Annotated in this window: 302 protein-coding genes, 1 tRNA gene and 5 pseudogenes (1 of these 308 running past the window's edge); 195 read left to right on the top strand and 113 right to left on the bottom strand. The window is 72.3% G+C overall.

Annotation, left to right across the window (positions count from 1 at the left end; all coding sequences use genetic code 11):
* Window positions 1–480 precede the first annotated feature (480 nt).
* Together EIW28_RS04980 and rsrA are read left to right on the top strand one after the other, a co-directional pair.
* Complete coding sequence (locus tag EIW28_RS04980; protein WP_125246565.1) at window positions 481–1,254, top strand: sigma-70 family RNA polymerase sigma factor; 774 nt, start codon at window positions 481–483, stop codon at window positions 1,252–1,254.
* Window positions 1,251–1,547: a mycothiol system anti-sigma-R factor gene (gene rsrA, locus EIW28_RS04975; RefSeq protein ID WP_125246564.1), complete on the top strand. Its 297-nt coding sequence runs from the start codon at window positions 1,251–1,253 to the stop codon at window positions 1,545–1,547. Before EIW28_RS04980 ends, rsrA begins: the two co-directional genes overlap by 4 nt.
* Before the next feature lie 21 nt (window positions 1,548–1,568).
* Here the strand turns inward: rsrA and EIW28_RS25340 are convergent, their stop codons facing one another.
* Together EIW28_RS25340 and EIW28_RS25600 are read right to left on the bottom strand one after the other, a co-directional pair.
* On the bottom strand, window positions 1,569–2,153 hold the full coding sequence (locus EIW28_RS25340) for a TetR/AcrR family transcriptional regulator (RefSeq protein ID WP_158630289.1): 585 nt from the start codon (window positions 2,151–2,153) through the stop codon (window positions 1,569–1,571).
* 79 nt (window positions 2,154–2,232) lie between these two features.
* Entirely contained in the window at window positions 2,233–2,307 is a 75-nt protein-coding gene (locus EIW28_RS25600) for a 50S ribosomal protein bL37 (RefSeq protein WP_374209694.1), read from the bottom strand.
* A gap of 303 nt (window positions 2,308–2,610) precedes the next feature.
* Here EIW28_RS25600 and EIW28_RS04965 point away from each other — a divergent pair, with 303 nt between their 5' ends.
* Complete coding sequence (locus EIW28_RS04965) at window positions 2,611–3,642, top strand: SIS domain-containing protein (protein ID WP_125246743.1); 1,032 nt, start codon at window positions 2,611–2,613, stop codon at window positions 3,640–3,642.
* An 81-nt stretch (window positions 3,643–3,723) separates the two neighbouring features.
* Window positions 3,724–4,953, top strand: a complete 1,230-nt coding sequence (locus EIW28_RS04960) for a hypothetical protein (RefSeq protein WP_125246562.1) — start codon at window positions 3,724–3,726, stop codon at window positions 4,951–4,953.
* Window positions 4,954–5,298: 345 nt separating this feature from the next.
* Here EIW28_RS04960 and dprA read toward each other — a convergent pair whose 3' ends face one another.
* Genes dprA through EIW28_RS04940 form a run of 4 tightly spaced genes read right to left on the bottom strand, consistent with a single transcriptional unit; the run spans window position 5,299 to window position 8,996 of the window.
* Window positions 5,299–6,462 (bottom strand): DNA-processing protein DprA, encoded by a 1,164-nt coding sequence (gene dprA, locus EIW28_RS04955; RefSeq protein ID WP_158630288.1) that lies wholly within the window; start codon window positions 6,460–6,462, stop codon window positions 5,299–5,301.
* 50 nt (window positions 6,463–6,512) lie between these two features.
* Window positions 6,513–8,054, bottom strand: a complete 1,542-nt coding sequence (locus tag EIW28_RS04950) for a YifB family Mg chelatase-like AAA ATPase (protein WP_125246560.1) — start codon at window positions 8,052–8,054, stop codon at window positions 6,513–6,515.
* Window positions 7,954–8,463: a YraN family protein gene (locus EIW28_RS04945; RefSeq protein ID WP_125246559.1), complete on the bottom strand. Its 510-nt coding sequence runs from the start codon at window positions 8,461–8,463 to the stop codon at window positions 7,954–7,956. Before EIW28_RS04945 ends, EIW28_RS04950 begins: the two co-directional genes overlap by 101 nt.
* On the bottom strand, window positions 8,460–8,996 hold the full coding sequence (locus EIW28_RS04940; protein WP_125246558.1) for a M23 family metallopeptidase: 537 nt from the start codon (window positions 8,994–8,996) through the stop codon (window positions 8,460–8,462). The genes EIW28_RS04945 and EIW28_RS04940 overlap by 4 nt, the downstream gene beginning before the upstream one ends.
* Window positions 8,997–9,430: 434 nt before the next feature.
* Between EIW28_RS04940 and rpsB the strand changes: the two genes are divergently transcribed.
* The 7 genes and pseudogenes from rpsB to EIW28_RS25595 form a co-directional block, all read left to right on the top strand.
* Complete coding sequence (rpsB, locus tag EIW28_RS04935; RefSeq protein WP_125246557.1) at window positions 9,431–10,249, top strand: 30S ribosomal protein S2; 819 nt, start codon at window positions 9,431–9,433, stop codon at window positions 10,247–10,249.
* A gap of 32 nt (window positions 10,250–10,281) precedes the next feature.
* Window positions 10,282–11,094, top strand: a complete 813-nt coding sequence (gene tsf, locus EIW28_RS04930) for a translation elongation factor Ts (RefSeq protein WP_125246556.1) — start codon at window positions 10,282–10,284, stop codon at window positions 11,092–11,094.
* 151 nt (window positions 11,095–11,245) lie between these two features.
* Window positions 11,246–11,971, top strand: a complete 726-nt coding sequence (gene pyrH / locus EIW28_RS04925) for a UMP kinase (RefSeq protein ID WP_125246555.1) — start codon at window positions 11,246–11,248, stop codon at window positions 11,969–11,971.
* Between the two features lie 108 nt (window positions 11,972–12,079).
* A complete protein-coding gene (gene frr, locus EIW28_RS04920; RefSeq protein WP_125246554.1) occupies window positions 12,080–12,637 on the top strand; it encodes a ribosome recycling factor in 558 nt (185 codons plus the stop codon).
* A complete protein-coding gene (locus EIW28_RS04915; RefSeq protein ID WP_125246553.1) occupies window positions 12,637–13,566 on the top strand; it encodes a phosphatidate cytidylyltransferase in 930 nt (309 codons plus the stop codon). Before frr ends, EIW28_RS04915 begins: the two co-directional genes overlap by 1 nt.
* 100 nt (window positions 13,567–13,666) lie before the next feature.
* Entirely contained in the window at window positions 13,667–14,815 is a 1,149-nt protein-coding gene (gene rlmN, locus EIW28_RS04910) for a 23S rRNA (adenine(2503)-C(2))-methyltransferase RlmN (RefSeq protein WP_125246552.1), read from the top strand.
* Between the two features lie 20 nt (window positions 14,816–14,835).
* Window positions 14,836–15,114, top strand: a pseudogene (locus tag EIW28_RS25595) (DivIVA domain-containing protein); the annotation flags it as partial.
* 1,783 nt (window positions 15,115–16,897) lie between these two features.
* Here the strand turns inward: EIW28_RS25595 and EIW28_RS04900 are convergent.
* The gene (locus EIW28_RS04900) at window positions 16,898–17,116 is read right to left on the bottom strand and encodes a DUF2631 domain-containing protein (RefSeq protein WP_125246551.1); all 219 of its coding nucleotides are present in this window, start codon (window positions 17,114–17,116) and stop codon (window positions 16,898–16,900) included.
* Between the two features lie 128 nt (window positions 17,117–17,244).
* On the opposite strand from EIW28_RS04900, the gene EIW28_RS04895 reads away from it, so the two are divergent.
* Window positions 17,245–18,807 (top strand): Rieske 2Fe-2S domain-containing protein, encoded by a 1,563-nt coding sequence (locus tag EIW28_RS04895; RefSeq protein WP_125246550.1) that lies wholly within the window; start codon window positions 17,245–17,247, stop codon window positions 18,805–18,807.
* Window positions 18,808–18,854: 47 nt separating this feature from the next.
* Here EIW28_RS04895 and EIW28_RS04890 read toward each other — a convergent pair whose 3' ends face one another.
* Window positions 18,855–19,625, bottom strand: a complete 771-nt coding sequence (locus EIW28_RS04890; RefSeq protein WP_125246549.1) for a TetR/AcrR family transcriptional regulator — start codon at window positions 19,623–19,625, stop codon at window positions 18,855–18,857.
* A 169-nt stretch (window positions 19,626–19,794) separates the two neighbouring features.
* On the opposite strand from EIW28_RS04890, the gene EIW28_RS04885 reads away from it, so the two are divergent.
* From EIW28_RS04885 to map, 10 genes are all read left to right on the top strand, one after another.
* A complete protein-coding gene (locus tag EIW28_RS04885) occupies window positions 19,795–21,975 on the top strand; it encodes an MMPL family transporter (RefSeq protein WP_125246548.1) in 2,181 nt (726 codons plus the stop codon).
* A 218-nt stretch (window positions 21,976–22,193) separates the two neighbouring features.
* Window positions 22,194–23,183 (top strand): carbohydrate ABC transporter permease, encoded by a 990-nt coding sequence (locus EIW28_RS04880; RefSeq protein ID WP_125246547.1) that lies wholly within the window; start codon window positions 22,194–22,196, stop codon window positions 23,181–23,183.
* Window positions 23,176–24,051: a carbohydrate ABC transporter permease gene (locus tag EIW28_RS04875; RefSeq protein WP_197717064.1), complete on the top strand. Its 876-nt coding sequence runs from the start codon at window positions 23,176–23,178 to the stop codon at window positions 24,049–24,051. The genes EIW28_RS04880 and EIW28_RS04875 overlap by 8 nt, the downstream gene beginning before the upstream one ends.
* 44 nt (window positions 24,052–24,095) lie before the next feature.
* Entirely contained in the window at window positions 24,096–25,403 is a 1,308-nt protein-coding gene (locus tag EIW28_RS04870; RefSeq protein WP_125246545.1) for an ABC transporter substrate-binding protein, read from the top strand.
* A 202-nt stretch (window positions 25,404–25,605) separates the two neighbouring features.
* The gene (gene purU / locus EIW28_RS04865) at window positions 25,606–26,451 is read left to right on the top strand and encodes a formyltetrahydrofolate deformylase (protein WP_125246544.1); all 846 of its coding nucleotides are present in this window, start codon (window positions 25,606–25,608) and stop codon (window positions 26,449–26,451) included.
* Window positions 26,452–26,486: 35 nt separating this feature from the next.
* On the top strand, window positions 26,487–27,671 hold the full coding sequence (gene dxr / locus EIW28_RS04860) for a 1-deoxy-D-xylulose-5-phosphate reductoisomerase (RefSeq protein WP_408612186.1): 1,185 nt from the start codon (window positions 26,487–26,489) through the stop codon (window positions 27,669–27,671).
* A gap of 15 nt (window positions 27,672–27,686) precedes the next feature.
* Window positions 27,687–28,955: a M50 family metallopeptidase gene (locus EIW28_RS04855; protein ID WP_125246742.1), complete on the top strand. Its 1,269-nt coding sequence runs from the start codon at window positions 27,687–27,689 to the stop codon at window positions 28,953–28,955.
* Between the two features lie 28 nt (window positions 28,956–28,983).
* The gene (ispG, locus tag EIW28_RS04850; RefSeq protein ID WP_125246542.1) at window positions 28,984–30,165 is read left to right on the top strand and encodes a flavodoxin-dependent (E)-4-hydroxy-3-methylbut-2-enyl-diphosphate synthase; all 1,182 of its coding nucleotides are present in this window, start codon (window positions 28,984–28,986) and stop codon (window positions 30,163–30,165) included.
* Window positions 30,166–30,388: 223 nt separating this feature from the next.
* Window positions 30,389–30,913, top strand: coding sequence for a hypothetical protein (locus EIW28_RS04845; RefSeq protein WP_125246541.1), 525 nt, complete (start codon window positions 30,389–30,391; stop codon window positions 30,911–30,913).
* A 388-nt stretch (window positions 30,914–31,301) separates the two neighbouring features.
* Complete coding sequence (gene map, locus EIW28_RS04840; RefSeq protein ID WP_125246540.1) at window positions 31,302–32,198, top strand: type I methionyl aminopeptidase; 897 nt, start codon at window positions 31,302–31,304, stop codon at window positions 32,196–32,198.
* 122 nt (window positions 32,199–32,320) lie between these two features.
* Here the strand turns inward: map and EIW28_RS04835 are convergent, their stop codons facing one another.
* The 5 genes from EIW28_RS04835 to EIW28_RS24095 all read right to left on the bottom strand — a co-directional run bounded on the left by EIW28_RS04835 (window position 32,321) and on the right by EIW28_RS24095 (window position 37,343).
* Window positions 32,321–35,116, bottom strand: coding sequence for an ABC transporter permease (locus EIW28_RS04835; RefSeq protein WP_125246539.1), 2,796 nt, complete (start codon window positions 35,114–35,116; stop codon window positions 32,321–32,323).
* On the bottom strand, window positions 35,116–35,835 hold the full coding sequence (locus EIW28_RS04830) for an ABC transporter ATP-binding protein (RefSeq protein WP_125246538.1): 720 nt from the start codon (window positions 35,833–35,835) through the stop codon (window positions 35,116–35,118). Before EIW28_RS04830 ends, EIW28_RS04835 begins: the two co-directional genes overlap by 1 nt.
* A gap of 5 nt (window positions 35,836–35,840) precedes the next feature.
* Window positions 35,841–36,422: a PadR family transcriptional regulator gene (locus EIW28_RS04825; RefSeq protein WP_125246537.1), complete on the bottom strand. Its 582-nt coding sequence runs from the start codon at window positions 36,420–36,422 to the stop codon at window positions 35,841–35,843.
* A gap of 118 nt (window positions 36,423–36,540) precedes the next feature.
* Complete coding sequence (locus EIW28_RS24100; RefSeq protein ID WP_158630287.1) at window positions 36,541–36,954, bottom strand: DUF4439 domain-containing protein; 414 nt, start codon at window positions 36,952–36,954, stop codon at window positions 36,541–36,543.
* Window positions 36,951–37,343 carry a hypothetical protein gene (locus EIW28_RS24095; protein WP_158630286.1) on the bottom strand — a complete coding sequence of 131 codons (393 nt, stop codon included), beginning with the start codon at window positions 37,341–37,343 and terminating at the stop codon, window positions 36,951–36,953. Before EIW28_RS24095 ends, EIW28_RS24100 begins: the two co-directional genes overlap by 4 nt.
* Before the next feature lie 82 nt (window positions 37,344–37,425).
* Between EIW28_RS24095 and rimP the strand changes: the two genes are divergently transcribed.
* The 5 genes from rimP (at window position 37,426) to EIW28_RS04795 (ending at window position 43,782) form a co-directional block, all read left to right on the top strand.
* The gene (gene rimP / locus EIW28_RS04815; protein ID WP_125246536.1) at window positions 37,426–37,887 is read left to right on the top strand and encodes a ribosome maturation factor RimP; all 462 of its coding nucleotides are present in this window, start codon (window positions 37,426–37,428) and stop codon (window positions 37,885–37,887) included.
* A gap of 77 nt (window positions 37,888–37,964) precedes the next feature.
* The gene (gene nusA / locus EIW28_RS04810) at window positions 37,965–38,999 is read left to right on the top strand and encodes a transcription termination factor NusA (RefSeq protein ID WP_125246535.1); all 1,035 of its coding nucleotides are present in this window, start codon (window positions 37,965–37,967) and stop codon (window positions 38,997–38,999) included.
* Entirely contained in the window at window positions 38,974–39,348 is a 375-nt protein-coding gene (locus tag EIW28_RS25590) for a YlxR family protein (RefSeq protein ID WP_408612180.1), read from the top strand. Before nusA ends, EIW28_RS25590 begins: the two co-directional genes overlap by 26 nt.
* Before the next feature lie 81 nt (window positions 39,349–39,429).
* Window positions 39,430–42,345, top strand: coding sequence for a translation initiation factor IF-2 (gene infB / locus EIW28_RS25335; RefSeq protein WP_125246534.1), 2,916 nt, complete (start codon window positions 39,430–39,432; stop codon window positions 42,343–42,345).
* Window positions 42,346–43,782: a DUF7782 domain-containing protein gene (locus tag EIW28_RS04795; RefSeq protein ID WP_125246533.1), complete on the top strand. Its 1,437-nt coding sequence runs from the start codon at window positions 42,346–42,348 to the stop codon at window positions 43,780–43,782. It abuts the gene before it with no gap.
* 30 nt (window positions 43,783–43,812) lie between these two features.
* On the opposite strand, the gene EIW28_RS04790 is transcribed toward EIW28_RS04795, so the two are convergent.
* The 3 genes from EIW28_RS04790 to EIW28_RS04780 form a co-directional block, all read right to left on the bottom strand.
* On the bottom strand, window positions 43,813–44,460 hold the full coding sequence (locus EIW28_RS04790) for a response regulator (protein ID WP_125246532.1): 648 nt from the start codon (window positions 44,458–44,460) through the stop codon (window positions 43,813–43,815).
* Window positions 44,451–45,713, bottom strand: coding sequence for a sensor histidine kinase (locus EIW28_RS04785; RefSeq protein WP_125246531.1), 1,263 nt, complete (start codon window positions 45,711–45,713; stop codon window positions 44,451–44,453). The genes EIW28_RS04790 and EIW28_RS04785 overlap by 10 nt, the downstream gene beginning before the upstream one ends.
* 80 nt (window positions 45,714–45,793) lie before the next feature.
* Complete coding sequence (locus tag EIW28_RS04780; RefSeq protein WP_125246530.1) at window positions 45,794–46,321, bottom strand: DUF6069 family protein; 528 nt, start codon at window positions 46,319–46,321, stop codon at window positions 45,794–45,796.
* A 160-nt stretch (window positions 46,322–46,481) separates the two neighbouring features.
* Here EIW28_RS04780 and EIW28_RS04775 point away from each other — a divergent pair, with 160 nt between their 5' ends.
* The 4 genes from EIW28_RS04775 to truB all read left to right on the top strand — a co-directional run bounded on the left by EIW28_RS04775 (window position 46,482) and on the right by truB (window position 49,828).
* On the top strand, window positions 46,482–46,778 hold the full coding sequence (locus tag EIW28_RS04775; protein ID WP_125246529.1) for a DUF503 domain-containing protein: 297 nt from the start codon (window positions 46,482–46,484) through the stop codon (window positions 46,776–46,778).
* Between the two features lie 141 nt (window positions 46,779–46,919).
* A complete protein-coding gene (rbfA, locus tag EIW28_RS04770) occupies window positions 46,920–47,372 on the top strand; it encodes a 30S ribosome-binding factor RbfA (protein ID WP_125246528.1) in 453 nt (150 codons plus the stop codon).
* Window positions 47,369–48,700, top strand: coding sequence for an MATE family efflux transporter (locus EIW28_RS04765; protein ID WP_125246527.1), 1,332 nt, complete (start codon window positions 47,369–47,371; stop codon window positions 48,698–48,700). Before rbfA ends, EIW28_RS04765 begins: the two co-directional genes overlap by 4 nt.
* 216 nt (window positions 48,701–48,916) lie before the next feature.
* Window positions 48,917–49,828, top strand: coding sequence for a tRNA pseudouridine(55) synthase TruB (gene truB / locus EIW28_RS04760; RefSeq protein WP_125246526.1), 912 nt, complete (start codon window positions 48,917–48,919; stop codon window positions 49,826–49,828).
* A 25-nt stretch (window positions 49,829–49,853) separates the two neighbouring features.
* Here truB and EIW28_RS04755 read toward each other — a convergent pair whose 3' ends face one another.
* Complete coding sequence (locus EIW28_RS04755; RefSeq protein WP_197717062.1) at window positions 49,854–50,708, bottom strand: helix-turn-helix domain-containing protein; 855 nt, start codon at window positions 50,706–50,708, stop codon at window positions 49,854–49,856.
* Between the two features lie 138 nt (window positions 50,709–50,846).
* Here EIW28_RS04755 and EIW28_RS04750 point away from each other — a divergent pair, with 138 nt between their 5' ends.
* Window positions 50,847–51,494, top strand: a complete 648-nt coding sequence (locus EIW28_RS04750) for a mycothiol-dependent nitroreductase Rv2466c family protein (protein ID WP_125246524.1) — start codon at window positions 50,847–50,849, stop codon at window positions 51,492–51,494.
* A 68-nt stretch (window positions 51,495–51,562) separates the two neighbouring features.
* On the opposite strand, the gene EIW28_RS04745 is transcribed toward EIW28_RS04750, so the two are convergent.
* Entirely contained in the window at window positions 51,563–52,078 is a 516-nt protein-coding gene (locus EIW28_RS04745) for a DUF3145 family protein (protein ID WP_125246523.1), read from the bottom strand.
* A 392-nt stretch (window positions 52,079–52,470) separates the two neighbouring features.
* Between EIW28_RS04745 and EIW28_RS04740 the strand changes: the two genes are divergently transcribed.
* Entirely contained in the window at window positions 52,471–52,818 is a 348-nt protein-coding gene (locus EIW28_RS04740) for a hypothetical protein (RefSeq protein ID WP_125246522.1), read from the top strand.
* Window positions 52,819–52,986: 168 nt separating this feature from the next.
* On the opposite strand, the gene EIW28_RS04735 is transcribed toward EIW28_RS04740, so the two are convergent.
* The 3 genes from EIW28_RS04735 to EIW28_RS04725 all read right to left on the bottom strand — a co-directional run bounded on the left by EIW28_RS04735 (window position 52,987) and on the right by EIW28_RS04725 (window position 59,048).
* On the bottom strand, window positions 52,987–54,786 hold the full coding sequence (locus tag EIW28_RS04735; protein ID WP_125246521.1) for a protein kinase domain-containing protein: 1,800 nt from the start codon (window positions 54,784–54,786) through the stop codon (window positions 52,987–52,989).
* 61 nt (window positions 54,787–54,847) lie between these two features.
* Window positions 54,848–57,442 carry a trehalose-phosphatase gene (otsB, locus tag EIW28_RS04730; protein WP_125246520.1) on the bottom strand — a complete coding sequence of 865 codons (2,595 nt, stop codon included), beginning with the start codon at window positions 57,440–57,442 and terminating at the stop codon, window positions 54,848–54,850.
* A gap of 67 nt (window positions 57,443–57,509) precedes the next feature.
* Window positions 57,510–59,048, bottom strand: a complete 1,539-nt coding sequence (locus EIW28_RS04725) for an alpha,alpha-trehalose-phosphate synthase (UDP-forming) (protein WP_125246519.1) — start codon at window positions 59,046–59,048, stop codon at window positions 57,510–57,512.
* A 50-nt stretch (window positions 59,049–59,098) separates the two neighbouring features.
* On the opposite strand from EIW28_RS04725, the gene ettA reads away from it, so the two are divergent.
* The 4 genes from ettA (at window position 59,099) to EIW28_RS04705 (ending at window position 62,859) form a co-directional block, all read left to right on the top strand.
* Entirely contained in the window at window positions 59,099–60,778 is a 1,680-nt protein-coding gene (gene ettA / locus EIW28_RS04720) for an energy-dependent translational throttle protein EttA (RefSeq protein WP_125246518.1), read from the top strand.
* Window positions 60,779–60,780: 2 nt separating this feature from the next.
* Window positions 60,781–61,182: an acyl-CoA thioesterase gene (locus EIW28_RS04715; protein WP_232013794.1), complete on the top strand. Its 402-nt coding sequence runs from the start codon at window positions 60,781–60,783 to the stop codon at window positions 61,180–61,182.
* A complete protein-coding gene (locus tag EIW28_RS04710) occupies window positions 61,170–61,727 on the top strand; it encodes a hypothetical protein (RefSeq protein ID WP_125246517.1) in 558 nt (185 codons plus the stop codon). The genes EIW28_RS04715 and EIW28_RS04710 overlap by 13 nt, the downstream gene beginning before the upstream one ends.
* 352 nt (window positions 61,728–62,079) lie before the next feature.
* Window positions 62,080–62,859 carry a type III secretion system chaperone family protein gene (locus tag EIW28_RS04705; RefSeq protein ID WP_125246516.1) on the top strand — a complete coding sequence of 260 codons (780 nt, stop codon included), beginning with the start codon at window positions 62,080–62,082 and terminating at the stop codon, window positions 62,857–62,859.
* Window positions 62,860–63,134: 275 nt separating this feature from the next.
* On the opposite strand, the gene EIW28_RS04700 is transcribed toward EIW28_RS04705, so the two are convergent.
* Window positions 63,135–63,563 carry a globin gene (locus EIW28_RS04700; RefSeq protein WP_125246515.1) on the bottom strand — a complete coding sequence of 143 codons (429 nt, stop codon included), beginning with the start codon at window positions 63,561–63,563 and terminating at the stop codon, window positions 63,135–63,137.
* Between the two features lie 84 nt (window positions 63,564–63,647).
* Window positions 63,648–64,673 (bottom strand): mechanosensitive ion channel family protein, encoded by a 1,026-nt coding sequence (locus tag EIW28_RS04695; protein ID WP_158630285.1) that lies wholly within the window; start codon window positions 64,671–64,673, stop codon window positions 63,648–63,650.
* A 233-nt stretch (window positions 64,674–64,906) separates the two neighbouring features.
* Between EIW28_RS04695 and EIW28_RS04690 the strand changes: the two genes are divergently transcribed.
* The 3 genes from EIW28_RS04690 to EIW28_RS04680 all read left to right on the top strand — a co-directional run bounded on the left by EIW28_RS04690 (window position 64,907) and on the right by EIW28_RS04680 (window position 66,391).
* The gene (locus EIW28_RS04690) at window positions 64,907–65,461 is read left to right on the top strand and encodes an HNH endonuclease (protein WP_232013793.1); all 555 of its coding nucleotides are present in this window, start codon (window positions 64,907–64,909) and stop codon (window positions 65,459–65,461) included.
* 230 nt (window positions 65,462–65,691) lie between these two features.
* Window positions 65,692–65,952 (top strand): hypothetical protein, encoded by a 261-nt coding sequence (locus tag EIW28_RS04685; protein WP_125246512.1) that lies wholly within the window; start codon window positions 65,692–65,694, stop codon window positions 65,950–65,952.
* Window positions 65,939–66,391, top strand: a complete 453-nt coding sequence (locus EIW28_RS04680; RefSeq protein ID WP_125246511.1) for a DUF5130 family protein — start codon at window positions 65,939–65,941, stop codon at window positions 66,389–66,391. The genes EIW28_RS04685 and EIW28_RS04680 overlap by 14 nt, the downstream gene beginning before the upstream one ends.
* Window positions 66,392–66,524: 133 nt before the next feature.
* On the opposite strand, the gene EIW28_RS04675 is transcribed toward EIW28_RS04680, so the two are convergent.
* On the bottom strand, window positions 66,525–67,445 hold the full coding sequence (locus tag EIW28_RS04675; RefSeq protein WP_125246510.1) for a hypothetical protein: 921 nt from the start codon (window positions 67,443–67,445) through the stop codon (window positions 66,525–66,527).
* Window positions 67,446–67,581: 136 nt separating this feature from the next.
* Window positions 67,582–70,122, bottom strand: coding sequence for an aminopeptidase N (gene pepN, locus EIW28_RS04670; RefSeq protein ID WP_125246509.1), 2,541 nt, complete (start codon window positions 70,120–70,122; stop codon window positions 67,582–67,584).
* A gap of 105 nt (window positions 70,123–70,227) precedes the next feature.
* Here pepN and EIW28_RS04665 point away from each other — a divergent pair, with 105 nt between their 5' ends.
* From EIW28_RS04665 to pyrE, 6 genes are all read left to right on the top strand, one after another.
* Window positions 70,228–71,433, top strand: a complete 1,206-nt coding sequence (locus EIW28_RS04665) for a DUF1015 family protein (RefSeq protein WP_125246508.1) — start codon at window positions 70,228–70,230, stop codon at window positions 71,431–71,433.
* Between the two features lie 11 nt (window positions 71,434–71,444).
* A complete protein-coding gene (locus EIW28_RS04660) occupies window positions 71,445–71,912 on the top strand; it encodes a ribose-5-phosphate isomerase (RefSeq protein WP_125246507.1) in 468 nt (155 codons plus the stop codon).
* Between the two features lie 117 nt (window positions 71,913–72,029).
* Window positions 72,030–72,455, top strand: a complete 426-nt coding sequence (locus tag EIW28_RS04655) for a hypothetical protein (RefSeq protein ID WP_125246506.1) — start codon at window positions 72,030–72,032, stop codon at window positions 72,453–72,455.
* A gap of 120 nt (window positions 72,456–72,575) precedes the next feature.
* The gene (locus tag EIW28_RS04650) at window positions 72,576–74,255 is read left to right on the top strand and encodes a serine/threonine protein kinase (protein WP_125246505.1); all 1,680 of its coding nucleotides are present in this window, start codon (window positions 72,576–72,578) and stop codon (window positions 74,253–74,255) included.
* Between the two features lie 223 nt (window positions 74,256–74,478).
* Complete coding sequence (locus EIW28_RS04645) at window positions 74,479–75,357, top strand: phytanoyl-CoA dioxygenase family protein (RefSeq protein ID WP_125246504.1); 879 nt, start codon at window positions 74,479–74,481, stop codon at window positions 75,355–75,357.
* A gap of 26 nt (window positions 75,358–75,383) precedes the next feature.
* A complete protein-coding gene (gene pyrE, locus EIW28_RS04640) occupies window positions 75,384–75,917 on the top strand; it encodes an orotate phosphoribosyltransferase (protein ID WP_125246503.1) in 534 nt (177 codons plus the stop codon).
* Window positions 75,918–75,967: 50 nt separating this feature from the next.
* On the opposite strand, the gene EIW28_RS04635 is transcribed toward pyrE, so the two are convergent.
* Window positions 75,968–77,770, bottom strand: a complete 1,803-nt coding sequence (locus tag EIW28_RS04635) for a Stk1 family PASTA domain-containing Ser/Thr kinase (RefSeq protein WP_125246502.1) — start codon at window positions 77,768–77,770, stop codon at window positions 75,968–75,970.
* A 47-nt stretch (window positions 77,771–77,817) separates the two neighbouring features.
* Window positions 77,818–80,034 carry a HelD family protein gene (locus EIW28_RS04630; RefSeq protein ID WP_232013792.1) on the bottom strand — a complete coding sequence of 739 codons (2,217 nt, stop codon included), beginning with the start codon at window positions 80,032–80,034 and terminating at the stop codon, window positions 77,818–77,820.
* A 262-nt stretch (window positions 80,035–80,296) separates the two neighbouring features.
* On the opposite strand from EIW28_RS04630, the gene EIW28_RS04625 reads away from it, so the two are divergent.
* The 8 genes from EIW28_RS04625 (at window position 80,297) to EIW28_RS04590 (ending at window position 91,647) form a co-directional block, all read left to right on the top strand.
* The gene (locus tag EIW28_RS04625) at window positions 80,297–81,829 is read left to right on the top strand and encodes a sodium-dependent transporter (RefSeq protein WP_125246500.1); all 1,533 of its coding nucleotides are present in this window, start codon (window positions 80,297–80,299) and stop codon (window positions 81,827–81,829) included.
* Complete coding sequence (locus EIW28_RS04620) at window positions 81,826–81,936, top strand: methionine/alanine import family NSS transporter small subunit (protein ID WP_125246499.1); 111 nt, start codon at window positions 81,826–81,828, stop codon at window positions 81,934–81,936. Before EIW28_RS04625 ends, EIW28_RS04620 begins: the two co-directional genes overlap by 4 nt.
* 222 nt (window positions 81,937–82,158) lie before the next feature.
* Window positions 82,159–82,965 carry a lytic polysaccharide monooxygenase auxiliary activity family 9 protein gene (locus tag EIW28_RS04615; protein ID WP_125246498.1) on the top strand — a complete coding sequence of 269 codons (807 nt, stop codon included), beginning with the start codon at window positions 82,159–82,161 and terminating at the stop codon, window positions 82,963–82,965.
* Window positions 82,966–83,246: 281 nt separating this feature from the next.
* Window positions 83,247–84,842, top strand: coding sequence for an ABC-F family ATP-binding cassette domain-containing protein (locus tag EIW28_RS04610; RefSeq protein ID WP_125246497.1), 1,596 nt, complete (start codon window positions 83,247–83,249; stop codon window positions 84,840–84,842).
* A 140-nt stretch (window positions 84,843–84,982) separates the two neighbouring features.
* On the top strand, window positions 84,983–85,498 hold the full coding sequence (locus tag EIW28_RS04605; protein ID WP_125246496.1) for a hypothetical protein: 516 nt from the start codon (window positions 84,983–84,985) through the stop codon (window positions 85,496–85,498).
* Between the two features lie 274 nt (window positions 85,499–85,772).
* Window positions 85,773–89,666, top strand: a complete 3,894-nt coding sequence (gene hrpA / locus EIW28_RS04600; RefSeq protein ID WP_125246495.1) for an ATP-dependent RNA helicase HrpA — start codon at window positions 85,773–85,775, stop codon at window positions 89,664–89,666.
* A gap of 188 nt (window positions 89,667–89,854) precedes the next feature.
* A complete protein-coding gene (locus tag EIW28_RS04595; protein WP_125246494.1) occupies window positions 89,855–90,841 on the top strand; it encodes an ATP-binding cassette domain-containing protein in 987 nt (328 codons plus the stop codon).
* Window positions 90,838–91,647, top strand: coding sequence for an ABC transporter permease (locus tag EIW28_RS04590; protein ID WP_125246493.1), 810 nt, complete (start codon window positions 90,838–90,840; stop codon window positions 91,645–91,647). The genes EIW28_RS04595 and EIW28_RS04590 overlap by 4 nt, the downstream gene beginning before the upstream one ends.
* Before the next feature lie 48 nt (window positions 91,648–91,695).
* On the opposite strand, the gene EIW28_RS04585 is transcribed toward EIW28_RS04590, so the two are convergent.
* A complete protein-coding gene (locus EIW28_RS04585) occupies window positions 91,696–92,604 on the bottom strand; it encodes an EamA family transporter (protein WP_125246492.1) in 909 nt (302 codons plus the stop codon).
* A gap of 132 nt (window positions 92,605–92,736) precedes the next feature.
* Here EIW28_RS04585 and EIW28_RS04580 point away from each other — a divergent pair, with 132 nt between their 5' ends.
* The gene (locus tag EIW28_RS04580) at window positions 92,737–93,249 is read left to right on the top strand and encodes a MarR family winged helix-turn-helix transcriptional regulator (RefSeq protein ID WP_197717060.1); all 513 of its coding nucleotides are present in this window, start codon (window positions 92,737–92,739) and stop codon (window positions 93,247–93,249) included.
* Between the two features lie 8 nt (window positions 93,250–93,257).
* Here the strand turns inward: EIW28_RS04580 and EIW28_RS04575 are convergent, their stop codons facing one another.
* The gene (locus EIW28_RS04575) at window positions 93,258–94,163 is read right to left on the bottom strand and encodes an MBL fold metallo-hydrolase (protein ID WP_125246490.1); all 906 of its coding nucleotides are present in this window, start codon (window positions 94,161–94,163) and stop codon (window positions 93,258–93,260) included.
* 312 nt (window positions 94,164–94,475) lie between these two features.
* Between EIW28_RS04575 and EIW28_RS04570 the strand changes: the two genes are divergently transcribed.
* Together EIW28_RS04570 and EIW28_RS04565 are read left to right on the top strand one after the other, a co-directional pair.
* On the top strand, window positions 94,476–95,579 hold the full coding sequence (locus EIW28_RS04570; RefSeq protein WP_125246489.1) for a substrate-binding domain-containing protein: 1,104 nt from the start codon (window positions 94,476–94,478) through the stop codon (window positions 95,577–95,579).
* Between the two features lie 311 nt (window positions 95,580–95,890).
* Window positions 95,891–96,976 carry an LPXTG cell wall anchor domain-containing protein gene (locus tag EIW28_RS04565; RefSeq protein ID WP_125246488.1) on the top strand — a complete coding sequence of 362 codons (1,086 nt, stop codon included), beginning with the start codon at window positions 95,891–95,893 and terminating at the stop codon, window positions 96,974–96,976.
* Between the two features lie 88 nt (window positions 96,977–97,064).
* Here EIW28_RS04565 and EIW28_RS04560 read toward each other — a convergent pair whose 3' ends face one another.
* The 3 genes from EIW28_RS04560 to glnA all read right to left on the bottom strand — a co-directional run bounded on the left by EIW28_RS04560 (window position 97,065) and on the right by glnA (window position 99,581).
* Complete coding sequence (locus EIW28_RS04560) at window positions 97,065–97,373, bottom strand: AzlD domain-containing protein (protein ID WP_187350577.1); 309 nt, start codon at window positions 97,371–97,373, stop codon at window positions 97,065–97,067.
* Entirely contained in the window at window positions 97,373–98,068 is a 696-nt protein-coding gene (locus EIW28_RS04555) for an AzlC family ABC transporter permease (protein ID WP_125246486.1), read from the bottom strand. Before EIW28_RS04555 ends, EIW28_RS04560 begins: the two co-directional genes overlap by 1 nt.
* A gap of 88 nt (window positions 98,069–98,156) precedes the next feature.
* Entirely contained in the window at window positions 98,157–99,581 is a 1,425-nt protein-coding gene (glnA, locus tag EIW28_RS04550; protein ID WP_125246485.1) for a type I glutamate--ammonia ligase, read from the bottom strand.
* A gap of 276 nt (window positions 99,582–99,857) precedes the next feature.
* Here glnA and EIW28_RS04545 point away from each other — a divergent pair, with 276 nt between their 5' ends.
* Window positions 99,858–100,286 (top strand): RDD family protein, encoded by a 429-nt coding sequence (locus EIW28_RS04545; RefSeq protein WP_125246484.1) that lies wholly within the window; start codon window positions 99,858–99,860, stop codon window positions 100,284–100,286.
* Between the two features lie 2 nt (window positions 100,287–100,288).
* On the opposite strand, the gene EIW28_RS04540 is transcribed toward EIW28_RS04545, so the two are convergent.
* On the bottom strand, window positions 100,289–101,704 hold the full coding sequence (locus EIW28_RS04540) for an NYN domain-containing protein (RefSeq protein WP_125246483.1): 1,416 nt from the start codon (window positions 101,702–101,704) through the stop codon (window positions 100,289–100,291).
* Window positions 101,705–101,833: 129 nt separating this feature from the next.
* Between EIW28_RS04540 and EIW28_RS04535 the strand changes: the two genes are divergently transcribed.
* Window positions 101,834–102,970, top strand: a complete 1,137-nt coding sequence (locus EIW28_RS04535) for a glycosyltransferase family 4 protein (protein ID WP_125246482.1) — start codon at window positions 101,834–101,836, stop codon at window positions 102,968–102,970.
* Here the strand turns inward: EIW28_RS04535 and EIW28_RS04530 are convergent.
* Genes EIW28_RS04530 through EIW28_RS04520 form a run of 3 tightly spaced genes read right to left on the bottom strand, consistent with a single transcriptional unit; the run spans window position 102,967 to window position 107,230 of the window.
* Entirely contained in the window at window positions 102,967–103,638 is a 672-nt protein-coding gene (locus tag EIW28_RS04530; RefSeq protein WP_091043822.1) for a response regulator transcription factor, read from the bottom strand. The two genes, EIW28_RS04535 and EIW28_RS04530, sit on opposite strands and share 4 nt — an antisense overlap.
* Window positions 103,639–103,650: 12 nt before the next feature.
* Window positions 103,651–105,408, bottom strand: a complete 1,758-nt coding sequence (locus EIW28_RS04525; RefSeq protein WP_125246481.1) for a GAF domain-containing sensor histidine kinase — start codon at window positions 105,406–105,408, stop codon at window positions 103,651–103,653.
* A gap of 13 nt (window positions 105,409–105,421) precedes the next feature.
* Entirely contained in the window at window positions 105,422–107,230 is a 1,809-nt protein-coding gene (locus EIW28_RS04520) for an AMP-dependent synthetase/ligase (protein ID WP_125246480.1), read from the bottom strand.
* 284 nt (window positions 107,231–107,514) lie between these two features.
* Here EIW28_RS04520 and EIW28_RS04515 point away from each other — a divergent pair, with 284 nt between their 5' ends.
* Window positions 107,515–108,474, top strand: a complete 960-nt coding sequence (locus EIW28_RS04515) for an ROK family glucokinase (RefSeq protein ID WP_125246479.1) — start codon at window positions 107,515–107,517, stop codon at window positions 108,472–108,474.
* A gap of 99 nt (window positions 108,475–108,573) precedes the next feature.
* Here the strand turns inward: EIW28_RS04515 and EIW28_RS04510 are convergent, their stop codons facing one another.
* From EIW28_RS04510 to EIW28_RS04500, 3 genes are all read right to left on the bottom strand, one after another.
* Window positions 108,574–109,695, bottom strand: a complete 1,122-nt coding sequence (locus tag EIW28_RS04510) for a right-handed parallel beta-helix repeat-containing protein (RefSeq protein ID WP_125246478.1) — start codon at window positions 109,693–109,695, stop codon at window positions 108,574–108,576.
* A 357-nt stretch (window positions 109,696–110,052) separates the two neighbouring features.
* Window positions 110,053–111,297, bottom strand: coding sequence for an ornithine cyclodeaminase, nickel-pincer nucleotide-dependent (locus tag EIW28_RS04505; protein ID WP_197717059.1), 1,245 nt, complete (start codon window positions 111,295–111,297; stop codon window positions 110,053–110,055).
* A gap of 121 nt (window positions 111,298–111,418) precedes the next feature.
* Complete coding sequence (locus tag EIW28_RS04500) at window positions 111,419–112,720, bottom strand: MFS transporter (RefSeq protein WP_125246477.1); 1,302 nt, start codon at window positions 112,718–112,720, stop codon at window positions 111,419–111,421.
* A 396-nt stretch (window positions 112,721–113,116) separates the two neighbouring features.
* Here EIW28_RS04500 and bioA point away from each other — a divergent pair, with 396 nt between their 5' ends.
* From bioA to bioD, 3 genes are all read left to right on the top strand, one after another.
* On the top strand, window positions 113,117–114,439 hold the full coding sequence (gene bioA, locus EIW28_RS04495) for an adenosylmethionine--8-amino-7-oxononanoate transaminase (RefSeq protein WP_125246476.1): 1,323 nt from the start codon (window positions 113,117–113,119) through the stop codon (window positions 114,437–114,439).
* A gap of 248 nt (window positions 114,440–114,687) precedes the next feature.
* Entirely contained in the window at window positions 114,688–115,812 is a 1,125-nt protein-coding gene (locus EIW28_RS04490; RefSeq protein ID WP_232013790.1) for an aminotransferase class I/II-fold pyridoxal phosphate-dependent enzyme, read from the top strand.
* The gene (gene bioD, locus EIW28_RS04485) at window positions 115,809–116,471 is read left to right on the top strand and encodes a dethiobiotin synthase (RefSeq protein ID WP_125246474.1); all 663 of its coding nucleotides are present in this window, start codon (window positions 115,809–115,811) and stop codon (window positions 116,469–116,471) included. The genes EIW28_RS04490 and bioD overlap by 4 nt, the downstream gene beginning before the upstream one ends.
* A gap of 417 nt (window positions 116,472–116,888) precedes the next feature.
* On the opposite strand, the gene EIW28_RS04480 is transcribed toward bioD, so the two are convergent.
* Entirely contained in the window at window positions 116,889–117,407 is a 519-nt protein-coding gene (locus EIW28_RS04480) for an NUDIX domain-containing protein (protein WP_125246473.1), read from the bottom strand.
* 54 nt (window positions 117,408–117,461) lie between these two features.
* Entirely contained in the window at window positions 117,462–118,586 is a 1,125-nt protein-coding gene (locus EIW28_RS04475; protein WP_125246472.1) for a cytochrome P450, read from the bottom strand.
* Between the two features lie 155 nt (window positions 118,587–118,741).
* On the opposite strand from EIW28_RS04475, the gene EIW28_RS04470 reads away from it, so the two are divergent.
* Window positions 118,742–120,094: a flavin-containing monooxygenase gene (locus EIW28_RS04470; protein WP_125246471.1), complete on the top strand. Its 1,353-nt coding sequence runs from the start codon at window positions 118,742–118,744 to the stop codon at window positions 120,092–120,094.
* Window positions 120,091–120,726: a hypothetical protein gene (locus EIW28_RS04465; RefSeq protein WP_125246470.1), complete on the top strand. Its 636-nt coding sequence runs from the start codon at window positions 120,091–120,093 to the stop codon at window positions 120,724–120,726. Before EIW28_RS04470 ends, EIW28_RS04465 begins: the two co-directional genes overlap by 4 nt.
* A 95-nt stretch (window positions 120,727–120,821) precedes the next feature.
* Here EIW28_RS04465 and EIW28_RS04460 read toward each other — a convergent pair whose 3' ends face one another.
* Together EIW28_RS04460 and EIW28_RS04455 are read right to left on the bottom strand one after the other, a co-directional pair.
* The gene (locus EIW28_RS04460) at window positions 120,822–121,322 is read right to left on the bottom strand and encodes a hypothetical protein (protein WP_125246469.1); all 501 of its coding nucleotides are present in this window, start codon (window positions 121,320–121,322) and stop codon (window positions 120,822–120,824) included.
* Window positions 121,315–122,085 (bottom strand): alpha/beta hydrolase, encoded by a 771-nt coding sequence (locus tag EIW28_RS04455; protein WP_197717058.1) that lies wholly within the window; start codon window positions 122,083–122,085, stop codon window positions 121,315–121,317. The genes EIW28_RS04460 and EIW28_RS04455 overlap by 8 nt, the downstream gene beginning before the upstream one ends.
* A 210-nt stretch (window positions 122,086–122,295) precedes the next feature.
* Between EIW28_RS04455 and EIW28_RS04450 the strand changes: the two genes are divergently transcribed.
* A complete protein-coding gene (locus EIW28_RS04450) occupies window positions 122,296–122,973 on the top strand; it encodes a lysophospholipid acyltransferase family protein (protein WP_125246736.1) in 678 nt (225 codons plus the stop codon).
* Between the two features lie 201 nt (window positions 122,974–123,174).
* Here EIW28_RS04450 and EIW28_RS25330 read toward each other — a convergent pair whose 3' ends face one another.
* A complete protein-coding gene (locus EIW28_RS25330) occupies window positions 123,175–123,864 on the bottom strand; it encodes a Crp/Fnr family transcriptional regulator (protein WP_197717057.1) in 690 nt (229 codons plus the stop codon).
* Window positions 123,865–124,193: 329 nt separating this feature from the next.
* On the opposite strand from EIW28_RS25330, the gene EIW28_RS04440 reads away from it, so the two are divergent.
* Together EIW28_RS04440 and EIW28_RS04435 are read left to right on the top strand one after the other, a co-directional pair.
* Window positions 124,194–124,742 (top strand): polyadenylate-specific 3'-exoribonuclease AS, encoded by a 549-nt coding sequence (locus tag EIW28_RS04440; RefSeq protein WP_125246468.1) that lies wholly within the window; start codon window positions 124,194–124,196, stop codon window positions 124,740–124,742.
* A 135-nt stretch (window positions 124,743–124,877) separates the two neighbouring features.
* Window positions 124,878–125,903: a 6-phosphofructokinase gene (locus EIW28_RS04435; RefSeq protein WP_125246467.1), complete on the top strand. Its 1,026-nt coding sequence runs from the start codon at window positions 124,878–124,880 to the stop codon at window positions 125,901–125,903.
* A 694-nt stretch (window positions 125,904–126,597) separates the two neighbouring features.
* Here EIW28_RS04435 and EIW28_RS04430 read toward each other — a convergent pair.
* Window positions 126,598–126,984 carry a hypothetical protein gene (locus EIW28_RS04430; RefSeq protein WP_125246466.1) on the bottom strand — a complete coding sequence of 129 codons (387 nt, stop codon included), beginning with the start codon at window positions 126,982–126,984 and terminating at the stop codon, window positions 126,598–126,600.
* 176 nt (window positions 126,985–127,160) lie between these two features.
* Here EIW28_RS04430 and EIW28_RS04425 point away from each other — a divergent pair, with 176 nt between their 5' ends.
* Window positions 127,161–127,904: a hypothetical protein gene (locus tag EIW28_RS04425; protein WP_125246465.1), complete on the top strand. Its 744-nt coding sequence runs from the start codon at window positions 127,161–127,163 to the stop codon at window positions 127,902–127,904.
* Between the two features lie 759 nt (window positions 127,905–128,663).
* Here the strand turns inward: EIW28_RS04425 and EIW28_RS04420 are convergent.
* Together EIW28_RS04420 and EIW28_RS04415 are read right to left on the bottom strand one after the other, a co-directional pair.
* Window positions 128,664–129,515 carry a bifunctional 5,10-methylenetetrahydrofolate dehydrogenase/5,10-methenyltetrahydrofolate cyclohydrolase gene (locus tag EIW28_RS04420; RefSeq protein ID WP_125246464.1) on the bottom strand — a complete coding sequence of 284 codons (852 nt, stop codon included), beginning with the start codon at window positions 129,513–129,515 and terminating at the stop codon, window positions 128,664–128,666.
* Window positions 129,512–130,135, bottom strand: coding sequence for a cyclodeaminase/cyclohydrolase family protein (locus EIW28_RS04415; RefSeq protein ID WP_125246463.1), 624 nt, complete (start codon window positions 130,133–130,135; stop codon window positions 129,512–129,514). The genes EIW28_RS04420 and EIW28_RS04415 overlap by 4 nt, the downstream gene beginning before the upstream one ends.
* Before the next feature lie 137 nt (window positions 130,136–130,272).
* Here EIW28_RS04415 and EIW28_RS04410 point away from each other — a divergent pair, with 137 nt between their 5' ends.
* On the top strand, window positions 130,273–131,655 hold the full coding sequence (locus EIW28_RS04410; RefSeq protein ID WP_232013789.1) for a class II 3-deoxy-7-phosphoheptulonate synthase: 1,383 nt from the start codon (window positions 130,273–130,275) through the stop codon (window positions 131,653–131,655).
* A gap of 17 nt (window positions 131,656–131,672) precedes the next feature.
* The gene (locus tag EIW28_RS04405) at window positions 131,673–132,695 is read left to right on the top strand and encodes an LLM class flavin-dependent oxidoreductase (RefSeq protein WP_125246461.1); all 1,023 of its coding nucleotides are present in this window, start codon (window positions 131,673–131,675) and stop codon (window positions 132,693–132,695) included.
* On the opposite strand, the gene EIW28_RS04400 is transcribed toward EIW28_RS04405, so the two are convergent.
* From EIW28_RS04400 to EIW28_RS04385, 4 genes are all read right to left on the bottom strand, one after another.
* Entirely contained in the window at window positions 132,652–133,215 is a 564-nt protein-coding gene (locus EIW28_RS04400; protein ID WP_125246460.1) for a hypothetical protein, read from the bottom strand. The two genes, EIW28_RS04405 and EIW28_RS04400, sit on opposite strands and share 44 nt — an antisense overlap.
* 33 nt (window positions 133,216–133,248) lie before the next feature.
* Window positions 133,249–133,695 (bottom strand): hypothetical protein, encoded by a 447-nt coding sequence (locus tag EIW28_RS04395; RefSeq protein ID WP_125246459.1) that lies wholly within the window; start codon window positions 133,693–133,695, stop codon window positions 133,249–133,251.
* 264 nt (window positions 133,696–133,959) lie between these two features.
* Window positions 133,960–134,838: a TIGR01777 family oxidoreductase gene (locus EIW28_RS04390; protein WP_125246458.1), complete on the bottom strand. Its 879-nt coding sequence runs from the start codon at window positions 134,836–134,838 to the stop codon at window positions 133,960–133,962.
* Between the two features lie 9 nt (window positions 134,839–134,847).
* Window positions 134,848–135,336, bottom strand: coding sequence for an RrF2 family transcriptional regulator (locus EIW28_RS04385; RefSeq protein WP_125246457.1), 489 nt, complete (start codon window positions 135,334–135,336; stop codon window positions 134,848–134,850).
* Window positions 135,337–135,469: 133 nt separating this feature from the next.
* Here EIW28_RS04385 and EIW28_RS04380 point away from each other — a divergent pair, with 133 nt between their 5' ends.
* Complete coding sequence (locus EIW28_RS04380) at window positions 135,470–135,955, top strand: cupin domain-containing protein (protein ID WP_125246456.1); 486 nt, start codon at window positions 135,470–135,472, stop codon at window positions 135,953–135,955.
* 47 nt (window positions 135,956–136,002) lie between these two features.
* Here EIW28_RS04380 and EIW28_RS24090 read toward each other — a convergent pair whose 3' ends face one another.
* Window positions 136,003–136,911, bottom strand: coding sequence for an acyltransferase domain-containing protein (locus EIW28_RS24090; RefSeq protein WP_158630284.1), 909 nt, complete (start codon window positions 136,909–136,911; stop codon window positions 136,003–136,005).
* Between the two features lie 65 nt (window positions 136,912–136,976).
* Between EIW28_RS24090 and EIW28_RS04370 the strand changes: the two genes are divergently transcribed.
* Both EIW28_RS04370 and EIW28_RS04365 read left to right on the top strand, forming a co-directional pair.
* Window positions 136,977–137,309 (top strand): hypothetical protein, encoded by a 333-nt coding sequence (locus EIW28_RS04370; RefSeq protein ID WP_125246455.1) that lies wholly within the window; start codon window positions 136,977–136,979, stop codon window positions 137,307–137,309.
* Window positions 137,306–137,650, top strand: a complete 345-nt coding sequence (locus EIW28_RS04365) for a DUF3817 domain-containing protein (RefSeq protein ID WP_125246454.1) — start codon at window positions 137,306–137,308, stop codon at window positions 137,648–137,650. The genes EIW28_RS04370 and EIW28_RS04365 overlap by 4 nt, the downstream gene beginning before the upstream one ends.
* A 50-nt stretch (window positions 137,651–137,700) precedes the next feature.
* Here EIW28_RS04365 and EIW28_RS04360 read toward each other — a convergent pair whose 3' ends face one another.
* Together EIW28_RS04360 and EIW28_RS04355 are read right to left on the bottom strand one after the other, a co-directional pair.
* The gene (locus EIW28_RS04360) at window positions 137,701–138,909 is read right to left on the bottom strand and encodes a L,D-transpeptidase (protein ID WP_125246453.1); all 1,209 of its coding nucleotides are present in this window, start codon (window positions 138,907–138,909) and stop codon (window positions 137,701–137,703) included.
* Window positions 138,910–138,997: 88 nt separating this feature from the next.
* On the bottom strand, window positions 138,998–140,017 hold the full coding sequence (locus EIW28_RS04355) for a coiled-coil domain-containing protein (protein WP_125246452.1): 1,020 nt from the start codon (window positions 140,015–140,017) through the stop codon (window positions 138,998–139,000).
* Window positions 140,018–140,252: 235 nt separating this feature from the next.
* Between EIW28_RS04355 and EIW28_RS04350 the strand changes: the two genes are divergently transcribed.
* The 9 genes from EIW28_RS04350 to EIW28_RS04310 all read left to right on the top strand — a co-directional run bounded on the left by EIW28_RS04350 (window position 140,253) and on the right by EIW28_RS04310 (window position 153,313).
* A complete protein-coding gene (locus EIW28_RS04350) occupies window positions 140,253–140,753 on the top strand; it encodes a MarR family winged helix-turn-helix transcriptional regulator (protein ID WP_125246451.1) in 501 nt (166 codons plus the stop codon).
* 85 nt (window positions 140,754–140,838) lie between these two features.
* Entirely contained in the window at window positions 140,839–142,362 is a 1,524-nt protein-coding gene (locus EIW28_RS04345) for a UDP-N-acetylmuramoyl-L-alanyl-D-glutamate--2,6-diaminopimelate ligase (RefSeq protein ID WP_125246450.1), read from the top strand.
* Between the two features lie 37 nt (window positions 142,363–142,399).
* Entirely contained in the window at window positions 142,400–143,770 is a 1,371-nt protein-coding gene (locus EIW28_RS04340) for a UDP-N-acetylmuramoyl-tripeptide--D-alanyl-D-alanine ligase (RefSeq protein WP_125246449.1), read from the top strand.
* A complete protein-coding gene (gene mraY / locus EIW28_RS04335; protein ID WP_125246448.1) occupies window positions 143,767–144,888 on the top strand; it encodes a phospho-N-acetylmuramoyl-pentapeptide-transferase in 1,122 nt (373 codons plus the stop codon). The genes EIW28_RS04340 and mraY overlap by 4 nt, the downstream gene beginning before the upstream one ends.
* A 4-nt stretch (window positions 144,889–144,892) precedes the next feature.
* Window positions 144,893–146,251, top strand: coding sequence for a UDP-N-acetylmuramoyl-L-alanine--D-glutamate ligase (gene murD / locus EIW28_RS04330; protein WP_187350568.1), 1,359 nt, complete (start codon window positions 144,893–144,895; stop codon window positions 146,249–146,251).
* Window positions 146,248–147,537 (top strand): FtsW/RodA/SpoVE family cell cycle protein, encoded by a 1,290-nt coding sequence (locus EIW28_RS04325; RefSeq protein WP_232013788.1) that lies wholly within the window; start codon window positions 146,248–146,250, stop codon window positions 147,535–147,537. Before murD ends, EIW28_RS04325 begins: the two co-directional genes overlap by 4 nt.
* Window positions 147,538–147,539: 2 nt before the next feature.
* Window positions 147,540–148,652 (top strand): UDP-N-acetylglucosamine--N-acetylmuramyl-(pentapeptide) pyrophosphoryl-undecaprenol N-acetylglucosamine transferase, encoded by a 1,113-nt coding sequence (locus EIW28_RS04320; protein WP_125246447.1) that lies wholly within the window; start codon window positions 147,540–147,542, stop codon window positions 148,650–148,652.
* Entirely contained in the window at window positions 148,649–150,058 is a 1,410-nt protein-coding gene (murC, locus tag EIW28_RS04315) for a UDP-N-acetylmuramate--L-alanine ligase (RefSeq protein WP_125246446.1), read from the top strand. Before EIW28_RS04320 ends, murC begins: the two co-directional genes overlap by 4 nt.
* A 132-nt stretch (window positions 150,059–150,190) precedes the next feature.
* The gene (locus EIW28_RS04310; protein WP_125246445.1) at window positions 150,191–153,313 is read left to right on the top strand and encodes a leucine-rich repeat domain-containing protein; all 3,123 of its coding nucleotides are present in this window, start codon (window positions 150,191–150,193) and stop codon (window positions 153,311–153,313) included.
* A 52-nt stretch (window positions 153,314–153,365) separates the two neighbouring features.
* Here EIW28_RS04310 and EIW28_RS04305 read toward each other — a convergent pair whose 3' ends face one another.
* On the bottom strand, window positions 153,366–154,289 hold the full coding sequence (locus tag EIW28_RS04305) for a siderophore-interacting protein (protein ID WP_125246444.1): 924 nt from the start codon (window positions 154,287–154,289) through the stop codon (window positions 153,366–153,368).
* A 96-nt stretch (window positions 154,290–154,385) separates the two neighbouring features.
* Between EIW28_RS04305 and EIW28_RS04300 the strand changes: the two genes are divergently transcribed.
* From EIW28_RS04300 to EIW28_RS04205, 21 genes and pseudogenes are all read left to right on the top strand, one after another.
* Entirely contained in the window at window positions 154,386–155,120 is a 735-nt protein-coding gene (locus tag EIW28_RS04300; RefSeq protein WP_125246443.1) for a cell division protein FtsQ/DivIB, read from the top strand.
* A gap of 77 nt (window positions 155,121–155,197) precedes the next feature.
* A pseudogene (gene ftsZ / locus EIW28_RS04295) lies at window positions 155,198–156,140 on the top strand (cell division protein FtsZ); the annotation flags it as partial.
* 257 nt (window positions 156,141–156,397) lie between these two features.
* Complete coding sequence (locus EIW28_RS04290; RefSeq protein WP_125246441.1) at window positions 156,398–157,111, top strand: YggS family pyridoxal phosphate-dependent enzyme; 714 nt, start codon at window positions 156,398–156,400, stop codon at window positions 157,109–157,111.
* A gap of 142 nt (window positions 157,112–157,253) precedes the next feature.
* The gene (locus tag EIW28_RS04285) at window positions 157,254–157,823 is read left to right on the top strand and encodes a cell division protein SepF (RefSeq protein WP_125246440.1); all 570 of its coding nucleotides are present in this window, start codon (window positions 157,254–157,256) and stop codon (window positions 157,821–157,823) included.
* Between the two features lie 22 nt (window positions 157,824–157,845).
* Entirely contained in the window at window positions 157,846–158,139 is a 294-nt protein-coding gene (locus EIW28_RS04280) for a YggT family protein (RefSeq protein WP_125246439.1), read from the top strand.
* 82 nt (window positions 158,140–158,221) lie between these two features.
* Window positions 158,222–159,172 (top strand): DivIVA domain-containing protein, encoded by a 951-nt coding sequence (locus EIW28_RS04275; RefSeq protein ID WP_125246438.1) that lies wholly within the window; start codon window positions 158,222–158,224, stop codon window positions 159,170–159,172.
* Between the two features lie 264 nt (window positions 159,173–159,436).
* Complete coding sequence (locus EIW28_RS04270; protein ID WP_125246437.1) at window positions 159,437–160,039, top strand: hypothetical protein; 603 nt, start codon at window positions 159,437–159,439, stop codon at window positions 160,037–160,039.
* Window positions 160,040–160,521: 482 nt separating this feature from the next.
* Window positions 160,522–160,977, top strand: a complete 456-nt coding sequence (locus tag EIW28_RS04265; RefSeq protein WP_197717099.1) for a TraR/DksA family transcriptional regulator — start codon at window positions 160,522–160,524, stop codon at window positions 160,975–160,977.
* Complete coding sequence (gene lspA, locus EIW28_RS04260; protein ID WP_197717054.1) at window positions 160,950–161,582, top strand: signal peptidase II; 633 nt, start codon at window positions 160,950–160,952, stop codon at window positions 161,580–161,582. The genes EIW28_RS04265 and lspA overlap by 28 nt, the downstream gene beginning before the upstream one ends.
* Window positions 161,579–162,529 (top strand): RluA family pseudouridine synthase, encoded by a 951-nt coding sequence (locus EIW28_RS04255; RefSeq protein ID WP_125246435.1) that lies wholly within the window; start codon window positions 161,579–161,581, stop codon window positions 162,527–162,529. Before lspA ends, EIW28_RS04255 begins: the two co-directional genes overlap by 4 nt.
* Before the next feature lie 220 nt (window positions 162,530–162,749).
* On the top strand, window positions 162,750–163,856 hold the full coding sequence (locus tag EIW28_RS04250) for a MinD/ParA family ATP-binding protein (RefSeq protein ID WP_197717053.1): 1,107 nt from the start codon (window positions 162,750–162,752) through the stop codon (window positions 163,854–163,856).
* Window positions 163,857–163,931: 75 nt separating this feature from the next.
* Window positions 163,932–164,591, top strand: coding sequence for a DUF2567 domain-containing protein (locus EIW28_RS04245; protein WP_125246434.1), 660 nt, complete (start codon window positions 163,932–163,934; stop codon window positions 164,589–164,591).
* 45 nt (window positions 164,592–164,636) lie between these two features.
* Window positions 164,637–165,962, top strand: a complete 1,326-nt coding sequence (gene hisD, locus EIW28_RS04240; protein ID WP_232013787.1) for a histidinol dehydrogenase — start codon at window positions 164,637–164,639, stop codon at window positions 165,960–165,962.
* Window positions 165,959–167,017, top strand: a pseudogene (locus EIW28_RS04235) (histidinol-phosphate transaminase); the annotation flags it as partial. The gene hisD and the pseudogene EIW28_RS04235, both read left to right, overlap by 4 nt.
* 79 nt (window positions 167,018–167,096) lie before the next feature.
* Entirely contained in the window at window positions 167,097–167,705 is a 609-nt protein-coding gene (gene hisB / locus EIW28_RS04230; protein ID WP_125246432.1) for an imidazoleglycerol-phosphate dehydratase HisB, read from the top strand.
* A complete protein-coding gene (locus EIW28_RS24085) occupies window positions 167,702–167,860 on the top strand; it encodes a hypothetical protein (protein ID WP_158630283.1) in 159 nt (52 codons plus the stop codon). The genes hisB and EIW28_RS24085 overlap by 4 nt, the downstream gene beginning before the upstream one ends.
* A gap of 10 nt (window positions 167,861–167,870) precedes the next feature.
* Window positions 167,871–168,488 carry an imidazole glycerol phosphate synthase subunit HisH gene (gene hisH / locus EIW28_RS04225; protein ID WP_197717052.1) on the top strand — a complete coding sequence of 206 codons (618 nt, stop codon included), beginning with the start codon at window positions 167,871–167,873 and terminating at the stop codon, window positions 168,486–168,488.
* The gene (gene priA, locus EIW28_RS04220) at window positions 168,485–169,213 is read left to right on the top strand and encodes a bifunctional 1-(5-phosphoribosyl)-5-((5-phosphoribosylamino)methylideneamino)imidazole-4-carboxamide isomerase/phosphoribosylanthranilate isomerase PriA (RefSeq protein ID WP_125246431.1); all 729 of its coding nucleotides are present in this window, start codon (window positions 168,485–168,487) and stop codon (window positions 169,211–169,213) included. The genes hisH and priA overlap by 4 nt, the downstream gene beginning before the upstream one ends.
* A gap of 17 nt (window positions 169,214–169,230) precedes the next feature.
* The gene (locus tag EIW28_RS04215) at window positions 169,231–169,632 is read left to right on the top strand and encodes a Rid family hydrolase (RefSeq protein ID WP_125246430.1); all 402 of its coding nucleotides are present in this window, start codon (window positions 169,231–169,233) and stop codon (window positions 169,630–169,632) included.
* A gap of 183 nt (window positions 169,633–169,815) precedes the next feature.
* Window positions 169,816–171,546, top strand: a complete 1,731-nt coding sequence (locus EIW28_RS04210) for an acyl-CoA mutase large subunit family protein (RefSeq protein ID WP_125246429.1) — start codon at window positions 169,816–169,818, stop codon at window positions 171,544–171,546.
* A 132-nt stretch (window positions 171,547–171,678) separates the two neighbouring features.
* Entirely contained in the window at window positions 171,679–172,470 is a 792-nt protein-coding gene (locus tag EIW28_RS04205) for an RNA polymerase sigma factor SigF (protein WP_125246428.1), read from the top strand.
* 105 nt (window positions 172,471–172,575) lie between these two features.
* Here the strand turns inward: EIW28_RS04205 and EIW28_RS04200 are convergent, their stop codons facing one another.
* From EIW28_RS04200 to EIW28_RS04190, 3 genes are all read right to left on the bottom strand, one after another.
* Window positions 172,576–173,145, bottom strand: coding sequence for a hemerythrin domain-containing protein (locus tag EIW28_RS04200; protein WP_125246427.1), 570 nt, complete (start codon window positions 173,143–173,145; stop codon window positions 172,576–172,578).
* A 94-nt stretch (window positions 173,146–173,239) separates the two neighbouring features.
* Complete coding sequence (locus EIW28_RS04195) at window positions 173,240–173,653, bottom strand: CBS domain-containing protein (protein WP_125246426.1); 414 nt, start codon at window positions 173,651–173,653, stop codon at window positions 173,240–173,242.
* An 88-nt stretch (window positions 173,654–173,741) separates the two neighbouring features.
* Complete coding sequence (locus tag EIW28_RS04190; protein WP_125246425.1) at window positions 173,742–175,583, bottom strand: transketolase; 1,842 nt, start codon at window positions 175,581–175,583, stop codon at window positions 173,742–173,744.
* Window positions 175,584–175,732: 149 nt separating this feature from the next.
* On the opposite strand from EIW28_RS04190, the gene EIW28_RS04185 reads away from it, so the two are divergent.
* The 6 genes from EIW28_RS04185 (at window position 175,733) to araA (ending at window position 181,643) form a co-directional block, all read left to right on the top strand.
* Window positions 175,733–176,065: a plasmid stabilization protein gene (locus EIW28_RS04185; protein WP_125246424.1), complete on the top strand. Its 333-nt coding sequence runs from the start codon at window positions 175,733–175,735 to the stop codon at window positions 176,063–176,065.
* Window positions 176,066–176,088: 23 nt separating this feature from the next.
* Window positions 176,089–176,571, top strand: coding sequence for a phage holin family protein (locus EIW28_RS04180; protein WP_197717051.1), 483 nt, complete (start codon window positions 176,089–176,091; stop codon window positions 176,569–176,571).
* Complete coding sequence (locus EIW28_RS04175) at window positions 176,568–177,188, top strand: hypothetical protein (protein WP_125246423.1); 621 nt, start codon at window positions 176,568–176,570, stop codon at window positions 177,186–177,188. Before EIW28_RS04180 ends, EIW28_RS04175 begins: the two co-directional genes overlap by 4 nt.
* 554 nt (window positions 177,189–177,742) lie before the next feature.
* Entirely contained in the window at window positions 177,743–179,407 is a 1,665-nt protein-coding gene (gene araB / locus EIW28_RS04170; protein ID WP_125246422.1) for a ribulokinase, read from the top strand.
* A 43-nt stretch (window positions 179,408–179,450) separates the two neighbouring features.
* Window positions 179,451–180,140 (top strand): L-ribulose-5-phosphate 4-epimerase, encoded by a 690-nt coding sequence (locus EIW28_RS04165; protein WP_197717050.1) that lies wholly within the window; start codon window positions 179,451–179,453, stop codon window positions 180,138–180,140.
* A gap of 6 nt (window positions 180,141–180,146) precedes the next feature.
* Window positions 180,147–181,643, top strand: coding sequence for an L-arabinose isomerase (araA, locus tag EIW28_RS04160; protein ID WP_125246421.1), 1,497 nt, complete (start codon window positions 180,147–180,149; stop codon window positions 181,641–181,643).
* A 375-nt stretch (window positions 181,644–182,018) separates the two neighbouring features.
* On the opposite strand, the gene EIW28_RS04155 is transcribed toward araA, so the two are convergent.
* Window positions 182,019–183,185 carry an ROK family transcriptional regulator gene (locus EIW28_RS04155; protein ID WP_158630282.1) on the bottom strand — a complete coding sequence of 389 codons (1,167 nt, stop codon included), beginning with the start codon at window positions 183,183–183,185 and terminating at the stop codon, window positions 182,019–182,021.
* A 118-nt stretch (window positions 183,186–183,303) separates the two neighbouring features.
* Between EIW28_RS04155 and EIW28_RS04150 the strand changes: the two genes are divergently transcribed.
* The 7 genes from EIW28_RS04150 (at window position 183,304) to EIW28_RS04120 (ending at window position 189,954) form a co-directional block, all read left to right on the top strand.
* Window positions 183,304–184,524 carry an MFS transporter gene (locus EIW28_RS04150; RefSeq protein ID WP_125246419.1) on the top strand — a complete coding sequence of 407 codons (1,221 nt, stop codon included), beginning with the start codon at window positions 183,304–183,306 and terminating at the stop codon, window positions 184,522–184,524.
* A gap of 210 nt (window positions 184,525–184,734) precedes the next feature.
* The gene (locus EIW28_RS04145; protein ID WP_125246418.1) at window positions 184,735–185,322 is read left to right on the top strand and encodes a TMEM165/GDT1 family protein; all 588 of its coding nucleotides are present in this window, start codon (window positions 184,735–184,737) and stop codon (window positions 185,320–185,322) included.
* Between the two features lie 10 nt (window positions 185,323–185,332).
* Entirely contained in the window at window positions 185,333–185,797 is a 465-nt protein-coding gene (gene rnhA / locus EIW28_RS04140) for a ribonuclease HI (RefSeq protein ID WP_125246417.1), read from the top strand.
* An 85-nt stretch (window positions 185,798–185,882) separates the two neighbouring features.
* Complete coding sequence (locus EIW28_RS04135) at window positions 185,883–186,758, top strand: co-chaperone YbbN (protein WP_125246416.1); 876 nt, start codon at window positions 185,883–185,885, stop codon at window positions 186,756–186,758.
* A 175-nt stretch (window positions 186,759–186,933) separates the two neighbouring features.
* The gene (locus tag EIW28_RS04130) at window positions 186,934–187,824 is read left to right on the top strand and encodes an arginase family protein (RefSeq protein ID WP_197717049.1); all 891 of its coding nucleotides are present in this window, start codon (window positions 186,934–186,936) and stop codon (window positions 187,822–187,824) included.
* Window positions 187,825–188,141: 317 nt separating this feature from the next.
* The gene (locus EIW28_RS04125; protein ID WP_125246414.1) at window positions 188,142–189,101 is read left to right on the top strand and encodes a hypothetical protein; all 960 of its coding nucleotides are present in this window, start codon (window positions 188,142–188,144) and stop codon (window positions 189,099–189,101) included.
* 205 nt (window positions 189,102–189,306) lie between these two features.
* Window positions 189,307–189,954, top strand: coding sequence for a hypothetical protein (locus EIW28_RS04120; protein WP_125246413.1), 648 nt, complete (start codon window positions 189,307–189,309; stop codon window positions 189,952–189,954).
* A gap of 257 nt (window positions 189,955–190,211) precedes the next feature.
* On the opposite strand, the gene EIW28_RS04115 is transcribed toward EIW28_RS04120, so the two are convergent.
* Complete coding sequence (locus EIW28_RS04115; protein WP_158630281.1) at window positions 190,212–190,808, bottom strand: TetR/AcrR family transcriptional regulator; 597 nt, start codon at window positions 190,806–190,808, stop codon at window positions 190,212–190,214.
* A gap of 191 nt (window positions 190,809–190,999) precedes the next feature.
* Between EIW28_RS04115 and EIW28_RS04110 the strand changes: the two genes are divergently transcribed.
* Window positions 191,000–192,544 carry an MDR family MFS transporter gene (locus EIW28_RS04110; protein WP_125246726.1) on the top strand — a complete coding sequence of 515 codons (1,545 nt, stop codon included), beginning with the start codon at window positions 191,000–191,002 and terminating at the stop codon, window positions 192,542–192,544.
* Window positions 192,545–192,598: 54 nt separating this feature from the next.
* Here EIW28_RS04110 and EIW28_RS04105 read toward each other — a convergent pair whose 3' ends face one another.
* Together EIW28_RS04105 and EIW28_RS04100 are read right to left on the bottom strand one after the other, a co-directional pair.
* On the bottom strand, window positions 192,599–193,168 hold the full coding sequence (locus EIW28_RS04105) for a dihydrofolate reductase family protein (RefSeq protein WP_125246411.1): 570 nt from the start codon (window positions 193,166–193,168) through the stop codon (window positions 192,599–192,601).
* 40 nt (window positions 193,169–193,208) lie between these two features.
* On the bottom strand, window positions 193,209–193,652 hold the full coding sequence (locus tag EIW28_RS04100) for a hypothetical protein (protein WP_125246410.1): 444 nt from the start codon (window positions 193,650–193,652) through the stop codon (window positions 193,209–193,211).
* Between the two features lie 114 nt (window positions 193,653–193,766).
* On the opposite strand from EIW28_RS04100, the gene EIW28_RS04095 reads away from it, so the two are divergent.
* Window positions 193,767–195,119 carry a serine/threonine-protein kinase gene (locus EIW28_RS04095; RefSeq protein WP_125246409.1) on the top strand — a complete coding sequence of 451 codons (1,353 nt, stop codon included), beginning with the start codon at window positions 193,767–193,769 and terminating at the stop codon, window positions 195,117–195,119.
* Window positions 195,120–195,128: 9 nt separating this feature from the next.
* Here EIW28_RS04095 and EIW28_RS04090 read toward each other — a convergent pair whose 3' ends face one another.
* The 7 genes from EIW28_RS04090 to EIW28_RS04060 all read right to left on the bottom strand — a co-directional run bounded on the left by EIW28_RS04090 (window position 195,129) and on the right by EIW28_RS04060 (window position 200,205).
* On the bottom strand, window positions 195,129–195,902 hold the full coding sequence (locus EIW28_RS04090; RefSeq protein ID WP_125246408.1) for an RICIN domain-containing protein: 774 nt from the start codon (window positions 195,900–195,902) through the stop codon (window positions 195,129–195,131).
* Window positions 195,903–195,963: 61 nt separating this feature from the next.
* Complete coding sequence (locus tag EIW28_RS04085; RefSeq protein ID WP_125246407.1) at window positions 195,964–196,395, bottom strand: DUF1129 domain-containing protein; 432 nt, start codon at window positions 196,393–196,395, stop codon at window positions 195,964–195,966.
* Window positions 196,396–196,456: 61 nt separating this feature from the next.
* Window positions 196,457–198,034 (bottom strand): polyamine aminopropyltransferase, encoded by a 1,578-nt coding sequence (locus EIW28_RS04080; RefSeq protein WP_125246406.1) that lies wholly within the window; start codon window positions 198,032–198,034, stop codon window positions 196,457–196,459.
* A gap of 10 nt (window positions 198,035–198,044) precedes the next feature.
* Window positions 198,045–198,482 (bottom strand): DUF350 domain-containing protein, encoded by a 438-nt coding sequence (locus tag EIW28_RS04075; protein WP_125246405.1) that lies wholly within the window; start codon window positions 198,480–198,482, stop codon window positions 198,045–198,047.
* A gap of 61 nt (window positions 198,483–198,543) precedes the next feature.
* On the bottom strand, window positions 198,544–199,011 hold the full coding sequence (locus tag EIW28_RS04070) for a DUF4247 domain-containing protein (RefSeq protein ID WP_125246404.1): 468 nt from the start codon (window positions 199,009–199,011) through the stop codon (window positions 198,544–198,546).
* A 32-nt stretch (window positions 199,012–199,043) separates the two neighbouring features.
* Entirely contained in the window at window positions 199,044–199,538 is a 495-nt protein-coding gene (locus EIW28_RS04065; protein WP_158630280.1) for a DUF2617 family protein, read from the bottom strand.
* A 52-nt stretch (window positions 199,539–199,590) separates the two neighbouring features.
* Window positions 199,591–200,205: a DUF4178 domain-containing protein gene (locus tag EIW28_RS04060; protein ID WP_125246402.1), complete on the bottom strand. Its 615-nt coding sequence runs from the start codon at window positions 200,203–200,205 to the stop codon at window positions 199,591–199,593.
* Window positions 200,206–200,417: 212 nt separating this feature from the next.
* Here EIW28_RS04060 and EIW28_RS04055 point away from each other — a divergent pair, with 212 nt between their 5' ends.
* A complete protein-coding gene (locus tag EIW28_RS04055) occupies window positions 200,418–205,283 on the top strand; it encodes an NAD-glutamate dehydrogenase (RefSeq protein WP_125246401.1) in 4,866 nt (1,621 codons plus the stop codon).
* Between the two features lie 70 nt (window positions 205,284–205,353).
* Window positions 205,354–206,523 (top strand): ROK family transcriptional regulator, encoded by a 1,170-nt coding sequence (locus EIW28_RS04050; RefSeq protein ID WP_125246400.1) that lies wholly within the window; start codon window positions 205,354–205,356, stop codon window positions 206,521–206,523.
* An 89-nt stretch (window positions 206,524–206,612) separates the two neighbouring features.
* On the opposite strand, the gene EIW28_RS04045 is transcribed toward EIW28_RS04050, so the two are convergent.
* Together EIW28_RS04045 and EIW28_RS04040 are read right to left on the bottom strand one after the other, a co-directional pair.
* Window positions 206,613–207,629 carry an ABC transporter permease subunit gene (locus EIW28_RS04045; protein WP_125246399.1) on the bottom strand — a complete coding sequence of 339 codons (1,017 nt, stop codon included), beginning with the start codon at window positions 207,627–207,629 and terminating at the stop codon, window positions 206,613–206,615.
* A complete protein-coding gene (locus EIW28_RS04040) occupies window positions 207,626–208,666 on the bottom strand; it encodes an ABC transporter ATP-binding protein (protein WP_125246398.1) in 1,041 nt (346 codons plus the stop codon). The genes EIW28_RS04045 and EIW28_RS04040 overlap by 4 nt, the downstream gene beginning before the upstream one ends.
* A gap of 437 nt (window positions 208,667–209,103) precedes the next feature.
* Here EIW28_RS04040 and EIW28_RS04035 point away from each other — a divergent pair, with 437 nt between their 5' ends.
* Both EIW28_RS04035 and EIW28_RS04030 read left to right on the top strand, forming a co-directional pair.
* Complete coding sequence (locus EIW28_RS04035; RefSeq protein ID WP_125246397.1) at window positions 209,104–209,895, top strand: ABC transporter ATP-binding protein; 792 nt, start codon at window positions 209,104–209,106, stop codon at window positions 209,893–209,895.
* A gap of 49 nt (window positions 209,896–209,944) precedes the next feature.
* Complete coding sequence (locus tag EIW28_RS04030; protein WP_125246396.1) at window positions 209,945–211,327, top strand: alpha/beta hydrolase; 1,383 nt, start codon at window positions 209,945–209,947, stop codon at window positions 211,325–211,327.
* A 57-nt stretch (window positions 211,328–211,384) separates the two neighbouring features.
* Here EIW28_RS04030 and lipB read toward each other — a convergent pair whose 3' ends face one another.
* The gene (lipB, locus tag EIW28_RS04025) at window positions 211,385–212,074 is read right to left on the bottom strand and encodes a lipoyl(octanoyl) transferase LipB (protein ID WP_125246395.1); all 690 of its coding nucleotides are present in this window, start codon (window positions 212,072–212,074) and stop codon (window positions 211,385–211,387) included.
* A gap of 254 nt (window positions 212,075–212,328) precedes the next feature.
* Between lipB and EIW28_RS04020 the strand changes: the two genes are divergently transcribed.
* The 6 genes from EIW28_RS04020 (at window position 212,329) to EIW28_RS03995 (ending at window position 217,343) form a co-directional block, all read left to right on the top strand.
* A complete protein-coding gene (locus tag EIW28_RS04020; RefSeq protein ID WP_125246394.1) occupies window positions 212,329–213,081 on the top strand; it encodes an amino acid ABC transporter ATP-binding protein in 753 nt (250 codons plus the stop codon).
* Between the two features lie 50 nt (window positions 213,082–213,131).
* Entirely contained in the window at window positions 213,132–214,061 is a 930-nt protein-coding gene (locus EIW28_RS04015; RefSeq protein ID WP_125246393.1) for a glutamate ABC transporter substrate-binding protein, read from the top strand.
* A gap of 73 nt (window positions 214,062–214,134) precedes the next feature.
* Window positions 214,135–214,791, top strand: a complete 657-nt coding sequence (locus EIW28_RS04010) for an amino acid ABC transporter permease (RefSeq protein ID WP_125246392.1) — start codon at window positions 214,135–214,137, stop codon at window positions 214,789–214,791.
* A gap of 13 nt (window positions 214,792–214,804) precedes the next feature.
* Window positions 214,805–215,713, top strand: coding sequence for an amino acid ABC transporter permease (locus EIW28_RS04005; RefSeq protein ID WP_125246391.1), 909 nt, complete (start codon window positions 214,805–214,807; stop codon window positions 215,711–215,713).
* Window positions 215,714–215,845: 132 nt separating this feature from the next.
* The gene (locus EIW28_RS04000; protein ID WP_125246390.1) at window positions 215,846–216,814 is read left to right on the top strand and encodes an ATP-binding protein; all 969 of its coding nucleotides are present in this window, start codon (window positions 215,846–215,848) and stop codon (window positions 216,812–216,814) included.
* Between the two features lie 118 nt (window positions 216,815–216,932).
* The gene (locus EIW28_RS03995) at window positions 216,933–217,343 is read left to right on the top strand and encodes an SCO5389 family protein (protein WP_125246389.1); all 411 of its coding nucleotides are present in this window, start codon (window positions 216,933–216,935) and stop codon (window positions 217,341–217,343) included.
* A gap of 70 nt (window positions 217,344–217,413) precedes the next feature.
* Here the strand turns inward: EIW28_RS03995 and EIW28_RS03990 are convergent, their stop codons facing one another.
* Both EIW28_RS03990 and EIW28_RS03985 read right to left on the bottom strand, forming a co-directional pair.
* Complete coding sequence (locus EIW28_RS03990; protein WP_197717047.1) at window positions 217,414–218,151, bottom strand: TetR/AcrR family transcriptional regulator; 738 nt, start codon at window positions 218,149–218,151, stop codon at window positions 217,414–217,416.
* A 10-nt stretch (window positions 218,152–218,161) separates the two neighbouring features.
* Entirely contained in the window at window positions 218,162–218,581 is a 420-nt protein-coding gene (locus tag EIW28_RS03985; protein WP_125246387.1) for a hypothetical protein, read from the bottom strand.
* 145 nt (window positions 218,582–218,726) lie between these two features.
* Here EIW28_RS03985 and hisF point away from each other — a divergent pair, with 145 nt between their 5' ends.
* From hisF to EIW28_RS03970, 3 genes are all read left to right on the top strand, one after another.
* The gene (hisF, locus tag EIW28_RS03980; protein WP_125246386.1) at window positions 218,727–219,488 is read left to right on the top strand and encodes an imidazole glycerol phosphate synthase subunit HisF; all 762 of its coding nucleotides are present in this window, start codon (window positions 218,727–218,729) and stop codon (window positions 219,486–219,488) included.
* 483 nt (window positions 219,489–219,971) lie between these two features.
* Window positions 219,972–221,732 (top strand): ABC transporter ATP-binding protein, encoded by a 1,761-nt coding sequence (locus tag EIW28_RS03975; protein WP_408612185.1) that lies wholly within the window; start codon window positions 219,972–219,974, stop codon window positions 221,730–221,732.
* Entirely contained in the window at window positions 221,729–223,510 is a 1,782-nt protein-coding gene (locus EIW28_RS03970; RefSeq protein ID WP_125246384.1) for an ABC transporter ATP-binding protein, read from the top strand. The genes EIW28_RS03975 and EIW28_RS03970 overlap by 4 nt, the downstream gene beginning before the upstream one ends.
* 51 nt (window positions 223,511–223,561) lie before the next feature.
* Here EIW28_RS03970 and EIW28_RS25585 read toward each other — a convergent pair.
* The 3 genes and pseudogenes from EIW28_RS25585 to EIW28_RS03955 all read right to left on the bottom strand — a co-directional run.
* Window positions 223,562–223,903 (bottom strand): annotated as a pseudogene (locus EIW28_RS25585) (type II toxin-antitoxin system VapC family toxin); the annotation flags it as partial.
* Window positions 223,900–224,157, bottom strand: a complete 258-nt coding sequence (locus EIW28_RS24790; RefSeq protein WP_125246383.1) for a FitA-like ribbon-helix-helix domain-containing protein — start codon at window positions 224,155–224,157, stop codon at window positions 223,900–223,902. The pseudogene EIW28_RS25585 and the gene EIW28_RS24790, both read right to left, overlap by 4 nt.
* A 53-nt stretch (window positions 224,158–224,210) precedes the next feature.
* Window positions 224,211–225,134, bottom strand: coding sequence for an NADP-dependent oxidoreductase (locus tag EIW28_RS03955; RefSeq protein WP_125246725.1), 924 nt, complete (start codon window positions 225,132–225,134; stop codon window positions 224,211–224,213).
* A gap of 110 nt (window positions 225,135–225,244) precedes the next feature.
* Here EIW28_RS03955 and EIW28_RS03950 point away from each other — a divergent pair, with 110 nt between their 5' ends.
* Window positions 225,245–226,222, top strand: coding sequence for a GlxA family transcriptional regulator (locus tag EIW28_RS03950; RefSeq protein ID WP_125246382.1), 978 nt, complete (start codon window positions 225,245–225,247; stop codon window positions 226,220–226,222).
* Here EIW28_RS03950 and EIW28_RS03945 read toward each other — a convergent pair.
* The 3 genes from EIW28_RS03945 to EIW28_RS03935 form a co-directional block, all read right to left on the bottom strand.
* On the bottom strand, window positions 226,212–227,174 hold the full coding sequence (locus tag EIW28_RS03945; protein ID WP_125246381.1) for a quinone oxidoreductase family protein: 963 nt from the start codon (window positions 227,172–227,174) through the stop codon (window positions 226,212–226,214). The two genes, EIW28_RS03950 and EIW28_RS03945, sit on opposite strands and share 11 nt — an antisense overlap.
* Before the next feature lie 50 nt (window positions 227,175–227,224).
* Entirely contained in the window at window positions 227,225–228,997 is a 1,773-nt protein-coding gene (locus EIW28_RS03940; protein ID WP_125246380.1) for a BCCT family transporter, read from the bottom strand.
* A gap of 77 nt (window positions 228,998–229,074) precedes the next feature.
* Entirely contained in the window at window positions 229,075–229,749 is a 675-nt protein-coding gene (locus tag EIW28_RS03935) for a RibD family protein (RefSeq protein WP_125246379.1), read from the bottom strand.
* A gap of 79 nt (window positions 229,750–229,828) precedes the next feature.
* Between EIW28_RS03935 and hisI the strand changes: the two genes are divergently transcribed.
* The 17 genes from hisI to EIW28_RS03850 all read left to right on the top strand — a co-directional run bounded on the left by hisI (window position 229,829) and on the right by EIW28_RS03850 (window position 245,150).
* Window positions 229,829–230,167, top strand: a complete 339-nt coding sequence (hisI, locus tag EIW28_RS03930; RefSeq protein WP_232013786.1) for a phosphoribosyl-AMP cyclohydrolase — start codon at window positions 229,829–229,831, stop codon at window positions 230,165–230,167.
* Window positions 230,164–230,730 (top strand): Trp biosynthesis-associated membrane protein, encoded by a 567-nt coding sequence (locus tag EIW28_RS03925; RefSeq protein ID WP_125246377.1) that lies wholly within the window; start codon window positions 230,164–230,166, stop codon window positions 230,728–230,730. The genes hisI and EIW28_RS03925 overlap by 4 nt, the downstream gene beginning before the upstream one ends.
* Window positions 230,727–231,533 carry an indole-3-glycerol phosphate synthase TrpC gene (gene trpC / locus EIW28_RS03920; protein WP_125246376.1) on the top strand — a complete coding sequence of 269 codons (807 nt, stop codon included), beginning with the start codon at window positions 230,727–230,729 and terminating at the stop codon, window positions 231,531–231,533. The genes EIW28_RS03925 and trpC overlap by 4 nt, the downstream gene beginning before the upstream one ends.
* A gap of 20 nt (window positions 231,534–231,553) precedes the next feature.
* Window positions 231,554–232,759, top strand: a complete 1,206-nt coding sequence (gene trpB, locus EIW28_RS03915; RefSeq protein ID WP_125246375.1) for a tryptophan synthase subunit beta — start codon at window positions 231,554–231,556, stop codon at window positions 232,757–232,759.
* A complete protein-coding gene (trpA, locus tag EIW28_RS03910) occupies window positions 232,756–233,544 on the top strand; it encodes a tryptophan synthase subunit alpha (RefSeq protein WP_125246374.1) in 789 nt (262 codons plus the stop codon). Before trpB ends, trpA begins: the two co-directional genes overlap by 4 nt.
* A gap of 85 nt (window positions 233,545–233,629) precedes the next feature.
* Entirely contained in the window at window positions 233,630–234,709 is a 1,080-nt protein-coding gene (lgt, locus tag EIW28_RS03905) for a prolipoprotein diacylglyceryl transferase (protein ID WP_125246373.1), read from the top strand.
* A gap of 30 nt (window positions 234,710–234,739) precedes the next feature.
* Window positions 234,740–235,894: an FAD-dependent oxidoreductase gene (locus tag EIW28_RS03900; protein WP_125246372.1), complete on the top strand. Its 1,155-nt coding sequence runs from the start codon at window positions 234,740–234,742 to the stop codon at window positions 235,892–235,894.
* 19 nt (window positions 235,895–235,913) lie between these two features.
* On the top strand, window positions 235,914–236,402 hold the full coding sequence (locus EIW28_RS03895) for a GNAT family N-acetyltransferase (protein WP_125246371.1): 489 nt from the start codon (window positions 235,914–235,916) through the stop codon (window positions 236,400–236,402).
* 69 nt (window positions 236,403–236,471) lie between these two features.
* Window positions 236,472–237,401, top strand: coding sequence for a hypothetical protein (locus EIW28_RS03890; protein ID WP_125246370.1), 930 nt, complete (start codon window positions 236,472–236,474; stop codon window positions 237,399–237,401).
* An 87-nt stretch (window positions 237,402–237,488) separates the two neighbouring features.
* Window positions 237,489–238,466: an NAD-dependent epimerase/dehydratase family protein gene (locus EIW28_RS03885; RefSeq protein WP_125246369.1), complete on the top strand. Its 978-nt coding sequence runs from the start codon at window positions 237,489–237,491 to the stop codon at window positions 238,464–238,466.
* A 6-nt stretch (window positions 238,467–238,472) separates the two neighbouring features.
* A complete protein-coding gene (locus tag EIW28_RS03880; protein WP_125246368.1) occupies window positions 238,473–239,237 on the top strand; it encodes a WecB/TagA/CpsF family glycosyltransferase in 765 nt (254 codons plus the stop codon).
* Between the two features lie 75 nt (window positions 239,238–239,312).
* Window positions 239,313–240,074 carry a methyltransferase domain-containing protein gene (locus tag EIW28_RS03875; RefSeq protein ID WP_187350566.1) on the top strand — a complete coding sequence of 254 codons (762 nt, stop codon included), beginning with the start codon at window positions 239,313–239,315 and terminating at the stop codon, window positions 240,072–240,074.
* An 83-nt stretch (window positions 240,075–240,157) separates the two neighbouring features.
* The gene (locus EIW28_RS03870) at window positions 240,158–241,300 is read left to right on the top strand and encodes a sensor histidine kinase (protein WP_125246367.1); all 1,143 of its coding nucleotides are present in this window, start codon (window positions 240,158–240,160) and stop codon (window positions 241,298–241,300) included.
* Window positions 241,297–241,959 carry a response regulator gene (locus EIW28_RS03865; protein WP_125246366.1) on the top strand — a complete coding sequence of 221 codons (663 nt, stop codon included), beginning with the start codon at window positions 241,297–241,299 and terminating at the stop codon, window positions 241,957–241,959. The genes EIW28_RS03870 and EIW28_RS03865 overlap by 4 nt, the downstream gene beginning before the upstream one ends.
* Before the next feature lie 55 nt (window positions 241,960–242,014).
* Complete coding sequence (locus EIW28_RS03860; protein ID WP_125246365.1) at window positions 242,015–243,184, top strand: alkaline phosphatase family protein; 1,170 nt, start codon at window positions 242,015–242,017, stop codon at window positions 243,182–243,184.
* 109 nt (window positions 243,185–243,293) lie between these two features.
* Window positions 243,294–244,580 (top strand): DNA polymerase IV, encoded by a 1,287-nt coding sequence (gene dinB, locus EIW28_RS03855; RefSeq protein ID WP_456298685.1) that lies wholly within the window; start codon window positions 243,294–243,296, stop codon window positions 244,578–244,580.
* Between the two features lie 159 nt (window positions 244,581–244,739).
* Window positions 244,740–245,150, top strand: a complete 411-nt coding sequence (locus tag EIW28_RS03850) for a DUF3040 domain-containing protein (protein ID WP_125246363.1) — start codon at window positions 244,740–244,742, stop codon at window positions 245,148–245,150.
* Between the two features lie 323 nt (window positions 245,151–245,473).
* On the opposite strand, the gene EIW28_RS03845 is transcribed toward EIW28_RS03850, so the two are convergent.
* Both EIW28_RS03845 and lipA read right to left on the bottom strand, forming a co-directional pair.
* Window positions 245,474–246,169, bottom strand: a complete 696-nt coding sequence (locus tag EIW28_RS03845; RefSeq protein ID WP_125246362.1) for a DUF4191 family protein — start codon at window positions 246,167–246,169, stop codon at window positions 245,474–245,476.
* Window positions 246,170–246,190: 21 nt separating this feature from the next.
* Window positions 246,191–247,111, bottom strand: a complete 921-nt coding sequence (lipA, locus tag EIW28_RS03840; protein WP_187350575.1) for a lipoyl synthase — start codon at window positions 247,109–247,111, stop codon at window positions 246,191–246,193.
* A gap of 162 nt (window positions 247,112–247,273) precedes the next feature.
* Between lipA and EIW28_RS03835 the strand changes: the two genes are divergently transcribed.
* Complete coding sequence (locus EIW28_RS03835) at window positions 247,274–248,110, top strand: phosphoribosylaminoimidazolesuccinocarboxamide synthase (protein ID WP_125246360.1); 837 nt, start codon at window positions 247,274–247,276, stop codon at window positions 248,108–248,110.
* Here the strand turns inward: EIW28_RS03835 and EIW28_RS03830 are convergent.
* Together EIW28_RS03830 and EIW28_RS03825 are read right to left on the bottom strand one after the other, a co-directional pair.
* Window positions 248,088–249,242, bottom strand: a complete 1,155-nt coding sequence (locus tag EIW28_RS03830) for a sensor histidine kinase (protein ID WP_125246359.1) — start codon at window positions 249,240–249,242, stop codon at window positions 248,088–248,090. The two genes, EIW28_RS03835 and EIW28_RS03830, sit on opposite strands and share 23 nt — an antisense overlap.
* Window positions 249,243–249,253: 11 nt before the next feature.
* A complete protein-coding gene (locus EIW28_RS03825) occupies window positions 249,254–249,910 on the bottom strand; it encodes a response regulator (protein WP_125246358.1) in 657 nt (218 codons plus the stop codon).
* A gap of 294 nt (window positions 249,911–250,204) precedes the next feature.
* Here EIW28_RS03825 and asnB point away from each other — a divergent pair, with 294 nt between their 5' ends.
* Window positions 250,205–252,202, top strand: coding sequence for an asparagine synthase (glutamine-hydrolyzing) (asnB, locus tag EIW28_RS03820; protein ID WP_125246357.1), 1,998 nt, complete (start codon window positions 250,205–250,207; stop codon window positions 252,200–252,202).
* A 37-nt stretch (window positions 252,203–252,239) separates the two neighbouring features.
* Here the strand turns inward: asnB and EIW28_RS03815 are convergent, their stop codons facing one another.
* The 8 genes and pseudogenes from EIW28_RS03815 to EIW28_RS03780 all read right to left on the bottom strand — a co-directional run bounded on the left by EIW28_RS03815 (window position 252,240) and on the right by EIW28_RS03780 (window position 261,866).
* Window positions 252,240–254,906 carry a Dyp-type peroxidase gene (locus EIW28_RS03815; protein WP_125246356.1) on the bottom strand — a complete coding sequence of 889 codons (2,667 nt, stop codon included), beginning with the start codon at window positions 254,904–254,906 and terminating at the stop codon, window positions 252,240–252,242.
* Window positions 254,907–254,976: 70 nt separating this feature from the next.
* Complete coding sequence (locus EIW28_RS03810; RefSeq protein WP_125246355.1) at window positions 254,977–255,510, bottom strand: hypothetical protein; 534 nt, start codon at window positions 255,508–255,510, stop codon at window positions 254,977–254,979.
* 78 nt (window positions 255,511–255,588) lie between these two features.
* On the bottom strand, window positions 255,589–256,797 hold the full coding sequence (locus tag EIW28_RS03805; RefSeq protein WP_125246354.1) for a DUF418 domain-containing protein: 1,209 nt from the start codon (window positions 256,795–256,797) through the stop codon (window positions 255,589–255,591).
* Between the two features lie 444 nt (window positions 256,798–257,241).
* The gene (gene fabF, locus EIW28_RS03800; protein WP_125246353.1) at window positions 257,242–258,459 is read right to left on the bottom strand and encodes a beta-ketoacyl-ACP synthase II; all 1,218 of its coding nucleotides are present in this window, start codon (window positions 258,457–258,459) and stop codon (window positions 257,242–257,244) included.
* 1 nt (window position 258,460) lies between these two features.
* Window positions 258,461–258,697: an acyl carrier protein gene (locus EIW28_RS03795; protein ID WP_030159099.1), complete on the bottom strand. Its 237-nt coding sequence runs from the start codon at window positions 258,695–258,697 to the stop codon at window positions 258,461–258,463.
* A 26-nt stretch (window positions 258,698–258,723) separates the two neighbouring features.
* The gene (locus EIW28_RS03790) at window positions 258,724–259,677 is read right to left on the bottom strand and encodes a beta-ketoacyl-ACP synthase III (RefSeq protein ID WP_125246352.1); all 954 of its coding nucleotides are present in this window, start codon (window positions 259,675–259,677) and stop codon (window positions 258,724–258,726) included.
* 20 nt (window positions 259,678–259,697) lie between these two features.
* A pseudogene (locus EIW28_RS03785) lies at window positions 259,698–260,603 on the bottom strand (ACP S-malonyltransferase); the annotation flags it as partial.
* A 93-nt stretch (window positions 260,604–260,696) separates the two neighbouring features.
* Window positions 260,697–261,866 carry a PucR family transcriptional regulator gene (locus EIW28_RS03780; RefSeq protein WP_125246350.1) on the bottom strand — a complete coding sequence of 390 codons (1,170 nt, stop codon included), beginning with the start codon at window positions 261,864–261,866 and terminating at the stop codon, window positions 260,697–260,699.
* A gap of 118 nt (window positions 261,867–261,984) precedes the next feature.
* Between EIW28_RS03780 and trxA the strand changes: the two genes are divergently transcribed.
* Window positions 261,985–262,356 (top strand): thioredoxin, encoded by a 372-nt coding sequence (gene trxA / locus EIW28_RS03775; protein WP_125246349.1) that lies wholly within the window; start codon window positions 261,985–261,987, stop codon window positions 262,354–262,356.
* Between the two features lie 98 nt (window positions 262,357–262,454).
* Here trxA and aceE read toward each other — a convergent pair whose 3' ends face one another.
* Window positions 262,455–265,187, bottom strand: a complete 2,733-nt coding sequence (aceE, locus tag EIW28_RS03770) for a pyruvate dehydrogenase (acetyl-transferring), homodimeric type (protein ID WP_125246348.1) — start codon at window positions 265,185–265,187, stop codon at window positions 262,455–262,457.
* A 375-nt stretch (window positions 265,188–265,562) separates the two neighbouring features.
* On the opposite strand from aceE, the gene EIW28_RS03765 reads away from it, so the two are divergent.
* The 3 genes from EIW28_RS03765 (at window position 265,563) to EIW28_RS03755 (ending at window position 267,722) form a co-directional block, all read left to right on the top strand.
* Window positions 265,563–265,979, top strand: a complete 417-nt coding sequence (locus EIW28_RS03765; protein ID WP_125246347.1) for a DUF3052 family protein — start codon at window positions 265,563–265,565, stop codon at window positions 265,977–265,979.
* A gap of 60 nt (window positions 265,980–266,039) precedes the next feature.
* Window positions 266,040–266,504: a peroxiredoxin gene (locus EIW28_RS03760; RefSeq protein WP_125246346.1), complete on the top strand. Its 465-nt coding sequence runs from the start codon at window positions 266,040–266,042 to the stop codon at window positions 266,502–266,504.
* Window positions 266,505–266,591: 87 nt separating this feature from the next.
* Entirely contained in the window at window positions 266,592–267,722 is a 1,131-nt protein-coding gene (locus EIW28_RS03755; RefSeq protein ID WP_125246345.1) for a hypothetical protein, read from the top strand.
* Here the strand turns inward: EIW28_RS03755 and EIW28_RS03750 are convergent.
* Together EIW28_RS03750 and EIW28_RS03745 are read right to left on the bottom strand one after the other, a co-directional pair.
* Window positions 267,709–268,653 (bottom strand): cation diffusion facilitator family transporter, encoded by a 945-nt coding sequence (locus EIW28_RS03750; protein ID WP_125246344.1) that lies wholly within the window; start codon window positions 268,651–268,653, stop codon window positions 267,709–267,711. The genes EIW28_RS03755 and EIW28_RS03750 overlap by 14 nt on opposite strands.
* Before the next feature lie 75 nt (window positions 268,654–268,728).
* A complete protein-coding gene (locus tag EIW28_RS03745; protein WP_125246343.1) occupies window positions 268,729–269,271 on the bottom strand; it encodes a TetR/AcrR family transcriptional regulator in 543 nt (180 codons plus the stop codon).
* 61 nt (window positions 269,272–269,332) lie between these two features.
* Here EIW28_RS03745 and EIW28_RS03740 point away from each other — a divergent pair, with 61 nt between their 5' ends.
* A complete protein-coding gene (locus EIW28_RS03740) occupies window positions 269,333–269,830 on the top strand; it encodes a GNAT family N-acetyltransferase (protein WP_125246342.1) in 498 nt (165 codons plus the stop codon).
* Here EIW28_RS03740 and EIW28_RS03735 read toward each other — a convergent pair.
* On the bottom strand, window positions 269,824–270,411 hold the full coding sequence (locus EIW28_RS03735) for a hypothetical protein (protein ID WP_125246341.1): 588 nt from the start codon (window positions 270,409–270,411) through the stop codon (window positions 269,824–269,826). The two genes, EIW28_RS03740 and EIW28_RS03735, sit on opposite strands and share 7 nt — an antisense overlap.
* 161 nt (window positions 270,412–270,572) lie before the next feature.
* On the opposite strand from EIW28_RS03735, the gene EIW28_RS03730 reads away from it, so the two are divergent.
* Window positions 270,573–271,847: a low temperature requirement protein A gene (locus EIW28_RS03730; protein WP_232013813.1), complete on the top strand. Its 1,275-nt coding sequence runs from the start codon at window positions 270,573–270,575 to the stop codon at window positions 271,845–271,847.
* Window positions 271,844–273,016, top strand: coding sequence for an alpha/beta hydrolase family protein (locus EIW28_RS03725; protein WP_158630279.1), 1,173 nt, complete (start codon window positions 271,844–271,846; stop codon window positions 273,014–273,016). Before EIW28_RS03730 ends, EIW28_RS03725 begins: the two co-directional genes overlap by 4 nt.
* Here EIW28_RS03725 and EIW28_RS03720 read toward each other — a convergent pair.
* From EIW28_RS03720 to EIW28_RS03710, 3 genes are all read right to left on the bottom strand, one after another.
* Window positions 272,998–274,140, bottom strand: a complete 1,143-nt coding sequence (locus EIW28_RS03720; RefSeq protein WP_125246338.1) for a glutathione S-transferase family protein — start codon at window positions 274,138–274,140, stop codon at window positions 272,998–273,000. The genes EIW28_RS03725 and EIW28_RS03720 overlap by 19 nt on opposite strands.
* A gap of 41 nt (window positions 274,141–274,181) precedes the next feature.
* Window positions 274,182–274,547, bottom strand: coding sequence for a hypothetical protein (locus tag EIW28_RS03715; RefSeq protein WP_125246337.1), 366 nt, complete (start codon window positions 274,545–274,547; stop codon window positions 274,182–274,184).
* Between the two features lie 198 nt (window positions 274,548–274,745).
* Window positions 274,746–275,378 (bottom strand): FMN-dependent NADH-azoreductase, encoded by a 633-nt coding sequence (locus EIW28_RS03710; protein ID WP_125246336.1) that lies wholly within the window; start codon window positions 275,376–275,378, stop codon window positions 274,746–274,748.
* 108 nt (window positions 275,379–275,486) lie between these two features.
* Here EIW28_RS03710 and EIW28_RS03705 point away from each other — a divergent pair, with 108 nt between their 5' ends.
* The 3 genes from EIW28_RS03705 (at window position 275,487) to EIW28_RS03695 (ending at window position 277,301) form a co-directional block, all read left to right on the top strand.
* Window positions 275,487–276,110, top strand: a complete 624-nt coding sequence (locus tag EIW28_RS03705; RefSeq protein ID WP_125246335.1) for a TetR/AcrR family transcriptional regulator — start codon at window positions 275,487–275,489, stop codon at window positions 276,108–276,110.
* A 392-nt stretch (window positions 276,111–276,502) separates the two neighbouring features.
* A complete protein-coding gene (locus EIW28_RS03700) occupies window positions 276,503–276,817 on the top strand; it encodes a hypothetical protein (protein ID WP_125246334.1) in 315 nt (104 codons plus the stop codon).
* A gap of 103 nt (window positions 276,818–276,920) precedes the next feature.
* On the top strand, window positions 276,921–277,301 hold the full coding sequence (locus EIW28_RS03695; protein ID WP_125246333.1) for a VOC family protein: 381 nt from the start codon (window positions 276,921–276,923) through the stop codon (window positions 277,299–277,301).
* Here the strand turns inward: EIW28_RS03695 and EIW28_RS03690 are convergent.
* Entirely contained in the window at window positions 277,286–278,137 is an 852-nt protein-coding gene (locus tag EIW28_RS03690) for an aminoglycoside phosphotransferase family protein (protein ID WP_125246332.1), read from the bottom strand. The two genes, EIW28_RS03695 and EIW28_RS03690, sit on opposite strands and share 16 nt — an antisense overlap.
* Before the next feature lie 71 nt (window positions 278,138–278,208).
* The gene (locus EIW28_RS03685; protein ID WP_125246331.1) at window positions 278,209–279,072 is read right to left on the bottom strand and encodes a LysR family transcriptional regulator; all 864 of its coding nucleotides are present in this window, start codon (window positions 279,070–279,072) and stop codon (window positions 278,209–278,211) included.
* A 74-nt stretch (window positions 279,073–279,146) separates the two neighbouring features.
* Between EIW28_RS03685 and EIW28_RS03680 the strand changes: the two genes are divergently transcribed.
* From EIW28_RS03680 to EIW28_RS03655, 6 genes are all read left to right on the top strand, one after another.
* Window positions 279,147–279,674, top strand: coding sequence for a cysteine dioxygenase family protein (locus EIW28_RS03680; protein WP_197717044.1), 528 nt, complete (start codon window positions 279,147–279,149; stop codon window positions 279,672–279,674).
* 7 nt (window positions 279,675–279,681) lie between these two features.
* Window positions 279,682–280,119: a VOC family protein gene (locus EIW28_RS03675; protein ID WP_125246330.1), complete on the top strand. Its 438-nt coding sequence runs from the start codon at window positions 279,682–279,684 to the stop codon at window positions 280,117–280,119.
* A 110-nt stretch (window positions 280,120–280,229) separates the two neighbouring features.
* Entirely contained in the window at window positions 280,230–281,030 is an 801-nt protein-coding gene (locus tag EIW28_RS03670) for a hypothetical protein (RefSeq protein ID WP_125246329.1), read from the top strand.
* A complete protein-coding gene (locus tag EIW28_RS03665; RefSeq protein WP_125246328.1) occupies window positions 280,988–281,827 on the top strand; it encodes a hypothetical protein in 840 nt (279 codons plus the stop codon). Before EIW28_RS03670 ends, EIW28_RS03665 begins: the two co-directional genes overlap by 43 nt.
* A gap of 98 nt (window positions 281,828–281,925) precedes the next feature.
* A complete protein-coding gene (locus tag EIW28_RS03660) occupies window positions 281,926–282,285 on the top strand; it encodes a hypothetical protein (RefSeq protein WP_125246327.1) in 360 nt (119 codons plus the stop codon).
* Window positions 282,286–282,340: 55 nt separating this feature from the next.
* A complete protein-coding gene (locus tag EIW28_RS03655; RefSeq protein WP_125246326.1) occupies window positions 282,341–283,279 on the top strand; it encodes a hypothetical protein in 939 nt (312 codons plus the stop codon).
* 103 nt (window positions 283,280–283,382) lie between these two features.
* Here the strand turns inward: EIW28_RS03655 and EIW28_RS03650 are convergent.
* Window positions 283,383–283,454, bottom strand: a tRNA-Val gene (locus EIW28_RS03650).
* 145 nt (window positions 283,455–283,599) lie between these two features.
* Here EIW28_RS03650 and EIW28_RS03645 point away from each other — a divergent pair.
* The 5 genes from EIW28_RS03645 to EIW28_RS03625 all read left to right on the top strand — a co-directional run bounded on the left by EIW28_RS03645 (window position 283,600) and on the right by EIW28_RS03625 (window position 289,249).
* Window positions 283,600–284,325 (top strand): DsbA family oxidoreductase, encoded by a 726-nt coding sequence (locus tag EIW28_RS03645; protein ID WP_232013782.1) that lies wholly within the window; start codon window positions 283,600–283,602, stop codon window positions 284,323–284,325.
* An 84-nt stretch (window positions 284,326–284,409) separates the two neighbouring features.
* Entirely contained in the window at window positions 284,410–285,576 is a 1,167-nt protein-coding gene (locus tag EIW28_RS03640; RefSeq protein WP_125246325.1) for a VLRF1 family aeRF1-type release factor, read from the top strand.
* 220 nt (window positions 285,577–285,796) lie between these two features.
* The gene (locus EIW28_RS03635) at window positions 285,797–287,206 is read left to right on the top strand and encodes an FAD-dependent monooxygenase (protein WP_125246324.1); all 1,410 of its coding nucleotides are present in this window, start codon (window positions 285,797–285,799) and stop codon (window positions 287,204–287,206) included.
* Window positions 287,207–287,403: 197 nt separating this feature from the next.
* Window positions 287,404–288,327: an endonuclease/exonuclease/phosphatase family protein gene (locus EIW28_RS03630; RefSeq protein WP_125246323.1), complete on the top strand. Its 924-nt coding sequence runs from the start codon at window positions 287,404–287,406 to the stop codon at window positions 288,325–288,327.
* A gap of 55 nt (window positions 288,328–288,382) precedes the next feature.
* Window positions 288,383–289,249: an endonuclease/exonuclease/phosphatase family protein gene (locus EIW28_RS03625; RefSeq protein WP_158630278.1), complete on the top strand. Its 867-nt coding sequence runs from the start codon at window positions 288,383–288,385 to the stop codon at window positions 289,247–289,249.
* Here the strand turns inward: EIW28_RS03625 and EIW28_RS03620 are convergent.
* From EIW28_RS03620 to EIW28_RS03605, 4 genes are all read right to left on the bottom strand, one after another.
* The gene (locus tag EIW28_RS03620; RefSeq protein ID WP_125246321.1) at window positions 289,230–290,321 is read right to left on the bottom strand and encodes an NAD(P)-binding domain-containing protein; all 1,092 of its coding nucleotides are present in this window, start codon (window positions 290,319–290,321) and stop codon (window positions 289,230–289,232) included. The genes EIW28_RS03625 and EIW28_RS03620 overlap by 20 nt on opposite strands.
* A 70-nt stretch (window positions 290,322–290,391) precedes the next feature.
* Window positions 290,392–290,832 carry a DUF3291 domain-containing protein gene (locus EIW28_RS03615; protein WP_125246320.1) on the bottom strand — a complete coding sequence of 147 codons (441 nt, stop codon included), beginning with the start codon at window positions 290,830–290,832 and terminating at the stop codon, window positions 290,392–290,394.
* Between the two features lie 165 nt (window positions 290,833–290,997).
* Window positions 290,998–293,718 (bottom strand): aconitate hydratase AcnA, encoded by a 2,721-nt coding sequence (gene acnA, locus EIW28_RS03610; RefSeq protein WP_125246721.1) that lies wholly within the window; start codon window positions 293,716–293,718, stop codon window positions 290,998–291,000.
* Window positions 293,719–294,086: 368 nt separating this feature from the next.
* Window positions 294,087–295,553 carry an aminopeptidase P family protein gene (locus tag EIW28_RS03605; protein ID WP_125246319.1) on the bottom strand — a complete coding sequence of 489 codons (1,467 nt, stop codon included), beginning with the start codon at window positions 295,551–295,553 and terminating at the stop codon, window positions 294,087–294,089.
* A gap of 176 nt (window positions 295,554–295,729) precedes the next feature.
* Here EIW28_RS03605 and EIW28_RS03600 point away from each other — a divergent pair, with 176 nt between their 5' ends.
* The 12 genes from EIW28_RS03600 (at window position 295,730) to EIW28_RS03545 (ending at window position 306,012) form a co-directional block, all read left to right on the top strand.
* The gene (locus EIW28_RS03600) at window positions 295,730–296,041 is read left to right on the top strand and encodes a hypothetical protein (RefSeq protein WP_125246318.1); all 312 of its coding nucleotides are present in this window, start codon (window positions 295,730–295,732) and stop codon (window positions 296,039–296,041) included.
* Window positions 296,038–296,433, top strand: a complete 396-nt coding sequence (locus tag EIW28_RS03595; RefSeq protein WP_112140276.1) for a hypothetical protein — start codon at window positions 296,038–296,040, stop codon at window positions 296,431–296,433. Before EIW28_RS03600 ends, EIW28_RS03595 begins: the two co-directional genes overlap by 4 nt.
* 31 nt (window positions 296,434–296,464) lie before the next feature.
* On the top strand, window positions 296,465–296,935 hold the full coding sequence (locus EIW28_RS03590) for a PH domain-containing protein (protein WP_125246317.1): 471 nt from the start codon (window positions 296,465–296,467) through the stop codon (window positions 296,933–296,935).
* Window positions 296,936–297,289: 354 nt separating this feature from the next.
* Window positions 297,290–297,916, top strand: a complete 627-nt coding sequence (infC, locus tag EIW28_RS03585; protein ID WP_125246316.1) for a translation initiation factor IF-3 — start codon at window positions 297,290–297,292, stop codon at window positions 297,914–297,916.
* A gap of 70 nt (window positions 297,917–297,986) precedes the next feature.
* A complete protein-coding gene (gene rpmI / locus EIW28_RS03580; RefSeq protein ID WP_125246315.1) occupies window positions 297,987–298,181 on the top strand; it encodes a 50S ribosomal protein L35 in 195 nt (64 codons plus the stop codon).
* A gap of 44 nt (window positions 298,182–298,225) precedes the next feature.
* Window positions 298,226–298,609 (top strand): 50S ribosomal protein L20, encoded by a 384-nt coding sequence (rplT, locus tag EIW28_RS03575; RefSeq protein WP_106362399.1) that lies wholly within the window; start codon window positions 298,226–298,228, stop codon window positions 298,607–298,609.
* 16 nt (window positions 298,610–298,625) lie between these two features.
* On the top strand, window positions 298,626–299,564 hold the full coding sequence (locus tag EIW28_RS03570; protein WP_125246314.1) for a TrmH family RNA methyltransferase: 939 nt from the start codon (window positions 298,626–298,628) through the stop codon (window positions 299,562–299,564).
* Window positions 299,565–299,595: 31 nt separating this feature from the next.
* Complete coding sequence (gene pheS / locus EIW28_RS03565) at window positions 299,596–300,657, top strand: phenylalanine--tRNA ligase subunit alpha (RefSeq protein WP_125246313.1); 1,062 nt, start codon at window positions 299,596–299,598, stop codon at window positions 300,655–300,657.
* Between the two features lie 3 nt (window positions 300,658–300,660).
* Complete coding sequence (gene pheT, locus EIW28_RS03560; protein ID WP_125246312.1) at window positions 300,661–303,126, top strand: phenylalanine--tRNA ligase subunit beta; 2,466 nt, start codon at window positions 300,661–300,663, stop codon at window positions 303,124–303,126.
* Between the two features lie 284 nt (window positions 303,127–303,410).
* Complete coding sequence (locus tag EIW28_RS24080) at window positions 303,411–304,817, top strand: serine hydrolase family protein (RefSeq protein ID WP_158630277.1); 1,407 nt, start codon at window positions 303,411–303,413, stop codon at window positions 304,815–304,817.
* Between the two features lie 19 nt (window positions 304,818–304,836).
* Window positions 304,837–305,538: a phosphatase PAP2 family protein gene (locus tag EIW28_RS03550; RefSeq protein WP_158630276.1), complete on the top strand. Its 702-nt coding sequence runs from the start codon at window positions 304,837–304,839 to the stop codon at window positions 305,536–305,538.
* Window positions 305,539–305,571: 33 nt separating this feature from the next.
* Entirely contained in the window at window positions 305,572–306,012 is a 441-nt protein-coding gene (locus EIW28_RS03545) for a DUF4190 domain-containing protein (RefSeq protein ID WP_125246310.1), read from the top strand.
* Here EIW28_RS03545 and EIW28_RS03540 read toward each other — a convergent pair.
* Window positions 305,990–306,400, bottom strand: a complete 411-nt coding sequence (locus EIW28_RS03540; RefSeq protein WP_197717042.1) for a YrdB family protein — start codon at window positions 306,398–306,400, stop codon at window positions 305,990–305,992. The two genes, EIW28_RS03545 and EIW28_RS03540, sit on opposite strands and share 23 nt — an antisense overlap.
* A gap of 115 nt (window positions 306,401–306,515) precedes the next feature.
* On the opposite strand from EIW28_RS03540, the gene EIW28_RS03535 reads away from it, so the two are divergent.
* The 10 genes from EIW28_RS03535 (at window position 306,516) to argH (ending at window position 316,996) form a co-directional block, all read left to right on the top strand.
* Window positions 306,516–307,706 (top strand): sensor histidine kinase, encoded by a 1,191-nt coding sequence (locus tag EIW28_RS03535; protein WP_125246309.1) that lies wholly within the window; start codon window positions 306,516–306,518, stop codon window positions 307,704–307,706.
* 76 nt (window positions 307,707–307,782) lie between these two features.
* Window positions 307,783–308,424, top strand: coding sequence for a response regulator (locus EIW28_RS03530; RefSeq protein WP_187350564.1), 642 nt, complete (start codon window positions 307,783–307,785; stop codon window positions 308,422–308,424).
* A gap of 159 nt (window positions 308,425–308,583) precedes the next feature.
* Window positions 308,584–309,597 carry an N-acetyl-gamma-glutamyl-phosphate reductase gene (gene argC / locus EIW28_RS03525; RefSeq protein ID WP_125246307.1) on the top strand — a complete coding sequence of 338 codons (1,014 nt, stop codon included), beginning with the start codon at window positions 308,584–308,586 and terminating at the stop codon, window positions 309,595–309,597.
* Window positions 309,594–310,748 carry a bifunctional glutamate N-acetyltransferase/amino-acid acetyltransferase ArgJ gene (argJ, locus tag EIW28_RS03520; RefSeq protein ID WP_125246306.1) on the top strand — a complete coding sequence of 385 codons (1,155 nt, stop codon included), beginning with the start codon at window positions 309,594–309,596 and terminating at the stop codon, window positions 310,746–310,748. The genes argC and argJ overlap by 4 nt, the downstream gene beginning before the upstream one ends.
* Window positions 310,745–311,653 (top strand): acetylglutamate kinase, encoded by a 909-nt coding sequence (argB, locus tag EIW28_RS03515; protein WP_125246305.1) that lies wholly within the window; start codon window positions 310,745–310,747, stop codon window positions 311,651–311,653. Before argJ ends, argB begins: the two co-directional genes overlap by 4 nt.
* Window positions 311,650–312,852 (top strand): acetylornithine transaminase, encoded by a 1,203-nt coding sequence (locus tag EIW28_RS03510; RefSeq protein ID WP_125246304.1) that lies wholly within the window; start codon window positions 311,650–311,652, stop codon window positions 312,850–312,852. The genes argB and EIW28_RS03510 overlap by 4 nt, the downstream gene beginning before the upstream one ends.
* Window positions 312,853–312,854: 2 nt before the next feature.
* The gene (gene argF / locus EIW28_RS03505; RefSeq protein ID WP_125246719.1) at window positions 312,855–313,796 is read left to right on the top strand and encodes an ornithine carbamoyltransferase; all 942 of its coding nucleotides are present in this window, start codon (window positions 312,855–312,857) and stop codon (window positions 313,794–313,796) included.
* A gap of 55 nt (window positions 313,797–313,851) precedes the next feature.
* The gene (locus EIW28_RS03500) at window positions 313,852–314,394 is read left to right on the top strand and encodes an arginine repressor (RefSeq protein ID WP_125246303.1); all 543 of its coding nucleotides are present in this window, start codon (window positions 313,852–313,854) and stop codon (window positions 314,392–314,394) included.
* A complete protein-coding gene (locus EIW28_RS03495; protein ID WP_125246302.1) occupies window positions 314,391–315,602 on the top strand; it encodes an argininosuccinate synthase in 1,212 nt (403 codons plus the stop codon). The genes EIW28_RS03500 and EIW28_RS03495 overlap by 4 nt, the downstream gene beginning before the upstream one ends.
* Entirely contained in the window at window positions 315,602–316,996 is a 1,395-nt protein-coding gene (gene argH, locus EIW28_RS03490; protein WP_125246301.1) for an argininosuccinate lyase, read from the top strand. The genes EIW28_RS03495 and argH overlap by 1 nt, the downstream gene beginning before the upstream one ends.
* Window positions 316,997–317,045: 49 nt before the next feature.
* On the opposite strand, the gene EIW28_RS03485 is transcribed toward argH, so the two are convergent.
* The 6 genes from EIW28_RS03485 to EIW28_RS03460 all read right to left on the bottom strand — a co-directional run.
* A complete protein-coding gene (locus EIW28_RS03485) occupies window positions 317,046–319,037 on the bottom strand; it encodes an acyltransferase family protein (protein ID WP_125246300.1) in 1,992 nt (663 codons plus the stop codon).
* Between the two features lie 86 nt (window positions 319,038–319,123).
* Window positions 319,124–319,666 (bottom strand): HdeD family acid-resistance protein, encoded by a 543-nt coding sequence (locus EIW28_RS03480; RefSeq protein ID WP_125246299.1) that lies wholly within the window; start codon window positions 319,664–319,666, stop codon window positions 319,124–319,126.
* Window positions 319,667–319,791: 125 nt separating this feature from the next.
* A complete protein-coding gene (locus EIW28_RS03475) occupies window positions 319,792–321,903 on the bottom strand; it encodes an MMPL family transporter (RefSeq protein WP_125246298.1) in 2,112 nt (703 codons plus the stop codon).
* 107 nt (window positions 321,904–322,010) lie between these two features.
* Window positions 322,011–322,682, bottom strand: a complete 672-nt coding sequence (locus EIW28_RS03470; protein WP_125246718.1) for a response regulator — start codon at window positions 322,680–322,682, stop codon at window positions 322,011–322,013.
* Window positions 322,679–323,818: a sensor histidine kinase gene (locus EIW28_RS03465; RefSeq protein WP_125246297.1), complete on the bottom strand. Its 1,140-nt coding sequence runs from the start codon at window positions 323,816–323,818 to the stop codon at window positions 322,679–322,681. The genes EIW28_RS03470 and EIW28_RS03465 overlap by 4 nt, the downstream gene beginning before the upstream one ends.
* 121 nt (window positions 323,819–323,939) lie before the next feature.
* A protein-coding gene (locus tag EIW28_RS03460) for a Tex family protein (protein ID WP_125246296.1) crosses the window boundary here: on the bottom strand, window positions 323,940–324,583 show its 3' portion. It continues 1,693 nt past the right edge of the window; the window shows 644 of its 2,337 coding nt (coding positions 1,694–2,337); its start codon lies beyond the right edge, outside the window; the stop codon is at window positions 323,940–323,942.

Below are 324,583 nucleotides of genomic sequence, written 5' to 3'. Positions count from 1 at the left end.
GGGGGCCACCGCGCCCCGCGAGCGCCGCGCCATGATCGAGGTCTGGAAGGACATCAACCCCTTGGCCGTGGGCGCCTAGCGCTCACCGGTTCGGATGGCCGCGACCGCCCCTCGGGGCGACCGTCGCGGCCTTTCGCGTTGCGGGGGAGCAGGGGGCCGGGTCGAGACCTCCCCGGACCGGCGGCGGTGTCATGTCCGCCGGCCCGGGGCAGGTACTGGGAGTTCACGCCCCGGCACGGCCGGCGCGATCAGGACCCTTCCGGGTCCACCGACCATAACGACTCCGCGCACCGAAAGTTACCAATTCCGCCAATACGTAGTGTTTTCGCGTGATTCGAGGGTTTCGCCGGCCTCGTTCGCCCTCCCGCCCCGGCGGTGTGGCGGAGCGGACACGCCGCGGTTCGCCGCGGGCGGAATGAACGCGGGGCGGGCGCTGTTGAGCGGTACGAGTCTCCGACCTGAAAAAGGAGCGCATCGCTTATGACCACCACCGTCCGCGGACGCGAAGACGAACGTCTGGCCGCCTTGTTGAGCGGGCCCGACTGGAGCCCCGCCTACGGCGCCGTCGGCGGGGTCACCGCCGCGGGTATTTCCGCCGTCGCCCTCGAGACCCCTGCCGTAGGCTCGGCTTCTGAGGCCGACGAGAGGGAGACGGTGACCGAGGCAGGAAGCGAGACCGCCCAGGAGCGGCGCGAGCGTTTCGAGCGCGACGCGATGCCCCTGATCGACCAGCTCTACGGCGCCGCCCTGCGCATGACGCGCAACCCGGCCGACGCCGAGGACCTGGTCCAGGAGACGTTCCTGAAGGCGTACTCGAAGTTCCACCAGTTCCGCGAGGGCACCAACCTCAAGGCGTGGCTGTACCGGATCCTCACGAACACGTACATCAACTCCTACCGCAAGAAGAAGCGCCAGCCGCTGACCTCGCCGACCGACGAGATCACGGACTGGCAGCTCGCGGACGCCGAGTCGCACTCGGCCTCGGGGCTGCGCTCGGCCGAGACCGAGGCCCTCGACCACCTGCCCGACTCCGACGTCAAGGACGCCCTCCAGCGCCTCGGCGAGGACTTCCGCCTGACGGTCTACCTCGCCGACGTCGAGGGCTTCTCCTACAAGGAGATCGCCGACATCATGGGCACGCCGATCGGCACCGTCATGTCCCGGCTGCACCGGGGCCGGCGGCAGCTGCGGCAGCTGCTGAGCTCGTACGCCGCCGACCGCGGCCTTTCGCCCGCACAGGAGGGCCAGTCGTGACCAGCGAACCGGACAAGCCCCACCTCGACTGTCGCGAGGTCCTCGAGGAGGTCTACCTCTACCTCGACCAGGAGTGCTCCGAGGTGCGGCGCGACGTCATCAAGGACCACCTCGAGGACTGCTCGCCGTGCCTCTCGGAGTACGGCATCGAGCAGGAGGTGCGCACCATCGTGCACCGCTGTTGCAGCAATGAGAAGGCGCCCGACGACGTCAAGGAGCGCCTGCGCCAGAAGCTCAGCGCGATCGAGCAGGTGAGCGAGTTGTTCAGCGAGGTCGCCGAGCGCGATCGCTGACCGCGCCCGAGCGTCCCCGCGTCACGCGGCGGCGTTCGCCTCGATCATGCCGATCGAGATCTGGAGCGACGCCTCGCGGATCTCGTCCTCGGACTCGTCGACCCGAGGATACGTGATCCAGTTGCTGTAGAGGGTCGTGATCGCGTCCCACGCGCGCATGCGGTGGATCAGGGGCGCGTCCGACTCCACGAGCAGCGCGTGCAGGCGCCGCTGCCGCAGCCGGAAGACCGACATGCGGTCCAGGCGCGTGAGCGCGGCCTGGTTGTTCTGCATGAACCTGAGCACCGGCACGTGCGCGCGGATGACTTCCGCGTAGCGGCGCAGCAGCTCGGTGCGGGTGGCGAGTTCCCTCGGCTGGGTGTCGCCCCAGTCGCAGATGCCGTCGAGGTCGTTGGCGTAGGACTCGAAGAAGCTCGCCGCGATGTCTTCCTTGGTCTTGAAGTGGTAGTACAGCGCGGCCTTGGTGACGCCGAGGTGCTCGGCGATCTCCCTGAGAGAGGTGTGCTCGTAGCCGTGCTCGCTGAAGAGCGCGATCGCGGTCCCCTGGATCCGCTCGCGGGTGCTCGGCTGGTTCTGCTCGCGCGCTTCGCGCGGCGCTTCGGTCATGTGGGCAAGTCTCGTTCTTGTCCTCGGGCCAGTGCCATCGCGGGGCAGTCGCGGCCACGGCCGCCTGCCCCGCCAAGCGCTAGCTGTTCGGCCGCTTCCCGTGGTTCGCGGCCTTCTTCTTACGCGACTTGCGCTTGCGAGCTGCTTTCGCCATGGCATCCTCCTCGGTGGTCGGGAATTCAGTGGGTCAACCTTACCGGTACCTGCGCGACCGTCCGGAGGGCGTTGACGACGGCGTGAAATCGACGCAGGGTTGAGGGGACCGCACGGGGGCGCGGTCCGGCCGGCGGGATGCCCGGGCGGCGGTGGACGGCTCCGGCGCGCGTGCACTAGGCTTCATTTTGAAGGTTTGTTTAATATTTCTTTGCGGTATCCGTCTGACAAGGAGCGTCCCGTGAACCAGCCCCAGGCCGGCGTCCCCGACACCACCGGCGCCGACGAGCGCCCCGGAACCGGCATGGCCGCCGACATCGCCGAGCAGCCCGACGTCTACGCCGACGTGCTCGCCCACGGCGCCCCCGAGATCGCCCGCATCGCCGCCCTCATCGCCGAGCGCCGGCCCCGCTCCATCGTCTTCACCGCCCGCGGCACCTCCGACCACGCCGCCCTCTACGCCGCCTACCTCACCGAGATCCGCCTCGGCCTCCCCGCCAGCCTCGCCAGCCCCTCCGTCGTCACCGTCTACGACGCCCGCCCCGACTGGTCCGACAGCCTCGTCATCGCCGTCTCCCAGTCCGGCGGCTCCCCCGACCTCGCCCAGGTCGTCGCCGCCGCCCGCGCCGGCGGCGCCCTCACCCTCGCCGTCACCAACAACCCCGACTCGCGCCTCGCCGCCGAAGCCGAACTCCACCTCGACGTCCGCGCCGGCCACGAGCGCGCCGTCGCCGCCACCAAGACCTACACCGCCGAACTCCTCACCCTCCTGCTCCTCATCGAAGGCATCCGCACCGGCACCGGCCGCCTCGACGCCGCCGAGACCGCCGTCCTCGACAAGCTCCCCGAACTCGCCCAGAGCGTCCTCGACGACCCCGGCGCCGCCGACCTCGCCGGCCGCTACCGCTTCGCCTCCCGCTTCGTCACCACCGGCCGCGGCTACGCCTACCCCACCGCCCGCGAGACCGCCCTCAAACTCATGGAGACCTCCTACCTCCCCGCCCTCGCCTTCTCCGGCGCCGACCTCCTCCACGGCCCCCTCGCCATGGCCGACCCCGGCGTCCCCGTCCTCGCCGTCGTCGGCTCCGGCCCCGGCGGCCACGCCATGTGGAACGTCCTCACCCGACTCGAGAAGCAGCGCGCCGACGTCGTCATCGTCGGCGCCGCCGACGTCCCCGGCCAGACCGCCCGCCTCGCCACCCCCGCCGTCGACGAGCGATTCGCCGCCCTCCTCGACATCCTTCCGCTGCAACGGGTCGCACTCCATCTCGCCATCGAGCGCGGCGAGAACCCCGACGCCCCAAGAGGTCTCAAAAAGGTCACCGAAACGGTGTGACCCCAGCTCCGCGGCCCCGCGGCGGCTGGTGTTCACCTTCGGTTCACCGATCCGTTCAACCGAATCCGTACACTCAGCGTCATGCAGGCCCCACCTGCCGCGCAGACCGGCATCACCGAGATCGTCTGGCATGACAGGCGGTACCGGGCCCGTGCGGTCGCCGGCGGCGCCGCATTCGAGCTCTATTCGGACACTTCGGAACCCGGCTTCCAGCCGACCGGATCGGCCTACCACCGGTTCATCCACGCCTCCGAAGCCGTCAGCGCCGGCGGCGAGATGCTCCTCGCCGGCGTCGCCCCGCTGTCGATCCCGGTCATGCCCGGGATCACGGCGTCCACAGTGCACCAGTACAGCCAGAACCCGCGCATCGGCCCCGCCGAACGCGCCCTCGTCTCCGCCAGCCGCGCCACGGCGTTCATCACGCCCGGCACCCGCATGGTCAAACCCCTGAGCCGCCACCAGGTCTCGCGCCAACTCACGTCCGCGCCCCTGGTCAGCGGCCTGTGCTTCCGCGAATTCGACGTCGCCCACCTGCGGTTCCCCAACGACCGCGTCGTCCTCTCCGGCGACCCCGACGACGTGCGCGACCTCGCCTTCGCCCTGCGCTGGCGCGCGATCGCGCCCGAGGACTACACCAGCACCGAACTCGTGCACTTCCCCGGCCTCGTCGGCATCCCCGGCCGCGAACGCCGCGGCTCGATGATCCTCGGCACCGGGTTCCTGCCCAGCGGCACGCACCTCATCGCCGAGTTCGCCACCGCGGGCCTCGCCGACCTGCCGCTCACCGCGCGCGCGGAGATCCTCGCGTACACGCCCGACGGCGCCGAGATCGCGCTGTTCCAGTACCAGCCGCAGACCAACGTGTGGAGCCGCGTCGCCGGCGCCCGCCACCGCGACCTCGTCAACCGCATCCCCGGCCTCGAGACCGGCCGCACCCTCTTCCGCGTCAACCCCTCCGTGCACGCCGGGCTCACCGGCGAGCACGAAGGCGAGCGCGTCCCGATCACCGCCGACCCCGGCCACGGCTTCCACGCCTACGCCCGCGGCGCCGCCAGCCGCAGCCCGATCACCGCCCCGCGCCGCTTCCACACCCGCGCGCGCTGGCGCGACACCGAGGTCGTCGCCCTGGGCCGCAACGAGGACTGGGTCCGCCTGCGGCTGAGCAACCCCGACATCGAAGCGATCATGGCCACCGACGCCACCTGCGTCGAGCGCGGCGTCTACGAATGCTGGGCCCCCCTCGCCGAACTCGAGAACCCGAGCACGGTCAACCTCGACTACCCCCTCCCACCCGCCCCGCCGATCCCCTGACGCGACCGGCTTCCTTGGGGGCCCTCCCCCCCCGCTCCCCGCCCCCTCCCGCCCACCCCTCCCGTCGCACGCCCACCCTGAAGCGCCGGCTGGCGTTGCCGCGCCACCGCTTCGGTTTCCCCGGCGCGCCTCGCTGGGGCCCTCCCCCCCCCGCCCCCACCCCTCCCACCCCGGTTCGATTTCGGATGCGGTGCACCGCATTGCTTGCCAATGGCGTCGACGTGCGTGGAGTGCTGGTCGGGTCCGTGCCGGCTCGCCGTTGAGACGCGGTGGACCAGGCCGCCGGTTCGGCGGGGCTCGGATTCGGGTCAGGGTCGGACTCCTTTCGGTCGCAGGTGGTCGGGATCAAGGCCGCGAAGGCCTGGCGAGGCGCCAGCGGTTGTCTATTCGGTCGACCCAGCGCATGCGCTGGAGGCGTTCGAGGGTCTCGGCCGCCGTCTCTGTGGGGAGGCCCGCCGCGGCTGCCAGGCGGGCCGTTTCGACCACGTAGCCGCGCGGGAGGGACTCGACCAGACGCGCCTCGATCTCCGTCAGGCGGTCGAGCGGGCGGCGCTGCGGCGGCGGCGGGGTCGCGAGCGGGCCGCCGATGCCGGTCAGGTCCTCCACGACCTCCTCGGCGTTCGTCACCAGGCGCGCTTCCCAAGGCTCCCTTGCCAGCCGGTGGACCCCCACCGACTGCGAGGACGTCACCGGGCCCGGCGTGAACATCAGCACCCGCCCCAGCTCGGCCGCATACCGCGCCGTGTTCCGGGCCCCCGAGCGGTCGGCCGCCTCCACCACGACCGTTCCCGCCGTCAGCGCCGCGATCACGCGGTTCCGGGTCAGGAAGCGGTGCTTCATCGCCGACGAGCCCGGCGGCCACTCGCTCAGGAGCATCCCCTGCTCGGCGATCAGGTTGAACATCGAGTGGTTCGCCTTCGGATACGGCAGCTCCACCCCGCAGGCCAGCACCGCCACCGTCGCGCCGCCGCGCGCCAGCGAACCCAGATGGGCCGCCCGGTCGATGCCCAGGGCGCCGCCCGAGACGATCGTCCAGCCCGCCGAAGTCAGGTCCGCGGCGAGGTCGTCGGCCAGGTGCTGGCCGTACTCGCTGGCCGCCCGCGAACCGACGATCGCCACCGAGCGGCCGCACAGCTCCGCGAGGTCCCGCCGGCCCCGCACCCACAGGCACCTCGGCGGCCGCACGTGCGGTTCGTCCGCGTCGCAGACCAAGTGGAGGTCGCGCAGCTGCTCGGGCCAGTCGGGGTCCCCGGGCGCCAGCACCCGGGCGCCGCACGCCTCCGTCGCCGCGGCGATCTGCTCGGCGCGGTCGGCCGGGTCGGGCGTGCACGAGACCGAGGCGCTGGTGAGCCGCCGGAGCCGGTCCGGCACGTCGCCCTCCCAGATCTTCTTGACCGCCTCGATCGGGTCGGTGTCCGCGAGCAGGTCGTCGAGCTCGGCGTCGCCGGGCTCCACCAGTTCGGACAGCAGCATGAGCGCCCGGCGGGCGTCGGTGGGCAGGTTGGTCACGGGTCCTCCTCTCCGACCGCCTTGCGGCGGATCGGGTCTGCGGCAGCGGTTCATCGGAGCGGGTAGCCGAGCCGCAGCTCGCTGGCCTCGGCCACGTCGTCGGCGGTCGGTCTCTCGTGCTCGCGGAGGTCCGCGATCGTCCACGCCAGCTTCAGGACCCGGTCGTAGCCGCGGGCCGTGATGCGCTCCTTCAGCAGGAGGTCGTCGACGCGCCTGCGGTCGGACGGCGGCAGCCGCCAGCGGACCGAGCGGAGCACCGGGCCGGGCACCTCGCTGTTCAGGCCCCACGGCTCGCCGGCCTCGGCCCAGCGGGAGGCCGCCGCCTCCCGCGCCCGCAGGACCCGCTTCGCCACCGAACCGGACGGCTCGGCCTCCGTGACGTCGGTGAGGATCGCCGACGGCGGCACCGGCGGCAGGTGCACGCGCAGGTCGATGCGGTCCATGAGCGGCCGCGAGATCCGCGTGAGATAGCCGCGGCGCTTCAGCGGCGGGCAGGTGCAGTCCGCCGGCTTGTTCGGAGCGCACGGGCACGGGTTCGCCGCCAGGACCAGGGTCACCTTGGCGGGGTAGCAGATCGACGTGTTCGCCCGGCGGATGCGGACCTCGCCGCTCTCCAGCGGCTGGCGCAGCGAGTCGAGGACTGCGCGGGGCCACTCGGGGGCCTCGTCGATGAACAGGACCCCGCGGTGGGCGAGCGCGAGCGAGCCCGGACCGACGTTCCCGCTGCCGCCGCCGACCAGCGCCTGCATCGTGATCGAGTGGTGCGGCGCCTCGAACGGCGCGTTGTGCAGGAGCGCGGCCGCGCCGCCGGTGAACCTGCCGCGCAACGAGTGCAGTGAGGTCACCTCGACCGCCTCCGCGTCCGACAGCGGCGGCAGGATCGACGGGAGCCGCTCGGCGAGCATCGTCTTCCCCGCCCCGGGCGGGCCGATCATGAGCATGTGGTGGCCGCCCGCGGCCGCGATCTCCAAGGCCCGCCGGGCGAGCGGCTGGCCGTGGACGTCGGCCAGGTCCGGGAGCCGCGGCGGCGGGGGCGCCGGCGGGCGCGGCACCGGGTCCAGGGGCGTCTGGCCGAAGATCCAGGCGACGACGGTGGCGAGGTCGCGCGGGGCCAGGATCGTCAGGCCCTCGACCATCGCCGCCTCCGCCGCGTTCTCCGGGGCGACGATCGCCGTCCGCAGGCCGGCGCGGCGGGCCTCCATGAGCGCCGGGAGCGTGCCCGGGACCGAGCGCAGGCTGCCGTCGAGGCCGAGCTCCGCGAGCAGGACCGCGTCGGCGAGGCGCTCGACCGGGAGCAGGTCGTCGGCGCACATGATCGTCACCGCGAGCGCGAGGTCCGCGGCCGAGCCGGTGGTCGGGACCGAGGCCGGTGCGAAGTTCACGCTGATCGACTTGTCGGGGAAGCGGAGTGCCGAGTTCGCCATCGCCGAGCGGACCCGCGTCTGGGCCTGGTTGACGACGTTGTCCGGCAGGCCCGACATGCGGACCGTGTCAGCGCCCTTCGACGAGGACTTGTAGACCGAGGCCTCGACGGTGACCGCGACGGCCGCGGCGCCGACCATGCAGACGGTGTTCGTGCGCGCGTAACCCACGGCGGGCCCCCTGGCGGTGCTCGAGCTCCAGCCGCGCGGTGCCGGTGACGGTGAGCGCGAGGCGGTCGAGCCGCCACGGCTGGTCGGGGCGGCAGTGCCCGCGCAGCCACGAGCGGGCGAGGCGTTCGAGGCGGTGGACCTTCTCGCCGTCGACGGCCCCGAGCGGGCCGCCGAAGCGCTCGGAGCGGCGGGTCTTCACCTCGCAGACGACCACGGTGTCGCCGCTGCGGGCCACGAGGTCGAGCTCGCCGCTGCGGTCGCGCCAGTTGCGGGCCAGGATCTGCATGCGGTGCCGCTTGAGGTGGGCCGCGGCGAGGTCCTCGCCGAGGCGGCCGAGCTGGTGCGGGGTGAGGCGGCGCAGGTCGATGCCGTCCGGCCGCGGCGGGGCGGGAGTTCGCGAGACGTTCATGAGCGGGCCTCCGCGCGGCCGGGCCGGGGGAGGAGGCGGACCTCGCCGGCGCCGAACAGGAGCATCGGGTCGAGGTAGAGCGGCCCGCGCTTGAGGCCCAGGTGCAGGCAGACCGCGCCCGGGCAGGAGCCGTGGCCCGCTTGCAGGGCGCCGATCGGCTGGCCCGCGGCCACGGTCTCGCCCGCGGCCACCGACGGCTCGACCGGTTCGTACGTGGTGCGCAGGCCGTTCGCGTGGGCGATGCTCACCACGCCGCGCCCGGCGAGGTCGCCCGCGAACATCACCGTGCCGGCTCCGGCGGCGACCACGGTCTGCGCGTCGGCGGCGGCGAGGTCGACGCCGCGGTGGCCGCTCATCCACGGCAGGGGCGGCGGGTCGAACGGGGTGCGGAGGTCGAGCCCGCCGGTCGGCGGGCGCCAGGGCGAGTGGCCCTGGTCTCCCGCGAGCGCGGGCGCGGGCTGGAGGAGGGCCGTGGCGGTGAGGATCACGGTGGCGATGAGCCCCAGGATCGTCGCGTTCTGTAGTCGTCGCATGACTCAAGGTTCGGCGGGTGCGCCGGAATCGCCCACAAAAATCTTCCGGGCCTGTGGATAACTCCCGTGCCGGGGCCGCTGCCTGCGCGAACGCCTCATCATGCGGCGGGGGCGGCGGGCGGTTCCGGGCCGCGCCGGCGCATTGCCTCAGTCACTGCCGTCCACCGCCTTCGCGGGGGTCCGGCGGCGGCAAGTACACTGATCAAAGCGGTACGGCACCACTGTGCGCCGAACCGACTTCGCGCACTCGTCGCGGCCCGACCTCCATCGCCATCTCGGTACCCGAGCACTGCGGTGGGCAAGGTCCGGCCCTCGCGATCTCCCAGGTCCGGGTCCTTCCCGGTTGCGGATCGCCGGAGGCGGGTGCCAGGCGCGGGACGCCCGGACCTCGGGCGGCACCCGCGAACGAACCAGGGAACGAAAGGAACACAACCGTGTCGGTTGTCACCATGCGCCAGCTCCTCGAGAGCGGCGTGCACTTCGGCCACCAGACCCGTCGCTGGAACCCGAAGATGAAGCGGTTCATCCTCACCGACCGCAACGGCATCTACGTCATCGACCTGCGCCAGACGGTCGACTACGCGGCCAAGGCCCACGACTTCGTCAAGAACGTCGTCGCCGAGGGCGGCGAGGTCCTCTTCGTCGGCACCAAGAAGCAGGCCCAGGAGGCCGTGGCCGAGCAGGCCCAGCGCGTCGGGATGCCCTTCGTGAACCACCGCTGGCTCGGCGGCATGCTCACGAACTTCCAGACCATCCAGAAGCGCCTCATGCGCCTCAAGGAACTCGAGATCATCGAGGCCAACGGTGCGGCCAACCGCACCAAGAAGGAAATGCTCCAGCTCATGCGCGAGAAGGACAAGCTCGAGCGCACGCTCGGCGGCCTCCGCGACATGGAGAAGACCCCGGCCGCGATCTGGATCGTGGACACCAAGAAGGAGCACATCGCCGTCGACGAGGCCCGCAAGCTCGGCATCCCCGTCGTCGCGATCCTCGACACCAACTGCGACCCCGACGAGGTCGACTTCCCGATCCCCGGCAACGACGACGCGATCCGCTCCGTCGCGCTGCTGACCAAGGTCATCGCCGACGGCGCGGCCGAGGGCCTCCTGGCCCGCTCCGGCGGCCAGGGCGAGAAGGCCGAGGGCGAGCCGCTCGCCGAGTGGGAGAAGGAGCTCCTCGTCGAGGACAAGCCCGCCGAGGCCGCCGCTCCGGCCGCCGAGGCCGAGGCGACCGAGCAGACCTCCGCCGAGTAATTCGGCACTCACGAGTAGTAAGAAGGGGAGCAATGGCCAACTTCACGATGGCTGACGTCAAGAAGCTCCGGGAAGCCACCGGCTCCGGGATGATGGACGTCAAGAAGGCCCTCGAAGCGGCTGACGGCGACTACGACACCGCCCTCGAGGCGCTGCGCATCAAGGGCGCCAAGGACGTGGGCAAGCGCGCCGAGCGCACCACCGCCCAGGGCCTGATCGCCCAGTCCGGCAACACCATTCTCGAGCTGCTGTGCGAGACCGACTTCGTGGCCAAGAACGGCGCGTTCATCGAGCTCGCCCAGACCCTGGTGGAGCGCGCCGACGAGGTCCGCCCCGCGGACGGCGCGGCCTTCGAGCAGGCCGAGCTCAACGGCACCACGGTCGCCCAGGTCATCGCCGACGAGTCGGTGAAGCTCGGTGAGAAGATCGCCCTGGGCCGCGTCGGCTCGCTGGAGGGCGACGTCTCGGTGTACATGCACCGCAAGGCCGCCGACCTCCCGCCCGCCGTGGGCATCCTCGTCTCCTACACCGGTGACGCCGAGGCCGCCCGCCAGGCCGGCATGCAGGCCGCCGCGATGCGTCCGAAGTACCTCACCAGCGACGAGGTCCCGGCCGACATCATCGAGACCGAGAAGCGCGTCGCGCTCGAGACCGCCAAGGAAGAGGGCAAGCCCGAGCGCGCCTGGGACAAGATCGTCGAAGGCAAGGTCAACGCCTACTTCCGCGACTTCGTCCTGCTCGACCAGACCTCGGTCCTCGACAACAAGAAGACCGTCCGCCAGGTGCTGGCCGAGGCCGGCACCGAGGTCACCGGCTTCATCCGCTTCGAAGTCGGCCAGGAGTAGCGAGCGGTCCGCGGACGCGGACTACACTGGCTCCAGCCGTAAGCATGGGAAGGGGCGGCGGCGCAGGCCGCCGCCTCGTTCCATGTCTGGAGCACCCGGGCCGCGCCAGCGGCGCGCCGCCCGCCGAAGGAAAGTCAGAGCAGGGAGTGCCATGAGTCAAGCCACGTTCCGCCGGGTCGTCCTGAAACTGTCCGGCGAGTCCTTCGGCGGCGGTTCCGTCGGCGTGGACCCCGACGTCGTCCAGGCGGTCGCCCGCCAGATCGCCGCGGGCGTGGCCGAAGGCGTCCAGGTGGCCGTGGTCGTCGGCGGCGGCAACTTCTTCCGGGGCGCCGAGCTCCAGCGCCGCGGCATGGACCGCGCCCGCGCCGACTACATGGGCATGCTCGGCACCGTCATGAACTGCCTCGCCCTCCAGGACTTCCTGGAGAAGGAGGGCGTCGACACGCGCGTCCAGACCGCGATCGCCATGGCGCAGGTCGCCGAGGCGTACCTGCCGCTGCGCGCCATCCGCCACCTGGAGAAGGGCCGCGTCGTCATCTTCGGCGCCGGCGCCGGGATGCCGTACTTCTCCACCGACACCGTCGCCGCCCAGCGCGCCCTCGAGATCGGCGCGCAGGAGGTCCTCGTCTCCAAGAACGGCGTCGACGCGGTCTACACCGCCGACCCCAAGACCGACCCCGACGCGCAGCGCCTGGACGACATCACCTTCGACGAGGCCCTCAAGCGCGAGCTCATGGTCGTCGACCAGGCCGCCTTCAGCCTCTGCAAGGACAACGCCCTGCCGATGCGCGTCTTCGGCGCCGACGACGACGGGAACCTGCGCCGCGCGCTCGTCGGCGACCAGATCGGGACCCTCATCCACGCCGCCGAGGACTGAACCGGTGCGGCGGACCCCGCCGAAGGGGACGTCCGCGCCACCGAGGACCGACGGCGGGACGGTACGGTCAGAAGTGCTGTCAAGGCCGCGAGAGAATGTGAGAAAGCCGTGATTGACGACACCCTCCTCGAAGCCGAGGAGAAGATGGAGCGCGCCATCGAGCACGCCAAGGAGGAATTCGCCGCGGTCCGCACCGGCCGGGCCTCCTCCGCCATGTTCAACCGGATCACCGTCGACTACTACGGTGCGCCCACCCCCATCCCGCAGGTGGCCTCCATCGCGATCCCCGAGCCCCGCATGGTCATCGTCAAGCCCTTCGACTCCTCCCAGATGAAGGAGATCGAGGACGCGATCCGCAACTCGAACCTCGGCGTGAACCCGTCGAACGAGGGCACCCAGCTGCGGCTCAACCTGCCTCCGATGACCGAGGAGCGCCGCCGCGAGATGATCAAGATCGTCCGCACCAAGGGCGAGGACGCCAAGATCGCGATCCGCAACGTGCGCCGCAAGGCCAAGGACGAGATCGGCAAGTTCGTCAAGGACGGCGAGGTCTCCGAGGACGAGGGCCGCTCCGGCGAGAAGGAGCTCGACGACCTGACCGGCCGCTTCACCGGCCAGGTGGACGAGCTCGTCGCCTCCAAAGAGTCCGAGCTGCTCGAGATCTGATGAGCGCGATTCCCGACGGTGCGCCCGGCCGTCGCCCGCACCCGTCCCCCGACGGGCCCGGGCGCGGGCGCGACACCGCCGAGGCCGGCCCCGACCCCAAGCCCAAGGCCGGCCGCAACCTCCCCGTCGCCATCGGCGCCGGGCTCGGCATGGCCGCGGTCGTCCTCGCCTCCCTCCTGTTCCAGCCGATCGCGTTCCTCGGCCTCGCCGCGATCGCCGTGGCCGTCGCCTGCTGGGAGACCGGCACCGCGATGCGCAAGGGCGGCAAGAACGTCCCCGTGATCCCGCTCGCGGCCGCCGGGGCGCTCATCGTCGTCCTCGCCTGGTTCGGCGGGGCCACCGGCCTCCTCCTCGGCACCGCCGTCAGCGTCGCCGCCCTGTACGTGTGGCGGCTCTCCGAGGGCGCCACCGGCTACCGCACCGACATCTCCGCCGCCGCGCTCGTGCTCGTCCAGGTCCCGTTCCTGGCCGGGTTCGTGGCGCTCCTGGCGACCTCCGACGCCGGCGACGCCCGCCTCATCGACGGCGCCGCCGCGCAGGTCCTCATCTACCTGTTCGCCGTGGTGTGCTCCGACACCGGCGGCTACACCGCCGGGGTCCTGTTCGGCCGCCACCAGATGACGCCCCGCATCAGCCCCAAGAAGTCCTGGGAGGGCCTGGCCGGCTCCGTCGCGGCCGCCGCGATCGGCGGCTCGGTCACCCTCTGGGCGTTCTTCGGCGTGTCCTTCCCCCTGGGCGTGGCGTTCGGCGTGTGCGTCGCCCTGGCCGCTACCTTGGGGGACCTGTCCGTCTCGCTGCTGAAGCGGGACCTCGGCATCAAGGACATGAGCAATCTCATCCCCGGCCACGGCGGGGTCATGGACCGGCTCGACTCGATCCTCATGGTGGCCCCCGTGGCCTATGTGTGGTTCCGTTACCTGCTCGGGTGATGTGTCCTGATTGGTGGATCCGACGAAGGAGGGCCCGGGGTGAATTCGACGATCCGGGGTTGGCGGGCCGCGGGCCTGTCATGCGAGACTAGGTCGTGACATGTCTGTAGCACTCACGTTGACCGAACCGCGCCCCCGCAAGGCCGCGCCCCGGCACCTCGCCGACCTCGACCTGGCCGGGTGCCAGTCCGTCCTCTCCGAGATCGGGCAGCCCGCCTTCCGCGCCAAGCAGCTGCGCCAGCAGTACTTCGGCCGCCACGTCGGCGACGCCTCCCAGATGACCGACCTGCCGGCCGCCGCGCGCGAGGCCATCGGCGAGGCGCTGCTCCCGCGGCTCCTCCACCCGATCCGAGTCGACTCGTGCGACGGCGGCAAGACCGTCAAGGCCGTCTGGCGCCTGTACGACGGCGCGCTGGTCGAGTCCGTGATCATGGCCTACCCCGACCGGGTCACCGCGTGCGTGTCCTCGCAGGCCGGCTGCGGCATGGCCTGCCCGTTCTGCGCCACCGGCCAGGGCGGCCTCGACCGCAACCTGACGACCGCCGAGATCGTCGACCAGGTCGTCAACGCCGCCCGGCTCGCCGAGGAGCGCGGCCTGGGGCGCCTGTCGAACATCGTGTTCATGGGCATGGGCGAGCCGCTCGCGAACTGGGCCCGGCTCAAGTCCGCGCTGCACCTCATCACGAAGCCGGTGCCCGACGGGATCGGCCTGTCGGCCCGGAACGTCACCGTCTCCACGGTCGGCCTGGTGCCCACCATCAAGAAGCTCGCGGAGGAGGGCCTGCCGGTGCGCCTGGCGGTGTCGCTCCACGCGCCCGACGACGAGCTGCGCGACGAGCTCGTCCCCATCAACACCCGCTGGAAGGTCGCCGAGGTCCTCGACGCGGCCTGGGAGTACGCTCGGGTGACGAAACGTCGCGTCTCGATCGAGTACGCGATGATCAGGGACGTGAACGACCAGCCGTGGCGGGCCGACCTGCTCGGAAAGCTCTTGAAGGGCAAGCTGGTCCACGTCAACCTGATTCCCTTGAACCCCACGCCGGGGAGCCGGTGGGACGCGAGTCCCAAACCGGTTGAGGCGGAGTTCGTGCGGCGCCTCCGCGAAGCGGGCGTGTCCACGACGGTGCGCGATACGCGCGGCCAAGAGATCGACGGCGCTTGCGGGCAGCTGGCCGCTTCGGTCCGGGAGGCCGGGACGCCCGGCCGCGCCGGTGCGAAGCCGCTCGGCGCCTCCGGCGCCGCGGAGTAGGCGGAAAGGGTGGCTTGGTAGTGGCGAGTCATGGTGACCGGTTCCGGCGCCGGGCGTTGAGCCGGGGCTACAAGGTCGACGAAGTCGACGCGTTCCTGGACCGCGTTGAGGCGACGCTCGCCGGCGAGCCGGTGGGCAGCCCCGTCTCGGCGGACGAGGTCGACGACGTCGTCTTCAGGGTCCGCTTCGGCGGCTACGACGAGTGGCAGGTGGACGTCTACCTCGACCGGGTCGCGCGCCAGCTCGCCGAGCTGGAGGAGCGCGGCGTCCTCGGCTCCGCCCCCGCTCCCGACTACGGCAAGCCCGAGGCGGCGGCGCTCCCGGGCGGCCGCGGCTTCGACGAGCCCCCGATGCAGCCGGGGCCGGGCGCGCGCCGCGCCCCCGAGACCCAGGCGACCCAGGTCATCCCCGCGCACGAGATGATGGCCGCCCGCGAGATGGCGCCCCCGCCGCCGGCCCCCGAGCCGGTCGGCCGCGGCCGCGGACCCGCGCCGCGGGCCGCCGCCCCCCAGGACAACGAGGGCTTCGGCGACCTCCGCGGCGACGACGACGAGGGCTTCGGGTTCCTCTCCGGCCCGCCCGGGGACGACTACGACGACCCGTTCGCCAAGCGCGGCGGCCAGGACTTCGGCGCGCCCCGCGGCGGTCCCCAGGGCGGCCGCGGCGACTTCGGCGGACCCCGCGACGACTTCGGTCCGCCGCAGGACCAGTTCGGCGGTCCCCAGGACCAGTTCGGTCCTCCCCAGGATCAGTTCGGGCCCCCGCAGGACCAGTTCGGACCTCCCCAAGACCAGTTCGGGCCCGGCGGCCGCGACGAGTTCGCCCCCCAGCGCGGCGCCAACGGCTTCGGCCCGCCGCGCGGCGGCGCCCCCGAACCGGGCGTCTACGGCGGCAGCGAGTACGGCGGCGGCCCGCGCGGCCCCGAGCCGGTGCGCGGCGACTTCGCCCCGCCCGCGCAGGGAGGCCCCCGCGCCGGCGGCCCCGGGCACGACGGCCCCCAGGCCGGCCCCGTGCCGCACGGCGCCACCGAGCAGCTCCCGCTCCAGTCCGACCCGCGGCGCGGCGGTTTCGGCCCCGCCGAGCAGCCCGGCGTCTACGGTCAGGGACCGCGCCGCGGCGCCCCCGAGCCGCCCCCCGGGTTCGGCGCGGCCTACGACGACGAGTTCAGCGACACCGGCAGCCGCCGCGCGGCCCCGCCGCACCAGTCGCCGATCCAGCAGAACCCCATGGGCCCGCCCCACCAGACCGGCGCGATCCCGCGGGCCGACCGCTACGGCCAGCCCGAGCCGGAGCCGCTGCCCCCGGCGGCGCCGACCCAGGCGATCCCGCAGAACCTCGTCCCCGGCATGGGCCCGCAGGGCCCCATGGGCCGCCCCGAGCCGCCGCAGCCCGAGCCCTACGGGGCCCCGCGCGGCCGCGAGTACGGCGGCGCCCAGGGCGGCTTCGGTCCCGGGCCGCAGGAGGACACCTCGTACGGGCGCCGCGCCGGCGTCCCGAGCCCGCCCATGCAGGGCGGCTTCGACCGCGGCCCGCAGCACGAGCCCGCGGGCGGCTTCGGCGCGCCCCCGGTCCCGCCCCCTGGGCAGGACCCCGCCGGCGGCTTCGGCGGCCCGCCCCCCGGGCCCGGCCCGCGCGGCGCGGCCACCCCGCCGGACTTCGGGCGCCGCAACCCCTACGAGGGCCGCGGCTTCGAGGCCCCCAGCCGGCACGGCCGCGACGAGATGACCACGGAGATGCGGGCGTCGGACTCCCCCTTCACGCCCGACGACGTGCAGCGCCTCGAGCAGCTGCGCCGCGCCTTCCAGCCGCGCCGCTTCGGCTCCGGGTACGACCCCGGCCAGGTGGACCAGATGTTCGACGCCGTGTCCTCGGCGATGACCGGCCGCAACCCGGTCCCGCTGTCCGACCGCGAACTCGACACCAGCCAGTTCTCGCTCGTGCAGGGCGGCTACTTCGAGGCCGAAGTGGACTCCGCGCTCCGCGAGGTCCGCGAGATGTTCGCCCGCCGCGGCATGATGCACTAGCGGCGCAAGACGACAGGGGCCGGACCGCGTCGCGGTCCGGCCCCTCTTGGTCTTCGGGCTAGCGCAGGCCGGCCTTGACCAGCCAGGCGTCGGTGACGATGATCGCCAGCAGGACGCCGGCGGTGAGGAGGAGGAACACGTCCTCCACCCAGCCCTGGTGGTTGCCGAACAGGTACGCCAGGTTGATGACGATGCCGACGGTCAGCGCCGAGTAGAGGGCCTTGCGGCTGGTCGGCTTGCGCTGATCGGGCGAGAGAATCTGCTCTTCGGCAGCCATGCGGGTTCCTCCAACCACTCGATTGACCGGAACAGTCTCCCACGCCACAAGCGACGGCGTCCCGGCCCCGCCTGCGCTGTGACTTGTAGGCTGGATCCGTCGTCGTCCCCATGTCCGGAAGGGTAACCGTGCGAATCACCGGTACCGGCCACGCCAGCATGTTCATCGAGACCGCCGCGGGTTCGATCCTGTGCGACCCCTGGGTGAACCCCGCCTACTTCGCGTCGTGGTTCCCCTTCCCCGACAACTCGCGGCTGGACTGGGACGCCCTCGGGCAGGCCGACTACCTGTACGTCTCGCACCTGCACCGCGACCACTTCGACGAGGAGCACCTCACCAAGCACATCAGCAAGGACACGACGGTCCTGCTGCCCGAGTACCCCACCTCCGAGCTCGAGTCCGAGCTGCGCGCCCTGGGCTTCCACAAGTTCATCAAGACCGTCTCCGAGGAGATCGTGGAGCTCCCCGGCGGCGTCAAGGTCATGATCCAGGCGCTCACCAGCCCCACCGACGGCCCCATCGGCGACTCCTCGCTGTGGGTCGAGGACGCCGACGGCACCCGCCTGCTCAACCAGAACGACGCCCGCCCCACCGACATGAGCGTGTTCCTCCAGCACGGGAAGATCCACGCCCACCTGCTCCAGTTCTCCGGCGCGATCTGGTTCCCGATGGTGTACGAGCTGCCCGACAACGCCAAGCGCGCCTTCGGGAAGCAGAAGCGCGAGCGCGGCTTCGACCGCTCGCTGCGCTACATCGACGACGTCCAGGGCGACTGGGTCTTCCCGATCGCCGGCCCGCCCTGCTTCCTCGACGACGCGCTCTACCCGTTCAACGACGTCTTCGGCGACGAGGGGAACATCTTCCCCGACCAGATGGCGTACGTGCAGTGGCTCGAGCAGCAGGGGCACGACAACAACATCATCCTGCTGCCCGGCTCCGTCGCCGAGGTCTTCGCCGACGGCCGCGGCTCGGTCGAGCACCCCGTGGACGACCTCCGCGAGTGGTTCGCCAACAAGAAGCAGCACCTCGACGAGTTCAAGGAGCGCATGCAGCCGCGCATCGCGGCCGAGAAGGCGTCCTGGTCCCACCCCGAGATCGACGTCCTGGAGACCCTGCGCGAGCGCATCGAGCCGCTCATGGCCTCCGCCGAGCACATCGCCACCGGCATCGGCGGGCCCGTCCGCTTCGACCTGACCGCGCCCGACTCCGACGAGGTCGTGGAGTCGATCGTGTTCGACTTCCTCGAACGCAAGATCCACCCCGACGACGGGGGCAAGGTCCGCTACCGGTTCCGCACCGAGCGGCGCCTCATCGAGCACCTGCTCCACATCCGCGAGGTCGACTGGGTCAACTCGCTGTTCCTGTCCTGCCGCTTCACCGCCGCGCGCATCGGCCAGTACAACGAGTACGTGTACGCGTTCTTCAAGTGCCTCTCCGAGGAGCGCCTCCAGTACGCCGAGGGCTGGTACGCCGAGCAGCGCCCCGACGACGAGGACATCGTCATGAACGGCTGGCAGTTCCAGCGCCGCTGCCCGCACCTCAAGGCCGACCTGTCGGTCTTCGGGAAGATCGAGGACGGCGTCCTCACCTGCCAGATGCACGGCTGGAAGTGGAACCTCAAGTCCGGCAAGTGCATGACCTCGGTCGGCCACGACATCCGGAGCTGCCCCGCCGAGGCGGCCGCGAACTGACGCGAACCGACGGGCCCGGACGCTCTCGTCCGGGCCCGTCGCCGTCCCTACTCGCCGATCCCGAACTCGCGCATGACCGAGACGATCTGCGTCTTGTAGAACTCGTCGATGTTCTCCTGCACCGGCAGTGATCCGAACGCCTCCATCACGACCAGGCCGAACACCCGCACCCAGCCGGAGGTGAAGGTGAAGATCCACGACAGCGGCAGCGGCTCGCCCACGATGAACGCGGCGCACTTCTCCATCAGCTCGGCCTGGAGCGCCTCGGAGAGCGGGGGGATCTCGACGGGGTTGGCCGACTCGACCTCGCCGGCCTCGACCCGGCGGTAGAACTTCGCCAGCTCCCGCCCGCACATCTGCGAGTGCTCCAGGGACTTCAGGGTCACCGGGTCGACGTCCTCGACGGCCTCCCCGAGCCGGCGGCCGTCGATCGCCATCGCCGAGCCGCCCTCCGGGTAGGAGAGCATGAGCTCGAACTCGCGCCGGTTGGACACGGCCCAGGACCGGAAGGACCAGATCCAGGACTTCATCCGTTCGAGGTGCGCGTCGGCGGGGTACGCGTCCATGGCGGCCGCGGTGCTGGCGATAAGTTCGTCGTAGAGGTCGCAGCAGATGGCGACGAGCAGGGCGTCGAGGCTGTCGAAGTACCGGTACAGGGCCGCCGGCGTGACTCCCACCTCGCGGGCGATCGCGCGGAGCGAGATCCCGCTCGGGCCGCGCTCCTGGAGCTGCCTCCGGGCGCTCGCCTTGATCTCGGCGATGGTCTCGGCGCGCATTCGCTCGCGACGGGTCGGGCCACCCGCGGTGTTGGAAGTCACTGCTCTCCTCTGCTTACAAGTTAGTTAACGCCGTTGACTCTATGAGGGGCGTTCATTAGAGTAAACAGCGTTAGCTAAATGATCAACGCTTACATCGTACCGCCGTCGGAGTCGTCGGCACCAGCGGTCGCAGTCTTCCTCTCCGCTTGAACACCCATAGGAGAAATCCATGTATTCCCTGATTGGCCGCGCGGTCATCAAAGCGCGCTGGGTGATCCTGGCCGGCGTCGCGGCCGTCTTCGCCGTCGGCGCCACCTGGGGCCTCGGCGTCTTCGACGAGTTCACCGACGGCGGCTACGTCTCCCAGGACGCCCGCTCCGTCCGCGACGCCGAGGCGATCGAGGACGAGTTCGGCTCCATCGGCGCCGAGGTCGTGGTCCTGTTCGCGTCCGACGACCTCACCGTGGACGACGAGGCGTTCGCCTCCGGCGTCACCGGTGCGGTGGAGGACATCCGCGGCATCGACGGCGTCGAGGGCGCCGACTCCTACTACGAGGTCCTCGCCGCCGCCCCCGAGCAGGCCGCCGGCCTCGCCTCCGAGGACGGGCACGCCCTCATCGTGCCGGTCTCGCTCGCCGGCTCCTCCGCGGAGGACCGCGCGAACGAGTTCACCCTGATCGAGGAGGAGCTGCGCGACGCGGCCGAGTCCTCCGGCCTGGAGGTCAGCCTCGGCGGCGGCGCCGCCGTCTTCGCCGACCTGAACGAGCAGGTGCAGCACGACCTCGAGATCGCCGAGATGATTTCGATGCCGATCCTGCTGCTCATCATGATCCTGGTCTTCGGCGCCCTCGTGGCCGCCTCGCTGCCGCTGCTCATCGGCGGCATGTCGATCCTCGGCGGCTTCGCGGTCACCCGCGTCATCACCGAGTTCACCGACGTCTCGGTCTTCGCCGCCAACGTCATCACCATCATCGGCCTCGGCATGTCCATCGACTACTCGCTGTTCGTACTGCGCCGCTTCCGCGAGGAGCTCGCGCAGGGCCGCGACAAGCGCACCGCCACGATGAACACCGTCGCCACCGCCGGGCGCACCGTCATGGTCTCGGGCCTCATCATCGTCCTGTCCATGGGCGGGCTCCTCCTGGTCGACGTGCCGTTCCTGCACGGCATCGCGTACGGCGTCATGTCCGCCGTCGGCGTCGCCATGCTCGCCGCGCTCGTGGCCCTGCCCGCCGTGCTCTACCTCCTCGGCCACCGCGTCGACAAGGGCCGCCTCCCCTGGCGCCGCGACGCGCAGGCCAAGACCGACACCGGCTTCTGGCACTCGCTCGCGGCCGGCGTCATGCGCCGCCCCGTGCTCGTGCTGCTCCCGGTCCTCGCCTTCATGGCCCTGCTCGCCAGCCCCATGCTCGACATGGCCTTCGGCGGCGTCGACGAGCGCGACATGCCCGAGGACGCCGAGTCGCGCGTGGTCACCGAGACGATTGCCGCGGACTTCCCCGGCGGCGACCAGGAGCAGTTCCAGGTCATGGTCGCCGGCGACGAGGCCGCGGCCGCCGCGGCCCAGGCCGAGCTCGAAGCGCTCGACCACGTCGACGCCGTGCGGCCGGCCGCCGCGCCGACCGGCGACGCGGTCCTGTTCGACGTCCACTACGACCTCGACCCCTTCAGCGCCGACGCGCGCGGGCTCATCGAGGACGCGCGCGCCATCGACGTGGACGGCGCCGAGCTGTACATCACCGGCGGCGCCTCCGACCGCGTCGACATGCTCGAGGCGATCGGCGACGGCCTGCCCTACATGCTCGGCTACATCGTCATCGTCACCATGGTCGTGCTGTTCCTCGCCTTCGGCTCGATCCTGCTGCCGATCAAGGCGGTCCTGATGAACGCCGTCTCGCTCGGGGCCGCGCTCGGCGTCGTGGTGTGGATCTTCCAGGAAGGCCACCTCTCCGGCGTCCTCGACTTCACGCCCTCGGGCTATATCGACCCGTCGAACCTGCTGCTCATGATCGCCCTGCTGTTCGCGCTCGCCACCGACTACGAGGTCTTCCTGCTCTCGCGGGTCCGCGAGGAGTGGGACCGCGGGGCCGACAACCGCACCGCCGTCCTGCGCGGCATGCAGTCGACCGGCTCGATCATCACCGCCGCCGCGGCCATCCTCATCGTGGTGGTCGGCGCCTTCGCCTTCAGCGGCATCACGTTCATGAAGATGATCGGCCTCGGCATGGCGATCGCGATCTTCCTCGACGCCACCGTGGTCCGGATGCTCCTCGTCCCCGCCACGATGCGCCTGCTCGGCCGCGCCAACTGGTGGGTCCCCGGCCCGCTCGGGAAGCTCTACGCCAAGTACGGGATCAAGGAGTCCGACGAGGCGCCCGCCGCGCCGGAGCGCACTCCCGTCAACGCCTGACCGCCACAGGAAACCAGGGCCCGCCCGGCGCACCGCCGGGCGGGCCCGTTCCCGTTGCCGGTGGGACGGCGGTGAACGGCGGCCCGGAATGCCCCCGGCCGCAGGCCGCGCCGCGAACAATATCCAAGAATTTAAGTTGAGCCATTGACTTTAGGCAAGCGGTTGCATAGATTGATGTGATCTAGGAGCCAACCCCCTCCGAAAGGTCCCAATACCCTATGACCGACAACGATGTCGCTGTGGTGCGCCCGAAGCAGCGCAGCTCGGGCCCACCGCCCGAGCCCGCGGCCCCCGCGAAGCGCCCGGCCCCGAACCGGGGCCGCGGGACGATCCGCACCCGCGAGCGCTGGGCCGCCCTGAGCTTCATGTCGCCCTGGATCCTCGGCCTGCTCGCCATCACCATCGGGCCCATGGTCGCCTCGTTCTACCTCTCGTTCACCGACTACAGCCTCGGCTACGGCGAATGGGTCGGCGGCGAGAACTACGCCCGGATGCTCGAGGACCCGCGGCTCGCCAACGCCATCAAGGTCACCGCGGTCTACACCTTCGTGTCGGTGCCGCTCCAGCTCGGGGCCGCGCTCCTCCTCGCGATCGTCCTCGACCGCGGCCTGCGCGGCATGTCGTTCTACCGCTCGGTGTTCTACCTGCCCTCGCTGCTCGGCGGCTCGGTGGCCATCGCCATCATGTGGCGCCAGATCTTCGGCACCGAGGGCCTGGTCAACCAGGTGCTCGCGATCTTCGGCATCCAGGGCGAGGGCTGGGTCTCCCACCCCGACTACGCCCTCGGCACCCTCATCGTGCTGCACGTGTGGACGTTCGGCTCGCCGATGATCATCTTCCTCGCCGGCCTGCGCCAGATCCCCGCCATGTACTACGAGGCGGCCAAGGTCGACGGCGCCGGCCCGCTGCGCCGGTTCTGGAGCGTCACCATCCCGCTCCTGACCCCCATCATCTTCTTCAACCTGGTGCTCCAGATCATCAACTCGTTCCAGTCGTTCACCCAGGCGTTCATCATCTCCAGCGGCAAGGGCGGCCCGGCCGACTCCACCATGTTCCTGACGCTGTACCTCTACGACCAGGGCTTCACCCAGTTCGACATGGGCTACGCCTCGGCCATCGCCTGGCTGCTCCTGGCCATCATCGCGATCTTCACCGCGCTCAACTTCCTCATGTCGAAATTCTGGGTGTTCTATGGCGACAATGACTGAGACGACGGCCCCCGCCCCGACCCGCGACCGCCGCGGCCCCGCGACCGGCCTGCGCCGCTTCGTCTTCCACCTGCTCCTGACCGTCGCCGCGATGGTCATGATCTACCCGCTGCTGTGGATGCTCTCGGCCAGCTTCAAGCCGCTCGACGAGATCTTCACCGACCCCGGCCTGTTCCCGAACACCTGGGAGTGGAGCAACTACGCCGAGGGCTGGACCGCCCTGCCGCACCCCTTCGAGACGTACATCTGGAACTCGATGGTCATCGTGGCCGGCTCCATCGTCGGCAACCTGGTGTCCTGCTCGATGGCCGCCTACGCCTTCGCCCGGCTGCGGTTCCCCTTGCGCGGCATGCTCTTCGCGGTCATGCTCGGCACCATCATGCTGCCGATCCACGTCGTGATCATCCCGCAGTACATCCTGTTCAACAACCTCGGCTGGGTCGACACGTTCTGGCCGCTCATCGTCCCCAAACTCCTCGCCACGGACGCGTTCTTCGTGTTCCTCATGGTCCAGTTCATCCGCGGCCTGCCGCGCGAGCTGGACGAGGCCGCCTCGATCGACGGCTGCGGCTACTGGGGCACCTACCTGCGGATCATCATGCCGCTGTGCATGCCCGCGCTCGCGACGACCGCCATCTTCACGTTCATCTGGACGTGGAACGACTTCTACTCCCAGCTGATCTACCTGCGCGACGTGGACCTCCAGACCGTGCCCCTGGCACTGCGCCTGTTCATGGACTCCACCGGCACGACCAACTGGGGGGCGCTCTTCGCGATGTCGATCGTCGCCCTGGGCCCGATCTTCGGGTTCTTCCTCGCCGGCCAGCGGTACCTCGTCCGGGGGATCGCGACCACCGGCATCAAGTAACATCCGGCACAACAACCCTCACAGAGTCCTGAAAGGACGAACGCATGCGCAACTCGAACCCCTCGGGCGTCTCGCGGAGGACGCTCGCCAAAGCCGGCATCCTCGGCGCCGCGGCCGCCCCCCTCCTCGCGGCCTGCGGCAACGACGGCGGCGGCGCCGAAGAGGGCGACGGCGAGCTGGACTTCTGGTGGTGGGGCTCCGACCCCCGCCACGAGTACACCCAGCAGATCATCGACGCCTTCCTCGCCAAGAACGAGGGCGTCACGATCAAGCCCAGCCCCAACGAGTTCGACTCCTACTGGGACGCCCTGAACGTCTCGGTCTCCGGCAACAACGCGCCCGACGTCCTCCAGCAGGACGACCGCTACCTGCGCGACTACGCCGACAAGAACGCGCTCCTCGCCCTCGACGACCTCGGCATCGACCTGTCGAACATCGAGGAGGGCACGCTCCAGACCGGCCGGTTCGACGGCAAGACCTACGGCATCCCCACCGGCGTCAACGCCCTCACCCTCGTGGTGAACCCGGCGCTCGTCGAGGCCGCCGGCGTCGCGATGCCCGACGACAAGACCTGGACCTGGGCCGACTTCATGCAGTTCACCACCGACATCTCGGCCTCGGGCGCGGCGATCGGCAACTCCGCCATCACCTTCAGCAACGAGTCCCTGTTCAACGTGTTCGCGCGCCAGAAGGGCGAGAGCCTCTACACCGACGACGGCAAGCTCGGCTTCACCGAGGGCACCATGAACGCCTGGTGGCAGATGGTCCTCGACATGCAGGCCTCCGGGGCCATCCCCGAGTCCAGCACCATCGTCGAGTCCTTCGCCGCCGGCCAGGACCAGGCTCCGCTCGCCACCGGCACCGGCGCCACGGAGTTCTACTGGACCAACCAGATCGGCGCCCTCCAGTCGGTGCTCGGCTCCGACCTGGTGCTCCTGCGCGTCCCCGGCGAGAGCGAGGGCTCCCAGCCCGGCCTCTACCTGAAGTCGGCCATGTTCTGGTCGATCTCGCGCACCACCTCCGACCAGGCCGCTTCGGCGAAGCTCGTCGACTTCCTGCTCAACAGCGACGAGTCCCTGGACCTCATGCTCGGCGACCGCGGCCTCCCGGCCAACACCGCCCAGCGCGAGCGCATCCTGCCGCAGCTGCCGCCGGACCAGGCGCTGGCCGCGTCCTACATCGCCGACCTCACGCCCGACCTGGGCGAGGGCCCGGTCGTGCCGCCGGTCGGCTCGGGCACCGCCGCCGACATCATGCTCGGCGTGTTCGAGACGTTGATCTTCGGCCAGACCACCGTCGAGGAGAGCACCGCGGCGTTCATGGAGCAGCTGAGCGCCGAGATCGGGGCCTAGTCCGAGATCGTCGCTCGGTGTGACTTGACGCTCACGCTGAGCGAGCTATCATGGAGGGGAAGGGTGAACTCGAAAGAGTCCGCCCTTCCTCGCCGTCCGGGCCCTTCCGGGGCCCTGGTCCCCGCGCCGTCCCTCCGGTGCCGTCCCGTCCGTGACGGACGTCGATTGCCGCCCCCGCCGGACCCTCCGTATCATTGGTGGGATGACCAGCCAGTTCGTGCTCACGCTCTCCTGCCCCGACCGCCTCGGCATCGTGTACGCCGTCTCGGGCTTCCTCACCCGCCGCGACGCGAACATCGAGGACTCCCAGCAGTTCTCCGAGCACGGCTCCGGACGCTTCTTCATGCGCGTCGAGTTCAGGACCGAGCACGCCCGGGACGAACTGGCCGTCGGCTTCGCCGAGATCGCCCGCGAATTCGACATGGACTGGCAGCTCCACGACCGCGCCGTCAAGCCGCGCGTCCTCATCATGGCCTCCAAGCAGGGCCACTGCCTGAACGACCTGCTCTACCGCTTCCGCATCGGCGCCCTCCACGGCGAGGCGGCCGCCGTCGTCTCCAACCACCCCGACTGGGCCGACCTCGCCGCCTCCTCCGGCGTGCCCTTCCACCACCTCCCGGTCGGGCCCGGCGGCAAGGCCGCCCAGGAGCAGCAGATCCTCGACCTCATCGAGTCTGAGCGGATCGACGTCGTCGTGCTCGCCCGCTACATGCAGATCCTCTCGCCCGAGTTCTGCGCCAAGCTGCCCGGCCGCATCCTCAACATCCACCACTCGTTCCTGCCGAGCTTCAAGGGCGCCAAGCCCTACCACCAAGCCCACGCCCGCGGCGTCAAGCTCATCGGCGCGACCTGCCACTACGTCACCTCCGACCTCGACGAGGGCCCCATCATCGACCAGGAGGTCGCCCGCGTCGACCACGCGATGAGCCCCGAGGACTTCGTCTCGGCCGGACGCGACCTCGAGTCCACCTGCCTGGCCCGCGGCCTCGCCGCCCACCTCGATCAGAGGATTCTCCTCAACGGGCACACGACCGTCGTGTTCCGCTAGCGGATAATGGCCGCGTGACCGACCAACGCGAGATCGTGCTGCTGGGGTCCACCGGCTCCATCGGCACCCAGGCCATCGACATCGTCCGCGCCAACCCCGGCAAGTACCGCATCGTCGGGATCGGCGCGGGCGGCGCCAACCCCGCCGCCCTGGCCGAGCAGGCCGTCGACCTCGGCGTCGACGTCGTGGCCGTCGCCGACGCCACCGCCCTCGAAGCCGTCCAGCTGCGCCTGTTCGCCGCCGCCAAGGAGCGCGACTGGGACTCGGGCGGCTTCAAGATGCCGAAGCTCATCGCGGGCCGCTCGGCCATGACCGAGCTCGCCGCCTGGCCCTGCCACACCGTGCTCAACGGCATCACCGGCTCGATCGGCCTCGAACCGACCCTCGCGGCCCTCAAGGCCGGCCACCAGGTCGCCCTCGCCAACAAGGAGTCCCTCATCGCGGGCGCCGCCCTGGTGTGGGACCTGGCCGCGCCGGGCCAGATCGTCCCGGTCGACTCCGAGCACTCCGCGCTCGCCCAGTGCCTGCGCTCGGGCCGGCCCGAGCGGGTGGCGAAGCTCATCCTCACCGCCTCGGGCGGGCCCTTCCGCGGCCGCACCCGCGCCGAGCTCGCCGGCGTCACCGTCCAGGACGCCCTCGCCCACCCCACCTGGGACATGGGCCCGGTCATCACCATCAACTCCGCGACCATGGTGAACAAGGCCCTGGAGGTGATCGAGGCCCACGAGCTGTTCGGGATCGGCTACGACGACATCGAGGTCGTCGTCCACCCCCAGTCGGTGATCCACTCCATGGTCGAGTTCGCCGACGGCTCCACCATCGCCCAGGCCTCCCCGCCCGACATGCGCCTGCCGATCGGCCACGCCCTCGCCTGGCCCGACCGCCTCCCCGGCGCCGCCCGCCCCGTCGACTGGTCCCGGGCCTGCGACTGGCACTTCGAACCGCTCGACGAGACCGCGTTCCCGGCCGTCGCGCTCGCCAAGGACGCCGGCCGCGCCGGGGGCCTGAACCCCGCGGTCTTCAACGCCGCCAACGAGGAGGCGGTGGCCGCGTTCCGCGACGGGCGGCTGCCGTTCCCCGGCATCGTCGACACCATCGAAGCGGTCCTCGCCGCCGCCCCGGACTTCGGGCGACCCTCCAGTGTCGCAGACGTACTCGAGGCGGAGAAGTGGGCGCGGTCGAGCGCCCGACGGCTAGTCTTGGACGCGTCCGAGCGTTAGAAGGAGACAGACTTGCTGGCCTACATCACCGGTATCGCGCTCTTCGCGCTCGCGATCCTCATCTCCGTCAGCCTTCACGAGTTCGGGCACATGCTCACCGCGAAGGGCTTCGGGATGAAGGTGACCCGGTACTTCGTGGGATTCGGCCCGACCCTGTGGTCCTTCCGGAAGGGCGAGACCGAGTACGGCGTCAAGGGCGTGCCGCTCGGCGGCTTCGTCAAGATCGTCGGCATGACCCCACTCGAAGAGGAGGAGGAAGACCTCGACGAGAAGGACCAGAAGCGGGTCTTCTGGCGCAAGCCGCTGTGGCAGCGCACCGTCGTGCTCGCCGCCGGCTCGGTCACCCACTTCGTGCTCGGCTTCATCGTCCTGTGGATCCTCGTCTCCTTCGTCGGCATCGGCCAGAACCCGGCCTGGGCCGAGGCCGCCACCCAGGCGCAGGAGGACGTCGCCGTCGAGGTCGCCCCCTGCGTGGAGACCTCCGACCCCGCCACCGGCACCGCCGGCGACTGCCCCGAGGGCCAGATCGAGGGCCCGGCCGCCGCCGCGGGCATCGCGAACGGCGACGAGATCACCGCCGTCGCGGGCGCGCCGGTCGCCGACTGGGACGGCCTCCTGGCCGCCGTCGGCGAGCTCACCCCCGGCGAGCCGGTCGCCGTCACCGTCGACCGCGACGGCGCCGAGCGGACCGTCGAGGTCACCCCGTACGCCGCCGAGGTCGAGACCGCCGACGGCGGCACCGAGACCGCCGCGCGCCTGGGCGTCTACGTCTACGTCGACCCCTCGATCCCGTACACCGCCGCGGGCGCCGGCCCGATCGCCGGCATCGGCGAGACCTTCTCCTACACCGGGGACATGTTCAAGGAGACGTTCATCGCACTGGGCCAGCTGCCCTCGAAGATCCCGCCGCTGTGGGACTCGATCTGGGGCGCCGAGCGCGCCGACGACACCCCCGTCAGCGTCGTGGGCGCCTCCCGCCTCGGCGGCGAGATGGTCCAGTACGACCAGTGGGCGATGTTCTTCATGCTGCTGGTGGTCCTGAACTACTTCATCGGCGTGTTCAACCTGCTGCCGCTGCTGCCGATGGACGGCGGACACATCGCCATCGCCTGGTACGAGCGGTTCCGGTCTTGGGTCGCCGCCAAGCGCGGCAAGCCCGACCCCGGGCGAGTTGACTACTTGAAGCTGATGCCGCTGACCTACGCTGTGATCGTCCTCCTGGGCGGCTTCATGCTGCTGACCATCACCGCCGACATCGTCAACCCGATCACCATCTTCAACTGACCCGCGAATCTGGGTGGAGACTAGCCACATGACCGCAGTGAACCTCGGGATCCCCACCAAGCGCCACGACCACGAGATCGAGCCCCTGGCGCCCCGGAAGCAGACCCGCCAGCTCAACGTCGGCGGCGTGCTCGTCGGCGGCGGGGCCCCGATCAGCGTCCAGTCGATGACCACCACCCGGACCTCCGACATCGGCGCGACGCTCCAGCAGATCGCCGAGCTCACCGCCACCGGCTGCCAGATCGTGCGCGTCGCCTGCCCGACCCAGGACGACGCGGACGCGCTCAAGGTGATCGCGAAGCAGTCGCAGATCCCGGTCATCGCGGACATCCACTTCCAGCCGAAGTACGTCTTCGCGGCCATCGACGCCGGCTGCGCGGCGGTGCGCGTGAACCCGGGCAACATCAAGCAGTTCGACGACCGCGTCGGCGAGATCGCCCGGGCCGCGAAGGACGCCGGAACCCCGATCCGCATCGGCGTCAACGCCGGCTCGCTCGACAAGCGCCTGCTCCAGAAGTACGGCAAGGCCACGCCCGAGGCGCTGGTCGAGTCGGCGCTGTGGGAGGCGTCCCTGTTCGAGGAGCACGACTTCCGCGACATCAAGATCTCGGTCAAGCACAACGACCCGGTCGTCATGGTCAAGGCCTACCGGCTGCTCTCCGAGCAGTGCGACTACCCGCTGCACCTCGGCGTCACCGAGGCCGGGCCCGCGTTCCAGGGCACCATCAAGTCCGCCGCGGCCTTCGGCGCGCTCCTGTCGGAGGGCATCGGTGACACCATCCGCGTCTCGCTCTCGGCCCCGCCGGTCGAGGAGGTCAAGGTCGGCAACCAGATCCTGGAGTCCCTGGGCCTGCGCGAGCGCGGCCTGGAGATCGTCTCGTGCCCCTCGTGCGGGCGCGCGCAGGTCGACGTCTACACCCTGGCCGAGCAGGTCACGGCCGGGCTCGAGGGCCTGCCGGTCCCGCTGCGCGTGGCTGTCATGGGCTGCGTCGTGAACGGCCCCGGCGAGGCCCGCGAGGCCGACCTGGGCGTCGCGAGCGGCAACGGCAAGGGCCAGATCTTCGTCAAGGGCGAGGTCATCCGGACCGTGCCCGAGTCGCAGATCGTGGAGACGCTCATCGAGGAGGCCGTGCGCCTCGCCGAGGAGATGGGCGCCGAGCTGCCCGAGGAGCTCCGCGGGCTCGCCGGACCGGTCGTCAAGGTCCACTGACTGTCGGATCGCCGACTCCGCGCCGGCGTCCGCTTCCCTACGCTTGGTACAGAGCGGCAGTTCAGGCCAGGTCGAAACCGGACACCGCGCTCATCTTGTGTGAAATTCCACATTGATGACTCGGAGGATTCCGCCTGCGACGTGTCCTGCGCCACGCATAATTACGGCTGCGCCCGCACAGCGCCCGCGACCGGGCCGTCCGACGACATGGGGAGCCACCGACATGGGCAAGATCGAACGCCAGATTTCCGAGGGTGTCACCAAGTACTACTGGTACCCGGGTGAGAAGGTCGACTGGATCCGGGGCGTCCTGACGCTCCTCGGCGGCGGGCTGCTGTTCGCGCTGATCTACGTCGTCACCAAGAACAGCCTCCTGGCGGCGGTCGTCACCGGCACCGCCGTGCAGGCGGTCGTCGGCGCCTACCTGGGCCGCCGCGACGCCGCGGGGCTCTCGGAGTTCCACGACCCGGCGACCGAGCGCCGCGAGGCCGTCGTCGACGGCACCCGCGCCGCCTGGCGCGGCACGCTCCAGGGCCTGCTGTGCGCCGGTTCGGCGATGCTGGTGCTCAACATGCCGCACAGCGGGTTCCTCGCGGACTGGGTGCTGCCGTTCGTGCCCTCGATTATCGGCGCGATCGCCCACTCCGGCGGGATGCTGTGGGAGCGGCTGGCGCAGGAGGTCAGCGCCCCGGAGGCGGCGGCCGCCGCGGCCGCCGAGGAGCCGACCAAGGAGCTCGAAGCCGCCTGACGGCTTCGCAGGAGCGGCCCGCGCCCCTGACGGGGGGACGCGGGCCTGCTCGCGTGCGGGGGAGTGGTGAGCCGACGCAGGGCGACTGCACGCCGCCTGGGTTGGACAGGCGGGGCGCTCGACCGCGGGAGGTGTCGTACGCCGTCTTCCAGGTACGGAACCAGGTTGCCGGCACTGCCGCGGGAGCAGCGCCCCGCGTCGGCTCGGATAGGAGAGGCCTCGCGGGGTCCGGCCTGCTCGGACGCGGGCCGGTGCACTCAGGATGCCGATTCGGGACTCGAAACGCAAGAGGTTTTCTCCTCGCGAACCGCACTTTTCCGCGTCGTCTCGGTAACGGAGTCACAGCCGCCCCGCAGGTCCCGGTGCGCGCGGACGTTAGGCTGGGCGGATGAGTTCCCGTCCCGCGCTGCGCCCCGGAAGGCAGAGTCCCCGCAGGAGCGTCCCCGACGCGATCGAGCGCCCCGAGTACGTCGGCAAGGCCGCGCCGACCCCGTTCACCGGCAGCGAGGTCAAGGACGCCGAGACGATCGAGCGGATGCGCGTCGCCGGCCGCATCGCCGCCGACGCCCTCGTCGAGGCCGGCAAGGCCGTCGCGCCCGGCGTCACCACCGACGAGATCGACGCCGTCGCCCACGAGTACCTGTGCGACCTCGGCGCCTACCCCTCGACGCTCGGCTACCGCGGCTACCCGAAGTCCTGCTGCACCTCGCTCAACGAGGTCATCTGCCACGGCATCCCCGACTCCACCGTCGTCCAGGACGGCGACATCGTCAACATCGACATCACCGCGTTCATCGGCGGCGTCCACGGCGACTGCAACGCCACCTTCCTCGCCGGGGACGTCTCCCAGGAGGCCCGCGACCTCGTCGAGCGCACCTGGAAGGCCACCTGGCGCGGCATCAGGGCCGTCAAGCCCGGCCGCCAGCTCAACGTCGTCGGCAAGGTCATCGAGGCGTACGCCTCCCGCTTCGGCTACGGCGTGGTCCGCCAGTTCACCGGCCACGGCATCGGCACCTCGTTCCACTCCGGGCTCTACGTGCCGCACTACGACAATCCGAAGCTCACCACCGTGATCGAGACCGGCATGACGTTCACGATCGAGCCGATGATCAACCTCGGGACCGCCGACCACGAGATGTGGGACGACGGCTGGACCGCCGTCACCCGCGACCGCAAGTGGACCGCCCAGTTCGAGCACACGCTCCTGGTCACCGACGACGGCTTCGAGATCCTCACCCTGCCCTCCACCGGCGTCCCCGCGGGAACGCCCGCGGGACAGCTGTAGCGGCGCCGCGCCCCTGAGCCGGGCCGCGGCGGCGCCGGCCGGACGGATGCCGCGAGGCCGCCCCGCGAACGCGAAGGCCCGCCTGCGGATCGCAGGCGGGCCTCCTCCGTCCTCCTTGGGCGCTAAGTGATCCGGCGCTCGCTCGGCAGCGTCGCCTTCGTGAACACCAGCGCCCCGGCGGCCGCCACGAGCGGCACCGCCAGCAGCATGATCGCGAAGCTCGCCCACGGCAGCTCCCAGCCGTACAGCGTCTGGAACGGGTACGACCACTGGAACGGCCGGTTCAGGGCCTCCCGGATGAGCGCGTACCCGACGACGCCGGCGAGGGTGCCGAGCCCGGCGCCGAACGCCGCGATCACCACCGTCTGCCACATCGCGAACCGCTTGCGCAGCCCCGGGGCCGCGCCGACCGCGCCGAGCGTGGCCATGTCCCGCCGCTGCTCGGCGATGATGAGCCCGGTCGAGACCGCGGTCGCGCCGAGCGCCACCAGGGCGCACAGGCCCGTCACGGCGATCGTGAAGTAGAACATGAACGGGTCGGTGTAGTCGGTGACGGCGAACGAGGCCCACACGTCGCCGCCGGCGAGCTCCCGGTTGAAGTCCTCGGCGAGCGCCTCGGCCGTCCCCGGCTCCAGCTCCTTCGCCGCCTCCACCAGGTAGGACCGCTGCCACTGCGACTCCTGCATGTCCAGCGCCGCCGCGGCGGCGGGGCTGAGGAGGAGCTCCGAGAAGCCGAGCTGGCCGCGCTCCACGGCCATCGCGGGCAGTTCGACCTCGACGTCGGCGGGCGGGGGCTCGATCGCGTAGCCCTCCTCGTCGAAGATCGTGGTGCTCTTGCGGAGCACGACCGTGTCGTCCTCGGTGAGCGCCCACGGGTCGCTCACCAGCACGCCGCCCGCTTCGAGCACCTCGACCGCGCGGGCGAGCTCCTCGCCTTCGAGCTCGGTGTACTCGGCGACGACCTCGGGATCGGTCGAGCCGGGGACGTCGTACAGCTGGGCGCCCTGCCCGGCGAGGGACTCGTCGCAGCGCGGGTCCTCGCGGGCGGCCTCGACGGCGGCCCGCTCGGCCGCCTCGTCCGGCCGGTCGGCGTCCCAGTACGAGCACTCGTTCGCGTCGGGCCTGAGCACGGTCCAGGCGCAGTCGGCCCACATGAGGTCGTTCTCGAGCTCCCCGGCGCAGTCCTCCCCGGGCGAGTACTTGGTCACCGGGGTCAGGCTGACGTCGCCGAGGTTCGCCTCGAGCGTCGCCTCGGCCTCCGCGAGCGCCGCGTCCCAGGCGGGCATCACGGTGCCGTCGGCGTTGTTGTACAGCGTCAGCGACATCTGGCCCTGCGTCAGGATCTGCTCCTGCTCCTGCTCCTGCCGCACCGTGTCGGCGGTGACGATCATCGAGAACGCCATGCCCCCGGCCACGACGCCGAGGACGGCCGCGATCGCCGGGGCCGCCGAGCCGCGGTTGCGCCCGGCCTCCCGCAGCGCCATGCGCGGCGCCAGCGGCAGCCACCGGCCCAGGCGCGAGGCGAACGACAGCAGCGCCGGCGTGCACACGACCATGCCCAGCTGCGCCAGGACGATCGCCGCCGCCATGAGCGGCAGGCTCCAGATCGCCACGCCGCCGAGGCCCGCCACGACGCCCGCGGCGACCATGGCGATCCCGGCGAACATCCACCGCTTCGAGCCCTTGCGGCGCCCGGCTCGGCCGGTCAGCGCCTCCACCACGTTGATGCGCGAGGCGCTGATCGCGGCGGCGAGCGCCGAGAGCAGACCGGTCGCGAGGGCGACGCCCACGAGGAGGGCCTGGAGCGCCGGCATGACCCGCAGCCCGGCGCTGCGGTGGCCGACGAACTGCTCCAGCCACGGCGTCCCGGCCGCCACGAGGCCGACGCCGAGCACGATCGCCGCCACCGCCGCGAGGAGTCCGAAGAGGACGCCGCCCGCGAGGACGACGGACCGGACCTGCCCCGGCGTCGCGCCGTTCGCGCTCATGAGCGCGAACTCGCGGGTGCGCCGGCGGGCGCTGATCGCGAACGCGGGCCCGGCCAGGAGCACGACCTCCATGACGACCACGACCACGATGAGGCCGTAGATCAGCAGCTCGGCGTCGTCCATCATCGCCGAGGACTCGGAGTACGGGCCGGTGACCGGCTCGTCGAGCAGCGACTGCGCCCAGACGGTCATCCCCAGCTCGTTCAAGGCCAGCGCCTGGTCCTTGGTGACCGGCTCGGGGGTGTCGACCAGCCAGCCGCTCGCCTGGTTCGGGAACGCGTCTCCGATCGCGTAGCGCCCGTTCAGGTCCCACGGCATCTCGACGATGCCGCTGATCTCGTGCTCGCCCGAGCCGGCGCCGCTCTCGACCACGAGGTCGTCGCCGACGCCGAGCTCGAGGTAGTCGGCGGCCGCCGCACTGACGACCACTTCACCGCGCCCGGGCGCCGACCCTTCGAGGTACTCCAGCCCGGCCGCCTCGTAGAGGTCGTCGGCGAGGTCGTACCCGTGGGTGAAGAGCTGTCCGAGCCCGTCGGGGGTCTCGACCTGCACGGTGTCGCCGGACCCGGAGTCGGGGGAGTAGGGGGCGATCCAGGACCCGATCGGCAGCAGGGACAGGATCTCGGTGTCGGTGACCGCCCGGCCCGGGTCCTCGTAGTCCTCCTGGTCGTACAGGATCCAGCGGTCGTGCCAGCTGTGCTGGACGAGCGGGGCGCCGGGGACGCCGAACTCGACGTACGCCTCGTTCTCGCCCAACACCTGCGCGGCGGTCTCCTCCTCGGAGAGCTGCGCGGTGTCGTAGGCGCTCGCCCCGACGGCGACGGCGAGCAGGGGCAGGCCCAGGAGGGTGATCGACAGCGCCGACCGTCCCTTGTAGCGCCACGCTTCGCGGCGCGCGATCCGGTACGCCAGGCGCTGGCCTGCGAACATCACTGCGCCCCTTCGAGGAGGGAGTCCGCGTCGGCGAGCGGCGCGGAGGAGTCGACGACGCGGCCGTCGCGCAGGAACACCACGCGGTCGGCCCACCCGGCGTGCCGGGCGTCGTGGGTGACCAGGAGCCCGGCGGCGCCGGCGTCGACGCGGCGGCGCAGGAGCTTGAGGACCTCCTCGCCGGTGGCCGAGTCGAGGGCGCCGGTGGGCTCGTCGGCGAGGACGAGGCGGCGCTCGCCGATGAGCGCGCGGGCGATGGCGACGCGCTGGGACTGGCCGCCGGAGAGCTCGTCGGGGAACCGGTCGCCCTGGTGCGCGTCGAGGCCGACCTCGGCGAGGGCGTCCACCGCCATGGCGCGCGCCCTGCCTGCAGCGACGCCGTCGAGTTCGAGCGGCAGGGCCGCGTTCTCGGCCGCGGTGAGGCTGGGGATCAGGTTGTAGTCCTGGAAGACGTAGCCGACGCTGCGGCGGCGCAGGCGCGCGAGCTGCTTCTTGTTCAGGGAGGCGAGGACGGTGCCCTCGACGAGGACGTCGCCGGAGGTGGGCGCGTCGAGGCCCCCGGCGAGGTTGAGGAGGGTCGACTTGCCGGAGCCGGACGGGCCCATGATGGCCACGAGCTCTCCGGCGGCGACCTTGAGGTCGGTGTCGACGAGGGCGTTGACGGCGTTGTCGCCGGTGCCGTGGACGCGGTTGACGCCCCTCAGTTCCAGTACGGTCATCGGGGTCACCGGCTCTCTCGGACGGTCTCGGTCTCGGGCTGCTCCGCGTGCGCGGCGAAGGGGCTTGGCGCCGGCGGCCCGGTGCGGGCGACGACGGCCTCGGTGTGGTCGAGCCAGCGCACCTCGGCCTCGGCGCGGAAGATCATGGACTCCAGGACGAGTCGCCAGGCGAGCTCGGCGTCGTCCTCGGCGGCCTTGAGGCGGGTGTACTCCTGGAGGAGTCGGAGGGTGGCCGTGCGCTGGCGCTGGATGACGTCGGCGACGTCGACGCCGGGCGTGGTGACGGCGAGCGCGAGCTTGATCGTGAGCTCGTCGCGGGGGCGGTCGGCGGCCTGCACGGGGGAGGCGAACCAGCCCGCGAGCTGGCGGCGGCCGGCGTCGGTGATCCGGTAGGGGCGCTGGCCGGACTCGTTCTCGGGCAGGGCCTCGACGAGCTGGTCGCGTTCGAGCCGGTTGAGGGTGGTGTAGACCTGGCCGATGTTGAGCGGCCAGGTGTTGCCGGTGGCGCTCTCGAACGCGGCGCGCAGCTGGTAGCCGTAGGCCGGGCCGCGTTCGAGCAGCGCCAGGAGGCTGTGCTTGACACTCATGTGCAACCTCGCATCGCTGGGGACACTCTTCACGTCGAAGAGATACTCAGTAGGGTATAGCGGGTATGCAAATGATGGATACGCGGTATGGCCTATGGCTGTTCCGGCAGTTCAGCCCCTATGCGGGCCGTCCGGGCCACGGGTTGGCGGCGGCCTGCCCGATCGCGCGGCGCCACCGGGCGAGCGCCACCGCCGAGGCGGCGTACATGTCGAGGCACCGCTGCCGCTCCTGCGGGTCGGCCGCGGCCACGCCCGCCCGCCAGGTCGCGGTCACGTCCGTCTCGACCTTCGTGAGCAGTTCCTGCGCGGCGGCCGCGTCGGCGATGGCGCCGACGTCGTAGCCGGCGGCGGGCGCGGGCGCCTCGGCCCCGGCGGCCGCGTAGTGGTCCAGGAGCGCGTCGCGGCGCGAGCGGTGTTCGGCCTCAAGGGCCTCGGCCTGGTCGCGCGGGGCCCCGTCGAGGTGCACGGCGGCCGCGCCGCACGCGAAGATCGCCGCGTACTCGGCCTGGAGGCCGGTGTCGGTGGCGGTCACGCGATCACCGCCGCGTGGGCGGCGCGGCTGGCCGCGATCTCGCCGAAGAGCACGGCGTAGTCGGACTCGGTCGTCATGCACGACGCGGCCGCCTCGGCGCTCCCGGCGGTCTCGGCGGCGGCGAGCGCCTCCGCGTCGGCCGGCGGCTCGGCCTTCTCCTCGGAGATGGAGCTGGGCCGCAGCAGCCGCTCCAGGGTCTCGGCGTGCGTGCGGTGGTCGGCGGCGATCTCGCTGTAGCCCAGGGCTTCGGCGCCCTGCGCGAGGGCGCGCGCCGTGCGCAGCGCGGCGGTGAGGTCGGCGTCCGAGATGGTGATCTGCGCCTGCTCCGTGCAGCCGGCGGCGGCGAGTGCGGCCGCGCCGATCAGGAGTCCGCGTCGGGTCGTGAACACCCCCCCAGTTTCCCAGGCTGCCTTTCCATTCTGACTCCGGGCGGTTAATCTCGGCGAAATAGGCGATGGGAGAGGAGTGCGCATGGGATCCGAGCAGCGCGCCGAAGTGGAGTCGATCCTGGCCCCGGCGGTGTCGGCCGCGGGCTACGACCTCGAGGGGCTCACGGTCACCAAGGCCGGGCGGCGGCTCCTGGTGAGGGTCCTTGTGGACAAGGACGGCGGGATCAGTCTGGACGATGTGGCCGTTGTCTCGAAAGCGTGCTCGAAGGCCCTGGACGAGTCCGACTCCACGGGCGGGCCCTTCGCCGACACCGCATATACCCTGGAAGTGTCGTCGCCGGGCGTCGACCGTCCGCTGACCGAGCCCCGGCACTGGCGGCGTAATATTGGGCGCTTGGTAGCCGTGAACATCGGGGAGGAGCCCGTCACCGGGCGGATCGCGGATGCCAGCGAGCGGGGGATTGAACTAGAGGCCGACGGCGTGCGCCGCTCGGCCACCTATGCCGAGCTGGGGCCCGGCAAGGTGCAGATCGAGCTGCGATGAGCGTCCGAAGGCGACGCCACCGGCTCGCACGCCTTGAACGGCCGCGGTGAGGACAACTCAAGACTTAAGGAGAACGGGTGCATATCGACCTGGCCGCGCTGCGGTCGCTGGAACGCGAGCGCGACATCCCTTTCGAGACAATCCTCGGCGCTATCGAATCGGCGCTGCTGACCGCCTACAAGCACACCCCCGGGGCCGATGAGCGCGCACGAGTCGTGGTCAACCGCGACAGCGGGATCGCCAATGTCTTGGTGCCAGTGTTGAACGAGGACGACGAGATCGTCTCCGAGCGCGACGACACCCCGGAGGGCTTCGGGCGCATCGCCGCCCAGACCGCGAAGCAGGTCATCCTCCAGCGGCTCCGCGAGGCCGCCGACGAGGTCAACTACGGCGAGTACTCCGGCAAGGAGGGCGACATCGTCACCGGCGTCGTCCAGGCCCACGGGGAGCGCAACGAGCGCGGGATCGTCACCGTCGACCTCGGCAAGATCGAGGCCACCCTGCCGCTGAACGAGCAGGTGCCCGGCGAGACCTACGAGCACGGGAAGCGCATCCGCGCCATCGTGATCCAGGTGAACCGCACCGCCCGCGGCCCGCAGATCACCCTCTCGCGCACCCACCCGGCACTGGTCAAGAAGCTGTTCGCGTTCGAGGTGCCCGAGATCGACGAGGGCGCCGTGGAGATCCCGGCGATCGCGCGTGAAGCCGGTCACCGTTCCAAGATCGCGGTGCGCGCCACAACGAAGGACGTCAACGCGAAGGGCGCGTGCATCGGCCCGATGGGCTCGCGCGTGCGCGCCGTCATGAGCGAGCTCGGCGGCGAGAAGATCGACATCGTGGACTGGAGCGCCGACCCGGCGCAGTTCGTGGCGAACGCCCTGTCCCCGGCGAAGACCCTGTCGGTGCGGGTCGTGGACGAGTCCACCCGCTCGACGGAGGTCATCGTCCCGGACTACCAGCTGTCGCTCGCGATCGGCCGCGAAGGCCAGAACGCGCGCCTCGCGGCGCGCCTCACCGGCTGGCGGATCGACATCAAGTCCGACGCGCACGTGTCCGGCGGCACGAAGGAGGAGACCGGCCCGGCCGGTGGCGGCCGCCGCTCCGGGAGGTAGACTTATCAACGGATCGCAACGTGACGCAGCGGTAGTCCGCACCTGTGTGGGATGCCGCAGACGTGCTTCCGCTTCCGAGCTGCTGCGCGTCGTCGTTCGACGCTCTGAGGGTTGCCAGAACCGTTTGGTTCCGGACCCGCAGCGCCGCCTCAGCGGCCGCGGAGCCCATGTGCACCACTCTTCGAACTGCCTTGAACAGGCAGTTCGCAAGCGTGCGTTCGCCCGGGCGCTCAGAATCGAGGGAGCCGTGGACGTCGCCGCGGTGCGAACCCTTGTCGAGTCGGAGTCGGCCGAGAGGCCGACTCCCGCACACGAAGCAGGTAGAGACCGAATGAAGACCACGCGATGAAGTTCTCCCGATGAACTGGTTGTCAGTGGAAGGCTGAGGTCGGCGGGCGCTGCCCGTACGGCCTCGAATGTGAGGAGTGCAGTGGCAGCAAAGCCCCGCGTACATGAACTTGCCAAGGAACTGGGCACGACGAGCAAGGAACTGCTCTCGCGCCTGGGCGACATGGGCGAGTTCGTGAAGTCAGCGTCGAGCACGGTCGAAGCGCCGGTGGCGCGTCGGCTGCGGCAGGAGTACGCCGACGCCCAGGGCGCCCCGGCCGCGTCGGCCGGGAAGACCGAGTCCCCGACGCCCGAGCCCGCGAAGTCGGCGGCGGCGAAGCCGCGCCCGGCCGCGCCGAGCCCGTCCAAGATCATGCAGGCCAAGGTCGACGCGAAGGTCGAGTCCGTGGCCAAGAAGGCCGCGAAGAAGGCCGCCCCGAAGCCGGGCGCGCCCGCCTCCGCGGCGCCGAAGCCGGGCCCGAAGGCCCCGGCCGCTCCGGCCCAGCCCGAGATCAAGCCCGCGTCCGCCCGCGACATCGAGGTGGCCGCGGAGCAGAAGCGCGCCGAGGAGCTGCTCAAGCGGCAGCAGGAGCAGGCCGAGGCGGCGCGCGTCGCCGCGGCGGCCCCGAAGCCCGGCCCCAAGCCCGCGCCGGCCGCCCGCCCGGGCGCGCCCAAGCCGGGCCCCAAGAACCCGTTCGGAGTCGGCGGCGGCACCGGCGCGAAGCCGCGCCCGGCCGCCCCTGAAGGCGGCGGCGACCGCCCCGGCGGTCCCCGTCCCAGCCCGCGCATGATGCCTCCGCGGCCGAACCCGGGCATGATGCCCGGTCGTCCGGCCGGCGGCGGCCGCGACGGCGGCGGTCCCCGCGGGGCCCGCGGCGGCGGTCGCGGCGGACCCGGCGGCGGCGCTGGCCGCCCCGGCGGCGGTGGCGGTCGTCCCGGTGGGGGCGGCGGCAACTACCGCGGCACGTTCGGCGGTTCCGGCGGCGGCGGTGGCGCCGCGGGCGGCACCGGCGGTTCCGGTCCTTCGACCGGCGCGCCGGCTCCCTACCGCGGCGGCGGCGGCCGCGCGGGCGGCGGCGGCAAGGCGCGCGGCGGCGGTGCCGCGGGCGCGTTCGGCCGCGGCGGACCCCGCGGCAAGTCCCGCAAGTCGCGTCGCCAGCGGCGCCAGGAGTTCGACAACCTCGCAGCGCCGAGGATGCAGTCGGGCGCTCCGCGAGGCAACGGCGAGACCATCCGCCTCGCCCGCGGCGCGTCGCTCTCGGACTTCGCCGACAAGATCGGCACCCTGCCGGGCACGCTCGTCCAGGAGCTGTTCTCCCTGGGCGAGATGGTGACCGCCACGCAGTCCGTGTCCGAGGAGACCTTCGAGCTCCTCGGCGAGCACCTCGACTGGGACATCAAGATCGTGTCCCCCGAGGAGGAGGACCGCGAGCTGCTGTCGCAGTTCGGCATCGACCTCGACGCCGAGGACAAGGACGACTTCGTCCCGCGTCCCCCGGTCGTCACGGTCATGGGCCACGTCGACCACGGTAAGACGAAGCTGCTGGACGCCATCCGGTCGTCCAACGTCGTCGCCGGCGAGGCGGGCGGCATCACCCAGCACATCGGCGCGTACCAGGTGCACGTCGAGCACGACGGCGAAGACCGCGCGATCACGTTCATCGACACCCCGGGCCACGAGGCGTTCACCGCCATGCGCGCCCGCGGTGCGAACGTGACCGACATCGTGGTCCTCGTGGTCGCGGCCGACGACGGCGTCATGCCGCAGACGGTCGAGGCCCTGAACCACGCGAGCGCCGCCGGCGCCCCGGTCGTGGTCGCCGTCAACAAGGTCGACCTGCCCGACGCGAACCCGGCCAAGGTCCGCCAGCAGCTGACCGAGTACGGCCTGGTCGCCGAGGAGTACGGCGGGCAGACCATGTTCGTCGACGTCGCCGCCAAGCCGCGCATCGGCATCCAGGACCTGCTCGAAGCGGTGCTCCTGACCGCCGACGCGTCCCTGGAGCTCGAGGCCTCGGAGACGGGCAACGCGCAGGGCATCGCGATCGAGGCGCACCTCGACAAGGGCCGCGGCCCGGTCGCGAGCGTCCTGGTCCAGAAGGGCACGCTGCGGGTCGGCGACTCGATCGTCGCCGGCGGGGCCCACGGCCGCGTCCGCGCGATGCTCGACGCCGACGGCAACAAGGTCACGGAGGCGACCCCGTCGTTCCCGGTCCAGGTGCAGGGCCTCGCGTCCGTGCCGATGGCCGGCGACGTGTTCCTCGCCGCCGACGACGACCGCACGGTCCGCCAGATCGCCGAGCAGCGCCAGGCACGGCGCCGCGCGGCCCAGCAGGCGGCCCGCGTCTCGCGCACCACGCTCGAGAACCTCATGGACAAGATCGCCGAGGGCGAGCGCACCACGCTCTCGCTCATTATCAAGGGCGACGGCGCCGGCTCGGTCGAGGCCCTCGAAGAGGCCCTGGTCGCGTTGGAGATCCCCGAGGAAGTGCAGCTGCGCGTCATCCACCGCGGCGTCGGTCCCGTCACCGAGAACGACGTCAACCTCGCCGCGGCGGGCGACGGCGAGTCGGCGACGATCATCGCCTTCAACGTGCGGGCGGAGGGTCGCGTGCGCGACATGGCCGACCGCGAAGGCGTGGACGTCCGGTACTACACGGTCATCTACCAGGCGATCGAGGAGATCGAGACCGCGCTCAAGGGCATGCTCAAGCCCGAGTTCGAAGAGGTCGCGCTCGGATCGGCCGAGATCCGCGAGGTCTTCCGCTCGTCGAAGCTCGGCAACATCGCCGGTGCGCTCGTCACCAGCGGCTCGATCAAGCGCAACGCGAAGGTCCGCCTCATGCGCGACGGCGCGGTCGTCACCGAGACGACCATCTCGTCGCTGCGCCGGTTCAAGGACGACGCCAACGAGGTCCGCGAGGGCTTCGAGTGCGGTTTCACCTTGAAGAACTACAACAACATCGAAGAGGGCGACATCGTCGAAGCCTTCGAGATGCGCGAGAAGCCGCGCGCGTAAGTGCGGCTCCTCCAGACCGATGCCGCGGCGCGGCTCGGCGAGGCCCTTCGGGGCTTCCGCCGGGCCGCGCTGTCGGCCGTCCACGGCCCGGAGACCCTGGCCGCCGCCGACCGCGGCGACTACCGGGCCCTCCTCGCGCAGTGCGGGGACGACCCCCTCGGGGTCCTGACGCGGCTGTTCGTCGCGGGCGTGCCCGTCCCCGCCGCGGCCGCCGCGAACGCCTTGGCGCCCTTCACCCTCGACGAGGCGCTCGCCTGCGGCCTGCTCACCGGCGGCGGCGAGGTCGCGGCCGGCTGGGGCGCCCAGTTCGAGGGCGACCGGCTCCTGCTCTCCGACCAGCTGCCGAACACCACGGGCGGGCGCACCCGCGAGCACGTCCTCGGCGTCGGCGGCGCCTCCCGCCTCCTGCTCGACGCCACCCTGCGCGACCCGGTCGGCAGCGCGCTCGACCTCGGCACCGGCTGCGGCGTCCAGGCGCTCGCCCTCACCGGCCACGCGGCGGCCGTGACCGCCACCGACCTGAGCGGCCGCGCCCTCGCCTTCGCGGCCCTGAACGCCGCCGTCAACGACGCCGACCTCGAACTCCTGCAAGGCGACCTGCTCGCCCCGGTGGCCGGCCGCGCCTTCGACCTGGTGGTCGCGAACCCGCCGTTCGTGATCGCGACGCCCGGCTCCGGCTGGACGTACCGCGACGGCGGCCGCGAGGCCGACGGCGTCGCCGCCGAGCTCGCCGCCGCGTCCACCGCGCTGCTGCGCCCCGGCGGCACCATGCAGTTCCTCGCGAACTGGCTGCACCGCAAGGGGGAGGACTGGTCCGAGCGCGTCGCCGGCTGGTTCCCCGACGAGGGCGCGCTCGTGTGGGCGGTCGAACGCGAAGCGCTCGACCCGCTCGACTACGTGCGCACCTGGCAGCGCGACTCGGGGGAGTCGCACGACGCCGAGCAGGCCGCCGCCTGGCTCGACTGGTTCGAGTCCGAGGGCGTCGACGCGGTCGGCTTCGGGTTCGTCGCCGTGCGCAGGATCGACGGCCCCAGCCGGATCGTCTGCGAGGAGGTCCGCCACGCCGTCGCGACCCCCTGGCGCGACCGCGTCGCCGACCGGCTCGCGGTGCTCGAGCGCCCGGTCGAGCCGGAGGAGCTGTGGGAGGCGCGCCTGCGCGTCGCCGACGGCGTCGTCCTCCAGCAGACCGCCGCGGTCGGCGCGGAGGGCTGGGACGTCGACCGCCAGTGGCTCCAGCAGGCCGAGGGCATGCGCTACGCCGAGGAGGTCGACCCGCTCCTGGTCGCCTTCATGGGCGCCTGCGACGGCACCGCCGAGGTCCGCCTCCAGGTGCAGCTCCTCGCCGACACGTACGGGGCGGAGCCGGCGCCGCTGTACGCCCAGCTCTACCCCGTGCTGCGCCGCCTCCTCGAACGCGGCTTCCTCGCCCGCGCGTAAGGACGCCGGGCCGGTCGCCGCGCGGGACGGCTAGGACCGCAGGTACGCGAGGACGGCCTTCACCCTGCGGTGGTGGTCGCCGTCCTCGCTGCTGAGCGCCAGCTTCGTGAAGATGTTCCGGATGTGCTTCTCGACCGCGCCGTCGGAGATGAAGAGCTTCTTGCCGATCGCCTTGTTCGAGTGGCCCTCGGCCATGAGGCCCAGGACCTCCTTCTCGCGCGGCGTCAGCGTCGCGACGGGGTCGTTCTTGCGGCGCCTGACCATGAGCTGCGAGACCACCTCCGGGTCGAACACGGTGCCGCCCGCGGCGACCCGCCGCAGCGACTCCATGAAGTCGTCGATGTCGATGACCCGCTCCTTGAGCAGGTACCCGACGGCGCCCCGCGCGTCCGCCAGCAGGTCGTCCGCGTAGGAGACCTCCACGTACTGGCTCAGGATGAGCACGGGCGCGCCCGGGACGAGCTCCCGGGCGCGGGTGGCGGCCCGCAGGCCCTCGTCGGTGAACGAGGGCGGCATGCGCACGTCCACGACGGACACGTCGGGCCGGTGCTCGGCGACGGCCTCCACGAGCGCGTCGCCGTCACCGACCTCGGCCACGACCTCGCATTCGAACTCCTCCAAGAGCTTCACGAGCCCGGAACGGATGAGCACGGCATCGTCTGCGACGACTACACGCACGGAACCTCCACGACGATCACGGTCGGACCGCCGTCGGGGGAGTCGATGGTCCACTGGCCCTCGACGGCCTTGACCCGGTCGGTGAGGCCCGAGAGCCCGTGCCCCTTCGAGACGTGCGCGCCCCCGACGCCGTTGTCGCCGACCGAGAGCACCAGCCTATCGCCCCAGTCCTCGACCGACACGGTCGCTTTGGTCGCACGGGAGTGCTTGGCCACGTTCGTGAGGCACTCGGCGGTCACGAAGTACACGGTGCTCTCCACCGCCGCCTTGTACCGGCCGTTCAGGTCGGTCTCCAGCTCCACCGGCACGAGCGAGCGCGCCGCCAGGGCCGCGAGCGCCGCCTCCAGGCCGCGGTCGGTGAGGATCGGCGGCGCGATGCCCCGCGAGAGCGACCGCAGCTCGTCGATGGTCTCGCGCGTCTGCGCGATCGCCGACTCCAGCGTCTCCTGCGCCGCCTCGGGATTGGTCGCGAGCTGGCGCTTGACGCGGGCGAGCTCCATGCCCAGGCCCACCAGGCGCTGCTGCGGGCCGTCGTGGATGTCGCGCTCGATGCGCCGCAGCGCGTCCGCCTCCGCCGAGGTCGCCGCGGCCCGCGACTCCTCGAGCTCGTCGATGCGCTGGTGCAGGCCCGAGATCGAGGTGAGCATCCCCTTGCCGATGAGCGCCTCCGCCATCGCCATGCCGCGGATGACCGGCACGATCGTCAGGACCATGACCGCGCCGCCGATGAGCGTGAGCGCCGACATCGCCAGGTACGAGTCGCCCCAGCCGAGCCAGGTGGCGGCGATCTCCAGGCCCTGCTCGGACTCGCCGGTCGCGGCGATGACGATCCAGCCCCACAGCGGCCACGTCACGGTCGCGATCGTGGCGGCCCACCACGCGACCGCGATCGCGAACCCGGCGATCGCCACCGGCAGCACCGCGACCGCCCACAGGATGTTCAGCCACGACTGGCCGTCGGTGAGCGCGGTCAGGAACCGCCGCAGCGCCGAGGCGTCCTCGGGCGCCCGCTTGTAGCGCGGGCGCGGCAGCTCGCGGTTCAGGACCGCCGGGAGCATCGAGCGGCCCGCGGCGGCCATGCCGCGCATGGCGAACATCGTGGCCGCGGCGATGGGCACGCCGATCCAGATGACCGCGGTGCCGACGCCGAGGACGGTCCCGACGACGCCGATGATGAAGGAGGGCAGGGCAATGAAGAACATCGACAGCAGGTAGCCGGTGTCGATCCCCAGTTGCCGGAGGCTTCTACGCATGCGTCAACAGTAGAAAAGCGGGACGCCCGGTACGACCCGGCGGTCCCGCTGATTCCCGGTAGGGCAGGCCCTACCCCCGGTCAGAGCATCCCGGTCCCCGCGGCGCTCGGCCGGGTCGCGATCCCCGCGACGGAGTTGAGCAGGCTCACGATGCACAGCCCGATCAGCAGGTTGATCGCCGCGGTCGCGATCTGCGAGGTGGTCTCGGCCGCCACCGTGAACGGGATGAGCACGCCCACCGCGATCACCAGCAGCATGATCCAGTTGAAGAACGCCATCGGGCGCGGCATGAGCATGAGCAGCATGTGCACGGCCCCGGTCGCCAGGATCGCCACCGCGAACGCGCCGAACGCGTACGTCGTGGTCATCGCGTCCCCGTACGCGCCCGCGTCCGAGGGCGACAGGATGTGGATGCCGAGCACCCCGCGCACCAGCAGGATGCCCACGAGGGCCACGAGCGCGGCCACCACGGCCGTCCCGAAGCCGCCCGCCCACAGCTTCCCCGCGTTCACGACCGGGTGGTCGTCCGGCTGCGGCGGTGCGGACGGGTATGCCCGCGTGGGCTGCTCCTGATAGTTCCGGTCCCAGCCGCTCTGCGGTGACGCCATCGCTCCTCCTCGGTCCGTCTCCGGCCTCATGTTGGCAGGTACCCGTGACGGAGGTCGCGAAACCGGCGATTTCCGGCCTTGCTCGGGTTACGGTCGGCAAGCGGGCGCCGCGGCCGTTAAAGATCTTGGGGAAGTCGGGGACGGCGCGTAATCTAGAGCGGTGTTCACCGGATGCGTTGAATTCGACCTCCTCCTGCCCCCGGACTCCCGCTCGCTGAAGGCCAAGCGCTCCTACGTGCGCCCGATCGTCGCCTCGCTGCGGAAGTACGAGGTCGCGGTCGCCGAGGTCGGCGACCAGGACGTCCACGGGCGCACTACGATCGGCGTCGCCGCCGTCGCGGGCGACCACCGGCACGTCAGGGAGATCCTCGACGCCTGCGAGCACCACGTCGCGGGCCGCCCCGAGGTGGAGCTCCTCAGCGCCCGGCGGCGCGTCTTCGGTCCCGAAGATGAATAGCGGGGCCGAATAACGCCGCCGAGGAGCGGGGCCGAATTCGGGCACCGGCGAGCAGTCAGTAACCGCGCCCGCGGACGGGCGCGGTGGACCAAGGCGCATCCGACCAGAGATGCGCGCGAACGCAGAAGGCAGGGGAGAGCGATGGCAGACGCGGCGAAGCGGGCCCAGGTTTCCAAGCGGGTCATGGAGCTGACCGCGCAGGCGGTCCGCAAACTCAAGGACCCCCGGGTCGGCATGGTCACCATCACCGACGCGCGCATCACCTCGGACCTCCGCGAGGCCACGGTCTTCTACACCGTCCTCGGCGACGAGGACCAGGTGAAGGCGTCCGCGGCGGGCCTGGAGCGCGCCACCGGGCACCTGCGCACCACCGTCGGCCGGGCCCTGGGGATGCGGCACACGCCGTCCCTCACGTTCATCGCCGACACCGTCCCGGACCAGGCCAACCGGATCGAGGAGCTCCTCGCGAAGGCCGCCGCGGCCGACGCCGAGGTCCACAAGATCGCCGAGAACGCCACCTACGCCGGCGACGCCAACCCGTACATCGAGAAGGACGACCCCGAGGACGAGGCGTCCGAGACCGCCGAGCGGTGAGCCCGGCCGCCCCCGCCGGGCCGGTCCTGCCGAAGCCGGCCTCCTACCGGAAGATCGCCTCCCTGGCGCTCCCGGCCCTCGTCGTCCTCGCCGCCGAGCCGATCTACCTGCTCATCGACACCGCCGTGGTCGGCCACCTCGGCGCCGTGCCGCTCGCGGGCCTCGCGCTCGGCGGCGTCATCATGGGCCTCGCGCCGCTCGTCGGCGCGGTCCTCGCCTACGGCACCACCGCCCGCGCCTCCCGCCGCTACGGCGCGGGCGACCGGGCCGGCGCCGTCGCCGAAGGCGTCCAGGGCACCTGGATCGCGCTGGCGGCCGGCCTGCTCATGATCGCGGCGATCGAGGTCGCCGCGGGCCCGCTGGCGCGCCTCATGGGCGACGACCCGGCCGTGGAGGCCGCCGCGGCCGAGTGGCTGCGCGTGGCGATCCTCGGCGCGCCGTTCCTCCTGGTCGCCGGGGCCGGCCAGGGCTGGATGCGGGCCGTCCAGGACACGCGGCGGCCGATGTGGTTCGTGTCGGCGTCGTTCCTGCTCTCGGCGGTCCTCGCGCCGGTCCTGGTCTACCCGGCCGGCCTCGGCCTGGTCGGCTCGGCGTGGGCGAACGCCGTCGCGCAGGCCGTCTCCGGCACGCTGTTCCTGCTGGCGCTGCGCCGCGAGCGGGTCGCGCTGCGCGTCGACTGGCCGCTCCTGTCGAAGCAGCTGGTCGCCAACGGCGACTTGATCATCCGCGGCGTCGCGTTTCAGGTGAGCTCCTTCTCGGCCGCGGCGGTGGCCGCCCGGGTCGGCACGGCCGCGCTCGGCGCGCACCAGATCGGCATGCAGCTGTGGTTCTTCGCGGCCCTCGCGCTCGACGCGGTCGCGATCGCCGCCCAGGCCCTCATCGGCGCCGACCTCGGCGCGGGCCGGCCCGAGGCCGCGAGGGCCTCGGCGAAGCGCATCACCGTCGTGGGCGTCGGCTACGGCGTGCTGTTCCTGGTCGCGGTGCTCGCGCTCGTGCCGGTGCTGCCGGGCCTGTTCACCTCCGACGCCGCCGTCCACGACCAGCTCGGGCGCATCTGGCCGTGGCTGGTGCTGCTGCTGCCGGTCGCGGGCGTGGTGTTCGCGCTCGACGGTGTCCTCATCGGCGCCGGCGACCTGCGGTTCATGCGGAACATGACCGTCGTCTCGATCGCGAGCGGGCTGCCGTTCACATGGCTGACGCTCGTCTTCGACTGGGGCCTCACCGGCATCTGGGGCGGGGTCGCGGTCTTCATGCTGGTGCGCCTCGGACTCATCCTGTGGCGCTTGCGGTCCGGTGACTGGGCCGTCACCGGCGCCGAGCGCTCCTGACGACAGCTGTCTCACCATGTGAATTCTCGGCTGTGAAGCGCCTGAACCTCCGTTAAGGTGTCGAGGATGAACACCGATTCATCGCCTCGACGCAAGCGCCGCGCCCGTCCCAACACTTGGGATGAAGAGAAGGCGGAGGCGCTGCGCGCCCTCCAGGAGTCGCTCGACCGCCACCAGTAGCCCGCCTCCGGCGGCGGCGCGTTAGCGTGTACGACCGTGACCGCAGCGCAGAACGGCCCGCAGCCGGGCCTCATCGTCGTCGACAAGCCGCAGGGCATCACCTCGCACGGGGTCGTGTCCCGGATGCGCCGCATCTGCGGCACCCGCAAGGTGGGCCACGGCGGCACGCTGGACCCGATGGCCACCGGCGTCCTCATCGTCGCCGTCGGCAAGGCCACCAAGCTGCTGACGTACGTGTCCGGCCTCGACAAGTCGTACGCCGCGACGATCCGCCTCGGCCAGGCCACCGTGACCGACGACGCCGAGGGCGAGACCACCGCGACCGCCGACGCCTCCGCGGTCGCCGAGGACGCGATCCGGGCCGGCCTCGCGGCCATGACCGGCGAGATCGACCAGGTGCCGAGCGCCGTCAGCGCCGTCAAGGTCGAGGGGCAGCGCGCCTACAAGCGGGTGCGCGAAGGCGAGGCCGTCGAGCTCAAGCCGCGCCGGGTCACCATCGCCGCGATCGAGGTCCTCGCGATCCGCCGCGAAGGGGCCTTCACCGACGTCGACGTCGACGTCTCCTGCTCCTCCGGCACGTACATCCGCGCCATCGCCCGCGACCTCGGCGCCGCCCTCGACGTCGGCGGCCACCTGACCGCCTTGCGCCGCACCAGGATCGGCGGCTTCGGCCTCGACGCGGCCGCCACTCTCGAGGCGCTGGCCGAGCGCGCGGAGGCGGGGGAGCCCCTCGGCGCCCTCACGATGGGCGAGGCCGCGGCGCGGCTCATGCCGACCCGCACCGCCACCGACGCGGAGGCCAAGGCCCTCTCCTACGGCAAGCCCCTCAAAGCCGCCGGCATCGCGGGCCGCTACGCCGTCCTCGACGCGGCCGGCGAACTCCTAGCGGTCCTCACCGAGCAGGGGGACACCGCCAGACCCGAGACGGTCTTCGCCGCGGCCAGCTGACGCCGCCCGGGCCCGATTGTCGGACTTACCGCGGCGCCAGGACCTCGCTTCTGAAGGCGATCGGGGTCCTGCCGGTGCGCTGGGCGAAGAACTTGTTGAAGTTGGTGGCGCTGGAGAAGCCGAGGCGCTCGCCGATGCGGGCGGCCGGGACCGAGGAGCACGCGAGCATCCGCTTCGCCTCCAGCACCACCCGCCGGTCGATGAACTCCTTGGCGGGCATGCCGACCGCCGCAATCGTGGCGCGCGAGAGCGTCCGCGGCGAGCACGCCAGGGCCTCGGCGTAGTCGCTGAGCGTCCGCGTGTTCGCGAAGTCGCGCTCGACCGCGTCGCGGAACGACAGGTACACCTCGCTGTGCTCGGCGCCGGCCGCCGCGCCCGGCAGGCTCGCCACCCGCAGCACCAGGACCGCGAGGAGGTGCCGCAGCACCTGCCGCCGCGTGTCCGGCGCGAGCCGGTCGGCCGAGTGCTCCCACTGGAGCTGCGTGGTCGCCGCCCGCAGGAGCGCGTGGTCCTCGGCCGCCGGCACCCGCAGCACCGGCGCGTGCGGGTCGTCGGCGCACACCCCGATCGCGGTGTCGGGGTCCAGGAACCCGGTCGCGAAGCGGATGACCGTGCCCTCGGCCCGGTCGAGCGCGCCCCACTGCTGCACCTGCCCGGGCCGCGCCCACAGCCACTGGCCCGGCGCGAGCGCGTGCTCGCGGAAGTCCACGGCATGGCGCAGCGACCCCGAGGTCAGCGTGACCAGGCAGTGCCGGTCCGGCCGGAACGGCCGGCCCAGGGCGGCGCCGCTCGCGCGCAGGCGCGAGAGCGTGAGGATCTCGAACGACGGGGCCGGTGCGCCGAACGGCTCGGCGAGGCACTCGGCGGCGCCCGGGAACAAGCGTCCCGATATGTCATCTTGTCGCGTATTCACCAGCATCGAGTGGTACTTTATCCGGTTTTTCGCGACCGCGAGGTGACTCCCGATCATGGGCGGCCGCCCTGGGGACTTGTTCAAATTTGAAGTAGGCTGGTCGGCATGACCGATACCAAGACCGTCGACTTCTGGTTCGATCCCGCCTGCCCGTGGGCGTGGATGACCTCCCGCTGGATCATCGAGGCGGCGAAGCACCGCGACCTCGACGTGCGCTGGAACGTGATGAGCCTCTTCGTCCTCAACGAGCCCAAGCTCGACGAGCTCCCCGAGCAGTACCGCGCGTTCATGCCCGGGACCCTCCCGGCCGTGCGCGTCGCCACCGCCGTCGCCGAGCAGTACGACAACGAGACCCTCGGGCGGCTCTACACCGCCCTCGGCAACCGCATCCACCTCCGCAAGGAGCGCGACTCCGCGGTCTACATCGCCTCGGCGCTGGAGGCCGTCGGCCTTCCGGCCGAGCTCGCCAAGGCCGCCGACACCGACGAGTGGGACGCGGCCCTGCGCGCCTCGCACGAGCGCGGCATCGGCCTGGTCGGCACCGACGTCGGCACCCCGGTCGTCGCGGTCGAGAACGACGAGGGCGTCAAGGTCGGGCTCTTCGGCCCGGTCGTGACCCCCGCCCCGCAGGGCGAGGCCGCCGCGAAGCTGTGGGACGGCGTCTACGCCGTGACCACCACGCCGGGCTTCTACGAGCTCAAGCGCTCGCGCACCGACGGCCCGAACTTCGACAACCTCGTCGACGACCTCTAGCCGCGCGGCTCCGGCCGCACAGCGGAACGCCCGCAACGCGATCGCGTTGCGGGCGTTCCCCTTGCGTGCTAGCTGACCTGGGAGAGCCAGGACTGCTCGGTGCCGCCGGCGGCCTGGCGGTAGGGCGCCAGCTCGCGCTCCCACTCCAGGCCCAGGAGCTGGTCCAGCCCGGAGCGGAGCGCCTCGGCGCTCGTGGTGGTCGCCAGGAGCGCGCGGATGCGGTCCTCGGCGATCATGATGTCGCCGCTGGCGCTCATCGCGGCGCGGTAGACGCCGCGGCCGGGGACGTGCATGATGCGCTCGCCGTCGACGCCCGCGCTCGGGTCCTCGGTGACCTCGAAGCGGAGCATCGGCCACTGCGCGAGGGCCTTCGCGAACTCGGCGCCCATGCCGGCGTAGCCGGTCCAGGGGCGCTCGGCGCGCATGGTGCCCCGCTCGGCGTCCTGCGGGGACCAGCCCAGCTTGACCGTTCCCTGGCGCGAGGCGCCGCCGGAGCTCTCCAGGACACGGCCGATCGCCCACTCGACGTGCGGGCACACGGCCGGCGGGCTGGAGTGGATGTAGATCACGCCGCGTGTCTGCATCGCGCACCTCCTTGGAAATCGGCGAATCTGAGTACCGGCTCACTCCTTGTGGTCATTTGGCTACGACTTGAAGTCGCCCAACGGGTATCGGCCGGGCCGATCAAGGGATGATCTCGGACCCGGCGCGCTATTCCGCTCTGTTACATACTGACAGCTTCGAAAGCATCGCGCTAGGCTTAAACGGCTCCGGGCGCTCACTTTTTCGATCATTCGATGTGTCACACCCGGTGTATGTGCTAGTCGTCCCAGGCGACACCTGAGCTACACTTGCGCATGACCGGCGTACTGTCGGTTTTCTTTTGTGGTCCAACCCAGGTTCAGTGCCAGTCTTCGGGGCTGCTCTTCCTGCGTGAGACCGAGATCCGTCTACACGACATGGTGAGGAGACCGGCGTGGCAGCCAACACTTCCAAGACAGCACGCGCTTCCGTCAAGGCCGGCCAGGGCAAGGGTGCTGCGGGCCTCAGCGTCCTCGGCGAGTTCAAGTACCTGATCCCGCTGAACAACGGCAAGCACGTCTACCTGCGCAACCTGACCGACGGCAAGACGATGCACCTCGCCACCGGCTCCGAGGCGTTCACCGAGGCCGTCAAGGCCCTGGCCGCCGCCGGGCACGGCGAGAAGATCAAGGCCGAGATCGAGGGCCTCGCGGCCAAGCTCCCCGCGGAGCAGGGCTGGGACACCACCCTGAAGAACCTCGAAGAGGCCGGCGCGTTCGCCGCCGAGGCCGTCGCCGCCTAGGTCTTCGCACCCGCGACAGCCGCGCTCCATGCCCCTCCGGGCGTGGGGCGCATTTTTCTTGCCCGCCGGAATTGGTCGATCAAATGTTCGACGGCGCTATTCGCGGCCCATTTTCTGCAACTGCGGAATGCGACTCCAGAGTGGCGCGCACCGCCCGATCGGGCGGCCTCATTCGCCGAGATCGGCCGTGCACACCGGTTCGGACATCGGGACGTGGTTGATGTCCCACATCGCGCTCACCTGGAAGCAGTAGTCGTCGTCGGGCACGAAGCCGGCGACGGTGTACGTCGTCTCGCTCGTCCCGGCCTCGTCGAGGACCTCGGCCTTCTCGTCGCCGACGCGCTGCGCGAACACGAAGTACTTCAGCGACGCCGTCGCGCCCTCGGGCGCGGTCCAGCTCAGCGTCACCTCGCCGTTGTTCCACGACTCGATCACGAGGCCCGTGGGGGCGTTCTGCCCGTCCGTCTCGGCCTGGTCGAGGTCCTCGGCCCCCTTGTTCGGGACCAGCAGCCACAGCCACAGGGTCATGACGAGCCCCAGGACGACCGAGATCGCCAGACCCAGGACCACATACCCCTTGAGGCTCCGCGGGTCCTTCTGCTTCGGCTGGACCTGCTTGGCGGGCTTGTACGCCTTCGTCTTGCGCTGCTTCGCGCCGTCGCGCCCGATGACCGGCGGCGCGAACACCTGCTCCTGCGGCGGGGCCGCGTGCTGCTGCATCGGCGACGCCTGCGGCGTCCACGGCGTCGGCGGCGGCTGCATGCTCACCGGCGCCTGCGGCGGCGCCGAGTACGGGGCGATGTGCGGCGCCGCGGACGCCGGGGCGCCCGAGAACGGCTGCGCGGACATCGGCGCCCCCGAGAACGGCGCGGCCGAGACCGGCGCGCCGCCCAGCTGCTGCGCGTACCGCGGGTCGACCGGGTGCCCCAGCTGCGAGGCGAACCCGTCCGTGCCGCCGCCGGTCATCCCCCCGGCGGTCGAGCCGAGCGTGTTCCCGTACTCCGAGTGCGGCATCGGCGGGACCACGGGCGCGAACGGGTCGAGCGGCACCCGCGTCCCCCGCGAGGCCACCTCGGGCCGGTACACCGTCTCCTCGTTCGAGACGTCCCCGATCACCGACGGCGCGGCGGCCTTGCCGACCCCGCCGCCGTACATCCCCCGCTGGAGCTCCTCGGCGAACGCCTCGCACGACGCCGGACGCCGGGCCGGGTCGCGCGACAGGCTCCGCACCAGCAGGCCCTCGAGCCAGTCCGGGACGTCGTCGCGCGGGAGCTTCGGCGGCGGCACGTCGGAGGTGACGCGCTGGCGGTGCGTGTCCGGGTCGGTGCCGCCCTCGGGATTCGCGAACGGCGCGAACCCGGCCAGCAGGTGCCACATGCTCGACGCGAGGCTGAACAGGTCGCTCGCGGCCGTCTGGGCCTGCCGCAGCAGCGCCTCGGGGGAGGCGTGGAGCGGGGTGAGCTTGTCGATCGCGGCCGTGGCCGCGAGCGCCGCCGGAGTCCGGGCGATCCCGAAGTCGGCCAGCGCCGGGCCGTACTGGCCGCGCAGAATGTTCTGCGGCTTGACGTCCCGGTGCAGGATGTCGGCGTTGTGGGCGGCCTGGAGAGCCTGCCCGATCTTGACGCCGACGTCGATGACGTCGGGGACCGGCAGGGGGCCGTTCGCCTTGAGGATCGCCGAGTAGGAGCCGCCCTCGCAGTACTCCATGACGATGAACGGGTGCCCGGCCTCGGTGTGCCCGGTGTCGATGATCGAGACGATGTGCGGGTGGTTCGAGACCGCCACGGTGGCCTCGAGCTCCTTCTCGACCGAGTCGGCGGTGGTCATGTCGTCGTCGACGAGCAGGACCTTCACGGCCACGGTCCGGTCGAGGCGCTCCTGGACGGCGCGGTAGACGAACGCGGTCGACCCGTGCGCGACCATCTCGAAGTCGCGGAATCCGGGGATGGCCGGAGTGGGGAGGCTCAAGGCGGGGGCTCTCTTCCGGGGACGTTGTCCCGTCCAGATTAGCCCCCGCCCTGAGACTTGTTCAGATGCGCCCGGCGGAGCCGTTCAGCAGGTTCGCGACCCGGATGAGCCCGAGGTGCGAGTACGCCTGCGGGTGGTTGCCCAGGCCCCGCTCGGCGATCGGGTCCCACTGCTCGGGCAGCAGGCCGGTCGGGCCCGCGCACGCGAGGATCTGCTCGAACAGCTCCTCGGCGTCGGTGCGGCGGCCCACCTGGAGGTACGCCTCGGCGAGCCAGGCGGCGCAGATGATGAACCCGCCCTCGGTGCCCGGGAGGCCGTCGTCGCGGTGGTAGCGGTACACGGTCGGGCCCGAGCGCAGGCCGGCCTCGATCTTGAGGACGGTGCGCAGGTAGCGCGGGTCGTCCGGCGGGAGCAGGCCCGAGAGCCCGATCCACAGGGACGCGGCGTCGAGGTCGTCGTGCCCGTACGCGGCCGTGTAGGCGCCGATCTCGTCGTTCCAGCCGAGTTCGAGCACGTTCTTGGCGATCTGGTCGCGCAGCTCGGGCCAGTCCGGCTTGTACTCCATGCCGAACTGCTCGGCGACCTTGAGCGCCCGGTCCACGGTCACCCAGCACATGACCTTGGAGTAGACGTGGTGCCGCGGGGCCTGGCGGGCCTCCCAGATGCCGTGGTCGGGCTCGTGCCAGCGCTTGGCGACGGCCTCGACCATGTTGGCCATGACGCGCTCCTCGAACTCCGAGAGGTGCCCGCGGCGCTGGGCGACGGCCTCGATGAGCATCGCGACCGGGCCGAACACGTCCAGCTGGACCTGGTTCGACGCGGCGTTGTTGATGCGCACCGGCCGCGCCCCGGCGTACCCGGGGAGCGTGTCGATGATGGCCTCGGGGCTGGGCGCCTGGCCTTCGATGTCGTAGAGCGGGGCGAGCCGCTCGGGGTGCCCGGCGGTGCGTTCGAGGATGCCGGCGACCCACGTGAAGTAGGACTCGGCCTCCTGGAGCGAGCCGAGGTCGACGAGCGCGTTCGCGGTCATCGCGGCGTCGCGGATCCAGCAGAACCGGTAGTCCCAGTTGCGGACGCCGCCGAGCTCCTCGGGCAGCGAGGTGGTGCCGGCGGCGAGGATCGCGCCGGTCGGCTGGTAGCACAGGGCCTTGAGCGTCAGGGCCGAGCGCGAGACGGTCTCGGACTCGATGCGCGGGAGCTTGAGCGAGTCGGACCAGTTGCGCCAGCCGGCCTCGGTGGTGCGGCGGCGCACGTGCACCGGCGGGCGCCACTCGGACAGGTCGTCGATGCCGGCGCGCATCTCGAGCACCAGGGACCCGCCGATGCGGGCGAGGTCGACGGTGGCGACGGCCAGCGAGTGCTGCCCGTCGTACTCGATGTGCCATTCGACGCCGGGCGAGCGCAGGCTGATCGGCTCGCGGCCGCCGAGGACCTTGAGGCCGTCGTCGCCGACGGGCTGGAGCTGGACGGGCAGCTGTCCGAACTCCGGCCGCGGCGCGAACGTGATCTTGACCGGGATCTCGCCGGTGACCTCGCGGACGAGGACGGTGGCGTTCAGGTCGCCGCGGCGGCGCGGGGTCGAGTCGAGCCAGTCGGTGACCGACAGGCCCGACCAGCGGGTCTCGACGGTCATCGTGCCGGCGACGTACCGCTGGCCGAGCGGGATGCCGGCGCTGACCGGCTGGACGGTGAAGTGGCCGGCGTGGTCGCCGCCGAGCAGGTCGGCGAAGACCGAGCCGGAGTCGGGCTTGGGGTGGCACATCCAGGTGACGCGGCCCTCGGGCGTGAGCAGCGCGTGGTTGGCGCCGTCGGCGAGCATCGAGTGGCGCTCGATGAGCTGCGCGGACTCGCCCTGGAGCCAGGCGCGCCGGGTGTCGACCAGGCGCGCGAGGAGGACGGCGACCGCCTCGGGGTCGGCGATCCGGTAGGCGGCCCGGGTGGGGCCGGGGCCGATGCGGACGCCGACGTCGGGGCCGTGGAGGTGCGCAAACGCATTCTCGTCGGTGACGTCGTCGCCCAGGAACAGGACCGCGGACGCCCCCAGCTGGTGCCGCAGCTTGTCGAGGGCGTCGCCCTTGTGGGTGGCGACCACCGACAGGTCGATGACCGCCTTGCCCTCGGTGGTCTGCACCCCGTCCCAGGACGAGGGGCCCTCGCGGACGTCCTCGACGGCCCGGGACGCGTCGGCCTCGCTTGCTTCGCGCACGTGCAGCGCGGCGCCGGCGGGCTTGGGCTCCACCCGGGCGCCCTCGTAGCGTTCGGCGATCGCGGACAGCTCGGCCACGAGCTTGTCGCGCAACCGCTGGTCCTCGCTGGAGAGCGCCCGGGTGAAGCCGACGTCGAACTCGGACCCGTGGGATCCGACCAGGTGCACTTCGGAAGGCAGGCGGGACAGGGCCGCCAGGTCGCGCAGGGCGCGACCCGAGATGACCGCGACCTTGGTCTGCGGCAGGTTCGCGAGCGTCCGCAGGGCCGACACCGACTCCGGGATCGGTTTGGCCTGCGAGGGGTCGGTCACAATGGGGGCGAGCGTGCCGTCGTAGTCGCACGCGATCAGCAGCTGCGGAACGCGGGCGAGCAAGGTGAGGGCCGAGCGGAGCTCGTCGGAGGAGGCTGGGCCCTCCGGGGCACGGCCCTCTGGGCTAGGTGCGGTCATCGTGGCGTATCTCTCCAACACCGTCGTTGCGGAACATGAGTGCCTACCGGCCCCTGCCTGCCGTTTTTCAGTCGGCGGAGGGCAGGCTGCCCGGATTGTACGCCGCGCTGCGCTCCGGAACACCCAGCGCCGTGAGGAAGCTGCGGGCCCAACGGGAGACGTCGTGCTTGCGCAGGTACCTCCTCATGGCGCGCATTCGCTTCATCTTATCTTCGGCCGAGGCGTTCGCCGCTGTCACAAATCCGTCTTTCAAATCGGTCAGATCGTGCGGATTCACGAGAAACGCCTGCCGCAGATCGCCTGCGGCACCGGCGAACTCGCTGAGGACGAGCGCGCCGCGGTTGTCGACCTGGCTGGCGACGTACTCCTTCGCGACGAGGTTCATCCCGTCGCGCAGGGGTGTCACGGCCATCACGTCGGCGGCCTGGTACAGGGCCGCCAGCTCGTAGCGGTCGAAGGACTGGTGCAGGTAGTGCACGGCCGGGAGCCCGACCTGGCCGTACTCGCCGTTGATCCGGCCGACCTCGCGCTCGACCCGCTCGCGCAGGGCGATGTACTGGTCGACGCGCTCGCGGCTGGGGGTCGCGACCTGGATCATGACGGCCTTGGGGACCTCCAGCCGGCCGTCCTCGAGCAGTTCGCGGAACGCCTTGAGGCGCCGCTCGATGCCCTTGGTGTAGTCGAGCCGGTCGACGCCGAGGATGATCGTCTCGGGTTCGCCGAGTTCGGCGCGGATCTCCTTGGCGCGCTGGCGGACCCGCTCGGTGCCGGCGACCTCCTCGTTGGCGGCGGTGTCGATCGAGATGGGGAAGGCGTCGGCCCTGACGAGGCGGTCGTCGACGGTGACGTAGTGCCCGCGGGGCCGGTAGCCGAGCAGGTGCCGGGTGAGCGCGAGGAAGTTCTGCGCCGCCAGCGGCCGCTGGAAGCCGACGAGGTCGGCGCCCAGGAGGCCCTTGAGGATCTCCATGCGGTGGGGGAGCTGCATGAACAGCTCGACGGGCGGGAACGGGATGTGCAGGAAGAACCCGATCCGCAGGTCCGGGCGGCGCTCGCGGAGCATGCCGGGGACGAGCTGGAGCTGGTAGTCCTGGACCCACACGGTCGCCCCGGGGGCGGCCTCGCGGGCGCACACCTCGGCGAACCGCTCGTTGACTTCGTAGTAGGACTTCCACCAGGAGCGGCGGAAGACGCGGGGCTCGACCGCGTCGTGGTAGAGCGGCCACAGCGAGGCGTTCGAGAACCCCTCGTAGTACCGCTCGACCTCGTTCGCGCTCAGTTCGACCGGCAGCAGCGTGACGCCGTCCGACTCGAAGGGCTCGGGGGCGGCGCCGGCGATGCCGGCCCAGCCGATCCACGTCCCGCGGTTGGCCTGGAGCACTGGTTCGAGGGCGGTGACGAGGCCGCCAGGGGATCGGCGCCAGGTTTTCTTTCCCTCTTCATCGACGACGGCGTCGACGGGGAGGCGGTTGGCGACGACGATGAACGATGCGTTGCTCAATGTTTTCCTCCTTTCCGCAAGCCTAGCGGGGGAGGCGTTTCCGGGGGTGGTGGTGACGCACACGCTCCCGCGAGGCCCTGGTTGGCGGACGCCCCCGGGGCTTGACATCATTGGTACCGGTCAGTTCCGTACAGCCCGTCGCACAGCGAAGGATCAGCGTGGCGCAGTTCATCTTCTCCCTGGAAAAAGCCCGCAAGGCGCATGGTGACAAGGTCATCCTCGATGACGTCAACCTCTGGTTCAACCCGGGTGCGAAGATCGGCGTCGTCGGCCCCAACGGCGCCGGCAAGTCGAGCCTGCTCAAGATCATGGCCGGCCTCGACCAGGTCTCGAACGGAGAGGCGAAGCTCGCCGCGGGCGCGACCGTGGGCCTGCTCGCGCAGGAGCCGCCGCTGACCGCCGGCAAGACGGTCATGGAGAACGTCCAGGAGGCCGTGGCCCCGATCCAGGCGAAGCTCGACCGGTTCAACGAGGTCGCCATGGAGATGGCCACCGACTACACCGACGAGCTCATGGCCGAGATGGGCCGCCTCCAGGAGGAGCTCGACGCCGCGAACGCCTGGGAGCTCGACTCCCGGCTGGAGCAGGCCATGGACGCGCTGCGCTGCCCGCCCGGCGACGAGTCGGTCGACCACCTCTCCGGCGGTGAGCGCCGCCGCGTCGCGCTGTGCAAGCTCCTGCTCGAGGAGCCGGACCTGCTGCTGCTCGACGAGCCCACCAACCACCTCGACGCCGAGTCCGTGCTGTGGCTGGAGCGCCACCTCGCCTCCTACCCGGGCGCGGTCATCGCCATCACCCACGACCGGTACTTCCTCGACAACGTCGCCGAGTGGATCCTCGAGCTCGACCGCGGCCGCACCTACCCGTACGAGGGCAACTACTCCACCTACCTGGAGAAGAAGGCCGAGCGCATGAAGGTGGAGGGCCGCAAGGACTCCAAGCTCCAGAAGCGCCTGAAGGACGAGCTGGAGTGGGTCCGCTCGAACGCGAAGGCCCGCCAGACCAAGTCCAAGGCCCGCCTCGGCCGGTACGAGGAGATGGCCGCCGAGGCCGACAAGACCCGCAAGCTCGACTTCGAGGAGATCCAGATCCCGCCGGGGCCGCGCCTGGGCTCGTCGGTCATCGAGGTCAAGGACCTCTACAAGGGCTTCGACGGCAACACGCTCATCAACGGCCTGTCGTTCTCGCTGCCGCGCAACGGCATCGTCGGCATCATCGGCCCCAACGGCGTCGGCAAGACGACCCTGTTCAAGACCATCGTCGGCCTCGAGAAGCCCGACTCGGGCGAGGTCAGCATCGGCGGCACCGTCCAGCTCTCCTATGTGGACCAGAACCGGGCGGGCCTCGACGGCGACAAGTCGGTGTGGGAGGTCGTCTCCGACGGCCTCGACTACCTCATGGTCGGCAAGGTCGAGATGCCCTCGCGCGCCTACATCGCCGCGTTCGGCTTCAAGGGCCCGGACCAGCAGAAGCCCGTCAAGGTCCTCTCCGGCGGCGAGCGCAACCGCCTCAACCTGGCGCTCACCCTCAAGGAGGGCGGCAACGTGCTCCTCCTCGACGAGCCCACCAACGACCTCGACGTCGAGACGCTCTCCAGCCTCGAGAACGCCCTCCTGGAGTTCCCCGGCTGCGCCGTCGTGATCTCCCACGACCGGGCCTTCCTCGACAAGGTCGCCACCCACATCCTCGCCTGGGAGGGCGACCCGGCCACCGGCGAGCCGGCCTGGTTCTGGTTCGAGGGCAACTTCGAGTCCTACGAGAAGAACAAGATCGACCGCCTCGGCGCCGAGGCCGCCAAGCCGCACCGCGTCACCCACCGGAAGCTCACCCGGGACTAGCCGTGGCCCGATTCAAGGTCGACGTCGCCCTCCGCTGGTCGGACATGGACGTCTTCGGGCACGTCAACAACAACAAGTTCATGGTGCTGCTCGAAGAGGCGCGGGTGGCGATGATGTTCGACACCGCCGAGGAGGCCGGCCTCACCGGCTTCCGCGAGGGCGTCGTCGTCGCCCGCCACGAGGTGGACTTCCTCCTCCCCGTGGTGGTCCCCGCCGAGACCAGCGTCGAGATCTGGGTCGAGCGGATCGGGAACTCCTCGTTCACGTTCGCCTACGACCTCGTCGCGAACGGCAAGGTCGCGCTCAAGGCCAGGTCCGTCATGGTCCCGTTCAACACCGAGACCCAGCGGCCGCGCCGCGTCACCGAGGCCGAGCGGGCCTTCCTCGAGCGATGGACCGACTGACCGCCGGCGACGGCCTCGCCTTCGCCGCCCGCGTCGCCCGCCTCGACCCGGACGCGCCCGTCCTCGCCCGCGACGGACGCCTGTGGGCGACCCTGCCCATCGGCGTCCTCGCCGTGCGCGACGCCGGCGGCGCCCTCCCCGACGGCGTCTACCGCGCCGCCGACCTCGCCGCCGGGACCCCGGCCGCGCAGCCCGAGGCCGCCTGGCGCGGGCGCCTCCCGCAGCGGCCCTGGACGGCCGTCGAGACCGTCCCCGCCGCCGACGTCGCCGACATCGACCGCAAGGCCGGCGCCGCCCTGCGCGAGCGCCGCGGCCACGGCGTCGGCGACCGCCGCCTGCGCGACGCCATGCTCGACCACGTGGCCCTCACCGTCGAGCGCGACGGCCGCCTCTACCCCGTCCAGGTCCGCCTCGTCGCCGCCCTGTGCCGCATGGGATTCCTCGGCGACGACCCCGTCAAGGTCCTCCGCGCCGGCCGCCGCCTCGGCCTCTCCGGCACCTTCGGCGCCGTGTGGGAACGCGACCGGGGCCTGCCGCTGCTGTGACCCGGACCCCTCCCGGACCGACCCGATCGACGGTCACGCCGTTCAGTGACTGATTTCCGACGTCCGGAGGATGGGACCGCGCTTCCGTCTCTGATACATATGAAACCCGTGACAGTACCCCGTTCGGGCCTGCGAACAAACGCTCGACGGTTCATACTTTCAGTCAGGATTGGCTGACGGTTGTGCCAAGTCGCGCCGAGTCCCTAGTCTGCTCACTGCAATGCGACGTAACTTGGCTGTGCCCCGCGAAGCACAACCAATCACAACCAATGGCACAGTCCAATACGAATGCCAACGAAGTACCCAAGCACTGCCAGTGATTCGCATTTTGGGTGGGAAGGCGGACAACACCATGGCATGGTGGCGCAGCAGAAAACGCGACGCAGAAGACAACCCGGTGACCGAGGCGGTCGCCGAGGCCGACAGCGAGATCGGCGGCTCCGCCGAGCGCGCGCAGGCCCGCGGCAACCAGCCCAGCGCGGTGCCGACCCCCCGCGCCGAGCGCCGGGTCGAGGCCCCCGAGGAGGCGGTCGAGCTCGAACTCGAGCTCGCCTCCCGCGAGCTGCGCCACGAGCTCACCGCCGAGCAGCTCCTCCTCGGCCCCGAAGAGGAGCAGATCTCCGAGGTCGAGCGCTGGCACCTCATCAAGCAGGACCTGGCCGAGATCGACCCCGAGTTCATCGCCGACCTCGAGCAGATCGCGGCCGACGCCCGCGACGAGGCCGCCCCGCTCGACTCCGACCGGATCATCGCGGCCCTGAAGAGCCTCGACATCCGCTACCTCGTCGACGAGAACGGGGGCATCGTCGCCCTCTGGGAGCGGCACATCGTCCAGGTCCGCGCCGAAGGCCCCGACGCCGACATCCTGGTGCTGCGCGCCCGCGCCTACCAGACCGTCCCCCGCGAGTGGGCCGAGCGCGGCTACGCGGCCATGAACGAGTGGAACCGCACCCGCCGCTTCCTCAAGGCGTACCTCGGCGAACCCACCGAGTCCGGCGCGCTCCCCGTGTTCGGCGAGATCCAGGTCCCCGTCCGCCCCGGCATCACCACCGCGCTCCTCGAGGAGCTCATCGACTGCGGCACCGCCATCTCGGGCACGTTCGTGGAATGGCTCGAAGGCGAGCTCCTGTAAGACCTCCCGACCGAAGGGGGCGGACCGCACGGCGGTCCGCCCCCTTCCGCGTTCCCGGTCCGGGACGACGCGGCGACGCCGGAGGGCGGGACGCGATCGCGTCCCGCCCTCCGGCGTCGCAGTCTGCTATTGCGTGGTGTGCTTGCTGAGCCTCGGGTTCATGCGTTGCGCGTGCTGAGCCTCAGCTGCACGGGTTCCGCATGCTGCGCCTCTGGTTCATGCGTTCCGCATGCTGCGCTCTAGCTTCATGCGTTCCGCATGCTGAGCCTCTTGCTTCACGCGTTCCGCATGAAGTCCGCGGCCCGCTCCATGTACTCCCACATGACCCGGTCGTACTCCGGCGGCAGCGCCACCTCGTCCATCGCGGTGCGCATGCACTTGAGCCAGGCGTCGCGCTCGCGCTCGCCGATCACGAAGGGCGCGTGGCGCATTCGCAGGCGCGGGTGGCCCCGCTCCTCCGAGTACGTGTGGGGCCCGCCCCAGTACTGCTCCAGGAACATCTTGAGGCGCCGGGCCGCCGGGCGGAGGTCCTCCTCCGGGTACATCGGCCGCATGACCGGGTCCTCGGCCACCTGGGCGTAGAACGCGTCCACGAGGCGTTCGAAGGTCTCCTCGCCGCCCACCGCCTCGTAGAAGGACTGCGTGGGCGCGGGCTGACCAGTCGGCGTGAGGGGCACAACCGCCCGCGGGCTGTCACTAGGCATCTTTCAATCGTGCCAACCGCGGCCCCGAGTGGAAAGCCGATCCGGTGCGCGTCACACCGAATGGGCTCTATATCACCGATCCGCCTACGCGGTCGTGCCCGCGGCCCCGGCCGCCCCGCCGTTCGCCATCGTGCGCGGCACGTAGATCCGCCCGCTCGACGCCAGGTCGATGATCCCGGCCTCGCGCAGCGCCTCGGTCACACGCCGCCGCAGCTCGCGCCCGGCCGCCCACTGCTGGTCCGAGGTCATCCGCACGCCCAGGCGCACCTTGATCTCGTCGATCGTCATCTCGATCGGGCCCAGGTACTCGGGCGCCTTGAGGACGTGGTCGCTCCACTCCTCGTCGTCCTTGAACTCCTCGGCGACCCGCGTGATGATCTCCCCGGCCCGGTCGATGTCCGCCGTCGGCGGCAGCGGCGTGTCCACCACCACGTACGCCCAGCTCTGGCTCGAGTTGCCCACGCGCAGGATCTGGCCGTTGCGCACGTACCACAGTGTCCCGTCCAGCGACCGCAGCGTGGTCACCCGCAGGCCCATGTCGACCACGGTGCCCGTGGCGTCGCCGACGTCGACGTTGTCGCCGACCCCGTACTGGTCCTCGAGGAGGATGAAGATCCCGGCCAGGTAGTCCTGCACCAGGTTCTGGGCGCCGAAGCCGATCGCGATGCCGGCGATCCCCGCGCTGGCGAGGATCGGCGCCAGGTTCACGTTGAAGGAGCTGAGCACCAGCATGAACGCGACCGTGTAGATCACGATCCCGGCGACGTGCTGGAGCACGCCGGTGAGCGTGTCGGCCCGCGCCTTCGACCGGTCGCCGAGGAGCTCCTCGCGCCGGGAGTTCGAGGAGCCGAGCTTGTCGGCGAGGTCCGCGATCGACTGCGGGCCCTTGATGGTGGTGACCTGCTTGATGATCCGCGCGATGGCCCGGTTCACGACCCACCGCAGCAGGAACGCGACGACGAGGATCAGCAGCACCTGCCCGATCTTGTCGAGCACCGAGCCGGCGTCCACCGCGAACTCCTTGTTGTCGCTGATCCGCCACAGCAGCGAGCAGGCGTTGAACCCCGTCTCGCAGGGGGACGCCGTCTCCGCCTGGGCAAGCACTTCCACGTTCACCATTCTCCGCTTCCGACCCCGGCCGCACGGGCCCCGGCACCGCACCGTCCGAGGCCACCGGGGGTTCGAACAGACGATATTCGTTCGTCATTCAAGATCCCACGGAACCAGGGTGCAATTTTCTGAGATATAGGTCAAACTTGACGGGACCGATGGCTTGGAGGTACGTCACCGTGATAGGTCCTCGACATAGGAGCACGCTCGACAGCGATGACCCTGCCCCAGGGGTGCACGCGAATCTCTTCACGCACGGCGTCGGTCTCGGATCGGCGCTGGTCCTCAACCAGAGTTACGAGCCGCTGTGCGTGATACCAGTGAAGCGGGCGGCGGTGCTGCTGCTCACTCGCAAGGCCGAAACCGTCACTCCTGGTGACGGTTTTCTGCGCTCCGAAACCATGCACATCCCCGTCCCCTCGGTGGTCCGGTTGAACCGCTACGTCGCCATCCCCCGTCAGGTGGGCGCCAGCCCGTCGCGCCGCGGCGTGTTCACCCGCGACGACTGGCGCTGCGTGTACTGCGGCTCCTCGGCCGAGACGATCGACCACGTGGTGCCCCGCTCGCGCGGCGGGACGCACACGTGGGACAACGTCGTGGCGGCGTGCGCCCCCTGCAACCACCGCAAGAGTGACAAGACCCTGGCCGAGCTCGGCTGGCGGCTCCCGCGCGTCCCCAAGCCCCCCTCGGGCTGGCAGCTGCGCGGGTTCCGGGGACAGCGGCGTCCCGACCCGGCCTGGGAGGCGTGGCTGCCCCGCCACGGGAAGGAGCGCGCCCGCCTCTCGTAGTGCTCCCCATCGGACGGGACGGGCCCGCCGGCACGGTCTTCGGACCGCCGGCGGGCCCGTCCCGTTCCCATCGGCCTCCGCCCCTTGGGAACCCGGGTTGCACGCTCCGCGGAGCGGGTACTTCCCACCTGCGGCGATGTGAGGGGCGCAATTGGATTAGGCTGAGAGCGGTCGCGGCGCCCGCTTGCCATTGGCGTTGTCACCATGTCTCTGCAACTAGGGGAGCAACAATGGATTTCCAGGACTGGCTGATTCTGTTCGGCGCCCCGATCCTGGTCGTGGTCACGGTGTTCACCGTGGTCTTCCTGCGGCACCCGCGGCCGCAGTCCCGCTACCGCGCGGGCCGTCCTTACGACTTCAAGCCGGTGTGGTTCGTGGCCCGCAGCGTGGCGGCGCCCGGCGACACCGGTTCGCACGCGGCCGCGCTCGACGCCGCCCACGGCGAGGCGCTCGCCAGTGGACCCAAGGGAGGCTCCCATGGCAAGTGGTAACCAGGTCGCCGTCGCCACCACCGACGGCATCGTCGAGGGCGTCGACCGCAGCCCCGAGCTCATGCGCCAGCCGATGCTGGAGGGCCCCTTCGACGTGAAGGAACTCCTGCACCTGGACGAGGCCCTGTCGGTCGCCGAGCGCGACGGCGGCGGCCTGCACTACAGCGTCTACGTCGGCCCGCTGCACGACCCGGTGCGGGGCGCGGCCGAGGCGCTGCACGACCGGCTCGCCGACCCGGAGCGCTCCGTGCTCATCGCCGTCTCGCCCGAGCAGCGGCAGCTGGAGATCGTCACCGGCCGGCTCGCCCAGGAGAAGATCCCGGACCGCTCCGCGGCCCTCGTGGTCTTCTCGATGGAGGCCGCGTTCGGCGCCGGCCAGCTCGCCGGCGGGATCATCACCGGCCTGCGCATGCTCGCCGAGACCGCACAAGGACGCTAGCCCGCCAGAAGTGCAGCGGCGCCAGCCCGCGAGAAGCGCAGCGGCGCCAGGTCCACTGGAAGACCAGCGGCACCGAGCAGATACGACGAGCGGCGGCCGGGAGGTGCACCTCCCGGCCGCCGCTTCATGCTTGTCAGTCGTCCGCGGGCTGCTGCCGCTTGAGGAGCCCGTCGGCGTCGGTGAGTTCGAGCTTCCCGATGAACTCGACCCACGAGAGGGAGTCGGCGACGGTCTCGCGGATCGACAGGATCGTCGTGCCGGGGATGCGCATCGTGAGCGTCGCGGGCGTCCCGATCTGCTTCTGCGCCAAGACCGCCTCGGTCGGCTGGCCGTTGAGGCCCTTCGCGAGCTCGAAGACCGCGGACTCGTTCTCGCGGGCCTTCGGCACCCAGTCCATGTCCCGCTTGAGCATCAGCGCCGCGCCCACCGGCTTGCCGTCCGCCTCGCCGCTGTACGTCAGCACGATCCGGTCGGCGGTGCCGCGCGCGCTCGACAGGCTCCAGGCCGCGTCGGTCACGTCGACGAGCTGGCCCTGGAAGCGCCGCACCGAGGTCCGCACCTGCTTCGCGGTGCGCCGGTCGGCGAGCGGCTTCGCGATGAGGCGGAAGAACACGACGAGCACCACGAGCACGAGCAGGCCGATGCCGGCCGCGGCGAGCCAGTGCAGGCCCGCCTCGGAACTCCAGATGATCGACATCGGCACGAGGATGCCCGAGGCGAAGCCCAAGAGCGGCTTGAGCCAGAACGGCCCGGACCCGCCGGGCAGGCGCAGCGGCGCCATGAGCCCCACGACGGCGGCCACGACCAGGGCGATGCCCGTCAGCTCCGGCACCGGCACGTCGTAGCGGCGGAGCCATTCGACCGCCCACCACGACAGGAACACCGAGCCGATCGCGACGGTGGGGATGAGGAGCACGACGGCGAAGACCAGCTGCTGCGGCTGCGGCCGGGTCCGCGAGGCGAGGACCGGCCCGAGGAGCAGGAGCGGCAGGACGACGCCGAACAGCGCGACCAGGGTGGCGCTGAGGACGACCACCGGCAAAAGCGCGGACAAGACTGCTCTCTCCATTCATCCCCAGGGCGGGCACGCCGCGGCCGCGCCGCGACACGGCGAGCTTACCAACGGCGTGAGAAGCACTCGGGGCTCCGGGACCGGTCGTGCCGGCCCCGGAGCCCCGGGTCGCGGGCGCTTACGCGCGCGCGTCGAGCTCCTGGCCCCTCAGGGCCCGGGCGGTGTCGGCGCGGCCCTCGGCGACGCCGCGCTTGACCGGCGCGGGCCGGTCCTCGGCCAGCCACGCGTCGAGCACCGCGAGCGACTCCGCGTCGATCAGGTTCGACGGGAACGCGAGCTTGGAGAACTCGACGGCCTGCTGGGCGCCCAGCTTCTCCCACAGCTCCGGCACCGCGTCCAGGTACGGGCGCAGGTACGGGCGCACCAGGTCGGCCTGGTCCAGCGGCGCGAACCCGAGCATCGAGGAGCGGCGCACGTAGTTCTCCGAGGCCGGGTCCACGATCCGCTCCCAGGTGCGCTGCTTGGCCTCCGCGGTCGGGACGACGGCGCGGGCGATGAACGACAGGCGCTTCCCGTCCGCGGTCGAGTCGCGGTTGAGCTCGGCGTCGATCGCCTCCTCGGCGACGGCGCCCGTCGCCACGAGCACGGTCAGCAGTGCCCAGCGCAGGTCCGCGTCCACCGCCAGGCCCTCGGGCACGCCGGCGCCCTCGAGCCACCCGGCGAGGCGGGCCAGGTCGGCCTCCGAACGCGAGGCCGACGCGTACGCCTTCGCCCACGACCGCTGCGGGTCGGAGCCCGGCGCGGCCGCGCCCATGGCCGCCTCCGCGGCCCGGGCCCAGCGCTCGCGCAGCTCGGCGCGGTGCGACGGGTCGGCGTAGGCGAGCGCCCCCGCGACCTGCCGCTGCGCGACCGTCACGATGTTGATGTCGTCCTCGGCCGTCAGGCTCGTGCAGCCCAGCTCCACGAACTGCGACGCCGGCAGCTCGGCGTCGCGCAGCATGTCCCAGGCCGCGGCCCAGATCAGCGCCCGCGCCAGCGAGTCCTCCAGCGCCGAGGTGTGCGCGACCGCCGTCGCCAGGCTCCGCTCGTCCAGGCGCAGCTTCGCGTACGTCAGGTCGTCGTCGTTGAGCAGCAGCAGGTCCGGCTGCCGCACCCCGGCCAGCTCCGGCACCGCCGTCGCCTCGCCGGTCACGTCCACCTCGATCCGGTCGCGGCGCTTGAGCACCCCGTCCTCGAGGTCGTACAGGCCGATCGCGATGCGGTGGGTCCGGTGCGTCGGGTGCTCGGCGGGCACCTCCTGGAGCACCGTCACCGACGTGTAGTTCCCGTCGCCGTCGACCGCGACCTCCGGGCGCAGGGTCGAGACCCCGGCCGTGCGCAGCCACGTGTCCGCGAAGTCCTTGAGCGGCTTGCCCGAGGCGGTCTCCAGCTCCCCGAGCAGGTCCGAGAACACCGCGTTCCCGAACTGGTGCTGCTGGAAGTACGCGCGCAGGCCCGCCAGGAACGGCTCGATGCCGACGTACGCCACCAGCTGCTTGAGGATCGAGGCGCCCTTGGAGTAGGTGATCCCGTCGAAGTTCGCCTGGATCTCCTCGGTGTCGCCCGCGTCGGTGTACACCGGGTGCGTCGTCGGCTGCTGGTCGGCGCCGTAGCCCCAGTTCTTGCGCGCCGACAGGAACGTCGTCCACGCCCCGCTGAAGCGCGTCGCCTCCACGTTCGCCCAGTGGCTGGCCCACTCCGCGAACGACTCGTTCAGCCACAGGTCGTCCCACCAGCGCATGGTGACCAGGTCGCCGAACCACATGTGCGCCATCTCATGCAGGATGACGTTCGCGCGCTGCTCCAGCTCGAAGTCGGTGACCTGCGAGCGGAACAGGAACGAGGCCTCGGCGATCGTGATGCAGCCGAAGTTCTCCATCGCGCCGAAGTTGTACTCCGGGGCGAAGACCTGGTCGTACTTCGGCAGCGGGTAGCGCACCCCGAAGTGCTCGTGGAAGTGGTCGAAGCCCTGCCGCGTCACCTCGAAGACCCCCTCGGGGTCCAGGTAGTCCTTCATGGACTGGCGGCAGTACAGGCCCATGTCGATGCCGTCGTGGACCTCGTGCACCCCGTAGTACGGGCCCGCGCAGATCGCGGTGATGTACGGGCTCATCCGCACCGACGTCTCGAACAGGGTCACCTTCGTCTGGAGCGCCTCCACCACGGTCTCGGAGGCCGCCGGCATGTTCGAGATCACGGTCCAGTGCTCGGGCGTGCGCACCTGGAACGTGAAGCTGGCCTTCAGGTCCGGCTGGTCGAAGCACGCGTACACGCGCTGCGCGTCGGCGACCTCGAACTGCGAGTAGAGGTAGGTCTCCTTGTCGACCGGGTCGACCATGCGGTGCAGGCCCTGCCCGTCGGTCGAGTACGTGCAGACCGCGTTCACGACCAGCTCGTTCCGCGCGGCCAGGTTCGTGATCCGCAGGCCCGCCTTCGGGTCGTACCCGGAGACGTCGACCGGCTCGCCGTTCAGGAACGCGTCCTCGATCCGCTCGGCCGCGATCTCGATGAACGTCTCCGCGCCCGGTTCGGCGCAGTCGAACACGACCGCGGTCCGCGAGCCGAAGGTGTCGCCCCGCTCGTGCCCGGTCAGGTCGAGCTCCACGGTGTAGGAGTCGACGGTGAGCAGCTCGGCGCGCCGCTCGGCCTCGTCTCTGGTGAGAATGTGCGTCGACGGCACGATGCCTCCAGTGGTCAAGAGATCGGATATGAAAGAAGTGTGTCACATTCCCGGAGTCCGGTCGGCGGCCACGGTGACGCTACCGCGACCGATTACGCTCGGGGCGTGACTGCTGCACACCCGATCGATCTGGCCTGGCTCTCCACCGGAGGCACGGGCGCGAAGAACTACGACGAGTTCCCCGACGAAACCGAGATCACGCGGATCATCGAGGCGAACCCGGCGTCCATGCTGGGCGTCGAGATGCCCGCCCACACGCCCGAGGCCGTCGCCGCGGGCCTGAGCTTCGACCAGGCCCTGCCGGCCGCGGCCGAGCGGCTCGGCGCCCTCAAGGACGCCGGCAGGTTCGCCGCGTACGGCGACGTGGCCGTCGCCTACCGGATCTCCGGCGGCGAGGAGCCCACCGCGTACGGCGTGTTCTGCCTCGTCGACACCGCCGAGATCTCCTCCTCCGCCGAGGAGCCCGGCAAGGTCATCCGCAACGAGGACGTCTTCATCGAGAAGGTCAAGCAGCGCAACGAGCTCAACCAGCTCCTGCGCCACCTGCTCAGCCCGGTCCTGCTGCTCCAGTCCTCCAAGGGCGAGGAGCTGCACGCCGCGATCGAGGCCGCCATCGCCGACGCCGGCGAGCCCGTGGCCGCCGACCTCGACGAGTCCGGCCGCGCCCACGAGATCTGGCCCGTCGGGGGCGAGGCCGGCGAGCGGCTGGCCGCGCTGGCCGGGGACGGCGACCTCATCGTCGCCGACGGCAACCACCGCTCGCTCGCGGCGCAGGTCGGCGGGCTCGACCGCTTCCTGGCCGTGATCACCACACCCCGGTCGGTCGCCATCCGCCCCTACCACCGCCTCGTCAAGGGCCTGCCCGGCTCCGCCTCGCAGCTGGTCGAGCAGATCGGCCAGATCGGCGCGACCGTGACCGAGGTCGACGGCCCGCCCGAGACGCCCGCCGCGGGCGGCACCGTCGTCATGTACGGCCAGGGCCGCACCTGGGAGGTCGGCTTCGGCGACGTCGAGGGCAGCGTGGTCGACCGGCTCGACCACACCCGCGTCGAGAACGAGGTCTTCACCGCGCTCCTCGGCTGGGAGGCGGGAGACAAGCGCATCACGTACGTCGGCGGCGACTACCCGGCCGCGTGGCTGGCCGAGCAGGTCGACGCGGGCCGCGCTGACCTGGCGATCCTCATCGCGCCGGTGACCGTGCCCGACTTCATCGACGTGAACCTCCAGCGGCTGAAGATGCCGCGCAAGTCGACCTGGTTCGTGCCCAAGGCCCGCGCCGGTCTCGCCATCGCCGAGCTCCCGAAGGGTTAAGGTCTGTCAACGTGCGCATCTATCTCGGCTCCGACCACGCGGGCCTCGAACTCAAGGACCACCTGGTCAAGCACCTGTCCGGCCGCGGCTTCGAGGTCGTCGACGTCGGCCCGCACTCGTACGACCCGGACGACGACTACCCGCCGTTCTGCCTCCACGCGGCCTCCCGGACCGTCGCGGACCCCGGCAGCCTCGGCATCGTGATCGGCGGCTCAGGCAACGGCGAGCAGATCGCCGCGAACAAGGTCCCCGGCTGCCGCGCGGCCCTGGCCTGGAGCGTCGAGACCGCCAAGCTCGGCCGCCAGCACAACGACGCGAACGTCGTCGCGATCGGCGGGCGCATGCACTCGCTCGAGGAGGCCACCTCGTTCGCGGACGCGTTCGTCGACGAGCCCTTCTCCGGCTCCGAGCGCCACCAGCGGCGCATCGACATGCTCACCGCCTGGGAGTCCACCCACGAGCTCCCCGACCTCCCCTAGGCGGCCACGGCACCGAAGGGCCCGGACCCCGGTCCGGGCCCTTCCGCATCCCCGGAATCAGGAGAATTCGCCGAAACACACCTGGAGTTATTGGACGGGTGTCGGTATCGTCGATCCATGTCAAAGGGTCTTCGCGTCATCCTCCAAGTCCTCCAGGTGATCGGCCTCCTCGGAACCCTCCTGTTCCTCGGCTCCTCCCTCGCCTGGCACCTCGCCGACTTCGACCTCACGGGCGTCGCCGAGAGCGCCCCGATCGAGCAGTGGGCGGTCGGCTTCGGCGTCCTCACCGTCGCACTCGCCCCCGCGCTGTGGTCGCTCAAGCGCGACGGCGCCGCCGTCCTCGCCTCCGGCTCGGGCGGCAGCGTCGACCGGGCCGCGTTCGAGCCCGTCGTCTCCCCGCAGCAGCCCGGCAAGCCCGGCGGCGTGTTCGAGCCCATGAACCCCTCCGCCGCCCCGGCCCCGCCCGCCAGCTCGTACGGCCAGCCCGCGGCCGGCTTCGGCTCCCAGCCCGGCGGCGACAGCCCGTGGGGGTCCGGCCGCTGAGGCCCGGTTGCCTCCGAAGCGATGCTGAGATGATGCGTACAGCGGGCCCTCCGGGGACCGCGAAGGGTGGATTCCGGGCGTTACGCTATGGGCTCAGCCTGAGACCCGAAGGACCACGCAATGTCGAACGCCACCGTTGACCTCGTCTGCGGCCCGGCCGACCCCCTCCCGGGGTCAGAGCAGAGCTACCGGCTCACCGGTCTGCTCGGCTCGGGAGGCCAGGCCGACGTGTACCAGGCCGTGCGCGTGTCGGCGGGCGTCGCCTCCGCGCCCCTCACCGTGAAGGTGTTCCGCCCCAACCCCCAGGACACCCGCGAGCACCAGTTCCGGTCCTGGGACAAGGGCGACGCCGTCCTCATGGACCTCCACTCGCGCAACGTCGGCTCGATCTGCCGGCGCATCGACGCGTTCTACGGGCGCGCCCCGCACCCGGCCGGCCGGCCCCCGCAGGGCGACCCCATGCCGTTCCAGGTCCTCGAGTACCTCCCCGGGCACGACCTGCGCCAGCTGCTGTCGCAGCGCCTCGGCCGCGTCGACGCCGCCCGCACGCTCCGCTCGGTCGCCGACGTCATGCAGGCGATGCACCACCCGCCGGTCGGCGCGCACCCGGTCCTGCACATGGACCTCAAGCCCGCCAACGTGATCATCGGCCCCGACGGGTCCGCGAAGGTCATCGACTTCACCGGCGCCCGCTACTACACGCCCGCGCACCTGACGACGATCGCGTACACGCGCGAGACCGCCGGCCCGGAGGCCCACCAGGGCACCGTCGGCCCCGCCTACGACGTGCACGGCTTCGGCTCGATCGCGTTCTACCTGGTCACGGGCGCGACCGCGCGCACGGACTCGCCCGGGCACGAGCAGAGCGTCCCGTGGGCGCGCCTGCGCCGCCACCCGCTGCTGGAGTCGAACCCGCGCCTGCGCGAACTGCTCACCGCGCCGCTCGACGACAACCCGGACAACCGGCCCCGCACCGAGGAGCTGCCGCGCTGGATCGCCGACCTCGTCGCGGTCGTGTCCCGCTCGAACCTGCCCGACCTCGGCGTCGACTGGGGCCGCGCCCCGGCCGCCGCCGACGCGACGCGGCGCCTCGACGCGCCCGGCGCCGACCGGACCCGCCGCATGGACGTCCCGGCCCCGATGTCCGGCGTCCCGGCCATGCCGGCCTCCCCGGCCACGCAGATCGTCCCGCAGCCGGCCGCGAACAGCACCCGCATCATGGACGCCGGCGCGAACCCGGTGCAGGAGAAGACGATCGCCGGACGCGTCCGCGTCCCCGACCAAGACGAACTCCTGGCCCGCCAGCAGCGCCCAGACGGCTCCTTCTCACCCGGCCGCTCCGCCGGCCCGGTCGAGCGGCGCGGCCCGCTGCCGCGGCTGCGCCTCGCCACCGACCCCGAGGAGCCGAGCGAGCGCGAGCTCGCCAAGCAGGACCGGCCCCCGCTGCTCGGCCCGCCCGGCTCCCTCGCGAAGGGCTTCGAGCTGTCCGTCATCGGCGGCCTGTTCTCGCTCATCATGTGGCTGCTGCGCGTCATCACCAACGGCCTCGACACGCTCCAGACCCAGGTCCTCAGCTACCTGTTCGTCCTCGCGGTCGCCGTGGGCCTGTTCTTCCTGATCCGCGTCGCCGGGGGCATCCTGTGGGGCCGGTGGCTGCACGCCAAGCGCAAGTCCGCGCGGCTGGCCCACCTCGCCACGGGCGTCTTCCTGTTCATGGTCGGCATCGACTACCTCGGCGAGCTCGACTGGGACTGGCTCAGTTTCGACTTCACCTGGTTCTCAGACCTTTTCGGACTGTGATATTCCGTCCGAATTCACGGTGAAAAACGCGGATTCCTCCTTCTTCTCATGCGACTTCGAGACTTTCTCCAGCGGTCCTGAAGCGATGAGTCCTACGATTTCCGGTAACGCGCACCGCCGGGTCCTTGCCTGAGCTTTTCCAGATTCGGCGGTGCAACCGATACGGGAGGACGGCGCGTCTCACTGACGACAGATCCCCCCTGGACACCGGAAAGGCATTGAGATGACCGCAGTGACATCGGTCGGTGCCGCAGCTCTGACTCCGGAGCAGCGCGAAGCCTTCGATCGGGACGGCTACCTCATGATCCGCGGCGCCCTCGACGCCGACGAGATCAAACGGTGCTCGGACGCCCTCGACAGAGTCTACGAGCTCGAGAAGGAGGCCGGCCGGCTCAGCCCCGAGGGCGCCATGCACCGCCTCGACGCCGTCACCTCCTGCCCGGAACTCGCGTTCCTGCTCAACCACCCCCGCACCTTCCACTACGTCTGGTCGATCCTCGGCTGGAACTTCCACGTCTACCACTCCCACGTGGACAAGCACCCGCCGATCGCCGGCAAGCGGCCCTTCCGCTTCGAATGGCACCAGGACGGCGGCCGCCAGAACCGCGAGACCGAGACCGAGCCGCGCCCGCGCCTCTCGGTCAAGCTCGCGTACTTCTTCACCGACCTCTCCGCCGAGGGCCGCGGCAACACCAAGATCGTCCCCGGCTCCCACAAGTGGAACCGCATCGACGGCCCGCCGCGCCGCGACATGGAGTGGCCCGACCCCGAGGGCGCCATCGAGGTCACCGGCAACGCCGGCGACGTCATGTTCTTCGACCGCCGCATCTGGCACGCGCGCAGCGACAACTACTCCGACCTCACCCGCAAGGTCGCGTTCTTCGGGTTCACGCCGCGCTGGATCCGCGCCCGCGACCTCGTCGACGACCTTCCGAACCAGCCGTGGTGGAACGACCTCGACCCGGTCCAGCAGCAGCTCCTCGGCGGGCACATGCCCACCGGCGACCACGGCTGGGGCCACTACCCGAAGGAGACGCCGCTCTACAACTGGCTGGCCGAGCGTGACCTCCTCGACCCGTCCTACCCGCCCCTGCGCCCGTAACGCCCCCGCCATGGCAGTCTGAGCGCATGAGCCACGACGACCTCGCCCGCGACCTCTTCAACCGCTCGCACCTGACCGGCGAGTTCACGCTCCGGTCCGGAGTGGTCGCGCACGAGTACTTCGACAAGTACCTGTTCGAGTCCGACCCGGTCCTGCTGCGGCGCATCGCCGAAGCGCTCGCGCCGCTGGTGCCCGCGCACGGCGTGGACGCGCTCGCGGGCCTGGAGACCGGCGGCATCCCGATCGCGGTGATGCTCTCGCAGGTGACGGGCCTTCCTGCCCTGTTCGTGCGCAAGGAGGCCAAGACCTACGGCACCTGCCGCCTCGCCGAGGGCGGCGAGGTCGACGGCCGGCGGCTGTTCATCGTGGAGGACGTGGTCACCTCCGGCGGCGCCGTCCTCGACGCCGTCGGCGAACTGCGCGAGCGCGGCGCGGTCGTCGAGCAGGGCGTGTGCGTCATCGACCGCGAGTCGGGCGGGCTGAAGAACCTGGCCGACATCGGCATCGAGCTCAAGGCCCTGTTCACCATGACGGAGCTGAAGACCGCCGGCGCGAAGTGAGGCGAACGGAACGGGGCCGGGCGGATCGCCCGGCCCCGTTCCGTGTCCGTCTACCTGGCCCAGAGCCAGATCTCGGCGCCCTTCGGGTGCTCGCTGCCCGCGTCCAGTGACTGGTCGAAGACCGTTCCGGTGAACCAGATCTGCGCGGTCTTCACCGTGAACCCGAGCGACTCGAGCTCCTCGGTGGCCTCCTCGATGTCCATGCCGACGACGTCGGGGACCTCGACCGGCTCGGGGCCGTCGCTGACGACGAGGGCGACCGCGTCGCCCGGCCCGGCGGGCGCGTCGGCCGCCGGGGTCTGCTCGATGACCGACCCGGCCGGGATCGTGTCGCTGTAGCGCCTGGTCACCTCGCCGAGCTCGAGGCCCTCGGCCTCCAGCGCCGCCTGCGCGTCCGCCTCGGCCAGGCCGACCACGTCGGGGACCGTGAGCGGCGGGTACCCGTCGGAGACGTACAGCGTCACCGGCGTCCCGGACTTCACCTCCTCGCCCGCGGGCGGGTCGGTGCGCGTCACCTGCCCCGGCTCGGTGAACTCGGTGCTGTACTCGTGCTCCACGGTGACCTCGGCGTCGAAGGCCGCGAGCGCCTCGCGCGCGTCCGCCTCCGTCTCGCCCGCGAGGTCGGGCACCGGGAACCGCTCGGGCCCGAGCGAGACGACCACGGTGATCACCGCGCCCTCGCGGATGCGGTCGCCGACCTCGGGGTCCTGCGAGACGATCCCGCCGATCGGCACCGACGCGCTGTAGTCCTCCTCGATGCGGATCTCGAAGCCCTGCTCCAGGCCGTAGGCCGCGACGGTGTCGCGGGTCTGGTCGAGCAGCGACGGCGTCGCCGTGTACCGGCCGATGCCGATCCACCAGCCCGCGGCCGCGACCGAGACGAGCACGGCCGCGATGAGCCCCAGCGTGACCAGGGCCTTCCAGTTCCGCTTCGCCTTCGGGTGGTCGACGACCATCGTCGTCTGCACGGCCCGGGTCGGACGCGGCACCTGGCCGGTCGTGCCCGGCACGTGGCCGAGGTCGACGGCCTGGAGCCGCCGCAGGAACGCCCCGGCGTCGACCGGGCGCTGCCCGGGCCGGCGCGCCGCGGCGGCGGTGACGAGCTCGGCCAGGCCCTCCGGCACGTCGGGGGTCGTGAGCCGCGGGGACGGCACGTCCTCCTCGACGTGGCGGCGCGCGACGGCCCCCGAGTCCGGCCCGTCGAACGGGACCTCCCCGGTCAGCAGCTCGTACAGCAGGATCGCGGTCGAGTAGACGTCGCTCGCGGTCGTCGCCGGCCTGCCGCCGACGAGCTCGGGCGCGACGTACGCGGCGGTCGCCACGAGCGGCCCGCCGGTGTCGCGGTCGCCGTGGACGGCCTCGGCCAGGCCGAAGTCCACCACCTTGACGCGGTCGCCGCGGCCGCCGTTCTTGAGCAGGATGTTCTCGGGCTTGATGTCGCGGTGCACGAGCCCGGCGTCGTGGGCGGCCTGGAGCCCGTCGAGGAGCTGCGAGCACACCTCCACGGCCTCCTCGATCCGCAGGCGGCGCCGGCGGTTGAGCAGCTCGCGCAGCGTCGTCCCCGGCACGTACTCCATGACGACGTACGGCAGCCCCTCGTGGACGCCCTGGTCGAAGACGGCCACGATGTTCGGGTGCGAGAGCCGGGCGATGGTGCGGGCCTCGTGCGTGAACGCCGTGAGGTCGAACCCGTCCGCGCGCCCGGCGGTGATCATCTTCACGGCCACGGTGCGGTCGAGCCGCTCGTCCTCGGCCTCGTAGACGTCCGCCATGCCGCCCTGGGCGATCAGCCGCTCGAGCCGGTAGCGCCCGTCGACGAGCGCACCGGTCAGGTCCCCGGTCGTCGTTGTCAACCCGCACCTCCTACACCTGCTGACAGTGTATGAGCTTGCGTCTCTCGCTACAGGACCTCGGCCCCGGGGAACACCGGTTTGTCAGGGGCCACAACGCCGAGCCGCTTCGTCGCCCGCGTCAGCGCCACGTACAGGTTCCGCAGCCCCGTCGCCGCGACCGCGTCCGGGTCCACCACGATCACCGAGTCGAACTCGAGCCCCTTGGCCTGCTTCACCGTCAGCACCGAGGCGTCGGCGATCCCCGCCAGGCCCGCGGCCCGCTCCGCGGTCGTCACGACCGCCACCGAGCCCTCCCCGACGATCCGCTTCTCGGCCGCGACCTGCTCCTCGACCACCCGGTCGAGCTCCTCCCCGGCGACCTCCAGCCACGGCTCGTGCCCGGACTCGCGCACCGACCGCGGCCGGGGCGCGTCGATCCCGATCGCGTCGAGCACCCGCACCGCGACGTTCATGATCTCCTTCGGCGTCCGGTACGACACCGTCAGCTGCTCGGCCCGCCACACCAGGTCGGCGTCGCCGAACACCGCGCCCCAGCTCGCCGGCGCCGCCGGGCCCGCCGCCTGCGCGAGGTCCCCGGCCACCGTGAACGACCGGGTGACGCACCGGCGCAGCAGCGCCCGCCACTCCATCGGCGACAGCTCCTGCGCCTCGTCCACGATCACGTGCCCGAAGATCCAGCGCCGGTCCGCCGCGGCCCGCTCGGCCACCGACACGAACCGCTCGTCCACCTGCCGCTCGCCGAGCCAGAACTCGTCGATGACGTCGGTCGCCTGGAGCAGCTCCGACTCCTCGTCCTCGAAGTCGAACGACGCCGACCCCTGCGCGATGGTGAGCACGTCCTGCGCGTACGCGATCTGCTCGGCGCTCGGCCCGCCCGGGCGCTGCGCCCGCTCGACCTCGCCGAGGTGCTCGGCCGCCTCGTCGAGCAGCGCCACGTCGGCCTCGCTCCACCCGCCCGGCCGCCGGTGCAGCAGCGCGCGCTCCTCCGGCCCCAGCACCGCCGCCGCCGACGCGATCCGCTCGCGCGACGCGAACAGGTCCTCCAGCAGCTCCTCGGGCGTCAGCTCCGGCCACAGCTCCTCGATCTGGCCGCGGATCACCGGGTCGGAGGCGATCTCGACCGCGAACTGCGCCCGGTCCGCCAGGCCCAGCAGGTTCTCCCCGCCGAGCGGGTCCTCCCCGATGATGTCCGCGTACTGCGTCGCCAGGTCGGCGATGACCCGCTTGTGGAACGTCTCCCGGGCCTCGTTGTGCGCCAGGCCCGTCTCGCGCGCCGCGTCCCGCGCCGCCGTGATCTTCTCCGGTCGCAGCCACAGCTCGTGCCCCTCGAAGTCCACCGGCAGCGGCTCGCGCGGCACCACCTGCCGGTCGGCCACCGCGCTGGCGATGACCCCGGCCATGACGGCCCGGCCCTTGACGGCCGCCACCGCCTCGGTCTCGGGCCGGTCGGCCGCGATCCCGGGCACCAGCTGCGCGGGCGTGCGCAGCAGCACGTCGGTCTCGGCCAGGCCCGGCAGCACCTCGGAGATGTAGCGCAGGAACTGCTTCCCGGGCCCGATGATGAGCACGCCCTGGCGCTTGAGTCGGTCGCGGTGCTCGTACAGCAGGTACGCGGCCCGGTGGAGCGCGACGGCGGTCTTGCCGGTGCCCGGCGCGCCGTCGACGATCATGACGCCCTCCAAGGGCGCCCGGATGATCCGGTCCTGCTCGGCCTGGATCGTCGCCACGATGTCCTTCATCGTGCCCGTCCGGGCCGCGTCGAGCGCCGCCATCAGGGCGCCCTCGGACCCGATCGTGGAGCCCGAGTCCGCGGCCGCGTCCAGGTCCAGGACCTCGTCGTTCACCGACCGGATGCGCCGGCCCCGGGTGTGCAGGTGGCGGCGGCGGCGTACGCCGGCCGGGTTCGCGGCGGTCGCCAGGTAGAACCGGCGCCCGGCCTCCGAGCGCCAGTCCACCAGCAGCTGCTCGCCGCCCTCGGCGTGGATGCCGATGCGCCCCAAGTACATCGGGGCCTCATGAGGGTCGATGTAGTCGAGCCGCCCGAAGCACAGGCCCTCCTCGACGGCGTCGAGGAGCGCGATCCGGCGGCGGTACAGCAGCGTCTCGGCGTCCCGCTGCGAGCGCTCCTGGTCGTTCTCCACGTGCCGCCGGCCGGCCTCGCCGAGCCGCTCGGCGGCCTCGTCGCGGAGCCGGTCGACGCGGGCGTACAGGCCGTCCAGGCGGACCTGCTCGGCCCTGGCGGCGGGAGTGATGGCAGCGGACACGGCTCTCCTCTGAGACGGAGCGGATGATGTGGGGGCGCTGACGTCGCGCGCGAGGGCCACCGCCGATGGACGGCCTCGCCTGCGCGCCGTGCCGATCGCGGTGGAACTGATCAACCTTACCGCCGCCGGGGCCGCTCCGTCTCGTTCCGCGGCAAGGCCCCTGATCACCTCACCGACACCGCCCCCGACCCCGGGCCCGCCGTTGGTTACGGTATAGGCCGTTTTGACTGCCCCTCTCGGCGTGACTGGAGATACTGACGAAATGGCAAGAGAGCAATGGGGGAGCCGGGTCGGGTTCATCCTGGCCGCCGTCGGCTCGGCCCTCGGGCTCGGGAACATCTGGCGCTTCCCCGGCGTCGCCTACGAGAACGGCGGCGGCGCCTTCCTCCTCCCCTACCTCGTGGCCCTGTGCACCGCGGGCATCCCCCTCCTCATCCTGGAGTTCACCATCGGCCGCCGCTACCGCGGATCGGCCCCCGTCGCGTTCCGCCGCATCCACCGCAACGCCGAGTTCCTCGGCTGGTGGCAGGTCGCCATCGCGATCGTCATCGGCGTCTACTACGCGGTGATCATCTCGTGGGCCGCCTGGTACGCGTGGTTCTCGGTCGAGAAGCAGTGGGGCGAGGACCCCGCGACGTTCCTCATGGCCGACTTCCTCCAGGCCGGCGACCTGTACGACTTCGGCACCTGGCTGCCCGGCCTCGGGGTCGCGCTGGCGCTGGTGTGGGTCGCGACCCTGGTCGTGATCGGCGCCGGCGTCAAGAAGGGCATCGAGGCGAGCAGCAAGGTGTTCATCCCGCTGCTGATCGTCCTGTTCGGCGCGCTGGTGGTGCAGTCGCTCACCCTCGACGGCGCGGTCGACGGCCTAAACGCGTTCTTCACCCCCGACTGGGAGGCGATCCGCGGCCCGCAGGTGTGGCTCGCGGCCTACAGCCAGATCTTCTTCACGCTGTCGGTCGGCTTCGGCATCATGGTCACCTACGGTTCCTACCTCAAGCGCAGGTCCGACATCACCACCTCGGCGTGGACGGTGGGCATGTCGAACTCGTTCGGCGAGATCCTGGCCGGCATCGCGGTGTTCGCCGTGCTCGGCTTCCTCGCGTTCGAGACCGGCGTGCCGATCGACGAGCAGTCCTACCAGGGCGTGGGCCTGGCGTTCATCGCGTTCCCGGCGATCATCAACACGCTGCCGTACCTGGCCGGCCTGTTCGGGGTGCTGTTCTTCCTCTCGCTGGTCGTGGCCGGCTTCGCCTCGCTCATCAGCGTGGTCGAGGTCCCCGTCGCCGCGGTCGAGGACCGCTTCGGCTGGAGCCGCCGCAAGTCCGTCGGCATCGTCGGCGGCGGCATGGCGATCGTCTCGGTCGCGCTGTTTCCCACGGTCAACGGCCTCATGCTGCTGGACGTGACCGACTACTTCATCAACAACTACGGCATCGCCGTGGCCGCCCCGGCCGCGATCATCGCCGTGGTCTGGGTGCTGTGGAAGTGGAAGGAGCTGCGGGACAACGCGAACGCGACCTCGGTGTTCAAGGTCGGCCCGATCTGGGTCACCTGCCTGGGCGTGGTCACCCCGCTGGCGCTGACCGTGATCCTGTTCCTGAACGTGCGCGACCTCGTGACGGCGGGGCCCGAGGACGTGAACGCGGCCTACCACCAGTACCAGGCATTCGGCTGGGCCGTCGCGGGCGGCTCGCTCGCGTTCGCCTTCGTCATGGCGCTCCTGCTGCGCCGCAAGGAGACCCCGCCGTTCATGACCGAAGAGGAAGTCCACGACGTGGAGGAGGCCGCCCGATGAGCGCCAGTGCGATCACCATGCTGGTCATCTCGATCCTCGTGGTCGGCGGCGGCCTGCTCGCCTCCGTGATCACGCTGATCAACCACCCGGAGTCCGAAGAGGACTGAGGCACCGACCGCCGGCGGCGGCCGCGCACGGATCGTGCGCGGCCGCCGCCGTTCTGTGTGGAAAGGCGCCGCTTCGCCGAAACGCCCGAAAATCCGCCGCCGACCCCCTTGTGTCGTCTCCCACAAACTGTTAGGTTACTTTTTAATTCATGTCGTCGCAGGTAGGAAGTGTTACGACATTGAAGGGAATCGCTGAATCCAACGTTTTGATGGGAGACGACGATGCGCAAGCCGCGCAAGATCATCCTGTCCATCGCCGGCGCCGCGACCCTCGCGGTCTCGGCCTCCATGGCCGCCCTGGCCTGGGGTCACGGCTACACCTCCGACCCGCCCTCCCGCTCGGCGCTGTGCGCCAGCGGGGAGGTCACCGATTGCGGGGCCATCTCCTATGAGCCCCAGAGCGTCGAGGGCCCCAAGGGCTTCCCGGCGGCCGGTCCCGCGGACGGCGAGATCTGCTCCGCCGGCCACGACACCTTCGCCGAGCTCGACGACCCGCGCGGCGGCAACTGGCCCACCACCTCGGTGAGCGCCGGTCCGCGGACCTTCACGTGGACCATGACCGCCCGGCACTCCACCGCCACGTTCGACTACTACATCACCAACGCGAGCTACGACCCGACGCAGCCGCTCACGCGCGCCGACCTCGGGCTCACGCCGATCGCGTCGTTCCGCATGGGCGGCGCCCAACCCGACCACACGATGACCCAGACCGTGACGCTCCCGGCGCGCACCGGCCAGCACCTGGTCCTCGCGGTGTGGAACATCGCCGACACCGCGAACGCCTTCTACTCGTGCATCGACGTCGACTTCGGCGGCGGGTCCGGCGACCCGACCGACCCGCCGACCTCGACCGACCCCGGCACCGGCGAGGGCTGCTCGGCCGCGGCCTGGGCCGCGACCGCGGTCTACACCGGCGGCAGCAAGGTCACGCACGAGGGCGCGGCCTACACCGCCTCCTGGTGGACGCAGGGCGAGGAGCCCGGCACCACCGGCGAATGGGGGGTCTGGAAGCGGACCTCCGACTGCTAGGCGGTCCGCAGGGGCCGCCCGGTTCCCCGACCGGGCGGCCCGCGGCGCGCATCACGCTTGACAGCGCCGCGGGGGCGCGGCTACGGTTGTCCCGTCCTTGTCCCCGACGTTAGGCACTCACTTGATTCTCTAGGTCGCAGACATCGCGTCAGCACGTCTCTGCGCACGTGCACGGTGTGTCTTCGATCGAGAGTGCCCATTCCCGGGGACCGTCTCCTCCGCCGCTGCGGCGCGATGTCTCTCATGTGATCCCGCTTCGACACTCACCTGAGAGAGGTCTCATGACCACCTATATCAACGTCCAGCAGCTGCGCTTCGCCTGGCCGGAGGGCGAGCGCGTCTTCGACGGCGTCGACGTCGTGTTCTCGGACGGCCGCACCGCCCTCGTCGGCGACAACGGCACCGGCAAGTCCACGCTCATGCGCCTGGTCGCCGGGCTCCTCAAGCCCGAGTCCGGGTCGATCACCGCGTCGGGCCTCATCGAGTACCTGCCGCAGGAGCTCCCGCTGCGCCTCGGCGACACCGTCGCCGACCTGCTCGGCATCGCCGGGAAGCGCAAGGCGCTCCTGGCGATCGAGTCCGGCGACGCGGGGGAGGAGCACTTCGCCGCCATCGGCGACGACTGGGACTTCCTCGACCGCTCGCGCGTGGCCCTCGACGAGCTGGGCCTCGACCACGTCGGCTTCGACCGGACCGTCGCGACCCTGTCCGGCGGCGAGTCGATGCTCGTGGGCCTGGCCGGGCGGCTCGTGCGCCGACCCGACGTGCTCCTGCTCGACGAGCCGTCGAACAACCTCGACGCCACCGCGCGCGGCCGCCTCTACCAGGCGATCCGCCGCTTCAACGGCACGCTCGTGGTCGTCAGCCACGACCGGGCGCTCCTGGAGCACGTCGACGCCGTCGCCGAGCTCTACAAGGGGCGCATCCGGGTCTTCGACGGCCCCTTCAGCGCCTACGAGCAGGTCATCGCCGCCGAGCAGGAGGCCGCGGCCCGCGCCGTGCGCGACGCCAAGCAGGACCTGACGCGGCAGCGGAAGGAACTCGTGGCGACCCGCATCCAGAACGACAAGGGCGCGGCCGCGTGGAAGCGCGAGCGCGACCGCGGCGGCACGCCGAAGATCCTCCTCAACGGCAAGAAGAACGCCGGCGAGGTCTCCTCGGCGAAGATCCTCCTGTCCAAGCAGGAGGACGTCGCGGAGGCGCGCGAGCGCCTCGACGCGGCCGAGGAGGCCGTGCGCGACGACGGCGCGATCAACGTGGACCTGCCGGAGACGAGCGTCTCGACGCACCGCGAGATCGCGGTCATCAAGGGCCTCGACGCGGACGGCCTGTACGGCGAGGGCCTGGGGCTGCACCTGCGCGGGCCCGAGCGGGTCGCGATCACCGGCGACAACGGCTCGGGCAAGACCACGCTGCTGCGCGCGATCGCGGCCGCCGCCCGGGTGCCGCACGGGTTCCTCACACAGCGGCTCGAACTGCTCGACGAGGACGCGACGGTGCTCGACAACGTGCGCGCCGCGGCGCCCGAGGCCGACCAGTCGGTCCTGCGGACCCGCCTGGCGCGCTTCGGGATGCGCCGCGACGCGGTGTTCCAGCGGGTCGGCACGCTCTCGGGCGGGCAGCGGCTGCGGGCGGCGCTCGCGACCGTGCTGTCCTCCCAGCCGGCGCCGCAGCTGCTCCTGCTCGACGAGCCGACGAACAACCTCGACATGTCCTCGACCCGGCAGCTCCAGCAGGCGCTCACGGCGTTCCAGGGCGCGCTCGTGGTCGTCAGCCACGACGAGGCGTTCCTTGACGGGCTCGGCCTGACGCGACGGGTCGAGCTGGTGCGCGGCGAGGGGATCGCCGCGGACGTCCCGGTCGCGGCCGGGGTCTGACACCCGCCGCCGCGGCCGGCCGCAGGGCCGGTCGCGGCGGCCACCGTGCACGACCGTGGGCGCCGGACACGGCCGCGCAATCCCGCGACGGCGGCCCGGTCGGCCCGATACTGGTGTGGCCGAACGACGAAGGAGCGCCCATGCAGTCCCGCCGAGCCACCGCGACGACCGCCGCGATCGCGGCCGCCCTCCTCACCGCCGCCGCCGCGGGGTGCGGGAGCGACGCCGAGGACGGCGGGGACCTCGGCGGCTCCTGGACCGCGGCCCTGGCGACGACCGCGGCGTGGTCGGCGGTCGACCCGAACGGCCACGGCACCGCCGACGTCTCCACCGGCGACGGCACCCGCGTCCAGCTCGCCGTCGCCGGCCTAGCCGCCTCGACCGAGTACACCGCGCACGTCCACGACGGCGAGTGCGACGACACCCCGCCCGGCGGCGGCCACTGGCTCGCCGACCCCGACGGCGAGGACGCGGCCGGCAACATCGTGGAGCTCGTCTTCACCACCTCCGAGACCGGCACCGGCGAGGTCACCGAGTCGAGCGGCCTCGTCCTCGACGACCGCGCCGAGTCGATCGTCGTCCACGCCCCCGACGCGATCATGACCGCCGAAGGCCTCACGGACAACCGCGTCCTGTGCGGCGACCTCGAGGACTGACGGCCCGGTGCCGAACGGCTCCGAACGCCGTCGAGACGCAGGCCGAACAGCCCCGAACGCGGCCGAGCCGCAAGCGGGGTACCCGACACGAGCGCGCCCTCGGATGCGAGTCCCCCTCGCCTCGCAGTGATGTCAGACCTGCCGGGCAGCATTGCAATCGGGGGTCCCCCGAAGTCCGATTCGCGGAGACGCTCCCGACTCCCGCCGGGCGGGCCACACCCGGCGATAATGCATGGCGCGCAGCGCCGCCGCCCGCGTATCCTTGCCTATCGTCATGCCCAGCAGCGCCCAAGACTCCCGTCCCAGCCTGCGCGAGCGCGTCTCCGCGCTGCGCACGGCCGATCAGCGCGCCCTGAAGCGGCGCCTGCGGGAGGCCCGCGAGCTCGACGGCCAGGCCCGCGCCGACGCGTACGCGCGCCTCGAAGCCGACGTCGCCGCCAAGGAGGCCGCGCTCGCGGCCCGCGCGGCCGGCGTCCCGACGATCGTCTACCCCGAAGAGCTGCCCGTCTCGCAGCGCAAGGACGACATCCTCGAGGCGATCCGCGACCACCAGGTCGTCATCATCGCGGGCGAGACCGGCTCCGGCAAGACCACGCAGATCCCGAAGATCTGCCTCGAACTCGGCCGCGGCGTGCGCGGCATGATCGGCCACACGCAGCCGCGCCGCATCGCGGCCCGCGCCGTCGCCGAGCGCATCGCCGAGGAGCTGCGCTCCCCGCTCGGCGAGGCCGTCGGCTGGAAGGTCCGCTTCACCGACCAGGTCTCCGACGCGTCCTACGTCAAGCTGATGACCGACGGCATCCTGCTCACCGAGATCCAGCACGACCGGCTCCTGAGCGCCTACGACACGATCATCATCGACGAGGCCCACGAGCGCAGCCTCAACATCGACTTCATCCTCGGCTGCCTCAAGCAGATCCTCCCCAAGCGCCCCGACCTCAAGGTCATCGTCACCTCCGCGACCATCGACCCCGAGCGCTTCGCGAACCACTTCGCCTCCGGCGGCAGGCCCGCCCCGATCCTCGAGGTCTCCGGCCGCACCTACCCCGTCGAGGTCCGCTACCGGCCCCTGCGGGACGAGGAGGGCGACGAGGACCGCGACCAGATCGACGGCATCCTCGACGCCGTCGACGAGCTGTCCCGCGCCGGCGACGGCGACATCCTCGTGTTCCTCTCCGGCGAGCAGGAGATCCGCGACACCGCCGACGCCCTGGAGAAGGCGAAGCTCCGCCACACCGAGATCCTGCCGCTGTACGCGCGCCTGTCCGCGCAGGAGCAGCACCGCGTCTTCTCCTCCCACACCGGCCGCCGGATCATCCTCTCCACCAACGTCGCCGAGACCTCCCTGACCGTCCCCGGCATCCGCTACGTGATCGACGCCGGGTACGCCCGCATCTCCCGCTACTCGGCCCGCACCAAGGTCCAGCGCCTCCCGATCGAGCCGATCAGCCAGGCCAGCGCCAACCAGCGCGCCGGCCGCTGCGGCCGCGTCGCCGAGGGCATCTGCATCCGGCTGTACTCCGAGGAGGACTTCAACGCCCGCCCGGAGTTCACCGACGCCGAGATCCTGCGCACCAACCTCGCCTCCGTCATCCTCCAGATGACCGCCGCGAAGCTCGGCCGCGTCGAGACGTTCCCGTTCGTCGACGCCCCCGACTCGCGGAACATCAAGGACGGCATGGACCTCCTCGTCGAGCTCGGCGCCCTCGAGGACGTGCGGGCGGGGGAGCGGCGCCTCACCCGGACCGGCCGCGACATCGCCCGCCTGCCCATCGACCCGCGCCTGGCCCGCATGATCCTCCAGGCCCGCGAGGAGGGCTGCGTCCACGAGGTCGCCGTCATCACCGCCGCGCTGTCCATCCAGGACCCGAAGGAGCGCCCGGCCGACAAGCGGGCCCAGGCCGACCAGTCGCACGCCCGGTTCAACGACCCGGACTCCGACTTCTCCGCGTACCTGAACCTGTGGCAGTACCTCGAAGGCGAGCGCCGCACCCGCTCCTCCAGCTCGTTCCGCCGCATGTGCAAACAGGAGTACCTGCACTACCTGCGCATCCGCGAGTGGCAGGACCTCGTCCGCCAGATCCAGGGCGTCCTCAAGAGCCTGAAGATCCCGGTCCAGCCGACCGAGCCCGCCCCGGACGCCAAGCGCATCCACACCGCGCTCCTCGCCGGCCTGCTCTCCCACATCGGCGTCAAGGAGGCCGACACCCGCGAGTACCTCGGCGGCCGCAACGCCAAGTTCGCGATCTTCCCCGGCTCCGGCCTCGCCAAGAAGCAGCCGCGCTGGGTCGTCGCCGGCGAACTGGTCGAGACCAGCCGCCTGTGGGGCCGCGTGTGCGCCAAGATCGAGCCCGAATGGGTCGAGCCGCTCGCGCAGCACCTCGTCAAGCGCACCTACTCCGAGCCGCACTGGTCCAAGCGCTCCGGCGCCGTCCTCGCGTTCGAGCGCGTCACCCTCTACGGCGTCCCGATCGTCGCCCGCCGCAAGGTCAACTTCGGACGCATCGACCCGGTGACGAGCCGCGAGCTGTTCCTCCGCCACGCCCTCGTCCAAGGCGAGTGGGAGACCCACCACAAGTTCCTCGCCCGCAACCTCGCCAAGATCGGCGAGGTCGAGGAGCTGGAGAGCCGGGTCCGCCGGCGCGGCCTCCTCGCCGACGAACAGACCCTCTTCGACTTCTACGACGAGCGCGTCCCCGCCGACGTCGTCTCCGGCCGCCACTTCGACGCCTGGTGGAAGCGGGAGCCGGACAAGACCCTCCTCGACTTCGACGAGGCCCTGCTCCTGGGCGACCGCGCCGAGGACGTCGCCGCCGACGCCTACCCCGAGGTCTGGACCTCCGAGGGCGCCGACCTCGACCTCGACTACGAGTTCGAGCCCGGTTCGGCCCGCGACGGCGTCACCGTCGCCGTCCCGCTCCCCGCGCTCCAGCAGCTCGACCAGGACGCGTTCACCTGGCAGGTCCCCGGCCTGCGCGCCGAGTTCGCCGAGGCCCTCATCAAGAGCCTCCCGAAGTCGCTGCGCCGCAGCTTCGTGCCCGCCCCCGACTTCGCCAGGGCCGCCGTTGCCCGCATGGCCCCGGCCCCCGGCCGGCCCATGATGGCCGCGCTCGCCGACACCCTCAAGGCCATGACGAACGTGCACGTGCCCGCCGACGCCTTCGACCTCACCAAGGTCCCCGGGCACCTGCTCATGACGTTCCAGGTCAAGGACGAGGACGGCGCCGTCCTCGCCGAGGGCAAGGAGCTCGGGGCGCTCCAGCGCCAGCTCGCGCCCAAGACCCAGGAGGCCGCGGCCGAGGCCTTCGACCTCGAGCGGACCGGCCTGACCTCCTGGGACTTCGAGGAGCTGCCGAAGCTCCACGAGACCCCGCGCAAGGGCTACACCGCGAAGGCGTACCCCGCGCTCACCGACGAGGGCGCCAGCGTCGGCGTCAAGGCCTTCCCCGACCCGGGCTCGCAGGCCGCGAACATGTGGGCCGGCACCCGCCGCCTGCTCCGCCTGAACTGCCCCGACCCGCACCTGAAGGAAGTCCTCACCCGCAACGAGCAGCTCGCGCTCGCGACCGGGCCGTACGCGAACGTCGACGCGCTCCTGGCCGACTGCGTCCGCACCGTCCTCGACAAGGTCCTCATCGAAGGCGGCGGCCCCGCCTGGGACAAGGCGGGCTTCGAGGCGCTCCTCAAGCGCGCCCGGCCCGAGGTCGCGGGCGAGTCGCCCGCCGTCGCCCGCAAGGCCGCCGCGATCCTCACCGAGACCCGCGAGGCCGTGCGCCTCCTCGAAGGCAAGTTCGACTTCACGATGCTCGCGGCCATGAGCGACATGCGCCGCCAGCTCGACGGGCTCACCGGCGCCGACGGCTTCGTCGGCGCGACCGGCTGGTGGCGCCTGGACGACCTCCTCCGCTACGTCAAGGGCGTCGCCTACCGCGCGAAGCGCGTGGTCGCCGACGTCAACGGCGACAAGGCGAAGATGGACGTCGTCCACGCCCTGGAGGCCGAACGCGACGCGCTCGCCCGCGCCCGCCCGGCCGCCCTGCGCACCGGCGAGGGCCGCGAGGTCCGCTGGATGCTCGAGGAACTGCGCATCAGCTTCTTCGCGCAGCAGCTCGGCACCCGCTACCAGGTCTCCGAGAAGCGCATCAGGAAGCTCCTCCAGTCCCTCTGATCACGGACGCGACACGCGTTCGTGAAAACGGTCCCCGTGTCGGACCCAGGGTGCATGATCGACTTCCGTCTCCACGCTAAATACCGCGCTGGGATGATGCCAACAGGGCGTCAACCTGACATCATGAGAGCTGGCGCACACGCGCCGCGGAAACCAGAACCCTGCACACGCTTCCGAAGGAGGACGACGTGTCCCATCCCGGAACCACCGGCGACTACGCCATCGAGGTCGAAGGGCTCACCAAGCACTTCGGCGACCTCGTGGCCGTCGACCACATCGACCTGAACGCCCGCGCCGGCACCGTGCTCGGCGTCCTCGGCCCCAACGGCGCCGGCAAGACCACCATGGTCCGCATGCTCGCCACCCTCTCCCGGCCCACCGCCGGCACCGGCCGCGTCGGCGGCTACGACATCATCCGCAACGCCCCCGAGGTCCGGTCCCTCATCGGCCTCACCGGCCAGTTCGCCGGCATCGACGAACTCCTCACCGGCGAGGAGAACCTCCGCTTCATCGGCCGCCTCCTCGGCATGCCCACCCGGGACGCCAAGGCCCGCGCCCGCGAACTCCTCGCCCAGTTCAACCTCTCCGACGCCGCCGACAAGGCCGCCAAGGCCTACTCCGGCGGCATGCGCCGCCGCCTCGACCTCGCCGCCAGCCTCGTCGGCCGGCCCCGCATCCTCTTCCTCGACGAGCCCACCACCGGACTCGACCCCAGGGCCCGCGGCGAGCTCTGGGGACTCGTCCGCGGACTCGTCGCCGACGGCACCACCGTCCTGCTCACCACCCAGTACCTCGAAGAGGCCGACCAGCTCGCCCACGAGATCGCCGTCATCGACCACGGCAAGGTCATCGCCACCGGCACGCCCACCCAGCTCAAGGCCAAGATCGGCGGCCAGTCCCTGCGCATCCAGCCCGAGGACCACGCCCGCCTCGACGACCTCCTCGCCCTCGTCGCCGAGCGCTTCCCCGACCTTGAACCGGTCGTCTCCGCCGGCGCCGTCACCATCGGCGTCAACGACGAAGGCGTCATGCCGACCCTCGCCGCCGACCTCCGCGACCGCGGCATCGCCCTCACCGACTTCCACCTCGGCCTCTCCAGCCTGGACGAAGTCTTCCTGACCCTCACCGGCCACCGCACCGAGACCGACGACGAGAACGAGGAGGCCGCCCGATGACCGCCGCCACCATCGAGGCCCCCGCGCCCGCCCTCGGGCGCCCCGGCCTCGGCGCCACCGTCAGCCAGACCCTCTCCATGGCCTGGCGCCAGATGGTCCGCATCAAGCACAACCCGTTCGAACTCGTCGACCTCAGCCTCAGCCCGATCATGTTCCTGCTGCTGTTCGTCTACGTCTTCGGCGGCCAGATGGCCGGCTCCACCTCCGAGTACCTCCAGTACGTCCTCGGCGGCCTCATCGCCCAGAACGCCATCTTCCTCACCATGTACACCGGCACCGGCATCAACGCCGACCTCCGCAAGGGCGTCTACGACCGCTTCCGGTCGCTCCCGATCGCCCGCTCGGCGCCCCTGGCCGGGAAGATCTTCGCCGACATGTTCAAGCAGGTCTGGTCGATCCTCATCATGGTCCTGCTCGGCATGCTCATGGGCTTCGAGCTGCGCAGCGTCGGCTACGCCGTCCTTGCCACGCTCGTCCTGGTCGTGTTCGCGCTGGCGATCTCGTGGATCTCGGTCCTCATGGGCGTGGTCGCGGACTCCGAGGAGAAGGTCCAGATCTACGCCTTCGTGATCATCATGCCGCTCACCTTCACCTCCAGCGCCTTCGTCGACATCACCACGATGCCCGGCTTCATGCAGGCGTGGGCCAAGGTCAACCCGGTGACGCACCTGTCCGACGCGATGCGCGGCCTGCTGTCCTACGGCCCGATCTCCGAGCCGCTCATGTGGACGTTCGTGTGGGCGGCGGCGATCTTCGCGGTCACCGCGCCCCTCGCGATGCGCGCCTACAAGCGCAAGATGGTCTGACGCGACGAAGCGGGGCCGGTCGGAACGACCGGCCCCGCTCCCGCGTCCTCAGACCCGGGCGAGGACCCGGGGCGGCTCGGCCGGAGCCGCGGCCGGGGCCTTCGGCCGGCTCTGGAGCTGCGCCAGGAGGGTCGCGCCGAGGGCGGCGGCGAAGCCGGCCGTCTGGAGGACGGTGAACGTCTCGCCGGCGAGCAGCCAGCCGACCGTGGCGGCGGTGAGCGGCGAGAGCAGCCCCAGGAAGCTCAAGGGCACCACCGAGAGGCGGCCGATGCCGCGGAACCACAGCCAGTAGCCCAGCGCGGTGCTCACCAGGGTCAGGTAGAGGTAACCGAGGACGTTGGTCTGCGTCAGGGCCGGGACGCCGCCCTCGGCGAGGAACACGAGCGGGCCGAGCAGCAGGCCGCCGGCGGTGAGCTGCCAGCCCGCGAGGGCCGCGGGACCGGCGCCTTCGGGCAGGCCCCACTTCTTGGTGAGGACCACGGCGGTCGACATCGAGACCGCGCCGCCGACGCCGGCGAGGGCGCCGACCAGGTCGAGCCGGGCCTGCGCGGTGAGGACGACCATCGCGACGCCGGTGACGCCCGCGATGCCGAGCAGCCACGTGCGCAGCGGGACCCTGGTGTGCAGCACCAGGATCGTCATCGCGGCGGTGACGAGCGGGCCGACCGCGCCGAGGACCGCGGCGACCCCGCCGGGGAGCCGGAACGTGGCCGTGAACAGGAGCGCGAAGAACACCGCGATGTTCAGCAGGCCGATGACGCCGGACTTCCACCACCACGAGCCGCGCGGGAGCCGGCGTGACAGGACTATGAGCAGCAGGCCCGCGGGGAGCGCGCGGAGGAACGCCGAGAGGAAGGGCCGGTCGGCCGGGAGGAACTCGGTGGTCACGTAGTAGGTGGTGCCCCACATGACCGGGGCGAGGGCGGTGAGGAGGAGGTCCTTGGTGCTGCGGTTCACGACGGCTCCCTGAAGTAGCTTGGTTGTAAATAGCTTACATCAAAGTAGCTTGAAGTCAAGCTACTTGATCCCGAGTAATGTCACCGCCAGGTACGTCCGCGGTGTCACCGCAGGTGGGGGAGAATGTCGACCATGACTGACGACGCTGTGGACCGCATCATCGGCCAGTGGCACCGCGAGCTGCCCGAACTTCCCATGGAGTCCCTGGGCGCGATGGCCCTGTTCGGCCGCATCCACCGCATCTCGCAGAAGCTCGGCGCCCGCCTCCACGAGCTGCGCGCCCGCAAGGGCCTGGGGCGCAACGAGTTCGACGTGCTCGCCACGATCCGCCGCTCAGGGGAGCCCTACACGCTCTCGCCCAAGGAGATCAGCGCCGACATGATGCTCAGCTCCGGCGGGCTCACCGGCCGCCTCGACAAGCTCGAGGCCGCCGGGTTCGTCGAGCGCCTGCCCGACCCCGGCGACCGCCGCGGCCTCAAGGTCCGCATGACCGACCTCGGCCGCGAGGTCATCGAGGACTCCGTCCGCATCGGGATCGCGGTCCAGGACGAGGCCCTGTCCGTGCTCACTGACGCCGAGCGCGAGCAGCTCGCGGCGCTCCTGAAGAAGCTCCACGCCGGCTTCGAGGACCAGCCGTTCGACTAGCGGAGGCTCTAGGGCCGCAGGTCGATCTGGTAGTCGAACACCTCGTAGACGACCGTCGGGGCCGGGGGAGCGGCCGGGGCCGCCTCGGCGGGCGGGGCGGCCGGCGCCGGCGGGGCGAGCTCGCGCCACCGCGCGAGGGCGGTGCGGATCGTCGCGGGCGGGAACGGGCCGTGCTCGGCGGCCTCGTCCTCGGTCAGGAAGCCCTGCGCGACCTCGGCGCACAGCCGCGCGACCTCGGCGAGGTCCCGGGCCTGCGCCCGCGCCCACCAGTAGTCGCCGGGCTCGCCGTGGCCGGGCACCACGGTCCGCGGCTTCCAGCCGAGCAGGTACTCCACGGCCCGCGGCCACTCCAGCGGGAACGCCGAGTCGTAGGAGGGCGGCGCGCCCTCCTCCAGGAGGTCCCCGGCGAACAGGACGCCCGCGTCGGGCACCTCCACCACCATGTCGTTGTCGCTGTGCGCCAGCCCGACCTGCCGCAGGACCACGGTGCGCCCGCCGAGGTCGAGCCCGACCGCGCCCTGGACGCGGCAGTTCGGCGGGACCAGGCGGGAGGCCCCGATGCGCCGGGCGTCCTCCTCGCGGCCGTCGAGGCGGTACTTCGCGGCCCACTTCTGGCGCTGCGCGTCCCCGAAGGCGACGTAGTGCGCGCCGTCGGCGACGGCCCACACGGCCGACTCGCCGAACGCCGCGGTCCCGAACCAGTGGTCGAAGTGGTCGTGCGTGTACGCGATCTGCCACGGCCGGTCGGTGAGCTCCCGGACCGCCGTGGCGAGCGCGAAGCCCGCGTCCGCGCTCACGCCGGTGTCGATCACCAGGGCGCACTCGTCGCCGACCACCAGCCCGACGGTCTGGTCGAGCTCTTCGAGGCGGCGCGCCCACACCCGGTCGGCGACTTCGATCCAGCGGTCACTCATGCCCGCAATGGTATTCGGCCGCCGCCCGCGCGCGGCGGCCCGCGCCTTCCCGGAAGCGACCCGGCTCCCTCGGAGGAGGGGCGGCGGAGACCGCTCTCCCCGGCCGTTCTACCGTCGTCTCGAAGCATTTCCGAATGATGACCACCGGGTGTGGAAATCACTCGGTGCCCACGTCGTAATATGGCTTCGGTCCTGATTCCTCCCCACTTCAGGACACGGTTCCATCACGGAAAGACCGGCTTGTCGCTTTTTCCGGCCGTGTTAGTTTCGGGGGTGTTGCAAACCCCTCGTGTACGAAGGAGTACCACCCTTATGTACCTCAGTCGTCGTGGCCTGCTGTACGGATCGGCGGGCGCCGCAGCGGTGTCCTTGGCCGGATGCGGGGTCGGCGGTGAGGACGCGCCGCAGCTGACCGGCTTCACCGGGATCTCGATGCCGACCGACACCTCCGAGCGGTGGGTGATCGAGGGCCGGGCGCTGGAGGAGAACCTCAAGGGCCTGGGCTACGACGTGATCCACCAGAACGCCAAGGACGTGGTCGAGGACCAGATCGCGCAGATCCAGTCCATGGTCGAGGAGGGCGTGGAATTCCTCGTCATCGCGGCCATCGACAACAAGTCGCTCGGCCAGGTGCTGGCCGACGCGAAGGACCGCGGCGTCACGGTCATCGCCTACGACCGGCTCATCCTCGAGACCCCCGACGTCGACTACTACGCCTCGTTCAACAACTACCAGGTCGGCGTCCTCCAGGCGACGCACATCATCGACCGGCTCGGCATGCGCGAGAACCCGGGCCCGTTCAACGTCGAGCTGTTCTCCGGAGACCCCGGCGACAACAACTCGCAGTACTTCTTCCTCGGCGGCCTCGACACCCTCGAGAGCTTCATCTACAACGGCACGGTCGTGATCCCCTCCGGCCAGACCGAGCAGGACCCGACCTCCACCCAGGGCTGGAGCGGCGACGTCGCCAAGGAGCGTATGGAGGCGCTCCTCGACGAGTTCTACTCCGACGACCTCAGGCTCCACGCGGTCCTGTCGCCCTACGACGGCATCAGCCGCGGCGTGGTCGCGGCCCTGGCCGAGAACGACTACGAGCCCGGCTCCGACGACTTCCCGGTCGTCACCGGGCAGGACGCCGAGGCCGCCTCCGTCAAGGCCATCAAGGACGGCACCGGCCAGACCGAGACCGTCTTCAAGGACACCCGCCTGCTCGCGTCCACGGTCACCGAGATGGTCCAGGCCATCGTCGAGGGCGGCGAGCCGAAGGTCAACGACCTCGGCACCTACGACAACGGCTTCAAGTTCGTGCCCTCGCTCCTGCTTGACCCGGTCGACGTGACCGCCGAGAACTACGTCGAGGTCATCGTCGAGAGCGAGTACCTCACCGAGGAGCAGATCGACGCCGGCGAGGCGTAATCGCCGTCACGTCGCCGAGCGGCGCGACCGGACCGGTGTAGCGGGCCCGTGCCGCCGCGCGGGCGGCCGGGCCCCCGAGCGGATCCGGCCGCGTCCCTTTCGCCCGATCCGCCCCGAGTGGGCGGCGACGATCCGGATGCCCTGCGTCGCTTCGGGTGACGGGCCGCGCCGTTACCCGATCGTTATGCGACCCTTCTTCGCCTCGCAGCGTGTCTCCTTTGGTACGGTGCCGAGACCGGTCAGCGCTCAACCCCCTGGCCGACGACACCCCCGATCCCCCCAAACCCAACAGTCATCTACTTAGGAGAGACATGAACCGTACCCTCAAGCGGGTGCTCGGACTGGCCGGCAGCGCCGTCCTGGGCCTCGCCGGAGCGGTCACCTTCGCCTCCGCAGCCCAGGCCCACCACGTCGAGATCGAGGGCATCACCGAGTGCACCCCGGACGGCGGCTGGACCGTCGTCTGGCAGGTCACCGACTGGAACTCCCAGGGCGACGTGGTCGGCGAGATCGAGACCGTCACGGTCGACGGCGAGTTCAACGAGGGCACCGAGATCGTGCCGGGCGCCGTGCTCCCGCACCCGTCCACGGGCGACTACCTCGAAGGCAGCCAGAACTTCGGCGCCGACGTCACCGGCGCGTCGATCACCATCGACGCGGTGTGGGACAACGGCAACACCAACACCAGCTCCGCCTACGTGCCCGCCCCCGAGGGCGGCTGCGAGGCCGAGGAGCCCCGCCCCGAGGGCTACGTCGACGTCTGGACCGACTGCTTCGGCATCAACGTCTACGCCTGGAACGAGAGTGAAGAGGCCCTGGCCGAGTTCACCATTGAGACCAGCGACGGCTTCTCCGAGACCGTGACCCCGGCCGTCGGCGACGACTACTACAACTACTTCGAGGTCACCGACCCCGACGCGGGCCTCGCGGTCACCATCCTGATCGACGGCGAGCTGTACGACACCTTCGAGTGGGACGACAACCCGATGTGCCACTACGCGTCGGTCGAGTCCGACTGCGAGAACGGCCTGACGTTCACCCTCACCGTCCCCGCCGACGGCGATGAGACCACGTTCTACTTCTGGGAGAGCCTGACCGAGACCGAGCAGGAAGTCGTCGTGGCGCCGGGCGAGACCGGCACCGTGAACTTCCCGCCGGCCGCCGAGGAGTTCTGGGTCTACTACGAGATCTACAACGACAAGGACTTCATCTCGGGCGAGACCCCGTGGTACCCCTGCGACGTCGAGACCCCGAGCGAGTCCCCCTCGCCGAAGCCCGAGCTCCCCAAGACCGGCAGCTCGCTGACCATCATGATCTCCTCGGCCGCCGCGCTCATCGCGGCCGCCGGCGTGATCTTCTTCCTGATGCGCCGCCGCCGCGCCGCGCAGGACTGGTAGTCGAACCCCCTGAGGGTTACGGACTCCTGTAGAGCTGAATAGGCCGAGGGGCCGCCGGGCGAGAGCCGGGCGGCCCCTCGGTCGTCTCTCAGGAGACCCCGGCGAGGCGCAGCAGCGCGGTGGTGGCCGCGGCGGCGACCACGACGACCGCGAGCGGCGCCCTGCGCCAGGCGAGGACGCCGCCGACGAGGACCCCGGCGGGGAGCGCCCAGCCGGCCCAGTCGCCTTCGACGACGACGGCCGAGGTGGCGACGAGCGCGAGGAGGACGACGGTCGCGCCGGCCTTGAGGACCGCCTCGGCGTGCGCCGAGAGGCTGATGCGCTCGCGCAGCAGCGGCCCGGAGAGCCGGATCAGGAACGTGCCGGCCGCGAGGACGAGGATCGCGATGAGCATCATCATGCGGCGGCCTCCGTCCCCTTGGCGCCCTTCCACATCACCACGAGGCCGACGAGCGCGAGCAGGACCGGAACCCCGGCGGGCAGGACGAAGCTCGCGGCGAGGGCCACGGCGGTGCCGAGGAGTCCGGCCGCGAGGGTCCGCCGGTCCTTCAGGCTCGGCATGACCAGGGCGAGGAGGATCGCGGGGAGGGCCGCGTCGAGGCCGAGGACGGCCGGGTCGGCGACGAGCTGCCCGGCGAACGCGCCGAGGACGGTGCCGGCGTTCCACACCGCGAACAGGCTGACGGCGACGGTCCAGTACGTGTGCCTGGCCTTGCGCGGGTCGTCGCCGGCGGCGAGGGCGAACGCGGTCGACTGGTCGGTGAGCAGGTGCGTGCCGAGGATCTTGGCGCGCAGGCTGGTCCAGTAGACGCCGCCGACGGCCATGCCGTACGGGATGTGCCGCAGGTTGAGGATGAGCCCGGCCGCGACCCCGGCGGCGAGGCCGCCCCCGGCGGTCATGATCCCCATGGTCGCGAACTGCGAGGCGCCCGCGAACACGAAGAGGGACATGGCCGCCGACTGCCACCACGGGACGCCCTGCGAGGAGGCGATGGCGCCGAAGGAGAGGCCGACGATGAAGATCCCGGCCGCGAGCGCGGCGATGTCGCGCAGCAGCGGCCGGTCGAGGTGTCTGGCGAAGGCGTGAGGCACCGCACGAGTATGACTCGGGGCCCGCGGCCTGAACAAACGTTCGAGGGCGCGGCCGGAGACCGGCCGCGCCCTCGGGGGCACCGGAGGACTAGACCTCGTAGTAGAGGTCGAACTCGTGCGGGGTCGGGCGGAGGCGGACCGGGTCGATCTCGTTCTCGCGCTTGTACTGGATCCAGGTCTCGATCAGGTCGGGGGTGAACACGCCGCCCTCGGTGAGGAAGTCGTGGTCGGCCTCGAGGTTGTTCAGGACCTCGTCGAGCGAGCCGGGGACCTGCTGGATGTCGCCGTACTCCTCCGGGCCGAGCTCGTACAGGTCCTTGTCGACCGGCGCCGGCGGCTCGATCTTGTTCTTGATACCGTCGAGGCCCGCCATGAGCATGGCGGAGAACGCCAGGTACGGGTTGCTCGACGGGTCCGGCACGCGGAACTCGACGCGCTTGGCCTTGGCGTTGGAGCCGGTGACCGGGATGCGGGTGCAGGCGGAGCGGTTGCGCTGCGAGTACACCAGGTTGACCGGGGCCTCGAAGCCCGGCACGAGGCGGCGGTAGGAGTTCACGGACGGGTTGGTGAACGCCAGCAGGCTCGGGGCGTGCTTGAGCAGGCCGCCGATGTAGTAGCGGGCGGTGTCCGAGAGGCCCGCGTAGCCGGTCTCGTCGTAGAACAGCGGGTCGCCGTTCGCCCACAGCGACTGGTGGGTGTGCATGCCCGAGCCGTTGTCGCCGAACAGGGGCTTGGGCATGAACGTCACGGTCTTGCCGGCCTGGGTGGCGGTGTTCTTGATGATGTACTTGAACTTCTGGACGTCGTCGCCGGCGTGCAGCAGGGTCGAGAACCGGTAGTTGATCTCGGCCTGGCCCGCGGTGCCGACCTCGTGGTGCGCGCGCTCGATCGTCAGGCCCGCCTCGATGAGCTTGGTGACCATGGTGTCGCGCAGGTCCGCGAACTGGTCGACCGGGCCGACGGGGAAGTACCCGCCCTTGTGGCGCGGCTTGTAGCCGAGGTTCCCGCCCTCTTCCTCGCGGCCGGTGTTCCACGCGCCCTCGACCGAGTCGATGTGGTAGAACGCCTGGTTCGCGGTCTGGTCGAAGCGGATCGAGTCGAAGATGTAGAACTCGGCCTCGGGCCCGAAGTACGCGGTGTCGGCGATGCCGGAGCCGGCGAGGTACTGCTCGGCCTTCTTCGCGATGTTGCGCGGGTCGCGGCTGTAGGCCTCGCGGGTGAAGGGGTCGTGGATGAAGAAGTTCAGGGCGAGGGTCTTCTGCTCGCGGAAGGGGTCGATGAACGCGGTCGCCACGTCCGGCAGGAGCAGCATGTCCGACTCGTGGATCTGCTGGAAGCCGCGGATCGACGAGCCGTCGAAGGCGAGGCCCTCCTCGAGGAGGTCGTTGTCGAAGGACTCGGCCGGGATGTTGAAGTGCTGCATGACGCCGGGCAGGTCGCAGAAGCGGACGTCGATGAACTTCACGTCGTTGTCGCGGACGTAGCCGAGGAGCTCTTCAGGGCTGGAGAACACGAAGGTATTCCTCTCGGTAGGTGAGTTGCCGGGAGGACCACGGCGCGGCCCCGCCCAGCGGGTCCCGGCTCGTCGAACGACCGAACCGGTGGGCCGACCTCGCTGTCGACGCCTAAGCTTATTAGCCGAAACGCTAACCGCGATCAATTGCCTCACCGTAAATCAATTGTTTCGCGCGTGTTACTTGCAAGATGCGTGCCTGTTCACAACCGCTCGAAACCACAGCTCAGGACGGTGCGATCCACGCGTCTCGGGACCGAGCCGTAGACTCGCGGCATGACGAGCGAACGCGGTGCGAAGACCCCCGAAACCACCGGCACCGGGCAGGACCTGGCGACCGTCAGCGCGCGGTTCGTCGCGCTGGTGATCGACTGGACGGCGACCGTCCTCCTCGCCTACGGCCTCAACTGGGCCGGGCTGCTCAGCGACGACCCGTTCGTGTTCAACCTCGAGATCGCCCTGCTGTTCCTGGTCTACTACACCTGCTGCATGGGCCTGCGCACCCAGAGCCTCGGCATGGCGCTCATGAAGATCGCCTGCGTCTCGACGGCCGACGGCGGCCGCCTCGGCTTCGCCCGCGCCTTCGTGCGGGCCCTCCTGCTCTCCCTGCTCCTGCCCGCGCTCACCGCGTTCGTCCACCCCTACAGCCGCGGCCTCCACGACCTCGCCGCCGGCTCGGTCGTGCTCAAGGCCCCCGCCGAGTAGCGTCAGGTCCGCTGCATCCACCGGACCAGCAGCGGCGACGGCACCGCGTACGCGCCCTCGCGCCGCACCCGGTCGACCACCTCCCGGTCCGACGAGACCACCACGACCGGCCGGCCCTCGGGCTCGACCCGCGCCAGCTCGACCACGACGTCGTCGGCGATCTGCCCCTTCGCGCTGAACAGCACCCGCACGCCCCGCGCCGACGGCTTCGCGCCGAAGATCGCGTCCGCGCCGTCGAACACCACGGTGATCTCCGCGCTCGTCTGCGCCGCGACCGCGCCCAGGCCGTGCACGAGCCGGTTGCGCTGCTGCTCCAGCGTGAGCGTCTCGCCCCACGCCGAGATCGTCACGTTGTAGCCGTCCACGATCAGGTGCGGGTTCGGCAGCGACAGCAGGTGGTCCAGGCGCTGCGGATCGGTCTGCTCCAGGCCCCGCGAGCCCTCGAACGGCCGCTCCTCGGGGTCGTCGCAGTACTCCTCGGCGATGTAGTCCGCCGGCCGGTCGTCCACCGGCTCCAGCCCCAGCTCCCGGCGCAGGCCTGCGGCCGCGCCCGAGAGCGTCTCCATCAGCAGCCACAGCCGCGCCGACGCGAGCCGCTCGTGCTCCCGGTCGGCCTTGCGCACCCGGTCCAGCTGGTCCCGCAGTGAGTCCACTTCGGACTCCAGGCGGCGGCGCTCGGAGCGCCGCTCCGCGTCGGCCTGCTTGAGCCGGCCCTTCTCCGCGGCCAGGTCGCCGGCCGTCTTCGCCGCCCGCTCCTCGGCCTCCCTGAGCTCCCGGCGGGCCCGCCGCAGCTCCTCCTGGAGCACCGCGGCCGCCGCGCGCTGGTCGGCGAGCGCCCCGCGCAGCTTCCCGTTCTCCTTCTCCAAGGCCGCCAAGCGCTTCCGGGCCTCCTCGTCCGGCCCGGCCGCGGCCGGCGGCGGCTCCGGCGACTCCGGGATCGCGTCGACGGCGGCCGCGATCAGCTCCCGCCAGCCGTCCGGGCGCAGCAGGTACGTGAGCGCCGCGACCTCCACCGGGTCGGCCATCGGCGAGACCGCCCCGCCGGACGCGATCGACGCGATGAGCGGCGAGTCGGTCGACGCGAGCACCTCCGACAGGCCCGCCCGGAACGCCCCGTCCCCGTCGAGCGCCGCCGCGAGCTCGCCCTTCGCGAGCTTCGCCCGCTTCGCCGGACTGAACTTGAGGAAGCGCCGCAGCCGGGCCGGGACCCGCGCCGGCGCCAGCCCCGGCATCGCCGCCGCCGCGATCTCGACGGCCCTGCGCCGCACCGGTTCGGTCAGGAACACCATCGCGCCGGACTCGGCGCGTTCGGAGGGGTCCCCCTCGCCCGCGCCCTCGTCGCCGGCCGCCGCGGAGGCCGGGGCCTCCCGCGGTCCGGCGCCGGGCCCGGCGCCGCTGGTCTCGTCGCCGCTGCTCATGTGCACCAGTGTGCCACCGCCGTCACAGCCCGGGACCGGCGACCGCGGTACTTCACGCCGACGTCATCAGGGATGGCCGCACCGCTTGCGCCGGCATGGCAGACTGGTTCGATTGCGAAGGGGGTCAATATGAGCCGCACCCTGCTGGTGACCAACGACTTCCCGCCCCGCCGGGGCGGCATCCAGACGTTCGTGCACGGCATGGCGATGCGGCTGCCCGCCGACGACCTCGTCGTCTACACCTCCACCTCGCCCGGCTGGGCCGAGTTCGACGCCGCCCAGCCCTTCGAGGTCATCCGCGACCGCACCTCGATGCTCCTGCCCACGCCCCGCGTCGCCCGCGCCGTCACCGCCCTCGCCCGCGAGCGCGGCTGCGACCGCGTCTGGTTCGGCGCCGCCGCCCCCCTCGGCCTCCTCGCCTCAGTCCTCAAGCGCGACACCGGCATCGAACGCGCCATCGCCCTCACCCACGGCCACGAGGTCGGCTGGGCCGCGATGCCCGGCACCCGCGGCCTCCTGCGCCGCATCGCCGCCTCCCACGACGTCATGACCTACCTCGGCGACTACACCTACCGCCGCCTCGCCCCCGTCGCCGGACCCCACACCCGCCTCGAGAAGCTCACCTTCGGCATCGACGCCGACACCTTCCACCCCGGCGTCGACGGCACCGCCGTGCGCGAGCGCCACGGCCTCGGCGACCGCCCCGTCATCGTGTGCGTCTCGCGCCTGGTGCCCCGCAAGGGCCAGGACATGCTCATCGCCGCCCTCCCGCAGATCCGCGCCAGGACCGGCCAGGACGTGCGCCTCCTCATCGTCGGCGAGGGCCCCTACGAGTCGCGGCTGCGCGCCGCCGCCCGCCGCCGCGGCGTCGCCGGCCAGGTCGTCTTCACCGGCGGCGTCGCCGAGCACGACCTCGCCGCCCACTTCGCGGCCGGCGACGTCTTCGCCATGCCCTGCCGCACCCGCCGCCGCGGACTCGACGTCGAGGGCCTCGGCGCCGTCTTCCTCGAAGCCGCCGCCTGCGGGCTGCCCGTCATCGCCGGGAACTCCGGCGGCGCCCCCGACACCGTCCTCGACGGCCGGTCCGGCTGGGTCGTCGACGGCCGCGACCTCGACGACATCACCGCCCGGATCACCCAGGTCCTCACCGACCCCGCGCTCGCGCGCAGGTTCGGGGAGGCCAGCCGCGACTGGGCCGTCGGCGAATGGACCTGGGAGCGCCAGGCCGAACGCCTCGAGTGCATGCTCTACGGCGAGACCGTCTAGAACTTCGGCTGGTCGGGGGCTTCCAGCAGGCCCAGCTTCAGGGCCGTCATGAGCGCCTGGGCCCGGTTGCCGGCCCCGAGCTTCTCGTACAGCTTCGAGATGTGCGTCTTCGCGGTGGACTCGGACACGTACAGCTGCTTGGCGATCCCGGCGACCGACAGGCCGTCGGCGAGGAGCTTGAGCACCTGCGACTCGCGGGGGGACAGCTGCGGGCCGGTCGGGGTGAGGCGCCGCTGCATCGCCTCCGCCAGGTCCGCCGCGCTGAACGCGGTCGGGTTCGCGGCCGCGTGCCGCGCCGCCGAGACGACGTCGTTCGCCGGGGCCGACTTCGGCACGAACGCCGAGGCGCCCGCGTCGAGCGCCCCGAACAGCTGGTCGTCGCCGGCGTACATCGTCAGGACCACGATCCCCATGTTCGGGTGCGCCTTGCGGAGCTTCCGCGTCGCGTCCAGGCCCGACCCGTCCGGCAGGCGCAGGTCCATGATCACCACGGACGGCATGAGCGACGCGGCCTGCCGGAGGGCGTCGGCGGCGGTGTCGGCCTCGCCCACCACCTCGAACTCGGGGTCGCGGTCGAAGGCATGCCGGAGGCCCTTGCGGATCAGATCGTGGTCGTCGACGATCAGCACCGTCGTCTGACCGGTCGTCTCCAGCGCGTCAGCGTTCATGCGTGTCTCTCCTCATTGGCTGCCGCGGCCACCACCGCGGTCAGGCCGTCGGGCCGGCTGTTCAGTTCTGGCGCGGTCGGCGGCCGCCCAGGCCGCCGAGCCGGGGCGGGGCGCCTCGGCCCTCGGGGTGGGCCTCGCCCCCGCGTTGAGCACCACCGCCACGGTCGTCCCGTGCGGCTGGTGCGGTCGGATCTCCAGCGAACCGCGGATGCGCTCGGCCCGCTCGCTCATGATCGCCAGGCCGTAGCGCCCCTCGGACGCCTCGCCGGAGAGCCCCTGTCCGTCGTCGGTCACCTCGATGCGGGTGTAAGGCGGGTCGACCTCACACGTCACCCACAGGTTCTCGGCCCTGGCGTGCTTGCGGGCGTTCGTGATCGCCTCCTGGGCGATCCGCAGCAGCTCGGCCTCGGTGCTCGCGGGCAGCCGCGCCCCGCCTTCGTCGAGGGACAGGTGAACCCGCAGTCCGGCGGAGGCGCCCACAGTACGAGCATAGTCCGCGATCGCGGAGGCGAGGCCCCCCTGGCGGTCGACGTTCGAGCGCAGCTCGAACAGCGAGAACCGCAGCTCGGTGACGAGGCGCGTCACCTCCGAGCGCAGGTCCTCCAGCTCGCCCTTGGCCTCCCCGGCCTCGGGCGGGAGGATCGCCATCGCGTTGTCGATCCCGTAGCCGAGCATCGCCAGCTCCTGGGCGATGCCGTCGTGGATCTCGCGGGCGAGGCGCTGGCGCTCCTCGGTGGTGGCCATGGACCTGACGTCCTCGAACAGCAGCGCGGTCTCCAGGCGCAGGGCCGCGCCCTTGGTGCGCTCCTCGGCGGCGGTGATGGCCTCGGGGCCGAACGCGGCGGGGTCGTCGGACTCGATGGCGACGAGGCCGACGGTGCGGCCCTCGGCGACCAGCGGGATGACCAGGGACGCGACGGGCCCCTGGGTGGAGCGCGAGAGCGGGACCTGCCCGGCCTGGGGCTTCTGCCCGGCCCAGGCGTCGGCGAGGAGCGAGTTCAGCTGCGGGGAGGTCTCCCAGTCGACGCGCTCCTCGGCGTGCTCGGCGAGGACGACGAGGCGCCGCCCGGAGGCCGCAGAGAGGACGGCGGCGCGCTCGACGCCGGGGATGCGCGAGGCGGTGTCCACGATCTCGGTCGCGATCCCGCCGGGGTCCAGGGTGGACCCGGGCAGCTGCCTGGCGACGACGCGCAGCTGCGTGAGCAGGGCCGCGGCCTCGGCGTACGGCAGCTGCGAGTGGTGCATGTCGGAGGTGCGGGAGCGGCGCAGCCACCAGGCGCCGACGGCGGAGGCGAGGCCGAACGCGAGGGCGACGGCCGCGGTGGAGACGTAGGTGCCGCGGTTGAAGTCGGCGACGCGGGGGGCCTGGGCGATGAGCCCGACCGCGGCGAGTGCGACGAGCGCGGGCGGCCCCCAGGTGCGCAGGCGCGACCAGCGGTCGCCCTCCTCGGCGGGGGCGGCGGCGTCGAACGCGGCGGTCGCGAAGGGGGCGATCAGGTACGGGAGCATCCAGGCGGGGAGGCCGCCGGTGGCGAGGGTGCCGAGGACGACGACGGCGACCTCGGCGAGCCGTCCGGCGGGCGCGAGGAGCCGGTGCCGGGGGAGGACCACGCCGGGGAGCGCGGCCAGGGCGAGGATGCCGCACCAGGTCGCGGCCTCGGCGAGGCCCACGGAGGCCCAGCCGAAGACCGCGACGAGTGCGAACAGGGCCCCTCGCAGCGCGACGGCGGGCAGTCGCCACTGGCGCTCCAGCGCCGCCTCCTCGCCCATGGGCCCCTGTCTCTCAGCTCTTGTCGTCGACGCGCGCCTGGTCGTAGAGCGCGTTCACCTCGCTTGAGTATTTTTCCATGACGACGTGACGTTTGACCTTGACTGACGGAGTGATTTCTCCGGCGTCCTCGCTCAGTTCGACCGGAATGACCCGGAATCGCTTGATCTGCTCCGCGCGGGAGACGGTCGCGTTCGCCTCGTCCACCTTCTCCTGGAGCTCGGCGAGGAGCTCGGGGTCCTCGACGAGGTCGGCGATCGGCGTCGCCGGGTCCTTGCCGTGGCGGCTGAGCCAGTCGGGGAGGATGTCGCCGTCGATGGAGATCAGGCACCCGATGTACGGGCGGGCCTCGCCCACGACCAGCGCGTACGCGATGAGCGGGTGGGCGTCGAGGATCTTCTCCAGCGGCCCGGGGGCGACGTTCTTGCCGCCGGCGGTGACGATGATGTCCTTCTTGCGGCCAGTGATCGTCACGTACCCGTCGTCGTCGATCTCGGCGATGTCGCCGGTCTTGAACCAGCCGTCGGCGTCGAGGACCTCGGCGGTGGCCGCGTCGTTGTTCCAGTAGCCGGGGAACACCTGCGGGCCCTTGGCCTCGAGCTCGCCGTCGTCGGCGACGCGCAGGGCCGTGCCCGGGATGGGCCGGCCGATCGAGCCGACCTTGAGCGCGGTCTCCATGTTCAGCGAGAGCACCGGCGAGGTCTCGGTGAGGCCGTAGCCCTCGAAGATGGTGATGCCGACGCCGCGGAAGAAGTGGCCCAGCTCGGGGCCGAGCGCGGCGCCGCCGGAGACCGCCGAGTTGCACTCCCCGCCGACGGCGGCGCGGATCTTCTTGTACACCAGCACGTCCCACAGCTTGTGCCGCAGCTTCAGGCCCAGGCCGGGCCCGCCGGGCTTGTCGAGGGCGCGGCTGTACTCCTTCGCGGTCGCCGCGGCCTTCTCGAACAGGTGGCCCTTGCCGCCGTCGACGGCCTTCTGGTACGCCCCGGCGTACACCTTCTCGAACACGCGGGGGATCGCCAGCAGCGTCGTCGGCTTGACGACCGGCATGACGGCGGTGAGCCGGGTGCGGTCGGCGTGCGCGATCGTGGTGCGCGACTCCATGCCGGCGATCTGGAGGATCCGGGCCAGCACGTGCGCGAGCGAGAGGAACAGCAGCATGCGGGCGCCCTCGTAGAGGACGCCGGGCACCTCGGGGACGATGTTGCGGATGTCGTTGAGCAGGTTCCCGTGCGTCAGCATGCAGCCCTTGGGCCGCCCGGTGGTGCCCGAGGTGTAGACGATCGTCGCGAGGTCGGCGGTGGTGCGGGAGGCGCGGCGCTCCTCGATGTCCACATCGGCGTCCGCGCCGAGCGCGTTCAGGGCCTCCACGCCGCCGGCGTCGATGGTCCACACGTGCTTGACCTCGGTGCCCAGGCCCTCGATCATCTCGGCCATCTCGGCGGTCTCGGCGATCACCGCGGTCGTGCCCGAGTCCTCCAGGATCCACCTGGCCTGGTCGGCCGAGGACGTCTCGTAGATCGTCACCGTCACCGCCCCGGCGGCCCAGATGGCGTAGTCCAGCAGGGTCCACTCGTAGCGGGTCGCGGACATGATGGCCACCCGGTCGCCGGGCTGCACGCCCGCCGCCGCCAGGCCCTTGGCCGCGGCCACCACCTGGTCCCGGAACTGCACCGAGGTGACGTCCTGCCAGGTCGCCCCGTCGTCGTACGAGCGCATGTACAGCACGGCGGAGGGGTGGTTCTCGGCCGCGTCCCACAGCGCGGTGAGGGTGTTGTCTTCGTCGGGCACTGTCACCACTGGGGGGACGGCGAACTCGCGCATTATGGCTCCGTTCAACGCGCCGTGGTTACGGCGTTGTAAGAAAGGCGGTCGACACGTGTGATGGGCACAACTTACCGGTGAGTTAACTCCGTTGGCAAGTCAGGTTGAATTCCGATGCTAGAGCACTGAGAACGAGATCGAAAGTCACTGCGGTGATACCTTCGCCAAGGGGGATGGAACAGCCGATTTCCTCGGGAATTAATCGTGGCGTAAAGTCTGTCGGTGGCCCGCAGCGTCGCGTGGCAGCCAACGCCTCAATTCCGGGAACCGCTGGAGGGACAGCTGTGAGTCTGACTATCGGAGTCGACATCGGGGGCACGAAAGTCGGCGGCGGACTCGTCGACGAGAACGGCAACGTCCTCGCCACGGCGCGACGCCCCACTCCCGCGGACGACCAGGCCGGCGTCATCCAGGCGGTCAAGGAGGTCGTCGACGAGCTGCGCGCCGGCCACGAGATCGAAGCGGTCGGCATCGGCGCGGCCGGCTGGATCTCCTCGGACCGCTCCACCGTCATGCTGGCCCCGAACGTCTCCTGGAAGAACGAGCCCCTCCGCGACAAGGTCACCGCCGTCATCGACCTCCCGGTCGTCGTCGAGAACGACGCGAACGTCGCCATCTGGGGCGAGCACCGCTTCGGCGCCGCCAAGGCCCACCGCTCCTCCGTGCTCTACACGATCGGCACCGGCGTCGGCGGCGGCATCGTCGTCAAGGACAACCTCCTGCGCGGCACCCACGGCGTGGCCGCCGAGATCGGCCACATCCGCTCCGTCATGCCCGGCGGCCGCGAATGCGGCTGCGGTCGCACCGGCTGCCTGGAGCAGTACGCCTCCGGCCGGGCCCTGACCCGCGCCGCCCGCGACGGGGCCGCCGAGACCCCCGCCAAGGCCGCGGTCCTCCTCAAGCTCGCCGGCGGCGACCCCGAGGCCATCACCGGCCGCCAGGTCACCGAGGCCGCCCGCGACGGCGACGAGGTCGCCCTCGCCGCGTTCGACTCCATCGGCTACTACCTCGGCAACTCCGCCGCCGACATGGTCAACCTCATCGACCCCGGCGTCATCCTCATCGCCGGCGGCGTCGTCGACGCCGGCGACCTCCTCCTCGACCCCATCCGCAAGCACTACCAGGAGGCGCTCGCGAACCGGGCCCAGGTCCCGGTCGCCGAGGTCCGCGCCGCCGAGCTCGGCTCCAAGGCCGGCGTCATCGGCGCGGCCGACCTCGCCCGCCACCGCGACATCGTGCCGTAGGAACCTCGTGCCCTAAGGCCCCCGAACCCCCGGCGAACAGCCCCGAATCAGACGGAAGCGGCAGGGCCGGAGCGCGCGCTCCGGCCCTGCCGCTCCGTTTCAGCACACGTTCACCGACGCGTTCCCGCTGATCGTCCAGTTCGTGTTCTCGCCGCACGGCGACTCGCGGACCGACGTGTTGTTCACGGTCATGATCATCCAGATGTCCCGGTTGTTCGGGAACTCCGAGCGGGCCGCCAGGCGCACCTCGCCGCCGCCGTTGACCGTGCCGCCCCGGATCGAGACGTTGTAGCAGTTCTCGATGAGGACCGAGTTGTTGCCGTTGCTCGCCAGGTCGACGTTCTTGATGACGACGCCCCCGGACTGCGAGACGCAGAAGATCCCGCGCCCGCCGCCGCGGGAGATCACGTTGTCCACCCAGATGTTGGTGCTGTACGAGCCGTTCGCGAGCCGGCCGTTCGTGTTGGCCATGCGGAAGGTCGCGTAGCCGGTGCCGGTGGCGACGTTGTTGCCGTCGACGGTGCCCACCCAGCCGTTGCGCGAGTTCTGGATCAGCAGGCCCGACTGGCCGACGTTGCGGGCGGTCACGCGCGTGATGTTGAAGCCGTCGATGTTCCACGTCTCGACCGCGTGCGAGCTCGCGCCGGAGACGTAGATGTCGTTCATCGTGACGTTGTAGTTCCAGGCGGCGTCGCGGTCGAAGCGGATGCCGAGGCCGCCGCTGAGGGTGAGGTCGATGTCGCCGAGCTTGAGGCCGTTCGTGCCCGAGAACCGCAGCCCGAAGTAGGGGTTCCCGGCCATCTTCAGGTACGCGATGTTGACGTTCGTGGTGTTGATCGCCTCGATCGCGCCGCGGCCGGAGCGGTTGGCGACGGTGATGGTGCCGCAGCCCTCGAAGGTCTTGCCGCTCTGGATGGTGATGGTGCTGGCGCCGATGCTGCCGGAGGCCATGACGGCGACGCGCTGGCCGCTGGAGATGGTGTCGACGCCGGCCTGGACGGCCGCGCGGTAGTCGGAGCCGGAGTAGACGGTGGTGCCGCCCTCGCGGGTGACGTAGGCGCCGGGGGACCCGGTGACGGTGGCGTGGGGGGTGCCGGCGCCGCAGCCCTGGGCCATGGCGGCCTCGGGGGCGGCCACGGCGCCGAGCGCGCCGGTGAGGAACACGGCGGCCGCGGCGAGCGCGAGGTGCAGCCTCCGTTTGGGATTGCCGGTGAGGGACATCGTTGTGCTCCTTGAGATTCCCGTCGATTCGAACGTTTCAATCCAGATATTGAAATGAATCGATTTAATGGGATCATAGCGGGCGCACCGCGATTTGGAAAGCGTTACCCACCCGAAAATCGCCACGAACGGGTGACATTCCGGCCGGGGCCGGGCGTTTCTGTCGCACCCCTCGGCAATGCTGGCCGCTACGGTCCCCTCGAACGGGTGGGTGGGGGCTGGGGACGGTAGACGGCCTTCAGCCCCCGCGCGCGAGCGGAGCAGCGGCGCGCCAAGGTAGCAGCGGATGCCGACCCTCCGGCCCCCGCGCGCGCGAGCGGGCGAAGCCGCGGCCGTCCGGCCGCGGCCGGGCCGCCGCTAGTCGCGCTTGTAGCCGACGACGAGCTCGCCCGCGAGCTGCTCGCAGAACAGGCCGATGTCGGTGATGACGCCGATCGCCTGGGCCGAGCCGCGGTCGGCGAGCTTGGTGACCGTGGCCGGGTTGATGTCGACGCTCACCAGCGGCACCTTCGCGGGCAGGATGTTCCCGGTCGCGATGGAGTGGAGCATGGTCGCGACCATGATCGCGAACCCGACGCCGGGCAGGGCCGCGCGCATGGCGCGCTGGCCCTCGATGACGTCGGTGTACACGTCGGGCAGCGGACCGTCGTCGCGCACGGAGCCGACGAGCACGAACTCCTTGCCGTTCTTGACCATCGCGTGCATGATGCCGCCCTTGAGGACGCCCTGCTCGACGGCCGCGGCGATGGAGCCGCAGGTGCGGATCTTGTTGATCGCCCGGATGTGGTGCTCGTGGCCGTGCGGCACGCCGTGCCCCTTGTCGAGGTCGACGCCGAGGGAGGTGCCGAACAGGTTCGACTCGATGTCGTGGGCGGCGAGGGCGTTCCCGGCGAAGATGACGTCGGCGTAGCCCTCGTTGATGAGCGCCTCCAGGGCCTTCCCTGCTCCGGTGTGGACGATCGCGGGCCCGCCGACCCAGAGGATCTTCTCGCCGCGGGCCTTGACCTCGCGCATGTGCTGGGCGATCTGGCGGACCTGGAGCGCCTGCGGCCGCTCGGAGGAGACGCCGCCGCTCATGAACTCGAAGTTCGACGCCTCGGGGCTCCTGCGGGCGGGCTCGGGCAGGGGGAGGACCTTGACGCCCTCGCCGCCGCAGACGACGAGCTGGCCCTCCTTGACGTCCGACACCGGGAGCGTCCAGGCGCGCGAGCGGTCCTCGGAGACGATGATGCCGCAGTCCATCTCGGAGTTCTCGACGTCCATCCAGCCGCCGTTGAGGCGGATCTGGGTGTCGAAGTTCGTGGTCGAGTAGAAGTCCTCGGGGAAGACGCCGTCGCGCGGGGCCGGCTTGACGGTGGCGATGCCGGGTTCGAGCGGGTTCGCGCCGTGGGTCTGGAGGCGCATGACGATGCGCTCGAGCAGCTCCGGCGTCTCGGCGGAGACGGTCAGCTGCGCGTACGACTCGTCGGTGTGGTGCCGTCCGACGTCGAAGCGGTCGATCGAATAGGCCCCCGAGTACTCCAGCACGTCGTCCATGACGCGGGCGAAGACGCCCTGGTCGATGAGGTGTCCGCGCAGCTCGACGGTCATTGCGTGTTCCACGTTGGTGCTCCTGTCGCGTCCCGGCGCCGCGGTCCGGCACGGGCGGCGCCGGATCGAGCCTAGCCCCCGGCCGGCCGCGGGGGCGGGGGCACTCCGCCGTCCGGGGGATCGGCGGGGGAGGTCAGGGGGCCGCGGGCTGGGGCGGCGGGGCGGCGGCGGCCTTCGCGGCCTCGATCTCCTCGGCCGTGGGCCAGACACGGGTCAGGAGCGCGTGGATGCCGAAGCCGATGACGCCCCAGGCGCCCACGACGTACGGCACGGGCACCCCGAGCTCGGCGACGAGGCCCACGCCCGCGATGGCCGCGCCCTGGCTGAGCTGGAGCCCGGCGTTGACCGCGGCGACGACGCGCCCGCGCCAGCCCTCGGGGATGCACTGCGCGAGCACGGCGTTCATCGGCGCCATGGTCATCGTCGCGAGCCCGGCGCCGAACGCGAGGACGAGGACGCCCGGCAGCGGCGGGTCCAGGAGCGCGGCCGTCAGCGCCAGCGGCGCGAGGAACGCGAGGGGCCGGATCAGCTTGTCGCGCAGCGAGGGCCGCAGGAGCCGCGCGAACAGGAGGGTGCCGACGACGGTGCCGAGGGCGTCGATCGCCATGATGACGCCCTGCGTGGCCGAGCCGCGGTCGAGGTGCACCGCCCACAGCACCGCGACCCCCTCGGGGACCGCGGTGAGCGCGAACAGGCCCCAGATCCCGAACGACACGGTCCGCAGGACCTTGTTGTCCCACACCATCCTCATGCCGTCCGCGGTCTCGGCGAGGACGTGGCGGCGCTCCTCGCGCCGGTTCACCGTGGGCCGGTACCGGACCAGGCCGAGCACGGCGACCGCGCTGACCGCGAACAGGGCCGCGTTCACCGCGAGCGCCGTGTACGGGTCGATCGAGGACAGGAGGCCGCCGGCGAGGAACCCGACGATCTGGGCGATCGCGGCGGTGGTGAAGGTGAGCGCGATGGCGGTCGAGAGCCGGTCGCCGGTGAGGATCTGCGCCAGCGTCGCGGTGCGCGCGGCGTTGTACGCGGGCTGGACGGCGGCGACGGCGAAGACGACGGCCATCATCGCGGGCACCGGCATGCCGGGCACGAGGAGCAGCGCGATGAGGCCGGCGCGCAGGACGTCGCACGCGACCATGACGTTCCGGTACGCGTAGCGGTCCACGACCGCGCCGAGGACCTGGGCGAGGCCGAGATAGGGGGCGTAGCTGATCGCGAAGGAGGCGACGGCGAGCGCGGAGGAGCCCGTGTTCGCCCACACCAGCGCGGTGACGGCGACCCGGTTGAGCATGGAGCCGGCGTTGGAGAGGCAGAACGCCCCCAGGTAGGCGGCCGCCTCGCGGTCGCCGAAGACGTCGGAGAACCGCGGGCGGCGGTCGGCCTCCGACTGGTCGCCGACGGGCTCGGCGGCCTTGGGGTTCTCGTCAGACACGGGGCCTTCCCTGCCATTCCACGATCCGTCCGCCCGCGGCGGCGACGGTGCTCGGTGCGGTGTGCGGGACGGGGCGGTGCCCGCGCTCCGCAGGCGTCACCGGGGGCTCGGTGCCTGAAGGGGCGGTAAGTGACAATCCTCCGCGATTGCCGCAAGTGTCACCAGTCTGCCGCTGACGCTGGAGGTTGTCAAGCATTCCAGTGTGTTCAAAGTGCCAAAACCCGGACGGACGTGGAGCGTCCGGTCCGATAGCGTGAAACCGCGCCTCAGCCTATGCCCGACGCCCCGGGAGGGGTCCGGCGGGCCTCGATCGGATAACGGTGGTCGGTCCCCCGGCCGCCGTCCGCCTGACGGTATCCTCCAATCGTCTTTGTAGGAACCTGCTAAGGAGCCGTGATGTCCGCCAGTGCCTCCTGGATCGCCAGGGACGCCGCCGCCGTCTGGCACCCGTTCACCCAGCACGCCGCCTGGACCGCCGACGACCCCGTCGTCGTCGACCGCGCCGAGGGGCCCTGGCTGTGGGACGTCGACGGCCGCCGATACCTCGACGGCGTCTCCTCACTGTGGACCACGACCCTCGGGCACGGCCACCCCGCGATCAGCGCCGCCGTCGCCGCCCAGCTCGCGAAGCTCGATCACGCCACGTTCCTCGGCGCCACCCACGCCCCCGGCATCGAACTCGCCGAGGCCCTCGTCGCCCTCGCCCCCGAGGGCGACGGCCCCGAGCTGACGAAGGTGTTCTACGCCGGCGACGGCTCCTCCGCCGTCGAGGCCGCCCTCAAGATCGCCTACCAGCACTCGGCGCAGACCGGGCGCCCCCGGCCGAAGTTCGTGCGGCTGGACCACGCCTACCACGGCGACACCCTCGGCGCCGTCGCCGTCGGCGGCCACGACCTCTTCCACGAGGCGTACCGGCCGCTCCTGCTGGAGACCATCGGCGTCGCCTCGCCCGGCGACCGCGCCCTCGGCCCCGACCGCCTCGGCACCGCCCTCTCGCACCTGCGGTCGGTCATGGACGAGCACGGCGACCAGGTCTGCGCGATCATCGTCGAGCCGATGGTCCAAGGCGCCGCCGGCATGCTCGACTACGACGCCGAATTCCTGCGCGCCGCAAGGAGACTCGCCTCCGCGCACGGCGCGCTGCTGATCTTCGACGAGGTCGCCACCGGCATCGGCCGCACCGGCCGCATGTGGGCCGCCGAGCACGCCGGCGTCGTCCCCGACCTCCTCACCTGCGGCAAGGGCATCACCGGCGGGTACCTGCCGCTCTCGGCCGTGCTCGCCGCCGAGCACGTCTACGAGGCGTTCCTGTCCCGCCCCGGGGACACCGCGCCGCGCACGTTCTTCCACGGCCACACCTACACCGCGAACCCGCTGTGCTGCGCCGCCGCGCTGGCGAACCTGCGCGCCATGGGGGAGGAGGACGCGGTCGGGCGGGCCGCGCGCCTGGGCGAGCGGCTCGGGAAGCTCCTCGAACCGGTGGCCGCGAAGGACGGCGTGGTCGAGGTCCGCCGCCTCGGCACCATGACCGGCGTTGAGGTCGCCCCAGCGGGGGACCGCACCGGCTTCCGCGTCTGCCGCGCCGCCCGCGACCGCGGCGTCTGGCTGCGGCCCCTCGGCGACACAGTCGTCCTCATGCCGCCCTTGACCCTCGGCGACGACGAGGCCGACCTCCTCGTGGAGGCCCTCGACGCCGCGATCGACGAGGTCTTCGCATGAGCCCCGAATCCGCCACTGCGCCTACCGAAACCGGTCGACGAACGCAGTCCGACGTGGGGGTGGCGGTCGAGCCCGTCACGCCGGAACCGGTGGCCGAGGGCCCGGCACCCGGACCCGAGTTCGCGCGAACGCGCGACGCCGCCGCGCCGTCGGCCGGTCTCGCGGTGCCACCGCGACCGACCGGCGCCCGGCGCAGCACGTCGCCCGGCACCGGGGCTTCGCGCGCCGCCGACGCTTCGGCCGGTCCCGTGGCACCGGCGGAGCCGCACCCGCTTGCCGCCGTCTGGGACCGCTTGGGCCGCAAGGCGGACCTGCGGGCCAAGGCCGGGCTCACCCGCACTGCCCGGGCCCGCGCCGATGCGATCGACCTGGCGGGGAACGACTACCTCGGGCTCTCGCGCCACCCCGGCGTCCTCGCCGCCGCCGAGGCCGCGCTGCGGGAGCACGGGCTCGGCGCGGGCGGCTCGCGGCTCGTGCGCGGCACCACCGGCGTCCACGAAGCGTTCGAAGCGGACTTCGCCCGCCTCACCGGCACCGAGACCGCCGTCCTTTACTCCTCCGGATACCTCGCGAACCTCGGCGCGGTCGCCGCGCTCGCGGCCGGGCCGGTCCTCCTCGACGCGCACGCCCACGCCTCCCTCCACGACGCCGCCCGCCTCGCCGGGAAGCCCTCGGACACGTTCGCGCACAACGACCTCGACGACCTCGAACGGCAGCTGCGCGCGCTGCGGCCCGCGCTCGTCGCCGTCGAGTCGGTGTACTCCGTCCTCGGCGACGCCGCCCCGCTCCGCGACCTGGCCGCGCTCACGAGCGCGCACGGCGCGCTCCTCCTCGTCGACGAGGCCCACGCGATCGGCACGATCGGCCCGGACGGCGCCGGCGGCGTCGCCGCCGCCGGACTCGCGGGCGACCCCGGGGTCGTCGTCACCGCCACGCTCTCGAAAGCGCTCGGGGCCGCGGGCGGCGTCGTCGCCGGCCCGGCCGCCCTGCGCCGCCACCTCCACGACACCGGCCGCACCTTCATCTACGACACCGCCCCGCCGCCCGCCGTGATCGCCGGCGCCGCCGCGGCCCTCGCCATCGCCCGCGAATCCCGAAGCGCCCGAACCGAACTCCACCGCCGCGCCGCCCTCGCCGCCGCGGCCCTCGGCGCCCCCGCGCCCGCCGCCGGCGTCTGCTCACCGCCCGCCGGAGACTCGCACGCCGCCGCCGCGTGGGCCGCGCGCTGCGCCGCCCGCGGCGTCGCCGTCGGCTGCTTCCGGCCCCCGTCCACCCCCGACCACCGCTCCCGCCTGCGCATCACCGTCAACACCGGCGTCCCCGCGGACGACTTCGCGCACGCCCTCGACACCGTCCTGGAGGCCCGCCCATGATCACCTTCGAAGGCCCGGTCCTGGTGACCGGCACCGACACCGGCGTCGGCAAGACCGTCACCACCGCCGGACTCGCCGCCGCCCTCATCCGCCAGGGCCGCAGCGTCGACGTCATCAAGATCGCCCAGACCGGCGATGACGACGACGCCGCCGAGATCACCCGCCTCTCCGGCGCGCCCGCCCGCGCCCTCGCCTCCTACCCGGACCCGCTCGCGCCCTACGCGGCCGCGCGCCGCAGCGGCCTCCCGCTCCTCAAACTCGCCGAGGCCGCCGACGCCGCCCTCGACTCCCCGGCCGAGGTCGTCCTCCTCGAAGGCGCCGGCGGCCTCCTCGTCCAGCTCGGCCAGGACGGCTGGACCGCCCGCGACCTCGCCGTCGAACTCGGCTGCCCCGCCGTCGTCGTCGCCCGTGCCGGCCTCGGCACCCTCAACCACACGACGCTCACCCTCGAAGCCCTCTCCCGCCGCGGCATCGACACGGCCGTCGTCATCGGCGCCTGGCCGCTCCACCCCGGCATCGCCGAATACGAGAACCTCACCGACCTCCCCGGCGACCGCCTCGGCTGGATCCCCGACGGCGCCGCGAACCTCGACCCCGAGGCGTTCCGCCTCGCCGCCGCCGAATGGTTCGCGCTCCCTGAACCTGAAGCGCTGCACTGACACCGACGGCCGGGACGCGCCGTGCGGTCCGGGGCCGCGTGACGCCGCTGCCGGGCCGCTCTCGCGCCGCGGCCGGTCCGCGATCCTCTCTGGCAGCCCGCCCGAAGCGCCGGTGCACGCACATCCGCGGCCGGTCCGCGACCGCAGCGCGCCATGTGCTCTCCCGGTCCGCGCTCGCAGCGCCGCGTGCCCACCCGGGCTGTGGCGCTCCGCGACCACCGAGCCGGCCAGCGCCACGTGCCCTCCCGGTCCGTGGCGCTCCGCTACCACCGATCCGGTCCGCGCCCGAACCGCCCGCCGCGTCGCGCCCGCCCGCCGACCGCGCCCGCCGCACCCGTCCGCATCCGCGCCCGGGCCGCCCGCGCAGTGGAACGCCTCCGCTACATTTGGCAGCGATCCGGCCCTATTCGGGCCATATCAACGCGATGCGGGCGCCCCTACCCCCGGCGCCCGCATCGTCCCAGGCAGCGCCCGCGCCGCCGTGAATCGCGGCACCGCCGCACCCAGCAGCCAGTCCAGGCCCCAGTCGATCCCCGACGCCGCCACGCTGCGGAACTCGCAGCGCATCCGCAGCCCGTCGTCCGCGTCGCCCGTGACCGGGACCGTGTGGTCCCACGCGGCGCGCGGATCGTCGGTCTCCATCCACGAGTACGTGTTCACCTGGTAGTCGAAGTCGCGCCACTCCGGGACCGCCATCAGCTTGCTGCCCAACACCTCCCCGAACCGCACGCCGCGCACCCCGGTCTCCTCCACCGCCTCCCGCAGCGCCGTCTCCCCGGGCGTCTCGCCCGGCCGCGCCCCGCCCCCGGGGACCTGCACCCCCGCCTCCGGATCGTCCACATGGAGCATCACGAGGACCTCGACCCCTGGCCCGCCCGGAAGATCGCGAAGGACATAGGCGGTGCCGCGCTGGCGGAACTCCAAGAACTCAGGCATCCCGACAGCCTGGCAAGCGCATGCACCCCAACGCAAGCGCAATACCGCCACCGCTCACCCGCGCAGCCGCACCACCAGCGGGCTCGGCATCCGGAACGACAGGTTCGGGTCGCTCACCGGCGCCGCCACCACCGCGCAACGGGGGAGCAGCGGCGCGAACTCCGCCACCACCACCTCCGCCTCCAGTCGCGACAGCTGGCTCCCCAGGCAGCGGTGCGCGCCCGCCCCGAACGCCAGATGCCGCCGCGACCCGCGCTGGCCCGGGACCATCGCCGCCGGGCACGCCGCCACACCCTCGTCGGCCCCCGCCGCCGCCAGCCACACCAGCACCGAGTCGCCCGCCGCCACCGGCACCCCGCCGAGGTCCATGTCCCGCAACGCCACCCGCCGCCACGACGTGATCGGCGGCAGCAGCCGCAAACCCTCCTCCACGATCGCGGCCGCGTCATGGTCCAGCAGGCCCGGCTCCACCACCAGGCGGTGCAGCAGCAGCGTCAAGAACTGCGACGTCGTCTCCTGGCCCGCCACCAGCAGGAAGAACAGCGCCGCCGTCGCCGCGTCCTCCCCGTGCTCCTCCAGCAGACCCCGGGTGGCACCGGTCGACACGGCCGCCCAGCCCCGCAGCAGCGCATGGAACGGCCCCACCGTCTCGGCCAGCTCGCGCTGGCGGTCCAGGTCGGGGTCGCCCCAGAACAGCTCCAGGGCCGCGCGGCTGAACCGCTTGACCTCACCGGTCGCGGCCACGTCGAGGTCCATGAGCCGCGCCAGGGCCGCCAGCGGGATCTCCGACGACACCGCCGCGTCCACGTCGACGGCCTCGCCCGCTCGCAGCCGGTGCGCGACGCCCGCGGCCGTGCGCCGCGCGAGCCCCGTCAGCCAGGGGCGCAGCGCCGCCACCCGGGCCGGCGCGAACACCTCCCCGAACCGCTCGCGAATGCCCGCGTGCGAAGGGGTGTCGTTGTTCGCCAGCGTCGCCGGGAGCCGGAACCGGTGGGACGCCAGCTCGCGCAGCGGCCCGGCGGGGATCGGGACGACCGCGTCCAGGGCGTTCGCGGCCGAGAACCGCTCCCGGTCGGCCAGGACCTCCCGGGCGAGGCGGTGCGAGGCGACCACGACCTGCCCGTCCTGCCGGAACACCGCGGCGGCGGGGCGCGGATGTTTCCACAGCTCGTAGAGCACGGGCGCAGCCTACCTCCCCCGAACGTACGAGGCCCGCTCACGGTAATCTGCTCTCAGTCTTTCGGCGCGTCTCACCCAGGCCGGCACCGCCCGCCGGCGAGCGCCGGCGGCGCCGTCCGGCACAAGAGCAATGCCCACAGAAGGAGACCGTTCCCTTGCAGGAGTACTCCTCCCAGGCCGCGTACGACCGCGGCGAGGCCGTCTGCGTGATCGGCGCCGGGGCGTCGGGCCTCATAGCGGTCAAGAACCTCCGCGAGAACGGCTTCGAAGTGGACTGCTACGAGCGGGACACCGTCCTCGGCGGCCTGTGGAACCCGCAGAACCAGCACAGCCCGCTCTACCCGAACACCCACCTGGTCACCTCCCGGTCCCAGACCGAGATCCCCGACTTCCCCATGCCCGACGACTGGCCCGACTATCCGTCCGCGGCCCAGATGCTCGCCTACCTGACCTCGTACGCCAAGCACTTCGGGCTCTCCGAGCACATCTGGTACGGCTCCGAGATCTCCCACGTCGAACCCGTCGACGGCTCCCGCTTCGAGGTCGTCGTCAAGCCCGCCGCCGGGAACGCCGCCCGCCGCCTCCGCTACGCCGCCGTCATCATCGCCACCGGCCACCACTGGTCCCCGAACCTGCCGTCCTACCCCGGCCTCGACCAGTTCCGCGGCTCGGTCCTCCACTCCTCGCAGCTCAAGGACCCCTCCCGCCTGCGCGGCAAGCACGTCCTCGTCGTCGGCGGCGGCAACTCCGGCGCCGACATCGCCTGCGAGGCCGCCGTGAACGCCGCCAGCTGCGTCCACTCCGTGCGCCGCGGCTCCTGGCACCTGCCGAAGTACCTCGGCGGCGAGCCCTCCGACTACGCGCTCGCGCGCCTGGCCTCGCGCCCGAAGTTCCTGCGCCGCTTCCTCACCGACCGCCTCCTCAAAGGACCGGCGGCCCTCGCCGCCCGCATGGGCGTCGCCGCCGAGGGCCGCCCGCTCGAGGAGGAGCCGGTGCGCAACGGCCGCTACATGGAGCACGTCGGCGACGGCTCCATCCAGCGCCGCGGCGAGGTCGCCCGCTTCGACGGCTTCGACGTGGCCTTCGCCGACGGCACCGAGATGCGCCCCGACCTCGTCGTCCTCGCCACCGGGTACCGGCCCAAGTTCACCTCGGTCGACCCGAAGCTGCTCGGCATCGAGGGGGACTCGCCCTACCCGAAGCTGTACGCGCGCATGTTCTCCCCGCACAAGGAGACCCTCGCGGTCGCCGGCCTCGTCGAGCCCGGCGTCGGGGTGCTCCCGATCGTCCACTGGCAGACCCACGCCATCGCCCACTGGCTCCTGGTGCGCAAGAGCGACCCCGAGCGCGCCGCGAACTTCCGCGTCCAGGTCCGCAGCGAGGCCGAGCAGGACACCGCGCGGCCCGCGGGGTCGTCGCCGCGGCACCAGCTCGCCGTGGACGCCGAGCAGTACCTCGCCAGCCTCGGACGCATCATCGACACCCTCGAACAGGAGCCCGCCAAATGAGCCTCGCCGCCTGGGTCCGGCGCGCCCGCACCCCCGCTCCCGCCCCCGTCAAGCGCGAGTACGCGTTCTTCGAGCCCGCCGACCTCTTCGACCTGGAGATCAAGGACGACCCCGAGGCCAGCCCGGTCCTGTGCTGCACCGGCGACCCCGCCGGCGCGGCGGCCTTCAACGCCTTGTGGCTCAAGCGGATCGCGACCTCCGGCCGGTACGCGGCCGCCGTGAGCGTGCGCGGCCAGGGCGGCACCCCCGCCGCCGAGGGCGGCCTCGAGGCCCGCGCCCACGACCTCGTGCAGGCCGCGGTCACCGTGCCCCGCCAGGCCGTCCTCATCGGACACAAGGAGGGCGCGGCCTGGGCCGCGCTCGCCGCGGGCCGCTACCCGACCGCCGGCCTGGTGCTCGTCTCCCCGCGCCAGGTCCCCAAGCAGCCCCCGCGCCCGGTCGGCGCCCCGCCGGTGCTCCTCGTCGTCGCCGAGTCCGAGACCCAGTCCAAAGAGGCCCAGGCCGTGGCCGACGCCTACGGCACCGCCCCCCTGACCTTCGCCGGCTCCCCCGACGACGTCTTCAAAGGCGCCGGCGCGGAAGGACTCCTCGACGCGATCCTCTCCTGGCTCGCCGCCGGCAAGAAGGACTGACCGCCGCGCACACCACCGACCCCGCCGACGGCGAGGGAAGGGCCCCCGGTTTCGAAGCTACCGGGGTGAACCTGAAGGGGACCTGAAGCGGCGCGTCAGACGACCGCGCCGTCGTCCGGGTCGTCGGCGTCCTTGTCCGGGCGGAGGCGGCTGATCAGGAGCCACACGCCGATCAGGAACCCGCAGAAGCCGACCAGGCGGCCCGGGTTCGTGCCCAGCGGCGCGATGCCCGGGTTCACCAGGAGCGCCAAGCCCGCGATCACGAGCAGCACCCCGCCCACCGCGGGCAGGCTCGGCCACGGCACCGGCGGCGGCTCCGGAGGATCGTAGTCGTCCTCCTCGTCGTCCGGCAGGTCCGCGTCCCACAGCTCCAGCAGGCCCGGCTCCTCATCGGACGCCGCCGACGCCGGCGGCGTCATCGGCACGGCGTCCGCCGGATGCTCCTCCGCGCCGTACGCCTTCGTCAGCCCCAGGCCCGGGTCCTCCAGGTCCTTGATGAGCTCGTTGAACCGCCGGTCCACGTCCTCGGGCAGGAGCTCGCCCTCGCGGCCGTCCTCCTGCTCGCTGCGCTCAGGCTCCTCGCCCCGCTCAGTCATGGACGCTCCGTGCCTTCGCCAGCTGCCGCTCCATGAACTCCGCGCTCCCCGCGAAGATCGTCTCCGCGTCATAGTCGAGCGTCGCCACATGGTAGCTGCGCGGCAGCACCGTCGACTCCACGTCCTTCGACCGCACCCCGGCCCGCACCACCGCGCTGTTGCGCGGACTCACCACATGGTCCTGCGCGCTCGTGAAGATCCGCAGCGGCACCGTCACCCGCGCCAGCTCCGGCCGCGTCACCTTCCACAGCCGCCGCAGCGACGCGTACGCCGCCACCGGCGTCCGGGCCGTCGTCTTCTCCCGCACGTCGGGCTTGTTCAGATCCGAGCCGATCGCCGCCACGCTCGGCATCACGTACCGCAGCACCGGCGCCAGGAACCCCTGCGGCTTGTCGTCGAAGATCGCCGGGTTCACCAGCACCAGCCCCGCGAGGTCCCCGCCGCGCTGCTCCGCCAGCCGCAGGCACAGCGACCCGCCCATCGACAGGCCGCCCGCGAACACCGGGCGCCCCAGCGCCAGCGCCTCGTCCAGCGCCTCCTCCAGGCGGCCGTACCACTCCTGCCACGTCGACTTCGCGAGCACCTGCCACGTCTGGCCGTGGCCCGGCAGCAGCGGCGCGATGACGTTGAAGCCCGCGTCCCGCAGGTGCTCGCCCCACGGCCGCATCGACGCCGGGTCTGACGTGAACCCGTGGCAGAGCAGCATCGTGGCCTTGGCGTCAGGGCCGAGGTCGAACGCGAACTCCTCGGAATCGATCGACACGTCGCCTCCTGGAACGATGAATGACGGGCGCCGGGCCGACCGGTGGTCGACGCGGCACCTGGGCCGCGACCGGGAGGTCCCTTTTCGCGCTGCGTGCCCATTCTCGCACGCGCCCGCCCCACCGTGCCACCGCTGAGGGCCCCGCCGCCCCGTGCGGGCCGGACGCCGTCCGCTGGATTGACCGATGCCGATACGCTTGAACGCGTGATCATGTGGTGGTTTCTCAAGGCGACACTGGGGTCGCTGCTGTGGGTGGTCTACCGCCCGAAGGTCGACGGGCTCGAGCACGTGCCCGAGGAGGGCCCGGCGATCCTCGCCTCGAACCACCTCGCCGTGACCGACTCCTTCTTCATGCCCCTGGTCCTCAAACGCCGGGTCACCTTCATTGCGAAGGAGGAATACTTCACCGGCACCGGCTTCAAGGGCTGGTTCGTGCGCTCCTTCATGAACGCCGTCGGCGCCATCCCCGTCGACCGCGCCGGAGGCGACGCCGCCAACGTCTCCCTCGACACCGGCAAGCGCGTCCTCTCCGAAGGCCGCCTCTTCGGCATCTACCCCGAGGGCACCCGCTCGCCCGACGGGCGCCTCTACCGCGGCAAGACCGGCGTCGCCCGCCTCGCCCTCCAGACCGGCGCCCCGGTCGTGCCCGTCGCCATGCTCAACACCGGCGAACTCCAGCCGATCGGGCGACGCATCCCGCGCATCGGCCGCGTCCGCATCAAGTTCGGGCCCCCGCACGACTTCAACCGCTACCGCGACCTCGTGGGCGACCGCTTCATCGAACGCGCCGTCACCGACGAGGTCATGGACGCCCTCCGCGAGCTCTCCGGCCAGGACTACGTCGACGAGTACGCCGCGAAGGTCAAGGAACGCCGACAGCAGGGCTGACCCGCTCCGCGCCGCACCTTACTTCCCTCCGGGCCGTCGCACTGCACTTCCCTCCGGGCCGTCGTACCGCCCGCACCGGGCGGCCGCACCGCACCCGCTCCACCGCCGAACCGCACCACACCGCATCGGCACCGCATCCGCACCCTGGACGCCGCCGCACCGCCCCCGCAGCACCGCCCGCGTCCCGCCGCGGGACCGCTCCTACTCGGGCCCGCCGAAGCCCGCCCGCCGCCGCAGCGCCGGCAGGTCCACCACCACGATCTTGCGGCCCTCCGTGCGCAGCCAGCCCCGGTTCGCGAAGATCCCGATCGCCTGGTTCACGCTCTGGCGCGACCCGCCCGCCATCTCCGCCAGCTGCGTCTGGTTCAACTCGATCGTCGTCATCGGCGAGGAGTGCTGCTCCGCCAACCGCACCAGGGTCTTCGCCACCCGCCCCGGCAGGTCCAGGAACACGTGGTCCGAGGACTGCTCCGTCAAGCGCCGCACGATCATGCCCATCGACCGCAGCACCGCGTCGAGCATCTTCGGGTTCCCGTGCACCAGCTCCAGGAACGACGACCGCGCCAGCGCCAGCGCCGACGTGTCCTCCAGCGCCTCCGCGCTGGCCGACCGCGGCGAGCCGTCGAGGAGCGAGACCTCGCCGAGGACCTCCGGGGCGCGCGCGACGTGGAGCATCGCCCGCTCGCCGGTGGCGGCGGTCCGGAAGACGCTCACGGCGCCGGAGCGGATCATGATGAGCGACTCGCCCGGCTCGCCCTCGAAGAACAGCAGGTGCCCACGCCGGTAGTGGCGCTGTACCGCCACCCCCGCGATCTGCCGCCGCGCCTGCGAGTCCAGGCCGGCGAACATGGCGACGCCTGCAAGCGGGTCTTCAGATGGGCTGACACCCATGGTTCTTCCCCCTTCGGTGGGTCCCGGGTCCGCGGGTCCCCTCCGATGATCGCTGTCTTTTCCGTAGTTGTACAGGGCTCGGTGTCGGAAACTTCACGCTCCGTTGGGTCGTGTGTCCGGACGGTGCACTTGTCGCTCGGCCGAGCGTACGATGGAGTCTACGTGCTTTCGCGTCTATTGTCCGGTATCGCGCTGCTCATAGGCGGATTGCGAGGTCAGATTCCGGCTGCCTGATCGTATGGCGTAGCGTCGACTCCAGTCCGGCGACATACGGGCGGCTCCCGATTCGGGCCGAACAGGCCGCCCGTGATCATACGAAAGGCCGATGCGTGGCGTACCGCTACTTCTACGACACCGAGTTCATCGAGGACGGTCGCACCATCGACCTGGTCTCGATCGCGGTCGTCGACGAGCACGGCCGCGAGTACTACGCCGTGTCGACCGAGTTCGACCCGTCCCGGGCGATCGAGTGGGTGCGCCGCAACGTCCTCGACAAGCTCCCGGCCCCCTCGAGCCACCTGTGGAAGGACCGGGCCACGATCCGCGACGAGCTGTACGAGTTCCTGGTCGAGCCGGTGCGGCGCAAGACCGGCAGCCACCCGGGGGAGCGGGTGGAGCTGTGGGCGTGGATCGGCGCGTACGACCACGTCGTGCTCGCGCAGCTGTGGGGCACGATGCCGGAGCTGCCGCGGGCCCTGCCGCGGATGACGAAGGACCTGCGCCAGCGCTGGGAGGACCTGGGCCGGCCCGAGCTCCCGGTCACGCCCGACGCGGACATGCACGACGCCCTGACCGACGCGAAGCTCAACCTCGCCCGCTGGAAGGCGCTCGAGGCGGTGCGCGGCGACCGCGCGGGCGCCGTCGAGTCCCACTACTGAGCGCTCCCGGGCGTCCCATCCCTGATCGCGCCCCGGAACCCCTGGTCGCCGCTCCCGGGCCCCGATATATGGTGGGTGGTGTTTCGGCAATGAGGCCGCCCAGTTAACAGTCCTCACTTCTAGGGAGTTAGACGCATGCGCATTGGCGTGCTCACCGGCGGCGGCGACTGCCCCGGTCTCAACGCGGTCATCCGTGCCGCTGTCCGTAAGGGCACCAAGGAATACGGCCACGAGTTCGTGGGCTTCCGGTACGGCTGGAAGGGCCCGATCGAGGGCATCACCCAGGAGCTGAACTGGGACGTGGTCGAGGGCATCCTCGACCAGGGCGGCACCATCCTCCACTCCTCGCGGACCAACCCCTACAAGATCGAGGGCGGCGTCGAGGCCATCAAGAAGAACATGGCCGAGCTGGGCGTGGACGCGCTCATCGCGATCGGCGGCGAGGACACCCTGGGCGTGGCCACGAAGCTGACCGCCGACGGCGTCAACTGCGTCGGCGTGCCGAAGACGATCGACAACGACCTCTCGGGCACCGACTACACGTTCGGGTTCGACACCGCCGTGAACATCGCGACCGAGGCCATCGACCGCCTGTGGACGACCGCGGACTCGCACGACCGCTGCATCGTCGTCGAGATCATGGGCCGCCACGCGGGCTGGATGACGCTGCACGCGGGCATCGCCGGCGGCGCGAACGTCGTCCTCATCCCCGAGGTCGCCTTCGACATCGAGAAGGTCGCGAACTTCGTCAAGGAGCGCAAGGAGGCCGGCAAGGCCACCATCGTCGCCGTCTCCGAGGGCGCGCACGCCGAGTCCGGCATGGTGCTCAAGGACGGCGAGGTCGACGCGTTCGGCCACGTCAAGCTCGGCGGCGTCGGCGACTGGGTCGCGACGGAGATCAAGGAGCGCGCGGAGATCGAGACCCGCGCGATCATCCTCGGCCACCTCCAGCGCGGCGGCACCCCGACCGCGTTCGACCGGGTCCTGGCGACCCGCCTCGGCCTCGAGGCCGCCGACGCGGTCAACGAGGGCGACTTCGGCAAGATGATGGCGCTCCAGGGCACCAATGTGGTGCGCATCCCGATCCACGAGGGCACCGACGTGCTCAAGACCGTCCCGGTCGAGCGCTACGCCGACGCCGAGGTCTTCTTCGGCGTGTAGCGCACACCGAAGGCCGGTCCCGGCCGCTGGGGTGGGCCCCCGGTTTCGAACCCTAGCGGGGCGAACCTGAAGGGGAGCTGAAGCGAGGGCACGGCGAGAGCCGTCCGGAGCCCAGGGGTGGGCCCCCGGTCTCGAACCCTAGCGCTGGGTTCCTGAAGGGGAGCTGAAGCGGGACCGGCCACAAAGCACTGCGAACGCGCAACCACGGGCACGCCCGGTCGTTAGACCGGACGTGCCCGTGGCTCATGCAGAGGCTGAACCTCTCGAAGAGAAGGAAATCGGCGAGATCCCGCATCTCGCCGATTTCACGTATCACAAGACCCTCGCCGACGTCGACTTCGACGGCGTCCCGGTGGCGGGTCTCGACGCCGACTTCTACCGGCGCCCGGTCGGCGACCGGCTGCTCAGCGTCGGCGTGTACCGGTTCGCCGGAGCCGAGACCCACCGGGCCTGGGGCTGGGTCGGCGAGGAGCACTGCTCCTGGCACGCCTACCGCGACCCCGCCACGGGCGGGTTCGACGGCCCCTTCGCCGGCTGCCCGCTCCTGCGGGTCCTCCGCGACGGCGACACCGCGAGCGGGTTCGAGCTCGGCTCGGGGGACCGCGCCAGGCGGTACCTCGTCACCCCCGGCGCGGCCGGGACGGCGGGCGCGGTCACCGCGCGCCCGGCCGATGCGGCCCCTGCCGGGCCGGCTTCAGTCGCCTTCCGCGACCTGGGCGTTCGCCTGGGCGCTCTCCAGGCGGGTCACCCGCCGCGTGTAGACGATCGCCGCGACCGTGACCGCGAGTCCGAGGAACAGTCCGCTGCCCGCGAACAGGGCCGAGGCACCCGGTGAGAACCCGAGGATCGCCACCGGCACCTGCACGACGCCGATCAGGCCGACCAGCAGCCACTTGCTCCGGCCCCGCCCCCACAGCAGCGCCGTCCAGATCGGCGCGACCACGATGGCGAGGGTCGCGATGTCCAGCGCCCAGTGCAGCACCGGGTTGTGGACCCGGTCGTGCTGGAACGCCATCGCCGGGCTCGACACCGCCAGGATCATGGCGGCGACGGTCGCCACGAAGGCAAGACGACGTGTCATTCGTGACCTCCTTTGCGTGCGAACTCTTAACGCTACGTGCAGTAGTCGCTCCTGTCTGTCGGGTATCCGCCACTAGCCGGGACCGCTTCGAACGCCCATCTGGCACGAATCGGGGGAGTCGGCCCCGGCCCGGCCGCCGTACATTGCTCGTGAATCGACAGTGGGAGGATCCTGTGGTGGGTCAGGTCGGCCATGGCGGCATCGACTGGGCGGGCGTGGTGCTCGACCGGGGCCGCGACGCGGCGACCGAACGCGAGGGCCGCGCGGCCGTCGCCGGCTGGCAGCGCTTCGCGCGCCGCTACCGCCTCGAGTTCCGGGCCGAGCTCGAACCGGAGGACTGCGACGGCGAGACCGCGGAGGTCCTCACCGCCCTCGGCGCCCTCGGCTTCCCGGTGGCCTGCGTGCGCGGCTGGACCCGCGGCGCCTGGGACGGGCGGACCTCCTTCGGGTTCTGCGCCGTCGACGCCACCGCCGCCGGCTCCCGCTACCAGCTGCGCTTCAACGCCGCGCCGCTGCGCCTCGACCGACCCGACACGGTCCAGCACCGCCTCCTCGACGGCGACTCCGCGCTGGCCGCGACCTGGCACCCCGAACGGCACCGGTACGCGGCCGTGGCGCTTACCGAGCCCCCGCGGCCCCAGGCGCGCCACCGCGGCCGACTCGGTCAGGCCGTCGACCGCCTCTTCCGGCCCGTGCCCCGCCGCCTTCACACCGCCGACCCGCGCTTCGCCGCAGCGCTCGCCGCCGAGGCCGACCGCTCCGGCCTCGATCTCTTCCGCTGGTCCTGGGCCGCCAAGGGCGGCTGGCTCACCACCTGGCGCAGCGACGCCGCCCCCGGCGACGACGACCGCTCCCGCGCCCGCTTCATGGACTTCCTCCCGGCCCTCGCCGCCTGCCTCGAACGCACCCAGACCCACTAGCCCCGATTCGAATCGCCCGCTTCAGCTCTGCTTCAGGTTCGCTGCGCTAGCTTCGAGACCGGGGGCCCTTCCCTGGCGGTGTGCCCGGCCGTTCGCGTACCCGGCGGCGGTCCCGGTGGGGCGGTCGGCTTCTTCAGCTCTGCTTCAGGTTCGCTGCGCTAGCTTCGAGACCGGGGGCCCTTCCCTGGCGGTGAGCCCGGCCGTTCGTGCACCCGGCGGCGGTCCCGGTGGGGCGGTCGGCTTCTTCAGCTCTGCTTCAGGTTCGCTGCGCTAGCTTCGAGACCGGGGGCCCTTCCCTGGCGGTGAGCCCGGCCGTTCGTGCACCCGGCGGCGGTCCCGGTGGGGCGGTCGGCTTCTTCAGCTCTGCTTCAGGTTCGCTGCGCTAGCTTCGAGACCGGGGGCCCTTCCCTGGCGGTGAGCCCGGCCGTTCGTGCACCCGGCGGCGGTCCCGGTGGGGCGGTCGGCTTCTTCAGCTCTGCTTCAGGTTCGCTGCGCTAGCTTCGAGACCGGGGGCCCTTCCCTGGCGGTGAGCCCGGCCGTTCGTGCCCCCGGCGGCCGTCCCGGTACGGCGGCCCGCTTCAGCTCCCCTTCAGGTTCGCCTGTGTAGCTTGGAAAACCGGGGGGCCTTCCCCAGGACTTCCGCAGGTCTTCAGCGTGCACGCGAACGGCCGACCGCCCAGGAGGGCGGTCGGCCGTTCGGGTCGCCAGTTCGCGTCGCCGCAGTTCGGGTCGCCGTGGTTCGCGTTGTGCCGCTTGGCGTTACGGGTGGGTCTTGGACAGCTCCGCCGCTTCGACCGTGTGGCGCAGCAGGAGTGCCGTCGTCACCGGGCCGACGCCGCCGGGGACCGGGGTCAGGCGGCCCGCGATGCCGGAGACGGCCGCGTAGTCGACGTCGCCGACCAGGCCGCCGTCGTCGGTCGGGTTGGTGCCCACGTCGATCACGGTCGCGCCCGGCTTGACGAAGTCCGCGCCGATCATGCCCGCGCGGCCCACGGCCGCGACCAGCACGTCGGCCTCGCGGCAGACCGCCGCGAGGTCCTTCGTGCGCGAGTGGCAGACCGTCACCGTCGCCGACTCGTTGAGCAGCAGCAGCGCCGCCGGCTTGCCGACCACTGTGGACCGGCCGACCACCACGGCGCGCGCGCCCGACAGCGTCAGGCCCTCCTCGTGCTTGAGCAGCTCGAGCACCGCCGCGGCCGTCGCCGGGGCCCACGTGCGCAGGCCCGCGCCGAGACGGCCCAGGTTCGTCGCGTTCGCGCCGTCGATGTCCTTGAGCGGGCTGATGTGCCCGCCGACCTCCGCGAGCGTCACTCCCTCCGGGAGCGGCGTCTGGCAGATGATCCCGTGCACGCCGGGATCGGCCGACAGCTCCTGGAGCTTCGCGACGATCTCGTCGCGGCCCGGCGCGTCGAGCTGCTCGATGCGGCAGTCGACGCCCTCCTTCTCGGCGGCCTTCTTGATCGACCGCACGTACCAGGCCGTGCCCTCGTCGTCGGTCGGGACGACGACCGCGAGCGTCGGTGCGGTCCCGTTCTCGCGCAGCTTCGCCGCCGCCGCGGCCACGCCGGCCCTGATCTCCTTGGCGACCGCGCGCCCGTCGATGTCGCTCATGCCCGGATCCGCTTCGCCACCGCGTGCATGATCGCCTCGGCCTGCACCTTCGCCTGGAGCGCCTCGTTGAGCGCGCTCGCGAGCCGCTCGCGCTCGCCCGCGTCCTTGATGGACACCAGGTTGATGTCCACGTTCAGCGCCGCCGACTCCAGCGCCGACTTCGCCGCCGACGCCGCCACCGCGACATCGGAGAGCACGTTCGGGTTGGAGCCCTCCAGGACCCGGCCCGACAGCTTGATGACCTCGGCCGCGACCTTCGCCACCGCGAGCGGCACCGCCGCGGCCTCGACCAGGCCCGCCTGGATCGCCGCGGTCCGCGCCGCCTTCTCCTCGTCCGAGGACTTCGGCAGCCTGTAGGCCGCGACCACGCCCGAGAACGCCTCCGCGTCGTCCTCCGCCAGCTGGAGCGCCTCCAGCCGCAGCCGCTCGGCCTCGGCCAGGACCTCCCGCATCATCGCCTCGTGCTCCGCGAACTTCGGCTTCCCGATCGTCAGGTTGCACACCATCGAGACCAGGGCGGCGCCCATGGCCGCGTTCACCCCCGCCGCGGCGCCCCCGCCGGGCGCCGGCCGCTCCGACGCGAGGTCGGTCAGCCACTCTTCAATCGTCGTCTTGCGCACCCGACCAGCTTAGACGCGCCCCGAAAGGTGGGATGTCTCCGAGCGCCCCAGTGTGTCGCGCCGCCCGCCGCCGCTCAATCCCTGGGATCGCCAAATCGGCGTCGCCGCCCCCCAGCCCGCCCGCGTACGATATCGGCGTGAACCGCCAATGGCATGACCTGCGAAACCCCGGACTCGTCCCCGTCATCGCAGACGAGGAAGAAGCCGAGCGCTATCAGCTGGACGCCTGGCGGGACCTGCCCCGCGAGCAGGTTCCCCCGTGGCCCGATTACGCCGAGGTCGAAGAGGTGACCGGCGTCCTCGCCGCCGTCCCGCCGATCGTCGCGCCCTACGAGGTCGACCACCTGCGCGAACGCCTCGCCGAGGTCTGCGAGGGCCGCGCCTTCCTCATGCAGGGCGGCGACTGCGCCGAGACCTTCATCGACAACACCGAGCACCACGTCCTCGCCAACATGCGCACGCTCCTCCAGATGGCGGTCGTGCTCACCTACGGCGCGTCGCTGCCCGTCGTCAAGGTCGGCCGCGTCGCCGGCCAGTACTCGAAGCCGCGCTCGGCCGCGACCGACTCCCTCGGGCTGCCCGTCTACCGCGGCGACATGTTCAACTCGCTCGAAGCCACCGAAGAGGCCCGCGTCTGCGACCCGCAGCGCATGATCCGCGCCTACGCGAACTCCGCGGCCGCCATGAACATGCTCCGCGCCTACCTGCGCGGCGGCCTCGCCGACCTCATGGCCGTCCACGACTGGAACAAGGACTTCGTCCGCAACTCCCCGGCCGGCGAGCGCTACGAGGCCATCGGCCGCGAGATCGACCGCGCCGTCCGCTTCATGGCCGCCTGCGGCGTCGACTCCGAGAACCTCCACACCGCCGAGGTCTTCGCGTCCCACGAGATGCTCGCCATCGAGTACGACCGGGCGCTCACCCGCATCTTCGACGGCAAGGCGTACGCCCTCTCCGGCCACATGCTCTGGAACGGCGAGCGCACCCGCCAGCTGAACGGCGCCCACATCGACTTCCTCTCCCGCGTCGCGAACCCGGTCGGCTGCAAGATCGGCCCCACCGCCACGCCCGAATGGGTGGTCGAGATGTGCCAGAAGCTCAACCCGCAGAACCTGCCCGGCAAGCTCGTGATCATCACCCGCATGGGGCACAAGCACGTCCGCACCCTGCTCCCGCCGATCATCGAGAAGGTCGAGGCCGCCGGCTGCAAGGTCGTGTGGCAGTGCGACCCCATGCACGGCAACACCTACGAGTCCGCCTCCGGGTACAAGACCCGCGCGTTCGACCAGGTCGTCGATGAAGTCCTCGGCTTCTTCGAGGTCCACCGCCGCACCGGCACCCACCCCGGCGGCATCCACATCGAACTCACCGGCGAAGACGTCACCGAATGCGTCGGCGGCGCCCAGGAGATCCGCGACGACCAGCTCTCCGACCGCTACGAGACCGCCTGCGACCCGCGCCTGAACACGCAGCAGTCGCTCGAACTGGCCTTCCTCGTCGCGGAGATGCTGCGCCACTAGCCCATAGAGTGGTGTGCATGAGTGCACACGACGTGTTCCTGCTCGGCGGAGTCTTCCCCGGTGCCGCACCGGCCGAAGCGCTCCGCCGAGTCGTCTCCTATGCGCGCCAAGCGGAAGCCTCCGGACTCGACGGCGTCTGGACCGCCGAGCACCACTTCATCGAGTACGGCGCCAGCCCCTCCGCGACCCTCATGGCCGCCCACCTCCTCGCCGCCACCGCCCGCATCCAGGTCGGCACCGCCGTCGCCGTCCTCTCCAACCGCCACCCCGTGGCCCTGGGGGAGGAGGCCGCCGCCCTCGACGCCCTCGCCCCCGGCCGCTTCCGCCTCGGCGTCGGCCGCGGCGGCCCCTGGATCGACCTCGACGTGTTCGCCACCGGCCTCGAACGCTACGAACGCGGCTTCGAAGAAGGCCTCCGCCTCCTCGTCCGCTGGCTCTCCGGCGACACCGAAGTCGCCCACACGGGTGAATTCTTCGACGTGCTCCCCGTCCGCGTCATGCCCCCCGGCACCGGCGCCCCCATCTGGGTCGCCGCCACCGGCGAAGGCACCGCGCGCCTCGCCGGCCGCCTCGGCCTCCCGCTCCTCCTCGGCATGCACGCCCCCGACGACGACCACCGCGCCCTCATCGCGGCATGGCGCGCCGAAGCCGAGACCGCCGGCCGCGACCCCGACGCAGCCGAGCACGCCTCCACCCACCTCGCCCAGATCGCCGACACCCCCGCCGGCGCCGACCGCCTCCGCGCGTCCCTGACCGAGCTCCTCACCCGCGGCGTCGGCCAGTACGTGTCCCTCAAACCCGGACGCGCCCAACGCGACCACGCCGCCTACGTCGACTGGATGATCGAGCGCCACGCCGTCGGCACCGCCGCCCACGTGGCCGAACGGCTCGCCGCCTCCGCCGCGGCCACCGGCGTCAAGCGCCAGCTCCTCCTCGTCGAAGGACTCGGCGACGAAGCGGCCGTGCGCGACAACATCGCCGCGCTCGGGGAGGTGCTCAGTACGGCCGGAACTGCGTCGCCTGCGGCGGCAGCCCCTTGAGCGGCTCCCGGCCGCGCTGGCGGAACCACTGGTTCGCCGAGCCGGTGAACAGGCACAGGAGCGTCACCAGCGGCATCGACAGGCCCAGCAGCGTCCAGACCAGGCGCGAGCCGTCGACGGCCGCCCCGGCGTCGTCGTCGGCCCGGAAGCCGGTGTACATGCCGATGAAGCCGACCACGACGGACGCGAGCATGAGCAGGATCGTGACGATCTGCGCCCAGCGCCGGCCCGCGCCGATCTTCACCGCGAGGATCCCGTAGAGGATCACCACCAGGATCGTCACCGCGACGACCATCACCACGAGCGCGGCGAGATCCTCGAACACGTCGGTCAGGTCCTGGTCGAACGTGAACTCGCCGAAGTCGACCGAGGTCCAGAACACCCCGATGATCCCCGTCCCGGCCCCGCAGCAGATGAGGAACGAGAACTGGAGCCACAGCATCACCTGCGCGGCGGTGACGGTCCCGGGCTTGCGGTGCAGCAGCTCCGGCGGCAGGGGCGTGGACGGCGGGGTCAGCATGGGCGGGTCCTCCGGGTGGGCGGTCCCTGAAGTCTAGGGCTCGGGGGCCACCTCGTCGGGACCGGTGAACCACCGGTCGGCCTCGGCTGTGCGGAGGTTCACGACGGTCATGGCCTGGATCGCGAACCACGGGAGGGCCGTCGCGAGCGTCACGAACGGCATCGGCGACGCGAACGCGGCCGCCGCCGCACCCGTCGCCAGCACCACCGAGGCGATCACGGCCGCCGACCGCGCGCCCTGGAACCGGTCCCCGATCATGAGCGTCAGCAGCCCGGCCCCCATCCCGAGCGCCGGCACCCCGACGACGAGCAGCAGCCCCACCAGGCCCCCGCCGACCGCGCCGATCATGAGCATCCCGAACGGGTAGGGCACGAACGCGGCGGACAGCAGCCCGCCGCCGACGAAGTACCCGAACTGGAGCCACAGCCCGATCTGGGCGAGGCTGATCGAACGCGGCGTCTCTCGCGGGGATGCGGCCATGGACCAAGTGTCGCTCAATCGCCCGGCCCGGTCGGCTCCGCGCCGGCGCGGAACGCCTCGCACTCGCGGAACCACTGTTCCGCTGACCGCGAGTAGACGCAGGCTGTCGCGGAACGTTTGGAGCAGGACCGCAGGCAGCGCCGTCGCGAGTGCGAACCCGAACAGGGTCGGATCGGAGGCGGTCACGGCAGGCCGGTCGCGGACGGACGCGAGACCGGCCCCACAGGAGCGGGGCCGGTCTCAACAGTGGTGTTCGGGCCCGGGTCAGCGCGGCAGGGCCGTCCGCAGGGCCTCGAAGACCGTCTGGTCCCGGAACTCGAAGCCCATGGCTTCGAGCTTGCGCGGCTTGATGTTCGAGCCGCGGAGCATCTCGATCGCGGCTTCGCCCGCGACGAGCTTGACCGCCCACCCCGGGATGATCCAGGGGGCCGGGCGGTGGAGCGCGGCGCCGAGCGCCGTCGCGAAGTCCTTGTTGCGCACGGCGTTCGGGCCGACCATGTTGACCGGGCCGGAGACGTCGCCCTCGATGACCGCCTTGGCCGCGGCGGTCCAGTCGCGCAGGGAGATCCACGACATGTACTGGCGGCCGCTGCCGAACCGCCCGCCCAGGAAGCACTTCCACGCGGGCACGAAGCGCGCGAGGAGGAGGCTGCCGGGGCCGAGGACGTGGCCGGTGCGCAGGTGCACGACGCGCGCGCCCGCCTCCTCGGCCGGCGCCGTGGCCCGCTCCCAGTCGACGCAGAGCCGGCCGAGGAAGTCTGCCGCCGCCGGGAAGGACTCGTCCACCTCGAGGTCGGCGCGGTCGCCGTACCAGCCCATCGCGGAGGCGTTCACGAGCGCCGGGACCCCGGCCCGCGCGACCGCGGTCGCGAGGACCTGCGTCGGGATCACCCGGGAGGTGCGCAGGCGCCGCTTGTACGCCTCGTTCCAGCGCTGCCCGCCGATCGAGGCGCCGCAGAGGTTGACCACGACGTCGACGCCGTCGAGGATCTGCGGGTCCAGGGCCTCCTTGTATGGGTCCCAGAGGATCTCGTTCTCCTCGTCCGGCCGGTGGCGCACCAGCCGCACGAGGTCGTGCCCTTCGAGTTCGTCCATCAGGGCTTGGCCGAGGTAGCCGCTCGATCCGGCGATGACGATGCGCATGACGACAGCCTATTGCCTCGGCCGGGCATACCACTCCTGGACTTGCGTGCGCAGTCCCGGCGCCTGGAGTTCCGCGTTCGCCTGCACCGCCGCCAGGGTCTGGGCGGCCAGGGCCCGGCGCCACTCGAGTTCGGCGCTCCGCATCGCGGTGTCGATGGCGCACGGGGCCCGGAAGACGGACGCGGGCTCGTCGGCCCACACGCCGTGCCGCCGGATCTCGGCGCACTGGAACGCCTCGTCAGGCCCCTCGATCGCGGTGAGGACGTCCATGAGGGTGATGTCCGCCAGCGGCTTCGCGAGCCGGAACCCGCCCTTCTTGCCCGCGGTCGAGGTGAGGATGCCGGCCTTGACGAGCGGCTGCAACTGCTTGTTGAGGTAGGCCGCCGGCAGGCCGTACCCGGCGGCGAGCCGGGCGGTCGAGACCGGCTCGCCGGTGCCCATCCAGTCGAGGAGCAGGCAGCAGTGCGCGGCCCACTCGACGCCTTCGCTGATTCGCATGAACTCGATACTAGCCCTCCGGATTGCGGCCGGATGTGGCGCTGCGCACGACGATTGCCGATCTTTATCTAGACATGTAATATCTAGATATGAGTTCCGGCGAGGGCCGGAACCGCGACTGGAGGTCCACGACATGAGCACCGTCCCGCAGCCCGTCATCGCCCGCGCCGACGCCGCCGAGCGCCTCGCCCACGCCCACCGCTCCGTCATGACCCTGCTCGCCGACTCCTCCGAGACCGGCGGCGCCCTCTCGGTGACCCGCTCGACGTTCCCCGCCGGCGGCGACGGCGCGCCCTCGCACTTCCACACGGCGACCACCGAGTCCCTGTTCGTCATCGCCGGCCGGCTCCAGGTCCTCACCGGGGACGAGGTCGTCGAGCTCGGCGCGGGGGACTTCGTGTCGATCCCGCCGGGCCTGCCGCACGCCTTCGGCGCGGCCGCCGGGCACGACGCCGACGTCCTCGCGGTCTTCACGCCCGCGGCGGACCGCTTCGACTACTACCGCCTGCTCGAACGCGTCGCCGCGGGCGAGGCCGACCCGGCCGAGATCCCCGCGTCGGGGCAGCGCTACGACAACCACTACGTGGCGAGCGAGGCGTGGCGCCTCGCCCGCGCCTAGGGACGCGACGGCGGCCGCCTCGATCGAGGCGGCCGCCGTGTTTCGTGTCAGAGTCCGAGCCGGGCCAGGTCCAGGCGGCCGAAGCGGTTGCGCCACACGACGCCGGCCTCGAGCCCGGCCATGACCGAGCGTTGCAGGGTGTTGTCCTGCGGCAGCTCCTCGACCGGCGTGTCCTCGGGCCGACCGAAGACGAAGCGCCACAGGTCGCTCCGGTTCCCGGCCGGGTCGCCCTCGCCGATGAGCTCGAACAGCGCCCCGAACCCGGGGATGTTCGAGCGCTCGGGGAGCCAGTCGCGCAGCTGCGGGTCGAGCAGCCACGACTCGCACCGGAACTCCAGGTCCTCGGGGCCCGCGTACCGCTCGGGGAAGACCGCGGGCAGGAACTCCAGGGCCCATTCGACCGAGTCGCGCACGGCGTCGAGCGTGAGCGGCCCGCCCTCGCCGCGGATGTGCATGCCCGCGAAGGGCCGCGGGTCGGGGCCCTCGACGCAGAACTGGAGCCGCCCCAGCTGGTACAGCGCGCCGCGCACGTGCCCGGTGAACCAGTTCGCCACGTCGAGCCCGGCCCGGCCGTGGATCCGCCGGTTGAACCGCAGCTTCTCGCCGAGGTCGGCCAGGACCCGGCGCGACAGCTCCTCGTCGACGCCGCGGTCGCCGTGGAACTTGAGCATGTCCGGGACGGCCGCGAGCAGCGGGAACAGGTGCAGCAGCGGCGCGTCGGCGGGCGGCTTGGGCCAGCCGAGCCACTTCTTGCCGCCCATGTCCGCCGCGATCGACTGGTACAGCCGGTCGGCGGTCTCGTGCGCGGCGCCGTCGACCGCGGCGAGGGCGCGCACCGCGTCGTCGGCGTCCTGGGGGTCGGCGCCGCACCAGTCGAGGAGCAGCTCGCGGACGGCGGCGGCGTCGGGGGCCGGGTAGGGCCGCACGGCACCCGCCTGGGGAAGGTCCTGGGTCACCGGCCTATGTCACCATGAACGGCCCCCCGGCGGCAACATCGGGTCGGTCACCCTAGTCTGGGGGCGTGCGACGGCTGCTGACGCCTCCCTGGATCGTCCTCCACTGCTTCGCCGTGGTGCTGACGGTCGCCTTCGGGCTGCTCGGGTGGTGGCAGCTGACCCGCGCGCAGGGCGGCAACGCCATCAGCTGGGGCTACGCCCTCGAATGGCCGCTGTTCGCGGTCTTCACGGTGGCCCTGTGGGTGCGGCAGATGCGCCTCGAACTGCGCAAGGACCGCCCCGAGGGCGAGTCGCGCCGCAGCCGCCCCGAGCCGCCCCCGATGACCTCGCCGTTCGAGAAGTCCATCTTGGACGCGCGGCGGTCGCCGTCCGAATCCTCCCAGGGGAGCCACGCTTGAACGCCGCTCTGAAACGCTTCCGGATCGTCGCCTGGATCGTCGGCACGTTCCTCATCGCGCTCATGTTCGTCGCCATGCCGCTCAAGTACTTCGGCGGCGACGACACGCTCGTCACGGTCATCAGCCCGATCCACGGCCTCTGCTACATGGTCTACCTCGTGCTCGGCTTCCACCTCGCCCAGCAGGCGGGCTGGAAGTTCTGGCCGCACACCGTGGGCCTGCTGCTCGGCGGGACCGTGCCGGTCGCCTCGTTCTTCGTGGAGCGCTGGGCGCACCGCCGCATCCTCGAGGAGCACCCGCAGGCCGCCGACCCGAAGGTCCGCAGCGAAGAGCCCGTCTGAGACGAAGCGGAAGGGCCCGGCGGTCGCACCGCCGGGCCCTTCCCCATGTCTCACGCCAGGTAGGACCCGGCCTTGAACGTCTCCCAGTCGAGCGTCCAGCCGGTGAAGCCGTCGCCTTGCGGCACTTCGATACCCGTGTTCTTGACGACGACCGGGTCGCCCCAGCGCACGAAGTTGTAGATCCACTCGCCCATCTCGTCGGAGACGTTCAGGCAGCCGTGGGAGCCGTTCGAGACGCCGAGCCGGTCGGCCGCCCACGGGGCGCCGTGGATGAACTGGCCCGAGAACGTCAGGCGCATCGCCCACTTGACGTCGGTCTCGTAGTCGTACAGGTCGGAGACGAAGGTCGACTCCTCCTCGCGGCTCATGATGATCATGGTCCCGGAGAAGGACCGGGCGTCGTGCCCGTCGATCTCGTCGGCGCCCAGCGAGATCGGGATGGTCTGGACGATCGAGCCGTCCAGGTACGCCCGCATCTGCTTCGTGTCGTCGTCGGCCTCCAGCAGCCGCGCCTCGGCGTCGGTGGTGAAGGACGTCTCCTGGTCGAACTCGCCGTACCTGCCGCCGCCGAGGTCGAGGCCGCCGAGCCCGAGCCGGACCGTGACCTGCGTGTTCGGCTGCCAGTACTCCTTGGGCCGGTACTCCAGGGCGCGGCCGGTGATCCAGTGCCACGAGCCCTCCTGCGCCGGCTCGGAGGTCACGAACAGGCGCCGCTCGACCGAGGCCCGCAGGTCCTCGGGGATCTCGTAGTCGGTGAAGCGGAACGCCAGGATCGCGCCCTGCCCGACCGTGGAGTCCTGGCCCGGGAGGTAGTTCTCGATGCCCACCCGGTCGCCGGGGGAGGCGATGACGGTGAACGTGGAGGTCGCGGTGGCGACCAGGCCCGCCTCGTCGGCGGCGGTGACCGTGGCCGTGTAGGTGCCCTCCCATTCGAGGGGGTTCGCCGGCACCCAGGTGGTCCCGTCGGGGTGCATCGCGCCCTCGACGGCCGCGCCGGACGCGTCGACCAGGGTCACCTCCTGGAGCTCGCCGGCCTCGACGGTCCAGGCGATCTCGGTGGCGGCGGTGGCCTCGGCCGAGCCGTCGGCCGGGGTGATCGTCACCTTCGCGGCGCTCTGCGGCTCCTCGGAGGTGGCGTCCTCCGCGTCCGAGATGGTCCCGTCTTCCTTGGTGCAGGCCGCGGCCAGCCCGAGGGCGGCCGCGGAGCCGGCGGCGGCGAGGGCGCCGCGGCGGGTCAGCGGGGAACGTCCGAAGCTCATCGCCCCACGGTACAACCGCGCGGCGACGCCGTGTCCCCTGTGCACCTGTGAGAAACGCGTCGTTCGGGCCGTGCAACCGGGACGCGGCTCAACTGCGCATACTCAGATGGACGTGGTTCGTGTGGTCCGAGGACGGGTCGCCGTACGCGCCCGAGTAGGACTTCCAGCCGCTGCCGGGGAACCAGATCTGGCGGTACCAGATGACGTACTGGACGCCGAGCGCGTCGGCGTTCTCGATGAGCCAGCCCGCGAGGTTCTGCCCGTAGTCGTAGTCCTCGCCGGTCGCGTCGCCGCCGAAGCCGCCCGGCTCCGAGGAGAAGTCGCAGGCCCGGCCCTTGGGGTGCTCGCCGGAGCCGCCGGAGCGGTAGCAGGAGACGTACCTGGTGAACCCGGCGATCTGCGCCTGCTCCAGCGCGTGCAGGGTGCGCGGGGTGATGCAGCCGTTCGCCGGGGTCGGGTCGTCCTCGGTGCAGCCGCCGCCGTCGCCCTCGAACGGCTCGGCCGCGGGCGCGTCGGAGACCGTGGGGCCCACGGCGTCGTCGCCGCCGGAGCCCGCGAGCTCGCGGGCGGCCTCGTCGCGGGCGTCCTCCAGCTCCTCGGCGACGTCGGCCTGCTCGGCGATGTTGTCGTCGAGGGTCTGCTGGAGCGCCTCGATCTCCTGGAGCCGCGCGAGCAGCTCGTTGAGCCGGTCGGCGCGGGACTCCCCGAGGAACTGGAGCATCTCCATCGCCGCGATCGCGTCCTGCGGGTCGCCGGAGGCCAGGAGCGCGGCGGTCGACTGGTAGTCGGAGGTGGTCGACGCGATGTACGCGTAGTCCTCCAGCTCGGCCCGGAGCGCGGCCTGCTCCTCGGTGGAGGCCGCGAGCTCCGCCGCGAGGTCGTCCTCCTGCTGCTCCAGGGCGGCGAGCTCGTCCCGGGCGTTCAGGTAATCCTCGATGGCCTGGCTGAGCGCGTCCGAGGCGCCCTCCTCGCCCTCCTGCGCGCTCGACTGGGAGGCGGGGGAGACCAGGAACACCACGGCGGCGACGGCCGCGACGGGGAGGGTGAGGAGCCGCTTCGCCCCGCGGAAGGGGCGGGCGGCGCGCCTGGCGGCGGTTCCGGCGTTCAAGGCGTGCGGTCCTTCGGTTGCTCGGGGCCGAGTGGGCCGATGGTCGGCCCCAGCCTAGAACGGGAGGATTCCTCTATTCGAACCGGGCCATGTGGCATAACCGCTGGTGGTCGCCGAGTCACGGGGGTGTGGCGTGCCCGACTCGAGGACCGTGGAACGCCTCACGGCCTGATAGGATCGTTCGAATTCGAACCAGCTTCGCGGCTGGCGCCGACGACAGGGAAGGAGGACCGGGATGAGCGCGGGCGATTTCGAGAGCCGCTGGCTCCGGCCCGACGTGAACGCCGTCTGGACCCGGTTCCTCCAGGTCACCCACCGCTTGGAGCACCACATCGACCGGCGCCTCCAGGACAACCACGGCATCACCCACACTCAGTACGAGATCCTCGTGCGGCTCGCCGACAGCGACGAGCGGGCCATGCGCATGAGCGACCTCGCCGACGAGATCGTCACCGCCAAGAGCGCCGTCACCTACCAGGTCAACCGCCTCTCCGAGATGGGCCTGGTCGAGCGCCACAAGTGCGACCGCGACAACCGCGGCACCTGGGTCAAGCTCACCCCGGCCGGGCTCGAGCGCCTGGAGCAGGCCGCGCCGTGCATCCTCTCCCTCGTCCGCGAGCTGTTCCTCGACGACCTCAACTGCGACCAGTCCGCCGAGCTCGACAAGCTCCTGGGCACCTGGTCCGACAACCTCGACGAGCACGAGCGCAACCCGGTCCACCGCCCCGACCACTAGGACCCGCCGATCCGCCCGTCGTCCTGGCGCGCTGCGCGGGCGGTGTACGGCCTGCGGACGGTCGGTGCCGGTGTAGGGTCAGGCCGTGCCGACCTTTCCGCGTCCCCGCCAGACCGTCCCGTACCGCCTCGACGGCCTCGCCGACCTCCTGCCCGAGGCCGGGGACCTGGACCTCGCCGTCACCGGCGTGAGCCTCGCCGCCGGCGCCGTCGAGCCCGGCGACCTCTTCGCGGCCCTGCCCGGCGCGAACCGGCACGGCGCCGAGTTCGCCGCCCAGGCCGCCGAGCGCGGCGCGGTCGCCGTCCTCACCGACGCCCGCGGCGCCGCCCTCCTCCAGTCCGCCTCCGGCGACGCCGCCGGGCGCCTCCCGGTGCTCGTCGCCGACGACCCGCGCACCCTCACCGGCGAGGTCGCCGCCCGCGTCTGGGGCCGGCCCTCCGAGCGCCTCAACCTCATCGGCATCACCGGCACGAACGGCAAGACCTCCACCGCCTACCTCGTCGAGGCCGCCCTCGCGCACGCCGGGCGCACCACCGGCATCATCGGCACGGTCGAGACCCGCATCGCCGGGGACCGGATCGAGTCCGAGCGCACCACCCCCGAGGCCCCCGAGCTCCAGGCGCTCCTGGCGACCGCCCTCGAACGCGGCGTCACCGACGTCGTCATGGAGGTCTCCAGCCACGCCCTCGTCCTCGGCCGCGTCGAAGGCTGCCGCTTCAAGGCCGCCGGGTTCACCATGTTCGGCACCGACCACCTCGACTTTCACGCCGACCTCGACGACTACTTCGCCGCCAAGGCCCGCCTGTTCGACGGCCGCGCCGAGACCGAGGTCCTCAACGCCGACGACCCCCGCGTCGCCACCCTCGCCGACGGGCGCAACCGCACCTTCTCCTTCCGCGACCCCGCCGCCGACTACTACGCGACCGACATCGCCGGGGACGGCTTCACCCAGACGTTCCACCTCACCGGCCCCCACGGCAAGGGCGAGGGCCGCGTGAACATGCCCGGCCGCCACAACGTCGCCAACGCCGTCCTCGCCGTCGCCCTCCTCGAAGCCGTCGGCCTCGACACCGACACCGCGCTCGCCGGCGTCGCCTCCTGCACCGGCGTGCCCGGCCGCATGGAGCTCGTCTCCGGCGACGCGCCCGTGCGCGGCGTCGTCGACTACGCCCACAAGCCCGAGGCGATCACCGCCGTCCTCGCGGCGCTCCGCGAGTCCACGCCCGGCCGCGTGATCGCGATCCTCGGCGCCGGGGGCGACCGCGACCGGTCCAAGCGCCCGCTCATGGGCGCCGCCGCGGCGGCCGCCGCCGACCTGGTCATCGTCACCGACGACAACCCGCGCACCGAGGACCCCGCGCGCATCCGGGACGAGGTGGCCGCCGCTGTCCAGGGCGTGCCCTGCCGTAATATTCCCGGGCGGGAAGTCGCCGTCCGCGAGGCCGCCGCCCTGGCCGCGCCCGGTGACGCCGTCGCCCTCCTCGGCAAGGGGCACGAGACGTACACCGAGACCGCCGACGGCCCGGTGGCGAGCGACGACCGCCTGCTCCTGGCCCGTGCGCTCAGGGACGCAGGCTGGGTGAAACCGGCCCCGCACGCTCAAGCGTGATAGTCCGACAAGCACGACAGCACGAGGAGTCCGCCGCGTGATCCCCATGAGCCTGGCCCAGATCGCCGCCGTCACCGGCGGCACGCTCAGCGACACGGCCGACCCGGAGGCGATCGTCACCGGCGGCGTCGAGTTCGACTCGCGCAAGGCCGGGCCCGGCGGCCTCTTCCTCGCCATCCCCGGCGCCAAGGTCGACGGCCACGACTTCGCCGCCAAGGCCCACGCGCAGGGCGCCGTCGCGACCATCGCGACCCGGCCGATCGACACGCCCGCCGTGTACGTCGACGACGCCGTCGCCGCCCTCACCCGGCTCGCCGAGCACATCGCCGCGACCTCCAAGGCCACGATCATCGGCGTCACCGGCTCCAACGGCAAGACCTCGACGAAGGACCTCATCGGGCAGCTGTGCGCCCGCCTCGGGCCCACCGTCGCCACCGAGGCCAACTTCAACAACGAGCTCGGCCACCCCTACACCGTCTGCCGCACCACGCCCGAGACCGAGTACCTCGTCCTCGAACTCGCGGCCCGCGGCGTCGGCCACATCACGCAGCTGTGCGAGATCGCCCCGCCGTCCATCGGCGTCGTCCTCAACGTCGGCATCTCCCACCTCGACGGCTTCGGCTCCATCGAGACCACCGCAAAGGCCAAGTCCGAGCTGCCGCGCTTCCTCGCCGCCGACGGCACCGCCCTGCTCAACGCCGACGACCCGCGCGTCGCGGCCATGGCCGACGCCACCGCCGCGACCGTCGTCCGCTACGGCGTCCGCGAGGACGCCGAGATCCGCGCGGTCGACGTCGACCCGCGCGACGGCCGCCACGCCTTCACCCTCGTCACCCCTGCCGGCCGCGCCCGCGTCCAACTGCGGCTGTGGGGCGACCACCACGTCTACAACGCCCTCGCCGCCGCGGGTGTCCTCTGGAAGCTCGGCGCGACCCCCGAGCAGATCGCGGAGGGCCTCGGCGAGGCCGGGCGCCTCTCCGAGCGCCGCATGGACGTCTTCACCCGCCCCGACGGCACCGTCGTCATCGACGACTCCTACAACGCCAACCCCGCATCGATGGGCGCGGCCGTCCGCGCCCTCGGGCGGCTCCCGACCGCAGGGCGGCGCATCGCCGTCCTCGGCCTCATGGCCGACCTCGAAGAGCTCGAAGAGGAATGCCACCGGCGCCTCGGCGAGCAGGCCCGCGACGCCGGCGTCGACGAGATCATCGCCGTCGGCGACGGCACCCAACCCATCATTGACGGTGCCGACGGCGTCACCGCCACCCATGTCCCCGATCAAGCCGCGGCCATCGCGCTGCTCGAGAACCGGCTGCGCCCCGGCGACGCCGTCCTGGTGAAGGGTTCCCGCTACCGGACCTGGGACGTCGCCGACCACCTGCGCGCCAAGGAGGAAACCGACCAGTGAGAGCAGTCATCGTCGCCGCGTTCGTGGCGTTCGCGCTCACCATGGCGCTGACGCCCCTCGCGGCCAAGCTGTTCCGCCGCCTCAAGGCCGGACAGCCCATCCGCACCGACGGACCCCAGACCCACCTCGCCAAGGCCGGCACCCCAACCATGGGCGGCGTCGTCTTCATCTTCACCACCGTGCTCGCCTACGTCGCCGGCCACCTCGTCCTCATGGCCCTGCCCGAGGCCGACACCGAGAAGTTCTCCCGTCCCACCGGCTTCACCGCCACCGGCATCGTCCTCATCGGACTCTTCGTCTCCTGCGGCTTCGTCGGCTTCATCGACGACTGGCTCAAGATCCGCCGCAAGCACTCCGGCGGCATCTCCGGCCGCGCCAAGGTCATCGGCCTGAGCATCGCCGCCACGATCTTCGGCATCGTCGCCGTCTACTACCAGGGCTCGATCGTCACCTCCGAGATCTCCGAGACCGTCGCGACCCCGTTCATCTCCTTCACCCGCGACCTCCCGATCAACATCACCGAGATCGGCATGGTCGTCCTCATCGTCCTGCTCGTGAACGCGACCGCCAACGGCGTCAACCTCACCGACGGCCTCGACGGCCTCGCCACCGGCTCCTCGATGATGGCGTTCATGGCGTTCCTCATCATCGGCTTCTGGGAGTACCGCCACTGGTGCGGCGGCGCCCAGCCCGCCGACAACCTCTGCTACGACGTCCGCGACCCCCTCGAGATCGCCCTCATCGCCGGCGCCGCCGCCGGCGCCATGTTCGGCTTCCTGTGGTGGAACACCTCGCCCGCGCAGATCTTCATGGGCGACTCCGGCTCCCTGAGCCTCGGCGCGCTCATCGCCGGACTCGCCATCGCCTCCAAGACGATCCTGCTCCTGCCGATCGTCGGCGCCCTGTTCGTCATCACCACCGCCAGCGTCATGATCCAGGTGACCTCCTTCAAACTCACCGGCAGACGCGTCTTCCGCATGTCCCCGATCCAGCACCACTTCGAACTCGCCGGCTGGTCCGAGGTCACCATCGTGGTCCGGTTCTGGATCATCGCCGGCATCGGCGTCGCCATCGCCCTGGGCTTCTTCTTCGCCGACTTCCTGCGGATCGCGGGGTAGCGCGGTGCCCGACATAGCCAGCAGCGTGCTCGTCGCCGGCGCCCGCGTCGCCGGCGGCGCCTGCGCCGAGGTCCTCCTCGACCGCGGCGCCGCCGTCACCGTCTACGACCGCGACGACTCCGAGCGCCTCCGGGCCCTCGCCGCCCGCGGCGCCCGCACCGCCACCGGCGAGTTCGACCCCGCCCTCCTCGACGGGGTCGGGCAGGTCGTCCTCTCGCCCGGGTTCCCGCCGCACCACCCGATCGCGGCCGCCGCCCGCGAGGCCGGGATCGAGACCTTCTCCGAACCCGAGCTCGCCTGGCGCCTGCGCGAGCCGGGCGCGGCGCGCTGGCTCGCCGTCACCGGCACCAACGGCAAGACCACCACCACGACGATGCTCGCCGCGATGCTCGCCGCCGGGGGCCTGCGCACCGCGGCCCTCGGCAACATCGGCGTCCCGCTCGTCCAGGCCGCCAACGGCCCCTACGACGCGATCGCCGTCGAGCTCTCCAGCTACCAGCTCCACTGGTCCTCGCAGCTCGCCCCGACCGCCGGGGCCGTCCTCAACCTCGCCCCCGACCACCTCGACTGGCACGGCGGCTTCGACAACTACGCCGAGGCCAAGGCCGCCGTCTGGCGCGGCGGCCGCGCCGTCGTCAATCTGGACGACCCGGCCGTCGTCGCCCTCGCCAAGCACACCGAGGCCGAGGTCACCGGGTTCACCCTCAACCACCCCGAGCCCGGCCAGTTCGGCGTCGCGCTCGGATTCCTCGTCGACCACACCGGCGACGCGCCCGTCCAGATCTGCTCGGCCGGCGACGTCAGGCCCGCCGGCTGGCACAACGTCGCCAACGCGCTCGCCGCCGCCGCGCTCGCCCGCGCGGCCGGCGTCGCGCACGAGGACATCGCCGCGGCGATCCGCGCCTACACCCCCGAGCCGCACCGGAACGTGACCGTCGGCGAGTGGGCCGGGGTGACCTGGGTCGACGACTCCAAGGCCACGAACCCGCACGCCGCGGCCGCCGCGCTCGCCGCCTACGACTCGATCGTGTGGGTCGCGGGCGGCCAGCTCAAGGGCGTCGACGTCGACGGCCTGGTCGCGCAGTACGCTCCGAAGATGCGCGCCGCCGTCCTCATCGGACAGGACCGGGCCGAGATCGCCGAAGCGCTCGCGCGACACGCCCCGGACCTCCCCGTCGCCGTCCTCGACGGCGGCGACGATGCCGTCATGACCGACGTCGCCGCCCGCGCCGCCGCCTTCGCGCGGCCCGGGGACACCGTGCTCCTGTCGCCCGCCGCCGCCTCCTACGACATGTTCCGCTCCTACGCCCACCGCGGCGACGCGTTCGCCGACGCGGCGCGCGCCCTGGGAGGCGATGCGTGAGAAGCGGGTTCACCGAGATGCTCCGCGGCCTCCTCGACCGGCCGCTCGCCTCGTACTACCTGCTGCTCTCCTCCGCGGGCCTCCTGCTCACGGTCGGCCTGGTGATGGTCTTCTCCGCCACCATGGTCGAGTCCTACGAGGCCACCGGCAACGCCTTCGCGGTCATCCTCCAGCAGGTCATCTGGGCCGTCGTCGGCCTGATCTGCTTCTGGATCGCACAGCGCCTGCCCGCGCGCACCTACCGCGCGGTCTCGCGCCCGCTGCTCGTCGTCGCGATCCTCCTCGGCCTGTTCCTGGTGGTCATGTCGGTCCGCCAGGACCAGCTGGAGTCCGCCGGCGCCGACGCCGGGAGCGGGATCGCCGACGGCCTGTGGATCAACCTGGGCCCCGTCCAGTTCCAGCCCGCCGAGATCGCCAAGTTCGCGCTCCTGCTGTGGGCCGCGGACTCGCTGGTGCGCCTGGGCCCGCGCATCGCGTCCTGGCGCGACCTCGCGATCCCCATGTTCCCCATCGCGGGCCTGCTCATGATCATCATCGGCTACGCCGACCTGGGGACGATGCTCATCATCGTCGCGATGTTCATCGGCCTCCTGTGGGCCTCGGGGGTGCCGCTGCGCATCCTCGGCGTCCTGTTCGCGATCGCGCTCACCGGCTCGGCCCTGCTCATCGCGTTCGAGGGCTACCGCATGGAGCGCATCATCTCCTTCTCGCGGCCCGAGGACTTCGCCGACACCTGGGGCTACCAGGCCATCCAGGGCTACTACGCGATCGCGGACGGCGGCTGGTTCGGGCTCGGGCTCGGCGAGAGCCGCCAGAAGTGGGACTGGCTCCCCAACGGCCACAACGACTTCATCTTCGCGCTCATCGCGGAGGAGCTCGGCGTCGTCGGCTGCCTGGTCATCCTGGCCCTGTTCGCGGTCCTGGTCTACACCGGCTTCCGGATCGCGCGCCGCTCCGACGACCCGTTCCGGTCGCTCGTCGCCGCGGGCGTCACGATCTGGATCGCCGGGCAGGCGTTCATCAACATCGGCGGCGTCCTCGGCCTCATCCCCATGACCGGCGTCCCGCTCCCGTTCATCTCCGACGGCGGCACCGCGCTCGTCGTCGTCCTCGCCGCGGTCGGGATGCTCGCCGGGTTCGCCCGTGCCGAACCCGACGCCGCGCAGGCGCTGCGGGCGCGCAACCCCTCCCGTCTCGTACGCTTGCTCTGGGCCCCCCTGCCGCCCGCTCCCCGCTCGGAATCCGATTCCGAGGCTCCGAAGAAACCTACGACCAGAAAGACATGACGTTGCCACAGCTTCGATCGGTCGTCCTCGCCGGCGGCGGCACCGGCGGCCACATCTACCCGCTCCTGGCCTACGCCGACTGCCTCCGCCGCCACGACCCCCACGTGCGCGTCACCTGCCTCGGCACCGAGAAGGGCCTGGAGAACGACCTCATCCCCAAGGCCGGGTACGACCTGCGCAACGTCCCCGCGCACCAGCTGCCGCGCAAGGTCAACCTCGACCTCCTCCTGACCGCGCCGCGCATGCTCAAGGCCATGAAGGCCACCCGCGACATCCTCGACGAGGTCCAGGCCGACGCCGTGGTCGGCTTCGGCGGCTACGTCGCCGTCCCCGCCTACCTCGCCGCCTGGCGCCGCAAGACCCCGATGGTCATCTTCGAGTTCAACGACCCGCCCGGGGTCGCCAACAAGCTGGCGCTCAAGTTCAGCGACAACCTCGCGCTCGGCTTCCCGCACCTCGCGCAGGCCTCCCCGATCCTCGCCGACGGCGAGTTCACCGGCGTCCCGCTGCGGCCCGCGATCGCCCACCTCGACCGCAACGCCATGCGCGCCCAGGCCTGCCAGTACTTCGGGCTCGACCCGCGCCGGCCCGTCCTGTTCGTCTACGGCGGCTCCCAGGGCGCGGCCTCGATCAACAACGCCGTCTCCGGCGCGGCCCAGATGCTCGCGCACCGCGGCGTCCAGGTCCTGCACATCACCGGGGCCCGCCGCGACGAGCCGATCCACGTCCCCGAGGGCCTGCCGGTCCCGTACCGCACCCTCCCGTACCTCGACCGCATGGACCTCGGCTACGCGGCCGCGGACATGGTCCTGGCCCGCGGCGGCTCCATGACCGTCGCCGAGGTCTCCGCGCTCGGCATCCCCACGGTCTTCGTCCCCATGCCGTGGGGCAACAAGGAGCAGTACCGCAACGCCGGGCCGGTCGTCGCCGCCGGCGGCGCGATGTTCTGCGACGACGAGAACCTCAGCCCCGGCTGGATCGCCGAGCACCTCATCCCGGTCATCACCGACCGCAACCGCGTCCTCCAGATGTCGCAGGCCGCCGCGGCCTTCGGGTCCCGCACCGGCGACGAGGCGCTCCGCAACTACACGCTGAAGGTGGTCTCGCAGGCATGAGCGATCCCAACGACCTGACCAGCCCCATCGACGAGGGCGTCACCGCCGAGGACCTCGGGCGCGTCCTGTTCATCGGGGTCGGCGGCGTCGGCATGAACGGCCTCACCCGCCTGTACGCCACCCGCGGCCTCCCGGTGTCCGGCTCCGAGCTCAAGGACTGGCCGTCCCTGCCCGAGCTGGAGCGCCACGGCGTGGTGATCCACCGCGAGCACACCGCGTCGAACCTCGACGGCATCGACACCGTGGTGCGCTCCACCGCGCACAACGACGACCACCTGGAGGTCGCCGAGGCCCGCCGCCGCGGCATCCGCGTCTACCACCGCTCCGAGGCCCTCGCCGCCGCGATGACCGGGCGCCGCTCCATCGTCGTCACCGGCACCCACGGCAAGACCACCACGACCGCGATCATCACCCAGATGCTCGAGCACGCCGGCCTCGCACCGTCCTATGTGAACGGCGGCGAGAACATCGGCGCGTACACCGGCGCCCACGGCTCCGGCGACCTCTTCGTCGCCGAAGCCGACGAGTCCGACCGGTCGTTCCTGCGCTACCGGCCCGAGGTCGGCATCGTCACGAACATCGACGTCGACCACCTGAACACCTACGGCGACATGGACGCCCTCACCGAGGCGTTCGAGCGGTTCTGCCGCAACACCGACAAGGACGGCCTCCTCGTCCTGTGCGCCGACAACCCCGGCACCCTCGCGCTCGCTGATAAGCTCCGCGCCGAGGGCCGCACCGTCGCCACCTACGGCTTCAGCGACGGCGCCGACGTCCAGCTCGGCGACGTCGAGTCGAACGTGGACGGCGTCGACTACACGGTCCTGCACCAGCAGCAGGTCCTCGGCCGCTTCCACCTGCCGATGCCCGGCCGCCACATCGCCCTCAACTCCACCGCCGCGATCGCCGTCGGCCTCTACCTCGGCCTCGAACCCGAGGACATCGCCGCCGGCATCGCCGCCTTCGGGGGCGTCAAGCGCCGCTTCGAGAAGCGCGGCGAGGCGCACGGCTACGCCGTCTTCGACGAGTACGCCTACCACCCGACCGCGATGACCGAGGCCGTGAAGACCCTCAAGGAGGTCGCCGGGGACGGGAACCTCGTCGTCGTCTTCCAGCCCTACCGCGTCTACCGCACCATCGCGATGCGCGACGAGATCGCCGCCGCCCTCTCCCTGGCCGACAAGGTCGTCGTCATGGAGATCTTCGGCCCCGGCGAGGAGGTCCCCGAAGGCGAAGGCGGCCAAGCGCTCTGCGACGCGATCGCCCTCCCCGACGAGGACAAGGCGTTCGTCCCCGAATGGGACGACGTCCCCGCCGCCGTCAAGGCCCTCGCCGCCCGCGGCGACGTCGTCGTCACCATGGGCGCCCCGCCCGTCTCCCTCATGCCGGACGACCTCCTGCGCTGAGACCCCCGGACGGGCCCGCCCGCGCGGGCCCGTCCCCCTGCCCCCCAACCGGTCCGCGCGGGGACCGGTCCCGGCGGCCGGCCGGTACGATGGTGACGGCCCCATCACCGACCCGGCAGGTGACACCCCTCCATGGCGACCGTCAGACGGATGATCGCGGACGCGAAGCGCTCCGGCAGCACCTCCCTCGACTGCTCCCGCTGGAACCTGACCGCGGTCCCCGACGGCATCAGGGACCTCAAGTACCTCACCTCGCTCGACCTCTCCGTCAACGGGATCACCCGCCTCCCGGAGTGGATCGGCGAACTCACCAACCTGACCAGCCTCAACCTCTTCGGCAACCGCATCGCCGCCCTGCCCGAGTCCATCGGGGACCTCGCCGAGCTCTCGTGGCTCAACCTCGGCGACAACCAGCTCACCGCCCTCCCCGCCTCGATCGGGAGGCTCGGCTCCCTCGTCCGCCTCGACCTGGACGCCAACCGGATCACCGCGCTCCCCGGCGCCGTCGGCCGCCTCTCGCGGCTGCGCCGCCTCGACCTGCACCGCAACCAGCTCACCGACCTGCCCGCCTCCCTCGCCCGGCTCCAGGCCCTCACCTGGCTCGACGCGGGCGACAACCGCTTCGGCGCCCTGCCCGAGCCGATCACCGAGCTGACCGGCCTCACCTGGCTCGAACTCCACCGCACCGGCCTCACCGAGCTGCCCGAGTCCATCGGCCGCCTCGTCCGCCTCGTCCACCTCGGACTCGACTCCAACCGGCTCTCGACCCTGCCCCGCTCGATCACCGCCCTCACCAGCCTCGACCGGCTGAACCTGAACCGGAACCAGTTCAAGGAGCTGCCCGAGCACATCGGCGCCGTGCCCGCGCTCAGCCGCCTCGACGTCGAGAAGAACGGCCTGCGCTCCCTGCCGCGGTCCCTCCTCGATCTCGAGCACCTCGCCAGCCTCTACCTCGACGGCAACCTCCTGCCGCCCGAGCAGCGCGCCGCGGCCGAGACCGGCCTCCCCGAGCTGCGCAAGCTCATCGAGCGCACCGAGGTCGAAGGCGCCGACTTCCGCGAGTCGAAGCTCGTCCTCGTCGGCGAAGGCGAGGTCGGCAAGAGCTCCCTCCTCGCCGCCATGCGCGGCGAGCCCTTCGACGCCGCCCGCGGCTCCACCCACGGCATCGAGGTCAAGACCCTCGAGCTCACCGGGCCCGGCGGCGAGCCGTCCTCGGCGATCACCTTGAACGCCTGGGACTTCGGCGGCCAGAAGGCGTACCGCCCGACCCACCAGCTGTTCTTCACCGCCCCCGCCGTGTACGCCGTGGTCTGGAAGGCCCGCCAGGGCCCCATGCAGGGCTTCGTCGACTACTGGATCGACCTCATCCGCCGCCGCACCAGCGACGAGCACGTCAGGATCCACATCGTCGCCACCCACACCGACACCGAGGGCCAGCACCCCCGCATCGACCAGGCCGCCCTCAAGGAGCGCCACGGCGACCTCATCGGCGGCTTCCACTTCGTCGACTCCCGCACCGGCCGCGGCGTCGCGGCCCTGAAGGCCGCCCTCTGGGAGTCCGCCGCCGCGATGCCCCAGATCAACCGCGAGGTCCCCGCGAGCTGGCGGAACCTGCGCCGCTCCCTCCTCGAGAGCGGCGAGTCCTACCTGGAGTACGCCGACTACGAGCGCCGCGCCGCCGCCTACGGCCTCGACGCCGAGGCCGCCCGCGCCCTCGCCCGGATCGCCACCCAGCTCGGCTACTGGATCCACTACCCCGAGATCCCCGGCCTCGACGACATCGTGGTCCTCAAGGGCGACTGGCTCTCCACCGCCGTCAGCATCGTCCTCGACGACGACCTCACCGCGAACCGGCACGGCCTCGTCGAACACCCCCGCCTCGCCGAGCTGTGGCACCCCGCGCCCGGGACCCGCCACCGCTACGACCCCAAGCTCCACCCGGCCCTGGTGCGGCTCATGGAGAAGTACGACATCTCCTACCGCATCCCGCCCCAGGGCGGCCGGCCCGAGAGCAGCCTCGTCGCGCAGCTCCTCGACGAGGCCCCGCCGCCTCTGGAGGAGGTCTGGGACCGCTTCGGCGCGCGCCTCGCGCACGACGTCCAGCTGTGCGAGTTCATCGACGCCAACGACGCCAAGGGCGTCCCCGAAGGGCTCATGCACCGGCTCATCGTCCGCTGGCACCGCCACTCCCTCGGCCGCGAGCGGTTCGAGGACGGCGTCCACTGGCAGGGCGGCTTCGTCATCCAGCCCGACCGCTACTCGCGCGCCCTCGTCCGCCTCGAAGGCCAGCGCCTCCGCGTCGAGGTCAAGGCCGTCTATCCCGAGCAGTTCCTCCACGAGTTCGTGCAGGACCTCGAGGAGTACGCTGGCGAGCTGTGGCCCGGCTTCAAGCTCAAGCGGCTCGTGCCGTGCGCGGGCGTGTGCGCCGACCCCGCGGGCTCGCAGCGGGGCCTGTTCGGCATGGAGCGGCTGCTGACGCGCCGCGCCGACGGCAAGCGGACCGCCGAGTGCCGCCGCTGCTGGGCCGACGTCCCGATCGACGGGCTCCTGCGCCGCCGCGCCGCCGCCGACGGCGAGGACGACGCGGTCGTGGCGGTCCGGCCGGACGCCGCGCCGGTCGAGCTGGGGGCCATCGAGCAGTGGAGCCAGATGCGCCAGGACCTCCAGCGGATCGTGGACCTGCTCTCGGACGAGGCCGCCGACGGGCCCCGCGTCTACTCGGTCGAGCTGCGCGACCGGCAGGCCTGGACCAAGCGGCTCTCGCACGTCGGCATCCGCGTGGTCCTGTGGTGCGAGCACTCGCGGCTGCCGCTGTACGTCCTCGACGGGGACCCGGCGAGCGGCGTCTTCGACATCGACGTGCCCCGCGACTGGCTCGTGAAGTCCGCGCCCCTGATCAAGAACACCCTCAAGGTCCTGTGGTCGACGGTGCTCCCGGGCGCCTCGGTCGCCGCCGACCTCGTCTTCCCCTCCTTCGACCCGACCGCGATCGAGAACCACCTCGAGCTCGCCGAGGAGTCGTTCAAGGTCATCGCCGAGCTCGGCGAGGTCGAGGCCGACCCGACCACGGACCTGCCCTGGGGGAACGGCGCCGGCGCGGCCCACTCGGGCGCCGAGCTGCGCCGCCTGCACGCGTTCCTGAACAAGACCGACCCCGGCTACGGCGGCTTGGAGCGCGTCCGCGACCGGGGCCGCTTCCTGTGGGTCCACCCGCGCTTCGCCACCGAGTACCGCGCCGGCACCCCGACCTTCTAGCGGGCACGGGAACGGCGGCCGCCGTCCGGCGGCCGCCTTCCCCGGAACCCGTTCAGTCCCAGGCGGTCCCGTTGCGCCAGTAGCCCATGAACGCCCCCGACTCCTTCGGCAGGCCGAGCTCCTTGCGGATCGTGAAGCGGAGCGTCTTGACCACGCCGGTCTCGGCCGCGATCCACACGTACGCGCCGCCGGCGCCGACCTCCTGGGGCGCGTCCCAGATCATGTCCTCGCCGGTCTCCTCGAACTCGCCGCCCGCGCCGAGGTCCATGGCGCGGGCCGCGTCGGCGACGGCCGGGACGAGGCGCTCGCCCCAGGCCGCGCCCTCGCGCGGCAGCCAGTGCACCGCGACGTCGGCGGGCGCGTCCACCTCCAGGACGTCGGCCGCGGTCGGCACCTCGATGAAGACCCGGCCGCTCGCGGTCACCGGCAGGTGCTCGAGGATCGCGGCGATCGCCGGGGCCGCGGTCTCGTCGCCCGCGATCAGGAGCTCCGCGCCCTCGGGGGCGCGGAAGTCGATGCCGCCGGCGTCCCCGTCGAAGCGCGCGTCCGGGCCCAGCAGGAGCAGTTCGTCGCCGACGGCCGCGGTCCGCAGCCACCGCAGCGCCGGGCCGCAGTGCTCGTCCGACTCGGCCTCGTGCACGACCATGTCGACGTCGACCTCGCCGAGGTCGTGCCGCACGTCCCGCACGGTGTAGGTGCGCACCCCGCACTGCTCCTCCTCGGGGAGGGCCCGCAGCTCGGAGTACCAGCGCTCGGTGCGCGGCATCTTGTCGAAGCCGCACGCGGGGGCGGGGAAGATGAGTTTGAAGCGCTGGTCGAACCCGTTGTCGGCGAAGTGGCGCAGGGCCTCGCCGGCGAAGGTCACCCGGAGGAACGCGGGGCTCAGGCGCCGCAGCGCCCGCACCCGGGCGGGGAACAGGTCGAACGGCCGGACGGCCGGGGCCGCCTCGGTCTGGGCCTGGGTCTGGGTCGCCACGCGCGGTCCTCCTCTAGGAATAAGGTTTGCCTAACCTTATCGAACGACGCGGCGTGCCGCCACCGCCCGGTGGCCCGTCCGTGCCATGATCGACGCATGCGCGGCTCCGACAATCCGGCCGGGTCGGGGACCCGGCGGCTCGTCCACGTGGTGCGCCGCGGCATCCCCGACAAGCGCCTGCGGCTCGCCGTCGCCGGCGTCCTCGCCCTGCTCCTGGCGGCGTTCACGGTCCTGTGGACGGTGCCCTGGTTCGAGGTGCGGCGGATCGAGGTCGCGGGCACCGCGGTCCTCGACCCCGCCGAAGTCCAGGCGCTCGGCCAAGGGGCCCTTGGGGATCCGCTGCTCGGGGCCGATCTCGACGCGCTCGCCGCCGACGTCGCCGCGCTCGCGCCGGTCGCGTCGGTGGACGTCTCGCGCTCCTGGCCCGACGCGCTCCTGGTGGAGGTCACCGAGCGGACGCCGTATATGGCCGTTCCCACCGGAGACGAGACTTTTCTCATGGTCGATTCCGACGGTGTGGCATTCGACGAGGCCGATTCGCCTTTCGGTACTCATTGGATTGTCGAACTCGACGACCCGTCACCGGACGACCTCGCCACGATCGAGGCCCTCGCGGTCCTCGAGTCGGTCCCCGCGGACCTCGCCGACGAGGTCGAACACGTCGAGGCCCCGTCCCCCGCGGGCATCACGCTGTTCCTCGAAGGTGGACGGACGGTCACGTGGGGCGACGGCTCCGAGGGCGAGCAGAAGGCCGAGGTGGTCGATCGATTGCTGGCGGTCGGGTACGAACATGTCGATGTCAGCGCACCAGATGCACCCACTGTGAGTTAGCGTTAAGGGGGAGCGGGTGTGCGCGCACATCCCGTTTGTCGCACCCAGGGCCGCGAAGGGGAAGGAAGGCAGCCGCGATGACACCACCGCACAACTACCTCGCCGTCATCAAAGTCGTTGGAGTCGGAGGCGGCGGCGTCAATGCTGTCAACCGGATGATCGAGGCGGGCCTCAAGGGCGTCGAGTTCATCGCCATCAACACCGACGCCCAGGCGCTCCTGATGAGCGACGCCGACGTCAAGCTCGACGTCGGCCGGGAGCTGACGCGCGGCCTCGGCGCCGGCGCGAACCCCGAAGTGGGCGCGAAGGCCTGCGAGGACCACCGCGACGAGATCGAAGAGGTCCTCAAGGGAGCCGACATGGTCTTCGTGACCTGCGGCGAGGGCGGCGGCACCGGCACCGGCGGCGCCCCGGTCATCGCGAACATCGCCCGCAAGCTCGGCGCGCTCACGATCGGCGTGGTCACCCGGCCGTTCGCCTTCGAGGGCAAGCGCCGCCAGACCCAAGCGGTGTCGGGAATAGAGGATCTGCGCAACGAGTGCGACACGCTGATCGTCATCCCCAACGACCGCCTGCTCCACCTCGGCGACCGCTCGATCTCCATGATGGACGCCTTCCGCCTCGCCGACCAGGTGCTGCTCTCCGGTGTCCAGGGCATCACCGACCTGATCACCACGCCCGGCCTCATCAACCTCGACTTCGCCGACGTCAAGAGCGTCATGTCCGGCGCCGGCTCGGCCCTCATGGGCATCGGCTCGGCGCGCGGCGAGAACCGCGCGGTCGAGGCCGCGCGCGCCGCGATCGAGTCGCCGCTGCTGGAGCAGAGCATGGAGGGCGCGCGCGGCGTGCTGCTGTCCATCGCGGGCGGCTCCGACCTGGGCCTGTTCGAGATCAACGACGCGGCCGAGCTCGTCTCGGACTGCGCGCACACCGACGCGAACATCATCTTCGGCGCGGTCATCGACGACGCCCTCGGCGAAGAGGCCCGCGTGACCGTCATCGCCGCCGGCTTCGACGTCGAGGACGAGACCGCCTTCGAACTGGCGCAGCCGACCCGGATCACGGCGCTGCCCGAGCAGAAGCCGGAGCCGGTCCGCGAGGCCAAGCCCGAGCCGGAGCGCGAGTCCGGCGCCGGCAAGGTCCTCTTCGACGACGTCGACGTCCCCTCCTTCCTCAAAGAGGGCTTCTAGCGGCGGCGCTCCGTCGGGTCGCGACGACTCGGCGGACCGCCGCCCGCCGCCCCCTTGCACGCCCGAACCCCACCGCCGAGGACCGCCTTGACCACAGATGCGCGCCGAGCCCAGTTGCGGGACAACCTGAACCGGACGCGCGAGGCCCTCGCCGCCGCCTGCGCCGACGCGGGCCGCGACCCCGCCTCGGTCCGCCTCATCGCCGTCACCAAGACCTTCCCCGCCGCCGACGCGGCCGCCCTCGCCGAACTCGGCCAGCGCGACCTGGGGGAGAACCGCGACCAGGAGGCCGCGCCGAAGGCCGCCGACCTCGCCGCCCGCGGCCTGGACCCGGTGTGGCACTTCGTGGGTCAGCTCCAGCGCAACAAGGCCCGCTCGGTCGCCGGGTACGCGCACTGGGTCCACTCGGTCGACCGCGCCCGCCTCGTCGACGCCCTCGAAGGCGCCGCGGCGTCCTCGGGGCGGGACCGGAACCTGAACGCGCTCATCCAGGTGAGCCTCGACGGGGACACCTCCCGCGGCGGGGTGCCCGTCGCCGAGGTCGAGCCGCTCGCCGAGCGCATCGCCGCGGCGCGCCACCTCGACCTCAAGGGGGTCATGGCCGTCGCGCCGCTCGGCTGGGAGCCCGCGAGGGCCTTTGCGCTGCTTCGGGAGTGCTCCGAGGCGGTGCGGCGGGTGGACCCGGCCGCGACCGAGGTCTCGGCCGGCATGAGCGGCGACTTCCGGGAGGCCGTGGCGTGCGGCGCCACAATGGTCAGACTCGGGAGAAACGTCCTCGGCGAACGTGAGTCGATGGCGTAAGGTATACGGCAGTAAAGGGATCTATGCCGCGGCCGTTCACCGGCGAACCGCGGAAAAACACCTCCGTGTAAGGAGTCGGCGCTAGGATGAGACCGCGTACCTGACTCAATTGCAGGGGCGGCCCGAGGAGGGAGCACGATCGATGGGCGCGATGCGGAAGGCAGGCATCTGGCTCGGCCTCATCGAGGACGAGGAGGATCGCGGCTACAACGGGTTCGAGGAGAACGACGAGTTCGCCGAGGAGCCGGCGCCCGTGCGCGCGCGCGGAGCGCAGCGGACCACCGGCCGGGTGGGCCGTCCCGCCGAGGAGCGCAGCCCCGTCCGCCAGCTCAACCGCGGCTCCGGCTCGGTCACGCCGCTGACGCGCGACAACCTCGCGCTCGCCGAGCCGGCGATGGTCCGGCCCGCGCCGGCCGAGGAGGAGTCGCACGCGAACTACCGGATCACGACGCTCCACCCCACGACCTACAACGAGGCGCGCACGATCGGCGAGCGCTACCGCGACGGCACGCCGGTGATCATGAACCTCTCGGAGATGGAGGAGGCCGACGCCAAGCGCCTGGTCGACTTCGCCGCGGGGCTCATCTTCGGCACCCGGGGCTCGTTCGAGCGGGTGACCAACCGTGTGTTCCTCCTCTCTCCTCCGCACGTCCAGGTGACGGCGGAGGACAAGGCGAAGATCGCCGAGGGCGGGTTCTTCAACCAGTCGTGACCGGCCGGATAGACTCCGTACCGTGAACCTGGCACTCCAGCTCGTGTACTTGGCGCTCTTCGCGTTCTACCTGTTCCTACTGGCTCGCCTGGTGTGCAGCGTGGTGGTCCAGTTCTCCCGGCGCTGGGAGCCCGGCCCTCGGGCCGCGGCCCTGCTGGAGACGGTCTACAGCGTGACCGACCCTCCCCTGAAGGGGTTGAGGAAGGTGATACCCCCTCTCAGGCTTGGTACTGTATCGATTGATCTGGCGTTCCTGGCGCTGCTCCTGATCGTGTGGATCCTGATGGACTTCGTCATCGGGAGAAACCTCTCCTAGCAGCTCCGGGCGGGGGTGCACGATGCGGTTATCGTGTCGAGTGGCCTTGTGCGCCAGGCGAACAGCTGAGAAGGAGTTTCGAATGCCGCTGACCCCAGCAGACGTTCACAACGTCACGTTCAAGAAACCCATGCTCGGAAAGCGCGGATACGACGAGGACGAGGTCGACGGTTTCCTCGACGAGGTCGAGCGCGAACTCGCTCGCCTCAGCGATGAGAACGGCGAACTTCGCGCGCAACTCGACAGCCTCCGCGCCGGTGCTCCCCCCGGGGCCGCCGACCACGCCGAGATGGCCGCCGCACTCGACCGGGTGCAGCGCGAGAAGCACGCCATGGAGCAGCAGCTCCAGGAGCTCGACGCCGAGCTGCACGAGATGCACCAGCAGATGGTCGCCGCGCAGCAGCAGGCCCAGCAGCTCCAGCAGGAACTGGCCCAGCGCGGCCCGCAGCAGGACGCGTCCGCGCCCGGCGGGGCCGGCGGCGAGCAGGAGGCCCTGCGCCTCCTCATGGTCGCCCAGCGCACCGCCGACGAGCACCTCGAGGACTCCCGCCGGGAGGCCGAGGACCTGGTCACCCAGGCCCAGCGCGAGGCCCAGACGATGGTCGCCGACGCCCAGCGCGAGTCGCAGTCGATGCTGACCCAGGCCCAGCGCGAGTCCAAGACCATGGTCACCGAGGCTCAGCGCGACGCCGACACGATGGTCACCGAGGCCCGCGCGCAGGCGGAGGACCTGGTCGGCCAGGCCCGCGACAAGGCCGAGCGCATGGAGCTCGAGGCCGAGGAGGAGCGCCAGAAAATCATCGGCCAGCTGGAGGAGTCCCGCACCTCGCTGCTGCACAACATCGAGGAGCTCAAGACCTTCGAGCGCGAGTACCGCACCCGCCTCAAGCTCTACCTCGAGAGCCAGCTCCGCGACCTGAACGGCCAGCAGAGCCGCACGCAGGACGAGGCCTTCGAGGAGGCCCAGCGCGAGACCGGCAACGAGCGCACGGGCGCCCGGTCGGCCTTCGTGATGCAGGGCGGCCGCGGCTGACCCTCCCCGCCTTCCGGGGGCCGCTGCCGCGTGCCGAGGCAGGTGTCGCGCCAGGCGACATTGGCACGCCTGCGGGCATAACCTGAACGGGGATCGCCTCGTTATCCATGGGTGAGCGGGTGAGGGCGCCGGTGCTCTGCGGAGCACCGCCGACGCCCTCACCACCGCCACCACCATGCGTTAACGATCCGCGGTCCCCGGTTCGCCGGGGGCCGCGTCGGACCGCGTGCGGGACCGCTGCCCGCGCGCAGGGGAGGACTCGACGTGATCGTCAGCAGCCTGCTGATCCTCGTCATTGCGGCGGTCTTGCTGGTCACCGGCATGATCACCGGAAACGACCAGTTGCTGGTCTCGTCGATCTCGGCGAGCCTCGCCGCCGGGGTCGCGCTCTACGTCGGCATCCGCGGGAGGGGCGCCAAGCGCCCGCGCATCGCCTCCCAGCGGACGGCCGACGACGACACGCAGCAGTTCCGCCGGATCGGCGGCGACGACACCCCGACCACCGAGCTGCCGCTCCTGGAGGGCAAGGTCTTCGAGTCCACCGACTACGCGGTGGACCGGGACCCGGAGCTGCGCTTCGAGGAGCCGCCGCGGCAGGCGGCGAGCCACCGGGCACCCGAGTCCCTGGCCGACGAGCCCACCGAGCAGCGCATGTCCAGCGTCGAGGCCGCCGCGCTCATGCGCCTGGACACCGAGGTCGCCGTGGTCGACGGCCGCCCGCGCTTCCACCACACCCGCTGCGCGCACCTGCACGGCCGCGAGCACGAGCCGCTCCCGGTCGCCGAGGCGCTCGAACTCGGGTTCACGCCCTGCGGCATGTGCGAGCCGGTCTCGCGCCTGCTGATGGCCCCGCTCGCCGGGCGCTGATCCGCGGCGCCCGCACGGGTTCCCTGACGCCACGGGTCTCCTGACGCCCCGGGTTCCCTGACGCCTCGGTTTTCCTGACGCACAGTCCGGAGGCAAGTTCCCGAAGTAATTGACCTCGTTGCAGGTCTTGCGTATCCTGTGTGCTTAATTGCGCGGCAGGTGCCCGCCTCGGCGGGGCCTGGCGCGCATTGTCCTCGTTTCCGACGGGGACGTCAGGAGTACGCCAACTCGGGAGCCGCGATGCCGAACGCCCGACCCAGGGCACTGCCCCGACCCCGGCGTGCCCAGGCCAGACCGGAACCCGAGCCGACACACCCCTCCAGAGGCGCGTCATGAGTCCAGCCAAGAAGACCCAGCAGCAGGCCGCGAAGCAGACGGCGGTGAAGACCGCCGCCAAGCAGAGCGCGGTGAAGAAGGCGCCCGTCAAGAAGGCCGCGGCGAAGACCGCCGCGGCCGCAGCCGACTCGCCGGCCAAGAAGACCGTGAAGAAGTCCGTCAAGAAGGCGCCGGCGAAGCGCGCGGCGAAGGCCGCCGAGCCGGCCCCGCCCGCGGCGGCCGACGCCGACCACCAGCCGCGCACCGAGAGCGAGCAGGACGAACTGCGGGCCGCGCTCCAGGAGCGGCTCGACGAGCTCCTCGCCGAGCAGCGGCGCTACACCGACTCGATCACCGTCGCCCAGCGCGAGCGCCTGAGCGACACCGCCGGCGACGACCAGATCGACTCCGGCTCCAAGACCGTCGAGCACGAGCACGAGGTCGCCGTGGCAGGGGCGATCTCCGAGCGCATCAGGCAGGTCAGCCACGCCCTCGAACGGATCGACGAGGGCGGCTACGGCTTCTGTGAGAAGTGCGGCAAGCCCATCCCGGCGGCTCGTCTGGCCGCCTTCCCGTCGGCTACCCTCTGCGTCAGTTGCAAACAGCTGGAGGAGCGACGCTGAGCGAGGACACCCAGCCCGAGGCCGACACCGGCGCCGGGCCCGACGACACCCCCGAGGACAAGCGCAGGCGGCCGGGCCTGACCCTGGCCGCCCTGCTCACAGCGGCGTTCGCCGTCGGCCTGGACCAGTGGACGAAGTTCCTGGCCGAGGCCAACCTCGACCCGCAGGAGCCGGTCCGCATCCTCGGCGGCCTCGTCTACCTGAGCCTGACGTGGAACTCCGGCGCCGCCTTCAGCCTCGGCACCGGCTACACCTGGATCTTCACGATCATCGCCTCGGCGGTCGTGGTGTTCCTGGTGTTCCTCTCCCGCCGGATCGCCTACCCCGCGTGGGCGGTCGCGATCGGCCTCGTCCTCGGCGGCGCGGCCGGGAACCTCGTGGACCGCTACTTCCGCGAGCCCGGGTTCGCCCACGGCCACGTCGTGGACTTCATCAGCGCGTTCAAGCCCTTCGGCGAGGCGTTCCCGATCTTCAACATCGCCGACTCGGCCCTGTGCTGCGGCGTGGTCCTCATCGTCCTCCTCGAGCTCACCGGCCACGGCTTCTCGCCGGAGTCCCGGCGGGCCGCGAAGGACGAGCAGGACGCGAAGGCCGAGGCCGCATGAGCGACGTCGCCGCGCGCCAGACCCGCGCGCTGCCGGTCCCCGAGGGCTTCGAGGGCCATCGGATCGACCAGGTCGTCTCCCGCCTCCTCGGGCTCTCGCGCACCGTCGCCGCCGAGCTCGTGGCGGCCGGGGACGTCACCGTCGACGGCGCCCCCTGCGCCACCAAGTCCGAGCGCGTCTCCGCCGGCGCCTGGCTGGAGGTCGTCCTCCCGCCGCCGCCCGAGGACGTGCGCGTCCGCCTGGAGGAGCCCGTCGCCGGCCTCGACGTCGTGTTCGACGACGACGACATCGTGGTCGTCTCCAAGCCCGTCGGCGTCGCCGCCCACCCGAGCCCGGGCTGGACCGGCCCCACGGTCACCGGCGGCCTCGCCGCCGCCGGCTACCGGCTCTCCTCCCACGGCGCCGACGAGCGCCAGGGCATCGTCCACCGCCTCGACGTCGGCACCTCCGGCCTCATGGTCGTCGCCAAGAGCGAGGCCGCCTACTCCGAGCTCAAGCGCGCCTTCAAGGAGCGCCGCGTCTCGAAGCGCTACCGGGCCGTCGCGCAGGGCCACCCCGACCCGCTCTCGGGCACGATCGACGCCCCGATCGGGCGCCACCCGCGCCACGACTACAAGTGGGCCGTGGTCGCCGACGGCAAGCCCAGCGTCACCCACTACGACACCATCGAGGTCTTCCCCGGCGCGTCCCTGATGGACCTCGGCCTGGAGACCGGGCGCACCCACCAGATCCGCGTCCACTTCTCCGCGCTCGGCCACCCGCTCGCGGGCGACCTCACCTACGGCGCCGACCCCGTCCTCGCCGAGCGCCTGGGCCTGACCAGGCAGTGGCTGCACGCGTACCGCCTCGAGTTCGCCCACCCGGCCACCGGCCGCACGGTCACCTTCACGAGTGATTACCCGGACGACCTCGAGACCGCCCTGGCGCGGTTGCGGGCGGATCAATGAGGAGCCACTAGACTGGTTCCAAGCGCCCGCCGCACCGCCGGGGCGGACGTAACGCACGCCTCACCCCCGGGCCCGCACGGCCCGCGATTCGCAACGGGCCTTGAGGAATCGTTGTGTTCTAATAGTCGCGGGTGGTAACGGTGTCCGGTCGGGACGGCGCGGGACCGCGAGCCGGGGTGCTCGCGGACCGACCACCGCAACGGTCGAGAGGAGGTCGCACGTGAACACGCCCGAAGCTTGGAGCAACGACCGCAACAACGACGGCTCGCGCTGGCAGAAGCTGCTCGGTCGCGGCCGCGGTCGCGCCGGAGGCGCCCAGCAGACCCCCACGCCGCCGCCCCGCGAGTCCTACCCGCCCTCGCCGCCGGTGGGCCCCCCGCCCGGCCAGGCGCACTACTCGGTGCCGACCGCGGGCCGCCGCCCGCCGGTCGCCACGCAGACCCCGCCCAGCGCCGCCCAGCTGACCCAGCCGATCCGGCCCCAGCAGGGGCTGCCGCCGCAACCGCGCCAGCCGCAGCCGCAGGTCGAACCGAGCCCCGTCGCGCTCCAGCGGCTCCGCCGCGACCTCGGCCGCAGCCGCGTCATCGCGTTCATCAACCCCAAGGGCGGCGTGCACAAGACCACCGCCACCGTCCTGTCGGCCGCGGCCATGGGCACCGCCCGCGGCGGCGGCGTGATCGCCTGGGACGACAACGAACTGCGCGGCACGCTCGGCCTGCGCGCCGGCTCCGCCCGGCACGGGCGCACCATCCGCCACCTCGTGGAGCACCTCGACCAGGTCGAGGCCGCCGGCGTGCACCTGCCCGAGCACCTCGACGAGTTCCTGCGCCACTCCTCCGACGGCTCCTTCGACGTGCTCGCCGGCGACGAGGACCCGAAGCTCCAGCGCCGCCTCGACCCGACCACGGTCCTGCGCGTCCTCGACATCCTCACCCGCACGCACAACCTCGTCTGCATCGACACCGGCAACAACGTCGAGTCCCCGAACTGGCGGACCGTCGTCTCCTCGGTCGACCGGCTCGTGGTCACCACCGTGCCCCGCGAGGACGCCGCGTTCTCCGCCGACTGGATGCTCGACCACCTCGAGGAGGGCGGCTACGGCGACCTCGTCAAGAACGCGGTCACGCTCCTGTCGATGCCCACGCCGAACCCGGGCCCGCTCCTGCACGACCTCCAGCGGCACTTCGCGCAGCGCACCCGCGCCTGCGCGGTCGTCCCGTACGACCCGTCGCTGGAGCCGGGCGCGAAGATCGAGTTCTCCGCGCTGCGCCCCGAGACCCGCGCCGCCTGGTTCGAGGCCGCGGCCACGATCGTCGACGGACTGTAGCGGCCCCGTCCCCCGCCCCGCGCGCGAACCGCACAGCCCGAGCCCCGCCGAGCCCCCTGTGGCAGGATTCCAGGCGTGACCGACGAAGCGACCCCCCGCACCGACCCGCACGACGACCCGCACGTCTACGGCGGCAAGCGGACCCGGTCCCAGCGGACCGTCGGCCGCGACCTCCTTGCCGCCGGCTTCCTGGCCGTGATCCTCACCGCGCTCGGGTTCCCGGCCGCGATGCTCTGGCAGATCGTCACCCCCCGCGTCGAGTACGTCGTGGTCGACGGCGGCTGGGCGATGGTCGAGCCGTACCCGGACGCGTTCGTCGAGGGCGACCTCGTGTTCGCCGGCATCGGCCTCGTCCTCGGCATCCTCGCCGCCGTGGCCGCCTGGGCCGCGATGCGCGACCGCCGCGGCCCGATCCTCCTCCTCGGCCTCGTCATCGGCTCGGTCGCGTGCCAGGTCGTGGCCTGGAAGATCGGCGCGATCGAATGGCAGGCGTTCTGGGACGCCGTCGAGCGCGCCCCCGCCGGCGCGCACATGTGGCGCCCCCCGTCGGTCCTGTTCGTCGAGCTCGACCCGGCCGCCGCGTGGGCCGCGCTCAGGGTCGGCGATCTCACAGCGGCGCTCGACGCCCTGCGCCTGGGCGCGCTCGCCGTCATGGCCCTCGCCGCGACCTTCACTTACACCGTCGCCGCGGGTTGGTCACGCCGGCCCAGCCTTCGAACGGACGCTCCCGAATAGCGGTATGCCCTTTGACCTGGAAATGCGGGTGACTACGCTTGGAGCGTGCTCAGACGCATCGACCTCATCGGAGCCGTATCCGACTACCCGGCCCGCGCCCTGCGCGAGCTGATGCCGCGCGCCGCGTTCGACGTGAACGAGGCGCTCCGCTCGGTCCAGCCGCTCATCGACGACATCGCCCACCGCGGGACCGCCGCCGTGGTCGAGATCGTCGAGCGCTTCGACGGCGTGCATCTGGAGCACCTGCGCGTCCCCGAGGCCGCGATCAAGGCCGCCGTGGAGGAGCTCGACCCTGAGCTGCGCCGCGCCTACCGGACCTCGATCGACCGCGTCCGCGCCGCGCACGAGGCCCAGCGCCTCCCCGACGTCGTCACCGAGGTCGCCCCGGGCGGCACGATCACCGAGCGGTACCTGCCGGTCGGCCGCGTCGGCCTGTACGCGCCCGGCGGCCTCGCCGTGCTCGCCTCCTCGGTGATCATGAACGCCGTCCCGGCGCAGATCGCCGGCGTCGACTCGATCGCGCTCGCCTCCCCGGCCCAGAAGACCAACGGCGGCCTGCCCGACCAGGGCATCCTCGCCGTCGCGGGACTCCTCGGCATCGACGAGGTGTACGCCGTCGGCGGCCCCGCCGCGGTCGGCATGTTCGCGTACGGGACCGACGAGTGCGACCCGGTCGACATGATCACGGGCCCCGGGAACATCTACGTCACCGCCGCCAAGCGCGCCGTGCGCGGCCTGGTCGGCATCGACGCCGAGGCCGGGACCACGGAGATCGCGGTCATCGCCGACGCCGGCGCCGACCCCGCGCACGTCGCGGCCGACCTGATCAGCCAGGCCGAGCACGACCCGGCCGCCGCCTCGGTCCTCATCACCGACTCCGCGGCCCTCGCCGACGCCGTCGACGCCGAGCTCGAGCGCCGCGTCCCCCTGGCCCGGCACGCCGGGCGCATCGCGACCGCGCTCGCGGGGGAGCAGTCCGGGACGATCCTCGTCGCCGACGTCGACGAGGCCGTGCGGGTCGCGGACGCGTACGCCGCCGAGCACCTGGAGATCCAGACCGCGAACGCCCGCGAGGTCGCGCTGCGCGTGCGCAACGCCGGCGCGATCTTCATCGGCGCGTACTCGCCGGTGTCCCTCGGCGACTACTGCGCCGGCTCGAACCACGTGCTGCCGACCGGCGGCTGCGCCCGCCACTCGGCGGGCCTGTCGGTCCACACGTTCCTGCGCGGCGTGCACCTCGTCGACTACTCGCGCGACGCCCTCGCGGCCGTCGCCGCGGACGTCGTGAACTTCGCGAACTCCGAGGACCTGCCGGCCCACGGCGCGGCGGTGTCCGCCCGGTTCGAGGACGCGGCGGGGGCGGCGCAGTGAGCGAGATCGAGGCCCTGCTCCGGGAGGAGCTGCGCGGGCAGCCGCCGTACGGCGCGCCGCAGCTCGACGTCCCGGTCCAGTTGAACACCAACGAGAACGCGTTCGCCATCCCCGAGGACGTGGCGGCCGTCGTCGCCGAGTTCATCGGCCGGGAGCTGCGCGGCCTCAACCGCTACCCCGACCGCGACGCGGTCGCGCTGCGCGCCGACCTGGCCGCCTACCTCGGGCACGGGCTCACCGCCGACCACGTGTGGGCCGCCAACGGCTCCAACGAGATCCTCCAGCAGCTGCTCCAGGCGTTCGGCGGGCCGGGCCGCACCGTGCTCGGCTTCATGCCCTCGTACTCGATGCACCCGCTGCTCGCCCGCGGCACTGGCACGGCCTTCGTCGACGCCGGCCGCGAGGACGGCTACACGCTCAGCCCCGCCTACGTGGCGCGGGCGATCGCGGCGCACGACCCGGACCTCGTGTTCCTCGTGTCCCCGAACAACCCGACCGGGACCGCGCTCGACCCCGCCGTCGTGGAGGCCGCCTACGAGGCCGCCCGCGGCGTGGTCGTCGTCGACGAGGCGTACGCCGAGTTCGCCCGCGACCCCGGGACGACCGCCCTGCGCCTCCTGCCGGGCCGCCGGCGCCTCGTGGTCACCCGGACCCTCTCGAAGGCCTTCGCGTTCGCCGGGGCCCGCGTCGGCTACCTCGCCGCCGACCCCGAACTGGTCGAGAAGCTCCTGCTGGTGCGCCTGCCGTACCACCTGTCGAGCATCACGCAGGCCGCCGCGCGCGGCGCGCTCGCGTGCGCCGCGCAGCTCCAGGCCGAAGTGGACGAGCTCAAGCACCAGCGCGACCGGATCGTGAAGCACCTGCGCGCCAAGGGACTCCCGGTCGCCGACTCCGACGCGAACTTCGTGCTCGTCGGCGGCCTCACCGACGCCGCCGCCGTGTGGCGCCTGATCCTCGACCGGGGCGTCCTCATCCGCGACGTCGGCCTCCCCGGCCGCCTGCGCGTCACGGCCGGGACCGAGGAGGAGACCACCGCGCTCCTCGACGCCTTCGAGGCCGCCATGACCGACCGCCCCGAGTACTTCGCGACGGATGCGGAGCAGATCGAGCAGCACAGCGAGGAGAGCAAGTTACGTGAGCCGCACCGCGCACATCGTCCGCACCACGGGTGAGACCAGCGTCGACGTGTACGTCGACCTCGACGGCACCGACAAGACCGTCGACATCGCCACCGGCGTCGGCTTCTACGACCACATGCTCCACCAGCTCGGCAAGCACGGCGGGTTCGACCTGAAGATCGCCGTCAAGGGCGACCTGCACATCGACGCCCACCACACCATGGAGGACACCGCGATCGCGCTCGGCCAGGCGTTCGCCGAGGCCCTGGGCGACAAGGCCGGCGTGGTCCGCTTCGCCGACGCGTCGGTGCCCCTCGACGAGGTGCTCGCGCGCGCCGTGGTCGACCTCTCGGGCCGCCCGTACATGGTCCACGAGGAGCCGATGGACATCGCCCCGATGATCTCCACCGACTACCCGACCTCGATGACCCGGCACATCCTCGAGTCGTTCGCGTACCACGCGCGGATCTGCCTGCACGTCACCGTGCTCCGGGCCGCGAACCCCGGCCAGAAGCCCGACGCGCACCACGTGATCGAGGCCCAGTTCAAGGCCCTCGCGCGGGCCCTGAAGTACGCGACCCGCATCGACGGCACCGACATCCCCTCGACCAAGGGGGTCCTGTGACCTGGGCCGGCCCGATCCTGCTCATGGCGCTCGCCGGCATCCTCCTCGGCGGGGCGATCAGCCTGCGCCGCGGCGGGAAGCTCCCCGCCGCGGTCGTCACCGGCCTCCTCGCCGTCGCCTCCTTCGGCGGCGGCCTGTACCTCGTCTACGGGTAGGGGAGGCGACGTGACCAGACCGACGGTGGCCCTGTTCGACTACGGCTCCGGCAACCTCCGCTCCGCCTTCCGCGCCCTCGAGCGCGCCGGCGGCGACGTCACACTGACGAGCGACCTGGACGCGGCCCGCCGCGCCGACGGCCTCGTGGTGCCCGGCGTGGGCGCCTACGCCGCCTGCATGGAGGGCGTCCTCAAGAGCGGCGTCGACGCCGTCATCCGCGAGCGCGCCGCCGCCGGGGCGCCCGTGCTCGGCATCTGCGTCGGCGAGCAGGTCCTGTTCGAGGAGGGCGTCGAGCACGGCGTCCGGACCCGCGGCGTCGGCGTCTTCGAAGGCCGCGTCGACCTCGTCGCGGCCGAGCGCATCCCGCACATGGGCTGGAACACCGTGCGCGCCGACGAGGGCATGCGCCTGTTCGCCGGCATCGGCCCGGAGGAGCGGTTCTACTTCGTGCACTCCTACGCCGCCAAGGCGGTCCCGCCGGGCGCGAAGGCCGCGATCGCGGTGCACGGCGAGCCGTTCATCGCCGCCGTGGAGCGCGGCCCGCTCGCCGCGACCCAGTTCCACCCCGAGAAGTCCGGCGACGCCGGGTACGCACTGCTGTCCAACTGGATCAAGGACCTGACATGACCCAACTGACTCTCCTGCCGGCCGTCGACGTCACCGGCGGCAAGGCCGTCCAGCTCGTCCAGGGCGTGGCGGGCTCGGGCAAGCAGTACGGCGACCCGCTGGAGGCGGCCCTCGAATGGCAGCGCCAGGGCGCCGAGTGGTTGCACCTGGTCGACCTCGACGCGGCGTTCGGGCGCGGCTCGAACCACGAGCTGCTCGCGCAGGTCGCCGCCAAGGTCGACATGCAGGTGGAGCTCTCGGGCGGCATCCGCGACGACGAGACCCTCAAGCGCGCCCTCGACGCCGGGGTCCGCCGGGTCAACATCGGCACCGCGGCCCTGGAGGACCCGGAGTGGTGCGACCGGATCTGCGGCGAGTACGGCGACCGGGTCGCGATCGGCCTGGACGTCAAGGGCGGGCGGCTGGCCGCGCGCGGCTGGACCCGCGAGGGCGGCGAGCTGTTCGCGACCCTGGAGCGCCTGGAGCGCGCCGGGTGCGCCCGCTACGTGGTGACCGACGTGAACAGCGACGGGATGCTCTCGGGCCCCAACCTCGACCTGCTGCGCAGCGTCTGCGAGGCCACCGACAAGCCGGTGATCGCCTCCGGCGGCGTGTCGTCCCTGGACGACCTCCGCGCGCTGGCGGGGCTCACCGGGATCGGCGTCGAGGGCGCGATCGTGGGAACCGCGCTGTACGAGCGTAACTTCACGGTCGCTGAGGCGTTGAACCTGTTGCAGGGACTGTAACCACAGGGGAGGCGCGCATGGCTTTGGTCGAACGGGTTCCGGAGACCGGGCCGTGGGCGCAGCTCTACGGCTACTCCCGCGCCGTGGCCGTGGGCCCGCTCGTGGTCACGAGCGCGTGCACCGCCGACGTCGAGGCGCGGCCGCACCTGCACGGGGACCCCGCCGGACAGGCCCGCGAGGCGTTCCGGACCGCGCTCGACGCGATGGTCCACGCGGGCGCCGGCGTCTCCGACGTGGTGCGCTCCCGCCTCTATGTGACCGACCCGGCCCACGCCGACCCGGTGGGCCGGGTCCACGGCGAGTTCTTCGGCGTCGTCCTGCCGACCGCCACCGTCGTCATCGTCACCGGCCTGTTCCACCCCGGCCAGCTCGTGGCCGTCGAGCTCGAGGCCTTCCGCGCCTGGCGCGACATCGACTAGCGCCGCCGGCCCGCGCGCCGGACGCGGCGGCGACCCGCCGGCCGGATTCGCGCCGGCGGTCCCGTTCCATGCGGAATGATGTCAGGGACTTCCGCCGCCTTGTGCCTGAACGACCGTTCAGTAGTATTGGCCGTGAGTCCGACCGCAGGCTCGCCGTAGTCTCGCCAAAAGTGAGGTGTCACCGTGGACGCTGAAGAGATCGCCGAAGGCCGCGAGCGCTGGGCCAAGCGCTACGCCTCCGCCGCCAAGCGCGACGCCGACTTCACGACCCTCTCGGGTCTCGAGGTCGAGCCCGTCTACGGCCCCCCGGAGGGGGTCGCCGACCCGCGCATGGAGCGCATCGGCTGGCCCGGGGAGTTCCCCTACACGCGCGGCCTCTACCCGACCGGCTACCGCGGCCGGCAGTGGACGATCCGCCAGTTCTCCGGCTTCGGCAACGCCGAGCAGACCAACGCCCGCTACAAGATGCTCCTGGGCGCCGGCGGCGGGGGCCTGTCGGTCGCGTTCGACATGCCGACGCTCATGGGCCGCGACTCCGACGAGCCCGCGTCCCTCGGCGAGGTCGGCCACTGCGGGGTCGCGATCGACTCGACCGCCGACATGGACCGCCTCTTCGACGGCATCGACCTCGGCGGCGTCACCACCTCCATGACGATCTCCGGGCCCGCCGTCCCGATCTTCTGCATGTACCTCGCCGCGGCCGAGCGCCAGGGCGTGGACCTCTCGACCCTCGACGGGACGCTCCAGACCGACATCCACAAGGAGTACATCGCGCAGAAGGAGTGGCTGTTCCCGCCCGAGCCGCACCTGCGGCTCATCGGCGACCTCATGGCCTACTGCGCCGAGCGGATCCCGCGCTACAAGCCGCTGTCGGTCTCCGGCTACCACATCCGCGAGGCCGGCTCGACCGCCGCGCAGGAGCTCGCGTTCACCCTCGCCGACGGCTTCTCCTATGTGGAGCTCGGGCTGTCGCGCGGGCTCGACGTCGACGTGTTCGCGCCCGGCCTGTCGTTCTTCTTCGACGCCCACATCGACTTCTTCGAGGAGATCGCGAAGTTCCGCGCCGCCCGCCGCATCTGGGCGCGCTGGCTGCGCGACGTCTACGGCGCGCGGACCGAACGGGCCCAGTGGCTCCGGTTCCACACCCAGACCGCCGGCGTCTCGCTCACCGCGCAGCAGCCGTACAACAACGTGGTCCGCACCGCCGTCGAGGCGCTCGCGGCCGTCATGGGCGGCACGAACTCCCTGCACACCAACGCCCTCGACGAGACCCTCGCGCTCCCGACCGACCAGGCCGCGGAGATCGCCCTGCGCACCCAGGCGGTGCTGCGCGACGAGACCGGCGTGACGAACGTGGCCGACCCGCTCGGCGGCTCCTGGTACGTCGAGGCGCTCACCGACCGGATCGAGGCCGAGGCCGAGGACCTGTTCCTCCAGATCCTCGCGCTGGGCGGCGAGGCCGGCGACGACCCGGCGGCCGTCGCCCGCGGCGCCATGGGCGGCCGCCACGAGATCGGCCCGGTCACCTCGGGCATCCTGCGCGGCATCGAGGACGGCTGGTTCAACGCCCAGATCGCCGAGGCCGCCTTCACCTACCAGCAGCAGCTGGAGGACGGCACCAAGCACATCGTGGGCGTCACCGAGCTGACGAACACCGTCACCGCCGACCTGGAGATCCTCCGCGTCTCAGGCGAGGTCGAGCAGGGCCAGAACGCGCTCCTGGCCGCGCGCCGCGCCGGCCGCGACAACGCCGCCGTCGCGCGGGCGCTCGCCGACATCGTCACGGCCGCAAGGGGAACCGCGAACCTCATCGAGCCGATCCTGAACGCCGCGCGGGTCGAGGCGACCCTCGGGGAGATCTGCGGGGCGCTGCGCGACGAGTGGGGCGAATACCGGGAAAACGCTGCCATTTGACCTGATAAACGCGATATTAACCCGCTTTGGCATTGATCTTGCGCCGACCCGGTCGTACACTGGGGGTGTCAAATACCCATACGGGGCAACATGCTTCAAACCGATGTCCGATGTGGACAGGAGGGCGATCGCATGGGAGACAAGAAGATCGAAGCCAAGCGGCAGGGTTCGAGCGAGTACGCGCACCTGGCGCCGCTGTTCCGGGAGCTGGCCTCGCTCGACGAGGACGACCCCCGGCGCACGGAGGTCAGGGAGCGGCTGGTCACCGGCCACCTGCCACTGGCGGAGCACATCGCGCAGCGGTTCTCGGGGAAGGGGATCGCGAAGGACGACCTCGTGCAGGTCGCCTCGGTGGGCCTCATCCACGCGGTCGACCGCTTCGACCCCGACCAGGGGTCGGACTTCCTGTCCTACGCGGTGCCGACCGTGATGGGCGAGGTGCGCCGCCACTTCCGGGACACGAGCTGGCCGATGCGGGTGCCGCGGCGCCTCCAGGAGCTGCGGATCGCGCTGAACCGGGCCGGGGCCGAGCTCTCGCAGCAGCTGGGCCGGCCGCCGACCGACGCCGAGATGGCCGAGCACCTCGACATCACCGAGGCCGAGGTCCTGGAGGGCTACGAGGCCCGGCAGGCCTACCGGGCGGTCTCGCTCGACGAGGCGCCGTTCGCCGACGACGACCGGTCGACGCTGGCCGAGTCGGTGGGGGAGGAGGACGCGGCCCTGGGCCTGGTCGACGACCACGAGTCCCTGGTGCCGCTCATCCAGGAGCTCCCCGAGCGGGAGCAGCGGATCCTCGCCCTGCGCTACTACGGGGACATGACGCAGACGCAGATCGCCGAGGAGGTCGGGATCTCGCAGATGCACGTCTCGCGGCTGCTCCACCGCACGCTCGACGAGCTGCGCGAGGGCCTCGACCGGCCGTAGTCCGCGCCGCTGCGCACCCGGAGCACGCGGGCGGCGCAGCCCGTCCACGACATGCGGGGGCGGCGGGCCCGACCGGGCCCGCCGCCCCCTTTCACTCAGCGGGTCTCACACGTCGCGGTTCGCGAGCGCGTCCCTGATGTGGTCGATGAATCCGACGCCGGGCCCGACGACCAGGTTGGCCGGGGTCGTATCGGGCGCGTGCGGGTGCGGCCGCGTCGGCGCGAACGCCTTCGCCGCCTGCACCTTGAACCCCAGGTCCTGGAGTTCTTCGGCGTCGCAGGCCGCGGCGAGCCGGGGGAGGAGGCGCGCCTCCTCGTCGGCGACGTGCGCCCGGACGCCCGCGATGAGCCGCGCCAGGAGCGGCTCGAACTCGAGGTCCGCCGGGCCCTTCGACTCGAGGGCCTTCATGAGCGCCTCGGCCTCGGCGTACGCCTCCAGTTCGCGCTCGACGACGGCCTCGCCGTCCTCGAACACGCGGCGGACCACGGGGTGCACGAACTGCTCCTGGACCACTGTGTGGCGTACGAGCTCGGCGATGACGTGGTCGACGAGCGCCTTGCGGCCCACCGGCTCCCCGGCGCTCGCCTCCAGCTCCCGGAAGGCCGCCTCGAAGGCGCGGTGGTCGGCCTCGACCACCCGGATCAGGTCGGTGTCCTGCTGCTCGATCTGGGGCATCGCTGCCTCCTTAGGGTGTGCGGCGTCCGGGGGGACGCGGAGCGGGGCGGGAGGGCCGCCGGAGTCCCCTCGCGGCGGCCGCTCCCGGTTCCGGTCAGGACCGGATGGACTCCACGAGCCCGCCGGTGACGGACTCCGGCATCCGGTGCGAGATGTCCTGGAGCGAGATGATGCCGACCAGACGGCCGTTCTCGAGCACCGGAATACGGTTGACCTGGTGCTCCTTCATCTTCGCGATCGTGGTGTCGACGTCCTCGTCCGCGTCGGCGAGGATCAGGTGCCCCTGCGGGAGCCGGTCGACGGTGTACGCCTCGGCGTCCTCGCCGGCGGCCATGACGTGCAGGACCAGGTCCCGGTCGGTCACCATGCCCTTGAGCTTGTCGTCCGGGCCGCAGATGGGCAGCGCGCCGATGCCGAGCTCGGCCATGAGCCGGGCGGCGTTGCCGGCGCTGTCGGTGCTCTTCACGCAGGTGCATCCGTCGTGCATGAGGTCTCGTGCGGTTGCCATGTGGTTCATCTCCTTACGGGTCCGTCTGATCCGTGAATGTCCCTCGATCTTCTCCGGATACCCGGCCGCCCGGGCGATAAGCGCCGAATCAGGCCAGCAGCCGCTGCGCCGCCTGCACGATCGCGGCCGCGTCGATCCCGGCGGCCGCGAGCTGCTCGGCGGGCCCGGCCGACCCGGGCATGCCGTGGACGGCGAGCTTCGCGAACCGCACGTCCGGCACCTTGCCCGCGACCGCGTCGAGGACGGCGTCGCCCAGCCCCCCGACGGGCCGGTGGTCCTCGACGGTGAGCACCCGGCCGGTGTCGGCGGCGGCCTGCCGGATCGCGGCCGCGTCCAGGGGCTTCACCGAGTACGCGTCGATGACGCGCACCGGGACGCCGTCCTGAACGAGCCGCTCGGCGGCCTGGAGGCTCTCCGAGACCGTGATCCCGGCCGCGACGATCGCGATCCGGTCGTGCTTCGAGCTCAGCAGCGTCTTCGACCCGCCGACGGGGAACAGCTCGTCCTCCCGGTAGATCACCGGCGCCTCGGCCCGGGTGGTCCGCAGGTAGCTGATGCCCGGCAGGTCCGCCATCGTCGCCGTCAGGTGCGCGGCCTGGTTCGCGTCGCACGGGTAGAGCACCACCGAGCGCCACAGGGCCCGCATCATCGCCAGGTCCTCCAGGCCCATCTGGCTGGGCCCGTCCCGGCCGATCGACACGCCCGCGTGCGAGCCGACGACCCGCAGGTCGGAGCCGCTGATCGCGGCCATCCGCAGGAAGTCGTGCGCGCGGGTGAGGAACGCCGCGAACGTGGCCGCGTACGGGCTCCAGCCCTGCGTCTGGAGGCCCACGGCCGCGCCGATCATCTGCTGCTCGGCGATGTAGCACTCGATGAACCGGTTGGGGAACGACGTGGCGAACCCCGCGGTCCGGGTCGAGTCGCCGACCTCCGCGTCGAGCACCACCACGTCCGGGTCGGCCTCGCCGACCGCTTCGAGCCCCTTGCCGAACCCGTCCCGGGTGGCGGCCATCGTGCCGACCGGGAACGACGGCAGCACCAGCGGCATCCGCTCGCCGCGCTGGCGCGGCTCGGTGGACCGCGGCGGGCTCACGCGGACCGTGGCCGACCGGACGCCGCCGAGCTCGACCACGGCCTTCTCCGGCTCCTGGAGCGGCTTGCCGTGCAGGCCCTCCTTGTCCTCGGCCGCGGCCACGCCCTTGCCCTTCTTGGTGCGCGCCAGGATCGCGGTGGGCCGCGAGTGCTCGGCCTCGGCGGCGGCGAGGGCCCGGTCGATCTCGGCCGGGTCGTGCCCGTCGATCTCGACGGTGTGCCACCCGAAGCACCCGATCCGCGCCGCGTACGCCGCGGTGTCCCACTCGTACCGCGTCGGCCCGGTCTGCCCGAGCCGGTTCACGTCCACGATCGCGCACAGGTTCCCCAGGCCGAGGTCCGCGGCGGCCGCGAACGCCTCCCACATGGAGCCCTCCGCGACCTCGCCGTCCCCGCACAGCACCCACACGCGCGCCGACGACCCGCCCAGGCGGGCGCCGAGGGCCATCCCGACGCCGATCGGCAGGCCCTGCCCGAGCGACCCGGTGGCGACGTCGACCCACGGCAGGCGCGGCGTCGGGTGCCCCTCCAGGTCCGAGCCGAGCCGCCGGTACGTCATGAGCTGCTCCTCGTCGATCGCGCCGACCGCGCGGAGCATCGCGTACAGCAGCGGCGAGGCGTGCCCCTTCGAGAAGACGAGGCGGTCGTTCCCGGCCCGGTGGGGGTGCTCGAAGTCGTAGTGGAGGTGCCCCGCGAGGAGCCCCGCCATGAGGTCCGCCGCCGACATCGAGGAGGTCGGGCGGCCCGACCCCGCCCGGGCCGAGGCCCGCACCGCGTCCACCCGCAGCTGCTGCCCGAGTTCCGCCAGTCCGGAGATCCGTTCGTCGATGACGCCCATCCTGTTCCCTCCGCTCCCTGCTCAGGTGATCCGGCTACCCGCCGCCGCCGGGCCGAAACGGGGCGTTTCCAGGCCGAGGTTTCCGTGCCGCCGGGCCGGGAACCCGGTCCCCATCGGACCGGCCGAGACCGCCTGGAGGTGAGACGGCCATGCCCCAGAAGCAGTGGACCGACAAGGAAGAACGCAAGTACAAGCACATCCGGGACAGCGCCGAGGAGCGCGGTGAGAGCGAGGACCGCGCCGAGGAGATCGCCGCCCGGACCGTGAACAAGCAGCGGGCGCGCGAGGGCAAGACGAAGACCGCCAGCCGCACCTCGACCGAGGACATGTCGTCCTCGAAGCGCGGCGGGAAGCGCTCGCACTCGGGCCCCAAGGGCCGCACCAAGGAGCAGCTCTACCAGGAGGCCCGGCGCAAGAACGTCGAGGGCCGTTCCAAGATGAACAAGGCCGAGCTCCTTCGCGCCGTCGAGCGCAAGAAGTAGCCCGGCGGAGAGGTGAGTGAGACATGGAGGTTCGACACGACCCCGAGGCGATGGCCGCCAGGCAGAGCGAACGGGAGCAGTCCGGTGAGTGGACCCGGCGCCCCCGCCGCGACTGGAACGACCACGACCGCTCCGTGGGCGCCATCGTCGGCGACCTGACCGCCGAGGTGGCGCACCTGGCCCGCATCGAGGCCCAGCTCGCCGCCCGCGAGGTCGCCGAGAAGGCCAAGCGCGGCGCCAAGGGCGGCGGCATGTTCGCCGCGGCCGGCGTGTTCGCGCTGTACGGCGGGGCCGCGTTCGCGCTCGCGGCGGGACTCGCGCTCGCCCTGGTGTGGCCGGCGTGGCTGGCCGCGCTCGTCGTCGGCGCCGTCCTGTTCGCGATCGCGGGCATCGAGGCCCTCATCGGCCGCTCGATGATCAAGCGCGCGCTGCCGCCGGTCCCCGACGAGACCATGGAACGCGCCCGGGAGGACGCCGAGGCGCTGCGAGGAAGGATGAACCGATGACCGCCATGCCGATGCAGCCCGGCGGGCTGCCGCCCGGCGTCGGCCTCGTGCCGCCGCCCTCGACCGGGATGCCGTACCAGCCGGAGGTCGACGTCGTGCGCCACGACGAGGCCGCCGAGCTCGAGCACCAGCACGAGTGGGCCGAGTACGACGCGGGAGCCGCCGAGCCGGCACCGCCCGCGACCACCGAGGAGCTCGAGCGCGAGGCCGAGCAGGCCCGGCGCCACATCAACGACTCCGTGAACGAGCTGCGCGAGCGCCTCGGGCTCGACCCGGACGCCGAGCACGCCCACGGGCCCTTCGCGCCCGTGCGGCGCCACCCGTTCACCGTCGCGGTCGCCGCGGCCGGAGCCGTGACCACCGCTGTCGTCACCGTCGCCGTCGCCCGCGGGCACCGCAAGGCCGAGAAGCGCTCGGCTCGCGACAGCGCCCGGAGCGCCGCCGCGAACGCCGCGACCGCGGTGAAGCTCGCCGCCGGCGACGCCCGCAAGAACACCAGGCGCAGCCGCAGGAACGCCCGCAAGAAGCTGAACCGCGCAGCCGCCGCGGTCGGCTCGGCGGCCGACCGCCTGCGCTTCAAGCGCCGCTCCAAGCTCCGCCGCCTCCTGCATCGATAACGGCGGACGCGCACCGGGCCCCGGGAGCCATGGCTCCCGGGGCCCGGCTGTGCCCGGTCGTCCTCGGGATCGGCGGCGCCGGGCGGCGGGACGGCCGGAACCTCGAACGGGCCGGGCCACGGAGCGCTTTCACCCCCGGTCAGGGCACGGGGTGGGGGTGCGGGTGGGGAACGTGAACGGAGGGTCCGTGCAAAACGGACATCGGTGGGCCCCCGGCATCAACCCTGCCCGACGGGTCCGACAGCCCCCGCCCCGCGCTCCGCTCCGGGCCCTCGTCTGGCAGCCGGACGGGACGTAGGTCACAGTCGGGCGCGCCGGGTGCGCGGGCGGGTCCGCCGGGCGCTCCGGAACGGGCCCCCATGTCCGCTTTATTCGACGGAACGCCTGACCGCGACTGGTCCTGAACGTGCGGATGCGTTAGGTTGTGGGGGGTCCACCTGTGTGCAGCCGTCTTCCGTCGTGTGCGCAGCTGGCTCACTGCGCTTCACCGCGGGGGAATCCCCGCATGTGAACGGTCACTTCCGTTGAACGAGCATCCCCCAAGGAGGCCGCACATGACTGGCAGCGACAACGGTGCCGTTGCTATCGGGATCGACTTCGGCACGCTCTCGGGCCGCGTCGTCGTCGCGTCGGTAGCCGACGGCCGCGAACTCGCCAGCGCCGAGCACGTCTACGCGCACGGCGCCATCGAGGAGTCCCTCCCCGGCTCCGGCGTCCGCCTGCCGCGCAGCTGGGCGCTCCAGGACCCGAACGACTGGGTCGAGGTCCTCAAGCGCGCCGTCCCGGCCGCGCTGGCCGCCGCCGGCGTCAGCGCCGACCAGGTGATCGGCGTCGCCACCGACTTCACCGCCTGCACGATCCTGCCGACGACCGCCGACGGCACGCCGCTGTGCGAGCTCGACGAGTACCGCGAGCGCCCGCACGCGTGGCCGAAGCTGTGGAAGCACCACGCCGCCCAGGGCCAGGCCGACCGCATCAACGCGGTCGCGGCCGAGCGCGGCGAGTCGTGGCTGCCGCGCTACGGCGGCAAGATCTCCTCGGAGTGGGCCTACGCCAAGGGCCTCCAGCTCCTCGAGGAGGACCCGGAGCTGTACGCGCGCGCCGACCGCTGGATCGAGGCCGCCGACTGGATCATCTGGCAGCTGTGCGGCCAGGAGACCCGGAACTCCTGCACCGCCGGGTACAAGGGCATCGTCCAGGACGGGCAGCGCCCCTCCCGCGAGTACCTCGCGGCCCTGAACCCCGATTTCGCGGACTTCAACGCCAAGATGGAGCACCCGCTGTCGGCCCTGGGCGACAAGGCCGGCGAGCTCACCGCGGAGGCCGCCGAGTGGACGGGCCTGAACGCGGGCACCGTGATCGCGGTCGGCAACGTCGACGCGCACGTCACCGCCGCCTCCGCGAAGGCCGTCGGCCCCGGCAAGATGGTCGCCATCATGGGCACCAGCACCTGCCACGTCGTCAACGGCGAGGAGCTCAAGGAGGCCCCGGGGATGTGCGGCGTGGTCCGCGACGGCATCACCAAGGGCCTGTGGGGCTACGAGGCCGGCCAGTCCGGCGTCGGCGACATCTTCGCGTGGTTCACCAGGAACGGCGTCCCGGCCGCGTACACCGAGGAGGCCGCGAAGCGCGGGATCTCCATCCACGAGTACCTGACCGAACTCGCCGCCGAGCAGCCCGTGGGCGCGCACGGCCTGGTCGCGCTCGACTGGCACTCGGGGAACCGCTCGGTCCTGGTCGACCACGCCCTGCACGGCGCGATCCTGGGCCTGGGCCTCCAGACGAAGCCGGAGGAGATCTACCGCGCGCTGGTCGAGGCCACCGCGTTCGGGACCCGCATGGTCGTGGAGACGCTCGTCAAGGCGGGCGTGCCGATCGAGGAGTTCGTGGCCGCGGGCGGGCTGCTGAAGAACAAGTGGCTCATGCAGACCTACGCGGACGTGCTGCGCATGCCGATCACGGTCCTCACCTCCGAGCAGGGCCCGGCCCTGGGCTCGGCGATCCACGCGGCCGTCGCCGCGGGCGCCTACCCGGACATCCACGCCGCCTCGGAGGCGATGGGCAAGGTCGAGCGGCACGCGTACGTGCCCGACGAGGCCCGCGCCGACGCCTACGACCGGCTGTACGCCGTCTACGAGGAGCTGCACGACCACTTCGGCCGCGGCGGCTCGCGCGCCCTGCACACGCTCAACGAGATCGCCGTCGAGGCGACGCGGTGAGCGCGCACCCGTCGCCCGCCGCCCCGAACAGGAGGAACCGCTGATGCCCTATCGATCGACCGCCGCCGTCCTGGAGATGAAGGAGCGCGTGTGCGCGCTCCACGCCGAGCTCCTGCGCTGGGGCCTGGTGACCTGGACCAGCGGGAACGTCTCGGGCCGCGTCCCGGGCACCGACCTGATCGTCATCAAGCCGAGCGGGGTCTCGTACGACGACCTCACCCCCGAGCTGATGGTCGTGACCGACCTCGAGGGCAAGGTCCTCGAAGGCGACCTGGCGCCGTCGTCGGACGCGGAGAGCCACAACGAGGTCTACCAGCGGATGCCGGAGGTCGGCGGGGTGGTGCACACGCACAGCCCGTACGCGACGGCGTGGGCCGCGCGGGCCGAGCCGATCCCGTGCGTGCTGACGGCGATGGCCGACGAGTTCGGCGGGGAGATCCCGCTGGGCCCGTTCGCGCTCATCGGCTCGGACGCGATCGGCAAGGGCATCGTGGAGACCCTGCGCGGGCACCGCTCCCCGGCGGTGATCATGCAGAACCACGGCGTCTTCACCATCGGCAAGGACCCGAAGGCCGCGGTGAAGGCCGCGGTGATGGCCGAGGACGTGGCGCGCACGGTCCACATCTCGCGCCAGCTCGGCGAGCCGGTGCCGATCCCGCAGGCCGACATCGACCGCCTCTACGACCGCTACCAGAACGTCTACGGCCAGCAGCCCGCCCCGAAGGAGCAGTAGGAAGCAATGGGAAACAAAGAACTGTGGTTCGTCACCGGCAGCCAGCACCTGTACGGGCCGGAGGCGATCGAGCAGGTCGCGCAGAACTCGGCCGACATCGTGGCCGGGCTCGACGGGGCCGCCGCGATCCCGGTGAAGGTCGTCGCCAAGCCGGTGCTGACCACCCCTGAGGAGATCCGGCGGGTCCTGCTGGAGGCGAACTCGGCCGACGACTGCATCGGCGTGATCGCCTGGATGCACACGTTCTCGCCGTCGAAGATGTGGATCGCCGGCCTGGGCGCGCTCCAGAAGCCGCTGCTGCACCTGCACACGCAGCACAACCGCGACCTGCCGTGGGCCGACATCGACATGGACTTCATGAACCTGAACCAGGCCGCCCACGGCGACCGCGAGTTCGGGTACATGCTCACGCGCCTGCGCCACCGCCGCAAGACCGTCGTCGGCCACTGGGGCGACCCGCGGGTCCAGGAGCGCGTCGGCAACTGGGCGCGCGCCGCCCTGGGCTGGAACGAGGTCCAGAACCTGAAGCTGGTGCGCTTCGGCGACAACATGCGGTACGTCGGCGTCACCGAGGGCGACAAGGTCGAGGCCCAGATCCGCCTCGGCGTCGAGGTGAACACCTACGGCGTCAACGAGCTCGTCGAGCGGGTCGCGTCCATCGAGGACAAGGCCGTGGACGAGTTGGCCGCGGTGTACGAGGCCGAGTACGACGTGGTGCCCGAGCTGCGCGCCGGCGGCGAGCGGCACGAGTCGCTGCGCGACGCGGCCCGCATCGAGCTGGGCCTGCGCTCGGTCCTGGAAGAGCACGGCGCGAAGGCGTTCACGGACACCTTCGAGGACCTCGGGAAGCTCAAGCAGCTCCCGGGCATCGCGGTGCAGCGCCTCATGGCCGACGGCTACGGCTTCGGCGGCGAGGGCGACTGGAAGACCGCGGTCCTGGTGCGCCTCATGAAGGTCATGGCGCAGGGCCTGGAGGGCGGCACGTCCTTCATGGAGGACTACACGTACAACCTCGGCTCGGAGACCCCGCAGATCCTGGGCGCGCACATGCTCGAGGTGTGCCCGACGATCGCCGCGGAGCGGCCGAAGGCGGAGATCCACCCGCTCGGCATCGGCGGCAAGGAGGACCCGGTGCGCCTGGTCTTCACCGCGCCGCCCGGCCCGGCCCTCATGGTCGGCCTCCTCGACCTCGGCACCCGGCTGCGCCTGGTGGCGAACGAGGTCGACACGGTCGAGCCCGACGAGGACCTCCCGAACCTGCCGGTCGCGCGCGCCGTGTGGGTGCCGCGCCCGGACCTCCAGACCTCGGCCGAGGCGTGGCTGACGGCCGGCGGCCCCCACCACACCTCCTTCACGCAGGCCTTCGGCCGGGAGGTCATGGAGGACTTCGCGGAGATCGCCGGCGTCGAGCTGGTGACCATCGACGGCGACACCAACGCCCGCGAGTTCAAGCAGGAGCTGCGCTGGAACCAGGTGTACCACCACCTCGAGGGCGGCATTTAGGGCTGCGAAGGCATACGGCGCAAGGAGGGCGGGCCCGCGGGCCCGCCCTCCGGCGTCTCTCCGGACGCCGGCGGGGCGGCGGCGGAACGGGCGCCGGGAGGAGCGCCCGCCGGGCGGACGATGCAGCGTGCGCCGATCGACGCCGCGGACCGCGGCCGGGCCCCATGAGGACCTTGGAGCCGCGGAACTTGAGCCTAGGTCCGCCGCGGACCGGCCGGGCCCGCCTCAGTGGACGCCGCGAACTGCGCCGGCGCTGCGGACACCGCGCGCGCGTGAAGAGCTGAAGGCCGAATACCGTCCCCAGCCCCCACCCGCCCAGAGGGGGACGCCAGTCTGGGGCCAGCATTGCCGAGGGGTCCGACAAGAACCGGTCGTTCAAGCGCCCTGGAGGCGGTCTTTCACCCGATCGGGGGCCAGGATGGCGTCCCAGGCGATCTCGGCCGCGCCCGTGAGCGGGCCCGCCTCGCCGACCGTGCCGGCGACGATCCGCGGCGGCTCGCCGCGGCGGAACGCCATCAGGCCCGCGGCGCAGTGCGCCTCGATCACCTCGCGCCGCAGCCGGATCAGGTCCACGCCGAGCCCGGAGAGGCTGATCGCCTCCGGGTCGAGCGCGTTCGCGAGCGCGCCCAGGCCGCGTCCGAGCGCGGCCGCGTTCGCGTCAACGGCGGCCGCCGCCTCGGCGTCGCCGTCCGCTGCCCGCCGCAGGATCTCCCGCGCCAGCGCGCGCCCCTCCCCGTAGCCGGGCCGGGCCCCGAAGCGCCGCACGAGCGCGTTCGCACCCACGTCGAGGCTCCAGCACCCGCGCACCCCGCACATGCACTCGAGTCCGGACCCCGTGAGCGGCATGTGCCCGAACTCGCCCGCGATGTTGTGCCCGCCGCGCTGCGCGTCGCCGTGCAGCAGGAGCGTGCCGCCGATGTCGAAGTCGATGTGGAAGTGCATCGCGGTCCCGACGCCGCGCAGCGCCCCCCGCCGCGCCTCGGCGAGCCCGGCGAGCCGCGCGTCGTTGTCGACCAGCGTCGCCGGCCAGTCCGGGCCGACGAGGTCGCCGAGGTCCACCTCGTCCCAGCCGAGATGCGAGATGTGGAGGCGCCGCCCGTCGCGGATGGGGCCGGACGTCGCGAAGCCGACGACCGCGAGCCGGTCGCTCGCGTGCCGCCCGATCGCGGCCCGGATCGCGGCGAACGCCCGCGGGGTCCGGTCGTGCTCGCCCTCTTCGAGTCCGGTCGCCGCACCGCCGAGCTCCACGGACGCGAGCGTCCACGTGTCCTCCCGGAAGTCCACCGCGAACGCAAGCGGCCCTTCGGGATGCGGCACGAGGAGCGTCGTGGGCCGCCCCCGCCCGCCGGCCTCCGCGGGCACCTCGTGCAGCAGCCGCGCCTGCTCCAGCTCGCCCACGAGCGCCGCGGCGGTGTTCCGGCCGATGCCCAGTAGCCGCGCGGCCTCGGCCCGCGTCACCGGCGCGGCGGCGCCGTGCACGGCGCGCAGGAGCCGCACCTGGTTGTGAATCCTCAGGTCGGCGCTCGTCATCGTCTGCGGCATGGAGGGATTATGCCAGCCGCCACACATTTGTGCCCGGTCGGAACATAACCGTTGACGGGCGGCCCCCGCCCTGTTATGTTCTCACCAAGAACAAAACTGCTCTCCGGAACGGGACCCCATGTCCGACCCTCTCGCGCTGCGCCGCGCCCGCCTCGGCCTCCACGCCGCCTTCGCCACCTCCGGCTTCGTCATGGGCGCCTGGGCCGCCGCCCTCCCCGGCATCGACGCCCGCCTCGGCCTCGGCGAAGCGAAGCTCGGGACCGCGCTCCTGCTCATCCAGCTCGTCGGCCTCGCCTCGATGGTCCTCGCCGGGCGCATCGCCGACCGCATCACCTCCCGCCGCCTCCTCCTGTGGACCGCCCCCGCCACCCAGCTCGTCCTCATCGCCCCCGCCCTCGCCCCGAACTACGCCGTCCTCCTCGCCTGCGCCGCCCTCTACGGCGCCGGCGTCGGCTTCATCGAAGTCGGCATCAACGCCCACTCCGTCGAGCTCGAGCAGCGCTTCGGACGCCCGATCATCTCCGCCTTCCACGGCCTGTGGAGCCTCGGCAGCGCCGCCGCCGGCGCCCTCACCTCCGTGTGCCTCGTCCTCGGCCTCGGGAACCAGGCCGTCCTCATCGCCGTCGCCGTCGTCAGCACCGCGGCCATGGCGATCGCCACCCGTCCGCTGCTGCCGCCACCGGGTCGAGACAACTCCGGCGGCAGCAGCGGAGCCCCCGCCCCCACCGCGAAGATCGGCGCCGTCCTCCTCGCCGCCCTCTTCCTCCTCGGCCTCGGCGGCCACCTCGTCGAATCGGGCGCGATCGACTGGGCGAACCTCCACGCCGCCAACGTCCTCCACGCGGACGCCGCCCTCGCGCCCCTGTCCTACACCGTCTTCGCCGTCGCCATGACCGTCTTCCGCCTCCTCGGCGACCCCGTCCGCGCCAGGCTCGGCCCCGGCCCCACCCTCCAGTGGGCCGGCGCCCTCGCCGTCCTCGGCTACGCCCTCGTCCTCGCCTCCGGCGCCGCCGGCGGCCTCGCACTCGCCTGGACCGGCTGGATCCTCGCCGGCACCGGCATCGCCCTCATGGTCCCGGTCCTCTTCAGCGCCATCGGACAAGCCGGCGGGACGCCCTCGAACGTCGCCCTCATCTCCATGTCCGGCTCCGCCGGCCTCCTCATCGGCCCCGGCGCCATCGGCTACCTCGCCGAAGGCACCAGCCTCACCGTCGGCCTCCTCGTCCCCGCCGCCCTCGCCCTCTTCATCGCCGCCGGCGGCCCCCTCACGATGCGGCGCCTGGCGCGGCGAGCGCCACACCCCGCGCCCGTCGCCGCCGAGGCCGGCGCTCACGTATAGTTGCCAGCGCAGAAGGGGAGTAGCTCCCAACGCTGCGGTCGACACACTGGCCCGCGAGCCCGCCCAGGGCTCGCACGCTTCGCGAGAGGCGGGCCCGGCCGCACGGCCTCGGACCCCGGGGCGAGCGAGACCTTCGACCAAGGCCGCACGGCCGGGTCGAGGTCGCTGTGTCCCCTCCTCCCGGCCTGAACACTGGGAGGATCACCCTCAATGGAAGCACTGCTCATCGCCGCCGCCGTCGCGTTCGGCGCGATCTTCGTGGGCGAACTCGGCGACAAGAGCCAGCTCATGGCCCTCACCTTCGCCACCAGGTACCGGCTCCGCACCGTCGTCCTCGGCCTCGTCATCGCCATCGGCGCCCTCATCGGGCTCTCCGTCGGCGTCGGCGCCGCCGTCGGCAACCTGCTCCCCACCGACTGGATCCGCCTCGCCGCCGCCGTCATGTTCATCGGCTTCGGCCTCTGGGGCCTGCGCGGCGGCCACGACGACGACGAGGACGAAGGCCCCGTCAAGGAGCGCCGCACCGGCCTCCTCACCGTCGTCACCGCCATGTTCCTCGCCGAGTTCGGCGACAAGACCATGATCATCGCCATGGGCCTCGGCTCCAGCTCCGACCCGTGGGGCGTCTGGATCGGCGGCACCCTCGGCATGCTCGCCGCCGACCTCCTCGCCGTCTTCGCCGGCGCCTGGGTCGCCCGCCGCATCCCCGAGAAGGTCGTCCGCTACGTCTCCTCCGGACTGTTCCTCGTCATCGGCGTCCTGCTGGGCGTCGAGGCCGTGACGGCGCTCGCGGGATAAGCTGGCGGTCATGCCGAAAACGGACGAGATCGTGGACACCGCCGTCATCTACACCGACGGGGCCTGCTCCGGCAACCCCGGCCCCGGCGGGTGGGGCGTGTACTTCCAATGGGGCGGCCACGAGAAGGAGCTCTACGGCTCCGAGAAGGCCACCACCAACAACCGCATGGAGCTCATGGCCGCGATCCAGGCCCTCGAGACCCTCAAGCGGCCCATGAAGGTCGTGCTGTACACCGACTCCGCCTACGTCCGCAACGGCATCATGACCTGGATGAACGGCTGGAAGCGCAACGGCTGGGTCAACGCCAAGAAGGAGCCGGTCAAGAACGCCGACCTGTGGCGCCGCCTCGACGACGCCGCCGCCCGGCACGAGGTCGACTGGCGCTGGGTCAAGGGCCACGCCGGCGACCCCGGCAACGAGCGCGCCGACAAGCTCGCCTGCCAGGGCCGCGACGAGGCCGCCGGGCGCCGCTGAGACCCGGACCCGGGCCGTGACCGACGGCCCACAGCGGGCCCGGCCCGCGCCGCCGATCCCCGATGAGAATGGAAGAATCACCACCATGAGCGACCAGGTACCGTCACGATTCTCCGGAGGCGTCGACCTCAGCACCCTCGCCGCCGCCGCCCAGCAGCAGCAGGCCGCGGCCCAGGGCGCGAGCGGCGGCGCGGGCGTCCTCGCGATCGACGTCACCGACGCCACGGTCCAGACCGAGGTCCTCGAGCGCTCGCTCGACGCGCTCGTCGTCGTCGCGTTCTGGGCCGACCAGGTCCCCGAGTCCGTCCAGGTCCGCGACCTCCTCGGCAAGCTCGCCGGCGAGGCCGGCGGCGCGTGGGTGTACGCCCGCGCGGACGTCCTCCAGAACCAGCAGCTCGCCGCCGCCCTCCAGCTCCAGGCCCTCCCCGCGGTCGTCGCCCTCGCGCAGGGCCGCCCGCTCGATCTGCTCCAGGGTCCGCAGACCGAGCAGGGCCTGCGCCAGTGGATCGGCCGCATCACCCAGGCCGCCGGCATCGACGTCCCGCAGCCGGTCGACCCCGAGCTCGCGAACGCCGAGAACCTCATGGTCGAGGGCGACCTCGACGCCGCCGAGGCCGCGTACGACAAGTACCTCAAGAACCACCCGGCGTCCGCCGAGGCCGAGGCCGGGATCGCGCAGGTGCGCATGCTCCGCCGCGTCGGCTCCCTGCCGGACGACGCGGTCGCGCTCGCCGATGCCGACCCCGACAACATCGACACCGCGCTCGCCGCGGCCGACATCCAGCTCCTCTCGGGCCAGGCCGAGGCCGCCTACGACCGGCTCATCGCCTTGGTGGCCAAGAACGTCGGCGAGGACCGCGAGCGCGTGCGCAAGCGCCTCGTCGAGCTGTTCACCGTCGCCGGGAGCGACGACCCGGCCGTCGCCAAGGCCCGCCGCAAACTCAGCGCCGTCCTCTTCTAGACGCGGACCCTCAAGGGCCGCAAGCGACTTCGGACCTCCACGGCACGCGCGTGCCGTGGAGGTCCGGCCGTTCGGAGGAGGGAGATCACCTGGTGCCGCGGCGTCCGCTGTGCCAAGCTAGCGGGACAGCGAGAACGGTGGGAGGTGCACGGTGCCGGCGACTCGGACGAGACGCGTGGCCGTCCTCGACGCGCCCTCGAACCTCGGCCTCCGCCCGCCCACCCCGCACACCGTCCCCGGCTGCGCGAAAGCCCCTGGGGCCCTTCGGGACCACCGGCTCGTCTCGCGCCTGAACGCCCTCGACGCCGGGTGCCTCACCCCGCCGCGCTTCGACGCCTCCGCCTGGCGCCCCGGCGACGGCGTCGGCCAGGCCAAGGCCATCGCCGAGTACACGCGGCGCCTCGCCGACCGGGTCGAGCGGCTGTGGCAGGAGCGGCGCTTCCCGCTCGTCCTCGGCGGCGACTGCTCGATCCTCCTCGGCCCTGCCCTCGCCGCGCGCCGCCGCACCGAGCGCGACCGCAAGCCCCGCGGCCTGGTGTTCATCGACGCGCACTCCGACTTCCGCCACCCCGGCAACTCCCAGTACGTCGGCGCCGCCGCCGCGGAGGAGCTCGCGCTGGCGACCGGCCGCGGCCAGCCGGACCTGACCGACATCGGCGGCTTGCGGCCCTATGTGGACACCGATCATCTGGTGATGCTGGGCCTGCGCTCGGACGACCCGCACCGGGTCGAGCTGGAGGCCACCGGGATCGCGGTGCGCACCGTCCCGGCCCTGCGCGCCGGCGGGGTCGGCCGCAGCGCCGAGTGGGCCCTCGACTCGCTCGGCGAGGTCGCCACGTTCTGGCTCCATGTCGACGCCGACGTCCTCGACCCGTCGGTGATGCCCGCCGTCGACGGCCCCGCGCCCGGCGGCATCTCCCTGGGCGAGCTGAGTCAGATCGTCGCCACCTGCGCCGCCGACGACCGCTGCGCCGGCATGGATCTCACGGTCTTCGACCCCGACTACGACCCCGACGGCGAGTACGCGAAGGCCCTCACCGACCTCCTCGTCGAGGCCCTCCAGTAGCTTCGCCGCTCGCCTTCCTCCGGCGCTCCGTCGCGCAGCCGCCGCAGATGCACGCCCGCGCGGTGCGCCCGAGCACCGCGGCCTCGGAGGTGTTGGGGCGCAGGGCGATTCGGGCCTCCTGAGTCCAGTGCCTTCGGCAGGGTGAAGCCGACTGCGCCGCCGCCCAGCACGCTACGGACACGGTCCGCTCTCGAGAACGGCTCCGGCGGTGGCACATCGGCGCACGACTTCCGGCCCGGGCGGTTCCACTCCCGCGGGGGAGCGCGCTCCCCCGCGGGAGGGAGGCGGCGGCGTTCTCGGGGCGACACGATGGCGGGATGATCGATTCGCCTCCGGCGCAGCGGACGCTGCGCGTAGCGGCCGGGCTCGGCGCCGTCGCCGCGACCGTGCCCTATCTGGTGCTCAAGGTCCTGTGGCTCTCGGGGAATCTCGTCGGCGTGCCGGCCGGTTCTCCGGCCGCCGGCGAGGAGTTCGTGTACGCCAACGCGATCACGCTCGGCATGGACGCGCTCGTGGTGGTGCTCGCGGCGGCGCTGACGCAGCGCTGGGGGATGCGGGTGCCCGCTTGGCTGCTGCTCGCCCCCTTGTGGGTCGGGACCGGCCTGCTCGTCCCCGCCGCGCTCCAAGCGGCCGCGGGCGGCATCGTGTGGGCGGCCAGCGGAGGGCAGGCGATGAGGTTGGAGGGCGGACTGGTCGAGCCGTGGGTGTACGCGGTCGTCGGCGCGTCGTTCGCACTCCAGGGAGTCTTCCTCGCGGTCGCGTTCCTGTCGTACGCGCGAGCGCGTTGGAGCCACGCGTTCCGCGCGGCGCCGCCGGACGACGGCGCCACCCGCGAGGTGCAGACCGTGCTCGTGCGCGGAGGCGCCGGCGCGGCGGTGGCCGTCGCGGTCGGGTACACGGTCTGGCTGTTCGGGGAGGCGGGCCCCTTCGGTCCCTACGAGCCGGGATGGGAGGTGTCGCAGCGGACCCACCTCGCGATCGCCGCTGCGATGGCGCTCGCGGCCGCGATCGGCGCGGTGGGGATGCAGCGCCCCACTGGGCGGCTGCCGTTCGGGCGGGCGGTGGTGCTGGCGTGGGCGGGCTCGGGGAGCCTGTTCGGCTGGGGGCTCTACCAGGTGGTGGTCGTCCTCTCCGGGCCGACGCTGGCGCATGGGCTGTCGGCGGCGGGCAACCTGATGCAGCTCGTGTCGGTCCTCGCCGGGCTCGCGCTCGCGCTGGCGGGCCTGCTGCGGATCGTCGAACGACGCCCGGTCGCGCAGGTCGAGCCGGTCCCCTGAGCCCGACAGGCCGCCCGCGGCGGACGTCCGACCGCGCCGCTTCCCGTGGCCGGAACCGGATCGTCGAACGGCGCCCGGTCGCGTAGGCCGAGCCGGTCCCCTGACCCTGACGAGCCCCCGCGGCCGGCGGACATCCGTCCGCGCCGCTTCCCACGGCCGGAAAACGGCTGTCGGGCAGCACGGTTCGCCGCCTATGCTCCACGGCGTGGAGTTCGAGGAGTTCGAGGGCCTGAACCATCGCGAGGCCGCCGGACGGCTGGCCGCCGCGGGCTGGGGCGTCTGCGGGATCGGCGACTGGGCCTACGTGTGGCGCTCGCCGGACGGGCGGGTCGTGGCGCGGGTGTGCGCGTTCGAGCCCGGCTACGGGGTCTTCATCGCGCTGTGCGACCGGCTCAAGGGCCATCCGATGCTTCCGCGCGTCGACTTCGACGCCGAACTGCGCGGCGGCGGCCGCGTCACCGTCATGGAGTCGCTCATGCCCGCCTCGCGGGAGGAGCGCTCGGCCGTGACCGTGCGGTGGGACGCCGCCGCACCCGGGGACCCGGTCGCGGCGCTGCGCGAGGAGGCCGAGCGGCTGGACGCCGAGGCGGCCCGCTCGGTGCCGTTCTGGGGCGGGCTCGACCGGAACCCCGGGAACGTCATGCGGCGCGGCGACGGCGGCCTGGTGCTCGTGGACCTGTTCTACGCCAACGGCGAGGAGATCTACAAGGCGCTGGCCCAGGACCCCGCGGCGGTGGCCGCCGCGTACCCGCCCGAGCGGCGGGCGTTCATCTGCGAGATCGCCGCCGTCGTCCGCGAGTCCACGCCGGAGGAGCTGGCGGCGCTGCGCGCCGCCGCGGCCGCGATCGCCTAGACCCGCCGGCATCGCGCAGTTCGGCTCGCCTCCCCAGCACCGCGCGCCGGCCTGACTCCCCGGCGTCGCCCCGCTCGGTCCGCCTCCCGGGCACCGCGCGCCGGCCCGCCTCCCCGGCACCGCGCGCCAGCCCGCTTCCTCGGCGTCGCCCCGCTCGGCCCGCCTCCCCAGCACCGCGTGCCCGCCCGTCTCCCCGGCACCACGTACTGTCCCGCTTCCCCGGCACTGCGCGGCCAGCGTGGCCCGCCGCCCGGTTCTCAGGCCGCTCCGGTGCTGATCAGCGGCAGCACGACCAAGTCCAGGATCTCGTCGACGGCCGCGTCGTCCGCTGGCTCGGCCCGCGTCAGGAAGTGGTGCGTGAGCAGCGCCGGGGCCAGGTTCACCACGCGCGGGTGCAGCGCCTCGGGCCGCACCGTGCCGCGGGCGACGCCGTCCTCGAAGATCTTCGCGAAGATCCGGATGCGCGGGTGCTCGATCCGGGTGCGCAGCTCGTCGGCCACCTCGCTCGGAGTGCCGCGCAGCTCGCCGATCCAGCCGCGGATCGCCTCGCCGAACGGCGTCGCCTGCTGGGCCGCGATGTGCGCCATGACCTTCCGCAGGTCGCCGCGGAGGTCCCCGCTCGGTTCGAACTCCGGCTCGACCTCCGTGGCCTTGTACCGCGCCGCGGCCTGGACCAGTCGCGCCCGGTCCGGCCAGCGCTTGTACAGGGACGCCTTGCCCGCCTTGGCGCGGGCCGCGACGGCCTCCATGCGCAGGTTCGCGTAGCCGACCTCGGCGAGCTCGGCGAGCGCGGCCTCGAAGATCGCGCGTTCCAGGTCGTCGCCGCGCCGGCGGCCCGGTGTGGATTCGGTCACCACGGTCCTCTCAATAGTGAACGCTGCGTTCACTCGATGCTAGCGTGAAATAAGAGACGCGCCGTTCACTAACCCCGCGTCCCGCTCGGAAACCACCACGAACCAGGCCGCGGCGCCGCTGCGCGGCCTCCTCCGCACACACTAGGAGGCGTCACTTGACCGCCGCACCCGACGCTCCGCCGCAGGCCCCCATGACCCACCGGGAGGTCCTGCGCGCCCTCTCCGGCCTCCTCATGGTCCTGTTCGCCGCGATGGTCTCCTCGACCGTCGTCTCCGTCGCCCTCCCGCGGATCGTGGGCGACCTGGGCGGCAGCCAGTCCCAGTACACGTGGGTCGTCACCGCCACCCTCCTCGCCAGCACCGCCTCGACCCCGGTGTGGGGCAAGCTCGCCGACCTGTTCGACAAGAAGCGCCTGCTCCAGATCGCCATCGCCGTCTTCGGGGCCGCCTCGCTCGCGTGCGGCCTGGTGCAGAACACCGAGCAGCTCATCGCGCTCCGCGCGGTCCAGGGCCTCGGCATGGGCGCCGTCCAGGTCCTCGTGCAGGTCGTCATCGGCGCGATGGTGAGCCCGAAGGAGCGCGGACGCTACAACGGCTACCTCGGCGGCGTCATGGCCGTCTCCACCGTCGGCGGCCCGCTCCTGGGCGGCGCGATCACCGACGCCGACTGGCTCGGCTGGCAGTGGTGCTTCTTCCTCGCCGTCCCGATCACCGTGGTCGCCTCCGCGATGCTCTCGCGCACGCTCCACCTCGACGAGGTCCGCAAGGCCGACACGAAGGTCGACTACCTCGGCGCGGTCCTCATCGCGGCCGGCGTCAGCCTGCTGCTCCTGTGGGTCACGTTCGTCGGCGACGACTTCGCGTGGATCTCCTGGCAGACCCTCGCGATGGCCGGCGGCGCGGTCGCGATCCTGGTCGCGGCGGCGGTCGTGGAGACCCGCGTGGGCGAGCCGGTGGTCCCGCTGCACGTGCTCAAGCGCCGCGACCCGGCGCTGGCGACGGTCGCGAGCCTCGCGGTGGGCATGGCGATGTTCGGCGGCTCGGTGTTCCTCGGCCAGTACTTCCAGGTCTCGCGCGGGTTCTCGCCGACGGAGGCGGGCCTGCTGACGATCCCGATGATGCTCGGCGTCCTGGTCGCCTCGGCGGTCGCGGGCCGCATGGTGTCGAAGTCGGGGAGCGTGAAGCCGTACATCATCGCGGGGACGCTGGTCCTGACGGCCGGGTTCGCGATGCTCGCGACGATCGACCACGAGACGTCCCTGGTGTTCATGGGCGCGGGCATGTTCGCGGTCGGCACGGGCGTCGGCATGTCGATGCAGAACCTGGTGCTCGTGGTGCAGAACTCGGTGCCGCTGCGCGAGCTCGGCGCGGCCTCGGGCGCGATCACGTTCTTCCGCTCGCTGGGCGGCACGATCGGCGTCTCGGTGCTGGGCGCGGTGCTCGCGAACCAGGTGGCGGACAGGATCCGGGACGGCTTGGCCGCCATCGGGATCGACGCGGCGGCCGCGGGCGGTTCGAGCTCCGGTCTCGACCTGGACGCGATGCCGGAGCCGGTGGCCGCGATCGTGCGCGCCTCGTACGGCGACGCGACCGGGCACCTGTTCCTCATCTCCGCGTGCATCGCGGCCGCCGGGTTCGTCGCGACCCTGTTCCTGACGCCGGTGCGCCTGCGCGAGACCGTCGACCTCGTCGAGGAGATCGCGGTCGGCGAGGAGACGGTGCTGGGCGCCAGGTAGGTCCGGAGGCCCCGGGCCCGGGCACCGCACCCGCCCGGGCCCGGTTCTCCGTCGCTAGTGGAGCGTCGGGCGGTAGGTGAGCTCCTGAGTGCGGCCGTCGAGGGTGTGGGCCTCGAGGAGTTCGAGGTCGAAGTCGGCGGGGACCTTGAGGACCGGGTCGAGGCCGGTGCGGCCGGTGATGACGGGGAAGACCGTGATCTGGATGCGGTCGACCAGGCCCGCGGCGAGCAGGGACCGGTTGAGCGAGAGGCTGCCGTGCGAGCGCAGCGGCACCGGCGAGGTCTCCTTGAGCCGCGCCACCGTCTCGACGGCGTCGCCGGGGACGATCTCGGCGTCCGGCCAGCCGAGCGTGTCCCGGAGCGTGGAGGACACGACGGTGAGCGGGAGTTCGCGGAAGCGCTGCGCCCAGGCGTCGCCCACGTCCGAGTCCTCGTCCGCGAACAGGCCGACGGTGCTCCGGAACGTGTTGGCGCCTAGGACCAGCCGCTGGTCCTCGGTGTAGAGGTCGAGGCGGCGCCGGAGGAGTTCGGGGCCCTGCTTGCCCCAGTACCCGGTCCAGTCGCCGCCGGCGGCGCCGTAGCCGTCGAGGCTGGAGAAGACGTCGAAGGTGTACGTGGCGGTCATGGTGCCCTCCTCGGGTGGTCGTCCTCCTGTGCAGACCGCTTCAGCGCCCGGGATTCATCGGTGCGCCGGGGTGCCGCGGCATGAGCGCGGTCATGCGGGCGACGTCCTCGGCCCGGCCCGGCCAGGTCTTCACGGCGATCCGCGCGCCGTTCGGAAGGGCGCGCACCACGGTGCGGCCGTCGAAGTAGAGGTGCTCGCCGGCCGGGGCGCCGTGCACGCGGTCCTTGACGCCGAACAGGTCGGGGAAGCGCAGCTCGCCGCGGGCCGGGTCGTACACGCAGTACGGCTTCGCGAACTCGAGGACGCCGATGAGCGCGGTGAGCGCGCTGAAGACGAGGAACCCGATCCCGCCGGGGTTCCCGAGGCCGAACACGAGCGCGGCCCCGCCGGCGGCGGTGAAGACGGACGAGCCGACGACGATCGCGGGGAAGACCGGCCTGCGGCGGACCTGGACCCGGTGGCCGGGCGCGTCACTGGGGTGCACGGCCGGATCGTACCCGGCCCCGGCCACTCGCGGGGCGTCTGCGGCGAAGGGCCCCGATATGGGACCCTTGACGGTGGCGGCAGACCGCCACCCCGGACTCCCGAGCGAAGCACGATGGACGACACCACCGATTGCGACTTCCTTGCAGCAGACCAGCTCCAGACCCTCCTGCCCGGATACCGGCTCGAACCGGAGCCGCTCGGCTCGACGGCGATGAGCCGGGTCTACGCCGCCGCCGACACCGGCCTGCACGGCCGCCGGGTCGCCGTCAAGATCATGGCCGGCTACCTGGCCGCGGTCCCCGGCTACCGCAAGCGGTTCCTGCGCGAGATCGAGCTCATGGCCCGCCTCGAGCACCCGCACATCATGTCCGTCGTCGCCGCCTCGCGCGAGGACGAGCGCCTGCTCTACTTCGCGATGCCGCGCGCCGAAGCGGACCTGAAGGCGCGCTTGCGGCGCGGCGCGCTCGAGCCCGCCGCGGCCGCGCGGGTGCTCGCCCAGGTCGCGGCCGCGCTCGACTTCGCCCACGACCGCGGGGTCGTCCACCGGGACGTCAAGCCCGCCAACATCCTCTTCGGCGCCGGCGACCACGTGTACCTGAGCGACTTCGGGGTCGCGAAGCACGACGCGGGCGAGGACCTCACCCGCGCCGGGGACTCGATCGGCACCCGCCGGTACACCGCGCCCGAGGTCTACAGCGCCGCCAAGTCCTCGTCCGAGGGCCCGCTCGGCCGGGCCGGGGACGTGTACTCGCTCGGCGCCGTCCTGTACCACTGCCTCACCGGGAAGCGGCCCTTCGACGAGGCCGACGACATGGCCGTGCCCGAGTTGCAGCGCCGCGGCGAGGTGCCGCGGATCGCCGCGGTCCGCGCCGACCTGCCGGCGGCGTTCGACGCGATCGCGGCGAAGGCCATGAACCCCGTTCCGGCCCAGCGCTACCGCACGTGCGGGGAGCTCGCCGCGGCGTTCACCGCGGCGGTCGAGCGGGCCGCGGCCCCGGAGAAGACGCCGCAGGCCCGCGGCCGCGGCCGGGCCTTCGCGGCCGCGGGCCTGGCGGCCGGGCTCGCCATCGGCGGCGCCCTGTCGTACCTCGCGTTCGGCGACCGCGGCGGAGTCTCCGGGGACGGCGTCGCCGAGGGCTCGGTGGCGCCGTCGTTCGCGCCGGTGACCGGCGACGACCAGGCCGAGCGCGCCCCGCAGGTGGGGGAGTGCCTGACCGAGGCCGAGCACTACGTGGTCGTCGCCTGCGACTCGGCGGCCGCGGCGAAGCGCGTGTACCGCATCGTCACCGACCCCGAGGACCCGAACCCGGCGCAGGCCGACCACTACGACGCGGCCTGGCAGGCGTGCGGCCCCGAGGTGGTCGACTTCGACTACCACTGGACGGACTCGGCGATCCGGGAGGAGCGGGAGTGGAACCCCGAGACCGACCGGATCTACTACTTCATCTGCTACCAGGAGCAGTGAGGACGGTCCCTACAGGAGCGTCCAGCGCTGCTTCGCGTCGCCGGCGTCGCAGTCCTGGAGGGCCACCGCGTCGCCGGACTCGGCCGCCGCGCTCTTGAGGACGCTCAGGCACAGCGTGCCGCTCGCGGCGGTGCGCAGCTGGTAGGCGTCGCCGACCGGGACGAGCTCCCACGTCTGGGCGGCGAGGCCGTCGCAGCCGTCGAAGCCGACGAGCTTCCCGTCCTCGGTGCCCCCGTCGTCGGCGGTCATGCACGGCGTCCAGTCCTCGAACGCCATCTCGACCGCGTACCGGTCGCCGTCCTCGACCCACGTGAGCTCCGGTTCGGTGCTCCCGCAGTCGCCGAGGACCATGACGCTGCGCCCGTCGCCGCCCGGCTCGTCGCCCCACGTCATGCACAGGCCGCTGGCCTCCTGGCGGGCCCGGTAGACGCCGGTGCCCGGCAGCGCCGAAACCGTCTGCGCCGCTTCGGACTCGCCGGTCTCGGACGGCGACTCCCCGTCCGGTTCCGCCGCGGCCGTGGACGCCTCGGCGCTCTCCTCGCCGCCGCCGGCGGCCGTCGCCGTCTCCTCCGCGGACGGTTCGGCGCCGTTCGCGGAGTCGGCGTAGAAGTCGGCGAACGCGGCCGAGTCGGCGTCGGCGGCGGGGTCGCCGTCCGACAGCGCCTTGGAGGCGACCGCGGCGGCGAGCGCCAGCGCCACGGCCGCCGCGGACGCGACGGACCTGCGGGTCAGGACTCGCGGCCCGTCCGGGTCCGCGCCGCGCCCGGTGTTCTCAGTCTCCACTGTGCCGTCCTCGGGGGGATGATTCGTGGCATGAGCGTCGTCATCCTACCCGGGCCGGGTCTCAGCCCTCGGTGATGGAGGGCCGTCTGGGCAGGGCCCGGATGAGGCGGGCGGCGTCGGCGCGGTCGGTGCCGGTGAGGCTGACGCGGTGGCGCTCCCCGTCGGGCAGTTCGCGGTAGATCCGGCGGCCGTCGGTCCAGACGCGCTCGCCCTTCGGGCCCGCCGCGCCCTCCTTGCCGGCGCCGAAGGCCATGAAGACCGTGAGGGTCCCGGTGTCGGGCCGGTACAGGTACCGGGGCCGGAAGTACGAGCGCAGGCCGCCGCCGAACAGCGCCAGGCCGGTGAGTCCGATGGGGACGAGCACGGGGATGAACGGCGTGAACACCGAGACGGCCGCGCACGCCACGAGCACCGCGCCCATGCCGAGCAGGAGCGCGGACGCCTTGCGGGAGTAGCCGACGCGGATGACGGCGGGGCCTTCGGCGGAGGGCATCGCGGCTCCTGTGAGGGGCGAAGGGGCGGGGCGCCTTCAGGATAGCGAGCGCGGTCCCGCCTCAGTAGTGCTGCCACTCGGATTCGACGAGGTCGAGGATGACCGGGTGCATGAGCGTGGAGGGCGGCATGTCGCGGTCGGCGCGGTCGGGCGGGAACACCTGGGCCGCGTCGAGGAGTTCGGGCGTGAGGGACCGGAAGGGCCCCGCGGCGGCGTCGAGGCCGAGGACGGGGGCCTCGCCGCCGGCCTGCACGAGCAGGTAGCCCCAGTCGCCGAAGGACGGCACGGACACCCAGTAGGGGGTCGCGTCGTAGCCGGCGTCCTCCAGGGTCGCGTCGATCGTCCAGTACGTCTTGGGCGCGAAGTACGGGGAGCCGCCCTGGACGACCATGCGGCCGCCCTCGGCCAGGCGGTCGCCGGCGAGGGCGTAGAACTCGGTCGAGTACAGCTTCGCGGTCTCGGTGGCGTCCGGGTCGGGCATGTCGACGACGATCGCGTCCCAGGTGCCGGTCTGCTGCCGCAGCCACGTGAACGCGTCCTCGTTGACGACGGTGACCCTCGGGTCGTCCAGGGCGTCGCCGTTGAGCGCCACGAGGTCGTCGAAGTTCCGGGCGAGGTCGGTGACGGCGCCGTCGAGGTCGACCAGCGTCACCGTCTCGACGTCGCCGTAGCGGAGGATCTCGCGGACGGCGAGCCCGTCGCCGCCGCCGAGGACGAGCACGTCCCGGCGCGGGCCGGCCAGGGCCGGGTGCACGAGCGCCTCGTGGTACCGGTATTCGTCCACTGAGGAGAACTGGAGGTCGCCGTTCAGGTACAGGCGCAGGTCCTGCTCGCCGAACGGGGACGCCGACTCGGTCATGACGATCTGCTGGTACTGGGTGTCCTCGGTGTACACGATCGGCGCCGAGTACAGCGCCTGGCGCGCATCGGTCTCGAACTTCGCGGTGTACGCGAACGCGGCCACGAGCAGGAGCGCGGTCGCGGCCGACACGACGGCCAGCAGCTGCCTCGCGAGCTTCGAGAGGTCGCGGCGGAACAGCACGAACACCAGGAGCACGCCCGCGACGGCGTTCACCGCGCCGACGATGAGCGCCCCCTGGATCTGGCCGAAGAACGGCAGCAGCACGAACGGGAACGCGAGCCCGCCGATGAGCCCGCCCAGGTAGTCCGCGGCGTTCAGGTCGGCGACCGCCGCGCCCGCGGCCTGCTCGCGGATGCGCTGGAGCAGCTCCATGAGCAGCGGGATCTCCGCGCCGATGAGCAGGCCGATGGCGGCCGCGACCGCGACCAGCGGCAGCGAGTACAGGTCGGTCCACGCGAACGCCGCGTACAGCAGCATCACGCTGAACCCGCCCAGGAGCGCCAGGGCGAGCTCGACGGCCGCGAACGCCAGCGCGGGCCAGCGCCGCAGCGGCTTGGCCGCCAGGGCGCCCAGGCCCATCGCGAACACCATGATCGCCAGGACGATCGACGCCTGCTTCGCGGTGTTCCCGACCAGGTAGGCGCCCAGGGTGATGAGCGCCAGCTCGTACACGAGGCCGCACGCCGAGACCGCGAACGCGGTGGCGAGCAGGCCGAAGCGCGCCAGGCGGACCCGGCGCGCGCTCAACGTCGTCTGAGGGGCGGCGTCGGCCGTCACGACCGCCGGCTTACGACAGCGCCATGGCGATGACGCCGCCGAGGGCGACGTGCATCGAGGCGTTGACCCACACCGCGGGCTGGAGCTCGTCCTCGGTGAGGATGTCGCCGAGCTTCCCGGGGGTGAGCAGGTCGAGGATGAGGAACGCGACCGCCATGGCGCCCAGGCCGATCACGCCGTACACGAACGTGGAGACCACGCCGCGGACGACGCCGCCCTCGGAGGCCCAGATCGCGCCGACGACGATCAGGCCGACGCCGATGACGTTGGAGGTCAGCAGGATCGCCGCGTTCTTGTTCCGTTGAGTCCAGATCAGCTCGCCGAGCTTCCCGGGGGTGAGCCAGTCGGTGACGAGGTAGCCGAGCACCATGAGGACGATGCCCACGACGCTGTACGCGACGGCGCCGATGAGGGGGTCGAGGACGTCGCGGCTGAGCTCTTCGATCATTGGAGGCTGTGCCTTTCAGAGTTCTGGCTGGGCTTCGGGTCTGCGGGTCGGGCGGCGGGGGTCACTTGCCGGAGCCGGGGCCGCCGCCCCGGAACGGCGACGGGGGCGAGGAGGACCAGCCCCACAGGATGAACACCGACGAGTAGTGGTTGTAGCCGGACCGGTAGTCGTGCAGGAGGATCTTCGACCCGCCCTGGTAGGGGGAGACGGCCACGATGTGCTTGGAGTACTGGAGGTAGTAGACGCCGCCGTTCGAGCGCTCCTCGCGCGCCTCGGCGTCGTCGTCGATCTGGTCGGCCACGGTCGCGGGCGACAGGCTCGAGGTGTACGCCCGGCCGCCGCCCTCGTCGAGGTGCGCGGCCCGGTCGTAGTGGTCGCGGATCGTGCCGGTGGGGTTGTTGAAGTTGGAGTTCATCAGGAACACCCCGCCGCAACACAGCGCCAGCACGACGATGATCGCCGTCCAGTGCTTCCAGTTCATGCCGCGTGACGCGGGGGTCGGGGGGTGCTGCTGCTGTCCGTTGGTCATCGGCGGTCCTCGGTGGTCTCTCGGGGTTCGGGTCAGCTTACGGGTTCGACGCGACTGCTGGTGGTCACGACCTCGCCGTACTGCGGGTAGGTGTGGACCGTCCGCCACGACAGGGGGTCGGTGCCGGTGACCTCCAGGGCCGTGAGCGCGTCGGGGTCGCCGCCGAACAGGCCGACGAGGAGGTCGGGCTCGGCGGTGCGCTGCACGGCCCGGTCGCGCAGGGCCCGCACGCGCCGGCGCAGCTCGGGGACCGGGAGCGTTTCGACGGTGCACTCGTAGCGGTGCCGCCAGGCACCGACGCGCTGGCTGAACGTCTCGGGCAGGTCGGGGCCGAGGTTCGTGCGGTAGGCGAGGGTCTCGGCGATGAACCCGTCGGGGGTGGCGACCACGGCCTGGTGGCTGGCGCCGAGGAGGCGCAGGGACAGCCGCAGGGGCCCGGCGTCGCGGTCCATGCGGTCGAGGACCGGCATCGGGGGCGCGTCGGGGCGGAAGGTGAGCGAGGCGGCCGAGACGTCGGCGAACGGCACCTCGATGTGCGCTATCAGGATGGGCTCCGGGGGATCGGGCGGGCCAGGGGGGTCAGGCCTCGCTCTGGTGGTAGATGGTGATCTGGTTGCGGTCCAGGGTAAGGCCCTTCGCCAACTCCCACTTGCCGTCCTCGCCGAAGCGCTCGAAGGAGAGCTTCTGGCCGTCGGGGCCGGCGTAGTCGTGGTACTTCACGGTGCCGGTCGGGGCGAGCCCGGTGGTGGCCTCGGAGGTGTAGCGGGCGGTGCCCTTCTCGTCGGAGCGGTACGAGACGCCCTCGTGGCTCAGCTCGCGCGGGCCCGGCTGGAGGTCGGAGCCGGCGACCTCCTCCCACAGGACGACCTCGAGGTCGGGGTCGGCCTCGACCGACAGCCACCGGCGCACGCCGGTCCCGGTGTCGAGGAAGTGCTCGGACCAGTGGTAGTCGCCTTCGGAGAGGCGCAGGCTGCCGCGCACGGCGAGCGTCTTGCCGTACAGCTCCACCAGGTCGGCGGCCTTGAGGCGGCGGGGGTCGCCGCGGAGGACGTCGGTGTCGGCGTCGGCGAACGGGTCGACCGGGCCGGGCGCGGCGGCGCGCCGCTCCTCCTCCTGCTTGCGCGCGTTGCTGCGCCACAGCCACCAGCCGAGGACGGCCGCGGCGACGATCACGAGGGCGATGGCGAGGTACATGGCGGTGCCTTCTGTTGTGGGGTGTTTCCTTGACGTCACTCTACCGCCAGCGTGGCACCGCCTGGGGTACGGCCGGTGCGGAGACGGCGGTCACTCCGGTCGCGTCGGCAACTCTGGTGTAACCCCGCCGTCGTCTGCGAACCCTAGGATCTAGCCTGGAAACGACTCACAATGATGTGGGTCGAACGTGATTCGGACTGGAGTATCGAGACGTGTTGGCGTTCATCGGAGACGAAGAGTTCCGCGAGACCCTCCCCGACCGGGAGGAACTGCTGACCGAGGCGGCCCGACTGGCCGGATCCGACGAATCCCTGGCCCGGCTGGTCGAGCTGTACTGGAGCCTGGTGTCCGACGACGACCTCGTCGGCCGCTCCGCGCAGCAGCTGCTCGAGACCACCGCCCATCACCGCCGCATGGCCGAGACCCGCGCCCCGGGCCAGGTCTGCCTGGAGATCGACTGCCCCGACGACGCCGAGGGCCCCGACGCCGCCTCCTCCACGCGCGTCGACCTCGTCTGCGACGACTCCCCGTTCCTGGTCGACTCGCTCACGGGCCTGTTCAACCGGCACGGCATCGACATCGCCGTGTTCGTCCACCCGATCGTCCCGGTCCGCCGCGACGAGGACGGGACCCTCCAGGAGGCCCCCGCCCCCGGCGGCCGCGCCGAGTCCTGGATGCACATCGAGGTCCAGCGCCTCGCCGACGCCGAGGACGTGCGGCGCCTCGAAGCCGAGATCGAGGTCGTCCTCGCCGACGTCGCCGCCTGCGTCGCCGACTGGCAGGCCATGCGCGGCAAGGCCCTCGAGATCGCCGAGGACCTCGACCGCGCCGCCTCCGGCGCCGAGGGCACCATCCCGCTCCCCGTGCCGCCCAAGGACATCGACGACACCGTCGAGCTCCTGCGCTGGCTCGCCGACGACAAGTTCACGTTCCTCGGCTTCCGCCAGTACCGGCTGACCGGCGAGGGCGACGCCCAGGCGCTCACGCCGCTCGCCGAGACCGGCCTGGGTCTGCTGCGCAAGGCCCCCGCCGCGCCGCGGCCGCTGACGACGTTCAACGCCGACGCCCGCTCCCAGATCGGCACCAAGCGGCTCCTGGTCATCACCAAGTCGAACGCGCGCTCCACCGTCCACCGCACGTCCTTCATGGACTACATCGGCGTGAAGACGTTCAACGAGGCCGGCGAACCCGACGGCGAGCTGCGCTTCCTCGGCCTGTTCACCTCCGCGGCCTACCTCTCCAGCGTCACCGACCTGCCCGTCGTCAAACGCAAGGTCGCCGACGTGCTCGAACGCTCGGGCGTGACCCTGTCCTCCCACTCCGGGAAGGACCTCGTCACCGCCCTCGAGACCTACCCGCGCGACGAGCTGTTCCAGGCCCGCACCGACGACCTGTACTCCACCGCGATGGGCGTGCTGCGCCTGGCCGGACGCCGCCGCCTGCGCCTGTTCGCGCGCCGCGACGTGTACGGCCGCTTCTACTCCTGCCTCGTCTACCTGCCCCGGGACCGGTACAACACCGAGAACCGGATCAAGATCGAGTCGATCCTGCGCCGCCGCCTCCACGGCAAGGCCGTCGACTACGACGCGCGCGTCACCGAGTCCGTGCTCGCCCGCCTCCACTTCGTGGTGCGCATCGACCCGTTCGCCGACCACCCGCCGGTCGACGTCGAGTCCATCCAGGCCGAGCTCGCCGACGCCACCCGCTCCTGGGACGCCGACCTCGCCCTCCAGCTCGACCACCACGTCGGCGAGGGCCAGGCCCGCACCCTCTACAAGACGTACACGAACGCGTACCCGCCCGCGTACAAGGCCGAGCACACGCCCATCGACGCCGCCAAGGACATCGCGAAGCTCGAACTGCTCCGCGAACCCGGCGACATGGAGCTCCAGCTGTTCCGCCGCGGCGGCGACGACGCGAACGTCCACTTCAAGCTGTACGCCTTCGACCAGCCCGTGGGCCTCTCCGAGGCGCTCCCGGTCCTGCGCGACCTCGGCGTCCGCGTCGCCGAGGAGCGCCCGTACCACATCAAGCGCGCCGACGGCACGATCCACCTGCACGACTTCGGACTCGAACTGCCCGGCGAGGCCGCCGAGTCGGTGCCGCAGCTGCGCATCCGCTTCGAGAACGCGTTCCGCGCCGCCTGGTCCGGCGAGGCCGAGTCCGACCGGCTCAACGAGCTCGTCATCCACGCCGGCCTCACCTGGCGGCAGGTCGTCGTCCTGCGCGCGCTCGCGAAGTACCTGCGCCAGTGCGGATTCGTGTTCTCGCAGGACTTCATCGCCGCGACCCTCGGCGCCTACCCCGAGATCGCCGGGAACCTGGTGCGGCTCTTCGAGGCCCGCTTCGACCCGCGCGTGGGCGCCGACCGCGAGGCGGCCGTGGCCCGCATCGACGACGCCCTCGCCGAGGGCCTCGCGGCCGTCCCCAGCCTCGACGCCGACCGCATCCTGCGCGCGTTCCTGACGCTCATCCGCTCCACGCTGCGCACCTCGTACTTCCAGCGCGGCCGCTCCGGCCGCCCGAAGGAGTACGTGGCGTTCAAGTTCGACGCCCGCGCGATCGACTTCCTGCCCAAGCCCCGCCCCATGTTCGAGGTGTTCGTGTACTCCCCGAACTTCGAGGGCGTCCACATGCGCTACGGCAAGGTCGCGCGCGGGGGCCTGCGCTGGTCCGACCGGCGCGAGGACTTCCGCACCGAGATCCTCGGCCTCGTCAAGGCCCAGGAGGTCAAGAACACCGTCATCACGCCGGTGGGCGCCAAGGGCGGGTTCGTGCTCAAGAAGGACGGCTTCGCCGACCGGGCCGCGTTCCAGGCCGAGGGCGTCGCCCGCTACCGCGAGTTCATCTCCGCGCTCCTCGACATCACCGACAACCGCGACGCCGACAACACCGTCGTCCCGCCCCCGAACGTGGTCCGCCACGACGGCGACGACCCGTACCTCGTCGTCGCCGCCGACAAGGGCACCGCGACGTTCTCCGACGTCGCCAACGCCGTCGCCGCCGAGTACGGGTTCTGGCTCGGCGACGCGTTCGCCTCCGGCGGCTCGGTCGGCTACGACCACAAGAAGATGGGCATCACCGCGCGCGGCGCCTGGGAGTCCGTCAAGCGCCACTTCCGCGCCGAGGGCCTGGACACGCAGACGCAGGACTTCACCGTCGTCGGCATCGGCGACATGTCCGGCGACGTGTTCGGCAACGGCATGCTCCTCTCCGAGCACATCCGGCTCGTGGCCGCGTTCAACCACATGCACATCTTCATCGACCCCGACCCGGACGCCTCCGCGTCGTTCGCGGAGCGGCGCCGCCTGTTCGACCTGCCGCGCTCGACGTGGGCCGACTACGACCGCTCGCTCATCTCCGCGGGCGGCGGCGTGTGGGAGCGGGCCGCGAAGTCGATCCCGGTCTCCGAGGAGGTGCGGGCCGTGCTCGGCATCGACGCCGACGTCAAGGACCTCACCCCGCCCGAGCTCATCCGCGCGATCCTCACCGCCCCGGTCGACCTGCTGTGGAACGGCGGCATCGGCACGTACGTGAAGTCGTCCGCGCAGAGCGACGCCGACGCGGGCGACAAGTCGAACGACCCGGTCCGCGTCAACGGCGAGGACCTGCGCTGCCGCGTCGTCGGCGAGGGCGGCAACCTCGGCTTCACGCAGCTCGGCCGCATCGAGTACGCCCAGTCCGGCGGCCCCGAGCGGCTCGGCGGGCGCATGAACACCGACTTCATCGACAACTCCGCGGGCGTCGACACCTCCGACCACGAGGTCAACATCAAGATCCTGCTGCGCTCGGCGACGCTCACCGGCCGCTGCGACCCGGCCGGGCGCGACAAGCTGTTCATGGACATGGCCGACGCCGTCGCCGACGCGGTGCTGGCCGACAACTACGGCCAGAACATGGCCCTGGCCAACGCGATCCGCCTCAACCGGCGCCTGCTCCCCGTCCACATCAGACTGATGAAGCACCTGGAGAAGACCGTCGGCCTCGATCGCGAGATCGAGGGCCTGCCCAGCGACAAGCAGCTCAAGGAGCGCTCCGCCGCGGGCGGCGGCCTCACCGAGCCCGAGCTCTCGGTCCTGCTCTCGTACGTGAAGATCTGGGCCAAGCGCGCCGTCCTCGACTCCGACCTGCCGACCGAGGACTGGACCGCGCCGGTGCTGCGCGAGTACTTCCCGGCGCCGCTGCGCGAACCGTACGCCGACCTCATGGCCGAGCACCCGCTCCACCGCGAGATCGTCACCACCGCGGTCGTCGGCGAGGCCGTCAACCGCGGCGGCACCACGTTCCTGTTCCGCATCGCCGACGAGACCGGCGCCGACGTCGTGGACGTCATCCGCGCGTACGTCATCATCCGCGACGCCTTCGGCCTGCCGGCCCTGTGGCGGCGCATCGAGGCCCTCGACAACCAGGTCCCGCAGGAGTCCCAGGTCGCGGCCATGCTCGTGATCCGGCGACTCCTCGACCGCGGCGTGCGCTGGCTCGTGCAGCACCGGCGCGGGCAGCTCGACGTCACCGCCGAGACCGAGCGGCTGCGCCCGGGCCTGGCGGTGCTCCAGCCGATGCTCCCGGTGCTGCTCACCGACTCCGAGGCCGTCGGGTTCGAGGAGTTCGTGGACCAGCTCGAGGACCAGGGCATGCCCGCCGAGATCGCCCGCGACGCCTCCGCGCCCATCTTCGGGTTCGGCCTGGTCGACGTCGTGGAGTGCGCGCGGCTGCTGGAGACCGACCTGGAGACGACCGCGAAGGTCTACTACGGGATCGCCGCGCGGGTGCACCTGGACGAGATCCTCAACCAGATCTCGGCCCTGCCGCGCACGAACCGCTGGCAGACCCTCGCCCGGTCGGCCCTGCGCTACGACCTGTACGGCGCCATGCACGGCCTGACCTCCAGTGTGCTGCAAGCGAAACCGGGCACCGACCCGGCTGAGGCCGTCGACTCGTGGGCCGAGCGCAACGCCGCCGAGATCGCGCGGATCCACGAGGCGACCGAGGAGGCCGAGCGCTCCGACGAGAAGCTCGCCGTCCTGTCGGTCTCGCTGCGGCAGATCCGCGGGCTCGTGGAGACCGACGGGGATTGACCGCTCACACGCGCCGGTGGCGGGTGGGGACCCCGTGGATAATGTGGGCTCGGAGGAGAAGGAAGTACGAATGCCGAAGAGCCACACCCCCGGGGTGCCCAAGCTGCTGCGCGTCCTCAACGACCAGGCCGCGCTGAAGCTCCTGCTTGAAGACGGGCCCCAGACCCGCGCCCAGCTCGCCGAGCGGACCTCGATGTCCAAGGTCACCGCCTCGCAGATGATGGAGCGCCTCCAGACCCGCGGCCTGGTCGAGGTCGTCGGGTCGAAGTCGGGCGGGCGCGGCCCCAACGCGTCGCTGTACGCGGCCGTGCCCACGTTCACGTACGTCGTCGGCGTCGAGGTCGGGCCCGTGACCACGAAGGGCGCCTGCGCGGACTTCACCGGCCGCATCGTCGGCCGCGCCGAGATCGACGTGGAGGGCTCGACGGACCCGGTCGCGGTGGTGCGGCGCGTCGTCACCGACTCCGTGGCCGACGCCGGCATCGAGATGGCGAAGGTCCAGCGGATCACCCTCGGCACGCCCGGCGTCATCGACCCCGCCAGCGGCGACATCGGCTTCTCCTGGAACCTCCCGGCCTGGCACCGCGGCCTGCGCACGGCCCTGAACGAGGAGTTCGCGCCCGCGGTCGCCATCGAGAACGACGTCAACCTGGCCACGCTCGCCGAGCAGCGCTCCGGCGGCGCGGGCGGCGCCGCGGACTTCGTGTACGCCTGGTTCGGCGGCGGCCTCGGCCTCGGCGTCATCCTCAACGGGCAGCTCTACCGGGGCGCCTCGGGTGCGGCCGGGGAGATCGGCTTCCTCCCGGTGCCGGGCGGCGACCTGCCGACCGGCGGCGTCGTGACGCGCCTGTCGAAGGGCTCGTACCAGCGCGTCATCGGCGGGGACGCGGTGCTCGACATCGGCGCGAAGCACGGCTTCGAGGCCACCGAGCCCGAAGAGGTGCTGACGGCGGCGCTCGCGGCCGGCGAGGCCGGCGCGGGGTGCCTGGACGAGATCGCGCGCGGGATCGCCCTCGGCATCGTCGCGGTGTGCGTGCTCCTGGACCCCACGGTCGTCGTCCTGGGCGGCCCGGTGGGCTACGCCGGGGGACTGGAGCTCGCCGGCCGCGTCGCGGCCCAGACCTCCCAGCTCGCCCCGGTCAACCCGAGCGTCGTCGCCGGCACGGTCATCGAGGAGCCCATCATGCGCGGCGCGATCCTCCACGGCCTCGACGCGGTGCGCGAGAGCCTCTTCGACTAGCGCCTCTTCGGCGGGGCCTCTGAACGCGGAACGCCGCCCCCGCCGCGATGCGGCGGGGGCGGCGTCGAACGTGTCGCTCTGGGGCCGCGCTAAGCGGCGTCCCTGCGGTGGAACGACCAGGTCGCCAAGGCGCCGAACAGGAGCACGATGCCGCCGAGGAGCAGGCCGGCGTCGCCCCAGGTGATCACCATGACGTCCGGGTTCATGCCCATGTCGCTCCAGTCGGTCAGCTCGATGCGGCCGGAGATCCACGCGATGACCCACGTGTACAGCGAGAGCCGCTCGGGGAACGGCATCGGCATCGCCATCGACGCCATCTGCACGATCAGGTCGCCGATGATGAGGTAGCCCGCGATGACGCCGCCCGCGATCGCCGTGTGGCGGCCGAGCATCGCCAGGGACGCGCCCAGCGTCGTCATCCCCAGCGCCAGCACGCCCGTGCGCAGCAGGACCTCCAGGGTCTCCTCCCACCACGGCCCGTCGAGGGTGCCGACCTCGCCGCGCACCGCGGCCGTCAGGAACAGCAGCCCGAACGCGAGCGCCGCCAGCGCGATCATCGCGACCGCGCACAGCGCGAGCGCCGCGCCGAGCTTCGCGCCCCACACCTGCATCCGGTTGGGGTGCCACACCATCAGGTTCGACATGCCGCCGCTCGACCACTCCGCGCCGATCGCCGAGGACGCCAGCATCATCATGATGAGCCCGGCGACGATCACGACCCCGAGCAGCATCGAGGGGCCCTCGGACTCGAAGTCGAACGTGTACGTCCACACGTAGTCCGAGGCCCGCGAACCGCCCACGTACGCCTCGCAGCGCTCCTGGTGGCTCAGCTCCTCGTACTCCGGGTCGGTCAGGGCCCACTCGTAGAACTCGTTGTCCTCGAAGTAGTCCTCCTCCCCGATGCAGTCGACGTAGTCCGGGTTCTCCATGTTCCAGTCGTCGGCCATCTCCTGCGCCTCGGCCAGCTCGGCCTCGCTCGGCCCCTGGCTGGAGATCGCCCAGATGAACCCCGACAGGACCACCACGCCCGCGAGCGCGAGGATGCCGAAGATGAGCGACAGGCGCCGGCGCACGATGCGCCGCAGCTCCGCTTTGAACAGGTTCACCGCTGCGCCTCCTCGGCCTCGTTCGCGACCGTGACCGGCACCTCGATCGGCGCGGCCGTCTCCGGCACCGCCACCGACTGCCCGATCTGGACCGTCTGCCCGGGCGCCGGGGCCGTGCCCGTCAGCTCCAGGAACACCGATTCCAGGTTCTTCGTCTGCGTCACCAGCTCCGACAGGTAGATCCCCGCCTCGGCCAGCGTCTGCGTCACCCACGCCGCCTCCGGCGCGCCGGTGACGACGAGCCGGTCGCGTTCCACGACCGCGCCGACGGTCGGCTTCGCCGCCGTGAGCGCCTCGGCCGCTTCGGGAAGCGACGCGGCGTCGGGGAAGCGCACGCTCAGCGACGCCCCCGAGTGCCCGGCGATGATCTCGGCCACCGAGCCGTCGACGATGCGCCGGCCCCGCGACACGATCGTCATCGAGTCGCACAGCTGCTGCACCTCGGACAGCAGGTGCGAGGACACGACGACCGTGACGCCCTGCTCGTGCGCGAGCCATTGGAGGAGCTCGCGCATGTGGTGGATGCCCGCCGGGTCGAGGCCGTTCGCGGGCTCGTCCAGGATCAGCAGCTGCGGCTGCTTCAGCAGCGCCTGCGCGACCGCAAGGCGCTGGCGCATGCCCAGCGAGTAGCCCTTCACGGACGCCTTCGCGGCGTCCCGCAGGCCCACCTGCTCCAGGACCGCCTCCACGCGGTCCTTGGGCACGCCGGCGCTCTCAGCCAGCAGCTGGAGCGTCAGGCGCCCCGAGAAGTGCTTGAAGAACTGCGGGGACTCCACGACCGCGCCGATGCGCGACACGACCTGCGGCAGGCGCTGCGGCACCTCCTCGCCGAAGATCCGCATGGTCCCGCCGTCGACGCGGATGAGCCCGAGGAGGGCCCGCAGCGTCGTCGTCTTGCCGGACCCGTTGGGGCCCAGGAACCCGTGCACCTGGCCCGCGGCGACCTCGAGGTCGAGGCCGTCCAACGCGTTGTGCGGCTGGCGGAAGCTCCTGCGATAGGTCTTCCGCAGCCCCTGTATCTCGATGATGGGGGGCATGTACTCGTTTCCAGTCTGCGGTGTCGGGCACCGGTCGGGCCGCGCGAGCGGCGGTACTAGTGAGACGTTACTTGTGAGACGCCAACCGCGCCCGCCCAGTTGCACCGCCGGCCCGCCCCGGGCCCGCGCGGCAGCCGGGCCTGCTGCCACCGGCCCGCCCGCTGCATCCCGGCGCCCGGTGCGGCGACCTCGCGCCATGCCCGCGCCGGGCCCGCGCGGCAGCAGGGCGGCCTCCACGTCGCCGTCGCCGGCCCGCCCGCTGCATCCCGGCGGCCGGTGCGGCGACCTCGCGCCATGCCCGCCCCGCGCGCCGCCCGGGGCCGAGCCGCAGCGGGCCGCGGCCGACGCCGCGCGGCCCGGGGCTCGCCCGTGTGTCCTACTCCCGCCCCGCGGCCCGCCCCCGACCGATCGTTCAGGCCGCGTGGTTTCATTGACGCGTGGCTCAGTCTGAACGCGTCCTCGACCTGTCCGGCGTCACCGTGCGACGCGGCGGCAACCAGCTCCTCGACGGCGTCGACTGGCACGTCGACGCCGACCAGCGGTGGGTCGTCCTCGGCCCCAACGGGGCGGGGAAGACGACGCTGCTCAACCTGGCGGCCGCCCGCAACCACCCCACCTCCGGCGTCGTCGAGATCCTCGGCGAGCGCCTCGGCCGCGTCGACGTGTTCGAGCTGCGCCCCCGCATCGGCCTCACCACCACCCAGGTCGCCGACGCGATCCCCAACGACGAGAAGGCCTTCGACGTCGTCCGCACCGCCGCCTGGGGCATGATGGGCCGCTGGCGCGAGGAGTACGACCCGCAGGACGACGAGCGCGCCGCCTCCCTCATGCGCTGGCTCGGCGTCGCCCAGCTCACCGACCGCCGCTTCGGCACCCTCTCCGAAGGCGAGCGCAAGCGCGTCCTCATCGCTCGCGCGCTCATGACCGACCCCGAGCTCCTGCTCCTCGACGAGCCCGCCGCCGGCCTCGACCTCGGCGCCCGCGAAGCGCTCGTCGCCACCCTCGCCGGCCTCGCCCGCGACGAGGCCGCCCCGGCCCTCGTCCTCGTCACCCACCACGTCGAGGAGATCCCGCCGGGCTTCACCCACGCCCTGGTCCTCTCCGGCGGCGGCGTCATCGCCGCCGGCCCGATCGCCGAGGCCCTCACCTCCGAGACCCTCTCCAAGGCCTTCGGCCTCCCGCTCACCCTCACCGCCAACGGCAGCCGCTTCACCGCCACCGCCGCCTAGCGCGCCCGCACGCCCGCCGCGCGCATCCCGGCTCGGCTACGCTGGCCCGGTGATCAAGCGGTGGTGGCGTGCGGCGGCCCTGACGGCCGTCGCCGCCGTCGCGCTCGTCTACCTCGCCGGGCTCGCGCGCCTCGGCGAAGCCGAGGCCGAGCAGCTCCGCGCCGTCCCCGTGCTCGCCGCCGACCCCGGCACCGAACTCGCCGCCCTGCGCGCCGCCGCGCCCGTCACCGGCGACGACCCCGCCGCCGCGCTCGACGCCGCGCTGGCCGACCCCGCCGCCGCCGCCCGCCTCGTCGCGGCCGTCCCCACCGCCGACTCCGGCGAACTCGGCGCCGCCCTGGCCGCCCTCGCCGCGGCCGACGGCGGCCTCGACCCGGTCGCGGTCGGCGAGTTCTTCGCCGGCCTCGGCCCCGAGCGGACCGCGTGGCTCTCGGTCCTCTACCCGACCGTCATCGGCGGCATGCCCGGCGCGCCGTTCGAGGCCCGCACCGCCGCGAACCGCCTGGTCCTCACCGCCGCCGCCACCGCCTCCACCGCGTACGCCGGCCCCGAGCGGCCCTGGACCGGCGACACCGCCCGGCCCGCCCGCGCCGAACTCGAGGACCTCGTCGGCTCCGGCCGCGAGTTCCTCCACCTCGACCCGTACAGCAACGCCGGCGGCGGCTCCTGGATCGAGGTCGTCGGCGACCTCGACACCGCCCGGAACGTCGCCGTCATCGTCCCCGGCGGCTCCGCGTTCCTCACCAGCCAGAACTTCGAGATCTACCACGACCGCGCCCAGTCCTTCGTCGACGCCGCCGGGGACGGCCTCGCCGTCGTCGTCTGGGCCGCGGCCTCCTGGCCCTCCGGCTGGATCCAGGAGGCGTGGGCGTCCTGGTCCCAGGTCGCCGCCCGGAGCCTCGCCGCCTTCACCCTCGACCTGCGCGCGCAGCTCGGCGACGGCGTGGCCATCACGCTCGCCGGGCACTCCTACGGCGGCGCGGTCGTCGGCACGGCCGAGACCTACGACCTCGAAGCCGACCGCATCCTCCACATCGCCTCCGCTGGCATGGGCAGCGACGTCTACGCCCCCGCCGACTACACCGAGCCGTGCCGCCCGCGCTACTCCATGACCGCCCCCGGCGATCCCATCTCGTACGTCCAGGGCCTGCCGTACGTGCCGCTCCTGGGCCACGGCGCCGACCCCGACGACTTCCCCGGGATGCGCCGCCTCGCCACCGGGAACCTCTCCGACGCCCCCGGCGCCGTCGACGACACCGGCCTCAGCCTCCACGACCTCGGCATCGCCGGGAAGCCCGTCGAAGGCGTCCACTCCCACTCCGAGGTCTTCTACCCCGAGTCCGACGCCTGGCGCAACCTCCTCGCCGTCATGACCGGCGAAGACCCCGAGCTCACCGCCGAGCAGGCCCCCGCGGACCCCGACTGCGCCTAGACCACGCAGACGCGAGGACGGGCGCGGCCCGCGCCGCGCCCGTCCTCTCACGTTCCCCTAGTCGCGCTCGAGCAGCAGCCCGAGGTGCTTCTCCACGACCGGCAGGACCTCCTCGACCGTGACGTCGCGGCCCAGCTCCTGCGAGAGGCTCGTGACGTCCGCGTCCGTGATCGCGCACGGCGCGATCCGGTCCCAGTAGGACATGTCCGGGTTGCAGTTGAGCGCGAACCCGTGCATCGTCGTCGCCCAGCGGACCCGCACGCCGATCGCGCAGATCTTCCGCTCCGGCCCCTTGTCGTCCGCCGGCAGCCACACGCCCGTACGGTCGTGCAGGCGCCCGCGCGCCGAGGTCACGCCCAGCTCGTGGCACACCGCCGAGATCATGTCCTCGACCCGCCGCACGTAGCCGACGACGTCGACCTTGTTCCGCATCTTCATGATCGGGTAGCCCACGATCTGGCCGGGACCGTGCCAGGTGATCTGGCCGCCGCGGTCGACCGTGACGACCGGGGTGCCGTCCTGCGGCAGCGCCCACGTCTCGGTGCGCCGTCCCGCGGTGTACACGCTCGGGTGCTGGAGCAGCAGCACGGTGTCGCCGATCTCGTCGTCGATCCGCCGCTGCTGGAGCTCCCGCTGGTAGTCCCACGCCTCCTGGTAGTCCATGAGGCCGCGCTTCTCTACAGTGATGCCTTCGATGACACTGATGCCGGGGGCGTCTGCGCCCGCGGTCCCCACTGGTGCGGTCATCCTTCGACCCTAGACCGCAACGCGTCCGGGCGGCCACCGGACGACGGATGCGTCACCGTGGTTCCAGCGGTGCTTCAGGCCCGTTATGCGCAGGTCGTTCTTTATGATGCCGTTACTTAATTGCCGACTAGTTGCTGCCGTCGGCCGCCCCGGTGACCGCGCGTGAGCTGTCACACTACTATTCCTAAGGTATTTAAAGCCCAATCCGCTCGCCCCGCGCCAGTCGAGGGTTCCACACGACCACAGGGATACGAATGGAAGCAACGCCGAAGGCTCCGATGGTCACCATCGCCGGAGTGAACAAGCACTTCGGAGACCTCCACGCGCTCAAGGACATCGACCTGACCGTGGACGACGGCGAGGTCGTGGTCCTCATCGGACCCTCCGGTTCCGGCAAGTCGACGCTGTGCCGGACCATCAACCGACTCGAGACCGTCGACTCCGGCACCATCACCGTGAACGGGAAGCCGCTCCCCGCCGAGGGCCGCGCGCTCGCGAACCTGCGCGCCGACGTCGGCATGGTCTTCCAGCACTTCAACCTCTTCGCGCACCTCACGGTCCTCCAGAACATCACGCTCGGACCGATCAAGGTGCGCCGTACCCCCAAGGCCAAGGCCGAGGAGCGCGCCCGCCAGCTCCTGGAGCGCGTGGGCCTGTCCGGCAAGGCCGACGCCTTCCCGTCGCAGCTCTCCGGCGGCCAGCAGCAGCGCGTGGCGATCGCCCGCGGCCTGGCCATGGACCCCAAGCTCATGATGTTCGACGAGCCGACCTCCGCGCTCGACCCCGAGATGATCAACGAGGTCCTGGACGTCATGCAGGACCTCGCCCGCGAGGGCATGACCATGGTCGTGGTGACCCACGAGATGGGCTTCGCCCGCCGCGCCGCCAACCGGGTCGTCTTCATGGCCGACGGGCAGATCGTCGAGGTCGCCCCGCCGGACCGGTTCTTCGACGACCCGCAGACCGAGCGCGCCCAGGACTTCCTGTCCAAGGTCATGACGCACTGAGACCACCCAGCACCACATTGCCGACCCCACCCATAAGGAAGGAAACAGCTATGCGCGCATTCCGCAAGGCCGCCGCCGCGATCGCCGCGGCCGGCCTGATGTCCCTGGCCGCGTGTTCCGGCGAGGCCAGCCAGGACGCCGAGGAGCAGGAGTCCCTGGAGGAGTCCGTCGGGTCCTACTCGCTCGAGCAGGCCTCCGAGATCCCCGCCGGCCTCATCCAGGACATCCAGGAGAAGGGCTACATCACCGTCGGCGTCAAGTACGACCAGCCGCTGATCGGCCAGATGAACACCGCGACCGGCGAGGTCGAGGGCTTCGACGCCGAGATGGCCCGCCTGCTCGCCACCTACATCTTCGGCGAGGTCACCGAGGGCGAGGAGGGCAACCTCCGCTTCGTCGAGACCACCTCGCAGAACCGCGAGACGTACATCAACGACGGCACGGTCGACGTGGTCATCGCGTCCTACTCGATGTACCCCGAGCGCCTGACCCAGTTCGACTTCGCCGGCCCGTACTTCCAGACCGGCCAGAACGTCATGGTCGCCGCCGACAACACCGACATCAACTCGGTGGCCGACCTGGCCGGCAAGCGCGTCTGCATCGCCGAGGGCTCCGGCTCGATCGCGAACCTCGAGGCCGAGAACCCCGAGGCCGAGATCACGCCGCTGGCCGACTACGCCGCCTGCGCCCAGGCCCTGGAGAACGGCCAGACCGACGCGGTGAGCACCGACGAGACCATCCTCTACGGCTTCACCGTCGACAAGCCGGACGCCTTCCGGGTCCTGGACTCGTCGAACATCTTCACCGACGAGCCCTACGGCATCGCGATGCCGCTCGGCGAGACCGACGCCCGCAACTTCGTCAACGACATGATCGACGAGATCCTGACGAACGGCGACTGGGAGAAGGCGTTCGACCTGACCTTCGGCGCCGCCGGCATGCCGCTGCCCGAGACCCTTCCGGCCCCCAACCGCTACTAGGTCCGCGACCGTTCGGTGAAGCGGCGGCGGCCGTGCAGACGGCCGCCGCCGCCCGCCTTATGGAGGAGTCCGCTTGTTCGACAATTTCGACCTGATGGCCGAAGCCCTGCTGGAGGGCGCCCGCGTCACCGTCGTGGTGACGCTCGCCAGTTACGCGATCGCCCTGGCGATCGGCATGGTCCTGGTGGTCATGCACGTCAGCCCCGCCGCCCCCGCCCGCTGGGCCGCGAACGCCTACACGCAGCTGTTCCGCAACGTGCCGCTGCTGGCGGTCCTGTTCGTCATGTACTTCGGCCTGCCGTCGATCGGCATCGAGACCACCAGCTGGGGCGTCGGCCTCATCGGCCTCGGCATGTACACCGGCGCGTTCGTGGGCGAGACGCTGCGCAGCGGCATCAACTCGATCCCCCTCGGGCAGGCCGAGGCGGCCCGCTCGATCGGCCTCACCTTCGGGCAGTCGCTCGCGAACGTGATCCTCCCGCAGGCGTTCCGGGCCGTCATCCCGCCGCTCGGCTCGCTCCTGATCGCCCTGGTCAAGAACAGCGCGCTGGTGCTCGCGGTCGGCGTCACCGAGCTCACCGCCATGTCCCGCCGGCTCATCGAGGACGACCAGTCCCGGTTCGACCTGTGGGGCGTCGTCATCGGCGTGACCGTCAGCTACCTGCTGATCGCGTTCGTCCTCAGCTACCTCGTCCGGCTCGCCGAGCGGCGCGCCGCGTTCGTCCGATGAAGGCGGGTGACTCATGACCAGACAGAACGAGAGCACGGTCCTGTTCGACGCGCTCGGCCCCAAGGGCAGGCAGCGCTCGCTGATCGCGTCGGTCGTCTCCGGCGTCGTCATCGTCGGCCTCCTCGCTTGGGCCGCAGCCGGACTCGCTTCGAACAACTTCTTCGAGGCGTCCCGGTGGATCAACCCCCTCGACGCGCTCGTCGTCGAGACCACCTGGATCCCCGCGATCCTCGACACCCTGCTCGCCTTCGCGCTCGGCTCGCTCCTGGCGATCGTCCTCGGCGTCGTCATCGGCTTCGGGCGCATCTCGCGGTTCCTGCCCACCCGGGCGGCCTCCACCGTGTACGTGCAGTTCTTCCGCTCGCTGCCGCTGGTGCTGCTCATCTGGATCTCCTTCACCATCGACGGGTACTTCGGCTTCACCGCCGACACCCTCGGCTGGAGCGGCGACGCCCGCCGCCTCACGTTCCTGGTGCTGGGCCTGGGCATCTACAACGGCGCGATCCTCGCCGAGATCCTCCGCGCCGGCGTCGCGGCCCTCCCGCCGGGCCAGGCCATGGCCGGGTACGCGGTCGGCCTCAGCCACGGCCAGGTGCAGCGCCTCATCGTGCTGCCCCAGGTGCTGCGGAACATGCTCCCGGCGGTCCTCGCCCAGCTGGTCATCCTCCTCAAGGACACCTCGCTCGGCTACGTGATCACCTACCCGGAGCTGCTGCACTCGGCCAACATCATCGGCCGCGACTACGGCAACTCCTTCCTCCAGGCGCTCGTCATCGCCGCGCTCATCTACTTCGTGCTGGCCTACGCCCTCTCGAAGGTCGTGGTGTACGCCGAACGGCGCCTGCGCAAGAAGACCGCCGCGCCCAAGGCCGCGGCCCAGATCGAGGCCGGGGTCACCTCCGGCCAGTCGGTCGGCATCTGAAGCACCCGCCCCAGGGGCCCCGCCAGCACCGCTGGCGGGGCCCCTTTGCATATGAGCGCCAATCGGTTTCGCGGTTTGCTACCCTCCTCTTGAAATCAACAACCATTTTCAATTGGTGGGGGATCCGGAACCATGAAACTCGCCTTCGTCGGCAAGGGCGGCTCGGGCAAGACCACGATGGCCTCGCTGTTCGCGCGGCGCGCGGCCGCGCTCGGCCACCCCGTGATGGCCGTCGACGCCGACATCAACCAGCACCTGGCGGCCGCGCTCGGCCTCGACGCCGAGGCCGCCGCGATGCGCCCGGTGCTGGGGGAGCACCTGGCCGACCTCAAGGACCACCTGCGCGGGACCAACCCGCTCGTGCCCTCGGCCGACCTCATGCTCAAGACCACGCCGCCCGGCCCCGGCTCGCGCCTGGTCACCGTGCACGAGACGGGCCCGCTGTTCGAACGCCTCTTCACCGAGCACGACGGCATCCGCTTCGCCGCCACCGGCGGCTTCGTCGACGACGACCTCGGCGTCGCCTGCTACCACTCCAAGGTCGGCGCCGTCGAGCTCCTCCTCAACCACCTCGTCGACCGGCGCGACGAGTTCGTCGTGGTCGACATGGTCGCCGGCGCCGAGGCCTTCGCCTCCGGGATGTTCACCCGCTTCGACCACACCTTCCTGGTGTGCGAGCCGACCCTGCGCTCCGTCGGCGTCTACAAGCAGTACCTCGGCTACGCCGAGGACTACGACGTGCGGATCTCCGTGATCGGCAACAAGATCGACGACGAGGACGACGTCGCGTTCCTGCGCGAGCACGTGGGCGACGCCCTCCTGGGCTGGTGCTCGCGCTCGAAGTACGTCAAGGCCGCCGAACGCGGCACCGTCGGCCCCGTGGCCGACCTCGAACCCGAGAACCTCGCCGTCGTCGACGCCGCCCGCGAGCGCGCCGTGGCCGGCGGCAAGGACTGGGCCAAGTTCACCCGCCAGGCCCACGAGTTCCACCGCAAGGCCGCCCTCGCCTGGGGCAACGACCGCGCCGGCGTCGACCTCGCCGACCAGATCGTGCCCGGGTACGTCCTCGGCGAGCACCTCCTGAACGCCCCCGTCCACTAGCGCCGCACCGGCCCGTTCTGGACGCTCGGGGCCCCTGGACTCGTCTGCGTCGACTACCCGACAGCGGACGGTGACCGCCGCCAGCACAATGAACCGATTCGAACCGAGAGGAGTACGCATGTCCCTTGACGTCTCTGAAGACCTGCTCGCCAAGGCCGAAGCCGGGGAGGTGACCGACGCCGAGTTCCTGGACTGCATCAAGCAGTCGCTGCCGTTCGCCTGGGACCTCTTCGCCAAGGTCGCCGACGACCTGAAGCACGGGGTCGTGTCGTCCACGGGGTCCACCCAGTTCGCGGACAACACCACGCCGCCGCCGGACGAGCAGGCCCGCGGCCAGCTCCTGCGGGCCCTCGCCTCGGACTCGATGCGGGGCGCGCTGGAGCGCCACCACGGCGTCAAGTTCGCCTTCCAGAACTGCCACCGGATCGCGGCCTTCCCGCTCTCCGAGGTCGACTCGGAGACCTACCGCAAGTTCACCTCGCCGCGCGGGCAGCTGCTCAACCAGTCGCCGGAGCTGCGCGACTGCTGACGCGGCGCGCAGGGCACGCACCACCGAAGGGCCGCTCGGACAACGGCGTCCGGCCGGCCCTTCGGGCCGTCTACTCCTCGGCCGGCGCCGGGCCGTAGTGCCCCGGCCTGCGGGTGATGAGGAAGTCCCGCACCAGCTCCTCGCCCTGCTTCACCAGCGGACGCAGGATCTTCAGGCGCGAGAGCGCCACCACGCGGGCCGCCAGCGGCGCCGTGCGCCGCGCCAGCTCCCGCGACTTCTCCTGCCCCGGCGAGGCGTCGTACACCCAGTGCAGGACCACCACCATCTGGTGCAGCCACAGCATCTCCGGCAGGATGTCGGCCATGTCCTTGGGCACCTTGGTCTTCGAGCCCTCCAGGACCTCGCGGTAGAGCGCGATGTCGCGGTCGCGGCTCTCGCCGGAGTCCTCCGAGAACGGGCTGAGCGGGCTCGCCGGGTCGGCGGCGTTCCGGAAGAACTGCACCGCGAACGCGTGGTAGGGCCCGGCGATGTCGAGCCAGGCCAGGAGCGCCGCCTCGATCCGCTCCGCCAGGGTCTCCTTGCCCTCCAGCATCGTCGGCGTGAGCTCGGCGTGCCGCATCGTCGCCTGCTCGTAGAAGCCCTGGATCAGGTGCTCCTTGGACTTGAAGTAGTAGTAGGCGTTCCCGACCGAGACGCCGGCCTCGGCCGCGATCGCCCGCATCGTCGTCTTGTCGTAGCCGCGCTCGGCGAACATCTCGAGCGCGGTGTCGATGATGCGCTGACGCGTCCGCTCGCCCTTGCTGGCGGGGCGGGCGGACGCGTCGGAGTCGTCGGGTGCGGTGCTCACAGAGGCGATCCTACTGCGGATGCGGGCCGTACCCCTGGGGCCGCGGGCGCGGGGGCTCCATCGCGGCGAGGGCGCGGGCGTCGACCACCCGGCCGCGGCGGCGGAAGCCGTTGAGGACGACGACGTTGAGGACGTGCAGGATGCCGAGGACCAGGAGCACGGCGCCGATCTTGACGGCGACGGTCTCGAAGACCTCCCTGGCGGTGCCGATCTCCTCGCCGGTGCGCAGCCACAGCGCCACGAAGCCGAAGTTGAGGAGGTAGAAGCCGACCTGGAGGAGCCGGTTGACGGCCCGGGCGAGCTGCTCGTCCCCGTCGAAGACGTCCTTGATGAAGTGGAAGCCGTTGGCGCCCAGGGTGCGGGCGACCCAGACGGTGAGCGGGACGGCGACCAGGAGGTAGGCGGTGTAGGCGACGACCGTCATGTCCATGACAGTGCTCCGTTCGTTGGGGGAGTTCCTGAGTTGAACATGTTCAACTCTTATGCTCAACGTACGCAGTTTCTTGAACATGTTCAAGACTGCGGCGGGAAATATGGCCGACGCCACCGCGCCCGCCGCACGGTAGTCTGGCCGCGTGACTGTTGCGGTGCGTGTGATCCCCTGCCTGGACGTGGACGCGGGGCGGGTCGTCAAGGGCGTGAACTTCGAGAACCTGCGCGACGCGGGCGACCCGGTCGAGCTCGCCGCGGCCTACGACGCGGCCGGCGCCGACGAGCTCACCTTCCTCGACGTCACCGCCTCCAGCGACGACCGCGGGACCATGATGGACGTCGTGGCGCGCACCGCCGAGCAGGTCTTCATCCCGCTGACCGTCGGCGGCGGCGTGCGCACCGCCGACGACGTGGACCGGCTGCTGCGCGCCGGCGCCGACAAGGTCGGCGTGAACACCGCCGCGATCGCGCGGCCCGAGGTCATCGCCGAGATCGCCGACCGCTTCGGCAACCAGGTCCTGGTGCTCTCCGCCGACGTCGCCTCCGGTGCCGGGACCGACTCGGGCTGGGAGGTCACGACCCACGGCGGGCGGCGGCGCACCGGCATCGACGCGGTCGCGTGGTGCGCGCGGGCCGCGGAGCTCGGCGCGGGGGAGATCCTCCTCAACTCGATCGACGCCGACGGCACCAAGGCCGGCTTCGACCTCCCGCTCATCGCCGCGGTGCGGGCCGCGGTCGACGTGCCGCTCATCGCCTCCGGCGGCGCCGGCGCGGCCGCGCACTTCCCGCCCGCGGTCGACGCGGGCGCCGACGCGGTCCTCGCCGCCTCGATCTTCCACTTCGGCGACGTCGCCATCGGCGAGGTCAAGCTCGAACTCAAGCGCGCCGGCCACCCGGTCCGCTGAGGCGGAGCCGGATCCGGTTCTGCGAGAAGCGGACCGGGACGCGGCCCCGCCGGGCACGCGGCTTCGCGGGCACACCGCCCCGCCGCCCGTCGCGATCCGCGATCCCGCCGCGCAGCCGGGCACGCGGCGCCGCCGTGCCTGTGATCATGGCAACGGCCGTGTCCCCCTTCGGGTGACACCTTCGTCCGGGGGCGGGGTTTTCGTCGGTCCCGTCGGCAAGGATCGCGCCTACGGTTCCCCTCTGGGTGGGTGGGGGCTTGGGATGGCAATACGGCCTTCAGCTCTCAATGGGGTTGGCGAGTGTCGGCGGCGCGAGGCATGATTGCAAGCGGCCGCTTGCCGAGCGGCTAGGAACCTGCCCGGAGCCACCCACCCACCGGAGACCTGATGACGCTGCCCACCGGCGCCGCCGCCGACCCCGACGACCTCGCCGCAGGCGCCGACGAGCACCTCCTCGGACGGGGCCTGCGGAACATCGGCGACATGATCCGGATCAAACCCAAGCCCTTCGCCGTCGGCGCGGCCGGCGCCATGATCAACACCGGCATGACCCTCCTGCTCTCCTACGTCATCGGCTGGGTCGTCGCCGGGATCGCCGTCCCCGCCTACGAGAGCGGCGAGGTCGCCCTCGGCACCGTCCTCCTCGGCGTCGCCGCCCTCCTCGGCACCTCGATCATCCGCTTCTCCTCCATGTGCGCCAGGCGCATCGGCGCCGGCGTCATGCAATTCGGCGTCCAGGCCGAGTGGCGCCGCCGGATCACCCGCCGCTACCTCGCCCTCCCCGTCTCCTGGCACCAGAAGCACCCCACCGGGACCCTGCTCTCCAACGCGAACGCCGACGTCGAGGCCGCCACCCGCCCCCTCGCGCCGCTGCCGTTCGCCTGCGGCACCCTCTTCATGGTCGTCGTCGCCATGATCGCGTTCTTCACCATCGACTGGGCCATCGCGCTCGTCGCCCTCGGCATGTTCCCGGCCCTGTTCGCCCTCAACGCCGTCTTCGCCACCAGGATGGCCCCGCGCGCCAAGCGCGCCCAGGAGCTGCGCGCCGAGGTCTCCGCCGTCGGCCACGAGTCCTTCGACGGCGCGCTGGTCGTCAAGGCCATGGGCCGCGAGGCCGCCGAGACCGAGCGGTTCAGCGCCTCCGCCACCGAACTGCGCGACGCCATGATCGGCGTCGGGCGCCTGCGCGCCGCGTTCGAGCCCGCGATCTCCGGCCTCCCCGAGATCGCCGTCCTCGTCGCGCTCCTCGTCGGCCTCGCCCGCTTCGAGGCCGGCGCGATCGACCTCGAGCAGCTCGTCACCGTCTCCTTCATGTTCTCCGTCCTCGCGTTCCCCGTGCGCGCCATCGGCTGGGTCCTCGGCGACCTGCCCGCCTCCGTCGTCGGCCGCGCCCGCGTCGACCACGTCCTCTCCGCCACCGGCGACATGGCCTACGGCTACGAGGAGCTCCCGCCGAGCACCGCCCCCGCCCGACTCGAGTTCGACGCCGTCGCCTACGCCTACCCCGACGGACACGAAGCCCTCCGCGAGGTCACCTTCAGCGTCGAGCCCGGCACCACCGTCGCCCTCGTCGGCGCCACCGGCTCCGGCAAGTCCACCCTCGCCCACCTCGCCGCCCGCCTCATCGACCCCACCCGCGGCACCGTCCGCCTCGACGGGTTCGACGTGCGCGACCTCGACCACGCCAGCCTCGCCCGCACCACCGCGCTCGTCCAGCAGATCCCGTTCGTCTTCGACGACACCGTCCGCGCCAACCTCGCCCTCGGCCGCCCCGGCCTCGACGACGAGCGCCTCTGGGACGCCCTCGTCGCCGCCGGCGCCGAGAAGTTCGTCCTCAACCTCGACGACGGCCTCGACACCGAAGTGGGCGAACGCGGCACCAGCCTCTCCGGCGGCCAGCGCCAGCGCCTCACCCTCGCCCGCGCCCTCGCCGGCGACCCCCGCCTCCTCGTCCTCGACGACGCCACCAGCGCCGTCGACCCGAAGGTCGAGTCCCAGATCCTCGCCGGACTGAAGGACTCCTCCGACGCCGCGAGCGTCCTCGTGGTCGCCTACCGGCGCGCCACGATCGCCCTCGCCGACGAGGTCGTCTTCCTCGAAGGCGGCCGCATCACCGCCCGCGGCCCGCACGCCGAGCTGCTGCGCACCCACCAGCCCTACGCCGACCTCGTCACCGCCTACGAGCGGGCCGAGGCCGAGCGCGAGTTCGACACCGAGTTCAACGACGAGGAGGGCGCGGCGTGACCGCCCAGGAGACCCCCAGCCAGCCCGGCCCGTGGGAGACCGTCAAGCGCGGCCTCCAGCTCTCGCCCGAACTGCGCGCAGGACTCGGCTTCACCGTGTTCCTCGCCGCCGTCGCCGCCCTCGGCCGCCTGGTCGTCCCCGTGGGCGCGCAGAAGATCCTCGACGACGGCCTCCTCGGCCCCGGCGGCCCCGACCTCGGGTACGTGTTCACCGTCGCGGCCCTCGGCACGGCGGCGCTCATCCTGACCACGCTCGCGAACTACGTCATGAACCGGCGCCTGTTCGTCGTCTCCGAGCACGCGCTCTCCGAACTGCGCCGCAAGACGTTCCGGCACATCCACGACCTGTCCATGCTGCACCAGCAGTCCGAGCGGCGCGGGGCGCTGACCGCGCGCGTCACGACCGACATCGACCAGATCAGCCAGTTCCTCCAGCAGGGCGGCATGATCCTGGTGACCTCGACGGCGCAGATCATCGTCGCGACCGTGGTGATGCTGTTCTACTCGTGGCAGCTCGCGCTCGCGGTGTGGATCGTGTTCATCCCCGTGACGTGGCTGATCAAGTGGCTTCAGAAGCACCTCGCGTCGGCGTACACGAGCGTGCGCCGCAGCGTCTCGGCGATGCTCTCGGCGGTCGCGGAGTCCGTCGTCGGCGCGGGCACGGTGCGCGCGTACGGGGTCGGGGCGCGCACGAGCGAGCGCCTGGACGCCTCCATCGAGGAGCACCGGCGCGACCAGACCCGCGCGATCAGCCGCTCCGCGCTGTCGTTCGGCGCGGGCGAGCTCGTCTACCTCGGCGTCAACGCGGTCGTCGTCGTCCTGGGCGCGTTCCTGGTCGCCGGCGGCTCGATGACGGTGGGGGAGCTGACGGCGTTCCTGTTCCTCGTGGTGCTGTTCACGCAGCCGGTGGTCATCGGCACCGAGACGCTGAACGAGGCGCAGAATGCGGTCTCGGGCTGGCGGCGCGTGCTCGACATCGTCGACACCGCGCCCGACGTGGCCGACCCGGTCGACGGCGTCGAGCTGCCCGAGGGGCCCCTCGGGGTCCGCTTCGAGGGGGTCCGGTTCGCGTACCCGGGCGGCGCGGAGGTCCTGCACGGCATCGACGTCGAGATCCGCGCCCACACGAAGGTGGCCGTCGTGGGCGAGACCGGTTCGGGCAAGACCACGTTCGCGAAGCTCCTGACGCGGCTGATGGACCCGACCTCGGGCCGGGTGCTCCTCGGCGGGACGCCGCTGGACGGCGTCACGTTCGCGTCGCTGCGGCGGCGGGTCACGATGGTGCCGCAGGAGGGCTTCCTGTTCAACGGGACCCTGGCGCGGAACGTGCGGTTCGCGCGGCCCGAGCTGACCGACGCCGAGATCTACGTGGCGTTCGCCGAGCTCGGGCTCGCCGACTGGGTCGAGACGCTCCCGGCCGGGCTCGACACCGAGCTGGGCGAGGGCGGCGCGAACCTGTCGGTCGGCGAGCGGCAGCTCGTGTCCCTGGTGCGCGCGTACGTGACCGACCCGGACCTGCTCGTCCTCGACGAGGCCACGAGCGCGGTGGACCCGGCCACGGAGCTGCGCCTGTCGGCCGCGCTCGACGCCGTCACGCGCGGGCGCACCACGGTGATCATCGCGCACCGGCTCTCGACCGCGGAGACCTCCGACGAGGTCCTGGTGTTCGACGCCGGCGAGCTGGTCCAGCAGGGCCCGCACGCCGAACTCGCCGCCCAGGCCGGCTCGGTCTACGCCGGGCTCCACGGCTCCTGGGTGGAGCAGACCCGCTCGAACTAAGGAGAGGACCTCGACCGGGCAGCGGCGGCTCGGCGCGCCCTCAAGTTTGCGGTCGGTGGTGACCAGGTGGCAGCCGCGGATCTCCGCCAGCGCGATGTAAGCCGCGTCGTACGGGGTGAGGTTGTCGCGGAGCTCCCAGACGCGGTCGCCGATGACGGACCAGGGCGCGCAGGAGATCTTGAGGCGGCCGAGGGTCCGCACGGCGATGTCGGCGCGCTCGGCCGTGATCTTCGCGCCCAGGAGGCGGCCCCGGATCGCCGAGACGACCTCCGCGAAGAGGTGGTCGGGGGCGTGCCAGTCGGGGTCGTCCGAGAGGACGGCGCGGGCCCGGCGGCCGAGCTCGTGCTGTTCGATGAGCGCGGTGGTCATGAGCGAGGCGTCGACGACGATCACAGGGCCTCCGTGTTGCGGCGGTCGCGGTCGTCGCGCACGGCGGCGATCTCGGCCGTGATCTCGGCGCCGCTGAACTCGTCGCCCTCGTCGAGCGCGTCGATGGCGCGCAGCAGTTCGACGTTGGCCGAGCGCCGGGCCTCGTCCTTGAGCACGGACATCAGATAGGACTGCATGGACTGGCCGCGCGAGGCGGCGGTGGCGGCGAGCCGGTCCCGGAGGGCCTCCGGAACGTCCCTGATCTGGAGGTTCACCATGCATGCATTATACATGCACGCTGGCCGGAGGCCCGCCGCGAAACGACACGGCGTCAGTCGACGGTGAGCACGATCTTCCCGGTGGTGCGCCCGGTCTGGAGCGACTCGTGGGCCTTCGCGACCTCCTCCAGCGGGTACGTCTCGGCGACGTGCGGGCGCAGCTTCCCGGCCGCGATGAGCGCCGACAGGGCCCGCATGCCGCTCCAGTCCGGCTCGACCAGGACGAACCCGGCGCGCACGCGCGCGAGCTCGGCCTCGGGGAGCTCGCCGGGGATCACCGACATGAGGTGCCCGCCGTCCTTGAGGACCGACGCGGACCGCGCTGCGTACTCGCCGCCGATCGGGTCGACCACGACGTCGAGGTCCGACAGGACCTCCGCGAAGTCGACGGTGCGGTAGTCGATCGCCTCGTCGGCGCCGATCGAGCGCAGGACGTCGTGCTTGGCGGCGCTGGCGGTGCCGATCACGTACGCGCCGTTGGCCTTCGCGATCTGGACCGCCAAGTGCCCGACGCCGCCCGCGGCGGCGTGCACGAGCACCCGCTGCCCCGCCCGCACGCCCGCGTTGTCGACCAGCGCCTGGTGCGCGGTCAGCCCCGTGAGCGGCACCGCCGCGGCCTCTACATGGGACAGTTCGGCGGGCTTGAAGTCGAAGTGGCGCGCGGGCGCGGTCACGTACTGGCCGTAGCCGCCCGCCTCGTGCGGGAAGCGCGGCATCCCGTAGACCTCGTCGCCGGGCCGGTAGAGCCGCACGCCGACGCCGATGGCCTCGACGGTCCCCGAGACGTCCCAGCCGAGCGTGAACGGCGGCTTCAGGCCGGTCAGGCCCCCGGACTCGCGGGACTTCCAGTCGGTCGGGTTCACGCCCGCGGCCCGCACCCGCACCAGCACCTCGGTCGGGCCCGGCTCGGGCCGCTCGACCTCGGCGAGGCGCAGCACCTCGGGTCCGCCGAACTCGTCCTGGATCACGGCTCGCATGGTGGTCATTCTCGGTTCCTCTCCGCAGTTCCGGTGTACCGGACCCATTCTGGGCGCGGCGCCGGACGACGGGAAGTGGCCCGAGGGCCATCATGTGAAACAATCGGGCCATGACGGTTCCCCACCGCGTCGCGGTCCTCGCCCTCGACCACGTGATGGCGTTCGAGCTCGGCGTCCCCGACCGGATCTTCTCCGCCGCGACGGCCGACGACCTCACGCCCCGCTACGAGGTGCGCGTGTGCTCCCTCGACGGCGGGCCCGTGCGCACCTCCAGCGGCTTCGCGATCACCGTCGAGCACGGCCCCGAGGCGCTGGCGTGGGCCGACACGGTCGTGGTCGCCACGATCCAGCCCGAGGGGCCGGTGTGCGACGTGCGGGAGCTGCCCGGCGGCCTCGCCCAGGCGTTCGCGGCGATCCGGCCCGACGCGCGCATCGTCTCGTTCTGCTCGGCGGCGTTCGTCCTCGCCGAGCTCGGCCTCCTCGATGGGAGGTCCGCCACCACGCACTGGGTCCTCGCCGAGCGGATGCGGCGGCGCTTCCCGAAGGTCCGCGTCGACCCCGACGTGCTCTTCGTCGACGAGGGCCGCATCCTCACCTCGGCCGGCGCGGGCGCGGCCGTGGACCTGTGCCTGCACCTGGTCCGCCTCGACTACGGCGCCGCCGTGGCGAACGCGGTGGCCCGCCGCTGCGTCGTCCCGCCGTGGCGCGAGGGCGGCCAGGCGCAGTTCATCGAGCGGCCCGTGCCCGAGGCCGGGGAGGCGGGCACCGCCGGCGCCCGCGACTGGGCCCTCGCCAACCTCGACCGGCCGCTGTCCGTGGACGACCTCGCGCGCCGGGCGAACATGAGCCGCCGCTCGTTCACGCGCCGCTTCCGCGAGGAGACCGGTCAGAGCCCGGCGCAGTGGCTGACGCGCCAGCGCGTCGAGCACGCCAGGCACCTCCTGGAGTCCACGGACCTCACGGTCGACCAGGTGGCGCGCCGCTCGGGGCTCGGCACCGGCGTGTCGCTGCGCCAGCACCTGCGCGCCTCGGTCGGCGTCTCGCCCTCCGCCTACCGCAGGACGTTCAGGACGGCCGTCACGGGATGAGCAGGAGCTTCCCGGTGGTCCTGCGGGCCTGGAGGGCCTCGTGCGCCTCCGGGGCCTCCTCGAGGCGGAACGTCTCGCCGACGCGGACGAGGAGGTCGTCCTCCTCGATCATGCGGAAGACGTCGGCGGCGCGGGCGAGGTACTCCTCGCGGGTCCGCGTGAAGTCGCCGAGGGTCGGGCGGGTGAGCACCAGCGATCCCCCCTTGTGGAGCCGCTGCGGGTCGACGGGCGGCACGGGCCCGCTGGACTGGCCGAACAGGGCCATGACGCCGCGCGGGCGCAGCGCCTCCAGGCCCTCGTCGAACGTGGTCTTGCCGACGCCGTCGTACACGGCCGCGACGCCCTCGCCGCCGGTGAGCTCGCGGGCCTTGGCGCCGAAGCCCTCGTAGCGCATGACGTGGTCGGCGCCGTTCTGGCGCGCGAGCTCCGCCTTCGCGTCGGAGGAGACCGTCGCGATCACCTTGCCGCCCTTGTACTTCACCATCTGGGTGAGCAGCAGGCCCATGCCGCCGGCGGCGGCGTGGACGACGACCGTGTCGCCCTCCTGGACGTCGTACACGCTGTGGCACAGGTAGTGCGCGGTGAGGCCCTGGAGCATGACGGCCGCGGCGGTCTCGACCGAGACCTTCTCGGGCACCGGCACGAACTCGCCGGCGTCGCCCACGACGAGGTCCGCATAGGACCCGGGGACGCTCTTCCAGGCGACCTCGTCGCCGACGGCGAAGCCGGTGACGCCCTCGCCGAGGGCCGCGACGTACCCGCCGCCCTCAAGGCCGGGCGTGAACGGCAGGGGCAGCCCGTAGGCGCCGGTGCGGTGGTAGACGTCGATGAAGTTGACGCCGGCCGCCGCGACCCTGACGGCGATCTGGCCGGGCCGCGGGCCCGGGTCCTCGCCCTCCAGGAGCGTCATCACGCCCGGCCCGCCGGTCCGCTCGACCACGATCGCCTTCATGGGGTCTCCTTCCGCCGCAGGTTCACCCCATAACCTAGCGGCCCGGGAACCTATTCCTCCGTGCCGGTCCGGCGTCCGACGCCGGACGGGAAGCGCATGCGGGCGCGGCCCCACGGGTTCCTCGGCGCGGTCCTGGTGTCGACCTCCTCGCCGACGATGCGGCGGATCGCGTCCCGGAACCCCTTCTGCCGCATGTGGTGCCGCAGCACGTTCGCGGCCGGGTCGCTCGTCAGCTCCTTCATGAGGGCCACGCACAGCGCGAGCATGACGACCACGAACGGCAGCGCGACGATGATCGTCGCGTTCTTGAGCCCCTCGAGGCCGCCCGACAGCAGCAGGACCGCCGCGACCGCGCCGATCGTCGCGCCCCAGAACACCACGAGCGGCTTCTTCGGCGCGAGCGAGCCGCGGCTCGACAGCGACCCGAGCACGAGCGAGGCCGAGTCGGCGCCGGTCACGAAGTAGATCGCGACCAGGATCATCGACAGGCCGGACATGAGCCCGTACAGCGGCAGCGAGTCCAGGAGCGCGAACAGGGCGTGCTCCTCGCCCCGGGCGAGCGGGGCCTCGTAGTCGCCGGTGCCGCCGCCCTGCTTCCACAGGGCGGTGCCGCCGAGGATCGCGAACCACAGCGTCGAGGCCGCCGAGGGGATCAGGAGCACGCCGACGATGAACTGGCGGATGGTGCGGCCGCGCGAGATGCGGGCGATGAACGTGCCCACGAACGGCGCCCACGACAGCCACCACGCCCAGTAGAAGATCGTCCACGCCGCCATCCAGTCGGCGCCGCCGAACGCGCCGGTGACGCTGGAGAGGTTCACCAGGCTCGACAGGTAGCCGCCGACCGCGTTCGGCCACGCGTCCAGGATGAACAGGGTCGGGCCCGCGAAGAACACGAACACGACCAGGAACAGCGCCAGGACCACGTTCGTCGTCGACAGCCACTTGACGCCGCGGTGCACGCCCGAGAACGCCGACGCCACGAACGCGGCCGTGAGCGCCGCGATCACGATGATCTCCAGGAACTTCGAGTCCCGCACGCCCGCCACGATCCCCAGGCCCACCGCGACCTGGAGCGCCCCTAGGCCCAGGCTCGCCGCGGTGCCGAACACGGTCGCGAACACCGCGAGCAGGTCGATCGCGCGCCCGGTCGCCGGGCCCCAGCGCCGCCCGGCCGTGAGCGGCTCGAACGCGTCGCTCAGGTTGTTCCCGCGCTGCTTGCGGAACGTCGAGTAGCCGAGCGCGAGCCCCGCCACCGCGTAGATCGCCCACGGGTGCAGTCCCCAGTGGAAGTACGAGTACACCAGCGCGCCCTCCTGGAGCTGGTCCCCGTACCAGGGCGAGGCCGGGTTCAGCTGGAGCGGCGGCGGCGCGTCGAAGTAGTGCGAGAGCGGCTCGGCCACGCCGTAGAACATGAGGCCGATGCCCATGCCCGCCGCGAACATCATCGAGATCCACGGCAGCGTCCCGAACTCGGGCTCCTCGTCGGCGCTCACGGCGAGCTTGATGTTCCCGTACCGGCTCGCGGCGATGTAGACCGCGAGCACCAGGAAGATGTTGCCGGCGATGATGAACAGCCACCCGAAGTTCGCGATGACCCAGTCCAGGGCCGCCGCGGAGCCGTCCTCGAACGGCCCGGGGAACGCCGCGGCGAACACGATGACCGCGACGATGACGACCGCGCTGATCCAGAACACCGGCCGGTCCACCGGCAGCGTCGCCTGCCGCTCCTCGCGCTCCAGCGGCCGCTCGGGCGGGGGCGCCTCCTCGGGCGCCTCCGGGCCCTCGGCCCCGGGTTCGGTGGGCGTCTCGCTGACGGCCATGGCGCGGCTCCTCTCCGTCCGGCGGGGGGACTCAAGCCACCATAAGGGACCGACCGCCGCGATCCGGGCGGATCGGCTCAGGCCGGGCCCCGGCGGTACACCAGGAGCGCGACCTCCCCGATCGCGCGCGCCTCCACCAGCGCCAGCGGCCGCTGCGGCGACTGCGGGAACGCCGCCGGATACGTGAACCTCGCCCCGCCGCGCTCCCCGAGCAGGAACGGCGCCACCGCCAGGTGCAGCTCGTCGGCGAGGTCCCGCGCCAGGAACGCCGTGTGCACCGTCCCGCCGCCCTCGACCAGCAGCCGCTCCACGCCCCGCGCCGACAGGTCCGCCAGGACCGCGTCCAGGTCCACCTCGCGCTCGCCGGTCGCCACCACCTCGGCCGCCGCCGGGCCGATCCGGCACGCCGCGGCCCCGGCCGCCGAGGTGTACACCACGACCGGGTCCCCGTCCGCGAACAGGCGCGCGCCCGGGTCGAGCTCGCCCGACGGCGACAGGACCACCCGCAGCGGCGTCGCCCGCAGGCCCCGCGCCGTCCGCGCCTCCCGCCGCGCGGCGGACCTGACCTGGAGGCGCGGGTCGTCCGCGCGCACCGTCCCGGCCCCGACCGCGATCGCGTCCACGCCCGCGCGGACCGCGTCCACCCGGTCGAAGTCGGCCGCGTTCGACAGCACCAGCCGCTCGGGCGAGGCGTCGTCGAGGAACCCGTCGAGGCTCACCGCGGCCGAAAGGATGACATACGGGCGCTCCATGCCCCCGAGAATCCCACGATTCACTCGCGGCCGGGCCCGGGTGGCGGCCCGCGGCGCGGTGCGATCACAATCGGTACCTGTGGAAGGCCGAAACGACGACGTCACCGCGACCCTGACGTTCAACGCCGACGGGCTCGTGCCCGCGATCGTCCAGGAGCACGGCACCGGCGAGGTGCTCATGCTCGCGTGGATGGACGCCGAGGCGCTGCGCCGCACCCTCGCGACGAGGAAGGCCACGTACTGGTCCCGCAGCCGCGGCGAGTACTGGGTCAAGGGCGAGACCTCCGGGCACCACCAGGCCGTCGTCGCCGTCGCCGTCGACTGCGACCGCGACACCGTCCTGCTCACCGTCGACCAGACCGGGCCCGCCTGCCACACCGGCACCCGCACCTGCTTCACCGGGAGGGAGATCGCATGAGCGAAGCCGCCCCCGAGCGCGGCCCCGAGCCGCGCGCCGCCGAGCGCACCCGCGTGGTCCTCGCCGGGATCGCCGCCGCCGGGCTCGCGGCCCTCGCCGCCTCCCGCGGCTGGACCTCGACCGCCGAGACCGGCCACGCCGGCATCACCGCCACCACCGCCCAGTCCGGGACCGACCTCGCCTCGTGGGCGCTGCCGTGCGCGCTCGCCGGCGGCGCCGCGTTCCTCGCGATGCTCGCCACCGGCAACCGGGCCCGCCGCGTGCTCGGCGTCGTCGCCGCCCTCGCCGGGCTCGCCACCGCCCTCGGCGGCGCCCTGCACCTGACCGCCGGGCCGTGGCCGGTGACGCTCGCGGCCGCCGGCCTGATCCTCGCCGCCGCGGGCGCGTGGACGACCGCGCGCGCCGGCGGCTGGCCCGCCACCGACCGGTACGAGGCGTCCCCCGCGCAGGGCGGCGCCATAGCAGAGGACCCGGTGTCGCTGTGGAACGCCCTCGACTCGGGCCGGGACCCCTCGTCCCCTACTATCACGGCATCGGCGCAGGAGAAAGGACCGCTCAGGTGAACGTACTGGAGCAGATCATCACCGAAGTCCGAGTCGATCTCGAGCGGCGCCAGACCGAGACCCCCATCGAAGTGATCCGGGAGCGCGCCGAGGCCGCCCGCCCGCCGCTCGACGGGTACGCCGCGCTCTCCGGCGGCGGCGTCAGCGTCATCGCCGAGGTGAAGCGGGCCTCGCCGTCCAAGGGCGCGCTCGCCGAGATCCCCGACCCGGCCGTCCTGGCCGCCGAGTACGCCGCCGGCGGTGCCTCGGTCATCTCCGTGCTCACCGAGCAGTCGTACTTCAAGGGCAGCCTCGACGACCTCGACGCCGTGCGCGCCAAGGTCCAGATCCCGGTGCTGCGCAAGGACTTCGTGGTCTCCCCCTACCAGGTCCTGGAGGCCCGCGCCCACGGCGCGGACCTGGTCCTGCTCATCGTGGCCGCCCTCGACCAGGACACGCTGGTGTCCCTGCACGAGCGCATCGAGGGGCTCGGCATGACCGCGCTCGTCGAGGTCCACACCGAGTACGAGGCCGACCGGGCCATGCGCGCGGGCGCCAAAGTCATTGGCGTCAACGCCCGCGACCTGACTACGCTCCAGGTGGACCGCTCGGTGTTCGAGCGGATCGCGCCCGGGCTGCCCCGGGACGTCGTCAAGGTCGCCGAGTCCGGCGTCCGCGGCACCCGCGACCTCATCCGCTACGCGAGCGCCGGCGCCGACGCCGTCCTCGTCGGCGAGGGGGTCGTCAAGCAGAAGAGCCCGCGCGACGCCGTCCGCGAGCTGGTCACCGCCGGCTCGCACCCGGCCACGCCGCGCCCGATCTAGCACAGCAGGGGAGTAGTACCGTGCCGAACCCGGATGCCGGCGGCCACTGGGGCGAGTTCGGGGGACGGTTCGTTCCCGAAGCGCTCATCGCCGCGCTCGACGAGCTCGAGGCCGCGCACACCGCCGCCCTCGCCGACCCGGCCTTCATGTCCGAGCTCGACGCGCTCGGCCGCGAGTACGGGAACCTCCCGTCCCCGCTGTACCTCGCCGAGCGGCTCTCCGAGGAGGCCGGCGTCGAGGTGTGGCTCAAGCGCGAGGACCTCAACCACACCGGCGCGCACAAGATCCGCAACGTGCTCGGCCAGGCGCTGCTGACCCGGCGCATGGGCAAGACCCGGATCATCGCCGAGACCGGCGCGGGCCAGCACGGGGTCGCCTCCGCGACCGCCGCCGCGTACTTCGGGCTCGAGTGCACCGTGTACATGGGCGAGGAGGACACCCGCCGCCAGGCCCTGAACGTGGCCCGCATGCGCCTCCTCGGCGCCGAGGTCGTGCCGGTCACGACCGGTTCGCGGACCCTCAAGGACGCCATGAACGAGGCCCTGCGCGAATGGGTCGCCTCGGTCGAGCACACCCACTACCTCATCGGCTCGGTCGGCGGCCCGCACCCGTTCCCGATGCTCGTGCGCGACTACTGCCGCGGCATCGGCGACGAGGCCCGCGCCCAGTTCCTCGAGCGCACCGGGGCCCTGCCGGACGTCGTCGCCGCGTGCGTCGGCGGCGGCTCGAACGCGATGGGCATCTTCACCGCGTTCCTCGACGACGCGTCCGTCAAGCTGTACGGCTTCGAGGCCGGCGGCGACGGCTACGGCACCGGCCGCCACGCCGCGACCATCACCGCCGGGCAGATCGGCGTCCTCCACGGCGCCCGCACCTTCGTCCTCCAGGACGAGGACGGCCAGACCATCGAGTCGCACTCGATCTCGGCCGGCCTCGACTACCCGGGCGTCGGCCCCGAGCACGCGCACCTGGCCGCCTCCGGCCGCGCCGCCTACGAGCCGGTCGACGACGCCGAGGCCATGGCCGCGCTCGAGAAGCTCGCCCGCACCGAGGGCATCATCTGCGCCATCGAGTCCGCCCACGGCCTCGCGGGGGCGCTGCGGCTCGCCAAGTCCCTGGAGCCGGGCGCGCGCGTCCTGGTGAACCTCTCGGGCCGCGGCGACAAGGACATGGGCAACGTCGTCGAGTACTTCGACTTCGCCGACCGGAAGGGCCAGCAGGGATGAGAGCCGAAGCGGCGTTCGCGACGACGAGGGCCGAGGGGCGCGCCGCGCTCGTCGGCTACCTCCCGGCCGGGTTCCCGACCCTCGCCGACTCGATCAAGGCCGTCGACATCATGATCGACCACGGCGCCGACCTCATCGAGCTGGGCCTGCCCTACTCCGACCCGGTCATGGACGGCCCCGCGATCCAGCGCGCCGCCGACCAGGCCCTCGCCGCCGGGTTCCGCACCCGGCAGGTCTTCGAGGTCACCGAGGCCGTCGCCGGGCGCGTCCCGATCCTCGTCATGACCTACTGGAACCTGGTGGAGCGCTACGGCGTCGACCGGTTCGCGCGCGACTTCAAGGCCGCCGGCGGGGCCGGGCTCATCACCCCCGACCTCATCCCCGACGAGGCCGGCGAGTGGATCGCCGCCTCCGACGAGCACGACCTCGACCGGGTCTTCCTCGTCGCCCCCTCCTCCACCGAGGAGCGGATCGCCTCCACCGTCGCCGCCTGCCGCGGGTTCGTGTACGCGCAGTCGGTCATGGGCGTCACCGGCGCCCGCGCCGCGACCTCCGCGGCCGCGCCCGAGCTGGTGCGCCGCACCCGCGCCCACACCGATCTGCCGGTCGGCGTCGGCCTCGGCGTCCGCTCCGGCGACCAGGCCGCCGAGATCGCGGCCTACGGCGACGCCGTCATCGTCGGCTCCGCGATCGTCAACTGCTACCTGGACTCCGAGGACGTCCCGGCCGGCCACCAGCGCCTCGCCGCGCTCACCGCCGACCTCGCCGCGGGCGTCCGCCGCTAGTCCACATCGGCCCCGCAAGCCGCGCTTGCGGGGCCGCTCCATGCCCGCGTCCGGCCCGCCCTCCCTGACCCGATAGGTTTTCGTCGTGGACCTTGCTTCAATTCCGAGCCCTTCCGAGTCGGTCTGGCACCTCGGCCCCGTCCCGATCCGCGCGTACGCGCTGTGCCTGATCGCGGGGATCGTCGCCGCCTGCTGGATCGCGGAGGCGCGCATGCGCCGCCGCGGCGCGCCCCGCTGGGCCGTCCTCGACCTCGCCGTGTGGGCGGTGCCGTTCGGCATCGTCGGCGGCCGCCTCTACCACGTCTTCACCAGCCCCGACGCCTACTTCGGCCCCGACGGCGACCCGTGGAAGATCCTCGCGGTCTGGGAGGGCGGCCTGGGCATCCCCGGCGCGATCCTCCTCGGCGGCGTCGGCGTCTGGCTCGGCTGCCGCCAGCTGAAGCTGCCGTTCGCGATGGTCGCCGACGCGATCATCGTCGGCATCCCCGTCGCCCAGGCCATCGGCCGCCTCGGCAACTGGTTCAACCAGGAGCTGTACGGCAAGCCCCTCGACGCCTGGTGGGCCGTCGCCATCGACGTCGACCACCGCGTCGCCGGCTTCGAGACCTATGCCACGTTCCACCCCACGTTCCTGTACGAGCTGCTGTGGAACCTCGGCGTGGCCCTCGTCCTCTGGCTCGCCGACCGCCGCTTCAAGTTCGGCGCCGGCCGCGCCGTGGCCCTCTTCGTGGTCCTGTACTGGACCGGCCGCTTCTGGATCGAGGGCCTGCGCATCGACCCCGCCCAGGCGTGGGCGGGCCTGCGCCTGAACCAGTGGGTGAGCATCGCCGTCGTCGTGCTCGCCGTCGCCTACCTGCTGCTCGTGCGCGGCTCCCGCCAGGTCTTCGTCGTCCAGGACGGCGTCCGCGTCCCCGTCGCGTGGGACTCCGCGGCCGCCGAGGAGGCCGGGTACGTCGACGGCGCCCTCCCCAAGGGCGCCCTCCTGCCCGGGACCGACGCCGACGGCAACGTCATCGACGCCCCCTCCGAGCCCGAGGACGACGACGAGGCGGAGGCCCGGCCCGAGCAGGACGGCGTCGCCGACGAGCCGTCCGAGGAGCCCGAGGCCGAGACCGCGGCCGACGGACCCGAGGCCGGCGCGGGCAAGACCCGCGGCGACGGCTGACCGACACCGCTTCCCCCCGGGCAGGTGCAGATGCAGAACCGAAGAGCCGTAGTCGTCGGCGCCGGCGTCGCCGGGCTCGCCAGCGCGATCGTGCTGTCGAAGCTCGGCTGGCGGGTGGCGCTGCTCGAACGGCGCGAGCGCCTCAAGGGCGACGACCTCGGCATGATCCTGTGGGCCTCGGGCGTGCGCGCACTGCGCGCGCTCGGGGTCGACGCGACCCTCGACGCCGCCGGGACCCCGGTGGAGCGCTTCGAGATCCGCAACGAGGAGCGCCTGTCCAGCTCGTTCGCCGGCGCCATGCTCGGCGCCGACGACGGCACCCCCTCGGTCATGGTGCACACCGCGATGCTCTACGAGGCGCTCGTCTCCCGCCTGGGCGACCGCGTCGAGGTCCACCCCGCGACGCAGGTCGACCGGATCGACATGGTCGACCTCGCCGCGGGCGACGCCTCCCGCCGCTGGAACGCCGACCTCGTGGTGGCCGCCGACGGCATCGACTCGCCGACCCGGCCCCTCATCGCCCCCGGATCGCCCACAGTGGACGCCGGAGTGGTGGTGTTCCGCGGCACCATCCCCGCCCACCGCGCCCCCGAGCGCGGCGCCGAGGCCGTCGAGGTCTACGGCCCCGACCGCCGCCGCTTCGGCTACGGCGACCTCGGCCACGCCGGCGCCTGCTGGTGGGCCACCGTCCCCGGCGGCATGCGCCCCGAGTCCCCCCAGATCCAGCACGAGCTCATCAACCGCTGGTTCGCCGACTGGCCCGCGCCCGTCGGCAAGTACATCGCCGCCACCCGGCCCTCCGAACTCACCCAGCAGTCCGTGCGCTACGTGTGGCCCGTCCCGCCGCGCCTCCACCAGGCCGCCGGGAACGGCGGCATCGTCCTCATGGGCGACGCCGCCCACGGGGTCGCCCCCATCCTCGCCCAGGGCGCCAGCCTCGCCCTCGAGGACGCCGTCACCCTCGGCTGGGCCCTGCGCCGCACCCCCGAGTCCATCCCCGACGCGCTCGCCTCCTACGACCGCGCCCGCCTGCCCCGCCTCAAGCGCGTCGCCCGCCTCTCGCGCCGCGTCCACACCATCGCCTCCGGCGGCCGCGGCGTCACCCGCGGCCTCCTGCGCGCCGTCCCCGACTCGTGGGTCCAGAGCCAGGCCGCGTCCCTGGCCGACTGGCAGCCGCCCCGCTAGACCCACTACGGTCGAGGCCATGCAGATCCGCGACGCCGCCGCCTCCGACTGGCCCGCCATGTGGGCGTTCATGCGCCCGATCATCCAGGCCGGCGAGACCTACCCCTGGCCGCCCGACACCACCGAGTCCTGGACCCGCGCCTACTGGATGGAGCGCCCCCGGCCCGCCTCCCGGCTCGTCGCCGTCCTCGACGGGCAGGTCGCCGGCACCGTCGAGATCCACCCGAACCTCCCCGGCCAGGGCTCCCACGTCGCCAACGCCGGCTTCATGGTCGACCCCGCGTTCGGGCGCCGCGGCGTCGGCCGCGCCCTCGGCGAGGCCGCCCTCGCCCGCGCCAAGCAGGACGGCTACCACGCCATGCAGTTCAACGCCGTCGTCGCCACCAACGTCCACGCCGTCAAGCTCTGGCACTCCCTCGGCATGCGCACCCTCGCCCTCATCCCCGGCGGCTTCGACCACCCCCGGGAGGGCCTGGTCGACATGCACCTCATGTACCGCGAGCTGTGACCCGCCGCTTCCCGCACGCGCCCTTGCGATCCCACCGGGTCGCCGCCGCCGGGTAGCATCGCTGTCACCATGAACGAACTGCGCGAGTCGATCCGCTCCCTCGGGATCGCCGAACCGGAGACCGCCGTCGCCGTCCACGCCGTCACCGGCGCCGACCCCGCCCTCCTCCCCGCCGACGGCCGGCTGCCGCAGCGGTTCGACGACCTCGGCGCCTGGCTCCGCGCCGAGTTCCTCGACCCCGGCAGCCCCCACTTCGAGACCCACGCCGGCCGGGCCGCGGCCCTGCTGGGGGAGGAGCCCGACGAGGACGCCGACGCCGTCCTCGCCCTCGCCGTCCTGCGCCCCCGCACTCTGTACGACATGCGCGCCGGCACCCGCCTGAGCGAGGACGCCCTCGCCGCGGTCCTGCCCCGCCTCGAAGCCGCCGGGCTCCTCACCCCCGCCCCCAACCCCCTCGCCCCCGACGACCCCTTCTGGACCTTCACCGACCGGCTCGCCCGCTTCCACTACGCCGTCGTCCGCCCGCAGCTGCCGCGCTGGCGGCGCGGGTACATCACCGACAAGCTGTGGACGATCAACCGGGCCCGCTTCGACCGGTACGTGGCCCGCCCCGAGTTCCTCGACCTCGCCCGCGAGCACGTCCTCGCCGACACCGGCGCCGCCTCGGTCACCCGCATCACCGTCCCCGACCCGCGGTACCGGCAGCTGCGCACCCTGGAGCTCGCCGCCTGGGACGACAAGGGCGCCCCCATCGCCCTCGGGACGGCCCGCTGGCGGTTCAAGATGGTCGAGCGCCAGCTCAAGCGCCTGCGCTACGTCAAGCGCCTCCTCGGCGACCCCGACGTGCGCCTGTACTGCGTCGCCTCCCGCTTCGAGCCCGGGATCACCGGCGACCCCGACCCCGCCCTGCGCGTCGTCGACGCCGCGCGGGTCCTCGCCGACCCGGCGCCGGAGCCCGAGGCGGACGCGGGGGCCGAAACGCCCCCGGATCGTGACTGAGGCCCCATTTCCCGGCTGGTGGGCGCCGAAAACGGGCGGGTAGGCTGAAGGCCTTCTTCCCCGTACCCGGACAACCGAGGAGTGACGATGGCGGCAAGCGTGGACGCGGTAGTGGCGGGAGCCGGTGGTTTCATCGGCGGGCACCTGGTGGCGAGCCTCCTCGCCGAGGGCAAGACCGTCCGGGCCGTCGACGTGAAGCCCCTCGACGAGTGGTACCAGGTCCACGGCGAGGTCGAGAACCTCCAGCGCGACCTCGCGGACCTCGCCGCCTGCCAGGAGGCCGTCGGCGACGGCGCCGCCGAGGTCTACAACCTCGCCTGCAACATGGGCGGCATGGGCTTCATCGAGAACAACAAGGCCCTGTGCATGCTCTCGGTCCTGCCCTCCACCCACATGCTCATGGCCGCCAAGGACGCCGAGGTCGGCCGCTTCTTCTACTCCTCCTCCGCGTGCGTCTACGCCGGGTACAAGCAGACCGAGGCGAATATCGCCCCGCTCAAGGAGGAGGACGCCTACCCCGCCGACGCCGAGGACGGCTACGGCTGGGAGAAGCTGTTCTCCGAGCGCATGTGCCGCCACTTCCGCGAGGACTTCGGGCTCGAGACCCGCATCGCCCGCTACCACAACATCTACGGCCCCGAGGGCACCTGGACCGGCGGCCGCGAGAAGGCCCCCGCCGCCACCTGCCGCAAGATCGCGGTCGCCGCGCTCACCGGCCAGAAGGAGGTCGAGATCTGGGGCGACGGCGAGCAGACCCGCTCGTTCACCTACATCGACGACTGCGTCCACGGCACCAAGCTGTTCACCCGCGGCGACGTCACCGAGCCCCTGAACCTCGGCTCCTCCGAGCTGACCACCATCAACAACCTGTACTACCTCGTCGCCGACATCGCCGGCATCGACATCGAGCTCAAGCACATCGACGGCCCCCTGGGCGTGCGCGGCCGCAACTCGGACAACACGCTCATCCAGAAGTACTACGGCTGGGAGCCCTCGATCTCGCTCCGCGACGGCATGGCGAAGACCTACGCGTGGGTCTACGACCAGGTCAAGGCCACGCTCTAACCCGCGATGGCCGACCCGAAGCTCCGCCGCGTCGACGTCCTCGGCGTCGGCGTCTCCACGATCGACCAGGCGATGGCCCTCGCCGAAGTCACCCGCTGGGTCGACTCCGGCGAGCGCCACTACGTGTGCGTCACCGGCGTCCACGGCGTCATGGAGTCCCAGCGGGACCCCGAGCTCCTCGCCATCCACAACGCCTCCGGGCTCACCACGCCCGACGGCATGCCGATGGTGTGGGCCGGGCGCAAGGCCGGCGCCGAGTGGATGGACCGCGTGTACGGGCCCGACCTGATGCTCAACGTCCTGGCCCGCGCCGCCGAACGCGGCTGGACCTCGTTCCTCTACGGCGGCAAGGAAGGCGTGCCCGAACTCCTGGCCGAGAAGCTCACCGAGCGCATCCCCGGCGTCAAGTTCGCCGGCATGTACTCGCCGCCGTTCCGGCCCCTCACCGAGGCCGAGGACGAGGAGATCGTCAAGCGCATCAACGACTCCGGCGCGCAACTGGTGTGGGTGGGCCTGTCCACCCCCAAGCAGGAGCGCTGGATGGCCGCGCACCGCGACCGGCTCCACGCCCCCGCCCTGTTCGGCGTCGGCGCCGCCTTCGACTTCCACGCCGGGCTCGTCCCGCAGGCCCCGCCGTGGATGCAGCGCAACGGCCTCGAATGGTTCTACCGGCTCACCAAGGAGCCGAAGCGGCTGTGGCGCCGCTACTTCCAGAACAACCCGGCGTACCTGCGCGAGATCCGCAGGCGCCCGCCGTTCCTGCGCGACTAGCGCGACGCCGCCCGGGCCCGCGCCCGGGCGGTTTCTCACTTACCTGTCCGCCCGATCAAGGCTAGGCTGTGCCGCATGGTCGACAACATGCCCCGAGAGAGCGCCAAGGCTCCCCACCACCCCCGCGTCGCCGTCGTGTGGTCCGTCCTGTCGGCCGAGATCGAGCGCTTCGCCGCCGGCACCGGCGCTACCCTGCGCATCCTCGACGTCGGCGGCGGCTCCGGCGGCTTCGCCGTCCCCCTCGCCGAGCTCGGCCACGACGTCACCGTCGTCGAACCCAGCGCGAACGCCCTCGCCTCCCTGCGCCAGCGGGCCGCCGACGCCGGCGTCACCGACCGCGTCCAGGCCGTCCAGGCCGACGCCGACGAGCTCCCCGACGTCGCCGAGCCCGGCTCCGCCGACCTCGTCCTGTGCCACTCCGTCCTCGAGATGGTCGACTACCCCGACACCGCCCTCGACGCCCTCGCCAACGCGTGCGCGCCCGGCGGCGCGGTCAGCATCCTCGTCGCCAACCGGATCGCCGCCGTCCTCGCCAAGGCCCTCTCCGGCCAGTTCGCCACCGCCCTCGACCTCCTCGTGCACGTCGACGGCGTCGCCGAAGGCCGCGACACCATCAAGCGCCGCTTCGAGACCGCCACGCTCACCGCCCTCGTCGGCGGCTCCGGCCTCGTCACCGAGCAGGTCCACGGCGTCGGCGTCGTCGGCGACCTCGTCCAGGCGCCCGAGACCGCCACCGGCGAGGCCCTGCGCGAGTTCGAACTCGCCACCGCCTCCCGCGTGCCCTTCCGCGACATGGCCACCAGCATCCACCTGCTCGCCCGCAAACCCATGCGCTGACCGGCGGGTACGTCAGCGAACGTAGGCGCGGGTACGCCGTCCGGCCCACGCCGCCGCGCCCCCGGGACCGTAGCCTTGAGCCCGTGAGCACCGCATCCGCGCCCCGGCCCCGCGTCCCGGCCCCCGTCTTCGACCTCGGCCTGGCGGTCCTCCTCGGGCTGGCCGCCTCCGGCGGGACCGTCGGCGCCAACGACGGCGTCGCACCCGAACCGGTCGCGTTCGCGCTCATCTGGGCCATGGCCGCGTTCCTCGCCGTCAGGCGCCTCTCGCCTGAGGCAGCGCTCGCCGGCACCATGGCCGCCCTCTCCGCCTACCTGTACCTCGACCAGCCCCCCGGGCCGGTCTTCATGCTCCCGGCCGTCGCCGTGTTCTTCTACGCGTTCACCCGGTCCGTCCGCACCACCGCGATCGTGCTCGCCGCCGTGTACGTCTACACCCTCACATTCCACCAGCTCATCGGCGACGGCATGCACCTGTGGTTCGCGGCCGGCGTCGCCCTCGTCTGGCTCGGCGTCCCCGCCGCGGGCGGCCGCATCGTCCGCGAGGCCCGCCGCGCCCGCACGCGCGAACGCGAGGCCGAACGCGAGCGGTACCGCGCCGAGGAGCGCGTCGAGATGGCCCGCGAGATCCACGACGTCGTCGGCCACAGCCTCGCCGTCGTCTCCATGAACGCCGGCGTCGCCCTCCACATGGCCGAGAAGCACCCCGGCACCCCCGACGCCGTCGTGGAGAACCTGCGCGCCATCCGCGAGGCCTCCAACCGGGCCCTCCAGGACCTGCGCGCCACCCTCGCGCCCCTGCGCAAGGGCCAGCAGCCCGAACTGCGGCCCACCGGCGCCGTCGCCGACGTCGCCGCCCTCGTCGACGGCGTCCGCAAAGGCGGCCTCCCCGTCGACTACACCCTCACCGGCGACCCCGCCGCCGTCCCCGTGAACGTCGCCGCCACCGCCTACCGGGTCGTCCAGGAGTCCCTCACCAACGTCATCCGCCACGCCGAGGCCACCCAGGCCGTCGTCCAGATCGCCTGCGACGCCGCGGCACTGCGCGTCGCCGTCCTCGACGACGGCCGCGGCGGGCCGCTCCACCCCGACCGGATGGGCCAGGGCGTCACCGGCATGATGGAGCGCGTCCAGGCCGGCGGCGGCACCTTCACCGCCGCGCCCCGGCCTGGTGGCGGCTTCGCCGTCACCGCCCGCATCCCTTACGACCGCAAGGAGCCGCGATGATCGAGCTGGTGATCGCCGACGACCAGAGCCTCATCCGCATGGCCCTGCGCAACCTCTACCGCGACGAGGAGGACCTCCACGTCGCCGCCGAGGCCGCGGACGGCCGCGAGGCCTGGGAGGTCATCCGCCGCGTCAAGCCCGACGTCGCCCTCCTCGACATCCGCATGCCCGGCCTCGACGGCCTCGAAGTCCTGCGCCGCATCGGGAAGGACCCCGAGCTCGCCGGCACCCGCGTCGTCATGATCACCACGTTCGAGATCGACGAGTACATCTTCGAGGCGCTCGCCGGCGGCGCCGCCGGGTTCATCATGAAGGACGCCCCGCCCGAGGACCTCCTGCGCGCCGTCCGCCTCGCCGCCGCCGGCGACTCCCTCCTCAGCCCCGACGTCACCCGCAAGGTCATCGACGCCTACGCCGAGCGCGGCACCGGCGGCGCCCGCCCGCATCCGCGCCTCGGCGACCTCACCGAGCGCGAACTGGAGATCCTCCGCTGGGTCGCCACCGGCCTGACCAACGACGAGATCGGCGGGCGCCTGTTCATCAGCCCCGCCACCGTCCGCACCCACGTCGGCAAGCTCCTCGCCAAACTCGGGGCCCGCGACCGCGCCGGCCTCGTCGCCATCGCCTACCGCTCCGGTCTCGACATCCCCGAGACGTGAGGCCGTCCGGCCTCTCTTGTGGCCGAAACGAGACGGAACCGGCTAGCCTCGGGCCATGCCTTCGAGCCCGTACCTCGCGGACGCCCGGCCCGCCTACGGCACCGGCACCCTCGCCGACGTCATGCCCACGGCCCTCGCGGCCCTCGGCGTCCCCCAGGGCGCCGACGGGGTCCTGCTGCGGCAGGGCGAGCTCGACGGCGTGCGCCGCATCGCCGTCCTCCTCCTCGACGGCTTCGGCTACCACCTCCTCGGCCAGGCCGCCCAGGCCAGCGCCACCGTCGGCGCGGTCCACCACGGCGAACTCGGCACCCTGACCCCCATCACCGCGACCGTCCCCTCCTCCACGCCGATCAGCCTCGCCTCGCTCGCGTGCGGCCTGCCGCCGGGCCGGCACGGCATCATCGGGTTCACCGTCCGCGTCCCCGACACCGGCGGCCTCGTCACCCACATCCGCTGGGACGGCTCCAGCCCCGACCCCGAGACCTGGCAGCCCGAGCCGACCGCGTTCGAGCGCGCGAGCGCCGACGGCGTCGCCTGCACGATCGTCTCCAACGGCGCCTTCCGCGACACCGGCCTGACCCGCGCGATCTACCGCGGCGCCGACTGGCTCCCCGCCGTCAGCCCCCGCGAGGTCGCCGACGGCACCCTCGCCGCGCTCGCCCGCGCCGATCGCAGCCTCGTCTACGCGTACCTGCCCGACGTCGACACCGCCGGCCACTTCCACGGTGTCGGCTCCCCGGACTGGCTCGAAGCCGTCGCCGAGGTCAGCGAGGCCCTCGACGGCATCCTCGGGGGCCTGCCGCGCGACGCGGCCCTGTTCGTCACCGCCGACCACGGCATGGTCAACGTGACCGACCGCCTCCACGTCGACCAGCGGCCCGACCTCCTGCCCGGCGTCGAGGCCATCGCGGGGGACGGCCGGATGCGGTACCTGTACGCCGCCCCGGGCGCCCTTGACGACGTGCGCGCCGCCTGGGCCGCCGCCGTCGGCGACCGCGCCGAGCTCATCGACCGCGACGAGGCCGTCGACCGCGGCTGGTTCGGCCCCAAGGTCACCGACGCCGCCCGCGAACGCATCGGCGACCTGGTCGTGGCCTGCAAGGGCACGTTCGCGATCGTCGGCGTCGAAGGCGAGCCGCCGCACGTGGCCCGCCTCATCGGCCAGCACGGCGGCCTCACCGCCGCCGAACTCGCCGTCCCGCTCTGGACCTACCGGGCGGGCTGAGCGCCCCGCGATCGACTCCCGCGTTGGCGGGACTGCGGTGCCGACATAGCGCATGTCGACATGGACGCCGGAACACCTCCACTTGAGTGGAGAAGCGAAGCGCTCAGCACTGGGACCAACGAGTGTCGGACCCGATCGATACGCTTTGCCCGTGGCCAGTGATCACAGTCGCCATATCGGACCGAATTTGTCCGATGAGGGTATAAATGTCGCGCATGTCGACATGGATGCGTTCTTCGCGTCCGTCGAGGTCGCCCGCGACCCCTCACTGCGCGGCAAACCGGTCATCGTGGCCGGGCTCGGGCCGCGCGGCGTCGTCGCGGCCGCCTCCTACGAGGCCCGCGAGTACGGCGTGCACTCCGCGCTGCCGACCGCGATCGCGCGCCGCCGCTGCCCCCACGGCGTGTTCATGACCCCCACGACCTCCTACGGGGAGGTCTCGCGCCAGATCATGGCGATCTTCCGCGAGTACACGCCCCACGTGCAGCCGATCTCGGTCGACGAGGCGTTCCTCGACCTCGCCGGGGCCCGCCGCCTCATCGGCTCGCCCGTCGAGATCGCCCGCTCGATCCGCGAGCGCGTCCGCGCCGAGCACGGCATCACCTGCACCGTCGGCATCGCCTCCACCAAGTTCATGGCGAAACTGGCGAGCGAGGCCTCCAAGCCCGACGGCCTCGGCGTCGTCGCCAAGGCCACCGAGCTCGAGTTCCTGCACCGCCTGCCCGTCCGGGCCGTGTGGGGGATCGGCGAGAAGACCGCCGAGAAGCTCACCCGCCTCGGCCTGCGCACCGTCGGCGACCTCGCCCGCCTCGATGTCGACAGCCTCGCCTCCTCGGTCGGCACCGCGAGCGCCGAGCACCTGTACGCGCTGTCGCGGAACATCGACCCGCGGCCGGTCCGGCCCGAGCGGGTCGAGAAGTCGATCAGCAACGAGACCACGTTCGGGCACGACGCCCCCGACGCCTCCGTGTGGGGCCCGGTGCTGCTCGAACTCTCGCGCAAGGTCGCGTCCCGGGCGCGCGCGGCGGGCTGGGCCGGGCGCGGCGTCACGGTGAAGATCCGCTTCGGCGACTTCCGCACCATCACGCGCTCGCGGATGCTCGCGGCTCACACGGATGTAGGCCGCGAGATCTACGAGGCGGCCCGGGAGATGGCCGACGCGGCCGCCACCGCGCCGGTGCGTCTCATCGGCGTGAAGCTCGACCACCTCGTGGAGGCGGCCGCGGTCGGGCGGCAGGTCGCCCTCGGCGAACCCGAACACGGTTGGCGCGACATCGAAGCGGTGATGGACAAGGCGACCGCGAAGTTCGGCAAGGGCGCGGTCCGCTCGGCCGGCCGGCTGGCGCGCGGAGACTCGCGTGTAGACACCCGCGATCCGGGGAACCCGGCCAGGTGAGCGCCGCCGCACCGAGGGACCCCGGCCGGGGACCGCAGGGGCAGAACGGACCGATTCAAGGACGAACTGCCTTCCGCCTCGGGCGAAAGCCTCGTAGACTTGGACTACAAGCACCGGGGCCTCGGGAGGTCCCGTCGAGACTAGTGCAGGAGGAGTGTCGTGCCGCTCTCCGACCACGAGCAACGTCTGTTCGAGCAAATCGAGCAGTCCTTGTCTGAAGACCCGCAGTTCGCCAATGCGGTGCGCGCCCACGATCCGGCGCATGTGACCCGGCGCAGGCTGATCCTGGCCGGGGTCGTCACGGTCATCGGCATCGTCGCCGTCATCGGCACGGTGATCGCCGGCGGGAACGTGGCCAAGTGGGGCGCCCCGATCGGCGCGGTCCTCATGTTCGGCGGCCTCATCCTGGGCCTGTGGGCGCAGCGCCGCGGCACGAACGTGAAGCTCAAGGCCGTCGACGGGAAGGCCACCAGGACCACCGGGGGCTCGAAGGGCGCCAAGCCCGGCGGGTTCACCTCCCGCATGGAGGAGCGCTGGCGCCGCCGCCGCGACAACGGCGACATCTTCTGACCTGCACCGGTCACACACGCACGCGAGCGACGGGCCGCGCCTGACGAGGGCGGGCCCGTTTTCGCGTGCTGCGCGGGCCGGTTCCAGGGCAGGGCCGTGCGCCGCCCGGCCCGGTATCGAGAGCCCCCGAATCACCCAGGATGCCCGCCGGGTGCGACATTCCGGGCCCGCGGAGGCCGGGCCGCCGGAGCACACGCGATTCCAGATCCCCGCAGGGGAGCCCGTCCGCCGCAGCGCCCGGGCCCGCGGCTAAGGGCCCGAACGCGAAACGGCCCGGCCGGGGGAGTCCCCGGCCGGGCCGATGCCGTTGCGGCGGTGCGCGTCTAGCGCCCGCGGAGCATCGCGCGCCGGGCCGCGCGGCCCTGGTTGACGCTCGTCGGGATGGGGCCCTTCGGGATCGCCATGCCGATGCCGAGCGCGTCGAGGCGCTTCGCGATGTGGTTCGCGGCCTTGGAGTCGATGTTCTTCGGCAGCTTCATCAGGCGCTTGCGGACCTCGGTCACCGAGAAGTCGTCGCCCGCGGCCTCGCCCACGAGGAACGTGTACACCGGGGTCGAGCCGACCACGCGCGAGATGCGCTTCTTCTCCTGGCCGAGGAGCTTGCGGACCTTCGGCCCGCCCTCGCCGAGGAGGACCACGCCGGCCTTGCCGACCGCGCGGTGCACCATCTGGGTCTCCGAGAGGGCCGCGACGCCGGGCGTCACGGTCCAGCCGCGGATGCCGTCGATGAGCGCGTACGCCGCGCCCGGCTTCCCGACGGCCTCCTGGTTCACCACCTTGCTCGTGCGCATGTTGAGCACGATCAGGCCCGCGAGCAGCGCCACGAACAGGGCGCTGATGTACCACAGCAGGCTGAAGTCGAGGAAGATCACCAGCGCGGTGACGATCACGAACGGCAGCAGGATCGCGGCGGCCGCCAACGGCAGGAACAGCTTGTCCCGCTGGTTGGTGAACTTGACCGCCATCCCGATCGTCTTCAGGCGCGACCCGAACGTCTCTTTTTCCTGCTGCTTTGCCATGCCGTCAAGTCTACCGGCGTGTCACGCGAGCGCGTCGGTGCGGGCTTCGCTCCTGGCCTGGATCGCCTGCTGGTACAGGCGCCCGGCCCGGTACGAGGAGCGCACCAGGGGGCCGCTCATGACGCCCGCGAAGCCGATCTCCTCGGCCTCGGCCGACAGCTCCACGAACTCCTCGGGCTTGACCCAGCGGTCCACCGGGTGGTGGCGCTTGGTGGGGCGCAGGTACTGGGTGATCGTGATGAGCTCGCACCCGGCCGCGTGCAGGTCGCGGAGCGCCTGCGAGATCTCCTCGCGGGTCTCGCCCATGCCGAGGATCAGGTTCGACTTGGTGACCAGGCCGTCCTCGCGGGCCCTGGTGATGACCTCGAGGGACCGCTCGTAGCGGAACGCGGGGCGGATGCGCTTGAAGATGCGCGGCACGGTCTCCACGTTGTGCGCGAGCACCTCGGGGCGGGAGGAGAACACCTCCGCGAGCTGGTCGGGCTCGGCGTTGAAGTCGGGGATGAGCAGCTCGACGCCGCAGCCGGGGATCGCCGCGTGGATCTGGCGCACGGTCTCGGCGTAGAGCCAGGCGCCGCCGTCGTCGAGGTCGTCGCGGGCGACGCCGGTGACCGTGGCGTACTTCAGGCCCATCGTCTTGACCGACTCGGCGACCTTGAGCGGCTCCAGCCGGTCGAGCGGGCCGGGCTTGCCGGTGTCGATCTGGCAGAAGTCGCAGCGGCGGGTGCACTGGGAGCCGCCGATGAGGAACGTCGCCTCGCGGTCCTCCCAGCACTCGTAGATGTTGGGGCACCCGGCCTCCTGGCACACCGTGTGCAGCCCCTCGCTCTTGACGAGGCCCCGCAGCTCGGTGTACTCGGGTCCGGTCTTGGCCTTGACCTTGATCCAGGAGGGTTTCTTCTCGATCGGGGTCTGGGCGTTGCGCACTTCGAGGCGCAGCATCCGGCGTCCTTCAGGCTGTACGGAAGTCACCGCCCCAGCCTACGCCGCGCCGCCGCGGACCGGCAGGTGTCGCTCGGCACAGCCCCGCGCGCCGTCAAACGTAGGACGACCGCCCCGCTGCTGTAATCGAGGCGGTACGGCCACAAGGAACGGGGAGCGGCAGTGGAACTCATTCACCAGGGCAAGGTCCGGGACGTGTACGCCGACGGGGACGACCTCGTCCTCGTCGCGTCCAACCGCGTCAGCGTCTTCGACGTCGTCCTCCCCACCGAGATCCCCGGCAAGGGCGCGCTCCTGACCGCGCTCAGCCTGTGGTGGTTCGAGCGGCTCGCCGACATCGTCCCCAACCACGTGATCTCCGCCGAGGACGTGCCCGCCGAGTTCGCCGGCCGCGCCGTCCGCGTCAAGCGCCTCGACATGGTCAAGGTCGAGGCCGTCGTCCGCGGCTACCTCACCGGCTCGGTCCTGCACGACTACCGCGCCACCGGGACCGTCAACGGCGTCCCGCTCCCCGCCGGCCTCGAGGACGGCTCCCGCCTCCCCGAGCCCGTCTACACCCCGACCACGAAGGCCGACGTCGGCGAGCACGACGAGCCCGAGACGTTCGAGCAGACCGCCGCCCGCCTCGGCCCCGACCTCGCCGGCCGCATCCGCGACCTCACCCTGGAGGTGTACCGCCGCGGCGCCGAGATCGCGCTCGCCAAGGGCATCATCATCGCCGACACGAAACTCGAGTTCGGGCTCGACGAGGACGGCGTCCTCACCCTCGCCGACGAGGTCCTCACCTCCGACTCCTCCCGCTTCTGGGACGCCGCGGGCTGGAAGCCGGGCCAGACCCAGCCGTCCTTCGACAAGCAGTTCGTGCGCGACTGGGCCAAGTCCACCGGCTGGCGGCCCGACGACGCCGAGGCCCCCGAGATCCCCGACGACATCGTCGAGGCCACCCGCGAGCGCTACATCGAGGCGTACCGGCTGCTCACCGGCCGCCGCTGGCAGTAGGCGAGGCGGCCTCCGCCGGCAGCGTCAGCCGCAGCAGCCACCCGCCCGCGCCGTCCGGCCCGTACTCGATCGCGCCGTCCAGCAGCTCCGCGCGCTGCCGCAGGCCCAGCAGGCCCACCCGCGAACTCGGCAGCTCCACGACCGGCCGCGTCGCCGCCGTGTTCGCGACCTCCACGACCACCGCGCCGCCCCGCGCCGACAGGCGCACCGCCGCCTTCGCGCCCGGCGCGTGCTTGCGCGCGTTCGTCAGCGCCTCCTGCACCGTCCGGTACACCGCCCGCTGCGCCGGCGGGTCCAGCTCCGGCAGCGGCCCGATCTCCAGCTCCGCGTCGATGCCCGAGCCCTCCACCAGCCGCCGCAGCTGCGCGATCGACGGCTGCGGCACCGGGCCCTCGCCGCGCCGCCCGCTCGCGTGCAGCACCCGCACCATCTGCCGCAGCTCCTCCAGCGTCGTCACGCTCACCTCCCGGATCGCCTCCGCCGTCGAGCGCGTCCGCCCGTCCGGCGCCTGTAGCTCCAGCGCCCCGGCCTGCACCGCGATCAGGCTCACCTGGTGCGACACCACGTCGTGCATCTCCCGCGCCAGCTGCGCCCGCTCCGCCGCCAGCGCCTGCTGCGTCAGCAGCCGCTGCTCGTGCTCGCGCGCCTCCGTGATCTCCACGAACCGGGCCGCGAGGTCGTGCCGGGCCCGCTGCAAGTGCGCCAGGATCACCGGCACCGACGCCATGAGCAGGAAGTACAGGTTCTGGCGCAGCACCATCACCTGCGTCGTGGTCATCCCCAGGAACAGCTCCGGGTCCGCCGGGTGGAACAGCCAGGGCGCGTTGTCGGTCATCGTGACCCGCGCGAACGCGAACATCGTGACCACGACCGCGGACACCGACACCAGCGCCCGGCCCGACCGGTACGCGAGCGCGTACAGCGCGAACAGCGTCGCCACCTTCTCGGTCACCAGGACCGCCGCGGGCAGCGTCGCGCACAGCACCAGGAACGGGTACCGGCGGCGCACCGCCAGGGCCGCCACGCCGAGGACCGCGAACCCGGCCGCCGGCTGGTTCTCGGGGTCGATCACCAGCAGCAGGTGCACCAGCGCGACCCCGATGACCAGGGCGTCGTAGGCCCACGCGGGCATCCACGGCACCCTCACGAAGGCCGGTCCGGGTCCAGGAGCGCCGACCGCTCGGCGATGAGCGCCGCCTGCACCCGGTTCGACACCTCCAGCTTCGCGAAGATCGAGGACACGTGGTCCTTGACGGTGCCCACGCCGAGGAACAGCTCCGCGGAGATCTCCCCGTTCGAGCGGCCCTCGGCGAGGAGCACCAGGATGTCGCGCTCGCGGTCGGTGAGCCGCTCCAGGCGCGGATCGGGCTCGGGCGCGCGGGCCGCGTCGAGGTACTTCGCCACGATCGACCGCGTCACCTGCCCCGACAGCGCGGAGCCCTCGGTGACCAGGGCCCGCACCTGGTGGATCAGATGGGTCGGCTTGGTGTCCTTGAGCAGGTAGCCGGCCGCGCCCAGGCGCAGCGCCGCGTCCACGTACTCGTCCGTCCCGAACGTCGTCAGCGCGGCCACCGCGGGCGGACGGGACAGCTCCCGCATCCGCCGCAGGATCGTGAGGCCGTCCACGTCGGCCATGCGGATGTCGAGCAGGACCACGTCGGGCCGGAGCGCCACGATCCGGTCGAAGGCGTCGCCGCCGGAGACGGCGTCGACCACCTCGATGTCCTCGGCGGTTCCGAGGATGTGCGTGAAGCCCGAGCGGATCAGGGCCTCGTCGTCGACGATGAGGACGCGGATCACGAATGCGCCTCCTCTCCTGTATGGGGCTTGTATGGGTCGGCAGGGAGCCGGGGGTCTGACCGGAATACCGCCCGGGCCCGGCGATCGGTTGCATCGCGGCCGCATCCGAAGGTCGGGAACCGACCCCGCCGAACGGCGGGAGCGGCCCGCCGAAGGTCGGGCAACCGCCACTTCCCGGCGGCCGTTCGGAAGCCGACCGGCGCGGACCGGTCCCGGCCGTTCGCCGGAGGCGCCGGGCCCCGCCCCGCACCAGCATGAGAACTCCTGACCCACACCCACCCCATAGGAGCGACCATGTGCGGATTCGTCGTCTGCGCCGCAGACCCCGCCGAACCCGCCGGCGGCGACCTGCCGGCCCTCCTCGACCTCCTCGACCACCGCGGCCCCGACGAGACCGCGGCCGACCCGCCCGGCGGCCGCGTCCGCATGGGCTTCAAACGGCTCGCGATCATCGACACCGCCGGCTCCCACCAGCCCATGCGCACCGCCGACGCGCGCCTCGCCATCGTCTTCAACGGCGAGATCTACAACTACCTCGAACTGCGCGACGAGCTCGTCCGCGAGGCCGGCGCCGTCTTCACCACCCGCGGCGACACCGAGGTCCTCCTCGCCGCCTACCGCCACTGGGGCCCCGACCTCGTCCACCGCCTCCGCGGCATGTTCGCGTTCGTGATCCACGACGCCGACGCCGACCTCCTCTTCGCCGCCCGCGACCCCTTCGGGATCAAGCCCCTCTACTGGACCCGCCGCGGCGGCGCCGTCTGGCTCGCCAGCGAGAAGAAGGCCCTCCCCGGCCTCGACCGCGACCACGTCGACCCCGACGCGCTCGCCCACTACGCCACGTTCCAGTACGTCCCCGAACCCGCCACCCTCCACCGCGGCGTCCACCGGTTCGAACCCGGCCACTCGGCCCTGTTCCGCCCCGGCGCCGACCCGCGGCCCGTCCGCTACTTCCAGCCGATGTTCAAGCCCGCCAAGGTCACCGACGAGGAACGCCTCCACCGCGAGATCGAGGCCGCCCTCCGCGACTCCGTCCGCGTCCACATGCGGTCCGACGTCCCCGTCGGCGCGCTCCTGTCCAGCGGCATCGACTCCACCGCCGTCGCCGCCCTCGCCCGCGAGACCGACCCGCGCCTGCTCACCTTCACCGCCCAGTTCACCGACCCCGGCCTGTACGACGAACTCGAGGTCGCCTCCCGCTCCGCCGCCGAACTCGGCCTCGTCAACATCCCCGCGCCCGTCGCCGCCGAGGACGTCATCGCCGAACTGCCCCGCATCGTGTGGCACCTCGACGACCCCGTGGCCGACCCCGCGCTCGTCCCGCTCTACTTCGTCGCCAAGAAGGCCGCCGAGCACGTCACCGTCGCCCTCGGCGGCGAAGGCGCCGACGAGCTCTTCGGCGGCTACACCATCTACCGCGAACCCAGGTCCCTCAAGCCCGTCACCGTCCTCCCCGACCCCGCCAAGCACCTCCTCCAGCGCGTCTCCCGGGCCCTCCCCGAAGGCGTCAAGGGCCGCGGCTTCCTCGAACGCGGCACCGCCGAGATCGAGGAGCGCTTCGTCGGCAACGCCAAGATCTTCACCGGCGAGGCCAAGGAGCGGCTCCTGCGCCGCCCCGGCCCCGACGTCCGCGACGTCACCGGCCCCGTCTGGGACGAGTCCGCGCACCTCGACCCCGTCTCCCGCATGCAGTACCTCGACCTGCGCACCTGGATGCGCGGCGACATCCTCGTCAAGGCCGACCGCATGTCCATGGCCCACAGCCTCGAACTGCGCGTCCCGTTCCTCGACCGCGCCGTCTGGGACACCGCCGCCCGCATCCCCGCCTCGCACCGCCTCTCCGGCCCGCAGACGAAGGTCGCGCTCCGGCGCGCGCTGGCCCGGATCGTCCCGCCCTCGATCGTCGAGCGCCCCAAGCTCGGCTTCCCGACCCCGCACCGGCAGTGGCTCGCCGGGCCCCTGTTCGACTGGACCGACCAGGTCCTCGCCGAGGCCCCCTGCGGGCACCTGCTCGACCTCGACTACGCGCGCGGCCTGCTGCGCGAGCACCGCGACGGCGCCGACCACGCCCGGAAGGTGTGGGCGGTCCTGGTGTTCTGCCTGTGGTACGGGCAGATCGAGGCCGCACCGCCCCGCCCGGCCGCGCCCGCGGTCCCCCGGCGGCTGCCGCCGCTGACGGCCTCGATCCCGGTCCCGACCGCGGGCGCCCCGGGCGAGCCGGTCGACGTCGTCCCCGACTTCGTGCCCGCGCCGCGGCAGGAGTCCCCGCAGGGCCTCGTCCCCGGGTTCTGAACCGGGGCGGGCGCCGCGCGGCGCCCGCCCCGCCGCCTCACCCGAACAGGCGCTCGCCCACGTAGCCGCCCTCGGCCGCGCCGGGCGGGACCGCCCACACGCCCGAGCCCTCGGCGGTGATGAACTCCGAGAGCCGGTCCGAGGCCGCCATCTTCTCCTGCGCGTCCACGAACACCTGCGGGTCGGCCTGGAACGACACGAACAGCAGGCCCGCGTCGTACGGGTGCTCGGCGTGCATGTGCCCGTCGAGGTGCCCGTCCGCGGCCGCGTCCGAGGACACGTCGCCCTGGGTCAGGAACCCGTAGTCGTAGTTGAAGCCGCGCCGCACCATCGCCGCGTCGTGCACGACCGCGATGTGCGAGTCCGCCGGGACCGCCGGCAGGCCCGACGCGTCCAGGACCGTGAAGTCCGGGTGGTCGAACTCGCCGCCGCCGCTCAGCGGCACGCCCGAGTCGCGCTCGCGCCCGAACGTCAGGTCCTGGTCCTCGGCGCTGAGCATCGACCAGTCCGGCAGCCGCATCCGGATCTTCCGGAACACCAGGTACGTGCCGCCCTCGAACCACGACGGCTCGGCGTCCACCGCCCACACGCGGGCGTCGAACTCGGCGCTCCCGGCCCGCGGGTTCGCGCTGCCGTCCTTGAACCCCATGAGGTTCCGCGGGGTCCCGCCGCCGGCGGGCGCCGACGAGAAGCCCTGCTGCACCCACAGGAGCGAGCCGCGGCCCACGGCCCGCTTGCGCAGCTCCAGGAACGCGTTCGACACGACCTGCTGGTCGTCGCCGCAGACCTGGAGCAGCAGGTCCCCGCCGGACCACGCCGGGTTCAGCCGGTCGCCGTCGAACTCCGGCAGCTCGGTGAGCTTCGAGGGCTGCGCCGCCTCCAGGCCCGCCTTCGCGAACGCGGCCGGGCCGATCCCGAACGTCACCGTCAGCCGCGCCGGGTCCAGGCCCGCCGCCACCGCCTCCGCGTCGAACTGGTCCGGGCCGTCGATCGCGGCCTTCGGCGGCGTCTCCCCGGCGGCCAGCGCCGCGGCGACCGCCGACCAGTCCTTCAGCAGTGCTTGCAGGGTCGCGGCCACCGCGGCCGCGTCGAGCGCGGCCCCGGTCGCGAGGTCGGCCGCGGCGAGGTCGAACGCCGCGAACAGCGCGTGGCCCTGCGACGGCGTCTCGATCCCGGCCTGCCGCTCCCCGTAGAACGGCTCGATTGCGGCGCCTTCGGCTTCGGCGCCGGCCCCGTCGTCCCGCGCCGACGAGGCGATCGCCATGCCGACGCCCGCGCCGACCGCGGCCGAGACCGTCGCCGTCGCCAGCGCCGTCCGCCGCGTCACCGTCGCCTCGCCGTCGCCGCGCTCGGCCGGGGGCTTCCGGAACCGGCGCCACAGCCCGATCGCGACGTCGGCGACCACGAACGCCGCCAACGAGATCCCCAGCAGCGGGAAGCACCAGCCGATCCCGGCCGCCGCCGCGACGACCACCGCGACCAGCGGCCACGGCAGTTGCCGCAGCCCGCCGCGCGGGTAGGCCCGGCCCACGAGCGCGCCCTTGGGGCGGCGCTGCCACCACATCCGGTAGCCCCAGACGATCATGAGGACCAGCAGCACCATCGCCGCCGCGAGCACCAGCTGGTTCGGCAGGCCGAACAGCAGGCCCATGTGGGCGGCGATGAGCACGTTCGTCGCCTGCGCCATCGTCGGCCAGTCCGCGAACCGCAGCTCGTCCACCGCTTCCGGTGCGCCCGAAGCGGTGTCGACGACGAGCTGGTCCTGTTCGAGCGGCAGCGACCGCCGCTGCTCGGCGACGAGGTACTGGGTGGCCGACCCGGTCGGCAGCGTGATCTGCATCGGGTCGCTCATGCCCGCCTCGCGCGCGGTCGCGTACACGCCGTCGAGGAGCGCGATGGAGAACGCCGACGTCGCGGCGCCGGTCATGGCGTCGTGCCCGGCGTGGTCGCCGCCCGAGGCGCCCGAGTCCACGGTGAGCGAGGGGGTGGTCCAGTCCAGCGCGGCCCGCAGCTCCGCGACGCGCTCGCCCGCGTACCGCGACCACGTGACGCCGGTGACCGACAGGAACAGCAGCACCAGGACCAGCCACACGCCGACCGGCCCGTGCCAGGCGAGGGTCCGGGACCGGCCCGCGCCCGCGGGTTTCGGCCGCCAGAAGCCGCCGTCGCGCCGCCGGCGCGCGATCCACAGGACGAGGCCGCCGAGGGCCACGACCCACAGCCAGCTCGCGGCCAGCTCCGAGTAGAGCCGGCCCGGCTCGCCGAGGTGGAGGCTGCGGTGGAGCGTGGAGATCCACTCGCGGACCGGCCCGGCCTGCGAGGAGCCGTACGTCGTGGAGTGCCCGAGGACGTCGCCGGTGTACGGGTCGACGTAGACGACGGCGACGGCGCCCGACTCGCGGTCCGCGCCGTCGTCGACGAGGACCGCGGTCGAGGCGTCGGGCGCGGCGGCGGGCCGCACCGCCGTCACCGGCCAGTCGGGGTGCGCCTCGGTCACGGCGCCCACCTGGGCGGCGAGCGGCAGCGCCTCGCCGCCGGGTTCGACGGTCTTCAGGTCCCGGTAGAGGAGGTCCTCCACCGGGTAGGAGAGTGCATAGGCCAGGCCCGTCAGGGCCGTGACCAGGAGGAACGGTGCGATGAACAAGCCTGCGTAGAAGTGCAGGCGCAGCAGCGGCCGCCGCAGGGCGGCCTTCATTGTGGACATGGTTCGCTTTCTGAGCAGCCCGGATTCCGGGCAGGGGGTGGCGCCCGACGGCGCCGGGGGACGACGAGGATCAGAAAGCGGGCCGCGGCGGGCCGCGCCGCGAGATGGCCGCGTACGCGACCGGTTCCGGACGCGGCGCCCGCGTCCGGGGCGGGAGCCGGCGCGGACGGACCGCGGCCGGCGGGTTCAGGCCCGCGACGCGCACCAGGCGCGCGAACCACAGGGTGAGCAGTTCGAGCAGGGCCGCGAACGCGGTCTCGCCGCGCGCGAGCCACGACGCCTGCGCCAGGGCCGCGGCGACGTGGACCAGCCACATGCTCAGGCCCGAGCCGTGCGCGTGCGCCGCGTCGACGGCGCCGGCCTGGAACAGCTCGTGCAGGCCCCACTGGGCCGCCAGGCACAGCGGCGCGAGCACGAGGAAGCCGCGGCGGCGCCCGCCGGCGGCGTACGCGGCGGCGAAGACGAGCCCGAAGGCCGCCGCCGACTGGAGCGGCCCGGGCGCGTGCCCGCCGCTCCACAGGTGCAGCAGGAGCGAAGCCGAGCCCGAGACCGCGGCGAACACGGCGGCCCGCAGCAGTCGGAACGGCGTCCAGCTCACTTGCACGGCCGTATTCTGTCACGGCCGCGGACGCGCGGACGCCCCCGAGTCAGGGATCCGACTCGGGGGCGTCGCGGGTGTTCGTCAGGACCGCTTGCGGCCGTAAGTGAGCCGTCGCAGCAGCACCTCGAACGGGCCGCGCTTGCCGGCCTTGTCCATGAGCACCGCGATGACCACGGTCAGCGCCCAGGTCGCGAACGCGAACCCGAAGGCCGCCAGGTACCCCATGTCCTCGCCCAGGCCCAGGCCCCAGGCGGTGAGCAGCGGGGCCATGATGATCGACTGGAGCAGGTAGCTCGTGAGCGAGCGCTCGCCGACCGCGGCCAGCGCCCCCGGGAGGCCGCGGCGGCCGGAGCCGCGCAGCCGGTGCGCCAGGAGCGCGAAGCCGCAGATGTAGCCGAGCCCGGCGTACATGCCGCCGATGAGGGTCGCGTAGACGGCGGCGATCCACAGGGCCCGCGAGGGCTCCCACGCGCCGAGCGCGATGAGCGCCACGCCCAGCGAGCTGACGACGTTCACGACCATGCCCGAGACGAAGACCTTCTTGAGCTGCGGCAGGTGCGCCTCGGGGTGGTTCAGCCAGCCGGAGCGCTGGAGCATCATGCCCGCGATGATGAGCGGGAAGAACGAGCCGGTGAGGACGAGCGCGAGCGTGCCGACCGGCGAGGCGATGAGACCGGTGAAGATCTGGTCGAGGTAGGGCGGCCCGCCGGGGGCGCTCGGCGGCGCGCTGGTGCCGGTGTACAGGAACGCCATGGCCGGGGTGCCGATGAGGACGACGTACGCCGCCGAGCCCCACAGCCACTTCTTGAGCGACTTGTCGGAGAGGTGCACGAAGAACAGGGCGATGAGGCCCATGGCGCCGTACGGGGCGAGGATGTCGCCGAAGAACAGGAGCACGGCGTGCAGGAAGCCGAACGCGAGGAGCCACCAGGAGCGGCGGCGCAGGACCTTGCGGACGCCCTTGGCGTCGATGCCGCGCGCGAACATGCGCGAGGCCATGACGGCGATGCCGAAGCCGTAGAGGATCGCGAACATGGGGCGCGAGCGGTCGGCGATGAGCAGCTGCTGGACGAAGTAGGCGATGTGGTCGGCCGCGGACTGCCCGGTGTTGTGGTTGTACTTGTCGAGGCTCATGCCCCACAGGTGGATCGGGACGTTCGCGATCGCGATGAACATGAGCATGAAGCCGCGGGCGATGTCGGGCGCGAGCGAGCGCTCCGCCCTGGTGATGGGCGCGGGCGGGCCGGCCGGCCGCGGCGGGTCGGCGGTCGCATAGGGGGTGGCGGTCACGACGGGCTCCTTCGGGATCGGGACGGGTTTCCTGTTTCCGGTTCGAACTGCGCGGTGGGGTCCGCGCTTCTCAGTCTAGGAAATTCGCACCCTTTTCACGGTAGTGCCAGCCCCCGCTCCGCGCTCCCGTCTGCGGTACCGTTCCGGCTCCTCCTGAAGAATGATCATGTCCGCGCGGATGTCGTACCGCGGCAGTATTTTTCGATCGGGGGCCCACCGGCTGTCCGGTTCGTGGTAGACCCTCCGCGACGTTCCTGAAGACCCGGAGACACCGAAAGACCCCGCCGCATCAGCGGCGGGGCCTTCCGGTTCGCTTGCGTCCCTAGGGATTCAACCCGTCCTACGCCTTCGTGCTGTACCTCTGGTTCACTCGGCTACGCCTTCGTGCCGAACCTCTAGTTCACTCCGGCTACGCCTTCGTGCTGAACCTCTAGTTCACTCCGGCTACGCCTTCGTGAACAGCAGCGCGGCGTTGTGGCCGCCGAAGCCGAAGGCCGTGTTCAGGGCGGCGTTCAGCTCCACCTTGCGGGCCTCGTTCGCGGCGACGTCCAGGTCCAGGGCCGGGTCGGGGTTCTCGAGGTTGATCGTCGGGGGGATGACCCCTTCGGCGATCGCCAGGATCGCCGCGATCGACTCGACCGCGCCCGCGCCGCCGAGCAGGTGCCCGGTCATCGACTTGGTCGCGGTGAGCACCACGTGGTCGCCGACCTCGCGCTTGATGCCCTTGACCTCCGCCATGTCGCCGACCGGCGTCGACGTGGCGTGGGCGTTGACGTGGCCGATGTCCTTCGGGTCGATGCCGGCCTGCCTGATCGCGGCCGCCATCGCGCGCCCGCCGCCCCGGCACTCCGGGTCGGGCTGGACGATGTCGTAGCCGTCGGAGGTCAGGCCGGAGCCCGCCACGACGGCGTAGATCTTCGCCCCGCGCGCCTCGGCGTGCTCGCGGCGCTCCAGGATCAGCGCCCCGGAGCCCTCGCCCATGACGAACCCGTCGCGGTCGCGGTCCCAGGGCCGGGAGGCGTGCTCGGGGTCGTCGTTGCGGGTCGACATGGCCTTCATCGAGGAGAACCCGGCCATCGGCAGGCCGCCGATGACCGCCTCGGCGCCGCCGGCGACGACCACGTCGGCGCGGCCGGCGCGGATCATGTCGGCGGCCCAGGAGATCGCCTCGGCGGAGGTGGCGCACGCGCTGGTGGGGGCGTGCACGCCCGCCTGGGCCCCGAACTCGAGGCCGACCACGGCCGCGGGGCCGTTGGGCATGAGCATGGGCACGGTGAACGGGGAGACCTTGCGCGCGCCGCTCTCCTCCAGGATGTCGTCCTGGGCGAGGAGCGTGAGCGCGCCGCCGATCCCGGAGCCGAAGACGACGCCGAGCCGTTCCTTGTCGAGGTCGTCGCTCAGCCCCGCGTCGTCCCACGCCTGCTGAGCCGCGACCAGCGCGATCTGCTCGGAGCGGTCAAGGCGGCGCAGCCGGACCCGAGGCAGGACCTCGGACGGCTCGACCGCCAGCTCGGCGGCGATCCGGCAGGGGAGTTCCCGGGCCCACTCGTGCGTGAGCTGGTGGACACCCGACCGTCCGGCCACGAGTGCTTCCCAGGTCGACGCCACGTCCCCGCCGAGGGGAGTGGTCGCGCCGAGCCCGGTCACGACTACCTCAGTCACATTAACCCTTCTCGATGTAGGAGACGGCGTCGCCGACGGTCTTCAGGTTGGCGACCTCGTCGTCGGGGATCTTCACGCCGAACTTCTCTTCAGCGGCCACGACGACCTCGACCATGGCGAGCGAGTCGACGTCCAGGTCGTCGGTGAAGGACTTGCCGTCGGCGACATCGTCGGGGTTGACGCCCGCGACCTCTTCGAGAATGTCCGACAGACCTTCGCGGATCTCGTCACGAGACAGAGCCATGAGTTATTTCCTCTCGATAGTTACGGGCAGCGGATGACCTGCCCGGCGTAGGTGAGCCCGCCGCCGAATCCGAACAGGAGGATCGGGGCGCCGGAGGCCACCTTGCCACTTTGTACCAACTTCGACAGCGCCAGCGGCACCGACGCCGCGGAGGTGTTGCCGGAGTAGACGATGTCCTCGGCGACGACGCAGTCGTCGCTGAAGTCCAGCCGCTTGGCGATGCCCTGGATGATCCGCAGGTTCGCCTGGTGCGGCACGAAGGCCGCGAGCTCGGAGATCTTGACGTCGGCCTTCTCGGCGACCTTCTCGATCAGGGGCGCGAGCTGGGTGGTGGCCCAGCGGAACACGGTCTGCCCGGCCTGCTTGATGTAGGGCACGTCCTCCTCGATGCGGATGACGTCGGCCATGGACGGCTCCGAGCCCCACACGACCGGGCTGATCGCCAGGGCGGGGTCGTCGGTGCCCTCGACGACGACCGCGCCGGCCCCGTCGCCGAAGAGGACGCACGAGGAGCGGTCCTCCCAGTCGGTGACCGCGGTGAGCTTCTCGGCGCCGATGACGAGGGCGCGCGTGGCGCTGCCGACGCGGATCGCCATGTCGGCCTGCGCGAGCGCGTACTCGAAGCCCGAGCAGGCGGTGTTGACGTCCATCGCGGCGGGGGCGTCGATGCCGAGCGCCTCCGAGACGCGGCAGGCGGTGTTCGGGCAGACGTCCTTGGCGGAGACGGTGGCCACGATGACCATGTCGATGTCGGCGGCGGTGAGGCCGGCGTTCTCCAGGGCCTGCCGGGCGGCGTGGGTCGCCATGTCGGCGACCTTCTCGTCGTCGGCAGCGATGCGGCGCTCCTTGATGCCGACGCGGGAGACGATCCACTCGTCGTTGGTGTCGACCATCTCGGCGAGGTCGGCGTTGGTGAGGACCTTCTCGGGCTGGTAGTGGCCGACGCTGAGGACGCGCGTTCCGTTGACGCTCACTCGACTCCTTCGGTGCTTGCGAGTTCGGCGGCGGCGGTGAGGTCGTCGGGGGTGTTGACGTTGTGTCGTTCCACGCCCTTGAGCGCCCGCTTGGCCAGGCCGGTGAGCGTCCCTGCCGGCGGCAGTTCGACGACCGCCGTGACGCCCAGTTCTCCAAGCGTACTCATGCAGGCGTCCCATCGGACCGGAGAGGTGACCTGGGCCACCAGTTGCTGCAAGGCGGCCGCGCCGCTGGCCACGGGCCTGCCGTCGCGGTTGGACAGGAGGGTCCGGACCGGGTCGGCGGTGGCGATCTCCGCGGCGACGGCCTCGAGGGCCTCCTGCGCGGGCGCCATGTGCGGGGTGTGGAAGGCCCCGGCGACCTTGAGCGGGATGATCCGGGCCTTCTCGGGCGGGTTGCCCGTGAGCTTCTCGATCGCGGCGACCGGTCCGGCGGCGACGATCTGGCCGGCGCCGTTGCGGTTGGCGGGCCAGGCGCCGGCCGACTCGATGGCGGCGAGGACCTCGTCCTCGACGCCGCCGAGGACGGCGGCCATGGTGGTCGGCTCGATGTTGCACGCGGCGGCCATCTCGCGGCCGCGGACGGCGGCGAGGCGGACGGCGGCCTCGGGGGTGAGGACCCCGGCGATCGCGAGCGCGGTGAGCTCGCCGACCGAGTGCCCGGCGACGACGGTCGCGGCCGCGTCGACGGCGGGGTCGGCGAGGAGGCGCTCGGCCGCGAGGAGCCCGGCGGCGACGAGGAGCGGCTGGGTGTTCGCGGTGTCGGTGATCTCGTCCTGGTCCGCTTCGGTGCCGAGGCGGACGAGGTCGAGGCCGATGGCGTCGGACCACTCGCGCAGCCTTGCGGCCGCTGCGGGGTCGTCGATCCACGGCGTCAGGAACCCGGGCTTCTGCGAGCCCTGCCCGGGAGCGAGAATGGCAAGCACACTAGAACTTTCGCATCGGCGGCATGGGATACGGGAGCAGTCAGAGGACTGAAAGCCCCGTCGGTTCTTGTAGGGAATCTACAACACTCGTTGTCAACTGCGAGAACGCCGGGTCACCGGCGAGTTCTCCAGGCGCCCTATGGTCAACCCCACACGAAGCACGAAGGCCTCATGCGGGTCGGTGGGGGAGAAACCGGTCACCTCCTGGATGCGGCGGAGCCGGTACCGGACCGTGTTCGGGTGGACGTACAGCTCGCGGGCGGTGCCTTCGAGGACGCCGCCGGAGGCGATGAACGCGTCCATGGTCTCCAGGAGCTCCCCGCCGGCGCGGCGCAGCGTCTGGAAGACGCCTTCGCGCAGGCCCTGGCGGGCCGCCTCGTCGCCGGCGATGGCGCGCTCGGGGAGCAGCTGCATGGCGGTGACGGGGCGGGGCGCGTCGGGCCAGGCGGGGGCGGCGCGGTGTCCGGCGACGGCGGCGAGCGCCGACGCGGAGGCGTCGGCGAGGCCGGTCACGGTGGGGCCCACGACGATCGGGCCGTCGCCGAACTGGCCGGTGAGCTTCTCGACGATCTCGACGGGCTCCTTGACGCCGCCGAGGAGGAGCACCAGGCGGGCGCCGTGGACGCCGGCGAGGATGTCGAGGCCGAGGCGGCGGGCGGCGCGCTGCACGGAGTGGAGGACGAGGGTGGCCTCGCCGCCGGGGGTGGCGCCGCAGACGACGGTGATCGTCTGGGTCTCCGACCAGCCGAGGGCGGCGGCGCGGCTGATGAGCTCGTCGGAGTTGTCGCCGCGCAGGAGCGCGTCGACGAGCATCGCCTGGAGGCGGGCGTCCCAGGCGCCGCGGGTCTCGGCGGCGCGGGCGTACACGCGGGCGGCGGCGAACGCGATCTCGCGGCTGAAGCGCAGCACCGACTCGCGGAGCTGGTCGTCCTCGCCGTCGGCGGCGAGCTGGGGCACCTGCTCCTCGACGACGTCGATGACGACCTGGATGAGGGCGACGGTGTGCTGGAGGCTGATGGCGCGCGCGAGTTCCAGGGGCGCGGCTTCGAACACCATGTCGGAGGTGCCGAGGTCGTCCCCGGAGGAGCGCAGCCACTCCAGGAACTGCCGCACGCCGGCCTGGGCCACCAGGGTCACCATCGAGCGCTGCTCGGCGGGGAGGTCGCGGAACCAGGGGAGGCGTTCGTCCATCCGGGTGAGCGACTGGGTCGTCAGCGCCGACGAGGAGCGTTCGATGTTCTGAATGGTCGTGGCCAGGTCCATGCCCTATAGCCTGCCAGACGTGGCGCGCGCCGCGCACCGACGTCGGTCGGAATACCGGGAGCGCCACTACTGTTGCCCGAGAGAGCACGAAATCAGCCAAGAACAGAGAGGCGGTCCTATGGCCACCGTTGAACTGACCAAGGACAACTTCGAAGCGACCGTCACCGGCAACGGCATCGTGCTGGTGGACTGGTGGGCCGACTGGTGCGGTCCGTGCAAGATGTTCGCGCCCACGTTCGAGGCCGCGAGCGAGCAGCACGACGACGTCGTCTTCGGGAAGATCGACACCGAGGACCAGCGCGAGCTGTCCATGGAGGCCGGGATCCAGTCCATCCCGACGCTCATGGCCTTCCGCGACGGCATCCTCCTCTACAGCCAGCCGGGCGCGCTCCCGCCGGCCGCGCTCGAGGAGATCATCGGCAAGGTCAAGGAGCTCGACATGGACGCCGTGCGCGCCGAGATCGAGAAGGAAGAGGCCGAGGAGGCGTAACGCCCCGGGCACTCCCCAGACTCCGCGGGGCGGGCGCGCCCGCCCCGGAACCCGAAGGGCCGCAGGCGATCGCCTGCGGCCCTTCGCACGTCTGCGGCTTAGGAGTCGCCGCCCGCCTCGCCGGCCTCGGCGGCCGTCGGGTCGGTGATCGCGTACTTCGCGGCGGCCTGGGCCGCCAGCTCCGGCTTGACCTCGCCGCGGGCGGCGAGCTGCTGGAGCGCGGCGACCGCGACCGACTCGGCGTCCACGTTGAAGTGGCGGCGCAGGGCCCCGCGGGTGTCGGAGTGGCCGAAGCCGTCCGTGCCCAGGGAGGTGTAGTCGCCCGGCACCCAGCGGCTGACCAGGTCGGGGACGGCCCGCTGGTAGTCGCTGACGGCGATGAACGGCCCGTCGGAGCCCGAGAGCTTGCGGGTCACGTACGGGACCCGCTTCTCGGCCTCGGGGTGGCGCAGGTTGTGCCGCTCGGCCTCGATCGCGTCGCGGTTGAGCTCGGACCAGGAGGTCACCGACCACACGTCGGCGGCCACGCCCCAGTCCTCGGCGAGCAGCTCGGCGGCCCGCTGCGCCCAGCCCATCGCGGACCCGGAGGTGAGCAGCTGTACTCGCGGCCCGGACGCCTCGGAGGTCGCGACCTTGTGGATGCCGCGCAGGATGCCCTCGACGTCGACGTCCTCCGGCTCGGCCGGCTGCACGATCGGCTCGTTGTAGACGGTGAGGTAGTAGAAGACGTGCTCGCCGTCGGCGTACATGCGCTTGAGGCCGTCCTGCATGATGTGCCCGATCTCGTACCCGAACGCCGGGTCGTACGAGACGACCGCGGGGTTGGTGTGCGCGATCAGGAGCGAGTGGCCGTCCTCGTGCTGGAGGCCCTCGCCGTTGAGCGTGGTCCGCCCGGCGGTGGCGCCGATGAGGAAGCCGTTCGCGAGCTGGTCGGCGGCGGCCCAGATGGCGTCGGCGGTGCGCTGGAACCCGAACATCGAGTAGAAGATGTAGAACGGGATCATCGGCTCGCCGTGCGTGTCGGCGGAGGTGCCCGCGGCGGTGAACGCGGCGAGCGAGCCCGCCTCGTTGATGCCCACGTGCAGGAGCTGGCCCTGCTCGGACTCCTTGTAGGAGAGGAACAGGTCGCGGTCGACGGACAGGTACTGCTGCCCGTGCGGCGAGTAGATCTTCGCCGTCGGGAACATCGCGTCCATGCCGAAGGTGCGGGCCTCGTCCGGGATGATCGGGACCCAGCGCTTGCCGGTCTCCTTGTCCCGCATGAGGTCCTTGAGCAGGCGCACCAGCGCCATCGTGGTGGCGGCCTTCTGCTTGCCCGAGCCGCGCCGGGCCGACTTGTAGGCGTCCTCGCCCGGCAGGTTCAGCGGCACGACCGTGTTGCGGCGCGAGGGGATCGACCCGCCCAGGGCGCGGCGGCGCTCCTGGAGGTACTCGTGCTCGGCCGAGCCCTCCTCGGGCCTGATGTACGGCGGCAGGTACGGGTTCGCCTCGAGCTGCTCGTCGGTGACCGGCATGTCGAGGGCGTCGCGGAAGCCCTTGAGGTCCTCGAGCGAGAGCTTCTTCATCTGGTGGGTCGCGTTGCGGCCCTCGAAGGTCGAGCCGAGCTTGTAGCCCTTGACGGTGTGCGCGAGGATCACGGTGGGCTGGCCCTCGTGCTCCATGGCGGCCTTGTACGCGGCGTAGATCTTGCGGTCGTCGTGGCCGCCGCGGCGCAGGTCCCAGATCTGGTCGTCGGACATGTCCTGCGCGAGCGCCTTGGTGCGCGTGTCGCGCCCGAAGAAGTGCTCGCGGATGAACGCGCCGGACTCGGCCTTGAACGTCTGGAAGTCGCCGTCGGGGGTGGTGTTCATGAGGTTCACCAGGGCGCCGTCGTGGTCGGCGGCCAGGAGCGGGTCCCACTCGCGGCCCCACATGACCTTGATGACGTTCCAGCCCGCGCCGCGGAAGTACGACTCGAGCTCCTGCACGATCTTGCCGTTGCCGCGCACCGGGCCGTCGAGGCGCTGGAGGTTGCAGTTGACGACGAACGTGAGGTTGTCGAGCTCGGCGCCGGCCGCGAACTGGAGCGCGCCGCGCGACTCGACCTCGTCCATCTCGCCGTCGCCGAGGAACGCCCACACCTGCTGCTGCGCGGTGTCGCGGATGCCGCGGTCGCGCAGGTAGCGGTTGAACAGCGCCTGGTAGATCGCGTTGATCGGGCCCAGGCCCATCGACACGGTCGGGAACTGCCAGTAGTCCGGCATGAGGCGGGGGTGGGGGTAGGAGGGCAGGCCGCCCTGCGGGCGCGACACCTCCTGGCGGAAGCCGTCGAGGTGGTCCTCGGTCAGGCGTCCCTCCACGAAGGACCGGGCGTACATGCCGGGGGAGGCGTGGCCCTGGAAGAAGATCTGGTCGCCGCCGCCGGCGTGGTCGCGGCCGCGGAAGAAGTGGTTGTAGCCCACCTCGTAGAGGTTCGCGGCCGAGGCGTACGTCGAGATGTGGCCGCCGACGCCGATGCCGGGGCGCTGCGCGCGGTGGACGGTCATGGCCGCGTTCCAGCGCACGTACGCGCGGATGCGGTGCTCGACGGCCTCGTCGCCGGGGTAGTGGGGTTCGGCCTCGACGGGAATCGTGTTCACATAGTCGGTGCTCGTGGACGCCGGGACGCCGATCTGGCGCTTCCGCGCGTGCTCGAGCAGCCGCTGCATGACGTAGCGGGCACGGGTGCGCCCGCCGGCGTCGAGGAGGCCGTCGAGGGATTCCAGCCATTCGCTGGTCTCCCCGGGGTCAGTGTCCGGCACTTGGGTCGGCAATCCGTCACTGATGGGCGGCCGGTTCTGTTCCGTGGTCACGGGCGATCCCTCGTTCTAAGACTGCGGCTTTGCAGGGTTTCTCTATGGCAGCAGAGTGTCATCGTTTTCTACCATCCTCCCTCGAATCTACCGCGACCCTCGTCCGCCCACCCGGGTTGATGCGACCGCGCCCACACTCCCCGCGACCTCGAACGCCGCTCACCTGCGCCCCCGCCGCGGGCCCGCGCGGCCGTGAGATCACGACCACGTGAACACTCCCGCACGTCCGCACGTCACGGGCGTGCGACCGTTTGCCGAAGGGGCTTCGCGAACGGGCGCGCGACTCCGCCATATGCCCCACCGAATATGCTCTACTCCATATGCTGTGGTTCACAGAGCGACGCGCTCTGGCATCCGACCTATGGAGGGGACAAGGTGAACGCTCCGAGCAGCCCGGCGGACGTGTCGAGCGTGGTGCAGCGACTCGGGCTCGACGGAGTCGAGGCGGTCATGGAGATCGGATTCGACACCGACGTGGACGCCGCCCTGCGGACGGCCGTCATCGAGGCCGTCGGCGAGCTCCTCGACGAGGACTCCGACGAGATCGTCGGCGCGGTCCTCCTGTGGTGCCGCGTGGAGGACGGCGACCTCGTCGACCTCCTCCTCGACGCCCGCGACCCCCTCGCCGACGACGGCGTCGTGTGGCTCCTGACCCCGAAGGCCGGCAAGCCCGGCCACATCGACCCGGCCGACATCGAGGAGTCGGCGGCCCTCGCCGGCCTGAAGTCGACCAAGACGCTGAACGCCTCCCCCGACTGGGTCGCGTCGCGCATGGTCGTCGCCCGCCGCTAACCTTCAGCGCGACAGACACCCGAGGCGCCCGCGAGCGGGGGCCCTGTGCAAGGAGCGCGCATGCCGATCGAGACCGGGGCCAAGGCCCCCGACTTCACGCTGAAGGACCAGCACAACCAGGACGTCGCGCTGGCCGACTTCCTCGGCGAGAAGCACGTCCTCCTCGTGTTCTACCCGTTCGCGTTCACCGGCGTGTGCGAGGGCGAGCTGTGCGGCATCCGCGACAACCTCGACGCCTACCAGTCCGACGACGTGCAGGTCCTCGCCGTCTCCGTCGACTCCCCGTTCGCGCACAAGGTGTGGGCCCAGCGCGAGGGCTTCGAGTTCCCGCTGCTGAGCGACTTCTGGCCCCACGGCGCGGTCGCCCAGGCCTACGGCGTCTTCAACGACGAGAAGGGCATGGCGAACCGCGGGACGTTCGTCATCGACAAGCAGGGCGTGGTCCGCTTCGCCGAGATGAACCTCCCCGGCGAGCCCCGCGACCAGTCGCAGTGGCAGAAGGCCCTCGCCGAACTCCAGGGCTAGAGCACCACTCTCCCGGGCGCGCCGTGCAACCCGCCGGCGCGCCCGCGGCGTCCTAGCGGCATCGACCCCCACAGGACGGGACCCATCGTGCACCGCAAACCCCTCGCCCTCGCCCTCGCGCTCCCGCTGGCCGCCGCCGGCTGCTCCTGGTTCGCCCCCGAGGAGGAGGACCTCGACTTCGCCGAGTACGAGCAGCAGCTCACCGAGACCTACAACGAGAGCATGCGCCTCTCGGCCGAGCTCGACGCCGCCGAGGCCCGGATCGCGCAGGCGTGCCTGGAGGCCCAGGGCTTCACCGTCCACGACCCGTGGGAGTTCCGGGAGGAGCCGACCGGCGAGCGCGAGACGTTCCTCGACACGCCCCCCTACGACTGGTTCCTGCCCTCCGCAGAAGACGCCGCGCGGCGCGGCTTCTGGCAGTGGACGACCCTCGCCGCCCCCGAGACCGTCGAGGACGGCGACGCGCTCCTCGCCGAATGGGACGCGTTCCAGGCCGAGATGGGCTGGTACAGCGTCGACTTCGGCGAGGACGAGCAGGAGGAGTACCCCTTCTTCGACCTGAGCGAGGAGGAGCGGTACGCCTGGTACGTCGCGTACGGCGGCGAGGCCTGGGCCGAGTTCCACCACCCCGACCTCGCCGGGATCGAGCCCGAGGAGACCGGTGACGGCGAGGAGGTCGAGGTCCCCGTGGGCGGCTGCAAGCTGGAGATGATCGAGGCCGTCTACGGCGGCCTCGAGGAGGGCCAGGACGAGCACACCGTGCGCCCCGAGCAGCCCGACGGCGACTGGACCCGCATGAAGGAGCGGTTCGCCGAGGAGACCGCCGACGCCGAGGTCGCGTTCACCGACTGCCTCGCCGACCGCGGCCAGGAGGGCTGGGAGTTCTACGAGGGCCAGATCCTCGTCCACGACTACCTCGTGGCCGCCGGCGAAGGCGTGTACGCGCTCAACTCGTACCCGGACGCGGGCGTGCGCTGGCCCGACCCGCCGGACGACGCCCCCGACGGCGACGACGCGCAGGGCTGGCTCGACTTCGAGCGGGCGCTGGCGGCCGACTTCGCCGAGTGCGGCGACGAGTCCGGTTACCGCGAGGCGGCCGTCCACGGCTGGCAGCAGGCGCAGCTGCGCTACTACCTCGACATCGAGACCGCGGTCTTCGCCTGGCACGACGAGATGCGCGAGCTCATCGCGAAGGCCCAGGAGGTCATCGGGGAGTGAGGTCCGCGTCGCCCCAGGGGCTCAGGAACACGTACGTGATCTGCGGGTACCGTTCGCGCAGCCGCGCCTCGGCGGCCCGGCTCGCGGCCTCGATCGCGGCCCCGTCGGCGCTGTCGCGGTAGTCGATCCGGGCCGCGACCAGGACCGAGGTCGGCCCGAGCTGGAGGGTCAGCAGCTCCTGCACGGCCGCGATCTCGTCCCCGGCCGCGAGCTCGGCGCGCACCGCCTCGCGGAACCGCGGCGGCAGGCTCCGCCCGATCAGGAGCGACAGGTTCGCGTGGCCGAGCAGGACCGCCACCACCAGGAGCAGCACGCCGATGAGGATCGAGGCGCCGCCGTCGTAGAGCGGGTCGCCGGTGGCCTCGGTGAGCGCCAGGCCGGCCGCGGCCAGGAGCAGCCCGACGAGCGCGGCGAGGTCCTCCAGGAACACCGCCTTCAGGCTCGTGTCCGGCGTGTGCTTCAGGAACCGGCGCGGGCGCACGTTCCAGTGCCGCGACTCGCTGCGCAGCTGCGCGATCGTGCGCGCGAACGAGACCGCCTCCAGGACGAACGAGACCGCCAGGACCACGTAGGACACCAGGAAGTCGGCCTCGCCGCCGCCGCTGATCGAGTGGAAGCCGTGCGTGATCGAGAACAGGCCGCCCGCCACGAACGTGAACGCCGCCGCGAGCGCCGCCCACATGTACGCGGTCGAGCCGTACCCGAACGGGTGGGCCTCGTCGGGGCGCTTCGCGCTGTTGCGCAGCGCGAGGTACAGCATGATCTCGGTGACGGTGTCGGCCGCCGAGTGCGCGGCCTCGGAGACCATCGCCGCGGAGCCGGACAGGACTCCGGCGACGAGCTTCGCGACCGCGATGGCGAGGTTCATCAGCCCCGCCAGGAGCACGGTCAGGACGCTCTCCGACTTCACTTCGCCCGCTTGGCCGCTCATCCTCCGAAGCTTAGGGCCTGGCGCGCCCGGTCCGAGCCGCGACGGCCGGACGCGCGCCCCGTCGCGGCATCGCGCTCAGTCGAGGAGGGCGAGGTGCAGGCGGAGCGCGGCGCCGGTGCGCTCGGCGTCGTCGGTGGCGAGGAGGTCGAGGATCGCGCCGCGCAGGACCGCGAGGACGAGGGTGCGCCGGGCCGGGTCGGCCCCGGGCTCGCAGGCGGCCAGGACCGCCAGCCAGTCGTCCACAGTGGCCTTCGCGAAGCCGGCCCACGCGCCGTCCGGCTCGACGAGCGAGCGGCCGTACGCCTCGACCCACAGCCGCAGGAGCGGGCGGTGCTCGGGCGCCGCGGCCCAGTCCCACAGCCGCGCGGCCGCGGCCGCCAGGCCGGCCGGCTCGCCGAGCCGGTCGAGGAGCGCCAGCTCGTCGGCGCGGGCGCGGGCGAGGAGGTCGCGGATGAGGCCGTCCTTGCTGCCGAACAGGAACAGCAGGACGCGGGGGCTGGAGCCGATCGCGGCCGCGAGCGGGCGCAGGGAGAGGTCGGCGAGGCCGTGCTCGAGCACGTACCGGTAGGCGGCCTCGCGCAGCTCGGTCCGGCGGGGGCTGGCGCTGTCCTGGGTCATGGCGCTAGCATAAGGCTACTGAAACGAGTGTTTCAGTGAGTTGCGAGCCTGGAGGTCCCCGATGCCCCGCCTCGACATCCGCGCCGCCGACCGGCCCGGCGACCTCGGCTGGATCGTCATGGCCCAAGGCGAGTCCTACGCCGCCGAGCACGGCTGGAACGCCGAGTACGAGGGCCTGGTCGCCCGCATCGTGGCCGACTTCGCCGCCGGGCACGACCCCGCCCGCGAGGCCGCCTGGATCGCCGAGGTCGACGGCGAGCGCGCCGGCAGCATCGCCCTCGTCGCGGCCGAGGAGGAGGGCACCGCCCGGCTCCGCATCCTCTTCGTCGCCGAGACCGCCCGCGGCCTCGGTCTCGGCTCCCGCCTGGTCGCCCACTGCCTCGACTTCGCCCGCGCCGCCGGGTACGCGCGCGTCGTCCTGTGGACCTCCAGCCTCCTCGACGCCGCCCGCCGCATCTACGAGGCCAACGGGTTCACCCTCGAGCGGGAGACCCCGTTCCGCGGCTTCGGCCACGACCTCACCGGCCAGGACTGGGTCCTCGAACTGAAGCCTCAGTAGACCGTCCGCCGCGCCCGCGGCGCCCGCCGCGCGTCGACCACCCTCGCGCGCATCGTGAACCGCCGCGCCGCCGCCTCGACCCGGGCGCGCCCCGAGGCGCTGAACGGCACCGACCGCCGCGCGAGCGCGCTCGAGACGTGCGCGGGCACCCCCTCCCGGTCCTCCGGCGCGCCCCGCGGGTCGGACCGCACCGGCTCGACCCCGAGCATCGTGGTCCACACCAGCCCGGTCCGCTTGCGCCAGAAGTAGATCCCGCGCACCTCCGCCCACGGCAGGTCCACCGCCGGACCGAGGCCGCGGCCCCGCCGCGCGGTCTCGGGGTACAGCCGCACGCCCTCGCGGTCGAACTCGGCCACCACCTGCCGCCTGGCGAGGTTCCGCCACCGGCTCAGGGGCCAGGCGGCGGCCCCGGCCGCGGCGAGCAGCGCCAGCGGCCAGCCGTTGGGGGTGCCCGCGGCCGCGGCGGCGACCGCCCCGGCCGCGACCGCGGCGCCGGCCGCGGTGCGCGCCGCGTCACGCCACTGAGGACGGTCGGTCACGCGCTCGACCGCGCGGCCGCCGGGGCGCTCGTCACCGGACATCGGAGATCCTTCGGGCCGAAGGGAGGGGCCGCCTCCATCGTCCCACGCCGGCCCGCCACGCGCGCCCCTCCGCCGCCCGGGCGGCGACCCGCTGCGGGCCCCCGCCGCCCGGGCGATACTGTGCGCTGACCTCGGAAGCGACCGGAAAGGACGTGCCCACCATGGTGGAGGCGAAGCGCTGGCGGGTGCCGATCGCGACCCGCGACCACACCGAAGGCCACCGGCAGGCCACCTGGCTCGAACTGTTCTTCGACCTCGCGTTCGTCGTGGCCGTCGCCCAAGCCGCCTCCCAGTTCGAGCACGCCGCCGCCGAAGGCCACCTCGGCGAAGGCCTCCTCGGCTACCTGTTCGCGTTCGCCGCGATCTGGTGGATCTGGGTCTCGTTCACGTGGTTCGCGAACTTCTTCGACACCGACGACGTGCCCTACCGGCTCCTCATGATGGTCATGATCGCCGGCTCGCTCGGCCTCGCCGCCGGCGTCCCGCAGGCCGCGCACCTCGACTTCCGCGTCTTCGTCGTCTCCTATGTGGTCATGCGACTGGCGTACGTCGCCCAGTGGGCCCGCGTGCACCGCTCCACGCCCGACCCCGTCATGCGCCGCCTCGCCGGCCGCATGATCGCGCTCACCGCGTTCGTCCAGCTCGGCTGGGTGGCGTTCCTCCTCGTGCCCGCCGAATGGCGCGTCGAGGCCTGGATCGCGTGGTTCCTCCTCGACCTCGCCGTCCCGGTCCTCGCCCGCTGGAACCCGCGCCTGGGCGGCCACTGGGGCCACATCCGGGAGCGCTACGGCCTGTTCACGATCATCGTCCTCGGCGAGGCCGTCGCCGCCGCCACGATCGCCGTCTCCGGCGCCGTGGACTCCGGGCTCGACTTCGACACCGCCCCGCTGCTCACCCTCGCCGCCGCCGGCCTCGTCATCGTCTTCGCCCTGTGGTGGATCTACTTCGACTTCAGCGGCGGCCACGCCTTCGACCGCGGCCCGGTCACCGTGTACGTCTGGGCGTACTCGCACTACTTCGTGTTCGCCGCCGTCGCCGCCCTCGGCGCCGGCACCGCGCTGGCGGTCGAGCGGATCACCGACCCCGGCCACGTCCACCTCGGCGACCGCGCCGTGGCGCTCGTCCCGGCCGTCGCCGTCGCCGTCATCCTCCTGACCACGCTCATGATCGAGGCGGTGAGCGAACGCGGCGTCGCCGCCGGGCACGTCGCCGCCAAGTTCGCGGCCGCCGCGGTCGCGATCGGCTCCGCGCTCCTCGCGCCCGTCCTGACCGTTCCCGGCGCCGCCGTCGCCACCGCCGCCGCGCTCGCCGGCCTCGTCCTGTACGGCGTGGTCGAGCAGCACCTCCGCTACCGCCGCTCGCCCGATACCGGGCCGGACGCCGCGGCACTAGGATCGAGCGACCAGCCCCCTTCGACCCCCGAGGTGACGCCGTGACCGCCACAGCCGAGACGGAAACCCCCGTTCGCAAGCGCCGCAGGCGGCTGCGCGGCACGATCGTCATCGTGGCCTCCGTACTCGTCCTCGCCTCCGCCGGACTCGTCGGCGCGGGCTGGTACTTCTCCGACGAGGTCCTCAAACCCGAGCACGGCGCCCCGGAGTACCCGCTCACGGTCGAGGCCGTCGGGACGCCGGACGGCGCGGCCCTCCCCGAGAGCGTCACCCTCCCGCGCGACGAGGCGACCGTCAAGCCCGGCACCTGGGGCCTCGCCTGGGACGGCGGCCAGGCCCTCATCGGCGCCGTCCTCGACGAGGACGGCGACTCCGTGACCCGCGCGGTCGACCGCGTCCTCTTCGGCGAGCTCGCCGAGGGCGAGCCCGTCCGCCTCGACACGTACGCCTACCGCGGCGACCCCGCGACCGCCCTCGGCCTCGACTTCGAGGAGGTCCAGGTCCCCACCCCCCTCGGCGACGCCCCCGCCTGGCACACCGCCGGCGCCCTCGACACGTGGGCCGTCATCGTCCACGGCCGCAACGCCTCCCGCGAGGAGACCCTGCGCGCCTACGAGGTCTACGCCGACCTCGGGCACCCCGTCCTCGCCATCACCTACCGCAACGACGAGGGCGCCCCCGCCTCCGAGGACGGCCTCCTCGACCTCGGCCGGGACGAGGCCGAGGACGTGATCGCCGCGATCGACTACGCCGTCGCCAACGGCGCGGGCGGCGTCGTCCTCCACGGCATCTCCATGGGCGGCGCGGCCGTCGCCATGACCGCCCGCACGATCGACGACCCCGCGATCATCCGCGGCCTCGTCCTCGACTCCCCGGTCGCCGACTGGGACTCCACCCTCGACCTCCAGGCCGACAACCGGGACGTCATCCCGCCGATCACCTGGGCCGCCAAGCGCGTCGTCGAGCTGCGCGCCGACCTCAAGCTGAGCGACCTCGACCAGCGGCGCCACGCCGGCGAGTTCGGGATGCCGGTGCTCCTGTTCGTCGACACCGAGGACGGGACCGTCGACCACACCGCGACCCTCGAGTTCGCCGAGCTGCTCGACCAGTCGCGGACCACCCTCGTGGAGTCCGCCTCCGGCCACACCGCGACCTGGAACGAGGACCCCGCGAAGTACGCGGCCGAGCTCGGGGCCTACCTCGGGTCGCTGTAGAGCGGGTTCGCCCCCGGCGGCGCCTCCGCCGGCGCCACCGGGCCCGGCGCGGTCCCGTCCCCGAACGGCGAGCCGCCGAGGCGCTCGCGGCCGTGCTCGGACAGCCAGTTCGCGAGGTCCGGCCCGGCGGGCACGACCTGCGTCGGGTTGATGTCCTCGTGCACGACGTAGTAGTGCCGCTTGATCTGGTCGAAGTCGACGGTGTCGCCGAACCCGGGCGTCTGGAACAGGTCGCGCGCGTACGCCCACAGGTGCGGCATCTCGGTGAGCTTGTTCCGGTTGCACTTGAAGTGGCCGTGGTAGACCGCGTCGAAGCGCACCAGGGTCGTGAACAGCCGCACGTCGGCCTCGGTCACGTGGGCGCCCATGAGGTACCGCCGCGTCGCCAGGCGCTCCTCCAGCCAGTCGAGCGCCGCGAACAGCCGCGCGTACGCCCGCTCGTACGCCTGCTGCGACCCGGCGAACCCGGCCCGGTACACGCCGTTGTTCACCTCGGTGAAGATCCGCTTGATCACCGGCAGCATGTCCTCGACCAGCGCGTCCGGCACCAGGTCCGGAGCGCCCTCGCGGTGGTGCGGGCGCCACTGGGTCGACAGGTCGAACGTGATCTGCGGATAGTTGTTGGTGACGACCTGCCCCGAGGGGACGTCGACGATCGCGGGCACGGTGATGCCGCGCGGGTAGTCCGGGAAGCGCTTGAAGTAGTGCTCCTGAAGGCGCTCGGAGCCGAGCACGGCGTCGCGCCCGCCCGGGCCGAGGTCGAACGTCCACGACCGCACGTCGTGCACCGGCCCCGGCGTCGCCAGCGAGATCGCGTCCTCCAGGCCGAGCAGGCGGCGCACGATGATCGACCGATGCGCCCACGGGCACGCCCGCGCCGCCACCAGCCGGTACCGGCCCGGCTCGACCGGCCACGCCTGCGCGCCCTCGGTCAGGCCCGCGATCCGCGGGTCGCCGATCGGCGAGGGCGCCTCGGGCCGCGCGGCCCGCACCGCCGCCGGGTCGGCCACGATCCGGTCCTCGATGTAGTTCGTGTCCCGCGTGAACTCCCCGCCGGTGACGTAGGCGCCCTTGGTCGAATGCTCGGTGTCCGCCGTGCGGGTCGGCTCGCTGTGCTCTCCCATGGGCTCCAGCCTACGCAGCCGGGCGCGGCCGCACCGGGGCGTCAGCCGTCGGAGCTGCGGGCCGCGAGGATCGCGATCGCGCCGGCCGCGTCCTGGATCCGCTCGTCCTCGACGTCGCAGCCGTGCTCCGCGAGGACGGCGAGCAGGTCCGCGATCACCGGCCCGGTGGCCTCCATGGCCCAGGACCGGTCGACCGGGTGCGCGTGGTCGGCGCCGCCGAGCCGCACGCCGTCGTGGTTCCACACCGCCGCGGCCGCCGCCGCGATCCGCCGCGCGCGCAGCTCCGCCTCGTCGAGGGGCCCTTCGGGTTCGGCGGTGTCCTGCCCCTGCGCGCCGTACGTGGGCCGGGCAGGGGTGCGGTAGCGCTCGTCGCCGAACAGCTCCCGGAAATCGCCGATGCCGTGCATTGCCGCGCTCGCCTCCCCCACCTGACGGGTGATCCGATGCCTCTATTTGTACCGGGTGCGATCGAAACGCCCGCAAGGGGAGTCCCCCGTTCGGGGACGCCCGCGCGGCGGCCGCAGGGCGGTATCCGGCCGTTGGGACCGCGGTCGGCGAAGCGGCCCGGGGGAGCACCCCCGGGCCGCTCGATCCGGTGCGGCCCTTCAGTTCCCGGCGAGGGCGCGCCCGGCCTCGCGGGCGGCGTCGAGCGCCTGCCGGTGCTGGTCGGCGGCGAGGTCGCGCAGGCCCTCCATGCCCGGGGTCGTGGCGGCGAGGGTGAGCTCGCGCTTGACGACCGTCAGGTCCGCGCCCCACAGGTCGCCGACGATGCGCTCGAGGTAGGGCGTGGAGTGGTCCCAGCCCTCGCGGGGCGTGCCGGGGCCGTAGCCGCCGCCGAGCGAGGTCACCAGGACCGTCGGCGTGCCCTTGAGGACCGGCGTGGTCGGCCCGGCGCCGGAGATGACCAGGTCGGCCCAGGTCTTGAAGTGCTGCGAGACGCCGTAGTTGTACAGCGGGACGGCCAGGATCGCCGCGTCGGCGGCCTGGAGCTCCTCGGCGAGTTCGGCGGCGAGGCCGAGGGCGCTGCGGTGGTGCTCGCCGCGCTGGTCCTCGGGCGTGTGGGCGCCGAGGGTGGCGTGCGCCCACGCCTCGGCGGGCAGCGGGTCGGTGCCGAGGTGGCGGCGGACGACGGTGCCGCCCGGGTGGGCGGCGGACCATTCGGCCTCGGCCAGGTCGGCGATCTCGGCGCTGGTCGAGGCGCCGGGGATGATGCTGGCGTCCAAGCGGAACAGGTTCATGCGTGCAGCTCCTTGCGAGCGGTCGACGGGTCGGGGCGCGTCGTCGGGCCCCTGCGACTTCTAAACGGACTTTACCCCGGTTGTATTCCCGGCGGGTAGATTGATCCCGTGGACCTTCCGCTCGTGCCTCTGGGCAAGCCCCGCGGCGAACGCGCCGACGCCAAGCGCAACCGCTTGCGGCTCTTGGCGACCGCGCGCCGCATGATGGCGGAGGGCGGCCCCGAGAGTGTGACGATGGACGCGCTCGCGGAGCGGGCCGGGCTCGGCAAGGGCACCGTCTTCCGCCGCTTCGGCACCCGCGCGGGGATCTTCAGGGCGCTCCTCGAGGAGGAGGCCGTGCGGTTCCAGGAGCTCGTGCTCGCCGGGCCGCCGCCGCTCGGCCCCGGCGCCGGTCCGGCGGAGCGCCTCGTCGCGTACGGGCGGGTCCGCATCGGCTTCCTGGTCGACAACCTCGAAGTCGCCCGCGCCGCGATGGAGCGCGACAGCCGGCTCCCGGCCGTCCAGGTCGACATGACCTTCGCCCACGTGCGCATGCTCCTGCGCCAGGCCGACCTCGGCGTGCGCGACCCCGACAGCCTCGCGATGCAGCTCGCCGCGGCCCTGGAAGGACCGCTGCTGCTGTACGTCTCGTCCGGACGGGACGCCGAGGCGCCCGGCTCCGAGGCGGGGCTGCGCCTCGCCGACGCCTGGCAGGACCTCGTGGAACGCCTCTTCCGCAGCGGTCCGAAATAGGCGGTCGCGCGGTCTCGCTTTTCGACGCCGAGAGGACTAGTCTGATCGAGTTGCGTGTGCATTCCGACAACGCGAATTGGAGGACTGCGCGACACGGTTGAGGCCCAAGGCCTCCCGTGCCGCAGGAGCACCCGGATTCCCGAAACGCGAAGTACGCCTTTCGTCCATGATCCGACATCACCCGTAGTGAGTAATGCGACACTCACTTTGCGAGAACCTCCATAGGATTCGATCATGGTCCCCGCCATCGATCACCCGCCGCAGCCGGTCCCCGGACCGGCCGACACCATCACCTCCGCCGGCGCCGCCGGTCGGACTCTCGCCGGACCACCGGCGCCCTCCACCGCCGCGGCATCATCCGGCGGCCCCACCTGGACCCGGGAGGTCTAGACGTGGAACTCAACTTCGACGGCGACTTCGTCAGACAGGCCGTCGCCATCCTCCTCAGCGCGAACCAGCTCGTCGCCTACTGGCTCGCCGGCAACAAGAACAACCTCGGATGGCTCCTCGGCGTCCTCGGGGGCATCCCCTGGATCGCCTTCATCGTGGTCTGGGACGTGTGGGGCCTCGCCCCGCTCGTGATCGGACTCCAGGTCATCTACATCCGCAACCTCATGCGCTGGTGGCGCGAGAGCCGCAGCGCCGAACCCGCACTCGAACCGCCCGCGGTGGTCCCGGCCAAGGTCGGGGCGCCGTCCGCCTCCTGACGCGAGTCACCGGACCGGCTGCGGAGGGACGGCCCCGCGAGGGCCGTGCAGCCGCCCGGTGCACGCGCTTCCCCCGGTGGCGGCGCTGTGGCACCATCACCTGATGCTCAGGTTCACCGACTTCATCATCGACTGCCCCGACCCGTTGGCGCTCGGGGCGTTCTACGCCGAGGTCACCGGCAGCCCGCTCAAGCCGAGCAGCACCGACTTCTGGGCCGCCATCGCCTTCGGCGGGATCGACCTCGCGTTCTACCGCGTCGACGAGTACACGCCGCCGACCTGGCCGAGCGGCGAGCACCCGAAGCAGTACCACCTCGACTTCGAGGTGGACGAGTTCGCGCCCGAGCGGGAGCGGATCACCGCCCTCGGCGCGACCCTCCAGCGCGAGTTCGTCAACGAGGAGGGGTACGGCTGGCAGGTCTACACCGACCCGGTCGGCCACCCGTTCTGCCTGTGCCGCAACAAGGGCTACGACTGGTCCTGAACCCCGGCCCATGACTCCGGGCGGTCCGCCAGGGCCGCCCGGATCTCGGCGAGCCACGCCTCGCCGCGCCGGCGCCCGTCCGGGAGCCGGTCGTCGCGGTCCCAGCGCCACGTCACCACCATCGCCAGCATGAGCAGGCGGCACTCCTCCAGCAGCTCCCGGTCGAGCCTCGGGTAGTGGTCGGCGACCTCCGCGGGCGCGTGGGCGAGGTCGAACTCGACCGGGCCGCGGCAGCACGTCTCGAAGTCGATGAACCGCGGCCCCGCGGCGGTGGCGAGCAGGTTGCCGGGGTGCGGTTCGCCGTGCAGCAGCTGCTCGGGGGCGCCGCGCGCGGCGATCGAGGCCCGCATGCGCCGCAGGACCGCGGACAGCAGCTCCCGCTTCGCCTCCGGCAGGTCCGGCGTCCGGTCGCGGTCGGCCAGGAGCAGCTGCGCTTCCTCGACCCGCTCGGTGAAGTGGGGCGCCGCGGCGTCGACGCGCCGCATCCCGGCGTGCAGTCGCGCGAGCGCGGCGGCGAACGGCGCCGGCGGGACCTCGCCGCTCGATTCGTAATGCGTCCACAGTGTCACCTCGAAGCCGTCGTGCGCGTAGACGCGCGGGGCCGCCCGGGGATCGAGCGCCGCCACCGGCGCCCCCGCCTCGGCCAGCCGCCGCGCGAGGTCGACCTCGAAGCGGGCGTTCGACTCCCCGGGGGGCGAGACGCGGGCGACGGCGTCGCACGGCAGCAGCCGCAGCGTGACCTTGTTCGAGGCGTGGAGCACCACCGCGTCGTCGACCGGCAGTCCGAGCGAGGCGGCCACCGCGACGGCGGCGCTCCGCATCTGTGAATCGCGCATCGCCGCATGGTTGCAGGCCCGCTCGGCCGCCGTCGAGCCGATTTCCCGCGCCGGCCGCGGCGCGGGACCGCTCACGCGTACCGGCGCGCCGCCCCGTGCAGGGCCGCGATGAACGCCGTCGTCGCGGGCGGGTCGGGCGGTTCGCCGTAGGTGACGAGGTGGATGCGGCGGAAGCGGTCGAGCGGCGTCGCCTCGACGTCGGCCCGGCGGTGCGTCCGCAGGGCCAGGCCCGGCGCGGTCGTCACGCCCAGGCCGGTCGCGACCAGCGCCTGCTGGACGATGATCTCGTCGCTGGTGTAGGCGATCCCGGGGGTGAAGCCCGCCGACTCGCACAGTTCGAGCAGCTCCTGGCGGCAGCGCGCGCACCCGGCGATCCACGCGGAGTCGCGGTGGTCGAGGAGGCTCTCTCCTGCCTGGAGGCTGACCAGGAACATCGGGTCGTCGAAGAGGTGCACGCCGCGCACGTCCCCGGGCAGGTCGTCGTCGTAGCGGAACACCACGGCCGCGTCGACCTCGCCCGCCCGCAGCATCGCGAGCGCCGCCACCGGGTGCGCCTCGACCAGCTGGATGCGGACGCCCGGCTGCTCGCGGCGCATCACCGCCGCCGCGTCGGGGACCAGTGTGGACAGTGCGGACTGGAACCCGGCGACGCGCACGCGCCCGGTCCGCAGGCCCACCATCGCCTCCAGCTCGGCCTGGGCCGCGTCGACCCGGCCGATGATCTCGACGGCGCGCCGCGCCAGCATCTCGCCCTCGGGCGTGAGCCGGATGCCGCGCCCGACGCGCTGCACCAGCCGCGACCCGGTCTCGGCCTCGAGCCGGGCGAGGTGGTGGCTCACCGAGGACTGGGCGTAGTGCAGGTGCTTGGCGGCCTTGGTGACCGAGCCGTGCGCGGCGATCGCCGCCAGCACGCGGAGCCGCACGATGTCGAGCATGTATCGATCATATCGATCGGTCACCGCGTGATCTGGCATTGGACTGATGGGTCGATCCGGAGGAGGCTGGAGCCATGACCACCACGATCACTCCGGCACCCGCACTGACCGGTGTCACCGCCGCCGTCCGCACCGCGCTCCGCACCGCCCGCGACTGGGACACCGCCTACCGCCGCGTCGCCGACGCCGTCCGCCCCGTCCTGCCGGGGCCCGAGATCCTCACCCCCGAGCAGCGCCTCGGCAGCCCGGACGGGCCGACCGGGCACCTCCTCCACGCCGAGCCGGACGGCAGCTTCTCGGTGACCGCCGTGATCTGGCGCCCGGGCCAGACCACCCCGATCCACGACCACATCACCTGGTGCGTCGTCGGCGTCCTCCAGGGCGTCGAGCACGAGGAGCTCTACGATCAGGACCTCGTCCGCATCGGCGAGAGCGACAACCTCCCCGGCGAGGTCAACGGCTTCGCCCCGCCCGGCGACATCCACCTGATCCGCAACACCGGCGCCGAGACCGCGATCTCGCTGCACGTGTACGGTACCGACCTCTCGCGGGTCGGCAGCAGCGCCCGCCGCTACTACGAGTCCGCCCGAGGAACGAGGTGAGCCGGACATGACCGTGCGATTCGACCACGTCGGCATCGTGGTGGACGACCTTCCCGCCGCCGTCGCGTTCTTCCTCGACCTGGGCCTCGAACTCGAGGGCGAGACCGAGGTCGGCGGGCCCTGGGTCGACGAGCTCATCGGCCTCGACGACGTGCGCGCCGACGTCGCCTTCGTCAAGACGCAAGACGGCTCCGGCCGCGTCGAGCTCTCGGTCTTCCGCCACCCGGTCGCGGACGAGCCGGCCCCGCGGGCGCCCCTGAACGTCCCGGGCATCCCGCGCGTCACCTTCGTCGTCGACGACGTCCGCGCCCTCGTCGACCGCCTCCGCGCCGCCCACGGCACCGAACTCGTCGGCGGGATCGCCCAGTACGAGGACGTCTACCTCTACGTCAACGTCCGCGGCCCCGCGGGCGTCATCATCGGCCTGGTCCAAGAACTCCGCTGAAGGCATGTGACCACGAGCACACGCCTGAATGCAACGCCGGTTTCGCCGGTTTCCGTCTGGTCAGTGAACGGGACCCCCGTCCCGTCCACTTCGACCAGAAAGGACCCGTCATGCTGCGACGACGGACCATGGCCGCGGCCCTCGCGGCCGCCGCCCTCACGGGCGCGATGGCCGCTCCGGCGGCGGCCGAGAGCGACCCGCCCGCCACTGCGGCGCCACCACCGGGCACCGGCTCGGTCGTCCTGCCGACCGGCGACCGGGTGCACGTCCTGCCCGGGGGCGCCCTCGGGCTCGCGCCCGCCGCGGGCCGCGAGGGCGTCGCCTTCACGACCGTCCGGGCCGCCGACGGCGACGGCCTCATCGTGATCCCCGGCGACCGGGCCGACGAGATCCTCTCCGGCGCCGAGGACGCCCGCCGCTACAACGTCACCGACCTCGTCGCGGACGGCCGCACCGACGCCGCGGCCCTCGCCGCGGCCGACCTCCGCGCCTACGCCGAACTGCCCCCGATCGCGGCCGCCGCGGACCCGACGCTCACCGTCACCGTCCGCGACCACGCCGGCGCCGTCCCCGACAGCGGCTTCGCCACCTGGTACGACAGCGACGACCCCGAGCACAGCGGCACGCTCGAGTTCGACGCCGCCGGCGTCGCCGCCGCGGACCTCCCGCCCGGCGACTACCTGCTGACGCACGCGGTCTGGAACCTCGGGCCCGGCGACGCCTTCACCGAGTACGTCTTCGGCGTCTCCCATGTCACCGTCGACGCCGACGGCGCCGAATTCGTCCTCGACGGCACCGCCGCGTCGCCCGTGACCGCCGAGACACCTGCGACTACGGCGACCACGTCACGGGCGACCTCGGCCCTTCGATGTGCGCCCTCGTCGACACGCCGTTCCCTTCGCACCGCCTGAACCTCTACACCGCCTCGCCTGAAATCGCTTGGGACACTACGATTCTCGGCGGCGTCTTCGATCCCGAGACGGGGTCGGTGCGCGACGGGTTCACCGAGGAGATCGAGGACGCCGTCCTCACCCCGGGCCGGACCGAGCGGAGCTTCCCGCGCGGGCCGCTGACCGCCGGGCCCGCGGACGCGTCCGTCTCCGACGACGGCACCGTCCTCGACGCCGCGGTCCCCTTGGGCGCGAGCCTGAACGGCGAACGCGTCGTCCTCCTCGGGTACGACGGCGACGTCGAGCTGCGCCGCGACGGCCAGCGCCTTGACGCCGTCTCCGGCATCGACCCCGCGGAGGGCTTCGGCCTCGCCCTCGACGGCGCCGGCCGCCACACCCTCGCGGTCGCCGGCTCCCGCGAACCGCTCAGCGGGCCGTTCGCCTTCAAGTCCGCCATCGACTGGTCCTTCGACCTCGACCCGGCCGCGGACCGGGAGCTGGTCCTCCCGGCCGTCGCGGTCACCGCCCCCGACGTCGTCGCCGGACTGACCCCGAACCGGGAGCAGCGGATCACGCTCCACCTCGTGTCCGGCTCCGGCGAGCCCGTCGCGGCCGCCGACATGGGATTCGAGGTCTCCTACGACTACGGCTTCACCTGGACCCCGGTCGAACTCGACCTCGACCCCGCCGCCGGCACGGCCACCGCGGAGCTCCACCACCCCGCGGATGCCACCCACGTCTCCGTCCGCACCACCGCCACCGACACCGCGGGGACCGAGACCTCCCAGACGACGATCCACGCCTACGGCCTGAGCTGACCGGCGGACACGAACCCGCCCGACCCCGTCTCCGCCTGAGGTTTCCGCCCCGGCTGACGGGACCGTGCCCCCGTTCGACCCTGTGATCGAATGGGGGCATGGGAAAACAGAGGAAGCGCAAGAACCCGCCGAGCTTCATCGTGGTGGCGCGCACCGCGTCCGGCGGCGGCTACCCGCACCCGATCGAGGTCGGCGTCCGGCCGAACGGCGCCGACTCGGTGCTGGCCTTCTCGATCGGCCCCCACGTCGTCAACGCCGGCGGCCTCGTCCCCCTCGGCAACGTCCTCGACGAGCACCGCACCGGCCTCAACCCGCAGTTCGGCGAGGAGTTCGACGCCGCCGGACTCGACTGGCTCGTCCCCCTCCTCGTCCGCCTCCACGCGGGAGAAGACGTCGCGGAGGAGATCAGATCCGCCTATCAGGAGCGCCACGGCAAGCGCCCCGAGACGATGTACTGAGCCCCCAGGCCGGGGCGCACCGCCCCGGCGACGACATCGGAGACGTGCACGACCGTTGACCCAGACCCCCGGACCCGCCGCGGCGGCCATTCGCGACCACGCCGGCGAGATCGACGACCTCCGGCGCCGGCTCGAAGGCGTGCGGTTCACCAGCGCCCTGATCGACCGGGGCGCTCCCGCCCCGGCGTCCATGCTCGCGTGGATCAGCGCTCGACTGGAGCCCCACGTCCGCGAGCAGGACCGCATCGTCGAGTTCCTGGCCGGCAACCTCTCCATCGCGGCGGCACGCCTGCGCGCCACCGCGGCGGCGTTCGAGGGTGAGCCCGACGCACCCCCGATGGCGCGGGTCACCGCCACTTCATACTGGGCGCCTGAAGGCGAGTCCGCGCCGAGCGTCGACTTCGCGGCCGAAGCGGAGCTCGCGGCCCAGATCCAAGGACTCGCGCGGACCATGGCGGTCGAGGAATGGGCCGAAGGCTCTCTGGCCGAGCCGCGGCGGCCGGCCCCCCTCGACACCGCGGCGGTCGCCGCCGTGCCCCACGGCGTCGAGAAGGCGCTCGAATTCCAACCGGACGTCCTCGCCGCGCAGGTGCGGGCCTGGCGGCACATGTCGGCCGAGCTCCAGCGGATCGCGCAGGACCTCCGGCACCGTCTCGTCCACGACATGCCCGAATGGACCGGCGAGGCCCATGCCGCCTACTGCTGGCTCATGGAGCACAACGTCAACTCCGCGGTCGCCCTCGGCGGCGCCGCCGCCGGACTCGCGGCCGCGATCGAGGGCGTCGGCATCGTCACCGCCGCCACGCGCGAACTCATCCGCGAACGCACCGCCGCACTCCTCCACGTCCTGAACACCTGGGCCGAGAACGACGACCAAGCCCCGACCACGACGCAACTCGTGACGGCGGCCGTCCAATGGGCGCTCACCGTCGCGTCCCACCTAGCGGCCCTGGCACGCAGCCTCCGAAACCTGAACACACTGCTGCGCAGCTGACCCCCGACCAAGGCCACCGGCACGCGAGCATCGCCTCGACGGCCCTGCCGGTCAACCCGCAGCACGGGACGGCGACCGCATATTCACGGTAATCAGTATTGGGTGGGTGCTACAGGGATCGAACCTGTGACCACCTCCTTGTAAGGGAGGTGCTCTACCGCTGAGCTAAGCACCCTGGGGCGCGGTGGGGGCCGCGCCGAGCCTGAGACAGGGTACCTGAACGGGGGCTTGGGCGCGAGTGCAGGGTCTTCGGGGCGGGCGGGGGAGAGGCGCGCCGCACAGCGGGGAATTCGGTGGAAGGTTCAAGTGTTGGGCGTGGGGTGACGACACTGAACAAGGTCCGTGTGGACATCTGGTCCGACATCGCCTGCCCGTGGTGCTACGTGGGCAAGGCGCGGTTCGACAAGGCCGTGCAGGAGCTGGACGGGAAGGTCGCCGTCGAGGTGCGGCACCGGTCGTTCGAGCTCGACCCGAACCGCAAGCCGGGGGACACCGCGCCGGTGGTCGACATGCTCGTGAAGAAGTACGGCATGAGCCGGGCCGAGGCCCAGGCCGGGGAGTACCGGCTCCAGGACCTGGCCAAGGCCGAGGGGCTCGAGTACCAGGCCGAGGGCCGGGACCACGGGAACACGTTCGACCTGCACCGGCTGCTGCACCTGGCGGGCGAGCGGGGCGTCGAGGCCGAGGTGTGGCAGGCGTTCTACGCCGCGAACTTCGCCGACGAGGCCTCGATCTTCGAGCGCGACCGGGTCGTCGAGGTGGCCGTGGCCGCCGGGCTCGACAAGGACGAGGTTGTGGCCGTGCTCGACGACCCCGAGCGGTACCGGGACGCCGTGCGCGCCGACGAGGCCGAGGCCGCCGCGCTCGGGGCGACCGGGGTGCCGTTCTTCGTGATCGACGAGAAGTACGGGGTCTCCGGGGCGCAGCCGACCGCGCTGTTCGCCGAGGTCCTTGAGAAGGCGTGGAACGAGCAGCGGCCCGCGATCACCCCGATCGCCGGGGCCGAGGACGCCGACGCGTGCGGCCCGGAGGGCTGCGCGATCTAAAGCCGCGTAAGTGGTGAAACCTTCACAATTGGTCGCGCCCAGGCATATCCTGAGGCGAATTCGACCAACGAGGAGGCGGTAGCCATGCCCATGGATCGCGAGACGCAGCTCAAGCTGGTGCACCTGCGGGACGACGCCGGCGTGCTCTCGCTCTACGTCAACGCCGACCCCCGGCAGGAAGGCTCGACCCCGCCCTGGAGGACGCGGCTCGACCAGGGCCTGAAACAGCTGCTCGAAGCCGTCGACAACGGCACCAGGTCCCTCCTGGGGCGCCGCGTCGAGGAGCTCAAGCTCGACATCGAGGCGCTCGTCCGCCCCGGCTCGCCCGGGATCGGGCGGGCGCTGTTCGTCGCCCTCGGCACCGGTGAGACCTACAGCGTCGAGATGCAGACGCCCCTGACCGACCGCGTCGCCCTCGGGCCCCGGTCGCACATCGCCCCGATGTTCGGCGCCTGGGCCGAAGGCTCCCCGGTCGGGGTCGCGGTCGTCGACGGGAAGGGGATGCGGCTGCTCGACAGCCGCTTCGGCAAGTGCGAGGAGGTCTCCGGCCTCGCCTTCGAGCTCGACACCGAGGAGTGGCGGGTCATGAAGGGCCCCGCGGCCGTCCGCAGCGCCTACGGCGGCCGCGACGGCTTCATCTCGTCGAACCAGAAGGACCTGTTCGACTACCGGGTGGCCGAGCACCTCCAGAAGTTCCTCTCCGCCGCGCACTCCACGCTGGAGGAGCACGTCAAGGAGTTCGGCTGGGAGCTCCTGTTCTTCTGCGGCGAGCCCGAACTCGTCGAGGCCGCCACGAAGTCCCTGCGCAACGGCGTCAAGGCCGAGGCCGTCGCCTCGAAGCTGGTGCTGAGCCAGAAGTCGCCCGCGCAGATCCAGCAGGCCCTCGCCCCCGAGATGGCCGCCGCCAGGCGGGCCCGGGACGAGCGGCTCGCCGCCGACTTCGCCGAGGCGCCGCCGAAGGCCGCCATCGGGTCCGAGGAGGTGCTCGACGCCCTCCAGGGCGGCCGCGTCGACCGGCTGCTCATCGAGCGGGACTCGGTCTGGAGCGCGCGAACCATCCCCGAGGGCGCGGTCCTCGCCGACGCCGTCGCGCCCGGCGAGCCCGACGTCGCCACCGCGATCGCGGAGGCGCAGCTCGGCGAGGCGATGATCGAGATGGCGCTGGCGTCCGACGCCCGCGTGTCGATCCTCGGCGAAGGCGTCGACCTGGGGGAGAAGGCGGGCGGCGTGGGGGCGATCCTGCGCTGGTGACGACCGCTTGAGTCGATACTTAGGTTATGCTAACCTACATTCGGCAGTTCGAATTAGGGCCGCGAGTCTCTCACCTCTCGCGGCCCTAGCTGCGTTCCGGGGCTTTCCCCGCCCTTGCTGCTGCGTCACATTCCGGCCCGAGGGCTTCCGCGCCGACAGAATTCAACGTATGTTGAATTCATCGAATGATGAATTACCGGCCCGCCCCTAGGAGGACGCCATGTCACAGCAGCAGTCCGAGGTCATCGTCGTCGGAGCCGGCCCCACCGGGCTCCTCCTCGCCGGCGACCTCGCCGAAGCCGGCGTCGAGGTCACCGTCCTCGAGAAGCGCGGCGCCGCGATCTCCAACCTCACCCGCGCCTTCGCCGTCCACGCCCGTACGCTCGAAGTCCTCGACGCCCGCGGCCTCACCGACGACCTCTTCGCCCTCGGTGGCAACCGCCTGAGCGAGCTCTTCCTCTTCGGCTCCGCCAAGATTCGCCTCGGCGGCCTCGACTCCCGCTTCCCCTGCGTGCTCATGACCCCGCAGTACAACGTGGAGCGCGTCCTGCGCGAACGCGCCACCGCCGCCGGGGCCCGGTTCCGTTTCGGCTGCAAGGTCACCGGCGTCGACCAGACCGAAAGCCGCACCACCGTCCGCACCGACCGCGGCGACTTCCACGCCGCCTACGTCGTCGGCGCCGACGGCGTCCGCTCCGCCGTCCGCGAGGCCGCCGGCATCCCCTTCCCCGGCGAGGCCGTCCTCACGTCGATGATGCTCGCCGACGCCGAGCTCGCCGACCCGCCCGCGCAGAGCCCCAGCGTCGGCAGCGCCGGCGGCGCCTTCTGCTTCGTCGCCGACTTCGGGGACGGCACCTGGCGCGTCATCGCCTGGAACGCCGCCGACCAGCAGGACGACGACGCCCCCGTCGCCACCGACGAGATCCGCACCGCCCTGAAACTCGCCTTCGGCACCGACTTCGGCATGCGCGAACCGCGCTGGCGCTCCCGGTTCCACTCCGACGAGCGCCAGGCCCCGACCTACCGCGTCGGCAGCGTCCTCCTCGCCGGGGACGCCGCCCACTGCCACTCGCCCGCCGGCGGCATGGGCATGAACACCGGCCTCCAGGACGCCGCGAACCTGTCGTGGAAGCTCGCCGCCGTCCTCCGCGGCGCCGACCCGGCCCTGCTCGACACCTACGAGGCCGAGCGCCACCCGGTCGGCGAGACGGTGCTGCGCTCCAGCGGCCGGATCCTGCGCGTCGCCGCCAACAAGTCGAAGGTCGTGAAGGCCGTGCGCGGCGCCGTGCTCGGCACCGCGCTGCGCCTGGACCCCGTGCAGCACAAGGTCACCGGACTCATCAGCGGCATCGACATCCGCTACCCGCACGCCCACGGCGAGCACCCGCTCACCGGCACCCGCGCCCGGGACGTCGACCTCGCGGACGGCTCGCGGCTCTACGAGGCCCTGCGCGGCGGCCGCTTCGTCGTCCTCGACGGCACCGAACCCACTGGGGCCGTTGACGTCGCCTCCGCCGAGCCCGACGGCCTCACCCGCGTCGTCCGCCCCGACGGCTACCTCGGCTGGGTCGGCGCGGACGACCCCGCGGCCGTGCGGGCCTACCTGGAGGCCCGCGCCGTCACGGACTGAACCCCAGGAGACCGAGACGGCGGCGGGTCTGCACCCGCCGCCGTCGCCCCGTGCGCCGCGGCGGGACCGTCGCTTGTGGGCGCCGACGCCCCGCCGACACGAGTTCGCCCCGCGTTCACTCACTGAGGGTTGCACGCCGGTGGCATTTGTCGTGAACTTGCATTCCACCCGGTTTCATCCTGAGATATAGAGGTTCAATGACAAACGTCCTCAGTCGACGCGGCGTGCTCGGCGCCGGCCTCGCCGTCGGTGCCACGGCGGTCGCCACCGGTGCCCTCTCCGGAACCGCGCACGCGCAGGAGACCCTCGGCGGCTCCCTCATCGGGGAGGCCAAGCGCGACCAGCTCCACCTGCTCACCTTCAACATCCGCTACAAGGGCGACCCCACCCCCCACTCCTGGGAGGAGCGCCGCCCCCTCGTCAAGACCGTCCTCAAGCGAGAGAAGCCCACGATCCTGTTCACGCAGGAGGGCCTCTACGGCCAGCTCCAGGACGTCCTGGAGGACCTGGACGACCGCTACGACTGGATCCACCTCGGCCGCCTCGGCGGCTCGAAGTCGGAGGCCACCGCGATCTACTGGGACTCCAAGCGCCTCAAGGTCGTCGAGTACGACCACCTGTGGCTCTCCGACACCCCGCTGCTCATCGGCTCCAAGAGCTGGGGCAACAACGTGGTGCGGATGCTCACCTGGATCAGGTTCCTCGACCTGCGCACCGACAAGGAGTTCTACGTGGTCGACAACCACTTCGACCACCAGTCGGAGAACGCCCGCCAGCGCGGCGCCCAGATGAACCTCGACGTCATCGCCCCCTGGGTCGAGCAGGGCTTCCCCGTGGTCAGCGCCGGCGACTTCAACCAGGTGCCCGACACCCCGACCTACACCATCCTCATGGACGGCGGCCTGGTCGACACCATGCTCGCCGCCGAAGAGCAGGTCACCCCGGTGTGGGGCACCTGGAACGGCTGGAACCCCGTCCCCAGCGAGACCGAGCGCCGCATCGACTGGATCCTCACGACCCCCGAGATCCGGGTCCTCAAGGCCGCGGTCAACACCTACGTCAAGGACGGCCTCACCCCGTCCGACCACTGGCCGGCCCAGGCGCTCATCGAGCTGCCGTAGCGCCGGGACGCGCAAGCGCCTGCGGGGCGGCGGACGCGACGCTATGGTCGCGACCATGAACGTCGTTCGCACCGCCGCCCCCGAGGCGCCGCCCGTCCTGCGCGGCGCGCCCCTGATCGGCCCGGTCGAGGCGCCGGACGTGCACCTCATGACCTACAACCTCAAGTCCGCCTCCGGCAGCCCCGCGCACGCCTGGTGGCAGCGCCGGCCGCTGGTGCGCGACCTCGTCGGGGCCGAGCGCCCGACCGTGCTGTGCACGCAGGAGGGCCGGTTCCGCCAGCTGTGGGAGCTGCGCGAGGACCTCGGCGGCTACGACTGGATCCACCTCGGGCGCGGCGGCGGCTCGCGCTCGGAGTCGACCGCGATCCTGTGGGACGCCTCGCGGCTGGCGCCGCTCGACTACGACCACCTGTGGCTCTCGCGCCACCCCGACCGGATCGGGTCGCGCTCCTGGCGCTCGGGCACCGTGCGGATGCTCACCTGGGTCCGCTTCGAGGACAAGGCGACCGGGAAGGACTTCCACGTCGTGAACGTCCACCTCGACCACCGCTCGGAGAAGGCCCGCCGCAAGGGCGCGGCGATCTGCCGCGACGTGGTGCGCCGCTTCCAGGGGCCGGCCGTGCTCGCCGGGGACTTCAACTGCGGGCCCGACTCCCCGGCCCGCGCCGTGCTCGCCGGCGGCGGCCTGACCGACGCCTGGCCCGCGGCCGAGGAGCGCCTCACCCCCGACTGGGGGACGTTCAACCGCTGGAGGACCGAGCCGGCCGCGGGCCCGACCATCGACTGGATCATGGTCAGGTCCGGACCGCGGCGGCAGGAGCTGACCGTCCGCAAGGCGGGCGTGAACACCCGCAGCGCGGAGGGGATGACGCCGTCCGACCACTGGCCGGTTCAGGCGGTGTTCACGATCGGCCGGCGCTGAGGTACTCGCGGATCTCGCGCGCGGCGGCCCGCCCGGCCCGGTTGGCGCCCACGGTGCTCGCCGAGGGCCCGTAGCCGACCAGGTGGAGGCGCGGATCGGCCGCGACCCTGGTGCCGTCCATGGTGATCCCGCCGCCGGGCCCGCGCAGCTTCAGCGGCGCGAGGTGGTCGAGCGCGGCCCGGAACCCGGTGGCCCACAGGATCGTGTCGGCGGGCACGAAGCGCCCGCCGTGCGGGTCGGATTCACGGCCCGCGAGCGGCGCCGAGAAGACCACGCCGCCGGGTTCGATCCGGTCGAACATCGGGTGGCGTTCGAGGACGCCCGCCTCGCGGGCGGCCCGGATCTCGGGCGTGAGCGGGACGCCGGTGACGCTGACGACCGACTGCGGCCGCAGGCCCCGGCGAACCCGCTCCTCGACCATTGCGACGGCCTCGCGGCCCCGGTCGGGGTTGAAGTCGCCGCTGCGCCACCGCGGTTCGCGCCGCGTCACCCAGGTGGTGGCGGCCGCGTGCGGGTGGATCTCCATGAGGTGCTGGATCGCGGAGATCCCGCCGCCGACGACCACGACGCGCTCGCCCGCGAACTCCCAGGGGCCGCGGTACTGCGCGGTGTGCAGCTGCCGGCCCGCGAACGACTCCTGCCCGGCGTAGCGCGGCCAGAACGGGCGCTCCCAGGTGCCGGTGGCGTTGACGAGGGCCTTGGCGATCCAGGTGCCGCGGTCGGTGGCGACCTCGAGGCGCTTGTCCGGGAGCGAGCGCACCGACCGGACCGAGACGGGGCGCTGGACGCGGAGGTCGAACTCGCGCTCGTAGGCGGCGAAGTAGTCGGCGATGACCCCGGCGACCGGGGTCGACGGGTCCGGTTCGGGCACGGGCATCCCGGGGAGCCGGTAGACGCCGTTCACGGTCGCGAACGTGAGGGTCGGCCACCGGAACTGCCAGGCCCCGCCCGCGTGCGGCGCGTGGTCGAGGACGGCGAACCCGGTCTCGGGCTCGAAGTGTTGGCGCAGGAAGTACGCGGCCGAGAGCCCGGCCTGGCCGGCCCCGATGACCACGACGTCCACTTCCCGCATCACACCAGGCGAAACGCCGCGGGGCGGCCCCGGATTCCGGGAGGTGAGGGCCTTCACGCGCCCCGCGTCCTCACGGCGCGGGCGGCCCGAACTCGGCCTTCATCGTGAACGCCTCCGGCGTCGGGCCCTTCTCGCGCAGCAGCGTCAGGCGCTTCTCGGCGTCCTCGACGGTGGGCCGCTCGCCCGCGGGGACCCACCACAGCGCGGTGACGGCCTCGCGCAGGTGCGCGAACCACTCGCGGCGGCGCTGGAGGAACGGCCGGTGCGCGGGCCCGTAGACGTAGGCGCGGAACGCCTCCGCGTCCGTCCACACCGACATGTTCACGATGAGCCACTCGTCGCCCCAGAACCGGAACCCGGTCGCGCCGTCGACCAGGCGCCACACGAAGCCCTCGGCCGCGTCGGCGGCGGCGTTGACCTCGGCGAGGCCGTCCATGAAGTCCTGCATCACCGGGGAGTCCAGGGGTGCGCGCATCCGCCCGATGTTCACCTGCGCCAGTTCGTAAGCCATCCCCCGAGCCTGCCAGCGCCCGCCCGCGCGCGTCAACGCCCGGGCCCGAAACCCGGTCGGTCCCCAGTCGACTGGGTTTCCGGTCGACCGGGTTTCCGGTCGACCGGTTTCGGCCGGGGACGGGGGCGGGCCGCGCGGCCCGCCCCCGTCCTGCGCCTCGGGGTCCTACCCGGCCAGGAGGCCGCGCAGCACGTACTGGAGGATGCCGCCGTTGCGGTAGTACTCGGCCTCGCCCGGGGTGTCCAGGCGGACCACGGCCTCGAAGGTGGTCACGGTGCCGTCGGGGCCGGTCGCGGTGACGGTGACCGTCTCCGGGATGCCCTCGTTGATGGCGTCGATCCCGGTGATCGCGACCGTCTCCTCGCCGGTGAGGCCGAGGCTCTGGTGCGACTCGCCCTCGGGGAACTGGAGCGGGAGGACGCCCATGCCGATGAGGTTCGAGCGGTGGATGCGCTCGTACGACTCGGTGATGACGGCCTTGACGCCCAGCAGCAGCGTGCCCTTGGCGGCCCAGTCGCGGCTGGAGCCGGTGCCGTACTCCTTGCCGGCGAAGATCACCAGCGGGGTGCCGGCGGCGGCGTAGTTCTGGGCCGCGTCGTAGATCGTCGTCACGGGGCCGCCGGCCTGCGTGAAGTCGCGGGTCCAGCCGCCCTCGGTGCCCGGCGCGAGCTGGTTGCGCAGGCGGATGTTCGCGAAGGTGCCGCGGACCATGACCTCGTGGTTCCCGCGGCGGGCGCCGTAGGAGTTGAAGTCGGCCGGGGACACGCCCTGGGTCTTCAGGTACTCGCCGGCGGGCGAGTCGGCCTTGATCGAGCCGGCCGGGGAGATGTGGTCGGTGGTGACCGAGTCCCCGAGCTTGGCGAGGACGCGGGCCCCGTGGAGGTCCTCGACCGCGCCCGGCGTCGCCGGCATGCCCTCGAAGTAGGGGGCCTTGCGCACGTAGGTCGAGGCCTCGTCCCACTCGAAGGTGTTCCCGGTCGGGATCGGCAGGGACTGCCAGGTCTCGTCGCCGTCGAAGACGGAGGCGTACTCCTTGAGGAACATGTCGCGGCCGATGTGCCCGTCGACGACCTCGCGGACGGCCTCGGGGGAGGGCCAGATGTCGCGCAGGAACACGTCCTGGCCGTCCTTGCCCTTGCCGATCGGGTCGCTGGTCAGGTTGATGTCCATCGTCCCGGCGAGCGCGTACGCGACGACCAGCGGCGGGCTGGCGAGGTAGTTCATCTTGACGTCGGGGTTGATGCGGCCCTCGAAGTTGCGGTTGCCCGAGAGCACGGCGGCGACGGCGAGGTCGCCGGCCTGGACCGCGGCCGAGGTCTCCTCGGGGAGCGGGCCGGAGTTGCCGATGCAGGTGGTGCAGCCGTAGCCGACGAGGTTGAACCCGAGCTTGTCGAGGTAGGGGGAGAGCCCGGCGCGCTGGAGGTACCCGGTGACGACCTGGGACCCGGGGGCGAGCGAGGTCTTGACCCACGGCTTGGAGAGCAGGCCGGCCTCGACGGCGTTCTTGGCGAGGAGGCCCGCGCCGACCATGACGTACGGGTTCGAGGTGTTGGTGCACGAGGTGATCGCGGCGATCACGACGGCGCCGTGGTCGAGCTCGAACTCGCCGGCCTCGGACTTGACGGTCTGCGGGTTGTGCGGGCGGTCGCCGTTCGGGGTGCGGGCGGGGGCGTCGGAGCCCGGGAAGGACTCGACGCCGGCCTCGTCCACGACGTAGTTGGCGACGTCGCGGCGCCACTGGCGGCCGGCCTCGTCGAGCTGGATGCGGTCCTGCGGGCGCTTGGGGCCGGCGATGGACGGGACGACCGTGGACAGGTCGAGCTCGAGGTACTCGGAGTACTCGGCCTCCTGCGACGGGTCGTGCCACATGCCCTGGGCCTTGGCGTAGGCCTCGACGAGGGCGATCTGCTCCTCGGTGCGGCCGGTCAGGCGCAGGTAGTCGATCGTGCGCTCGTCGATCGGGAAGATGCCGCAGGTGGAGCCGAACTCGGGGGCCATGTTGCCGAGGGTGGAGCGGTCGGCGACGGGCACCGAGGCGACGCCCTCGCCGTAGAACTCGACGAACTTGCCGACGACGCCGTGGTCGCGGAGCATCTCGGTGATGGTGAGGACGAGGTCCGTGGCGGTGGTCCCGGGCGGGAGGTCGCCGGAGAGCTTGAAGCCGACGACGCGCGGGATGAGCATCGAGATGGGCTGGCCGAGCATCGCGGCCTCGGCCTCGATGCCGCCGACGCCCCAGCCGAGGACGCCGATGCCGTTCTCCATGGTGGTGTGGGAGTCGGTGCCGACGCAGGTGTCGGGGTAGGCGACGCCGTCGCGGGTCATGACGACGCGCGCGAGGTGCTCGATGTTGACCTGGTGGACGATGCCGGTGCCGGGCGGGACGACCTTGAACTCGTCGAAGGCGGTCTGGCCCCAGCGCAGGAACTGGTAGCGCTCGCGGTTGCGCTCGTACTCGCGCTCGACGTTGCGCTGGAAGGAGTCCGGGTGGCCGAAGAAGTCGACGATCACGGAGTGGTCGATGACCATCTCGGCGGGCGCGAGCGGGTTGACCTTGGAGGGGTCGCCGCCGAGGTCGCGGACGGCCTCGCGCATGGTGGCGAGGTCGACGACGCAGGGGACGCCGGTGAAGTCCTGCATGATCACGCGGCCGGGCGTGAACTGGATCTCGGTGCTGGGCTTGGCGTTCGGGTCCCAGGAGCCGAGGGCGCGGATGTGGTCCGCGGTGATGTCGGCGCCGTCCTCGTTGCGCAGCAGGTTCTCGAGGAGGACCTTGAGGCTGTAGGGCAGGCGCTGGTGCCCCTCGACCTTGTCGATGCGGTAGATGTCGTAGTCGTGTTCGCCGACCCGCAGCGTGTCGCGGGCGCCGAAGGAGTCCGTACTCACCATGAGAGCTCCTCGAGTCAGAACTGAAGGTCGGTCTCAGTCTGCCGCAACCCGAGAGGTCGGGGACCGCGGTCGGGCAGAGCCGCCGACTCTTAAACAGTACGTCCGTCTTATTTAACGGCTCCAACTGTAGCACCCGCGATTCGAAGGGCGTCGGTTAGCCGAGCCTAAGCGGCATCGAGTGGCATGGATCGCCTTGAGGGGGACCGCAACGAGAGTTTGAAGGCCGGCGGCGGCTGGCGGTTGTGTGCGGTGATGTCGCCGCCGCCGGCCCGGTGCGGTGGATATAAGTCTTAAATCGGACTATACGCGTCGGGCATTCAGGACCGTCACCGGCCCTCGAATGCCCCTCACGACCTGCGGGAACGCTAGTGAGCCCCGGCGATCCGCGGTCCCGCCTCCCGCTGCTCGGCGAGCCACGTCTCCACCTCGTCCGAGCTGCGCGGCAGCCCGTCCGAGAGGTTCTCGCAGCCGTCGGCGGTGACGCGCACGTCGTCCTCGATGCGGATGCCGACCCCGCGCAGCTCCTCGGGCACCAGCTCGTCGTTCGCCTGGAAGTACAGCCCCGGCTCCACGGTGAGCACGAAGTCCTCCTGCACCGCGCCCTTGTAGTAGTGCTCGGGGCGCGAGGCCGCACAGTCGTGCACGTCGAGCCCGAGCATGTGCCCGAAGCCGTGCAGCGTCCAGCGCCGGTAGATCAGCGAGTCCTTGTCGAGCGCCTCGTCCACGGTCCCCGGCAGGATGCCCAGGTCCTTCAGGCCCTCGGCCAGGACCCGCATGCAGGTCTGGTGGATGTCCTCGAACGCCGTGCCCGGCTTGATGACGTCCATCCCGGCCTGCTGCGACGCGTGCACGATGTCGTACACCTGCCGCTGGAGCGGCGTGAACCGCCCGTCGACCGGCACCGTGCGGGTGACGTCGGCCGTGTACAGGTGGTGGTTCTCCACGCCCATGTCCATGAGCAGCAGCTCGCCGGTCTTCGTCGCGCCGTCGTTGGTGATCCAGTGGAGCGTCGTCGCGTGCGACCCGGCGCCCACGATCGAGTCGTAGCCCAGGCCGTTGCCCTCCAGGCGCGCCCGCGAGCGGAACACGCCTTCGATGAGCCGCTCGGAGACCGAGCCGGTCGAGGGGATGACCCGCGCGACGTCCTCGAAGCCGCGCACGGTGATGTCGACCGCGTCCTGGAGCTGCTCCAGCTCCCACGAGTCCTTGCGCAGCCGCAGCTCCGAGAGCACCGCCGCCAGCTCGCCGTCGCGCGTCAGCCCGCCCTCGGCCGCCTCCCCGCGCTCGAAGCGCGCGTCCAGCCGGGCGTCGAAGCCTCGCAGCAGCCGCGTGCGCGACCGCTCCGCGCCCCGGAGCGCCTCGTCGAGCCCCTCGACGTCCCGGCACGGCAGGCCGAGCCGCACCTCGGTCTCCTCCAGGGAGTGCTTGCGGCCGATCCACAGCTCGCCGTACTTCGCCGAGCGGAAGAACTCGTCCGAGTCGGTGCCCTTGCGCGGCCGGCGGTACAGGACCGCCTCGTGCCCGTCACCGCTCGGGTGCAGCACCAGCACGCCCTCGGGGTCCTGGTCGCCGGTGAGCCACACGAAGTCCGAGCCCGCCCGGAACGGGTAGTACGTGTCGTTCGAGCGCCGCTGCTCCTCGCCCGTGGGGATGATCAGCAGCTCGCCGGGGAACGCCGCCGAGAGCGCCTCGCGGCGGCGCGCCGTGAAGGCCGACTGCGGCAGCGGGGCCGCGTCCAGGTCCAAGGGCCCCCAGCCGGAGCGCATGAACTCCAGGAACTTCTCGGGGAACTTCGGGTCGTGGGGTCGCTCCCCGGACTTCGTCTCGGCCATCGCCGTTCCTTTCTCAGTGCTCGTGGCACAAGTGCCTGTCGCGCGGCTAGCGGCGCACGCCCCTGACGGTACCGCGTCCGGGCGCGCCCGCGGCACGCAAGCGCCGCCGCGGCCGCCGGCCCCACCACCGCCCGGCCGCTCGCCCGTTTCGCACCGGCCCCGCTACCCTGAGGATCGTGACCGATCGCGCCAATTCGTCGCTCAACCCGCCCCCGAACCAGGGGGCGGCCCCCTCGCGCTCGAGCGTCACCCTCACCGAAGCCCAGCTGGAGCAGATCCGCCGGCTCGTCGCCGTCGGCCGCGCCGAGTCCGTCGACGAGTACGTCGGCGCCGCCGTCGCCGAGCGCCTCGAGCGCGACCGCTCCCTCACCGAACTCCAGGACCTGTTCGAGCGCAAGGGCCAGGCCCCCGGCGCCGAGCACCTCGCCTGGGCCCGCGAGGTCCTCGGCGTGGAGGACAGGGACCGGGACGGGGAGGCGCGTACATGATCGGTGGCCGCATCCTGGACGTGTCGGCCATCGTCGGATTCGCCACCTCCATGCCCTACCCCCAGGCCGTGGTGTTCACCGCACTCGAGCAGAACGTGGTCCTCGCGATCCCGTCCGGGGCGCTGGCCGAGGCGTGGTCCCAGGCGCGCCGCCGCGACCGCGACGCGCTCCTGGTCCTGCTCGGCCTCCCGGTCACCGTGGTCATGGACCTCGACCAGAAGTCCGCCCGCGACGTCGGGCTCATGCTCTCGCGCTCGCGCCAGCACGGGAACATCGCCGCCGGGCACGTCGCCTGGTGTGGCCTGAACCGCCCCGGCTGGCCCATCGTCACGGGCGAGCCGAAGACCCTGCTTGCATTCGATTCCAGCCTGGAGATCGACCAGCTGCCGTGAGCGGCCGGCCGAGGGACAATAGAGGAGCAGCGTGACCGCCGTACAGGAGCACTCCATGACCACCACCGGCCCGCTCGACTACCGGCCCCGCAACTCCCGCATCGGGGCGTGGATCGGCGCAGCCGTCGCCTTCTTCGGGTTCACCGGCCTCTCCTTCACCCTCGGCTCGGCCACCGTCGAGGGCGGGGCCGTGACCATCGCCGACCAGGCCGCGATGATCGGCCTCGGCGTCATCGGCGCCGGCATCGCCCTGAGCTTCCTGCGCCTGCGCGTGCGCGCCGACGACAAGGGGATCGAGGTCCGCAACGTCACCTCGACCCGCTTCTTCCCGTGGCAGGTCGTCACCGCGGTCAACTTCACCGACAAGATGACGTGGGCCACGGTCGAGCTCGCGGACGACGACGAGATGTCGATCATGGCCGTCCAGGTCAGCGACAAGGAGCGGGCTCTGGCGGCGATCAAGCATTTGCGCGCGCTTCTCGAGCAGTCGCGCAAGTCATAGGCCACCTAATGCGACCCCACCTGTAGCACATAGCTATACTCGGAAGCTGTGCGCGCTCATGCGTCGCACCCGCAAGCGGAGTCCAGCTCCCACCCGCAGCCGGGTCCCCTGACGGGGGGCCGACAGGCGACCGGGTCACAAGACGGCGATTGACGTCGCCGTGCTTTGGAGTGGACCCCGGCATACGCTGGGGTCTTTCTTTGTTGGGACCTCATGCCCGAGGCCGCTGGGTCACGCTTGCGCGACGAGCCGCCGATGCACCCGCATCGGCGACGACCCGAAAGCCACAGGGGCGCCGGTGCGACCGCACCGGCGAGCATCGCCAACCAAGGAGGCCCCATCAGCGATTTGCGCGTGAACGACCAGATCCGGACCAAGGAAGTGCGCCTGGTCGGCCCGCAGGGTGAGCAGGTCGGCATCGTGTCGATCGACAAGGCCCTGCAACTGGCCGCGGACGTCGACCTGGACTTGGTCGAAGTCGCACCCACCGCCCGTCCGCCGGTCTGCAAGCTCATGGACTACGGCAAGTACAAGTACGAGTCCGCTCAGAAGGCCCGTGCCTCGCGCCGCAACCAGCAGCAGACGGTCATCAAGGAGATGAAGCTCCGGCCCAAGATCGACAAGCACGACTACGAGACCAAGAAGGGTCACATCGTGCGGTTCCTCACGGCCGGGGACAAGGTCAAGATCACCATCATGTTCCGCGGGCGCGAGCAGTCGCGTCCCGAGCTGGGACGCCGCCTGCTGGACAAGCTGGCGGAGGAGATCTCGGACCTCGCGGTCATCGAGTCCGCCGCGAAGCAGGACGGCCGCAACATGATCATGGTCGTCGCCCCGATCCGCCCCAAGGGCGAGGTCAAGGGCGGCGGACGCAAGGGCCGCGACCGCGGTGAGGCCGAAGAGGCCGCCCCGGTCGAGCAGGCCGAGCCGGCCCAGGCCGACGCGCCGGCCGCGCAGCCCGACGAGACGCCCGAGTCGTAGGACGACGGCCGCCGGACGAGCCGGGCGCGGGGACGCGCCCGCCCGTCCGGATGAACTAAGGAGAAGCACGATGCCGAAGATGAAGACCCACAGCGGTGCCAAGAAGCGGTTCAAGGTCACCGGTTCGGGCAAGCTGATGCGCCGCGGCGCCGGCAAGAACCACCTGATGCTGGCCAAGAGCGGCGCCTTCAAGCGCAAGCAGCAGGGCCGCATGGAAGTTTCCCCGGCCGACACCAAGCAGGTCAAGAAGCTGCTGGGCCAGTAAGCCCGTCTGACTTTCATCCGGTTTTAAAGCAAGGAGACTGAACTGTGGCACGCGTCAAGCGTTCGGTGAACGCCAAGAAGAAGCGCCGCGTCGTACTCGAAGAGGCCAAGGGCTACCGCGGGCAGCGCTCGCGCCTGTACCGCAAGGCCAAGGAGCAGCTGCTCCACTCGTACACCTACTCGTACCGCGACCGGAAGGCCCGCAAGCGCGAGTTCCGCAAGCTGTGGATCACCCGCATCAACGCCGCGGCCCGCGCGAACGGCATCACCTACAACCGCTTCATGCAGGGCCTGTCCCTCGCCGAGGTCGAGGTGGACCGCAAGATCCTCGCCGAGCTGGCCGTCTCCGACCCGGCGGCGTTCACCGCCCTGGTCGAGGTCGCCAAGGCCGCCCTCCCCGAGGACGTCAACGCCCCGGTCGAAGCCTAGAGCCCGGCGTCCTTACATGAGCGCAGATGAACCCGGGGCGGACGTGCTCACCGCGCGCTCGTCCCGGGTCGTCGCCGCCCGGAAGCTCCAGCGCCGGCGCGGCCGCGACAAGGCCGAGCGCTTCCTCGCCGAAGGCCCCCAGGCCGTCCGCGAGGCCGTCGCCGCCGGCGTCGTCACGGACCTGTTCTACGACCTCGACGCCGACACCCGCCACTCGGACCTGATCGACGCCGCCGTCGCCGCGGGCGCCCACGTGCACCCGTGCACCGACGAGGCGCTGGCGTCCCTCGCCGAGACCGTGACCCCGCAGGGGCTCGTCGCGGTCTGCCGCTTTCTCGAGCGGCACGCCCTCGACCAGCGGGTGCCCTTCGCGGAGATGAAGCTGGTCGCGGTCCTGCACGGCATCACCGACCCCGGGAACGCCGGCACCGTGCTCCGCGCGGCCGACGCCGCCGGGGCCGACTGCGTCGTCTTCGGCACCGACTCCGTCGACCCGTACAACGGCAAGTGCGTGCGCTCCTCCGCCGGGAGCCTGTTCCACCTGCCGGTCGTCCGCGCCGCCGACACCGCCGACCTGCTCGACGTGTTCGCGCACACCCAGATCCTCGCGGCCGCGGCCGACGGGGAGGACCTGTACGCCCTCGACGCCGCCGGCGACCTCGACGCGCCCACGGTGTGGCTGTTCGGCTCCGAGGCCCACGGCCTCGACGACGAGACGGCCGCCCTCGCCCACCGCCGCGTGGGCGTCCCCATCTGGGGAAGGGCCGAGAGCCTCAACCTCGCGGTCGCGGCGGGCGTGTGCCTGTACGCGAGCGCCGCCGCGCAGCGCAGGAAGTTAGACTGGTGCCATGTCCTACGACCGCCGCGAATTTATCCAGCCCGCCGGGTGCGGGCTGGGCGGCTAGTCGTCCACGTCTCCCCAGCGGGCTGCGGCCCCGCCGCGCGTCTTTTCTAGACTTCTTGTGGTCCCGCCAGGAGAGAGACGAATGAGCACTGAGAACGAGGCTGGCCTGCTCCAGCCCGAGGCCCTCGCCAGGGCCGTGAAAGACGCCGCCGCCGCCGTCGAGGCGGCCGCGAACCTCGACGAACTCGCCGCCGCGAAGTCCGCCGTCCTCGGCGACAAGTCGCCGGTGTCGCTGGCCCGCAGGGCGATCGGTTCGATCCCCGGCCCCGAGCGCGGCGAGGCCGGCCGGAACGTCAACGCCGCCCGCGCCGAGATCACCGCCGTGTACGAGGCCCGCGAGGAGATCCTCAAGGCCGCCGAGGCCGCCCGGATCCTCCGCGAGGAGACCGTCGACGTCACCGCCCGCACCCCGCGCCGCCGCCAGGGCGCCCGCCACCCGATCAACGTGCAGATGGACCGCATCGCGGACCTGTTCGTCGCCATGGGCTACCAGATCGGCGAGGGCCCCGAGGTCGAGCTCGAGTGGTTCAACTTCGACGCCCTGAACATCCACCCCGACCACCCGGCCCGGACCATGATGGACACGTTCCACATCGCCGACGGCACGGGCGGCTACGGGTCGAACATGGTGCTGCGCACCCACACCTCGACCGTGCAGATCCACACCATGCTCACGCAGGAGCCGCCGATCTACACCGTCGCGCCCGGCCGCGTGTACCGCACCGACGAGGTCGACGCGACCCACTCGCCGGTGTTCCACCAGACCGAGGGCCTCGTGGTCGACAAGGGCATCACCATGGCCGACCTCAAGGGCACCCTCGACCACTTCGCGAAGTCCGTGTTCGGGCCCGACGCGAAGACCCGCCTGCGGCCCTCGTACTTCCCGTTCACCGAGCCGAGCGCCGAGGTGGACGTCTGGTTCGCCGCGCACAAGGACGGCGCCCGCTGGATCGAGTGGGGCGGCTGCGGCATGGTCAACCCGCGGGTGCTGCGCGCCTGCGGCATCGACCCCGACGTGTACTCCGGCTTCGCGTTCGGCATGGGCGTCGAGCGGGCGCTCATGCTGCGCCACGGCATCACCGACCTGCGCGACATCATCGACGGCGACGTCCGGTTCCCGGCCGGCCTGCGAGTGGAGGAGTAGACGATGAGGATTCCCGTTTCCTGGCTCGCCGAGTACGCCGCCCTGCCCGCCGACCTGACCACCGAGGCGCTCGACGCCGCGCTGGTCGAGTGCGGCCTCGAGGTCGAGGAGGTCGACGACCTCCGCGGCCGCGTCACCGGACCGCTCGTCGTCGGCCGGGTCGCCGCCATCGAGGAGCTCACCGAGTTCAAGAAGCCGATCCGCCACTGCCAGGTGGAGGTCGGCGAGGCCGAGCCGCGCTCGATCATCTGCGGCGCCCGGAACTTCGCCGAAGGCGACCTCGTCGTCGTCGCGCTCCCGGGCGCGGAGCTGCCCGGCGGCTTCACGATCGGCTCCCGCAAGACGTACGGGCGCCTCTCGGACGGCATGATCTGCTCGGCCCGCGAACTCGGCGTCTCCGACGACCACGAGGGCATCATCGTCCTGCCCGCGGGCACCGTGGGCGAGGACGCCCGGCCGCTCGTGGGCCTCGACGACGTCGTCTTCGAGCTCGCGATCACCCCGGACATGGGCTACTGCTTCTCCGTGCGCGGCATCGCCCGCGAGGTCGCGCACCGCCTCGGCGTCGCCTTCACCGACCCGGCCGCGAAGGCCGCCGAGCCGAAGGCCACCGAGCACCCGCCCTACCCCGTCCGGGTCGAGACCGACGGCTGCACGCGGTTCACGCTGCGCGAGGTGCGCGACGTGGACGCGAACGCCGAGTCGCCCGAATGGATGGCGAAGCGCCTGGTGCAGGCCGGGATGCGGCCCCTGGGCCTGGCCGTCGACGTCACGAACTACCTCATGCTCGAACTGGGCCACCCGCTGCACGCCTTCGACCGCGACGCGCTCCAGGACGTCCTGGTGGTGCGCCGCGCGCGGCCCGGCGAGACGCTGAAGACCCTCGACGACGTCGAGCGCAGGCTCGACCCCGAGGACATGGTCATCTGCGACGCGACCGGCCCGCTCTCGCTGGCCGGCGTCATGGGCGGCCTCACCTCCGAGGTCGTGCCCGGCACCCGGAACGTGCTCATCGAAGCGGCCCACTGGGACCCGACCTCGATCGCCCGCACCTCCCGCCGCCACAAGCTCACCTCCGAGGCCTCCAAGCGCTACGAGCGCGGCGCCGACGCCGGCATCACGCTCCTCGCGGCCCAGCGCGCCGCCGACCTCCTGGTCGAGTACGGCGGCGGCACGCTCGTCGACGAGGTCGCCGACGTCGACCGCCGCGAACCGGCCGCGCCCGTCGCGCTCCCGGTCGACCTGCCCTCGCGCACCGTCGGCGTCGACTACGACCGCGCCACGGTCGTCGCCATGCTCGAAGCCGCCGGGTGCACTGTGGAGGGCGGCGACGTCCTGTCGGTGACGCCCGCGTCGTGGCGCCCCGACCTCACCGACCCGGCCGACCTGGTCGAGGAGGTCGTGCGCCTGCACGGCTACGCGCACGTCCCGTCGGCCACGCCCCGCGCGATCGCCGGGACCGGCCTGACCCCCGCGCAGCGGCGCCGCCGCCGCGTGGCGCGCGCCTTGGCGGACAACGGGTTCACCGAGACGTACACGTTCCCGTTCGTCTCGCGCGAGCGCGCCGACGAGCTGGGGCTGGACGCGAAGGACCCGCAGCGCGAGGCCGTCGCCGTGCTCAACCCGCTCGACGACGCCGCGCCGCTGCTGCGCACCACCGTGCTCGCGAGCCTGGTGAACGCCGTGCGCCTCAACCTGGCGCGCGGCGCGAAGGACCTCGCCGTGTTCGAGGAGGGCCTGGTCTTCCAGCCCGCCGAGGGGTGGACCGAGCTGGAGACGGTGGCGCTGCCGGTGTCGAAGCGGCCCGCGGACGAGGCGATCGCGGCCGCGATCCGGCGCCTGCCGGTGCAGCCGCGCCACGTCGCCGCGGTCCTGTGCGGCCAGGCCGTCCCCGCCGGGGTCGACGCGCCCGGGCGCGCCGTGGACTGGGCCGACGCCGTCGAGGCCGCCGAGATCGCGGCCGCGGCCGCGGGCGTGCGGCTCGAAGCGGCCCAAGGGGAGGCCGCGCCGTGGCACCCCGGCCGCTGCGCGGAGCTGCGCGTGGACGGCGCCGTCGTCGGGCACGCCGGCGAGCTGCACCCGGAGGTGTGCGAGCGCCTCGGACTGCCGCGCCGCACCGCCGCGATGGAGCTCGACCTGACCGCGCTCCCGCTGCCGGACCTGGCGCCCGCGCCGGTCGTCTCGCACTTCCCGGCCACGCTCATCGACGTCGCCGTCGTCGTGGCCGAGTCCGTCCCGGCCGGGCAGGTCGAGGCCGCCCTCCGCGAGGGCGCCGGGGAGCTGCTCGAGTCGCTGCGCCTGTTCGACGTCTACCGCGACGCGAAGCTCGGCGAGGGCCGCAAGTCCCTGGCGTTCAAGCTGGAGCTGCGCGCGGCCGACCGGACCCTCACGAACGAGGAGGGCGTCGCCGTGCGCGACGCCGCGGTCGCCGTCGCGGCCGAGCGGTTCGGGGCCGGACTGCGCGAATAGCGCATTCGATCAATGCGAACAGGGCGCGGTGCCACCACGGTGGCACCGCGCCCTTACTGCGTGTCCGCACCGTCGGCGTTTTCGGCATAAAGCAGGAGCCGCGGCTTGTCGCATGGTCCGCGCCTTTTAAGGTACGTGGTGTGAATAACGGGAACCCCTCTCGCGTTGGCAGGCGGCGGAGGCGGACCGGCTCGGAGGGCGGACCGCCGGGGAGTCACCGGGCCGGGCTCGCGTACAGCGGCGCGCGCCGGGCGGCCTGGTCCCTGCCCGACCGGCTGCGCGGCATGCGATTCACGAAGATGCACCTCGTCGTCGGCGGCGCGGCCGCCCTCGTCGTCGCCATCGGCGTGTCCATCGTCCTCGGCAACCTGCCCGACGGCGGCGCCGGCGCGGACGCCGAGGACGCCGCGCTCCTGTACCACGACGGCCGCGCCCTCCCCGCCGACTTCCCCGAGACGCACGCCGCGCTCGCCGAGCGGATCCACGCCGAACTCGAGACCCGCTACGGCATCACGGCCGACCAGCTCTACGACGAGGACGCCCGCCCGGACGGCTACCGCGTCGTCCTCACCCTCGACAAGGCCCTCCAGGACGCCGCCGACGAGACCGCCGCCGGCCGGGCCGGGGTCGTGGCGATCGAACCGGGCACCGGCGCGGTCCTGTGCTACGCCGGGACCGACCCCGACACCGGCGCCGACCTCGTCGGCCCCGCCTCCCCGCACCCGCCCTCGTCCGTGTTCGACATGATCACCGCCGCGACCGCGCTCGAAGCCGGGGCCTCCATCGAGTCCTGGTGGAGCGACGACGAACTCGACGTCACGCTCGCCCAGGCCGTCAGCGAGGGCCGCGCCGGCGCCATGGACACCGTCGCCGGCGAGTACGGCGTCGAGACCGTCCTCCAGACCGCGAACGGCATGGGCCTCACCGCGATCGCCGACGCCGACGGGAACGTCCGCGACCTCGCCTCCGGCGACTTCGCCGGGCTCACCGCCGCCGACCTCGGCACCTACCCCGTGCCCGTGGTCGACATGGCGAGCGTCTACGCCACCATCGCCTCCGGCGGCACGTACGCCGAGACCCACTTCGTCGGCGCCGTCCTCGACGCGGCCGACCGCGAGGTCGAGCCCGAGCGGGCCGTGCGCACCGCGCAGGCCCTCGCCGAGACCACGGCCCAGGACCTCCAGTACATCGGCCTCGGCGAGAGCGAGGCCATCGAGGACCGCGACTTCTTCGGGGTCGCCGCCGACTACCACGGCCAGACCACCGAGTCCTGGTTCGTCGGCGCGATCCCGCAGCTGAGCGTCGCCGCCTGGGCCAACGGCGCCGCGGCTGAGGACGGCGGTGTCGCGTTGTGGCGCAACGTCATCGGCACCGCGATCGAGGTCAACGGCTACGAGGCCGAGGAGCTCCCCGGCGCGTCCGGGGCCGGCGAGGACCTCACCGAGGGCCTCGGCGACGACGGCTCGATCGACCCCGACAGCGAGTACTGCCGGGCCAACCCCGACGAGCCCGCGTGCGCCGCCTCCGACTCGCCCAGCGAGTCGGCCTCCGAGTCCCCCAGCGAGGAGCCGGAGGAGACCACCGCCGAGCCCGAGCCCGATCCGACCACCTCGGAGCCCGAGGAGCCCGACCCGACGACCTCCGAGCCCGAGGAGACCACCAGCGAGTGCAACTCCTGGCCGTTCTGCTGACCCGGATACCATGCCGCCCATGACTCCCAACGGCTTCCCGAAGTCCCGGACGGCGCTCGTCCTGGCGGTCCTGGTCCCGCTCGGAGTCCTCGGCGACGCGCTGTGGATCCGCCTCGCCCCCGGCGGCGCGCCCTGGCAGGCCCTCGACGACCGCTGGAACGGCCTCGTCGGCGGCCCCGCCGACGGCGTCCGCTGGCAGCTCGCGCAGCTCCTCAACCGCCTCGGCGGCGAGCCGGGCCTGGCGCTCCTCGCGATCGCCGTGGTCGCGCTGCTCATCGCCCGGCGCTGGCGCTCGGCGGTGTTCGCGTGCGCCGCGATCGCCGCCACGGCGCTGACGGTGGACCTCATCAAGCGCGTGGGGGAGCGGCCGCGCCCGCTGGACGTCATGGTGGACACCGGTTCCTGGGCGTTCCCGTCCGGGCACGCCGCGCGGATGGCCGCGTTCGTCGTGATCGTCGCGGCGGTGTGGATCCCGGCCCGGCACCTGCGGGCCTGGTGGCCCGTGGGGGTGTTCCTGACGGTCCTGATGATGGGGGCGCGCACCTGGCAGCACGCGCACTGGCTCACCGACACGATCGGCGGCGCCGCGGTCGGCTGGGCCGTGGCCGCGCTCGTGTGGCGGGCCTGCACGCCGCTGCTCGACCGCGAACGGGCCCTGCGGGAGGCGCTGGACGCCCCCGCGATCGTGGAACCCGCCGCGAGCGAGGAGCGCTTAAGCTGAGGGCGTGCCAGGAACGACCGAGAGGTGCCCTTGATGTCCACGCCCGACGCCCCCGACCCGCAGGCCCCGCCGCCGCCCCCGCCGTACGGCCAGCCCGCGCCGCCGCCGTACGGGGCCTACCCGCCGCCCTACGGCTACTACCCGCCGCCGCGGCCGACGAACGGCATGTCGATCGCCGCGCTCGTGTGCGGCATCGTCGGGGCGTGCAGCCCCCTCGGCATCCTCGGCCTCATCTTCGGCACGATCGCGAAGCGCCAGATCCGCGAGACCGGCGAGGCCGGCGAGGGCTTCGCCACCGCCGGCATCGTCCTCGGCTGGATCGGCGTCGCCTCGATCGTGTTCTGGGTCCTGTACTTCATCTTCTGGATCGGCATGATGGGCACGATCTTCAGCAACATCCCGACCGACGACTGGCCCACCGACGACTCGACCTGGGACTACAGCGTGGTCCTCACGCTGCTCGGTCTCGCCTGACGTACGTCGTGGCCGCGGTGTTCGCCGCAGCGAGCACCGCGAACGCGATCGCCGCGGCCGGCAGGCCCAGGCCCCACAGCGCGGCCGCGCCCGCCGCGAACGCGAGCGCCTTCACGGCCACCGTCCCGGCGGCCGGCAGCGGCACCCGGGCCTTGGGCGCGGCGAACGCGCCCCACAGGACCACCAGCGCGCCCACGGACGCGGCGGCGATGAGCAGCCGCGTCCACAGCGCGTGGTCGAGCGCGAGCGCCCACCAGGCGACGAACACGAGCATGGCCAGTTCGAGCACGAACGCGAGGAACGCGTTGCCCATCACGGCGGTGCGCAGCACCCCGCTGTACCGGTCCCATTCGGGACGCGGCGCCTGAGGAGGATTCGGTTCGGTCACCCGAACATGATGGACCTTCCGGGTCGCGTGGGGTGCGTTGGGTGCGACCAAAGTCGGAGCCCGGCTCCCCTCCGAGAGTGAGGCCGCGGGCGCGCGGGCGTGATGGGATGGGGGCATGACCAGTCCGCCGGGCCTCCTCGGCCGCGTCCGCAGAGGCGACCTCGTCGCCGCCGTCCTCCTGTTCGCGATCGGCGCGGTCCTCATCGGACTCGGCAGCTACGAGCGGTACGTGGAGGGCCTGCCGCTCGCGGTGCGCCTGGTGCCGCTGGCGCTGACCTGCCTCGGCGTGGCGGTCCGCCGCGCCTCGCCCTCGTGGTGCCTGGGGCTCGGCACGGTCGCGATCGGCATCGAGATCGGCATCGGGCTCACCTTCGCGACGGTGTGCGTCTTCACCGACAACCTCTACTCGTTCGCGCGCTACGGGCCGCGCCGCAGCGTGCGCGTCCTCGTGCCGGCGGTCACGACCGCCGTGCTCCTCCTCGGCGGCCTGACGTACCTCGAAGGGGCCGAGGCGGTCGGGGTGCTCACCACGATCGCGGTCGGCGCCGTCGTGCTGCTCTCCCCGATCGCCACCGGCGTCATCGTGCGCCAGGCCCACGACCGGGCCGAGCTCGAACGCGAGCGCGCCGAGCAGACCGCGCGCCTGGCCGACGTGCGCCGCCGCGAGGCGGTCCTGCGCGAGCGCACCCTCATGGCCCGCGAACTGCACGACACGGTCGCGAACTACCTCTCCGCGATCGCGCTCCAGTCGACGGCCCTCCAGTCCCGCAAGGACCTCGACTCCGACGCGGTGCGCACCTCGATCGCCGCGATCCGCGCCTCGAGCGTCGACGGCCTCGCCGAGCTGCGCCGCATCATCGGCATCCTCCGCACGGGGGAGGAGGGCGAGGAGCTGGCGTCCTTCCGGATCGACCAGATCCCCGAGCTCGCCGAGCGGATGCGCGCGGTCGGCCTCCAGGTCGACTTCCGGGTGGAGGGCCCGCCGCGCGACCTGCCCGGCGAGGTCGAGCTGACCGCGTACCGGGTCGTCCAGGAGGCGCTCACGAACGCCCTCAAGCACGGCTGCGACGCCGAGGCGACCGTGCGGTTCGTCCCGGGCGCGCTCGTCGTCACGGTCGTGAACGCCTTGGGGGACAAGGCGGAAGCCGTTCCGGGGACCGGTTCGGGCCTGGTCGGGATGACCGAGCGGGTCCGGCTCCTGGGCGGTAAGGTGCACGCCGGACCGGACGGCGGGAAGTGGGCGGTCCGGGCCGAGATCCCGACCGGCGCGAACGACCCGCACGCCGCCCCGCACCCGCCGGATTGACCGCCGCCCGCCTGGGCGCACCGACGGCCCCGCCGCCCCGCCTCCGCCCGCCTTTCCCGAACTGGAGTACACGCTGATGACCAAGGTCCTGCTGGCCGACGACCACGCGGCCGTGCGCGCCGGGCTGCGCATGCTGCTGGACAGCGCCGACGACATCGAGGTGGTCGGCGAGGCCGCCGACGGCGTCGAGGCGGTGGCGCTCGCGAAGGAGCTGCGCCCCGACGTGGTGGTCATGGACGTGCGGATGCCGCGCAAGGACGGCATCGCCGCCGCGGCCGAGCTGCGCGGCACCGCCGACGTCCTCGTCCTCACCTCGTACGGCGACGACTCGTGCGTCTTCGACGCCCTGCGCGCCGGGGCGAGCGGGTTCCTCCTCAAGGACGCCGACGCCGAGACGCTCGTGGAGGCGGTCCGCACGATCGCCCGCGGCGACGGGCTCATCTCGCCGGCCGTCACCCGCGGCCTGATCGCCGAGTTCGCGCGCTCGCGCCCGGCCTATGCGCCGATCGAGGTCGACGACGCGGGCGTGGCGAGCCTGACCCCGCGCGAGACCGAGGTGCTGGCCCTCATCGGCGAGGGCATGTCGAACGCCGAGATCGCCGCCGAGCTCGGCATGGCCGAGGCGACCGTGAAGTCCCACGTCACGCGCGTGCTCGCCAAGCTCGGCCTGACCAGCCGCGTCCAAGCCGCGATCTTCGCCCGCGAACGGGCACGCTGAGCGCCGGGTCCGGCCCGGTCGGCCGGACCTGCGAGCCGGCCTGACCCCCGCCCGCAGACAGGGGCGATCCTCACATCCCACCACGCGGAATATCACTGTCGCGCCTCCATTGAATGCTGATACAGTTCTCTGCATAGTCATTCAAGACGGAGGTTTCCAGTGACGTTCAAGGTCGCCGTGGCGGGAGCCAGCGGCTACGCGGGAGGCGAGGTGCTCCGGCTGCTGGCCGACCACCCGCAGCTCGACGTCGTCGCCGCGGGCGCGCACAGCAACGCCGGTGAGTACATCACCGCAGTCCACCCCCACCTCTCCGCGTACGGCGACCGACGTTTCACCCCGACCACCCCGGAGTCCTTCGCGGAGGCCGACCTGGTGATCATGACCCTCCCGCACGGCCAGTCCGCCGCGCTCGCCGCGCAGCTGCCCGAATCGCAGAAGATCGTCGACCTCGGCGCCGACCACCGGCTCGAGGACGCCGCCGCCTGGGAGTCCTACTACTCCGGGCCCTACGCCGGCGCCTGGACCTACGGCCTCCCCGAGCTCCCCGGCCAGCGCGAGCGGATCGCCGCCGCCACCCGGGTCGCCGCGACCGGCTGCTACGCCGTCGCCACCATCCTCGCGCTGCGCCCGCTCCTGGACGCCGGCATCGCCTCGCCCGAGGACGTCGTCGTCATCGCCGCCTCCGGCACCTCCGGCGCCGGCAACGCCCCCAAGAAGAACCTGCTCGCCTCCGAGGTCATGGGCTCGATCAGCGCCTACAAGGTCGGCGCCCACCAGCACGTCCCCGAGATCAAGCAGGCCAGCGGCGCCGTCTCGGTCTCGATGACCCCGCTGCTCGCCCCGATGGCCCGCGGCATCCTCTCAACGGTGACCGCGAAGCCGACCGCCGAGGTCACCGCCGCCGACGTGCGGGCCGCGCTCGCGAAGGCGTACGACGGCGAGCACTTCGTGCAGGTCCTGCGCGAGGGCCAGTGGCCCGCGACCGCCTCGGTGTACGGCACCAACGCCGTCCAGCTCCAGGGCGCGGTCGACAAGGACTCGGGCCGGATCGTCGTCACCTCGGCCATCGACAACCTCGGCAAGGGCGCGGCCGCGCAGGTCGTGCAGTGCGCGAACCTCATGCTCGGCCTCCCCGAAGCCCAGGGCCTCACCGTGAACGGAGTCGCGCCGTGACCGTCACGACCCCCAAGGGCTTCAAGGCCTCCGGTGTCACCGCCGGGCTCAAGGCCTCCGGGAAGCCCGACCTGGCCCTGGTCGTCAACGAGGGCCCGCTCCAGGTCGCCGCGGGCCGGTTCACCGGCAACCGCGTCAAGGCCGCCCCGGTCAAGTGGTCCCAGCAGGTCCTCACCACCGGCGCGCTCAAGGCCGTGGTCCTCAACTCCGGCGGCGCGAACGCCTGCACCGGCCCCGAGGGCTTCCAGGACACGCACGCCACCGCCGAGAAGACCGCCGAGGTCCTCGGCTGCGGCGCGGTCGAGGTCGCCGTCTGCTCGACCGGCCTCATCGGCGAGCGGCTCCCCATGGACAAGCTCCTGCCGGGCGTCGAGGCCGCCGCGCGGGCCCTCGCCGCCGACGGCGGCGAAGCCGCGGCCACCGCGATCATGACCACCGACACCGTCGCCAAGAACGCCGCCGTCACCAGCCCCGCCGGCTGGACCGTCGGCGGCATCGCCAAGGGCGCGGGCATGCTCGCCCCCGGCCTCGCCACGATGCTCGTCGTCCTCACCACCGACGCGGTCGTCGACCACCCGCTCGCGGACACCGCGCTCGGCACCGCCTGCCGCTACTCCTTCGACCGGCTCGACTCCGACGGCTCGATGTCGACCAACGACACCGTGCTCCTCCTCGCCTCCGGCGCCTCCGGCGTCGAAGCCGAGGCCGACGAGTTCATCTCCGCGCTCACCGCCCTGTGCAAGGACCTCGCGCACCAGCTCCTCTCGGACGCCGAAGGCTCCACGAAGGACGTCGCGATCACCGTCTCCGGCGCCGCGAGCGAGGACGACGCCGTCGAGGTCGCCCGGATCGTCGCCCGCGACAGCCTCGTCAAGACCGCCCTGTTCGGCTCCGACCCGAACTGGGGCCGCATCCTCGCCGCCGTCGGCACCGCCAAGGCGCCCTTCGACGCCGACGCGGTCGACGTCGCCGTCAACGGCGTCTGGATCTGCAAGGCCGGCGCCGCCGGCGAGCCCCGCGACCTCGTCGACCTCAAGGGCCGCGACGTCGCGATCGACATCGAGCTCCACCACGGCGCGGCCTCGGCCACCATCTGGACCAACGACCTGTCCCACGACTACGTCCACGAGAACTCGGCGTACAGCACATGAGCAGCACCGACATCAGCGAACTCGCACCGCACCTCCAGGCGGCCCTCGGCAAGGCCGAGACGCTCATCGAGGCCCTGCCGTGGCTCCAGCGCTTCACCGGCTCCATCGTGGTCGTCAAGTACGGCGGCAACGCCATGATCAACCCCGAGCTCCAGGCCGCGTTCGCCGCCGACATGGTGTTCCTGCACTACGTCGGCATCAAGCCCGTCGTCGTGCACGGCGGCGGCCCCCAGATCTCCGCGATGCTCAAGAAGCTCGACATCGCCTCCGAGTTCAAGGGCGGCCTGCGCGTCACCACCCCCGAGGCCGCCGACGTGGTCCGGATGGTCCTGGTCGGCCAGGTCGGCCGCGAACTCGTGGGCCTGATCAACAACCACGGCCCGTTCGCCGTCGGCATGTCCGGCGAGGACGCGCAGCTGTTCACCGCCAAGCGCCGCTGGGCCGAGGTCGAGGGCGAGCGCGTCGACGTGGGCCGGGTCGGCGACGTCGCGTCGGTCAACACCGCCGCGGTCGACGACCTCATCGCCGCCGGGCGCATCCCCGTCGTCTCCACGGTCGCGCTCGACCACGACGGCATCCTCTACAACCTGAACGCCGACACCGCCGCGGCCGCGCTGGCCGAGGCCCTCGGCGCCCAGAAGCTCATCGTCCTCACCGACGTCGAAGGGCTGTACGAGAACTGGCCCGACCAGGGCTCGCTGCTGCGGCAGATCACCACCGACCGCCTCGCCGAGATCCTGCCCTCGCTCCAGGCCGGCATGGTCCCGAAGATGGAGGCGTGCCTGCGCGCGGTCAAGGGCGGCGTCCCGCAGGCCCACGTGATCGACGGCCGCGTTCCGCACTCGACGCTGCTGGAGATCTTCACGACCGACGGCGTCGGCACCATGGTCCAGGAGGCGAAGTGACCTATTCGGAGCAGATCAAGGCCCGCTACGGCCGGGCGCTCATGGGCAACTACGGGCAGCCGCCCGTGGCGCTGCGCGAGGGCGCCGGCAGCACCGTGACCGATGTGGACGGCAACGCCTACCTCGACATGATCGGCGGCATCGCCGTCTCCAGCCTCGGCCACAACCACCCCGCGCTCGTGGAGGCCGTGAGCACCCAGGCCGCGCGGATCGCCCACACCTCGAACCTGTTCTTCCACGAGAAGGAGGTCGAGCTCGCCGAGAAGCTCCTGGAGCTGTGGGGCAACCCGGGCCGGGTCTTCCTGTGCAACTCCGGGACCGAGGCCAACGAGGCCGCGCTCAAGCTCGCGATCCTCCACGGGAACGCGACCGGCAAGGCGAAGATCGTCGCCACCGAGCACGGCTTCCACGGCCGCACCCTCGGCGCGCTCTCCATCACCGGGAAGGCCGCGATCCGCGAGCCCTTCGGGCCCTTCGCCCGCGAGGTCGTGTTCGTGCCCTACGGCGACGCCGACGCCCTCAAGGCCGCCGTCGACGCCGACACCGCCGCCGTCTTCCTCGAACCCACCCAGGGCGAGACCGGCGTCGTCCCCTCCCCGCCCGGGTACCTCACGGCCGCAAGGGAACTCACCGCCTCCGCCGGTGCGCTCCTGATCCTCGACGAGATCCAGTCCGGCTTCGGCCGCACCGGCGCCTGGTTCGCCCACCACGCCGAAGGCGTCGTCCCCGACGCCGTGACCCTCGCGAAGGGCCTCGGCGGCGGCATCCCGATCGGCGCCGTCCTCGCGAGCGAGGCCACCGCGGCCCTGTTCACCCCCGGCACCCACGGCTCCACGTTCGGCGGCAACCCGATCGCGTGCGCGGCCTCCCTCGCCGTGATCGACACGATCGAGCGCGAGCACCTGTTCGACAGCGTCCTCGCCCTCGGCGCGCACCTCGAGGCCGTGCTCCTCGCCGACCCCCGGATCACCGAGGTCCGCGGCCAGGCCCTGTGGCGCGGCATCGCCCTCGCCGAGCCCGTCGCCGCCGAGACCGTCAAGCACCTCCTCGGCCTCGGCGTCCTCGCCAACGCCCCGCGGCCCGACACGATCCGGATCGCGCCCCCGCTCACCATCTCCCAGACCGAGCTCGACGCCTTCTGCGCCAAGCTCGTCGAAGCCCTCGACGCCGTCACCCCGGCTCCTGGAGGACGACCGTGACCCTGAACCACTCGGCCACGCCGAACCAGAGGCATTTCCTCAAAGACGACGACCTCACCCCCGCCCAGCAGGCCGAGGTCCTCGACCTCGCCGCGAAGCTCAAGGCCGACCGCTACGCCTTCCCCGCGCTCGCGGGCCCGAAGTCCGTCGCGGTCGTCTTCGAGAAGCCCTCCACCCGGACCCGGCTGTCCTTCGACGTCGGCATCGCCGAGCTCGGCGGCCACTCCGTCGTCATCGACGCCCAGTCCACCCAGCTCGGCCGCGGCGAGACCGTCGCCGACACCGCCCGGGTCCTCTCCCGGTACGTCAGCGCCATCGTGATCCGCACCTTCGGCGACGACCGCATCGCCGACCTCGCCGAGCACGCCACCGTCCCGGTCGTCAACGCGCTCACCGACGGCTGGCACCCCTGCCAGCTCCTCGCCGACCTCCAGACCATCGCCGAGCACAAGCCGCTCAAGGGCACCAGCATCGCCTACGTCGGCGACGCCGCCTTCAACATGGGCAACTCCACGGTGATCGCCTCCTCCCTCGCCGGCATGCACGTCCGCATCGGCGCCCCCGCCGGCTACCAGCCCGCCGACGACGTCCTCGAGCGCGCCGCCCAGATCAACGCCGCCACCGGCGGCTCGGTCACCGTCACCGCCGACCCGGTCGAGGCCGTCGCCGGCGCCGACGTCGTCTCCACCGACGCCTGGGTCTCGATGGGCATGGCCGACAGCGCGAAGCGCTTCGGCGACCTCCACCCCTACCAGCTCAACGCCGACCTCCTCGCGCACGCCGCCGACGACGCGATCGTCCTCCACTGCCTCCCCGCCCACCGCGGCGAGGAGATCACCGACGACGTCATCGACGGCCCCCACTCGCGCGTGTTCGACCAGGCCGAGAACCGCCTCCACGCCCAGAAGGCCCTCCTCGCCTGGCTCCTGCGGGAGTCCCGGTGAGCCCGCACCCGCCGACCCTCGCACCGCCCGCCGCCCCGAAGCGGGGTGACCGGCGATGAACCAGCCGACCACCAAGGCGGCCCGCCAGGCGCGCATCGTCGAGCTGATCTCGACCCGCGCCATCCGCTCCCAGACCGAGCTCGCCGCGCTCCTCGCCGCCGACGGGATCGAGGCCACCCAGGCCACGCTCTCGCGCGACCTCGAAGAGCTCGGCGCCGTCAAGGTCCGCGGCACCGACGGCGGCGGCGCCGTCTACTCGATCTTCGCGGAGGGCGAACGGCCCTTGCGCGACGCCGAGGCCGCCCCCGACCGCCTCCAGCGGCTCCTGCGGGAACTCCTCGTCGGTGCCGACCACTCGGCGAACATGGCCGTCCTGCGCGTCCCGCCCGGCGCGGCCCAATACCTCGCCAGCGCGATCGACCGCTCCGGCCTCGCCGACGTCATCGGCACCATCGCCGGCGACGACACGATCGCCGTCATCGCCCGCGACGGCGTCACCGGCAGGGACGTCGCCGACCAGATGCTCAATTGGGCCGGCAAGGGCCCGGACCCCTACCACGCCACCACCACTGAGGAAACTGAGGAGAAACTGAAATGACCGAGAAGGTAGTGCTCGCCTACTCCGGCGGCCTCGACACGTCCGTCGCGATCCCGTACCTCGCCGAGCAGCTCGACGCCGAGGTCATCGCCGTGGCCATCGACGTCGGCCAGGGCGGCGAGGACATGGAGGTCATCCGGCAGCGGGCCCTCGGCTGCGGCGCCGTCGCCGCCGAAGTGGTCGACGCGCGCGAGGAGTTCGCCGCCGAGTACTGCTTCCCGGCCGTGGCCGCGAACGCCCTCTACATGGACCGCTACCCGCTCGTGTCCGCGCTCTCCCGGCCGCTCATCGTGAAGCACCTCGTGGCCGCCGCCGAGAAGCACGGCGCGACGATCGTCTCCCACGGCTGCACCGGCAAGGGCAACGACCAGGTCCGCTTCGAGGCCGGCCTCGCCGCCCTCGCCCCGCACCTCAAGGTCGTGGCCCCGGCCCGCGACTTCGCCTGGACCCGCGACAAGGCCATCGCGTTCGCCGAGGAGAAGCACCTCCCGATCGACGTGACCAAGAAGTCCCCGTACTCGATCGACCAGAACCTGTGGGGCCGCGCCGTCGAGACCGGTTTCCTCGAGGACATCTGGAACGGCCCCATCGAGGACATCTACGACTACACGCAGAACCCGGCCGAGGAGCGCGAGCCCGACGAGGTCGTCATCACCTTCGTGTCCGGCAAGCCCGTCGCGCTCGACGGCGTCAAGAAGTCCGCGTTCGAACTCGTCAAGGAGCTCAACGAGCGCGCCGGCGCCCAGGGCATCGGCCGGATCGACATGGTCGAGGACCGGCTCGTCGGCATCAAGTCCCGCGAGGTCTACGAGTCCCCGGCCGGCATCACCCTGATCGCCGCCCACATGGAGCTGGAGAACGTCACCATCGAGCGCGAGCAGGCCCGGTTCAAGCGCCAGGTCGACCAGCGCTGGGGCGAGCTCGTCTACGACGGCCTCTGGTTCTCCCCGCTGAAGAACAGCCTCGAAGCGTTCGTGAACGACGTCCAGACGCACGTCACCGGCGAGGTCCGGCTGACCCTCCACGCCGGCAAGGCCACCGTCACCGGCCGCCGCTCCGAGGCCAGCCTCTACGACTTCGACCTCGCCACCTACGACGAGGGCGACGCCTTCGACCAGTCGAACGCGCGCGGCTTCGTGGAGCTGTGGAGCCTCCCGGCGAAGCTCGCCGCGGCCCGGAACGAGCGGATCAAGGCCGAGGCCGAGTAATGGCGAAACTGTGGGGAGGCCGCTTCACCGGCGGCCCCGCCGCGGCCCTCGAGGCCCTGAACGCCTCGATCGGCTTCGACTGGCGGCTCGCGCCGTACGACCTCACGGCGTCCAAAGCCCATGCGCGGGTGCTCAACCGCGCCGGGCTCCTCACCGGCGACGAGCTCGAGCGGATGCTCGCGGCGCTCGACGCGCTCGGCGAGGACGTCGCGAACGGGACCTTCACCGGCACGATCGCGGACGAGGACGTCCACACCGCGCTCGAACGCGGCCTGGTGGAGCGCCTCGGCGACCTCGGCGGGAAGCTCCGAGCCGGGCGCAGCCGCAACGACCAGATCGCGACCGACCTGCGCCTGTACTGCCGCGACCACGCCCGGGGGCTGGCCGCGGACGTGGCCGCGCTGGTGGAGGCGCTGGCCGCGCAGGCCGAGGACCTCGTGGACGCGCCCGCGCCGGGCATGACGCACCTCCAGCACGCCCAGCCGGTCACCCTCGGGCACCAGCTGCTGGCCCACGCGCAGGGGTTCCTGCGGGACCTGGACCGGTTGCGGGACTGGGACGGGCGGGCCGCGGTGTCGCCGCTCGGCTCGGGCGCGCTCTCGGGCTCGTCGCTGCCGCTCGACCCGGTCGCCGTCGCCGAGGAACTCGGTTTCGACGCGCCCGTGGGGAACTCGATGGACGGCGTGTCCGACCGCGACTTCGCGGCCGAGCTGCTGTTCGTGTGCTCGATGGTCGGGATCCACCTCTCCCGCCTGGGGGAGGAGGTCATCCTGTGGTCGAGCCAGGAGTTCGGCTGGGTCACGTTGGACGACGCGTTCTCGACCGGGTCGTCGATCATGCCGCAGAAGAAGAACCCGGACGTGGCCGAGCTGGCCCGCGGCAAGTCGGGCCGCCTGGTCGGCAACCTGACCGCGCTGCTGGTGACGCTCAAGGGCCTGCCGTTCACGTACAACAAGGACCTCCAGGAGGACAAGGAGCCGGTCTTCGACTCCCTGGACAACCTGGCGCTGCTGCTGCCGGCGGTGACCGGCATGGTCGCGACGATGCGGTTCAACGCCGAGGTGCCGCGCGCGTCGGCGCCGACGGGCTTCAGCCTCGCGACCGAGATCGCGGACTGGCTGGTGCGCAAGGGCATCCCGTTCCGCTCGGCGCACGAGATCGCGGGCGCCTGCGTGGCCCACTGCGAGGCCCGCGGCATCGAGCTGCACGAGATCGCCGACGCCGACCTGGCGTCGATCTCCGAGCACCTCGACCCGTCGGTGAAGGCCGTCCTCGACGTCGACGGGGCCCTCGCGGGCCGCACGACGCCGGGTTCGACCGGCCCGAAGGCGGTGGCGGACCAGCTCGCGCAGGTGCGCGACGCGGTCGCGAACGCCTGGCCGAAGTCCCTGTGAGGCGACGCGAAGCGGCCCGCGCCGGACCGGCGCGGGCCGCTTCGGCGTGTCACCAGCCGGTGGCCTCCAGCACGACGCGCTCCACGACCGGCGCGAGGGAGGTCGCGTACGAGTTCGTCAGGTGCGAGGTGTCGCGGTAGACGAGGATGTTCCCGATCTCCGCGGGGCACCGCGCGTCGGGGCAGACGTACCCGGTGAGGTCGGCGAAACGCACGTTGTCCGGGACGCCTTCGAGGGCGGCGGTCGGATCGACCGGGTCGTGGCTCGGTTCGGCGTCGAACACGCACGCGTCGGCGCCGAGCCGCGCCACGCACTCCGGGGCCGACTCCGAGAGCCGCGGCAGGTCGCGCAGCGCGAGGACCGGCACGCCCCACGCGTCGAGGCGGCGCCACTGGTCGACGAAGCCGGGGTAGGTGCGCTCGTCCCGGTCGTGGGCGCGGTCGGCGAGGGTCACCACCAGGTCGGGCCGCTCCGCCTCCAGCCGCTCCAGCGCCCAGTCGTTCCAGGCGGCGCATTCGGGGGCGAAGTCCTTGCGCTCCTCGGTGCCCGGCTCGGTGGTGAACTGGCAGCTGCTCTTGGTGAGCACCAGGAGCCGCCAGCCGCGGTCGAGGGCGGCCTGCTCGAACGCCGGGAAGTAGTGCGCCACCCGGGAGGCGCCCACGAGCGCCACCGTGCGGTCGCCGCCGGGGTCCCCGTACTCGCACAGCCGGGTGCCGTCGCAGTCCTCGTCCTCGGGGCCGTCGTAGATCACCGGGAGGTCCTGCGCGGCGGTCGCCAGGGGCGGCACCGGCGGCACCTCGTCTGCCAGTGAGGCCGCGAGCGCCGGGTCGTCGAGGACGGCGGCGCCGACGTACACCCCGCCTTCCGCGACGGCGGCGGCGATCTCGGCTTCGAGCTCCTCCTGCGCGACGGCGAGCTGCGCCTGCGCGGCGCCGGCGGTGGCGACGGCCGGGACGAGGAACGCGCCGGCGACCGCGACCGACCAGCCGCGGCTGCACGCGCGCCGCGGCGCGGTGCGGTCCTCCACGAACCGCTTGGTGAGCACGGCCGCGCCGAACGACAGCGCGAGCACCAGCAGGCCGCCGAGGACCGTGGCCGTGGAGCGCCCGGCGAGGTAGAAGTAGCCCAGCAGGATCGGCCAGTGCCACAGGTACAGCGCGTACGAGTGGTCGCCGACGACCGACAGCGGCCGCCACGTGAGCGCCCGGTCGGCGCCCCAGCGGCTCCCCGTGGTGCCGGCGACGATCACCATGAGCGCGGCCCCCGTGGGCCACAAGGCGATCCAGCCGGGGAACCGCGACGACACGTCGATCAGGGCCCCGCAGGCGAGGAGCAGCGCCAGCCCGGTCCAGCCGAGGCCCACGCGCAGCCGCGCCGGCGGCCGCAGGAGCGGCAGCGCCACCGCGAGCATCCCGCCGAGCGCGAACTCCCACAGCCGCGCCCCGGTGTCGAAGTACGCCCGCGCCTGGTCCGCGTGCGTGACCGCCACCGAGTACGCGAGGGAGCCGGCGAACACCGCCGCGCAGGCCGCGAACACCGCGCCCCGGAGGCCGAGGCGCAGCCGCCGCGCGAGCAGCCCGGCCGCGCCCACTATGACCGGCCACACCGCGTAGAACTGGCCCTGGACGGACAGCGACCAGAAGTGCTGGAGCGGGCTCAGCGGCTGGTCCTGGGCGACGTAGTCGACCGCGTCCGCGGCCAGCGCCCAGTTCTCGTAGTACAGGCCGGAGGCCACGGCCTGGCGGGCGGTGTCGTACAGCCGCGTCTCGGGCAGGAGCAGCCAGGCCATGAGGAGCACCGCGAGCAGGACGACCGCCGCGGCCGGGAAGAGGCGGCGCGCGAGCCGGGTCAGGAACGTGACCGGGTGCAGGCGCCCGTCGCGTTCGAGCGCGCGCAGCAGGGAGCCGGTGATGAGGAATCCGGTCAGGAACAGGAAGACGTCGACGCCGCCGGACACGCGGCCGAACCAGATGTGGTAGACGGCGACCAGCAGCACGGCGACGGCGCGCAGGCCCTGGATCTCGGGGCGGAAGGTGGGCATGGACGCATCATGCGAAATGGGCGTGACGGTCGCGTTTGCCCGGTCTGCACTCGGAGTGAACAGGGCGTGGCGGCCTCGGAACCGGCTCAGACCTCCTGCGAGAGCCGCCGCAGGCGCACGCTGGTGAAGACCGTGAGCAGGCCCCACGCGATCGCGAACACGCCGATGGTCACGACCAGCGCGATCGCGCCTTCGCCGGGGTTCGCGAGCAGGAGGACGCCGAGGGCGATCCCGGCGAGTCCGGAGAGGATGAACAGCCAGCGGCCGCCGCTGTCGCCGGTGAGGCCGACGCCGCTGACGATGGAGCCGACGCCGGTGACGATGGCCCAGAACGCGATCACGTACAGCAGCGCGAGCGCGGAGATCCCGGGCCAGATGAGCGCGATGAGGCCGGCGGCGACGCCGAGGACGCCGAGGGCGATGAGGATCGCGCGGCCGGTGTGCCGCCGCAGGCCCATCGCGATCGCGGCGATGCCGTCGACGAGCGCGTACGCGCCGAAGAGGATCACCATCGCGATGAGCGTGATCCCGGGCCAGAAGACCGCGAGGATGCCGAACGCGAGCGTGAAGATCCCCCGGACCAGGACCCAGGCCCAGTTCCTGGCGAGCAGTTCGAGCACTGCGACCACCCCGTTCCACCTGCGATGACGCGTGTACCTGCCACGCTAGACCCCGGGCGGCGCGAACGTGTGGAAACCGCGCGAATGCGCGGAAGGGCCCCGGCGCGGCGCGCCGGGGCCCCGGGTTTCCGCGGTCAGGTCCGGGCCGGTTCCCGGGCGGGTTCGGGCTCGACGGTGACGTGGGGGAGCGTGCGGTTCATCCACTTCGGCATCCACCAGGCGGCGCGGCCCATGACCTTCATGATCGCGGGGACCAGGAGGACGCGGATGACGAACGCGTCGATGAAGATCGCCGCGGCCATGCCGACGCCGAACTGCTGGAGCAGGCGCGACTCGCTGAAGACGAACGCGCCGAACACGGCGATCATGATCGCGGCCGCGGCGGTGACGACGCCGCCGGTGGAGGCCAGGCCCGTGCGCACGGCCTCGGTCGCGTCGCCGGTGCGCACCCACTCCTCCCGCATGCGGGACACGAGGAACACCTCGTAGTCCATCGACAGTCCGAAAACGATGGCAAAGGTCATGACCGGCACGAACGCCTCGATCGGCCCCGGCTCGGCCCCGAGCGCCCCGTCCTGGAACATCCAGGTGACCAGGCCGAGGCTCGCGCCGATGGTGAGCAGGTTGAGCACGGCGGCCTTGACCGGGATGAGGACCGACCGGAACACGACCATGAGCAGGAGCATCGACAGGCCCACGACGAGGATCAGGAACAGCGGGGCCCGATCCTCGATGATCTCGCTGAAGTCGATCGCGGCGGCGGTCGCGCCGCCCACGAGCTGCTCGCCCGGGGCCTCGTCGAGGACGTCGCCGCGCAGCTCGTGCACGAGGTCCACGGTGGCCTCGTCGCTGGGCCCGCCGGTGCCGATCACGGTCGACATCCACAGGCCCTCGCCGATCGGGAACGCCGGGGACGCGAACTCGACGGAGTCCAGTGCGTCGATCGCGGCCTGCGCGGCCCGCGCCTCGGCCTCGGTGCCGTCCGTGACGACCGTGAGCGGGCCGTTGAAGCCCGCCCCGAAGCCCTCGGCGAGCAGGTCGTACGCCTGGCGGCTCTGGAGCTCCTCGGACTCGGCGCCGGCGTCGGCGAAGCCGAGCCGGATGCCCGCGAGCGGCGCGGACAGGGCCGCCAGTCCGGCGGTCACGGCGACGATCGCGAGCCACGCCTGCTTCTCGACCAGGCGCGACCACGCGTTCCAGCGCCGGCCCGGGGCGCTCCCGGCCTTCGCCGCGCGCTTGCGCACCCGCCGCTCGATGCGCTTCCCGAACAGGCCGAGCAGCGCCGGCAGCAGCGTCACGGACGCGACCATCGTCACCAGCACCACGAGCGCGACGGCGACCGAGACCGATTGCAGCGCACCGAGTCCGAGCGCGTACAGGCCGATGAGCGCGACGATGACGACGGACCCGGCGAACAGGACCGAGCGGCCCGCGGTGTCGAGGGCGGTCGCGGCGGCGTCGCGCCGGTTCGCGCCGGCCAGCAGTTCGGAGCGGAACCGCGCGAAGATCAGCAGCGCGTAGTCGACGCCGACGCCGAGGCCCACCAGGAACAGGATCGGCGTCAGGTACGTCGGCAGGGTCGTCACGTGGGAGACGAGCTGCGCCAGGCAGAACGTGGTGCCCACGGCGAACACGGCGGTGATGAGCGGCAGGCTCGCGGCCAGGAACGACCCGAACATGAGCACGAGGATCACCAGCGCGGCGAGGACGCCGACGCCTTCGGCGGCCCCGCCGCCGCCCTCCTCGGCCTCGCGGATCGGCTCGCCGCCGAGCGCGACCTCGAGGCCGTCCCCGGCGGCGTCCTCGGCGAGCGGCAGCAGCGCGGCGGCCTCCTCGGTCGTCCCGTCGAACCCGGCGGTCGCGTAGCCGACGGTGCCGTCTTCGCTGATCGCGCCGGGTTCGGTGAACGGGTCGGAGACGGCGCCGACGCCGGGCATGGCCGCGATCTCGGCCAGCAGCGCGTCGACGCGGTCCTGCTCGGCCGCGACCGCGTCGGCGGCGAAGACGACCTGGACGGCGACCCGGTCGGCGTCGGGGGCGCGCTCCTCCAGGAGGTCGGCGAGCGCCTGGGACTCGGTCCCGGGCATCGAGTAGTCGTCGTCGAAGGCCGAGCCCGCGGCCGCGGCGGCGCCGATCGCGCCGCCGAAGACGAGGACCCACAGCAGGAGCGCGATCAGGGGCCGGCGCTGCGTCCAGTCGGACAGGCGGGCCAGGCGCGAGCGGGCGGGAGCGAGGTCTGGTTCCATGCCGCGACTCTCCCGAAGCGGCGGTCCGCGCCGCATCGTCCGGGCAGCGGCATTCGCGCTACTCCGCGGGGATCACGGCCCGGCCGGACCGTACGCCCCCGGTCGCATCACTGCCCGTCGGTCCAGGTCGGCCGCACCAGGCCGGCCTCGTACGCGGTCACCACCAGCTGCGCGCGGTCGCGCGCCGACAGCTTCGACATGATGCGGCTGACGTGCGTCTTCGCCGTCGCCGGGGACAGGAACAGCGCCCCGGCGATCTCGTCGTTGCTCATGCCCGTCGCCACGAGCTTGAGGACCTCGGTCTCCCGCTCGGTCAGCGCACCCAGCTTCGAACTCGGCTCGGGCCGCGCGACGCGCCCGGCGAACTCGGCGATGAGCCGCCGCGTCACCTTCGGCGAGATGAGCGCCTCCCCGGCCGCGACCACCCGGATCGCGTGGATGAGCTCGTCGGGGTCGGTGTCCTTGACCAGGAACCCGCTCGCGCCGGCCCGCAGCGCCCGGTACACGTAGTCGTCCTCGTCGAACGTGGTCAGGATGACGACCTTGACGCCGTCGAACCTCGCGTCGCGCCCGATCCGCTCGGTCGCCTCCAGGCCGTCCATGCGCGGCATCCGGATGTCCATGAGCACCACGTCGGGGCGCTTGCTGCGCACCAGTTCGAGGGCCTCGGCGCCGTCGCCCGCCTCGCCGACCAGCTCGATGTCGTCCTCGTCGCCGAGGATCGACGCGAAGCCGGCGCGCACCAGTCGCTGGTCGTCGACGAGCATCACCCGGATCACTTCGGCACCTCCAACGGCCACGCGGCCTCCACGGCGAAGCCGCCGTCCTCGCGCGGCCCCGCGTTGAAGGTACCGCCGAGCCCTTCGGCCCGCTCGCGCATCCCCGTCAGCCCGTTCCCGGGTGCGCTGGCGCCCTTGGCATCGCCGACGCCGTCGTCCGCGACCGCGACCGCGAGCGTCGAGGTGCCGATGACGACCCGCACCTGCACGCGGGAGGCCCTGGCGTGCCGCAGCACGTTCGTCAGCGACTCCTGCACCACCCGGTACGCGGCCGCGTCCACCGCGACCGGCAGCTCCGCGCCCCCGTCGACCCGCAGCTCCACGTCGAGCCCGGAGGCCCGCGCGGCGTCCACGAGGGACGGCAGCTGGGCGAGGCCCGGCCCGGGCCCGGTCGGCGAGTCCTCCCCGGCCTCCCGCAGCACCCCGACCATCGCGCGCAGCTCCCGCAGCGACAGCTGGCTGGTCTGCGCCACGACTTCGAGGACCTCCTCGGTCCGGAAGGACGGGTCCTTGCGGAGCTTCCGGAGCGCGGCCGCGGTCTGCACGTTGATGAGCGACAGATGGTGCCCGACCGCGTCGTGGAGCTCGCGCGCGATCCGGATGCGCTCCTCGGCGACGCTGCGCCGCTGCGCCTCCGCGAGCGCCACCAGCGTCTCGGCCCGGTAGCGCCGGTAGTGCGCGACCACGGCCCCGATCGCGGGGACCGCGACGATCCACCCGGCGAGCATGAGCGTCTCGCTCTCGGTCATGTGCGCGAACCTCGCGATGATCTCGGAGACGACGACGATCACGAACGTGGCCGCCGCGATCACCGACGCCGCGACGAGCCGCCCGAGGGCCGCGAGCGTGTACAGGGCGATGACGAACGCCGACAGCATCGGCCCGTCCGTCGAGGACGCCGGGTAGTACACGAGCGTCGCCGCCCACGTCACCAGCGTGACCGCGAGCGGGAACGCGGACCGGAAGAACAGGGCCACCACCGACACGGACATGACGATCCAGCCCAGGTCCTCGTTGAGGCCCTGCACGTCCCTGGTGCGCAGCTCCCACTGCACCAGCGACCAGGAGATGACCACGACCGCGTTGGCGGCCCCGACGACGAGGTCCATGGGCCGGAACAGGGAGCTGAACTTCACCGTCACAGCCTAAGAGGAGCGCCCGGCCCGCGCCGGGCGCTCCCTCTCGTCAGCGCTTCTTCTCGTCAGGGCTGCCTCGTATCAGTGCTCCCGCTTGCCGGGGCCGCCTCCGGTCGGCCGGTCACTTCGTGAGGCCGGCGCGGCGCAGCGCCTCGGCCATCGCGCTCTGCGGCTCGGGCTGGCGGCCGCCGCGCTGGCGCGGCTGCTGGCGCCCGCCGCCCTTGCCGCCCTTCTGGTTCCGGTCCCCGCCGCCCTGGCGGCGCTGGCCCTGCCCGCCGCCGGCCTCGGTCTCGTCGTCGAGGCGCATCGTCAGCGAGATCCGCTGCCGGGCCAGGTCGACGGAGACGACCTTGACCTTGACGACGTCGCCGGGCTTGACGATCTCGCGCGGGTCCTCCACGTACCGGTTGGCGAGCGCGGAGATGTGCACGAGGCCGTCCTGGTGGACGCCGATGTCGACGAACGCGCCGAACGCGGCCACGTTCGTCACGGCCCCTTCGAGGAGCATCCCCGGCTGGAGGTCGGCGACCTTCTCGACGCCCTCCTTGAACGCGGCGGCCTTGAACTCGGGCCGCGGGTCGCGGCCGGGCTTCTCGAGCTCGGCGAGGATGTCGGTGACGGTGGGGACGCCGAAGCGGTCGTCGGCGAAGTCGCCGGGCTTGAGGCCGCGGAGCGTCTTCGCGTCGCCGACGATCCCGGCGACCGTGGCGCCGGTGGCCGCGAGGATGCGCTCGACGACCGGGTACGCCTCGGGGTGGACGGCGG

Source organism: Glycomyces terrestris, from assembly GCF_003933745.1.
Taxonomy (GTDB): domain Bacteria; phylum Actinomycetota; class Actinomycetes; order Mycobacteriales; family Micromonosporaceae; genus Glycomyces; species Glycomyces terrestris.
Note: the sequence above shows the minus strand (reverse complement) of the source record. Positions and strands in the feature narration are given on the sequence as shown.

Bases quoted from the DNA above. Each gene is read 5' to 3' on its own strand.
- EIW28_RS04980 (WP_125246565.1), top strand. From the start codon at position 481: ATGACCACCACCGTCCGCGGACGCGAAGACGAACGTCTGGCCGCCTTG.
- EIW28_RS25340 (WP_158630289.1), bottom strand. From the start codon at position 2,153: ATGACCGAAGCGCCGCGCGAAGCGCGCGAGCAGAACCAGCCGAGCACC.
- EIW28_RS04965 (WP_125246743.1), top strand. From the start codon at position 2,611: ATGGCCGCCGACATCGCCGAGCAGCCCGACGTCTACGCCGACGTGCTC.
- EIW28_RS04960 (WP_125246562.1), top strand. From the start codon at position 3,724: ATGCAGGCCCCACCTGCCGCGCAGACCGGCATCACCGAGATCGTCTGG.
- EIW28_RS04945 (WP_125246559.1), bottom strand. From the start codon at position 8,463: ATGAACGTCTCGCGAACTCCCGCCCCGCCGCGGCCGGACGGCATCGAC.
- EIW28_RS04940 (WP_125246558.1), bottom strand. From the start codon at position 8,996: ATGCGACGACTACAGAACGCGACGATCCTGGGGCTCATCGCCACCGTG.
- tsf (WP_125246556.1), top strand. From the start codon at position 10,282: ATGGCCAACTTCACGATGGCTGACGTCAAGAAGCTCCGGGAAGCCACC.
- pyrH (WP_125246555.1), top strand. From the start codon at position 11,246: ATGAGTCAAGCCACGTTCCGCCGGGTCGTCCTGAAACTGTCCGGCGAG.
- EIW28_RS04915 (WP_125246553.1), top strand. From the start codon at position 12,637: ATGAGCGCGATTCCCGACGGTGCGCCCGGCCGTCGCCCGCACCCGTCC.
- rlmN (WP_125246552.1), top strand. From the start codon at position 13,667: ATGTCTGTAGCACTCACGTTGACCGAACCGCGCCCCCGCAAGGCCGCG.
- EIW28_RS04900 (WP_125246551.1), bottom strand. From the start codon at position 17,116: ATGGCTGCCGAAGAGCAGATTCTCTCGCCCGATCAGCGCAAGCCGACC.
- EIW28_RS04885 (WP_125246548.1), top strand. From the start codon at position 19,795: ATGTATTCCCTGATTGGCCGCGCGGTCATCAAAGCGCGCTGGGTGATC.
- EIW28_RS04880 (WP_125246547.1), top strand. From the start codon at position 22,194: ATGACCGACAACGATGTCGCTGTGGTGCGCCCGAAGCAGCGCAGCTCG.
- EIW28_RS04875 (WP_197717064.1), top strand. From the start codon at position 23,176: ATGACTGAGACGACGGCCCCCGCCCCGACCCGCGACCGCCGCGGCCCC.
- EIW28_RS04870 (WP_125246545.1), top strand. From the start codon at position 24,096: ATGCGCAACTCGAACCCCTCGGGCGTCTCGCGGAGGACGCTCGCCAAA.
- purU (WP_125246544.1), top strand. From the start codon at position 25,606: ATGACCAGCCAGTTCGTGCTCACGCTCTCCTGCCCCGACCGCCTCGGC.
- ispG (WP_125246542.1), top strand. From the start codon at position 28,984: ATGACCGCAGTGAACCTCGGGATCCCCACCAAGCGCCACGACCACGAG.
- EIW28_RS04845 (WP_125246541.1), top strand. From the start codon at position 30,389: ATGGGCAAGATCGAACGCCAGATTTCCGAGGGTGTCACCAAGTACTAC.
- map (WP_125246540.1), top strand. From the start codon at position 31,302: ATGAGTTCCCGTCCCGCGCTGCGCCCCGGAAGGCAGAGTCCCCGCAGG.
- EIW28_RS04835 (WP_125246539.1), bottom strand. From the start codon at position 35,116: ATGTTCGCAGGCCAGCGCCTGGCGTACCGGATCGCGCGCCGCGAAGCG.
- EIW28_RS04830 (WP_125246538.1), bottom strand. From the start codon at position 35,835: ATGACCGTACTGGAACTGAGGGGCGTCAACCGCGTCCACGGCACCGGC.
- EIW28_RS04825 (WP_125246537.1), bottom strand. From the start codon at position 36,422: ATGAGTGTCAAGCACAGCCTCCTGGCGCTGCTCGAACGCGGCCCGGCC.
- rimP (WP_125246536.1), top strand. From the start codon at position 37,426: ATGGGATCCGAGCAGCGCGCCGAAGTGGAGTCGATCCTGGCCCCGGCG.
- EIW28_RS04785 (WP_125246531.1), bottom strand. From the start codon at position 45,713: ATGCGTAGAAGCCTCCGGCAACTGGGGATCGACACCGGCTACCTGCTG.
- EIW28_RS04780 (WP_125246530.1), bottom strand. From the start codon at position 46,321: ATGGCGTCACCGCAGAGCGGCTGGGACCGGAACTATCAGGAGCAGCCC.
- rbfA (WP_125246528.1), top strand. From the start codon at position 46,920: ATGGCAGACGCGGCGAAGCGGGCCCAGGTTTCCAAGCGGGTCATGGAG.
- EIW28_RS04750 (WP_125246524.1), top strand. From the start codon at position 50,847: ATGACCGATACCAAGACCGTCGACTTCTGGTTCGATCCCGCCTGCCCG.
- EIW28_RS04745 (WP_125246523.1), bottom strand. From the start codon at position 52,078: ATGCAGACACGCGGCGTGATCTACATCCACTCCAGCCCGCCGGCCGTG.
- otsB (WP_125246520.1), bottom strand. From the start codon at position 57,442: ATGACCGCACCTAGCCCAGAGGGCCGTGCCCCGGAGGGCCCAGCCTCC.
- EIW28_RS04725 (WP_125246519.1), bottom strand. From the start codon at position 59,048: ATGTCAAGCCCCGGGGGCGTCCGCCAACCAGGGCCTCGCGGGAGCGTG.
- EIW28_RS04710 (WP_125246517.1), top strand. From the start codon at position 61,170: ATGGACCGACTGACCGCCGGCGACGGCCTCGCCTTCGCCGCCCGCGTC.
- EIW28_RS04705 (WP_125246516.1), top strand. From the start codon at position 62,080: ATGGCATGGTGGCGCAGCAGAAAACGCGACGCAGAAGACAACCCGGTG.
- EIW28_RS04700 (WP_125246515.1), bottom strand. From the start codon at position 63,563: ATGCCTAGTGACAGCCCGCGGGCGGTTGTGCCCCTCACGCCGACTGGT.
- EIW28_RS04685 (WP_125246512.1), top strand. From the start codon at position 65,692: ATGGATTTCCAGGACTGGCTGATTCTGTTCGGCGCCCCGATCCTGGTC.
- EIW28_RS04680 (WP_125246511.1), top strand. From the start codon at position 65,939: ATGGCAAGTGGTAACCAGGTCGCCGTCGCCACCACCGACGGCATCGTC.
- EIW28_RS04655 (WP_125246506.1), top strand. From the start codon at position 72,030: ATGTCAAAGGGTCTTCGCGTCATCCTCCAAGTCCTCCAGGTGATCGGC.
- EIW28_RS04650 (WP_125246505.1), top strand. From the start codon at position 72,576: ATGTCGAACGCCACCGTTGACCTCGTCTGCGGCCCGGCCGACCCCCTC.
- EIW28_RS04645 (WP_125246504.1), top strand. From the start codon at position 74,479: ATGACCGCAGTGACATCGGTCGGTGCCGCAGCTCTGACTCCGGAGCAG.
- pyrE (WP_125246503.1), top strand. From the start codon at position 75,384: ATGAGCCACGACGACCTCGCCCGCGACCTCTTCAACCGCTCGCACCTG.
- EIW28_RS04625 (WP_125246500.1), top strand. From the start codon at position 80,297: ATGGCAAGAGAGCAATGGGGGAGCCGGGTCGGGTTCATCCTGGCCGCC.
- EIW28_RS04620 (WP_125246499.1), top strand. From the start codon at position 81,826: ATGAGCGCCAGTGCGATCACCATGCTGGTCATCTCGATCCTCGTGGTC.
- EIW28_RS04615 (WP_125246498.1), top strand. From the start codon at position 82,159: ATGCGCAAGCCGCGCAAGATCATCCTGTCCATCGCCGGCGCCGCGACC.
- EIW28_RS04610 (WP_125246497.1), top strand. From the start codon at position 83,247: ATGACCACCTATATCAACGTCCAGCAGCTGCGCTTCGCCTGGCCGGAG.
- EIW28_RS04605 (WP_125246496.1), top strand. From the start codon at position 84,983: ATGCAGTCCCGCCGAGCCACCGCGACGACCGCCGCGATCGCGGCCGCC.
- hrpA (WP_125246495.1), top strand. From the start codon at position 85,773: ATGCCCAGCAGCGCCCAAGACTCCCGTCCCAGCCTGCGCGAGCGCGTC.
- EIW28_RS04590 (WP_125246493.1), top strand. From the start codon at position 90,838: ATGACCGCCGCCACCATCGAGGCCCCCGCGCCCGCCCTCGGGCGCCCC.
- EIW28_RS04580 (WP_197717060.1), top strand. From the start codon at position 92,737: ATGACTGACGACGCTGTGGACCGCATCATCGGCCAGTGGCACCGCGAG.
- EIW28_RS04575 (WP_125246490.1), bottom strand. From the start codon at position 94,163: ATGAGTGACCGCTGGATCGAAGTCGCCGACCGGGTGTGGGCGCGCCGC.
- EIW28_RS04570 (WP_125246489.1), top strand. From the start codon at position 94,476: ATGTACCTCAGTCGTCGTGGCCTGCTGTACGGATCGGCGGGCGCCGCA.
- EIW28_RS04565 (WP_125246488.1), top strand. From the start codon at position 95,891: ATGAACCGTACCCTCAAGCGGGTGCTCGGACTGGCCGGCAGCGCCGTC.
- EIW28_RS04560 (WP_187350577.1), bottom strand. From the start codon at position 97,373: ATGATGCTCATCGCGATCCTCGTCCTCGCGGCCGGCACGTTCCTGATC.
- EIW28_RS04545 (WP_125246484.1), top strand. From the start codon at position 99,858: ATGACGAGCGAACGCGGTGCGAAGACCCCCGAAACCACCGGCACCGGG.
- EIW28_RS04540 (WP_125246483.1), bottom strand. From the start codon at position 101,704: ATGAGCAGCGGCGACGAGACCAGCGGCGCCGGGCCCGGCGCCGGACCG.
- EIW28_RS04535 (WP_125246482.1), top strand. From the start codon at position 101,834: ATGAGCCGCACCCTGCTGGTGACCAACGACTTCCCGCCCCGCCGGGGC.
- EIW28_RS04530 (WP_091043822.1), bottom strand. From the start codon at position 103,638: ATGAACGCTGACGCGCTGGAGACGACCGGTCAGACGACGGTGCTGATC.
- EIW28_RS04525 (WP_125246481.1), bottom strand. From the start codon at position 105,408: ATGGGCGAGGAGGCGGCGCTGGAGCGCCAGTGGCGACTGCCCGCCGTC.
- EIW28_RS04520 (WP_125246480.1), bottom strand. From the start codon at position 107,230: ATGCGCGAGTTCGCCGTCCCCCCAGTGGTGACAGTGCCCGACGAAGAC.
- EIW28_RS04510 (WP_125246478.1), bottom strand. From the start codon at position 109,695: ATGTCCCTCACCGGCAATCCCAAACGGAGGCTGCACCTCGCGCTCGCC.
- bioA (WP_125246476.1), top strand. From the start codon at position 113,117: ATGTCCGCCAGTGCCTCCTGGATCGCCAGGGACGCCGCCGCCGTCTGG.
- bioD (WP_125246474.1), top strand. From the start codon at position 115,809: ATGATCACCTTCGAAGGCCCGGTCCTGGTGACCGGCACCGACACCGGC.
- EIW28_RS04480 (WP_125246473.1), bottom strand. From the start codon at position 117,407: ATGCCTGAGTTCTTGGAGTTCCGCCAGCGCGGCACCGCCTATGTCCTT.
- EIW28_RS04465 (WP_125246470.1), top strand. From the start codon at position 120,091: ATGAGCCTCGCCGCCTGGGTCCGGCGCGCCCGCACCCCCGCTCCCGCC.
- EIW28_RS04460 (WP_125246469.1), bottom strand. From the start codon at position 121,322: ATGACTGAGCGGGGCGAGGAGCCTGAGCGCAGCGAGCAGGAGGACGGC.
- EIW28_RS04450 (WP_125246736.1), top strand. From the start codon at position 122,296: ATGTGGTGGTTTCTCAAGGCGACACTGGGGTCGCTGCTGTGGGTGGTC.
- EIW28_RS25330 (WP_197717057.1), bottom strand. From the start codon at position 123,864: ATGGGTGTCAGCCCATCTGAAGACCCGCTTGCAGGCGTCGCCATGTTC.
- EIW28_RS04435 (WP_125246467.1), top strand. From the start codon at position 124,878: ATGCGCATTGGCGTGCTCACCGGCGGCGGCGACTGCCCCGGTCTCAAC.
- EIW28_RS04430 (WP_125246466.1), bottom strand. From the start codon at position 126,984: ATGACACGTCGTCTTGCCTTCGTGGCGACCGTCGCCGCCATGATCCTG.
- EIW28_RS04420 (WP_125246464.1), bottom strand. From the start codon at position 129,515: ATGAGCGACATCGACGGGCGCGCGGTCGCCAAGGAGATCAGGGCCGGC.
- EIW28_RS04405 (WP_125246461.1), top strand. From the start codon at position 131,673: ATGAGTGCACACGACGTGTTCCTGCTCGGCGGAGTCTTCCCCGGTGCC.
- EIW28_RS04400 (WP_125246460.1), bottom strand. From the start codon at position 133,215: ATGCTGACCCCGCCGTCCACGCCCCTGCCGCCGGAGCTGCTGCACCGC.
- EIW28_RS04395 (WP_125246459.1), bottom strand. From the start codon at position 133,695: ATGGCCGCATCCCCGCGAGAGACGCCGCGTTCGATCAGCCTCGCCCAG.
- EIW28_RS04390 (WP_125246458.1), bottom strand. From the start codon at position 134,838: ATGCGCATCGTCATCGCCGGATCGAGCGGCTACCTCGGCCAAGCCCTG.
- EIW28_RS04385 (WP_125246457.1), bottom strand. From the start codon at position 135,336: ATGCGAATCAGCGAAGGCGTCGAGTGGGCCGCGCACTGCTGCCTGCTC.
- EIW28_RS04380 (WP_125246456.1), top strand. From the start codon at position 135,470: ATGAGCACCGTCCCGCAGCCCGTCATCGCCCGCGCCGACGCCGCCGAG.
- EIW28_RS04360 (WP_125246453.1), bottom strand. From the start codon at position 138,909: ATGAGCTTCGGACGTTCCCCGCTGACCCGCCGCGGCGCCCTCGCCGCC.
- EIW28_RS04350 (WP_125246451.1), top strand. From the start codon at position 140,253: ATGAGCGCGGGCGATTTCGAGAGCCGCTGGCTCCGGCCCGACGTGAAC.
- murC (WP_125246446.1), top strand. From the start codon at position 148,649: ATGAGCGATCCCAACGACCTGACCAGCCCCATCGACGAGGGCGTCACC.
- EIW28_RS04310 (WP_125246445.1), top strand. From the start codon at position 150,191: ATGGCGACCGTCAGACGGATGATCGCGGACGCGAAGCGCTCCGGCAGC.
- EIW28_RS04300 (WP_125246443.1), top strand. From the start codon at position 154,386: ATGCGCGGCTCCGACAATCCGGCCGGGTCGGGGACCCGGCGGCTCGTC.
- EIW28_RS04285 (WP_125246440.1), top strand. From the start codon at position 157,254: ATGGGCGCGATGCGGAAGGCAGGCATCTGGCTCGGCCTCATCGAGGAC.
- EIW28_RS04275 (WP_125246438.1), top strand. From the start codon at position 158,222: ATGCCGCTGACCCCAGCAGACGTTCACAACGTCACGTTCAAGAAACCC.
- EIW28_RS04255 (WP_125246435.1), top strand. From the start codon at position 161,579: ATGAGCGACGTCGCCGCGCGCCAGACCCGCGCGCTGCCGGTCCCCGAG.
- priA (WP_125246431.1), top strand. From the start codon at position 168,485: ATGACCCAACTGACTCTCCTGCCGGCCGTCGACGTCACCGGCGGCAAG.
- EIW28_RS04215 (WP_125246430.1), top strand. From the start codon at position 169,231: ATGGCTTTGGTCGAACGGGTTCCGGAGACCGGGCCGTGGGCGCAGCTC.
- EIW28_RS04205 (WP_125246428.1), top strand. From the start codon at position 171,679: ATGGGAGACAAGAAGATCGAAGCCAAGCGGCAGGGTTCGAGCGAGTAC.
- EIW28_RS04200 (WP_125246427.1), bottom strand. From the start codon at position 173,145: ATGCCCCAGATCGAGCAGCAGGACACCGACCTGATCCGGGTGGTCGAG.
- EIW28_RS04195 (WP_125246426.1), bottom strand. From the start codon at position 173,653: ATGGCAACCGCACGAGACCTCATGCACGACGGATGCACCTGCGTGAAG.
- EIW28_RS04190 (WP_125246425.1), bottom strand. From the start codon at position 175,583: ATGGGCGTCATCGACGAACGGATCTCCGGACTGGCGGAACTCGGGCAG.
- EIW28_RS04185 (WP_125246424.1), top strand. From the start codon at position 175,733: ATGCCCCAGAAGCAGTGGACCGACAAGGAAGAACGCAAGTACAAGCAC.
- EIW28_RS04180 (WP_197717051.1), top strand. From the start codon at position 176,089: ATGGAGGTTCGACACGACCCCGAGGCGATGGCCGCCAGGCAGAGCGAA.
- EIW28_RS04175 (WP_125246423.1), top strand. From the start codon at position 176,568: ATGACCGCCATGCCGATGCAGCCCGGCGGGCTGCCGCCCGGCGTCGGC.
- araB (WP_125246422.1), top strand. From the start codon at position 177,743: ATGACTGGCAGCGACAACGGTGCCGTTGCTATCGGGATCGACTTCGGC.
- EIW28_RS04165 (WP_197717050.1), top strand. From the start codon at position 179,451: ATGCCCTATCGATCGACCGCCGCCGTCCTGGAGATGAAGGAGCGCGTG.
- araA (WP_125246421.1), top strand. From the start codon at position 180,147: ATGGGAAACAAAGAACTGTGGTTCGTCACCGGCAGCCAGCACCTGTAC.
- EIW28_RS04155 (WP_158630282.1), bottom strand. From the start codon at position 183,185: ATGCCGCAGACGATGACGAGCGCCGACCTGAGGATTCACAACCAGGTG.
- EIW28_RS04150 (WP_125246419.1), top strand. From the start codon at position 183,304: ATGTCCGACCCTCTCGCGCTGCGCCGCGCCCGCCTCGGCCTCCACGCC.
- EIW28_RS04145 (WP_125246418.1), top strand. From the start codon at position 184,735: ATGGAAGCACTGCTCATCGCCGCCGCCGTCGCGTTCGGCGCGATCTTC.
- rnhA (WP_125246417.1), top strand. From the start codon at position 185,333: ATGCCGAAAACGGACGAGATCGTGGACACCGCCGTCATCTACACCGAC.
- EIW28_RS04135 (WP_125246416.1), top strand. From the start codon at position 185,883: ATGAGCGACCAGGTACCGTCACGATTCTCCGGAGGCGTCGACCTCAGC.
- EIW28_RS04125 (WP_125246414.1), top strand. From the start codon at position 188,142: ATGATCGATTCGCCTCCGGCGCAGCGGACGCTGCGCGTAGCGGCCGGG.
- EIW28_RS04110 (WP_125246726.1), top strand. From the start codon at position 191,000: ATGACCCACCGGGAGGTCCTGCGCGCCCTCTCCGGCCTCCTCATGGTC.
- EIW28_RS04105 (WP_125246411.1), bottom strand. From the start codon at position 193,168: ATGACCGCCACGTACACCTTCGACGTCTTCTCCAGCCTCGACGGCTAC.
- EIW28_RS04095 (WP_125246409.1), top strand. From the start codon at position 193,767: ATGGACGACACCACCGATTGCGACTTCCTTGCAGCAGACCAGCTCCAG.
- EIW28_RS04085 (WP_125246407.1), bottom strand. From the start codon at position 196,395: ATGCCCTCCGCCGAAGGCCCCGCCGTCATCCGCGTCGGCTACTCCCGC.
- EIW28_RS04075 (WP_125246405.1), bottom strand. From the start codon at position 198,482: ATGATCGAAGAGCTCAGCCGCGACGTCCTCGACCCCCTCATCGGCGCC.
- EIW28_RS04070 (WP_125246404.1), bottom strand. From the start codon at position 199,011: ATGACCAACGGACAGCAGCAGCACCCCCCGACCCCCGCGTCACGCGGC.
- EIW28_RS04060 (WP_125246402.1), bottom strand. From the start codon at position 200,205: ATGTACCTCGCCATCGCCCTCGTGATCGTCGCCGCGGCCGTCCTCGGC.
- EIW28_RS04050 (WP_125246400.1), top strand. From the start codon at position 205,354: ATGCCGAAGAGCCACACCCCCGGGGTGCCCAAGCTGCTGCGCGTCCTC.
- EIW28_RS04040 (WP_125246398.1), bottom strand. From the start codon at position 208,666: ATGCCCCCCATCATCGAGATACAGGGGCTGCGGAAGACCTATCGCAGG.
- lipB (WP_125246395.1), bottom strand. From the start codon at position 212,074: ATGACCGCACCAGTGGGGACCGCGGGCGCAGACGCCCCCGGCATCAGT.
- EIW28_RS04020 (WP_125246394.1), top strand. From the start codon at position 212,329: ATGGAAGCAACGCCGAAGGCTCCGATGGTCACCATCGCCGGAGTGAAC.
- EIW28_RS04015 (WP_125246393.1), top strand. From the start codon at position 213,132: ATGCGCGCATTCCGCAAGGCCGCCGCCGCGATCGCCGCGGCCGGCCTG.
- EIW28_RS04005 (WP_125246391.1), top strand. From the start codon at position 214,805: ATGACCAGACAGAACGAGAGCACGGTCCTGTTCGACGCGCTCGGCCCC.
- EIW28_RS04000 (WP_125246390.1), top strand. From the start codon at position 215,846: ATGAAACTCGCCTTCGTCGGCAAGGGCGGCTCGGGCAAGACCACGATG.
- EIW28_RS03995 (WP_125246389.1), top strand. From the start codon at position 216,933: ATGTCCCTTGACGTCTCTGAAGACCTGCTCGCCAAGGCCGAAGCCGGG.
- EIW28_RS03985 (WP_125246387.1), bottom strand. From the start codon at position 218,581: ATGGACATGACGGTCGTCGCCTACACCGCCTACCTCCTGGTCGCCGTC.
- EIW28_RS03975 (WP_408612185.1), top strand. From the start codon at position 219,972: ATGATCCGGATCAAACCCAAGCCCTTCGCCGTCGGCGCGGCCGGCGCC.
- EIW28_RS24790 (WP_125246383.1), bottom strand. From the start codon at position 224,157: ATGGTGAACCTCCAGATCAGGGACGTTCCGGAGGCCCTCCGGGACCGG.
- EIW28_RS03955 (WP_125246725.1), bottom strand. From the start codon at position 225,134: ATGCGAGCCGTGATCCAGGACGAGTTCGGCGGACCCGAGGTGCTGCGC.
- EIW28_RS03950 (WP_125246382.1), top strand. From the start codon at position 225,245: ATGACGGTTCCCCACCGCGTCGCGGTCCTCGCCCTCGACCACGTGATG.
- EIW28_RS03945 (WP_125246381.1), bottom strand. From the start codon at position 227,174: ATGAAGGCGATCGTGGTCGAGCGGACCGGCGGGCCGGGCGTGATGACG.
- EIW28_RS03940 (WP_125246380.1), bottom strand. From the start codon at position 228,997: ATGGCCGTCAGCGAGACGCCCACCGAACCCGGGGCCGAGGGCCCGGAG.
- EIW28_RS03935 (WP_125246379.1), bottom strand. From the start codon at position 229,749: ATGGAGCGCCCGTATGTCATCCTTTCGGCCGCGGTGAGCCTCGACGGG.
- EIW28_RS03925 (WP_125246377.1), top strand. From the start codon at position 230,164: ATGAGCGAAGCCGCCCCCGAGCGCGGCCCCGAGCCGCGCGCCGCCGAG.
- trpA (WP_125246374.1), top strand. From the start codon at position 232,756: ATGAGAGCCGAAGCGGCGTTCGCGACGACGAGGGCCGAGGGGCGCGCC.
- EIW28_RS03900 (WP_125246372.1), top strand. From the start codon at position 234,740: ATGCAGAACCGAAGAGCCGTAGTCGTCGGCGCCGGCGTCGCCGGGCTC.
- EIW28_RS03895 (WP_125246371.1), top strand. From the start codon at position 235,914: ATGCAGATCCGCGACGCCGCCGCCTCCGACTGGCCCGCCATGTGGGCG.
- EIW28_RS03890 (WP_125246370.1), top strand. From the start codon at position 236,472: ATGAACGAACTGCGCGAGTCGATCCGCTCCCTCGGGATCGCCGAACCG.
- EIW28_RS03885 (WP_125246369.1), top strand. From the start codon at position 237,489: ATGGCGGCAAGCGTGGACGCGGTAGTGGCGGGAGCCGGTGGTTTCATC.
- EIW28_RS03880 (WP_125246368.1), top strand. From the start codon at position 238,473: ATGGCCGACCCGAAGCTCCGCCGCGTCGACGTCCTCGGCGTCGGCGTC.
- EIW28_RS03875 (WP_187350566.1), top strand. From the start codon at position 239,313: ATGGTCGACAACATGCCCCGAGAGAGCGCCAAGGCTCCCCACCACCCC.
- EIW28_RS03865 (WP_125246366.1), top strand. From the start codon at position 241,297: ATGATCGAGCTGGTGATCGCCGACGACCAGAGCCTCATCCGCATGGCC.
- EIW28_RS03860 (WP_125246365.1), top strand. From the start codon at position 242,015: ATGCCTTCGAGCCCGTACCTCGCGGACGCCCGGCCCGCCTACGGCACC.
- EIW28_RS03845 (WP_125246362.1), bottom strand. From the start codon at position 246,169: ATGGCAAAGCAGCAGGAAAAAGAGACGTTCGGGTCGCGCCTGAAGACG.
- lipA (WP_187350575.1), bottom strand. From the start codon at position 247,111: ATGCTGCGCCTCGAAGTGCGCAACGCCCAGACCCCGATCGAGAAGAAA.
- EIW28_RS03830 (WP_125246359.1), bottom strand. From the start codon at position 249,242: ATGCCCGCGTGGGCCTACGACGCCCTGGTCATCGGGGTCGCGCTGGTG.
- asnB (WP_125246357.1), top strand. From the start codon at position 250,205: ATGTGCGGATTCGTCGTCTGCGCCGCAGACCCCGCCGAACCCGCCGGC.
- EIW28_RS03815 (WP_125246356.1), bottom strand. From the start codon at position 254,906: ATGTCCACAATGAAGGCCGCCCTGCGGCGGCCGCTGCTGCGCCTGCAC.
- EIW28_RS03780 (WP_125246350.1), bottom strand. From the start codon at position 261,866: ATGGACCTGGCCACGACCATTCAGAACATCGAACGCTCCTCGTCGGCG.
- trxA (WP_125246349.1), top strand. From the start codon at position 261,985: ATGGCCACCGTTGAACTGACCAAGGACAACTTCGAAGCGACCGTCACC.
- EIW28_RS03760 (WP_125246346.1), top strand. From the start codon at position 266,040: ATGCCGATCGAGACCGGGGCCAAGGCCCCCGACTTCACGCTGAAGGAC.
- EIW28_RS03750 (WP_125246344.1), bottom strand. From the start codon at position 268,653: ATGAGCGGCCAAGCGGGCGAAGTGAAGTCGGAGAGCGTCCTGACCGTG.
- EIW28_RS03745 (WP_125246343.1), bottom strand. From the start codon at position 269,271: ATGACCCAGGACAGCGCCAGCCCCCGCCGGACCGAGCTGCGCGAGGCC.
- EIW28_RS03740 (WP_125246342.1), top strand. From the start codon at position 269,333: ATGCCCCGCCTCGACATCCGCGCCGCCGACCGGCCCGGCGACCTCGGC.
- EIW28_RS03735 (WP_125246341.1), bottom strand. From the start codon at position 270,411: ATGTCCGGTGACGAGCGCCCCGGCGGCCGCGCGGTCGAGCGCGTGACC.
- EIW28_RS03730 (WP_232013813.1), top strand. From the start codon at position 270,573: ATGGTGGAGGCGAAGCGCTGGCGGGTGCCGATCGCGACCCGCGACCAC.
- EIW28_RS03720 (WP_125246338.1), bottom strand. From the start codon at position 274,140: ATGGGAGAGCACAGCGAGCCGACCCGCACGGCGGACACCGAGCATTCG.
- EIW28_RS03715 (WP_125246337.1), bottom strand. From the start codon at position 274,547: ATGCACGGCATCGGCGATTTCCGGGAGCTGTTCGGCGACGAGCGCTAC.
- EIW28_RS03710 (WP_125246336.1), bottom strand. From the start codon at position 275,378: ATGAACCTGTTCCGCTTGGACGCCAGCATCATCCCCGGCGCCTCGACC.
- EIW28_RS03695 (WP_125246333.1), top strand. From the start codon at position 276,921: ATGCTCAGGTTCACCGACTTCATCATCGACTGCCCCGACCCGTTGGCG.
- EIW28_RS03690 (WP_125246332.1), bottom strand. From the start codon at position 278,137: ATGCGCGATTCACAGATGCGGAGCGCCGCCGTCGCGGTGGCCGCCTCG.
- EIW28_RS03685 (WP_125246331.1), bottom strand. From the start codon at position 279,072: ATGCTCGACATCGTGCGGCTCCGCGTGCTGGCGGCGATCGCCGCGCAC.
- EIW28_RS03680 (WP_197717044.1), top strand. From the start codon at position 279,147: ATGACCACCACGATCACTCCGGCACCCGCACTGACCGGTGTCACCGCC.
- EIW28_RS03675 (WP_125246330.1), top strand. From the start codon at position 279,682: ATGACCGTGCGATTCGACCACGTCGGCATCGTGGTGGACGACCTTCCC.
- EIW28_RS03670 (WP_125246329.1), top strand. From the start codon at position 280,230: ATGCTGCGACGACGGACCATGGCCGCGGCCCTCGCGGCCGCCGCCCTC.
- EIW28_RS03665 (WP_125246328.1), top strand. From the start codon at position 280,988: ATGTGCGCCCTCGTCGACACGCCGTTCCCTTCGCACCGCCTGAACCTC.
- EIW28_RS03660 (WP_125246327.1), top strand. From the start codon at position 281,926: ATGGGAAAACAGAGGAAGCGCAAGAACCCGCCGAGCTTCATCGTGGTG.
- EIW28_RS03640 (WP_125246325.1), top strand. From the start codon at position 284,410: ATGCCCATGGATCGCGAGACGCAGCTCAAGCTGGTGCACCTGCGGGAC.
- EIW28_RS03635 (WP_125246324.1), top strand. From the start codon at position 285,797: ATGTCACAGCAGCAGTCCGAGGTCATCGTCGTCGGAGCCGGCCCCACC.
- EIW28_RS03630 (WP_125246323.1), top strand. From the start codon at position 287,404: ATGACAAACGTCCTCAGTCGACGCGGCGTGCTCGGCGCCGGCCTCGCC.
- EIW28_RS03625 (WP_158630278.1), top strand. From the start codon at position 288,383: ATGAACGTCGTTCGCACCGCCGCCCCCGAGGCGCCGCCCGTCCTGCGC.
- EIW28_RS03620 (WP_125246321.1), bottom strand. From the start codon at position 290,321: ATGCGGGAAGTGGACGTCGTGGTCATCGGGGCCGGCCAGGCCGGGCTC.
- EIW28_RS03615 (WP_125246320.1), bottom strand. From the start codon at position 290,832: ATGGCTTACGAACTGGCGCAGGTGAACATCGGGCGGATGCGCGCACCC.
- EIW28_RS03605 (WP_125246319.1), bottom strand. From the start codon at position 295,553: ATGGCCGAGACGAAGTCCGGGGAGCGACCCCACGACCCGAAGTTCCCC.
- EIW28_RS03595 (WP_112140276.1), top strand. From the start codon at position 296,038: ATGATCGGTGGCCGCATCCTGGACGTGTCGGCCATCGTCGGATTCGCC.
- rpmI (WP_125246315.1), top strand. From the start codon at position 297,987: ATGCCGAAGATGAAGACCCACAGCGGTGCCAAGAAGCGGTTCAAGGTC.
- EIW28_RS03570 (WP_125246314.1), top strand. From the start codon at position 298,626: ATGAGCGCAGATGAACCCGGGGCGGACGTGCTCACCGCGCGCTCGTCC.
- pheS (WP_125246313.1), top strand. From the start codon at position 299,596: ATGAGCACTGAGAACGAGGCTGGCCTGCTCCAGCCCGAGGCCCTCGCC.
- pheT (WP_125246312.1), top strand. From the start codon at position 300,661: ATGAGGATTCCCGTTTCCTGGCTCGCCGAGTACGCCGCCCTGCCCGCC.
- EIW28_RS24080 (WP_158630277.1), top strand. From the start codon at position 303,411: ATGCGATTCACGAAGATGCACCTCGTCGTCGGCGGCGCGGCCGCCCTC.
- EIW28_RS03550 (WP_158630276.1), top strand. From the start codon at position 304,837: ATGACTCCCAACGGCTTCCCGAAGTCCCGGACGGCGCTCGTCCTGGCG.
- EIW28_RS03545 (WP_125246310.1), top strand. From the start codon at position 305,572: ATGTCCACGCCCGACGCCCCCGACCCGCAGGCCCCGCCGCCGCCCCCG.
- EIW28_RS03535 (WP_125246309.1), top strand. From the start codon at position 306,516: ATGACCAGTCCGCCGGGCCTCCTCGGCCGCGTCCGCAGAGGCGACCTC.
- EIW28_RS03530 (WP_187350564.1), top strand. From the start codon at position 307,783: ATGACCAAGGTCCTGCTGGCCGACGACCACGCGGCCGTGCGCGCCGGG.
- argB (WP_125246305.1), top strand. From the start codon at position 310,745: ATGAGCAGCACCGACATCAGCGAACTCGCACCGCACCTCCAGGCGGCC.
- EIW28_RS03500 (WP_125246303.1), top strand. From the start codon at position 313,852: ATGAACCAGCCGACCACCAAGGCGGCCCGCCAGGCGCGCATCGTCGAG.
- EIW28_RS03495 (WP_125246302.1), top strand. From the start codon at position 314,391: ATGACCGAGAAGGTAGTGCTCGCCTACTCCGGCGGCCTCGACACGTCC.
- argH (WP_125246301.1), top strand. From the start codon at position 315,602: ATGGCGAAACTGTGGGGAGGCCGCTTCACCGGCGGCCCCGCCGCGGCC.
- EIW28_RS03485 (WP_125246300.1), bottom strand. From the start codon at position 319,037: ATGCCCACCTTCCGCCCCGAGATCCAGGGCCTGCGCGCCGTCGCCGTG.
- EIW28_RS03475 (WP_125246298.1), bottom strand. From the start codon at position 321,903: ATGGAACCAGACCTCGCTCCCGCCCGCTCGCGCCTGGCCCGCCTGTCC.